Genomic DNA, 458,628 nt, shown 5'->3' with positions numbered 1-458,628 from the left:
GGTTCGTGCCGCTGCTCGAGCTGCCGCCGTACAGCAGGCCGCCGACCGACGTCGTCGTGGCGCCGAGCTGACCGACGACGCCGCCGAGGGCCTGGCCGACCGGATAGTCCGTCGCGCCGCCGATCTTCGTGCCGGCGACGCCGAGGCCGCCGCCGAGCGTGCTCAGCAGGCCGTTCAGCGGTGCACCGAGCAGCGTCGCGCTGCCGAGCGTCTGCGTGACGCCGGGCTTGTCGACGCCGCCGGTCAGCGTGTTCGTGATCGGGTTGATCACCTTGCCGAGCTGCGTCTCGAGCTGCTGGACCGGCGTGCTGTTCAGCGCGGTGTTGAGGTCCGAGGCGGTCGAGTTCACTGCGGTGCCGACCGTGTTCGCGAGGTCGCCGACCAGCGTCGTGACGGGCGACAGCGGCGACAGCGGGCCCGCGCCCAGGCTCTTCACCGCGTTGCCGAGGTTGCCGACCGCGCCGCCGGTGCCGGTGAGCAGTCCGGTGGTCGACGTGAGCGTCGGGCCGAGCGGGTTCGACGACACGCCGATCGAGCCGAGGCCGGCCGCGATCCCGTTGCCGACCGACTGCACGCCGTTGCCGAGGCTCGTGACGGCATTGCCGACGCTGGTCGCGGTCGTGGGGTTCGTGCCGGGAACCGTGACGCCGCCGATCTGTGCGCCGCCGTTCGCGACGACGGTGCCAAGCGACGTGACGAGATTGCCGGATTTCTGCAGGACGTTGCCGAGCGGGGTGACGCCGGTGCCGGACGTGCCCGAGGTGCCCGAGGTGCCCGAAGTGCCCGAAGTGCCCGAAGTGCCCGAGGTGCCGGAGGTGCCCGAAGTGCCGGACGTACCCGAAGTGCCGGACGTACCCGAAGTACCGGAAGTGCCGGACGTACCGGAAGTACCGGAAGTACCGGAAGTGCCGGACGTGCCTGAAGTGCCGGACGTGCCCGAAGTACCGGACGTACCCGAGGTGCCCGAAGTGCCGGACGTGCCGGAGGTGCCGGACGTACCGGAAGTGCCCGACGTGCCTGAAGTGCCGGACGTGCCCGAAGTACCGGACGTACCCGAGGTGCCCGAAGTGCCGGACGTGCCGGACGTGCCGGAGGTGCCGGAGGTGCCAGACGTACCTGACGTACCGGACGTGCCCGAAGTACCCGAGGTGCCAGACGTACCGGACGTGCCCGACGTGCCGGAGGTGCCAGACGTACCTGAGGTACCGGACGTGCCCGAAGTACCCGAGGTGCCAGACGTACCGGAAGTGCCAGACGTACCCGAAGTACCGGACGTACCGGAGGTGCCCGACGTACCCGAAGTGCCGGACGTACCCGAGGTACCGGACGTGCCCGAAGTGCCGGACGTGCCCGAGGTACCGGACGTGCCCGAGGTGCCAGACGTACCCGAGGTGCCAGACGTACCCGAGGTGCCAGACGTACCCGAGGTGCCAGACGTACCCGAGGTGCCAGACGTACCCGAAGTACCGGACGTACCCGAAGTACCGGACGTGCCCGAAGTACCGGACGTGCCCGAAGTACCCGAAGTACCCGAAGTACCAGACGTACCCGAAGTCCCGGAAGTCCCCGACGTCGCCCCCGACGTCCCTGAAGAACTACCGCCACCGGACGTCCCCGAACTACCGCCACCCGAAGTCCCCGACGTCCCGCCGCCGCCCGACGTTCCCGACGTGCTCGGCTTGACGGTCGGCGGCGTGGTCGGCCCGTCGACGGAGCCGCAGCCGTACAGCGCGAGAAGCGACGACACAGCCAGCGCGACCGTCGTCTTGTTGAAGTAATGGTGCATGTTGGCCTCGACATTGGAAGTTGTCCGAAGCCCTTATCTGCAAATTCCGCGCCATGCCAACTTCGGCGATCACGCCGGTCGTTTCGTTGCGAAAACCGGGAGTTTCGATGCGATTTAAACGCCGTAGCGCCGATTTCCCGAACGGCCACTGCGCGACCGCCCGGCGAGTCGCCGTGATGTTCCCGTAAGCTGCCGTAACGCGGCGCGCGATGTTACGTAGCATCGCGCGACGTAACGGCCGTCACCGAGCGCCGCGTCTTTGACGAAACGCGGGCGCGCCGCGAACATGAAGCGGGCCCATCCGGCTGCGGGCCCCGATCGAAGCGGCCGCGACCCGAGACAGGATACGGACATGAGCGAACAGGACAGGGAGCGCGGCAAGGCGCGTCGGACCGAGGTGATGGGGGAGCCGTTCGTCGAGCGCGCGATGCGCGACCTCGACGGCTTTTCGCGGCCGCTGCAGGACTGGCTGAACGAGCACGCATGGGGCAGCACATGGCAGCGCGGCGGGATCGATCTGAAGACGCGCAGCCTCTGCACGTGCGCGATGCTGGCGGCGCTCGGCCGCAGCACCGAGCTGAAGGGGCACGTGCGCGGCGCGCTGAACAACGGCGCGACGCTCGTCGAAATCCGCGAGGTGCTGCTGCACAGCGCGCTGTATGCGGGCGCGCCGGCCGCGGTCGAGGCGTTCCGCAGCGCGCGCGACGTGATTGCCGCACTCGGCCTCGAGTTGCCGGACGACGGCAGCTGATTCGACCACGGCTTCCACGGCCGCCCGCCGCGTAACGCCACGGCGCGCGTCGCTGCGGGGCACCATCGCCAACCGACGATCGAGGGAGTCGGACGCGGTCCGACGCAGTTTGACGCAAGCCAATGCAAGCCCATGCAAGCCGACGCAAGCCAACGCAAGCCAGCGCAAGCCAGCGCAAGCCAGCGCAAGCCAGCGCAAGCCGACACAGACCGACACAGGCCAACAAGGCCGACCAGGCCGCGCCCGCTGTCTGCGCCGCTCAGTGCGCCGGGCAGCGCACCGTTCAGTGCGCCGCGCGCGCCGCCGCCGCCGTCACCGGCGCGGCGGCCACCTCGAGCAGCCAGTCGGCGGTCGCTTCCGGCATCGTCACGGGCAGCATGTGCCCGCCTTCGACGACCGTCAGCCGCACGCGCGCCGACTTCTTCGCGAGCGCGTCGCCGTGGGCGCGCCAGTCGAGGATTCGGTCCTCGCGTCCATACAGCACGTCGACCGGCACCGCGAGTTCCGCGTAGCGGCTTTCCATCGCGGGCAGATCGTCGGGCGCGCACAGCAGGTCGGTGGCGGTCGCATAGAAGCTGGCAGGCCGCAGCCCGAGCAGGCCGCCGCCCTTGACCGCGAAGTCGTGCGGCACGTCCTCGGGCGCGAACACGAGGCGCACGGCCTGGCGGCCGGTCAGGATCGTCATCGGGATCGCGAAGGTCCACGACACGAAGCGGCGCACGAGCGGCGACGGCAGCACGAGCGGCCGGAACGGCGCGGGCGGCTCGGACTGCGGATGCGACAGCGGCGCGATCAGCGCGAGCCGGCTCACGCGCTCCGGATGGTTCAGCCCGACCGCGAGCGCGATCGCGCCGCCGAGCGAATGGCCGACGAGCACGGGGCGGTCGAGCCGCAGCGCGTCGATGAACGCGGCGATCGTGCGCGCCTGCGCGAACACGTTCGCCTGCGATCCGGCGCCGCGGGTCGAGCGGCCGGCGCCCGGCCGGTCGACGAGAATCACGCGGTGATGCTGCGCGAGCCGCGCGAGCGGCAGATACGCGAAGTTGCGCAACTGGCCGGCGAGCCCGTGCACGAACACGATCGGCGTGCCGCTGCCGTATTCGACATAGTGGATGCGGTCGCCGCCGACCTCGACGACGCGCCCTTCGGGCGGAAACGCGCGCGTCACGCGGCGCGCGACGTAGCCGGAAAACAGCGCGAGCGCGGCGAGCACCGCGACGATGCCGAGCAGGATGTTCAGGATCAGATGGAGCGTCGGGCTCATGGCGGCCTCAGCGGGTTTTGAGTACGGGTTCGGTCGCCGGCGTCGCCGCCGGGCCGGCTGTCGCGCGGCGTTCGAAATGCATTGCCGAGTCGGCGAGGCCGCTGAACTTCAGCGATGCGAGATCGAGCACGTAGTTCTGATGAAACTTCCACGGCTTGCGGTGGCCCTGCTTCGGCAGGATGCCGGCCGCGCGCTGGATATAGCCGGAGCTCAGGTTCACGGCCGGCACGTCGCCGAGATCGCCGGGCGCGAGGCGCGGCACGCAGGTATCGTACCCGTGCGCGCGCATGTGGTTCAGCAGCCGGCACACGTAGCGCGCGATCAGTTCGGCTTTCAGCGTCCACGACGCGTTCGTATAGCCGAACGACGACGCGAGGTTCGGCACGTCGCTGTACATCATCCCTTTATAGGACACCGTCTGCGGCAGGTCGACCGCGCGGCCGTCGACCGTCACGCGCGCGCCGCCGAGCATCTTCACCTTCAGGCCGGTCGCGGTGACGATCACGTCGGCGTCGAGCTGTGCGCCGCTTTTCAGTTTCAGCCCGGTCGGCGTGAAGCGTTCGATCTCGTCGGTGACGATCGACGCGCGGCCCGCGCGGATCGCCTTGAACAGATCGCCGTTCGGCACGAGACAGAGGCGCTGGTCCCAAGGGTTGTAGCGCGGCGTCAGATGCTTCGCGACGTCGAAGTCGGGGCCGAGCTGCCGGCTCGCGGCGCGGATGATGAACTGCTTCGTGCGCTCGGGCTTGCGGCGCGACACGTTGTACAGATACATCGTCAACAGCACGTTCTTCACGCGCACGAGCCGGTGCGCGAGCCGCGACGGCAGCACGCGGCGCAGCGCATTCGCGATCTTGTCGCGCGCCGGCAGCGACACGATGTAGGTGGGCGAGCGCTGCAGCATCGTCACGTGCTGCGCGTCGGCCGCCATCGACGGCACGAGCGTGACGGCCGTCGCGCCGCTGCCGATCACGACGACGCGCCGGTTCGCGTACGACAGATCCTTCGGCCAGTGCTGCGGATGCACGATGCGGCCCTCGAACGTGTCCATCGCGGGCCAGTCGGGCAGGTAGCCCGCATCGTAGTCGTAGTAGCCGCTGCACATATAGAGGAAGCGGCACGTGTAGACGAGCGTGTCGGTCGCGCCGTCGCGCGTGCGCTCGACGCGCACCGTCCAGCGTGCATGGTTCGAATCCCAGTCGGCCGCGACGACCTTCTGCCCGTAGCGGATCAGCTTGTCGATCCCGTACGTGCGCGCGGTGTCGCGGATGTAGTCGAGGATCGTCTGGCCGTCGGAGATCGCCTTGTCGCTGTGCCACGGGCGGAAGCTGTAGCCGAGCGTGAACATGTCGGAATCCGAACGCACGCCCGGATAGCGGAACAGATCCCACGTGCCGCCGATCGCGTCGCGCGCCTCGACGATCGCGACGCTCGCATGCGGGCAGCGCTTGTTCAGGTGATAGGCCGCGCCGATACCGGACAGGCCGGCACCGACGATCAGCACGTCGAGGTCGCGGCTGTCGCCGCAGGCGGGCGGCGCGGCGCGCCGGTCGGTCGTCGTCGAGGTCATGCGGTGTCCTTGATCGCGGTGGAGGCGTGCGCGGCCGGCGTGGCCGTGCGGGCGAGATTGCGCGCGCGGGCGCGGCGCACGTGGCGCAGCACGAGCCGCTGATAGCCGGCGCCGAGCAGGCGCGCGAGCGTGTCGAGGCGGCGCGCATCGGCGCCGACCAGCACGCGGCGCGCGTTGCGCTCGACGCCGGCGAGGATCTGCCGGGCGGCGTCGTCGGCGGTCGTCGCATTGATCAGGCGATTCGCCTGACGGCGATGGGTCGCTTCGTCCTGGCCGGTGAGCGCGTGAATGCTGGTGTCGACGCGGCTCGCATCGACGATGTTCGTCGCGACGCCGCCCGGATGCACGCAGGTCGCGCTCACAGGCGCGCCGTCGAGTTCGAGCTCCATCCGCAGCGCTTCGGTGAAGCCGCGCACCGCGAACTTCGTCGCGTTGTACGCGCTTTGCGTCGGCATCGCGATGAGCCCGAACAGGCTCGACGTATTGACCACGTGCCCGTCGCCGGACGCGCGCAAATGCGGGAGGAACGCCTGCGTGCCGTGCACGACGCCCCAGAAGTTGATGCCGACGATCCATTCGAGATCGGCGCGGCTCGCCGTCTCGGCGCTCGCGGCCAGCGACACGCCTGCGTTGTTGAAGATCAGGTTCACCTTGCCGTGTTCGGCGCGCACGAAATCGGCCCACGCGAACACGGCGTCGCGGTCGGCGACGTCGACGCGCCGCGTGCTCGTACGCACGCCGTGCTTCGCGCATGCGGCCGCCGTGCCGGCGAGCCCGACGTCGTTGACGTCGGCGAGGGCCACCTCGCAGCCGCGCCGCGCGAGCTCGACCGCCAGGCTGCGGCCCATCCCCGAACCGGCGCCCGTGATTGCGGCGACCTTGCCGGAAAAACCCTTCATTCGTCGTCCTCCCGTTTCGCTACCGTCGTGCCGGCGGCGTGTCTATTGTGGTGTTGGTCGTCACCACTTTAGTTTTCGGGTGTCCTGATGTCAAATAGCGAAATGGAGAAAGCACTCGAAACGGAAAAGCGGGGCCGCGCGTATGGCGGCGTGGCGCCCGAGGTACGCGCGGCGGAGCGGCGCGACGCGCTGATCCGCGCGGCCACGCGCGTGTTCGGCACGATCGGCTTTCGCAAGGCGACCGTGCGCGCGATCTGCCAGGAGGCGAAGCTGAACGACCGCTATTTCTATGCGGCATTCGACAGTACCGAAGATCTGCTGCGCTGCACGTACCTGCATCACGCGCAGCAGTTGCACGACGCGGTCGCGCATGCGGTGGCCGAGCACGGCGGCGCACTGCACGAGCGCATCGATGCGGGGCTCGCCGCGTTCTTCGGCTTCCTGCGCGATCCGTGCGCGGCGCGCGTGCTGCTACTCGAAGTGATGGGCGTCAGCGCGGATACCGATGCGACCTACCAGCGGATGCTGATCGACTTCGGCAAGCTGATCATGGCGATCGGCTCGGCGCGCGAGCCGCAGACCGTCGCCGAACGCACCGAGCAGCGGCTGATCGGGCTCGCGCTCGTCGGCGCGATGACGAACGTCGGCGCGGCCTGGCTGCTGACCGGCTATCGCGATCCCGAAGCGCAGATGGTCGCGAGTTGCAGGAAGGTGCTGCTGGGGACGTTGCGGGAAGCGGGCGGCGCGGACAAGTTGCCGACGTGAACGAGACCGGCGCGCCGCACTCGCGCTTCAGCGCGCGGTGCGCCTGCGCGTCGCGGGGCGTGCGGGCGGCGTGCGCGGCGTCGTGCCGATCGTCGCCTTCATCGCGTCGATGAACGCGCGCACCTTCGGCGACGGCAGCCGCGTCGACGGATACACCGCGTGAATCCCGGCCGGCGCCGCGCGCCATGCGGGCAGCAGCCGCACGAGCGAGCCGGCCGCGACGTCGTCCGCGATCGAGAAATCCGTCAGCAGCCCGAAGCCGCCACCCGCGAGCGCGATCGCGCGGCAGGCGGTTGCCGTGTTCGACACGACCGACGCGCTACAGCGCACCGACGCCTTGGCGCCGCGTGCGCTTTCGAGTTCGAGCGTATGCGGGCGCGCAAGCGTCGACAGCATCACGAACGGCAGCGCCGCGAGCGCGGCCGGATCGCGCGGCAGCCCGTAGCGCGCGACGAACGCGGGGCTTGCCACCAGCCACTTCTCGTACGTGCCGAGCTGCACCGCGCGATAGTTCGAATCGGCGAGCCGGCCGATGCGGACGGCGACGTCGAGGTTCTCCGCGACGAGATCGACCACGCGGTCGTTCGCGATCAGCTCGACGTCGAGCGACGGATGCGCATCGCGCAGCGCGACGACCGCCGGCGCGACGACCTGCGCGCCGTAGTCGACCGGCACGCTCACGCGCAGCGTGCCGCGCAGCGGCCCGGCGTCGGACGACACGGCGTCGAGCGCCGTTTCGGCGGCCTGCACGATGTCGCGGCACGCATCGTAGAACGCGCGGCCCGCGTCGGTCACGCTGAGCCGCCGCGTCGTGCGCACGAGCAGGTTTGCGCCGACTTCCGATTCGAGACGCTGCATGTGTGTGCTGACCACCGTCTTCGCGAGGCCGAGCCGTTCGGCCGCGGCCGTCAGCGACCCCGCTTCGACGACCGCAACGAACACCGCCAGCCGGTTCAGGTTCACGTCGCGCAGATCGGCCATCGTCGATTGTCCTATGGAAGCGGATAATGTTTCCGCGATTATCCGCCTTCTGGCGAACGTCGGCGAGCGGTACGCTGAGGCCGTTCGTCGCCGCGTCCGGCGACGCGTGAATCCGGAGTTCTTACATGCCTGCTGCTGCCCAGCCCGTATCGCCGATCCGCGTCTATTCGTTTCCGCTGTCGGGGCACGCGCATCGCGTCCGGCTGTTCCTGTCGCTGCTCGGTCTGCCGTTCGAGACCGTCGACGTCGATCTCGCGGCCGGCGCGCAGCGCGCACCGGCGTTTCTCGCGCTGAATCCGCTCGGCCAGGTGCCGGTGATCGACGACAACGGCACCGTGCTCGCCGATTCGAACGCGATCCTCGTGTATCTCGCGAAGCGCTACGGCGACGCGCATTGGCTGCCCGACGATCCGCTCGGCGCGGCGGCCGTGCAGCGCTGGCTGTCGTTCGCGGCCGGGCCGATCGCGACGGGGCCGGCGGCCGCGCGGCTCGTCACCGTGTTCGGCGCGACGCTCGATCACGACGCCGCGAAGCGCACGGCCGCGAAGCTGCTGACCGCGATCGACGGCGAACTCGCCGACAAGCCGTTCGCGACCGGCGCGCAGCCGACGATCGCCGACATCGCCGCATACACGTACATCGCGCATGCGCCGGAAGGCGGCGTGTCGCTCGACCCGTATCCGCACGTGCGCGCGTGGCTCGCGCGGATCGAGGCGCTGCCGCGCTTCATTGCGATGCAGTCGACGCGCGCGGGCCTGCTGGCCGACGCCGCGCCCGGGAGCACGACGTGAACGCGCCGACCGCCGCGATACCGGGCTGGGAACTGCCGGGCTCGCCGTTTCATGCGGGCGAGCGCGCCGTGCAGCAGCGCGCCGGCGTCACCGACGCCGCCGATGCGATCGGGCTGCGCGGTATCCGCCGCTTCATGCCCGAACAGCACCGTACGTTCTTTGCGCAGCTGCCGTTCTTCGTGGTCGGCGGCGTCGATGCGGACGGTCAGCCGTGGGCGACGCTGCGCGTCGGCGAGCCGGGCTTCGTGTCGTCGCCCGACGCGCGCACGCTGACGATCGCGGGCGGCACGCTGCCGGACGATCCGCTGGCCGGTACGTGGTACGCCGGCGCGCTGCTCGGCGGACTCGGCATCGAGTTCGCGACGCGGCGGCGCAATCGCGTGAACGGCGTCGTGCAGGCGGTGGACGGCGACGCGCTGACGATCGCGGTCGAGCAGAGTTTCGGCAACTGCGCGAAGTACATCCAGGCGCGCACGCCGATCGCCGCGCCGCACGACGGGCACGCGCGGCCCGCGACGCAGCGGTCCGACCGTCTCGGCGACGACGATCGCACGCTGCTCGCGCAAGCCGATACGTTTTTCGTCGCGAGCGCGAACGCGTCGGCCGAGGCGGGCGTCGCGCGCGGCGCGGACGTGTCGCATCGCGGCGGAATGCCGGGCTTCGTGCGCGTCGAAGATGCGCGGACGCTGGCGACGCCCGATTTCAGCGGCAACCGGCTGTTCAATACGCTCGGCAACCTGCAGCACGACCCGCGCGCCGGGCTGCTGTTCGTCGACTTCGGGCGCGGCGATCTGCTGTACGTGGCCGCACGCGCCGAGATCGTCTGGGACGGGCCGCTCGTCGCGTCGTTCGACGGCGCGCAACGCGTCGTGCGCTTTCATGTGACGGACGTGCGGCGTACTGCGGCCGTGCTGCCGTTCCGCTGGTCGCCGGTCGAGCGCGCGCCGCAGTTCAAGTAGCGCGCTAGTACCCTGCGGCATGCGGCCGCAGCGCGCGTGCTGCGCAAAAATCGCGCGCAACTGCTTCTTTTTCCGCAGGCCTGTCGGACCGACGATAGCGTCAACCGATAGACGAAAGGAGCACACCATGAAGCTGTTCAGCATGATCCGCCTCGTTCTGTGGAGTTTCTTCGGCGTACGCAACAGCAAGGCGCACGCGTCCGATCTCGCGAACGTCAACTTCACGCTGCTGCCGTTCGTCGCGATCGTGCTCGCGCTGCTCGTCGGCGCGGCGATTTACGGCGTCGTGCACCTGGTCGTCGATCCGACCGTGACGACGCAGGGGTTTTGAGCGCGGCACGCTATCACGCCGCCCGCCGCGCCCGCTGTCGCTCACGCTCGACCGTCAGCCGTCCGTCCTCCCTCCGCCGCCGCCGATTTCCCGGCCCCGCGCCGCGCGCGCGGTAAAATGCGCGCCACGCCGCGATGCCGCGCGCGATGCGCATGCCCCGTTGCGTAAACGGCGCTTCTGCCCGCATCGCTCGCCCATCGCGGCATCGAAGCGTTCCCCGCATGCCCGACCACGCAATTGCGCCCGCCGCCGCCCGTCCGACGAACGATCGACGGCGGCGCCGGCGTTGCGCGTCGCGCGCATCCGATGTCCGATCCCGCGTTTTCCCGATCGAGCGGCGCGTACGCGTGCGCATCGTCCGGCTCGTCCCGCGAACGGCGCACGGAGGCGCACTCGGCGGGGCGCGCCGTGCAGCTTCGTAACGTGTTTCGACAGGATCGAATGGCGAGTGCGCCATCCATAACCATGACGGTAAGCAAAACAACCGCGCGGCGTACGCAACGGCGCCGCGCGAATGCGGGCCTCTGCGCCGGCCTCGGCATCACGCTTTTCGCGGCGCAGGCCGTCGCGGCACCGGGCGACGCGCCCGCATCGGGCGCCGAAGCGACGCCCGCAGCGGCCGCCACGGCGGCACCCGATGCGACGCTGCCGGCGATCACGGTCAGCGGCGCACGCGGCCATACCTATCGCGCGCGCGAAGCATCGGTCGCCGGTTTCGACGACGCGCCGCTGCTCGACACGCCCGCGTCGGTCAACGTCGTCACGCGCGCGCAGCTCGACGATCAGCAGGCGAAGCGCTTGAGCGACGTCGTGCGCAACGACGCGTCGGTCGTCAACGACTACGCACCGGTCGGCTACTTTGAAGGCTTCGCGATCCGCGGCTTTCCGGTCGACCTGGCGAGCGCGATCCGGATCGACGGGCTGACGGTGTCCGGCGAGCAGAACGTGCCGCTCGAGAACAAGGAACGCGTCGAGATCCTGAAAGGGCTCGCCGGCATCGACAGCGGCGTCGTCGCGCCGGGCGGCGTGATCAACTTCGTGACCAAGCGCTCCGCCAACGTCGCGAGCGTGACCGCGGGCGTCGACAGCCGCGGCTCGACATCGGCGGCCGTGGACGTCGGCCGGCGCTTCGGGCCGGACAACCAGTTCGGCTTCCGCGTGAACGCCGCGAAGGAAAACATGCACTCGTACATCGACGGTACGAACGGACGCCGCACGTTCGGTTCGATCGCCGTCGACTGGGACATCAGCCCGCGTGCGAGCCTGCAGCTGAACGCCGAGTTCCAGCAGTGGATCCAGCGTTCCGCACCCGGCTATCAACTGCTCGGCGGCACCGTCGTACCGTCGGTGCATACGACGTCGAAGGCGCTCGGCACCCAGCCGTGGGCGAAGCCCGTCACGACCGATGCGCTGAACCTGAACGCGCGCTTCGACTATCAGTTCAACGACGACTGGAAAGCGTACATCGCCGCCGGCCGCAGCCGCACGATGATCGACGACAACAGCGCGTTTGCATACGGCTGCTACTACGCGGCGAGCTGCGTGGCCGGCACGACGTCGCCGTTCTTCTTCGGCGCGAATGGCGACTACGACGTGTACGACTTCCGCAGCCCCGGCGAATACCGCCGCAACGACGACGTGCGCGCGGTGACGACGGGCAAGTTCGCGACCGGGCCGCTGCGGCACGAGCTGACGCTCGGCCTGAGCGTGCAGCGTCGCGTCGTGCACATGGCGAGTGCGGTGTACGACTACGTCGGCAGCGAGAACATCTACGGTCCCGATGTCGCGTTCGCGCCGTCGCCGAACGTGGCGGGCCCGTCGTATCCGCAGCTCGACGCATGGCAGTACGGACTGTTCGGGCTCGACCGCATCAGCATCGGCGAACACTGGCAGGTGCTCGCGGGCGGCAAGGAAGTGCTGCTGCGTCAACGCAGCTGGGACAGCATCGACGGCCCGGCCACGCGCACCGATCGTTCCGTGTTCTTGCCGCAGGTCGCGCTCGTGTACAAGCCGGTGCGTGCGTTGTCGCTCTATGCGTCGTACAGCAAGGCGCTGTCGCTCGGCGATCAGGCGCCCCTGCGCGCGACCAATGCGTATGCGTTCCTGCCGCCGGTCGAATCGCATCAGGTCGAAGTCGGCGCGAAGTACGACTGGCTCGACCGGCTGAGCCTGACGGCCGCGCTGTTCACGATCAGCAAGCCGTTCCAGTTCGCCGATCCCGATGCGTCGGGCAGCAGCTACACGTTCGTGCAGCGCGGCACGCAGCGGCATCAGGGGATCGAGCTCGGCGCGGCCGGGCGGCTCACCGAGCGCCTGTCGCTGTCCGCGAGCGTCGCCGCGATTCGCGCCCGCGCGTACGATTCGGGCAGCGCCGCGTACGAAGGGCATCAGATCATCAACGTGCCGGCGCTGCGCGCGTCGCTGTATGCCGACTACGCGGTGCCCGGCGTCGCCGGGCTCGACGTGCTCGGCGGCGTCGAGTACAGCGCGAGCCGCAACGCGAACGAAGAAGGCACCGCGCGCGTGCCGTCGTGGTTCGTGTTCAATCTCGGCGCGCGCTATACGACGAAGATCGCCGGCCATCGCACCGTGCTGCGCGTGTCGGTGGACAATCTGTTCAACAAGTTCTACTGGCGCGACGCCGGCGAGCAGCAGGGCGACGCGTATCTGTTCCCCGGCGCGCCGCGCACCGCGCGCGTGTCGTTGACCTATGATTTCTGATCGCCGCGCAGCGGCTACCCAGGAGCCCATACGATGTCCTCCCTCGAAATCGCCGGCGTGATCGTCAGCGCGCTCGCGATCTGGCTGACCGCGAAGCGGCGGATGCTGTGCTGGCCGGTCGGGCTCGCGTCGGTCGCGCTGTACGGCTGGATCTTCTTCGACGCGAAGCTGTATTCCGACATGCTGCTGCAAGGCGCGTTCGCGGTGCTGCAGGTGTACGGCTGGCGCCGCTGGCTTGCACAGCGTACGCTCGAGGTGGGCGGCCACGCGGCGCCGGCCGGCGACGTCGCGCCCGTCACGGGCGTGCGGCCGCGACAAATGCTGCCCGACCTGATCGCGGCCGTGATCGGCAGCGCGCTGCTCGGCGGCATGATGGCGCGCTGGACCGATGCGGCGCTGCCGTTCGTCGATGCGTCGCTCACTGCGTTCAGCCTCGTCGCGCAATACTGGACCGCGCGGCGCTATATCGCGTCGTGGGGCCTGTGGATCGTCGTGAACGTCGTGTACGTCGGGATGTTCGTGTTCAAGGCGCTGTATCTGACGGCCGGGCTCTATGCGCTGTTCATCGCGCTCGCCGTCATCGGCTGGCGCGACTGGAGCCGCACCGCCGATGCGCTGCGCGCCGACGCGCGCGCGGCACACTGATCCACGCGATTCAATTACGGAGCGACGTCGTTCATGTCATTTCCCCTCGAGCCGGACGGTCCTGCCGCACGCGAGGTCGCACCGCCGCAGTTCGGCGTCGACGGCGAACAGGCCGAGCGCGACTGGCCGCTGATCACGCACGAGGAAGTCGCGGCCGTGCTCGCGCGGATCGACGGCGCGGGCGTGCCCGCGCGCCTGACCTGGCACAGTCCGCGGCCGTTCTCGGCGGCGGTGCTGGTGCGCACGGACGACCAGCGCGCGCTGTTCGTCAAGCGTCACCACGCGACCCTGCGCGACGTCGAAGGGCTCGCCGAAGAGCACCGCTTCATTGCGCATCTGCGCGCACACGGCTGCCCGGTGCCCGACGTGCTCGCCGACCGCGACGGCGCGACCGCGTTTTCATTGGGCGACTGGACGTACGAAGTGCATGTCGTCGCGCCCGGTGTCGATGCGTATCGCGGCGTGATGTCGTGGAAGCCGTTCGCGCATCCGTCGCATGCCTATGCGGCCGGCCGCGCGCTCGCGCAACTGCATCGCGCGTCGGCCGGCTACGATGCGCCGGCGCGGCCGATTCGCACGCTGCTGTCGAGTTTTCGCGTGCTGTCGAGCGCGGATCTGGCCAGCGCGCTCGAACGCTGGGTCGAGGCGCAGCCGCTGCTCGTGCGCGCGCTCGGCACGCGCGACTGGCGCGCGGACGTCGCCGCGACGATCGGGCCGTATCACGCGCGCGTCGTGCCGCTGTTGCCCGCACTGGCACCGTTATGGACGCACGGCGACTGGCATGCGTCGAACCTGCTGTGGACCGATGCGGCGCCCGGCGCGCAGGTGTGCACCGTGCTCGATTTCGGGTTGTCGGACCGCACGTGCGCGGTGATGGACGTCGCGCTCGCGATCGAGCGCAACATGATCGACTGGCTCGCGCCGGCCGATGCACGGCGCGTCGAGTACGAGCAGATCGATGCGCTGCTCGACGGCTACGAATCGCTCGACCCGCTCAGCGACGACGCCTATGCGGCGCTCGTCGCGCTGCTGCCGATCGTGCATACGGAATTCGCGCTGTCGGAAGTCGCGTATTTCGGTTGCATCGTGAACGCGCCGGACATCGTCGACGTCGCGTACGACGGCTATCTGCTCGGCCACGCGCGATGGTTCGGCGGCCGCGACGGCCGGCAACTGCTCGACCGGCTCGAGCAGCGCCGGCGCGGCAAACGCAGCGGCGCGTGATGCATGCCGATCGCGGCGCGTCTCGCGCGCGGCGGCCCGATCAGACCTGCGCGAGCGCCTGATCGAGATCGGCGATCAGATCGTCGATATGCTCGATGCCGATCGACAGCCGCACCGTTTCCTCCTTCACGCCGGCCTTCGCGAGTTCGGCCGGCGACAACTGCCGATGCGTGGTCGACGCCGGATGCGTCGCGAGCGATTTCGTGTCGCCGATGTTGACGAGCCGCGTGAACAGCTTCAGCGCATCCTGGAACTTCGCACCGCCTGCGCGGCCGCCTTTCACGCCGAACGTCAGCAGGCCCGGCGCACGTCCCGACAGATAGCGCGCGACGAGCGGATGATCGGGATGGTCGGGCAGCCCCGCATAGTTGACCCACTCGACGCGTTCGTGACGCGCGAGATGCTGCGCGATCTTCAGTGCGTTGTCGCTGATGCGCTCGATGCGCAGCGCGAGCGTCTCGATCCCTTGCAGAATCTGGAACGCGTTGAACGGCGAGATCGCGGCGCCCATGTTGCGCAGCGGCACGACGCGCGCGCGGCCGATATAGGCGGCCGGCCCGAACGCTTCCGTATAGACGACGCCGTGATAGCTGACGTCCGGTTCGCTGAGGCGCTTGAAGCGGTCCGCATGGTCGGCCCACGGGAACCTGCCCGAATCGACGATCGCGCCGCCGAGGCTCGTGCCGTGACCGCCGAGATACTTCGTCAGCGAATGCACGACGATGTCCGCGCCGTGCTCGAACGGGCGCAGCAGATACGGCGACGGCACCGTGTTGTCGACGATGAGCGGAATGCCGTGGCGATGCGCGATGTCGGCGAGCGCCGCGATATCGGTGATGTTGCCGAGCGGGTTGCCGACCGATTCGGCGAAGATCGCCTTCGTGTGCGCATCGATCAGCGGTGCGAACGATGCGGGGTCGCGCGGATCGGCGAAGCGCGTCGTAATGCCGTATTGCGGCAGCGTATGCGCGAACAGGTTGTAGGTGCCGCCGTAGAGCGAACTGGCCGCGACGATGTTGTCGCCCGCTTCCGCGATCGTCTGGATCGCATACGTGACGGCTGCCTGACCCGACGCCAGCGCGAGCGCGCCGACGCCGCCCTCGAGCGCGGCGAGCCGCTGCTCGAGCACGTCGGTCGTCGGGTTCATGATGCGCGTATAGATGTTGCCCTGGACCTTCAGGTCGAACAGGTCGGCGCCGTGCTGCGTGTCGTCGAACGCATACGCGACGGTCTGATAGATCGGTACCGCGACGGCGCGCGTCGTCGGATCGGGGCGGTAGCCGCCATGGACGGCGAGCGTTTCGAGTCGCCACTTCGAAGAGGCCTGATCGGTCATGCGTGCTCCGTCTGTTGTTGTGATGATCGGGCGATTATAGGAGCGCACCGGGCGCGAAGCTTAGAACGAATGGTGCGTTGCTTATCCGCGCAGCGCGCATAGAATGCGTTTTTCCGCAGACGAAAGGTGTGCGATGGATCAGGATCAGTGGAACCGTGTGGACGCGTATTTCTCGGCGACGCTCGTGCCGTCCGACGATGTGCTCGATGCCGCGCTGGCGGCGAGCGAGGCAGCCGGGCTGCCGGCGATCAACGTCGCGCCGAATCAGGGCAAGCTGCTGCAACTGCTCGCGACGATCCGCGGTGCGCGGCGCATTCTCGAGGTCGGCACGCTCGGCGGCTACAGCACGATCTGGCTGGCGCGCGCGTTGCCGCCCGGCGGCCGGCTCGTGACGCTCGAGCTCAATCCGGCGCACGCGGCGGTCGCGACGCAGAATATCGCGCGCGCGGGCTTCGCGGATGTCGTATCGGTCGTCGTCGGCAGCGCGAAGGACAGTCTCGCGCGGCTCATTGCCGAGGGCGAGGCGCCGTTCGATTTCATCTTCATCGACGCGGACAAGGACAACAACCGCGCTTATCTCGATGCGGCGCTGAAGTTGTCGCGGCCGGGCACGGTGATTGTCGTGGACAACGTCGTGCGGCGCGGGCGCGTGGCCGATCCGGACAATCGCGATCCGGATGTCGTCGGCGTGCGCGAAGGGTTCGCGCGCATCGTCGCCGAGCCGAAGCTGACGACGACGGCCGTGCAGACGGTCGGGCAGAAGGGGTGGGACGGGTTTTCGATTTCGATTGTGGGCGAGTGATGCGATCGCAGCGTGCCCGCCCGGCGCGCATCGCGCGGCCGTTCACACGCGACAAATCGCGATGATCTCCGCACTCGTCGCGTCGTCGAACGGCGCGCCTTGCCAATCGCCGTACCAGTCGACCGCCGAGAAGCCGGCGGCCGCCACGCGCTCCTGCAGCTCGCGCTGCGCGATGAACCGCAATCGGCTCGCATGTGTGACGCGCGTGTCGTCGCGCACGAAACGATAGTGCGTATCGAACGAGACGATCGGCCCTTCGACCGCATGCGACACGTGCTGCAGCTCGACCGCGCCGAACGTCGGCGAATCGACGCGGCGCGCCGACTGCTGCGGCGTCCACGCGCGCCAGGGTTCCAGGCGCGGGTTGCGCGTCTCGAACAGGAAGCGCCCGTCCGGCGCAAGCACGCGGCGTACGCCGCGCAGCATGGCGTCGATCGCGTCGTCGCGCAGCAGGCACTGGAACGCGTGCCCCGTCATCACGGCCGCGTCGAACGGCGCGCCGGGCGGCAGGTCGCGCAGGTCGCACGCGATCCAGCGCACCGCGTCGGCGCCCGGCTGACGTCGCGCGTAGTCGATCATCGCGGGCGCCGGATCGATCGCGACGACGTCGTGCCCGGCCGTCGCGAGCCGGCGGGCAAACGTGCCGGTCCCACAGCCGACGTCGAGGATGCGCTGCGGTGCGGCGCCGATGCGCGCGGCGTAGAACATGAAATCGTGATCGCCCGCGTTGAACAGGTCGTAGACCGCGACGAGACGCGCATCCGTGTACAGCGTTTCATCGGCGGGCGCGACGGCCGTGCGGCGCGTCACCGCTGCTGCACCGCGACGCGCAGACCGAGCGCGATGAAGATCGAGCCGATGATCTTGCCCTGCCAGCGCGTGAGCCACGTGAGCCGCTTCACGATGCGGCCGAGCGGACGGATCGAGCACGCGATCAGCGTCGTGTAGAGCGAACTGAGCACGACGAAGATCAGCCCGAGTACCGCGAACTGCACGAACGTCGAGCCGCGTTCCGGGTGCACGAACTGCGGCATGAACGCGAGAAAGAACAGCGCCGTCTTCGGGTTCAGCACTTCGGCGGGAATCGCCTGCAGATACGCCTTCAGCGGCGTGACGGGCGCCACCTTCGGCAGCGACGGATCGGACGGCTTGTCGAGCAGCGCGCGCACGCCGAGATAGATCAGATACGCGGCGCCGACCCACTTGACGACGTTGAAGGCCAGCGCGGACGTCATCAGCAGCGCGGACAGCCCGACCGCCGCGAACAGCGTATGCACGAAGTCGCCGCTCGCGACGCCGAGGCCCGTCATGATGCCGGTGCGGCGGCCGCCCTGGACGGTCCGGCTCAGCACGAGCAGCACCGCGGGACCGGGAATCAGGAAGAGACCGAGGACGACGGCGGTGAAGGTGGTCAGCGTGGTCAGGTCGAACATGGCGGCTCCGGGAAGGGGTGCTGCGGTGCGATTCCGCGCATTGTATTCGGTTCGGCGCGACGCTGCCGAAGCCCGGCCTGAGCCGCGCCGGCGTGGCGATGGGCGAACCGTGCGACGCGCGGACGACGATCCTGTCAGCCGCCCAGCTCTGCCGCGAGAAAATCGACGAACGCGCGGATCCGCGTCGACATCTGATGGCGCTGGGCGTATACCGCATAGATGTCCGCGCTCGGCGTTTCGTAATCCGGCAGCACGACGACGAGGCGCCCGTCGGCCAGATAGTCGCGGATGTCCCACTCGGCACGCATCAGGATGCCGTGCCCGTCGAGTGCCCACTTTACTGCGATCTCGCCGTCGTTCGTCGTCAGATTGCCGTTGATTCGCACGGCTTCGGTCCGGCGCGCCGCACCGCGGCCCGTCGTCAGCCGCCAGATGCCGTAGCCTTCGTCGCCTTGCCGGATGCCGATGCAGTTGTGCCGCGTCAGTTCGTGCGGCGTGCCCGGTGTGCCGTGCCGCGCGAGATACGCGGGCGCCGCGCACAGCAGCCGGCGGTTCGGCGCAAGCCGGCGCGCGACGACGCGCGTGTCGGGCGGCTCGCCGAAGCGGATGGAGACGTCGAACGCGTCGTCGGTGAGCGGCGGCGGCATCACCGACAGCTGCAGTTGCACCGACACCTCCGGATAGCGCGCGACGAAACGCGAGATCGCCGGACCGACATGGCTGCGCCCGAAGCCGAGCGTCGCGTTCACGCGCAGCAGCCCCTTCGGCCGCTGCTTCGCGCTGCCGAGCAGTTCGCCGAGCTCGTCCATCTGATCGAGGATGCGGCGCGCGTAGTCGAGATACACGTCGCCTTCGGGCGTCAGCATCATGCGACGCGTCGTCCGGTTGACGAGCGTGACGCCCGCGCGCCGCTCCATCTGCGTGAGCCGCTTGCTGACGGCCGCCGCCGTCAGCCCGAGTTCGCGCGCGGCCGCACTGAGGCTGCCCGATGCGGCCAGCGTCGAGAAGAAAGCCAGATCGGCCGGCTGCACGGTGTCCGTCATGACGCCATTCGTGAACTGAAGTTAAAGATGCTTTGAGTCTAGCACCGGTTCCTGCACTGCCGGTTCGGTAAAGTGGCCGCACGCTCACGATCAATCGAGGTATTCGCATGAAGACGTACCGTATCGCGACCATTCCTGGCGACGGCATCGGCAAGGAAGTCGTGCCGGCCGGCAAGCAGGTGCTCGAGGCGCTGGCCCGCGGCAGCGACCGCTTTGCGTTCGAGTTCGAGGATTTCGACTGGGGCGCGGACTACTACCGCCGGCACGGCGCGATGATGCCGGCCGACGGCCTCGACGCGCTGCGCGGCAAGGACGCGATCCTGTTCGGCTCGGCCGGCGACCCGGATGTGCCGGACCACGTGACGCTGTGGGGGCTGCGGCTGAAGATTTGCCAGGGCTTCGATCAGTACGCGAACGTGCGGCCGACGCGCATCCTGCCCGGCATCGATGCACCGCTGAAACGCTGCGGCCCGGACGACCTGAACTGGGTGATCGTGCGGGAGAACTCGGAAGGCGAGTACGCGGGTGTCGGCGGCCGCGTGCATCAGGGCCATCCGATCGAGGCCGCGACCGACGTGTCGATCCTCACGCGTGTCGGCGTCGAGCGAATCATGCGCTTTGCGTTCCGGCTTGCGCAATCGCGTCCGCGCAAGCTGCTGACGGTCATCACGAAGAGCAACGCGCAGCGTCACGCGATGGTGATGTGGGACGAGATCGCGAAGCAGGTCGCGCAGGAGTTTCCGGACGTCACATGGGACAAGGAACTCGTCGATGCGGCGACGGCGCGGATGGTCAATCGTCCTGCCTCGCTCGACACGATCGTCGCGACGAACCTGCATGCGGACATCCTCAGCGATCTTGCGGCCGCGCTCGCCGGCAGCCTCGGCATCGCGCCGACCGGCAACATCGATCCCGAACGCCGCTATCCGTCGATGTTCGAGCCGATCCACGGCTCCGCGTTCGACATCATGGGCAAGGGGCTCGCGAATCCGGTCGGCACGTTCTGGTCGGTCGTGATGCTGCTCGAGCATCTCGGCGAGACCGAAGCGGCCGCGCGCGTGATGCGCGCGATCGAAGCCGTGACGGCCGATCCGTCGCTGCATACGCGCGACCTCGGCGGCCATGCGACGACCGCGCAGGTGACGGCGGCCGTCTGCGAGCACGTCGCGCACGCGGCCGTGACGGCCTGACGGCGGGCGCCCCTCTGCGGGCGCGCCGTTTCGTGCCAATCGACTCGATCTGCCCACGACTCGCGCAAGCGACGCGAGCGGGGCGTCGATCCGCACCGCGGATCGGCCGGCATTCCTATCACAGAGCACGCCTCGACCTCGAAGGAGGAGACACATGCAAGCGGATCCGGAAACCCGCGTCGCGCGGAAACTGATGTGGCGCATCATTCCGTTCGTGATGCTGCTGTATTTCGTCAGCTTTCTCGATCGCGTCAACGTCGGCTTCGCCGCGATGACGATGAACAAGGCGATCGGTCTGTCGCCTACAGCGTTCGGACTCGGCGGCGGCTTGTTCTTCATCGGCTACTTCCTGTTCGAGGTGCCGTCGAACCTGATTCTTCACCGGGTCGGCGCGCGGATCTGGATTGCGCGCGTGATGATCACGTGGGGCATCGTGTCAGCCGTGTCCGCGTTCGCCGTCGGACCGACGAGCTTCTACGTGCTGCGCTTCCTGCTCGGCGTGGCGGAGGCCGGGTTTTTCCCCGGCATCATCCTGTACCTGAGCCTGTGGTTTCCGGCGCGGCAGCGCGCGGTGGCCGCCGCGTGGTTCATGGCGGCCGCGCCGATCTCGACTGCGATCGGCTCGCCGCTATCCGGCGCCATCATGCAGATGCCGCCGATGTTCGGCCTCGCGGACTGGCAGATGCTGTACATCGTCGAAGCGTTGCCGGCGATCGTGCTCGGCTTCGTCGTGCTGAAGTGCCTGACCGATGCGCCGTCGAAGGCCGCATGGCTGCAACCGGACGAGCGCGACTGGCTGATCGCGAAGCTGAAGTCCGAAGCCGACGCGCGGCACGGGCGCAGCGGCCATGCGGCCGGCGCGTGGCAGGCGCTGCGCGACCCGCGCGTGCTCGCGCTCGCACTGATCTACTTCGGCACGTCGGCGGGGCTCTATACGCTCGGCTTGTGGGCGCCGCTGATGGTGAAGCAGTTCGGCTTCAGCGCGCTGCAGACAGGCCTGCTGACCGGCATTCCGAGCGTCGCGGCGGTCGTCGCGATGATCGTGTGGGCGCGTCATTCGGACCGCACCGGCGAGCGCACGTGGCACGTCGTGATTCCTTGCGTACTCGCGTGCATCGGTTTCGTGTTCGCCGGCGGGGCGAGCACGGCGCTGCTGACGGTGCTCGCGCTGATTGTGGTCAACGTCGGGATCAGCGCTGCGAAGGCGCCGCTGTGGGCGATGCCGAGCGCGTTCCTGTCGGGTGCCGGTGCGGCCGCGGGGATCGCGATGATCAACTCGATCGGCAATCTCGGCGGCTTCCTCGGCCCGTTCGCGATCGGCTGGCTGAAGCAGGCGACGGGCGGGTATGCAGCGGGGCTCTACGTGGTGGCGGCGACGCTCGCGGTGTCGGCGATCGTCACGCTGATGCTGAGCCGCAAAGGTGCGCGCGAGCAGGTCGCGTCACGCGTGCAGCACCATCACTGAATGCGGCGGGCGATGTCGGCTGCGCATGTGTCGATCGATGCGGTCGACGTGTCGACGAAGCAGTCGCTGAACGCGCGCGACGCATAGCCTTCGCGATACATATCGGCGACGCGCTGCCGTTCCCATTCCGTCAGAGTGCGTGTGCCGCGGTCGGACGCCGCGATCGCCTGCGGCGGCGCGAGTGTTGCGACGAACAGGCGTGCGTGCCGCGCGTCGCATGCGGCGCGTAGACGGGCGTATTCGGCGTCCCCGATCGGATACGCGACGACCAGATAACGCTCGCGCGCGGCTGCGATCCGGTGGACGAGGCGCTCGAGCGCGATCGCCCACTGTGCGTGGAGCGGCGCATCGTCGGGCGCGTCGCGATCATCGCCGTCGACGAAGCGCGCATCGGGCAGCAGGCGCGCGAGCGCGACGCCGATCGTCGTCTTGCCGCTGTTGATCGGGCCGTTCAGGTGGATGACGGTGAGGGGAGACGGGGCGCGCATCGAGGGTGTGCGTGGTCGGTGGGCTTGCATTGTGCCTCGACGTGAAAGCGGTTCGTAATGAGAAGCTGCAGATCCATTAGAAAAATCATTCGATAAAGCGGCCTAAAGATTCCGGGCGGCAGGCCGATAGCCTTTCTCGGTAGCTCACAAAGGTATGACTAGAGCCGTACAACCACACGACCGAACAACCGAGGGACGCGCGGCCGGCGAAGCCGTGCGCACGATTAGAAGATGGGATGTCTGGATTCGATCCGACGCGCGGGCAACGGGGGCCGGCGTGTCCTCTTCGTTTGCGTTGCCGCAGCGGGCTTGCTGCCGCACTGCGCTGTCGCCGCCGGTATCGTGCCGGACGGCGGTACCGCCACGACCGTATCGATTGCGCCTAACGGCCGTCAGTTCGTGAATCTCGCGCCGGCGGTCGCCGGCGTATCGAGCAATACCTATTCGTCGTTCAACGTGACGACCGCGGGCGCGACGCTGAACAACACGGGCATCAACGCGCGCACCATCGTCAACCAGGTGACGAGCACGAACCGTAGTCTGATCGAGGGCGAAATCGCGGTGGCCGGGCCACGTGCGAACGTCGTGCTGGCCAATCCGAACGGCATTACGGTCAACGGCGGGTCGTTCGTCAACACGGGCCACGTGGCGTTGTCTACCGGTACCGTGAGTTTCAACGACCTGCAGATCGCGCCCGGCGTGATCCAGCGCAACGTCGTGCTCGATACGTCGACCGGCACGATCGTCGTCGGCCCGGGCGGCCTGGCCGGGGCGCTGATCGGGCTCGACCTGATCGCGAAGAACATCGTCGTGGACGGCCCGATCGACAACACGTTTTCGTCGGCGACGGCCGGCGTGCGTCTGCTCGCCGGGCGCAGCCGCGTGGAGCTCAACACGGGGCTGTCGCCGAGCGATAACGCCAACGACTGGCTGTCGCGCAGCGCGACGACGGATCCCGATACCGCATCGTCCTACGCGATCGACATCACCGCCGCCGGCAGCCTGACGAGCGGACGCGTGCAGCTGATCGTCACCGATCGCGGCCCTGGCGTGCGTAGCGCCGGAGCGATGAGCGCGTCGCTCGGCGACTTCACGCTGACGTCGAACGGAAACGTGGAGATGTCTCACGCGAAGATCGACGTCGCGCGCGACCTCGACGTCAGTTCCCAGGGCGGCCTTACGCTGACGGACACCGAAGTGAAGGCGAACGGCGGCCACGTCAACGTGTCGACGGCGGACGCGATCGCCCTGACGGGCAGCAGCGTGATGGCATCCGGCAGCGTGAAGTTGAACGGCGCGGGAATTACGCTGAATCCCGACGAAGCGATGACGGGCGCGACCGTCGCTTCGTCGCAAAGCGGCGTCGTGCTCAAGAGCGCGGCGGACATCGTGAACGTCGGCTCGCTCGTGCAAGGGCAGACCGCGATCGCTTCGGATGCCGACTCGGCGGGCGCAGTGACGCTGAGCGCGGCCGGCCGCATCCTGAATCAGTCGCTGCCGCAGACGCGACTCGGCATCCTGTTCGGCGTGCAAGGCGACGTGTCGCTGACCGCGGGCGCCGATATCGTCAACGAGAACGCGCGGATCCTGTCGAATCGCAGCATCTCGATCGATGCGGGCGGCGATCTGCAGAACATCGTCGATCACAGCACCGGCGTACAGAACGGCGCCGTGGTCGGTTTCTCCGAGCAGGGCGGCCGTTTTCTGTTCTTACGGCATCGCAGCGACGGCTTCACCGTCGATTACGGCGCGCTCGCCGACGCATCGAAGCTCGCGTACATCACGGCCGACGCGGGCAACGTGACGGTGCGCGCCGCAAACGTCGCGAATATCGGCGGATCGATTTTGTCGAACGGCGGCGCGATCGACATCGCCGCGCGCGACAACATCGTGACGCAGGCGATTTTCACCGGGCAGGCATCGTACCGGCGCTCGTGCTTCATCTTTTGCCGCGCGAGTGCATCCTCGAACGTGCAGGCATTCGGCGGCGTGATCGAAGCCAATGCCGACATCGCGCTGAAGGCCGGCACGCAGATCACGAATACCGGCGGCACGGTGCTGGCGCTTGGCGCATTGACGCTCGACGCGCCGAAGACGCTCGCGCAAGGCGTGCCCGGCTACACGGTGATCAATCGCAATCACGATCTGAAGGCATGGTTCGGCAATCGCTGGGCGGCCATCTATGCGGCCGATACCGGCGGTCTCTTCACCGGCGGGACCGGCAAAGTCCGTTTGACCGGCGAGGCCGACATCGACGGCGGCGCGTACAGCGCGCCCGACGGCGTGCTGGCGGCTGGCGGCATCCTGACGATCCGGCCGCCGCATCGCGATCTCGTGACGATCGGCAACGGCAATCACATGGGCCTCGTATCGTGGTTCGGTCTGTGATGTCGCGTATGCCGCCTCGCGTCGCCGCAGCGTTCGTGCTGGCGATCGGCGCGACGTCGCCTTGCGCGTACGCGCAGGGCGCGGGCACGTTGCCGGCCGGCCCCTTGCCGGGTGTCGGCGCGCTGCCGCCCAACTTCGCGGTGCCGCGCGCGGAACAGGATCCTGCGCAGCGGTTGCTGCAGGAGCAGCGCGACCGGCAGCGCCGCGATGAAATCGCGCAGCCGCCGGCACAGATCGCGTTGCCCGAGCAGCCGGCGATGCCGGATCTGCCGCCCGGCGCCGACGTCGAAACGCTGCCCGACGTCGCGCCGACGTTCTTGATCGACCGAATCGAATTCAACGGCGACACGATACTTGCGCAATCGGAACGTGACCGCATCGCGGCGCCCTTCATCGGCAAGCAACTCGGGCGCAACCGGATCAACCTGCTGCTGCGCCGTCTGACCGAAGCATTCATCGCGCGCGGCTACATCACGACGCGTGCCTATCTCGGCCCACAGAATCTCGCGTCCGGCACGTTGAAGATCGACGTCGTGCCGGGCCGTGTGGCTGCGTTGACGCTGAACGGCAAGCCGCTGCGGCCGCGCGATCCGGACGAGAAGTGGTACGAAGTGCGCGGCGGCGGTCTGCTGACCGAAGCCGGCACCGCATGGGCATTCGCGAGCGCGCCGGGCGATCTACTGCGCTTGCCCGATCTCGAACAGGGCGTCGACCAGATCAACCGCCTGCGACGCAATCAGGCCGAAATCCGCATCCTGCCGGGCGAGGCGCCCGGCGATTCGATCGTCGCGATATCGAACCGCTACGGCGACCGGTTGCACTACGACTTCGGCGTCGACAACTACGGTAGTTCGCAGACCGGCACGACGCGCTATCGCGCCGGCGTCGAAGCGGACAACGTGATCGGCCTGCAGGAATCGCTGTCGTTCAGTTACGTCGGCACGACCGATACGAACGCGGTCGTGTTTTCCGCGGCGGTGCCATACGGGTATCAGACATTCAGCTATACCGCGTCGATGTCCGAGTATCAGCAGGCGATCGGCGACGTTGCGCTGCTCGCCGGCCGAACGTTCAGCCAGATGCTCGGCTGGAACGACGTGCTGGTGCGCTCGCCGCGTGGACGCTTGAGCATCGACGTGACGCTCAACAAGCTGCGCACCGAGCGCGATGTCAACGGCATTCCGCTGTCGCCGCAGAACCTGACCGTGTTGCGCGTTGCGCTGAACGGTCTGTCCCGGTTCGTGATGCACGATCAGGGCGCGGCTGCGACGTGGGACGTCGGCGTATCGCAGGGCTTGCCGTGGCTGGCCGCCAACCACGACGCAGCGGACATCGGCATCGATGACGCGCATAGCCAGTTCACGAAGCTCGACGCGACCGGCACGCTGCAGTTCGCGCTCGGCACGCTCGCCGGATCCGCGTGGACGTATCGCGGCACGCTGCGCGCGCAGTACAGCCGCGTCGCACTGTTCGGCAACGAGCAGATCTTTCTCGGCGGGATGGGCTCGGTGCGCGGCTTTACCGAAGGCGGTATCGCCGGCGACAGCGGCGTGTTCATGCGCAACGAATGCGCGTGGCAGAACGTCCCTGCGTGGCACGACGCGCGGATCGAACCGTACGTCTTCGTCGACGGCGGCAAAACGCACCTGAACGCCCAAGGCGGCTGGCCGACGCTCGTCGGCACGGGCGTCGGCACGCGCGCGCAATGGCGCCTGAAAGGCGGGACCGTGTCGGCCGAAGTGCTGGTCGGACAGGCGCTCGCGCAACCGGCTGCGCTCGGCAAGAAAGCCACCGTGCTGCTGGCAACACTCAACTGGTCTGACTGATGGAGAACCTCATGAATCGCCTGTCGAACGGCCGCACGGTCGCGATGCAATCGAATCGGTCGGCGCGCCTGCGCAAGATCGCCGTCACGTTGTTCGCGGCTGCAGTGTGCGGCACCGTGGCGCCACACTCGTACGCGCTGAACAAGGCAGCGAAGAAACCCGCCGACGCAGCGGCCGCCCTGCCTGCCGATGCGGTCGCCAGCGTGAACGGTGTGCCGATCACGCAGGCGCAGATCGACGAAGCCGTGCGTGTCTCGAAAGCGCCCGATACGCCCGCGCTGCGCACTGCACTGAAGAATCAGCTGATCGCACGCGAACTGTTTCGCCAGGCGGCGTTGAAGCAGCACTACGACACGAAGCCGCAGGTCGTGGCCGCGGTCGAGCAGGCGAAGACGCTCGCGATGACGCAGGCGTACCTCAGCGATCAGGTCAAGCCCGTGCCCGTCACGGACGCGGACGTCAAGGCGCGTTACGACTCGATCGTCGCGACGCTCGGCGAGAACGAATACAAGCCGAGCGTGATCGCCGTCAACGACGCAGACACGGCGAAGCAGATCATCGCGCGGCTCAAGAAGGGCGAGGATTTCGCCAAACTCGCGCAGCAGTTCAGCAAGGGGCCGGCTGCCCCGCAGGGCGGCGCGCTGAACTGGATCTCGTTCAAGACGCCGATCGAAGCCGGCCACACGCAGAACTGGCCGCAGCCGCTTGCCGAAGCGCTCGTGAAGTTGCCGCAGGGCGGCCTGACGCGCGAGCCCGTGCAGGTCGGCGACGTGTACTGGATCCTGCGCGCCGACGACAAGCGGCCGACGCAGGTGCCGACGTTCGAGCAGGCGAAGGACACGCTGCGACAGCAGCTCGAGCAGGTCGCGATGGAGAAGGCGACCGCGCAGGTGGTCGCGGATCTGATTCGCGGCGCGCGCATTCAGCAGTGAGCGGCAGGCGGTCAGCAGCAGATAGCAGCAGCAAATCGTAGAGAGCAGGTAGTCACGCCGGGCAACGACCCGGCGAACACGCAGGCGGTGCCGGGCGGGGAAACCCGGTATCGCGCGGCGTCACGGTCGGCCGGCCGATGGCGTACGGCGGAAGCCAAAAAAACGAAGCGAATAACGAACGATGAACACGTCCAAGCGTAAGATCCTGCAGCAGCTTGCCGCCGCCGGTGCGGCGCGAATCGGCGCGCGTGCGCGGTCGGCGGCATGTCCGCCGCGTTTTCTCGCGGCTGCGCCGGCCGTGCGCGCGTATCGCTGGTGGCAACGTGCGATTAGCGCGCTCGTTGCGCTGACGATGTTCATAGGGCCGATCACGGTAACGGTCGAGCAGTGCCGTGCCGCGGCGGGCGTGCTGAGCGCGGGCAGTCGCCGCCTCGACGACGACGCGTGGCAGCGGCTGCTCGACATTGCGTCGCTGCGCGTGCGCTTCTCGATGCAGGTCGCCGCTGCTGCGCCGATTACCGACCCGACGGCACCGATCTCGTTCCAGCCGGCGATCACGCAATCGACCGGTGCCGGCGGAGGCGTGCCGGTCGTCAATATCACCGCGCCGAACGCAGCCGGCATTTCGCTGAATCAGTATCAACAATTCAATATCGATCCGGTCGGGCTGATTCTCAACAACAGCTTGATGTCCGGCACGTCGCTGACCGGCGGCAACGTGCAGGCGAACCCGAACCTGAACGGCCGCACGGCAAGCGTGATCGTCAACCAGGTCACGTCGACGGGCAACGCATACGCGAGCCTGCTGAACGGCCCGCTCGAAGTGTTCGGCGCGCCCGCGGCCGTTGTCATTGCCAACCCGAACGGGATCACGACGCGCGGCACAGGCTTTACCAACACGATCGGCGTCACGCTGTCGACCGGCACGCCGCAGTTCCTGAGCGGCGTCGGCGGCACGGCGACCGACTTCGCGAACGCAAAGGCCATCGGCTACAACGTGACAGGCGGTCACCTGCAGATCGAGGGCAATGCCGGCGTCAATGGGCCGGGCGCCGGGATCGAGGGAACCGTCGGGACGATCGACCTGATCGGCGAGACGATCGGCATCAATGCGCCGCTGTATGCGGGCACGCGCATCAACGCGATCGCCGGGCGTCAATTCGTGATGCCCGCTGCGACGGACACGTACGGCACCACGTACGGAACGGCATCGAACGGCTCGGACAATTCCGCCGCGGCGATCAATGCCGCGAACGGCGGCGCGAATCGTTCGCTCGCGATCGACGCGACCGCGTTCGGCGCGATGACGGCCGGCCAGATCCAGGTGATCAGCACCGCGGCCGGAATGGGCGTGCGGTCCGACTCGCAGCTTGCCGCCAACGCGGGCGATCTGCTGATGTCGGCGAACGGCGACGTATCGGTGGCCGGCTCCGCCGCGCAGCAGCAGGCGAGCGTCCACAGCACGGGCAACGTGTCGATGACGGGCACGCACATTGGCGTGGGCGGCTACGCGATCGAGGCGAACGGCGACGTGACGTCGACCGGGTCGATCCAGTCGGGCGGCAAGCTTGCCGTCTCAGCCGGCGGTAACGTGAATGTCGCGAACGCGCAGGTCAACGGCGACACGACGATCGTGGGCGGCACGAACGTCGCGCTCGGCGACGTACAGGGCGGCGGCGCATTGACGGTCACCGCGCGCGGTACGGATGGCACGGGCGATGTGAACCTGAACGGCACGTCGGTCGTGACCGGAGCAACCACCGTTCAGGCGGCGCGCGACGTCAACGTGAACGGGCAGACGAACAGCGGCACGCTGCAGGCGAGCGCGCAGCGCAACGCGACCGTCAATGCGGCGCTGCAGACGTCCGGCGATCTCTCGCTCGCGGCCGTGCAGGGCAACGTCGCGACCCATGCGGCGGTGAAGAGCGGTGGCGATCTGGCCTTCACGTCCGGACTGGACACGGCGATCGGATCGCAGGCGACCGCGCAGAATGCGGTCAGCGTGCAGACCGGCCGCGACTTGAGCGTCAGCGGCTCGCTCGCGAGCGGCACGACGTTCTCGGCCGATGTCGCACGCGATGCGGCTGTCGGCGGCTCGCTGATGGTCGGTACCGACGCGCGGCTGGACGCGGGACGCAACGTCGACGCATCGGGCGTGGTGATCGTTCAGCGCAACGGAACGTTGAGCGCGCGCAACGACATCACCGGCAGCGGTTCGATCGCGTTCGGCCAAAGCGGTGCGCTGAGTGCCGCGCATGATGTTGCGCTGACCGGCAAGCTGCTCGCTAACGGCTTGCAAGTCGATGGCGGCAACAACGTGAATCTGGCGACGGTGCAGGCGGGCGGCGCGTTCGGCGTGACGGCATACGGCGTCGCCGGCGGTGGCGACGTAACCTTCGACGGCAACGCGGCGGCGCTCGGCGCGGCCGACGTGCATGCGGCACGCGACGTCGTCGTCAACGGCACGCTGGCCGGCGGTGCACAGGTCGCGCTCGCCGCGCAACGGAACGTGACCGTCAACGGCAGCGGCACGGTGCAGGCCGTCGGCGATCTCGCGATGACGGCATGGACCGGCAGCGTCGCATCGGCCGGCACGTTGAACGGTGCAGGTGCATTGACAGTGCAGGGCGCGCAGGACGTCGCGCTGACTGGCGCGACGACCGTGACGGGCGACGTCACCGCGACGGCCGGCCACGATCTCGCGATCGGCGGCGCATTCGCCGGGCAGGGTGCGGCGACGCTCACGGCCGCGCGCGACATCGTCGCCGGCGGCAACAGCGGCTTCGTGCGCGACGCGACGTTGAATGCGGGGCGCAACATTGACGTGACTGGTGCGTTCCAGGGGCGCGCCGTATCGATGACCGCGGCCGATTCGATCGCGCTGAACGACGTGCAGGCCAACGCGGCGCTGCAGCTCGCGACGCGCGGCGGCGACATCTCGATCGGCGGCAACGTGAATTCGCTCGCGAGCGGGGCGATCGACGCAGCGCGCGACGTGACCGTGAACGGCACGTTGCGGACCGCGACCGGACTCGCAGTCGGCGGCGGTCGCAATACGTCGATCGGCGGCACGGTTCAGTCAAACGGCGACGTCACGCTGACGAATGCGGCCGGGTCGCTCACGAGCACCGGTACGATCCAGTCTGGCGGCAATCTGACGGTGAGCGCCGCGCAGTCCGTCGATCTCGGCACGCAATCGACGTCATCGCTCGGCAATCTGAGCGTCGACGCCGGTCGCGACCTGACGATGAACGGCTCCGTCGTCGCGCAAGGCAACGGCACGCTGAGCGCGGGCGGTGCAATAGGCGGCGCAGCTGCCGTTGCGTTCGGACTCGCGGCGAACGTCAATTCGGGCGGCGACACGAACCTCACCGGCTCGCTGCGCGGTGCGAACGTGACCACCGCGGCCGGCGGATCGGCGACGCTGCACGATGTGCAAGCCGCGTCGGCGCTCGTGCTCGGTGCGGCGAACGACCTCAGCGTGACCGGCGCGGTGACCGGCGGCGCGGACGTTGCGCTGAGCGCGGCGCGCAATATCGACATCGGCGGTTCGCTGCAGTCGGCCGGCAACACGTCGCTGCTCGCGAGCGCCGGCAGCATCGCGTCGACGGGCGCGATCGCGAGCAACGGTGCGCTCGACGCGCGAGCCGGCAGCGACATCGATCTCGGCGGCACGACGGCCGTGTCGCGCGACACGGCGCTCGCCGCCGGACGTGACGTCAACGTGACCGGCACGCTCGCAGGACAGGGGCAAGGCATGGTCAATGCGGCGCGCGACATCGTAGGCGCGGGGACGCTGACGTTCGCGCAGCAAGCGATGCTCGAAGCCGCGCGCGACGTCGCGCAGCAGGGACTGATCCAGGGGCAGTCGGTCAATGTGACGGCGGCTGGCAACGTCGCCGTGAACAACGTCGAATCGACCGGCACGATTGCGCTGCGCGCGAACGGCGCGAACACCGCAACGGGCGCGGGCAATCTGCGCATCGACGGTTCCGTCGCCGCTGCCGGCGCGATCACCGCGCTCGCGCAGAACGATGTCGCGATCGGCGGCAAGGTCGCGAGCGGTTCGACGGTTGGCGTGACCGCGCAGCGGAACGTTGCCGTGAGCGGCGCTATCGAGTCGGTCGGCGACGCTGCGCTCGTCGCGCAGCAAGGCAGCCTGAACGCGACCGGCGGGATCAACAGCGGCGGCAAGCTCGATATCGCAACCGGTCTCGATCTGTCGCTTGGCGCGAGTACCAGTGCGGTCGGCGACGCGACGCTGACGGCCGGCCGCGATGCGACGCTGAACGGCACGATGGTCGGGCAGGCGAACGGCACGGTCACGGCCGCGCACGACATCGACGGCGGTGGCAAACAGGCGTTTGCTGCGAACGCGAATTACACGGCGCAGCACGATGTTGCGCTGACGGGCGGCGTACAGGCGGCTGCCATCGCGGTGACCGGTGGAAACAACGCGTCGGTGCACGATGCATCGTCGGCGACGACGCTGACGCTGACCGCGAACGGCATCGCCGGCGAAGGCGATGCAGGCATCACCGGCGCAGCATCGGCGCAACGCGCGGTGAACGTCGTCGGTGCGCGCGACGTATCGGTCACCGGCACGCTTGGCAGCGGCGACGCGCTTGCGCTGACGGCGCAACGCAACGTATCCGTCGTCGGCGGCGTCGAGTCGAAGGGCGACCTCGCCGTGACGGCGACGAACGGCACTGTCGCGCTGTCCGGCTTGACGACGACCGCAGGCGCGTTCAATAGCGTGTCCGGCCTCGATACGCAGCTCGGCGGCCAGATCTCGGTCGCGAAGCAGACCAACGTGCAGGCCGGCCGCGATATCGCGTTGACCGGCGCGCTGGCGGGACAACTCGACGGCACGCTGAGCGCGGGACGCGACATTACCGGCGCGGGCTCGGCCGCATTTGCACAGGCAGCGACACTGGACGCGGCGCACGACGTGGCGCTGACCGGCATGCTGCAAGGTGCGACCGTGAACGTGACCGGCGCGAACAATGCGGGGCTCGGCACCGTGCAGGCCGTCAGCGGCAATCTCGCCGTGACCGCGAAGGGCGCTGTCGGCGGCGGTGACGTGACGTTCGGCGGCGCGGGCACTGCATTCGGTGCAATGCAGTTGCAAGCGGCGCGCGATGTGGTCGTTGCGGGCGCAATCAATACTGGCGGAACAACGACGATCAGTTCGGGGCGCAGTGCCGCGCTTGCGGCCGTCAATTCGGCCGGCGATCTCGGCATCACCGCATCGGGCGGCAGCGCGAGCGCGGCGAGCCTGACGACGCAGGGCAACCTGAATGTAGGCGCGGCGCAAGGTATTGCCGTCGCGGGGCAGACGGTGGCGGGCGGCAATGCGTTGCTGAACGCGGGCGGCGACATCACGCTGACGGGTGGCATCGGCGCGCAGCAAAGCGGCACGTTGACCGCGGGCGGCTCGGTAAGCGCAGGATCGATCGCGTTCGCGCAGCAGGCGAACGTCAATGCAGGCGGCAGTATCGCAGTCGCGGGCAGCGTTGCGACCAACGGCGATCTCGCGATGACGGCCGGCAATGATTTGTCGGCAGGTTCGGTGCAAGCGGGCGGCGCGATCGGCTTGCAGGCGCAGGGCCGCAACGGCGCCGGCGACGTGATGGTGAACGGCGCGCTCGCGTCGGGCAAGGCGACGACGATCACGGCGGCGCGCGACGCGGGCGTCGGCGGTGGGGCGTCGAGCGGTGGCGCGTTAAGCGTGACCGCCGGACGCGACCTTGGTATCGCGGGCGCGATCGATTCGAACGGCGACGCGACGCTGACCGCCACGGCGGGCAATCTCGGCGTCGGTGGTGCAGTGGTGTCGACGGGGAATTTGCGTGCGGGCGCAGGCGGTGGATTGGCGCTGTTGTCCGGCGGGCTCGTGAACGGCGATACGACGCTGACGTCGGGTGGTGCCATGACGCTCGGCGGTGCATTGTTCGGCCTCGGCGCCGCGGGCATCAACGCAGGCGGCGCAATCGCCGGTGGCGGCGCGCTGACGTACGCCAAGGACATCGTGGTCAATGCCGGCGGTGGCGTCGCGCTCGGCGCGGTCCAGGGCGCCGGCAAGTTCACGGCGGTGTCCGGCGGCGACATGTCGTTCGGGGCGACGACCGCGGTCGGCGACGTGTCGGCCAAGTCGAACGCCGGCAGCGTGACGTTCGCCGGGCCGTTGCAGTCCGGCGGCAACGTCGCGGTTCAGGCCGCGAACGATGTGTCGCTCGCGGGCGGCGTCGCATCGATGGGGACAGTCAACGTCAACGGCATCAACGGCAACGTCGCTATCGCAGGCGTGTCGTCGAATGGCGACACGACCTTGCATGCCGGACAGACCGTCACGCTGAGCGGCAACAGCATCGTCGCAGGGCAGTTGGGTGTGTCGGGTGCCAACGCCACCCTGAGCGGCTCGGTAGTCGGGTCGAAGAACGTGACCGTTTCCGCCCAGGGTGCGGTAGATGCCGGCAACGCTTCAATCGTCGCATCGCAGAACCTGCAGGTGAATGGTGCGAACGTGACGCTCGGCAATGCGACGGTAGGCGGTTCGCTCGTCGCGCAGGCGTCGAACCAGCTCACGCTAGCCGGCGGGAAGGCGGTGAACGTCGTCGGCAACGCGACGCTCGCGTCGGAGAACGGGTTGTACAACGCGGCGAACGTGCTGGCCGGGTCGCTCGACGTGTCGGCGCCGAGTCTGACGAATGCGGCTGGCGCGTCGCTCGCATCGATCGGCACGACGACGATCAACGCGTCGAACTTCGCGAACGCGGGGCTCGTGAACGGCACGACGAGCAACGTCACGGTCGGTGGCGGGCTGACGAACGTCGGCGGCTCGCTGATGGCCGTGAATGCGCTCAACATCAACACCGGGACGCTGAACAACCAGAACGGGATCATTTTTGCGGGGAACCCGCAGGCTGCGACCGGCGCGATCGGCGACGTATCGCTGACGATCAACGGCGGCAATGGCGCGTTCTACAACGCGGGCGGACAGTTGCTCGCGCAACGGAACATGGGGATCAGCGCGGTCAACATGGCGTTCGATCCGTCGCAGGGGACGATTAGCCAAGGTGGCAATCTTTCCATCACCGCCGGGTACGTGAATGTCGGCGGCACGTGGAATTACGGCGGGCAGAGCGTTTCGCTGACGGGGCTGAACGGGATCACGAACGACGGCACGATGACCGGGACGTCGCCGCTGACGCTTACCGCCGGCGGCAGCTTCGAGAATCACGGGCAGGTTACCGGGTCGGATGTGACGTTCAACGGCACGTTGAATAACGCGGCCGGGGCGGTTGTGCATGCGGACAATGCGCTGACGTTGAACGGGGATACGACCAATCGCGGCACGGTCGAGGCGGGTAGCCTGCTGACGGTAAACGGCGGGAATTACGACAACCAAGGGGCGACGACGCAGTCGAAGGGCGATGCGGTGTTCCACCTCGGCGGGACGTTGCAGAACACGGGCGGGTCGATTTTTGCGCAGCGGAATATCGATATTTCTGCTGGTGCGGTTGTGAACGATCAGACGGCGCCAACTGGAGCAGTAACGACAAAGACTATCGTAGAAGACCCCGATTTGCTGTGGTCGGGGGTTATCGGGTCACAGACGTTCCAGTATTACGGCCCGGTAGCTGCTGATAGCGGCAGTACGTTTTACGGCGTCATCGGCGGCAGTCGGACGGTGACGCTCGGCGACCTGCTTGCTCCTACGGGGGCCGTCAACGGCTACGATTCCGACGGGACTACGCCTTGCCCGCGGTTGTGCCTATTTGATCCGAGCTCACCGGTGGCAGGATCCGGAACTGTTGTTTTCAGCGAATTCGAAACCCCGGCCGGAATCCGAAATAACGGTAACCCGTTTAGTCTCCCGATGTGGTTTGTCGGTACCGGGCCGCAGCCGGGTGCAGAAAAGGTCGTTTCACTGACGTTGCCTACGGTATATCAAACGTCGACGAGCCAGCAGCCAGGTACGTCCGGAGTAATTTCTGCGGGCGGCTCGATTCAACTGTCCGCGAGCACCGTTTCGAATCGCGGTGGGCAAATCGCAGCACAGGGAAATGTGTCGCTTTCCGTCCAGACGTTGAGTAATGGCGCAGTGGCGCCTACGGTAGTCAATCAGTCGCTACGACAGATCGATCAGGCCGAGTATTCAGCGTTCCTTTCGCAGCTGAAGTCGCTGGGAATCATCTCGGTGGCAAATTCAGGTAACGCCGAATACAACGTTTCCCCCGCGCAGTACAACATTTCAACGGGGGCCGTCGCGCCGACGTCTACCGGCACACTGAGTTCGTCCACACCGACCGGCATGATCGCGGCCGGGCATGACTTGACGGTCGGCGGCGGAAATCTCGTCAACGCAGGCCTGCTGTACGCCGGCAACAACGTCGCAATTACGTCCGGCACTCTGACCAACCAAGGCGGCAACCAGCAGAACTACTCGAGCCAGGTCGGCTGCGCGTCGGGCGTGCCGAATTCGGCGTGTGGCAACGCAGGCCAACCGCGCGGCAACAACCCGACCACGACGACGTTCGGCTACAGCCAGAACGACGCGACCATCTACGCCGGCCACGATCTCGTAATTGCCGCCGGCCAGATCAACAACACGTACGGCAACCTGCTCGCGGGCCACGACATCGTCATCGGCGGCGTCGGTTCGACCGCAAGCTCGACCACGCCTGCGCAAAGCCTGAACAACACGTCGGGCAACATCGTGGCGGGCAACGACATCAAGCTGAACGTGTCGGGCGCGATCACGAATAATCTGCCGCCGCCCGTTCCCGTACACGAGAACTACGGCAAGCAGGAGCAGTACGCCGGTTGCATGACGGCCGGCGGCTACAAGGAAAGCTACTGCGAAGGCTACGTCGATCAGCAGTCCGGCAGTTCGTCGGTGATCAGCGCGGGCAACAACCTGCAGATCAATGCAGGGAGCCTCACGAACATCGGTAGTCTGATCGCGGCCGGTAACAACGCGACGATTGCCGTCGCGGGCCCGGTCGTGAACGAGGCGCAGGTGCTGAACGCCTACTGGCACTCGCATTGGGTGCAGGAAACGGGCATGTTCAGCAGCGACAAGCGCCACGACATCTGGGCATGCGGCTCACCGGAGCAGTGCAAGGCACTTTACGGAAGCGCGTACACGAGCACGGGCGGCACGATCGATCCGCCGACGCCGGTCGGCAACATCGCGGCGACGATCCAGGCGCCGAATCTGTCGATTTCGTCGAACGGGCAGATCCAGAACGTGGGCAACGTACTGGGCACGTACGTATCGCTGACGGGCCAGAAGCTGATCAACGGCATCACGACGGCGAACACCTATACGCCGCGCGTGAACGCGCCGTCGCAGGTCATTTCGCTGAGCCCGGTGGATTTGCCGGGGCTGAACCTGTCGGTGCCGCGCGCGATCGGCACCGGTGCGCTGCCGACGCCGGTCGCCGGCAAGGCCTCGTATGTCGATGCATCTCTCGGCGGTTCCACGCTCGGCTCACGCGGGCCGCAGGACCTACTGAACAATCTGCCGCCGAGCCTTCAGCCGTCGTCGACGCTGTTCTACTACAACCCGCAAGAAGAAGATCTGCTGTTGCAGCAGGCGGCGCTGAAGCAGACCGGCAAGTCGAGTTTCGTCGATGGGCTGACGTACGACAGCACGCGGAATGTATCGGTCACAACGCAGGAAAAGGAATACCTGTATCTGAACGCGATCGACTACTCGAAGGCGCATGACCTGCAATTGGGCACCGCGCTGACGCAGGAGCAGATCAACTCGCTCGACAAGCCGATGCTGTGGTACGTCGAACAGACCGTGCCGGACCCGACGTGTCACGCGACGGGCACGGCATCGTGCCCGACGATCACCGCGCTGATGCCGCAGGTATATCTGCCGGTGGACACGCAGGCGATGTCGGCGGGCGGCAACATCTCCGGACACGACGTCACGCTGAAGTTCAATCAGGACGGCAACGGCAGCATTCTCAATACCGGGAGCATCACGGCGTCGGGGACGCTGAGCGTCGACACGCACACGCTGACGAATCAGGCGAATCAGGTCGACGTCGGCGAGATCTGGCAGAAGGTCGATGGCGGTTATCTGAAGACGACGGGCACGACGGTGCAGCCGGGCGGGTTCATGAGCGCGGTAAACATGGACCTGAACGTGCAGACGCTGAACCAGATTGGTGGGGCGCTGCAGAAGCTCGCGGCCGACGGAACGATCGACGAGAGCGGGACCCAGCAAGCGCTTGCGGCGCTTCAACAGCAGCTGGGCGGTAATTTCACGCAGACGGCGCTGAGCGACAACCTTCATCAGGATTTCGTGAAGGAAGGCGGGTCGTTCGGGATGGCTCAGATTGGGGCGCTTGTTGCAGCCATTGCCGTCTCCCTGATCACGTATGGCGCGGCAAGCGCCGCAATTGGCGCGACGCTCGGTGCCGAAGGCGGAACGTTCGCGGCGGCGACGGCAGCGACAGCGGCTGCGCCGGCCATGAGCGCCGGTCTCGGAAACGTGGTCTTGTCAGCGGCGATTGCCGGCTTCACTTCGAGTGCCGCCAGCCAGTTTGTCGGTACGGGCAAGATTGCGCTCAGCAGTGCTTTTGAAGCGGCGGCCGTTGCTGCGTTCACGGCCGGTTTGACGAACGGCATTACCTACAACGCACAGTCCGGGCTTGGCTTTACGACACAGCCGATTGCGCTGGGAACGGGGACGCAAAGCCTTGCCAGTTTGGCGGGGGTGAAGCCCGGGATCGGTAACACGGCAAGTCAGGCGATGGCGCCGACGACGACGCTCGAAGTTCGCGGTCTGGCCATGCTGGCCGACGCTGGAATTTCTGCGGGCTTGCACACGGCGATCGAAGGCGGCAGCTTTGGTTCTGCCCTCAAGAGTGGGCTAGTCAGCGACTTGGCCGCAGCGGGGGCGTTCGCCATTGGAGACCAGGCGAATCCTCTGACGCTGACGAACATCGTCGGACACATGACGCTGGGCTGTGTCGCGAGCGCAGTCAGCGGCTCTGGATGCGGTGGTGGTGCGATTGGCGGGGCAGTCAGTGCTGCGTTCTCGCCGGATGTGGTGAGGGCGATCGACCCGACTGGCGCACCGCTTGATCCGGGGCAGCAGGCGGCACTCGCGGCATTCGCAACACTGGCGGGAGGTGGACTTGCGGGTCTCGCCGGTCAGAATGCGATGGCCGGGGCGACGGCCGCGCAGAATGAGGCGCTGAACAACACCGGGGACCATGCGGCCGACGCAGCGAAAAAAGGCGGCTTGCTGAATGCGTTCGGCACGTGGCTGCAGGACACCTATGGCGATCCGATTGGCTCCTTCAAGAACTGGGGTAACCAGTTCTTGGGGCTGATGCAGGCCAACAACGGACAGACGCCACCGTCCGATCCGAATCCGCTGGTGCAGGCAAATAACGGCAATCCGCCGGCGACGGGTGGGGCGGTGGTGACGCCGCCTGTGGTGGCCTGTACTCCAGGCGCCGGATGCGTGGTTACGCCACCAATTGCTTCTGCCGGAGCGACTGGTTCGCCGAGCAACGCTACGTTGTCGAGCGGCAACAGCGGCGGAGGTTCAGGTAGCGGCACGAGCGGTCAAGATGCCGCAAATGCGTCTGGAGACGCCGCGCGGCTCGTGGGGCAAAGTCGCGAAACGTCAGTCGCCAACATTGTCAATGGCTCAATATCGGGTGAGAAGGTTGCTGTCCCGGGGCTCGGTTCAACAGATATCGACGTTGTCGCAGCGAACGGCAACCTGATCGCGGTGGGTGGTCCGGCGAAAGCGAATAACCTCGGGAAGTTGGGGCAGGAGCTTCGTATCTACCAAACGATCGCTTATCAACGCGGTGTGTCTGCAGAGGCTTACTTCGCTGAAGGTACACCTCAGTCGGCGATTAACCTTGCGACTAAAATACTTGGCGCTGGAAATGTCAAAATTTTTCCCGGGAGCAAATGATGGCGAGGCCAGTGTGTCGTGTACGGATTCCCGAAACTTTGGAGCAGGCATTCCTTTTCGTCGCTGCCTTGCTGGAGGCGCTTGGTCTGTCGCTTACGAATCCAAGGAGCGCGAAGATAACTACATGGAACGACGACGGTGACCAAGTGGAGATCGCTGCAGCGACGGTGTGTTCGGCGGTGCTTTCTGGATCTCTTCGTAACGTCCAATTTTGGAGAACCGCGAGCGAAGACGTATTTGTTGCGTGGGAGAATGTTCAAGGCGGATGCACTTTCTCAATCTACCTCGACGGGTTGGATTCGGCTTTCGCAGTTTTGCTGATTTCGAGGCTCGTGGAGTCGGTATTGACGACGTTTCGGTCCAGATACGACGACGGCGAGGTGTTCGCCATTGTATTTGAATAGTCGCCGATTACAGTAGGTTGCGAACGTAGGTCGCGTCGGATGGTGGATACGGTGCGATTGGTGCAGCGGCGAGCGCGGCGTTGACGCCGTTCGCTGCCAACGCGATTACTGGCGGCGATCCGAATGTAACGCCGGGACAGGCCGCAACTGCAGCTCCACCTTGCGCCGCTGGTGGAGCTCGAATGCGTGATCGCGCATAACGGTCGTAACGGCAGGCCAGGTAGCGTGCCGCTGGACCTTGCGACGACTGGCGGAAGCGCGAGCTTCGAGGTGAAGAACTCAATATCGCCACGAACACGAATGGACTGGTTAACACTGTCTCGCAGCAGACGATCGAGCGCTCGAAAAATCTGCCGACAGGCGTGCAGCAGCAGATCATCATAGATGCGCGAGGGCAGACGGTAACCAGCGCTCAAATGAGCGCAATTGTTCGCGGAATCGTACAGAAATCCAACGGGATCGTTAGTCCAGGAGCGATATAGTTCAAATGACGAAGATTGGTTTCCACGGTGGCTGCCGTATATGCGAGCTTGGTCCTAGTGCGGACGTGATCCTGTTCTTTGAGTGCTTGAAAAACTACGCGGAACAGGCTCACCCGGAGCAGGACTGGAGGCTGTTGACTGATCGCTTGTATCGCCGCTACCTGCGGCGGGAAGAACTCGATAAGGCTGCGATGCTGATGGAGCAGGCTCGCCAGATATTTGCACAGCAACCCGCCGCTTCAGCCGTCGAGTGGGATTCATTGTTGTCGGGCGACCCGCAGCGGAGCTGGCTGAATCCGGACCAGCCGACCCTTGCCGATGTGTTCAGCAAATACTTCGAGGGCTTTAAGAACGCCTGTAGTTCGGCGAAATCGTTTTTGAACGATTTCGATATTTACCAGCCGGTTCGAGTCGTGATGTCCGACTTGCCGGGCTTCGCGCGCGACAAGAACAAGCCACTTGCCGAATACGACGGGCTGGAGGGCGAGCCGTTTTGGCTTCAGTAGAGTGCTATAGCAGGATAGGCGTGTGCCGGCTATTGCCCGGACAGCGCCGGTGAGACGACCCCGGCCGCGAACCGGGTTTGTGCTTTGTGGCGTCGGCGAGCGTCGCGGCGCTGCCAACCGATTTGCTTGCGTCGCCCTCAGCCGCGTGCCGAAGTTCGACCACTAGAAAATCCGTCCCGCCACCTCGCAGCGCACGCCTTCGTCGACGTGCATTTGCCGAATTCCGTTTGCGCGAAGAGTGTAGCGAGCCGATGCCGGAACCTGTACCCAAGAAAGCCATGAAAGTTAAATGCGTTCGTTTACTTGATGCCTTTGGTCGTGAGGTAGCGTCCTCTCCGTGGCTGACGCTCGGGCGTATCTATCATGTCGTGACCGTCGAGATTGATGCAACTGGAAAGCGTCGCTATGGATTAGTGACATCGGAGAAGGCGGGAGAATGGCCAAGCATGGGGGAGCACCAGGCGGAGTGCTTTGAACTGGTAAGTGCGACGGTCCCGTCGAACTGGCGTTCAAAAATAGACGCCAATGGGACGATCAGCATTGCGCCCGGAGCGTGGGGAGGTATCCGGAATTCCGTGTGTGAGGCGGGTTGAGATTCAGATTCCAATGTTGAATCGTTCCGGGTAAAGCAGCGCGAACTGGGTCATCGCGCTCTTCCAATCGTGCCGAGAGCCGGTCCACTTGGCCACGACGTTGCGCAGCGCCAGCCAGATCAGTTTGAGCGCGGCCTCGTCCGACGGGAAGTGGCCGCGCGCCTTGATGATCTTTCGAAGCTGCATGTGCAGCGACTCGATCGCGTTGGTCGTATATACAATTTTCCGGATGTCAGGCGCGAAGGCGTAGAACGGAATCACCTGATCCCAGGCCCGGCGCCAGAGCGCGGCAATCGGAGGGTATTTCGTACCCCACGGGCTCGTATCGAACGCGTCCAGCGCCACGGCGGCCGCTTCGGCCGACGGTGCCCGATAGACCTCCTTGAGCGCCGCTGCGACCGATTTCCTGTCTTTCCAGCTGGCAAAGTCCAGCGAGTTCCGGATCAGATGCACGATGCAGGTCTGGACCGTCGTTTCCGGGAACACCGTGTTGATCGCTTCGGGGAAGCCCTTCAGGCCGTCGACCACGGCGATCAGGATGTCCTGCACGCCGCGCAGCTTCAGGTCGTTCACCACCCGCAGCCAGAACTTGGCGCCCTCGGTCTGCTCGATCCAAAGGCCGAGCACGTCGCGTGTGCCGTCGCGGCGCACGCCCAGCGCCAGGTAGATCGCCTTGTTGCGCACCACGCCTTCGTCGCGGATCTTGACTCGCAAGGCATCGAAGAACACGACCGGGTACATCGGCTCGAGCGGTCGCTGCTGCCATTCGCGCACTTCGTCGATCACGGCATCAGTCACCGTGCTGATGAAGTCCGGCGACACCTCGATGCTATACATGTCCAGCAGGAAGCCCTGAATCTCCCGCACGCTCATGCCGCGGGCATACATCGCGATGATCTTGTCGTCGAAGCCTGTGAAGCGTCGCTCGCCCTTGGCGATCAGCACCGGATCGAACGTGCCTTCGCGGTCGCGCGGAATCTCGACGTCGAGCAGGTCATTGTCGGTTGCGATGCGCTTGCGGCTGGTGCCGTTGCGATGGTTCGTGCGGCCCGCCGGCTTGGCATCGCCCTTCTCGTAGCCCAGGTGGTGGGTCAGTTCGCCGCCCAGTGCACGCTCGAAGATTGCCTTCTTGAGCGCCGCGAGCTGTTCGTTGATCGTCGCCCGATCCAGCGTCCCGGGCACCAGTTGCTTGATCAGTTCCGGGTCCAGGTTCAATCCCTTGCCCGGTTCTACCGGCACTTCTTCCTTGCGTTTGCGTGGCATAACGTGGCTCCTTGGCCATCAGTTTATGCCTCACACACAAAAGTTCGGATAGGCTCGAGCGTGGCAAGAATCGGGATTTTTCGAAGCATTTTACGATCACGATCTTGCTACATACCCGATCTTCGAGCGAGAGTACAACCTTATACTTAATGAGGACCCTTGAGCATCTGCCGTGCACCGTGGTGTGCTCGTGAAGCGTCGGCCAGCTGAAATCGGCGGCTATCACAATCGGTGAAGCGCTGATGCCGTCACGCGTCGTTGTCCGAAGCGGATGAGTTCGGATGCTTCTGGCTGCTCGCCCGGCAGCCGCGTATCCGGTCGACGATGATCTTTCTAAGTATCGGGGTGCACGTGGGCCGTCCACGTAAAGAGGTGTTCAGCATCAAGCTTGCCTGGATACCTCCGTGGCAAATGAGAATCGATTAGAAAAATCATTCGACGATTCCGCTAAAGAACACGAAAAACCTGCCGATACCTTTCCTCGAGATCGCCCAAAAGCAGTACCAAAACGACCGAACAACAAGACCAACAGACGAGGGGGCACGGCCGGCGAAGCCGTGTACTTGACCAGAACATGAGACGCACCGATTCCACTCGGCGCGCGGGCAACGGGGGCCAGCGCGTCGCTTCCTTTTTCTCCAGCGCAGCGGCTTTTCTGTCGCCTTGCGCTGTCATCGCCGCGAGCGCCACCTCGCGCGACCGCGCATCCGCGCCTGTATCCGCTACCCCGCGCGCCGCGGATCGACCACCTGCCGACCCTCGCATCACCCATCGTCGAAATATCACAAAGCCCATTCACCAGCACTGAAGGAGGTACGCCCAAAAACCCAAACAGCAAGCGATCCCAACTCAACGCAACACAAACAGATCCGAATCTTAACGACCAAAAAAACGCATCAAAAAACGGGGGTTGAATTGAAGAAGCAGTCTCTTTGTTTGCTGGCAGCAACCGCGATCTCGGCATTCATCGTCGCGGGCTGCGGCGGTGGCGACGACTCGTCGAACGCAAGCAGCGGAGCACCGGCCAATACCGGCGGCGCCAATAACGCAGCCAGCGCACCGGCCGTTGCATCGACGCCGCTCGCGGCCGCACCGGCCAGCGCACCGGTCGCTTCCTCGCAGCCGGCGATGGTGGGCGAGGCGCTGCCGAGCCTGACGAATCCGCAAGCGGGATCGACCGCCGCAACGGCGAGCGGCCCGACCGGGATCTGGACGCAGTCGGGCAATCTCGGCTACTCGACCATTGCCCTGGTGGACCCGAACAACAACGTCAGCACGCTGAACCTGCTCAGCTCGTTCGTGATGTCCAACGATTTCACGAGCCTGACGATCAACGGCGCGACGTGGTCGCTCAGCTCGGGCTTCAACTTCGCGGGCATGACGGGCATCGTCAAGAAGATCGACTCGGGATCGGGCGCGTACAGCGCGAAGCAGACGCTGTCCGGCACGATCAGCCGCGACGGTACGGCCTCGGACTTCACGTGGACCTACAACGCGGAAAACGCGCTGAGCGTCACGCAAGACAGCGTCACCGGCGCATGGGCGACGACGAACGCATCGTTCACGATCGCATCGGGCGGCTCGGTCACCGGCACGCTGAGCGGTTGCAACATGACCGGCACGCTGCTGCTCGCGACGCCGAACTCCAACCAGAACATGTACGACATGACGCTGACGGCCTCGACATCGTCCGGCTGCAAGCTGCCGGCCGGCGTGCCGCTGTCGGGCAGCGCCGCGATCATGTTCGTGCCGATCCGCGGCAGCAACGGCTTCCAGCGGTCGATCCTGTACGTGCTGCGCGCGGCTGATTACAGCTTCGTCGCATACGGTCAGGTCATCAAGCAATAAACGCACGGCCGTCGCACGCGGCGTCTTCACGCGCCGCGTGCGACGGCCCGACGAAAACGTTCCGTCAACAACCAAAGCCCTTTCGACTCAATGAAGAACTGCTCCGAGGTAACGCTGTTCGCGTGCGGCCTGCTCGTCACGCTGCTGTCCGGTTGCGTGACGGCGCCGAAGACCGATATGAACGCGCAAGCGCGCGAAAAGCTGCATTCAATCGCGCTCCTCGAAGTTGCCGAGCCGAGGCAGGTCGGCGTCATCAATCTGGGCGGCGCCGCCGGCGGCTTCGGCCTGATCGGCGCACTCGCGCAAGTCGCCGTCAACACAAGCCATACGAACACCTACACCGAGCGCGTGACGGCCAACAAGATCGTATTCGTACCGGACATCGTCGACGGCGTCACCGGCCGTCTTGCCGACAACGGCTATCAGATCGTGAAGCTGAACCAGAAGCCGAAGCGGGCGGCGGACGGCAAGTCGGACGACTATTCCGACATCCAGACCGACGCGGACGCGATCATGAACGTATGGTTCACGTCGTTCGGCTACATTTCGCCGCCCAGTCGGCCCGATTACATTCCTGCGGTCGTCGTCCGCGCGCGCCTCATCGACGCGAAGACGAAGCAGGATCTCTATTTCAAGACGTTCGCGTGCGGCTACGACATCAAGGCGAACAGCGTGCACGTCGAGAGCGACGTAGCGTACACGTACGGAAGCTTCAGCGATCTCGAGAAGAACTTCGACAAGTCGGTGGAAGGGATCAAGGCGTGCGAGAAGTCGATCGCGGAGCTGATCGGCCAGGATCTCGCGCGCACGCCGAAGACGCCGGCATCGACCGCGGTGGCGGCCGCTACGACGATGATGACCACGAGCACGACGACGGCCGCCGCGCCGAAATGACTTCCGCAGCGGGCCCAGGTTCGCCGTCGTACCGATTGCGGACCGGCACTGGCAGCGCGTGCACTGCACGGGAGGGAGCGGAAGGGGGAGGGGAAGGCGAGGGGAAACGCAGGTTCGACAGGCAACCGGCCGGGCGGCTTTGCCGCCACCCGGCCGCAGGCAAGCGCGGCTTACTCCCCGCTATCGCCCTTGATCTGCGGCAGCGCCGACGCTTCACCCGGCGTCAGCAGCCCGACCTGCGTATACACGCGCAGCTTGTCGCGCGTATCGGTGATGTCGAGATTGCGCATCGTCAGCTGACCGATCCGGTCGCGCGGCGAGAACGTCGACGCGACCTTCTCCATCGACAGGCGTTCCGGCTGATACGTGAGGTTCGGCGACTTCGTGCTGAGAATCGAATAGTCGTTGCCGCGGCGCAGCTCGATCTTCACTTCGCCGGTGATCGCGCGCGCGACCCAGCGCTGGGCCGTTTCGCGCAGCATGATCGCCTGCGGGTCGAACCAGCGGCCCTGATACAGCAGACGGCCGAGACGGCGGCCGTTCTCGCGGTACTGCTCGATCGTGTCTTCGTTGTGGATGCCCGTCACGAGACGCTCGTAAGCGATATACAGCAGCGCGAGGCCCGGCGCTTCATAGATGCCGCGGCTCTTCGCCTCGATGATGCGGTTCTCGATCTGATCGCTCATCCCGAGGCCGTGACGGCCGCCGATGCGGTTCGCTTCGAGCAGCAGCTCGACCTGATCCTTGAACTCGACGCCGTTCAGCGCGACCGGCTGGCCGGCTTCGAAGCGCACCGTCACTTCTTCGGCGGCGATCTTCACGTCGTCGCGCCAGAACGCGACGCCCATGATCGGGTTCACGATCTTGATCCCGCTTTCGAGGCTTTCCAGATCCTTCGCCTCGTGCGTCGCGCCGAGCAGGTTCGAATCGGTCGAATACGCCTTCTCGGCCGACATCTTGTACGCGAAGCCCGACTGGCGCATGAATTCGGACATTTCGGCGCGGCCGCCGAGTTCGTCGATGAACGTCTGGTCGAGCCACGGCTTGTAGATCTTCAGATCCGGGTTCACGAGCAAACCGTAGCGGTAGAAGCGCTCGATGTCGTTGCCCTTGTACGTGCTGCCGTCGCCCCAGATGTTCACGCCGTCTTCCTTCATCGCGGCGACGAGCATCGTGCCCGTCACGGCGCGGCCGATCGGCGTGGTGTTGAAGTACGTGACGCCGGCCGTCGTGATGTGGAACGCGCCGCTTTGCAGTGCCGCGATGCCTTCGGCGACGAGCTGCGCGCGGCAGTCGATCAGGCGGGCACCGGCCGCACCGTATTCGAGCGCACGTTTCGGGATCGCATCGTAATCGTCTTCGTCGGGCTGGCCGAGGTTCGCCGTGTACGCGTACGGGACGGCGCCCTTCAGTTTCATCCAGTGCAGCGCGGCGCTGGTGTCCAGGCCGCCGGAGAAGGCGATACCGACCTTCTGGCCGGTCGGGAGGCTTTCGAGAATCGTGCTCATAGGAATTACCGTGGATTGAAGTCCGGTGGGATCGTATTTCGCGGAATACGCGAGTATCGGCTGTTCGGGAAGTTGCGGCAAGGGCTGATTTCGCGGAAATCGGCCCGGCGGCCCGCTGCGACGGGCTTCTCCGGCCGTTTACGGCCGCCCGCCGAACGGTCGCGCGGCCGCCTGCGGGGACGGACCGGGCCGTACACCGTCGAATCGAAATTGTATGGAAATTGAAAGAATGTCGACGCAACGGCCGCCGGAATCAGATATTCCACGCCTGTGCGGTATCGAGCAGTTTCTCGCGCAACTGGTCGACTTCGGCGGCGAGCATCGCGGTGATCGACACATAGCCGGACAACTGCGGCGGCGGCGCGTCGGGCGGCGTGCCGGCCGGCTGCCGCCGCGGCGACAGCCGGCTCGGCGTGCCGAACTTCAGTGCGCGGCTCGCGCCGATCAGCGTGTCGCGGATGCGCCGGTGCAGCGGCTTCATCGAGACGCGCATGTATTCGCGGGCCGCGACGTCGTCGCGCGCGGGCAACGCGCTCGACAGGATCTCGAGATAGCCGATGCAGAGCCGCAGGCTGCGCTGGATCGCCTCGAGATGCGCGACGGGAATCGCGCACTCCTTCGACACGGACGGCATCAGCGAGCGCAGCTGCACGAGCAGCGCGCTGAGGGCAGCCATTTCCTTCAGATGCGCGTCGTCGCCGACGTGGCGGTCGCCGGCGAGCCGCGCGTGCACGGCCGCGCAGGCGCGCAGCGCGTCGCCGAGCTTGTAGCGCCACGAATAGGTTGCATAGAGCGGCAGCGCGAACGAAAACGCGAGCGCGATCGCGATGCCGGTCAGCACGTTCACCGCGCGCCACAGGCCGTCGACGATCTCGTTGTCGCCGTGCCCGGCGACGATCACCATCGTGATCGCGGACAGCAGCGCGATGTAGCCGGCCTTGCCGATCGCGTAATACGCGCACAGGCCGCACGCGGCGGCCATCAGCAGATAGAACGCGAGCGGTGCACCGAGCGCGGAGTGCACGAGAATCAGCAGCAGCCCCGCGACCGCACCGATCGATGTGCCGAGCGCGCGTTCGGCCGCCTTCTTGCGGATGTTGCCGTGGTGCTGGAGCCCGCCGACGACGATCAGCACGGTAATCGTCGACCATTCGCCGTGCGGCACACGCATGCCGGTCGACAGCGCGATCGACACGAGGATCGCGAGCGCGACGCGCGTCGCATGAATCAGCTTCGCATGCCGGTAGCGGCGGTACGGGTCGAGCAGCGGGCGCAGCGCGCCGCGCAGGAAAGCGGGCAGCCGGGCAGAAGGCGTGACGGTCATCGGGCGGAAGTCGTTGGCTGGAACGCGCGGCGTTGCGCCGCACGAGCACCCGTAACGCTAGCGGAACGGGCGCAGGCTGTCCACGAAGAACGCGCGCATGCCGTGCATCATGCGCCGGCGGCGCTGCGCTCGGCGTATTCGACGCGGTTGCGGCCGCCGTATTTCGCGCGGTACAGCGCGTCGTCGGCGAGCTGCAGCAGCGTCGCCGCGTCCATCCGGCCGTATGCGTCGGTCGCGGTGCCGATGCTGGCCGTCACGTGTCCGTAAGGGCTTTTCACGTGCTCGATGCCGAGCGCCGCGATCGCGCGCCGGATCCCTTCGGCGACGGTCGCCGCGCCTTGCGCGTCGGTGTCGGGCAGTGTGACGACGAATTCCTCGCCGCCGTAGCGCGCGATATGGTCGGTCGCGCGGCGCAGGCAGCCCGACGCGCATTGGGCGACGCGGCGCAGCACGTCGTCGCCGGCCAGGTGCCCGTAATAGTCGTTGTACGCCTTGAAGTGATCGACGTCGACGAACAGCACCGACAGCGGCCGGCCGCTGCGCGCCGCGCGGCGTGCCTCCTGCGCGAGCGCCGCGTCGAACGCGCCGCGGTTGTCGAGGCCGGTCAGCGAGTCGGTGCGCGCGAGCCGGTACAGCTTCGCTTCCGCCACCTGTCGCCGCCGCAGCTCGCGAGACAGCAGCAGCGAGCCCCATGCGACGAACCCGGTAAACAGGCTCATCAGCACGATGATCGACGCCGCGCGGTGGCGCCACGGCCGGTACACGTCGGCTTCGGCCGGCGCGACGTCGACGATGAGCGGCAGCCCGGCCAGCTGCCGGTATACATAAATGCGCCGCACGCCGTCCACCGCGCCGGTGCCGGTCAGCACGCCGTCACCGGCGCGCCGCGCCTGGATGAACAGCGGCGAGTCGTGCAGATCGAGGCCGACGACGCGCGCGTCGAACGGTAGCCGGCTCACGAGCGTGCCGTTGTCCTCGACGATCGCCGCGCTGCCGTGCCGGCCGACGGCGAGGCCGTCGAGCAGCGCGCGGAAGTAGTCGATGCTCAGCGTGCCGACCACGACGCCGCCGAAGCTGCCGTCCGGGCGGTCGATGCGGCGGCTGAGCGCGATCGTCAGTGCGCCGCCGCGCAGCCGCGACGCATAAGGGCGGCTGATGTACAGCCCTTTCACCTGTGCGTCGCGATGCGCGACGAAATAATCGCGCTCGGAGAAATTGCCGGTGCGGGCGGGAATCGTGCTGGAATCGATCGTGATATTGCCGTGCGCGTCGAGCACGAAAATCGATCCGAGATAGGTGCCGGTCGCCGCGCGGTCGAACAGCACGCGATGCCGCTGCGGCGGCGGCAAGCGCATCAATTCCGGATCGGCAATGCCGTCGACGACGTTTTGCAGCGACAAATCGTAAAGCTCGATATTGCGCGCGACGTCGCGTTCGATCAGCAGCATCAGATTGCGCGCATTTTCGATGGCGTGATCGCGCGCATCGCGCCGCGCATCGATCAGCAGCGACACGGAAAGCGCCCAGCTGAACAGCAGCAGCATGATGCCGGCGACGAGCACGCCGCGTGGCGACAGCACGCGCGAGACGACGGATGCGGTATGGCGACGCAATGCTGCGAACGGCAGGAGCAAGTTCATCCTCGGTCGGGGCGAAACGTTCGCGTCGTGCGCGATTTCTGATGATGGTTATTTCAAATCGGGCCGTATTATCCCCCGAATCGGTAAACGATGCCGATCGCGGGCAAAATGGTCGCGCAAAAAAATGGCGCCAGTTCGTTTACCCGCGATTACCGACTGCGCGAATGAACCGAAATCAGGAAAACGCGCACGATTTGAATCGCGCGGATTTCGATTTATTCGTCTGAATATTGCTCCAATTGCGCCCCGCTTTCCTGAACGATTTAATCGGTGCCGGATCGATGCGCCGCGACGCGCATGCAACTCGTTGATTCCGTTAGGCGTGTGCATGACGCGGCGCTGCCGGACCCGAACTGTCCCTGCGACGAATCAGGTAGAATCCGCGCTTCGCCGCAGGCGGCCAGGCGCGACGCGCATCGGGGCCGCATCGCAGGCCGCGCATCGCACCTCCCGGTTCCGTATGCGCCGCTCCGGCTCCCGCCGGTCCGCTCAACGTTCGTCTCGTTTATGTCCGCACTTCCGAATTCCGACCGACCCGGTTCGTCCGAGAACCCACCCAAGCTTCACCGCGCGCTGAAGGCGCGCCACCTGACGATGATCGCGATCGGCGGCTCGATCGGCACGGGCCTGTTCGTCGCGTCCGGCGCGTCGATCTCGCAGGCCGGCCCCGGCGGCGCGATGATCGCCTACATGCTGATCGGGCTGATGGTGTACTTCCTGATGACGAGTCTCGGCGAAATGGCCGCGTTCATGCCGGTGTCGGGCTCGTTCGCGACGTACGGCGCGAAATACGTGGACGAAGGCTTCGGCTTCGCGCTCGGCTGGAACTACTGGTACAACTGGGCCGTGACGATCGCGGTCGAGCTGGTCGCCGCGCAGCTCGTGATGCACTACTGGTTCCCGGACGTGCCGGGCGTCTGGTGGAGCGCCGCGTTCCTCGGCGTGATGTTTCTGCTGAACGCGCTGACCGTGCGCGGCTTCGGCGAGGCCGAATACTGGTTCGCGCTGATCAAGGTCGTCACCGTGGTCGCATTCATCGGCGTCGGCCTGCTGATGATCTTCGGCATTCTGAAGGGCGCGCCGCACGGCGGCTGGAGCAACCTGACGATCGGCGACGCGCCGTTTGCGGGCGGCCTGCCGGCGATGATGGGCGTCGCGATGATCGCCGGCTTCTCGTTCCAGGGCACCGAGCTGATCGGTGTCGCGGCCGGCGAATCCGAAAACCCGCGCACGACGATTCCGCGCGCGGTGCGTCAGGTGTTCTGGCGGATCCTGCTGTTCTACGTGCTCGCGATCTTCGTGATCGGCGTGCTGATTCCGTACACCGACCCGAACCTGCTGAAGACCGATGTGACCGACATCGGCGTCAGCCCGTTCACGCTCGTGTTCCGTCACGCGGGCCTCGCATTCGCGGCCGGCGTGATGAACGCGGTGATCCTGACGGCGGTGCTGTCGGCCGGCAACTCGGGCATGTATGCGTCGACGCGCATGCTGTACAACCTCGCGACCGAAGGCCGCGCACCGAAGCTGTTCGCGAAGCTGTCGGCAGGCGGCGTGCCGCGCAATGCGCTGTACGCGACGACGGCGGTCGGCGCGCTGTGCTTTTTCACGTCGCTCTATGGCGACAAGACCGTCTACATGTGGCTGCTCAACACGTCGGGGATGACGGGCTTCATCGCATGGCTCGGCATCGCGGTCAGCCACTACCGGTTCCGCAAGGGCTACGTGAAGCAGGGCTACCGCGTCGATCAACTGCCGTACGAGTCGAAGTGGTTCCCGTTCGGCCCGCTGTTCGCGTTCGTGCTCTGCATCGTGATCGCGCTCGGTCAGGACTATCAGGCGTTTCTCGCGAACCGGATCGACTGGGCGGGCGTCGTCGCGACCTATGTCGGCATCCCGCTGTTCCTCGTCGTATGGCTCGGCTATCGGCTCGTGAAGAAAAGCCGTTTCGTCCGCTACGAAGACATGGAAATCGCGCCGTGGGTCGCCGCGAACCGCGACGGGCAGCGCGGCGCACAGGCGCAGCCGGTCTCGCAGCACGAAACCGCATAACGACGTGCGCGGCGCGCGGCGGCGGACGCCGTGCGGGACGACGAAACGGGAAGCGCCAGGCTTCCCGTTTTTTTTGCTCGGATTTTCTCTATGCAGGGTCAAAGCCGGTTATATTTCCGACCCTGCCGGGCCGGCGCGGCCCGGTGTCTTCATCGTTCCGTCGGGCCGCCGCGGCCCGCGGAGCGCGCAACCCAGAGGAAGTCATGAGCGCATCACCCGCCGAGCGGAAGACCGAACCCGTTTCCATCGTGCGAATCGAAGCCGCGATCAATGCGTGGCGCACCGTGTATCCGCCGGCGCCGGACGGCGAGGACGGCTACGCACTCGACGCCGGCAGCAACTGCCTGGCCGAGCTGTACGGCACGATGATCTGCTATCGGCTGCCCGACGTGCCGCTCGACTCGCTGAGCGACGCGCAGCGCGACGCGCTGTACGCGACCGAGGTCTAGCGCGAGCGTGCCGCGGTGCCGCGCGGTGCGTCGTCGGGCAACGAACGGGAAGCGCTGCGCTTCCCGTTTCGTTTTGGCGCGCGCGGTGCTGCGCTTGACGCGACGGGCGCCGGCAGGCCACCATCGAACGCGATTCGATCCGGCCGCCCGCGCGCGGCCGCCTCACCCGCACATCGACCGACACATGACCGATATCGTCACCGAGGAGACTTATGTCGAGACGCCGCATGGGCGTCTGTTCGCGAAGCGCTGGCGTGCCGGGCGGGAAGAGGCTGCGTCTCCGCTCGCCGCAGGTGAGCCGGCAGCGCCTCAGCCGGCCGCACCTCAGCCGGCCACTCCCATCCTCCTGCTTCACGATTCGCTCGGCTGCGTCGAGCTGTGGCGCGACTTTCCCGAACGCCTCGCGGCCGCGACGCAACGCGACGTGATCGCGTACGACCGTCTCGGCTTCGGCCGCTCGGACCCACACCGCGGCACGCTCGCGACGACCTTCGTGCGCGACGAGGCCGACCACGCGTTTCGCGCGGTGCTCGAGCAGTTCGGCGTCGACGCGTTCGTCGCGTTCGGACACAGCGTCGGCGGCGGGATGGCGGTCGGTTGCGCGGCCGCGTATGCGGACCGCTGCCGCGCGCTCGTGACCGTGGCCGCACAGGCCTTCGTCGAGACGCGCACGCTGAACGGCATTCGCGACGCGGGCCGCCAGTTCGACGAACCGGGCCAGCTGGACCGGCTCGCACGCTATCACGGCGACAAGGCCGAATGGGTGTTGCGCGCGTGGGTCGACACGTGGCTGTCGCCGGCGTTTCGCGACTGGAGCCTCGACGACGATCTGCCGCGCGTGCGCTGCGCGACGCTCGCGATTCACGGCGAGCAGGACGAATACGGCTCCGACGCGCACCCGAAGCGGATCGCCGCGCGCGTCGCGGGCCCGTCGTCGTACCTGATGCTCGGTGCGTGCGGACACATGCCGCACCGCGAACGCACGGACGACGTGCTGGCCGCCGTCGCGACGCTGCTGCGCGACGCGCACGCGTAAGCGCACGGGCGGGCGATGCCCGCCCGGATCAGAACGCGAGCTGGATCGCGAGATCGATCGCGAGCAGCGCGATCGAGCAGCCGATCCCGAGAATCACGTTCGGTACGCGGTGTTCGAAGTCGCGATGATCCTTGCGCATCGCGGCACCGAGCAGAAAGATCGCCTCGACGACGATCTGCAGTCCGACGAACAGCAGCATCAGCAGAAACTCGTAGCCCATCTGCTTGAACGCGGCGAACTGCATCCCGTGATCGCGAATCCACTGGCCCACCCGCAGCAGTTCGTACACGAACAGCAGCGCGGGGAACAGGTAGCTGATGAAATAGGTCGGCGCAGTGGCGTGCCGTAGTTCGAGGTGGAAATGCTGATGCGTGGTAGCCATCACGAATCCCTCCTTGCGACGCAGGATTGCGGTCGTGACGGCGGCACGAGAACGCGCGATACGGAGGGAGCCCGACGCGCGCCGTGCAGCCGTACGTCGTCAGCATACTGCGGCGCGGCGCTTTTCGCATCGGTCCTGTGTCGCGACCGATACAGCGGGTGCGCGCGACTCGCCACGTGCGCTCATCGCGCCGGGGCGGCGCGCGAGGCGCGCGGCGCAGTCGGCGCGGCCTGCGCGCCTTCGACGAACAGCTTCGCGATCGCGCGGAATTCCTGCTTCAGCGACAGCCCCGGCACCGTCAGCCAGCGCAGCATCGCGCCGAGATAGAGATGATGGAACCACGTCGCGAGCTGGTCGGCCGGCAGCGACGGGTTCAGTTCGCCTGCGCGCTGCGCGTCGGCGATCAGTCGATGCCAGACGGGCGCGATGTCGCCGGCGCCCGGATCGCCGCTTTCCGGTGCGGTCGCACCGATGCTCAGGAACCGATGGCGTAGATACGCGAGCAGATGCGCGGGATGCTGCTCGCACCAGGCGGCCGACGCATCGAGCACGCAGGCGAGCCGCGACGCGAACGTCCTGCGCCGCGCGACGTCGCGCTGCAGGTGCGCGAGATCGCGCGCGAGTTCGCGTTCGAGCCAGTGCGCGAGTACGGCTTCCTTCGTCGCAAAGTGGTTGTAGAGCGTGCGTTTCGCGACGTCCGCTTCGTCGGCGATCTGCTCCATCGTCACCGCATCGTAGCCGTGCGCGTCGAACAGGCGCACGGCGGTGTCGGCGAGATGCGCGAGCATCTGGATGCGCTTGCGCGCGCGGCGGCCGGAATCGGCGGGCGGTGGCGTCATGGCGGAGCGTTTCGCTGAAAGTGTACGAATTGCATTAGTATACGACGTGTACTTTTCTGACACCATTCGTGCGATGCACGAGGAGCGCCGATGAAGCTCGTGATTGCAACCTATGGCACCGAAGGCGACACGCGTCCGCTCGCGGCGCTCGGTCGTGCGCTGCTCGATGCCGGCCATGACGTGCGGCTGCTTGCCGATGCAGCGACGCTCGCGAGCGCCGAGGCGCTCGGCGTGCCCTCTGCCGTGCTGTCCGGCGACATTCGCGGCGCGTTGTCCGACGCGGTGCTCGGGCAGGGCGGATTCCGCGATACGTCGAAGGCGCTCGCGGCGATCGCGACCGCGAACACGGCCGCGTGGATGCACGAGCTGGCGCAGGCGTCGGCCGGCTGCGATGCGATCGTCGTGTCGGGGCTCGCCGCGTTCGTCGGTCTGTCGGTTGCGGAATACCGGAACGTGCCGGCGATCGGCGCCGGAATGATCCCGATTACGCCGACCGCGGCGTTCGGCTCGCCGTTCCTGCCGCCGCGCCGCGTGCCGCGCTGGCTGAACCGTGCGAGCCACCGGCTCGTGAACGCGCTGCTGTGGCACGCGTTCCGGCGCGCGACGAACGCTGCGCGCGCGAGCGTCTGCGGGCTGCCGCCGCGCGGGCGCGTCTGGACCGACCATCCGATGCTGTACGGTGTGTCGCCGGCGCTGCTGTCCACGCCGGCGGACTGGCCCGACCACGTGCGCGCGGTCGGTCAGTGGCGCGTCGATACGCGCGAATGGACGCCGCCGCGCGCGCTCGCGTCGTTCCTCGATGCGGGTGAGCGGCCGATCTATATCGGCTTCGGCAGCATGACGGGCTTCGATCGTGCCGCGATGGCCGCCGCGCTGACGGCGGCGCTCGACGGAAGGCGCGCGCTGTTCTATCCGGGCTGGAGCGCGATCGACGCGACGATGCTGCCGCGCACGTCGATGGCGATTCATCACGGCGGGTCGGGCACTTCGCATTCGGCTACGCGCGCCGGCATTCCGTCGGTTGTCGTGCCGTTCGCGGGCGATCAGTTTTTCTGGGCGGACCGGCTGCAGCGGCTCGGCGTCGCGGCCGGCGCCGTGCCGGGCGGCCGCGTGCAGGCGACCGCACTCGCGCATGCGATCGCGTTCGCGGAGCGCGAGGACACGCGCTCGCGCGCCGCGGCGCTCGGCGCGCGCATCGCCGGCGAGGACGGGCTCACCCGCGCGGTCGAGGCGATCGAACGCTGGACGCGCGCGCTCAGGCGTTGATGCCCGACGGGCGGCACGCGCCCGCTCAGAAATGTCCGGTGAACCGGTAGCGGCTGCCCGGATGCCAGAGATTCGCGACCGACGCGACCATCCCCTGCGACCACGTGCGCCGATGCAGCATCAGGCACGGCTCGCGGTCGTCCATCGCGAGCCGGCGGCGCGTTTCCGCGCCGGGCATGGCGGCTTCGATCCGGTATTCGACGCGCTGCAGCGGCGCAACGCGCGTCAGGTACTGGTTCGGCGTGGTCGTCGTGAAGTCCTGCAGCGCGTACTCGGGCGCGCAGGCCGGATTGACCCAGCGCTCCTCGAGCTGCACGGGCGTGTCGTTCTCGAAGTGCAGCACGCGCGAGTGGAAGATCGGGCTGCCTGCGTCGAGCTGCAGTTCGTCGGCGAGCTTGGCGTCGGCGACGGCCGCGCCGACTTCGAGCACCTCGGCGCGATACGCGTGGCCGCGCGCGGCGATTTCGTCGGAGATGCTGCGGATCGCGACGAGCGTCGACTCGTATTTCGGCGACGCGACATACGTGCCGGAACCGCGCGTGCGCGTGAGCACCTGCTCGGCCGTCAGCTCGCGCAGCGCGCGGTTCACGGTCATGCGCGCGACGTTGAACTCGCGCGCGAGCTCGTTCTCCGACGGCACCTGGTCGCCCTCCGCCCATTCGCCGGCATGAATGCGCGCGAGGATGAAGTCCTTGATTTCCTGATAGATCGGTGTGGTCATTGCGTCGTTGTTCAAGAGGCGGCGGAAGGCGCTGCGCGCCGCGCCGTCAAGTATAGACAAGCTTCGAATCGCCTTGCGTACCTGAAAGGGACATAGCGGCGGGCCGGCGGTGAAACATGTCTAGACAGAAAGCTCAAGCGTGCTCGATCTGCCTATTTTTCCGACAAGCGGCGGCGAGCGTGCGTCATGCATCCGTATCATTTTGAAATAAAAGGAAATTCATTCGAAAGGCGCGCCTGTTCGGCGACTAGAGATAAACACGGATTGCGCGGGCGAGCCGCCAAAAGGCAAAGTTGTATGTACAACTTCGGCGCCGCGACGATCGCGCGCCGCGGGTTGGGGCAGATGCCGCGCGCATCTGCGGGGCTCGGCCACTTACAGGAACGCCATGAAAAAACTCGTGCTCAGTGTCGCTCTCGCGTGCATCGCCGTCGGCGCGCATGCGAAGGATTGGTCGACGATCCGCTTCGGCGTCGACGCCAGCTATCCGCCGTTCGAATCGAAGGACGCGAGCGGCAAGGTCGTCGGCTTCGACGTCGATCTCGGCAACGAAATCTGCGCGCGGCTGAAGGCGAAATGCGTGTGGGTCGAAAACGACTTCGACGGGATGATCCCCGCGCTGAAGGCGAAGAAGTTCGACGGCGTGCTGTCGTCGATGTCGATGACGCCTGCGCGTGCCGAGCAGATCGCGTTCTCGGACAAGCTGTTCAACACGCCGACGCGGCTCGTCGCGAAAAAGGGTGCCGGGCTGCAGCCGAGCGCCGAGTCGCTGAAGGGCAAGTCGGTCGGCGTCGAGCAGGGGACGATCCAGGAGACGTACGCGAAGGCGTACTGGGCGCCGAAGGGCGTGCAGGTCGTCCCGTATCAGAACCAGGACGGCGTGTATCAGGACTTGATGTCGGGCCGCCTCGACGCGGCGCTGCAGGACGCCGTGCAGGCCGATCTCGGTTTCCTGAAGACGCCGCGCGGCGCGAACTTCGCGTTCGCGGGCGGCAACCTCGACGATCCGAAGACGCTCGGCAACGGCGCGGGCATCGGGCTGCGCAAGGAAGACGCCGACCTGAAAGCGAAGATCGACGCGGCGATCGCCGCGATGCTGAAGGACGGCACGTACAGGAAGCTCGAGAAGAAGTATTTCGCGTTCGACGTCTACGGCGGCTGACGCCGCGGCGGCGCGCGCGGCATACGCCCTCGCGCGCCGCACGTCTTTCCGGATGGAACCGACATGATTTTCCAGGGATTTGGCCCGCTGCTGTGGGCCGGTACGGTCGAGACCGTGAAGCTCGCGGTACTGTCGCTCGCCGCTTCGCTGCTGCTCGGCCTCGCGGGCGCGGCCGCGAAACTGTCGACGAACCGCGTGCTGCGCGCAATCGGCACGTTCTATACGACGTTGATCCGCGCGGTGCCCGACCTCGTGCTGATGCTGCTGCTGTTCTACGGGATCCAGATCCTGCTGAACAACGTGACCGACCTGCTCGGCTGGCAACAGATCGACATCGATCCGTTCTTCGCCGGCGTCGTGACGCTCGGCTTCATCTACGGCGCCTACTTCACCGAAACGTTCCGCGGCGCGTTCCTCGCGGTGCCGCGCGGTCAGCTCGAAGCGGGTTTCGCGTACGGAATGGGCGGCTGGCGCGTGTTTCGCCGCATCCTGTTTCCGCAGATGATGCGCTTTGCGCTGCCGGGCATCGGCAACAACTGGCAGGTGCTCGTGAAGGCGACCGCGCTCGTGTCGATCATCGGCCTCGCGGACGTCGTGAAGGCGTCGCAGGACGCCGGCAAGAGCACGCTCGATTTCTTCTTCTTCACGCTCGCGGCCGGTGCGATCTACCTCGCGATCACGACGGTGTCGAACGTCGTGCTGCACCACCTCGAGAAGCGTTATTCGGTCGGCGTCCGGAGGCTTGCACTGTGATCGAACTCGTCAGCCAGTACTGGCAGCACTATCTCTATACCGACGGCTACCGCTTCAGCGGCCTCGCAATCACGCTGTGGCTGCTCGTCGTGTCGATCGTGCTCGGCTTCGCGCTCGCGGTGCCGCTCGCGATCGCGCGCGCCTCGTCGAATCGCTGGATCTCGGGGCCCGTGTGGCTCTACACCTACGTGTTCCGCGGCACGCCGCTCTACGTGCAGCTGCTGATGTGCTACACGGGCATCTACAGCCTGCAGGTCGTGCACGACCACGTGCTGCTCGATGCGTTCTTCCGCAACGCGATGAACTGCACGCTGCTCGCGTTCGTGCTGAACGAGGCCGCGTACGCGACGGAGATCTTCGCGGGTGCGATCAAGGCGACGCCGTCCGGCGAGATCGAGGCCGGCATGGCGTACGGCATGTCGCGCTTCAAGCTCTATGCGCGCGTGATCCTGCCGTCCGCGCTGCGCCGTTCGCTGCCGAGCTACAGCAACGAAGTGATCCTGATGCTGCACGCGACGACGCTCGCGTTCACCGCGACCGTGCCCGACATCCTGAAAGTCACGCGCGACGTGAACTCGGCGACCTACATGTCGTTCCAGGCGTATGGGATCGCGGCCGTGATCTATGCCGTGGTCGTGTTCGCGCTGATCTGGGCATTCCGCAAGCTCGAGGCGCGCTGGCTTGCGTACCTGTCGCCGCGCAGCCACTGACACGTTCACGCATTCGAAAGGAAACACACGCATGTACAAGCTCATCGTCGAGGACCTGCACAAGAAGTTCGGCGACAACGAAGTCCTGAAGGGCGTCACGATGAAGGCGAAGGCCGGCGACGTGATCAGCATCATCGGCTCGAGCGGCTCCGGCAAGAGCACGTTTCTTCGCTGCATCAACTTTCTCGAGCAGCCGTGCTCGGGGCAGATCACGATCGGCACCGAGCCGATCCGCACGGTGCGCGATAGCAGCGGTTCGCTGCGCGTCGCCGATCCGAAGCAGCTGCAGCGCATGCGCACGAAGCTCGCGATGGTGTTCCAGCACTTCAATCTGTGGGCGCACATGACGGTGCTCGAGAACGTGATCGAAGCGCCGATCGCGGTGCTCGGGATCGCAAGGGACGAAGCGGTCGCGCGCGCCCGCAAGTATCTCGAGCAGGTCGGCCTGCCCGCGCGCGTCGAAGGCATGTATCCGTCGCATCTGTCCGGCGGCCAGCAGCAGCGCGTCGCCATTGCGCGCGCGCTCGCGATGGAGCCCGAGGTGATGCTGTTCGACGAGCCGACGTCGGCGCTCGATCCCGAGCTCGTCGGCGAAGTGCTGAAGGTGATGCAGGCGCTCGCCGAAGAAGGCCGCACGATGGTCGTCGTCACGCACGAGATGGGCTTCGCGCGCAACGTATCGAATCATGTGATCTTCCTGCATCAGGGCAAGATCGAGGAGCAGGGCGATCCGCAGCAGATTCTCGTCAACCCGAAAAGCGAACGGCTCGGACAATTCCTGTCGGGACGTCTCAAGTAAGCGCGACGAAAGCTTGTGTCGCCCCGACGCCGCATGGCGTCGATCGCGGGTGGCGGCGGTGCACCGACTGCCCCCTTGCCGCGTTAAACCGGATAGCAGCCGGATCGCCCGGCTGACTCGATCGGGAGACGACCATGAAACGCATCGCGAAGATCCTCACCGCCGCCGCAGTCGCCTGTGCCGTGCTCGCGCCGGCACTTGCCGAAGCCCACGCGCACCGCGTGTGCCATTTCGATCACCACCACCATCATCGGATGTGCCGCTGGGTGCATTGACGACGCACGGCCCGGTGCACACCGGGCCGTCGCGCACGAAGCGCGCAGTCGCGTGACGGCGCGCGCTTTCCCTGCCGCAACTGACACCGGGCTTTCAACGTCGCGCCGCACGCTGCACGCTGCCGGCCGCGCAAACGTTTGACGTCGAGACCGCGCCGAATCGCGCGCAATTCCGCTAAAGAACGCGCGCGCCGATGACGTAAACGGGGCCACGGGGACGACTGACGATCGACGTGTCTGAACACGCGACGTGCGGCCGACAACAATCAGCGCAGCAGGGGAATCAGACTTGAATCGTCAGCAATCGTGGACGCGTACGGCCGCGCCCGGCGAAATCATTTACGCAGAGGGTTACGCCGGCGAACCCGTCATCTTCTTGATCGCCGACGGCAAGGTCGAGCTATCCACGCGCTGCGACGACCAGCGCGTCGTGCTCGCGACGCTCGGGCGCGGCGAATTCTTCGGCGAAGCCGCGCTGCTCGCGGTCGAGCCGCGCGCGCATACCGCGAAGGCGCTGTCGTTCTGCCAGCTCACCGTCGTGCCGACGAGCGTGCTCGACGAAGAGATCGAGCGCGTATCGGCGCTGCTGCGCCATATCGTGCGCACGTCGATTCGCCGCGTGAAGCGCAAGGACGATCAGCTCGCGACCTACACGCATGCCGACTTCATGCCGGGCGTGCTGTCGTATGCGCACGTGCTCGCGCTGATGGGCGACGGCACCGCGCGCGAGACGGGCGACACGTGGGCGCGCCGGCCGCTGCACGTGCAGGCGGAGCAGGCCTCGGTGCCGCTCGTCGACGTGATCCGCAAATGCCGGGCGATTGCCGGCCATTCGCGTCCGCACGTGATGGCGATGCTGCGCCGCATGGAAAAGCTGAACCTCGTGACGATCGAAGCCGCGTCCGTCGAAGCGGGCGGCGTCGCGCTCGAGCATTCGGCGTCGGCCGACGCGCGTCAGGTCGTCACGTTCGACGCGGCGCGCATCGTCGATCGCGCGCAGCAGGTCGCCGATCACGATCTCGACCTGTCGATCAACAGCGAACTGGAGCTGATCGAGCTCGCCGATCTCGAATCGCTGATCGGCGTCGACCGCAAGCTGCTGCTGAACAAGCTCGCGCACGGCGAAATCGCCGACGACGTGTTCGCGTTCCGCAAGTCGAAGGTGCTGAGCTTCGTCGAACGCAAAGGCGTCGCATATTTTTCGCGGCGCGATGCGCGGCGCTCGGCCGACGTGCGTGCACTCGAAGATCTCGTGTGGGTCGATCAGCGCACGCTGTTCGAGATCGTCAGCGCATTCGATACGTACGACCTCGCGAAGCTGATCGCGAATGTCGACGATCGCGCCGTGGCCGACCGGCTGTTTTCGGTGATGACCGAAGTGCGGCGCAACGAGGTGTCGTGGGTGATGCGCCGCGACCTGAAGGTCGATCCGGTCGAAGTCGACGACATCGAGCGGCGTCTGCTCGACGCGGTGCGCGCGGCGAAGGCGCCGGCCGCCGGCGCGGTGCCGACGCCGGAATCGGGCGCCTGACGCGCATCGGAACAGGGAGAAACGACATGGATCTGTTGACCTTGGCCGGTGTGCTGCTCGGCGGCGCGGCCATCGTATTCGGCTTCACGCTCGAAGGCGGACATCTGGCGACGCTGTTTCAGCTCGAAGCGTTCGTGATCGTACTGGGCGGCACGCTCGGCGCGGTGATGATCCAGAACACGTGGGCGCGCTTCGTCGATGCGGTGAAGCAGCTGCGGCTCGCGTTCGTGCGCGCGACGGCCGCCGATCGCAAGCATCTGTCCGATCTGCTCGAATGGGGCGACCGCGCGAAGCTCGAGGGGCTGCTCGCCTTCGAATCGATGGACGTGACCGGCATTCATCCGTTCGCGCGGCGCGGGCTCGAACTGCTCGCGAACGGCATGTCGACGGCCGTGATCGAGGATGCGCTGCAACGCGAACTCGATGCGTACGAGCGCAGCCACCTCGCGGCCGCACGCGTCTGGCAGCAGGCGGGCGGCTATGCGCCGACGTTCGGGATTCTCGGCTCGGTGCTCGGGCTCGTCCAGGTCACGGGCCACATTCTCGAACCCGCGCAGCTCGGGCCCGGCATCGCGGTCGCATTCGTCGCGACGCTGTACGGCCTGGCGTTCGCGAATCTGGTGTTTCTGCCGCTGTACGGGAAACTGCGTGCGCACGTCGACAGCGAGCTGCGGTTTCGCAAGCTGTATCTCGACGGGCTGCTCGCGATCTCGCGCAAGGAGTCGCCGCATACGATCGAAACGCGGCTGACCGGCGACGTGCGGACGCGCGCCGCGGAGTCGCTCGCATGACGCGCGCAATCGCGATGGCGTGCGCACCGGGAGCGCGGCGATGAACGCACGAACCGACGCCGAGCGCGACGACGACGACGCCGAAGGCACGCAGTCAGGACGCTGGCTGATCTCGTACGCCGATCTGATCACGACGCTGATGGTGCTGTTTCTCGCGCTGTACGTGCTGCAGCTCGCGAAAGTCAACGCGCTCGACGCGCGCGAGCGGACGCGCGCGCGGCTTGACGATGCGGTCGCGCGCACGGCCGAGCCGCAGGCGCCTGCGCGTGTGCCGGCATGGGTCGCGCAGCTCGAGGCGCTGAAGGCTGGCGGCCGCATCTCGCTCGTGCAAGCGCCGCACGGGATCGAGATCGGCATCGACGCCGGGATACTGTTTCATGTCGGCGATGCGCACCTGCTGCCGGATGCGCTGCCCGTGCTCGAGCGGATCGCGCAGGCGCTCGGTTCGCACGCGACCGGCGACATCCTCGTCGAAGGGCACACCGACAGCGTGCCGATCGCGAACGCGAAGTACGAATCGAACTGGGAATTGTCGTCCGCGCGTGCGGGGGCGGTCGTCCGCTATTTCGCCGAGCGGGGCATCGCGCCGCATCGGCTCGCGGCCGTCGGCCGCGCCGATACGCAGCCGCTCGTCGCGGGCGACGACGCGTCGTCGCGCGCACGCAATCGCCGCGTGACGATCTTCGTCGCGTACTGATGCCGGCACCGGCATGTCGACGACATAAGCGATCCGATATGACGAACATCGAAATTCAGCAATGGGGTTCGGCGCCCGCATGCCGATAACCCGAACTGGCTCACACGAGCGGTTCATCGAGGGTTTTTCATGCATTTCTGGCGCAAGCTGTCCATTCAGAACAAGCTGATTCTCAGCATGACGAGCTGCCTGCTCGTCTTCGTCGCGATCTCGAGCGGGCTCAGCATCCGTCTGATCGGCGATGCCGTGCGCGATCGCGTCGTCCATCAGGAGCTGCCGACGGCCGTCAACGGCATTCGCGCGGACGTGCAGCGGCAGTTGGCCGGGCCGATCGCGGCGTCGCGCATCCTCGCGCGCGATGCGTTCCTGCTGCAGTGGGAAGCCGACGGCGAGCCCGACGCGGGCACGCGCAACTGGATTCAGCTCGCGCGCAACGTGAAGGAAGAGCAGAAGGCCGCATCGGTGCAATGGGTGTCGGTCAAGAGCGGCAACTACTACAACGAAGCCGGCCTGCAGCGCAAGGTGACCGATCAGGATCAGTGGCTCACGCGCTTCCTGCAGTCCGGTGCGCCGTTCGAAGTGCACATGGATCACGAGGTGACGGTCGGCGGCTACATGATGTTCATCAACAGCCGCATCGAGCTCGACGGCGCGCCGATCGGCGCCGCGTGCATGAGCCTGTCCGTCGACGCGCTCGCGAAAGGGATCGCCGCCTACCGGATCGGCGAAACGGGCTTCGCGTATCTGGTGCGGCCGGACGGCGCGATCATGATGCATCGCGATACGTCGCTGATCGACGGCAAGCATTTCATGAAGGACACGCCGGGCCTGCCCGACGGCGCAGCGTCGGTACTGCTCGCCGGCAAGCCGTATGCTTACCTGAGCTACGCCGGCGACGGCGGCGAGCGATTCATCGCGACGTCGTTCGTGCCCGAGCTGAACGCGTACGTGGTCGTCGAAGTGCCGGAGGCGGAACTGCTCGGGCCCGTCACGCGCGCGATCCACAGTGCGGCGCTCGTCGCGGCCGTCGTCGGGCTCGGCGTCGCGCTCGTCGTGATCTGGTTCGTCGGCCGCGCGATCGCGGCCCCGATTCGTCGTGCGGCGACGCTGCTGTCGGAAATCGCGAGCGGCCAGGGCGACCTCACGCGCCGGATGACGGTCGAGAGCGCCGACGAGATCGGACAGTTGTCGGAGGCGTTCAACCGCTTCGTGTCGTCGCTGTCGACGCTCGTGCACAGAATTCGCGCGGCATCGGCGTCGATCGCGACGGGCTCCGCGCAGATCGCGTCCGGCAACGCCGATCTCAGCGAGCGGACCGAAGGACAGTCGAGCAATCTCGAACGTACGGCGTCGTCGATGGAGGAGATCACGGCCGTCGTGCGCAACAACACGGAGACGGCGACGACCGCCGCGAAGATGATCAACGGCGCATCGGAGACGGCCGCGCGGGGCGGGCAGGTCGTCGGCGAAGTGGTCAGCACGATGCAGCAGATCAGCGATGCGTCGCAGCGGATCTCCGAGATCATCGTGATGATCGACAGCATCTCGTTCCAGACCAACATTCTCGCGCTCAACGCGGCCGTCGAGGCGGCGCGCGCAGGCGAGCAGGGGCGCGGCTTCGCGGTCGTCGCGTCGGAGGTGCGCAACCTTGCACAGCGCAGCGCGCAGGCCGCGAAGGAAATCAAGGCGCTGATCGAGCACAGCGCGGGCACGGTCGACGTCGGATCGAAGCTCGTGACCGAAGCGGGCCGCGTGATGAGCGATGTCGTCGCGCAAGTGCAGGGCGTGAGCGCGATGATGAGCGAGATCGCGGAGGCGAGCCTCGAGCAGAGCGCGGGCATCGATCAGATCGGCGACGCGGTGCAGTCGCTCGATCAGATGACGCAGCAGAACGCGGCGCTGGTCGAGGAAAGCGCCGCCGCGGCCGAAAGCCTGCGGCAGCAGGCGGCGGAGCTGACGACGCTGGTTTCGGCGTTCAAGGTGGACGAGTGAGCGTCGCGCGACGGCGTAACGTCGCGCGTTTCCGGAGAGCGGCCGCCGTGGCATCACGGCGGCCGTTTTACATCACGGCGTATGGAAGCGCGCGTCTTCCTAGCTGCGCGATTCGAGCGCGATGCGTGCCGCGAGGCCGGCCAGCACCGTGCCCATCAGCCAGCGCTGCGCCAGTGCCCAGGCCGGCCGGCGCGCGAGAAATCCCGCGATGGACCCCGCCATGCTCGCGATCAGCGCATTGACGCTGACGCTCACCGCGATTTGCACGCAGCCGAGCGCGAGCGATTGCGCGAGGACGCTGCCATGTCCCGGTGAAATGAACTGCGGCAGCAGCGACAGATACATCACCGCGATCTTCGGATTCGTGAGGTTCGTGACGAAGCCCATCGTGAACAGTTTGCGGCGGCTATCGGGCGACAACTGCCGGACCTGGAACGCCGAGCGTCCGCCGGGCTTGAGCGCCTGCCAGGCGAGATACGCGAGATACAGCGCGCCGGCGACGCGCAATGCGTCGTACGCGTAAGGCACGGTCAGCACGAGCGCGGTGATGCCGAACGCCGCGCAAAACATGTAGAACACGAACCCGAGCGCCACGCCGCCGAGCGACACCAGGCCTGCACGTCGACCCTGGCAGATCGACCGCGAGATCAGGTAGATCATGTTCGGCCCGGGCGTCAGGACCATGCCGAGCGACACGAGTCCGAAAGCGAGCAGGGTGGACATCGGCGGCACGGCGGTCTCCTTCGGTGCGGGGAAAGTCGGGTCGACAGGCTCCGTGCAATGTATTGCATATCGCGGGCATCTGGCGTGAATAATCTGCAAGCCCCGCATGAGCGCTTTTCATCCCGCATTGGAGCACTACTTTTCTTTTGAGGCCCGCTTCGATGCCCGTTTCCGGGTTGCCGTGCCGGCCTTCACGCGCTGCTCGGCGACGAGCCTGATGAGCTCATCGGTCACCGCGTTGCCGGTTCGATTCCACGCCAACCGCACCGAACGCTGCAGCTTCGGCGAGAGCGTCAGTACGCGGCCGGCGAACGGCGTGTAAGTGAGCGTGATGCGCGGCACGATCGATACGCCCATGCCGGCCTCGGCCATCGACAGGATCGTGCGCATCTCGACCACGTTGAACGCGGCGCGAAGCGGCACGCCGCCGCGCGCAAAGTAATCCGCAATCACGGGCCCGCAGCCGGCCTTCGAGAAAATGAACGGCAGCGCGGACAGGTGTTTTGCCGACACGCTCTTGCGCCCGTCGAAGCTGCCGGCCGCCGCGACCGCGACGAAATCCTCGTCGAGCAGCGGCAATTGGTTCGCGAACGTCTTGCTGCCCGCCACCACGCCGACATCGGCGGTGCCTTCGTCGGTCCATGCTTCGACTTCCGTGTCGGTGCCTTCGAGCAGCACGGCCGACACGCCCGGATGCATCGCTTTCAGCGCCTCGAGCGCGGGCGCGACGAACGCGAGCGACACGCTCGGCAGCGACGCGACCACCAGCCGTCCTTCGAGCCTGCCGCGCGACAGGCTGAACTGCTGGCGCAGCGTCTGCGCTTCGCGCACCACGTTCCGCACGTATGGCCACAGACGTTCGCCGGCCGCGGTCAGGGCGACCGGCTGGCGGTCGCGCATGAGTAGCTTCACACCTGTGAGGTCTTCAAGTTCGGTCAGCGCATGGCTGATCGCGGATTGACTGCGGTTGAGCCGGTCGGCGGCCGCCGTCAGCGAGCCGAGTTCGACCACGGCGGCGAGCGCCTGCAACTGGGCGAGCGTCATCTGAATCCCTTCGATCGATGCATGTGGGCCGCGCATGAGATGGCGGCACGTCATGAATTATATTGAAGGGACGCGACGACGCGGGAAGCGGCCGTAAGCGCGGCGAGGGATGTCGTGTGCGTGCGTGTCACGAACGACGCATTAACGGCCGCCGTTGCGCGCCTTCACGAGCTTCCCGCGCTGCAGCACACAGGCGATATGCTCGCCTTCGCCCGCCACGACGCCGATATCGTCGAGCGGATTGCCATCGAGTACGACGAGGTCGGCCATGGCACCGGCCGCCACGACGCCGAGTTGTCCCGCCATATTGACGATTTCGGCTGCCACGGTCGTTGCCGACCTGAGCGCTTCAAGATTCCCGAGCACTTCCGCGCGGATCCGAAACTCGCCCGACTGAAACGCGTGCATTTCGCCGAGCAGGTCCGAGCCGAACCCCATCTTTACGCCGGCCTTCGCATAGATTTCGAGCGACTCGCGTCCTTTCTGCTGCACGGATGCCACCTTCGCAACGGAGTCGGCCGGCAGCCCGAACGCAGCGCCATGTTTGGCAAGCGCGTCATACGTCACGAGCGTCGGCACCACGAACGCGCCGTGCTGATGCATGAGCTGCGCGGCCGCCTCGTCGACGAGATTCCCGTGCTCGATCGTCCGCACGCCGCATCGCACGGCACGGGCAATCGCGCGCCCCGTGTACGCATGCGCCATCACGTAAGTATTCGCGGCCTCGGCTTCGTCGACGATGGCGCGAATCTCGTCCTCGGAATATTGCGTGTTGGCGATCGGATCGGTCGGCGACGCAACGCCGCCGGAAGCCATGATCTTGATCTGTGTTGCGCCTTTCTGGATCTCTTCGCGCACGGCGAGCCGCACGCTTTCGACGCCGTCCACGACACGTGCAATCGCCCCGGTGCGAAAGCAGCAGGAACAGGGCTCGAGCAAATCGCCGCGAGGCCGAAAATCCCCGTGCCCGCCCGTCTGCGACAACGCTTTCCCCGACGGAAAAATCCTCGGTCCCGCAACGAGTCCGGTGTCGACCGCCTGCATCAATCCCCAGTCCGCGCCCCCGGCATCGCGCACGCTGGTAAACCCGCGCGACAACATCGCATCGAGAATCGGCAACGATCGAATCGCTGCGAGAATATTCGGCTGCGTCGCATTGGCGCCGAGATTCGCATTCGAAGCCAGCACGTGCACGTGGCAATCGATGAATCCCGGCATGACGGTCTTCCCGCGCACATCGATCACCTGCGCATTCGGAAAGTCCACCGCCCGATCGGTCACTTCGACGATTCGTTCGCCCTCGATCACGACATGATGATGTTCGAGCAACACGCCTCGTTCGAGGTCGAGCACGTTGCCGCCCTGAAGCACGGTAATGGTCATGGAGAAAGATCCTTATCGGTTGACGAAAGCGGTTCGCTTCGTGTCCTTCACGAAGCGCGTCCCGATGAAACTGACCGCCGCCGCGACGATCACGTAGAGGGCGGGCGCCATGTTGCTGCCCGTGCGCGCGATCAGCCAGGTCATCAGAAACGGGGCAAAGCCGCCGAAGATCGTGACCGCGAAGTTGTACGCAACGGAAAGGCCGGTCGACAGCACCTTGGTCGGAAACAGCTCGGCGAACGCGGCAAGAATCGGCCCCGTATAAGCCGCGATCAGCAAGCCGAATACGGCCTGAAACGCGATCAACGAGACGAACCCCGGTGCATGATTGATCCACGCGAACATCGGCCACGCGAGCGCGAGGATGGCGAGCGCCGCACCGGAGAGAAACACGCGGCGCCCCCACAGATCGGCGAGCCTGCCGACGAGCGGCGAGCAGCACATGATCATCGAGCCGCCGACCATCCCGGCCGCAAACCCCGTCGACTGCGGCAGATGCAGCGTGCGCACCGAATAGGTCGGCATATAGAACAGCAGCACATACGTACAGACGGTCCACAGTATGACCATCGCAAAACTCGCGAACGTCTCGCGCGGATAGGTCGACAGCACTGCCTTCAGCGGCGAACTCTCCTTTGCCTGCGCCTCGACGGCGCTGAAGGCAGGCGTCTCGTCGAGATGACTGCGGATGAAATACCCGACCGGCCCGACGACGATCCCGAGGAGGAACGGCAGCCGCCAGCCCCAGCTATGGAGCGCCTGCGTATCGAGCGACGTGGTCACGAACGTGCCGGCCGCCGCGCCGAGCAAGACGGCGAAACCGATACTCGACTGGATCCAGCTCGAGTAATACGCGCGCTTTTCCGGCGGCGCGTATTCGGTGAGGAATGCGGTCGCGCCGCCCATTTCGCCGCCGGCGGAAAACCCCTGCAGCAGGCGCGCGACGACGATCAGCATCGGCGCGGCGATGCCGGCCTGTTCGTAGGTCGGCGCGAGGCCGATCAGCGCGGTGCCGACCGCCATCAGCAGGATGGTGAGCGACAGCGCGGCCTTGCGCCCGACCTTGTCAGCGTAGATGCCCAGCACGATGCCGCCGACCGGCCGCATGAAGAACCCGACGCCGAATGTCGCGACGGTCAGCAGCACGGATGTCAGTTCATTGCCGGTCGGAAAGAACAGCTTCGCGATGATCACCGCGAAGAAGCTGTAGACGGTGAAGTCGAACCATTCGAGACCGTTGCCGATCACGGTCGCGATGATGGCGCGGCGGCGCTGCTGCACGGCCGCGTCGACGGACGGCGCGGCGCGCGGGGAAAGCGTTCCTTGCATGGTCTCTTCCTCAGTCAGAAGACGGGACGGGCGCCCCGCGTGAACCTCATGCTAAGGACAGCGCGATTTTTTTCTGAAACGAAAGATTCGCATGCACGCATGCGCTGGACGCATGCATCGCGCTCATGCCGGCTCAGGCCGCGATTTGCCGCTCCGCCTGTTCGAACAGCCAGCGCGAGAACAGGCGCGCGGCCTGGTTCTGCGCGCGGTCGTTCGGCGAGATCACGTAATAGCCGCCGCCGTGGCTCGCCGATGCGTCGGTGACGCGCACGAGCAGCCCGGCCTCGATGCAGGCGTCGATCATGTAGCGCCAGCCGAGCGACACGCCCTGACCGAGTATCGTCATCTGCACGATCTGCGGATACGAGTTGATCGTGATGTCTTGCGGCTGCGCCTTCGGCCGGTCGATGTCGTTCTGATCGAACCATTCGGACCACGACATCCACTGACGCTGACCGTCCTCGAGGCGCAGCAGCGTTTCGTTCGCGAGATCGGCCGCGTCGAGCGTGCGTCCGGCCAGATAGCGCGGTGCGCAGACGGGAAACACTTCCTCGTCGAACAGGCGGCGCGCGGTGTATTCGGCGGGCGCCTGCTGACGCACGTAGTAGACGCCCACATCGAACTCCGCCGGCGACATCGACGCGAGCCCGTCGCGCACGATCAGCCGCAGCTTGATGTTCGGATACGCGGCGCGAAAGTCGGGTAGCCGCGGCGTGAGCCACAGCAGCGCCACACCGGACGAGCAGGCGATCGTCAGCTCGAGGTCGCCGTACGGCTTCATCACGTCGTGCGTCGCTTCCGCGCATTGCGTGAGCAGGTGATGCACCTGCGCCGCGTATTGCTCGCCGGCGATCGTCAGCCGCAGCGAACGGTGTTCGCGGACGAACAGCGAGCGGCCGAGGAATTCCTCGAGCTGCTGGATCTGACGGCTGATCGCGCTTTGGGTCAGGTGCAGTTCGGCGGCCGCGCGCGTGAAGCTCGCGTGCCGCACGGCGGCTTCGAACGCGACGAGACATTGCAGGGGCGGCAGGGGCGTGATGCGCATGGCGGGCAGGGGAATCGGTGACAGTGCCGACATGATACGGGGACGATCCTCGGAGCAAACCGGCCGCGCCCCGTTCCCCCACGAGTAAGCCGCGCGTCGGGTGCGCGCTGCGGCGCAGGCGGACGGCCGCCCGGCGCCGCAACGGCGGCCCGCTGCGCGATCAGCCGAGCCAGCGCTTGATCGACGCGACCATCGTGGCGGTCGAAATGCCGTAGCGATCGTGCAGCGTCGGCAGCGCGCCCGCGTCGAGGAACGCATCGGGCAGCGCGATCTGCCGGAACGTCGGCGCGACGCCTTCGGCAAGCAGCGTGCGCGCGACCGCTTCGCCGAGCCCGCCGATCACCGTATGGTTTTCCGCGACGACGACCATGCGGCCCGTGCGCTTCGCTTCGCGCACGATCGTCGCGGTATCGAGCGGCTTGATCGTCGGCACATGCAGCACCGCGACGCCGATGCGATCGGCCTCCAGCGCGTTCGCCACTTCGAGCGCGCGCATCGTCATGATGCCGGACGAGATCAGCAGTACGTCGTTGCCGTCGCGCAGCCGTTTCGCCTTGCCGAGCTCGAACGTGTAGTCGTATTCGTCGAGCACGACCGGCACGTTGCCGCGTAGCAGCCGCGCATACACCGGGCCATCGTGCGCCGCGATCGCGGGCACCATCTGCTCGATGTCGAGCGCGTCGCACGGATCGATCACGGTCATGTTCGGCATCGCGCGCATCAGCGCGAGATCTTCCGCCGCCTGGTGGCTCGGGCCGTAGCCCGTCGTCAGTCCCGGCAGCGCGGCGACGATCTTCACGTCGAGATTGTCCTCGGCGATCGTCTGATGGATGAAGTCGTACGCGCGGCGCGTCGCGAACACCGCATAGGTCGTCACGAACGGCTGCGCACCCTCGTGCGCGAAGCCGGCCGCGGCCCCCATCAGCAGCTGCTCGGCCATCCCCATCTGGTAGTAGCGCTCGGGAAACGCCTTCGCGAATACGTGCAGGTCCGTGTATTTGCCGAGATCCGCCGTCATGCCGATCACGTCCGGCTTCGTGCGCGCGAGCTCGACGAGCGCATGACCGAACGGTGCGGCGCGCGTCGGCTGTCCTTCGGCCGCGATCGACGCGATCATCGCGGAGGTTTTCAGGCGCGGCTTCTGGGCGGCGGTACTCATGCTTGTCTCCCGGCTTCGAGTGCGTCGAGCGCGAGCTGCCACTCGTGCGCGTCGACGCGGATGAAATGGTTCTTCTCGCGTTGTTCGAGGAACGGCACGCCGCACCCCATCTTCGTATCGCAGACGATGATGCGCGGCTGCGGCCGATCGTGGCGGCGTGCGTTGTCGAACGCATGCTTGACCGCGTCGATGTCGTTGCCGTTCACGCGCTGCACGTACCAGCCGAACGCTTCGAGCTTGTCGACGAGCGGCTCGAACGCCATGATCTGCGTCGACGGGCCGTCGGCCTGCTGATTGTTCACGTCGACGATCGCGATCAGGTTGTCGAGCCGCCAGTGCGCGGCCGACATCAGTCCTTCCCAGATCGCGCCCTCGTCGAGCTCGCCGTCGGAGAACAGCGTGTACACGAAGGCGTCCGATCCCTTGCGTTTGAGGCCGAGACAGCGGCCGACGGCGATCGTCAGTCCCTGCCCGAGCGAGCCGCCCGACATCTCCATCCCGGGCGTGTAGCTCGCCATCCCGGACATCGGCAGGCGGCTGTCGTCGCTGCCGTACGTCTCGAGCTCGTCGGCGGGCAGCACGCCCGCTTCGAACAGCGCCGCGTAGAGCGCGATCGCGTAATGCCCGTTCGACAGCAGAAAGCGGTCGCGCGCTTCCCAGTCCGGGTCCTGCGGGCGGTAGCGCATCGCGCCGAAGTATGCGACGGCGAGCACGTCGGAGATGTCGAGCGCCTGGCCGATATAGCCCTGACCCTGCACTTCGCCCATCCGCAGCGCGTTTCTCCTGATCCGGTACGCGCGCTCGGCGAGCGCGACGTCTTCGGTAATGACTTCGCTATCCATCTGTTGCTCCTGTGAGGTCGAAAGTGGGCCGGCGCGTCAGCGGTTCACGGACCGGGCCGGCACGGCGAATACGAGCGCGGCGCCCAGCGTGACCGCGGCCGAGATGAAGATCAGCCCGGCGGTCGACTTGCCGGTCAGATCGTTGAGCCAGCCGACGATCGCGGGCGAGAAGAAGCCCGCGAGATTCGCGAAGCAGTTCACGGCGGCGATGCCCGCGGCGGCCGATACGCCGCCGAGCAGCGCGGTCGGCAGCGACCAGAACTGCGACGACGACGCCAGAATCCCGGCTGCCGCGATGCTCAGGCAGACGATCGAAGCGGTGACGCTGCCGAGTGCGGGCAGCGCGGCAAAGCCCGCGGCGGCGACGAGCATCGGCACCGCGAGATGCAGCCGACGTTCGCGGCGTCGGTCGGCGCTCATGCCGATCAGCGGCAGCGCGACGATGGCGCACAGATACGGAATCGCGGTGAACACGCCGACCCAGAGTGGGTCCGACACGCCCGCCTTGCGGATGATCGTCGGCAGCCAGAACGTGAGCCCGTACTGACCGAGCACGACGCAGAAGTAGATCGCGGCCATCAGCCACAGCCGGCGATCGCCGACGAATGCGCGGATCGACAGGTGCGCCGTCTTGTGCGCCTCGTCGCCGGCGACGTTGCGCGCGAGCAGCGCCTTCTCCGGATCGGAGAGCCACTTGGCCTGCGCGATGCCGTCGTCGAGATAGCGGAGGATCGCGACGCCGAGCACGAGCGACGGCAAGGCTTCGAGCAGGAACAGCCATTTCCAGCCGGCCATCGACATCGCGCCGTGCAGCGTGTGCATGATCGCGCCGGATAGCGGCCCGCCGACGATGCCCGCGAGCGGAATCGCCATGAAGAACAGCGACAGCGCCTTGGCGCGACGCGCGGACGGATACCAGTAGGTCAGGTAAAGGATCACGCCGGGCGCGAAGCCGGCTTCGGCCACGCCGAGCAGAAACCGCAGCACGTAGAACGCGGCGGGCGACTTCACGAACACGAAGCTCGCCGAAATGACGGCCCACGTGAGCATGATCCGCGCGAGCCACCGCCGTGCGCCGACGCGGTGCAGGATCAGATTGCTCGGCACCTCGAACAGGAAGTAGCCGAGAAAGAAGATGCCGGCGCCCATCCCGTACACGGTTTCGCTGAAGCGCAGATCGTTGAGCATCTGCAGCTTCGCGAAGCCGACGTTGACGCGATCGAGGTACGCGCCGAGATAGCAGAGCATCAGGAACGGAATCAGCCGGCGGCTGACTTTCGCATACGTGCGCGCCTCGAAGGTCGGCGGATCGGTGAGCGGAATCGCGTCGCCGGCGAGCGGCGGCGCACTGTATCGGGATTTCATCGTCGTGTCTCCTGCCATGTCGCCCGGTCGTGTCCGGGCGTTTTGGGAACGGTCGTGGGACGCGCTCAGTGAATCAGCATGCCGCCGTTCACGTCGAGCGTGATGCCGGTCAGATAGGTCGAGAGGTCGCTGACGAGGAACAGGCATGCATTCGCGACGTCGGCGGCGTCGCCGAGCCGCCCGAGCGGGATGCCCTTGACGATGTCGGCGCGCATGTCGGGCGTCAGCTTGTCGCCGGTGATGTCGGTCTGGATCAGGCCGGGCGCGATCGCGTTGACGCGGATGCGGTCAGGGCCGAATTCGCGTGCCATCGCCTTCGCGAGGCCGAGTACGCCGGCCTTCGCGGCGCTGTAGTGCGGGCCGCCGAAGATGCCGCCGCCGCGCTGCGCGGACACCGACGACATGCAGACGATGCTGCCGCCTTGCTGTTCCTTCATCGCGGGAATCACGGCCTGCGACATGTAGAGCGTGCCGCGCAGGTTCACGTCGACGATCGTGTCGAAGTCCTTCGCGCCGATGTCGAGCGTGCGCACCGGCTGCGTGATGCCGGCGTTGTTGACGAGGCCGTCGATGCGGCCGTAGCGTTCGAGCGTCGCGCGGGCCGCGGCGACGCATGCGGCTTTGTCGGTCACGTCGCAGGCGAGCCCGAGATGGCCGCTGCCGAGATCGGCGGCGGCCGCGCGCGCGTCTTCCTCGCGCAAATCGAGGATCGCGATGCGCGCGCCCTGGGCGGCGAGCGCCTGCGCGGTGGCCTTGCCGATGCCGCGCGGCGAGGCCGCGCCCGTCACGACGATGATCCGGTTCTCGAGCAACATCGTTTGTCTCCTGGGTATCGATGAGTGCCTGTAGTGTCGGGGGACGACGCGGCACCATCAACGCGGAAACGCTCAACCATTGCTGAGAAAAATTCAGGTGGAGGCGGCCGCCTCCCGTTCGATCCATGCGAGGAAGCGCTGGATGCGCGGCAGCGCCGCATTCTGGCTCGGGTAAACCAGATGATGCGCGCCGACCTCGACGGCATAGCTGTGGTCGAAAACGGGCACGAGGAGCCCGTCGCGGATCTTCACCGACGCCAGCGTGAGGCTTTCGAGCGCGATGCCGAGGCCGAGCGCGGCTGTCTCGATCGACATGTACGAGCGGTCGAACGAGAAGTCGAAGGTCTTCTGCTTGGCCGACACGCCGGTTCGGCCGAACCATTGCTTCCACTGCACGAGCGGCGTCTCCGAATAGATCAGACGATGCGCGAGCAGATCCTCGGGCGTGCGGACCGGATGCCGCTCCAGATAGGCCGGCGACGCGAGCGGCGCGATGTATTCGCCGCGCACGGTCTTCACTTCGAGGTTGTCCCAGTTGCCGTAGCCGTGCCGGATATCGATGTCGTAGTAGCCGTTCGAGAACGACACGTTTTCATAGGAGCAGGCGAGATTGAGCTGCAGATCGCCGTTGGCCTCCTGAAACGACGACAGCCGCGGCAGCAGCCACATGAGCCCGAAGCTCGGGCTCGAATGCACGCGCAGGATGTCGACGTCGGTGCGGCTCGACGCGCGTTCGGTCGCGCGGCTCAGGTCGGCGAGCGAGCCCGTCACGTCGGCCAGATAGCGTTCGCCGGTCGGTGTCAGCACGAGGCCGCGGCCCGAGCGCTGAAACAGTGGCCGGCCGATCAGCGCTTCGAGATTGCTCAACTGATGGCTGACGGCCGACGCGGTCAGCCCGAGTTCCTCCGCCGCGCGGTTCACGCTTTTGGTGCGCGCGACGCTCTCGAACGCGATGATGGATTTCAGCGGAGGGATACGCATCGTGACGTCTTTTCGGTGGCGGTTGATCGGAATCGCGTCGGGCGCGCGGCGATGTCGCGTGCATCCGGTGCAATGCGTTGCACAACAGTCGCTGCGGATCGCAACGCATTATGCGTTTTTTCGCCGACCGCGCGCGAGCGCGGCATCGACGCCTGCGCGCTAGCGAAACGCGCTCATCTGCGACGACATCATCTGCAGCATGCGGTTCGAGGCGACCGACAGCGTGCGGCCGACGCGCGTGACGAGATGCGCTTCGGCGTTCTGCAGAATCGGGTGTTCGATCGGAATCGCCTTCAGTTCGCCGGCTTTCAGCTCGCTGGCGACGGCGAACGCCGGTAGGACGACGATCCCGAGTTCCGAGCGCGCGAACTGCTTCATGATGTTGATCGAGTTCGTCGTGATCGCCGGTTCGAGGCTGATCTTTTCCGCGAATTCGACGGCCTGCAGCATCTGCCGCGTGCCGTACGACGGATGCGTCGCGGCGAGCGGATACGACGCGAGCTCCTGCACGGTCAGGCTCTTGCGCCGGATCGTGCGCGCCATCCGGGCGCCGACGATCGCCATCATCGGCTGCCGGTGCGCGGCGCGCGAGACGATGCGCGGCTCTCGCGGCGGGTTGTAGACGAGGCCGATTTCGCCGTCGTCCTCCGCGATTTTCGTCATCACGTCGTTGGTACTGCCGAGATCGAGATTGACGCGAATCTTCGGGTACTGCGTGCAGAACTGCTGCATCGGCCCGGACAGCAGGTCCGACACGAAGCCTTCGCCGAGCACGACGCGCACGTGCCCGGTGCGCAGCCCGCGCAGATCCTGCAGACGCGACAGCAGATCGTCGCGATGCGCGCGCTGCTCGCGGTAGTACTGGATCACGAACCGGCCCGCTTCGGTCGGTGTGACGCCGCGCGCGTGGCGTTCGATCAGCGGGGCATCGAGTTCCGCTTCGAGCAGCGCGATCTGGCGGCTCACCGCGGACGGCGCGACATCGAGCCAGTCGGCCGCCGCGCGGATCGTGCCGCAGCGCACCGCCTCGAAGAAGTACGCGATCCGGCTTTCGGTCAGGCTGCTGGTCGACATGGCGAGCGTTCGAATTAATAGAACAATCTCAATATTGGCACTTATTGGTTGAACGGGTCAAACGGGCCGAAGATCGTCGACGACGGCAGCGGAACCGGCGCGAAACGCAAGCGCGACACGGCTTCCGCGCGAACCTTCGAATGCAACGATCGGGAGCGGCAATGAAGACGGTAGGCGTGATCGGACTGGGAAACATGGGGCGCGGCATCGCGTTGTCGCTGAAGCGGGCCGGCTTCGACGTGCTGGGGTTCGACGCGAACGCAGAGAGCGTGCGGCAACTGGCCGACGAAGGCGTGCGGCCCTGCGCGTCGATTGCGGAGATTGCGTCGGCGGTCGACGTGCTGATCCTGTCGCTGCCGACCTCGGCGATCGTCGAAGCGGTCGTGCTCGGCGACGGCGGCGTCGCGTCGCATGCGAAGCGCGGGCTGATCGTGATCGACACGACGACCGCCGATCCGAACAGCACGCGCAAGGTCGCGGCCGCGCTGGATGCGCATGGCGTCGCCTTTGTCGACGGGCCCGTCAGCGGCGGCCCGAAGGGCGCGGCAACCGCGACGATGACGATGGTGCTCGGCGGCGCCGATGAGCACATCGCGGCCGTGCAGCCGGTGCTGTCGGCGATCAGCGCGAAGCAGGTGCACGTCGGCCCCGCGGGCGCGGGCCATGTGACGAAGCTGCTGAACAACCTGCTGACGGGCGTGCATCTGCTCGTCACGAGCGAAGCGGTCAGAGCCGCGGAGGCAGCGGGCGTCGACAAGGCACGGCTGATCGAAGCGCTGAGCGGCGGCTCCGGGCGCAACAGCGCGACGCTGACGAATTACCCGACGTGGATCCTGAACGAGCGTTTCGATTCGGGCTTCACGATGAAACTGATGCGCAAGGACATGCGGCTCGCGCTCGAACTGCTGCAGCGCGCACACGTGAGTGCGCCGATCGCAAGCGAAGCGGGCCGCCTGTGGGCCGCGAGCGCGGAATCGATCGGCGACGCGGAAGACTTCAACCGCATCGTCGAATTCGTCGACGCGCGCTGAGCGCCGATCCATCACCACGAGGAAACGATATGGCATCCCCCATCGAACAGGCGCTGCTCGACGCATTTCGACAGTTCTTTCCCGGCGCGCAGAGCGTCGGCTCATACGTGAACGGCGAACTCGTCGAAGGGCGCGGCGATACGATCGAGCTGTTCGACGCGGCGACCGGCGAGCCGAGCCTCGCCTATCGCGACGGCGGCGCGGAGATCGTCGCGCTTGCGGCGGCGGCCGCGCAGGCCGCGCAACGGCAGTGGTGGGCGCTCACGCATGCGGCGCGCGGCCGCACGATGTTCGACGTCGCGCGCGAAGTGCGCAGTCACGCGGAAGCGCTCGCGCGCCTCGAATCGCTCGGTTCGGGCAAACCGATCCGCGATTGCCGCGGCGAGGTCGCGAAAGTCGCCGAGATGTTCGAGTACTACGGCGGCTGGGCCGACAAGTTCTACGGCGATGTGATTCCGGTGCCGACGTCGCATCTGAACTACACGCGCCGCGAGCCGGCCGGCACCGTACTGCAGATCACGCCGTGGAACGCGCCGGTGTTTACGTGCGGCTGGCAGCTCGCGCCGGCGATCGCGATGGGCAACGCGGTGCTGCTGAAGCCGTCCGAGCTCACGTCGTTCAGTTCGCTCGCGATCGCGCGGCTCGCCGAGCGTGCGGGTGTGCCGACCGGGCTGATCAACGTGCTCGCCGGCTACGGACACACGATCGCGCAGGCGGCGATCGCGCACAAGGCCGTGAAGAAAGTCGTGTTCGTCGGCTCGCCCGCGACCGGCGCGCGGATTGCCGAGGCGGCCGCGAAGCGCGTCCTGCCGTGCGTGCTCGAGCTGGGCGGCAAGTCCGCGAATATCGTCTTCGACGATGCGGACCTGAATCGCGCAGCGCTCACGGCGCAGGCCGCGATCTTCGCGGGCGCGGGGCAGAGCTGCGTCGCCGGCTCGCGTCTACTCGTGCAGCGCTCGATCTACGACCGCTTCGTCGCGATGGTCGCGACGGGCGCGAAGAAGATCCGCGTCGGCGCGCCGACCGACGACGCCACCGAGGTCGGCCCGATCTGCCATCGCGCGCAGTACGAGCATGTGATGAAGATGATCGCGAGCGGTGTCGAGTCCGGCGCGACGCTCGCGGCCGGCTCGACCGAGCGGAGCGCGCGCGGCTACTTCGTCGCGCCGACCGTGCTCGCGAACGTGCACAATCGGATGGACGTCGCGCGCACGGAGATCTTCGGGCCCGTCGTCGTCGCGATTCCGTTCGACACCGAGGAAGAAGCGATCGAGATCGCGAACGATACCGACTTCGGGCTGGCCGGCGCGGTATGGACAAACGACGTCGCGCGGGCGCATCGCGTGGCCGCGCAGATCGACGCCGGCACGTTCTGGGTGAACGGCTACAAGACGATCAATGTCGCGTCGCCGTTCGGCGGCTACGGGATGAGCGGTTACGGCCGCTCGAGCGGCGTCGAGGCGTTGTACGAATATACGCAGACGAAAAGCGTGTGGGTCGAAACGGCGAAGCATCCCGCGAGCGCATTCGGCTATTTATAAGTTTGTAAGGCGGCGCGACGCGGCACGGGCGCCGAGTCGTTCGGCGCACGCGTCGCGGCAGCACGAGACGAGACCGGTCGACACAACCTGACACGAGGCCGACGAGCCTTCGAGCGGAGATCAGCATGGAACATACGATGACGGCGGACGGCGCGGGAAGCGACGGTTTCAGAGGCGCGAAGCTGCTGGTCTATGCGGCGGCGATATTGCTGATCGCGCAATCGATCGGCGCGTTCACGTTCAATGTCGGGCCCGGCAAGGTCGTGCTGCTGCCGATGATCTGGGCGCTGCTGATGGGCGGCGCGTTGGGGCTGCTGTCCGAGCGCTGGCGCAGCAGCATGCGGCTCGACGTGAAGACGCAGTTTCTCGCGGCGGCGGTGCTGCAGCCGGCGCTGCTGCTGTTCGTCGCGAAGCTCGGGCTGATGGTCGGCAGCGCGCTGCCGAAGCTCGCCGCGGCCGGCTGGGCGCTCGCGTTCCAGGAGCTCGGGCACTTCGTCGGCACGATCCTGCTCGGGCTGCCGCTCGCGCTGCTGCTCGGGATCAAGCGCGAAGCGATCGGCGCGACGTTCTCGGTCGGACGCGAGCCGAGTCTCGCGATCATCGGCGAGAAGTACGGGATGAATTCGGCCGAAGGGCGCGGCGTGCTCGCCGAGTATCTGACGGGTACCGTGTTCGGCGCGGTGTTCATCGCGATCTTCGCGGGCTTTGTCGCGAGCCTGAACATTTTTCATCCGCTCGCGCTCGCGATGGGCGCGGGCGTCGGCTCGGGCAGCATGATGGCGGCTGCGTCCGGCGCGATCGCCGCCGCGCAGCAGTCGCCGGAAGTCGCGAAGAACGTATTGACGTTTGCCGCCGCGAGCAATCTGATCACGACGACCATCGGCACGTATTTCACGCTGTTCATCTCGCTGCCGCTCGCGGTGTTCGGCTATCGCGTGCTCGAACCGCTGATCGGGCGCACGACGAAGGCGTCGTCCGCGTCGGCATCCGTCGAGGCTGCGCGTCCGTCGCTCGGCGACGTGCAGACCGAGGCGCCGGCGCTCAGCTACTCGGGGAAGGTCGCGGCATGGCTGCTGACGGCCGTGTTCTCGCTCGTGTGCGACTGGATCACGCACGGCACGTCGCCGCTCTTCGGGTTACCCGGCATGGCGTTCATGGTGCTCGCAACGGTGATCGGCGATGCGCTGTCGACGGTCACGCGCCGCAAGATTCCCGCCGTGTGCTGGGTGTCGGTCGTCGCGATGTTCATGACTTCGCCGCTGTGTCCGTGGGCGCCGGCCATCGCCGCGATGAGCGCGAAGAACGATTTCCTCGGCGTCGTCACGCCGATGCTGACGTTCGCGGGCCTCTCGATCGCGAAGGACATTCCCGCGTTTCGCCGCCTCGGCTGGCGGATCGTGCTCGTGTCGTTCGTCGCGAATGCCGGCACGTTCCTCGGTGCCGCGCTGGTCGCGCAGATCTTTCATATCTGAGCGAGGGGCGGCATGCAGCGGCGCGCAGTGGCGTGCGCGCCCATATGCCGGCTGTCCGCCGTTTGCCGCTGCCCTACCGATAACGTCGCGGGATTTCGGAGTCAGGAGGTCGGCATCAAACCACTGCGCCCGTCGGGCGGCGTTGAAGTCTACCCGAAGAGCCGCGGATCCAATTTGAACGGCTCTTTGCTGATCACCTTCACCGTCGCGGCGAAATCGGGGTGCAGCGGGTTCAGCAGCAAATTGGAGTCCGTCGGACAGACGACGGATGGAACCCGCATCGCGAGCTGCTCACCCTTTTCCAACCATTCCCGGCCGATCCGCGCCGTCGACGCGGGGTCTTCCGTTAGCGTCGCCCAATCGGGCGGTAGTTCTGGTTCGAACGCCCCTTCGTATACCGCATCAGGCACTTCGAGTGTCACCAAGAAAAGGCCGCCGGCCGGCAGTATCCCTGACATATGGACGAGCGCTTCGAGCAGGGACGTGGAAGCGTGACAGCACGTGTACAGCACTCGCATTCCGCGCGGATTCCAGCGGCCCCCTGCGATCGCAGCACCATTGCCGCTGAGATCGTCCGCCATGTAGTGGCCCTTTCGTTCTTTTGCGAGGCGATACAGCTTCACGCGGTGACCCCGAACAATGCACGGCTGAGAATGTCGCGCACACGGTCGTAGCCGGGCTGTACATCGAGAACTTCTATCGGCTTAAGACCATCAAGCTCGGCATTGCCGCGCGTAATCCAATCCGCTGCACGGTCCTTGTCCTCGAAAAGCTCGACCGCAAGATCGAGGACGTAGAGAACGCGCGCAATACGATCGGACTCGCTTTGCGACAGGCGATCCTCGTTCGCGATCTTTCGAAGGATTGTCGAGCTCGGCAAGCTTAGCGCGGACAGCAGCGATTGCACCGGGATTCGGAGAAGCTCGCGAGCGACACGTTCGACGATCACTGCCTTGAATCCGTCGGCGATCGTACGCCGCTGCTCCAGCGGCGTCATCCTGCGGAACGTATCGAAGTCGTGCTCGTGTGCGCCGAGGCCATTCGACCCAACGGAGGCTTTCCCGGCGCTTGCGCGCTTAGCGGGCTGCCGGCTGGTTGGTGCGGGGGTACGCATGGCAAACTCCCAAATGAGTGAAGTAACAATCCCATTATAGATATATATCAAATGGGAGTCAATCATGTATCAAATGGGATTTGTGCCGGCGCAACCCAATGGTCATCGCTTTTCTGCATCTCGTTCACAGAGCTTGCCGACGTCGACAACGTCGATCGGGCAGGTCGCACAGCACGGCAACGGCGAACGCTTCGTGCCTACCGATCGACGCCCACCGTCAAACCGCCGCGCGCCCACTTGCGTCCTCCGCTTCATGCACAATACCAGGCATTGAAATGCGGAGGCTGTCCCGTGGGGATCAATTTCGACTTGACCGACTTGCAGGCGTTTCGCGCGGTGGTGGAGCTGGGCAGCTTCCGCAAGGCTGCCGACGCGCTCAGCATTTCGCAGCCCGCGTTGAGCCGCCGCATCGACAAGCTCGAGGATGCGCTCGGCGTGCGGCTGTTCGAGCGCACGACGCGCAGCGTCACGCTGACGACCGTCGGCCGCGTGTTCGCGCCGAGCGCCGAGCAACTGCTCGACGATCTCGATGCGGCGCTGCTCGGCATTCGCGACGTGTCGTCGAGCCGCCTCGGTCACGTGACGATCGCGTGCGTGCCGTCCGTCGCGTATTACTTCCTGCCGAACGTGATTGCCGAGTATCACCGCCGCTTCCCGCGCATCCGCGTGAAGCTGCTCGATTCGGGCGCGAACGAGGTGCTCGGTGCGGTGATCAGCGGCGAGGCCGATTTCGGCGTGAGCTTCCTCGGCAGCCAGGAGCCCGAGATCGACTTCAAGGTGCTGCTGCAGGAGCGCTTCGTCGCCGCGTGCCGCCGCGATCATCCGCTCGCGCGCAAGAAGCGCGTGACGTGGGACGAGTTGTACGCGCACGAGTACGTCTCGGTGGACAAGACGTCCGGCAACCGGCTGCTGCTCGACCAGGCGCTGTCGGGCGTCGCACCGCCGGTGCCGAGCGTGTGCGAGACGCGTCACGTGACGACGCTGCTCGGTCTGATCGAGGCGGGGCTCGGCGTCGCCGCGGTGCCGTCGATGGCGATGCCCGGACGCGACCATCCGATCCTCACGAGCGTGCCGCTCGTCGACCCCGTCGTGAAGCGGCGCGTAGGCATCGTAAAGCGGCGCGGACGGCAGCTGACGCCGGCCGCGCAGGCATTTCACGAGATGGTCGTCGACGCGAAGCGCGCGAGCCGCGCGTCGGGCGCGGCCGCATCGTGATACGCGGCCGGCCTGCCACGCGGCTTGCCGGCCGGCGCGCGACCGCACGCGCGCACGCGGCGGTCGGTTTGCGTCAGCGGGCCGACACGGGGTCGAGCCCGGTCGCCTTCACGTCCGGCTGCACGCCGGGCGATGCGAGATAGTCGAGGAGCGCCTTCGCTTCCTGCGGATGCCGTGCGCCGACCGGGATGCCGCCGGCGAAGCGCGTGACCGACTGCAGCGACTCCGGAATCCGGCCGACGAACGTGACGCCCGGCACCGGCAGCAGTTCGCTCACCTGCTGGAAGCCGATTTCATAGTCGCCGTTCGCGACGACGGACGCGACCGGAATGCGCGGAATCATCGTCGCCTTCGGCTTTACCTGCGCTTCGATACCGAGCTTCCTGAACAACTCGCGCTCGATGTAGACGCCGCTCGCGCTGTCCGAGTACGCGATCGACTTCGCGTGCAGCAGCGCTTGCCGAAGCCCGTCGGCTGTGCCGATATCGGGCTTCGCGGCGCCTTCGCGCACGACCATGCCGATTCGCGAATCGGCCAGCTCGACGCGCGAGCCGGGCACGACCTTGCCTTGCCGGATCAACTCGTCGAGCGCGTAGCCGACCATGATCACGACGTCGGCAGGCTCGCCGCGCGCGAGCCGGTTCGGAATCGCTTCGGGCGACTTGCCCATCGACGGGCCGAGCGTCGTGTCGAGCGTGTTGCCGGTGTCGGCGGCGAAGCGCGGGCCGAGCGCCTTGTACGCGGCGGTGAAGCCGCCCGAGCTCATCACGTGCAGCTCGGCGGCCTGCACCGGGGCGGTGGCGACCGAGGTCGCGACGAGCGCGGTCGCGCAAAGTTTCAGCAGCAGATTTTTCATCGTCATGGTCGTGCGAACGGGAAGGTCAGGTGAGCATGGGGGGCGAGCGGACCGTCAATGCGCGGGCGTCAACGTCGCGGCCTGGCGGCGATACAGTGCGAACGTCGCGAGCAGCGCACACACGGCGGCGAAGCTCATCCAGTAGCCGGGCGCGGCCTTGTCGCCCGTCATGTGGATCAGCGCGGTCGAGATCGCCGGCGTGAAGCCGCCGAACACGGCTGTGGCGAGGCTGTACGCGAGCGAGAAGCCGGCCACGCGCACCTGCACGGGCATCACTTCGGTGAGCGCGACGATCATCGCGCCGTTGTAGAGGCCGTACATGAACGACAGCCACAGCAGCACGAGCAGCATGTTCGTGAACGTCGGCGCATGGGCGAGCAGCGACAGCGCCGGATAGGCGGTCGCGATCGCGAGCACCGTCATCGCGACGAGCAGCGGGCGGCGGCCGATGCGGTCCGACAGCGCACCGCCGATCGGCAGCCACACGAAGTTCGAGACGCCCACGCACAGCGTCACGAGCAGGCTGTCGGCGGTGCTCAGATGCAGGACGGTCTTGCCGAACGTCGGCGCATACACGGTGATCAGATAGAAGCTCGCGGTGGTCATCGCGACCAGCATCATGCCGGCCACGACGACGGCCCAGTTCTGAGCCAGCGTGCCGAATACTTCCTTCATCGTCGGACGATGGCGGCGCGCGCTGAATTCCTGCGTTTCCTCGAGCTTGCGACGCAGCATGAAGATGAACGGCACGATCATGCAGCCGACGAAGAACGGCACGCGCCAGCCCCACGCGGCGATGTCGGCCGCGCTCAGCCAGCGATTCAGCGCGAAGCCGAGCGCCGCGGCGACGACGATCGCGACCTGTTGGCTCGCGGACTGCCAGCTCGTGAAGAAGCCCTTGCGGCCCGGCGTGGCCATTTCGGCCAGATAGACGGATACGCCGCCGAGCTCCGCGCCGGCCGAGAAGCCCTGCAGCAGCCGCCCGAGCAGCACGAGCGCGGGCGCGAGCAGGCCGATCGTCGCGTAGCCGGGCACGAACGCGATCAGGATCGTGCCGCTCGCCATGATCGACAGCGTGACGATCAGGCCCTTGCGACGGCCGACGTCGTCGATATACGCGCCGAGCACGATCGCGCCGAGCGGCCGCATCAGGAAGCCGGCGCCGAACACCGCGAACGTCATCATCAGCGACGCGAACTCGCTGGCGGCGGGAAAGAACACGTTGGCGATCTGCGTGGCGTAAAAGCCGAACAAAAAGAAATCGAACTGCTCGAGAAAATTCCCGGCCGTGACGCGGAAGACCGCAGCGGCCTTCGAGCGCCCGGTCGAGAGACTGGACGAGGGATGCATCGGGATGTCTCCGGAAAATGCGGGGAGGGAGGGCGGTCGATTGTTGTTTTCGCGAATGTTCGCGCGATGTCGCAGAAACGATAAGTGCAATTTTCTGAACGATTGATGTTCGCCGGTTATCAATCGATGCGCGGCCGCCTCGGCGAATGCTGTGGCGGCGCGCGGCGTTCATGCACCTATGCGAAGATGGAGCGCTATCGCTCAGCCACTTCGACGAGGACGACGTGATCCGACCGAACGCCACCGACCATCCGCACGGCACGCTCGTGCCGTGGATGGCCGTCGCACTCGCCGAGCGCGGCGTGCGCCGGTTTCCGCCTGGCCGCGTGAATCCGCGCATCGTCGAATACAACGGGCACACGAACCTCGTCGGCTACGACGACAAGATTTCGTGGTGCTCGTCGTTCGTCAACTGGTGCATGGCGCGCGCCGGCATGCGCGGCACCGGCTCGGCGCTCGCGCGCTCGTGGCTCGAGTGGGGGCGGCCGCTCGCACAGCCGGTGTACGGCTGCATCGCGGTGCTGACGCGTGAGGACCCGACGAGCTGGAAGGGCCATGTCGGCTTCTATCTGCGTCACGACGATGCGCACGTGCATCTGTTCGGCGGCAACCAGCTCGGCGCGGTGCGCGAGCTCGCGTATCCGGCCGCGTCGGTGATCGCCTATCGCTGGCCGCACGTCGAGTGAACGCGCCGCACGCGGGCGAGCGCGGCGTCGGCACGGCGCGGCACGTCGTGCTACAGTCGGTCGATTCGTCCGTTTCCCGTGGACATTTCCACCCGTACCGATCCGAACCGTCATGAGCTACGTTCCCCAACTTGCCGCGGTCGGCGGCGTGATGCTGCTGGCCTGCGTGAGCCCCGGCCCCGACCTCATCGCCGTGTCTTCCCATGCGCTCGGCAACCGCCGCGCCGGCTTGCTGGCCGCGCTCGGCATCGCGTCGTCGCACGCGGTATGGGCGGCGATGGCGATCTTCGGACTCGGCCTGATCGTCGCGAAGCTCGCGTGGCTGTACGAGGCGATCCGGATCGCCGGCGCCGCGTATCTGATCTACCTCGGCATCAAGTCGTTGTCGGGGCTGCGCCAGTCGGCGCAGCCGGCCGACGCCATGCGCGCGCCTGCCGTGCGCGGCGGCGTGCATGCATACCGCAAAGGGTTGCTGGTCGGCCTGACGAATCCGAAAGCCGCCGCGTTCTTCGGCAGTCTGTTCGTCACGCTGCTGCCCGCGCATGCGCCCGCGTGGGTGCATGGTGCGACGCTGGCGGTCGTCGTCGCCGTGTCGCTGTCGTGGTTCTGCACGGTCGCGCTGCTGTTCTCGACGAACCGCGTGCAGACCGGCTACGCGAAACTGCGCAAGCCGATCGATGCGGTGATGGGCACGATTCTGCTCGGCCTCGGCGCGAAGCTCGCGCTCGATCGCTAAGCGTATCGCCGTCAGTCATGGCCGCCGCATGCGGCCATGACCGCCATGATTGCCTTCTCGCCGCTTCGGCGACGTTCTCCCACCGTAGCGCATCGCGTTCGCGCTCATTGGCTCGCGACAGCCTCGGCTGCCTGCCCCGCATCGTTCCTGCTCCATCCGCCGCCGAGCGATCGATACAGCGCGATCGCCGCGAGCGCATGCTCGCGTGCGGCCTGATTCAGCGAATCGGAGTCGCGCAGATACGCCTCCTGCGCGGTCAACACGTCGAGAAAATCCGTCGCGCCGCCCTTGTACAGTCGCGTCGCGAGCGCGAGCGCACGGTCGGACGCGGCGAGCGCGCCGGCGAGCTGCTGCGACGCCGCGTCGGTCGCGACGAGGCTCGCGCGCGCATCCTCGACTTCGCGCAAGGCCTGCAGCATCGTCTGCCGCAGCGCGAGTTCGGATTCGCGCAACCGGCTTTCGCTTTGTGCGATGTCGGCTGCGATGCGGCCGGCATCGAAGATCGGGCTCGTCGCGCTCAGCGCGGCGCTGAACAGGTTGTCGGCGAGCGTCGGCAGCCCGAGATACGACGCGGCGAGCACGCCGTCCGCCAGATTCAGCGAGAACTTCGGATACCGCTCGGCTTTCGCGACGCCGACTTGCGCCGCCCGCCGTTCGACCTGCGCGTAGGCGGTCAGCACGTCGGGGCGGCGCAGCAGCGCCTGCGACGGCAGCGTGACCGGTGCGCCGGCCGGCGGCGCGGGAATCGGCGCGGACTCGGCGAGCACGAGCCGATCGATCGATTCCGGCGTGCGGCCCGAATACACGGCGATCAGGTTCAGCTGATGCGCGATCTGCGCACGCGTCGGCGCGATCCGCGCTTCGAGCGCGTCGAGCTGATTCTTCGCGCGCGTGACGTCGAGCTCCGTCGACAGCCCGAACGCCTGCCGCTTGCGTGTCAGTTCGAGCGCACGCTGCCGGATCGCCGCGTTGTCCTGCAGCAGCTTCAGTTCCTGCTGCGCCCAGCGCAGATCGACGTACGCGGATGCCGCGTCGGCCGCCAGCGCGAGTCGCATCGCATCTTCCGCGTGCGTCTGCCCGACGAGTTCCGCGCGCGCGGCGAGCAGGTCGAGCCGTTCGCCGCCGAACACGTCGGGCGACCAGCTCAGTGCGAGCCCGGCGCCGGCCTGCCGCACGTAGCCGAGCGGCGGCGGAACGTTCTGGCGCGCGTCGGATGCATGCGCCGTGGCGTCGAGTTCGGGCAGCAGCGCCGCGCGCTTGCTTGCGGTCAGCGCCTGCGCCTGCTTCACGCGTTCGGCGGCGGCCTGCAGATCGAGGTTGGCGTCGAGCACGGTCGCGATCAGCCGGTCGAGCGTCGGGTCGCGGAACTGTGCCCACCACGTTGCCGCGTCGCTCGTGGCGGCTGGAACGGCGGTGTCCCACGTAGCAGGCGCGAGCCCGCCGACCGCGTCGGGCAGCGTCGCGTGCTGCGCCGGCTGTACCGCACAACCGGCGGCGAACGCGCTGACGGCGAGCGCGACAATGAGCTGTTTCATGATGACGACCTCAGTGCGCATCCGGCGGCGGCGCGTTCAGCGAGATGGGTTGAGAGAAGACGACCGCGACCAGCGCGACGACGAAACAGAGCGACAGTGCGTAGTACGCATCGGCATACGTGAGCGTCAACGCTTCGCGGTAGATCAGCCGATGCAGGTTGGCGAGCGCGGCCTGCGCGGCATCGACCGTGTTGCCGGCGACCGACGCCCAGTACGCGGTGCGCCCGTCGAGCAGCGACGCGACCTGCGGCACGCCCGCGCTCACGTGCTCGTTGAGCCGCAGGTAATGGAAGTTCAGCCGGTCGTTGAGCATCGTCGCGCTGACCGCGATGCCGATCGCACCGCCGAGATTGCGCATCAGGTTGAACAGCCCGCTGGCGGATTTCAGCCGCGACGGCGGCAGCGAGCCGAGCGCCATCGTCACGATCGGCGGCACGCTGAACTGCTGACCGATGCCGCGCAGCGCCTGCGGCAGCAGCAGTTCCTGCCAGCCCCAGTCGTGCGTGATCGGCGTGTACAGATAGCAGCCGATGCCGAAACACACGAGCCCGAACACGAGCAGCGAGCGCAGGCTGAAGTAGCGGGCCGCGAACGCGTATGCGCAGAGCGCGAGCAGCTGGAACGCGCCGACCGACAGCAGCGCGATGCCGATCTGCAGCGAGCTGAATGCGCGCACCTGGGCGAGAAACAGCGGCGTCAGGAATACGGTCACGAAGATGCCGATGCCGGTGACGAACGACAGCAGGCTGCCGATGCCGAAGTTGCGCACGGCAAGCGCACGCAGGTCGACGACCGGATCCTCGGCGGTCAGCGCGTGCACGACGAACAGGAAGCCGCAGATGCCGGCGATCCATGCGCATGCAACGATGACGTGATCGCCGAACCAGTTCTTGCGCGGGCCTTCCTCGAGCACGTATTCGAGGCAGCCGAGAAAGCCCGACATCAGCACGATCCCGAGATAGTCGCCGCGCTTGACGAGACCGGGATCGGGCTCGTCGATGCGCACGTAGCGCGGCACCAGCACCGCGACCAGGATCCCCGGCACGAGATTCAGATAGAACAGCCAGTGCCACGACCATCGATCGGTGATCCAGCCGCCGATCACGGGGCCGATCGCCGGTGCGAGCGACGCGAGCGCGCCGATCGTCGTCGACGCGATCAGCCGCTGCCTGCCGGGAAACAGCACGAACGCGGTCGTGAACACGGTCGGAATCATTGCGGCGCCGAGCGCGCCCTGCAGCCCGCGAAACAGGATCATCGAATTGATGTCCCACGCGAGCCCGCACAGCATGCTCGTGATCGTGAAGCCGACGGCAGACGCGACGAACAGCCAGCGTGTCGACATCACCTTCGACAGCCAGCCCGACATCGGGATCACGATGATTTCGGCGATCAGATAGGCCGTCTGCACCCACGACAGTTCGTCCTGGCTGGCCGACAGTCCGCCGCCGATGTCGCGCAGCGACGACGCGACGATCTGGATGTCGAGCGTCGCCATGAAGAAGCCGACGCACATCAGCGCGAATGCGAACACGCGCTGCTTCGTCGGTTGCGACGCGGGGTCGCCGGAAAACGCGGTGGTCATCGTCGTCTCCCGTTCAGTGCGCGTGGTCGGTGTGCACGGTCACGACCGCGGACAGCCCCGGACGCAGCACCTGCTCGAGCCCGGGCTGCGGATCGAGATGGACGCGCACCGGCACGCGCTGCACGATCTTCGTGAAGTTGCCCGTCGCATTTTCGGGCGGCAGCACGCTGAACGTCGCGCCGGTCGCGGGCGCGACGCTGTCGACGCGCCCGTGCAGCCGCGCGCCCGACGCATCGAGCGACACGTCGACGCGATCGCCCGCGCGCATCTTGCGCAGCTGGTCCTCCTTGAAGTTCGCGTCGATCCACAAGCCGGACGCAGGGACGATCGTCAGCAGCGGCACGCCGACGTTCGCCAGCATTCCGACGCGGCCGGTGCGGTTGCCGACGTAGCCGTCGACCGGTGCACGGATCGTCGTGTATTCGACGTTCAATGCGGCAACGCGCTGCGCGGCGAGCGCCGTGTTCACGCGGGCGCGCGCATCGGCCAGCTGTGCGCCGAGCACGTCGAGCTCGCGCTTCGACGCGAGCAGCGCCGCATCGCTGCGTTCGACGGCCGCGTGCGCTTTCGCGTAGTCGGCGTCGGCGCGCTCGACGAGCTGATTCGACACCGCGTCGGCCTTCACGAGTTCGCGATAGCGGACGCGATCGGCCGCGGCGCGCGTCAGCTCGGCCGAGGATGCGTTCTTGTCCGCCGCATGCTGGCCGATCACCGCGTCTTGCAGCTGCTGCTTCGCTTCGAGCTCGGCCACGGCCGAGTGCGCCGCGTCGACTTCGGCGCTCGCCTGCGCGAGCTTCGCCGCGTAGTCGCGCGCGTCGAGCTGCACGAGGACGTCGCCGGCTTTCACGCGCTGGTTGTCGGTCACGAGGATCCGGTCGACGAAGCCGGCGACCTTCGGCGCAAGCACCGTCACGTCGCCGCCGACATACGCGTCGTCGGTGCTTTCCTGGAAACGCAGCACGAACAGCCAGTCGAGTGCGGCCGCGCCGACCGCGACGACGACGGCGATCAGGGCGATGCGCATCCAGCGTACGCGGCGGCGCTGCTTCGCGGGCGGTTCGGCCGTGGCCGCTTCGCGGGCGGCAGCGGTTTGAGTCGTGTCCATCGATTCACCTATGTATATGCACTAATCAAGGCGACCGACGGCGGTGCGTCGATCGGGAAAACGCCTGCGCGCGACGGATATGCAGTACGTCAGCGCGCCGGCAGGTTGTGCGCGATCCGGAACAGCTCGCCGCGCAGGTGGGCGGCCTGCCGTGCCCCGAAACGCCGCTCGAATGCCTGCTGCGCGGCGAGCCAGTGCGCATGCGCTTCGGCGATCTTCGTTTCGCCGCACGCAGTGAGCGAGAAGGTCTGCCGGCGTCCGCCCGGTTCGGTATGCCCGGCGACGAGCGCGGCGCCGACGAGTGGCCTGAGCGCGCGCAGCAGCGCGGTACGCTCGATGACCAGCTCGGCCGACAGCGCCGCCATCGTCAGGCCCGGCCGTTCGCGCAGCAGCGCCAGAATGCTGTACTGCGACGGCGTAACGCCAGCATGCGCGAGATGGCGCTCGTAGAACTGCGAGATCCGGCGTGCGGCCTGCCGGATCGCGAAACAATCGTCGTCGGTGAGCGTCGTCGTGTGCATGTGCACACTTTAAGCAGTCTGCGCACGCGGAGCGATGACGGCCGCGCGATCAGATTGGTGCGTCCTGCGTACCAATCGGCGGGCAAGCGAAGTGCGCGAACCGGCGCTATGCCGCGACGGGCGCGATCCAGCCTTCGCGGTCGCACATCGCGCTCGCATAGTCGATGAACGCCTTGACCTTCGCCGGCAGCAGCGATCGGTTCGCGTACGCCAGCTTCAGCTCGACGCACCCATCGACGAGGTCGGCATCGTCGAGCAGCTGTACGAGCGCGCCCGACGCGAGCTCGGTTTCGACCAGCGTTCTCGGCACGATGCCAATGCCGAAACCGTGCATCACCATCTCGCGGTTGAACACGGGGCTGTTCGACGAAATGTCGAAGCGCAGCGGAAGGGTCAGCACGTCGCCGTCGACGCGGAACGACAGCGCCGGGCGGCGCAGCGACGGCGACAGCGGCACGAACGGATGGTCGGCGAGATCGGCCGGCGTCGTGGGGTTCCCATGCGCGCGCAGGTACGCGGGCGTCGCGACGATCACGAACGGTATCCGCGCGATGAGCCGCACGATCGTCGTGTCGGAGCTCAGCATGTAGGGAGCGACGATGCCGATGTCGTAGCCCTCGCCGACCAGATCGACGGGCCGCTCGGTCAACGTGACGTCGATACGCACTTTCGGATGCGCAGCCTTGAAGCCCGCGATCAACGGCACGAACTGATTCAGCGCGGCGGTCGTGTGCGCGACGAGCCGCAGCAGGCCGTCGGGCTCGCGCGTCTGCGTCTGCGCTTCGGCTTCGAGCGCGTCCAGCTCGTCGAGCACGGCGGCGCAGCGCTCGTAGATGCGTTCGGCCGTTTCGGTCAGCGACACCTGGCGCGTGGTCCGATGCAGCAAGCGGCCGCCGAACCGCGCTTCGAGTTCGGCGATCGCGCGCGACACGACCGGGCGCGCGAGGCCATGCATGTCGGCCGCGCGCGTGAAGCTGCGCAGCTCGACGACCGACCGGAAGATCCGCAGCTTGTCGATGTAGTCCATGTCCGTCTCCTCGGGCGGTCGCGGGCGCCGGACGCGCGCGACCGGCGGGATGATCGGTCGAGTGTACATTGACTTTATGCATATGCACATATACATTTGCCGGCATGGACGACATCGAGACGATCGGTGCGTGCAACTGCTTCGCGCTTCGGCAGGCGACGCGATTTGTCACGCAAATTTATGAACGCCATCTGAGCGCGGCGGGCGTGACGCCCGCGCAGTTCTCGATCATCGCGATCCTGTCGCGGCGGCCCGACGTGCTGATGAGCGAGCTCGCCGATACGCTGGTGATGGACCGCACGACGCTGCTGCGCGCGCTGAAGCCGCTGCAGCGCGACGGGCTCGTCGCGTCGGCGCCGTCCGATCACGATCCGCGTGCGCACGTGCTGAATCTGACGAAGCAGGGCGTGCGTGCGTTCGGTCAGGCGAAGCGCGCGTGGCAGGCCGCGCAGCGCGAATTCGAATCCGCGTTTGGCGAGCAGCGGGCGCAGGCGCTGCGCGACGAACTGCTGCAGCTGACCGGCAAGCGCTGAGTTGCAGTCGTCCATTCCCGCACGGTGGCGGCGGCCGGCTGTCGCCGCCGCGATCCATTCCCCTTTCCTTGGCGATCGGCCCGCGATCCGCAGCGGTCCTGCGGAGCCCCGCGCGCGAAACCGGGTCGAGTACGAGCCACATCACGTCTAAGTGGTACGTAGTTGTATCCAATTGACGCGCGGAATTGGTTTTGTAGCGCCATCTGTGCAAGAAAAATGCGAAATTGGTTTCGGGATGACGGTTTCCGTCGACTATCTGGACATATTTTATTTCCAGTTGTACAGTCGCTCCACGCACTTCACCGGCCGATGGCGGCCGGGCGGGTCACGAGGAGCAACCCATGTTGCAGTTGAGCGAGCGCGACGACGCGATGTTGCGCGGCGAATTCGGCGAAGGCGTCGCGCGCGCGATGCGGATCGTCGCGCGTACCGCGCAGGTGATGTCCGCGCCGCACCTGATCGACATCACGTGCGCGCATATCGACGGCTGTCTGTATCACGGGCAGACGAGTCTCGACTTCGTCGACTATTTCGTCGCGACGGGTGCGCGCGTCGCGGTGCCGACCACGCTGAACGTCGGCTCGCTCGACCTGATCCATCCCGAGCTGTACCGCGGCGACCGTACGATCGAGCGCGACGCGCAGCGCCTGATGGACGCGCATCTGCAGCTCGGCTGCGAATCGAGCTTCACGTGCGCGCCGTATCAGCTGAAGCACCGCCCGGCGTTGGGCGAGCAGATTGCCTGGGCCGAATCGAACGCGATCGTGTTCGCGAACTCGGTGCTCGGCGCGCGCACGAGCCGCTACGGCGACTTTCTCGATCTGGCGGCCGCGATCACCGGGCGCGCGCCGTATGCGGGGCTGCACGTCGAAGCGAACCGTGCCGGGCAGATCGTGTTCAACGCGCCCGACTTCGGCCGTCTGCCGTCGCGGGACGTTCATTTTGCGGCGCTCGGCTTGCTGGTCGGCAAGGTCGCCGGTGCGACGGTGCCCGTGATCGTCGGATTGCCGGCCGATACGACCGAGGACGAACTGAAGGCGCTCGGTGCCGCCGCCGCGTCGAGCGGTGCGGTCGCGCTGTTCCATGCGGTCGGCGTGACGCCCGAGGCGCCGACGCTCGACGCCGCGCTGCACGGCCGCGCGCCGCGGCAGACGATCGACGTGTCGATGGCCGATCTCGCCGAGATCCGGCGCACGCTGAATCATGGCGCGGAAGGCGACGCGCTCGTCGCGGTCGCGCTCGGCACGCCGCACTTTTCGCTCGCGGAATTCCGCACGCTCGACGCGCTGCTCGACCGCTTCGACGGCAAGCCGGCATGCGATATCTACGTGAACACGAGTCGCTTCATCCTGTGGGAGCTCGGCGAACTCGGCCTCGCCGACAAGTTCGCGGCGCGCGGCGTGCAGATCGTCGTCGACACGTGCACGTACATCACGCCCGTGATGAAGCAGCTGTCGGGGCTCGTGATGACGAATTCGGGGAAATGGGCATCGTATGCGCCGGCGAACATCGGCGTCACGGTCGCGTACGGCAGCATGAGCGAGTGCGTGCGATCGGCATTCGAAGGAAAGGTGCGATTCGATGACTGAGATCCATCACGCCGGCGCGGCCGGCACCGCGCTGACGGGCGACACGCTCGTGCCCGGCCGCGCGTATGCGGAGACGATCGTGCTGCCCAAGCCGCTGAGCTTCTGGGGCGGCTACGACTCGGTCGCGGGACGCATCGTCGATCGCGGGCATCCGCTCGTCGGCGCGAGCCTCGCCGGGCGGATCATGGTGATGGCGCATGCGAAAGGCTCGAGCTCGAGCAGCAGCGTGCTCGCCGAAGCGATCCGCAACGGCACGGGCCCCGTCGGCATCGTGCTGAGCGAGCGCGACCTGATCATCTCGATCGGCGCGATCGTCGCGGCGGAGCTGTATGCGATGGCCGTGCCGGTCGTCTGTGTCTCGGCGCCCGTGTACGACAGGATCGCGCGTGCATCGGGACCGGTACGAATCGAAGCGAACGACGGCGACGGCGGCGCACGCATCCTGCTGTAGCCGCGCGCGCTCGTCCCGGCGAGCGCATGGGCGACAGCGTCGCGTACGCGCCAAGTCTTAATTGCGTTCCTGATATTAAGGACAACGGATAGTGCGCCGAAGAAGAGCTGCACGTCCGCCCCGGTGTCCTTCACCCGCCGGCCGCCAGACGGTTGACACCGCCGCGCCCGGCCCATCCCGGCTCGCGTATCGCGAGCCATCGTCGAGGAGACTCCATGAAGCTGAAATGCATGATTGCCGTGCTGGCGCTGGGCGGATTCACGATCGGCGCCGCACACGCGGAACGCATCGTCACGATCGCTTTTTCCGGTCCGCTGACGGGCCCGCAAGCGGTGAGCGGGAAGGACGACGAGAACGGGCTGAGGCTCGCGGTCGAGACGCTGAACCGCACGCCGATTACGGTCGACGGACAGCCGGTCCGATTCCGGATCGTCGCCGAGGACGACCAGGCCGATCCGCGCACCGGCGTGCAGGTCGCGCAGCGTCTGCTCGATCGTCAGCCGGCCGCGTTCTTCGGCCCCGAGAATTCGGGCGTCGCGATTCCGGTCGCACGGCTGACGAACGCCGCGCGCGTGCCGATGCTGACGGTCGCGTCGAACCCGCAGCTGACCGCGCTCGGCTACGACAACGTGTTTCGCACGGGCGCGAGCGATTCGGTGCTCGGCGCGTCGATGGCCGCGTTTGCGGCAGGGAAGCTCGGCGCGAAGACCGCCGCCGTGATCGACGACCGCACCGCCTACGGGCAGGGGCTCGCCGAGCAGTTCATCGCGAAGGCGAAGTCGCTCGGGCTGCAGGTCGTCGCGCGCGAGTTCACGCATTCGCAGGCGACCGATTTCCTCGCGATCCTCGCGACGATCAAGGGAAAGAACCCGGACGTGATCTTCTTCGGCGGCTATACCGCGCAGGCCGCGCCGATGGCCAGGCAGATGGTCCAGCGCGGCGTGCGCGCGCGGCTGCTCGGCGGCGACGGGATCTGCTCGGCCAACATGGGCACCGTCGCGCAGACGGCATCGCGCAACGTGTTCTGCGCGATGAGCGGCGCGGGGCTCGACAGGACCGAGGCCGGCCGGGACTACGTTGCGCGATACCGTGCGCGCTTCAAGAGCGAGCCGCAGACATACGGCATCACGTACTACGACGGCATGCTGCTGCTCGCGAAAACGATGGCATCCGCGCAGACGACCGATCCCGCGAAACTGATCGAAGCGCTGCGTTCGGCTTCGCATGAAGGCGTGGCCGGGACATACGCGTTCACGGCGCGCGGCGAGCTGCTGAACGCGCCGACGACCGTGTTCACGTTCGAGGACGGGCAGATGGTGCCGGTGCGCTGACGCGTCAGAGGAAACGGATACGCGCTGCCTCTTCGGGCGCGAGCGTCAGCGCGGCCTTTGCCGCGCCGACCTCGCGCCTCCCGCCGGGCGGCTCGAGCCGGCGGATATCGGGCCACAGGGCGAACCCGAACAGCAAACGCAGGACTGTGCTGAGCCCATACAGGCCGATCGTGGCGGCTGCGCACCACGCAAACACGGCAAGCATGCCGTCGGTGCTGCGTTGTACGACCGACATGATGCCGATGACGAATGCGAACGCGATCGGTGCGCCGATCGTTACCGTGAGGTCGGAGCGCGCGCTCTGGATGCGCGCGGGGCGAACGAGATAGATGGAGCCGTCGGTCAGATTGCGCATGCGCGCATCTGCGCTGCGCATTCCGCACATCACGCGCGCCGCACATCCGCCGCCGCTTGCCGATAGGCGCTCGGCGTCTGCCCGGCCCAACGCCGGAACGCGCGCGTGAAATTCGCGGGGTCGGTGAACTGCAGCCGCTCGGCGATCGTTTTCAGATCGAGGTCCGAGGCCGCGAGCAGTTGCTTCGCGTCGCGAAAGCGTGCTTCGTCGAGCAGTTGCCGATAGCTCGAGCCGGCCTCCTCGAGCCGGCGGCGCAGCGTGCGCGTCGAGACGAGCAGCGTGTGCGCGAGCGCCTCCGGGTCCGGATAACCGCCTGTCGTGCGCGCCAGTTCGGCGCGCACGCGCTCGACGAAATCGCCTTCGTCGTGACGCACCTGCGCATATTCGCGTTCGACCTGTACCAGCGCCTGCCGATGGGCGACTTCGTCCGCGAACGGCAGCGGCCAGTCGAGCACGTCGCGCGCGACCCACAGCGCGTTGGCCGCGCATTCGAATTCGACCGGCGGCAGCCGGTCGCGGTAGCGCGCGAAATAATCGGGCTCCGGCCATGCGAAGCGCAGCGCGATCGCCGGCGACGTGCGGCCCGCCCATTGCGCGATGTTCTGCGCGAGCCCGGTCAGCACGAACTCGAACATCACATGATGCTGCAGCACGGGGTTCGCCTGTACGCCGTGCAGCTCGAGCGTCGCGCCGCGTTCGTCTTCCGCATAGCTCAGCCGATACTGGCGGTTGCGCATCCGGAAGTAGCGCTGCGTCACGTGCAGCGCCGTGCGGATGTCCGGCGCGGTCAGCGTCGCATAGCCGAGAAAGCCATGCACGGTCGGTTTCAGCAGCAGCCCGAACGCGAGGCCGATGCCGCGATCGCCGCCGATGTCGATCGCGTTCAGCACGAGCCGCCCCCATTGCGCCGGCGCGACGCGCGCGTCCGGCTCGGCCAGTACCGTGTCGCGCAGACCGGTGCCCGCGCGCACGGCGGCCGCGTCGATGCCGCGCGCGGCGAGCGCCTGCAGCAGCAGACGCGGATAGGCGACGGGAATCGTCGGGCGGCGCAGCCCGAGGCGATCCTTGCGGGACGGTGTGCTCATTGGATATTGGCCGGAAATGACAAGCATTATGGCTGTTTGTCCCCTCACGTTCAACGCGGCGCGCGCCTACGATGACGCTCATCGCGTATCGCTCCGACCATCATGACGACACCTTTCCCGCATCTGCTCGCACCGCTCGATCTCGGCTTCACGACGCTGAAGAATCGTGTACTGATGGGTTCGATGCATACGGGCCTCGAAGACAGCCGCAAGACGCTGCCGCGGCTCGCCGACTATTTCGCGGAGCGGGCGCGCGGCGGCGTCGGACTGATCGTGACGGGCGGCTTCGCGCCGAACGTGGCCGGCTGGACCAAGCCGTTCGGCGGCACGCTGATGACGTCGGCCGCCGCGCGGCGCCATCGCGCGATCACGCGCGCGGTCCACGCGGAGGACGGCAAGATCGCGCTGCAGATCCTGCATACGGGCCGTTACGGCTATCACCCGTTCGCGGTTGCGCCGTCGAAGATCAAGTCGCCGATCTCGCCGTTCGCGCCGCGCGAGCTGAGCGCCCGCGGCATCGAGCGGCAGATCCGCGCGTTCGTCCGCTGCGCGCAGCTCGCGCGCGAAGCGGGCTACGACGGCGTCGAGATCATGGGCTCCGAAGGCTACCTGATCAATCAGTTCATCTCGATGCATACGAACAAGCGCACCGACGCGTGGGGCGGTGCCTACGAAAACCGGATCCGGCTGCCGATCGAGATCGTCGAGCGCACGCGCGAAGCGGTCGGCCGCGATTTCATCCTGATCTACCGGCTGTCGATGCTCGACCTGATTCCGGACGGCAGCGACTGGCGCGAGACCGTGCAGCTCGCGAAGGCGGTCGAGCGCGCGGGCGCGACGATCCTCAATACGGGCATCGGCTGGCACGAGGCGCGCGTGCCGACGATCGCGACGTCGGTGCCGCGCGGCGCGTTCGCATGGGTCACGCAGAAGATGAAGGGGGAGGTCGGCATTCCGCTCGTCACGACGAACCGGATCAACCGGCCCGAAGTCGCCGAACGGATTCTCGCCGACGGCTGCGCGGACATGGTCTCGGTGGCGCGCCCGCTGCTCGCGGATCCGGAATTCGTCGTCAAGGCGGCGCAGGGCCGCGCGGACGAGATCAACACGTGCATCGGCTGCAATCAGGCCTGCCTCGATCATGCGTTCAGGAACCGGATCGCCTCGTGCCTGCTGAATCCGCGCGCGTGTCACGAGACCGAGCTGCAATATGCGCGCGCCACGCAGCCGAAGCGTATCGCGGTGGTCGGCGCCGGGCCGGCCGGGCTCGCCTGCGCGACCGTGCTCGCGCAGCGCGGCCATCGCGTCGACCTGTTCGACGGCGCGGCGGAAATCGGCGGGCAGTTCAACCTCGCGAAGCGGATTCCGGGCAAGGAAGAGTTTCACGAAGCGCTGCGCTATTTCGGCCGCCAGATCGAGCTGACCGGCGTCGCGCTGCATCTGAACCGGCGCGTCGAGGCGAGCGACCTGATCGCGGGCGGCTACGACGAGATCGTGCTCGCGACCGGCGTATCGCCGCGCGATCCGAAGATTCCGGGGCAGGACGGGCCGAACGTGCTCGGCTATATCGACGTGCTGACGGGCGCGCGGCCGGTCGGCCCGCGTGTCGCAGTGATCGGTGCGGGCGGGATCGGCTTCGACGTCGCGGAATTTCTCGTGCAGGACGGACCGTCGCCGGCGCTCGATCTCGACGAATGGAAAGCCGAGTGGGGCGTGACCGACCCGGCCGCGACGCGCGGCGGCATCACGCGCGCCAAGGTGTCGCCGCCGGCGCGCGACGTCACGCTGTTGCAGCGCAAGCCCGCGCCGCTCGGCAAGGGGCTCGGCAAGACGACCGGCTGGATCCACCGCGCGACGCTGAAGATGAAGCAGGTGAAGATGATCGGCGGCGTGAACTACGAACGGATCGATGCGCGCGGGCTGCACGTCTCGTACGGCGAGCAGCGCACCGGGCACGAATTGATCGAAGCCGACACGATCGTGCTCTGCACCGGCCAGGAACCGCAGCGCGCGCTGCTCGCGCCGCTGCAGGCGGCGGGGCGTTCGGTGCACGTGATCGGCGGCGCGGACCGCGCCGCCGAACTCGATGCAAAGCGCGCGATCGACCAGGGCGCGCGGCTCGCCGCGCGGCTGTAAGGCCGGCTCGCGCTTCGCACGCTCACGCCGCTTCGGCCTGCTCCGCCGCTTCCGCTTCGAGCATCGCGCGGACGATCAGATAGACGGCCGGCAGATCGTCGTCGTCGCGGCGCCAGTCGACCGGCTCGTCGATGTCGGCCGGCACGAGCCGGCTGTCGCACAGCCGGATGAACGCGTCGACGATCGCCGGATCGTTGCGGCTCACGAACCCCGCGTTCGAGAACGCGAGCGCTTCGACGTCGAGCAGCGCACGCCAGCTCATCGTGCGCTCCGCAGCGGGATGGCTGCGCCGCCGCAGGCCGAGCGCGCGCTGCGCGGGGCCGGCCACCGCGCGCTGCAGATCGGCGACCGCGCGCTGCGCGGCGCGCTCGAACTGGACAGGATTGAAGCCGGGTTGCTCGGGATCGAATGCGGATGACTGGAACATGGTCGCCTCACAAAGGTCCGTCCGTCGCGGGATGACGGAATTCGGGTCAAATGGTGCAAAAGCACTGTAAATATATACAGTGTCTCGCGCCGTTTCAAGCCCCGGACGCGATCCTGTTCGCTAGACCGCGGCGGCGATCGATTCGCGCAGCCACCGATGCGCCGGATCGCGATGCACACGCTCGTGCCACAGCATCGACATTTCGTAGCCGGGCACGTCGATCGGCGCGTCGACGACGCGCAGCGCAGGCGTATCGCGCACGAGCCGCTCGGGCAGCATCGCGACGAGATCGGTGCTCGCGAGCACCGACATCACGAACAGGAAATGCGGAACGGACAACACGACGCGCCGCGTTGCGCCGACCTTCGCGAGCGCCTCGTCGGTCACGCCGAAGAAGCCGCCGCCGTCCGGCGACACGATCACATGCTCGAGCGCATTGAACTGCGCGAGCGTCGGGCGACGTTTCAGTTTCGGATGACCGGCGCGGCCGACGAGCACGTAGCGCTCGACGAACAGCGGCAGCCGGCGCATGCCGGGCGGCGATCCTTCGGTCGTATGGAAGGCGAGGTCGATGTCGTTGCGCGCGGCCGCCTGCTCGATGCGCGGCGGCACGAGCTCGACGATCGCGAGCCGCGTGCCGGGCGCGGCCGTGCGCAGCGCATGCAGCGCGGGCAGCACGATCGTCGATTCGCCGTAGTCGGTCGCGGCGACGCGCCACGTGTGCGTCGCGGTCGACGGATCGAACGGCGTCGCGGGCAGCACCGCGCGTTCGACCGCCTCGAGCGCGTCGCGCAGCGGCTCGCGCAGCGCTTCCGCGCGCGCGGTCGGCCGCATGCCGCGCGGCCCCGGCAGCAGCAGCGGATCGCCGAACGTATCGCGCAGCTTCTGCAGATGCACGCTGACCGACGGCTGCGAGAGGTTGAGCTTCTCGGCCGCGCGCGTCACGTTGAGTTCGGCGAGCAGCACGTCGAGCGTCACGAGCAGGTTCAGGTCGAGTCGCTTCAAATTAGTCATGGCTATACCTGGAATATCGGAAATTCATTTCCAATATACCGGTGCGATCGGCATCCTGCAGCCAATTCAACCGACGGAGGACCGAACATGAACGTGCTGATCGTCTATGCACATCCCGAGCCGCGTTCGCTGAACGGCGCATTGCGCGATTTTGCCGTGGCGCGTCTGGAAGCGGCCGGGCATACGGTGCAGGTGAGCGACCTGTATGCGATGAACTGGAAGCCCGCGCTCGACGCAAACGACATGATCGACCACTCGCACGACGCGCGCTTCGATCCGGCGCTCGACTCGAAGCGCGCATACGAGACCGGCACGCAGCGCGAAGACATCGCGCGCGAGCAGGACAAGCTGAAATGGGCCGATACGGTGATCCTGCAGTTCCCGCTGTGGTGGTTCTCGATGCCGGCGATCATGAAAGGGTGGGTCGAGCGCGTGTATGCGTACGGCTTCGCATATGGCGTCGGCGAGCATTCCGACCGGCACTGGGGCGATCGCTACGGCGAAGGCTCGCTCGCCGGCAAGCGCGCGATGCTGATCGTCACGACCGGCGGATGGGAATCGCACTACAGCGCGCGCGGGATCAACGGGCCGATCGACGACGTGCTGTTTCCGATCCAGCACGGCATCCTCTATTACCCGGGCTTCGATGTGTTGCCGCCGTTCGTCATCTATCAGACGCACCGGATGGACGACGCGCGTTTCGCGGAAACGCGCGTCGCGCTCGGCAAGCGTCTGGACGAACTCGCCACGACACCGCCGATTCCGTATCGCCGGCAAAACGCGGGCGACTACGAGATCCCGGCGCTGACGCTGAAGCCGGACATCGCGCCCGGGAAGGTCGGCTTTGCCGCGCATCTGGCGGCGTAGCGCGTGCATCGCGCGCTGCACGCGTAGCGCGCCATGCACGAGCGCGATACGCGCGCCGCACGACGCAAAAACGGCACGAACGACCCGCGCGTTTTCGCAGGCCGCCGTTGCCGTTCGCCCTTTGCCCTTTGCCGTGCCGCGTGCCGCCGTCAAACGACGGCCGCGACACGCGCGCGCTTACCGATCGTCGTCGCGCACCGACGACGGATGGCGGCACAGCGCGCGTACCTCCATCTCCATATACGGAAACAGCGGCAGCTGACTCAGCACGTCGTGCAGCTGCTGCACGCTGTCGACGTCGAAGATGCTGACGTTCGCGTACTGTCCGGCGATCCGCCACAGATGCCGCCACACGCCTTCGTTCATCAGCCGCTGACACATCGCCTTTTCCTCGGCCTTCAGCGTCGCGGCTTTGACCGGGTCCATATCCGCCGGCAGGCGGACCTTCATTTCCACATGAAACAGCATCCTGTGCTCCGTTTGTCGGTTCGCGGGACGACGCCGGTCACACGTGCGCGCGCACGCGTTCGACGTCGGTGGTCGGCACGTTGTCGCGCGCGCCGACCAGCGTGAAATCGAAGTCGATCAGCGCGAACGGGCCGTCGATCCCGTACGGCTTGCCTTCCGCGCCTTCTGCCTGGCGGATCTTCGGAATCAGGCCCTCGCGCGTCGCGAACGCGAAGTCGTCCCAGATGTGCGGATCGCCTTCGATGTTGATCTGCGTGGTCAGCTTACGGTATCCGTCCGCGGAAACGAAGAAGTGAATGTGCGCAGGACGGTGGCCGTGGCGGCCGAGCTGATCGAGCAGCAGCTCGGTCTTGCTGCCCGGCGGCACGCTGTAGCCGACCGGCAGCACGCTGCGGAAGCTGTAGCGGCCTTCGGCGTCGGTGCGGATCGAGCGGCGCAGGTTGAACGGCGGCTGCGACTGATCGAAATACGAGTAGTTGCCGAGATGGTTCGCATGCCAGACCTCGACGAGCGCGTTCGCGATCGGCGCGCCGTCGCTGCCGAGCACGCGGCCGCGCATTACGAGCGTCTGGCCCGGATCGGTGCCGTCGTCGAGGCGCGCATGGCCGACCGACTCCGGCGCACCGGCGACGTACAGCGGCCCTTCGATCGTACGCGGCGTGCCGCCGCGGATGCCGGCCTTCGCCTCCGCCTCGTCCATCCGCACGTCGAGGAAGCGCTCGAAGCCGAGGCCCGCGGCGATCAGCCCGAATTCGCGGCCGGCTTCGTTCAGGTAGTTCAGCGCGGTCCAGAACTCGCTCGGCTGCACGTCGAAATCCTCGATCGTGTAGCACAGGTCCTTGACGATGCGGTTCACGATCGCGCGCACGCGCGGATTGCCGGGCTTTTCCGCGGCGTCGTCGAAGGTCTTCAGCAGGGCGTCGATTTCTTGTCGGGTCATCTCTGTCTCCGGTTTCGGTTGTCGTATGGAATCAGCGGGCGGTGCGCCGCATCCGCTCGATGCGCGCCCAGTCGAACGCGATGCCGAGGCCCGGCGTCGCCGGCAGATGCAGCTTGAAGTCCTCGTAGCGCAGCGGTTCGACGAGGATTTCCTCGGTCAGCAGCAGCGGGCCGAACAGCTCGGTGCCCCATTTCAGCGAAGCGAACGTGCTGAACAGTTGCGCGGAGGCGATCGTGCCGGCCGCGCCTTCGAGCATCGTGCCGCCGTACAAATCGATGCCGGCGGCCGACGCGATCGCCGCGACCTGCGCGGCGCCTTGCAGCCCGCCCGACTGCGCGATCTTCACGGCGAACACGTCGGCCGCGCGTGTTTGCGCGAGCGCGAACGCGTCGATCGGGCCGTGCAGCGCCTCGTCGGCCATGATCGGCACGTGTGCGAGTTGCGTGAGCCGTTGCAGGCCCGTCCGGTTGCTCGCGGCGATCGGCTGTTCGACGAGGCTCACGCCCGCGTCCGCGAGGCGCGCGCAGGCGCGGATCGCATCGGTTTCCGTCCATGCCTGGTTCACGTCGACGCGCACGTCGCCGCGCTCGCCGAGCGCGCGCTTGATCGCGATCACGTGCGCGACGTCGTCGTCGACCGCGTTCGACCCGATCTTGAGCTTGAACGCGCGGTGGCGACGCGCATCGAGCATCGCTTCGGCCTCTGCGATGTCGCGCTTCGTGTCGCCGCTCGCGAGCGTCCATGCGACGTCGACCGCATCGGTCACGCGGCCGCCGAACAACTCGGACAGCGGCACGCCGACGCGGCGCGCCTGCGCATCGAACAGCGCCGTCTCGAGCGCGCATTTCGCGAAGCGATTGCCCTGGAACAGCTTGCGGGCGCGCGCCATCGCGGCGCCCGGACGCGTCGCGTCCATCCCGCGCAGCAGCGGCGCGAAATACGTATCGATGTTGATCTTGATGCTTTCCGGGCTCTCCTCACCGTACGCGAGCCCGCCGATCGTCGTCGCTTCGCCGACGCCTTCGATACCGTCCGTGCATCGTATGCGGACCAGAACGAGCGTCTGGCAGTTCATCGTCGCGACCGAGAGTTTGTGGGGCCGGATCGTCGGTACGTCGACCAGCAGCGTCTCGACGCTTTCGATCGTGGCGGCTGTTGCTATCATGCGATTCCTCCTGTCGGTGCACATGGTAGGAATACGCGCCGGGCCGCGTCCAACACTCTTTCCGACTACTTCCATACCTTCGGAGCATGAAATGGAATTGCGCCAGCTTCGGTACTTCATGGCCGTGGCCGAGGAAATGAACATCACGCGCGCGGCCGAGCGGCTGCACATCACGCAGCCGCCGCTCAGCCGCCAGTTGCAGGCGATCGAGGAGGAACTCGGGCTGCCGCTGTTCGTGCGCGGCGCACGGCCGCTGAAGCTGACCGACGCGGGGCGCGTGTTCTACGCGCAGGCGCGACGCCTCGTCGAGCAGGCCGACGAACTCGGGCCGCTGACGCGGCGGCTCGCGCAGCTGTCGGAACGGATCGTGATCGGGTTCGTGCCGTCGACGCTGTACGGCGCGCTGCCCGACGTGATCCGCGCGTTTCGCGAGGCGCAGCCGGACGTCGAGCTGTCGCTCGTCGAAATGTTCACGCTCGAGCAACTGGGCGCGCTGAAGGGCGGGCGGATCGACGTCGGCTTCGGGCGGCTGCGCTTCGACGACGACCAGCTCGTGCGCGAAGCGCTGATCGAGGAAAAGCTGATCGCGGCGGTGCCGGTCGGTCATCCGCTCGCCGATCCCGACCGGCCGCTGACGCTCGCGGACCTCGCGAACGAAACGCTGATCGTCTACCCGAGCACGCCGCGGCCGAGCTTCGCGGATCAGCAGTTGTCCGCGCTGCGCGACGGCGCGCTCGTGCCGGCCGCCGTGCACGAGGTGCGCGAACTGCAGACGGCGCTCGGGCTCGTCGCGGCGAAGGTCGGCGTGTCGCTGGTGCCGGAGAGCGTGGAGGGCGTGCGCGTGAAGGGCGTCGTCTACCGGCGGCTGCCGGAACCGGTCGCGACGTCGCCGATCATCATGAGCCGCCGGCTGCACGGCGAAAGCGCGGCGACCGCGAAGTTCTGCGCGATCGCGCGCGAGATGATCGTGCCGGCGGGGCAGGCGTAGCGGCGGTCGATCGCTCGATCGATTGCCTCGCCGGTTCGCAACTAACGGCCTATCCCGCGTGCGTCCGCATGGCGGCGGCGCCTGAGTGCATGAGATGCATGAGCGCCTGAGCGCGGGCATCCAGACGCCGGAGCGCGCACCGGCGCTTACGACCGCCCGGCAAGCGTGTCCGAAGGCGATTCGCCGAATCTTTCCCGATACGCGAGCGCGAACCGGCCGAGGTGCGTAAACCCGCAGTCGAGCGCGATGTCGGCGATGCGCCGCTCGGGCGTCGCGCCGAGCAGCAGCTCGCGCGCATGCTCGAGGCGCTTCGCGCGCAGGTATTGCATCGGGCTCGTGCCGCGAAACTGCAGGAACGCATCGCGCAGCGTGCGCTCGGGCACGTCGGCCGCGCGCACGATGTCGGCGAGCTGCAGCGGCTGCGCGTAGTGCGCATCGACGAATTCCTGCGCGCGCCGCACGAAGCCGGGCACCGGATCGTGGCGTGCCGCCGGCAGCACGGACGGCGGGTGGCCTTCGATCAGCAGATCGATCAGCAGATGCTCGAGCTGCGACGCGACGCGCGGATTCGTCCGCGCGCGTTCGAGCAGCTCCGGCGAGCGCGCGACCAGCATCAGCTGATCGCGCCACGCGGCGAGCGCCGCGTCGCTGACGTGCAGCACCGGATCGAGCGTCGCGCGCGGATCGCCGGTCAGCGTGCGCACCGTCGCCGCGTCGATCCGCAGCACGAACTGCTCGCAATCGGCCGACAGCAGTGCATCGAAGCGTTCGCCCGGCGCGCAGAGCACGCCCGTCTGAGCATCGACGCCGAGTTGCCGCCCCATCGCGCGCACGTCGGCGTGGCCGGACAGGCAGAACATCAGCAGGTAGTAGCCGTCGACCGCGTCGACCTGCACGCGCATCGCATCGCCGAACGCGATCGTGCCGATCCCGAGCCCGCCGAGCCGCACGAAATCCATATGCGACGCGCCGCGCACGCGGCCGCTCGGCAGCAGTGCATGCGGCTGCATCACGCGCGAGATCCGCTCGCGCGTTTCGTCGAGATCGCGGGATTCGAACAGCCGATGCGCGCGCAGCGCAAGCGGCTCGAACGGCGTTGGGGACATGGGCCGGGCCTTGTGGGGACGTGCGCATCGGTCGGACGAATCGGTCGCGACCGCGCGCGGCATCGTGTGTGCGTCATGCTAGCGCAGAAATCCGCCGAAAGTGGATACTGCGCCGCCGCAATCGCACTTTCCGGATAGACGCCGAATATTAGCGTTTCAAAAATCCGCTCCATGGAGTCAACGACACGGATCGACAAGGAGTCCGACATGGAGCACACAGAATCGCCCGTCCGGTTCGCCGCGCGCGACGCCGCCGCCGACGTGGTTTTCCCGCACGACGACGGCTCGCGCGTGCCGTACAAGGTGTTCAGCTCGCGCGCGGTGTACGACCGCGAACAGGAACGCATCTTCCGCGGGCCGACCTGGAACTTCGTCGCGCTGGAAGCGGAAATCCCGAATCCCGGCGACTTCAAGAGCACGTTCGTCGGCGACACGCCCGTCGTCGTCACGCGCACGGACGACGGCACGCTGGCCGCCTGGGTGAACCGTTGCGCGCATCGCGGTGCGCAGGTCTGCCGCAAGGCGCGCGGCAACGCGAGTTCGCATACGTGCGTCTATCACCAGTGGAGCTTCGATAACCGCGGCAACCTGCTCGGCGTGCCGTTCCGGCGCGGCCAGAAGGGCATGACCGGGATGCCGGCCGATTTCGATCCGAAGCAGCACGGGCTGCGCCAGCTGCGCGTCGACAGCTATCGCGGGCTCGTGTTCGCGACGTTCAGCGACGAGGTGGCGCCGCTGCCCGACTATCTCGGCGAGCAGATGCGTCCGTGGATCGACCGGATCTTCCACAAGCCGATCGAGTATCTCGGCTGTACGCGCCAGTATTCGAAGTCGAACTGGAAGCTCTATCTCGAGAACGTCAAGGATCCGTATCACGCGAGCATGCTGCATCTGTTCCATACGACGTTCAACATCTTCCGCGTCGGGATGAAGGCGCGCTCGATTCCGGACGCGAATCACGGGCTGCACAGCATCATCACCGTGACGAAGACGGGCGACGACACGTCGGCCGCCTACAAGCAGCAGAACATCCGGTCGTTCGACGAGGGCTTTCATCTGGAAGACGAATCGATCCTCGATCTCGTGTCCGAATACGACGAGGACTGCACGAACCACATTCAGCCGATCTTTCCGCAGCTCGTGATCCAGCAGATCCACAACACGCTCGTCGCGCGGCAGATCCTGCCGAAGGGACCCGACAACTTCGAGCTGATCTTCCACTTCTTCGGCTACACCGACGACACGCCCGAACTGCGCGCGCTGCGCATCAAGCAGGCGAACCTCGTCGGGCCGGCCGGCTACATCTCGATGGAGGACACCGAAGCGACCGAGCTCGTGCAGCGCGGCACCGTGCGCGACGGCGACGCGACGTCGGTGATCGAGATGTCGCGCGGCAATCCCGACCAGCAGGACACGGTGATCACCGAAAGCCTGATCCGCAAGTTCTGGGTCGGCTACCAGAAGCTGATGGGCTATTGAATCGGGAGCGCGCAATGATGGACAACCTGACCGAAGACATGAACACGTGGTTCGCGATCTACATGCTGCAGAACCGCTACATCGGCCACCTCGACAACAACCGCCTCGAACAGTGGCCCGAGATGTTCACCGAGGACTGCACGTACGAGATCGTGCCGAAGGAGAACGCCGATCTCGGGCTGCCGGTCGGCATCGTGCACTGCACGAACCGGCGGATGCTGCGCGATCGCGTCGTGTCGCTGCGGCACGCGAACATTTACGAGGAGCATACGTACCGGCACATGACGTCCGGCCTCACGATCGTCGCGCAGCGCGACGGCGAGATCGAGACCGAGAGCAATTACGTGGTCGTGCAGACGCGCAGCAACGGCGAATCGAACGTGTATCAGGCCGGTAAGTATTACGACACGGTCGTGCGCACGCCTGAAGGCTGGCGTTACCGCACGAAACGCGTGATCTACGACACGTCGCGCGTGCAGACGCTGCTCGCGACGCCGATCTGATCCAGCAAGGAGACGACATGACCGAAGCAACGCTCGCCGAGTGGCATCCGCTCGGCACGCTCGACGAATTTTCCGAAGACGAACCGGCCGCGCGCGTGGCGGGACAGAAGCCGATCGCGGTGTTCCGGATCGGCGACGAGCTGTTCGCGATGCACGACCTCTGCTCGCACGGCCACGCGCGGCTGTCCGAAGGCTATGTGGAGGACGGCTGCGTCGAATGCCCGCTGCATCAGGGGCTGATCGACATCCGCACCGGTGCGCCGAAGTGCGCGCCGATCACCGAGCCGGTGCGCACGTATCCGATCCGGATCGTCGACGGACAGGTGGAAGTCAATGTCGGCTGACCCGTTCGTGATCGTCGGCGCCGGACATGCGGCGCGCCGCACGGCCGAAGCGCTGCGCGCGCGCGATCCCGACGTGCGCATCGTGATGATCGGCGCGGAGCGCGAACTGCCGTACGACCGTCCCGTGCTGTCGAAGGACGCGCTGCTCGGCGACGGCGGCGAACAGCGTGCGTTCGTGCGCGATGCCGGCTGGTACGACGCACAGCGGATCGCGCTGCGGCTCGGCACGCGCGTCGACGCGATCGAGCGCGACGCGCAGCGTGTGCGGCTCGACGACGGTTCGAGCCTGCCGTACGCGCGGCTCGTGCTCGCGACCGGCTCGCGCGTCCGCCCGTTCGCGGGGCCCGTCGACGACGGCGTCGCGCTGCACTACGTGCGTACGGTCGCCGACGCGCGTGCGCTGCGCGCGCAGCTCGCGCCCGGCCGTCGCGTCGCGGTACTCGGCGGCGGCTTCATCGGCCTCGAGGTGGCGGCCGCCGCGCGGCAGCTTGGCTGCGACGTGACGGTCATCGATCCGGCCGCGCGGCTGCTGCAGCGCGCGCTGCCGGAAGTGGTCGGCACGTATGCGCGGCAGCTGCACGACGGCCGCGGCGTCGCGTTCCGGCTTGCGACGACGCCGCGCGCCGTCCGCCGCGCAGCGGGCGGCGGCGCGATCGTCGACACGGACGCCGGCGACGTGCAGTGCGATGTGGTGGTCGTCGGCATCGGCGTCGTGCCGAACGTCGAACTCGCGCATGCGGCCGGGCTCGACGTCGACAACGGCATACGCGTCGACGCCGGCTGCCGCACGGCCGATCCCGCGATCTTCGCGGCCGGCGAGGTGACGATGCATTTCAATCCGCTGCTCGGCCGCCATGTGCGGATCGAGTCGTGGCAGGTCGCGGAGAATCAGCCGGCGGTGGCGGCCGCGAATGCGCTCGGCGCCGACGACACCTACGCGGAGCTGCCGTGGCTGTGGTCCGACCAGTACGAGTGCAACCTGCAGATGCTCGGGCTGTTCGGCAGCGAGCACGCGATCGTCGTACGCGGCGATCCGGCGAGCGGCGCATTCACCGCGTTCGGGCTCGCGCACGACGGCAGGATCGTCGCGGTGGCGGCCGCGAACGCGGGGCGCGACATCGGCGCATCGCGCAGGCTGATCGCGGCCGGCGCGACGCCCGATCCGGCGCGGCTTGCCGATCCGGCCGTGAATCTGAAAGCGTTTCTGTAACGGGCGCACGGTCGCACGCGCGCATGCGTGGCGGCATGGGCGCGTGCGGTGCATTTGGCGGCAACGGCCGACTCGGTGCATATTGGCGGCATCGCGTGCATTGCCCGTTGCCCATGACGTCAGACAAAGCCCTTGAACTGAAACGCAGCAAGCGCCGCGCGCTGTGGCTGCTGCTTGCCGCCGTCGCGGTGTTCGTGACGACGATCTTTCTGCCGCGCGGCCCGTGGATCGACGGCGTGAAGGCCGTCGCCGAAGCCGCGATGGTCGGCGCGCTCGCCGATTGGTTCGCGGTCGTCGCGCTGTTCCGGCGCGTGCCGATCCCGTTCGTGTCGCGCCACACCGAAATCATTCCGCAGAACAAGGACAAGATCGCCGACAATCTCGCGGTGTTCGTCCGCGAGAAGTTTCTCGGCCCCGACGCGCTCGCCGCGCAGATCCGCCAGCACGATCCCGCGCAACGGCTCGGCGCGTGGCTCGGCGAGCCGGCGAACACCGAGGCGCTCGGCGGCTACGCGACGAAGCTGATGAGCTTCGCGCTCGACATGACCGACGACGCGCGCATCCAGTCGTTCGTGCACGACGCGTTCCGCTCGGCGATCGACCGGATCGACCTGTCGCAGTCGGCCGGCGCGATCCTCGATACGCTGACGAAGGACGGCCGCCATCAGGCGCTGCTCGACGATGCGATCGCGCAGATCGTCGCGGTGCTCGGCAAGGACGAGAACCGCGACGTGATCGCGGGCTTCATCGTCGAATGGCTGAAGACGCAATATCCGAAGGTCGAGAAGATCATGCCGACGCACTGGCTCGGCGAGAACGGCGCCGAGCTCGTCGCGAATGCGGTGAGCCGCGTGCTCGAAGCGGTCGCGGCCGACCCCGAGCATGAGCTGCGTCAGCGCTTCGACCGCATCGTGCACACGCTGACGGAGCGTCTGAAGCACGATCGCGCGTTCATCGACAAGGGCGACGAAATCAAGCGCTACATCCGCGACGGCGATGCGTTCAACGCCTATCTGAAGGACCTCTGGGTGCAGTTGCGTGCATGGCTGAAGGCCGACCTCGCGCGCCCCGATTCGGCGCTGCATCGGCAGGCCGCGACGCTCGGCGGCTGGCTCGGCGCGCGGCTCGCGGAAAGCCCGGCGTTGCGCGCGTCGCTGAACGAGCATGTCGAGCGTGCGGTGCACGAGATGGCGCCCGACTTCGCGGATTTCCTGATGCGGCATATCCGCGATACGGTGCGCAACTGGGATGCGCGCGAGATGTCGCGGCAGATCGAACTGAATATCGGCAAGGACCTGCAGTACATCCGCATCAACGGCACGCTGGTCGGCGGGCTGATCGGGCTCGGGCTGTATCTGGTGTCGCTCGTGCCGCGCTGGGCCGGCGGCTGGTTGCACTGACCCGGCCGCGCGCCGCGCCGCGCGGCTGCGCGCGCATCAGGCGTGCGCTTTCGCGCCGTGCAGTTGCAGGCCGAGCGCCTTGATCACTTTCAGGATCGTGCCGAAGCTCGGATTGCCGTCGTGCGACAGCGCCTTGTACAGCCCCTCGCGCGATAGCCCCGCATCGCGCGCGACTTGCGACATGCCGCGGGCGCGCGCGATCACGCCGAGCGCGTGCGCGATGAATGCCGGATCGTCGCCGCCTTCCTGGAGGCAGGCTTCGAAATACTCGGCCATGTCGTCGTCGGTCTTCAGGTGTTCGGCCGAATCCCACGGCCGCGTGCTGATCTTGCTCATCGGTTACTCCAGGTCGAGATGCTCGAGCATCGCATGGGCGGCGCGAATATCGTCGCGCTGCGTGGATTTGTCGCCGCCGCACAGCAGGACGACCCATATCGTGCGCCGCCGCACGAAGTACACGCGATAGCCGGGGCCGTGATCGATGCGCATCTCGTAGACGGGCGACCCGACGGACTTCCAGTTGCCCAGATTGCCCATCGACAGCCGATCGATGCGCGCCTGAATGCGGCGCTTCGCGGTGCGGTCCTGCAGGCCGGCAAACCACGCGTCGAACACGGCGGTCGTCCGGATGCTGAACGTTGGAGCAAGGTAAGGCATCACAGGCAATTTGTCAACCACGGTTCACATCCTCATCGGAAGGTTGGAGCGTCACAGTACGGCCGTGCGCGCGGTCATGGCGCGGATTCGGCCGTCAGGCCGATGTGCGGGACGGTGCCGCTCACGTCGACGTCGTCGTTTCGAGATAGCGTCTACAATCGAAAACGGCTTTGCCGTCCGCGTGTCGCGCGCGGGCGGGTCCGTTCGCCTCCCATCGGGAGGCGCCGCCGCGCGCCGCGCGGTGGGCAGTGCCCCTGGTTCGTATCCGGTAGGTAATACGTTCGCGCGCCGTAGGCCGGCGCGCGCCGTCTCAAGCGTCGCGCGTGCGTAAGCCGTGCGCGCGGCATCAACCGAGAGTCCCCATGAAAGCATCGGATCTGTTCGTGAAGGCGCTGGAGGCCGAGGGCGTCGAGTACGTGTTCGGCATCCCCGGCGAAGAAAACCTCGATCTGCTCGAATCGCTGCGGCGCTCGAAGATCCGGCTCGTGCTGACGCGGCACGAACAGGCGGCCGGCTTCATGGCCGCGACCTACGGCCGCCTGACGGGCCGCACCGGCGTGTGTCTCGCGACGCTCGGGCCCGGCGCGACGAATTTCGTGACGGCCGCCGCCTATGCGCAGCTCGGCGGGATGCCGATGCTGATGATCACGGGCCAGAAGCCGATCAAGTCCAGCAAGCAGGGCCACTTCCAGATCGTCGACGTCGTCGGCATGATGCAGCCGCTGACGAAATTCACGCGGCAGATCGTGTCGATCGGCAATATTCCGTCGGCGGTACGCGAGGCGTTCCGGCGCGCGGAGGAGGAGCGGCCGGGCGCCGCGCACCTCGAGCTGCCGGAAGACATCGCGCACGAGGAAGGCGACGGCAAGCCGATCCCGCGCAGCTTCAGCCGGCGGCCGATCGCCGAGCAGAAGGCGGTCGCGCATGCCGTCGATGCGATCCAGGCCGCGCGCCATCCGCTGCTGATGATCGGCGCGGGCGGCAACCGCAAGACGACCTGCAAGATGCTGCTCGAATTCGTCGACAAGACGGGCATCCCGTTCTTCACGACGCAGATGGGCAAGGGCGTGATCGACGAGACGCATCCGCTGTGGCTCGGCAATGCGACATTGTCCGACGGCGATTTCGTGCATCGCGCGATCGAGCATGCGGACTGCATCATCAACGTCGGCCACGACGTGATCGAGAAGCCGCCGTTCTTCATGCGCGCGGACGACAAGACCGTGATTCACGTGAACTTCCTCGGCGCGCAGGTCGACCCCGTGTATTTTCCGCAGATCGAAGTCGTCGGCGATATCGCGAATGCGGTCTGGCAGATGAAGGAAGCGATCGCGCCGCAGCCGCACTGGGATTTCGAGCGCTTCGCGATGATCAAGGAACATTTCGACGCGCACCTGCAGAAGGGCCAGCACGATCCGCGCTTCCCGATGTATCCGGTGCGGATCGTCAACGACCTGTACAACGCGTTGCCGGTCGACGGCATCGTCTGTCTCGACAACGGGATGTACAAGATCTGGTTCGCGCGCTACTGGCGCGCGCACGAGCCTAACTCGCTGCTGCTCGACAACGCGCTCGCATCGATGGGCGCCGGTCTGCCGTCGGCGATCGCGACGAAGATCGTCCATCCGCAGCGCAAGGTGATCGCCGTGTGCGGCGACGGCGGCTTCATGATGAACTCGCAGGAGCTCGAAACGGCGGTGCGCCTCGGGCTCGACATCGTCGTGATGATCTTGCGCGACGACGCGTTCGGCATGATCCGCTGGAAGCAGGAAAACATGAACTTCCCCGATTTCGCGATGACGCTGAAGAATCCCGACTTCGTGTCGTATGCGCAGAGCTACGGCGCACACGGCCATCGCGTCGAATCGGCCGATGCGCTCGAGCCGCTGCTGCGCGAATGCTTCGCATCGCCGGGCGTGCACGTGATCGACGTGCCGGTCGACTATTCCGACAACGAGCGCGTGCTGAACCGCGAGATCAAGCGGCTGTCGGCGCAGCTCTGAATCCCCGTTCACCGGAAGGAGCCATTCCATGCTGAAGGAAACCTATCCGTACTACCTGGCCAACGAGGCCGTCTACGCGAATACCGATCTCGAAGTCACCGACAAGTACAGCGGCAAGGTCGCGACGCGCGTCGCGCTCGCCGATGCGAAAGCGATCGACGCGGCAATCGGCGCGGCCGTCGACGCGACCAAGCCGATGCGCGAACTGCCTGCGTACCAGCGGCAGGCCGTGCTCGACCACTGCGTCGCGCGCTTTCGCGAGCGCTTCGACGAACTGGCGGAAGCGCTCTGCATCGAGGCCGGCAAGCCGATCAACGACGCGAAGGGCGAGGTCACGCGACTGATCGACACGTTCCGCGTCGCGTCCGAGGAAGCGGTGCGCATCGACGGCGAAGTGCTGAACCTCGAGATCTCCGCGCGCGCGCAGGGCTATACGGGCTATACGCGCCGCGTGCCGATCGGTCCGTGCTCGTTCATCTCGCCGTTCAACTTTCCGCTGAACCTGGCCGCACACAAGGTCGCGCCCGCACTCGCGGCCGGCTGCCCGTTCGTGCTGAAGCCCGCGAGCCGCACGCCGGTCGGCGCGCTGATCATCGGCGAAGTGCTCGCGGAAACCGATCTGCCGAAGGGCGCGTTCTCGGTGCTGCCCGCGCATCGCGACGGCGCGGATCTGTTCACGACCGACGACCGTTTCCGGCTGTTGTCGTTTACGGGCTCGCCGGCCGTCGGCTGGGCGCTGAAGGAGAAGGCCGGCAAGAAAAAAGTGGTGCTCGAGCTCGGCGGCAACGCGGCCGCGATCGTCGACGCGGACCAGCGCGACCGGCTCGACTATGTGGTCGAGCGTCTCGCGTTCGGCGCGTTCTATCAGTCCGGCCAGAGCTGCATCGGCGTGCAGCGGATCCTCGCGCATGCGGACATCTACGACGCGTTGCGCGACAAGCTGATCGCGAAGACGCGCGCGCTGAAGATGGGCGATCCGAAGGATCCGTCGACGTTCGTCGGCCCGATGATTTCCGAGTCCGAATCGCGGCGGCTGTCCGGCTGGATGGACGCGGCCGTGGCGGCCGGCGCGAAGATCGTCGCGGGCGGCAAGGTCGACGGCGCGATGTTCGAGGCGACGCTGCTCGAAAACGTCGGCCGCGACCAGGACCTGTACCGGAAGGAGGCGTTCGGGCCGATCGCGATCCTCGAGAAGTTCGACCGCTTCGACGACGCGCTCGCGCGCGTCAACGACAGCGATTTCGGGCTGCAGGCCGGCGTGTTCACCGATTCGCTCGCGCATACGCAGCAGGCGTGGGACGAACTCGAAGTCGGCGGCGTCGTGATCAACGACGTGCCGTCGTTCCGCGTCGACAACATGCCGTACGGCGGCGTGAAGGATTCGGGGCTCGGCCGCGAAGGGATCCGCTACGCGATCGAGGACATGACCGAGCCGCGCCTGCTCGTCGTGCGGCGTCGCTGACGCACGCTGCGCGCCTCGACGACGGCACGCCGGCCGCAGGACGGGCCGCGTGCCGTTTTTCCGTGCGCGGCCGCGCCCCGCGCCCGCGGCGGGGCGAACGACCTCGACTGCGCGCGGCGGTCATGTTGTAATCGCGCGCAACGACCGCCCGGGCCAAGACACCGGCGGTTCCGCCGGTTCCTTCCTCGAGAGGTCGATTCATGTCCCCCGTGTCGGCATTCAAGCTGATTCTGTTGTCATTCCTTGCGATCGTCGCGCTCGAATACGTGGCGAAGCGGCTGCGGCTGCCGCCGGCGGCCGCGCTGCTGGTCGGCGGCATCGGCATCGCGTTCATTCCGGGCCTGCCGCCGATCAACCTCGATCCCGACCTCGTGCTCGTCGTGTTCCTGCCGCCGCTGCTGATGGACGGCGCGTACTTCTCGGTATGGCAGGAGTTCAAGCGCAACGTCGGCGGGATCCTGCTGCTCGCGATCGGCGCGGTCGCGTTCACGACGTTCGCGGTCGGCGTTGCCGTCCACTGGGCCGTGCCGTCGCTGCCGTGGGCCGCGTGTTTCGCGCTCGGCGCGATCGTCTCGCCGCCCGACGCGGTGGCGGCGAAAGCGGTGCTCGAGCGCGTCGCGCTGCCGCGCCGGCTGATGGTGCTGCTCGAAGGCGAAAGCCTGCTGAACGACGCGGCGGGGCTCGTGCTGTTCCGCTTCGCGGTGGCCGCCGCGCTGACCGGCGCGTTCAGCCTGCAGCATGCGGTGGTCGGCTTCGCGGAGCTCGGGCTCGGCGGCGTCGTGGTCGGCTTCGTGATCGGCCGGCTCGTCGTGTGGTTCCTGAAGCTGCTCGACGACGACTATCTCGTGATCACCGTCGCGGTGCTCGCCGGCTGGATCGCCTATATCGCGGGCGAAATGGTCGAGGTGTCGGGCGTGATCGCGACCGTCACGGCCGGCATGATCGTCGGCTGGCATCAGCACGAGGTGTTTTCCGCGGCGGTGCGCACGCGCGGCACGGCGTTCTGGCAGGTGATCGTGTTCCTGCTCGAGGCGCTCGTGTTCGTGCTGATCGGCCTGTCGCTGCGCGGCGCGATGCTGCGGCTCGGCGGCCTCGACCAGGTGCTCGCGACGATGCTGCCGCCGGTCGGCGCGGTACTGGCCGCGGTCGTGCTGTCGCGCTTCGTCTGGATCTATGCGGTCGAAGCGCTGAAATGGCCGGTGCGCGGCATCATGCGGCGCGGCGACGGGCCCGACTGGAAAGCGGCGACCGTGATGAGCTGGGCCGGGATGCGTGGCGTCGTCACGCTCGCGATCGCGCTGTCGTTGCCGGACGCGATGCCGGGCCGCGACGTGATTCTCGTCGCCGCCTTCGCGGTGATTCTCGTGACGGTACTGCTGCAGGGCACGACGATCGGGCCGCTGATCCGGCTGCTGCGGCTGCCGCAGCGCCACGAGCGCGCCGCGCACCACCTGAGCGAGCCGCAGGCGTGGGCACGCGTCGAGGCCGCGCAGCTCGCGGCGATCCAGCCGCTCGTGCGCGACGAGAACGGGGTCGTGATCCATCCGCGGCTGCTCGAACAGTACACGTACCGCGCGGCGCTGACCGAGCGGCTGAAGGACGAGCCCGAGTTCCCCGCCAGCGCACGCACCGCGCACTACGACGTCGTGCTGGCCGCGATCGCGGCCGGTCGCGCGGAACTGCTGCGCCTGCATCGCACGGACCGCATCCACGACGAGATGCTGCATGCGCTCGAACGCGATCTCGACCTGCAGGAAGTGGCCGCCTATCACGCGCGCGGCTGATTTGCCCTCGGACGCACGCGCCGTTGCGGCTGGACCTCGGGGCGCCCGTGCGCCGCGCCCGCCGCGTGGCGTGCCGGGCGCTCGTCGGTCGCCCGCGACGGCGGCCCGTGCGCCCAGTCGCACCGCCCGCCGCACACGCGCGCCGGCGATCCGGAAATGATCCGATTTATTCGATTCCGACTGCTTCCGCTCATTTGACAAAGCTGAATCATTCCGAGATAGATGCTGTGCTCTAATTTCATTTAGAATCAGCCGGTTATGTTTATTGAGAGAAAGTGTGCGGAGGTAATACGGGCGTCGACGGGGAAAATCGACGGCCGAAAGCCCCGTCCACCAAGGCCGGCGGGCCAGGCTGGCGAAATCGGGCGGCATTTTCCGTCCGAAAAATAAGATAGCGTCCAGGTCGGATAAACAACGTATATGAAAGAATCGATTGGAGATTCGGCATTTGAAACGGTATTTATGAAAGAATCGAGCGGTGAAAGCGCGTCGGATTGTCTCCAATCCGGTTTATCGGTGCTGCTCGTCGACGATCAGCCGTTCGTCGGCGAGGTGATCCGTCGCGCGCTGCGCAGCGAACACGACATCGACCTGCATGTGTGCACCGACGCGCACCGGGCACTGACGGTCGCGCGCGACGTGAAACCCACGGTGATCCTGCAGGATCTCGTGATGCCCGAGATCGACGGGCTCGATCTCGTGCGCGCGTGGCGCGCGGACGCCGACACGGCGCGCGTGCCGATCATCGTGCTGTCGGCGAAGGAGGAGCCGATCGTCAAGCGCGAAGCGTTCATCGCCGGCGCGAACGACTATCTGGTGAAGCTGCCGGACGCGATGGAGCTGACGGCGCGGATCCGCTATCACTCGAATTCATACCTGATGTCGCGGCAGCGCGACGAGGCGCTCGACTTTCTGTCGCACGACATGCGCTCGCCGCAGACCTCGATTCTGGCGCTGCTCGACGTCTATCGCGCCGAGCACGGCGACATGCCGGCGATCATGGAACGCATTGCCGGCCATGCGCGGCGTGCGCTCGCGCTCGCCGACGGCTTCATTCATCTGACGCGTGCGCAGTCGGAACGGCGCGCGCACGAACTCGTGAGCCTCAACGAGATCGTGCTCGATGCGGCCGACCAGTTGTGGGAGAAGGCGAACGGCTTCGGCAGCCGCGTCGTCGCGCACGTGCCCGACACGGATTGCGTGACGATGGGCGATCGCATGATGCTGACGCGCGCGGTCGCGAACCTGATCGACAACGCGCTGAAATACGGTCCGGCCGGCACCGACGTGCACTGCACGCTCGCGGCCGACGACGGCGCGTGGCTGATCGGCGTCGAGGACGCCGGCCGCGGCATCGCGCCCGAGCAGCGCGCGGCCGCGACCGAGTCGTTCGTGCGGCTCGAATCTGCGCACGGCGCCGCGCGCAGCGGATTCGGGCTCGGGCTCGCGTTCGTGCGCGCGACCGCCGCGCGGCATCGCGGCCAGATCCTGATGCGCAATTCGGCGCGCGGCTTCATGGTCGCGCTGCGCCTGCCTGCGCAAGCGCAGCGGTGATGGACGGGCGCGGCCTGCCGATGCCGTGCCGACCCCGATGCGTTCCCGGCGTGCCCAGCGGCGCGCCGGCGAGCGCGGATTTTTTTCAACGCAGTTATCAGAAAGCCCATAACCAACATGGCCACCGTGACGCCCCGCGCGACCAATGAAAGCCTGCCCCCGACGATCGGCGCCGTGCGGCTGACGCTCGGCAACCGCATCCTGCTCAGCTTCGGCGTGCTGTTCGTGCTGATGCTCGTGACTGCCGGCGTGTCTTACGAGCGCCTGCGCGCGATCAACACGGAAGCCGTCAGCATCGAGCGCGACTCGCTGCCCGGCGTCTATCTCGCGGCGTCGCTGCGCGGCTTCGTCAACGAGACGTTCATGGCGCTGCAGCAGGCGACCTTCGTCGATACGGATAGCGAATCCGTGCATCGCGATCTCGCGCGCGTCGCCGACGCGACGAAGCAGATCGACACGCTGTCGGCCGACTATCAGGCCACGACGTTCCGCGACGACGATCGCGCGCGCTTCGTCACCTTCCGCGCGGCGTACGACCGTTATCTGCCGCTGCTGAACGACGCCACGCAGAAAAGCCGGTTGTCGCGCGACGATGCGGTCGCCGCCTACGCGAAGGTGCTGCCGGCATGGACGGAGACGGTCCGCTACGCCAATACGCTCGTGCAGGAGAACCGCAAGTTCGCGGACGAATCGGCCAAGCAGATCCGCAACTCGGTGCAGGACACCGAGATCGTGCTCGCGGCCGCGCTCGGGATCGTGCTGCTGTCCGCGCTCGCGCTCGGCTACGGCCTGTACCGGACGATCACCGTGCCGATGGCGCGGCTCGTCGAGGTGCACGACGTGATGCGCACCGGCAATCTGACGCAGCGCCTGAACCTGAAGCGGCGCGACGAGTTCGGCACGCTCGAGACCGGTTTCAACCGGATGGCGGACGAGCTGACGGAGCTCGTCGCGCGCGCGCAGCAGTCGTCGCTGCAGGTGACGACGTCGGTGGCCGAGATCGCCGCGACGTCGCGCGAGCAGCAGGCGACCGCGAACGAGACGGCAGCGACCACGACCGAGATCGGCGCGACGTCGCGCGAGATCTTCGCGACGTCGCGCGATCTGCTGCGCACGATGAACGAAGTGGCCGGCGTCGCCGAGCAGTCCGCGACGCTCGCGGGCGTGAGCCAGAGCGGGCTCACGCGGATGGGCGAGACGATGCGCAGCGTGATGGACGCGGCCGGCTCGGTGAACGCGAAGCTCGCGATCCTCAACGAGAAGGCGCTCAACATCAACCAGGTCGTCGCGACGATCACCAAGGTCGCCGATCAGACGAACCTGCTGTCGCTGAACGCGGCGATCGAAGCGGAGAAGGCCGGCGAATACGGGCGCGGCTTCGCGGTCGTCGCGACCGAGATTCGGCGCCTGGCCGACCAGACCGCGGTCGCGACCTACGACATCGAGCAGACGGTGAAGGAAATCCAGTCGGCGGTGTCGGCCGGCGTGATGGGGATGGACAAGTTCTCCGAAGAAGTGCGGCGCGGGATGCTCGACGTGCAGCAGGTCGGCGGACAGCTGTCGCAGATCATCGCCGAAGTGCAGACGCTCGCGCCGCGCTTCCAGATGGTCAACGAAGGCATGCAGACGCAGGCGAACGGCGCCGAGCAGATCACGCAGGCGCTGTCGCAGCTGTCGGAGGCCGCGCAGCAGACGGCCGAGTCGCTGCGTCAGTCGTCGCAGGCGATCGACGACCTGACGCTCGTCGCGAACCAGCTGCGCACGAGCGTGTCGCGCTTCAAGGTCGACGCGTGACGCGCGCGGAATCGCAGAACGGCGCACACGCGCTGTTCCTGATGTTCGAGCTCGACGGCGAACGCTACGCGCTCGACGCGGCCGGCATCGACGCGGTGCTGCCGCTCGCAACGGCGAAGGGCGTACCGGGCGCGCCGGACTGGATCGCCGGGCTGCTGATCCACGACGGCGAGCCGGTGCCGGTGATCGACGTGCCGATGCTCGCGCTCGGGCGGCGCGCGCATGCGCTGCGCTCGACGCGGCTCGTGATGGTCCGCTATCGCGGCGCGGCGGCCGACGGCGGGCGCCGCATCGGGCTGATCGTCGAGCGCGCGACGCAGACGATGCGGATCGACCGTGCGGCGTTTCGCGCCAGCGGCATGACGACGCCGCGCACGCGCTGGCTCGGCAGCGTCGCCAGCACGCGCGACGGCATCGTGCAGCTGGTGTCCGTCGCCGATCTGCTCGACGACGTCGCGCGCCTGCATCTGTTCGACGGCCTGTCGGGCCGCGAGGGGGACTCCGCATGAGAGATTTCGATTCGCGCTTTCGCGGCTGGCTGCTGCGCGAGACGGGCATCGATCCCGATTCGCTCGGCAACGACTTCCTGATCCGCGCGGTGACCGAGCGTGTGCACGCGTTGCTCGCCGCGGACGGCGAACGGCTGCCGTCCTCGGTGCGGCCGCCCGTGACGCCCGAGGCGCTCGACGCGTACTGGCAGCGGCTCAACGGCTGCGCCGACGAGCGGCGCGCGCTGATCGAGCTGTTCGTCGTGCCGGAGACGTGGTTCTTCCGCGATCGCGAGGCATTCGCGACCGTCGCGCGGCTCGCGGTGCAGCGCGTCGCCGCGTCGCCGTCGCGCGTTGTGCGTGTGCTGAGCGCGCCGTGCTCGACGGGCGAGGAACCGTATTCGGTCGCGATGGCGCTGCTCGACGCCGGGCTCGAACCCGACGACTTCGCGATCGACGCGATCGACCTGAGTGCGCGTGCGATCGAGCACGCGCGCGTCGGCAGCTATGGACGCAACGCGTTTCGCGGCACGACGACCGACTTCCGTGCGCGCTATTTCACGCCGGCCGCGGACGGCTGGGTGCTCGACGAGCGCGTGCGCGCGTGCGTGCAGTTCCGTCAGGCCAATCTCGTCGAGCCGCTGTCGGATACCGGCATCCGCTACGACTTCGTGTTCTGCCGCAACGTGCTGATCTATTTCGATCGCGAGGTGCAGGATCGCGTGATCCGTTCACTCGACGCGTGCATGACCGAGGACGGGATGCTGTTCGTCGGGCCGGCCGAAACGGGCGTCGCGATGCGGCACGGCATGCGTTCCGCGCGCATTCCGCTTGCGTTCGCGTTTCATCGCGAACGTTCGGGCGCGGCCGCGGACGGCTGCGCGACGCGGCGCGCAATGCCGATGCCGGCGGCCGCGCCGTATCGCCGCGCGGAGCGTTTCGCACCCGCGCCGTCTGCGTGGAGCGAGCCGGTGCCGCTCGCGTTCGCGGCGCCGGCCGCACCGATCGGCGGCTTGGCCGCCATGCACGCCGTCGATGTCGACACGGCGATGGCGGACGGGCCGGCCGTCGCCCGCCCGCATGCGGCGGACCTGGCTGCGCCGGCGCGGCCGGTTGCGGCGATGCCCGTCACCGACACGCCGGCCGACGACGCGCACACGCCGACGCTCGAGGATGCGCAGGCGCTCGCGAATGCGGGCGCGTTCGACGAGGCCGAGCGCGTGCTCGCGCAGTTTTCCGCGCGCGTCGGCCCGCATGCGGACGCGTTCTACCTGCTCGGGCTGATCGCCGACGCGCGCGGCCGCGCGGCCGACGCGAGCGACTTCTACCGGAAGGCGCTGTATCTGCGGCCGACGCATCACGAGGCGCTGACGCATCTCGCGACGCTGCTCGACGCGGGCGGCGACCGCGCCGGCGCGCAATGGCTGCTCGAGCGCGCGCGGCGCTCGGCCGGCTGAAACGAATACGGGTTCGGAGACCGATACCCGATGACCAGGGGAAACCATGAACCGCGACGCCGCTGCCACTGACGACACGACGATCGACGTCGACGATTGCTGGAACCGGATCGGCACGCTCGGCGATCGCTCGTGCGAGCGGCTCGCCGACTGCCTGCGCTGCCTGAACTGTCCGGTCTACGCGTATCACGCGGCGAAACTGCTCGAGCGTCCGCTCGGCCGCGCGGAGATGGCCGAAGCCGCGCAGCGCATGCGCGCGTCCGATGTCGCGCATCCGCCGCGCGACGGCGCGGACACGCGCGACGCGGCGCTCGCGTTTCGCGTCGCCGACGAATGGCTCGCGCTGCCGATTCGCGTGCTGCGCGAGATCGCCGGCACGCGGCCGATCCATTCGCTGCCGCACCGCCGTCATCCGGCCGTGCGCGGCGTCGTGAACGTTCGCGGCACGCTGCGCATCGCGATCTCGATCGGCGCGCTGCTCGGCCTCGATGCCGGCGGCGCCGAGCGCGGCCGCGGCGATGGGCGTACCGATGGCCGAACCGATGGCCGAACCGATGGCCGCACCGATGGTCGCTTTACGCGGCTGCTCGTCGCGGCGCATCACGGCGAGCCGGTCGTCTTCCCGGTCGACGAAGTCGAAGGCGTGCTGCGCTTCGGCGCATCGGACTGGGTGCCCGTACCGGCGACGGTCGGCCGCGCGAGCGCGGGCCTGTCGCGCGGCGTGCTGTCGTGGCGCGGCAAGTCCGTCGGCCTGCTCGACGACGATCGGCTGTTCGACGCCGTCACGCGGAGCATGCGATGAGCAACGACGACGATCTGAGCCACCTGTCGCTGCTCGAACTCTATCGCGAGGAAACGCGCACGCAAACGCAGGCGCTGTCCGAACGCCTGCTCGCGCTCGAGGCCGGCGAGCCCGACGCGGCCGCGCTCGAGGCCTGCATGCGCGCCGCGCATTCGCTGAAGGGCGCCGCGCGTATCGTCGGCGTGCCGCTCGGCGTCGACATCGCGGGACGGATGGAAGAGTGCTTCGTCGCCGCGCAGGCCGGCACGATCACGCTGAGCGCCGCGCACGTCGACGTGCTGCTGGCCGGCGTCGATCTGCTCGTGCGCGTCGGCGATCCGCATGCGGCGCCCGTGTCGCCCGCCGAGATCGACGCATTCGCGGCAGCGCTGGCCGGCGCCGACGGCGCGCACACGATGCGGATGCCCGCCGCGGCGCCGACGCCGCCCGTCGTCGCGTCGCGCGAGCACGACGCGGCCGCGAACGAGCCGGCCGGCGCGTCGATCGCGGTGCCGCCGCCGGGCGTGCCGCGCGCGGCGGCCGAGCCCGCGCAGGCGAACCGCACGGCCGGCGCCGGTGCGATGCGCCGCGTGCGCGCCGATACGCTGAACCGGCTGCTGAGCCTGTCGGGCGAGTCGCTCGTCGAATCGCGTTGGCTCAAGCCGTTCGCCGAGTCGATGCTGCGCGTGAAGCGCGCGCAGCGCGATGCCGCGCGCGCGCTGGACCTCGTGTACGAGCAGTTCGCGGACGAGCTCGACGCGGGCGTGCTCGCGTCGATGAACGAAGTGCGGCACATGCTGAACGATCTGCAGCGTTCGTTCGCCGAGCGGATGGACGAGTTCGACCGCTTCGAGCGACGCAGCACGCACATCGCGGAGCAGCTGTACGACGAGGCGCTGCAGTGCCGGATGCGGCCGTTCGGCGACGCGACGCGCGCGTATCCGCGCATCGTCCGCGATCTCGCACGCTCTCTCGGCAAGCAGGTGCGGTTCTCGATCGTCGGCGAAGCCACGCAGGTCGACCGCGACATCCTCGACCTGCTCGACGCGCCGCTCGGCCATCTGCTGCGCAATGCGATCGACCACGGCGTCGAGTCGCCCGAGGTGCGGCGCGCGCGCGGCAAGCCGGCCGAGGCGAGCGTCACGCTCGAGGCGCGCCATAGCGCGGGGTCGCTGCTCGTCAGCGTGATCGACGACGGCCCGGGCGTCGACATGGACGCGCTGCGCGCGGCCATCGTGCGCCAGCATCTGACCGACGACGAGACGGCCGCGCGGCTGTCCGACCCCGAGCTGCTCGAATTTCTGCTGCTGCCCGGCTTTTCGATGCGCGACGCGGTGACCGACGTGTCGGGCCGCGGCGTCGGCCTCGACGCCGTGCAGGAAATGGTGCGCAGCGTGCGCGGCGCGGTGCGCATCTTCAACGAGCCGGGCGCGGGGATGCGCTTCGTGCTACAGCTGCCGCTCACGCTGTCGGTGATCCGCAGCCTGCTGGTCGAGGTCGGCGGCGAACCGTACGCATTCCCGCTCGCACACGTGCGGCGCACGCTCGAACTCGCGCACGAGGACATCGACGTGCTCGAAGGGCAGCCGCATTTCCCGTTCGACGGCCGGCGCGCGGGGCTCGTCGCCGCGCATCAGCTGCTCGATGCGGGCGAGCCTGACGCGTCGCGCGCGAGCACGGCGGTCGTCGTGATCGGCGGCGAGCCGGAGCTGTACGGCGTCGCGGTCGACCGCTTCCTCGGCGAGCGCATGCTGGTCGTGCAGCCGCTCGACAGCCGCCTGCACAAGATCCAGAACATCGCGGCCGGCGCGCTGCTCGAGAACGGCGATCCGGTGCTGATCGTCGACGTCGAGGATCTGATTCGCTCGGTCGACAAGCTCGTGCGCGGCGGGCAGCTTGCGAAGCTCACGCGCGATCCGCAGCTCGCGTACGCGGATCGCCGCCGCCGCGTGCTGGTCGTCGACGATTCGCTGACCGTGCGCGAACTCGAGCGCAAGCTGCTCGAGAAGCGCGGCTACGACGTGACCGTCGCCGTCGACGGAATGGACGGCTGGAACGCGGTGCGCGGCGAAGCGTTCGATCTCGTCGTGACCGACGTCGACATGCCGCGGATGGACGGCATCGAGCTCGTCACGCTGATCAAGAACGATCCGCTGCTGCAGCGCGTGCCGGTCATGATCGTGTCGTACAAGGACCGCGACGAGGATCGTCGTCGCGGGCTCGACGCCGGCGCCGACTACTACCTCGCGAAGAGCAGCTTCCACGACGAGGCGCTGCTCGACGCGGTGCACGACCTGATCGGGGATGCGCGCGGATGAACATCGGCATCGTCAACGATCTGCCGCTCGCGGTCGAGGCACTGCGCCGCGTGCTCGCGCAGCGGCCCGATCATCGCGTGCTGTGGGTCGCGGCGGACGGCGACGAGGCCGTCGATTTCTGTGTCGCGCACCCGCCCGATCTCGTGCTGATGGATCTCGTGATGCCGCGGCTCGACGGCGTCGCCGCGACGCGCGCCATCATGGCGCGTGCGCCATGCGCGATCCTGATCGTCACCGCGAGCGTCAGCGCGAATACGTCGTCGGTCTACGAGGCGATGGGCGCGGGCGCGCTCGACGCCGTCGACACGCCGACGCTCGCGCTCGGGCTCTCGGCCGATGCGCCGCCGCAGCCGCTGCTCGCGAAGATCGACCAGATCGGCCGGCTGCTCGACAGCCGCGCACCGGCGTTCGTGCCGCTCCGGCCGCCGGTGAGCGCGCAGCGTCAGCCGACGCTCGTCGCGATCGGCGCGTCGGCCGGCGGCCCGACCGCGCTCGCCACGCTGCTGCGGATGCTGCCCGCCGATTTCCCGGCCGCGATCGTGATCGTCCAGCACGTCGACCAGGCGTTCGCGCTCGGCATGGCCGAATGGCTCGACGGCCACACGCGGCTGCCGGTGCGCGTCGCGCGGCACGGCTGTACGCCGCGCGCCGGCGAGGTGCTGCTCGCGGCGACCAACGATCATCTGTGTCTGTCGTCGCGCGGGGTGCTCGGCTACACGCGCGAACCGGCCGAGACGCCGTATCGGCCGTCGATCGACGTGTTCTTCGACAGCGTCGCCGAGTGCTGGCGCGGCGACGCGCTCGGCGTGCTGCTGACCGGCATGGGCCGCGACGGTGCGCTCGGGCTCAAGGCGATGCGCGCGAAGGGCTGCTATACGATCGCGCAGGACGAAGCGACGAGCGCCGTGTACGGGATGCCGAAGGCGGCTGCCGCGATCGGCGCGGCATCGGCGATCCTGCCGCTCGACCGCATTGCGCCGCAGCTGATCGCGCGCGTCGCGCGCCGCGCCGCGCGTCCGTGAGGCGGGCCGCGCGACGCGGTCGCCGCGCGCGCAGCGCGTTGCGTGCGCGGGACGGCGTCGCGTACAATGGCCGCCTTGCGGAGATGGCATGCCTCCGTGCGGCGGTTTTCCGCGCATCGTGCGCGCCGATCCGCTGCTCAACCGCCGGTTCGTCCGGCTGATGATGCCTGCGTGTTCCTGGGTGTCAGGAGGTCGCAGGCCGTCCACGCGGTGTTCTGCCGCCCGGGTTTGATGTCCTGTCGAATCTGGAAACCATGTTTTTCTCGACTTCTGCCGATTTTTTCGCGACGGTGCGCTACGTCTGCCGCTGGCTCGCGCTGTCGGTCCTGCTCGGTGCGCTCGCCGGGTCGGCTTCCGCCCTGTTCCTGGTCGCGCTCGACTGGGCGACCGGTACGCGCGTCGCGCATCCGTGGCTGCTCTGGGGATTGCCCGCGGCCGGCTTCGCGACCGGCTGGGTCTACCATCGCTTCGGCCAGCCGGTGGCGCGTGGCAACAATCTGCTGATCGACGAGATTCACGATCCGAAGGCGCTCGTGCCGAAGCGGATGGCGCCGCTCGTGCTCGCCGCGACCGTCGTCACGCATCTGTTCGGCGGCTCCGCCGGCCGCGAGGGCACCGCCGTGCAGATGGGCGGCGCGCTGGCCGATCGCGTCACGCACGCGTTTCGGCTCGATCGCGAGCATCGGCGCGTGCTGCTGATGGGCGGGATCGCGGCCGGCTTTTCATCGGTGTTCGGCACGCCGCTCGCGGGCGCGGTGTTCGGGCTCGAAGTGCTCGCGATCGGCCGGCTGCGCTACGACGCGCTGCTCGCCTGCGTCGCGTCGGCGATCGTCGCGGACGTCGTGTGCCGCGCGTGGGGCGTGCATCACACCGTCTATGCGGTGCCGTTCGTGCCGGCCGTCTCGGCGGCCGGGCTCGCTGCGACCGTCCTGGCCGGCATCGCGTTCGGCGCGGTCGGGCGGCTGTTCGCCCATGCGACGCATGCGCTCGCGGCCGGCTTCCGGCGCGCGATCCGCTATGCGCCGCTGCAGCCGGTGCTGGGCGGCGTGCTGGTGGCGGCCGCCGCGACCGCGCTGAACGTGCCGCAGTATCTCGGGCTCGGCATTCCGACGATCGAGGCCGCGTTTCGCGGCCCGCTGCCCGTGTACGACTTCGCGGGCAAGTTCGCGTTTACCGTCGTCACGCTCGCGTCGGGCTTCAAGGGCGGCGAAGTGACGCCGCTGTTCTATATCGGCGCGACGCTCGGCAACGCGCTCGGGCACGTGCTTGCGCTCCCGGTGCCGGTGCTCGCGGCGCTCGGCTTCGTCGCGGTGTTCGCGGGCGCGGCGAATACGCCGATCGCGTCGACGATCATGGCGATCGAACTGTTCGGCGCGGATATCGGCGTGTATGCGATCGTCGCCTGTGTCGTCGCGTATCTGTTTTCCGGGCATGCGGGCATCTATCGCGCGCAGCGCGTCGCGGTCGGGAAGGGGGCGCAGGCGGGACAGGAGTGACGTGGCGCGGCGGGGCGCGGCCCCGCCTGCGGTCCGACGCGATTCGACGCGATGCAGCGCGTCGCGACACGACACGACACGACACGACACGACGCGACGTGATGCGATGCGACACGGTTTCCCCGCGTCGCATCGCGCATTCCATCACGCAGTCGCCCGTTGGCCGAGCGGTCCGGCTTTGTCGTCGGCGACGCGCCGCGGCGGATCGGCCAGCCCCTTCGCGAGCTCGAGCGCCTGCCGTTCGAACAGCCGACGGTAGACGCCGCCGTCGATGCGGATCAGCGCGTCGTGGCTGCCTTCCTCGATCACCTTGCCGCGATCGAGTACGAGCAGCCGGTCGAGCGCGCGCACGGTCGACAGCCGGTGCGCGACGACGAGCGTCGTGCGGCCGACCATCAGCCGCTCCATCGCCTGCTGGATCAGCACTTCGCTTTCGCTGTCGAGGCTCGACGTCGCTTCGTCGAGAATCAGGATCGGCGCGTCGGCGAGGAACGCGCGCGCGATCGCGACGCGCTGACGCTCGCCGCCCGACAGCTTGATGCCACGTTCGCCGACGAGCGTGTCGTAGCCGTCCGGCAGCGCGGCGATGAAATCGTGCGCGCTGGCCAGCCGCGCCGCGCGCTCGATATCGGCGCGGCTCGCGTCGGGACGCGCATACGCGATGTTCTCCGCGAGCGTGCGGTGAAACAGCACCGGCTCCTGCTGGACGATCGCGATCTGGCTGCGCAGCGAATCCTGGCGCACCTGCGCGATGTCCTGTCCGTCGATCACGATGCGTCCGCCCGACACGTCATAGAGCCGCTGGATCAGCTTGATGAACGTGGTCTTGCCCGATCCCGAATGGCCGACGAGGCCCACGCGCTCGCCCGGCGCGATGCGCATCGAGAAGTCGTCGTACAGCGGCTCCGGATGATTGTCGTAGCGGAACGTCACGTGCTCGAAGCGGATCTCGCCTTCGCCGATGCGGATCGCGGGCGCGTTCGGCCGATCCTCGATGCCGAGCGGCTGACGTTCGAGCGCGACGAGCTCTTCCATGTCGTTGACCGACCGCTGCAGGTTGCGGATATGCATGCCGACATCGCGCAGATAGCCCTGCAGCATGAAGAACATCGTCAGCGCGAACGCGATGTCGCCGACGCTCGCTTCGTCGTTCGCCCACAGCCGCAGCGCGACGCCGATCATCGCGGCCTGCATCGCGACGAGCATCGCGCCCTGCAGCCCGCCGTTCAGCGTGCCGCGCACCCACGTGCGGCGCGTGCGCTGCCGCCACTTGCCGATCACGCGCGCGAGCCGCGCTTCCTCGCGCGTTTCCGCGCCGAACGCCTTGACGACGGCGTTGCAGCTGACCGCATCGGCGAGCGCACCGCCCATCCGCGTGTCCCAGAGGTTGCCGAGCCGCGCCGCCGGCGCGACGATGCCGAGCGACACGGCGACCGTCACCGTGATGTACAGCAGCGAACCCGCGCCGACGACGAGCCCCATCACCGGCCAGTGCGTGCCGAGCAGCACGGTCGCGCCGACGAGCATCGTCACCGACGGCAGCAGCGCGATCAGCACGGTGTCGTTCAGCAGGTCGAGCGCCCAGATGCCGCGCGTGATCTTGCGCACGGTCGAGCCGGCGAAGCTGTTCGCGTGCCAGTCGGTCGAGAAGCGCTGCACGCGATGGAACGACGCGGCGGCGATCTCGCTCATCATCTTCAGCGTCAGCGTGATGATGTTCAGATAGACGCCCTGGCGCAGCAGCGTCGCGCCGATGCCGAGCGCGGCGAGCGTGCCGAACGCGACGAGCGCCGCATGCCAGGCGGCCGCGCGGTCGGCGAGGCCGGCCGACAGCGCGTCGACGAGCCGGCCGGCGAACAGCGGCGTGAGCACGTCGGCGAGCGCGGCGAGCAGCGCGAACGACGCGACGACGGCGATGCGCGCCGGCTGCCGGCGCCAATAGCGGAAAGTGAAGCCGAAGACGGCCCGGAATGCGTGGCCGCCCAGATGGGTGGTTTTTCTGGTCATGTATTGTTGCCCGGCGCATCGCGCGACGGGACTTTCCGGTTCGGAGAACGTCGAAAACGCAACAGCCGGAACCGCGTGCATCGCGCGGCGAAACGGAAAACGGGGCTGTCGGGACAGTGCGCGGGCAGGCGGACTAGCGAAACATCCGGGAGCCGGCGCGGACGGCGCGCTGAATCAGCGGTGCCGTGAGACCACGTTCGGGAAGGCGGCTGGCATTCGGAACATCTGCACCTCCCTGAAGTGAACGGTTGAAAGGACGCCGAAAAGACGTAACGCGATTCTATCAGCGTTGTCCGATCCGTCGCAACGTCCGACGAATCGGCTGTTGCGACGTCGATACGGTTAATATTCGGGGTTTTGTCCCTGCTTCAGCGGATCGCGCGGCGCGCTGCGCCAACGCGGCGCGGTCCGCCCGGATTCACCCCGATTCATTCCGAGGAAACGATGAGCGACGTTCAGCACGGCATCCTGGCTCCGATCGATACGGCGGCCCGATACCTGACCTTCACGAATTCGAACGACGGCAACGTCGCGGCGGCGCTTGCCGCGCTGCGCGAATGCGTCGACGGACGCGACACGGTGGTCGGGTTCGGGCAATCGCTCGCTGCGTACATCGGCCGTCCGATTCCGGGGCTGACCGACTATCCGGCGTTCGCGGTGAACGACCGCACGCTGCCCGCGACGCCGGCCGACATCTGGGTATGGCTGCGCGGCGACGATCGCGGCGATCTCGTGCTGCGTTCGCGCGCGATCGAGCGTGCGCTCGCGCCCGCGTTCGTGCTGCAGGACGCGGTGGACGGATTCCGCTATTCGAACGACCGCGATCTGTCCGGCTACGAGGACGGCACGGAGAATCCGGTCGGCGACGCCGCACGTGCCGCCGCGATCGTGAGCGGGCAGGGCGCGGGGCTCGACGGCGGCAGCTTCGTCGCCGTTCAGCAGTGGCTGCACGACTTCGACCGGATGGAGCGCATCGCGCCGCACGACATGGACCACATTGTCGGCCGCCGCCGCTCGGACAACGAGGAACTCGACGACGCGCCCGCGTTCGCGCACGTGAAGCGCACCGCGCAGGAGAGCTTCGAGCCCGAGGCGTTCATGCTGCGCCGCTCGTCGCCGTGGTCGGACGCGCGCCGTGCCGGCCTGTACTTCGTCGCGTTCGGCCATTCGTTCCGGGCGTTCGACGTGCAGATGCGCCGGATGAGCGGCGCGGACGACGGCATCGTCGACGGGCTGTTCCGTTTCACGCGGCCGCTGACGGGCGCGTATTTCTGGTGTCCGCCGATGAAGGACGGCAAGCTCGATCTGTCGGCGTTCGGGCTGTGAGCGCGCTGCGGCGCGCAAGCGAACGGGCGGGTGCGCACGACGTGCGACCCGCCCGTTTCGTTGTGGACGCGCGATGCGCCGGACGACGCGGCTTCAGCGCAACGTCGTCTCGATCCGCGTACCGCGCTTGATGAACAGCGTGACCGGCGTCTTCTCGCAGATTTCCGCGAGACGCTGGCGCTGCGCGTCGTCGAGCGTGCCGTCGAGCGCAACGGTGCGGCGCACGTACTGCAGGCCTTCGCGATCGGCGTGCAGCTCGGTATGCACGTCGATCCGCACGGCCGGCCACTGCTTGCGCTGCATGTACATGCGCAGCGTTGCGGCCGTGCATTGCGCGAGGCCCGCGAGGACGAACTCGTACGGCGCGGGCCCGACGTTGCGGCCGCCTTCGCGTTCGCCTTCGTCGCCGGTCAGCGCATGCGAACCGGCCTGCACGCGAACGACATAGTCGGGCGCGTCGGCATCGAGCGTGGCGGCGGCGTGGATCAGCGACATGATGAATCTCCGGTAGCGATGGCGCGCGCCGCGGCGCGGCGTGCGAGCCGCCAGCATACCGCCGCTGCGGCGATCGTGCGCGTAGCGCGCGGCGCACCCCGTGCGAGACACGTGCAGGCGACGCGCCGTAGACGATTCAGCAGCGGCATACCGGCCGCGTGCCGTGCCCTGTAGTAATCCGCCATCATGCTGTCCGTGTCGGCCAACTCGCGCGCAAGCGGCGACGCGTTCGGCTAAGATGCCGTCGCTTCATAAATTGAGATAACCGTCCTGTCGCCAGCATTCAAAACCACTATAAGCCGGACAGTTCGACGGGATTACAAGAAGTCGGAACGAGTCGGGGGCTTGGCACGTGGACGCAGCAGATGCAGCAGATCAGCGGTGGGTCGTTATCTATTTGAGCGCGGGATTTTCGTTGGCGCAGGCCGCGCGGCTCGGCGAGGCGTTCAATCTGGCCAATCGCCTGCATGCGTTCGGTGCGGATTATCAGCCGAAGTACGTATCGGAAAGCGGCGGGCTCGTGACGTCGTCGTCGGGCGTGCGGATCGCCGTCGATCCGCTCGGCGACGAGCATGCCCGTCGGGCGATCGCGTTCTTTCATCTGCACGGCGAGCGGGCGAGCGTGCGTCGCGATGAGGCATTGCACCGGCGCCTGAGCGAGATCCGTCGGCACGCGCGATGGATCGTCGATGCGATGGACCTGCCCGCACTCGCGGCGGCGTCCGTGCCGACGCGGCGCAATGGGTCGGCTTCGCATGCGCAGGAGGCGCCGCATGCGGTATCGGGTGCGGCCGAGCTGCAGCAAGCGGACACCGCCGTGTTCACGGCCGCGCTCGACATGTTTCGCGCCGACCTGGGCGATAGCGTAGCCGAGGAAATCGCGTCGAACCTGCTGCGCCCCGTCGAGCAGCGCTATGTGCAGTCGATGTGGGCGTTTCGCGAACTGAGCGCGAGCCCGCCGATCCGGATGTCGGCGCAGCGGCTGCGCGTGCAGAGCGTCGAGCGCGTGTCGATTGCGCAGATCGCGCGCGCGGCCGCGATGAGCGAGCGCAATTTCCTGCGGCGCTTCAAGAAGGAGATCGGCGTGACGCCGACCGAGTTCGTGCAGCACGTGCGCCTCGAGCGGGCGTGTCACATGCTCGTTCATACGATGCTGCCGGCCGACAAGGTCGCGCGCCGCACGGGCTTCGGCAGCGGCGAGCGTCTCGCGAAGCTGTTTCGTCAGCGCATGCTGATGTCGCCGACGGAATTTCGCGTCGCCGAACGCGAACGGATGCTCGCGAACGGCGCCGCCTTGCCGGCGCCCGAGAACGCGCGCGTGAACGGCGTGCCGCCGCCGCATCGGATCGTGCGCGACGACGCGCACGAAAAAACGGGCCGGATATCCGTAAAATCGCCGTATCGCGATTTCGAGCCCCGGTTTCCATGCGCTTCCTCCCCACCACCGCTACTGCGCCGTTCTGCCCGTCGGAAGTAAAGGGCAGCATCACGATCGAGGCCGGCGCGTCGCGCTGGCTGAAGCTCAAGCGTTTCTTCGGACCGGGCCTGCTCGTCGCGATCGGCTACATGGACCCCGGCAACTGGGCGACCGACATCCAGGCCGGCTCGCAGTTCGGCTATGCGCTGCTGTGGGTCGTCGCGCTGTCGAGCGTCTCCGCGATCTTCCTGCAGATGCTCGCCGCGCGGCTCGGCCTCGTCGCCGGCCGCGATCTCGCGCAGGCGAGCTACGACCGTTACGGACCGTTCGGACGCGTCGTGCAGTGGCTGACGGCCGAGGTCTCGATCATCGCCTGCGACATCGCCGAAGTGCTGGGCTGCGCGCTCGCGTTCAAGCTGCTGCTCGGCGTGCCGCTTGCGTGGGGCATCGTGCTGACCGCGCTCGACACGGTGATCGTGCTCGGTCTGCAGGGCAAGGGCGTTCGCCAGATCGAGGCGATCGTGCTGGCGCTGATCGCGACGATGGCGTTCTGCTTCGTCGCGCAGGTCGCGATCACGCCGCCCGACTGGCGCGCCGTCGCCGCCGGCCTCGTACCGGGCGCGCCGGGCCACGACCGCCACGACGCGGTCGTGCTCGCGCTCGGCATCGTCGGCGCGACGATCATGCCGCACAACCTCTATCTGCATTCGTCGGTCGTGCAGACGCGGCGCGTGATCGGCGGCGCGCGCGGCACGATCCGCGACACGCTCGCGCTGGTGCGCATCGACACCTGCGTGTCGCTGTTCGTCGCGATGCTCGTGAACGCGGCGATCCTGATCGTCGCGGCCGCCGCGTTCCATGCGACGGGCCAGACGCACGTGACCGACATCGAGCAGGCGTACAGCCTGATTACGCCGATCGCGGGCGGCGCGGCCGCGCTGCTGTTCGGCATCGCGCTGCTCGCATCGGGCCAGAGCTCGACGCTGACGGGCACGATCGCCGGCCAGGTCATCATGGACGGCTTCCTGCACATGAAGATTCCGTGCTACCAGCGCCGGCTGATCACTCGCGGGCTCGCGCTGGTGCCCGCGCTGTTCGGCGTATTGTGGCTTGGCGAACATTCGGTCGGCCGACTGCTCGTATGGAGCCAGGTGCTGCTGAGCCTGCAGCTGCCGTTCGCGATGTGGCCGCTGATCCGTTCGGTCAGCGATCGCGCGACAATGGGCGAGCACACGATCGGCCGCGGCATGCAGGCGCTCGCATGGGTGCTGTTCGCGGCGATCACCGGAACGAATCTGCTGCTGATCAGCGGTGTCGCGGGCTGATACAGCCTGACACACGCTGACACAGACGCCTCGCGCGCATGCGTTAAACTGCGCGCTTTCAGCCGTCGTGCGAATGCAATATGTGGAGTCAAATCAGCAACATAGGCGATGCCGCGTTGACCTTGCCGATCGCGCTCACGTGCGCGGGGTGGCTCGCCGTGTCGAACTGGCGGCTCGCGGTGCGCTGGATCGCGCTGCTCGCGGCCGGCATGGCGCTCGTCGGTGCGACGAAGATCCTCTATGCGGGCTGCGGCGTCGCGCTGCCGGCGTTCGATTTCCGGATGATCAGCGGCCATACGATGCTGTCGACGTCGGTCTGGACCGTGGCCCTCGCCATGCTGTGGCACGCGTTCCGGCCCGGCAGCGCGCCGGGCGTCGCGGCGGGCCTCGCGATCGGTGCGGTCACGGCCGTCGCACGCGTGTTCGACGATTCGCATACCGTTCCCGAAGTGATCGCCGGCTGGCTGCTCGGTGCGCTCGTCGCGATCGTGTTCGTGCGCGCCTACGTGCGCGCGCCGAAGCGGTCGTTCTCGCCGGGCGCTGCGGCCGTGTGTCTGCTGCTGGTGTCCGGTATCGCCTACGGCCATCGCGTGCCGTTCCAGCAGATGATCGATACGCACTCGCCGCAACTCTGCGCGTTCGTGCATCCGGCGCAGGCCGGCCGGTCCTGACCATCCACTCGCGTGGCGCGCCGGGCGGCGATCCGCGGCCCGGCCGCCACGACACGCTGCGCGTCGCGGCATCGATTCGCGACGACACTTCACGACAGGAGCCGTTCCCATCATGACAGCCGTTGCGCCGCGTCTCGCCGGCAAGTGTGCGTACATCACCGGTGCCGCGGGCGGCCTCGGCCGCGCGATCGCGCGCCGGATGGTCGAGCAGGGCGCGCGTGTATTCCTGACCGACGTCGCCGACCGCGCGGCGCTCGACGCGTTCGCAGCGGAACTGAATGCGGGCCATGCGACGCCGGTCGCGTTCGCCGCCGAGCAGGACGTGCGCGACGAAGCGCGCTGGCAGACACTGCTGGCGCAGGCCAACGACGCGATGGGCGCGCTGTCGGTGCTCGTCAACAACGCGGGCGTCGGCTCGATCGCCGCGCCCGCGCAGATCGAACTCGACGAATGGCGGCGCGTGATGGCCGTAAACGTCGAAAGCATCGTGCTCGGCTGCAAGCATGCGCTGCCGTATCTGAGCGCGAGCCGCCCGGCGTCGATCGTCAACATCTCGTCGGTCGCCGCGTTCAAGGTCGAACCGGATTTCACCGCGTACAACGCGTCGAAGGCGGCGGTCGCGTCGCTGACGAAGTCGATCGCGATCGACTGCGCGCGGCGCGAACTCGACGTGCGCTGCAATTCGATTCATCCGGCGTTCATCCGCACAGGCATCATGGAGCCGCTGTTCCGCACGCTCGGCGAGCGCGATGCGACGCGCCGGCTCGCGCGCGGCATTCCGTTGCGCCGGCTCGGCGAACCGGACGACATCGCGCATGCGGCCGTCTATCTCGCATCCGACGAGAGCCGTTTCATGACGGCCGCCGAACTCGTGCTCGACGGCGGGATGTGCGCGGTCTGACGCGCCCGGTACTGCGCGGCGGAATGGGCAAAAGTCCCGCTAAGCGCGCATCGATTTAGGAATCGTCCTATATCTCTTTCGGGTTCGCCTGTCTAAAGTGATGACCGGAAAACGACGCGGCGTGACGCATTCGTCACGCCGTTTTTATTTCGGCGCACGGCAGAAGGAGGGACGACATGCGGACGAACGGCAGGTGGCATGCGCGCGCGGCGAGGGGCCGATTGACGAGGTGCGGCGGCGCCTCAGTGTGGCAGGCGGCATTCGCTGCGTTGGGCGCCGTGCTGACGATCGCGAATGCCGCGGCCGCCCCGGCAACGGCGCCGGGCGGCATCGTGCGCTTCACCGGCGCGCTGGTCGACCGCTACGACGTGACGCTGGATCGCGCGCCGGTGGCGACGGTCGACAGCCAGCGCACCGCGGCCACGCTGCGTGTCGATGCGCAGGGCCGGCGGCTGCCCGGCGCGCAGCTGACGCTGATCGGCGCGGACGGCGCGCCGCTTGGCGAGCCCGCGCGTTCGCGCGTGCATGCGGTGTGGCGCGAGGCGGGCGGCAGTCGCGCGGTGCCCGTCGAGCGCGGCATGCAGCGTGTCGGCCCGCACGGCGGGACGTTGACGATCGCGGTGCCGGACGATGCTGGCAGGCCCGTGCCGGTGATCGTCCGGATCGCGCATCCGTGACGCGCGGCCTGCCTGCACCCGTCACGCTTCCTGTTCGGCGCGCGCGTAGATGTCCCAGCTCGCCATGAATAGCGCGGCGACGAGCGGCCCGATCACGAAGCCGTTGATGCCGAACAGCGCCATCCCGCCGAGCGTCGAGATCAGCACGACCCAGTCGGGCATTTTCGTGTCCTTGCCGACGAGGATCGGGCGCAGCAGGTTGTCGACGAGGCCGATCACGCCGACGCAGAACGCGACGAGGATCACGCACTTCCAGACCGCGCCGGTCGCGAGGAAGTAGAGCGCGGCCGGCACCCACACGAGGCTCGCGCCGATCGCTGGCAGCAGCGACAGGAACGCCATCAGCGCGCCCCACAGCACGACGCCCTGAATCCCGAGGATCCAGAAGATCAATCCGCCGAGAATGCCCTGCACGAGCGCGACCGCGATGTTGCCCTTGACGGTTGCGCGCACCACGGTCGTGAACTTCGCGAGCAGCAGGTTCTTGTGTTCTTCGTCGAGCGGCAGCGCGCGGCGCACGCGACGCCCGATCTCGCCGCCGTCGCGCAGCAGGAAGAACACCATGTAGAGCATCACGCCGAAGCTGACGATGAACTGGAACGTGTTCTGCCCGATGCTCAGCGCCTGGGCCGCCGCGAACTGGCTGATCGCCGCGGCGCCGTCGGTCAGCTTCTTCTGGATGCCGGGGATGTTGGTGAGCCCGTATTTCGCGAGCAGATGCTGGATCGACGTCGGCAGCGCGTGGATGACGTCCTGGAAGTACTTCGAATAATTCGGCTGCGCGTCCTTCAGCTCCTGGTACACGTAGGCGATTTCCTGCACGAGCGTCGCGGTGACGAACACGAGCGGCAGGATCACGATCAGGATGATCAGCGTCAGCGTCAGCAGCGCGGCCAGATTGCGGCGCTTGCCGAAGCGCGCCGCGAGCCAGCGCTGCACGGGCTGGAACAGGATCGCGAGAATGGTGCCCCAGAACACCGCGCCGAAGAACGGCGCGAGGACCCAGCATAGTCCGACGGTGACGGCGAACAGCAGGAAATAGAAGAATTTTTGATGATCGTGTCCGCTATCCATGGGTGACATGTGCAGATTGATGCTTCGTTGTAGTGAATCGCGTGACCCGGCGTGCGATCGGCTCGCGAACGTCGTGGATTCGCGGACGAGCGCGCAGGGCGGCCCGTTCGGGAGTATCCCGTAAAAAGTGCCGCCATCATAGCCGCTGTCGCGGCCGACACGAAAACGCCGCGGCCGAGGCCGCGGCGTTGCGGTGGTAGGAGCGCGGCGCGGCGCGAGCCGCGCCGTGCGCAGCTTAGATGTGCAGGCGCGTGACCTTCGTGCCGTTGACCGACACGTCGCCCATCAGGCCGGCGTTGGTCAGCACGATGACCTGAACCGGCGCGGTGGCCGTGTTCGTGTCGACGGCGCCGTTCGCCCCCGTCTTCACGAGCGCGACCGATGCGCCGGCGCCGGCCGACCAGCCGTCCGAGTTGCGGAACTCGTCGAGCGCCTGCTGCGTCATGAACAGGAACACGATCGCCTTCGACTGCGCGCCGGCCTGCAGGCCGACCGACAGCGACGACGTGTTGTAGTAGCCGACGGTGCTGCCGCCGACGCGCAGTGCGCCGTTGCCGGACTGGCCGCCGACGATGAAGCCGGCCTGCAGCACGTTCGGGAACACGAGCACGCCGCGCGCCTTGGCGACCAGGTCGCGCGAACCCGGTACGGTCGAATACAGGCGCGACAGCGTCGCGTTGACGCTCGCGTCGATCGATTCGCGCTTCGATGCGCTCGTCGAGGCGGTGTCGGACTTGTTCGGCGTGGTCGTGCAGCCGGCGAGTGCGAGACTGCCGAGCATCACGGCGGCGGCGGCTTTCATGGCGAGGGATTTCTGCATGGCGGTTCTCCTTCGTTGTCTGGTTGAGGACGGGCGGGGCGGCCGGCCCCGTTCAACGGCGGGCAAGGAGCAGGCCCGCAACGAACGCGAGGCCGGCGACGACGCCCGCGGTCTGCCACGGGTTCTCGTGCACGACCTGCGACACGCGTTCGGCCGAATCGCGCAGTCGCGCGGCTGCGGTGCCCGACGCGTAGTCGACCGTGCTGCGCGCTTCGTCGAGGCGTGCCTGCACGCGCTTGCGCAGCGCGGCGATATCGCCGTCGCCGTCGTTCTTCAGCAGATCTTCGAGTTCGTCGACCAGCCCGCGCAGATCGTCCTGCACGTCCGCCTGCAGATCGCGGGCGGCGGAACGCGTCGTGCGGCCCACGCGCCGGCCCGTGCGCCGGACTTCGGACAAGCCGCGGTCGAGCTTGTGTTCGATCGAGTCGGTGAGCGCCATGGTGTTTATCCTCCTTTGGTCCACGCAAAAAGTTTGACGATAAGGCGAATCGCAACAACGAATGTGATTCCGATAACCGAATCAAGTTTCGAAACCCGTTTCGATTCGTTCGCCCGACGGCCCGGTCGCCCGCCGCACGCGGCCGCGCGGCCGATAAAAAATGCGCGGTTCGAACCGGGCAACGTGCGTGACGGCCGTGCGAACGAAAGTGCGGTAAATATCGCGTCGGCGACGTGTCCGGTAAATAGTGCCGTTGCATGGCTTATGTTGATGCAATTGCACCATGCGCCTCTTGAACTGGAGCAGCATCCGTGCCCGCTCGCGCCCGCCTGCGCGCGAGCCGCACGGGACGGGGCGCGGCGGGCGGTATGCCGCTGCGCACGGTGGCCGCGCGGCAGGCGCGGAATGCGCGCGACGCGCATGGTGTTGTAATCGAGCACCGATTGCGCGCGCAATCGGATGCCGGCGCGTTCTTGCGCGCGTGACAGCGGCGCCTGTCGGTACGACAATCCGGAATCCCGCCCGCGCGCCGGCCCGCATCGGCCGCATCGCCGCGCGGCGGCGCGCCGCGATGCAGCGCATTTGCACAAGGAGACACACTCATGTCGTACATGCTGTTGATCGTCGAACCGACCGATCAGCGTGCCGAACGCACGCTCGAGGAAGGGCAGGCGCTTTACGCGCGGATGGTCGATTTCGCCGAATCGCTGAAAGCGCGCGGCGTGCTGCGCGCGGTCGAATCGCTCGAGCGCTCGGAGCGCGGCACGCGCGTGCAGGTACGCGACGGCGAGACGCGCATCGTCGACGGCCCGTTCGCCGAGGCGAAGGAGATGGTCGGCGGCTTTTTCCTCGTCGACGTCGAGACGCGCGACGAAGCGCTCGACATCGCTCGCGCGTGCCCGGCCGCGCAATGGTGCACGGTCGAGGTCCGCGCGGTCGGTCCGTGTTTTCTGTGAGGCCGCGCCGCGTCGGCGCCTGCCCGTCGTTTGACTAGGTATTTACCCTGATGCGATGCGCCGCGCGTCGATCCGGTCGCGGGCCGTTCGTCGTTCGGACAAGGCGTCGATGAATCGATGCCGTTTTCCACCGACGACAAGGAGCGAGCGATGCGATTCATGATCATGGTGCGGGCGAATGCGGTCAGCGAGTCCGGTGCGTTGCCGGACGACCGGCTGGTCGAGGCGATGACGGTCTATCACGAGGAACTCGCGAAAGCGGGCGTGCTGCTCGACGCGACGGGCCTGCAGCCCAGCGCCCAGGGCTGGCGCGTGCGCTACACGCGCGGCAAGGGCACGGTGATCGACGGGCCGTTCGCGGAAACGAAGGAACTGATCGCCGGCTACACGCTGATCCAGGTGCGTTCGCGCGAAGAAGCGCTCGAATGGACGCGCCGCTTCCCGGCACCGTTCGGCGCCGAGATGGATGCGGAGATCGAGGTGCGTCCGCTCCTGGAACTCGACGACCTGACGCCGAGCGACGCGGTCGAGCGGTTCCGCGACATCCAGACCGGCCTCGGCCACGCAGTCTGACGCTATCGTCACCGGAGCGAGCGCCATGCACAACGCGATCTTCGTGAATCTGCCCGTGACCGACCTGCCGCGCGCGCAGACCTTCTATCAGGCGCTCGGCTTCGCGATCGAGCCGGCCTACACGACCGAGCAGGCCGCCTGCCTGCGGATCGGCGCCGCGATCTTCGCGATGCTGCTCGTGCGGCCGTTCTTCCAGACCTTCACCGACAAGACGATCGTCGAACCGGCGACGCACGTGCAGATCCTGCCGTGCCTGTCGTGCGAGAGCCGCGACGAGGTCGATCGCGTGGTGGCCGCCGCGCGCGCGGCCGGCGGCACCGTGCCGGACGCGCCGGACGAGTATCCCGGCATGTATGGCCATGCGTTCACCGATCCGGACGGCCACGCGTGGGGGCTGATCCATGTCGAACCGGGCGCGCATGCCGCGGCGGAGGCATCGTGACGCATGACGCGACGCATCGTGCCATCGAAGCCGTGTGGCGCATCGAGGCGCCGAAGATCATCGCGCGGGCCGCGCGCGTGGTACGCGACGTCGGCGTGGCCGAGGAGCTTGCGCAGGACACGCTCGTCGCCGCGCTCGAGCACTGGCCGGTCGACGGCGTGCCCGACAATCCGGCCGCGTGGCTGATGACGGCCGTGAAGCGGCGCGCGCTCGATCGGGTCCGGCAGGAAGCGCTGCATGCCGCGAAGCGCAGCCAGCTCGGCCACGAGCTCGACGCGCTCGAAGCGCACGTGGTGCCGGACATCGCCGATGCGCTTGCCGACGCGCGCGACGACGACATCGGCGACGATCTGCTGCGACTGATCTTCACGGCGTGCCATCCGGTGCTGTCGACCGATGCGCGCGTCGCGCTGACGCTGCGGCTGCTCGGCGGCCTGACGACGGGCGAGATCGCGCGCGCATTCCTGACGCCGGAGCCGACCATCGCACAGCGGATCGTGCGGGCGAAGCGCACGCTCGCGGCCGCGCGCGTGCCCTTCGAGGTGCCGGCCGCCGACGCGCGACCTGCGCGGCTCGCGTCGGTGCTCGAAGTGATCTATCTGATCTTCAACGAAGGCTATGCGGCGACGGCCGGCGACGACTGGATGCGCCCGGCGCTCTGCGACGAGGCGCTGCGGCTCGGCCGCGTGCTGGCCGGGCTCGCGCCGAACGAAAGCGAAGTGCTCGGGCTCGTCGCGCTGATGGAACTGCAGGCGTCGCGGATGCATGCGCGCACCGATGCGCAGGGCAGGCCCGTGCTGCTGCTCGATCAGGATCGCAGCCGCTGGGATCCGCTCTTGATCCGGCGCGGGCTCGCGGCGCTCGAGCGCGCGACGAAGCTCGGCGGCGTGCGCGGGCCTTACGCCCTGCAGGCGGCGCTGGCCGCGTGCCACGCGCGCGCGCGCCGTGCGGCCGACACCGACTGGGCGCAGATCGTCGCGCTGTACGATGCGCTCGCCGAAGTCGCACCGTCGCCCGTCGTCGAATTGAATCGCGCGGTCGCGGTCGGCATGGCGTTCGGGCCGGCCGCCGCGCTCGAACTCGTCGACGCGCTGCGCGACGATCCGGCGCTCGCGCGCTATCACTGGCTGCCGAGCGTGCGCGGCGACCTGCTCGCGAAGCTCGGCCGCGCCGACGAAGCGAAGGCCGAGTTTCGCCGCGCGGCGGAGCTGACGCGCAACGAACGCGAAAGGGAGCTGCTGCTCAAGCGCGCGACCGACGCGTGATTCAGCCGGCGCGCTTTCGCCTGCCGCCCGCGCGCTATCGGCCGGATTGAAAAAGCCTATTGGGGGAAGCGCGCGCGAGCACCTAGATTAAAGAGCACGATACGTGCCGCGCACGCATGCATCGCTCCCCACATACTTCATCGGCCCGGTCTTTTACGCGGCCGCGCCGACTCGAACGGAGGCGCAAATGGCTGAACTCAAGGGCAGCAAAACCGAAGAGAACCTGAAGGCCGCGTTTGCCGGCGAATCGCAGGCGAACCGGCGCTATCTGTATTTCGCGTCGAAGGCCGACGTCGAAGGCCAGAACGACATCGCCGCGCTGTTTCGCTCGACCGCCGAAGGCGAGACCGGTCACGCGCACGGCCACCTGGAATATCTGGAGACCGTCGGCGATCCGGCGACCGGCCTGCCGTTCGGATCGTCGCGGCTGAACCTCGAATCGGCGATCGCCGGCGAGACGCACGAATACACCGACATGTATCCGGGCATGGCGAAGACCGCGCGCGAAGAAGGCTTCGACGAGATCGCGAACTGGTTCGAGACGCTCGCGAAGGCCGAGCGCAGTCACGCGAACCGCTACACGAAGGCACTGGAAGGCCTCGTCGACTGACGCGGCCGCTCGCGCGCCACCGTTCGTCCGTCGCTGCCCGCCTCGCGCGGGCCGCGCTGGCGCGCCTGCGCGCGCCGCTGGAGCATCCCATGCCTCACAAGGAAGGCAGTCTCGAAGCGCCGACGCGGCATCCGCTCGACTGGCAGTCCGACGCGTTCTACGACCAGGCCGCCATCGATGCGGAGATGACGCGCGTGTTCGACATCTGCGCCGGATGCCGTCGCTGCGTGTCGCTGTGCGGCGCGTTTCCATCGCTGTTCGACCTCGTCGACGACACGCCGTCCGGCGACATCGACGAAGTGCCGAAGCAGGCGTTCGGCAACGTTGTCGATCAGTGCTATCTGTGCGATCTCTGCTACATGACGAAGTGTCCCTACGTGCCGCCGCACGCATGGAACGTCGACTTTCCGCATCTGATGCTGCGCGCGAAGGCCGCACGCTACAAGCGCGGCGAGGTCGCACTGCGCGACAAGGTGCTGTCGAACACCGACGCGCTCGGCCATCTCGCCGGCATCCCGGTCGTCACGCAGACGGTGAACGCGGTGAACCGCACGCCGCCCGCGCGCCACGCGCTCGAAGCGGTGCTCGGCGTCGACCGCCGCGCCTGGCTGCCCGAGTTCGCGCCGCGCACGTTCCGGCGCGGGGCCGCGCGCTCGTCCGCACCGCCGGTGCGCGACGGCGAACGCACGCCGGGCAAGGTCGCGGTCTACGCGACCTGCTACGTGAACTTCAACGAACCGGGCATCGGCCACGACCTGCTCGCGATCCTCGCGCACAACGACATCCCGTACGAACTTGTGACGCGCGAAGCGTGCTGCGGCATGCCGATGCTCGAACAGGGCAATCTCGCCGGCGTCGCCGCGAAGAAGGCAGCGAACGTGCCGGTGCTCGAACGCTACGCGCGCGACGGCTACGCGCTGCTCGGCGCGATTCCGAGCTGCGTGCTGATGTACAAGAGCGAGCTGCCGCTGATGTTTCCCGACGACGCGGCAGTGCGCGCCGTCGCCGACGCGTTCTGGGATCCGTTCGAATACCTGATCGCGCGGCATCGCGACGGTCTGCTGAAGACCGATTTCACGCAGGCGCTCGGCACCGTGTCGTATCACGTGCCGTGCCACGCGCGCGTGCAGAACATCGGGCGCAAGACGGCCGACGCGTTGTCGCTCGTGCCCGATACGCGCGTGAAGGTGGTCGAGCGCTGCTCGGGACACGCGGGCACGTTCGGCGTGAAAAAGGCGTTCCATGCGGACGCGATGCGGATCGGCGGCCCGGTGTTTGCGGCGATGGCCGAACCGCAGCCGGACGTGATCGCGTCCGACTGCGCGCTGGCCGGCCATCACATCGCGCAGGGCATCGACGAAAAGGGGCTGCGGGCGGCGCCGCTCGCGCATCCGCTGACGCTGCTGCGACGCGCATACGGCATCTGACCGACGACGAACGAGGACATGGCGATGACGCTGACCCGCGATTCCCTGCTGACGCTCGAAGCGTACGCGAAGATCCGCAAGGCCGAACACGCACGGCTCGTCGCCTACAAGCGTCGTCGTGCGGTGTCGCTCGGCAACCATCTGCGCTTCCTGTTCGAGGACGAGACGACGATCCGCTATCAGATCCAGGAGATGCTGCACATCGAGAAGATCTTCGACCAAGCGGGCATCGAAGGCGAACTCGAAGCGTATCTGCCGCTCGTGCCGGACGGCACGAACCTGAAGGCCACGATGCAGATCGAGTACGAGCACGAGGCCGAACGGCGCGCGGCGCTCGCGCGGCTGATCGGGATCGAGGATCGCGTTTACGTGCAGGTCGACGGGCACGAGCCGGTGTATGCGATCGCCGACGAGGATCTCGAACGCGACAACGCGCAGAAGACGTCGGCCGTGCATTTCGTGCGCTTCGAACTGAGCGCGCCGATGCGCGCCGCGCTGAAGGACGGCGCGGCGCTGTCGATCGGCTGCGACCATCCCGCCTATACGTTGCCCGCGCAACCGATCGATCGCGACGTGGCGGCGTCGCTGGTCGGCGATCTGCGCTGATCTCGCGCACTCGCACGCTTGCATGCAGGGAAACACCGTGCGTGCCGCGTCACGTCGCTTTCATTGCTCGCAGAGAAACAATTAAAAGATTGTGCATCGGGATAATCGACGCACGGGCAATTCGAATGATTTACCGATTCGCGTGCGTTTTGTTACGTATTTATCCAGGATTTACCGATTTCAACGGAAACGCAGCCATTTTGTTACCGGATAGGGTCGGATCACGTGCCGAGCGCTGTCGCGGCGTGCGCTTCGACATCCCGCAGAGCCCCGTCCCGCGGGCCTTTGCGGCCGCGCCGATAAACATCGCTTAAAAAAATCGATCGATAAACGGAATCGGCATGTTTGGCAGGTTGTTTCAGTACGTAACATTAAGTCATTGTCATATTGAGACAAACCCTAGCGGTGGTATGCTTCGTGCACAAAAATTCCCACATTGGAGTGAGACCGCGATCTGTGCGCCATTGCCGGGAATCGCGGCACCGTCGCTGTGCGGTGTCGAGCCGGCATGCACAACCGGATAACCATAATGTGCAACCTGGCCGCCGCCGCGACCCGTCGCAGCGGCGCCGCCGATCGCAGCCCCGGCCTGGCTGCGTGGAGAGATCTACTATGTTCTTCGATGAGCTTAACGATGAAGAGTGGTTTCGTCTTTCACCGCTGATCGCCGATGAACCCATCCGGCTGAACCGCCGGGGCCGGCCGCGCGCTGAGCCGCGCGTCGTCGCCAATGCGGTGCTCTGGATCCTGACCACGGGCGAGGCCTGGTCGAAATTGCCGGGACGCTATCCGTCGGGCCCTACGTGTCGTCGCCGCTATGAGGAATGGCTCGCGAACGGCACGCTGTTGCAGATGATCGACGTGCTCACGCAGTTCAGCGGCCGCACGTTCGCCTACGTGCCGCCGCCGCCCGCACCGGCCGCGCCCGCGTGCCCCGCGGAACCGGCGCCGGAAGCCGCGCGCCTGCGCGGCGTGTTCTGGCAGAACCCGGAGTCGTGGCAACTGCCGGTCGCGCAATCGCCCGCGTGGAACGGAGAAGGCGCGTCGCACGTCGCCCCGCACGACGAAGAGGAGGCGCCGCGCCGCACGTCGTTCGCGGTGCCCGGCTCGCCGCTGCGTCATGCGCGCGTGTCGTCCGCGAGCTTCGGCTCCGCCGAGCCGCAGATCGACGAGTATCGCGGCTATACGATCTACGGCATCGCGCAGCCGGTGCAGAACCTGATGTATCGCGCCTGGGCCGAGATCGTGCAGGACGACCGGCGCGTCGAACGCTCGGGGCTGATCGGCCCGCGCTTCACCGATCCGGAGGAAGCCGAGCAGTATGCGCTCGACTGGGCGCGTCAGTGGGTCGACCGACACGGTGCAAGCGACACGCCGCTGCGTGCGCCGCAAAGCGAAGTGATCGCCGGGCTGTCCGCGCTCGCGCGTGCGGAGTCGGACATCAAGCGCTTCATCGCCGAGCGTCGTTCTTCGGGCGCGCTGGCGGAGAGCCGCAACGATCCGGGGCAGGGCGATCGCCACGAATACGCGTATCGCGTCGGTTGAACGGCGCGTACGCGACACGCGCGGGCCTTGCCCGCGCGCGTTCGACGATCAGCCGTTCGATGCCGGGGTGCCGCGATGCGGCGCCCCGTTTCTTTTCGCGTTACTGACGGCCGTACGTATCGTCGAAGCGCACGATGTCGTCTTCGCCGAGATACGCGCCCGACTGCACCTCGATCAGCTCGAGCGGCATCTTGCCGGGATTCTCGAGGCGATGCGAGACGCCGAGCGGGATATAGGTCGATTCGTTCTCCGACAGCAGGAACGTCTCGTCCCCGCGCGTGATGCGCGCGGTGCCGCGCACGACGATCCAGTGCTCGGCGCGATGATGATGCATCTGCAGCGACAGCCGCGCGCCGGGCTTCACGACGATGCGCTTGACCTGGAAGCGCTCGCCCATGTCGACCGAATCGTAATGGCCCCACGGACGATGCACCTTGCGGTGGTCGGTCGCTTCCGCGCCGTGTTCGGCCTTGATGCGCCCGACGATTTTCTTCACGTCCTGCACGCGCGACTTGTCGGCGACGAGCACGGCGTCCGGCGTTTCGACGACGACGAGATTATGCGTGCCGACGCACGCGACGAGCCGGCTTTCCGCATGCGCGAACGTCGAGTCGGCATTCTCGAACAGCACGTGGCCGCGGCCGACGTTGTCCGCATCGTCCTTCGGCAGGATCTGCCAGATCGCGTCCCACGACCCGACGTCGGACCAGCCCGCATCGAGCGGCACGACGACGCTTTCGCAGAGCGACGGCCGGTTCGCGAGCGGCTCCATCACGGCGTAGTCGATCGAGTTCGACGGCGACGCGGCGAACGCGTCGCGATCGACGCGGAAGAAGTCGCCGTCGTCGCGACCCTGCGCGATCGCCTGCTCGCAGGCCGCATAGATCGCGGGCTCGAGTTCGCGGATCGCGTTCAGCCAGACCGACGCGCGCACGATGAAGATCCCGCTGTTCCACCAGTATTCGCCGGACGCGACGTACTGCTGCGCGAGTTCGAGATGCGGCTTCTCCACGAAGCGGTCGAGGCGGCGCACGTCGAGGCTGCCGGTGCCGGCGTCGCCGAGCGGCGCGCCGACGCGGATGTAGCCGTAGCCCGTCTCCGCGCGGTCGGGCACGATGCCCATCGTCGCGATGCGGCCTTGCGCCGCGCAGTGCACGCCGGCCGCGACGGCCGCGTGAAAGCGCGGCAGATCGGCGACCGCATGGTCGGCCGGCATCACGGTCATGACTGCATCGTCGCCGCTCGCGACGATCTTCAGCGCGGCCAGCGTCAGCGCGGGCGCGGTGTCGCGGCCGATCGGCTCGAGCACGATCGATGCGCGCTTGCCGGTCAGACGCAACTGTTCGGCGGTCGTGAAGCGATGATCTTCGCCGCAGACGATCAGCACGTCGTCGTTCAGCGGATGGCCGGCCGTCAGGCCGTCGAGACGCAGCGCGGTGGACTGCAGCAGCGAATGGTCGCCGAGCAGGCCGATCAGCTGCTTCGGATAGTGTTCGCGCGACATCGGCCACAGGCGCGTGCCGGAACCGCCGGCAAGGATCACCGGCTGCACGGCGACGCGCGTGCCGACGGCAGGGGCGGCAGCGGCGACGTCGTGCGTGTCGGCCGTCACGGTCGGGGCATTCATGATGGCACTCTCCTCGATTGAAGTCAGTGCCTTTCGTTGTAGCACGAAGTAAATCGACAATAAAATCGGACGCCTTTGTCTATCATTGCCGTTTCATTGCCACGGGAAAATTTTCCGCGCCTCGCGGGCAGCACGATAAAAAAATAAAAAATAATTCGGCGCACCGGCCGCCGAGATAGACCCGACAACGGGTTCAGGCCGACGAAATGCTTCCGAAATATGCGCGTCGGTGGAAATAAGCGGGAAAACATGCCGATTTAATTCGCGAACCGCGCGGCAAGAATTGCCGATTATTTTTCGAAATACTTGTGCGCTTGCGGGAGGAATTTTCTTGTCGGTTCAATAGCGACATGCAACGTTTGAATCGAAGGTGCGGCACGGGCTGCACGAGGAGCTGTTCGGCAAACGACTGTTCAAAGAGGAAGCGAACATGTTGAGCGTGCTGGCGAGAGTCATCGATATCGCGATGGTCGTGGCGGGAGCGCTGATCGCCGCCGCGCTGCATCGCGGCAACGTGTGGTTCAGCGACCTGCAGCGCACGATGGTGCTGTTCGACTGCCTGCTCGTCGTCGTGTGCTTTCCTGCATTCGGCATCTATCAGTCCTGGCGCGGCAAGCGGCTCGTCGGGCTGATGGGCCGCGTCGCGTTCGCATGGCTCGTCGTCGAGCTTGCCGGCATCCTGATGAGTTTCAGCTTTCATCAGTCGGGCGAACTGTCGCGGCTGTGGCTCGGCTACTGGGCGATCGCGACGGTCACGCTGCTCGCCGGCTCGAAGGCGTGCGTGCATGCGGTGCTGCGGCGGCTGCGTCGCGGCGGCTTCAACCTGAAGGCGGTCGCGATCGTCGGCGGCACGCCGGCTGCGCGGCGGCTGATCGCGCAGATGCGTGCGCGTCCGGAGGCGGGCTTCAACCCGGTGTGCGTGTACGACGAGGACGCGGCGCCCGGCGACGTCGCGCTCGACGACGTGCGTATCGAGCGGCAGTTCGAATCGCTGGTCTGGCTCGTGCGCAGCCGCGCGATCCGCGAGCTGTGGCTGACGTTGCCGATTTCGGAAGAGCGGCGGATTCATCAGATCGTCACGGTGTTTCGTCACGACTTCGTCAACATCCGCTTCATTCCGGACGTGCGCAGTCTGTCGTTCTTCAACCAGGAAGTGGTCGAGGTGCTCGGCGTGCCGGCCATCAACCTCGCGGCGTCGCCGATCACCGACGTGCGGATCCTGCCGAAGTTCGTGTTCGACCGGATGTTCGCGCTTGCCGCGCTCGTGATGCTCGCGCCGCTGATGCTCGTGATCGCGTGCCTGATCAAGGCGACCTCGCCGGGGCCCGTGTTCTTCCGGCAGAAGCGCAAGGGCATCGACGGACACGAGTTCGAGATCTACAAGTTCCGCTCGATGAAGGTGCATCAGGAAGCGGCGGGCACGGTGACGCAGGCGACCAAGAACGACTCGCGCGTGACGCCCGTCGGCCGGTTCCTGCGCCGCACGAGCCTCGACGAACTGCCGCAGTTCATCAACGTGCTGAAGGGCGAAATGTCGGTCGTCGGTCCGCGTCCGCATGCGCTCGCGCACGACGACATCTACAAGGATCTGGTCAAGGGCTACATGTTCCGCTACCGGATCAAGCCCGGCATCACCGGCTGGGCGCAGATCAACGGCTATCGCGGCGAGACCGACCAGATCGAGAAGATGATGGGGCGCGTGAAGCTCGATCTGTACTACATGCAGAACTGGTCGTTCTGGCTCGACATCAAGATCGTCGCGCTGACGCTGTGGAAAGGCTTCACGGGCAGCAACGCGTACTGACGCGGCGCCGCATGCGCGGCTTCACGAATTTCGAATCATTGGTCAAGAGGTCCGACACATCATGAATCTCACTATCATCGGCAGCGGTTACGTAGGTTTGGTCACGGGCGCCTGTCTCGCCGACATCGGCCACGACGTGTTCTGTCTCGACGTCGACCAAGCGAAGATCGACGTGCTGAACGACGGCGGCGTGCCGATCCACGAGCCGGGCCTGAAGGAAGTGATCGCGCGCAACCGCGCGGCCGGCCGCCTGCGTTTTTCGACCGACGTCGAGGCGGCCGTCGCGCACGGCGACGTGCAGTTCATCGCGGTCGGCACGCCGCCCGACGAGGACGGCTCGGCCGACCTGCAGTACGTGCTCGCGGCCGCGCGCAACATCGGCCGCTACATGAAGGGCTTCAAGGTGATCGTCGACAAGTCGACGGTGCCGGTCGGCACTGCGGAGCGCGTGCGCGCGGCGGTCGCGGAAGAGCTCGCGAAGCGCGGCGACGATTCGATGTTCTCGGTCGTGTCGAACCCGGAGTTTCTGAAGGAAGGGGCGGCGGTCGACGACTTCACGCGGCCCGACCGCATCGTGATCGGCTGCGACGACGACGTGCCGGGCGAGCGCGCCCGCGAGGTGATGAAGAAGCTGTACGCGCCGTTCAACCGCAATCACGAACGCACGCTGTACATGGACGTGCGTTCCGCCGAATTCACGAAGTACGCGGCCAACGCGATGCTCGCGACGCGCATCTCGTTCATGAACGAGCTCGCGAACCTCGCCGACCGTTTCGGCGCCGACATCGAATCGGTGCGGCGCGGGATCGGCTCCGATCCGCGCATCGGCTATCACTTCCTCTATGCCGGCTGCGGCTACGGCGGCTCGTGCTTCCCGAAGGACGTCGAGGCGCTGATCCGCACGGCCGATGAACACGGGCATACGCTGCAGATCCTGAAGGCCGTGTCGTCGGTGAACGCCGCGCAAAAGCGCGTGCTTGCCGAGAAGATCGTCGCGCGCTTCGGCGAGGATCTGACGGGCCGCACGTTCGGCCTCTGGGGGCTCGCGTTCAAGCCGAACACCGACGACATGCGCGAGGCGCCGAGCCGCGAACTGATCGCCGAGCTGCTGTCGCGCGGCGCACGCGTCGCCGCGTACGACCCCGTCGCGCAGCGCGAGGCGCGCCGCGTGCTCACGCTCGATCTCGCCGATCGTCCGGAGTGGCTCGAACGGCTCAGCTTCGTCGACGACGAGGCGCAGGCCGCGCGCGATGCCGATGCGCTCGTGATCGTCACCGAATGGAAGGCGTTCAAGAGCCCCGATTTCGCCGCGCTCGGCCGGCTGTGGAAAGCGCCCGTGATCTTCGACGGCCGCAACCTCTACGAGCCCGACACGATGAGCGAGCACGGCATCGAGTATCACCCGATCGGCCGTCCGGGCTCGCGGCAGGCCGTCGCCGCGCGCGCGCCGGGCGCCGCCCGCGCCAGCGCGTGACCGGTGCACGCGCCGTTTTCCGCTACTCGTCACGACACGCCATGTTCCGGAACATCCTGATCGTCTGTCACGCGAACGTCTGCCGCAGCCCCGCGGCGGAAATGCTGTTCAAGTCGCACGCCGCATCGCGCGGTGGGCCGCGTGCGACGTTTCATTCGGCCGGCGTTCGCGCGAACGACGGCGACGGCATCGATCCGGTGATGCGGCGGCTGCTCGCCGAGCGCGGCGTCGATGCGACGACGCACCGGTCGCGGCGGCTGTCGCGACGCATCGTGCGCGACGCGGACCTGATCCTCGTCAGCGAGCGTGCGCAGATCGCGGCCGTGGAAGCGATCGATCCGTTCGCGCGCGGCAAGGTTCATCTGCTCGGCAAGTGGGAAGACGCCGAGATCGCCGATCCGCATGGCGGCCCCGAGGCCGACTATCGCGAGAGCTACTCATTGATCGAACGTCTGGTTCAAGGATGGCTGCAAAAACTATGCTGAAACGCTCGATGCGCCCGGTGGCGCTTGCCGTCGCGCTGACGACTTTCCTGTCCGCGTGCGCGACCGCCCCCGGCAACTACCTCGACTCGTCGAACCTGAAGGACGACGGCCGGCAGGGCCAGCCCGAAACCTATCCGGTTCATTACATCGACGCCAAGCTCGTGATGGACCAGCTGCAGAAGCAGCAGGTCGAGCATCCGCTGCCGCCGGGCCGCTACACGGATCCGTCGCAGTACGTGTATCACGTCGGCCCGCAGGACATCCTCGGCGTCACCGTGTGGGATCACCCGGAGCTGACGACGCCGCAGGGCCAGTCGTTCTCGAGCGGCGGCAACACGACGCAGACCGTCGCGGGCGCGCTGCAGCAGCCGTATACGAGCGCGCTGCCGGGCCAGGCCGATCCGTACGGACAGACCGTCGCCGCGGACGGCACGATCTATTTCCCGTTCGTCGGGCGCATCCGCGCGGCCGGCAAGACGGTCGGGCAGATCCGCGACGAGCTGACCTCGCGCCTCGCGCGCTACGTGAAGAATCCGCAGATCGACGTGCGCGTGCTGTCGTTCCGCAGCCAGAAGGTGCAGGTGACGGGCGAGGTGAAGCAGCCGGGCCCGCTCGCGGTCAGCGACGTGCCGCTGACGCTCGTCGACGCGATCTCGCGCTCGGGCGGCTCGACGGCCGAGGCCGACCTGCAGCGCGTGCGCCTCACGCGCGACGGCAAGCTGTACACGCTCGACGCGAACGGCGTGCTCGACCGCGGCGAAGTGCAGCAGAACGTGATGCTGCAGCCGGGCGACATCATCAACGTGCCGGACCGCAGCGACAGCCGCGTGTTCATCATGGGCGAGGTGAAGACGCCGGTCACGGTGCCGATGCTCAAGGGCCGCCTGACGATCGCCGATGCGCTGACGGCCGGCGGCGGGATTCTCGACACCGACGCGAACCCGCGCAAGATCTACGTGATGCGCGGGATGCGCGACAACCCGACGAAGCCCGAAGTGTTCCGTCTCGACATGACGCAGCCCGACGCGCTGATGCTGTCGAGCCGCTTCCCGCTGCAGCCGCTCGACGTCGTGTACGTGAGCACTGCGGGCTCGGTGCAGTTCAACCGCGTGCTGCAGCAGGTGCTGCCGACGATCCAGACGATCTTCTACATGCGGCAGATCACGCGCTGACGCCGCACAGGGCGGCCATCCGCCGGGGCGGCGTCTGCGCCCCGGCACCACTCAAGCGGGAACGAATGGTGAACACGCAAGCGAAACACTCCTACGCGGATCCGACCGCGAAGACCGACGAAGAGGACGTCGTCCTCGGCCAGCTGCTGCAGGTGATCCTCGACGACATCTGGCTGCTGCTCGGCATCGCGGTGGCGGTCGTCGCGCTCGCCGGCCTCTACTGCTACGTCGCGAAGCCGGTGTATCAGGCGGACGTGCACGTGCGCGTCGAGGGCAACGACAACACGACGCAGGCGCTCACGCAGACGCAGACCGGCGCGATGATCAACAGCGGCCCGCAGCAGGCGCCGACCGATGCGGAGATCGAGATCATCAAGAGCCGCGGCGTGGTCGCGCCGGTCGTCGAGCAGTTCAAGCTGAACTTCTCGGTCGTGCCGAAGACGATCCCGCTGCTCGGCAGCCTCACGGCGCGGCTTGCGACGCCCGGCGAACCGGCGCGTCCGTGGCTCGGCCTGAAATCGTACGCGTGGGGCGGCGAGATCGCCGACATCGACTCGATCAACGTCGTGCCCGCGCTCGAGGGCAAGAAGCTGACGCTGACGGCCGGGCCGAACGGCAACTACGTGCTGACCGACGAGAACGGCATGCGGCTGCTGACCGGCCGCGTCGGCGAGTCGGCGCAGGGCGGCGGCGTCACGCTGCTCGTGCAGAAGCTCGTCGCGCGCCCCGGCACGCAGTTTACGGTTACGCGCTACAACGATCTCGACGCGATCACCGGCTTCCAGTCGGGCATCCAGGTGTCCGAGCAGGGCAAGCAGACGGGCGTCGTGCAGATCTCGCTCGAAGGCAAGGATCCGGAGCAGACGGCCGCGATCGCCAACGCGCTCGCGCAGTCGTATCTGCACCAGCATGTGATCGCGAAGCAGGCCGAGGCGACCAAGATGCTCGACTTCCTGAAGGGCGAGGAACCGCGCCTGAAGGCCGATCTCGAACGCGCGGAAGCCGCGCTGACGCAGTACCAGCGCACGTCGGGCTCGATCAACGCGAGCGACGAGGCGAAGGTCTATCTGGAAGGCAGCGTGCAGTACGAACAGCAGATCGCCGCGCAGCGGCTGCAGCTCGCGTCGCTCGCGCAGCGCTTCACCGATTCGCATCCGCTCGTGATCGCCGCGAAGCAGCAGCTCGCGGAACTGCAGGGCGAGAAGGAGAAATTCAGCAACCGCTTCCGCAGCCTGCCGGCCACCGAAGTGAAGGCCGTGCAGCTGCAGCGCGACGCGAAGGTCGCCGAAGACATCTACGTGCTGCTGCTGAACCGCGTGCAGGAGCTGTCGGTGCAGAAGGCCGGCACGGGCGGCAACATCCATCTGATCGACTCGGCGCTGCGTCCGGGCGCGCCGGTCAAGCCGAAGAAGGTGCTGATCCTGTCGGCCGCGGTGTTCCTCGGGCTGATCCTCGGCACGGGCGTCGTGTTCCTGCGCCGCAACCTGTTCCAGGGCATCGAGGATCCGGACCGCGTCGAGCGCGCGTTCAACCTGCCGCTCTACGGGCTCGTGCCGCAGAGCGCCGAGCAGGCGAAGCTCGACGCGGCGGCCGAGAAGAGCGGCGGCCGCACGCGGCCGATCCTCGCGAGCCTGCGTCCGAAGGATCTCAGCGTCGAAAGCCTGCGCAGCCTGCGTACCGCGATGCAGTTCGCGATGATGGACGCGAAGAACCGCGTGATCGTGCTGACCGGGCCGACGCCCGGCATCGGCAAGAGCTTCCTGACCGTGAACCTCGCGGTGCTGCTCGCGCATTCGGGCAAGCGCGTGCTGCTGATCGACGCCGACATGCGCCGCGGCGTGCTCGACCGCTACTTCGGGCTGACCGCGCAGCCGGGCCTGTCCGAACTGCTGAGCGGCCAGTCGGCGCTCGAGGAGGCGGTGCGCGAAACGCCGGTGCAGGGGCTGTCGTTCATCGCGGCCGGCACGCGTCCGCCGAACCCCTCCGAGCTCCTGATGTCGGCGCGGCTGCCGCAATACCTCGAAGGGCTCGGCAAGCGCTACGACGTCGTGCTGATCGATTCGCCGCCGGTGCTCGCGGTGACCGACGCGACGATCATCGGCCGCATGGCAGGCTCGACGTTCCTCGTGCTGCGCTCGGGCATGCACACGGCGGGCGAGATCGCGGACGCGATCAAGCGGCTGCGCACCGCGGGCGTCGATCTCGAAGGCGGGATCTTCAACGGCGTGGCGCCGAAGACGCGCGGCTACGGCCGCGGCTATGCGGCCGTCCACGAATACCTGAGCGCATGAACGCGCTGCACGACACCGGGCCGTCGCGCGATGCGGCCGCCCGGCCGACGGGAGAACCGACCATGAAAATTTCCGTGCTCGTTCCGACCTACCGGCGCCCGGCCGACCTCGCGCGCTGCCTGCTGGCGCTGCAGCGTCAGCAGCGGCTGCCCGACGAGGTGATCGTCGTCGCGCGTCCGGAGGACGACGCCACGCACGAACGGCTCGCCGATCCGGCGGTCGGCGGCGGGCTGCCGCTGCGGATCGTGCCGGTCGACGTGCCGGGGCAGGTCGCCGCGCTGAACAAGGGCCTCGACACGGCAAGCGGCGACATCGTTGCGATCACCGACGACGATGCGGCGCCGCGCGCCGATTGGCTCGCGCGGATCGAGGCCGCGTTCGCGGCCGATCCGCGTGTCGGCGCGGTCGGCGGACGCGACTGGGTGCACGAGAAGGGCCGCGTGCTCGACGAGTCGCGCGAATGCGTCGGCCGGCTCACGCTGTCCGGCAAGATCATCGGCAACCACCACCTCGGCGTCGGCGGCGCGCGCGAAGTCGACACGCTGAAGGGCGCGAACATGAGCTATCGGCGCGCGGCGATCGCGCGCCTGCGCTTCGACACGCGTCTGCGCGGCGCGGGCGCGCAGACGCATAACGACACCGCGTTCAGCATGGAAGTGCAGCGCGCCGGCTGGAAGCTGATGTACGACCCGGCGATCGCGGTCGATCACTATCCGGCCGAGCGCTTCGACGACGACCGGCGCGACGCGGCATCGCTGAACGCGATCGCGAACGGCGCATACAACCTGCAGCTGACGCTGCGCGAGCATCTGCCGCCGCTGCGGCGCGAGATCGCCTGGTGGTGGTGGACGCTCGTCGGCACGCGCGTCTATCCGGGCCTCGCGCACCTGCTGCTCGCGCTGCCGACGTCGCGCCGCGCGCGCGTGCTCGCGCACTGGCGCGCCGTACGCCGCGGCGCGCGCGACGCGCGTCGCACCACCGTTGCCCCGCGCCGTGCGGCGATGCCGCCGGTCACGCCATGAACGGGCTGCGCGCGCATGCGCGCGCGGCCGCACCCGGAGGGCTCGCATGACCGCCACCAAGGTCCACGTGCATCTGTTTTACGGCGCCGATCCGCGTACTTACCGGAAAGGCGACAACATCGGCTGTCTGTACGGCTATCACCACGCGGAATCGGACGAATTCCGGCTCACGTATTCGGCCGACCGGCGCGAGCCGCGCGTGGTCGGCATCGCGCGCCGCGCGCTGAAGGCCGCGCTCGGTTTCGACATCGTGCACGCATGGCGCAACCGCGCGGCGCTGCTCGACGCGGACGTGATCTGGACGCATACCGAACAGGAGCATCTGGCCGCCGCGCTGATCCTCAAGCTCGCGGGCGCGCAGGGCAAGCGGCCGCTGCTGCTCGCACAGAGCGTCTGGCTGTTCGATAAATGGCAAAGCTTCGGCGGCCCGCGCCGCTGGCTGTACCGCAAGCTGCTCGCGCGCGCCGACGTGCTGACCACGCTCGCGCGCGACAACGCGGCGCTGTGCCGCCGCTATCTGGGCCGCGACGCGGAGTTCGTCTACTACGGGCTCAACACGCAGGACTTTCCGATCCGCGATCCGCAGCCGTGGCAGCCGCATCGTCCGCTGCGCATCGCGGCGATCGGCAACGATCGCGACCGCGACTGGCGCACGTTTCTCGCCGCGTTCGGCGGCGATGAGCGCTACGAGGTGCGGCTCGCGACGCGTCGCCGCGTGCCGCGCGCGTGGCACGCGCCGAACGTCGCGATCGGCTCCGCGTCGGGCCTCGCCAAGCAGCACGAGCTGTACGCGTGGGCCGACGTGATCGTCGTGCCGCTGCGGCCCAACTTTCATGCGTCGGGCATCACCGTGATGCTCGAGGCGGCGGCGCTCGGCAAGCCGATGATCGTGTCCGACGTCGGCGGCCTGACCGACTACTTCCCGCACGACACGGCCGCGTACGTGCCGCCGTTCGACGCGCAGGCGATGCGCGACGCGGCGGATCGCTTCGCGGCCGAGCCGCTCGCGGCGCTCGCCTGTGCGCGCGCCGCCGTCGAGCGGCTGCGTGCGTGCGATCTGACCACACAGGCGTTCGCGGAGCAGCACGTGCGCATCACGCGCGAGCTGCTGCGCCGGCGCCGCACGCCCGCGGCGGCCGCCGGCGTCGCGATGCCGCTCGCCGATTCCCGGCCGTCGTCGCGATGAGCACGCTTGCCGCCGAACGCGCGCCGGCGCGCAAGCGCAGCCGGTTCGCCGAGCCGACGCAGTGGGCCGGGCAGGCTGCGCTGTGGACGATCACGGCCGCGCTGATCGCCGCGCATCAGGGACGCGTGCTGACGTTCGCGTTTCCGGTGCTCGCGATCGCGGTCGGCATCTGGCTGTACTTCAAGAGCCCGGCGCGCTACGTCGGCTTCATGTGGTGGGTGTGGTTCCTGAGTCCCGAGGTGCGGCGTCTTGCCGACTGGTCGAAAGGCGCCTTCACGCCGACGAGCCTGATCCAGGTCGCGCCGCTCGCCGTGACGATGATCGCCGCCTTCGGGCTGCTGCGGCATTACCGCGTGCTCGCGCAGCGGCGCGGGATTCCGGTGCTGCTGATCCTGTTCGGACTGACCTACGCCTATCTCGTCGGGATCGTGTCGAGCGGCCTGATGGCCGCGACCTACGACCTCGCGAACTGGCTGTATCCGGTGCTGATCGGCTTTCACATCATGGTCAACGCGCGCAACTATCCGGCGTACCGCGACGTGCTGCTGTCGACCTTCATCTGGGGCATGCTCGTGATGGGCGTGTACGGCATCGTCCAGTACTTCGTGATGCCGCAGTGGGACGTGCTGTGGATGGTCGGCTCGCAGATGGGCTCGCAGGGCGAGCCCGTGCCGTACGGCGTGCGCGTGTTCAGCACGATGAATTCGTCGGGGCCGTTCGCATTCGCGATGATGGGCGCGCTCGTGTTCGTGCTGGTCGCACCGCAGAAGATCCGCTGGTTCGCGGGCGCCGCCGGCTTCGTGTCGTTCGCGCTCTGTCTCGTGCGTTCGACGTGGGGCGGCTGGGTAATCGCGCTCGCGATCCAGCTCGTGCAGTCGAGCAACCGCGTGCGGATGCGGATTCTCATCAGCGGCGTCGTGCTGGTCGGCCTGTGCGTGCCGTTGCTGACCGTCGGCCCCGTCGCCGATCGTCTCGGCCAGCGTCTGCAGTCGATCGTGAACCTGAAGGACGACCGCAGCTACGACGATCGCAACAAGTTCTACGCGACCTTCGCGGAAACCGCGTTCACCGACGTCGCCGGCGAAGGGATGGGCGCGACGGGCGCGTCGACGAAGCTGTCGAGCGACAGCGGCGAGCTCGGCAAGTACGGCAGCTTCGACAGCGGCGTGATGAACGTGCCGTTCGTGCTCGGCTGGCCCGGCACGCTGCTCTATCTCGCGGGCTTCGTGATGCTGCTCGGCCGCACGGTGCGCGCGTCGTTCAGGCTGCGCGACGACAAGTTCGTCGGCGCCTGCCTGAGCCTGTGCCTGTCGGTATTCGCGATGCTCGTGTTCACGAACTCGCTGATCGGCACGGGCGGCCTGCTGTTGTTTACCGCCATTTTTTCGATTCTTTCCGCGGCGCACTGGCAGAGGCTTCAGCGTCTGCCGGCCGCCGCGCGTTTACGGGGAGACGACCATTGAGAATCGCGATCGTCACGCACGTCGTGCGTCATAACGACGGCCAGGGCCGCGTCAATTACGAAATCGCGCGCGCGGCGCTGGCCGAACAATGCGAGGTCACGCTCGTCGCGTCGCACGTCGCGCCGGAGCTGCTCGCCGATCCGCGCGTGCGCTGGGTGCCCGTGAAGGTCGGGCGCTTCTGGCCGTCGAATCTCGTGCGGCAGCAAGTGTTCGCGCTGAAGAGCGCGTGGTGGCTGCGCACGCACCGCGATGCGTACGACGTGCTGCACGTGAACGGCTTCATCTCGTGGATCAAGGCCGACGTGAACACCGCGCACTTCGTGCACGGCGGCTGGTTCAAGAGCCCGTACTATCCGTTCGCGCCGACCAAAGGGCTGTGGTCCGCGTACCAGTACGTGTACACGCGCGTGAATACCGCGCTCGAGCGCTGGGCGTACCGGCGTTCGCGCGCGATCACCGCGGTGTCGCAGAAGGTCGCCGACGAAATCGCGGCACTCGGCATCGACCGCAGCAAGATCGGCGTGATCTACAACGGCGTCGACGGCAGCGCATTCGCCGATGCGCACGCGGACCGCGCAGCGTTCGATCTGCCGCGCGATGCGTTCCTGCTGCTGTTCGTCGGCGATCTGCGCACGCCGCGCAAGAACCTCGGCACCGTGCTGAAGGCATTGACGAAGCTGCCGGAACACGTGCATCTCGCGGTCGCCGGCTATCTGCCCGGCAGCCCGTATCCGGACGAGGCGCGCGCGCTCGGCCTCGGCGCACGCGTGCACTTCCTCGGTCTCGTCAAGAACATGCCGACGCTGATGCGCTCGGTCGACGCGTACGTGTTTCCGTCGCGCTACGAAGCGATGAGCCTGTCGCTGCTCGAAGCGATGGCGGCGGGGCTGCCTGTCGTCACCGCGCGCACCGCGGGCGGCGCCGAGATCATCACGCGCGATTGCGGGATCGTGCTCGACGATCCGGACGATCCGGACGCGCTCGCGCAGGCGATCGACCTGCTCGCGGCGTCGCGCGACACGTGCCGTGCGATGGGCGCGGCCGCGCGCGAACTGATGACCCGTTTCGGCTGGGCCCACATGGGCGCCCAGTACGTTGCGCTGTACCGGCGCATCGGCCAACCTCCGCAGCCGTCCGCGTTCGCGCGCGTCGAGCATGCGGTCACGCAGGAGCAATCGTGATGTCCTCTTCTTCCCGGCCGATCAAATCGCTGCAGATCGGCATGCACTGGTTTCCCGAACGCGCGGGCGGTCTCGACCGCATGTATTACTCGCTCGTCGGCGCGCTGCCCGGCGCGGGCGTCGAGGTGCGCGGGCTCGTCGCCGGCTCGCCGAAGGTCGCCGACGACACGGGCGGTGCGATCCAGGGCTTCGGCCCCGCGTCGCAGCCGCTCGCCCGCCGGATGCTCGCCGCGCGGCGCGCGCTGCGCGAGGAAATTCGCAGCGCGCGGCCCGACGTGATCTCGTCGCACTTCGCGTTGTATACGTTTCCGGGCCTCGACGTGACGCGCGGGATTCCGCAGGTGTCGCACTTTCAGGGGCCGTGGGCCGACGAGAGCCAGGTCGAGGGCGCCGCGTCGCTCGGCCAGCGCGCGAAGCGCTATCTCGAACAGGCCGTGTATGCGCGTTCGTCGCGGCTGATCGTGCTGTCGCAGGCGTTCGGCCAGATCCTCACGCAACGCTACGGGATCGATCCGTCGCGCGTGCGCGTGATTCCGGGCTGTGTCGACACCGCGCAGTTCGACACGCCGCTCACGCCGGCCGAGGCACGGCAGCGACTGCAGCTGCCGCAGGATCGGCCGATCGTGCTCGCGGTGCGTCGTCTCGTGCGGCGGATGGGGCTCGAGGATCTCGTCGACGCGATCGGAATCGTGAAGCGCCGCCATCCGGATGTGCTGCTGCTGATCGCCGGCAAGGGCAAGCTCGCCGAGGAGCTGCAGCAGCGCATCGACGCAGCCGGGCTGCAGGACAACGTGAAGCTGCTCGGCTTCGTGCCCGATCAGCATCTCGCGGCGCTCTATCGCGCGGCGACGGTCAGCGTCGTGCCGACCGTCGCGCTCGAGGGCTTCGGGCTGATCACGGTCGAATCGCTCGCGTCCGGCACGCCGGTGCTCGTGACGCCGGTGGGCGGCCTGCCCGAGGCGGTGGCCGGGTTGTCGAGCGATCTCGTGCTGCCGTCGACGGGCGCCGATGCGATTGCCGAAGGGCTTGGCGCCGCGCTGTCGGGCGCGATTGCGTTGCCGGACGAGGCGGCGTGCAAGCGCTATGCGCGCGAGCATTTCGACAACGCGGTGATCGCGCGACGCGTCGCCGGCGTGTACGAGGAGGCGATCCTCGCGGCGGGCTGAGCGTCGCTGCGGGTTGCAGGTTGTAGGTGGTGTGTTGCCGCCGCGCCCGGCATGGGCGCCGCGGCGAAGCGCGAATCGGCGTGTGTGGCGCGGCCGGTTCGCGAACCGGCCGCTCGATCCGGGCGAGCCGGTTTTTTTTGGTTCATCGAGGATTACCGGGGAACGCGGCGCGAATCTTGAGGAAGAAGTATTCGTCGTCGCGGTACCCGTAAGCTCGACGCTTGATGACCTTGATGGTGTTGTTGATGCCTTCAACGATGCTGGTATTGAGTGGATGGCGGCAGCGAGTCACGATGCCGTGCCAGTAGCCCTGCAGACGCTCGGCGAACTTTTGCAGGGCCGCGATCCCACTTTGCTGAGCCTGCTCGAACCATTGTTCCCAAGCCTTTTGCGCCCAGGCCGGCTTTCGGTAGAACCAGAGCCGCTTGAGCTCGTCACGTAACACGTAGACGCATAACAGCGCCTGATTGGCCGCCAGCAATTCCTTCAGGTGCACGGCCTGATCCGGCTTGAGGTTGTGGCGGTTGCGCAGCAACAGCCCGCGGCTGGACTTCAGAACCTTGCGGGCTGGCTTGTCATGTCGGAGTTGATTGGCCTGATCGACCCGCACCCGATCGATCACTTCGCGGCCGTACTTGGCCACGACGTGGTACAGGTCGAAGACGATTTCCGCCTGCGGACACTGTTCCCTGATTTCGAGTTCATAGGCCGTGGTCATGTCGATCGCGACCGCTTCGATACGCTTGGCCGCGCCTTCGGGAAGCTGTTCGAAGAAGGCCCGGGCCGTCTCACGCGAGCGTCCCGGTCCGATCCAGAGTACTTGCCGGCTGATCGGGTCGACCACCACCGTGGCGTAGCGATGACCTTTATGCAGCGCGAACTCGTCCATCGCCAGATAGCGGATCGTTGACCAATCGGGCTCGCTCACGCGCGCCCGCAGGCGCATCTTGTCGATCGATTTGACCGTGTGCCAGCCCAGATCGTAGAAGGCCGCCACCGCCTGCACGCTGGCCGCTTGCAGCAGTTTCTCGCAAGCCTTGGCGAAGCGCTCCGTCACTCTCTGGTAACGGCCCAGCCACGCCAGCTTCTCCAGGCGCGGGCCGCCGCAGCGTTCGCACCAGACCCGGCGACGAGGCACATGCAACACCACCCGGTATTCGAATAGCGGCAAGTCACGCACCCGACGAACCGTCGTCTCCTGGATCCGCTGGCAGCGTGCCCCACATTGCTCGCAGTACATGATCTTGCCGACCGGCTTTAAATACAGCGACAGCGTACGGCCTTCGCCTTCCGGCCATTCCACACGCTCCAGCCGGTAACCCGTCCAGCAGCCCAGTGCCTCAAGTGCCTTGCGATCGAGCAATTGCCTCTCCTGACGTCCTTAAAGTCAGGCGTCAGGTTACGCAATCGCTCTTAAACCCTCCACGGTTTCCTGCGATGAACCTTTTTTTTGTCGTCCGGCAGCGCGACGCGTGCTACGCCGGTGCCCGCTTGCGCTCGAGCGTCGCCGCCCACACGACGAGCGCCGCCGCGCTGACGGTCGCGCCGAGCACGCATACGCCGCTCCATCCCGCGTACGCATACATCGACGTCGAGGCGATCGCGCCGAGCCCGCTGCCGGCCGAATAGAACAGCATGTAGCAGCCGACGACACGCGCATGCGCATCGGGGCGTACGCCGAGAATCATGCTCTGATTGACGACGTGAACGGCCTGTCCGCCGACGTCGAGCAGCACGATCCCGACGATCAGCAGCGCGATCGACGTTTCGCCGAACGCGAGCGGCAGCCATGACGACACGAGCAGCGCGAGTGCGGCGCCGGTCGTCGCCTGACCGTATCCGCGATCGGCGAGCCGGCCCGCGCGGGCGGCCGCGGCCGCGCCGAGCGCGCCGACGAGGCCGAACGCGCCGATCTGCGTATGCGACATCGCATGCGGCGGCGCGCTGAGCGGCAGCACGAGCGCGCTCCAGAAAATGCTGAACGCCGCGAACATCAGCAGCGCGATCGCACCGCGCACGCGCAGCGTGCGTTCGTCGCGCAGCAGCGACGCCATCGAGCGCAGCAGCGCCGCATAGCCGATCCGTTCGCGCGGTGCGTCCGTGTCCGGCAGGAGCCGCGACAGCCCGACGAGCATCGCGATCGCGAGCGCCCCCGACACGAGATAGACGGCACGCCAGCCGGCGACGTCGGTCACCGCGCCCGCGACCGAACGCGCGGCCAGCAGCCCGATCACGACGCCGCCCTGCGCGGCGCCGACCACGCGGCCGCGTTCGCCGGCGCCCGCGAGTGCGGCCGAACAGGCGATCAATCCCTGCGTCATCGCGGTGCCGAGCAGGCCGACCGCGACCATGCCGACGAGCAGCGCGATGCGTGTCGACGCGGCGGCGACGCCGACGCAGGCCGCCGCGAGCAGCACGAGCTGGACGGCGAGCAGCCGCTTGCGATTCAGGCGATCGCCGAGCGGCACGACGAACAGCAGCGCGAGCGCACAGCCGAGCTGCGTGGCCGTGACGACCGCGCCGATCGCGGCCGCCGGCACCGCGAAATCGCGTGCGATCGCGTCGAGAAGCGGTTGCGCGTAGTAGACGTTCGCCACGCTTGCCGCACAACATGTCGCCAGCAGCGCGACGCGCGCGGTAGAGAGGCGATCCGCGCACGGACCGGCGCCGTGCGCCGCGGCGCCGGAAGAACAGGAAGAAGTCATCGGTTTTGTCGTGCCTGATGTAGTTGCAAATTGAAACTGGTTGGAGTGTAGGAAAAGTAGTTTTAAAATGCAACTCGTTGTGCGATGGGCATGGGGCCCGGGCACGGATCGCCGGTGTCGCCGTGCAGGCGCCGGCAGGCCAGTGGAGGAGAAGATGGCGAGGCAGAAAAGTCTGGCGGATTCGCATTGCCCGGTCGCGCGCGCGACCGACATCGTCGGCGATCGCTGGGCGCTGCTGATCGTGCGCGACGCGTTCGACGGCGTGCGCCGGTTCGGCGATTTCCGCACGAGCCTCGGCGTCGCGAGCAACATTCTGTCGGACCGGTTGAGGATGCTCGTGGAGGCCGGCGTATTCGACGTCGTGCCGGCCTCGGACGGCAGCGCGTATCAGGAATACGTCCTGACGAAGAAGGGCGAGGGACTGTTTCCGGTCATCGTGATGCTGCGCCAGTGGGGCGAAGCGAACCTGTTCGCGCGCGGCGAGCCGCATTCGGTGCTGGTCGATCGCAAGACCGGCCGCGCGCTGCGCAAGCTCGCACTGCGGCAGGACGACGGTCGGCCGCTGAAGCCCGCGGACACGTTCGTGAAAAAGGTCGGTGAAGCCGGCGACGCGACGCCGCGCTGAGCGATCGGCCGCTCGTGTGCGTGCCGATCCGTATGCCCGTTGCGGCGGCCGCGCCGATCAGTCCGTCGTCTGCAACGGACGGCGGCCGCCATGCGCGTCGCGATGCGCATCGGGCCGCACGCGCGTGGCGAGCAGCGCGGCCGCGATCAGCAGCGCGACCGACACGCCGGTATCGATGCGCAGCCCGTCGACCACCGGCACAGCGCCGCCGCGCCCGGCCACCGCACCGAACGCCGCAACGCCGATGGCCCCGCCGGCCTGTCGCGCGGTATTGAGCACGGCCGACGCGATACCGGCGCGCGCCGGTTCGACCGAGGCGAGTACGGCGGTCGTCATCGCCGGCACCGCGAAACCCATCCCCGACGGAATCAGCAGGAACGGCACGAGCAGCGCGGGCAACGGCGTCGAGCCGTCGACGAAGTGCAGCGACCCGTAGCCGAACGCGGCGACGAGCGCGCCGGCGAGCATCGGCGCACGCGGCCCGTAGCGCGCGACGGCGCGGCCGCTCGCGAGATTCGCGAGCAGGAAGCCGCCGGTCAGCGGCAGGAACGCGAGTCCCGCCTGCAGCGCCGATTCGCCGCGTACGCGCTGCAGGTACAGCGCGATCGCGAACACGGTGCCGTAATACGTGAGGTTGACGCAGATCCCGAACAGCACGGCCGCGTTGAACGTGCGGCGGCGGAACAGCGCGAGCGGCAGCATCGGCGTCGCCGCGCGCGATTCGATCGCGATGAACGCGGCGGCGGCAAGCACCGCGAGCACGAAGCCGCCGGCGACGACCGGATGCGCGAGGCCGAGCGGCCGCCATTCGATTACCGCGCCGGTGAGCGCGGTCAGCATCGCGATCGCGACGAGCTGGCCGCGCACGTCGAGCGTACGCGCCTGCGGCGCAGGCGATGTCGCCGCACGATCGGCCGGCATCCAGGCGAATGCGGCCGCGAGCCCGGCCGCACAGAGCGGCAGATTGACGAGGAAGATGCTGCGCCAGCCGAACGCGGCGATCAGCGCGCCGCCGAGCACGGGGCCGGCCGCGATCGACACCGAACCGGCCGCCGTCCACGCGCCGACCGCTCGCGCACGCAGCGCCGGATCGTGCCGGCACGCATCGTTCAGCAGCGCGAGCGAGTTGGGCAGCATGGCCGCCGCGCCGACGCCTTGTACGGCACGCGCCGCGATCAGCATCGCGGGCGCCACGGCGGCGCCGCATGCGAGCGACGCGAGCGCGAACAGCGCGAGGCCCGCGACATAGACGCGACGCGCGCCGAAGCGGTCGCCGAGCGCGCCGGCAGACAGCATCAGGACCGCGAACGCGAGCGTGTACGCATCGACGACCCATTGCAAACCGGCCAGCGACAGATGCAGCGCGGCGGCCATGTGCGCGAGCGCGATATTGACGATCGTCACGTCGAGCTGCGTGACGACGAAGCCGACGCTGACGGTCGCGACGATGCGCGCGAGTGCGCGAGGAAACGCAGGTGTGGCAGTGTCCATGCGTTCATCGTAAGCGGCTGCGTGCACGGACGTTTCAGCGCTACGCGAAGCGTCGATGCGGCGCGTGTCGTGCGAGGCGATGGACGGGAAGTGTGAAGGGCCGATTGAAGCGATGCGTGCCGCACCGGGGCGTCGAATACGATGCGTGCCGCGGCGCGCCCGTTCGTCGCTTAATGCCGTTCGCCGCGCCAGCGGCCCGGCGCGACGCCGAAGCGCTTCGTGAACGCGTGCGTAAACGTGCTCTGATCGGCGAAGCCGACGAGGCTGGCAATATCGACGAGCGGATGACGGCCGTCTGCGAGCAGCACGACCGCGGTATCGAGCCGCAGCCGCAGCAGATAGCGATGCGGCGTTTCGCCGAATGCCTCGACGAACAGTTGATGAAAGCGCCGCATCCCGTAGCCGCAATGCGCGGCGAGATCGGCGATGCGCAGCGGCTCGGCGAGCCGTGCGCGCAGCCAGCGGTCGATGCGCGCGAAATCGAGGCCCGACGCGGGCGCGCCGATGCCGGCATCGTCGAGCAGCGCGTCGCACAGCCGTGCGGCGGCCTGCCATTGGAAGCGACGGGCGTGTTGCGCGTCGGCGGCTGGCGCGTCGTCGAGCTGCGCGGCGGCCGCCGCCACGCGCGCGACGAGCGCGCTCAGCGACGGATCGATCGCAACGGCGCGTGCACGATCGAACAGCCGCTGCGGCACCGCGAGCGATGCGGCAGGCAGATCGAGCACGAGCTGCCGATTGTCGCCGAGGCCTGCATAGTCGTGGCGCGCGCCGGCCGGGATCAGCCACGCCGCATGACGATCGATGCGCCGGCCGACGCCGTCGACGGCCATCACCATCGCGCCGTCGACGCCGAGCACGATCTGATGGAAGTCGTGCACGTCCGACGCTTCGCACGCATCGTAGCGGCGCAGCGACACGGCGGGCGAGGCGATGCGTTCCATCGTCACGGAGCGGCGGCCGGCGGCGCGTGCGTCAGACGGCGAGCAGTTCGACTTCGAACACGAGCGTCGCGTTCGGCGGAATCACGCCGCCCGCGCCGCGCACGCCGTAGCCGAGTTGCGGCGGAATCGTCAGGCGACGCACGCCGCCGACCTTCATGCCTTGCACGCCTTCGTCCCAGCCCTTGATGACCATGCCGCCGCCGAGCACGAACGCGAACGGATCGTTGCGGTCCTTGCTCGAATCGAATTTCTGACCGTCGGTGAGCCAGCCCGTGTAGTGGACGCTGACGGTCTGGCCCGCTTGCGCTTCCGCGCCGGTGCCTTCGGTCAGGTCTTCGTATTTGAGGCCCGATGCGGTCGTGATCACAGACATGACTTCTCCTGAAAAGGGATGGGATAAAGCCGATATTGTAGGCGAGCGCGGCATGCGCCGTCGCACGCCGCCGGCGGCGCGAGCCGCGACGATCGCCCGCGTGCATCCGATGCCGGCCCGTTGCACGCGACACCACCGATGGAACGCGCGTTTGAATCGCGCGTCGGCGATGCGCGCGCGTGGCGCTCGCTTCAGCGCATCCTCCGTATGATTCGGCGCGGCAGCCGCGCTCGGCCGCGTACCGGGCGATGCATCGCCGATGGCGCAGAGGCCCGACGCACCGGGCTTCGGCGCGGTCAGGCGGATCGCGGGGCCGCGCGCCGACGCCGTTCCCGCACGCGCGTTCGCGTTCGAATCGATGCGATGCGCACCGCTGTTCCAACGGCTTTTTTTCCGCGTTTTCGACCGTGCCCCGTTTGGAAGCGCGCGTCTACCGCGCCGCTTGCGCGCGCAGATGCGCGGCACCTATCTTTACAGTTATCGATGTCAGGATTCGGGCGCCACGGGCGCGTGCGTGCGGCCGTCCCGCGCGTGGCGCCGGACGCCGTGCTGCAAGGAGAACGATGAAATGAAGTCAGCCGCTGCCGCGACCGCCGCCGACGTGATGCCGGTGCGCCGCGACCTGCGCTTCGACCTGCCGGTCGAACGCGCGAAGGACTGGCATGGCCTCGGGTCGCACGTGACCCACTTTTTCAACGCGCTGTCGCTGCTGTTTCCGGCCGGCGAGCGCTTTTTCATGGATTCGGTACGCCACTACCGCGACCGGATCGACGATCCGGTGCTGAAGCGTCAGGTGCTCGGCTTCATCGGCCAGGAAGCGATGCATACGCGCGAGCACGTCGAATACAACGAACTGATGCAGGCGAACCGGCTGCCCGCGCGCAAGCTCGACCGGCGCGTCTGGAAGGTGCTCGGCTTCATGAAGCGCGTGCTGCCGCACTCGGTGCAGCTCGCGCATACGGTCGCGGCCGAGCATTACACGGCGATGCTCGCGGACTGGATCCTGCGCGATCCGACACGTCTCGACGGTTCGGTCGACGGCTACCGCCAGATGTGGATCTGGCATGCGCTCGAGGAAACCGAGCACAAGGCCGTGTCGTTCGACGTATGGAACAGCGTGATGGCGCCCGGCCTGCGGCGCTACCTGATCCGCATCGGCGTGTACCTCGTCACGACGCTGACGTTCTGGCCGACCGTGTTCCTGATGCACGTGACGCTGCTCTGGCGCGACCGCGCCGCTCCGCATCCGCTGCGCGGCCTGCTGCGGACGATCGCGTTCCTGTACGGGCCGCGGTACGGCCTCTTTCCGCGCATCGCCGGCGAATGGCTCAGCTATTTCCGCCCCGCGTTCCATCCGTGGGATCACGACAATCGCCATCATCTCGCCCGCGTCGACGCGCTCGTCGCCGCGTACGGCGACCACGACCGCGCGGCAGCCGGGCGCGGCCGGACGGCCGCACTGGCTTCGGCGGCCCGCTGACGCCCACCCGCGACACCGCTGTCGCGCGCGTACGTCGCGTCATGTCGTCTGACGATTGACCATCGTCAACCGGAACCGGTTGCGCACGCGTAGTGCGCCGGTCCGGCACGCCGCCCGCGCCGTTGCCGCCGCATCGAATGTCGCGTCCCTCCGTCGCGCACACAGGCCGCCGGCCTGCACCGGCGCGGCTTCGCGAGCCGTCGAGCGTTTTCGCGCGTCCGTGCGTCGCGGGCGCCACAGGGATAACACCCAGCTAGCGGTGCGCGCGCGGCCTCGCTATACCGTTGAAACAAAGGCGCCGTACCCGTCGCGCGATTGCTGCGCGAGGGGATTCTATTCGGACTGAAATGCGGCCATTATGTCGGTTCGATCGAGGTCCGCCGTGCGCGGCGACGAGCCGGCGCGCGATACCAACGCCAAGCGGGGAACAACGATGGTTGCAAGGTCACCCGATGCAAACCGGAACGCGGAGCCGGACATGCCGCCGGTCTCCGTTACCGCCCCGGAGGCCGGCCGCAGGCTGTTCGCGATCATGCGCACGCCCGACGAGCCGTTGCTCGCGCAACTGCGCGGGCTCGGCTGGGAGGTGTCGGTCGCGAAGACGGCCGGCGCCGCGCAGAACATGACGTCCGGCGTCGGCATCGCCGCCGGGCTGATCGATTTCTCGGGGTTCACGTCGCGCGACTATCCGGCACTGAAAGCGTGCCTGAGCCAGCCCGCGATCGGCTGGATCTCGATCGCGCAGGCCGGCGTGACGATCGGGCCGGCCGTGCGCGAACTGATCCGCAGCTACTGTTTCGATTACGTGACGCTGCCGCTGCCGTACGAATGGATTTCGCACGTGCTCGGCCATGCGCGCGGGATGGCCGCGCTCGATCGCGTCGACGGCGCCGCTTATGCGGCGTCGATCGGCGAGCACGGGATGATCGGCAACTGCGAGGCGATGCAGCAGCTGTTCAGCACGATCCGCAAGGTCGCGAAGACCGACGCGAGCGTGTTCATCTCCGGCGAATCGGGCACCGGCAAGGAGCTGACCGCGCTCGCGATCCACGAGCGCTCAGGCCGCGGCAAGGGCCCGTTCGTCGCAATCAACTGCGGCGCGATTCCGCATCATCTGCTGCAGTCCGAGCTGTTCGGCTACGAGCGCGGCGCGTTTACCGGCGCGACGCAGCGACGCGCGGGCCGCATCGAATCCGCGAACGGCGGCACGCTGTTTCTCGACGAAATCGGCGACATGCCGGTCGAAAGCCAGGCGAGCCTGCTGCGCTTCCTGCAGGAAGGCCGGATCGAACGGCTAGGCGGGCACGAGTCGATCGCGGTCGACGTGCGGATCATCTCGGCGACGCACGTCGATCTCGACGGCGCGGTCGAGGCCGGCCGCTTCCGCGCCGACCTCTATCACCGGCTGTGCGTGCTGCGCATCCACGAGCCGCCGCTGCGCGCGCGCGGCAAGGACATCGACATCCTCGCGCACTACGTGCTGCAGAAGTACAAGGCCGACAGCGGCCGCAAGATCAGCGGCTTCACGTCGGCCGCGCTCGACGCGATGCGGCGCTACGAGTGGCCGGGCAACGTGCGCGAGCTGATCAACCGCGTGCGGCGCGCGATCGTGATGGCGGAGAGCCGGCTGCTGACGCCGCACGACCTCGGGCTCGACACGCCGGGCGAAACCGAACCGGTGACGCTCGAGCAGGCGCGCGCGCTTGCCGAGCGCGTCGCGATCGAGAATGCGCTGCTGCGCAACGATCATCGCATCAACAAGGCCGCGGCCGAGCTCGGCATCTCGCGTGTGACGCTGTACCGGATGATGATCGAACACGGGCTCAACGATCACGACAACGCCGTCGATCACGGCGAGAACGGCGGTAAGGACGCGACGCCGCCGGACGACGCCGGTCATTGCCGCGTCGGCTGAACGGTGCGGGCGCCGCAGCGGGGCGCCGCAGCGGCCGGCCGCCGCGCGCATGTAAAGCCGATGAAACATTTCCTGCAGGCAAAGGCGCGCGTTCGCTTCGTCGTCGCATGAAACGCGCGGCGAACGCGCGCGCCAAATGGGCGCGAACCGGCTGCCCGCCTTGTCGCACAACGCGCGCCCGCTGTACGCGCGGCGCGCGCCGCCCGGTCGATGTTTCAGATCCGCAACCTTCCGCGCAGGCGAGCGATGCTCGCCGTGCGCCGTGTCGCGCGCACCCTTGTGCGCACGGCCGCGCGCGGCGCTGGCCCGCTCCTTGCAGCGATGGGCGTGCGAAAGTCGACGACGCGCCGCGCGTCCGGTCCGGCAGCGAACGCTGCCGTGCCGGGCCGCGCAGGTCCGCGGGGATGCGCGTCGGGCGCGGCGAAGCCGCCGCGTCCGGCCGACACGGACCGTCGTCGGGCGATCGTCGGAGCGCCGGCATCGTATCGAGCCGGTCGCCGCAACAAGCCAGAGACCAGAACGGGGTAGAAAAATGAACGATCGCCACACGCCGCGGCCGGCAGGCCGCGATCGCAGTGAGTCGGGGCATCGCCGGTCGGCCGTGCGTGTGGCGGCCGGCCGGCATGCGCCGACGGGCCATCTGTCCGCACCGCGTGCGAGGCGGATCCGGCTGAGCGCCGGTCATCCGCGGCGGGGCGGCGCTTTTCCGTTCGCGAGCCGGCTCCGCAAGGGGATGTGCGCGCGGGCGCCGATGCCGAGGCGCCCGCTCTTCGCGTACTGACGCCGTCGCGACGCGCGGCGGCGGCTGCGCGTCAGCCGCCGTAGATATCGAAGTCGAAGTACTTCGACGCGAGCCGCTTGTACGTGCCGTCCTTGACCATGTCGAGGATCGCGCGGTCGATCTTCGCCTTCAGGTCGGTGTCCTCCTTGCGCAGCCCGATGCCCGCGCCGATGCCGAGCACCTTCTCGTCGACGAGCTCGGGCCCGACGAACTGGTAGCCCGCACCGCGCGGCGACTTCAGAAAGCCGATCGCGGCCTGCACCTCGTCCTGCAGCGCGGCGTCGAGGCGGCCGGCCGTCAGGTCCGCATAGACGCCGTCCTGGTTCTGGTACGACACGACGTTCGCGCCTTGCTTCGCCCAGTACGCCTTCGCATACGCTTCCTGCGTCGTCCCCTGTTCGACGCCGATCGACTTGCCCTTCAGCGATTCGGCCGTCGGCAGCAGCGGCGAGCCCTTCTTGACGACGAGCCGCGTCGGCTGGTTGTAGATCTTCGTCGTGAAGCCGATCTGCTGCGCACGCTGCGGCGTGATCGACATCGACGACAGCACCGCGTCGAACTTCTTCGCCTTCAGCGCGGGGATCATTCCGTCGAAATCATTCTCGAGCCAGACGCACTTCGCCTTCAGGCGCGCACAGATCTCGTTGCCGAGATCGATGTCGAAGCCGACGAGCTTGCCGTCGGGCGCCTTCGATTCGAACGGCGCGTAGCTGGCGTCGGTGCCGAAGCGGATCGTGGTCCAGTCCTTCGCGACGGCGGGGCCTGCGGATGCCGCGAGCAGGGCGATCGAAACGGCGGCAATCAGTCTCTTCATGATGGTTCCTTCACGGGGTCCTTCCGGTTCGGGGCGACACGGTTTCCGCGGACCGGCGCCGCATTGCCGGCGCGTGATCCGTGCGGCCATTAACGCAGAAAATAAAATCCGAGTCCAGAATGGACAAAAAATATCGTCTACACGTGCGACCGCTCGACGCTGCGCGGTCGCGCGCGGGTCTCGACCCTTGCAAAAATACGAAAATGGACTAGTCTTGTTAGTGAATTCGTTTTGAGACTAACGATCATGTCACAACCCGCGTACGATCCGCATTCCGCGTTGCCCCAAGCGTCCGTCGCGCAGATGTCCGCCGCCGGCCTGCGTGCGTTTTTCAACATCGCGCGCGACTGGGGGCTGACGATCGACGAGCAGATCGTGCTGCTCGGCTCGCCCGGCCGCTCGACGTTCTTCAAGTGGAAGTCCGCACCGGACGCCGCGCGCGTGCCGCGCGATACGCTCGAGCGGCTGTCGCTGCTGCTCGGCATCTACAAGTCGCTGCAGATCCTGCTGCCGCAGCCGGCCGCGGCCGATGCGTGGGTCAAGCGGCCGAACGACGCCGCGCCGTTCGGCGGCAAGCGCGCGCTCGACCGGATGCTGGCGGGCAATGTCGGCGATCTGGTCGCGGTCCGGCAGTATCTCGACGCGATGCGGGGTGGCTGGGCGTGACGAGCGCGACGGACACGACAACCTGGCCGACGACCACGCTCGACTGGGTGCCCGCCTATCGCGTGATTCCCACGCGCTTTCCCGCGATCAACCTGTTCGACCGCGTCGCCTCGGCCGAAGACTTCGACGCGCTGTACGCGCTCGAATCGCTGACGAACGACCGCATCCGCAACGAAGTCGGCACGCTCGAGCTCGTGCCGCCCGGCGAACGCCGCTACGGGCAGGGCTGGGGGCCGATCATGGCCGCGTTCACGCATCTGAATCCGCAGGGCAGCCGCTTTTCGGACGGCAGCTACGGCGTGTTTTACTGCGCGCGCGGACGCGACACCGCGATCGCGGAAACGCGCTATCACAGCGCGCTGTTCCTCGCGGCGACGAAGGAGCCGCCGATGCGTCAGCAGATGCGGCTGTACACGGTGATCGCGCGCGGCGACGTGGTCGACGTGCGCACCTGGCCGCAGCGCGATCCCGCCTTGCTCGATCCGCTCGACTACAGCGCGGGACAGGCGCTCGGGCGCGCGGTGCGCCGCGCGGGCGGGCTCGGGATCGTCTATCCGTCGGTGCGCGATCCGCACGGCGAATGCCTGGCGGCGTTTCGCACGACGCTGCTGCGCGACTGCCATCACGCGGCGTATCTCGAGTACAACTGGAACGGCTCCGCGATCGACGCGGTGTTCGAGCTGAATCAGGTCGGGTAGGTGCGAGCATGCGGACGTCGCGCCGCCCGTGCATTCGATGCGGTGTGCGCGTCGCGGTGTCCGGCCGGGCAGCCTGCGGCCGTCACGGCAGCGGCCACGCGGCGGCGCCGCGTTCGCGTGCGGCGGCCTGCGTGATCGACCACGTCTGTCCCGTGCGCGGCTCTGCGAGCGTCAGTCGGCCGGCCGGTGCGAACGCACCCGTATCGATGAACCATTGCGCGCCGATCCGCTGCGGCACGCGCACCGGCGTATGGCCGCTGCAGGTCAGCGACAGGCCGGCCTGCCAGCCGGGATCGACGAGTCCCTGCACGAGATCGCGGCCCCAGATCAGCCGCTCGCGCACGTCGGGCGGATAGTCGCCGGTATCGAGATCGGCGTCGGAGCCGAAGAATTCCGCATGCAGCACGTTGAAGCGCGTCGCGCCTTCGCCGATCACGCGCACGAGCGGCAGCGCGTCGACGCGCGCCGCATATGCGCGCAGCCGCTCGGGCGGCAGATCGGCGCCCCAGTCGCCGCCGATGCCGCGCCATGCGTCGGCCGGCAGCTTGCCGCGCGCGACGAGGCTCAGCACTTCTTCGTGATTGCCGCGCACGACGTGACACCACGGGCGATCGAGCAGTTCGAGCGCGATCTCGGATGCCGGCCCGCGGTCGACCAGATCGCCGACCGAGAACAGCCGGTCGCGCGCCGGATCGAAGCGCACGTCGTGCAGCAGCGCGCGCAGCGCATCGACGCAGCCGTGCAGGTCGCCCACGACGAAGTCGCGGCCCGCGATGTTGGCCGGATGACGGTGGAGGAGGGCGGAAGCGCTCATGCCTTTATCTTAGGGCGTGTTTACGGATGGCACGCACACGCGAATGCCCGAAATCGGTCGTAGTGCAAGTCGTGAGGCGTGCCGTTTCGTCGTGCCGAAGAGGCAGCGGGCGACGTCGCCGTACGGGCGATCACCGGCATTCCCGTGGAACGAGGTTCGAGTCAGGCGTTGCCGCGAGAACGGCCGCTCGCCGCGTCGCGCCACGCGAGCGACCATTCGCCTCGCAACGCATGCGCGTTCCAGATGAAAACAGACCGCGGGCGCAGACGGTCATCGCCACGTCGCGGCGGAATGGCGATAATCGGGGACGGCCGGCGACCCGCGCGGCTCCCTTTCCGTTCGCTTTCGCTCTCGCATGATGACGCTCTATCCGCAGGTATTGCGCAACCGGCCGCGGCTCGTATCGGCCTTCGTCGCCGGTGCGCTGGCCGCGCTCGTGCTGCCCGCTTCGACGCGACCCACCGCACGCGCGCTGATCGGCTGGGACTGTGCGATCTGGCTGTATCTGCTGCTGATGTGGGGGCGCATGGTGACCGCGCATCATCACAAGGTGCGCGAGATCGCGATCCGCGAGGATCAGAGCGCGACGACCGTACTGACCGTCATCTGTCTCGCGACGGTCGCGAGCGTCGCCGCGATCGCGATCGAGCTCGCGACCGTGAAGAGCGTCGGCTTTCGCGCGGGCCTCGGCCACTACGCGGTCACGGCCGCGACGCTGTTCGGCGCGTGGTTTCTGATTCCGACGATCTTCACGCTGCACTATGCGCGGCTCTATTACGGCTCGCCGAGCGGCGACCGCGTGCTGCGCTTTCCGGACCGCAGCATCGAGCCCGACTACTGGGATTTCCTGTACTTCTCGTTCACGATCGCAGTCGCATCGCAGACGGCCGACATCTCGCTCGCCGGCCGCTCCGCACGCCGCGCGGTGCTTGCGCAGTCGATCCTGTCGTTCTACTTCAACATGGCCGTGCTCGGGCTGTCGATCAACGTCGCGGCCGGTCTGCTGAGCTGACGCGCGCAACCGTCGCGACGCCGCCGCGCGTGCGTCGCCGGTTCAGCGCCGGATCGCGACCCACGCGCCCCAGAACAGGCTCGCAAAGAAGCGCACCGGCGCATCGAAGCCCGCCGCGCGCAGCAGATCGAACACGGCGTCCTCGGACGCGGGCGGATCGGCACCCTGCAAGATCTTCGCGAGCTGCGCGCGTACCGTGTCAGGCGCCGCGCCTTTCATGCGCCAGCGCTGCTGCCACGCGTCGAGCAGCTGCGGATGATCCGCATAGCGGCGGTAGTTGCCGGCGATCGCGAGCGGTGCGCCGGGCTTCAGCCGGCGCGCGATCGCGCGCAGCAGCGCCGCTTTGGCCGCGTCGCCGGGCACGTGGTGCAGCACGCCGATCAGCGTCGCGCCGTCGAACGCGGGCGTATCGGGCAATGTGTCGACGCCGTCTTCGACGAACTGCGTGCGAGCGGCGAATCCTGCCGCGTCGACGTTCGTGCGCGCAAGCGCGAGCATCGGCGCGGACGGATCGACCGCGGTGAAGCGCCAGTGCGGCTCGAGCGCGGCCGTCACGCAGATTTCCTGGCCCGTACCGCCTGCGCCGGCGACGAGGATATGCGCATCGCGTGCGCCGATCGTCGCGGCGAGCACGCACGCGGCCAGTTCGTGGCATGCGTCGTAGCCGGCGAGCGCGATGCGCGATTGCGTGGCGTATTCGTGGGCGCGGGCCGGGTCGAATTTGGCGGCGCTGGCGGGAAGCGACATGGCGGGTCCTTTTCGTCGGGAGCGGCGCGCGCGGATGCGCGCACGGTCCGTGAAGCGTACGGACGCGCGGTGCGGGCAACAAGGCGTGCCGCGATTCCGGTATGCGGACTACCCGACTCGCACGGCGCGCGCGAGCATGAGCGTGCCCCGCGCCGCGCACGCTCATGCTCGCGGCATCGCCTGCTTCAGCATCGCCCGCTCCCAGCGTCGCCCGCTCCCAGCGTCGCCCGCCTCCCAGCGTCGCCCGCCTCCCAGCGTCGCCCGCCTCCCAGCGTCGCCCGCCTCTACAGGGTCGATTCGCATTTAAAAATGTGCTCGGTCGATACGTCGCCTGCACGAAATCGGCGCATACTTTTTTCTCTTCCCTCCGGCCCGGCCGTCGCATGCCGGGCCTCGTTGCGCCGCGCCGACGGCGCCGTCCTGCCGCTCGGCATGCGCGAGGAGCGCACGATGTCCGATTGTCCGCACGATCCGTATGCGCAGCATTACAGCTACTGCCTGCCGTTCGGCGCGCAACCTTGCGGTGTCGGCTGTACCGCGCCGCGCACGCACTTTCGCGTCTGGGCGCCGGGCAGCACGCAGGTCGATCTCGAACTCGATACCGGCAGCGGCCCTACCGCGATCCCGATGAACGCGGCCGGCCGCGGCTGGTTCGAGATTTTCGCCGCCTGCGGCGCCGGCGCGCGCTATCGCTATCGGCTCGACGGGCGATTGCCGATTCCCGATCCCGCGTCGCGTTCGCAACCGGACGGGCTCAACGGCCCGAGCGAGGTGGTCGATCCGCGTGCATTCACGTGGCGCAATGCGTTCTGGCACGGGCGCGCATGGGAGGACATCGCGCTGTACGCGATCCGTCCGCACGCCGTGGGCGGCTTCGACGGCGTGCGACGTCGTCTGCCGGCGCTCGCGCGTCTCGGCGTGACGGCGCTGGAGCTGCTCGCGTCACCGCACGACAGCCTGCCGTTCGCGCCGCTCGCGGCCGAAGGCGGCCCCGACGCGCTGAAGGCGCTGATCGATGCGGCCCACGGTTTCGGGCTCGCGGTGCTATTGGAGCTCGACTATGCGCGCTTCGGCAGCGGCACCGACGCACTGCGCCATTACGCGGCGCCGTTCTTCCATCGGCGCGACGATCCGCGCGAGGCGCCGCCGCTCGCGCTCGATCATCCGGACGTCTGCGACTTCTTCTGCGACAACGCCCTGTACTGGATCCACGAATATCGCTGCGACGGATTGCGGCTGCGCGATGCGGACCGGATCGGCACGTCGTGGCTGTGCGAGATCGCCGACCGCGTGCGCGCCGCCGTGCCTGCCGACCGGCTGATCCATCTCGTGCTCGGCAGCGAGCGGCATCCGGTGCACCTCGCGGACACGCATTTCGATGCGCAGTGGAACAGTTGCGGCGAACGTGCGCTGCATCGCCTGACGGGCGGCGACGTGCCGCATCACGAAGGCATCTCGACGCATCAGTCGATCCATACGCTCGCGCGCGCGCTGACGGCGGCGGGCGCGGCGTTCCAGCCGCGTCCGTCCGGCGAGGCGATGGCGGGCGACGGATTGTCGCTGACGTCGCTCGTGCTGTCGGACGGCGCATGGCGGCACGGCGAATCGGAGCGCGCGGCGGGGCTGGCCGCGCTCGGGCTGTCGCTGCTGACGCCGCAGATCCCGCTGATCTTCGACGAAACCGCGCGCGACGCGGAGCGCGCGCATTTCGTGCAGTCCGCGCTCGCGGTGCGCGCGAAGCTGATCGCGCCGCGGCTCTCGGACTGCCGGCCGCAGTTCGCGCGTGCGCTGCGCTCGCGCAGTAGCGGCGATGCGGACGCGCTGCTCGCCTCGTGGCGGCTCGCGGACGACGAGACGCTGAGCCTCGCGCTGAACCTGTCGCCCGATCCGGTGCCGTTCGACGCGCCGGCCGGGCAGGTCGTGTTCGAGACGCCGCCCCGTGCGCGCGACCGGATCGACGAAGGCGAGCTGCCGCCGTATTCGCTCGTCGCATGGCTGACCGGCGACGTGAACCGCTACGCGCTGACGCACGATGCGAGACGCATCGACTTCGGCATGACGGTGCGTGCGCCGCGTGCCGGCCTGAATGCGTGAGCCGATGATAGGACGTCGAACGGGCGGCCCTTGTGCGGGGCCGTGTATTGCTTACCAGAAGCCGCGAATACCCGCGATTCCGTATGCATGATGGCGGCGCGCTTCGTCGAGATGCGCGTGCGTCATGCCGCCGAGCGCGTAGACCGGCATCGCGGCGTGAGCGGCCCACGCGCCGAACTGCGCCCAGCCGAGCGTCGGTGCGCCCGGATGGCTGAGCGTCGGCAATACCGGCGACAGCGTGACGAAGTCGGCGCCCGCGCGTGCGGCGAGCCGCAGATCGCCTGCGTCATGACAGGCGGCGGATAGCAGCCGCTCGGCCGGCAGCGGCCGCTGCTGCGTCGCACGCAGCGTCGCGCCGTCGAGATGCCAGCCGGCGCGTTCGAACTGCAGCACGCCCTGCGCGTCGATCGGCCCATTCAGCATCAGCTGCGCGCCGGCGGCCTCGCAGCGCGCGAGCGCGTCGGCCGCGAGCCGCGCGAACGTCGCCGCGTCGAACGACTTCACACGCAGTTGCACGAGCGTGTCGCCGCGCGCGAGCACGGCGGACAGCCGATCGAGAAATGCGTCGCAATCGGCCGCCGACGCGGAAGCCGGCTCCGGCGTGATGACGTAGCGGCGCGGCAGCGCGGGCTTCATCGCGCGCGGCGCTGCGAGGCCGTCATTCGTCGGCCTCCTTCGCGACCTTCGGATACACGCGCACGAGCACGATGCGCGGCCCGTTCATCTTCTTCACGACGACGTCGAAGCGGTCGAACGACACGCGCTGCCCTTCCGACGGCAGATCGTTCAGCGCCTGGATCACGAGACCGCCGACCGACTCCGCGCGCCCTTCGTCGATGTCGATGCCGAGCGCCTGCTCGAGCGACACGACGGGCAGGCTGCCTTTGCCCATCAGCGTGCCGTCGTCGAGGCGCGTCCAGTCCGCATCGCCCTGACGGAACTCGTCGTGGATTTGCCCGACGAGCGCGCCGAGCAGGTTGTCGAGCGTCAGAAAGCCGATCGGCTTCTCGCCCTTGTTGCCGACCAGCGCGAAGTGCGGTGCGCCCCTGCGGAAGCGGCGGAACAGATCGAGCGCGGGCATGTCGGGCTGCACGTACTGAACCGGCCGCACATAGTCGGACAGATCGTCGAGCGCCGCGCCCGCGTGCCGCGCGAGCAGCAGGTCCTTCAGATGGATCAGCCCCGACACGCGTTCGCGCGACGCGTCGGTGAACAGCGGATAGCGGCTGAAGCGGTGCCGCGCGACGATCTCCATGTTGTCGGGCAGCGGCAGATCGCGGCGCAGGCCGATCATCTCGTGGGCGGGCCGCATCAGGTCGGACACCGTCATCGACGAGAAATCGAGCGAGTGCGCGAGCGTATTCCACTCGTCGTTGCTGTACGCGCCGCGCCCGGGTTGCGCGGTATTGCCGGCCGTGCTGCGGCGGCTGCGCAGGATCAGCTTCAGCTCGTCGGTCGAGTAGTGCGCATCGCCGCCGTGATCGGCCGACAGGCCGGCCAGTCGCAGCACCGCGTTCGCGCTGGTGTTGAGCAGCCAGATCGCCGGATACATCGCCCAGTAGAACGCGTAGAGCGGCAGCGCGACCCACAGTCCGACCTTTTCGGCCTGGCGGATCGCCATCGACTTCGGCGCGAGTTCGCCGACGACGATATGCAGGAACGAGATCAGCGAGAACGCGAACACGAGCGAGATCAGGTGCACGACGCGCTCGGAATGTACGCCGAGCACGTCGAGCAGCGGACCGATGAGCTGCGCGAACGCCGGTTCGCCGATCCAGCCGAGGCCGAGCGAGGCGAGCGTGATGCCGAGCTGGCAGGCGGACAGATACGCATCGAGGCGGCCGTGCACGACGCCCAGGATGCGGCCGCGCAGGCCGTGCTTGCGCGCCAGCGTCTTGACGCGCGTCGCGCGGAGTTTGACGAGGCCGAATTCGGCCGCGACGAAAAAGCCGTTGAGGGCTACCAGGAACAACGCGCCGATCAGCGCGAAGATCTGTAACAAGGAATCGCTCCGGTTGTGTCAGGCCCGTCAGTATAGAGCCTGAAAGGCAAGCGTAATGTGTCGGGCGCGCCGCTTCGCTCAGGCCGGCGTGCCGGCGCGCAGGCCGAGCGTGATCGCGACGGTCGCGCCGTCGACGAACGGATCGTGCGCGAACGTGCCGTCGTGCGCGAGCGCGACGCGCTGACAGATCGCGAGCGTCCACGCGACGCGCTTCGCATCGCGCTCGCGCAGCATCTCGCGGCGCGCGAACGATTCGAGCATGTGCGGCAGCGCCGGATCGACGAGTGCGGCCGCGTCGACGCTGCCGAGCACGCGCACGACGTAGTGCGCGCCTTCGCGCGTGCACGCGAACGTCACGCGGCTGCCGGCCGCGCTCGCTTCGACGGCGACCGTCAGCATCGTCCAGAGCGCCTGCGCGATGCGTTCGCGATCGGCGCACAGCGACGGCGCGTCGTCTGGCAGCGTCGCGTCGATCGTCACGCCGCGCGCATCGGCGAGCGCGAAGCGAACGAGCGCGAGCGTATCGTCGAGCAGCGGCCGCAGCGCGAACGTTTGCGGTGAAACGGCGAGCGTGCGCGTTTCCGCGCGCGGCGCATCGAGCACGTCGTCGATCAGCTTCACCTGCTGATCGATGCCGGTGCGGATGCCGGCGAGTGCGCGCTGCAGATTCGGATCGGCATTCGCGAGCTGGCGCTCGAGCACGTATCCCCAGCTGTGCATCGCGTTGAGCGGGCTGCGCAGATCGTGCGACGCGGTGGACAACGCCTGGTCGCGCAGGAACAGCGCGGCCTGCGCGGCGTAGTGCGCTGCGCGTTCGCGCAGCAGGTCGGCAACGGGATCGACTGAAACGGACATGAACGGGGCAGACCTGTCGGAAGCGGTGAGCGGGGACATCCCGCAAAGCGTCATTATAGGGACGGTGTTTTTCATGCCGGCAGCGCGTCTTCGTCCTTTTTGCGCGCATCGCCGTTCGGCAGAAGCTGGCACGCGAGCAGCCCGGCGAGCATCAGCGCGCAGCCGACGAGCGCGCGCAGCGTCAGCGTTTCGCCGAGCGCGGCCCAGCCGGCGACGGCCGCGAACACGCCTTCCATGCTGAAGATCACCGCCGCGTGCGCGGGCGCCGCGTCGCGCTGCGCGACGACCTGCAGCGTGTAGCCGACGCCGACCGACAGCAGCCCGCCGTAGAGCACCGTCGGCAGCGCGCCGCGCAGCATCGCGACGCTGACGGGCTCGACCGCGAGGCCGACCGCGAGGCACAGCGCGCCGCACACGACGAACTGGAGGAAGGCGAGCACGAGCGGATCGTGCCGCTTCGCGAGATGGCCGACGGCCATCACGTGCGCGGCGATGATCACCGCGCCGGCGAGCTGGAACCAGTCGCCGTACAGCACCGAGAAATGTTCGTCGATGCTGAGGAAATACAGGCCGATCGCGGCGAGCAACGCACCGAACCACGTGCCGACGCCGATCCGGTGCCGCGCGAACACGCCCATCAGCGGGACGATCACGACGTACAGCGAACTGATGAAGCCGGCATTGGCGATCCGCGTGTACTGCAGCCCGATCTGCTGCAGCGAGATCGATACCGCGAGCAGCGCGCCGAGCGCGACGCCCGGCAGCAGCAACGCCGGGTCGCGCCGGATCGCCGCGAGCTGCGCGCGCGAGGCCGCATTGAAGTTCAGCAGCGGGACGAGCACCAGCGCGCCGAGCAGGAAGCGCAGCCCGGTGAACAGGAACGGCCCGATCACGTCGAGGCTCAGCCGCTGCGCGACAAATGCCGAGCCCCAGATCGCGGCGGCGGCGAGCATCAGCAGGTTGGCGCGGAGGTGCTGGCGGGTTTCGGGCTTCATGGGATCGGGTTTGGGGTCGGGACGCCCGCAACGGGCGGAACCCGCTAGTTTACGCCGGGATTGCAAGACTGTCGGCGAAGCGGCGCAGCGCGGCCGCCGTGCGCGGGTCGCGCACGCGCGAATACAGCACGACCTGCGAGCGCGGCAGCGGCGGCAGCCCGAACTTCGCGCCGACGTCGACGAGCGTGCGCGGTGCGACGCGGCGCGCGAGCGGACACACCGCGAGACCGGCCGCCGCGGCCGCCGCGACGGCGGCGACGCCGCCGCCCGTGAAGCGTTCGCGCCACGGCAGCCCGGCCTGATCGAGCGCGCGCAGCGCGGCGGCGCGCACGCCGCACGGGCCGGCCAGCACCGCGAGCGGCAGCGGCTCGTCGGCGCGCGGCGCCCAGTCGGGCGCGGCGAGCCAGGCGAGCGGTTCGGTGAAGAGCGGCACGCCGTCGTCGCGCGGCGGGTCCTCGCCCGGTTCGTGACGCACGATCGCCGCGTCGAAGCGGCGTTCGTCGTACTGCGCGAGCAGGTTCGACGACGAGCCGAGATGCATTTCGAGCGACAGCCCCGGATCCTGCCGGTGCAGGCTCGTCAGTACGGCCGGCAGGTCGGGCACCGCGACGTGCTCGCTGACGCCGAGCGACAGCCGCCGCGTGCCCGCCGCAATCGCGCCGAGCGCGCGATCGTGCGCGTCGAGCAACGCGCGCGCGGCCGGCAGGAAGGTTTCGCCGTCGACCGCGAGCTTCACGACGCGCGGCGTGCGCGCGAGCAACGACTTGCCGAGATGCGCTTCGAGCCGCTTCAGTTTCAGGCTGACGGCCGATTGCGTGATGCCGAGCGCGTCGGCGGCGCGCGTGAAGCTCGCGAGATCGGCGACCAGCACGAACGCGCGCACCGCATCGAGGTCGAGGACTTTCATTTCAGATGCAAATGGATGAAATATTCATCGATGACTGTTCATTATAGTTCGGCGGTTCTAACCTGACGTCGCGTTTCCCGTTCTTCAACGTCACCGACAGGAGCAGGACCATGCCATTCACCCGTATTGCCGTGCGCGAAGGCAAACCGGCCGCGTATCGCGCGGCGCTCGTCGACGGCGTGCATCGCGCGCTGATGCACACGTTCAACGTGCCCGAGGACGACATCTTCATGGTCGTCACCGAGCATGCGGCCGAGAACTTCGTGTTCGGCCGCCACTACTACGACATCGAACGCAGCGACGATCTGGTGATGATCCAGATCACCGCGAACAACACGCGCACGCTCGAGCAGAAGCGGGCGCTCTACCGGACGATCGCCGAGAACCTCGCGGCGCAGCCGGGCGTGCGGCCGCAGGACGTCTTCGTCAGCCTCGTCGAAGTGCTGAAGGAGGACTGGTCGTTCGGCAACGGCATCGCGCAGTACGCCGTTTGACCCGCAGCATGCGCGACGGCCGCCGGATGCCGCTCGGCGTGACGGCCGTGTACCATGGACGCTTCACCGGACGCGCCGGCGTCGAACCTGCGCCGGCGCGGCATGCTTTGCGGGAGCTTCCATGTCGCGTGTGCTGGAAATCGCGTTGTGCCTGTCGCTCGAAGGATGGCCGATGGCCGCGTCGAACCGCGCGCGCGGCGCGCCGCGCGACTTCGGCGCGGAACTCGTGCGCGCATGGCGGATTTGTCCGCAGGTGCGGATGCGGCGCGGGCACGAGCGCGTGACGATCGAGCCGTGCCGCGTCGTCGAGGCCGAGCCGAGCGCCGGCGCGAGCTGGTGGACCTGGGTCGAATCGAATGCGCAGGGCACGCGCGTCGTCGCCGCGCGCACGCAGGCGTTCGCGCCGGGCGTCACGCAGCGCGAACTGTTCGATGCCGAACATGCGGGCATCGCCGTGTCCGCATGCGGCGACGGTTCGGCATCGCCCGACGACGCAGCTGCCGAACCGGCGCCCGATCCGCAGCCGAACGCCGCCGCCAAAGCGCAACGCCGATCGGTCGCGAAGGCGCGCAACGCCGCGTGCACGACGTCGGCCGCACGAACCGAAACACAGGTGCAAGGCAAGGGCGCATCGGCTGCGGCCGCAACGACCGGCGACGGCGCGCGCGCCGCGCCGAACGCCGACGGGCCTGCCGGCATGCGGCCCGACACGCACGGCGTGACGCTCGTCAGCGAACGGCGGCGCGGGCGCTGGGCCGACGACAGCGGCGTCGTCGTCGAGATGACGCTCGACGACATCGCCGTGCACGACAGCGATGCGCGGCCGCGCCGCTATGTCGAACTGCGGCTCGCGGCGCCCGACTGGGACACGCCGGAAGCCCGCACGGCCGCACTGCGCGCGCTGTTTGCTGCCGCGCGCGAGCTGAGCGGCGCATGGCCGGCCTTCGTGCAGCTGACGAGCGTGATCGACCGCGCGTGCGCGGGGGAGCTCGGCGCCGCGGTGCCGATCAAGGCGCGGCTCGTCGAACTGACCGGCATCCGCTCGCAGCGCGCCGCGCTGTTCGCGCTGTCCGGCGACATCGCCGCGCAATGGCTCGGCAACGAAGGCGGCGTGCTCGATCGCGACGATCCCGAATTCGTGCACCAGATGCGCGTCGCGCTGCGGCGGCTGCGTACGCTGATGCGGTTCTTTCCGCACTTCGCGGATCGGCACTGGAAGGACACGTTCGGCGTCGACTTGCGCTGGCTCGCCGGTCTGCTCGGCACGGTGCGCGACTGGGACGTGTTCGCGACCGAAACCTTGCCCGCGCTGATCGCGGCCGACGGCGGCAGCGCCGACTGGAGCGGCACGCTCGACGTCGCACGTGCGCAGAGCGCGACGGCGCGTGTCGAGCTGCGGCAGGCGCTGCATTCGGCGCGCTACGCGCGGCTGACGCTCGGCTGGCTCGAATGGCTTAGCACGCTCGCGTTTCCGTCGGCGGCCGACGACGAGATGACGCCGCTGCCCCGTCATGCGGCCAAGCGCGTACGGCAGCTGTTCGGTCATCTGTACGCGGTGCCGTCGCTGGCGTCGCTCGACACGGCCGCGCGGCATCGCGTGCGGATCGACGCGAAGCGGCTGCGCTACGCGCTCGAGTTCTTCGCGTCGCTCGCGTCGCGGCGCACGCGCGGCGAGACCGCGAAGACGCTCGCGCGCGTGCAGAGCGTGCTCGGCGAAGCGAACGATACGATCGTTGCGCTCCATCATCTCGAGCAGCTCGCCGCACCGCCATACCAGATCGGTTTCGTGCGCGGCTACGGCGCGGCGCTCGAACGGCGTGCCGCACACGATGCGGAGGCGCTGCTCGCGAGCCTGCGTCCGCCGAAGCTGCGCGGCAAATCGGCGTGAGCGCGCGCCGACTATAATGGCCGCCCGTTTTTCCGGTACCGATCGATGAGCGACGCCCCGTCTTCTCCGTCTTCCGCCGAACCGCTCGCGCTGGGCGGCGAACTGTGGCTGCGCGCGGGCGAGCAGACGCTCGGCGGCGCGACGCGCATCGCGCTGCTCGCGGCGATCGGCGACACGGGATCGATCACGCGCGCGGCGAAGGCCGTCGGCTTGAGCTACAAGGCCGCGTGGGACGCGGTCGACACGATGAACAACCTCGCGGGCGAGCCGCTCGTCGTGCGCTCGACCGGCGGCAAGGGCGGCGGCGGCACGACGCTCACGCCGCGCGCGACGTCGCTGATCGCCGCCTTCCGCACGATCGAGCGCGAGCATCGCCGCTTCATTGCGGCCGCCAGCGCGGCCGTGGCAGGCTTCGACGTCGACTGGGCGCTGCTCGGCCGGATCGGGATGAAGACCAGCGCGCGCAATCAGTGGGTCGGGGAGGTGGAGTCGATCGTGCGCGGCACCGTCAACGACGAAGTGACGCTGATGCTGCCCGGCGGCCAGGCGATCGTCGCGGTGCTCACGCACGACGGCGCGCGCACGCTCGGGCTGCACACCGGTGCGCACGCCTGCGCGCTCGTCAACGCATCATCGGTCGTGCTCGCGGCCGATGACGGCGGCCCGGCGCCGAAGGTGTCCGCGCGCAACCGGCTGCGCGGAACGGTCGAGTCGGTCGATGGCGGGGCGGTCAACAGCGAAGTGACGCTCGCGCTCGACGGCGGCGGCACGCTGACGGCCGTCGTCACGAACGACAGCGTCGACGCGCTGCAGCTGGTCGCGGGCCGCCGCGCGTTCGCGCTGTTCAAGGCATCGAGCGTGCTGCTCGCGATGACGGAATAGCGCCGCGGCACGGTCGCGATGCGCATGCGGTCGCGCCGCATGCACATCGTTTCCGCTTCGCTTTCTTCGATACCGCTTTCTCGCGGCTTCTCTCAGGTCGTACGGCTATCGTGCGCGCCCGCTCAGATTACGCGGGTCGGCCATCCGGGATGCGGCGCGGCCGGCTGGACGCGTCCGTCGTTCAGTTGCACGACCTGGTCGCCGAAGGCGGCGACGTCGTCCGGGTCGTGCGAAATCAGCACCATCGGAATGTCGAGCCGCGCCTGCAGTTCGGCCAGCTCGTGACGCATGCGCTGACGCATCGCGCCGTCGAGCGCCGCGAACGGCTCGTCGAGCAGCAGGATGCGCGGCTGCGCGACGAGCGCGCGCGCAAGCGCGACGCGTTGCTTCTGTCCGCCGGACAACTGCGATGGATACTGCGCGGCCAGCGGTTCGAGATCGAACGCGCGCAGCCAGTACGCGACCTCGGGCGGCAGCGCGTTCGCGCGCGGGTTGCGCAGGCCGGCCGTGAGTCCGAACGCGATGTTCTGGCGCACGTTCAGGTGCGGGAACAGCGCATAGTCCTGAAACAGATAGGCGACGCGGCGCGCGCGCGTCGGTACGTCGATGCGGCGCGCCGCATCGAACAGCGGCTCGCCGTGCAGCGCGATCGTGCCTTCGTCGGGCGCGAGCAACCCGGCGATCGCCTGCAGCGTCATGCTCTTGCCCGCGCCGGACGGCCCGAACAGCACGACGCGCTGCGTCGTCGCGGTAAACGACACGTCGAGCGTGAAGCGGCGCTCCGCGGTCGCGTACATCTTGCGAATGTCGACGACGAGACTCATCTGCCGCTCCTGCGAGGCCGTTGCGCCGCGCTGCGGCGTGCGCGGTGCCTTGCATGCGCCGCGGTCGTCCGACAGGTGTGCACGACGTCGGTCATGTCGGCTGACTCCTTCTCGCCCGCGACGGCACGAGCCACCCGGTCGCGAGCAGCACGAGCACGCAGGTAATCGACGTGACGAGCACGAGGAAGTTGGCCGTGCTGTCGTCGCCGGCCTGCACGGCCGCGTAGATCGCGACGGACAGCGTCTGCGTGCGCCCCGGCAGATTGCCGGCGATCATCAGCGTCGCGCCGAATTCGCCGAGCGCGCGTGCGAACGCGAGCAGCGCGCCCGCGAGAATGCCGCGCGCGGCGAGCGGTAGCGTCACGCGAAAGAACACGGCCGCTTCGCCGAGCCCGAGCGTGCGCGCCGCGCGTTCGAGATGCGGATCGACGCCCTCGAACGCCGCGCGCGCCGATTTCAGGATCAGCGGAAACGCGACGACCATCGACGCGATCACGGCGCCCTGCCACGTGAACACGAGCTCGATGCCGAGCCGGTCGAGCCATGCGCCGAACACGCCACGCCGCCCGAGCAGCACGAGCAGGTAGTAGCCGAGCACCGTCGGCGGCAGCACGAGCGGCAGCGTCAGCAGCGAATCGACGACGTCGCGCAGCGGCGAGCGCCAGCGCGCGAGCGCGAACGCGGCCGCGACGCCGAGCACGACGTCGAGCGCGGTCGCCCAGCCGGCCACCTTCAGTGACAGCAGCAGCGGAATCCAGGCGTCCTGCATCGCTCGACGCTCACTTGCCGGCCGTCGGCTTGAAGCCGAACTTCGCGAGCACGGCCTGGCCCTGCGGCGACGCGACGAAGTCGACGAACGACTGCGCCTGCGCCGCGTGGCGGCTGTCCTTGACGATCGCGATCGGATACGTGATCGCGGTCTGCGTCGGCACCGTCAGCGCGACTTTCACGCGGCCCGGCATGATGGCCGCATCGGTGCCGAACACGAAGCCCGCGTCGACCTCGCCGCGCGCGACGTAGTCGAGGCTTTGCCGCACGTTCGCGGCCAGCACGCCTTTCGCGCTGACGGCGTCCCACACGCCGGCCGCGCGCAGCGCACCTTCGGTGTAGCGGCCGACCGGCACCGACGCCGGATCGCCGTACGCGATGCGCTTCACGCCGGGCGCGGTCAGGTCGCGCAGCGACGCCGGCGGCGCCGCGTGGCTGTCCGCCGGTACGATCAGCACGAGCGAGTTCGCCGCAAAGTCGCGGCGCGTGCCCGGCACGATCACCTTTTCGTCGGCCGCGCGGTCCATCGCCTTCTGATCGGCCGAGGCAAACACGTCGGCCGGTGCGCCCTTCGCGATCTGCAGCATCAGCACGTCGGAGGCGCCGAAGTTGAACAGCACCTTCGTGCCCGGATGCTGCTGCTCGTACGCATCGCCGACGGCCTTGAACGCGTTCGTCAGGCTGGCGGCGGCTGAGACGACGAGCTCGTCGGCGGCCGACGCAGGCGCGCTGAACGCGATCCCCGCGCCAAGCGCGGCGATCGGCAGCAGACGGAGCAGGGTGCGGCGAAGCGGACGGACGGAGGAGCGCATGGCGATTCGTTCGAGTGGTGAAAACCGTAATCGTAATATAGGGCGGGTTATAACGCTTGGCATATCGCACATGCGACGGCAGGCATGATCGGGTTCGGCCGGGAAACGGGGCGCGGCGTGCTTAGGTGTGCAGCGTCTGCTGGACCGATTCGGTGCGCTGCAGCGACGACGGCTGCGATGCCGGATGGTAGTTCGGGTTCGCCTTCCAGCGCGCGCGGACGAACGGGCGCTCGTGCCCGGACAGATGCAGCGCGACCTGCGTGACCCAGCGGTGCGACGGCACGGTGATGCCGTGCAGCGCGACGGTGACGAGCGCGAGGCTCGCGACGACGGCCGGCACCGACCAGCGGTGCGGCACCGCACGCCACGATGCGGCGATGAAGACGAGCGCCGCAGCGGCGCCGACGATGCAGCCGGTGACCGATTCGGACGGCGAATGCGCGTCGAGCGCGACACGCGACACGCCGACCGCGACGCCCGCCGCGAGCCCGAGCGCGATGCCGGCCACGCGCACCGGCGTGCGGGCGCGAATCAGCGCGAGGAAGATGGCGACCGGATAGACGGCCGTCGACAGCATCGCGTGTCCGCTGAATCCGGTGAAATCCCAGGCGCGCACGCCGATGCCCCAGCCGAGGAACGCGATCTTGGTCAGCGCGACCACGCCGATCGCGGTCGCGAGCACCGCGAGCCAGCCGGCGGCGCGCTGCCACGAATAGCCGAGCACGAGCCAGATCGCGATCGTGATCGCGAGCGGCAGCGTGAGTCCCGCGCCACCGAACGCGGTAATCGTGATCCACAGACGGGGCGGGAGGTCGAACATCGGAAGGGGCACGAACGGAAACGGGACGAATGCTCAAATCAACGCGCGAGCCGGGAAGAACGACTACAACGGATACAAGCGGCGAACCACGAGTATAGCGCCGCGCGTGCGCGGGGCCCGCTCCGTACGCGACGGGGAACCATCGGCCAGCAGGAAAGATCCCACGAAGAGTGCTATTGTGCATTGCACAAATACAGACGATACGCCTTGCGAGGCGTCCCCATTTTCCTGACCGCGAGTCCGATCGATGACCAAAAGTCTGACGAAAATGTGGCTGGGGGGCATGAAACGCGTGCTGTCTCCGGCCGCGAAGCGTGCCGCGCGTGATGCCCGTCGGCTCACGCGCGACGTGCTTGACGCCGCCGCGTCCCCGGTTGCATCCGAAGTATCCATGCCGCGCGAATCGCGCGTGCGTCCGCGCGCGGCGGCGTGGGCGGCGGGCGAGTGGACGCGCGGCGAACATCCGATGGCGCCTGCGCTTGGGCGCCTGGTCCAGCAGCTCGCCTACGCGCTTTACGTGCCGCCCGCGCACCGGCGCGAAGCGATGCCGCTCGTCGTGATGCTGCACGGCTGCCAGCAGACCGCCGATGCGTTCGCGCAGGGCACGCGGATGAACCTGCTCGCCGACAAGCACGGCTTTGCGGTGCTATACCCCGAGCAGTCGATGCGCGCGCATTCGCACGGCTGCTGGCACTGGTATGAAGATACCGACCGTGCGGGCCGCGGCGAAGCCGATGCGGTCGCGTCGCTCGTCGACGCGCTCGTCGACGAGCACGGCTTCGATGCGTCACGCGTCTACGTCGCGGGACTGTCGGCCGGCGCCGGGCTCGCGTCGCTGCTGGCGCTGCACCACGCCGACCGGTTCGCGGCGGTCGCGCTGCATTCGGGCCCCGCGCTCGGCGAAGCGAATTCCGGCATCTCGGCGATGGACGTGATGCGGCGCGGGCTGCGCGAGAACCCGGCGGCCGTGGTCGATGCGCTGATCGATGCCGACAGCTATCCCGGAATGCCGGCGCTGATCCTGCAGGGCGACGGCGATCGCGTCGTCGCACCGAAGAACGCAGACGAACTGGCCGTGCAGTTCATGCGCCTGAACGGGCTCGCAGACAGCCGCGGCGCGCTGCGCGGCGGCGAGCGCGTGGAGACGCGACAAGCCGGGGCGCGGATCGTCGACGTGCGGCGCGACGGCGAATCGGTCGTGCGGCTCTGTCATGTGAAGGGGCTCGAACACGCATGGTCGGGCGGCGACGAAGCGGTGCCGTTCCATGCCGCCGTCGGTCCCGATGCGAGCGCGATGGTCTGGTCCTTTTTCGAAACGCATCGGCGCACTGTGGCAACCGAACGACGCACCGACTGATTGACACTGGCATTCGACTAGGGTTTTCCCTATAATCAGGGAAAACCCTAGTCCACGAATGCGAGATCGATTATGTACCTGCTGAGCCACCTCTTCCTGATGCTGACCAAGAACGCCGAGCAAGCCGCGAAGGAGCGTGCCGAGGCGTACCTGTCCGAAGCGACCGACATCTACGACCTGGAATTCCGGATGCGCAAGATCGACCGTGAAGCGGCGATGAACCGTCCGTATTCGTTCGGCGCACGATAAGCATCGAACGCCGAAGCGACGGCCCGCTTCGGTACGACATGGAAGAAGGGCGCGTGCGGCATCGAGCCGCACGCGCCCTTTTTGCATTCGCCGCCGGGCGCGCGTCAGACGACCGTCAGCCGTACCGGCACGTTGTTGCGCGTCGCGTTCGAGTACGGGCAGACCTGGTGCGCTTTTTCGACGAGCGCCTGCGCGTCCGCTTTGTCGATGCCCGGCAGAGACACGCGCAGCTCGATGTCGAGCGCGAAGCCGCCGGCGTCGTTCGGACCGAGCCCGACCTGGGCAGTCACTTGCGTGTCGGCCGGCAGCGTCTGCTTGCTCTGGCCGGCGACAAACTTCATCGCGCTCAGAAAGCAGGCCGAATAGCCGGCGGCGAAGAGCTGTTCGGGATTCGTGCCTTCCGCACCGGTGCCGCCAAGCTCACGCGGCGCGGCGAGCTTGACCTCCAGCTTGTGATCTTCGGACACCGCGCGGCCGTCGCGGCCGCCCGTGCTCGTGGCGCTCGTCTTGTACAAAATGTTCATCGTGCTGCTCCTGTCAGAGAAGGGGAAGCGGTCCGGGTCGACTCGGTCGCCGGCCACGGGGTAAATATAGAACACTAAAAATTAGTGTGCAAATTAATTTGACCGAGCCCGTTGAACGGGAAGCGCGGACTCGCGCCGGCAGCGCTGACGGTCAGCGCTCGTTCGCCGCCGACAGCGCGTCGCGCAATTGCTGCAGATCGCCGCGCAGGCGGATCAGGAATTCAGGCGTCTGCTGCATTGCGCAGAACAGTTCGGCAGGTACCGAGCGCGCCTGCTCTTTCAACGCCCGTCCGGCGGCCGTCACGCGAACGTTCACGATACGCTCGTCCGCCGCGCTGCGCACGCGCTCGACGTAGCCGAGCGCCTCGAGGCGCTTGAGCAGCGGCGTGACGGTCGCCGGATCGAGATCGAGCCGGGCCGCGACGTCCTTCACCGCGAGGTCGTCACGCTCCCACAGCACGAGCATCGCCAGATATTGCGGATAGGTCAGCGACAGCTTGTCGAGCAGCGGCTTGTACGCCTTCGTCATCGCGTGCGACGTCGAGTACAGCGCGAAGCAGAGTTGCTCGTCGAGCGTTTGCGGCAGTGTCGGAAGGCGATCCATGGTGTCGGCGCATCGAAACATGCGCTAAAGATTAGCGTGCGAATTATTCTGCGCGCAAAAGATCGCATTGAACAGCGCCAATGACGGGCTGTCCGGCTCGGGCGATGGACTGCCGAGCGCGGGCGCGGTTGCTGGCAGGCGCCGCCATGCGCGCTGAACGGATGGAAAAGAAGGCGGCCGGCACACGCATGCCGGCCGATTGCGGGGCGGTCAGCGGCCCGAGGTGGTCGCCGCGCCGGGCTCCTGCACGCCGAAACAGCCGCGATACGTGGCGTAGAACGAGCAGTACAGCATCGTCACGATGATGATCGTCACCGGCATCATGATCGTGAGGGCGTAGGCGGCCGCACCGAGCGCCTGCAGCAGCAGCGAGAGCCCGAGCGACGTGCCGAGCGCGACGCCGAACCAGAGCAGGCCGTACACGAGGAATGCGCCGCGATTGCGCCAGCAGCTGACGATGCTGAAGAACAGCGCCTTCGCCGGCGGGATGTCGTGCCATGCGATCAGCACCGGCGCGAACCAGAACAGCATCGCGACGGGCACGTAGAGCAGCGTCGCGAACAGCAGCGCGCCGAGCGTGCCTTGCGCGGCCAGCGCTTCGGGCGCCGGGTTCGCGTCGCCGGTCGCGCCCATCATCAGATGAAACAGCACGCCGCCGTCCATCACCGACGATGCCGCGAACACCAGGATCATCGACACGACGTAGATGACGCCGAGCACCAGCAGCCGCTGCGTCGCGACGCTGCCGTACGAGCGGAAGCCGTCGACGAGAATCGTCGGCATCACCGATTTGCCGGCCACTGTGTCGCGGCACGCGGCCATGAAGCCGACCGCAATGCCCGGAATGAACAGCAGCGGCAGCGCCGCGCCGACGATCGGCACCATCGACACCAGCGTGATCGCGAGCAGATAGGTGAAGAACAGCGTGATGAACGCGAGCGGATTCCGGCGGAACAGCCAGATGCCTTGTCGGAACCAGACATAGCCCGTTTTCGCGGGCACTTCGATCAGTTGCATGCGGTTTGGATCTCGGGAAGCGCCGGCGTATGGGCGATACGCTCGCGCAGAATGCGTTCGAAATGGCCGGGATCGTGCGGCTTCAGCATCTCGGCCGCACGCGGCAGGTAGAAGTCGTACAGACGCGACACCCAGAAGCGGTACGCGCCCGCGCGCAGCATGTCGCTCCAGTGACGGCGCTCCTCGACCGTGAACGGCCGGACCGTCTGGTAGGCGCGCAGCAGCGCGTCGGCGCGCGCGGTGTCGAGCACGCCGGTCGCGAGGTCGACGCACCAGTCGTTGACCGTGACCGCGACGTCGAACAGCCACTTGTCGCAGCCGGCGAAATAGAAGTCGAAGAAGCCGCCGAGCCGCACCGCGTGCCCCGTGTCGGGCGCCGCGTGTGCGAACAGCACGTTGTCGCGGAACAGATCGCAGTGGCACGGGCCGCCCGGCAGTGCCGCGTAGTCTTCAGAGCCGAAGAAGCGCGCCTGATGCGCGAGTTCGCCTTCGAGCAGCGCGCGCTGCGCGTCGGTCACGAACGGCACCATCGCCGGCACGTTCTCCTGCCACCACGGCAGGCTGCGCAGGTTCGGCTGCCGGCGCGGATAGTCGCGCCCCGCCAGATGCATGCGCGCCAGCATCTGGCCGACCTCGATGCAGTGTTCGACCCCCGGCGCGAGTTCGGCCGCACCGTCGAGCTTCGTGACGATCGCGGCCGGCTTGCCGTGCAGCGTGCCGAACAGCGCGCCGTCGTCGCGCGGCACCGGATCGGGGACCGGCACGCCGTGGCCGGCGAGATGGCGCATCAGGTCGAGGTAGAACGGCAACTGCTCCGCCGTCAGCTTTTCGAAGATCGTCAGCACGTACTCGCCGCGCGTCGTCGTCAGGAAGAAGTTGCTGTTCTCGATGCCGGACGGAATGCCGCGGAACGCAACGACGTCGCCCAGTGCGTAGTGGCGCATCCATTGCGCGAGATCGGAGTCGGAAACAGCGGTGAAAACGGCCATGCGAGATGCGTGTGGTCAGTGTGCCGGCGCGCGCAGTGCGCGCGTCGCGACGGGAGTGGAGAGAGGCGGGCGCGCCGTGCCGGGAGCGACGCGGCGCGGCCCCGGTCAGTAGCGCAGGTTGACCGACGGCAGGCGCGTAATCGGCACGCCGGCGTCGTGCGGCTTCGGCGACGTGTCGGGCGTCGAGCTCATCTGATAGCGCGTGCCGAAGTTCGACTTCACGTCGATCTCGACCGGCTTGCCGCGGTCGCGGTACTCGGTGACCTCGGTGCCGTTCTTGCTTTTTTCGTGGAAGCTCGGCGTGCGGCGGATATCGCTGAAATCGACTTTCGACGTGACCTCTGCGGCCGGCCGGTTGATCTGCCGGAGATCGGGCAGGCCGGCGGCTTCGTTGGCTTCGGCCTGCGCCTGCGCGTCCGCGCTTGGCGTGCCGCCGGCGGCGAAAGCGGCGCTGGCGGCGGCAAACGCGGCAGCAGCGGCGACGAGAATGAGCGGCTTCATGATGAGTCTCCAGTGAACCCGCCGATTTTAGCAAATACTGCGCGCCATCCGGCCCCCGCGTGCGCGTGGGCAGCCATGAGCGTGACCGGGTTCCGTGGTAATGTCGTCGGATCAGACGAGGTGATGAAAATGAAGAACGATTTGAGCCGCGGGCACCGGATGCTGACGCCGGAGAGCCCGCCGGTCGAAGCTTTCGACGACCCGATCGCCGCCGTCGCGCGGCTGTCCGCCATCTACGACACCAACACCGGTTTCCTGCGCGACGCGTTCGCGCGCTATCGTCGCCACGAAACGATCGCCGAGCACGTGCGCGCGTGCTATCCGTTCGTGCGGATTCGCACCGACGTGAACACCAATGTCGACTCGCGGCGCTCGTACGGTTTCGTCGCGGGCCCCGGCGTGTTCGAAACAACGGTCACGCGCCCGGATCTTTTCGCGAACTACTATCGCGAGCAGCTGCGTCTGCTGGCGAAGAACCACCACGTGAAGATCGAGATCGGCGTGTCGTCGCAGCCGATTCCGGTTCACTTCGCGTTTCCGGAAGGCATCCATCTCGAAGGCGAACTCGACCGCGACAGCCTGCTCGCGATGCGCGACATCTTCGATACGCCGGACCTCTCGTATCTCGACGACCGGATCGTGAACGGCACGTTCGAGCCGGCGCCCGGCGAGCCGCATCCGCTGGCGCTGTTTACTGCCGCGCGCGTCGATTTCTCGCTGCATCGGCTGCGCCACTACACCGCGACGTCGCCGACGCATTTCCAGAACTACGTGCTCTACACGAACTATCAGTTCTATATCGACGAGTTCGTGAAGCTCGGCCGCACGATGATGACCGAGAGCGACGATCCCGACGTGCGCGCGTATCGCAGCCAGTACAGCGCGTTCGTCGAGCCGGGCGATGTCGTTACGTACAACGCGAACCTCGGCAGCGAGGCGGCCGAAGGCGCCGCACCGCCGCGCCTGCCGCAGATGCCCGCGTATCACCTGAAGCGGGCCGACGGCAGCGGAATCACGATGGTCAACATCGGTGTCGGTCCGTCGAACGCGAAGACGATCACCGACCACATCGCCGTGCTGCGGCCGCATGCATGGGTGATGCTCGGTCACTGCGCGGGGCTGCGCAACACGCAGCGCCTCGGCGACTACGTGCTCGCACACGGTTACGTGCGCGAGGATCACGTGCTCGACGCCGATCTGCCGCTGTGGGTGCCGATTCCGGCGCTCGCCGAAGTGCAGCTCGCGCTCGAGCGCGCGGTGGCGGACGTCACGCAGCTCGAAGGCGCGGAGCTGAAGCGCGTGATGCGCACGGGTACGGTCGCGAGCGTCGACAACCGCAACTGGGAATTGCGCGATCATCGCGAGCCCGTGCAGCGTCTGTCGCAGAGCCGCGCGATCGCGCTCGACATGGAAAGCGCGACGATCGCCGCGAACGGCTTCCGCTTCCGCGTGCCGTACGGGACGCTGCTGTGCGTGTCGGACAAGCCGCTGCACGGCGAGCTGAAACTGCCGGGCATGGCCGATCAGTTCTATCGTGCACAGGTCGATCAGCATCTGCAGATCGGCGTAAGGGCGATGGAGATCCTGCGGACGAACGGGCTCGACAAGCTGCATAGCCGCAAGCTGCGGAGCTTTGCCGAAGTGGCGTTTCAGTAGGAAACCATTGCTGTACAAGGCTCCCCGGCCGGTCCGGGGAGCCGTCTCGTCTAACATGGGCGCCGACGTCTAACTTGCGCGCGTCAACGGAACCGGTTGGACGCGTTCTACCTCGCGTGCCTTCGTGTAGTGTGCCGTCATGCTTTCGGTCGTGTGGCCGGCCAGCGATTGCGCGGCAGCGGCTCCTCGCTGTCGTTTCAGATCGGTCAGCGCCTTCGCCCGCAGATCGTGGAAGTGCATACCGGTCAGATATAGCGGGTTCGGTTCAATACCTTTCTTTGCGCACTCTTTCTCGTACGTCGACCGTGCGCGTTCGCACGCACGTTTCCACGCAGAGTACGCGCCGATGTAGGTGAAGCGCCCGCCAGTGTGTGTGCAGATCACAGGCCCGATTGCGGTGACCTTGCCGCCGCGCGCGCGATCCAGTGTTTCGCGCAGGTCCGGGGTCATTTCGATCAGCAGGCGCACGCCGCTGCTGTTGACCGTTTTGCTCGGATGGAACGAAATCCCTTCATCAGACACGTTTTGCCAATTCAGGGCGAGCAGGTCCCCAATGCGTTGAGCGGTCTGGTATGCCAGATCGACCAGGCAGAGAATTGAGCGTGCGGACGAAGTCTTGTAGTCGGCACCGGCAACGATTGCAGCTCGTACTGCGTCCAACTCGTCGTCCGTTATGTAGCGATCCCGCTTCCTTTCCTTGGCCGCGCCGACTTCGCGCGCGGGATTGCCGTCACAGAGCCCTCTTCGAACTGCGTGCATGAAGATCAGCGACAGCAATGCCTTGTGCTTGTTGCTGCTGCTCGGCTTGTCGTGGAAATGTTTATCCAGGAACCGCGCAACATCGGCTGGCCTGACGTCCTCGATCAGCCATTGGGGACCAAACTCCTTTCGGATGAGTCCGATCATCTTCACGTAGTTGGCACGAGTTTTCGGAGCATAGGCCGGAAGCTTTTTTCGCATCCAGTCATCGATGAGGGCCGGCATCGTGTTGTCGAGCGCTGCCGCGCTATCGGATGCACGTGTGTACTCGGCCAGTGATTCGTACAGGCGGACGATGCCGTCTCGGACGCGGCAGAGTTTGTGCCATTTCCGATTCTTATCGACGAACCACCATGACCCATGTTTCTCGTAGACGCGGGCTGGCAGGAAAGAGGGGCTTCGGCGACGTCCGATCATTTTGTGGTGTCCTTCATGTCAGAGGTTAGCTTTGGGCGTTTCCGGTTGGTTTTCTTTTCATGAGCGGCAAAACCGAGCACGTGGTGACGCCAGACTCTGACGCTGCCGTCAGGTCTGCGGTCGGCCGGGATGCCTGCCAAAGTGAGCGCGCGTAGTTGCCGTGCTGGCTGTCGGTAACCCGTCGCTTCATAGATTTCGTGCGCGCTCAGCGTGAGTGCGGCCGAATGCGCCGGCTCCGGGTGATCTGCGTTGTCCACGCCATGCGAGGGGATAGGGCGCAGAACAACTCGTGGACACGTGGTTTGCATCGCGATCTGAACTTAACGTACTGATTTTTAAAAGGTTATTAAGCCATCAGTTGCCACGAAAAACCCGTGGCGCGGTCTTCCGACTCGTGGCTCAAAAAATAGGCAACGTCCGAAACTGATGGCAAAACGGACAAGACTCGTGGCGCTCGATCCCGGCTTTTGCTCGCCTCTTCCTCGCTTTCTTTCTTCTTCTTTTTCAATGAATTAGAGAGAAGAGAGAAAGGAGCAATGGGCGCCGTCGCGAAAATTGGACTAGTGGCAAAAATGCTCCAACTAGTGGCAAATGGAGGGCGACACATGGCGGTACTCTTCTCAACAATCAAAGACTTACGAGCGGACGCCCCCGAAAACCACGCTTCGCGTGCGCTGCATGCCCGTTCCCTGCGGAAAAATCGGCCCGCGCGGCCCCGCCCCGTCTCGGCTCGCGCTGTTCCCCGGCCGTTTCGACTCGCGGGGGGTACGGGGGGAAACGGACAGCATGGCGGCCGCGTGATCGCGTGCGCCGACTGCTGCGCGCATCGGCGCACGCACCGGAAACCCGAATCCAGGGCCGCTACGCGGCCGGAAGGAATGAGGAAAGGGGTACGGCCGCGCGGCGGCCGCATCGGCTGAGAGGGCATCATGCGCGGCCCCGCTGCTCGGTCGCGTCGGTCGCCAGATCTTCACGAATCGACACGTGCAGCCCGAAGCCGGCCAGGCGCTCGAGCGAGATCGGCGTGAGGTACGGCACGCGGCGCGTGTAGATGCGGCGCTCGACCTCCTTCTCGCCGACAACGACGCCGGCGTGCTTGAGCTGCGCCTTGAACACACGGTCCGATTTCACGGGCAGGCCGTTCCACTTGTCGCGCAGCGCGCTGGTGTGTGCGATGTGATCCATCACGTGGCCCGTGCGCAGCAGCAGGCAGAACTCGCCGTCGACCATGTCGAACGTATACGGGTGCTTGTAGTTGCCGCCGTCGATTTCCGACAGCACGGTTTCCATGATCCAGACCCACGGTTCCCGATCGGCGCTCGTCTCGGCGATGTGGCCGTTCATTTCGGCGAGCAGGTCGCGCGGGAAGTCGCCTTCGCTCGGGTCCATGCCGGCGAACTCGCACAGGTAGCGCCACGCGAGCGCGACGGCCGCATAGTTGCCGGCCATGCGCTTCGCGCCATCGTCCTCACCGCTCGCGCGGCAGTTGGCCAGTGCCTTGTCGCGCAGCGTCGCGTATTGGTCGAGCACGGCGCGCTTGTCGAGGCCGGCGAGAAATTCGAGCCACTGCCGAACCGGGAAGCGCGGCAGGTCGTCCGGCAGCAGCGGGCCGCGCTTGCCGGTCAGCGTCGTACGCACGAGCTTGCCGAGCAGACTGCGCACGGGCACGTCCTCGCCGGCGAGCATCACGGGCGCGCACAACAGGTATTCGGTCATGTCGGTGCCGCGGCGCGTGACGGTGTACTGGTAGTTCTCCTGCAGCAGTCCGACGGCCTTGTCGATCACGTCCTGCCGGCGTGCGGACAGCTCTTCCCATCCGACCGGATGGCTCGTGTGGCTGATGCTCGTTAGCAGTCGGAACTCGGTCTGCAGCGACTGCCCGGAGAACATCGTGAAGGCGAGCGATCGCTCGAGTCGCTTGATGAGCGTCGACTTACCGGCGCCCTTGTTCGCCTGGATCGTGATATGCGGCCAGAAGCCGAGCAGCGCCTTCAGGTGGCCGCCGAGCGCCCATACGAGCGGGATCGTTGCGGCGTTTTGCTTGAACGTCGTCTGATACGCGGCGATGACGCGGCGCGCGTCGCCAATCGGGCCGCTCGGGAACGTCAGGTTGTGATACGGACACTGCTTGTCGGCTTCGGTGAAGTAGCAGTCCGGGCCTTCGTTGACGATCAGCCGACCGTCGCGCCACGCGAGCCCAACAAAGTTCGCCGCTTGGCGCGCGCCGAGGTCGGCGCCGCGCTCGAGGATGTTGACCATGCGCTTGAACGGTGCCGGCGCCCAGATCGGGCCGAACTTGCCCCACTGGTCGACGTTGTGCAGCTGGTCGTCGAGCATGACGCGACGGATGAGCTGCGCGCCGTGGCGCGGCGCTTGCACCGACACGGCGAAATACACGGTCGGCGCCTGGTCGGCGTCGCCCGTCATCGTCGACGTCGCGCTCGCCACGGACACGCGGCTGATGCCGGCGATGCGGAAGCCGCACAGGTCCGTCATGACGGGCGTCTCGACGCCGCTTTCCTCGTTCTTGTCCATCTTCGTGATGTAGCTGGTGAAGTCGGGCCGGACGCGGAAACGCCAGTACTGCGCGAAGTCATGCGACGGCAGGAAGATGCGTGGCCGGCCGCGACGCGTGGCGTCGCCGGCGAGGCCGGCGATGAGCCAGGGCTCCAGCTGGTCGAGCGCGCGCTGCAGATCGGCCGGGCCGCGCAGTTGCAGGTAGTCGTTGACGTCGTTGATGGGCTTCTGCTGTTTCTCGCCGTCCGCGAGGTCAGCGAGCCACCCCGCCTGGTCGACGAGCACGGCGCTGATGTTCAGCGCCGTGAGCCGCTCGTACAGCGCCCACGCAGCTTCGGGGCCGGGGCGGTGGCCGGCGCGCGGATGACCGTCGGCGAACGGCTCGTCGTTGTCCATGCAGATCACAACCTGCTTGCCGCGCAGCGGCGTGAAGTCGAGCGCGTCGACATTGCCCAAGCCGCGCAGCGCGAGCGCCGCCGCGCCGGGTACAGGCCGTCCAACGTGACCTCGGAACCGGGCCGGTGCATCGATTCGGTGAATTGCTGCGTCTTCTTCAGCGATTCGGCGAGCACGACCGCCCGATCCGGACCGTTAAAGAATCGCAGCGTCGCACGGATCGCGTACCGCACAATCTTCGCGCTTTGCACGATGACCTCGTCCGCCTGCGGCCGCTTCTTTTCCAGCCCCTTCTTTACGATGTCGATCAGCTCCTGGCTCGCCGTGCCGTCGCCTTCGCGGGACAGGATCGTGACGATCATTACGCACGGCGACGGGCTGTAGGCGGTGGCCGCTTTCACGCGCCCGTCGGCGGAACGTGCATGGAACACGTACGCATCGTCGGGGCCAGCGACGGAGAAGCCGCGCGGCGCGAGCTGGATGCGCTCGCGCAGGCTGTCGTCGTCCTCGTAGATCGGGTCGATGCCGTTATCCGGGTCGCCCGGCGAGATCAGCAGACGGTCGACGTCGAAGAGGGCGCCGATGTGCTCGAGCGTTTTGCCCTTCGCGTATGCGAGAAGCATGCCGCGTGCCTTCTCGTTAATGAGCGCGAGCAGCAGCATTTTTTCGTATGCGCCTTCCTGCAGCAGTTTGACCATCGGCTCGGATTCGAGCTCGAGCGCGGCCGCGATCTCGTCCTGCTGTTCCTTCGGGTACAGGGAAATGAGCCGGGCCTTCTTCTCGGCGAGGATGGTTTCGTAGTCGAGCTCCTCGACGATGTCCGGCGCCGGCAGCTGCGACAGATCGATCGGGGTGGTTCTCATGCCGTGCCTCGCCCGGTGGCGCGACCGCCCATCGTCGGCAGACGCATGGAGAAGGGCGTGCCGGCGCGCGGGCCGTCCGTGCGCTCGCCGTGCACCTCAAGCACGGCGCCGCCGTCGATGCCGGTGCTTGCGAAATCCACTTGATTGACCTGAATGCGTGGTTCCCAGCGGGCCAGCGCCATGACGGACGCGGCCATCACACGCATGCGCATGAGCGGATTGATGGGGCCGTCGATCAGCTCGGGAAGCAGCGACCCGTAGTCGCGGCGCATGACGCGCGTGCCCAGCGGCGTGAACAGAATGTCGGCGGCGGATTGTTCGATGTGCGCCTGATTCGCGACCGTGCGGCCGGTGCGTGCGTTCATGCCGATCATCCGTGCCCCTTCGACGTGGTGCCGCCCATCGAATCGACGTGATCGTGTTGGTCGACCGACACGCCGTTCGAACGCAGCGTGCCGCCTTCGTGCGTGATGTTGCCGCGCAGGACAGTGCCGACGTCGCCGCCTTCGCCCGCGAGGCCGGCCATGTACGACAGCAGCTTCATGACGGTGCCCGCGCCCTCGATCGTCACGTCACCGGTGAAGACGACCTTCGGCATGTCGAACGTGAGCGTGCCGCTGCCCTGGACCGTTGCGGTCTTGATGCCGGTCACAGTGAGATGGCCGGTCTGAGCGTCGTACGCGACGCGGGCGCCATCCGCATAGACGCGCACATGTTCGTTCGGGTTCGAGCTCGGCGCGTCGTGACCGTCGCAGTACACGCCGGGCAGGAATAGGCCGGTCGTCGGCTCGCCCGACGGGCAAAGCAGCAGACCGGGCTCGCCGATCGATGGCGGATCCCATTCGACGCTGGCGCCGGTTCGCTGCGCGAGCCAGCGGATCCAATCGGTTTGCAGGCCGCCGGATTCCACGCGCACGCGGCGGGCATCATGGTCGACGTCGATCACGGTGCCCTCGCGCAGCAGGCTTTCGAGGCGGCGGTTCAGGTCAGCAAAATCATCCATGCGGCAAGGATGCCGCGCGCGCGGGCGAGGGTCATGCACAGGATGTTGTGTAGGAGCCTGTGACAACCATTGACATTTGTCAGCCTAATGTTCGAGCTCTTCAGTCTGAAGTATCAGTTCGTCTGCCTCGAGCTGCAGTGCTCGCAAATTGTGGCATTCGGCCAAGTCACGAATGGCGTAAAGCCTCTCGCGCCAGTACTTTGGTTCAGCAATCCGGGTTTCTGACGCAAACTGGTCTCGTGACGCGCGAAGAATCTGAAGTGCATTTCTGATATGTAGTAAGTCTCTCTTTATCGAATCGTGCAGGCACATAGGAGTAGTCTGAAAGTATGCAATCACGGTCGCAAAGCTGACCGAATGAAACATGTTTTTTCGGCAGATCGCAACCAGGTCCGACGCCGCACGACCGAGCGAAACCTACCGCGCCAGAAAATCGAGGACGACGTCTGTGATTCGCTCGACGTCGGCGTCCGCGAGACCCAGCAGCTCGCGCGCCGGATACTGCACGATCGGCCCGTCGCGCTGCACGCGATCGCGCAGTCCCTTCTGATGCACGAGTGCGATGCGCTCGACGTCGCGCGTGAAATGCAGCACCGACGCGTCGGCGCTCGAGGTGGTCTTGAGGAAGCGGGCGGTGCGCAGCTTCGCGAACATCGCGCGCCGGATGCGGCCTTTCTTGCGCCGCGCCTGCGGCTTGCGCGGCGCATAGCGGCTGCCGTCCGGGTTGCGCGCTTCGGCGATGCGGCGCGACTGGCGCCGGCGCAGTTCCTCCGCAAGTTCTTTCGCCAAGCGCGCACGCTGCGCGCTCGTGAGCTGGCCGAGCAAGGCCGAGGCCCATTCCTCGACGCGGGACAGACGATCGGCCATCACGTCCCCGCGATCGGCGGCTCGCCGAAGTGCCGAATCTCGTAGCCGTCCGGTCGCTCGGTAACACCGACGCGCTCGGTCAGCTTCAGCAGGATCTCGACGTCGGATTTCCCGTTGTCGAGCAGCTCGGCCTGGAACTTGAACCCGTCGCGGCAGAGGTCGCGGTTCAGCAACAGCTCGGGCTGGTGGATCTTCAGCCAGGCAATGATCGGCACCATCAGGTGATCCGAGTGGCCCGCGTAGTCGGTTACGACGATGTCCAGCGTGTACGCATACTCGAACGACAGCGAGTTCGCCGCGGTGACGGCAATCGACCCGTGTTCGATGAAGATGTGCAGCCGGTCCGGATCGCGGGCGAACTCGGGCAGGGCGGCCGTGAGCGCCGCGCGCAGGCTGTTCGGTTTGTTCACGGCGCCTCCTGCTCGATGTCGCGCACGCGCGCCTGCAGCGCGATCAGCTGCTCGGTGTTTTCGTGGCAGGTAGTGTAGTTGCCGGCGACGGTTGCGGCGACGGCAGAGAGCGCAACGCCCGAGGGGGCCGCATCAGCGCTTCCGGGATCGCCCACCGGCACGTTGGCGGCTGCTGCGTCGTGCACGCGCACAAAGCCGACAGGAACAACGCAGGCACGATCCGCTTCGCGGTCCACATAAACCGGAACCTCCTTGACGATGGTGTCGCCCTTCTCGCGGACGACCTGGACACGGTCAACGTACTGCGTGACGACCTTGACGTCGCGGCGCGCCGCGTCGCGCTCGGCTGTCCGATTACGCACGTCGCGTTCCAGCGCGTCGACGCGCTGGCCGGCGCTGATCAGGCGGGCATGCTGGATAGCGATGACGGCGGCCGCGCCGGCGAGCGCGATCGCGCCGGCGACGAAGAGGCGGGTGCTGATGGTCATGCGGCCACCCGGCTGTAGCGAGCGAACGCCCGTTCGAGCTTCACGTCGTACAGGTGATCGGCGTAATCGCGGCCGTTGTACAGCTCGGCGAACTTCGCCCATTTCAGACCGCGCAACGCGGCGAGCAGCGCCTTGTCGGCGAGGATGAAGCGCACGAACGCCTCGAGGTGCTCGGCTTCGCTGACCTTCATCGCCTCGACGAACGAGAACACGTCCGGATAGCCGAGCAGGTTCCAGTGAAAGCCCATGATTTGGAACCCGCCCCAGCTCGCCGCTTCGAGTGCGCACGCGGCGGAAATTTGCGACGCGGTCGCCAGGCGCGCGTATTCCGCCGTGCCGCCGGCGTAGCCACCGGGCTTCGGGTTGACGACGCCCGGATACTTCGCCGCGAGCGCGTCGGCGTCCAGGCCTGCGGCCGCGAGCTGCCGATACATGATGTGCCGCTCGAACAGGATCACGGGACGGCCGTCCGGCAGAAAGCCGGCGCCGCGCGACTCGACTTCACTGACTGCGCGCACGGCCGCGAGATCGACCTTCAGCCGATCGGCCGCGCGCTGCAGATCCGCATCAGTCAGGTGCCGCGGATCGCGCCGGCCGGCTACCAGTGTCGCCCACGTCTTCGGGCCGGCGATGCCGTCGGCGACCAGGCCGTGCGACGCCTGAAACGCGACCACGGCACCGCGCGTCGCGCTGCCGTAGATCGCGTCGGCGTCGATGCGCGCGCCGGCGGCGACGAGCTGACGCTGCAGGTAGGCGACGTCGGCGCCGCGGTCGCCGAGGCGAAGGGTCTTATACATGGCGCCCCCGCGGTTTGAACTGCAGCACGCGCGCGATCAGCGAGTCGCGCGGATTGCCGCGGTGGAACAGTTCGACGACGTTGCCGCGTACGCCGTACACGGCCAGGCACAGGACGCCGACGAGGACGGTGTCCGCCAGATCCGCCGGCGGCAGCGCGCCGAACGCGGCGCGGATCGGCGCGGCGCCGGCGGCCACCGCCAGTGCGTAGGCCAGGCACGAAGCGAGCGGTCGGTGAGCGCTCCCGCGCCGGCGAAAGATCACCAGACGCAGCGCAAGCGCGGCGCATAGCAGCACGTAGACGGCGGTGAGCATCACTTTTCCCTCCCCTTGAACACGTTCAGCAACCGGTCGGGCGCGTCGGCCTGCGCGATCAGCCACAGCAGCAATTTCACGACGAGCGCCGAGGCGATCAGCGCGCCGATGCCGGCGTGGACGTCGATGCGCGCGGGCAGCACGGCGTCGAGGCCAGCCGCGAAGAGCTCGGCCGTCAGGCACCCGGCGACGAACGAGATCACGAAGAAGGCGACGCGCTTCGGGATCGACGGATCGGCCGATGTCATCACGAACAGCAGCGAGCCGGCGAAGGCGCCCATGACGACGTTGGCGTCGACGCCCGGAAACAGCGACAGCGTCGCGACGCCGAGCGCCGCCACCGTCGCGGACGACGTGGAAATAGGTTCAGCCATTCTCAGTCCCATAACTGGAGCCGCTCGGCGCCGGATTGCGCCGCTTGCGGTACTTCATCGGGCAGCTCGACGAGCAGCCCATGAGGCAGGATCGGGCCGTACTGCGCGAGATCCCGGTTGAGGTCGAGCACCGCTTCGACGACGCCGCGCGTGCGGCCGAGCGCGCGCCAGCACAGTGCGTCGACGGTTTCGCCCTGAAGCGCGCGCACCCACATCAGGACAGCTCCCTGCCGTTGGCGTCGTAACGCGCGACGAGCAGCGGCTTCAGTGACGCCAGACGGCGTGCGCGCGCTGCGCTGTGCAGGATCAGGGCGGCGGTCTCGCAGTCTCGGCACACGGCGATTTCTCGCCAGAACAGCCGTGCGACGCGGCGCTGAACCTGAAACGGCGCGGCGATGCGTCGGCCGTCGACGACGCGGTCCTGCGCGAGGCGACGGATTCGGAACATCGCTCGCATCAGATGAGCTCCACGGTCACACGCGGTCGGCCAACGATGTCGCTGATCGCCCAGCGTGCGTCGCGGCGCAGCTCGTCGCTCTGCGGCTCGAGCTCGTCGGCGCGGCGCGCGCCGTCGGCAGTCGTGTCGTAGTCGCGATACCGCTCGATCAGCGTCGCCTTCGCCAGGCAGTACACGGCGCGCCGGTAGTGCTGCAGCAGCACGCTCTCGCCGTCGAGCTGGTCGGCCGGCACGTCGGCGAGCCGTGTGATGCCGGCCTCGCGCCACGCCGAGCGAGCGGCGCGCAGCTCGTCGTTGACGCTGGCGATCGCCGCGAGCAGCTCGTGCCGCAGGCGCGCGTCGGTCACGGTTCCGTCGAGGCGCATCGTGTCGCGTGCGTGCTCGAGCGACACGTCCGGGTAGAACGCATCGTTCGCGATCGGCGGCGCCGGCGTTTCGGACGGCCGCGACAGCGGCGGGGTCGAGACAAAGGACATGGTCGGTTCGTCACGTTGAAAGGGTGAGGCGGTGGACGGGGCTTTCGCGCGGACAGCGCCGGCTACGGCCCCGTGCCGCCTGGTGCGCGGGGTACGCTCGGTATCAGCCATCGGGGCCGCGCTGGCCCCCGCTGGCAGAGTTCTTCAGCTCGCGCTCGAGCCGCTCGATGTCCTTCTTCACGCCGACGTTCGCGAACAGCTGCAGTGCGCGGCGCAGGTGGTCGAGTGCGCTCGCCGGATGGGACGCCGCGAGCCCGTAGCCGATTGCCTTGTGCAGCTTCGCGCGTACCTCGTCGGGCATGTCCGCCAATGCGGTGAGCTGCTCGATGTCCAGCAGCGGCTCAACCTGAATCGGCTCGCCCGCGCGATGCGCGCGCAGCGCGGCCTCGGCGAATTCCTCCACGAGCAGGCACGGCGTGCTGCGCTTGTACTGGTCGGGCAGCGGAAGGTCGTGTCGCAGCGCGTACGCGCCGATCTCCAGTGCACCGCGGAAGTCGCCGACGTCAACGCGCCAGACCATGACCGTCATCAGCACGTCGTCGGGCGCGCCGGCCGCACCGTCCAGGACGCCTGCGACCCACGCGTCGTACGCCGGCAGGAACTGCCGTTTCAGTTCGGCCTTGCGCTCGAGCGACTCGACGGCCTTCAGCGCGCGGCGGTGCTCGTCGAGCTGCGCCAGCATCAGCGTGTACGCCGAGTCGTCGCGCAGCCCGCCGACGCTCGCCGGCGTGCCGCGCGCGGCCTTGGCCGCGACGGTGCGCTGGAAGTGTTGGCGGAACGGGTTCGTCATGCGCCACCCGCCGGTGCGTCCGGCGCCGGATCGGTGTCGACGAAGCGGATGTCCTCGACCACGCAGCCCGCGCCGAATTCCTCGATCACGTACGCATCGTTCGAGCTTTCGAAGTTCTCGATGCGATCGCGCTTCGGGTTGTCGATCAGCGCGCGACGGCGCGCACCGATTTGCCAGTACAGCGACAGGTTGTCCAGGCGCGTGATCATAAGCGCGCGCGGGGGGAAGTACGGCACGCGCACGGCCGGCAGATTGCCGATGCGCTTCTGCGCCGTGATGACGTCCGCGGCGAGCGCTTCGGTCGGCGGCTGATCCTTGTTCACGACCGGGAAATACTTGTCCTGCAGCAGCTCGCGGCCACAGATCACGACGAGATTCGGATCCTCGACGTACCACGGCTCGAGCAGTTCGTTGTTCGCGAGCGTGACGACGGCGTCGAGATTCTTGAACTGCTCGCCCTTGCCAATCTTCACGCCCGAGAACACGCGTTCCTTCGCGTTGTTGCGGTATTGCTGCAGCCAGCCGATGTTCACGTCCTGCAACAGTGGGTTTGCCGCGAGATCGGTGTCGGCTGCCGCGCGCACGCCATTCCAGCCGATCATGATCCGGTCGAGCGCCGCGCGTCGAATGATCGCGTCGCGCAGACGAGCCTGGAAGTCCGGAAACTTCGCCCAGGCGTCGAGGCGCTGATACGTGATGTGCGTGTCGTAGTTCGTCTTCTCGGCGCGATAGCGTTGGCTGTCGAGCGTCGCGATGTCGCGCGTTTCGCGCTCACGCTTGCTCGTGTCGGTGCGGCTCGCGGACGGCCCCGAAACGCCGAGACCGACCTTCTCGCCTTCCATCTCGGTCACGCCGATCACGTTGATGCTGTTCAGGAAGGCGCTCGATTCCTGCGTCTTGGTTTCGAGCGTCTGCTGCACGGTCGGATCGACCGAAAATTTCACGGTCGCATCGCTGATGCCATTCAGTTCCTGAATGCGCTCGACGAAGCGGGTATAGAGCTCGCGGGTATCGTTCCGCATGGATTCTCCGTTTTACGAAAATGGGTGGTGTGGTCGATCAGCAGTCGGTTAGCACGGCGTTGTCGCCGCCCGTCGACATCGGCCGTTGCTGGCGGTCGCTGTCGGTGCGCGACAGCTTTTGCACCAGATCGGAATGGCGCGCTTCGGCGTCTTTCAGCGCGCGCTTCACATCGGCGAGCTCGCTGCTGAACTGCTCGACCTGGTCGAGCACCTGGCTCTGGCTTTCGGCGACCGCCACGACGGACTGCGACAGGTCGGAGAAGCGCTGATCGTCAGACACTTCCTTGCGATTGAGCAGGCTGCGGACCTTGGAGAACAGCGAACGCGCGGCGTCACCCGAGCGCGTCGGCGCGTCGTCCTCGAGCTCGATGTCGGCTTCAATCGCCGCGCTGAAGAGGTTGTCGGGGCGCAGCTTGCGCGTGTCGAACGCACGGTTCTTCGCGCTGAAGGCGAGCATCTCCGTGCCGAGGCTCGCGGGGTTGTCGGTGACGGCGAGGCCGACGAGGTACGCCTCGCCGGTGCCGGCGAAATCCGGATCGACTTCCATCGACGTGTAGACCTTCTGGCGCTGCTCGGTCGTCATCGCGATCAGGTCTTTCGTCGGCGAGAGCTGCGCGAACAACCGCATCTTTCCGTCCTGCTCTTCGGCTTTCAGCGCGATCACGTCGCCGTACGCGCGGAATGCGCCATCGGGATAGAGCCCGCGGATGTGTTCCATGTTGATGCGCGCGCCGTATACCGCCGGGTCGTACGAGCGCGCCATCTGTTCGAGCATCGCGCGATCGATCGTGCGCCCGTCCGTTGTCGCGCCTTCGGTCGCGATCCGGAAAAACTTCGTCTTCTTCGTGTCCTGTGCCATGTGCGAAACCTCTGAGAGGGCGGGGTGCTGTGTTCAGGGATTCCAGTGTCGGCAGTTCGAAGCGGTGTCGCAATGAACGTTGGTTGTGTGCACAACCGGCACAACCGAAGGCAGTAGGGCTCGCGCGCGCGCGTCGGTAGCCTTGCTGCATGACTGCACTTCCCATCGATTCATCCGACGTTGATCCACGCCGACGCGCACGTGACCTGTACTGGCAGGGCTATCGAATTGCGCGGATTGCCGAAATGCTCGGCGAGAAGCCGGCCACGCTCTACAGCTGGAAGCGGCGCGATCGATGGGACGAAACCGAGCCGGTCGATCGGGTCGCGCTGTCGATGGAGGCGCAGTTGATTCGGCTTGTCGTGAAGGAGAAAAAGGAGGGGCGCGACTTCAAGGAGATCGACCTGCTGACGCGTCAGCTCGACCGGTTGCGCGCACGGCCGGCGAACGATGCGAGGGTGAGCGACTCCGGGAGTGCGGCCGGCTCGCGCCGTTCGCGCCGCGCGGACGAGCGCAACGCGTTCAGCGATGAGCAGATCGAGAAGCTCAACGACGCGTTCCTCGAATCGATCTTCGACTATCAGCGCAACTGGTATCGCGCCGGCTTCAAGGAACGGATCCGCAACATCCTGAAGAGCCGGCAGATCGGCGCGACGTGGTACTTCGCGCGCGAGGCGTTGCTCGACGCGCTGAACACGGGCCGCAATCAAATCTTCCTGTCGGCCAGCAAGGCACAGGCGCACGTGTTCCGCCAGTACATCGTGCAGTTCGCGAAAGACGCGGTCGACGTCGAGCTGAAGGGCGACCCGATCGTGCTGCCGAACGGTGCGACGCTGTACTTCCTCGGCACCAACGCGCGCACTGCGCAGAGCTACCACGGCAACCTGTATTTCGACGAGTACTTCTGGGTGCCGCGCTTCCAGGAGCTGCGCAAGGTCGCCTCGGGCATGGCGATTCACGACCAGTGGCGGCAGACGTATTTCTCGACGCCGTCGAGCCTCGCGCACGACGCCTACCCGTTCTGGTCGGGCAAGCTGTTCAACCGTGGCCGGCCGAAAGATCAGCACGTATCGATCGACATTTCGCACGCGGCGCTGGCCGCCGGACGTTCGTGTCAGGACGGCCAGTGGCGTCAGATCGTCACGGTCGAGGACGCCGTGCGCGGCGGTTGCAACAGCGGGGCGCGGCCGCTCTTCAATCTCGACCGGCTACGACTGGAATACAGCCCCGAGGAATACGCGAACCTGCTGCTGTGCCAGTTCATCGACGATTCGCTGTCGGTTTTCCCGTTGACGGTGTTGCAGCCGTGCATGGTCGATACCTGGGAGGTGTGGGACGACTTCAAGCCACTGTACCTGCGCCCGTTCGGCGACGAGGAGGTCTGGATCGGCTACGACCCGTCGCATACGGGCGACAACGCAGGCTGCGTGGTGATTGCGCCGCCGAAGCGTCCGGGCGGGAAGTTCCGCGTGCTCGAGCGGTTCCAGTGGCACGGTCTGGACTTCGAGGCGCAGGCCGCGCAGATCGAAGCGCTGACGCGGCGCTATCGCGTGACCTATATCGGCATCGATACGACCGGTATCGGGCAGGGCGTGTATCAGCTCGTCACGAAGTTTTTCCCGGCCGCGACGCCGTTTCACTACTCGGTGGAGATCAAGACCGCGCTGGTGATGAAGGCGCAGAACGTGATTCGCAAGGGCCGGCTCGAGTTCGACGCCGGCTGGAACGATCTCGCCGCGTCATTCATGGCGATCAAGAAAACCATCACGCCCAGCGGCCTGCAAGTCACGTACAAGGCGAGCCGCTCGGAAGAAGCGAGCCACGGCGATCTCGCCTGGGCGTGCATGCACGCGCTGGCGAACGAGCCGCTCGAAGGGGCGACTGCCACCAATACCGGATTCATGGAGATTTTCTGATGTCACGCAAGTATCGACGCGGCGCCGGGCGCCGCGCACACGATCGCACCGAGCCGGCGGCCGACACGCAGCCGGCGCCGGCCACGCGCGCGGAAGTGTTCTCGTTCGGCGACCCGATCGCCGTGCTGGATCGGCGCGAGCTGCTCGATTACGTCGAGTGCATGCGCATGGGGAGCTGGTACGAGCCGCCGCTACCGCTCGACGGGCTCGCGCGCTCGTTCCGGGCCGCGCCGCATCACAGCTCGGCCATCTACGTGAAGCGCAACATCCTCGTGCAGTCGTACATCGAGCACCCGCTGCTGTCGCGCGCCGACTTCAGCCGGTTCGTGCTGGAGTACCTGGTCTTCGCGAACAGCTACCTTGAGCTGCGCACGAATCGGCTCGGCCAGCCGATGGCTCTGAAATGCTCGCTCGCGAAATACACGCGGGTCGGGATCGAGCCGAGCCAGTACTGGTTCGTGACGAACGTGCGCGAGCCGCACGCGTTTCCCGCGGGCGCGGTCTATCACCTGTACGAGCCGGATCTGAACCAGGAGATTTACGGGCTGCCCGAATACCTGTCGGCACTGAATTCGACGTGGCTAAACGAGAGCGCGACACTGTTCCGACGGCGGTACTACAAGAACGGCAGCCATGCGGGATTCATCCTGTACATGACCGACGCGGCTGAGAAGCAGGAGGACGTCGACAATCTGCGCGAGGCATTGCGCAACGCGAAGGGGCCGGGCAACTTCCGGAACCTGTTCATGTACGCGCCCAAGGGCAAGAAGGACGGCATCCAGTTGTTGCCCATCGGCGAGGTCGCGGCGAAGGACGAATTCTGGAACATCAAGAAGGTGACGGTCGAGGATCAGCTCGCGGCGCACCGCGTGCCGCCGCAGCTGATGGGGATCATCCCGTCGAACGCGGGCGGGTTCGGCGACGTGCACAAGGCCGCCGAGGTGTTCAACGAGCTCGAGATCGAGCCGCTGAAGGCGCGGCTGCGGGAGGTGAACGACTGGCTCGGGATCGAGGTGGTGCGCTTCAGGGATTTCGAGCCGACGAAGGGCTGACGCCCAACCGCGCAACCGGCAGACGACAAGCCGCCGGGCACTTCGGTGCCGGCGGCTTTTTTGCGTCTGGCGCCATGCGCCGCCGCGGCGGAATAGGCCGCCTCAGAGCCGCTGGCGCGCCGGCGGGCGGCTCGGAGTCGGCCGAGCCCGCGGCGAGCCCGTGGTGGCCCTTGGGCCGCGCCGCAGAGGCGTTCTCGGGTCCGGACCCCGCCCGGAGGATGCTGCCTGCGGCCCGGCGCGCGCAGTTGTGACCCCGCCCCACCTGCCCGCGAAAACGAACGGTTTTTATGCACCCATGCGCCCGGTGCTCGGGGCCGTTTGGAGCGGGCCGCGCGGCGATCGACGGGCCCATTCTTCTATGCACTTTTATGCGTTTTGGTTATGCAATCCACAATTCGCGGACGACGCCCGCTTTGAGCTCATACTCAGAGTTGCGCCACATCAAATGCTTCCCATGGTTGGTGGTAGCGTGACGTCCGGTTACTCATATCGGGCGGGACAATTCCGTCCGAGAAATAAACAAGTTCGGTCCCGCGACGCGCGTTGCCGTACGCGCTGTAGTGCAAGTTTATTTCTGCTTGAGTGTGGCCTTCATAGCACTCGCGAATTAGGGGATGAGCGTCGTAAGACACCATCCAAGGCCGTCGAAGCTTGCGTGTTACCCATTGAGCCAGAAAGCGATGGTCATCCTCACTATAGTGGTTCATGTACAGTCCCGGTCCCTTCTCTACGTAGGGCGGATCGAGATAGACGAGCGACTTTTGGGGAAGGTCAGGCTGGAGGTCCTGTAAAAAATTTACCGCTTCCTTGTTGTAAATGCGAATTCGGGACCGGAACTTCCCGATTGTCTGAACCCTCGATATGAGGTCGTCACGGTTGTATCGTGCGTCGAGTTTCCATTTTCCTGACTGGCTCTTCCCACCGATGACGCCTGCGTCGAGGATCCCGGATCGGTTTGTGCGATTCAGGAAGAAGGTAGCGAATCCTAGGTCGAGCAGATTCGATTTTTTGCGATTCAACCAAATTGACCGCTGCTCGTGCCACGTGTCAATCGTGCACGGCGTCTCGGCAATTCGAGCAGACAACGCATCCGTCCGCTTGACCGCGCTGTACCAGAAGGCATACACGGCCCGATCAAAATCGTTCAGGTGAACTGTGCTCACCACGTAGCTCATCAAGAGCTCAAGCGCGAGACCGGCACCGCCGCAGAAGGGTTCAACGTAGTGTGCGTCGTACAGATGATTCTGCGCAATCAAGCGCTCGAGGTAGGGGCGCAAGCGCGCTTTACCGCCTGGATAGCGAAGGGGAGTGCAATTTGCCATGGAGCTAGTGACAGCGCTTATTGGTTCGATGTCATTTTTTGGGATCGTTCAAGCTCGGCAGCATAGATGCGTTTCCACAAGAGGTCCATGCCGCCACGAAGATTGTTCCAAGTCGAACGGAGGTGGTCCGGGCTGAGGTCGGTGACCTTGCTGTGAGCTGCGTTGCAAAGATCCTCATACTCATCACGGAATTGACGGAAATTCGACGTGATGTCGATCTTGTCGCCCGGATCGGTGACGTGCTTGTGGCTCAAGAGATGCGTTGCAGCTGCGTCGAGATTCGCGGCACGATTGCTCTTCTGCTGGTTTAAGACCGTCGTCACATAAATCTCCGCCGTGATCTCCTGCAGGCTGCGCAACAGAAGGGCGCATGCGAACGGCGCATCCTGTACTGATACCCCCTGCTTGAGTTCTGTCACGATCTGACGACATTTCTGATTTGTCACGGTCGTCAGTTCGGTCTTGCTTATCAGGAACTTCGAGGCACGCTTTTTGCGGACAATTGGGAGAGCGCTGATCGTCGTCGTTGGCGTGGTCGTAGCAGGGGGCAGGGCCGACGGCGCAGCGCCGGGCTTTGGTTGCCAGCTCGTAGTCGAGGAAGTGGTTGCGCCGGCGCCTGGTGGAGACTTGATCGGCGGCGATGTGGCTGCGCCGGGTTGCGACGTCGGCGCAGTAGGTGGAAAGTGGTTGTTTACGAAGGCGTCTACTTCCGCAAAGTAACCGGACATTGTCTTTGCTTCAGCGAACTCGCCGCGCGAATGAACTCGGCCGAGAGCGACGTCGTTTGCGACTTTGCCCAAAGCCTTCATTGCGCGGGACGCATTATCGCCGGGGGAGAACGAATTCCTCCCGATACTGCAGCCGTAGCGGCGCTGGAACTCCTCGGTGCTTACGACGCGATCGAAGCTCGTGATATTGAAGTCGCTGCGATCCAGTTCGTTCAATACATCAAGTCCGAGCTCACCTGCATCACGAAGAGCACTCAGGCATTGCCAAATTCCGGTGTGATCGAAGCGTGCAATCTGAAGTGCCGACCACGCGCTTCTACCGGCGCCAGAATTCTCGCCGGTGTGACGCAATCGAATGAACCTGTTGGCTTGCTCACGCGTATCGAACACAACCACGTCTACGCTGCTGGGCCAGTTGTTTGGGTGGTCAACCTGGAGTCGCTTAAATCGATTTCGTAACGACTGATTCAGTCCAATGTCCTCGCGCTCAATCAGTCCCGGTTGCGACAACAGGCGAAGTGCAGCAAGGCGGCGGTTACCGTCTAGCACGATGAAGCGGTTCTTCTCTTGAGACGGAAGGACGAACAGACGGTCGCCAGGATCCAGCATGCCAACGTCGCAAATGTCTCGAGCCAGTTCGTAGACCTTTTCCCCGTCGCGCTCGACCGCCAGGAGGCTCCGCAGAGCGGCGGTCTGATTTCCTTCCGGCTTGGTCCGTGGGTTATGGGTGTCCAGATCAAGCTGTGTAACGCTCACAGTTTCTTTTTTTGCCATTGCGCGCTTCCCCGTTCATGTTCTTGTCGACTCTCGCGACGTGGCCCGTCGTGTGCGTCGTATTGTAATGGGAAGCTAGCTGGATGCCAGTGCAGCTAAATTGCGGCTTAGGTGGCTAGATTGGCCTTGGATGACTTGTGCAGCGTTGGTCTTGCAGTTTGTGAGTTGCGTAAGGCTTTGATTTACAAGGATGTGCTGCGTGCGGGTAAAGCTCCGAAGGCAGTGTTTGATCGCCTGAAGAGTCGTCTAACTTGCTCTCGGATTGCTTCGGAAATCCCCGTGCAATTGCGAGCGGTATTCCCGTAATAAGTTAGAGGAAGTAACGTAACGCTTTGATTTAATGTGATTTTGCGTCTTCAAGCTGCGGAGTTTTGCGGAAGTGGCGTTTCAGTGACGCTGCCGTTCGAATCGGCGAGCGCCGTGTGCGGTCGTTTCCAGTGCCATCGCCGCGACGACCGCGCGGGCGCGTGCTCGTGCGCGCGCGGCGCCGTCATCGGCGCGCCGGCCCGCGTTCAACGATGACGGGCAGGCAGCGCGCATGATGCTTCGATTCGGGCCCGCCAGCACGCCTCTTCGACCTTAGCCGTCGCGCTCGATCAACGCCGCGAGTTCCGCCAGCCGCGACGGCGGGAACACCTGAATGCGGTGCCGTTCGAGCAGCGCGGTAGTGACGCCGGCGCCTGCATGCCGGGTTCCCGAGAAGGTGCCGTCGTAGATGAAGCTGCTGCCGCATGACGGACTGCCGTCCGCGAGCAGTGCATAGCGGCACCCGTGCGCGGCTGCCTGACGGAGCGCGTGGTGCGCGCCGTCGATGAACATCGCGGTCACGTCCGTGCCCGCGTCGTCGCAGATCGACGCCGCGCCGGCCAGTACGTCGCCGCCGCTGCGATGCAGGCGGATCTCGGCGGGCCGGCGCGGCGTGCCGAAGCCGGCGGCGACCTCGGGGCATACGACGACGAGGCGGCCCTCGTCGCGCCACGTTTGCAGCAGCGCATCCGCGACCGTCTTCGCCGAACCGTCGTAACGCACGGGCAGCCCCGCAAGGCAGGCGCTGACGAGAATCCTGTTCATGAGTGGATGAGGGGAGAGTGGCCGTTTGCGCGGCCGATACTACCACTCGCGTTTCGAAGGGCGCGTGCGAGGGCGGCAGGCCCGCTCATGCGCATCGACGCGTAGCCGGCGAACCCGTCGGCAAGCGCGTATGTCGTTCGACGCAGCGGGCGCTACGCTCGTGTGGCGAAACGCGCCGCCATCAACGACAAGGCCGCCCGGCGCCGAAGCGCGTGGGCGGCCTTGTCTGCCCAGGTCGTGCCGAGTCGTTCAGCACTCACCCTTCTTCGCATGTCCCGGCGGGCAGTGATAGCGGCCCGGGCCATGACGGTGCTGATGCTCTTCCCATTCACGGCGTTCCCAGTAGCGATGGCCGTCCCAGTAGCGGTCGCCGTGCCAGCCGACGACGACGACGGGCGCAGGTGCCACGACGACCGGCGCGGGCGTGCCGATGTTGACGTCGACGTTGACGGCGTGGGCGAGACCGGACAGCGAAAGGCCGAGGCCGGCGAAGGCAAGAGCGATCAGTGAGCGTTTCATGGCGTGTTCCGTAATGTTGTTCTGAAGGGTCGGCGCGGCGCAGTGGAGTCGATCACGCGTTGCGAATCGGCCCCAAGGGGGGATCGCCGACGCCGACATACGCAGTGTGCAGAGACGCGACGCAAAACGCGAGCGGCGTTTGTTACCGTGGATTGTGCGCGGTATGCAGGCCCGCGCACGGCATGCGCGGCCCGATTTGACAATGGCGCTCGACGGATGCGCCGCATTGCGCGGAGGGCTCCAGCGCGCGCGGCGCGGATTTGACATTCGCGCGCGCCACGCGGCGGCACGCGATTAACGAAGCGTTACAAAACGGCGCGCGGCGCACCGGCGCACCGGCGCGACGGCCGCTGCAATCACAGATAGAACATCCGATCTTCTTCGGGGCGCGGCGGATGATCGTCGCCGCCTTCACCTTCCTCTTCGCCGCTGTCCTCGTAAAACGCGAGCACCGCATCGAGCACCTGGTCGGGATCGTCGATCACCTGCATCAGATCCATGTCTTCGGGATTGATGAGGCCCATCGGAATGAGCTGATCGCGGAACCACTGCAGCAGCCCTTTCCAGAATTCGCTGCCGACGAGGATGATCGGCACGAGGCGCGACTTCTTCGTCTGGATCAGCGTGAGCACTTCGGACAGTTCGTCGAGCGTGCCGAAGCCGCCCGGCATCACGATCACCGCGTCGGAGTTCTTCACGAACGTGACCTTGCGCGTGAAGAAGTGACGGAAGCGCAGCGAGATGTCCTGATAGTGGTTGCCGGCCTGCTCGTGCGGCAGCTCGATGTTCAGGCCGACCGACGGCGCTTTGCCTGCATGCGCGCCCTTGTTCGCGGCTTCCATGATGCCGGGGCCGCCGCCGGAGATGACGGCGAAGCCGGCGTCGGACAGCTTGCGCGCGATCTGCACGGCGAGCTTGTAGTGCGGCGTGTCGGGCTTCAGACGGGCAGAACCGTAGATGCTGACGGCCGGGCGGATCTCCGACAGGTACTCGGTCGCCTCGATAAACTCTGCCATAATCGTGAACATCTGCCACGATGCGCGCGCCTTCTTGGCCGTCGCGCGTTCTTGATCTGCGAGCGAACGCAGACTCGGAATCACTTTTCTCTTGTTCATAATGCCTGAAGAACGAAATCTGGAAGGTAAGACCCTGCTATTGGTTGACGGTTCGAGCTATCTGTATCGGGCTTACCATGCGATGCCTGATTTGCGTGGCCCTGGCGGGGAGCCGACCGGAGCGCTCTACGGAATCATCAACATGCTGCGCCGTATGCGCAAGGAAGTCAGTGCAGAGTATAGCGCTTGCGTGTTCGATGCAAAGGGCAAGACGTTTCGCGACGACCTTTATGCCGACTATAAGGCAAACCGCCCGTCGATGCCGCCCGATCTCGCGCTGCAGGTCGAACCGATTCACGGCGCCGTGCGCGCGCTCGGCTGGCCGCTGCTGATGGTCGAAGGCGTCGAGGCCGACGACGTGATCGGCACGCTCGCGCGCGAAGCGGAGCGACGCGGGATGAACGTGATCGTGTCGACGGGCGACAAGGATCTCGCGCAGCTCGTCAGCGATCGCGTCACGCTCGTCAACACGATGACGAACGAGACGCTCGATCGCGACGGCGTGCTCGCGAAGTTCGGCGTGCCGCCCGAGCGCATCGTCGATTACCTCGCGCTGATCGGCGATACGGTCGACAACGTGCCGGGCGTCGAGAAGTGCGGCCCGAAAACAGCCGTGAAATGGCTCACGCAGTACGGCAGCCTCGACGGCGTGATCGAGCATGCGGGCGAGATCAAGGGCGTCGTCGGCGACAACCTGCGCCGCGCGCTCGACTTCCTGCCGCTCGGCCGCAAGCTCGTCACGGTCGAAACGGCATGCGATCTCGCGCCGCATCTCGAGTCGATCGATGCGTCGCTCAAGAGCGACGGCGAAGCGCGCGATCTGCTGCGCGACATCTTCGCGCGCTACGGTTTCAAGACTTGGCTGCGCGAAGTTGACAGCGCGCCCGCGGAAGGCGGCGGCGCCGATGCGCCGGACGGCGAGCCGGCACCGGTGATCGCCGTCGACACGCCGCGCGAATACGAGACGATCCAGACCTGGGAACAATTCGATGCGTGGTTCGCGAAGCTCGAAGCGGCCGAGCTGACCGCGTTCGACACCGAGACGACGGCGCTCGACCCGATGGTCGCGCGGCTCGTCGGCCTGTCGTTCGCGGTCGAGCCCGGCAAGGCCGCGTATCTGCCGGTCGCGCATCGCGGCCCCGACATGCCCGAGCAGTTGCCGCTCGACGACGTGCTCGCACGCCTGAAGCCGTGGCTCGAATCGCCCGATCGCAAGAAGGTCGGCCAGCATCTGAAGTACGACGCGCAGGTGCTCGCCAACTACGGGATCGAACTGAACGGCATCGAGCACGACACGCTGCTCGAATCGTACGTGCTCGAATCGCATCGCACGCACGACATGGACAGCCTCGCGCTGCGTCATCTGGGCGTCAAGACGATCAAGTATGAAGATGTCGCGGGCAAGGGCGCGAAGCAGATCGGCTTCGACGAAGTCGCGCTTGCACAGGCGGCCGAATACGCGGCCGAGGATGCCGACATCACGCTGCAGCTGCATCGCGCGCTGTATCCGCAGATCGCGCGCGAACCGGGCCTCGAGCGCGTGTATCGCGAGATCGAGATGCCGGTGTCGCTCGTGCTGCGCAAGATGGAGCGCAACGGCGTACTGATCGACGATGCGCGGCTGCAGGCGCAGAGCAACGAGATCGCGATGCGCCTCGTCGATCTCGAGGCACAGGCCTACGCGCTCGCGGGCGGCGAATTCAATCTCGGTTCGCCGAAGCAGATCGGGCAGATCTTCTTCGAGAAACTGCAATTGCCGGTCGTGAAAAAAACGCCGAGCGGCGCGCCGTCCACCGACGAAGAAGTGCTGCAGAAGCTCGCCGAGGACTATCCGCTGCCGAAGCTGCTGCTCGAGCACCGCGGGCTGTCGAAGCTGAAGTCCACCTACACCGACAAGCTGCCGCGCATGGTGAATCCGTCGACCGGCCGCGTGCATACGAACTACGCGCAGGCGGTCGCGGTCACGGGCCGCCTCGCATCGAACGATCCCAATCTTCAGAACATTCCGGTGCGGACGGCCGAAGGCCGGCGCATTCGGGAGGCCTTCATCGCGGCGCCGGGGCACCGGATCGTGTCGGCCGACTATTCGCAGATCGAGCTGCGGATCATGGCGCACATCTCGGGCGACGCCTCGCTGCTGCGTGCGTTCTCGCAGGGCGAGGACATTCACCGCGCGACGGCGGCCGAAGTGTTCGGCGTGACGCCGCTGGAAGTCAACGCCGACCAGCGCCGGATCGCGAAGGTGATCAACTTCGGCCTGATCTACGGGATGAGCGCATTCGGTCTCGCGTCGAATCTTGGCATCACGCGCGATGCGGCGAAGCTCTATATCGACCGCTATTTCGCGCGCTATCCGGGCGTCGCGCAGTACATGGAAGACACGCGCGCGAGCGCAAAGGAACGCGGCTACGTCGAAACGGTATTCGGCCGCCGCCTGTGGCTGCCGGAAATCAACGGCGGCAACGGCCCGCGCCGTCAGGCGGCCGAGCGGGCGGCGATCAATGCCCCGATGCAGGGCACCGCGGCGGACCTGATCAAGCTGTCGATGATCGCCGTGGACGGCTGGCTGACGCGCGACAAGCTCGCATCGCGGATGATCATGCAGGTGCACGACGAACTGGTGCTCGAGGTGCCCGACGACGAGCTGTCGCTGGTGCGCGAGAAGCTGCCTGAAATGATGTGCGGCGTCGCGAAGCTGAAGGTGCCGCTGGTCGCCGAAGTCGGCGCCGGTGCGAACTGGGAGGAGGCGCACTGACGATTCCCGGTGCGCGATCCCTGCCTTCTGCGGCATATTGTTGCAGGGATGTCGAATATCGAGCTGGTTTGCTTGTCGTCAACGCGCAAGCTCCCGGACAATGCATGTCGTTCATGTCATTGACGCGGGGCTGCGCGTCCCGCGTTCCCGGAACGCGCGTCGCCGAGGTGCTTCGAACTGCACATCGATGATGTCCGAACCGGTTAATCGACGCGACGGTGCACGGATGAAGCCCGCATCGTCCGGCGGCAACAGGTTTCGAATCGCAAAGGGGGGAATCAGATGCATCGGATCATCATCGTAGGCGGCGGCGCGGGCGGCCTGGAACTGGCGACGCGGCTCGGCGACCGCTACGGCGCCCGCGGCAATCGTCCCGCGCGCGCACTCGTCACACTCGTCGACCGCAATCCGACCCACATCTGGAAACCGCTGCTGCACGAAGTCGCGGCCGGCAGCATGGACCCGTTCACGCAGGAACTCGAATACGCGGCACAGGCGCGCTGGCATGGCTTCGAGTTTCAGCAGGGCGAGCTCGCCGGGCTGAATCGTGCCGCGAAGCGCATCACGCTGTCGCCCGTCAACGACAGCGACGGCGCCGAGCTGCTGCCCGCCCGCGAACTCGAATACGACACGCTCGTGATTGCGATCGGCAGCACGACGCACTTCTTCGGCGTGCAGGGCGCCCCGGAAAATGCGATCGCACTCGATACCGTCGGCGAGGCCGAACGCTTCCGCAAGCGGCTGATCGCCGCGTGCATGCGTGCCGAGCATCAGGCGCCGGCGGCGGTTGCACCCGGCGAGCCGGCCGAGCCGCGTATCCAGGTCGTCATCGTCGGCGGCGGCGCGACGGGCGTCGAGCTGTCCGCCGAACTGCGCAACACCGCGCAGGTGCTGTCGGTGTACGGGCTGCACAAGCTCGATCCGCGCCACGACGTCGGCATCGTGCTGATCGAATCGGGGCCGCGCATTCTGCCGGCGCTGCCGGAGCGCGTGTCGTCCGCGACCGCCGGGCTGCTCGAGAAGCTCGGCGTGCGGCTGATGCTCGGCGAGCGCGTGACCGAAGTCGCGCCCGGCGCCGTGCATACGGCGAGCGGCAAGGCCGTGCGCGCCGATCTCACGGTCTGGGCGGCCGGCATCAAGGCGCCGGCCGTACTCGCGCATCTCGATGGGCTGCAAGTCAACAAGCTCGGTCAGCTCGACGTGCGCCGCACGCTGCAGACGGTTACCGACGACAACGTCTTTGCCCTCGGCGATTGCGCGGCATGCGCGTGGCCCGGCAGCGAACGCAACGTGCCGCCGCGCGCGCAGGCCGCGCACCAGCAGGCGAGCTTTCTGCTGAAAGCGATCGCGTGCCGGCTCGACGGGCGGCCGCTTCCCGAGTTCACGTATCGCGACTTCGGGTCGCTCGTCTCGCTCGGTCACTTCAGCGCCGTCGGCAACCTGATGGGCGGCCTGATCGGCGGCAACATGCTGATCGAAGGGCTGTTCGCGCGCTTCATGTACATGTCGCTGTACCGGCTGCATATCGCGGCGCTGCACGGCTATCCGCGGATGATCCTCGATACGGTCGCGCACTGGCTGCGTCGCACGACGCTGCCGCGCGTGAAGCTGCACTGAACGCGTTCGGCGCGCGCGGCACGGCGGTCGACGCAGCGGCGGCCGCCGTCTGTCATCGAGTCTTACATATCGGACAGTTGACGCGACAACGGATTATTGGGCATCTTGTGCGGGTTTTCGTTTGCGGCGGCGTGCCACCCGTCGCAATCTTCGCACCGGGCGACGGTGCGATGCCGTGTCGCGTCGAATCCGTGGCGTGACGGCGGCGCCCAATCGAGGAGTGCATTCATGTTGAAACCCGAAGTCGACAGCCTGGTTCCCCACGTTCCGTTCTCGCGCCGCAAGTTCATGCAGGCGGCGCTGGGCGGCACTTTCGCGGCGGCCGTGCTGCCGGTGTCCGCGCAGACGATCACGACCGACAGCGCCGGCCTCGACGTCGACACCGTCGAGATCCGCTCCGGCGACGCAAGCGTGCCGGCGTATCGTGCGCAGCCGATCGACAAGACGAACCTGCCGGTCGTCATCGTGATCCACGAGATCTTCGGCGTGCATGCGCACATCGCCGACGTCTGCCGCCGCTTCGCGAAGCTCGGCTATCTCGCGATCGCGCCCGACCTGTTCGCGCGGCAGGGCAACGCGTCGAAGTATTCGACGATCAAGGACCTGTACGACAACATCATCAACAAGGTTCCCGACCGACAGGTCACCGAGGATCTCGATGCGACGGTCGCATGGGCGGGCAAGAACGGCGGCGACCTGACGCGCGTGGGCGTGACGGGGTTCTGCTGGGGCGGCCGTCAGGCGTGGCTCTACGCGGAGCACAATCCGCACGTGCGGGCGGCCGTCGCGTGGTACGGCTTCGTCGAAGGCAAGACCGACGAGATGACGCCGTTCAATCCGGTCGATCATGCGTCGCTGCTGAAGGTGCCCGTGCTCGGGCTGTACGGCGAGAAGGATACGAACATCACGCAGGCGTCGCTCGCGGACATGCGCAAGGCGATCCAGACGAGCGACTCGAAGCTCGCGCGCGAGTCGGAAATCGTCGTCTATCCGGATGCCGGCCACGCGTTTTTTGCCGACTACCGGCCGAGCTACGTGAAGGCCGATGCCGAGGACGGATGGAAGCGCGCGATCGCGTGGTTCCACAAGTACGGCGTGATGTAAACGACGAAGCGGCGGCCGAGGCCGCCGCCTGGCTATCGCGCCGTACGCGCGTGCGTCACGGTGTCGCGCCGGTCGCGATCGGCCGCGACGGATCGGCGCTCCATTCGCTCCACGAGCCCGGATACAGCGACGCGCCATGCAGGCCGGCCACTTCCATCGCGAGCGCGTTGTGGCAGGCGGTCACGCCGGAGCCGCACTGCAGGATCACGCGGTTCGGCTCGGTGCCGGCGAGCAGCGCGGTGAACGTCTCGCGCAGCTCGTGGCCGGTCTTGAAGCGGCCGTCGGCCGTCAGGTTGTCCTTGAAGAACCGGTTGCGCGCGCCCGGGATATGGCCGCCGACGCGATCGATCGTTTCGTTTTCTCCGCGATACCGGTCGGGCGCGCGTGCGTCGATCACGACGCGCGTCGGCGTACTCAGGTTCGCGAGTACCGTCGCCGCATCGACGGTCGATTCGAGCGGCGCCGCCGCGCGGAAATCGCCGGGAGCCGGCTTGGGGACGTCCGTCGTCAGCGGCTGGCCGGCCGCCTGCCAGGCCTGCAGCCCGCCGTCGAGCACGGCGACCGAATCGTGCCCGAGCCAGCGCAGCAGCCACCAGAGCCGCGCGGCATAGGCGCCGCCTTGCGCGTCGTACGCGACGACCTGCTGCCCCTGTTTCAGCCCGCGGCTCGCGAGCAGCGTGGCCAGCGCGTCGCGCGTCGGCAGCGGATGGCGGCCGTTCGTGCCGGTCTTGCGGCCGGACAGGTCGCGGTCGAGATGCAGGTATTGCGCGCCGGCGATATGGCCGGCGGCGTACGCGGCTTCGCTCGCATCGGGATCGACGAGATCGAAGCGGCAGTCGAACAGCGCGACGCTGCCGGGCGCGGCAGCGAGCCGTTCGGCAAGATTGGCCGCGGAAATCAGTGTGGTGTAGTGAGTGTGAGGCATGACGGCTCCCTGGCGTGCAAACGGCCCGATATGCCAAGTCTAAACAAAAAAAGACGGGCCGAAGCCCGTCTTTTCGTCATGCGGATGCCGCAGCGTGCGCGGCTTACAGATCGCCGAGCTGGCGGCGCAGGAACTCGTGGAAGTGCTGCATGCCGTCTTCCATCGGGCTCTGGTACGGGCCGACCTGCGACTCGCCGCGCTCCATCAGCGCGCGACGGCCGGCGTCCATCCGCATCGCGATTTCGTCGTCCTCGACCGCCGTTTCCATGTACGCCGCGCGTTCGGCCTCGACGAACTCGCGTTCGAACAGCGCGATTTCCTCGGGGTAGTAGAACTCGACGATGTTGGTCGTCTTTTGCGGGCCGCGTGGAATCAGCCACGACACGACGAGCACGTGCGGATACCACTCGATCATCAGGCCCGGATAGTAAACCATCCAGATCGCGCCGAACTCCGGCGGCACGCCGTCGCGGAACTTCAGCACCTGTTCGTGCCACTTGCGGTACGTCGCGCTGCCGGGCTTCGCCAGCGCGTTGTGCACGCCGACCGTCTGCACGCTGTACCAGTCGCCGAACTCCCATTTCAGATCGTCGCACGACACGAAATTGCCGAGGCCCGGGTGGAACGGGACGACGTGGTAATCCTCGAGGTACACCTCGATGAACGTCTTCCAGTTGTAATCGCACTCGTGCACTTCGACGTGATCGAACTGGTACTCGGAGAAATCGAAGTGATGCTTCGTGCCGAGGTTCGCCAGATCGCGCGCGACGTTGCGGCCTTCGGCCTCGAACAGCAGCCCCTGCCAGTTCTGCAGCGGCGTCTTGCCGAGGTTCAGGCACGGCTTGTCGGGGAAGTGCGGCGCGCCCAGCAGCTGGCCTTCCAGGTCGTAGGTCCAGCGGTGCAGCGGGCACACGATGTTCTGCGTATGGCCGCGGCCGTTCAGCATGATCGCCTGCCGGTGGCGGCAGACGTTCGACAGCAGCTCGATTTCGTTCGCCTGATTGCGCACGAGCACGCGGCCTTCCTTCTCGGACGGCAGCGCAAAATAGTCGCCCGCCTCGGGCACCATCAGTTCGTGCCCGACGTAACGCGGTCCTTTCTTGAAGAGGGTTTCGATCTCGCGCGCAAGCAGCGCCTCATCGAAGTATGCAGTGACTGGAAGCTGGCTGTGAGCCGACTTCAACTGAAGCGCATCGCTCAGATTGGACATTCCCACTCCCGGTGATAGCGTGAAAGCAGTGAACAACCCAACCATCGAAAAATCGATTTAGGGAAACGGAGAATTATACCCGGTTCGCCCCGTAAGGCCAGCATTAAGTGCCTGATTTGTGTCAATTTTTTGTCCGGCGACGTGGGGCGGGCGCACAATGTGGGCCGAAGTCGGGGCCGGAGTCCGGCCCGCGCGCCCAAGTCCGCAGGTCGGAAAATTCTCTTTTGCCGTAGAATGTCCGACTTGTTTTGAAATTTGACACCCTCGTCCATGGCGAAAACCGCATCCCCAGGCGCGACGCCGCCCGGCAACGGCGCCGAACCGTTGCCGGACAATTACGAGACAGCGCTTGCGGAGCTCGAGACGCTGGTTGCGCGGATGGAAGGCGGCGCGCTGAGCCTCGAGGATTCGCTGGCGGCGTATCGCCGCGGCGCAGCCCTTGTTGCGTTTTGCCAACAGCAGCTCGAGAAAGTGGAGCAGCAGGTTCGCGTGCTCGACGGCGCGACGCTGAAGCCGGCGGCCGCCACGGACGGCGAAGACGACGATCTATGACATTCGAACAATGGATGCGGTCCGTGCTAGACCGCGTCGAGGACGCACTCGGCCACTATCTGCCGGCTGACACCGTGGTGCCCGCACGACTCCACGAAGCGATGCGCTATGCGGTCCTCGGCGGCGGCAAGCGCGTTCGCCCGCTGCTGTGCCATGCGGCAGGCGAACTGACCGGTGCGACGGAGGCGGCGCGCAATGCGGCGGCGGCGGCGCTGGAGATGATCCACGTCTACTCGCTCGTGCACGACGACATGCCGTGCATGGACGACGACGCGCTGCGTCGCGGCAAGCCGACCGTGCATGTGCAGTACGACGAGCCGACCGCACTGCTGGTCGGCGACGCGCTGCAGTCGCAGGCGTTCGTCGCGCTGACCGACGCGGCTGCCCTGTCGCCGGTGCAGCAGGCGGCGCTCGTGCGCGAGCTCGCGCTCGCGAGCGGCTCGCTCGGGATGGCGGGCGGCCAGGCGATCGATCTCGCGAGCGTCGGCATCAAGCTGACGCGCGAGCAGCTCGAAACGATGCACCGGATGAAGACGGGCGCGCTGCTGCGCGCGGCGGTGCGGATGGGCGCGCTGGCCGGCGAGACGCCGTCGGCCGACACGATGGCTGCACTCGACGTCTATGCGGGGGCCGTGGGTCTGGCCTTCCAGGTCGTCGACGACATTCTCGACGTCACGACCGATTCGGCGACGCTCGGCAAGACGGCCGGCAAGGACGCGGCGAACGACAAGCCGACCTACGTATCGATCCTCGGCCTCGATGCGTCGCGCGAACTCGCCGCGCAGTTGCGCGCTGAAGCGCACGGTGCGCTGAAACCGTTCGGCGCACGCGCGCAGCGTCTCGCCGAACTTGCCGACCTGGTAGTGAACCGGGTCAGCTGACGCGAAAGCCCGCCGCCGCGCACACGCTACGGGTGCGTGCAACAGAATGCGGGCGCGTTTGATTTCCTACAATGGAACGACGATGTACGACTTGCTGAAAACCATCGACGACCCGGCGGACCTGCGCCGCCTCGATCGTCGCCAACTGCAACCGCTCGCGGATGAACTGCGTGCGTTCGTGCTCGACAGCGTGTCGAAGACGGGCGGCCATTTGTCGTCCAACCTCGGGACGGTCGAGCTGACGATCGCGCTGCACTACGTGTTCAACACGCCGAACGATCGCATCGTCTGGGACGTGGGGCACCAGACCTACCCGCACAAGATCCTGACCGGCCGCCGCGACGAAATGCCGACGCTGCGCCAGCTCGGCGGCATCTCGGGCTTCCCGCGCCGCTCCGAATCCGAATACGACACCTTCGGCACCGCGCATTCGAGCACGTCGATCTCGGCCGCGCTCGGCATGGCGATCGGCAGCCAGCTGAACGGCGACGACCGTTTCTCGATCGCCGTGATCGGCGACGGCGCGATGACGGCCGGCATGGCGTTCGAGGCGATGAACAACGCCGGCGTGTCCGAGGACGCGAAACTGCTCGTGATCCTGAACGACAACGACATGTCGATTTCGCCGCCGGTCGGCGCGCTGAACCGCCATCTCGCGCGTCTGATGTCGGGTCGCTTCTACGCGGCCGCGCGTGCGGGCGTCGAGCGCGTGCTGAGCGTCGCGCCGCCCGTGCTCGAACTCGCGCGCAAGCTCGAGGAGCATGCGAAGGGCATGGTCGTGCCGGCCACGCTGTTCGAGGAATTCGGCTTCAACTACATCGGCCCGATCGACGGTCACGATCTCGATTCGCTGATCCCGACGCTGCAGAACATCCGCGAGCTGCGCGGCCCGCAGTTCCTGCACGTCGTCACGAAGAAGGGGCAGGGCTACAAGCTCGCCGAAGCCGATCCGGTGCTCTATCACGGCCCCGGCAAGTTCAATCCGGCCGAAGGCATCAAGCCGTCCGCGACGCCCGCGAAGAAGACGTATACGCAGGTGTTCGGCGAGTGGCTGTGCGACGAGGCCGAGCGCGATTCGCGCGTCGTCGGCATCACGCCCGCGATGCGCGAAGGCTCCGGCATGGTCGAGTTCGAGAAGCGCTTCAAAGATCGCTACTACGACGTCGGCATCGCCGAACAGCACGCGGTCACGTTCGCCGGCGGCCTCGCGACCGAAGGGCTGAAGCCCGTCGTCGCAATCTATTCGACGTTCCTGCAGCGCGCGTACGACCAGCTGATCCACGACGTCGCGCTGCAGAACCTGCCGGTCGTGTTCGCGATCGACCGCGCGGGCCTCGTCGGCGCCGACGGTGCGACGCATGCGGGCGCGTACGATCTCGCGTTCATGCGCTGCATTCCGAACATGACGATCATGGCGGCATCCGACGAGAACGAATGCCGTCAGATGCTGCACACCGCGCTGCAGCAGCCGAACCCGACCGCGGTCCGTTATCCGCGCGGCGCGGGCACCGGCGTCGCGACGGTGAAGGAATTCACCGAGCTGCCGATCGGCAAGGGCGAGGTGCGCCGCCGCACGTCGCAGCCGGAAGGCAAGCGCATCGCGATCCTCGCGTTCGGTACGATGGTCGCGCCGTCGCTGGCGGCGGCCGAAGAGCTCGATGCAACCGTCGCGAACATGCGTTTCGTGAAGCCGCTCGACGCCGCGCTCGTGCGCGAACTCGCGGAGACGCACGACTTCCTCGTCACCGCCGAAGAAGGCTGTGTGATGGGCGGGGCAGGCTCGGCCTGCGTCGAAGCCCTGATGGAGAGTGGGGTTATCCGACCCGTACTACAATTGGGCCTCCCTGACCAGTTCATCGATCACGGCGACCCCGCGAAGCTGCTGTCGCTCTGCGGCCTCGACGGCGCGGGTATCGCGAAATCGATTCGCGAACGCTTCCTGAACCCGGCAACCGGCGTTGCCGGTCAGGCAAAGCGCGTCGCCTGAGCCGGCGCCGCCCGAGGGCGGCATCGGCGCTACTGGCGCAACCGGTCTTCATTGATGCGGAAAAACATGGGCCTGCGGGCCCATGTTGCTTTTCCGGCTGCCGCATGATGCGGCGTGCGCGTCGTCGAACGCGCGGCTTACAAGGATTGAACAAGATGAACCAGATGAATCCCGCCTTCGTGATGCCCGACGTGCAGAGCACGGTGGATACCCGTCAGATTCCGATTCAGCGCGTGGGCGTGAAGGCGGTCCGGCATCCGTTGACGGTGCTCACCGAAAGCGGCGACGTGCAGCCGACGGTCGGCGTCTGGAATCTCGACGTTCGTTTGCCGGCCGAGCAGAAGGGCACGCACATGTCGCGGTTCGTCGCGCTGCTCGAGGAGAACCGCGCGCCGCTGACGATCGAGCGCTTCCGCGCGATGATCGCGTCGATGCTCGAGAAGCTCGAGGCGGAAGCCGGCCGCATCGAAGTGACGTTCCCGTACTTCGTCAACAAGACCGCACCGGTGTCGGGCGTGCAGAGTCTGCTGGACTACGAAGTGACGCTCGCGGGCGAAAGCCGCAACGGCGAGACCCGTCTGTTCCTGAAGGTGCTCGTACCCGTGACGAGCCTGTGCCCGTGCTCGAAGAAGATCTCGCAGTACGGTGCGCACAACCAGCGCTCGCACGTGACGATCGACGCCGAACTCGCGGCCGACGTGCCGGTCGAGGCGCTGATCCGCATCGCGGAAGAAGAGGCGTCGTGCGAGCTGTGGGGGCTGCTGAAGCGGCCGGACGAGAAGTTCGTCACCGAGCGTGCGTACGAGAATCCGAAGTTCGTCGAGGACCTCGTGCGCGACGTCGCGGCACGTCTCGATGCGGATGCGCGCATCGTCGCGTATGTGCTCGAAGCGGAGAACTTCGAGTCGATTCACAATCACAGCGCGTATGCGCTGATCGAGCGCGACAAGCGGCACGCCGCGTAACGCGCGACCGACTACGCGCCCGCTTCGGCGCGGCGCGAGCGTCGAATTAAGAAGGCCGCAGCAGCAGCGGCCTTTTTCATGTGCGCGAATCGTGCGGCGCGCGCTTCAGCGTGCGAGCGACGCGAGATCCCAGCGCGGCTTCACCGTGAATGCATAGTCGACGTTGGCCTGGTCGGGCCAGCGTGCGAGCCGCAGCGCGCCTGCCAGCGCGATCATCGCGCCGTTGTCGGTGCACAGCGCGAGATCGGGATAGTGCACGTCGAAACCGCGCTTCGCGGCCGCAGCCGACAACGCGGCGCGCAACTGACGGTTCGCGCCCACGCCGCCCGCGACGACAAGCCGCTTCAGCTTGGTCTTTTTCAGTGCGGCGAGCGATTTGGCGACGAGCACGTCGACGGCCGCATCGACGAAGCCGCGTGCGAGATCGGCCTTCGCGCGCGCCAGCGCATCGCCCGACAGCTGCGCCGCTTCGAACTTCTTCATCTGCGTGAGCACGGCCGTTTTCAAGCCGCTGAAGCTGAAATCGAGATCGCCCGAATGCAGCATCGGGCGCGGCAGCACGACGGCGCCCGGCGTGCCGGTTTCCGCGAGCTTCGATACTTCCGGGCCGCCCGGATAGCCGAGGCCGATCAGCTTCGCCGTCTTGTCGAATGCTTCGCCGGCCGCGTCGTCGAGCGTTTCGCCGAGCGTCTCGTACACGCCGACGTCGGTCACGCGCATCAGTTGCGTATGACCGCCCGACACGAGCAGCGCGACGAACGGGAACGGCGGCGGCTCGGCGACGAGCAGCGGCGACAACAGATGGCCTTCGAGATGGTGGATGCCGACGGTCGGCTTGTTCCATGCGAGCGCGAGCGCGTTCGCGATGCTCGCGCCGACCAGCAGCGCGCCGGCGAGCCCCGGGCCTTGCGTGAACGCGATCGCGTCGATGTCTTCACGGCGCGTGCCGCTTTTCGCGATCACTTCCTCGAGCAGCGGCAGCGCGCGCCGGATGTGATCGCGCGAGGCGAGCTCGGGCACGACGCCGCCATAGTCGCGGTGCATCGCGATCTGCGAATGAAGCGCGTGCGCGAGCAGGCCGCGCTGCGTGTCGTAGAGCGCGAGACCGGTTTCGTCGCAGGAGCTTTCGATGCCGAGAACGAGCATGGGTGCGGGCGCGGCGCGCTGCATCGAGCGCGCCGCAGGAATATCGAGTAACCGGAAAGTATAGCAGGCAAGGGCCCGCCGCCGCTCGCGCCGGGCCCGGACGCGGTGCCGGGCGGGTACAATCCGCGCCATGGAAACTTACGACATCGCCGTGATCGGCGCGGGCGCGGCCGGCATGATGAGCGCCGCGGTGGCCGGGCAACTCGGTCGCCGCGTGGTGCTGATCGACCACGCGCCGCGGCTCGCCGAGAAAATCCGCATCTCGGGCGGCGGCCGCTGCAACTTCACGAATCTCCATGCGGGCCCGGACAACTATCTGTCGGCCAATCCGCACTTCGCGCGCTCGGCGCTTGCACGCTACACGCCGCGCGACTTCCTCGCGCTGCTCAAGCAGCATCGCGTGACGTGGCACGAGAAGCACAAGGGCCAGCTGTTCTGCGATCACGGCAGCGACGCGATCATCGACATGCTCAAGCACGAATGCGACGCAGGCGGCATCGCATGGCGCCGGCCGGTCGTCGTCGACGCCGTGCGTCACGCCGCGGACGACGGCTTCACGCTCGACACGCAGCAGGCGGGCGCGATCCGTGCGCGCGCGCTGATCGTCGCGACCGGCGGCCTGTCGATCCCGAAGATCGGCGCGACCGACTTCGGCTATCGGCTCGCGAAGCAGTTCGGCCACAAGCTCGTCGATACGCGGCCCGCGCTCGTGCCACTGACGTTCGCGCAGCAGGACTGGGCGCCGTTCGCGGCGCTGTCCGGCGTGTCGCTCGAGGTGCGCGTGTCGACCGGCGACAAGAAGCGCGGCGGCGAATTCGTCGAGGATCTGCTGCTGACGCATCGCGGGCTGTCGGGACCCGGCATCTTGCAGATTTCGAGCTACTGGCACCCCGGCGAGCCGATCCGGATCGACCTGGTGCCGCAGCGCGACGCCGTGGCCGAACTGCTCGAGGCGAAGCGCACGTCGAAGCGGCAGATCGGCTCGCTGCTCGCGGACTGGGTGCCGTCGCGGCTCGCGCACGTGTGGCTCGACACGCACCGCGTGGCCGCCGACGCGCGCCTCGCAGATCTGCCCGACAAGGTGCTGCGCCAGATCGGCGACGCGCTCGCCGGCTGGACGCTGACGCCGAACGGCACCGAAGGCTACAAGAAGGCCGAAGTGACGAAGGGCGGTGTCGATACGCGCGAGCTGTCGTCGGCGACGATGATGAGCGCACGCGTGCCGGGGCTGTTCTTCGTCGGCGAGGCGGTCGACGTGACGGGCTGGCTCGGCGGCTACAACTTCCAGTGGGCGTGGGCATCCGGGCAGGCCGCCGGCAAGGCCGCCGCGGAGTTCGCTCGCGGTGCTTGACGTCTTAGTGCCTTTGTGCAAAGCCTCTGCTATACTCGTTAATCTTTCCCTGCAAACCTTTATTCGTGTCGGATCATGACGATCATTCGCGTTAAAGAAAACGAGCCGTTCGAAGTTGCCATGCGTCGCTTCAAGCGCACGATCGAGAAGAACGGTCTGCTGACCGAGCTTCGTGCGCGCGAGTTCTACGAGAAGCCGACGGCCGAGCGCAAGCGCAAGAAGGCTGCGGCGGTGAAGCGTCACTACAAGCGGATCCGCAGCCAGATGCTGCCGAAAAAGCTGTACTGAACGATTGGGCGCCGCGCGCTTGGCCGAGCGGCGCACCGGCGAAACCCGCGCGACCGGGCAGCGAGTCGCCGATGCCGGATTCGAGCAACCCGCTTGAGACACTGTCCAAGCGGGTTTTTGTGTTGACGCCCATTGGCGGGCGTCGCGTCCACGTTTCCATCTCGGGTGAAAGATGAGTTTGAAAGAGCAGATCAGCGATGACATGAAGACCGCGATGCGCGCGAAGGAAAGCGAGCGTCTCGCGACGATCCGCCTGCTGATGGCTGCCATCAAGCAGCGCGAAGTCGACGATCAGGTCACCCTCGACGACGCCGGCATCACGGCCGTGATCGACAAGATGATCAAGCAGCGCAAGGACTCGATCAGCCAGTTCCAGGCCGCCGGCCGCGACGACCTCGTCGCGAAGGAGCAGGCCGAGCTGACGGTGCTGAGCGCTTATATGCCCGCGCAACTGTCGGACGCCGAAGTGGCTGCCGAAGTGCAGGCGGCGGTCGCGCAGACGGGCGCAGCCGGCCCGCAGGACATGGGCAAGGTGATGGGCGTGCTGAAGGGCAAGCTCGCGGGTCGCGCCGACATGACGGCCGTGTCCGCGCAGGTCAAGGCCGCGCTGTCGAAGTAAGTCGCGTTATCCGGCGCGCGGCAGCGTGCGTCGGGCGTCGTATCGTCCTCTTTCGCTCGATCCCACGGTGATTCCGCATTCGTTCCTGCAGGATTTGCTGAACCGCGTCGATATCGTCGACGTGGTGGGCCGGTACGTGCAGCTCAAGAAGGGCGGCGCGAACTTCATGGGGCTGTGCCCGTTCCATAACGAGAAGAGCCCGTCGTTTACGGTCAGCCCGACGAAGCAGTTCTATCACTGCTTCGGCTGCGGCGCGCACGGCACGGCGATCGGCTTTCTGATGGAACACGCGGGGCTGACGTTCCCGGAAGCCGTGCAGGAACTCGCGCAGTCGGTCGGTCTGACCGTGCCGCACGAGCCGTCGACGCGCGGCGGCGGCGGGGGCGGCGACTATCCGGCGCCCGTATCGAAATCGGTGGCGACGGCGCTCTCCGACGTGATGGCGACCGCGTGCGACTACTACCGCAAGCAGTTGCGCGGCGCGCCGGCCGCGATCCAGTATCTGAAGAACCGGGGCCTGACCGGCGAGATCGCCGCGCGCTTCGGGCTCGGCTACGCGCCGGACGGCTGGCAGAACCTCGAGGCCGCGTTCCCGGACTACCGCGACGATGCGCTCGTCGAGTCCGGACTCGTGATCGTCAGCGAGAAAACCGACGCGCAGGGCGCCGCGCGCCGCTACGACCGGTTCCGCGAGCGGATCATGTTCCCGATCCGCAACGTGAAGGGGCAGGTGATCGGCTTCGGCGGCCGCGTGCTCGGCAGCGGCGAACCGAAGTATCTGAACTCGCCCGAAACGCCGCTGTTCAACAAGGGCAGCGAACTGTACGGGCTGTTCGAGGCGCGGCTCGCGATCCGCGAACGCAAGTACGTGCTGGTCGTCGAAGGCTATATGGACGTCGTTGCGCTGGCGCAGCTCGGTTTTCCGAATGCGGTCGCGACGCTCGGCACCGCGTGCACGCCGATTCACGTGCAGAAGCTGTTGCGGCAGACCGATACGGTGATTTTCAGCTTCGACGGCGATTCGGCCGGCCGGCGCGCCGCGCGTCGCGCGCTGGAGGCCTGCCTGCCGCACGCGGCGGACAATCGGACGATCCGATTCCTTTTTCTGCCGCCCGAGCACGATCCGGACAGCTATGTGCGCGAGTTCGGCGCGGATGCGTTCTCGGACCAGGTCGAGCGTGCGATGCCGCTGTCGCAATTTCTGTTGAACGAAGCAATTGCGGGCAAGGCGCTCGACCAGCCCGAAGGCCGCGCGAAGGCGCTGTTCGACGCGAAGCCGCTGCTGCAGGCGCTGCCCGCGAATGCGTTGCGCGCGCAGATCATGCACATGATCGCAGATCGCCTCGATATTCCGTTCGAGGAAGTGGCGGCGCTGTCGGAAGTCGATGCGCGGATCGCGGCTGCACCGCGGCAGGCGCCGGCGCGCAGCGATCGCCGGCGCGTGACGGAGAGCGAAAAGCGCGCGTTGCGCACGCTGGTCATGCATCCGCGTATCGCGCTGGCGCTCGACGACGAGCAGGTCTCGACGCTGCGCGCGCTGCCGCGCATCGGCGAACTCTTTGCGGAAGTCGTCGACCACGCGCGCGCGCTCGGCGACGGCGCGGAGTTCCGGCTGCTGTCCGACGTGCTGCGTACGTCGCCGAACAGCGGGACGTACGAGGAAATTTTCCGCGAAATTCTGGACTATGATGAAAACGTCCGCGATTTGCTGTTACAGAATCCGGACGACGAGGCGGTGGCCGAGCGGCAGCGCGAACAGGAACGGATCGCCGGGGAGGAACTGCAGGCGGCCGTGCTGAAGATGCGCTACGACGCGTGCTGCGACCGGCTCGATCGGCTGGCGCGGCAATCCACGTTCACCCCCGAGGAATTGGCCGAATTGACGGAATTGAACCGGCAGCGAACCGACATGAAACGTCGGCTCGGGCTGTAGGCAGCCGGGGCGCCAGGAGAGAGGCTCCCCAGCGTGCTATAATATAAGGTTTCCAGCGGTTTGTTTTCTAAGCAGAGGCGAGATTCGCGATGGCAAAGACGACAGGCGGAAAGAAAGCAACGGGCAAGGGCTCGACGGAGCCGACCAAGAAGGTCACAGCGGCCAAGTCTGCTTCTTCCGCCAGGACGACGTCTTCGGCTACATCAACCCCTGCAGGAAAGAAAACCGCGGCCGGCACTGCTCAAGCTGCGCCGGCGCCGGCAGCCAGAACACGGGCTGCCGCCAGACCCGACTCCGGGCCGGCCAAGCCGGCGGCGAAGCGGGCAAGTGCGAAAAGCGCAAGGGACGCGGCTGCCGCGGCGGACGAAACGGCAGTACGTACTACTCATGCACCCACGGTTCAACCGGCTGTCGTCCAGCAGCCGCGAGTCGATATAGCCGGTACGGCGAACTCCATGACGAAAAAGCTGAACGAAGTATCCGTCGATGACGACGCAAATCAGAGCGACGAGCAGCCCGCAGCGGCGGCTGCGCCGGGCAAGTCCAAGGCGCGCGACCGCCGCGCCAAGGAAAAGGCGCTGCTGAAGGAAGCGTTCGCGACGAGCACGCCCGGCACGGCCGAGGAGCTCGAAGAGCGCCGCGTGAAGCTGCGCGCGCTGATCAAGCTCGGCAAGGAGCGCGGCTTCCTCACGTACGCCGAAATCAACGACCACCTGCCGGACAACTTCACCGAGACCGAAGCCCTCGAAGGCATCATCGGCACGTTCAACGACATGGGCGTGGCGGTTTACGAGCAGGCGCCGGACGCGGAAACGCTGCTCCTGAACGACAACGCGCCGGCCGCGTCGTCGGACGACGAAGTCGAAGAGGAAGCGGAAGTTGCGCTGTCCACCGTCGATTCCGAATTCGGCCGCACGACCGATCCTGTGCGGATGTACATGCGCGAGATGGGCACCGTCGAGTTGCTCACGCGTGAAGGTGAAATCGAGATCGCGAAGCGTATCGAAGACGGCCTGCGTCACATGGTAATGGCCATCTCCGCATGCCCGACGACGATCGCCGACATCCTCGCGATGGCGGAGCGCGTCGCGAACGACGAGATTCGCGTCGACGAGCTCGTCGACGGCCTGCTCGATCCGAACGCTTCGGACACCGACACGGACGGTTTCTCCGCGAAGGAAGCGGAGGAGATCGAGAACGAGGACGAAGAGGTCGAAGAGGAAGAGGAAGAAGAGGAAGAGGAGGACGATGACGGCGCCGCGCAGGCGACCGCCAACGCCGCCCAGCTCGAAGCGCTGAAGCGTGCCTCGCTCGAGAAGTTCGCGCTGATCAGCGAGTGGTTCGACAAGATGCGCCGCGCGTTCGAGAAGGAAGGCTACAAGTCGAAGTCCTACCTGAAGGCGCAGGAAACGATCCAGAGCGAGCTGATGACGATCCGCTTCACGGCGCGTACCGTCGAGCGCCTCTGCGACACGTTGCGTGCGCAGGTGGACGAAGTGCGCCAGGTCGAGCGTCAGATCCTGCACATCGTCGTCGACAAGTGCGGGATGCCGCGTTCGGAATTCATCGCGCGCTTCCCGGGCAACGAGACGGACCTCGACTGGGCCGAGAAGATCGCGGCCGAAGGCCATTCGTACAGCGCGATCCTGTCGCGCAACATCCCGGCGATCCGCGAACAGCAGCAGCGCCTGCTCGATCTGCAGGCGCGCGTCGTGCTGCCGCTGAAGGACTTGAAGGAAACCAACCGCCAGATGGCGGCCGGCGAACTGAAGGCGCGTCAGGCGAAGCGCGAAATGACCGAGGCGAACCTGCGTCTCGTGATCTCGATCGCGAAGAAGTACACGAACCGCGGCCTGCAGTTCCTCGACCTGATCCAGGAAGGCAACATCGGCCTGATGAAGGCGGTGGACAAGTTCGAATACCGTCGCGGCTACAAGTTCTCGACGTATGCGACGTGGTGGATTCGTCAGGCCATCACGCGCTCGATCGCGGACCAGGCGCGCACGATCCGTATTCCGGTTCACATGATCGAGACGATCAACAAGATGAACCGCATCTCGCGGCAGATTCTGCAGGAAACCGGTCTCGAGCCGGATCCGGCGACGCTGGCCGAGAAGATGGAGATGCCGGAAGACAAGATCCGCAAGATCATGAAGATCGCGAAGGAGCCGATCTCGATGGAAACGCCGATCGGCGACGACGACGATTCCCATCTCGGCGACTTCATCGAGGACACCAACACGGTCGCGCCGGCGGATGCCGCGCTGCATGCGAGCATGCGCGACGTCGTGAAGGACGTGCTCGATTCGCTGACGCCGCGCGAGGCGAAGGTGCTGCGGATGCGTTTCGGTATCGAAATGAGCACCGATCACACGCTCGAGGAAGTCGGCAAGCAGTTCGACGTCACGCGCGAGCGGATCCGTCAGATCGAGGCCAAGGCGCTGCGCAAGCTGCGTCACCCGAGCCGGTCCGACAAGCTGAAGTCGTTCCTCGAAGGGAACTGATTTTCGGCTTCTTCCTGTCGAACGCCGCCGGCATTCATCGGATGCCGGTGGCGTTTGTTCCCTTTGTTGTTACAATGCCGGCCCGGCGTCTCTGCCGGTGGCGTACGTAGCACGCTCCGCATTCCTCCAGGGCCTGTAGCTCAGCGGTTAGAGCAGTCGACTCATAATCGATTGGTCGCGGGTTCGAACCCCGCCGGGCCCACCAGTATTTTTCCTTTCCAGTCAAAGCCTTACGAGATTCGCTCCTTGTCTTGGGGAGGTTTCCGGGAGGTAAGCGTGCTTTCGAGCCTCGCCATCTCGAGACTGTTCTGATTCCCGTCGATCCATTTCGAATAGGTATTCAGGAACATCTCCACGCTATGGCCGAGCTGCTTCGCGCAGAACGCCGGCGTCATCCCTACCATCAACATCGCCGTCGCGTAGCTGTGTCGCATGTTGTAAGGGCGCCTGTAGCGTATGCCGAGGCGCCTGAGCATCGGTTCCCAGTATGTGCGGCGGAACGCATCCTCGTCGTGCCACACCTCGTTGTACCGCGGGTCGAGGAAGACCCGGCCCCCAGCCATTTGAGTGAACTGGCGTTGTCGTTGCAGCGCCGCCATTGCTCTGCTGTTCAAGTGGACGAGCCGAGCGACCTTCGTCTTCGTTCGATCCAGTTGCTCGCCACGGACGTATGCCTTTGCGACCAACATTGTGGCGCTGGCGAGGTCAATCTGCGGCCACTCGAGCCCGTATATCTCAGACGTCCGTAGGCCGGTCCAGAACCAAAATTCGGTGAGGTTGTGGACTTGCCCGGGGTACGCGCGCTCCGCCTCGGCAATGATTCGATCCGACTCGTCGCGATCAAAAGGATCGGGAGTCGGCTTTTGATGTTTCGCGCGCGGCACGGCTTCGGTGGGATTTTCCGCGATGAACTTGTCCGTTACAGCAAGCGCCAGAGCGGCGCGAAGGACAGACAGATAGTTGTTGATCGTCTTCCCGCTCAGGTCCGGGCGATTGGCGATCGCCGTCTGAATCTGTATCGCTTTGAGCGATCTGATCGACACGCCGCCGAGCGGCTTCGTATGTGCCTCGTCGCATGCGGTCTCCTTCCAGAATTTGATAGCCGTCGCGTAGCCGTCTCGGGTCGATCGCTCGATCCGCTGCGCAGCCAGCCACCTGTCGAGCCAATCTCCGAGGAGCAGCGAGGTGGCAACGCCATCCGACGGGAAGTATTCGGACATGACGAAGGTGCCATGCCGAATCCGGTCGCGGATCTCGGCCGCGACGCGCTTCGCATATTTCACATTCGCCGGCGTGGGAAGCATGGGCTTCCCGTTGACCTTCAGCGTTTTGCGTTCTTCCCGGCCGTCCAGAACGAAGGACAGCCGGATCGATTTTTCTCGAATCTCTACGCCGTCGCCTTTTCGACCCATTGCTGGTACCCCTTAAGCGAAATGAAAATGCCGCCATCAGGCGATCGACGATACTCGCGGCCCTCGATCCACTTTCCGTCTTCGATTTTTCGGCGGATAGCTTTTTCAGTCAGGCCCGTGATCATCGCGGCGAGTGCCACGGTGACGTAGGGGGCCGGTGCGATGTGAGTAGGTGAGTTCACCATGCTACGATTCCCCTGTCTCAAAAAGGCGTTGAACCAATGCAGAAGAAGTTTGTAATGCGCGGGTACGAGATGAACTGTGAGCCGCGCGTGACCGAGGCCGGCAAGTTTGCCGCCCAGGTCGAAGTGACGAAGTTGGGATTCAGCCGGGAGGCTGCTTTCCGGAAGCTTGGCGAATTCGATACAGAGGCCGAGGCGGTTGCCTACGCGAAGAAGTTTTCGGAGGAATGGCTCAGTCGGTACGGGTGAGCGCAACTACGTTGCACCGCAACCATCAACATCTTCACGGGGGTATGCATGCGCAGAGGCATGGAACACTTTGTCGACGAGTTCGACGGTTATCACATAGTCGTCGACTGTGAGCAGCCCGCGGTCAACAGCGCGTGGATTATGAGCGTTGAAATTTATAAGGACGGGTCATCGGTGGTTCCCCGTCGCGCCGATTCGGACCATTCATACCCTACTGCTAAAGAAGCACAAGCGGCTGGGGTTGACCTCGGGCGAAACATCATCCGCAAGCTCGGTCAATAGCATCCAGGCGCATTCAGCGGCTACTTTGATTCGGCGTGGTCACGAATCGTGTCCGTGAGTGCGTGCGGCGTCGATGGCGGCTCGGAACGTGTCAAAGCGCTCAAAGTCATCTACACACGCGATTTTCGTGTGATACGGCGCCTGCAGGTACCAACAACCGCTCGCATGCTCGTTTCGTATTCGGATTCCAGTCCACGCGAGCCAGTCGAGACGTTCGGTATCCGTCGCCTCGCTGCTCGACGCAGCGGTCGGAGTGGTCTTCAACTCGCGGATACGGGATGCGCAAACATCGGCGCCATCCGATCGACCCTGTACGTCGGGATCGGCACGGCCCGGCTCGCTGCCCGTGTATGGCGCGCGCCCCTTGTACAGACTCCATTGATCGGCCGCGTACTCGTCGCAAACCTTCGCGCATTCCTCGATGATGGCGTCCCTGTCGGGCGTGGTGCGGCGAGCTTCTTTCCAGATCGCCCACAACACGTTGATGTCGTCGTTCGGGAACGGCTTGTCGAACGTTTCCTCATCGCGCTTTGTCAGCTCGACGAGCGTCGCCTCGAACATCTCGCGCTCATCCATGGTGCTTCTCCTTCAGGCCAATCCATTGGCGATTTTGGAAGATGCAGGAAGTTTCAGGATTGTTTTTGAAGCGCCATTTTCCGTCCCTCCAAATGCAATACGTGGGTGCGACGTAACGAGTCATGCGCGTCAGATACAGGCCTTCATTGACAGGCTTGATGTGCGGCGGAAACCACTCCGTCAGCATGTCATCGGTGATCTTCATGATTGGCCCTTGAGGGTTGAACTTGCGCCGAGCACATCGCGCCACGGTGCGTTGTGGATGTGGCCGCGCACATAGGCAGTTCGGGCCCAATCCGGCCAATTGCCCTTGCCGCGCAGCGTCATGGGGACGCCAATAGCCTGATCACGTCGTCCGCGCGCTTCGAACAATCGAGCGCCAGCGAGAGGCTTGCTCACGATTCGCCTCCTTGGGCGCGGGCGGCGTCGACGAGGCGATACACCTCTTGCAATTCCGAAGCCCGTTTGATGATTCCGTCTCGATTGATGATGCGCAGCAGCTCGACCACGCGCTTGGGCACAAGCACGGTGTCTCCCGTCACCTCGCCGCTCGGCTGCTGCGTGGGAGGTGCGTCGTTACGGCAGCCGTCGTATTGACATGCTCGCGGCGTCGTGCATCCGTTACACGGATCGGCCCACCCCGTCACCTCGGCGCGCGGCTCCGGCTGGCCCGGGTGGGCGGCGAACCATCCGCAACTGGGCGAAGCAGCGAAGGAGAAAATCCTCGGCGTCAATGCGCAACGCTTTTTCAATCTGGTGGATGACGCCAGCTCCGGAGATCGTCATGCAAATTGAAGGCTGCGTCGCATGTGTGACGGGCGCCGACCGCGGGCTCGGTGCGGGACTGCTTGAAGCGTTGCTGGCGCGGGGCGCGCGCAAGGTCTATGCGGGCGTCAGGCAAGCCGGCCGGCTTGCCGGCGATGATCCGCGCGTCGTGCCGGTCGAGCTGGACATCACGAACGTCGAGCAGGTGGCGACGGCGGCGGCGAGTGCCACGGACATCACGCTCTTGATCAACAACGCAGGGCTGAACCGGATGCAGCCGGTCCTGGAAGCCCATGACGCCGAAGCGGCGCGTGCCGAAATGGAAGTGAATTACTTCGGGACGTTGAACATGATGCGTGCGTTCTCGCCGGCACTCAAAACGAACGGCGGCGCCATCGTCAACATCCTGTCGATACTCGCGCGCGTCGCGCTACCGTCCATGGCGTCGCTGAGCGCATCGAAGGCCGCGGCGCTTCGAATGACGGAAGGCGCACGAGCCGAGCTCGCGCCGCATCACGTCCGCGTTATCTCCGTGCTGCCCGGACCGATCGACACGGAAATGAGCCGGGACGTTCCGCCGCCGAAGATCGCGGTACGGGAAGCAGTCGACGTCGTGCTCGCAGCATTGGAAGGCGAAACGGACGAGGTCTACATGGGCGCGATGGCGCAAGACATCGCACGTGCGCTCGCGGCGGATCGTCAGGCACTGCACGCGCGCCTTTTGACGCTTTGAGCGACCGCGGAAATCGTAACTACGTTGCATTGAGCAAAGGACGAAACAGATCATGAACGGTGAATACATCGACATCGACGCCGGTAACGGCCAAGCCTTCTCTGCGTACCTCGCGCGGCCCCGTCAAGGGTCCGGGCCGGGTGTGGTCCTGTTGCAGGAGATCTTCGGCATCAACGACTACATGAAGGAAACGGCCGATCGGTTTGCCGAAGAAGGGTATGTCGTGCTGGTGCCCGACCTGTTCTGGCGCATGAAGCGCGGCGTCAACCTCGGCTACACCGGCGAGGACTTCGCGACGGCGCTGCGATATAACGACGAGTTCGATGTCGATCTGGCAATCACCGACATCGCATCGACGATCAAGACGCTCCGCTCGCTCGACCAGCATGCTGGAAAGGTCGGCGCCGTAGGCTATTGCCTGGGCGGCAAGCTCGCGATGCTGGCGGCTGCCCGCACTGATATCGACTGCGCGGTGAGTTACTACGGTGTGGGGCTCGATGCCTATCTGGACGATATACCCTCGATCCGATGCCCGATGGTGTTTCATTTCGCCGGCAATGACGCGCTGTGCCCCGAGGCAACGCGCGAGACGATCCAGTCAGCGCTTTGCGCGCTGCCTGCGGTCGAGCAATACGTGTATCCCGGGTGCGATCACGCGTTCGCGACGCCGAAGCGCGAGCATTTCGACAAGCCGGCGGCGATGATGGCCTATTCGCGCACCATCGCACTGTTGCGTAAAGTGCTCGGGCCCGTCTATGACCTGAATGCGCTGTGGGAACTGCACTGCTATCACGAATTCGATTCGCGCGATGTCGATTCGATCTTGCCGACCATGGTTTCCGCACCGTACGTCAACCATGTGCCGACCATGACGGGAGGCGTCGGCCACGACGATCTCAAACGCTTCTACAAGTATCACTTCGTTCACGCGAATCCGAAGGACACGCATTTCATTCCGATCTCGCGCACCATCGGCGCAGACCGCATCGTCGATGAATTCATTTTCTGCGCCACCCACGATCGCGAGATCGACTGGATGCTGCCCGGACTCGCCCCCACCGGCAAGTACATCGAGATTCCGATGCTGGCCGTCATCTGCTTCCGCGGCGACAAGCTGTACAACGAGCATATTTACTGGGACCAGGCTTCGGTTCTGGTGCAGATCGGCGTGCTCGATCCGACGGGACTGCCGGTTGCCGGCATCCGTACGGCAAAGAAGCTGATAGACGAGACGTTGCCGAGCAACGAGTTGATGAGGAACTGGGCGTCGAGCGAAGGCAAGCCGATCTAAGGGTCTTCGGACAGCGGGGAGTGTCATAGTCGGCGCAAGCAGGATCCGCCAACCGGGCTTTGTTTTCAAAAGAAAATCGCGCCGCCGTTGCGGCGCATCAACCATACAGGTTCCATCATGAAGCTAAAGTTAGGGCTACTGGCGGTCGCGGTGATGGCGTCGACCTCGGCGTTGGCACAAAGCTCGGTGACCCTATACGGGATCATCTCGAACGGGCTCGGTTATGTCAGCAATCAGGGCGGCCACAGCAACTGGACGATGATAAGCGGCGCCAACCAGAACAATCGCCTGGGATTCAAGGTGACGGAAGATCTGGGCGGCGGCCTGTCAGCGGTCGGAATCCTGGAGAACGGCTTCGACAGCAACAGCGGCAAACTCGGGCAAGGCGGGCGGATGTTCGGACGGCAGGCATTTGTCGGCTTGTCGAGCCGGACGTACGGGACAATTACGTTCGGTCGACAGTACGACGTGCTGTGGGACTACCTGGACCGCATCGAGCCACAGGCGATGGGCCCCGGTCTTGGCGTCAGTGTCGGCAGCAACGACAACATCGAAGGCAATTTCCGCTACAGCAACGCCATCAAGTATGCAAGCCCGGTCTGGGGCGGCTTCGGATTCGAATCGCTGTATGCGTTCAGCAACAAGGCCGGCAGTTTCCAGCAAAACCGCGCGTTCAGTGCGGGCGTCAATTTCGACAGGCATACGCAGCGATATGCGCTGGTCTACGTCGAAATCGACCATCCGGGCACGGCCAATCCGAACGGTGCGGTGAGCGACGACTATGCCGGCGCGCCATTCCAGCTGTTTCATACCAGCCCGCTCAGTTCGTCGGTGGGCGTACGGAAACAGCGCGTGATCGCGGGAGGCGCCGAGTACGCGTTCGAGAAACTCCGCGTCGGAGGCATCGTTTCCGATGTGCGCTACAACTATCTCGATAGCACGAGCCTGCATCTGGACAACCTTAGCGTTGTCGGTGTGTACCAGTTGACGCCGGCCCTGTTCGTATCGGCTGCGTACTTGTATACGCACGGCAGCTACGGTGGCGTCGTCTCGAACCCGCACTGGAACCAGGGGCAGGTGAGTGTCGACTATTTCCTGTCGAAGCGAACGGACGTCTATGCGTACGCCAACTACATCCGAGCGTCGGGATCCAACGCTCCCGCCGTGTTGTTCCTCTCGTCAAAATCGAGCACGAATGCGCAAACGGCTGTCGTGGTTGGGGTGCGTCACAAGTTCTGAGGTCGGGCTCGGGCCGGTCGAGCGTCGACAAGCCGGGCGGTTGGACGGCCATGTCCGGCACACGAGCCAGCAAGACCGACGCAGCGATCGATCACCGCGAATAGTACGTTGAGTATCGGGCTCTATCAGGCTGGTCAATAGTTTGGATAACGGAATGAAAACGATTCTCGACCGGATTGTCGAGTGCAAGACTCGTGAAGTGCGGCTGGCAGCCGAGCGTGTGCCACAACCCGTGCTTCGAGAGATCGCAGCGACGGTGGACTCCAGGGATTTTATCGCTGCGCTTCGCGACAAGGCGGGACTGGGCTTACCTGGCGTCATTGCCGAGGTGAAAATGGCGAGCCCGTCCGAAGGGATCTTGCGGCCGGACTTCGACCCGGCGTCGATCGCGGCCTCGTACGAGGAAGCGGGCGCGGCCTGTCTGTCGGTGCTGACCGATCGGACGTTCTTCAACGGAAGCGCGTCGCACCTTCGCGCCGCGCGCGGTGCATCGAGCCTGCCGGTGCTTCGCAAGGACTTCATCGTGGATGCGTACCAGGTGTGGGAGGCACGTGCGATGGGCGCCGACTGCATCCTGCTGATAGCGGCGGTCCTCGATGGCAGCGCGATGCGCGAACTCGAAAGCCTCGCGTTCGAACTGGGCATGGCCGTGATCGTGGAAATCCACAGCGCGGATGAGCTGGACGCGGCACTCACGTTGAATACGCCGCTGATCGGCGTGAACAACCGCGATCTTGCGACGTTCTCCACAAATATTGAAACAACGCTTGCGATGCGCCGCCTGATCCCCGCCGACAGGATGGTCATTTCGGAATCGGGAATTCGGAGTGCGGACGATGTAAGAAGGCTCCGTTCGATAGGCGTCGATCATTTTCTGGTCGGCGAAGCATTGATTCGCGCCGAGCACCCCGGTGTTGCGCTCAAGCAGATGTTCTATTAGGCCGCGCTCCACAGTATCGATCGATATTTTCTCGCACTAACAGCTGAGAGGTCATGAAAGCCATGCGAATTCAAGAGGCGGCTGCCGCGCTGCGTGATGCAGCAAAGACCCGCAAAACCATCCCGCCGTTGCGCGAGACATACGAGCAACTGAGCATCGACGACGCGTATGCGATTCAGCGGATCAATACGGATCGGCATCTGGCCGATGGTCGCCGCCTCGTCGGCTGCAAGATTGGCCTGACGTCGGTCGCGGTACAGAAGCAACTCGGCGTCGATCAGCCTGACTTCGGCATGTTGTTCGATCACATGGGCTATGGCGACAGCGAACCCATTCCCGCTGAAATCCTTACTCAGCCGAAAATCGAAGCCGAAATCGCGTTCGTCATCGGTCGCGATATCACGGTGAAGAATCCCGGCCATCTGGACGTGCTCGGTGCCATCGAGTACGCGCTGCCGGCGCTGGAAATTGTCGGCAGCCGCATCGCGGACTGGAACATTCGCATCGCGGACACGATTGCCGATAACGCGTCGTCGTGCGCGTACGTTCTGGGCACCCGTCCGTGCAGGCTGTCGAGCATCGACCTGCGTCTGTGCGGGATGGCGATGGAGCGGTGCGGGGAACTCGTCTCGGTGGGGGCAGGAGCCGCGTGCCTCGGCAATCCGCTCAACGCGGTCGTATGGCTTGCGCGAACGATGACGACGCTCGGCACGCCGCTCAAGGCCGGCGACTTGGTGTTGTCGGGAGCGTTGGGGCCGATGGTGGCCGTCCGCCCCGGCGACGTTTTCGACGCACGCATAAACGGGCTTGGCTCCGTCCGTGCAGTTTTTGACCACGATCGAAGCGAGGCACGCCAATGATCACGACGATGGAATACGCGCGGTTGCTCGACGACGCCGCAGTCAATGCGACCGAGGTGGCCCAGTTCGATCCGGAAAGCCGGCTGTCGCTCGATACGGCGTATGCGATTCAGGCCGCGTCGATACAACGGCGTGTCGAACGCGGCCACCGTCGCGTCGGTGTCAAGATGGGCTTTACCAGCCGCGCGAAGATGCTGCAAATGGGCCTGTCGGATGTGATCTGGGGACGCTTGACCGCCGACATGCAGATCGAGGAGGGCACCGCGATCGATTTTGCGCGATTCGTGCATCCGCGCGTCGAGCCCGAAATTGCCTTCGTTCTGAAGCGATCGCTCGACGGCGACGTGACGGCGCCACAGGCGTTGGCCGCTGTCGAGGCCGTCGCGCCTGCGCTCGAAATCATCGACTCGCGCTACAAGGACTTCAAGTTCACGTTGCCGGAAGTGATAGCGGACAACGCGTCGTCGAGCGGCTTTGTCATCGGTCCGTGGTGCGATCCTCATGTCGACCTGTCGAATCTTGGCCTCACGCTGAATTTGGATGGACGCGTCGTGCAGGTGGGATCGACCGCGGCATTGCTCGGCCATCCGTTGCGTTCGCTGGTTGCCGCTGCCCGGCTTTCAGCGCGAGCGGGCGAACCGCTGCAAGCCGGATGGGTCGTGATGGCCGGCGGCGCGACGCCGGCCGAATGGATCAAGCCGGGACAGCATGTGTCGGTCGATATCGAACGACTCGGCAGTGCGTGCTTCGACGTCAGGAACTGACGCGGCGCAGGCGTTCTCGCGCACGCTTGCGGATAGTCGAATTGAGCATCCGGTGCGGCTGGCGTGTCGCCGCCCGCACTACCTGCGGACAGCGCCGTTCGGTTGGCCGTGCAGTCACATTGGGGAGTCGCAGATGAATGACAGGGTGAAGGTCGCGATCATCGGTCCCGGCAATATCGGCACCGATCTGATGATCAAGATAATGCGAAACAGCAGGCATCTGAAAATGGGCGCCATGGTCGGCGTCGATCCGAATTCGGAAGGGTTGGCGCGGGCGGCGCGCATGGACGTGGCGACGACGGCGGATGGCATCGACGGCTTGCTGCGGCTGGATGTATTCAAGGAAATCGATATCGTTTTCGATGCGACGTCGGCGGGCGCGCACGGACGTCACAATGAACTGCTGCAGGCGCACGGGGTTCAGGTGATCGACCTGACGCCTGCCGCGATCGGCCCGTATGTGATCCCGTCGATCAATCTGGAAGCAGAAAACGCGACAAACATGAACATGGTCACCTGCGGCGGGCAGGCCACGATTCCGATCGTCGCCGCTGTTTCGCGCGTGGCCAAGGTGCACTACGCGGAGATCGTCGCGTCGATCTCCAGCCGGTCCGCCGGCCCGGGAACGCGCGCGAATATCGACGAATTCACCGAAACGACGCGGGCCGCGATCGAAAAGCTCGGCGGCGCCGAGCGCGGTAAGGCGATTATCGTTCTCAATCCGGCGGAGCCGCCGTTGATCATGCGCGACACCGTGTTCGTGTTGTCGGACAACGCGGAGCCGGCGGCTGTCGAGGCCAGTATCGCCGAGATGGTCGGACGCGTGCAGGAATACGTCCCGGGTTATCGCCTGAAGCAGTCGGTGCAATTCGACGTGGTGCCGCCGGACAGGCCGCTCAACGTGCCGGGCATCGGGCCGCGGCACGGCTTGAAGACATCGGTGTTTCTCGAGGTGGAAGGCGCTGCGCACTATTTGCCTTCGTATGCAGGCAACCTCGACATCATGACGTCGGCGGCACTCGCCTGCGGCGACATGATGGCCCGGCGCCGGATGGCCGCCGGCATCGCTCGCGGCTTCAAGGAGACGACGCAATGACTTCAGCAGAAAAGAAGCTTTACATCTCGGACGTGACGCTGCGCGACGGCAGCCATGCGATCCGTCATCAATACGGCATCGACCATGTCAGGGCGATTGCCGCAGCGCTCGACGATGCCGGCGTCGACAGCATCGAGGTCGCTCACGGCGACGGCCTCCAGGGGTCGAGCTTCAACTACGGATTCGGCGCCCATACCGACGTCGAGTGGATTGCAGCCGCTGCGGAAAGCGTCAAGCGGGCGAAGATCGCCACGCTGCTGATTCCCGGCATCGGAACCACCCATGATCTACGGCAGGCGTTCGATGCAGGCGCACGCGTCGTGCGCGTGGCAACGCATTGCACGGAAGCCGATGTATCGCGCCAGCATCTCGACTTTGCGCGCGAACTCGGTATGGACGCGGTGGGTTTTCTGATGATGAGCCACATGACGACCCCGCAGAAGCTCGCTGAGCAGGCGAAGATGATGGAAACGTTCGGCGCCACCTGCGTTTATGTGGTCGATTCCGGTGGTGCGCTCGGCATGAACGAGATCCGCGACAGGTTCCGTGCCCTCAAAGCGGTATTGAAAGCCGACACGCAAACCGGAATGCACGCGCATCACAACCTGAGCCTCGGCGTGGCCAACTCGCTGGTTGCCGTGGAGGAGGGATGCGATCGCATCGATGCGAGCCTGGCCGGCATGGGCGCAGGCGCGGGCAATGCGCCGCTCGAAGTATTCATTGCGGCGGCACAGCGACAGGGCTGGAATCATGGCTGCGATTTGTACCGGCTCATGGACGCGGCCGACGATCTTGTCCGGCCGCTTCAGGATCGGCCGGTACGTGTCGACCGCGAAACGCTTGCGCTCGGTTTCGCCGGCGTTTATTCGAGCTTCCTGCGTCATGCGGAAGTCGCCGCCAGCAAATACGGGCTGAAGACCGTCGACATTCTGGTCGAACTGGGCAGACGCAAGATGGTCGGCGGCCAGGAAGACATGATCGTCGATGTCGCGCTGGATCTGTTAAAGCGGCGACAGCCGGCCACGAGCGATGCGCAGTGAGCCGTCGTGGCGGCGGCGTTGCCTTGTGTTTCTTCCACAGTCGCAGCGAGTGACTGCGACTCGATTCTGGTGAACCACCATGCGAACCCTGTCGGCTTCTCGTCAGCATCAACCGCTGGTCTATCGGTTGAATATCGGTGCAGTCAAAGTGACCGTCATCGCCGAGTCGGTCGCGCCGCTGCTGCGATGGCAAGAACTCTATCCCGACGCGACGGAGCAGTCCGTATCGGCATCCGTCGTTAGCACCGATCGCAAGCTCTACGACGTCGGCAGCGGGCGGCTGGTCATCGCTATCCAGGGCTTTCTGATTGAAAGCGGCCGTACCACGCTGATGGTCGACACTTGCGTCGGCGACTGCAAGGCCAGGGCGCGAGTCGAATTCAATGAAGCCCGTTTCGGCTGGCCGAGCCGGCTGCAGGCGGCCGGCATCCGCGTCGAGGACGTCGACAGGGTGCTTTCCACGCATCTGCACGTCGATCATGTCGGCTGCAACACCTACTACGCTGACGGCAGGTGGCGCCCCACGTTTCCCAACGCGCGCTACCTGTTCGTCAACGAGGAATTCGAGTTTTGGTCGAGCGAGCTGGCGAGATCGCCGCTGGAGAGAACCGGCGACTACATCGGCGACAGCGTATTGCCGCTTTTCGACGCCGGACTCGCCGATATGGTCGATTCGCGACATGTCATCGATTCGTCCATTCGCTTGATTCCTCTGCCCGGACATACGCCGGGCCATGTCGGCGTTTGCATCGAAAGCAATCGCGAGCGAGCGATTATCTCCGGCGACCTGTTTCATACGGCGCTGCAATTCGAAAATCCGGACTGGAGCACGAGGTTTTGTGTCGATCCCGAACAATCGCGCCAATCCAGGCGAGCGTTCTTCGAAGCACATGCCGACACGGATACGCTGATTTTGCCGGCGCACTTTCCCTATCCGTGTGCGGGGTTCATTTGCCGCGAGGGGCGTGGCTACGCATTTCGATTTATCGGTTCAGAGAAGATATCGACAGTACTCTAGCCCGGCGCGGTGTTGTTCGATGAACTGGACGCGGAGCGGCGGTGTCGATGCGCAACGGCCGACATGGCCGACCGGCTCCGTCGATCGACACGCATGCATCATGCGCGGGCCGATACAGGACGTCGATGGCGCCGCCGCTGCGTGGCCGCCACCATCGACCTGTATTGCCGGCGAGCAGCCGGCGGATGCCGAGGACGTAGCTCCGCGTCGGCTGGCTATCTGCCCCGCCCCAGAGACAGCTTTTCCAGCAGCACCTTCACGTCCACCGGCTTCGGCAAATGATCGTCGAAGCCGGCGGCAATCGCGGCGTCCCGATCGTGTATCGACGCGAGGCCCGTCAGGGCCAGCGCGTAGATGCGCCGTCGGCCGCCTTCGCGACTGCGCACGTCGCGCAGCAGTGCATGGCCGTCGGCGCCGGGCATGGCGAGATCGCTGACGAGAATATCGAAAGAGCCGGCAGCGAGACAGGCGAGCGCTTCTTTCGCACCGGAAGCGATCTGCACTTGCGCGCCGAGCCCGCGCAGCAAGTGCGCCAACGGCTCCTGGGCCGGCACGTCGTCGTCGACGAGCAGCACCGACAGGCCGTCGAGCCGTGCCGATTCCGCGGGTGCAGCAGCGACGGTTCCCTCTTCGGTCGCGGCGGTCTGCAGCAACGGTATGCGAACCGTCAGCCTGGTACCGCGACCTTCGCCCTCGCTGCTGGCGGTCACCGTGCCCCCGTGCGCCGTCACGAGATGCTTGACGATCGAGAGGCCCAGGCCAAGGCCGCCATACTGGCGCGTGCGACTGGTGTCGGACTGCATGAAACGGTCGAACAGACGCGGCAGCAATTCCGGTTTGACGCCGATGCCGTTGTCGGCGACCGAGAGCTCGATGAGTGCACCGAGACGCGTCAGCGCGACCTCCACGCGGCCGCCTTGCGGCGTGAACTTCAGCGCATTGCCGATCAGGTTGGAGGCGACCTGCTGCAGACGACGCGCGTCGCCGCTGACGACCGCCTGGCTTTGCAATCCCGACGTCGCGAGCATGATCTCCTTTTTGGCTGCCACCGGGCGATGGCTTTCCACCACGGTGCGTACGGCCGCTGCAAAGTCGACCGGCTTCGAATCGAGCGAGAACCGTCCCGACGAGATGCGCGAGACGTCCAGCAAATCGTCGATCAGTTCGGCCTGCAGCTGACAATGCCGCAGAATGGTCGTGACCGCGCGCTGACTCATTTGCTCGTCGGTCGGCATGCCGCGCTCGCTTGCCGTCATGAGCACGGCCGCCCAGCTGGAGATCACGTTCAGCGGCGCGCGCAGCTCGTGCGATACGAGGGCGAGGAAGTTGTCCTTCGCGGTATTGGCCCGTTCCGCATCGAGTTGCGCGGACTGCGCGGTGCCGAGCGCGCTTTTGAGCTGATGGATGTCCTGGAAGGCGAGTACGGCGCCGTCGATGCGATCGTCGGCCGTGCGATAGGCACGCACGTTGACGAGCCACCATCGCCCTTCGCTGTCCTGATACTCGTGCTCTACATCCGCCAATCCCTGCACGGCCGACTGCACGACGCGTTCGAGCTCGACCGCCGAGAACAGGCTGTTCAACTGCGCCAGCGGTTGTCCTACGCTGTCGTCCGGCAATCCGAACAGCGCTTGCGCCTGCGGCGAAAAATGCCGAAGGCGCAACTGCCGATCCAGCACGACGACCGGTAGCGGGATGCCTTCGACCAGGTTGCTCAGATCGTCGTTGACGCGGTCGAGTTGCTCGTTGCGCGATTTCAGCTCGTCGTTCAGCGACGCAAGCTCCTGATTGGCCGACTCGAGTTCCTGCTTGGCCAGCAGCAGTTCCTCGTTCGCGCTTTGCAGCTCTTCGTTGGTGCTGAGCATTTCCTCGTTGGCCGTACGCAGTTCCTCATTGGCCGATTCGAATTCGGCGACGACCGTCTTGAGCTGCGCTTGCGTGGCCTCGAGTTCGTCGGACAGTCGCGCGATTCGATATCGAAGAAATGTTTCCGATGTCGCGCGATAACGTCATCTTTTGATAGATTTTCGCGAGCCCGATTATGACCCGAAGTATCGGCGCGATCTGGCGTTTCCCGCGCGTCACGGGAACGCGTCGGGCCGCGACAACGCGCCGGGCACGGGGGCGTTACGGTTTTCCGGGTCGGCTTCGAATCGTTTGGCGCGGCGACGAAAACGGCGCCGACGAGGGCGCGTTCAGGAGGACGAGGCGGAGCCGAGCAACGCCTGAAGGCGTTGTGCGTCGGTCGCGTAACTTTGTTCGAACCCTTCGGCACCGAGCTCGGTCATGAGGCAGCGCCACAGGTCGAATGCGCCGATGGCCGCGCCGAGATGCAGATCGGCCGCGTGACTGCCGCGCGGACGCGTGGCCGCCGCCATCAGATGATGCTGTATCTCCCGTTCGGCGCAGGCGGTGACCTGAACATAGCTCAGACGATTTTCCATGATGACCAAGTCGGATAGTGACCGGACGAGACTTCAGCAACTCGATGACTGACGCCGATATTATCCGCCGGTGATCGTATCGCGATGTTAAAAGTCGTGACGCACGGCGAGCGCAAGCCGAAGAAACGGCGAGCCCGGCCGGGGCTGCCAAAGTCTACCAGCGGCCGCGCGGGCCGGCGGCGATTTTCGCGATCGGGGTTTGCCCGCGCAGTGCCCGCGCGACGGCCACAACGACGGCGTCACGCGCCGCCGCGTGGCCTTGGAAGCCGCGCATACGCCGCCAGCGCGGCTTGTCGCGAAGCAGCAAGGTCGACCATGGACGCGGGATAGCCGCAGGCTGACAGCGCGGCCGGATGCTTCCACGGCTGATGCAGCACGTTGGCCGGCAGCGCCGACAACTCCGGGAGCCAGCGCTTGAGATACGCGGCGTCGGGGTCGAACTTGGCGGCTTGCAGATACGGATTGAATACACGGAAGTACGGTGCGGCATCGGCCCCGCAGCCGGCCACCCATTGCCAGCCCAGCGTGTTGTTCGCCAGGTCTGCATCGACGAGCGTGTCCCAGAACCATCGCGCGCCGTGCCGCCAGTGCCGGCGGAGGTTCTTGGTCAGAAAGCTCGCGACCACCATTCTCACGCGATTGTGCATCCAGCCGGTCTGCCAAAGCTGCCGCATGCCGGCATCGACGAGCGGAATGCCGGTACGCCCCTGCTGCCAACGCGCCAAGTCATCATTGTCGTCGGGCGCCCACGCAAAGGTGTCGAAGCGTGCATCGAAGTTGGCGTCGGTCGTGTGCGGGAAATGGTAGAGCAGATGATGCGCAAACTCGCGCCAGCCGAGCTCCCTCAGAAACGGCTCCAGGTCGGGCCGATCGCGGTCGGTCGTCCGCGATGCGCGTTCTTGCAGCGTTCGTAGAATCTGCGTCGGCGTGATCTCGCCGTAATGCAGGTGCGCAGAAAGCCGCGAGGTACCCATGCGGGCCGGCGCGTCGCGCGCGTCGCCGTATTCAGCCAGCGCTTCGTCGACGAACTCCGCCAGACGTTCCCACGCGCCCGCTTCGCCGGGGCGCCACGCCTCGGCCAGTCCCGCGTCCCATCGAACGCGCGGCAGCAGGCCGAGCGCCTCGACGGCAGTCGAATCGTCCGTCGTCATCCATCGGCGAGGCCGTGCTGCCGGTAGCGGATGGCAGTCGGACAAGCTCGTGCGCAGCTTGCGCCAGAAAGGTGTGAAGACGCGATAGGGCTGCCCGGAGTCGGTCGCGACTTTCCAGGGTTCCTGCCAGAGCGCACCGGGGTAGCTATGCGCGGCGACGCCTTGCGCGCGCAACGCGCTTTTCAGCGCCGTATCGCACGCGATGGCAGCCGGCTCGTAGCGGCGCGTCCAGTACACGCACTGTGCGCCGACCGCGCGTGCGAGCGCCGGCACGGCGATCGTCGGGTCGTTCTGCATCACGAGCAATCGCCCGCCTTGCTGCCGAAGTGCTCGATCGAGCGACGTCAGGCTGTGGTGCAGCCACCAGCGGCTCGCCGCACCCGGCGACCAGATCGCGTCCTCATCCGGCGTGTGTACGTAGACGGGCAGCACGGCATCGTGCCGCGCGCATGCCGCCGACAACGCGGGATGATCGGAAAGCCGCAGGTCGCGGCGAAACAGTACGATTGCGACAGACATTCGGATCAGCCGCGCATGATGCCTGCCGTCGAGGCGTTGTCGCCCGGCGGCTGTTCGCTAACGATGCCGTTTTTCCCTTTCGGAGCAGGTTCTGATCGGACCATGATCGAGACATTGTTGTATCGGTTGAGCGCGCAGTTTACCGGGCGTCGCGCGACACGGCGCAGGCATGCGTTTGCGCCGGTCTGCCGCTCGATACGATCGAAGCGGCCGCACGGTGTCGGCGTCGAGCGCGCGGCCAACGCCGTTCACTGCGCCTACGGCTTCATGACCACCTTGATGCAGCCGTCTAGCTTGTCGCGAAACACCTTGTACATGTCCGGCCCTTTCTCGAGCGGGACGGTATGCGTGATGACGAACGACGGATCGAACTGACCGGACCGTATGCGCTCGAGCAAATCGTCGGTCCAGCGGTTGACGTGCGTCTGTCCCATGCGGAATGTCAGTCCCTTGTTCATCGCGGCGCCGAACGGGATCTTGTCGAGCACGCCCGCATACACGCCCGGTATCGAGAGAATGCCCGCCGGGCGGCACACGTAGATCATCTCGCGCAGCACGTGCGGCCGGTCCGTTTCGAGCATCATCGCCTGCTTGACGCGGTCGTAGATCGCGTCCGCGGACCGCGTCGCATGCGACTCCATCCCGACCGCATCGATGCATTTTTCGGGGCCCTTGCCGTGCGTGAGCTCGCCGAGCCGGTCGAGCACGCTTTCCTGCTCGAAATGAATCGGAATCGCGCCGCTTCGCTTTGCCATCTCGAGCCGTTCGGCAACGCGATCGATTACCACCACTTGCCTGGCGCCCAGCAGCAGCGCGCTGCGGATCGCCATCTGGCCGACCGGACCGGCGCCCCACACGGCGACCGTGTCGGTCGGCTCGATCTCGCAATTCACCGCCGCCTGCCAGCCGGTCGGCAGAATATCGCCGAGGAACAGGACTTGTTCGTCGGTCAGGCCGTCCGGTATCCGGATGTGTGTGCGATCCGCAAACGGCACGCGCACGTATTCGGCCTGGCCGCCGGGATAGCCGCCGGTCAGGTGCGAATACCCGAACAGCCCGGCCGTCGTGTGGCCGAACACGCGATCGGCATCGCTTCGGTTGCGATTCGTGCGTTCGCAAACCGAGAAATTGCCGCGGCGACACTGATCGCATTCGCCGCAGAAAATCGTAAACGGCACGACCACGCGATCGCCGATCTTCAGCGATGCGTTGTCCTTGCCGACCTCGACGACTTCGCCCATGAACTCGTGGCCGAGAATGTCGCCGTGCTTCATTGACGGCATCAGGCCATCGAACAGGTGAAGGTCGGATCCGCAGATCGCGCATGCGGACACCTTGACGATCGCATCGCGGCCGCTTTCGATGATCGGGTCGGGAACGGTATCGCAGCGCACGTCGTGCTTGCCATGCCAGCGCAGTGCTCTCATGTTTTCTCCAATGACGGCGGAGCGGAAGCGCCGCCTCGGATGCGCACTCAGCAACGATCGTTCCCTGCGCGATGCCCGACGGATTTCACACCGACCGCATCGACAGTTCGACGTCCGCACCGAACGGCACGGACAGATAGCCGTTGTGCGAGTCGCGTACGCGCGCCAGATAGTCCGGGCAGTAGTCGGCGTTGTCCGCGACGATCAGCGCACCGGCGCGCAATCGACTTTCGACGAGATCCAGCACGTCGTTGTAGAGCGCCTTCGCGCCGTCGAGCAGCAGCAGGTCGATCGATTCCGGCAGGTCGCCGGCCAACGTCTGCAGCGCGTCGCCTTCGCGGATTTCGACCAGATCGGCGACACCGCCCGCCGCCAGATGCGCGCGCGCCTTCGCGACCTTCGACGGTTCGAACTCGCTGCCGATCAGCCTGCCGCCGCCGTTGTCGCGCAGCGCCGCGGCCAGGTACAGCGTCGAGAGTCCGAACGACGTGCCGAATTCGACGATATGGCGCGCGTTCGTGCTGCGTGCAAGCTGATACAGCAGCACGCCGGTCTCGCGCGAGACCGGCAGCCACAAATCCTTGAGCTGGCCATAGAGACTGCGATACTCGGTCTTGCTGCGCATCAGGCGTTCGCGTTCGTCCCGCGAAATGTTCAGTACGGCATGGCTGCCGTCGGCTTGGGCCTGCGCGAACAGGCTATCGAGCAGCGGAGCGAGCGGTGCGGTGGTGAGAGTCGTCGTCATGAATGTCCTGCGTGAAAGGTTGGGGGTTGGCTCGGGGCAGAAAAACGCGAAGGATCATTCGCGTCGAGCAAAGAATATGACGAACCATTCGCATTGGAAATTCGCATTGGGATTCGCATTTGCGGCGTGACGGGTCACGCGTTGAGATCGCGAAAAATCCGCGCAATACGCCGTTTCAGCGTAGTTCGCGTGCAGCGCGCGACGTGAAGCGGAGGCGAAGGCTCAGGTTTTTGGTCAGGAAATCCGGAGCGGTGTTGCCGGCAAAACGCGATGGGGCAACGCCGAGGCGTCTGCTTGACGGACGATTGAGCAGGAAACCGATACCGCGCTAGTATGCGAACAATCATTCGCATTCGCGGACGCGCCACACCGTCCGATATCGACGCCCCGCGCGATGCACTCACGCACACGACGATCATGACCACACGCCGACGCACGCAAATCGCCTTTCGCAAGCAGCCGCAGCAAGCGCGTTCGACGGAACTCGTCGGCGCGATCCTGCAAGCGGCGACACAGGTTCTCGCGAAGGAGGGCGCCGCACGTTTCACCACCGCGCGTGTGGCGGAGAAAGCGGGCGTCAGCGTCGGCTCTGTCTATCAGTACTTTCCGAACAAGGCGTCGATCCTGTTTCGCCTGCAGGCCGACGAATGGATGCAGACGACGCGGATGCTCGGCGACATTCTGCAGGACACGCGTACGCCGCCGTTCGATCGGCTGCGCACACTCGTGCATGCGTTCCTGCGCTCGGAGTGCGACGAGGCGGAGGTTCGCAGCGCGCTCAACGACGCGGCGCCGCTCTATCGGGACAGTCCCGAGGCGCGCAGCGCGCGGGCCGAAGGCAACCGGATGATCGATGCGTTCATGGCCGAAGTGCTGCCGGCCGTGCCGGATGCGACGCGCACGCTGGCGACGGACCTGATTTCGACGACGCTCGGTTCGGTCGGCAGCAATTTTTCGCGCGTGCGCCGCACGCGTGCGGAGATCCATGCCTATGCGGACGAACTCGCCGACATGCTGTGCGCCTACCTTCGCGCGCTTCGGCGCACGCACTAGCCGCGGGCTTGAGCGTCGCATGCGTCGAGCGTTCGGCCGCAGGCACGCCCCGTAGAAAGCCCCTATTGCGATCTATTGTTTCCAATCAATAATGAATGGCCGGGAAGGTTGTCAAACTGCTTCCCGAAACTATCATTGTCATTCGAGAACGCGGCAACGGAAACGGAGATCCGATATGTCCACCCTGTGCATGCAGGCGCTCGTCCGCGGTAAAACTGTCCAGGTCGTCGTACTGCCCGACGAATCGACGGCAAAGATTTACATCGTCGACGAAGATCATCGTTCGCACCGTCCGCGAACGATGAGTATCCGGCAGTACGTGGAATCGGGAATGTCCGACGAGGACATCGCCCAGCACGTCGTCGACGTCGTGTCGACGTCGATCGAGCAGCTCGAGCGGCTGCGATCTCGCTGATCGACCGAACGCAAACGGCATTGCGCCGCAAATCAGGACATCCCCCGAGCTTTCTTGTAGAACGCCCGTGCTACGCTCCGATGGAGGAGGGCCGGGGATGCCACGTATTCTTGCAATCGGGATATACAGAGTCTTCATTACCGCGATCGCGGTTCGACACGAAACCGGAGAAGTCGCGGGCTATGTCGGACGCATGCGCGTGACGACGCGTTCGGGTGTCGGCAGTGCGGTCGACGTCGCGTATCTGGATTCGATCCGGCATGCGAACGGGCAGTCGTTCGATTCGGAACTGTCCGCGTGCGACTACGTCGAGGAGCTGGCCGTCGCGCGCTACGGCGCGTGCAGTCCGGCGCCGTCGGCAAGCGTGCGGCAGTCCGAGGTCTGACGGATCGCGCGACGCGATCCATACCTGCGTCGTCGCGCGGCGGCGGTGCATGACGACCGCAACCATTCGCAATCCGTTATTGGGAAAAGCACTTAACCGCGGCCGATTGGTTAGCGGATATAGTGGATCCGATCACGGTGGTGCGCCGCTCACGAGTGCGCTGCCGCTAACGTTTGCCGATGGATGTCGTATGAAAAATATAAACGAGAAAGCTACGGGTGCCGCGTGGGGTGTGGCCGCAGGATTGCTGCTCGCAGGTGTCGGATTGAGTCTCGACCTGTTCCAGCGCGCGCTGCACGGCGCGGCCGCCGGCAACGACTTCGTCGCGTCCGGTGTCGCGATGCTCGGCATCTTCCTGTCGGTCTATTCCACACACGAATTGCGGCGAAAGCGCCAGCACTGAGCGACGCGGCAGTTCAGCCGCGTGCCGCTCTATCGGCGGCGCACGTGCCGATCAGCAAGTCGTCGACGAGGATCTCGCCCGCGCAGCGGCCCGCGCGGAGCGCCGCGAGGCTGTCCGTGAACAATCGGCCGCCGTCGTCGGCGAGCCGGATCGGCGCCAGCACGCGCGACGGCGTGTCGACGGCGCGTACCTGGACGACCGCGACGAAACCGAATCGCGCGTCGTCGATCGTGTCGGCGTCCGGCGTTTCGTCGAGCCTGAACTCGCAGTCGACATCGATCGTGTAGCCGCGGTACGTGTAGGCACGGGTCATCTGTGCTCCTCGTTCGAGTGGAGGGAGGCGCCGGCGATGCGTACGCGCATCATATCGGTATGTGCCCGGATGCGGATCAGGGAAGCTACCGATGCGCAGGCCGCGCCGGCCGGCGCGGCGCAAAAACGTAGCGATCTCTACACGATTGAAGCGGTCGCGACGTGCGACTATGCTGCGGCCATGAACGTTGCCCTCGATTCGTGGCTGCTGCTGATCGTCAGCCTGCCGACCTCCGGTGCGACCGCGCGGATGCGAATCTGGCGCGCGTTGAAGGCCATCGGTTGCGCCGCGCTGCGTGACGGCGCGTACCTGCTGCCGGCGCATGTGGAGCAGGCGTCGCAGCTTCGCGCGCTTGCCGACGATGCGCGCCGCGAAGGCGGACAGTCGTGGCTGCTCGACATCGTCGCCCGCGATGCCGAGCAGAACCGCGCGTTGCGTGCGCTGTTCGACCGCCGCGCGGATTTTGCCGCATGGCGCGCCGAACTCGAGAACGCGCGCGACATGCTGGCGAACCTCGGCGCGGACGATCTCGCGCGCCTGAAGCGGCGCCATGCGCGCAGCTATCGCGCGATATGCGAGATCGATTTCTTTCCCGACGACGCGGCCGGCGCCGCCGATGTGCAGTGGCGACACTTTTCCGCCGCGATCGAAACCCGTCTGTCGGCCGGTGAACCGCATCCGGCGGCGGGCGCGATCGCGCGCCGCGACCGTTCGCGCCATCAGGGGCAGCATTGGGCGACGCGCCGGCGTCTGTGGGCCGACCGCGTCGCATGCGCATGGCTGATTCAGCGATTCATCGATCCGCACGCGCGCTTTCTGTGGCTGGACGATCCGGCCGACTGCCCGGCGGATGCGCTGGGCTTCGACTTCGACGGCGCGACGTTTACGCATGTCGGCGGCCTCGTGTCGTTCGAAGTGCTGCTCGCGAGCTTCGGACTCGACGACGATCGCGCGCTCAACCGCATCGCGGCGCTCGTGCATGCGCTGGACGTCGGCGGGACGACCGCGCCGGAAGCGGGCGGCTTCGAGGCGATTCTCGCCGGCGCGCGCATGCGGCTGCCCGACGACGACGCGCTGCTGCGCGAAATGAGTACGGTGCTCGACTCGCTGTATGCGCACCATGCGCACGGCACGCGCGCTTCATCGACATGACGGGCAGGCTTCCATGAACAGGTTTCCGAAAATCGACGCGTGCGACGCGCCGCCGGCTCCGGCCCCCCATGACCGCCCGGCGTACACGCTGGCGCAGATGATCGGCTATTTCGTGCGGCTCGGCACGTTCGGTTTCGGCGGCCCGGTCGCGCTCGTCGGTTACATGCGGCGCGACCTCGTCGACACGCGGCAATGGCTCGCGGAAGCCGACTACAAGGAAGGGCTGGCGCTTGCGCAACTGGCGCCGGGGCCGCTCGCCGCGCAGCTCGCGATCTACCTCGGCTATGTGCATTACCGCATTCTCGGCGCGACGCTCGTCGGCCTCGCGTTCGTGCTGCCGTCGTTCCTGATGGTCGTCGCGCTCGGCTGGGCGTACGCGACGTTCGGCGGCATTGCGTGGATGCATGCCGTGTTCTACGGCGTCGGCGCGGCTGTCGTCGGGATCATCGCGGTCAGTGCGCGCAAGCTCGCGGCCAAATGCGTCGGCCGCGACGTGCTGCTCTGGGCGATCTATCTGATCACGGCCGCGGTGACGGTCGTGACCGAATCGGAGGCGGCATGGCTGTTCGTCGCGGCGGGCGTCGTCGTGTGGCTGCGGCGCGCGCCGCCGCGGTGGTTCCGCGACCGCTCCGCGGGCATCGTGTCGGCCGCCGTGCTACCGGGCGCCGCCGGCGCGACCGCGATGGTCGGCTGGCCGCTGCTGATGCAGCTGGGCGCGTTCTTCGCGAAAGCAGGGGCGTTCGTGTTCGGTTCCGGGCTCGCGATCGTCCCGTTTCTGTATGGCGGTGTCGTGACCGAGCACCACTGGCTCAGCGAGCGGCAGTTCGTCGACGCGGTCGCCGTCGCGATGATCACGCCGGGGCCCGTCGTGATCACGGTCGGCTTCATCGGCTATCTCGTCGCGGGACTGCCGGGCGCCTGTGTCGCGGCGGCCGCCACATTCCTGCCGTGCTACCTGTTCACGATCCTGCCCGCGCCTTACTTCAAGAAGTACGGGAAGCTGCCGTCGATCCTCGCGTTCGTCGACGGCGTGACGGCCGCGGCGGTCGGTGCGATTACGGGCGCGGTGATCGTGCTTGCGCGCCGGTCGATCTACGATGTGCCGACCGTACTGCTTGCGCTCGCGACGGTTGCGCTGCTCGTCGGCTTCCGCAAGCTGCCCGAGCCGGCGATCGTTGCGGGCGCAGCGGTCATCGGACTTGTCGTCTATCCGCTGCTTCACCCCTGAAAGCAGAAGGCCCGCGGCATGCGGGCCTTCGAGCGTTCAGCAATTGCCTTTCTTTGCCTGTCCCGGCGGACAGAAACCGTTCCCCGGGCCGCCTTGCGGCGCAACGACAACCGGCGGCCCCGGCACATATGCGACGCAGCCGGCGAGCAGGCCTGCCACGGTCGCTGCGGCAAGCAGCGCGATGATCTGTTTTTTCACTTCGTTCTCCGGTTAGGATCGGAAGGGCCGCGCGGCCCTTCCGACAATGAGGCAGAGTCGTCAGAAAGAAAAGTTGACGTTCGATGGATTCGTCGTCGCATCGACGTTCGCCGACTGCGTCGCGCCGGACTCCGCGTCCGCTTCGATCGTATATCGTGCGGCGGCGGTCGGTGCGGCGGCAAGCGCGACCGGCAGCGAACCCGTGTAGGTGCCGACGACGGGCGCCGCGGTCGGCACCGACAGTGAGTACGCGCCGGTATCCTGGTTTGCGTTGATCGACGTGATTTCGTATGCGTTCGCATCGATCGTCTGGAGCGCACGCACGAACGCATTGGCGCTCGGCGTGGCCGTTCCGCTGACGGCGCCCATCGTCGACGCCGGCAGCGCGATCGGCGCGTCCGATGCCGATACGGCCGTGGTCGTGTTCACGACGACCGGCACCGAGCGCACGATGCCCGATGCGAAATTGCTCCGCACGATCACGACGTCGTAGTTGCCCTGAGTCGAACTCTGGATCAGCGGCGACAGCACGAACTTCCCGGAACTGTCGGCAACCGTCCCGCGGACGACCTTGCCGCCCTGTTCGGCGTACACGGTTGCACCGGCTTCGGCCGCCGCGACGTAGCCGGAGATCGCGCCGCTCACGACGGTCGGAATCGCGGTGACGACTGGCTTCAGCGCATACGAACCATTGCCGCGCTGGACGATCGACTTGCACGCGTTGAAGTCGAGCACGAGATCGACGAGCGTGTTGGGCTGCACGGTGAACGGCTGGATGATCTTGTAACCGCTTTGCGTCGCGCTCGGCGTCGCGAGCGCCTGCTCGGTGCCGCCGCTCGGTACGACCGAGTTCGCGAGGCTATTGCCCTGGTTCTGCGCGAGCACGAGACGCACTTGCTGATATTGGCCGGCGGGCAGCGCCGTCTGACCGAGATCGGCGAGGACGCCGTTGGTCAGCGATAGCAGATCGATCTTCTGCGGCGTCGCGAGCGAAATCGTCGACCAGCCTGCATCGTTGTCGTTCGCATTCGGATTCGCGTTGACGCGGACTTGCGAGACGGTCACGTAGACGTGTTCGAACCCGCACGAAGGCGCGTCCGTCATTGCGACATGCAGCGTGCCGGTCTGCGGGCCGTTGTCGTCGCCGCCGCACCCGGCCAGTGCGACGGGGATCAGTGCTGCGCACAGCGTGGCTTTCGAGAGGCCGTTCATCGGGTTGTTCCCCCGTTCGACGTTATTGTGGGTGGATCGAAGCATAGCGCCGTCGCTCGGGTCGAGGTGGTCAGGTTTGCAACCGGGCGTAACTTTTGCATCGAACGGTAAGCGCACGCCACTGCACGCGCGTGGCTGCGACGTATGCGCCGCGCGCACGACGCGCACTGCGCCGTCAAACCATGTCGACAGGCGCGATGTTCGCGGGGGCGTCGTTATCGTCGCGGCGGCCCCACGGCGGATCGAGCAACGCGATGCGTGCGTGCTCGATGAACTGCTTCAGCTTGTTGCTCGTGAACGGGCTGCGCGGATAGACCGCATAAACGACCTCGTCCTGCGGCGCCTCGTGCGCAAGCACGCGCACGAGGCGCCCGTCGCGCAGCGCTTCGTCCGCGATGTATATCGGCAGCATCGCGATGCCGATTCCCTCAACTGCTGCGTCGCGCAGCGTTTCGCCGTTGTTCGACAGGAACACGCTGCGCGGGCTGACCACGCGCGGTTTTCCCGTGGCGCCGCTCGCCCCGAACGACCACGTGACGGATGGCGCCGCTGTGCTGTAGTTCAGGCACCTGTGCCCGACCAGCTGCTCGATCGAATGCGGTTCGCCGTACTGTGCGCGGTAATCCGGACTGCATACGACGACGCGCGCACACGACCCGATCCGCCGTGCGATCAGCGTGCTGTCCGGCAGGCGCGCCGCGCGGATCGCGACGTCGAAGCGCTCGGTCTCGATGTTGACCACGCGATCGTCGGTTTCGACCGTCACACGCAGGTGCGGATGCGCTGCCGCGAATTTGGCAATCGCTGGGCCGAGCCAGAGCCGCGTGAGGCTCACGGGAGACGTGATGCGCAGTTCGCCGCACAGTCCGTGCGAGCGCTCGGCGACGTCTTCCGCGACTTCGAGCAGGCGGCGCATCGATTCCGACGCAGCTTCGTAGAAGATCTGGCCGGCTTCGGTCGGAACGACGTTGCGGGTCGAGCGCATCAGCAACTGCACGCCGAGCAGGCGTTCGAGATCGCTGATCCGTTTGCTGATCACCGATTTCGACAGGCCGAGCCGGCGGGCGGCCTCTGTGATGCTCTGCTGTTCGACCGCGAGGAGGAACGCGTGGATGTCGTCGTTGTTCAAGGACTTCATGAGTGGCTCTGGCAAGGATGGTTGGGCTGCGCAACGACGCGCGTCGACGATCGAACGTGCCGGATCGCGCAACCCGCGCATGCGGGAGCGGACCATCGCGACATGTCGCAGCGCATCACGTGAAGCGGCGGTACGGCCGAAATCCCACGTCCTCGTGGATTCATCGTAGGTTCTCCGCGCCGCTTGTCCAAGCGCCGTTTCGTGCCGGGCGGGCGGAACGGACACGGAGGAACACCAGCGTCGACGGCGCGAGTGCGTCGATGCTCGCGTCATGGCCCGCACGGGCGAACACGACCAGATGCATCGGATGGACGTCGAGCTCCCCGTTGATACGAACGCGTCCGTCGACGACCGCGATCGCCGCACGATCGCCGGCGTCGGCCGGAAGCGGCATGCTCGCGCGAAGCGGCAGCGCGATGTCCCATATGTCGGCGGCGCCGACGCACGTGACCGGTCCGGTCCGCCCGCGACACGCGCCGGCGATCACGCCGATGCGGCCGCCGCCGGGCAGCGGCACGATCGGCACCGCGGCGCGCTCGATGCGTGCGTCGCGACGACCGGTAGCGCCGTTCGGCGTTGCGGACTCGAACGTCAGCGTGAGCAGCGGTGCCGACGTTGCGACATCGCGCGCATCGGTGGCACTCGGGTACCAGCTCACGCTTGCCGGCGCCGGCGCCGGCGCCGGTGCGGCGTGCCGGCGTGCTGCGGGCGGCTCGCCGGAACGCATGCAGTCGAGCCGGCCGAAGGGCCGCAGATGGCCGCCGAGCGAGCGCGACGAGAAAAACGTCTGCACCTGTCGGCCCGACGCATCGACGGACGGAACGCTGCAGCTGAATACGGCAAGAACGGGTTTGATCATCGGCGCGACACGACCGTAGAGGTTTGACACGGCGTAAGCGTAGACGCGGCGGTTTTGCGCCGGTAGACGGTGCGCGTTATCCTCACTGTCCCGTTTATGGAACGATGGGCGCGGCCGATGCAGGACCTCAACGATCTCTATTTCTTCGCGCAGGTAGTGGACTACAAGGGTTTCGCGCCGGCGAGCCGCGCGCTCGGCATCCCGAAATCGACGCTCAGCCGCCGCATCGCGATGCTCGAAGCGCGGCTCGGCGTGCGGCTCGTGCAGCGCTCGACGCGACGGTTCTCGATTACCGAAGTCGGCCAGCGCTATTACACGCACTGCAAGGCGATGCTCGTCGAGGTCGAGGCCGCGCAGCAGGCGATCGACCGGATCACCGGCGAGCCGCAGGGGATCGTGCGCGTTACGTGCCCTGTCGCGATGCTGCACGCGCGAATCGGCGCGATGCTTGCCGAGTTCATGGCCGCGACGCCGCGCGTGACCGTGCATCTCGAAGCGACGAACCGTGTCGTCGACGTGGTAGGCGAAGGCATCGATCTCGCGATTCGCGTGCGGCCGCCGCCGCTGCAGGACAGCGATCTCGTGATGCGCGTGCTCGGCGAGCGCGCGTGGTGCCTGCTCGCGAGCCCGGCGCTGATCGGGGATCGCACCGTCGCGATGCCGGCCGATCTCGACGGTTGGCCGAGCCTCGATTTCGGGCCGGCGCAGCCGCAGCATACGTGGCAGCTCGACGGGCCCGACGGCGTGCACGCGGCGGTACGCCATACGCCGCGCTTCGTAACCGACGACATGATCTCGCTGCGGCACGCGGCTGTGGCCGGCGCCGGGATCGTGCAACTGCCGCTGATGATGGTCGCGGACGAACTGCGCCGCGGCGAGCTGGTTCGTGTGCTGCCCGAATGGGCGCCGAAGAGCGGCATCATTCACGCGGTGTTTCCGTCGCGTCGCGGACTGCTGCCTGCGGTGCGCGCGCTCGTCGATTTTCTTGCGGACGCGTTCGAGCGGATCGACGAACCGTGACGCGACGCGCGCGTCGTCTTCGCCTTTAACGTCAGACGATTGATCGATCGCTGCGCGTCGGGGCTGTCAGCTTATGCGAAGCGCCCCGCGTTGCTAGCATGCATGGATCGAACGCACTGTTCTGGCTCGGCGAACGAAAAGACGGGCGCAGGCGAGAGGAACCGCGCCGTGCCGGATCCGCGCGGCCATGTCGACGCGGGTCGTGCCGTGACCGGCGTACGACGCGCGCGCGACCGATGCGCTACGCGTGGCCCGCCTCCCAGCCGAGCCCGAGACTTTTCTGCACCGACACGTAGTCCTTGATCAGCTCCGCCTGCGCCGCGATCACGTTCTGCTGCGCCGCAAGCGATTCGCGCTGCGTATCGAGCAGATCGATCATCGACGCGACGCCCGCGCGATAGCGCTCGGTCATCAGCGTCGCCGAATGCGTGGCCGATGCCTGCACCTTGGTCAGTGCGACGACATGGTCGCGCTGGTGCCCGTAGCGCTGCAGCGCGGTATTCGCGTCCTGCAGCGCGCCGAGCACGGCCTTCCGGTAGTTCGCATCGGCTTCGTCGCGCGCCGCTTCGGCCGCACGCACGGCGCCGCGCGTGCGGCCGAAATCGAGAATGTTCCACTGCAGATACGGCGCGCCGATCCACGACGCATTCTGCTTGCGGAACAGATGGGCGGGATCGGTCGCGCTGAAGCCGAGATCGCCGAGCAGCGTCACCTTGGGAAAGTAGTCGGCGACATGCTCGCCGATCTGCGCGTTGCTCGACGCGAGCCGCCGCTCGGCCGCGCGAATGTCCGGGCGGCGCTTGAGCAGCGCGGCCGGATCGCCGACCGGCACCGACGCGGGCAGCGTCGGCAACGATGCTGCCTCGGTCGACAGCTCGGCATCGAGTGTGCCCGGCTCACGGCCGGTCAGGATCGCGAGGCGGTCGAGCGATTCGGTGACCTGCGCATCGAGCGGAATCAGCGACGCGCGTGTGTTCTCGACCTGCGTGGTGAGCCGCTCGATGTCTGCGTCGGCCGCGACACCGCGCGCACGGCGCTGCTGCGTGAGCTGGAGCATCTGCTGCTGCAGTTCGGCGGTGCGGCGCGACAGCGCGAGACGCTGCTGGCGGTCGCGCAGATCGACGTACGCGGTTGCGACTTCGGCCGCGATCGACACCTGCGTGTCGGCCAGATCCGCGTCGACCGCGTCGGCCTGCGCGGACGCCGCCTCGATCGCGCGCCGCGTGCCGCCGAACAGATCGATTTCCCAGGTCGCGTCGAAGCCGGCCGAATAGAGCTGCAGCGGGCCCGTGCCGAGCGTCGCCGGTGCGCTGCCCGACTGGCCCGATCCGTTCGACGGCAACAGCGCGCCGAGTGTACTGACGTCGGGCTCGCGCATGCGGATCGCCGCGACCGTGGCGGACGCCTTCGGCAGTTCGGCCGCGCGCTGCTGCGCGAGCTGTGCGCGCGCGGCGCGCAATCTCGCCTGTGCGGCATGCAGATCCGGATTGTGCGCGAGCGCGGCGGCGATCAGCGCGTCGAGCCGACGATCGTGCAGCGCATGCCACCATGCGCTCGGCACGGGCGTGCCCGCGTCGATGCCGGTTGCCGGCGCGCGGACGAAGGTCGGCGTGTCGGGCGCGGCGGGCGCACCGCGGTAGTCGGGGCCGACCGTGCAGCCGGCGAGCAGGCACGCGGCAGCACACAGCGCGAGCGCAGGGCGGCGGGGCGGGAAGAGAGGCTTCATCGCGGGTTCAGTGGCCGGACGACATCGGCTGCGGCGTGCGCGGCGTCTTCAGCAGCAGCGCGAGCGGCACGCAGGCGAGCAGCGCGAGTCCCAGCAGGTAGAAGGTTTCGGAATAGGTCATCACGACGGCCTGTATCTGGATCTGCTGCGCGAGCTGGCCGAGCGCGCGCATTTTGGAATAGGCGAGGTCGCCGGTCTGCGCGAACCAGTTCGCTGCGTACGCCGACAATCGCTCCTGCCCGATCGACGCGTTGGCGGTGATCGACTCGCGCAGCGCGGCCGTATGGAACGTCGTGCGCCGGTCGATCACGGTGCCGATGATCGCGAGCCCGATCGAGCCGCCGAGATTGCGCGCCATGTTGTAGAGGCCCGCCGCGTCGCCCGAGTCCTCGCGCGCGACGGCCGCCATCGACGCCTGGTTCAGCGGCATCATCGCGAGCATCTGCGCGACGCCGCGAATCAGCTGCGACCAGACGAAATCGTGGCCGACGCTCTGCGCGGTCAGATCGATGTCGAGCATGCAGCTCAGACAGAACAGCAGCAGCCCGGAGATTACGAGGATGCGGAAGTCGACCTTGCCGAGCAGCCGCGGCAGGATCGGCATCACGAGAAAGGCGGGCAGCCCGGAGAGCAGCATGATCGAGCCGGCCTGTTCCGCGTTGTAGCCGGCGACGATCGCAAGGAACTGCGGTAGCAGATACGAGACGCCGTACAGCCCCGCGCCGACCGCCGACACGATCACGATCACGCTCGCGTAGCGCGGATTGCGCATCAGCGACAGCCGCATGATCGGCCGTTTCGCGAAACGCTGAGACAGCGCGATCAGGATCATCCCCGCGAGCGACACGTAGCTCAGCGTGACGATCATCTGCGATTCGAACCAGCGTTCGCGCTGGCCTTCCTCGAGCACGACCGTCAGAGAGCTCAACCCGATCGCGAGGCCCGCGATGCCGAGCCAGTCCGCGTTGAAGAACGTGCTCCATTGCGGCCGGTCCGACGGCAGCCCGAATACGAGCAGCGCCATCAGCAGCAGGCATACCGGCAGATTCAGAAAGAAGCACCAGCTCCAGCTCACGTTCTCCGCGAGCCAGCCGCCGAGCACGGGGCCGAACAGCGGGCCGAGCAGCACGATCAGGCCGAACAGCGTCATCCCGACCGGCAGTTGCGACAGCGGCAGCCGCGTGCGGATGATCGTCTGCGCCGTCGGGATCAACGCGCCGCCGGTGAAGCCCTGGCCGATCCGGCCGACGATCATCATCGCGAGCGAATGCGACCAGCCGCACATCATCGAGAACGCGATGAACAGCGCGGAATTCACGAGCAGGAAGTTACGCAGCCCGAATACGCGCGTGAGCCACGCGGCGAGCGGGATCATCACGATCTCGGACATCAGGTAGCCGGTCGAGATCCACGTGCCCTCGGTGCCCGTCGCGCCGATTTCGCCCTGGATCTGCGGCAGCGCGGAGTTCGTGATCGAGATGTCGAGTGTCGCCATCAACGCACCGAGCGCGCCGGCCGCGACGGCGATCCAGTCGGTCACGCTCGCGCGGCCTTCATGCGGCGGCGCGGGCGGCACGGTGGCAGTCGGCTCAGCCATGACGGTCCTCGTTGCGCGCCGAGCGCGTGTCGACGTCGACCGTCACCGACAGCCCCGGCAGCAGCATGTGCCGCGCGCGCTCGTTCGGTGCGAGGCGGATGCGCACCGGCACGCGCTGCACGATCTTCGTGAAGTTGCCGGTCGCGTTCTCCGGCGGCAGCAGCGCGAACTGCGCGCCGGTGCCCGGCGCGAAGCTGTCGACGACGCCCGACAGCGTATCGTCCGGCAGCGCATCGACGTGCAGTTCGACCGGCTGGCCGACACGCATGCGGCCGATCTGCGTTTCCTTGAAGTTCGCGACGAGGTAGATCGCATCGACCGGCACGACCGTCAGCAGCCGCGTGCCGGGCTGCACGTACTGGCCGACGCGTACCGTACGGTCGCCGACGCGCCCGTCGAGCGTTGCGCGCACGGTCGTGTTGTCGAGGTCGAGCCGCGACTGCGCAGCGCTCGCCTGCGCGGCCTCGAGCTGCGCGCGCGCCTGCTGCAGCTGCGCGCCGAACGACGCGATCTGCGTGCGCGCGGCGGCGATCGCGGCGTTGTTGGCGGCGAGCGTCGCGAGCGCCTGGTCGCGCGTGCTCTTCAGCTCGGCGACGCGCTCGCGCGTTTCCGCACCGGTCGCCGCGAGCGGCGCATAGCGCGCGTATTCGTCGCTCGCATGCCGTGCGTTGATCTGCGAGACCTTCGCCTGCGCTTGCGCCTGTTCGAGATTCGCGCGCTGCTGGCTGATCTCGGCCTCGGCGCGCGCGATGTCGGCGCGGCGCGCATCGACGGTTGCGTTCGCCTGATCGAGCGCGACCTGGTAAGGGCGGACGTCGAGCCGCACGAGCGGATCGCCGGCCTTCACCGGCTGGTTGTCGCGCACGTATACGTCGGTCACGTAGCCGGCGACTTTCGGTGCGGCGGTCATGCTGTCCGCCTGCAGATAGGCGTCGTTCGTGCTTTCGATGAAGCGGCCGACGGTCCACCAGCGGGCGAACCATACGGCGCCGCCGATTGCCGCGAGCACGGCGATCGCGAGCAGGATGCGCCGCTTCGAGACGCCGTTGCGCGGCGTTGTTCCGTTTTCCTGACGATCTGCTTTCTGTGGCGGGTCTTGCGGCGTCGACATGTAGGATCCAATTTATTCCGAGCGGAAGAATTATTCCAGTTGATAAAAATGTGTCAAGTAGAATGTCGTTCGATCGAATGACGAGGAAGGCATGAGCGAAGCGAAGAAGCTGCGGCGTACGTCGACCGGCGGGTATGCGCGCGGCGACGAAACGCGTCAGCGGATCATCGAGGCAGCGATCGAACTGTTCGGCGAGCGCGGATTCGCGGGCGCATCGACGCGGGACATCGCCGCGAAGGCCGGCGTGAACGCGCCCGCGCTGCAGTACTACTTCGAGAACAAGGAAGGCGTGTACCGCGCGTGCGTGGAATCGATCGCCGAACTCGGCTGGGCGGTGTTCGGGCCCGCCGTCGCGCAGGCGCGCGCGGCGCTCGACGCCGATGCGGACGCCGACACGCTGATCGACGCGTTCGTCGACATCCTGACCGTGCTGGCGCAGCGGATGTTCACGGTGCCCAAGACGCTGAACCAGCGGATGTTCTTCGCGCGCGAACAAAGCGGTCAGGAGCCGGCGAGCGCGAGCGAGATCCTGCTGAAGCGCATGCGCAAGCCGCTGCACGACGTGACGACCGAACTGATCGCGCGGATTTCGGGACGGCCCGTCGACGATCCCGTGACGCGCCTGCGCGCACTGAGCCTGTTCGGCCAGCTGACGGTGTTCCATGTCGCGCAGCGCTCGGCGCTGCAACTGCTTGGGTGGGAGTCGTTCGATGCGCCGCGTGCGGCGCTGCTCGGCGAGACGGTGGCCGACCAGACGCGTTTGCTGCTGCAGCAGTGGCATGCGCAGCGCGGCGCGAACGACCGGCGTACGCGCACGCCGGCGAAGCGTACGGGAAAGCATGACGCCGCCGCGCCGGCCGCAGCCGACGCGCCACGTGCCCCGACGCGTGCGCGGCGCGCGAAGAAGCCGGACGCGACGTAACGCGCGCTGCGCCGGAGCGCGGCCGGCGCACTAGCGGGCCGCGCTATTGCGCCGGCTTCGGCGCCGACGTCGACGAATCGACCGGCGGCTGTCCGGTCGCGCCGTCGGGCGCGGCGCGTTCGCCGCCGCCGTTTTCATCGCTGCGTTGCCGATCGACGCCGCCATCGCCATCGCCTTCATCTTCACGCCGCGAACCTGCTGCATACGCGACGAGGCTGCGCTGCGGATCGGCAATGCGGATCCCGCGTTCGCGGAACAGCTGCGCGATGCGGCGGTTGAATTCGCGCTGCACGCCCCAGCGCGCGGAATCTCGGCACTGCATCTGCCCGGCCAGCGCGATCGCCGCGCCGTCGACCTGATCGACGCCCCAGTAGCTGAAGTCCGACAGAATGCCGTCGCGATACTGCGGATCGTCGCGCAGCGCGGCGCCGATTTCCTTCAGCGTCGCGACCGCGCGGTCGATGTCCTCGCCGTACGCGATGCTGACCTTGACGGCCGCGTTGCCGAGCCCGCGATTCGTGTTGTTCACCGTCGTGACCGAGCTGAACGGAATCGTATAGAGCGACCCGTCGCCGCCGCGCAGCCGCACCGTGCGAATCGACAGGTATTCGACGGTGCCCGACACGCCGGCGAGCGTCACCCAGTCGCCGACCTGCATCGCGTTCTCCATCAGCAGAAAGATGCCGGTGATGAAGTCCTGCACGAGCTTTTGCGAGCCGAAGCCGAGCGCGACGCCGAAGATGCTCGCGCCGGCGAGCAGCGGCCCGACGTTGACGCCGATCTCGCTGAGGCCCGTCAGCACGACGACGAGCGCGATCATCACGAACAGCAGCGTGCGCAGCATGGGCAGCAGCGTGCGCAGCCGCGCGGCGCGCACGAGGTTGCCTTCGCGCGTCCAGCGCTGCAGCCGCCGCTCGATCGCGATGTTCGCCGCTTCCCAGATGACGAGCGCGACCGCGGCCGCGATCGCGATCGTCGCGAGCGCCGACGCGAGCCGATGGCCGATCGTGCCGCTCTCGAACGCGCGGAATACCGGCACGCCCCACACTTGCAGCAGCAGCGCAACCGTCACGATGGCGATGACGGCCGACACGATGCGGCGCAGCAGCGGGTAGTAGCGGTACGCATGCAGATGGACGAGCGTGCGATCGTCGTCGCGTTCGTGGAACAGCCGCGCGAGCGCGCCGAACACGACGATCGACACCATCCGCATGCCGATCGGCACCGCGATCGAGCGGCCGCCGAGCGCGATCAGCACGCGATAGCCGTTATGGACGTCGAGCGCCCACACGAACCACAGCGCCATCACGATGAATACCGCGACGGGCGCCCACGCGTCGGCGAGCGCATTGCAGACGGCCGCGAGCGTCGGCCGGTCGCTCGCGATCGCGCGGATGCGCGCCGCAACGGGGCGACGGCACTGCAGGATCAGCACCGAGATCATCACGTGCGCGACGAGCGCGACCGCCTTCTGCAGCGCGACGTGACCGGCTTCGGTAAGGCCGAGGTTCGCGGCGATCTCGACCGCGGCCGTGCAGGCGCCGACGACGATCACGATCCGCGCGATCGAGCGCTGCGCGAAGGCGGCCCACGCGTCGCTGATGTGCAGCAGCCGCAGCTGATGCGCGTCGGGCTGGAAGAACAGGCGGCTCACGATCGTCACGAGCCGGCCGATCGCGTAGATATCGATCAGCGCGCCGAGCGCGGCCTCGACCGGCGTGCCGTCGTCGGTGACGAACGACATCATCAGCCCGGCGATGCCGACGAACACGAGCAGCGGCACCGAGCGCAGCAAGAGACTTACGATCGCGCGCGGCATCCGGTGCAGCAGCGTCGTGTGACGGCGCGCGTGGCCGCGCCCGCGCGACGACGACGGTGCGGCGTCCGCTGCATCGGGTGGCGGCGTGTCGTGCGGCGGCGCTGCGTCGTCGGCGCGCGCATCGTCGTCCGACGCAGTCTCGCGCGGCGCACCGGCGCGGCGCGCGGCCAACGCGGCGAGCGCGCGGCGCAGCAGCCGTCGCACGAGCCATTCGCCGACGAGTGCCGGGACGAGCACCGCGACGATCAGCCCTAGCGAGCGTGCGAGATCGGCGCGCGCATCGGCACGCCCGAGCGTGTCCTGCCACCACCGGCCGACCGATCCGACCTCGAGCAACGAGCGCAGCGAGTCCCGCAGCGCGTTGCCGATGCCGACGGCCCAGCGCGAACCCTGCCGCACGAGCATCGACGCGAGGCCGTTCGATGTCAGCGCGACCGGCGCGGCCCCCGAGGACGCGGCGCTCGCCGGCGCCGCTGCGCTGGCCGGGACGGCCGGCGCGCTCAGTGCGCCGACCGCGGCGATCGCGCGCAGTGTCGTTTCGACCTGTTCGCGTTCGCGCGGACTTTCGAGCACCGCGAGCGCCTGGCGCGCCTGCTGCGGGGTCAGTGCCGGTGCGGCAGCAGATGCCGCCGACGCGGCGGCGGGGGTGGGCGTGGCGGCCTGTGCGGCCGTGACGAAGGCGGCGAGCAGCCAGCCGAGGAGCAAATGTCGCATGAGTGGCATGCGGGCGCGCATCGGCACGCAGCCCGCCGAGCTGGACGATGGACGGAAGTTAACATGATCGCGATCGGAACCGAATAGTTCCGGCGCGCAACGGTCGCAAGACGCGGTCCTGCGGCGAGCGATTCCGAGTCCGCGCGCGATGCGGGGCGGCGTTGCGCTCGATCAAGCCGCGAACGATGCGCACAGGGCGCTGCATTCGCTACGGCAACGGCACATCTGCGATCCGTCGTGGAGCGCTGCACGAAGCGCGGCGAACGGCGCGCCGCACGGTCACCGCTGCGCGTCGTGAAAGACCGGCAGCACGTGCGCCGCGAGTTCCTCCATCACGTCGCGCACCGCGCGTTCGGCGCCGAGATTCAGCGTCACGTGATGAACGCCGGCCGCGCGCATGGCTTGCAGGATGCCCGTCAGAGCGTGTCGGCCCGTCGAATAGCCGAGCGGCAGCGCGGCGGGTTGCGCGTCGGGATTCGCGTCGAGCGCGAGCCGCATCGACACGCCGAAGGCACGGAAGGCGGGCGTCGGCAGCCGATCGACGGCCGCGCGCCACATCGAATGACGTGCATGCTGCGTGTCGGGGTCGCGGTGATACGTCATCCAGCCGATCGAATGCCGCGCGATCCAGTCGACGCTTTGTCCGCCCGAGCCGACCGCGAGCAGCGGTACCGGATCGGCGCGATGCGGCAGCAGCTCGAACTCGGGTGCATCGGGCGCGGCGATGTCGGGCAGTACGCGCGACGGCGTTCCGAGCGCCGCCGCGACGACTTCCCAATGTCGGCGATAGCGTTCGCGCCGCGTGTCGGTATCGACGCCGAACGCCGCATATTCGGGCGGCCGGTCGCCGGAGCCGAGCCCGAGGATGAAGCGGCCGTGCGACAGCGTGGCCACCGACAACGCGCCTTTCGCGATATGCAGCGGATGGCGCAGCGGCAGCACGATCGCGCCGCTCGCGAGCGCGATGTCGCGCGTGCGGGACGCGAGGGCGCCGAGCAAGACCCACGGATCGAGATGGCCGACCGGATCCGGATAGTCGGCGCTGTTCAGCGGCACGTCGCGCACCCAGAGCGCGCGAAAGCCGAGCGTGTCGGCGAGCGCGGCCAGTTCGACCTGCTCGTTGAAGTCCGCGACGATGTCGCCGCTGCGCAGCAGCGGCAGCGTCAGGCCGATCGACAGCCGTTCCGCGGCGAAGACGCGTGACGCGATGTCGGGGCGGGCGCGGGCGGTCGTAGTCATGGCGTTTCCTCGTTGGCGGCGGGCGGGCGGGCGGGCGGGCGGGCGGGCGAGCGAGCGCAGCGCGTGTGCGTGCGGCACTTATGGTGAGGCGTCGCGCGCGTCGCACGTGTCGGCATGCGCTGCGCCGTCGCCGAATGCTAACGTGTTGCGCGTCGATGCGCAGGCGCCGCATGGCGTCGCGCCCGGCGTCGTGTGGACGGGCATCCGTTCGCGGCATGTCGATGCGTCGTCCGTTGAGGCGGCTGATCGAAATGTGCAAGTCCGCGCGGCGCAATGCGAGAAGCGGGTCCGCTGCCGTGCGCCGTGTCGGCCGATCGTAAGGAAATCGATCGCCGTGCATCGATGCAACGTCGATTGCCCGCCCGTGCGGTGCCGTCGCGCGACGCCGCGGCTTCCGCGGACCGCCCGTTGCACATCGAACCGGCGTCTCGCACGTTTCAGTTTCGTAACGTTCGAGAGCCGCTCGGCCGTGCGATGGCCGCGGCATGCCGCTGCGTACGCCGCACCGCCTTGTGCGGCCGCGCATGGTGCGCTCCTTGCATGTCGATACGAGCCGCAAGCGCGATCGCCGCCGCACTGTCGACGGCGGCCGCTTCAGGAGGTCGGACGCATCTGAGACGGGGACAACAGAATGAAAACAGATCGCATCGCCACGTACCGTGTCGCAAACATGAATCGCCGACCTGCCCGCGCCTTCGTCTCGCCGCCGATCGCGGCAACGTAGCGCGGCCTTTCGTTCCATCCGGACCGACGGGTTCGTTCTGAACGTGCACGTGTGACGCACGAGGCCGACGGGTGCCGGTCGGCCGTCGGGGACGACCCGCAGGAACCGCCATGGCCGCGCGTGCCTCCGCAACCGTCATTCCCGCGCGTGCTGCGCGCGCCGCGCGCGCGTGCGCCTGTCATCGCCGCACCTGCCGTCTCCCGGACTCGTCGACGCAGCGTCCGCGTCGCGCAGATCGGCGAGCCGGCGCGCGCGCCGCCGCTCGCTCACCGGCGCGCGCGTCGCGCGCGCGATCCCGTCGCAAGGCCAATTGATCCACTACCCCGATGGATCAATTGTTGAAGCGCCCATCCGCCTCCGGCGAATGGGCGTCTTTTTTTGCGGCGGCGCGGCCTGCCCGATCGCGCGGCGTTCGGTATCATGTGCTGGCGCGCCGGCCGATCGCGCCGGTCCACGGCCTGCCGACGCGCGATCCGCCGCCGCCGTCATGAACGATACCGCCTTCCCCGATCCCTCCGTCACCGCCCCCGAGCCGGCCGCGCTCGATGCGCTGCATGCGTTCGTCGAACGTCATCCGCGCCTGTTCGTGCTGACCGGCGCGGGCATCAGTACCGATTCCGGCATTCCCGGCTATCGCGACCGCAACGGCCAGTGGACGCGCTCGCCGCCGATCCAGCTGCACGAATTCCTCGGCTCGGACGTCGCGCGGCGCCGCTACTGGGCGCGCAGCATGATCGGCTGGCCGGTCGTCGGCCGCGCGCAGCCGAACCGCTCGCACACGGCGCTCGCCCGGCTCGGCCGCGCGGGCCGGATCGAACGCCTCGTCACGCAGAACGTCGACGGCCTGCATCAGCGCGCGGGCAGCGTGGACGTGATCGAGCTGCACGGCGGCATTCACGGCGTCACGTGCATCGACTGCGGCGCGCATCACGCGCGCGCGGCGATCCAGGCGCAGCTCGAAGCGGACAATCCGGCGCTGCTCGGCGTACAGGCCGACCCGGCCGCGGACGGCGACGCGCATCTCGAATGGTCGGCACTCGACACGTTTCGCGTCCCCGCGTGCGCGACGTGCGGCGGGCTGCTGAAACCGGCCGTGGTGTTTTTCGGCGAAAACGTGCCGCGCGAGCGCGTCGCGCTTGCATCGCAGGCGCTCGATGCGGCCGATGGGCTGCTCGTCGTCGGCTCGTCGCTGATGGTGTATTCCGGCTATCGCTTCTGCCTGTGGGCGCAGGCGCAGCACAAGCCGATCGCCGCGCTGAACCTCGGCCGCACGCGCGCCGATCCGATGCTCGCGCTTAAGGTCGAAGCGCGCTGCGCGCCGGCGCTCGAGGCGCTGACCGCGCGGCTCGGGCTGGGGCTGGCGCACGACGACGCGGAGCACGCATCGTGAGCGCGCCGAACCCCGCGACGAATCCGTCCGCCCGACGGTCGGCGCCGGCGGCCGAGCGCAATCGCGGCCCGATCCTCGACGTGCTGCGCCGCGTGCTGCCGGCGCACGGCCGCGTGCTCGAAGTCGCGAGCGGCACCGGTCAGCACGTCGTCCATTTCGCGCAAGCCTTGCCGGCGCTGCGCTGGCAGCCGAGCGATCCGGACCCGCTCGCGCGCGAGTCGATCGCCGCGTGGATCGCGCACACGGGCGTCGCGAACGTCGACGCGCCACTCGACTTCGACGTGCGCGACCCATCGTGGCCGGCCGCACCGATCGACGCGATCGTCTGCATCAACATGATCCACATCTCGCCGTGGGCGAGCGCGCAGGCGCTGTTTGCCGGCGCCGCGCGCGTGCTGCGGCCGGCCGGCGTACTGTATCTGTATGGTCCGTACCGGCGCGACGGTCGCCACACGGCACCGTCGAACGACGCGTTCGACCTCCAGTTGCGCAGCCGCGACCCGTCCTGGGGCGTCCGCGATCTCGAAACGGTCGTGGCGCTCGGCGCCGATCTCGGCCTCGACTGCACCGAGGTGGTCGAGATGCCGGCCAACAATCTGAGCGTCGTGTTCCGGCGCGTGCCGCGTGCCGATCAATGATGGGCAAGCGCGCACCGCTGCCGGGTTTCCACTATGCTCTCGCCTGTGCGCGATCCGGCTTGGGTCGCGCCCCGTTTTTTCCGGAGAATTGACTAATGGGCAAACAAGCAATCGGTGTGATCGGGCTCGCGGTGATGGGCCGCAATCTCGCACTCAATATCGAGAGCCGCGGTTACGCGGTATCGGTGTACAACCGCAGCCGCGAGAAAACCGACGAACTGATCGCCGAATTCCCCGGCCGCAATCTGGTACCGACCTACACGCTCGAAGAATTCGTCGCGTCGCTCGAAACGCCGCGCCGGATCCTGATGATGGTCAAGGCCGGCGAAGCGACCGATGCGACGATCGCATCGCTGAAGCCGCTGCTCGAGAAGGGCGACGTGCTGATCGACGGCGGCAACACGCACTTTACCGACACGATCCGCCGCAACCAGGAGCTCGCGCAATCGGGTCTGCACTTCATCGGCACCGGCGTGTCGGGCGGCGAGGAAGGCGCGCTGCGCGGCCCGTCGATCATGCCGGGCGGCCAGCGCGACGCGTACGACCTCGTCGAGCCGATCCTCAAGCAGATCGCCGCGAAGGCGCCGTCCGACGGCGAGCCGTGTGTCGCGTACATGGGCCCGGACGGTGCGGGCCACTACGTGAAGATGGTCCACAACGGCATCGAATACGGCGACATGCAGCTGATCGCCGAGAGCTACGCGGTGCTCAAGCACGTCGCGGGCCTCACGAACGAGGAACTCGGCGCCGTGTACACCGAGTGGAATCAGGGCGAGCTCGACAGCTATCTGATCGAGATCACGTCGAAGATCTTCGGCAAGAAGGACGACGAGACGGGCAAGCATCTCGTCGACGTGATCCTCGATCGCGCCGCGCAGAAGGGCACCGGCAAGTGGACGAGCCAGAACGCGCTCGATCTCGGCGTGCCGCTGCCGCTGATCACCGAGTCGGTGTTCGCGCGCGTGCTGTCGTCGCTGAAGACGGAGCGCGTCGCGGCGAGCAAGATCCTGTCGGGCCCGGCCGCCGCGCCGTTCGACGGCGATCGCGCCGCGTTCATCGAAGCGGTGCGCCGCGCGCTGTATCTGAGCAAGGTGATCTCGTATGCGCAGGGCTTCGCGCAGCTGCGCACCGCGTCCGAGGAATACGGCTGGAATCTCGATCTCGGGACGATCGCGAAGATCTTCCGCGCGGGCTGCATCATCCGCGCGCGCTTCCTGCAGAAGATCACCGACGCGTACGCGAAGGACCCGGCGCTCGCGAACCTGCTGCTCGACCCGTACTTCCGCGGCATCGCCGAGCAATACCAGGCATCGCTGCGCGAGGTGGTCGTCGCCGCGGTGAAGGCCGGCGTCCCGGTGCCGGCATTTGCGTCGGCGGTCGCGTACTTCGACAGCTATCGTTCCGAACGGCTGCCCGCGAACCTCGTGCAGGCGCAGCGAGACTTCTTCGGCGCGCACACGTTCGAGCGTACCGACAAGCCGGGCAGCTTCCACGCGAACTGGTCGTAACGCGCGGCGAGGGCGGCATTATTGCAGAATTCTATTCCCTGAATAGGGTTTTTCGATCTCGAATCCCGGGATTGTTGGTTCCTGGGAAACAGTGTTTTCGTTCTTTCATGGTTTTCCCTAGGTGATCGCGGGACTAAACTCTGTTCCATCGCTGCAGACATGGTGTGTGCGGCGGAGCAAAAAAATCCCGGAGGTCATCATGAAATCGCTGATTGCAACGTTCGCCGCAGCTGCCGTCCTCGCTGTTCCCGCCGTGTCGTTCGCCCAACAAAACGCGCCGGTCACGCGCGCGCAGGTCAAGGCCGAGCTGGCCCAGATCCAGCAGGCCGGCTACAAGCTGGGCAGCGACCGCACCACCTATCCGGAAGGCATCCAGGCTGCGGAAGCGCGTCTGAACCCGCAACAGTCGGTCGCGGCGGCCGACACGACCGGTTACGGCGCACAGCCGGCCGCCCAGCAAGAGTCGGGCGCACCGGCAGCGGCGAAGACCGGCTGGCAGGTCAAGCGCATCGCCGACGGCGCACCGGTTTACAAGGGTCGCTAAGCACAGGGCCGGTCGACGGGACGATCCGTCCCCGGTTCGCAACAGCCCCGGTTCCACCATGGAACCGGGGCTGTTTTCATTGGGGCGCGCGCCGCGTCAGTGCAGCGGCCGGCGTCCGCGCGCGGGGTCGATGAACGGCGCGGCGGCCGGCTCCAGCACGCGCAGCCACGATTCGTCATACCCGCTCAGCGTGTCGAGCGCATCGCGCAGCCGCTCGATCGCCACGGCCGGCAGCTCGACACTGTGGCGCGGCCCGGCCGTCAGGCGGGCGACACTCGCGAGCTGGACGAGGGCGTCGGCCGCCTCGGCCACGTCGGTGGCGGACAGCAGATGGCGGTTCAGTCGTTCGACGATGCCGGTCGCACCGGCGAAATCGTCGGCGTTCAGCTGAACGGACAGAAAGGTCGCGTTATTCATCCTGATCTCCTCGTTGTCGTACGACGGCCTATCGCAGTATAGGCCGTGCGGGCGGCTGGCCGGCGCGGCGCTGCGATCGCGCGGCGGCCGCCGCCGCTTTCCGACGCGCGCCGGCGACCTCGCCGAATCGTCGCGGAACGGCACGCTGTCGCGGGGCCGACCGCGACAAATGGTATCTTTGCCGCTCGGGACGACGCGAAACAGGCTCCGCTGGCCCGTTCGGCGCAACGTCCCGGAGTGGAAACCGATCGCTGAGAGCGCGGTCGGATACTGGTTGGTTCGGCCCGTCGGCCGGACATCGCGCGTCGCGCGCCGGAGGGCGGCGGGCGGCGCGACGACGCAAATCCGGGAGGTACCTTGAGAAAAACGATTCCCATCCACGATTCCGCGGTGCGCTGGCTGCAGCACGCCGCCTTCCTCGCGGCGGCCGTCGCGCTCGGCGGCTGCACGATGACGCCGTGGACCGACACCTGGCAACCGGCACCGCGGGCGTCGACACCGGCGTCGGTCGCGACGCCCGGCGTGCTGGCCGGCTACTACCGCGTGAACCCGGGCGATACGCTGGCTAGCATCGCCGGCGCGTACGGGCAACGCGTGCAGGACGTCGCGAGCTGGAATCACATGGCCGCGACCGACGCGGTGACGCCCGGTCAGGTACTGCGCGTCGCGCCGCCGCCGGCCGCCACGTCGATCTCGCCGCCGCCGTCCGCGGCCGTCGCGCAGCCGGGCACGCTCGCGTGGCCCGCGGCCGGCGTCGTGACGACGCCGTTTACGACCGGCAAGACGCGCGGCATCGTGATCGCCGCATCGGGGCCCGACCATACGGTGCGCGCGGCCGCGAACGGCCGCGTCGTCTACGCCGGTTCGGGCGTGAAGGCCTACGGGCCGCTCGTGATCCTGAAGCACGACAACGGGCTCATCACGGCCTACGGGCACAACGACAAGCTGCTCGTCAACGAAGGCGACGCGGTGCGCGTCGGGCAGCCGGTCGCCGAAATGGGCACCGACGCGAGCGGTCGCGCGACGTTCGAGTTCGAAGTCCGGCAGAACGGCAAGGTCGTCGATCCGATGGGCTTCCTGCCGCGCAACGGCGGCTGAGCGGCCGCCGCGTCGTGTGCGCCGCACGGCGCACACGTGCGGTTGCGCATCATCCGCTCTTCAGCGTCGCCGCGCCGGACTGGCGCGCGTGATTGCCGACCCAGCGGATGCCGAGCGCGAGCGCAGCCGCGCCGAGCGCGATCAGCGAGCACTGGATCGCGACCGGCAGATAACCGTGCGGCCGCGGATCGACGAACGGATAGGGATACCAGTCTTCGACCGCGCCGCGCACGAGCGTATAGCCGAGATAGACGATCGGAAAGCCGAGCCAGAGGAACGCGCTGCGGCGCGCGATCGGCGAGCGCGGCTCGACGTACAGCCAGTCGCACAGCATCACGAACGGCACGATCCGGTGCAGCACCCAGTTGTTGAACGGTGGCGTTACGTGGCGCAGCGCGTCCATACGCGCGAGCAGCAGCTCGTAGACGATCGCGGTGATCAGCACGTAGAGCACGGCGGCGCCGCGCATCGATTCGTAGCGCGGCGAGCCGGGCCGCGCGATGTGCCCGAGCCCGACGGCCAGCATCGCGGCCGCGTACAGGCTGCTCAATTGCGTGAAATAGCTGAGGTAGTTGCCGAGATGAAAGCTCGGCAGGTTCCAGTAGTCGGCGATGCTGTGCGCGGTAGTGGACACCGCAAGCAATGCGGCGATCAGCCGGTAGGCCGCAACGAAGAACGCTTTGCTCATGATGCGCGCACGACGTCGACATCAAAGCTCCATCCTGCCACAGCGCACCGCGCACGGGATGCGGATTTTCCATAGGCGGGGCGCGCAGAACCTGCGCGATATTTGACACGATCGTGCGAAACCGCGCATGCGTGCGGCTACAATCATGCCAGCGCGGCGGCACCGTACCGGCCGCCGCCTTCATCGATCCCCGCCATCACACCGAGACGAGCATGAGAAACATCCTCGCGCAACAGGTGCGCTACAACAAGCCCGCGATCTTCTTCCACTGGGTCATCTTCGTGCTCGTCGCGCTCGCGTATCTCGCGATCGAAATCCGCGGACCGAAAGGCAGCGACAGCCGCGCATTCTGGATGAACGTGCATTTCACCGCGGGCACGCTGGTGCTCGCGCTGTCGGTGCTGCGCGTGCTGTGGCGCGCGATCGGCCGCACGCCGGCACCCGTCCCGCAGCCGGCGCTGCTGAAGTGGCTCGCGACGCTCGCGCATATCGCGCTCTACGTGTTCATCATCGCGCAGCCGCTGCTCGGGATCATGATGGTGAATCTCGGCGGCAAGCCCGTGTCGCTCGACTGGCTCGGCGTGTCGTTCACGCTGTTCGGGCCCGACAAGGCGCTGAGACCGACGATCAAGGAAGCGCACGAACTGATCGGCAACGCGTTCTACTTCGTGATCGGCCTGCATGCGCTGGCCGCGCTCTATCACCATTTCGTCAAGCGCGACGACGTGCTGCGCCGCATGGCGCCCTGATCCGGTCGTGCCGTACGCGCGAGCTTCCGACGGGGGCGCATCGTTGCGTTGACAACAATGCGCCCCCGCTGCGTTAACAGCCCGGCGCGGCCCGGCGCGGCTGGCCATCGACGCCGACATTCGGTAACATCCGGTGTCTTTACATTCCGCTTACTCGCTCGCCGCGCATGCTGCATCGACACCGTCACCTGACCGCCTGGCTCGGCGTATTCGCGATCTGGTTCGCGATCGCCGCGCCGCTGGTGTCGCAGTGGCGCGTCGCGCAGGCGAGCGCGGTCGACGCCACGATCTGCAGCGTCGAGCACGGTGCGCATCGGTCGTCGGCTGCAGGCGGCGCGCATGCGCATGGCTCGTCGCTCGACGCATGCGGCTACTGCGGATTCTTCGCGCATAGTCCCGCGATCGGCGGCGCGGCGGCCGCCTCGTTCGCTCCCGTTCCCGTTTCGTCCGTTTTCGTCGCCGCGCCGCAGGCAGATGCGACGCATCCGGACCGCTATCCGCGCGCCTATCCGCGCGCACCGCCCGAGCGCGCCTGACGCGCACTTTCCGTTTTTCTTTCCGCCGAATCCGTGCGGCCCGCTGCGGCCGCGTGGAGGGCGCTACTCGGGCTTTCGATCATGACCATTTTTTCGTTGCGCACGCCGCCGGCGTTGCGCAGTGCCTGCGCGCGGCCCGCGCCGCGCATGCTGAAACTTGCCGTTCCCGCGCTGACCGCCGGCGTGCTGAGCGCGTCGGCCGCAGCGGCCGACGCCGCACGTCGCGCCGAAGCGTCTCCCGACGAGTCGGGCATGCTGTTGCCGCCCGTCGAAGTCGTCGCGTCGCCATTGTCGACGCCGCTCGTCGTCGTCACCGATCCGAAGGCGCCGCGCCAGCCGCTGCCCGCGAGCGACGGCGCCGACTATCTGAAGACGATCCCCGGCTTCACGTCGATCCGCAGCGGCGGAACGAACGGCGACCCCGTACTGCGCGGCATGTTCGGCTCGCGGCTCAACGTGCTCGCGAACGGGATGCCGACGCTCGGCGCGTGTCCGAACCGGATGGACGCGCCGACGTCCTATATCGCACCGGAAAGCTACGACAAGGTGACGGTCGTGAAAGGGCCGCAGACGGTGCTGTACGGCCCCGGCGCCTCGGCCGGCACCGTGCTGTTCGAGCGCACGACGCCGCGTTTCGAGCGGCCGGGCATGCGCTTCGACGGCAGCGTCGTCGGCGGGTCGTTCGGCCGCAACGACCAGAACGTCGACGTGACGGCCGGCACGCCCGATTTCTACGGCCGCGTCATCGCGAATCATGCGCATGCGCAGGACTACCGCGACGGCAACGGCCGCACGGTGCCGTCGCAATGGGACAAATGGAACGCCGATGCCGCGCTCGGCTGGACGCCCGACGACCACACGCGCGTCGAGCTGACGGCCGGCACCGGCGACGGCTACGCGCGCTATGCGGGGCGCGGGATGGACGGCGCGCACTTCCGCCGCGACACGTTCGGCCTGTCGTTCGACAAGCGGCATCTCGGCGACGTGCTCGACCGGATCGAAGCGCGCGTCTACTACAACGAAGCCGATCACGTGATGGACAACTACACGCTGCGGCAGCCCGATCCGGCGAGCAGCATGCCGATGCGGATGGCGTCCGAGGTGCGGCGGCGAACGGTCGGCGCGCGTGCGGCCGCGACGTGGCGATTCGGCGACGCGTTCAAGCTCGTGACGGGCATCGACGCGCAATCGAACCGGCTCGATTCGCGCGCCGCGATGGGGCGGCAGAACTATGGCGACCAACCGTGGGACGCGCAGGCGACGATGTGGAACGCCGGCGCGTTCGGCGAGCTCACGTGGTACGCGGCCGAGACGGCGCGCGTGATCGGCGGCGCGCGTGTCGACTATGCGAGCGCGCGTGACAAGCGCGCGACGACGGGCGGCATGATGACGAGCCGGCCGAACCCGACGTTCGACGACGATCGTGCGCGCGTGCTGCCGAGCGGCTTCGTGCGCTACGAGCGCGATCTGGCGTCGCTGCCCGTGACCTGGTATGCGGGCATCGGCCATGCCGAGCGCTATCCGGACTACTGGGAGCTGTTTTCCGCAAAACGCGGGCCGGCCGGTTCGGTCAACGCGTTCTCGGCCGTGCAGCCCGAGAAGACGACGCAGCTCGACATCGGCGCGCAGTACAAGAGCGATCGGCTCGACGCGTGGGTATCCGCGTATGCGGGCTATGTGCAGGACTTCATCCTGTTCGACTACGCGAGCGGCACGATGGGCCCGACCACGCGGGCGACCAACGTGAACGCGCAGATCATGGGCGGCGAAGCCGGCGTCGGCTGGCGGCCGATCGCACCGCTGCGCATCGAGACCTCGGTCGCGTACGCGTGGGGGCGCAATGCGACGAGCGGCGATCCGTTGCCGCAGATGCCGCCGCTCGAGGCGCGCGTCGGGCTCGAGTACACGCGCGGCGCGTGGTCGGCCGGCGGGTTGTGGCGGGTCGTTGCGCCGCAGCATCGCTATGCGCTGAACGAGGGCAACGTGGTCGGCAAGGACTTCGGACCGAGCGCGGGATTCGGCGTGCTGTCGCTGCATGCGCAGTACAACGTGAGCAAGACCGTGCAGATCTCGGTCGGCGTCGACAACCTGCTGAACAAGGCCTATGCCGAGCATCTGAATCTCGCCGGCAATGCGGGCTTCGGCTATCCGGCGAACGCGCCCGTCAACGAGCCGGGCCGCACTGCCTGGGTGCGCGTCAGCGCGAAGCTGTAGTGTGCGGCCCGCGTGTGCGAACGCAGCATGCGCGGGCTGCGGCGTGCCCCCGCCCGCGTGCGCCGTGCGCGTCAAGCGATTAGAGAACCGTATCTAGTCGGCACGCAAACGTTCCCGAGTCGTGATTCACTCCGGCATTCGATGCGCGGCGCGTTTGGGCGCGCTCTGCATCGCTTCGATTCCGTTCGAACCGGCAGCACGATAATCAGGAGAACATGCATGGCCAGATCGATGCGTTCCAGGGTGGTGGCAGCAGCAGTGGCGTGCGCGATGAGCGCCGCGCCGTTCGCGGGGACGACCGCGTTGATGACGCTCGCGACGACGCGCACGGCGCTCGCCGCGATCGCGCCGGCCGACGATTACGCGGCGACGCGCTATCCGATCGTCCTCGTGCACGGACTCACGGGCACCGACAAATACGCGGGCGTGCTCGAGTACTGGTACGGAATCCAGGAAGACCTGCAGCGGCACGGCGCGACGGTGTACGTCGCGAACCTGTCGGGATTCCAGAGCGACGACGGTCCGAACGGACGCGGCGAACAATTGCTGGCATACGTCAAGCAGGTGCTCGCCGCGACCGGCGCGACGAAGGTCAATCTGATCGGCCATAGCCAGGGCGGTCTCACGTCGCGCTACGTGGCGGCCGTCGCGCCGGATCTCGTCGCGTCGGTGACGACGATCGGCACCCCGCATCGCGGCTCGGAGTTCGCGGACTTCGTGCAGAGCGTGCTTGCGTACGACCCGACCGGGTTGTCGTCGTCGGTGATCGCCGCACTCGTCAACGTGTTCGGCATCCTGACGAGCAGCAGTCACAACACGAACCAGGACGCGCTCGCCGCACTGACGACGCTGACGACCGCGCAGGCCGCGACCTACAACCGGAACTTCCCGAGCGCGGGTCTCGGTGCACCCGGCAGCTGCACGACCGGTGCGTCGACGGAGACGGTCGGCGGCAATACGCATCTGCTGTACTCGTGGGCCGGCACCGCGATTCAGCCGACGAATGCCGCGTTCGGCGTCACGGGCGCGAGCGACACGAGCACGAATCCGGTCGTCGATCCGGCGAATGCACTGGATGCGTCGACGCTCGCGCTGCTCGGCACGGGTACCGTGATGATCAATCGCGGCTCGGGGCAGAACGACGGACTCGTGTCGAAGTGCAGCGCGCTGTACGGACAGGTGCTCGGCACGAACTTCAAATGGAATCATCTCGACGAGATCAACCAGTTGCTCGGCGTGCGCGGTGCGTATGCGGAAGATCCGATCGCAATGATCCGCACGCACGCGAACCGGTTGAAACTCGCGGGCGTCTGACGGATGGCCGCCCGTGACGGGCACGCGTCGCCAATGCGGCGCGTCGCCGTGTATGCAGTAGCCGGTTGTGCGGCTGTGGCCGCCGTCGTGCTGTGGCGCGGCGCGGCGCCGCCGCGCGGCATCGAAGTCGCGCACGCCGGATCGCAGGCGGGCGAACGCAGCGCGATTGCATTGCCATCGCCGACGGCGCGGCCGGCCGGTGCAAGCGTGCCCGCGCCGCTGGCCGGATCGAGCGCGCCGCGCTTGCCGCTCGATCCGGGCGGCCATCTGGCGAAGTCGCGCGCGGTGCGCGATTTCTTCGACTATTGCCTGACTGCACAGAGCGAGATCGACGCCGCGGCGCTCGATGCGCTCGTCGCCCGCGAGATCGCCGCGCAGCTCGACGGCACGGTCGCGCAGGCGGAAGCGCTCGACGTCTGGCATCGGTATCGCGCCTATCGCGACGCGCTTGCAAAGCTGCCCGACGCGGGCGCCGTCACCGACAAGTCCGATCTCGGCGCGCTGCAGCTCGCGCTCGACCGGCGCGCGTCGATTGCGTACCGGACGCTCGGCGACTGGAGCGAACCGTTTTTCGGTGCGGAGCAGTGGCGGCAGCGCTACGACCTCGCGCGGCTGCGCATCATGCAGGACCGCACGCTGACCGATGCGCAGAAGGCCGAGCGGCTCGCGGCGCTCGATCAGCAGATGCCGGCCGACGAGCGTGCGGCGCAGCAGCGCGCGAACGCGCAGCAGGCCGCGATCGACCGGATCGCGCAGTGGCAGAAGAGCGGGGCGGCGCCCGACGCGACGCGCGCGGCACTGGCGCAGACGCTCGGTGCGGACGTCGCCGCGCGTGTCGCGCAGCTGCAGCAGGACGACGCGTCGTGGCAAAGCCGCTATGCCGATTACGCGGTGCAGCGCGCGCAGATCGAAGCCGCCGGTCTGTCGCCGCAGGATCGCGACGCGCAGATCGCCGCGCTGCGGCAGCGCGTGTTTACGAAACCGGGCGAAGCGGTGCGCGCGGCGTCGCTCGATCGCGGTGCGGCCGCTGCGGCTACGGCGGGCACCGCGCAGTAACGGCCCGCACGCGCGGCCGTCGGCTCACGCGGCGCGCGTCACGTGCCGCGGCAGGTGCTGCTCGATGATCGCTGCCAGCGTGTCGAACGCCGGCCCGATCCCTTCATGCGCGACGCACGCATAGCCGAGCAGCAGCCCGCGTTGCGCGGTGTCGGCGCAACTGTAATAGCTGGTCAGCGGCCGCACGATCACGCCCGCTTCGAATGCGCTCTGCGTGACCGCGCGATCGTCGCATGCGTCGGGCAGCCCGAGCACGAGATGCAGGCCGGCTTCGTCGCCCATCACCGGCAACGTGTCGCCGAAGCGCGCGCGGATCGCATCGATCAGCAGTTGACGGCGCTCGCCGTATAGCGTGCGCATCCGTCTCACGTGCGAGGTCAGATGGCCGTCCATGATGAACTCGGCGAGCACCGCCTGCTGCATCAGCTGTCCTTCGCGGTACAGCTCCGACAGGCCGGTGCGGAACGTGTCGACGAGATGCTCGGGCACGACCATGTAGCCCATCCGCAGGCCGGGAAACAGCATCTTGCCGAGGCTGCCGACGTAGATCACGCGGCCGCCGTCGTCGAGCCCCTGCAGCGACGCGAGCGGGCGGCTGCCGTAACGGAATTCGCTGTCGTAGTCGTCCTCGATGATCCAGCAGCGATGCTGCCGCGCGTATTCGAGCAGCATGCGCCGCCGCGCGAGACTCATCACCATCCCGAGCGGATACTGATGCGATGGCGTGACGAGCACGAGCCGTGGCGGGTGCTGCATGTCGTTCGCGCTCGGCGCGAGCCCTTCGTGATCGACGGGCACGGGCGCGAGCGTGAGGCCGGCCGCCTGCAGCACACTGCGCACGCCCCAGTAGCACGGCTCCTCGACCCACGCGCGATCGCCGATGTCGGACAGCAGCCGTACCGCGAGATCAATCGACTGATGAATGCCGGTCGTGATGATGACCTGATCCGGCGAGCATTTGACCGAGCGCGCGACGCGCAGATAGTCGGCGAGCGCGCGACGCAGCGGCCGGTAGCCGCCGCCCGGCGCGTATGTGAGCAGTTCGGGGTTCGCTTCCTTCCAGAGCCGCGCCTGCAGGCGGCTCCACGTGCGGCTCGGAAATTCGGAGACGTCCGGCACGCCCGGCATGAACGCGCCCCACTGACGGCGCGACACGCCCGCATGCTCGATCAGCTGCCGGCCGCGCATCGACAACCCGCCTTGTGCGTCGGGCGCCGCGGTTGCGGCCGTTGCCGCGCCGCCGTCCGAACGCGCCGCGCCCGCGCCGTGCGCGCGCATCGCGGCGGCGTCGGGCCGCGTGTCGGCGACATAGGTGCCGCTGCCGGTCGTCGTCAGGACGTAGCCTTCGGCCGTCAGCTGGTCGTACACGTGCAGCACCGTATTGCGGGCGATCGACAGGTCAGCGGCCAGCGTGCGCGAACTCGGCAGCTTCGTCCCCGGCCCTAATTCACCGGTCAGGATGGCCTGCTGCATCAGCTGCAGCAGCTGCCGGTACATCGGCTCGGACGAAGTCCGGTCGAGACGGGCGGACAGCCAGTCGGCGACGATCACGGTATCCAAAGTGGTCCTACTGGGAATATTGAAATGGTTCCCTATTGTAGAACCGTGCGCGCCGTATAGTGGCTCGCATCTCGATAAAGATCGTTGCGCAGCAAAGGGGACAGCCACGATGAAGTCCGATGATGTGATCGTCAGTTTTCGCGGCGTGCGAAAGACCTACGACGGCGAGACGCTCGTCGTCAAATCGCTGGATCTCGACATTCGCCGCGGTGAATTCCTGACGCTGCTCGGGCCGTCCGGCTCGGGCAAGACCACGTGCCTGATGATGCTGGCGGGCTTCGAATTCCCGACCGGCGGCGAAATCCGCCTCGACGGCGAGCTGCTCAATCACGTGCCGCCGCACAAGCGCAACATCGGCATGGTGTTCCAGAACTACGCGCTGTTTCCGCATCTGACGGTGGAGCAGAACGTCGCCTATCCGCTGACGGTGCGCAAGCTGCCGGCGGGCGAGCGCGCCGAGCGTGTCGCGCATGCGCTGAAGATGGTGCAGATGGAGCGCTTCGCGAAGCGCTATCCGGCGCAGCTGTCCGGCGGCCAGCAGCAGCGCATTGCGCTCGCGCGTGCGCTGGTGTTCGAGCCGAAGCTCGTGCTGATGGACGAACCGCTCGGCGCGCTCGACAAGCAGCTGCGCGAGCACATGCAGTACGAACTGAAGGCGCTGCACGAGAAGCTCGGCGTGACGTTCGTCTACGTGACGCACGACCAGGGCGAGGCGCTGACGATGTCGGACCGCGTGGCGGTATTCGACAAGGGCATCGTGCAGCAGCTCGACACGGTGGACCGGCTCTACGAATCGCCGTGCAACGAATTCGTCGCGAACTTCATCGGCGACAGCAACCGGCTGCGCGGCACGATCGAGCGCGTCGACGGCGAGTTCTGCGAGCTGCGGCTCGGCGACGGCACGCGCCTCGTCGGCCGCCGCATCGGCGATGTCGCCGAGGGTGCGGCGGCCGTCGCATGCATCCGGCCCGAGCGGATGAGCCTCGCGGCGCAGGGTGCGAACGGCCATGCGCCGGATCGCGTCAATGGCGATGCGAACGGCCACGCGAATGGCCACGCGAACGGCGCGGCGGCGAACCGGCTGACGGGCGAGGCGCGCAGCCTCATCTATTTCGGCGATCACGTGCGCGTGCGTTGCGCGCTGCCGGGGCAGGACGAATGCTTCGTGAAGATGCCGCTCGGCACCGGCGCGCTCGACGCGTTCTCGCCGGGCGCGCCGGTCTCGCTCGCGTTCGCGCCCGAGCATCTGCGCGTCTTTGCGTAGGCGCCCGCGCCGAGCGAGCCGACAGCGCGCGGCACGTCGCCCATGACAACGTCACGCATTCACCACGACCACCACAAGAGGAGAGCAACGATCATGAACGGAACAGGTTTTGCGGTGCGCGGCACCGCGCTCGCATTGGCGCTGGCTGCCGTCGGCGCATCGGCAACGGCGGCGGAGCTGACGGTCGTCAACTTCGGCGGCGCGAACGGCGACGCGCAGAAGGTCGCGTTCAACCAGCCGTTCGAGAAGGCGACCGGCAACAAGGTCACCGCCGTCGAGTACAACGGCGAGCAGGCCAAGGTGAAAGCGATGGTCGAAGCGAAGCACGTCAACTGGGACGTGGTCGAAGTCGAGTCGGGCGACCTGAATCGCGGCTGCGACGAAGGGCTGTACGAGAAACTCGACTGGTCGAAGATCGCGAAGAAGTCGGACCTCATTCCGGAAGCGCCGCAAGTGTGCGGCGTCGGCTTCTTCGTCTGGTCGACCGCGCTGTCGTACAACGCCGACAAGCTGAAGACCGCGCCGACCGGCTGGGCCGATTTCTGGAACGTGAAGAAATTCCCGGGCAAGCGCGGAATGCGCAAGGGCGCGCGCTATAACCTCGAGTTCGCGCTGATGGCCGACGGCGTCGCGCCGAAGGACGTGTATAGGGTGCTCGGCACGAAGGCAGGCCAGGACCGTGCATTCAAGAAGCTCGACGAGCTGAAGCCGTATATCCAGTGGTGGGAAGCGGGCGCGCAGCCGCCGCAGTTCCTCGTCGCCGGCGACGTCGTGATGTCGACCGCGTACAACGGCCGCATCGATGCCGCGCAGAAGGAAGGCAAGAACCTGAAGGTCGTGTGGAACGGCAGCATCTACGATCTCGACTACTGGGCGATTCCGAAGGGCTCGCCGAACAAGGCGCTTGCCGAGCAGTACATCGCCTACACGCTGACGCCGAAGCCGCAGCAGGCATACGCGCAGCACATCGCGTACGGGCCGGCGAACATCGCGGCGATCAAGTCGCTCGACGCGAAGACGCTTGCGAACCTGCCGAACTCGCCGGCCAACGGCAAGAACGCGGTGCTTGAAGACATCGGGTTCTGGACCGATCACAGCGACGAACTCGAGCAGCGCTTCGCCGCGTGGGCGACGAAGTAATCGCACCGCTGTCCCGATGCAACCGGCCGCGCGGCGCTTCGTTCGCGTCGCGCGGCATTCCGCCGGATCGCGCTCCGGCCGGAGAGAACCGTTGAACACGATGACGATCGCTTCTTCCCCGACGTCGACGGCCGCACTCAAGCGCGAGCTGAAGGCGGCCGAAGCGCGCAAGCGCACGATGGCGCTGCTGCTGATCGCGCCGCTCGCGATCTTCCTGCTGCTGGTGTTCGTCGTGCCGATCGGCACGCTGCTCACGCGCGCGGTGCAGAACCCCGAGATCGCCGCCGCGCTGCCGAACACGGTCGCCGCGCTGTCGAAGTGGGACCGCAAGACGCCGCCCGCCGACGCCGCTTACGCGGCGCTCGCCACCGACATGACGAAGGTCGCCGACAGCGACGCGATGGGCGCGCTCGCACGGCGGCTGAACACTGAGATTCCGGGCTATCGCTCGCTCGTCGCGAAAACGGCGCGCGCGATGCCGCTAAAAAGCGACGATGGCGCGGCGCTGACGCCGGCCGGCACGCGCGGCAAACTGATCGAACTCGATGCGCGCTGGGGCGAGGTCGCCTACTGGCAGGCGATCGCCAAAAACGGCAGCGCCTATTCGCCGTTCTATTTGCTGGCCGCGCTCGATCACAAGCAGGACGGCTTCGGTAACATCGTGCACGCCGATCCGGATCAGTCGATCTATCTGGCGATCTTCGGCCGCACGTTCGTGATCGGCATTGCCGTGACGCTGTTCGCGCTGCTGCTCGGCTATCCGCTCGCCTACTGGATCTCGACGCTGTCGGAGCGGCGCGCGAACCTGGCGATGATCCTCGTGCTGATTCCGTTCTGGACCTCGGTGCTCGTGCGCGTGGCCGCGTGGATCGTGCTGCTGCAGAACGAAGGGCTGATCAACAAGGCGCTGATCGGCAGCGGCCTGATCGCGCATCCGCTCGCGCTGCTGTTCAATCGCGTGGGCGTCTATATCTCGATGACGCACATTCTGCTGCCGTTCATGATCCTGCCGCTGTACAGCGTGATGAAGTCGATTCCGCCGACCTACCAGCGCGCGGCCGTCTCGCTCGGCAGCCATCCGTTCGCGGCGTTCTGGCGCGTGTACGTGCCGCAGACGTATCCGGGCGTCGGCGCGGGCGCGCTGCTCGTGTTCATCCTCGCGATCGGCTACTACATCACGCCGGCGCTGCTCGGCGGCCCGAACGATCAGATGGTCAGCTACTACGTCGCGTACTTCACGAACGTGACGATCAACTGGGGAATGGCGTGCGCGCTCGGCGGGCTGCTGCTCGCGGCGACGCTCGTGCTGTATGCGGTGTACGGGCGCTTCACGCGCACCAACGTGAGCCTCGGCTGAGCGCGGGCCGACAGGGAAAGGAGAACAGGACCATGAAACTGGCCAGGCCGCTGTTTGCGCCGCACATGTCGTTCGTCGAGCGCGCGTGGTACGTCGCGTTGCGCGTGCTCGTCGTGCTCACGCTGCTGTATCTGATCCTGCCGGTGCTCGCGATCGTGCCGCTGTCGTTCTCGTCGAGCACGTTCCTCGTGTATCCGATTCCGGGGTTCTCGACGCGCTGGTACGAGAACCTGATCGCGTCGGACGAGTGGCGCATGGCCGCGAAGAACAGCTTCATCGTGGCGCCGTCGGCGACGCTGGTGGCGACCGTGCTCGGCACGCTGGCCGCGATCGGGCTGACGAAGGCCGAGTTCCGCGGCAAGGGGCTGCTGATGGCGGTGCTGCTCTCGCCGATGATCGTGCCGGTGGTGGTGGTCGGTGTCGGCATGTATCTGTTCTTCGCGCCGCTGGGGCTCGCGAACACGTACACGGGGCTGATCGCGGCGCACGCGGCGCTCGGCGTGCCGTTCGTCGTGACGACGGTGGCCGCGACGCTGCAGGGGTTCAACCAGAACCTCGTGCGCGCGAGCCTGTCGCTGGGCGCGAATCCGGTGACGACATTCTTCCGCGTGACGCTGCCGGTGATTGCGCCGGGCGTGATGTCGGGTGCGCTGTTCGCGTTCGCGACGTCGTTCGACGAAGTGGTCGTCACGCTGTTTCTGGCCGGTGCGGACCAGACGACGCTGCCGCGACAGATGTTTACCGGCATCCGCGAAAACATCAGCCCGACGATCGCGGCGCTCGCGACGATCCTGATCGTGTTCTCGACGAGCCTGCTGCTCGCGCTCGAATGGCTGCGCGGCCGTCAGGCGCGGCGCGCGGTGGCGTAACGCGGAAGAGGCGAGGGACGCGGGCGCAGCGCGCGGCGCAAATTCTCTGCGGCGCGAACGCGCCGGCCGCGCATAACGGGCACCGCAGCACACCGCACCTCGCGACGACAGTTGCGCGCGCAACGGCCACGATCGCGGCACGATCGCTCGCGATTCTTTCGTTTCGCTGACGAGCGACACGGCCGCCTGCACGTTTGATCGGGCTCTGCAACAATACGGGCCGCGACGCCGCGCGTCCCGCTGCTTCCACCGGAACGCGGGCCCGACGTCGCGCCGCTCAATCCGCGACGCCATGCGTCGCCCGTCTGCCGAACCGATCGTGTCCGAACTCGCTTCTCCCGCCGGTGCCGCCGAACCGGCCCTCAACTGGCGCGCGATGGCCGCCGTGCTGCTCGCCGTCGCGCTCGCGACGCTCGATACGGCGATCGCGAACACCGCATTGCCCGCGATCGCGACCGACCTGCACGCGTCGCCTGCCGCTTCGGTATGGATCATCAACGCGTATCAGCTTGCGATGGTCGCGACGTTGCTGCCGTTCGCGTCGCTCGGCGACATCGTCGGGCACAAGCGCGTGTATGTCGGCGGTCTCGCCGTGTTTACGCTCGCGTCGCTCGGCTGTGCGCTCGCGTCGACGCTGCCGCAGCTCACCGCCGCGCGTATCGTGCAGGGCTTCGGCGCGAGCGCGATCATGAGCGTCAACATCGCGCTGATCCGCAACCTCTTTCCCGCGCATCGGCTCGGGCGCGGCGTCGGCTTCAATGCGCTCGTCGTCGGCGTGTCGTTCGCGGTCGGGCCGACGATCGCGTCGCTGATACTTTCCGCCGCCGCATGGCCGTGGCTGTTCGCGGTCAACGTGCCGCTCGGCGTGCTTGCGCTCGCCGTCGCGATTCCGTCGCTGCCGGAAGCCTCGCGCGGCAAGCATGCATTCGATCCGCTCGCCGCGCTGTTCAACGTGATCGCGTTCTCGGCGCTGATCTTTGCGCTCGGCGAATTCGCGCAGCGCGGCCCGCTGCGCGTCGTGCTCGCCGCCGCCGCCGTCGCGCTCGCATTCGGCGCGCTGTTGATTCGCCGGGAGGCCGGCCACCCGGCGCCGATGCTGCCGGTCGACCTGTTTCGCCGGCCCGTGTTCGCGCTGTCCGCGGTGACCGCCGTCTGCGCGTTCGCGGCGCAAGGGCTCGCGTTCGTGTCGCTGCCGTTTTACTTCGAGACGGTCCTGCACCGCAGCGCGGTCGACACCGGTTTTCTGATGACGCCGTGGTCGGCCGTCGTCGCGCTGGCCGCGCCGATCGCCGGACGACTGTCCGATCGCTATCCGCCGGGGCTGCTCGGTGCAATCGGACTCGCGTTGCTCGGCGCCGGGATGGCGTCGCTTGCCGCGTTGCCGGCCGCGCCGAGCGCGATCGACATCGGCTGGCGAATGATGCTGTGCGGCGCCGGCTTCGGCTTTTTCCAGTCGCCGAACCTGAAGGCGCTGATGTCGAGCGCGCCGCCGGAACGCAGCGGCGGTGCGAGCGGCATCATCGGCACCGCGCGCCTGATCGGGCAGGCGACGGGCGCCGCGCTCGTCGCGCTGTCGTTCGGCATTGCCGGACATCGCGGGCCGACGCTCGCGCTGGTGCTCGGTGCCGCGTTCGCCTGCGCCGCGAGCGTCGCGAGCGGACTGCGGCTGTTTGCGCGCTCGCATCGCGCCGGCGTTGCCGTCGCGTCGGAGCGCGCGTCGAAGTAGCCGCAATGTCGTGCGGCGCGCACGCGCAGGCGCGCGCCGCGTCCCGTGCCTGCGCGTCGCTCAGAAGCCGCCCGACTGGATCAGCTTGTTGAGGTTCGCGATGTTCAGGCTGCCGAAGCCGGTCGGGTAGTCCCAGCCGGTGCCCGCGGTGTAGCCGTAGCCCTGATAGCCGTTGTTCCCCGACACGACGTCGTAGCGCACGAGCGACGGGTTCGCCGGAATCGCACGATAGAGGTTCGCGGCCGGAAAGCCGAGCCCCGTGCCGTTCGCGGCGAGCAGCCGCGCCCAGAAGCCCGTGAAGATCGGCGCGGCGAGACTCGTGCCGCCGATCTGCTGCAACTGGCCGTAGTTGTAGATATACGCGCCGGTGCTTTGCGCGGCATCGAAGGACACGTCCGGCAAACGGCGGTTGCTGCCCGACTGCCATGCCGGCGCGGGCAGCAGCGTGCTGACGCCGCCGCCGGTTGCCCATAGCTTGCCGTTGCTGTCGAGTCCCTCGTTCCAGACGGTCTCGCTCGAGAACGCGCCACCGGACGTCGTATACAGCGTCGTGCCGCCGATCGCGAGCACGTGCGGCGACGAGGCGGGCCACGACACCGTGTAATTCGCGCCGTCCGGATAGCCGCGGTTGTTGCATTCGTACACGCCTTCGTCGCCGGACGACACGGAGAACGTCTGGCCCTGCGCGGCCGCCGTCGTGAAGATCTGTTCCTCGGCATCGAGCGTGCCGTCCGCGTTCGCGTCGGTCTCGCACCAGCCGAGCGACACGTTGATCACTTTCGCCGTGTTGTCCGACACCGCGCGGTTGAACGCTTGCGTGAGGCCGGTGTTGCCGGGCGCGTTCAGATCGGCCATGTAGAACACGAGCTTGCCGACCTGGCCGCCGGCCGCGCCGACGATCGACTGGCTGTCGAGATCCCATTCGCCCTGACCGTCCGGGTCGTCGGCGTAGCTGCCGCTCGTGCCGGTGCCGTTGGTCTTGACCGTCTGCGTCGCGACCGTCGCGTAGCCGTTGCTCGACGCGAAGCGCTTCAGGTCCTGCAGCGTCTGCGACACGCCGCCGATCGTGATGATGCCGACCGTCACGCCGGCTGCGGTCGGCACGCCGGTCGCGTTGTACAGGCCCGCGAATTCCTTCGGATAGTGGCCGGTCGCGGTGCCGGCCGCGAGCGTCTGCGGCTTCGACACGTTGCCGATGCGCAGCATCGGATGCGCGCGCGCGACGTTCTGCAGCCCGAGCACCGAACCGACGACGTCGCCGAGCGCGCGCGGCACCTGTGCCGTCGATGCGTTCGCGAAGCCGGAACGGCCCGCGTACTGGAAGCGCACGAGCGACGTGTTGAACGCGGTCTTTACGGTGCCGGCCGTGCCGCGCGCGGAGACGAGCAGCCGGTTCGGCGCGACCTCGATGTTCACGAAGCCGCTCTTGCGCAGATAGTCGACGACCGACTTGACCTGCGTTTCGGTCGGCGCGTAGTCGGCGAGGAACCGCTCGGGCGTCAGATACTGGCGATAGCGGGCGCTGCCCGGACGGTTCACGTCGCGCGCGAGCTGCTTCAGCTGATCGGCGTTGCGCAGCTTCAGGCTGACGACGACGTCGGTCGTCTCGCCGGCCGCCAGTTCGAGCGACGAGGCCGCGCTGCGCGCCATCAGCTGCGGGCCGGTCAGAAAGGCCTTGGTATGGGTGTCGACCCAGTCGGTCGCCGCATGCGCGGTGCCGGCCGCAACGAGAAGCGGCCACGCATAGGCGATGCGGCGGGGCGACGGAAGGGGAAGGGCAAAGCGCACGTTCCTTTTCATCGGGCATCCTTTTGAGGAGAGACGACGTTGCTGGAACCCCGACCCTTTTGGGGTCGCGAGCGGTGACGAGCGTAGGAGCGCCGATGCGATTCAGATAGCTGCCAGTTTCCATAGCTGTCAGTTCTGACATCGGCGGGCGCGTGGGCGTCCGTTATGCCGCGCGCGCGCCGGTTCGCGGCCTTGCGAAAAGGAACCGGTTCGACCCGCGTAGCATGACGACGCGCGACGTTCTCACGCACGAGTCGATCGTTGCGACGCACGGATGTGCACGATGACGGAGCCGGCGGGCGCGCCGCTGCACGGCCGGCGTCGGCGCGTTGCCGCGCGCCGAGTCGCACTATGTGGTCATTCGAAGTGGTCCATCGTGCGCGGCCGTCGACGCGGCGCCAGAGAGAGACAGGAACGGGCGTAACGCGCCGGCGGTCTTTCCCGAACTGTGGAACAGCGCGCGGCGCAGTCTTGCAGCGGGCTTTCGGTTCGTGCGCTGCGATCGTCGATTAGAACAAATGCTCGAATGCGCGATACCCGCCAACGTTCGAGGCGCGATGCCGCCGCGGCGGCTTGCCCGAGCCAGGAAAATTCCCCTTGACTCTTGCCGTCCGGCCGCTATCCTTCGATCCATAACCAACGAGTTATGAATCGAGCGACATGCAGAACGCGCAGGACCTGCTTTTCAGAACGCTTGCCGATCCGACACGCCGCGCGCTGTTCGAGCGGCTCTGCGAGGAGGGCGAGCTGACCGTTGCCGCGCTGACCGCGCATGCGGGCGTGTCGCAACCGGCCGTGTCGAAGCATCTCGGTGTCCTGAAGCAGGCCGGTCTCGTGCGCGACCGTCACGAAGGCCGGCAGACGCACTACAGCGCGCAGCCGCATGCGCTCGCCCCGTTGATCGACTGGACCAGCCAGATGGCCGGTTTCTGGCAAGCCCGGTTCGACGCTCTCGAAGATCTGCTCAAAAGGATGGATCAGTGATGAATCAAGCCACGCCCGAAACGCGCTCCGTCGTCGTCGAACGCGAGCTGCCTCATCCGCCGGAGAAGGTCTGGCGAGCCCTCACGCAGCCGCACCTGCTCGAAGCATGGCTGATGAAGAGCGATTTCGCACCGGTCGCGGGCCACGCGTTCAGTTTCAGCGCGGACTGGGGCGCGGTCGATTGCAAGGTGCTCACGATCGAGCCGCACCGCACGCTGTCCTATACGTGGGCGGCGTACGGCCTCGACAGCGTCGTCACGTGGACGCTTACGCCGACGCCGGCCGGCACGCTGCTGCGCATGGAGCAGGCCGGGTTCCGCGCCGACCAGGAACAGGCGTACCGCGGCGCGCAGCACGGCTGGGCACGCTTCCTCGAGTCGCTCGAACAGGTGCTGGCGCGGCCCGACGAACACACGGAGGCCCGCTCATGAGCGCAGCATCGGACCGGAGCCCGTCGGAACGCATCGACGCACTGATCGCCGGCATTGCGGACTGGCGCGGCGCCACGCTTGCCGAACTGCGGCGCACGATCCTCGCGGCCGACGCCGGCATCGTCGAGGCATGGAAATGGATGGGCAGCCCCGTGTGGGAGTGCGACGGGACGATCGCGGTCGCGAACGCGCACAAGGGCAAGGTGAAGCTGACGTTCATGCACGGCGCGCAGCTGCCCGATCCGCACGCGCTGTTCAACGCGGGCCTCGAAGGCAATGCGCGGCGTGCGATCGATTTCGTCGAAGGCGACCGGATCGACACGCGCGCGCTGAAGGCGCTCGTGCGCGCGGCGATCGACTACAACCGCACGCATCTGAAGAAGAACGCGCGAGCGGACGCCGGCGCGAAAGCGGCGCGAAGCCGCAACGCGACGTGATGCGCTAGCCGGAAGCCGGCACGTGCGTCGGCGTCATGTCGCGCGCGAAACAGGCAGTCAAAAAAAACGCCGACACGAGGTCGGCGTATCCAAATCGGCCGTCGCCGCCCGCGAGGCGGCAACGGCACCTGCAAAGCGGCGTGCTTACGCGGCGAGCAGCGAGCGCAGCACGAACGGCAGGATGCCGCCGTGCTTGTAGTAGTCGACTTCGATCGGCGTATCGATGCGCAGCAGCACCGGCACGCGCTGCGTTTCGCCGTTCTTGCGATGGATCACGAGCGTGACATCCTGCTGCGGCTTGAAGTCGTCGCCGAGGCCTTCGATGTCGTACGTCTCTTCGCCGGTGATGCCGAGCGACTGCACGCTATCGGCGCCCTTGAACTGCAGCGGCAGCACGCCCATGCCGACCAGGTTCGAACGGTGGATACGCTCGAAGCTGCGGGCGATCACGGCCTTCACGCCGAGCAGTTGCGTGCCCTTCGCGGCCCAGTCGCGCGACGAACCCGTGCCGTACTCTTCGCCGGCGAACACGACGGTCGGCGTGCCTTCGCCGATGTACTTCATCGCCGCGTCGTAGATCGACAGCTGTTCGCCGCTCGGCTGATGGATCGTCAGACCGCCTTCGACGCGCGTGCCGTCTTCCTTCGCCGGGATCATCAGGTTCTTGATCCGCACGTTGGCGAACGTGCCGCGCATCATCACGTCATGGTTGCCGCGGCGCGAGCCGTAGCTGTTGAAGTCGGCTTTCTGCACGCCGTTTTCCTTCAGCCACTTGCCGGCCGGCGAGTCTTCCTTGATCGAGCCTGCCGGGCTGATGTGGTCGGTCGTGACCGAGTCGCCGAAGATGCCGAGCGCGCGGGCGCCCTTGACCGAGGCGATCGACTCGGCCGGCTGCATCGAGAAGTCGTGGCCGAAGAACGGCGGCTCCGCGATGTAGGTCGACTTCGGCCAGTCGTAGACCTGACCCGATTCGCCCTCGATCTTGCTCCACAGATCGCCCTTCTTCGTCAGATGCGCGTAGTTCTTCTCGAACTTTTCCGGATCGAGCGCGAACTTCAGCAGCGACTGGATTTCTTCGCTCGACGGCCAGATGTCGCCGATGTAGATGTCCCTGCCGCCCTTGCCCTTGCCGACCGGCTCGGTCATCAGGTCGCGCGTGATGTTGCCGGCGATCGCGTATGCGACGACGAGCGGCGGCGACGCGAGGAAGTTCGCGCGGATGTTCGGGTGGATCCGCGCCTCGAAGTTGCGGTTGCCCGACAGCACGGCCGCCGCGACGATGTCGTTCTTCGTGATTGCTTCGTTCAGTTCCGGCGTCAGGTCACCCGCGTTGCCGATACAGGTGGTGCAGCCGTAAGCGGCGACTTCGAAGCCGAGCTTCGCGAGGTAGGGCAGCAGGCCCGTCTTCGTCAGGTACTCGGTCACGATGCGCGATCCCGGCGCGAGCGACGTCTTGATGTGCGGTGCGACGGTCAGCCCGGCCTCGACGGCCTTCTTCGCGAGCAGGCCGGCCGCGAGCAGCACGCTCGGGTTCGACGTGTTCGTGCACGACGTGATCGCGGCGATCAGCACGTCGCCGTTCTTCACGGTGATGCCGTTGCTCGTCCGGTACTCGGCGTCGAGATCCTCGGCCTTCTTCGCGAAGCCGTTTTCCGCGACCGGCTTCGAGAACAGCTCGCTGAAGGTCGACTTCACGTTGCCGATTTCGATGCGGTCCTGCGGACGCTTCGGGCCCGCGAGCGACGGCGCGACCGTCGCGAGGTCGAGCGTCAGCGTCTTCGTGTAGTCGATGTCGCCGGCCTTCGGAATGCCGAACAGCTTCTGCGCCTTGAAGTAGTTCTCGAACGCGGCGATCTCCGCCTGCGTGCGGCCGGTGCCTTCGAAGTACTGGATCGTCTTCTCGTCGACCGGGAAGAAGCCCATCGTCGCGCCGTATTCGGGCGCCATGTTGGCGATCGTCGCGCGGTCCGGCACCGACAGCGACTTCGTGCCTTCGCCGAAGAATTCGACGAACTTGCCGACGACCTTCTCCTTGCGCAGCATTTCGGTGATCGTCAGCACGAGGTCGGTCGCCGTCACGCCTTCGCGCAGGCGGCCCTTCAGTTCGACGCCGACGACGTCCGGCGTCAGGAAGTACACCGGCTGGCCGAGCATGCCCGCTTCGGCCTCGATGCCGCCGACGCCCCAACCGACCACGCCGATGCCGTTGATCATCGTCGTGTGGCTGTCGGTGCCGACGAGCGTGTCCGGGTAGTAGATCGTGTCCGCGCCGTCGCTCTTCTTGTGCACGCCGCGCGCGAGATATTCGAGGTTCACCTGGTGGACGATGCCGACGCCCGGCGGCACGACCTTGAACGTGTCGAATGCCTGCATGCCCCACTTCATGAACTGGTAGCGCTCGTTGTTGCGCTGGAATTCCAGCTTCATGTTCAGGTCGAGCGCGTCCTTCTGGCGGAAGTAGTCGATCTGGACCGAGTGGTCGACGACGAGATCGACGGGCACCAGCGGCTCGATCTTCTTCGGATCCTTGCCCGTGCGCTGAGCGACGCCGCGCATGGCCGCGATGTCGGCGAGCAGCGGCACGCCCGTGAAGTCCTGCAGCACGACGCGCGACACCACGAACGGAATCTCGTCGACCCGCTTCGCCGTCGGCTGCCAGTTGGCGAGCTGCGCGATGTGCTCCTCGGTGATCTTCTTGCCGTCGTAGTTGCGCAGCACCGACTCGAGCACGACGCGGATCGACACCGGCAGGCGCTCGATCTTCGTCTTCAGTTCCTTGCCGAGCTGCGGCAGCGAATAGAACTTGCCTTTGCCGGAACCGCTGTCGAATTCCTTGAGGGTCTTGTGCAGATTGTGGGCCATGGTGATTTTCCTGGGTTAAGGCGAGGAAAGAAGAGCTCCTGTTTGTTCTGTACCTGACGGCTAGATCATATACAGATCGACGTATTCATTGACCGGCATCGCTTCGAGCTTTGCCTGGTCCAGCGACACGTCGAGAATCGCTTGTTGCTGCTTTGCCGGAAAGCGGCGCGCAAGGTTCGTGCGGAACTTGTCGACCAGCAGCGGGATGCCGTCGGCGCGGCGCCGCCGGTGGCCGATGGGATATTCGACCGCGACTTCGGCAAGCGTCGATCCGTTCGCGAACTCGATCGTCAGCGCATTGGCGATCGACCGCTTGTTCGGATCGTGGTAGTCCTTCGTGAACTGCGGATCTTCGACGCAGATCGTCTTCGCGCGCAGCGCGTCGATGCGCGGGTCGGCGGCGACCGCGTCTTCGTAGTCGGCAGCGGTCAGCCGGCCGAACAGCAGCGGCACGGCAACCATGTATTGAATGCAGTGGTCGCGGTCGGCGGGATTCGCGAGCGGCCCCTGCTTGTCGATGATGCGGATCGCGGCGGCGTGCGTGCGGATCGTGATTCGCGCGATCTCGTCGGTCGAGCGGCCGGCCGCCGCCAGCGCATCGTGCAGCTGCAGCGCGGCCTCGACGGCCGTCTGCGCATGGAATTCGGCGGGAAACGCGATCTTGAACAGCACGTTTTCCATCACGTAGGTGCCGTACGGACGCTGGAAGCGGAACGGCTTGCCGCCGAACAGGACGTCGTAGAAGCCCCACGTGCGCGCGCTCAGCGCGGACGGATAGCCCATTTCGCCCGTCTTCGCGATCAGCGCGAGGCGCACCGCGCGGGAGGTCGCGTCGCCGGCCGCCCACGACTTGCGCGAACCGGTGTTCGGCGCGTGGCGGTAAGTGCGCAGCGGATGTCCGTCGACGAACGCGTTCGATACCGCATTGATCAGCTCGTCGCGCGTGAGCCCGAGCAGCCGCCCGACGACGGCCGTCGAGGCGACCTTCACGAGCAGCACGTGGTCGAGCCCGACCGCGTTGAACGAATTTTCGAGTGCGAGACAGCCCTGGATCTCATGGGCCTGAATCATCGCGATCAGCACGTCGCGCATCGCGAGCGGCGACTTGCCGGCCGCGACGGCGGTGCGGGACAGCCAGTCGGCCGTCGGCAGGATGCCGCCCAGGTTGTCGGACGGATGACCCCATTCGGCGGCGAGCCAGGTGTCGTTGAAGTCCAGCCAGCGGATCGCCGCGCCGATGTCGAACGCGGCCTTGACCGGGTCGAGCTGGAACGAGGTGCCGGGCACCTTCGCGCCGTTCGGCACGATCGTGCCGGGCACGACGGGCCCGAGCAGCTTGGTGCAGGCAGGGTAGGACAGCGCCTCGAGTCCGCAGCCCAGCGTGTCGATCAGGCAATGCCGCGCCGTCTCCAGCGCGAGTGCGCTGTCGATTGCACCGGCATTCAGCACGTAGTCGACGATGTCGACGAGTACCGTATCCGGAGCGGGGCGGACGTTGGAGACCGGAGCGGACATCGAGGCGCCTGTGCGGAGCGTCCTTAGTTGACGGCCGGCTTGAGCTCGTTTGCCTGCGTCGGTGCGGCGCCGCCTTGCGCCATTTCCGGCGTCACGCATTCGTCGGCGAGACGCTCGCCGCCGTTCGCGTCGGTAAACAGCATCGCCTTGCTCGGGATCACGACGAGCTTGAAGCCTGCGGCCGGATCGTAGAAGGTGTCGGCGCCGGTCGTCGTTGCTTCGCGCGGCAGCTTGTAGTTCTTCTTCGCCCAGTGGACCGTGACGACCTGGTCGCGTTTCATGTCGCCGGCGAGGTCGAACGACAGGCCGTCCTTGCACGACCACTTGACTGCGCCGTCCGGCACCGGATCGACCTTGGCGGCTGCGCGTGCCTGCGCCTTCTTGCTGCGCGGGATGATGCGCTTGGCCGGCGCGGGGCGCTTGGCCGTCTTCTTCGCGGTCGTGCCCTGTGCGAACGCGCTCGGCGCCGAGACCAGCATCGTGGCGGACAGCGCGCCGATGACGGTGGCGATCAGGAGTTTCTTCATGGAGTCAGAACCTTTCGATAATCAGTTGACAAAGGCCGGCAGGTCGCGCTGCCGGCCGGTTTGAAACTGCACGCGCCCCGAAAGCGCGCAGCGGCCGCTATTTTCACCTATTTGGCCGCGCATATTTCAGGTTTTCGGGCTCCGTTACGTTTTTTGTCGTTTCGCAAACCGGCGGGCCGATCGTGCGCCGTCGACGCGCGGAAATCCGCCGGACGCGCGGGCCCGCGAGCGGCCGCTCACGTGGCGTCTCCGGCGGCCGACGAACCGAACAGCGGCGCGGCTTCGGGCGGCACCGGCTGGCCCGTCGCACGCGCGCGACGCAGCACCGACCAGTAATAGCGGTAGCTCGCGCGGTCGTGCAGCGTGTCGCCGTGGCGCGTCGGCCCCCAGTCGGCCGCCTGCGCGGCCAGCAGGATCTCGGCGGCGAGCGCGATCTCGTCGGTGCGCGGCGCGAACGCGTCGACGATCGGCCGGATCTGCGCGGGATGGATGCTCCACATCCGCGTGAACGCGAATTCGTCGCGCGCGCGGCGCGCATCGCCGGCGACGACGGCCATGTCGCGCACTTCGGTGGTCACGTTGTGGGACGGCGTCTTGCCGCGCGCATGGCACGCGGCCGCGATCTCGAGCTTCGCGCGGCGCACGAGCGGATGCTCGAACTGGCCGGGCGAGCGCATCGCGGTGTCGGGAATCGCGCCGTGGTGCGCGGACACGAAGTCCATCAGCCCGAAGCTCAGCGTGCCGACCATCGGCAGCGCGGCGAGCGTCGCGGCTTGCGCGAGCGCGCCGTGCGTCTCGACCAGCACGTCGACCGGAATCGGCTGCGCGATGCCGAGCTCGCGACGCGTGCCTTCGATGAACGCGCACATTTCGGCCGCATCGGCGGCGTTCGCGATCTTGGGCAGCGTCAGGTAGGCGGGCGGGCGCGCCGCGCGCAGGATGATGCGCACGTCGTCGCGCCAATGCGGATGGGAGAAGTCGTGGATGCGGGCGCCGACGCGCCCGAAGCGGTTCTCGGCGCTGCCGAGCAGCTCGGCGACGAGTTCCGCGTGCGCGGCTTCGTGGCCGACGGCCGCGCCGTCCTCGCAATCGAGCGTGATGTCGAACACCGGGCCCAGCTCGGCCTGCAGCGCAAGCGACTTGCGCATCAGTTTCTCGCTGCCCGCGTAGTGATCGCAGCATGGCAGGATCGCGGGCGGCGACGCACCGTCGTACAACACTTGTGCAGGAGTAAGCGCGGGCATCTCTTCTACGTCAGGAAGCGGGCAACGTGGAGAATATCGGATTCGGACGCGTTCTGCGCTGACGCGCGACGGCAAAACGCGTCCGGATCGGATGGCCGGCGCGGCGGCGTGCCGGCCGGCCGTGCCGGGCCGCGCGCACGCGGCCCGGCAGGCGCTCGATGCCGCCTGCTTAGTTCTTCAGCAGGTGAGCGACGCCGTCGCGCTCTTCGAGCAGCTCGGCGAGCGTCGCGTCCATCTTCTCGCGCGAGAACGCGTCGATCTCGAGGCCTTCGACACGCTTGTATTCGCCGTTTTCGCAGGTGACCGGCACGCCGTAGATGATGTCTTCGGGGATGCCGTACGAGCCGTCCGACGGAATGCCCATCGTGACCCACTTGCCGTTCGTGCCGAGCACCCAGTCACGCACGTGGTCGATCGCCGCGTTGGCTGCCGACGCCGCCGACGACAGGCCGCGCGCTTCGATGATCGCCGCGCCGCGCTTGCCGACCGTCGGGATGAACGTGTTGCGGTTCCATTCGTCGTCGTTGATCAGCTTCAGCAGCGATTCGCCTTCGGCGGTCGCGAAGCGGAAGTCGGGGTACATCGTCGGCGAGTGGTTGCCCCACACGGCGAGCTTCTCGATCGACGCGACCGGCTTGCCCGACTTCGCCGCAAGCTGCGACAGCGCGCGGTTGTGGTCCAGACGCAGCATCGCGGTGAAGTTCTTCTTCGGCAGATCCGGCGCCGACTTCATCGCGATGTAGGCGTTCGTGTTCGCCGGGTTGCCGACGACCAGCACCTTCACGTCGCGGCTCGCGACTTCGTTCAGCGCCGCGCCCTGGACCGTGAAGATTTCCGCGTTTGCCGACAGCAGGTCCTTGCGCTCCATGCCCTTCGAGCGCGGACGTGCGCCGACCAGCAGCGCGACGTCGGCGTCCTTGAACGCAACCTTCGGATCGTCGGTGATCACGACGCCCGCGAGCAGCGGGAACGCGCAATCGTCGAGTTCCATCACGACGCCTTTGACGGCGGCTTGGGCTTGCGGGAGGTCGAGCAGTTGCAGGATGACCGGCTGGTCCTTGCCGAGCAGGTCGCCGTTCGCGATGCGGAACAGCAGCGAGTAAGCGATTTGACCTGCGGCGCCGGTGACGGCAACGCGCTTTGCGGGCTTAGCCATTGAAAATCTCCAGGACGGGATGAAGCGATGGACGCTAGGTAAAACGCCATTCTATGCGCGTTACACGAAGCGTTGCTTTGAAAGCAGGGCGGAGGACTCGCGAGGCAGGCGCGGTGAACCTGGAGACGGCCGTGGCACGTAGCCGGGGACGCGCTGTTGCACCCGCGAACCCTTGCTCGCCCCGGAGTGTAGGAGCCGGCAGGCGCAAAGTCAAACGGTATCATATGTCTTATATAAGACAGATGTTTTGCGGAATTTGAGTGGACGGAAAAGTGCGGTTTGTGATGAAATGCGCGCCATGACATCGAACCAGGCGAATACCGCGAATCCGACCGGCGCAGGCGGCCTAGGGCAGCCGGGCGCGAGCGATTCCGCGCCTGCATCCGCGGCCGCGCAGTCGCCGACGTTCAGCCCGTTATACCAGCAGATCAAGGCATTGATCACGCAGAGCCTCGAAAGCGGCGAATGGAAGCCGGGCGAGATCATTCCGAGCGAAGTCGAGCTCGCGGCGCGCTACAAGGTCAGCCAGGGCACCGTGCGCAAGGCGATCGACGAGCTGGCCGCCGAAAACCTCGTGGTCAGGCGTCAGGGCAAGGGCACGTTTGTTGCAACGCACAACGAAGAGCGCGCGCAGTTCCGTTTCCTGCGGCTGCTCGCGGACGACGGCGCCGAGCACGCGCACGTGAGCCGGCTGCTCGAATGCCGGCGTCTGCGCGCGCCGGCCGAGATCGCGCGCCAGCTCGAGCTGAAGCCGGCCGATCCGGTCGTGCAGGTGCGGCGCCTGCTCGAGTTCGAGGGCGAGGCGACGGTGCTCGACGAGATCTGGCTGCCGGGCGCGATGTTCCGCGGCCTCACGTTCGAGCGGCTCAGCGAGTACAAGGGGCCGCTCTACGCGATGTTCGAAACGGAATTCGGCACGCGCATGATCCGGGCGTCGGAGAAGATCCGCGCGGTGGCGGCGGAGCCCACGGTGGCCGACCTGCTGCACGTGCCCGCGGGCTTTCCGTTGCTGTCGGTCGAGCGTGTGTCCTATACCTATGGCGATCGGCCCGTCGAAGTGCGGCGCGGCTGGTATGTCACGACCGGGTACTACTATCAGAACGACTTGAGCTGACGACGTATCGGCGCAAGCGCCGTGCATTCGCGTTCGACACGTTCGCGAAGCACGTTTCGGGCCGCCTTTGTTCTCGTTCGCGTAACGATCCAGAGCAGACTTTCGCTGCAGCGCGATATAAAAAGGCGCTAAAATTGCGGATTAGTGTGACAACATAAGTAGGGGTCTAGCATGACTGACGCAGTAAGAAAACCGAGGCCGGAATACCGGAACATCGGATTCGGCGACATCACGATGAATTATCGCCTGCCGCTGGCGGCGAAGTTGTCGATCCTCCATCGAGTCAGCGGCGCGCTGCTGTTCCTGTTCCTTCCGTTCCTGCTGTTCCTCTTCGATCAGAGCCTCACGTCCGAGCTCAGCTTCGAAGTCTTCAAGGCCTTCCTCTCCAACATCGTCGTCAAGCTGATCGTCCTCGTGTTGTCCTGGGCGTTCTTCCACCATTTCTGCGCCGGCATTCGCCACCTGCTGATGGACGTCAATCACGACGCCGTCTCGAAGGAAGGCGGCAAGCGGACGGCAGTCGTCGTCTTCGTCGTCTCGATCGCGCTGACGATCGCCATGGCACTCAAACTGTTCGGAGCATTCTAAGAAAATGGCAGCCAACAACCGAATCGGCTCGAAGCGCCTCGTCGTCGGCGCGCACTACGGCCTGCGCGACTGGCTCGCGCAGCGCGTCACCGCCACGATCATGGCGGTCTACACGGTCATTCTGCTCGTCCTGTTCTTCGGCGCGCACGACTTCTCCTACGACGGCTGGGCGTCGATCTTCTCCGCACAATGGATGAAGCTCGCGACCTTCGTGACGCTGCTTTCCCTCTTCTATCACGCATGGGTCGGCGTACGCGACATCTGGATGGACTACGTGAAGCCCGTCGGTGTGCGCCTGCTGCTGCAATCGCTGACCATCGTCTGGCTGCTCGCATGTGCGGGCTACGCCGCGCAGATTCTCTGGAGAGTGTAAAGAATGGCTGCAATCAAAACTTCCCTCCCGCGTCGCAAGTTCGACGTCGTGATCGTCGGCGCGGGCGGCTCCGGCTTGCGCGCGGCGCTGCAACTGTCGCGCGCGGGCCTGTCGGTCGGCGTGCTGTCGAAGGTGTTCCCGACCCGTTCGCATACGGTGGCCGCGCAGGGCGGCATCGGCGCGTCGCTCGGCAACATGAGCGAAGACAACTGGCACTTCCACTTCTACGACACGATCAAGGGCTCCGACTGGCTCGGCGACCAGGACGCGATCGAATTCATGTGCCGTGAAGCGCCGAACGTCGTGTACGAGCTCGAGCACTTCGGCATGCCGTTCGACCGCAACGCCGACGGCACGATCTATCAGCGTCCGTTCGGCGGCCACACCGCGAACTACGGCGAGAAGCCGGTCCAGCGCGCCTGCGCGGCCGCCGACCGTACCGGTCACGCGCTGCTGCACACGCTGTACCAGCAGAACGTCGAAGCGAAGACGCAGTTCTTCGTCGAATGGATGGCGCTCGACCTGATCCGCGACGCGGACGGCGACGTGCTCGGCGTGACGGCGCTCGAAATGGAAACGGGCGACGTCTACATCATGGAAGGCAAGACGACGCTGTTCGCGACGGGCGGCGCAGGCCGGATCTTCGCGGCGTCGACCAACGCGTTCATCAACACCGGCGACGGCCTCGGCATGGCGGCGCGCGCAGGCGTGGCGCTGCAGGACATGGAGTTCTGGCAGTTCCACCCGACCGGCGTGGCCGGCGCGGGCGTGCTGATCACCGAAGGCGTGCGCGGCGAAGGCGGCATTCTGCGCAACGCGAACGGCGAGCGCTTCATGGAGCGCTACGCGCCGACGCTGAAGGATCTGGCGCCGCGCGATTTCGTGTCGCGCTCGATGGACCAGGAAATCAAGGAAGGCCGCGGCGTCGGTCCGAACAAGGATCACGTGCTGCTCGACCTGTCGCACATCGGCGCCGAGACGATCATGAAGCGTCTGCCGTCGATCCGCGAAATCGCGCTGAAGTTCGCGAACGTCGACTGCATCAAGGAGCCGATCCCGGTCGTCCCGACGATCCACTATCAGATGGGCGGCATCCCGACCAACATCCACGGTCAGGTCGTCGGCACGTCGCGCGATCACAAGGAGCCGATCAACGGCTTCTACGCAGTGGGCGAATGCTCGTGCGTGTCGGTGCACGGCGCGAACCGCCTCGGCACGAACTCGCTGCTGGACCTCGTGGTGTTCGGCCGTGCGGCCGGCAACCACATCGTCGAGCAGGTGAAGAAGCAGAAGGAACACAAGCCGCTGCCGGCCGACGCGGGCGAATTCTCGCTGGCGCGCCTGAACAAGCTCGACAAGTCGAGCTCGGGCGAGTACACGCAGGACGTCGCGAACGACATCCGTGCGACGATGCAGAAGCATGCAGGCGTGTTCCGCACCTCGGCGCTGCTGAAGGAAGGCGTCGAACTGATGGACGGCCTCAAGCAGCGTGTCGAGCACATCCATCTGAAGGACAAGTCGAAGGTGTTCAACACCGCGCGCGTCGAAGCGCTCGAGCTGGAGAACCTGATCGAAGTCGCCCGCGCGACGATGGTCTCGGCCGAGGCGCGCAAGGAAAGCCGCGGCGCGCACGCGCACAGCGACTACGAGCACCGCGACGACGAGAACTGGCTGCGTCACACGCTGTGGTACAGCGAAGGTGACCGCCTCGACTACAAGCCGGTTCAAATGCAGCCGCTGACGGTCGAGTCCGTGCCGCCGAAGGCGCGTACGTTCTAAGCCGAATCAAAGGAATCTGAAATGGCAAAACGCATTTTTGAAGTCTACCGCTACGATCCGGACAAGGACGCGGCGCCGCGCATGCAGACGTACGAGCTCGAGATCAAGCACGAGCGCATGTTGCTGGACGCGCTGGTCAAGCTGAAGGCGCTGGACGAGACGCTGTCGTTCCGCCGTTCGTGCCGCGAAGGCGTGTGCGGTTCGGACGCGATGAACATCAACGGCAAGAACGGGCTCGCGTGCCTGACGAACCTGAACGACCTGCCGCAGAAGATCGTGCTGCGTCCGCTGCCGGGCCTGCCCGTCGTGCGCGACCTGATCGTCGACATGACGCACTTCTTCAACCAGTACCACTCGATCAAGCCGTACCTGATCAACGACGCGCCGCCGCCGGAGAAGGAACGTCTACAGTCGCCGGAAGAGCGCGACGAGCTCGACGGCGTGTACGAGTGCATTCTGTGCGCAAGCTGCTCGACGTCGTGCCCGAGCTTCTGGTGGAACCCGGACAAGTTCGTCGGCCCGGCCGGCCTGCTGCAGGCTTACCGCTTCATCGCGGACAGCCGCGACACGGCTACCGGCGAGCGCCTGGACAACCTGGAAGACCCGTACCGTCTGTTCCGTTGCCATACGATCATGAACTGCGTCGACGTCTGCCCGAAGGGCCTGAACCCGACGAAGGCGATCGGCAAGATCAAGGAACTGATGGTCCGCCGCGCGGTTTAATGATGATGACCCCCAAGCTCACTTCGTTCGCCGCCCCCCGACGGGGCGTCGACGCCCTTGGGGCTGCCCTGCGGGTGTCTTTGTGATGAGCGACCACTCGCATCAATCCGACCCGCACCGCCGCGCGCGCCTTCGCTGGCGCGCCCGGCGGGGTCTGCTGGAGAACGACATCGTCTTCGAGCGTTTCTTCAGCCGATACGAGCATGACCTCACCGATGCAGACGTGGGCGCGTTGTCGCGCCTGCTCGATCTGAGCGACAACGACCTGATGGACTTGCTCCTCGCGCGCAAGGAACCAGAAGGCGACCTTGACAGCCCCGACGTTCACCGGCTGTTGGAGATGCTGCGCAACGTGTAACGCGTTACGCCCGTTATCGAATCCCGTTTCTTTATTTCGATTGAGGATGTGCCATGACTCCGTCTGATGTTAAAGCCACGCTATCGTTCAGCGACAATTCGCCGAGCGTCGAACTGCCGATCTACAAGGGCACGATGGGCCCGGACGTGATCGACATCCGCAAGCTGTACGGCCAGACCGGCAAGTTCACGTACGACCCGGGCTTCATGTCGACGGCGTCGTGCAATTCGGCGATCACGTACATCGACGGCGACAAGGGCGAGCTGCTGTATCGCGGCTACCCGATCGACAACCTCGCGCAGAACGCCGACTTCCTCGAGACCTGCTATCTGCTGCTGAAGGGCGAGCTGCCGAACGCAGCGCAGAAGAAGGAATTCGTCGACACCGTCACGAAGCACACGATGGTGCACGAGCAGATGCACTTCTTCTTCCGCGGCTTCCGCCGCGATGCGCACCCGATGGCGATCCTGGTCGCCGCGGTCGGCGCGCTGTCGGCGTTCTACCACGACTCGCTCGACATCAACGATCCGCGTCACCGTGAAGTGTCGGCGATCCGCATGATCGCGAAGCTGCCGACGCTCGTCGCGATGGCGTACAAGTACAGCATCGGCCAGCCGTTCGTCTATCCGAAGAACGATCTGTCGTACAGCGCGAACTTCATGCGGATGATGTTCTCGAATCCGTGCGAAGAGTATCAAGTCAACGACGTGCTCGTCCGCGCGCTCGACCGCATCCTGATCCTGCACGCCGATCACGAGCAGAACGCATCGACCTCGACGGTCCGTCTCGCGGGCTCGTCGGGTGCGAACCCGTTCGCGTGTATCGCAGCCGGTATCGCGTGTCTGTGGGGCCCGGCGCACGGCGGTGCGAACGAAGCCGCGCTGAACATGCTCGAGCAGATCGGCACGCCGGAAAACATTCCCGAGTTCATCAAGCAGGTGAAGGACAAGAATTCGGGCGTGAAGCTGATGGGCTTCGGCCACCGCGTGTACAAGAACTACGATCCGCGCGCGAAGCTGATGCGCGAAACGTGCTACGAAGTGCTGAACGAACTCGGCCTGCACGACGATCCGCTGTTCAAGCTCGCGATGCAGCTCGAAAAGATCGCGCTGGAAGACGAATACTTCGTGTCGCGCAAGCTGTACCCGAACGTCGACTTCTACTCGGGCATCGTTCAGCGCGCGCTGGGCATCCCGACGTCGATGTTCACCTGCATCTTCGCGATGGCACGTACGGTCGGCTGGATCGCGCAGTGGAACGAAATGATCGCCGATCCGGAGCAGAAGATCGGTCGTCCGCGTCAGCTGTTCATCGGCGACACGCCGCGCGAAGCGAAGCCGCTGAACGCACGTTAAGTCGTGCGCACGACGCGGGCCGGCCGGCAGGCCGCTCGCGTCCGGCGCTTGCCGCATGCCGCACCCCGGTGGGTCGTCCCGCCGGGGTGTTTTCATTTGCGCGGCGTGCGTTTGCGCCGCTCGAGCGATGGCGGGCGCGTGTCGAGCGGCGGTGCGTCGGCGTCGGTGTCGGGCGCGCGGCCGCGTTGCGCGAAGTACTGCCGGTACGCGCCCGGTGTCATGCCGCGCGCCGCGAGAAACTGGCGATTGAAGTTCGCGGGATTCGGAATCCCGCAGCGCGCGGCGACCGTCGCGATCGGCCAGTCGGTCGCGACGAGATGGCGGCACGCATGCGCGATGCGCAAGCGCTGCACGTAGCGGCCGACGCTTTCGCCGAGATGGCGGACGAACATGCGCTGCAGCGTGCGTTCGGACAGATGCGCGACCGCGGCGAGCGCGCCGATGCGCAGCGGTTCGTGAAAATGGCGGTCGATCGCATCGAGCACGCGATCGAGGCGTTCGGCTTCGGGCGCGTCCGCGTCGCTGGCCGCGCGGCCGTCGTGCCGCTCGTAGGCCTGTGCGGTCGCGAGCGGTTCGCCGCCGGCTTCGGCGAGATCGGCGAGCGTATCGAGCGCCGCGGCGAGGCGCACGCGCGGCGACGGATCGAGCAGTCGCGGCAGCCTCGCGCGCATCGCGCGCGCGGTCTCCGTATCGAAGCGCAGGCCCGGTGCCGCGCGCCGCAGCAGCGAGCGCAGCGGCACGTATTCGGCGCAGCAGTCGGCGAGGCGCCGCACCCAGTCGCCGTCGAACCAGACGACGAGCGCGACTTCGGGCGCATCCGGATCGATGCGCGCGTTCGACGACCAGGTATGTGGAAGATTCGGCGGCACGAGGACGAGATCCTCGTCCGCATAGCGCGCGACGTGATCGCCGATGAAGCGCCGGCCGCGGCTGTTCAGCGTAAGCGTCAGCTCGTATTCCGGATGGCGGTGCCATTCGAACGGGATGCGCGCGAGCTGCCGGTGATACACGCGGATCGAACAGCCGGGAGCGAACGTCACGTGTTCGTATTGCGGTTTCATCGCGGGCTCCGGGCGAGGGCGGTCGCGGCGTCGTGGCATGATCGGATCGATCGTCACGACGGAGCGAAGCCATGTTTTCACATGTTTGCGTAGGCGTCAGCGATACCGCGCGCGCGTACGACTTCTATGCGCCGCTGTGCGCGGCACTCGGACTGCGGCTCAAGTTTCGCGAGCCGGACGGCTGGTGCGGCTGGATGCCGGCCGATACCGACCGCCCGCTGTTCTTTTTCGGCCGGCCGCTCGACGGTCGCGCGCCCGAACCGGGCAACGGCTACACGATCGCCTTCGACGCGCCGACGCGCGCGCACGTCGACCGCTGCCACGCACTCGCGCTGCAGCACGGCGGCATCTGTGAAGGGCCGCCCGGCCTGCGCCCGCACTATCACCGCGACTACTACGGCGCGTATTTCCGCGATCCGGACGGCAACAAGCTCTGCGTGGTCTGTCATCGGCCGGCGTGATGCGGCGTTGTCAGGATTGTATCGATTGTTGGCGGGATAGCGGTGAACATCGTGCCGCGCCGGGCTTACGCTGTCGACTCATCACGACACGCTTGAGCGAGGAGACAGCCATGCCCCTGACGATCGACGATCTGCCTGCCGCGATCCGCGCGGCGAAAACCGCGTTGCGCGCGAACCTGCCCGACTACGCGTCGGCGTTTCGCGAACTCGAAGGCGACATCGCGCGCCAGGTCGAGGCGATTCGGCGCGCGCACGCACACGGCCGCGACGTGATTCCGGTGCTGCAGTACGCCGACATCGCGAACGGTGCGGTCGATCCGCACACGATCGCGGCGATTCGCACGCATGGCGCGGTCGTCGTGCGCGGCGTGTTCGATCCGCGGCAGGCGCGCGACTGGAACGACGAGATCGGCGCCTATCTCGACGCGAACCGCTTTGCCGAGCGGCTGCACGCGCGCGCCGAAGACCGCTATTTCGGCAATCTCGCGTCGGGCAAGCCGCAGATCTACGGCGTGTACTGGTCGAAGCCGCAGATCGCCGCGCGGCAGTCGCCGGCGCTCACGCAGGCACGCATCTTCCTGAACCGGCTGTGGCGCCATGCGGACGGCGCACGCGTGCACTTCGATCCCGACCGCGTGCCGGCGTATGCGGACCGGATCCGGCGCCGGCCGCCCGGCTCGACGTCGCTCGGGCTGTCGCCGCACGTCGACGGCGGCTCCGTCGAGCGCTGGCTCGGCGCGAACTTCCGGCAGGTCTATCGTCACGTGCTGGCCGGACGCTGGCGCGACTACGATCCGTTCGATGCGGCGTTCCGGCCCGATGTGGAGGAGATTCCGTCGCCGGCCGTGTGCTCGATGTTCCGCACGTTTCAGGGCTGGACCGCACTGACGCCGCAAGGGCCGGGCGACGGCACGCTGCAGCTGATTCCGGTCGCGAACGCGATGGCGTATGTCGTGCTGCGTGCGCTGCAGGACGACGTCGCCGACGACGACCTGTGCGGCGCGCGCCCCGGCCGCGCGCTGTCGATCCTGCCGGAGTGGCACGCGCTGCTGCTCGATGCGCTCGTGCCGATTCCGCACATGGAGCCGGGCGACGCGGTGTTCTGGCACGGCGACGTGGTGCATGCGGTCGAGGACGCGCATCGCGGCAGCGGCGACAGCAACGTGATGTACATCGCGGCCGCGCCCGGCTGCGCGAAGAACGATGCGTACCTGCGGCGTCAGTGGCCCGCGTTCGTGCGCGGCGAGAGCCCGCCCGATTTTCCGGCCGACCATTTCGAGGTCGAGTTCGACGGCCGCGCGCGCGAAGGCGATCTCAGTGGGCTCGGCCGCGCGCAGATGGGGGCCGATCTCGGGGCGTAGCCGGCACGTCGCCGTCTCGCGCCGGCCGATCGTACGAATGCGCACCGCGTGTCCCGGACGGTGGCTGTTCGTCTCCGCCCGCCGTACCAGGCGGCGGGCTGGGCCCCGTGCACACGCACCCGCCGAATCGGCTGCGCGCCGCGCGCAATTCGACGCAATCGGCTGCGAGCGCGCGCCAAATCGACGCGAATTGCGCAATTTGGCTTCCGATAATGGTCCGAACCGACGCAAGCCGTGCCGCGCGACGCGATGCGCGGCGATGACCCTGGAGAAGCCGATGCAATTCACGCAAGCGATCGTTCGCCGCCCCGCGCCGACCTGTGGCGCCGGTCTCACCACGGCCGCGCTCGGCGCGCCCGACTACGACAAGACGCTCGCGCAGTTCGACGCATACTGCGACGTGCTGCGCGCGCTCGGCGTCGCGGTGACCGAGCTGCCGCCGCTGCCCGCGTTTCCCGATGCCCATTTCGTCGAGGACGTCGCAGTCGTGACGCCCGAGTTCGCGGTGATCACGCGGCCCGGTGCGCCTGCGCGGCGCGGCGAGACCGTGCACATCGAGACGGTGCTCGCCGCGCATCGCGACCTGCTGCCGATGCGCGCCGGCCGCCTCGACGGCGGCGACGTGATGCTCGTCGGCAAGCGCTTCCATATCGGCCTGACGAGCCGCACCGACGCGGAAGGCATCGCCGAGTTGGAGTCGCTGGTGTCGCGCTACGGTTATTCGGTCGTCGCGGTGCCGGTGGCCGCCGGCCTGCATCTGAAGTCGGTCGTCAACGCGCTCGGCGACGACACGCTGCTCGTCACCGAAGCGCTTGCCGCGCATCCGGCCTTCGCCGGGTATCGACGGATCGCGATCCGTGCCGAGGACGACTATGCAGGCAACACGCTGCGCGTGAACGGCGCGCTGATCACGCCGGCCGGCTATCCGCGCGTGCACGACGCGATTGCACCGCTCGGCCTGCCGCTGCATGTGATCGACACGAGCGAGTTCCGCAAGATGGACGGCGGCCTCACGTGTCTGTCGCTGCGGTTCTAGCCGATTGGCGCGCAGTCGCGTCGGCCGGATAATGTGGCCCGCGCGGAACCGGAGCAGGCGTTCCGCGCACCAGCCACGACCCGACCGGAGCGAATGCGGATGACGGACAAGAAGATGCAGCTCGACAAGATCGATCTCCGGATCCTCGACATCCTGCGCACCGACGGCCGGATTTCGTACCGGAAGCTCTCGGAACTCGTGAATCTCACGCCGCGTCCGTGTCAGGCACGCGTGGAACGGCTCGAGGCGCTCGGCGTGATCGCGGGTTACCGCGCGGTGATCAACGCGCCGCGCGCGACCAAGCCGATCGTCGTGATCGCGCAGATCGTGCTGGCCGATCACGGACGTTCGCAGGCGCCGTTCGAGGACGAGATGCGCGCGAATCCGGCCGTGCTCGATTGCTGGCTCGTCAGCGGCACGTTCGATTTCGTCGTGCGGATCGCGTGCGAGGATCTCGACGAATACCGCCGAATCGCGAATGCGTGGCTCGACAGCCCGCGGTTCCGGATCGAGAAGATCGTGACGACGGCCGAGCTGCAGGCGATCAAGCGCAGCGTCGTTTGACGCGATCGCGCGCCGCGCCGTCGCGCCGAGTACTGGTTCTCGCCGATCAAGGTCGTTACCGTCGTCGCTTTCATCGCGGCGGGGCTGCTAATCGCGGCCGGCGTGATCGGCAGCGGGCATCCGGTCGGCTGGCGCAATTTCACGACGGGCGATGCGCCGTTCGTCGGCGGCTCGCATGCGATGATGAGCGTCGCGCTGATCGCGGTATTCTCGTTTCTCGGCACGGAGCTTGTCGGAATCACGGCCGGCGAATCGGCGAACCCACGCAAGACGATCCCGCGCGCGGTGAAGCAGATCTTCTGGCGCATCATGCTGTTCTATGTGCTTGCGATCTTCGTGATCGGGCTGCCGGTGCCGTATACCGATCCCAACCTGCTCAAGAACGACGTGACCGACATCGGCGTGAGCCCGTTCACGCTCGTGTTCAGTCACGCGGGCTTGCCGCTCGCCGCCGGCGCGATGAACCTCGTGATCCTCACGGCGGTGCTGTCGGCCGGCAACTCCGGCACGTATGCGGCGACGCGGATGCTCTACAACCTCGCTGCCGAGGGCCGCGCGCCCGCGATGTTCGCGACGCTGTCGCCGGGCGGCGTGCCGCGCAATGCGCTCTACGCGACGATGGCGGTCGGCGGACTCTGTTTCCTGACGTCGCTGGCCAGCAATCAGAGCATCTATCTCTGGCTGCTCAATACGGTCGGCATCACCGGCTTCATCGCGTGGCTCGGCATCGCGGTCTGCCATTACCGGTTCCGCAAGGGCTTCGTGAAGCAGGGGTACCGGCTCGACGAACTGCCGTACCGCGCGAAGTGGTTCCCGTTCGGGCCGCTGTTCGCGATCGCGGTCTGCATCGCGATCTCGCTCGGGCAGGATTACCAGGCGTTCTTCGCGGCGCGCATCGACTGGACGGAGGTGCTGTCGATCTATGTGTGGATTCCGCTGTTCGTCGCGATCTGGTATGCGTATCGCCGCGCGCACAAGAGCCGGCTCGTGCGCTACGACGAGATGGAGATCGGTCCGTGGTTGACGCGCGCAGTGGATGAGCGCGCGGAAACGCAGGCGCGCGCGGACGGCGCATAACGTGCGGCCCGCCGCCGGCAGCGCTACGCGTCCAGCTCGGGGTAGTGGCGGAAGATCCCCATGTCGTTGAAGGGGATGCGGCGTTCCGACGCGAGATAGCGCGCAATCGGCGGATGCTGCTCGACGCGATCGCGCAGGGCGACGAGCCCTGCGATCTTTTTCTCCTCGCGCTTCATCGCCTTCGGGAACGCATAACGCAGCCCTTCGATCAGCTGGAACGTCGACAGATCCGCATAGCTGAGCGCGTTGCCGGCGAGGTAGCCGCTCTTGTGCGGATTCTGCGCGAGTACGCGCTCGAAGTAACCGAGAAACTTCGGCAGGCGATGCGCGAGGAAATCGGCCGAGCGCTCGGCGGCTTCCGCTTTCTGATCCTCGTAGTACAGACCGCTGCCGATCGGGTGGTGCGTATCGTGAATCTCGGTGACGAAGTCGGCGATGGTCAACTGCAGCTGATGCACCCACAACCGTCCCGCTTCGTCGTCGGGTGCGAGGCCGAGCCGCGTGCCGAGAAACAGCAGAATGTTCGCCGTCTGCCCGATCACGATGTCGCCGGCTTTCAGAAACGGCGGCGCGAACGGCACGCATTCGGCCTTCGTGCTGTCCATCATCCGCATCATGGCCGACACGCCCATGCCGCGCCCCGACTCGCGCGCGACGTCGACGTAGTCCGCTTCGGCCGCTTCGAGCGCGAGCCGCACATATTCGCCTCGGCCCTGGATCTCGGGCCAGTAATAGAGTTCATATCGCATGCCGTTCTCCTGCCCGACGCCGCGGGCGTTGCGGAATCAAGATGGCGCGGTGCGCATGCGCCCACGCCGTGCGAATAGACAGTCTAGGCAATCGCGAAGAAATTGCTGCGCGCGCGACGACGTGCGACATGTATGCGGTCGGTGTCATTCGCACGACTTCGCATTTTTCATGAAGCAGAATCCATTGACTTCCTCACGCAGAAAATTCCTGGAGGTTGCGGGGGCCGCGCCGCTGCTGAGCGCATGCGGTGGCGACGACGTCGCATCGGCCCCCGTGACCGATGCCGCGCTGGCTGCACAGATGTCCGCGAAGCTGAACGCGCAGCTCGGCGATGCCGCAACGGTCGACGCGATGCTGCCGGTGACGGATACGTGTTGCCGGCGCACACGGCCGGCCGGCAAACGTCGCCGTGATGGCGGGGAAGCGCAGCGCGCGGCCGCCTCGGCCGCGTCGCGCGCTTCGTGCCCCGTTTGCCGGGTAATGCCGATACAGGTATTGGCACTACCAGCCAAACCACTGTTTTTAATGGGTTTTTCGGCGTTTCGCGTGCGCCGTTGCGCGTTCTGCGTGGCATAATCGACCGCATCCGCAAGGCTTGATGTCACAACGACCCCGCATACCCATGGCACAGACTCTCTACGACAAACTGTGGAATTCCCACGTCGTCCACACCGAGGAAGACGGCACGGCATTGCTGTATATCGACCGTCAACTGCTGCATGAAGTCACGAGCCCGCAGGCGTTCGAAGGGCTGAAGATCGCGCAGCGTCCGGTGTGGCGCATCAGCGCGAACCTGGCCGTGTCCGACCACAACGTGCCGACCACCGATCGCAGCCACGGTATCGCCGATCCCGTCTCGAAGCTGCAGGTCGACACGCTCGACGCGAACTGCGATGCGTTCGGCATCACGCAGTTCAAGATGAACGACGTGCGTCAGGGCATCGTGCACATCATCGGGCCGGAGCAGGGCGCGACGCTGCCGGGCATGACGATCGTGTGCGGCGATTCGCACACGTCGACGCACGGCGCGTTCGGCGCGCTCGCGCACGGCATCGGCACGTCGGAAGTCGAGCACGTGCTCGCGACGCAAACTTTGCTGCAGAAGAAGAGCAAGAACATGCTCGTGAAGGTCGAGGGCGCACTGCCGCGCGGCTGCACCGCGAAGGACATCGTGCTCGCGATCATCGGCAAGATCGGCACGGCAGGCGGCACCGGCTATGCGATCGAATTCGGCGGCTCGACGATCCGCGCGCTGTCGATGGAAGGCCGGATGACGGTCTGCAACATGGCGATCGAAGCCGGCGCGCGCGCGGGCATGGTCGCGGTCGACGACACGACGATCGACTACCTGAAGGGCCGTCCGTTCGTGCCGAGCGGCGCGGAATGGGATCAGGCCGTCGAATACTGGCGCCAGTTCAAGTCGGACGAAGGCGCGCATTTCGATCGCGTCGTCGAGCTGAACGCGGCGGAGATCGTCCCGCAAGTCACGTGGGGCACGTCGCCGGAAATGGTCACGTCGATCGACGGTCGCGTGCCCGATCCCGAGCGCGAGAAGGATCCGGTCAAGCGCGACGCGATGGAGCGCGCGCTCGCCTACATGGCGCTCGAACCGAACACGCCGATCGAATCGATCAAGGTCGACAAGATCTTCATCGGCTCGTGCACGAACGCGCGCATCGAGGACATCCGCGCGGCCGCGTACGTCGTGAAGAAGCTGAACCGCCGCGTCGCATCGAACGTGCGGCTTGCGATGGTCGTGCCGGGCTCGGGCCTCGTGAAGGCGCAGGCCGAGCGCGAAGGCCTCGACAAGGTGTTTACCGATGCGGGCTTCGAATGGCGCGAGCCGGGCTGCTCGATGTGTCTGGCGATGAACGCCGACCGCCTCGAGCCGGGCGAGCGCTGCGCCTCGACGTCGAACCGCAACTTCGAAGGCCGGCAGGGCGCGGGCGGCCGCACGCACCTCGTCAGCCCCGCGATGGCGGCGGCCGCGGCGATCGAAGGCCATTTCGTCGACATTCGCAAGCTGGGGTAACGCGTGACGGCATCGAAATGGGTTGCGCGGCTCGCTGCCGCGCTGGCGCTCGCGGGGCTCGGCTTCGGCCTTGCGGGCTGCAACACCGTCCGAGGCTTCGGCGAGGACGTCAATGCCGCCGGCAGCGCACTGAAGCGCGCCGCGGAGTGACACCGCCGAGAATTTGTCGATGTGCGCCGGCCGCGGGCCGGCCCTTCAACCGGATAGACGGATCATGGAAAAATTCACTGTGCATACCGGCGTCGTGGCGCCGCTCGATCGCGAGAACGTCGACACCGACGCGATCATTCCGAAGCAGTTCCTGAAGTCGATCAAGCGCACGGGCTTCGGCCCGAACGCGTTCGACGAGTGGCGCTATCTCGATCACGGCGAGCCCGGGCAGGACAACTCGAAGCGTCCGCTGAACCCGGACTTCGTGCTGAACCAGCCGCGCTACCAGGGCGCGTCGATTCTCGTCACGCGCAAGAACTTCGGCTGCGGCAGCTCGCGCGAGCACGCGCCGTGGGCGCTGCAGCAGTACGGCTTCCGCGCGATCATCGCGCCGAGCTTCGCGGACATCTTCTTCAACAACTGCTTCAAGAACGGGCTGCTGCCGATCGTGCTGACCGAGCAGCAGGTCGATCATCTGATCAACGAGACGGTCGCGTTCAACGGCTATCAGCTGACGATCGATCTCGAGGCGCAGGTCGTGCGCGCGCCGGACGGCCGCGAGTATCCGTTCGAGATCACCGCGTTCCGCAAGTACTGCCTGCTGAACGGCTTCGACGACATCGGCCTCACGCTGCGTCACGCGGACAAGATCCGCCAGTTCGAAGCGGAGCGGCTCGCGAAGCAGCCGTGGCTCAACAACAAGCTGGTCGGCTGAAGTCGTCCTTCGGGCGGGCGCGCGCGCCGCGCGTTCGCCCGCCAGCCATCATCCCTTATTCAGTCAGGAACAACGCATGAAGATTGCAGTGCTGCCGGGCGACGGCATCGGTCCGGAAATCGTCACCGAAGCGGTGAAGGTGCTGAACGCACTCGACGAGAAGTTCGAACTCGAACAGGCGCCGGTCGGCGGCGCGGGCTACGAGGCGAGCGGCCATCCGCTGCCGGACGCGACGCTGAAGCTCGCGAAGGAAGCCGACGCGATCCTGTTCGGCGCGGTCGGCGACTGGAAGTACGACTCGCTGGAACGCGCGCTGCGTCCCGAGCAGGCGATTCTCGGGCTGCGCAAGCACCTCGAGCTGTTCGCGAACTTCCGTCCGGCGATCTGCTATCCGCAGCTCGTCGACGCGTCGCCGCTGAAGCCCGAACTCGTCGCTGGCCTCGACATCCTGATCGTGCGCGAACTGAACGGCGATATCTATTTCGGCCAGCCGCGCGGCGTGCGGGCAGCGCCGGACGGCCCGTTCGCCGGTGAGCGCGAAGGCTTCGACACGATGCGCTATTCGGAGCCGGAAGTGCGCCGCATCGCGCACGTCGCGTTCCAGGCCGCGCAAAAGCGCGCGAAGAAGCTGCTGTCGGTCGACAAGTCGAACGTGCTCGAGACGTCGCAGTTCTGGCGCGACATCATGATCGACGTGTCGAAGGAATACGCGGACGTCGAGCTGTCGCACATGTACGTCGACAACGCGGCGATGCAGCTCGCAAAGGCGCCGAAGCAGTTCGACGTGATCGTCACCGGCAACATGTTCGGCGACATCCTGTCGGATGAGGCGTCGATGCTGACGGGTTCGATCGGCATGCTGCCGTCGGCGTCGCTCGACAAGAACAACAAGGGTCTGTACGAGCCGTCGCACGGTTCGGCGCCGGACATCGCAGGCAAGGGCATCGCGAATCCGCTCGCGACGATCCTGTCGGCCGCAATGCTGCTGCGCTATTCGCTGAATCGCGCCGAGCAGGCCGACCGCATCGAGCGCGCGGTCAAAACGGTGCTCGAACAGGGCTACCGCACCGGCGACATCGCGACGCCGGGCTGCAAGCAGGTCGGCACGGCGGCGATGGGCGACGCAGTGGTCGCGGCGCTCTGAGCGGCCGGCAAGTCACGATGTAGAAAGGGCGCGAACGGGCCGAAAAAATCGGTTCGTTCGCGCACGGTTGGCCGTTGTGCGGGCAACCGGCTTTGTGTAGACTCGAACGATGGCGCTGATTTCCCTGATCTCCCCGGTCCTGAAACTCCACGGCAACACTGCCCGTGCGGGTGCGCGCGCCATCGTCATCACGAAAACCATTACCACGAAAACGATCATTAAACGCTGATCGTCCGTCGTGCCCGCCTGTTTCCCCGCGCGGTCACGCCGGGGGCGGAAATGGCGGGGAAGCTCCATTCAAAGGGTTAGTCATGAACGTAGGTCTCGTAGGTTGGCGCGGCATGGTCGGCAGCGTCCTGATGCAGCGCATGCAGGAAGAGGGCGATTTCGACCTGATCGAACCGGTGTTTTTCAGCACCAGCAACTCGGGCGGCAAGGCACCGTCGTTCGCGAAAAACGAGACCACGCTGAAGGACGCGACCAACGTCGACGAACTGAAGAAGTGCGACGTCATCATCACGTGCCAGGGCGGCGACTACACGAACGACGTGTTCCCGAAGCTGCGCGCGGCGGGCTGGAACGGCTACTGGATCGATGCGGCTTCGTCGCTGCGGATGAAGGACGACGCGGTCATCATCCTCGATCCGGTGAACCTCGACGTGATCAAGGACGCGCTCGTCAAGGGCACGAAGAACTTCATCGGCGGCAACTGCACGGTCAGCCTGATGCTGATGGCGCTCGGCGGCCTGTTCCGCGAGAACCTCGTCGACTGGATGACGGCCATGACGTATCAGGCCGCGTCGGGCGCGGGCGCGCAGAACATGCGTGAACTGCTGTCGCAGATGGGCGCGCTGCACGGCGCGGTGCAGCAGCAGCTCGCCGATCCGGCATCGGCGATCCTCGACATCGATCGCCGCGTGCTCGCCACGATGAACAGCGACGCGATGCCGACGAGCCATTTCGGCGTGCCGCTCGCGGGTTCGCTGATTCCCTGGATCGACAAGGATCTCGGCAACGGCATGTCCAAGGAAGAATGGAAGGGCGGCGCGGAAACGAACAAGATCCTCGGCAAGCCGGCGATGGGCGAGCCGGGCTCGATCCCGGTCGACGGGCTGTGCGTGCGGATCGGCGCAATGCGCTGCCACTCGCAGGCGCTGACGATCAAGCTGAAGAAGGACGTGCCGCTCGACGAGATCAACGGCATTCTCGCATCGGCGAACGACTGGGTGAAGGTCGTGCCGAACGAGCGCGAAGCGTCGATGCACGATCTGTCGCCGGCGAAGGTTACCGGCACGCTGACCGTGCCGGTCGGCCGTCTGCGCAAGCTCGCGATGGGCGGCGAATACCTGTCGGCGTTTACGGTCGGCGATCAACTGCTGTGGGGCGCGGCCGAACCGCTGCGCCGTATGCTGCGCATCCTGCTCGACAAGTAAGACGTGATCGCGCGCCGGCCGGCGCGCGATGCGACGCGCCTGCGTGCCTTCAACGGGCCGCAGGCGCGTTTTTTATCGGCGGGCGCAGTGCCCGAAAATGCGAAAGCCCCGAACCGCTCTCCCGGCCGGGGCTTTCTTGCATCGATTCCTTTGGCACGAGGAAGTGACGCGGTGCGCAGTATAAGGCACGCAGTCGACGAGCATGTTGATAATGTTGTCGGGATTTACATCAATTGATGCTCGATTTTTGATAATGGCGCGTGGCGTGCAGCCGCGCATCGGGCGCCTGTTCCCGGTCGTGCGCGCCGACGAATTCGGCCCGAACGCGATCGTGTGAAGTAAACTACGCGGTTACGACGCGCAGACCGGCCGAAAGCGTCGCGTTCAGCGCGACGCTTTTGCATTTCTGCGGCGACTTTACTGACGCTTCCAAACGCGAATCCCAGCCGCGCACGCGCGCGGCGATAGAGCCAACGATGTCCCGAATTTCCTTGTTTCCGCGTCGATCCCGTCTGTCGCGCGCCGTCTGCGGCGCGCTGGCGGTGCTGGCGCTCGGCGCGGCCGCCTCGACATGGGCGGCCGGCACCGGCGATGCGCCTGCGTCTGCCGTCGCATCCGGCAATCCGGCGCCGCTGACCGTGACGGTCCAGCCGGGCCAGTCCCTCAACGACATCGCGATCGCGGCGACGCAGTCGCGCGATCCCGCCGTGCTTGCGCGCGCGGGCCGAGCGCTGTTCGACGCGAACCCGCAGGCATTCATGAAACGCGATCCGAGCCGGCTGAAAGTCGGTGCGACGCTGACGGTGCCCGCGCTCGACGCGTCGGGGGCCGCGATCGCGGCGGGCGCGTCCGCGCCGGCGACGGCATCGGCGGCATCGAGCGCCGCTGCCGCGTCGGGCGCTGCGTCGGCCGCGCAGCACGCTGCGTCGGCTGCGCACGGTGCATCGGCGGCCTCGGCGGCCGCGCCGATTCAGCATCCGGCTGCATCGGGCACCGCGCATGGCGCGAGCGCCCCGGCCGGTGCGTCGTTCGTCGCGCCGTCGTCGGACGCGGCGGCCGCGCGTGGTGCGTCCGCGGCCGATACGGCGTCCGCGGCCGCGGCGGCGGCCGGTGCGAGCGGTCCGCACATGTGGAGCGGCACGATTCAGCCGGCGCCGTCGTCGGCGAGCGACGCGACCGCGCAATCGTCCCAAACCGTGCAGCCGACATCCGGCGCGCGCGCGCCGGCCGGTGCGGCGCCTGCGGCCGCCGCGTCGCAGCCGCGGCCGTCTAGCCTGCAGCAGCTGCTTGCACTGAAAAATCGCGTGCTGATGGAGCTGCAGAAGCACGGCATCGGCAAGCCGGCCGCAACGACGGCGCCGGTTGTTCCTGCGCCGACCGCGCCCGTCACGCCGCGTGCGCCGGACGACGCCGGTGCGTCGTCGGCTGCTGCGGCATCGAGCGCGGACGCGGCGTCCGGCACGGCCGCGAGCGCGGCGTCGGCGGCGGCGCCGTCCGTGCAGGCGAGCGCGCCGGTTGTCGCGACGCCGCCGGCAAATCGCGGCGAACCGATCGACTGGCGGCCGGCTGCACTGGCCGGCGCGGCCGTCGTCGTGCTCGTGGGCGGGCTCGTGTGGCGCAAGCGCCGCAAGCATCGTCACGCCGAGGCGGTAGCGGCCGGTGCCGCGGACGACGCTTCGCCGTCGGCCGAGCAGGCACTGCCGATCGAACCGGAGACGCCGGTGTCGCGCGACGTGGTGTCGGACGTGAATTTCGCGGCCGTTGCTTCGGCAGCGGCGGAGGCGGTTGCGCCGACGAACGAGGTCGCGTCGACGCCGGAAGCGGCGAAGCCTGAAGAGTCGAACCGGGAAGCCGCAAAACCGGAACCGACGAACCTGCAAGCGGCGAATCCGGAAGCGTCGAACCGGGAAGCAGCGAACCGGGAACCGACGAACTCGGAAGCGACGAATCCGGAAGCGGCGAGACCGGGAGCGGCGAATCCGGAAGCGGCGAAACCGGAAGCGGCGAGACCGGAAGCGGCGAATCCGGAAGCGGCGAATCCGGAAGCGGCGAATCCGGAAGCGGCGAAACCGCTAGCCTCGAACCGGGAACCGACGAGCCCGGAAGCGACGAACCCGCTCGACGACCGGCCGCAACCGTCTTCGTCCGTCGAACCGGTCCACCCGACGGACGGCGCACCGCTACCGCACGACGCGAAACCGGCCTTCGACGCCGAACCGTCCGCACCGCTCGCGTCCTCCGTCCCGGTCGCAGATGCCGCCGCGCCGTCGACTACCGATCCGCAACACGCTGCGCTGATGCAGAACGCAATCACGGCGCTCGGCAGTCTCGACATGCCGCTGCCGCCGCGCGCGGCGGGCGAGACGTCGCCATCAAGCGACGATGCGGAAGCCACCCATATCGCAACTAACGGTCAAACCGCGCCGCGCCCGCCAGTTGGCGCGAACGATACGTCTACCGAACATCCGGCCGACCACGAAGACGAGCTCGAATGGGACGACGACGCGCCGCATGCCGACACGTCCGCGCGCCCGGCCGCGCCGTCGCCGCTGTCGCCGCTCGGCGGCGCGCAGTTCGGCGCGCTGAATCTCGATTTCGACCTCGACCTGCCGTCGGCGCCGGGCGCGGAGCTGCCTGCGCTGACGCCCGAGGAGCTCGCGCGCATCGCACGCAACAAGCTCGATCTGGCGGCCGAATATGTGGAACTGGGCGACCTGTCCGGCGCACGCGCGCTGCTGCAGGAAGTGGTCGACGCGAACGATGCGGCGACGCGCGACGATGCGCGCGCGATGCTCGCGAAACTGTCGGAAGACGCGTGATGCGGATCGCGCTGGGCATACAGTACGACGGCGCCGCGTTCTGCGGCTGGCAGGCGCAGCCGCACGGCAACACGGTACAGGACGCGCTCGAGCGCGCGCTTGCGGAGTTCGCGCGCGTGCCGCTGCATACGACGGTCGCGGGGCGCACCGACACGGGCGTGCACGGGCTCGGACAGGTCGTGCATTTCGACACCGAGCTCGACCGCGCGGACTTCTCGTGGGTCCGCGGCACGAACGCGTTTTTGCCGCCGACGGTCGCCGTGCAATGGGCGAAGCCGATGCCGGACGCGTTCCACGCGCGCTTCTCCGCGTTCGAGCGCACCTATTACTATGCGCTGTACGTGCATCCGGTGCGTTCGCCGATGCTCGACGGCCGCGCGGGCTGGATCCACACGCCGCTCGACGACGACGCGATGCGCGCCGCCGCCGCGCATCTGCTCGGCGAGCACGACTTTTCGGCGTTCCGTTCGTCGGAATGCCAGTCGAAGACGCCGGTGAAGCATTTGTACGAGATCGACATCCGCCGCGTCGGACACTTCCTGCATTTCCGGTTCCGCGCGAATGCGTTCCTGCATCATATGGTGCGCAACCTGATGGGCTGCCTCGTCGCGGTCGGGCGCGGCCGCTATCCGGCCGACTGGGTCGCCGACGTGCTGGCCGGCCGCGACCGCAACCGCGCAGCGCCCACCTTCATGGCCGACGGGCTGTATCTCGCGCACGTCGGCTACCCGGCGGAATTCGCCGTCCCGCCCGCGCAGCTCGGCAGCGTGCCGTGGAGCAGCGTCTGGGCCGACCTGGACCCGCAACCATGAACGATCCCGTTTCTTCCCGCTCGCCCGTCGAATCCGCCGTGCCGCCGCGCACGCGCATCAAGCTGTGCGGGCTGTCGCGCCCGGACGACGTGCTGCATGCGGCCGCGCTCGGCGCCGATGCGATCGGCCTCGTGTTCTACGCGAAAAGTCCGCGCGCCGTGACGATCGCGCAGGCGGCCGAGCTCGCGCGGCTCGCGCCGCCGTTCGTGTCGGTGGTCGGGCTGTTCGTGAACGCGACGGCGGCCGAGATCGAAGCGGTCGTACGCGACGTGCCGCTCACGCTGCTGCAGTTCCACGGGGACGAAACGCCGGAGCAGTGCGACGCGCTCGGCCGGGCGGCGCGCCTGCCGTGGGTGCGCGCAGTGCGCGTCGGGCCCTCGACGCAGTCGGCCGATTTGGTAGAATCGTCACTTCATTACTCGAAAGCGCGCGGCCTCCTGTTCGACACACTGGTGCCGGACTACGGCGGCAGCGGCAAGGTCTTCGATTGGTCACTTATTCCCGCAGAGCTCGCGCGTCGGGCCGTTTTGAGTGGTGGCTTGAACGCGCAAAACGTCGGTGACGCGATCCGCCAGCTGCGTCCATTCGCTGTCGATGTCTCGAGCGGCATCGAAGTGGAGGGCGCAAAGGGCGTGAAGGATCACGCCCGAATGGCGGCGTTCGTGCGCGCGGTGCGCGACGCGGACGCCCGGTGATGCCAGCCGGTGCGACTCCCACAGCGGGGCGCACCGACCGATCGAGAGTGACACATCATGTACAACCTTCCTGACGATCGCGGCCACTTCGGCCCGTATGGCGGCGTGTTCGTCGCCGAGACGCTGATTCACGCACTGGACGAACTGCGCGGCGCGTACGCGAAATACCAAAACGACCCCGATTTCGTCGCCGAGTTTCAGCGCGAACTGAAGCACTTCGTCGGCCGTCCGTCGCCGATCTATCACGCGCAGCGCTGGAGCGACACGCTCGGCGGTGCGCAGATCTATCTGAAGCGCGAGGATCTGAACCACACCGGCGCGCACAAGATCAACAACGTGATCGGCCAGGCGCTGCTCGCCAAGCGCATGGGCAAGAAACGCGTGATCGCCGAGACGGGCGCCGGCCAGCACGGCGTCGCCACGGCGACGATCTGCGCGCGCTTCGGGATGGAGTGCGTCGTCTACATGGGCGCCGAGGACGTGCGCCGCCAGGCCGCGAACGTGTACCGGATGAAGCTGCTCGGCGCGACCGTCGTGCCGGTCGAATCGGGTTCGCGCACGCTGAAGGACGCGCTGAACGAGGCGATGCGCGACTGGGTCACGAACATCGAGAACACGTTCTACATCATCGGCACGGTCGCGGGCCCGCATCCGTATCCGATGATGGTGCGCGACTTCCAGCGCGTGATCGGCGACGAATGCAAGGTGCAGATGCCGGAACTCGCCGGCCGCCAGCCGGACGCGGTGATCGCCTGCGTCGGCGGCGGCTCGAACGCGATGGGCATTTTCTATCCGTACATCGACGATGCGTCGGTGCAGCTGATTGGCGTCGAAGCCGCGGGCGACGGCCTCGACACCGGCCATCACGCGGCCTCGCTGATCGCCGGCAGCCCGGGCGTGCTGCACGGCAACCGCACCTATCTGCTGCAGGACGACAACGGCCAGATCATCGAGACGCATTCGGTGTCGGCGGGCCTCGACTACCCGGGCGTCGGTCCCGAGCACGCATGGCTGAAGGACAGCGGCCGCGCGAAGTACGTCGGGATCACCGACGAAGAGGCGCTGAAGGCGTTCCACGACTGCTGCCGGATCGAGGGCATCATCCCCGCGCTCGAGTCGAGCCACGCGATCGCGTATGGCGTGAAGCTCGCGCCGACGTTGCCGAAGGACAAGATCCTGCTCGTCAATCTGTCGGGCCGCGGCGACAAGGACATGCATACGGTCGCCGAGCGATCGGGCATCACGCTCTGACGGTCCGATGCGCGAACTGATCGAAGAGCCGGGCGGCGGTGCCGCGGCCGACGAACCGGCGGCGCAGGCCGCCGCCGTCGCGCCGCGCGCGCTGCCGCCCGGGATCGAACTGCACAACCGCGATTTCCTGACCGAGGCCGCACGGCTGCCCGACGCGTCGATCGACCTGATCGTCGCGGATCCGCCGTACGGGCTCGGCAAGGACTACGGCAACGACTCGGACAAGCGCTCGGGCGACGCGTTTCTCGGATGGACGCGCGAATGGCTCGAACTCGCGATTCCGAAGCTCAAGCCGAGCGGCTCGATGTACGTGTTCTGCACCTGGCAGTACGCGCCGGAGATCTTCAGTTTCCTGAAGACGAAGCTCACGATGATCAACGAGATCATCTGGGACCGCCGCGTGCCGAGCATGGGCGGCACAACGCGCCGGTTCACGTCGGTGCACGACAACATCGGCTTTTTCGCGGTCTCGAAAGCGTATTACTTCGATCTCGATCCGGTTCGCATCCCTTACGACGCCGATACGAAGAAGGCCCGCTCGCGCAAGCTGTTCGAAGGCAGCAAGTGGCTGGAGATGGGCTACAACCCGAAGGACGTCTGGTCGGTCTCGCGCCTGCACCGGCAGCACGCGGAGCGCGTCGATCATCCGACCCAGAAGCCGCTCGAAATCATCGAGCGGATGGTGCTCGCGAGCTGCCCGCCGGGCGGCCGCGTGCTCGATCCGTTCATGGGCAGCGGCACGACCGCGGTGGCCTGCGCACGGCAGGGGCGCGACTTCGTCGGCTACGAGATCAACGAAAGTTACTGCGCGATCGCGCGCGAGCGCGTGCATGCGCTCGCGGCGCAGGCGTGCGCATGACGCACGCCGCCGCATCGCCGGTCGCACACTTTGCACGGATCCGGCCGGGGCGCTGACGCGCCGCGTCCGGATCGACACAGGAAAATTGCCATGTCGCGTATTCAGCAGACCTTCGCCGCACTCGCCCAACAGGGCCGAAAGGGCCTGATCCCGTTCATCACGGCCGGCGACCCGGATCCCGCGAAAACGGTCGAATTCATGCACGCGCTCGCCGCCGGCGGCGCGGACGTCATCGAGCTCGGCGTGCCGTTCTCGGACCCGATGGCCGACGGCCCGGTGATCCAGCGCTCGTCGGAACGCGCGCTCGCGCGCGGCGTCACGCTCAAGCACGTGCTCGCCGACGTCAAGCGCTTTCGCGAGACCAACCAGACGACGCCCGTCGTGCTGATGGGCTATGCGAATCCGATCGAGCGGCACGGCGTCGACGCGTTCGCGGCCGACGCGCGCGCGGCGGGTGTCGACGGCGTGCTCGTCGTCGACTATCCGCCCGAAGAAGCGGCCGCGTTCGCCGAGAAAATGCGTGCGGCCGGCATCGATCCGATCTTCCTGCTCGCGCCGACGTCGACCGACGCGCGCATCGCGGAAGTGGGCAAGATCGCGAGCGGCTACGTGTACTACGTGTCGCTGAAGGGCGTGACCGGTGCCGGAAATCTGGATGTTTCGAGCATTGCGGGTAAAATCCCGGCCATCAAGTCGCGCGTGCCGGTTCCGGTGGGCGTCGGCTTCGGCATCCGCGACGCCGAAACGGCACGTGCGGTGGCCGAGGTGTCGGACGCCGTCGTGATCGGCAGCCGCCTCGTTCAGCTGCTCGAAAGCGCTGCGCCGGAAGGTGCCGTCGCCGCGCTGCAGGCCTTCATTGCAGAGCTGCGCGCCGCGCTGGACGGCGCGGCGAAGACGGCGCGATAACCAACAACACAGGAAGCGGAGCGGGCCGCACGGCCCGTCCCGCCACGGAACAGGAAACCATACGATGAGCTGGCTCGACAAACTGTTGCCGCCGAAGATCAAGCAGACGGACCCGAAAAGCCGCAAGGGCATTCCGGAAGGCCTGTGGGTCAAGTGCCCGTCCTGCGAGGCCGTGCTGTACCGCAACGACGTGGACGCGAATCTGCACGTCTGCCCGAAGTGCGATCACCACATGCGCATCGGTGCACGCGAGCGTCTCGATGCGCTGCTCGATCCGGAAGGCCGCTACGAGATCGGCCAGGAAATCGTGCCGGTCGACTCGCTGAAGTTCAAGGACAGCCGCAAGTACCCCGACCGTCTGAAGGAAGCGATGGACGAAACGGGCGAAACCGACGCGATGGTCGTGATGGGCGGTGCGATCCACACGCTGCCTGTCGTCGCCGCATGCTTCGAGTTCTCGTTCATGGGCGGCTCGATGGGTTCGGTCGTCGGCGAACGCTTCGCGCGCGGCGCGCAGAATGCGCTCGAACAGCACGTGCCGTTCATCTGCTTTACCGCATCGGGTGGCGCGCGGATGCAGGAAAGCCTGCTGTCGCTGATGCAGATGGCCAAGACCACCGCGATGCTGACCAAGCTGTCCGAAGCGAAGCTGCCGTTCATTTCGGTGCTGACCGATCCGACGATGGGCGGCGTGTCGGCGAGCTTCGCGTTCCTCGGCGACGTCGTGATCGCCGAGCCGAAGGCGCTGATCGGCTTTGCGGGCCCGCGCGTGATCGAGCAGACGGTTCGCGAGAAGCTGCCGGAAGGCTTCCAGCGCGCCGAGTTCCTGCTGAAGACGGGCGCGATCGACATGATCGTCGACCGGCGCAAGATGCGCGACGAGATCGCGCAACTGCTCGCGCTGCTGCAGCGACAACCGGCCGACGCGCTCGCCTGAGCGCAGCGCCCGGCATGAACCGCGCGCGTCGCCCGACCGGTCCGTCGGGCGGCGCGCTTCGTTTTTCGGCGTAGTGACGGTACCGATCCAGATTTGATCCGATGAGCACTTTTCCCACCCTCGACGCGTGGCTCTCGCACCTCGAGCGCGCACACCCGGTCGGCATCGACATGGGCCTCACCCGCATCGGGCAGGTCAAGGCGGCGCTGAAACTCGAATTCGCGTGTCCGGTGATCACGGTCGGCGGCACGAACGGCAAGGGGTCGACGTGCGCGTTCCTCGAGACGATCCTCGTGCGCGCGGGCTATAAGGTCGGCTGCCATACGTCGCCGCATCTGCTCGAATTCAACGAACGCGCGCGCGTGAACGGCGAGGTCGTCAGCGACGCGGAACTGCTGCCGCATTTCGAGGCCGTCGAAGCCGCGCGCACGTCGCTGCCGGAGCCCGTCTCGCTCACGTATTTCGAATTCACGACGCTCGCGATCCTGCATCTGTTCGCGTCGCGCGGGCTCGATGCGGTGATCCTCGAAGTCGGCCTCGGCGGCCGCCTCGATGCAGTCAACATCATCGACACCGACTGCGCGATCGTCACGAGCATCGACATCGACCACACCGAATATCTCGGCGACACGCGCGAGAAGATCGCGTTCGAGAAGGCCGGAATCTTCCGTCCGGGCAAGCCGGCGATCTGCGGCGATCCCGCTGCGCCGCAGACGCTCGTCGATCACGCGGCCGCGATCGGCGCCGATCTGTGGCTCGTCGGCCGCGATTTCCGCTACGAGGCGCAGCCGGGCGCGGAGCGCCAGCAGTGGAGCTACATCGGCCGCGACAAGCGCTACCCGGCGCTCGCGTATCCGGCACTGCGCGGCGCGAATCAGCTGATCAACGCGTCCGCGGCGCTGGCCGCGCTCGAGGCGTTGCGTCCGCAACTGCCGGTGTCCGCGCAGGACATCCGGCTCGGCCTCGCGAACGTCGAGCTGCCCGGCCGCTTCCAGGTGCTGCCCGGCAAGCCGGCGATCGTGCTCGACGTCGCGCACAACCCGCATGCGGCGGCCGTGCTCGAGCAGAACCTCGGCAACATGGGCTTCTTTCCGTACACGTACGCGGTGTTCGGGGCCATGCACGACAAGGACATCGACGGCGTGCTGCGTCACCTGAAGGGCGAGATCGACCACTGGTGCGTGACGGATCTGCCGCTGCCGCGCGCGGCCAGCGCGGAGCAGCTCGAAGCGGCGCTGCGCAATGCCGGCGTGCAGGACGGGCCCGATTCGAGCGTCACGCGCTACGCGTCGCCGGCCGACGCGTTTAGCGATGCGCTAAAAAGAGCATCCGAGAATGATAGAATCGTGGTTTTCGGCAGTTTCCATACGGTTGCCGGCGTGATGGCCTACCGTAAATCGCAGCAACACTGACTGACGGGCAGTTTCGGACTCAGCCATTCATGGGAATTTTCTCGTTCGGCAAGAAAGACGACGACGCGCCCACCCGGCGCGGCGGTCGTACCGGGGCCTCCCGGACCGTGCGCACCGAGCGCACTGAACGCGTCGAGCGACGCTCGCGCCGCACCGAGCGTCCGGAATCGGACGCACTGCTCCTCGATCCGACCCTTCCAGAAAAGCAACGCGCGCGCCGTCGTCTCGTGGGCGCGATCGCCCTCGTCGTCGCGGCGGTGATCGTGCTGCCGATGGTGCTCGATTCGCATCCGAAGCCGGTCACCGACGACATCGCGATCGACATTCCGAACCGGCCCGCGCATCAGCCGGCCGCGTCGCGCGACGACGATGCGGCCGACGTGCAGGCCGGCGTCGCGCACGACGAGCCGCCGGCGTCCGAGGCCGTTGCGGCTGCACCGGCCCCTGCGCCGAAAGCGGCTGCGAAACCGGCCCCGAAACCCGATACGACCGCGACGGCGAGCGTGACGCCGCCGAAGGCCGCGGCACCGGCCGCGCCTACGCCGGCCGCGCCTAATCCGGCGCCGGTCGCGAGCGCCGAGGCGGCGGGTGCCGACACGAGCGACGCGTCGTCGCCGTCGTCGCCGGCCGGCGCGCGCTTCGCGGTGCAGCTCGGCTCGTTCAAGGACGACGCGACCGCCCGTTCGTGGGCGACGAAATTGAAATCGGCGGGCGTGCCCGCATATGTCGAGCGTCGCAAGCAGGCGGACGGCAGCACGGCTACACTGTTGCGTGCGGGTCCGTTTGCGGATCGCGCGGCCGCGTCCGCCGCGATCGCGAAGGTGCGCGAAGCCGGGCTCACGCAGTAGCGCACGATGCTGACGGCTTTCGACTACGCTGTATTGGCGGTGATCGCGTTGTCGGCGTTGCGCGGTGCGTGGCGCGGCTTCGTGTCGGAGATTTTCGGGCTGATCGGCTGGATCGCGGCGATCGTGATCGCGAGCCGCTACGTCGGGCTGGTGGTCCCGTACATCCCGGCGAACTGGCCGGGCGGCGCGCTGACGCAGTGGGTGATCGCGTTTGCGCTGCTGGTGATCGGCGTCGTGCTCGTCGCGGGCGTCGCGAACGCGCTGCTGTCGCGGATCGCGCAGGCGACCGGCCTCGGCGGCGTCGATCGCTCGCTGGGCATGATGTTCGGCCTCGTGCGCGGCTGCGTGCTGGTGGTGTTGCTGGTCGCGGCGGCCGGGCTGACCGAGTTGCCCAAACAGGATTTCTGGCGCAATGCGCTATTGCGTCCGATTGCCGAGCAGGGCGTGCACGAGCTGAAGCAGCTCCTGCCCGACGGCATGGCCCAGTACGTGCGCGTGTGAGCGTACGCACGGGGCAGGACGGAACCGATTTTGTCATTCTGAAGGACATGCCATGTGCGGCATCGTAGGCGTTATCTCCCAATCCCCGGTCAACCAGCTGATCTATGACAGCCTGCTGCTGCTGCAGCATCGCGGTCAGGACGCGGCAGGCATCGCGACGGCGGACGGCAGCAATTTCCACATGTACAAGGCGAACGGCATGGTGCGCGACGTGTTCCGCACGCGCAACATGCGCAGCCTGCCCGGCACGTTCGGGATCGGCCAGGTCCGCTATCCGACGGCCGGTTCCGCATCGAGCGAAGCCGAGGCGCAGCCGTTCTACGTGAACGCACCGTTCGGGATCATCCTCGCGCACAACGGCAACCTGACGAACTGGCAACAGCTGAAGGACGAGATGTTCCGGATCGACCGCCGGCACATCAACACCAATTCCGACAGTGAGGTGCTGCTCAACGTGTTCGCGCACGAGCTGCAGCTCTCGACGACGGGCCTCGAGCTCGATCCGGCCGCGCTGTTCAAGGCGGTCGCGGGCGTGCACCGCCGCGTGCACGGCTCGTATGCGATCGTCTCGCTGATCGCCGGCTACGGTCTGCTCGCGTTTCGCGATCCGTTCGGCATCCGCCCGCTCTGCATCGGCAAGCTCGAGACCGAGCACGGCACCGAATGGATGGTCGCGTCGGAATCGGTCGCGGTCGAAGGCATCGGCTTCGAGTTCGTGCGCGACGTGCTGCCGGGCGAAGCGATCTTCATCGACCAGGCGGGCAACTTCCACAGCCAGCAGTGCGCGGACAATCCGACGCTGAATCCGTGCATGTTCGAGTACGTCTATCTCGCGCGTCCGGACTCGTGCCTCGACGGCGTGCCCGTCTACAACGTGCGCCTGCGCATGGGCGACTATCTCGCCGAGAAGATCAAGCGCGAGCTGCCGAACGTGCCCATCGACGTCGTGATGCCGATTCCCGATTCGTCGCGCCCGGCCGCGATGCAGGTCGCCGCGAAGCTCGGCGTCGAGTATCGCGAAGGCTTCTTCAAGAACCGCTACGTCGGCCGCACGTTCATCATGCCGGGGCAGGCGGTGCGCAAGAAGTCGGTGCGCCAGAAGCTCAACGCGATGAGCATCGAGTTCAAGGACAAAAACGTGCTGATCGTCGACGATTCGATCGTGCGCGGCACGACGTCGCACGAGATCGTGCAGATGGCGCGCGATGCGGGCGCGAAGTCGGTGATTTTCGCGTCGGCGGCGCCGCCCGTGAAATTCCCGAACGTGTACGGCATCGACATGCCGACGCGCGGCGAGCTCGTCGCGCACGGCCGCAGCGACGAGGAAGTCGCGAAGATCATCGGCGCCGACCATCTGATCTATCAGGACGTCGACGATCTGCGCCGCGCGGTGCGCGACATCAACCCGAAGCTCGAGCGCTTCGAGGCGTCGTGCTTCGACGGCAACTACATCACCGGCGACGTGACGCCCGAGTATCTCGATGCGATCGAGCGCGCGCGCCTGACGCCGGCATCGCAGGCCGACCGCGACACGGCGAGCGATACCGCACGGTCGCAGATGAACCTGCAGCTGTCGGTCGAGTGATTGCCGGCGCACGCTTGTGCCGAAGCGTGCTAGGATGTGGCCTTGCGTCGATTTGATTTCAGCTTGCGGACGCGGGGCTTCTTCCCAAAACAGCTAAAGCGAAGGCCGGCGGCAGCCGGCCCGAGTCGATCGCTGTCGTACCGCACCGAAGCCCGCTGATGCAGACGCATGGCGGGCTTTTTGTTTGGCCTGGCTCGCGCGCATGCGCGGCCATCGAATACGGAAAACGGACATGGACGACTCCCTCAACTTCGACACGCTCGCCGTGCGCGCGGGCACGCTGCGCACCGATTTCAACGAGCATTCGGAAGCGCTGTTCCTGACCTCGAGCTTCTGCTTCAAGAACGCGGCCGAAGCGGCCGAGCGCTTCGCGAATTCGGAAGACTACTTCACCTATTCGCGCTTCACGAACCCGACCGTCACGATGTTCCAGGAACGCCTGGCCGCGCTCGAAGGCGGCGAGGCGTGCATCGCGACCGCGTCCGGGATGGCGGCGATCATGTCGGTCGTGATGGCCGCGCTGCAGGCGGGCGATCACCTCGTCAGCTCGCGCAGCCTGTTCGGCTCGACGCTCGGCATGTTCTCGCAGATCTTCAGCAAGTTCGGCATCACGACGACCTTCGTCGATCCGACCGATCTGAACGCATGGAAGGAAGCGGTGCGTCCGGAGACGAAGATGTTCTTCCTCGAGACGCCGTCGAATCCGCTGACCGAACTCGCCGACATCGAGGCGATCGGCAAGATCGCCAAGGACGCGAACGCGCTGTTCGTCGTCGACAACTGTTTCTGCAGCCCCGTGCTGCAGCAGCCGCTGAAGCTCGGCGCGGACGTCGTCATGCATTCGGCGACGAAATTCCTCGACGGGCAGGGCCGCGTGCTCGGCGGCGCGCTGGTCGGCTCGAAGGCATTCATCATGGGCAAGGTGTTTCCGTTCGTGCGCAGCGCGGGCCCGACGCTGTCCGCGTTCAACGCGTGGGTGCTGCTGAAGGGGATGGAAACGCTGTCGCTGCGCGTCGAGAAGCAGTCGGCGAACGCGCTCGAGATCGCGCGCTGGCTCGATTCGCACCCGGCCGTCGCGCGCGTGTTCTATCCGGGCCTCGAATCGCATCCGCAGCATGAACTCGCGAAGCGCCAGCAGAAGGCCGGCGGCGCGATCGTCTCGTTCGAGCTGAAGGGCGACACGCCCGAACAGCAGCGCGCGAACGCATGGCGCGTGATCGACAACACGAAGCTGATTTCGATCACGGGCAACCTCGGCGATACGCGCACGACGATCACGCATCCGGCGACGACGACCCATGCGCGCATCACGCCCGAAGCGCGCGCGGCGGCGGGGATTACCGAAGGGCTGATCCGGCTCGCGGTCGGCCTCGAGAACGCGGGCGACCTGCGCAACGATCTCGCGCGCGGCCTCGAAGGCTGAACGCGGCGGCCCGGCGCATCGACGACACGCGCCGTTCGCGCCGGCCTTTGCCGGTGCGAACGGCGCGTTCGTTTATTGCGGGGTCGGTTGCGGCCGCGCGGCGCAGCGGCCGCTTGTCAGTCGAGGCGAGCCGGCGCGCCGGCCTGCGCGTCGCGCATCGCGTCGTACATCCATCGCAGCGTCTCCTCGAGCGGCGTGACGGGCAGCTCGCCGATCGCGCGCCGCAGCTTGTCGCGCGATCCGCTCAGGTGCTTCACTTCGTTGTGCCGCACGAAACGCGGATCGACCGTCACGTCGATCACGTAGCCGGCGATCCGCGACAGCATCGCCAGCACTTCCTTCAGCGAATACGCGCGCTCCGAGCAGACGTTGAACGTGTCGCCGGCCGGTGCGGCTTCGATGAGCCGCAGATACGCGGCCGTCACGTCGCGCACGTCGGAGAAGTCGCGGCTCACGTCGAGGTTGCCGAGCGAGATGCGCGGCGCGTTGCGCGCATAGTGCGCGACGAGCTTCGGCAGCAGATACGCTTCGCTCTGGCCGACGCCCGTGTAGTTGAACGGGCGCGCGATGACGATCGGCAGCCGGTCGGCCCACAGCTTCGCCGCGTATTCCATCGCGAGCTTGCTGACCGCGTAGTCGTTCGCGGGCGCGGGCGGCGCGGTTTCGTCGAGCACGCCGGCCGTCGCGTTGCCGTAGATGTTGGCGCTGCTCGCGAGCAGCACCGCCGACGGCCGGCGATCGAGGCCGGCCAGCGCGGCGAGCAGGTTGCGCGTGCCCATGATGTTGACCGCGTACGTCTGCGACGGCTCGTCGTTCGCGACATGCGCGCGCGCAGCGAGATGCACGACGGCATCGGGCCGCGCGTCGGCGGCGGCCGCACGCACCGCGTCGGCGTCGAGCAGGTCGACGCTCAGCAGCGTGCAACGCGCGAGCGCCGGATCGTCCGGGCGTGGCGCGCCCGGTGCGACCGTGCCCCAGACTTCGTAGCCGGCGCCTTCGAGGCGTTGTGCGATGTAGCGGCCCGTGAAGCCCGTCAGGCCGGTGACGAACGCGCGGCGCGGCGCCGCGCGTCCGGCATCAGAACGTGTCATGGTGGGTGTTCCGCGTCAAATCCGCTTCGACCATCATCTGGCACAGTTGTTCGAGCGTCGTCTTCGGCACCCAGCCGAGCTTGCTTTTCGCCTTGTCGGCGCAGCCGATCAGCAGATCGACTTCGGCCGGCCGATAGAACTTCGGATTCACTTCGACGAGCACGTCGCCGGTCGCCGCGTCGAGGCCGCGCTCCTGTTCGCCCTTGCCGGTCCATTCGATCTGATAGCCGGCAGCAGCGAACGCCATCCGCACGAAGTCGCGCACGGTTTCGGTGCGGTTCGTCGCGAGCACGTAGGTGTCCGGCTCGTCGGCCTGCAGCATCCGCCACATGCCTTCGACGTATTCGAGCGCGAAGCCCCAGTCGCGCTTCGCATCGAGATTGCCGAGCTCGAGCCGCTTCGCTTTGCCGAGCCGGATCTTCGCGACCGTATCGGTGATCTTGCGCGTGACGAACTCGCGGCCGCGCAGCGGCGACTCGTGATTGAACAGGATGCCGCTGCAGCCGAACAGGCCGTACGATTCGCGATAGTTGACGGTCGTCCAGTGCGCGAACAGCTTCGCGACGCCGTACGGGCTGCGCGGATAGAACGCGGTCGTTTCCGTTTGCGGAATCGACTGCACCTTGCCGAACATTTCCGACGTCGATGCCTGATAGAAGCGCGTGCGCGGGCTCACGACGCGAATCGCCTCGAGCAGGTTCAGCGTGCCGAGGCCCGTGACTTCGGCGGTCGTCGACGGCTGGTCGAACGACACGCCGACGAAGCTTTGCGCCGCCAGGTTGTACAGCTCGTCGGGCTGCGTGCGCTCGAGCAGCCGCAGGCTCGAACCGGCGTCGGTCAGATCGTGTTCGACGAGCGTCAGATTCGGATGCGTGTCGACGCCGAGCTCGGCGATCCGCCAGAAGTTCACCGAGCTGGTGCGGCGGTAGGTGCCGGTGACCTGATAGCCCTTGTCGAGCAGCAGCTTGGTCAGGTAGGCGCCGTCCTGCCCCGTGATCCCCGTGATGATGGCCTTGCGAGTGTGGCTCATGGCGATGTCCTGGTAGAAACGATGGAAGATGAAAATCAGGCGGTCGTGCGTGCCGCGGCGGGCAGCGCGCGGCGTGCGGGGCCGCGCGTCAGGCGGCGCTCGAAGCCGTACCAGCTCAGCGTCGCGTAGGCGAGGGTGATCGCAAGTGCGAGCGCGGCCGTCACGAAGCGGTTCAGATGCAGCGGCCACAGCGCGTACAGCACGCTGAGGTGAATCAGATACACGGTGTAGCTGACGGTGCCGATATAGACGAGCACCGGGTTCGTCAGCACGCGCTGGACGAGCCCGCGCCCGCGAAGTGCGATCACGACGATCGACGTGCACAGCAGCAGCGAGATGCTGTAGAGCGCGGCGTTCGACAGCGGCGTATTGGCCGCGCGGAAACGCGGAAACGACAAGTGCAGCGCGCCGAGAATCGCGAGCGCGACGAGTGCGCCGACGATCGCGAGCGGATAGAACGGCTCCAGCGCGCGACGGTCGCGGCGCAGCACGATCGCGAGCAGCGCACCGGCGGCGAGCAGGTCCATGCGGAACGGCGTCAGGTAGTAGATCGGCCAGAACGAGTCGAACCACGGCGTCGCGATGGCGCGCAACACCGGCGCGACGACGATCAGCGCGGCGGCGACCCACAGCAGCACGCGTTCCGAACACCACAGCACGACGAACGGCCAGAAGATGTAGAACTGCTCCTCGACCGCGAGCGACCACAGCACGTTCAGGCTGTCGTGGCCGATGCTGCCGAGCGACAGCCCGATGTTCGTCGAGAAGAACGCGTACCACGGCCAGTGCGGCAGCCAGGTCGCGCCGAACAGCAGCGTCGACACGATCAGCAGCAGCACGTAAGGCGGCAGGATCCGGCGCACGCGGCGCGCATAGAAGTGGCTGAAGTACGACTGTCCGCGTGCCTTGCGTTCGAGCAGGATGCCGGTGATCAGCAGCCCGCTCAGCACGAAGAACAAATCGACACCCATCCACAGCGGCGCCTTCAGCGCGTGCTGCAGGAACACCGCGCCGACGGCGATCGCGCGCAGCCCGTCGAGCTGGACGATGCGGCCGTGCTGCGGCGGTGCGAGTTCGGCGGTGCGCGTCGGGCCCGTCATCGCGCCGCCCCTTCGCGACGCGCGTGCCATGTTGCCGGCGTCGCGCGTCCTGCATTCGATGCGTGAACGTAATGCATGCCTTTTAAGTGGAATATCGAATCGAAACCGATTCTACGGAAAAGAAATCGGCAAAAAAACGCATGTCATTTATTCAACGGCGGGCATTCGAAGCGCATTGCGCGCAATCGAAAAATGAAAGCCGCTGAAAGGCGGGCGCCCGCATGGCCACGCACGACGTGCGTCGGCGGAATTTTCTACGTACTACGCGCGTGAACGGCGGTCGTTATTGCCGATTTTCACGAGCAGGCGCGCGCGTTCCGGTTCGATATTTCAGGCTGAAACATCCCCAAATATTTCCAAATTTCTTGTGATTATTTTTGCTTGTAACCTGCATCGCGACGTTTGAAACCCATTTAGCGACCGGACGTTTCGCGGCAGCCGTGCGCCGCCGTTCCGGTCGCCGAGCATCGAGTCTGGAGAAGCGCATTGCGACGTCTGATTCTGGTTGGCATGACGATGTGCGCGGTGCTGTCTGCCGGCGCCGCATCGGCCGAAACCGTGTTGCCCGCGACCACGTCGTGGATCGGCAACACGTTCGGCTACGGCGACGGCCGCTGGACGCAGATCGACATCCGCGCGATCGCGGTCACGCCCGACGGCAAGGTCTATACGAATGCGCCGTGGGACGAGAGCGGCGCCGAGGCGAGCGTCTATCAGGACGGCAAGATGCTCGGCTTCGCGGGCGGCACGCATGGCTGGGGCAATCTCGGCGGCAACGCGATCGCGGTGAACAGCAAGTATGCGTATGTCGCGATCGGCGTCGGCAACGAACGCGGCCGGCTGCAGTCGCCCGGCATCTGGCCCGACAAGGGCAAGCAGTGGTTCGGCATCTCGCGGCGCGCGATCGGCGACATGAAGCAGCCTGCGCCGTTTCGCGCGGCGCCGTCGGTCGCGCCCGGCGGGCGGGCGGACGCAGGCCGCGCGCGGATGGCCGCGAGCTTCATGGTGGTCAACGAAGTGCCGGCCGCGGCGAAGCCGGACGCCGGTGAGCTGAAAGCCGAAGTCGGCGGTCTCGCGGCCGACGACAAGACGCTGTTCGCGACCAACCCGTCGCACGACGCGGTCGACGTCTACGACGCGGAGACGATGCAGAAAAAGGGCACGTGGAGCGCACACGAGCCCGGACGCATCGCGCTCGCCGCCGACGGCACGCTGTGGCTGCTGACCGACACGCTGAACGGCCCCGCGCGCCTCGTGCACGTGCGTGCGGACGGCCGCAAGATCGACGACGCGCCCGCGCTGCCGGACGGCACCGACGCGGTCGACGTCGCGGTCGACACGAAGGGGCGCGTGTTCGTCGCCGACAACGGCCCGCGCCAGCAGATCCTGATTTTCTCGAAGAGCGGCGAGCGCTATGCGCCGTCCGGCACGCTCGGCGTGCGCGGCGGCATTTTCGCCGGTCCCGTGCCGGGCCGTCCGGGCCCGCAGCGCTTCAACGGGCTGACCGGCGTCGGCGTCGACCGCGCGGGCAACGTCTATGTCGCGATGAACGGGATCGGCCCGCGTCACGACACGATCGGCGCCGGCCTCGGCGCGGTGCTCGAGAGCTACACGCCGGACGGCACGCTGCGCTGGCAGGTGCAGGGGCTGCTGTTCGTCGACGGCGCGTGGCTCGATCCCGCGCGGCCCGACAGCGTGTACACCGGCAACAAGCGCTTCGAGCTCGATCTGTCGAAGCCGCCCGGCCAGGACTGGAAATATGTCGGCTTCCTGTCGAACCGCTTCAAGTATCCCGACGATCCGGTGTTCCACACCGACCAGTGGCCCGGCATGCCGACCGCACGCCGTCTCGACGGCCGCACGTTCCTGTACCTGACCGACATGTATGCCGATCACCTGAAGATCTATCGCTTCGACGCGAAGCGCGACGGCGAAGTCGCGATTCCGTCCGGGCTGATCGCGGGCCGTGCGCGGCCGGTCGACAAGGTGCCGAACAAGCCGCCGGGCGGCGACTGGCTGTGGCGCGACGCGAACGGCAACGGCCGCCTCGATGCGGACGAATTCGAGATCAATACGACCGGCAACGCGAAGGCGGGCGGCTGGGGCTGGTGGGTCGACACGAAGGGCGACATCTGGCGCACGAGCGACGTGCGCGGGATTCACCGGTTCCGCTACGGCGGCGTCGACAAGGCCGGCAACCCGATCTACGCGTACGACAAGGTCACGACGTATCCGATGCCGAAGCCGTTCACGCAGCTGCGTCGCGCGATCTACGACGCGCGCACGGATTCGCTCTACGTGACGGGCTATACGGCGGACGCGCCGCCGCAGCCCGGCATCAACAAGGAAGTCGGCCGCGTGCTGGTGCGCTTCGACAAGTGGTCGACGGGCTCGCCGGTCGCGCGCTACACGATCGCGCTGCCGTGGCAGCTCGATGCGAAGCCGATTCTCGACCTGATCGGCATCACCGTCGAAGGCCGCTACCTCTTCGCGGTCGAGCCGGTCGGCAAGATCCACGTGTACGACAACGAAACCGGCAAGGAAGTCGGCGTGATGAGTCCGGGGCCGGAGGTCGGCCGCGCGTCGGGATGGGTCGACGTGCCGTTCGGCATCAGCGCGTTCCGCCGCGAGAACGGCGAGTACCTCGTGTTCGTCGAGGAAGACGCGCGCGGCAAGGTGCTGATGTATCGCTGGAAACCGTGACGCGCGGCCGTCGACAAGGCACAGGCATGGACAAACGCATACTGAAGAACGTATCGATCAATTTCGTCGGGCTGATTCTGCCGACCTTCGTGTCGCTGGTCACGGTGCCCGCGTATATCCACGCGCTCGGCGTCGAGCGCTACGGCGTCGTCAGTCTCGTGTGGACGCTGATCGGCTATTTCGGGATTCTCGATCTCGGCATGAGCATGGCCGCGCAGAACCACATCTCGAAGGCGCTCGCGAGCGGCGATGCGGCCGAAAGCGCGCGCGTGTTCTGGAGCGCGTTCTGGCTCAATCTCGGTACCGGCATCGCGGGCGGGCTGCTGATCTATTTCGGCGCATTCGTCTACACCGCGTATTTCACGAAGGTGTCGGCCGCGATGCAGCACGAGGTGTATCTCGCGCTGCCGTGGCTCGCGCTCGCGATTCCGCTCGCGAACGTGTCGTGGGTGTTCGCGGGCGCGATCAACGGCGCCGAGCGCTTCGGCGTGTTCAACACGAACCAGACGATCGGCACGTTCCTGTTCCAGCTGCTGCCGCTCGGCGCGGCCTGGTGGATCGCGCCGAACCTGCAGACGGTGCTCGCCGCCGCGGTCGTCGCGCGACTCGTCGCCGCGGTGATGCTCGGCTATGCGAGCGTGCGCGTGCTCGGGATCCGGCGCGTCGATCCGCCGCAATGGGGCACCGCGAAAGGACTGTTCAACTTCGGCGGCTGGATGCTGATCGCGAGCACGACGAGCATGATCGCCGACACGCTCGACCGCGTGATGCTCGGCGCCGGCATGGGCGCGAAGTTCGTCACCTACTACACGGTGCCGCAGAACCTCGTCACGCGGCTGAACATGCTGCCGAACGCGCTCGTGCGCACGCTGTTCCCGCGCCTGTCGGCGCTCGGCCGCGAGCATGCCGACACGCTCGCGCGCCAGTCGCTCGAATTCCTGAACGGCGTGTTCACGCCGGTCGCGATCGTCGCGATCTTTGCGTTGGCGCCGTTCCTGACGCTGTGGGTCGGCCCCGATCTGGCCGCGCATTCGGCGCCGGTCGGGCGCGTGCTCGTGGTCGGCGTGTGGCTCGTCGGCCAGGCCAGCGTCACGCGGATCCTGATCCAGTCGCAGGTCAACCCGGCGCGCGCGGCGCTGGCCGGGCTCGTCCAGATGCCGTTCTTCGTCGGCGCGCTGTGGCTCGGCATTCATCGCTACGGGCTGATCGGCGCGGCGGTGGTCGTCGCCGCCCGCGCGCTGGTCGACTACGGCGTGCTGCTCTATCTGTCGGCGATCCGGATGCGCGCGATCGTGCTCGACATGGTCGCGCACCTTGCGTTCCTGCTCGTGAGCCTCGCGCTTGCGAACGCCTGGACGGGGCTCGCCGAATCCATCGGCATGTGCGCGATCGTGCTGACGCTGAACGTCGCCTGGTCGCTCACGATGACGCCGGGGCTGCGCGCGCTGGCGTCCGGCCTGATCGGCCGTCTCAATGCGAGGAAAACCACATGAATCGCGATCTGGCGGAACACGCCCTTCTCAATGCGGCGCCGGCCGACGCGACGGTCGCAGCCGTCGCCGGCGAAGCGGGCACGCTGCGCGCCGTGCCGCGCGACGAACCGGCGCCCGCGCGCGATGCGTCGCGCCCGCTGCGCGTCGCGATCGTCCACGACTGGCTCGTCACCTATGCGGGCGCCGAGCGCGTGCTCGAGCAGATCCTCGCGTGCTTTCCCGACGCGGACCTGTTCAGCCTCGTCGACTTTCTCGACGATCGCGCGTTCGTGCGCGGCAAGCCGGTGACGACGACGTTCATCCAGAAGCTGCCGTTCGCGCGCACCAAGTACCGCAGCTATCTGCCGCTGATGCCGCTCGCGATCGAGCAGCTCGACGTGTCGGGCTACGACCTCGTGATCTCGAGCAGCCACGCGGTCGCCAAAGGCGTGCTGACCGGTCCCGACCAGGTGCACATCAGCTACGTGCATTCGCCGATCCGCTACGCGTGGGATCTGCAGCACCAGTATCTGGAACAGTCGAACCTCACGCACGGGCCGAAGTCGCTGCTCGCGCGGATGATCCTGCATTACATCCGCAACTGGGACACGCGTACCGCGAACGCCGTCGACGGTTTCATCGCGAATTCGGCGTTCATCGCCCGGCGCATCCGCAAGGTCTATCACCGCGATGCGGCCGTGATCTTTCCGCCGGTCGACGTCGACGCGTTCTCGCTGAACGAGGTGAAGGACGACTTCTACCTGACTGCATCGCGGATGGTGCCGTACAAGAAGATCGACCTGATCGTCGACGCATTCTCGCGCACGCCCGAGCGCAAGCTCGTCGTGATCGGCGACGGCCCCGAGATGGACAAGATCCGCGCGAAGGCCGGCCCGAACGTCGAGATCATGGGCTACCAGCCGTTCGCGGTGCTGCACGACCGCATGCGCCGCGCGAAGGCGTTCGTGTTCGCTGCCGAGGAGGACTTCGGCATTTCGGTCGTCGAGGCGCAGGCCTGCGGCACGCCGGTGATCGCGTACGGCAAGGGCGGCGCGCTCGAAACGGTGCTCGATCCGCGCGCCGACATGAACCCGACCGGACTGTTCTTCGACGAGCAGACGCCGCAGGCGATCGTCGCGGCCGTCGACGATTTCGAGCGCGCGCCGCAGCGCTTCACGCCGCGTGCGTGCCGCGCGAACGCGGAGCGGTTCTCGGCCGACACGTTCCGGCGACGTTTTCTCGATTACGTGGAGACGGCGCTGCCGGGCGCGACCGCCCAGCGCGGCGCGCCGGCCGCGGCGCCGGTCCCGCGCGGGCCGGCGACGCTCGTGCTCGACCAGAGCGGCGTGCTCGGCGGCGCGGAGCTGTCGCTGCTGGAAATCATGAAGCACATGCGCGCGAACGCGGACGTGCTGCTGTTCGACGACGGTCCGTTTCGCGCGGCGCTCGAGGAAATCGGTGCGCGCGTCGACGTGGTCGAGCAGGGCGCGCTCGCGGGCGTGCGCAAGCAGGGCGGTGTGTCGCTCGGCGCGCTCGCGCAACTGTGGCGGCTCGTGCGCGACGTCGCACACCGCGCGCGCCGTGCCGAAGTCATCTATGCGAACACGCAGCGCGCGATGGTGGTCGCCGCGCTCGCCGGGCGGCTCGCGCGCAAGCCGGTCGTCTGGCATTTGCGCGACATCGTCAGCGCCGATCATTTCGGCGGCAAGCAGCTGCTCGCGATCAAGCATTGCGCTCGGCTCGGCGTCACGCGCGTGATCGCGAACTCGGATGCGTCGGCGCAGGCGTTCCGCGCGCTGACCGGGTTCACGCCGCAGCACGTCGACGTCGTGTTCAACGGGATTGCCGCGGAGCCGTTCGATGCGCTCGACAACGTGAGCCAGGCCGCGCTGCGCGCGCGATTCGGGTTGCCGGCCGACGCCTGGCTGGTCGGCTCGTTCAGCCGCCTCGCGCGCTGGAAAGGGCAGCATGTACTGCTCGAAGCGGCCGCGCGGCTGCCGGACGTGCACGTCGTGCTCGTCGGCGCACCGCTGTTCGGCGAGGACGAATACGCGGCGCAGTTGCATGAAACCGTCGCGCGGCACGGGATGGACGGCCGCGTGCATTTCCTCGGCTTCCAGCGCGATGTCGCCGCCTGCATGAAGGCCGTCGACGTCGTCGCGCATACGTCGATCACGCCCGAGCCGTTCGGCCGCGTGATCGTCGAGGGGATGCTCGCGCGCCGGCCGGTCGTCGCGGCGCGTGCGGGCGGCGTCGTCGAGATCGTCGAGCACGGCGACAACGGCCTGCTCTGCGAGCCGGGCGACGCGACGGCGCTCGCGGACGCGCTCGTCGCGCTGCAGTCCGACGCCGCGCTGCGCACACGACTCGTCGCGAGCGGTCGCGCGACCGCACTGCGGCGATTCGGCACGCGCACGTATGTCGAGCGCGTCGAGAAGATTCTCGCGGATACCGCGCGCGCTGCGAAAGCGAAACATCAGTAAGCGGTGCGCGGCCGCGCGCGCCGTCCGCGTCGATCGATATGCGCCCTCACGCCGCCACGCGCGGTGTGAGGGCGTTGTCTTTTCGCGAGGCTCGCGGGGGTGCGATCGGTTGCGTCGTGCTTCGTGCATCGTGCACCGGGCGATAAAAAACCCCGCGCCGTTGCATGCGACGCGGGGTGCGGGAAACGTGCGCGCCGATGCGCGGCGCGCCGGTGTGTTCAGGCGGCGCGTTCGGGCGCCGCGGCGACGACGCGTGCGGTGCGCGTCGGCTTCAGGCTTGCCGACCAGCGCATCGCCGGCCGTTCGAACAGCAGGTAGAACAGATACGCGACCGGAATCGCGACGGCGATGAAGCCGAACGACGGCCAGATCGACAACTGCAATTGCGAGCGGAACAGCACCGAGCCGAGGCAGACGAACAGCGGCAGATGGATCAGGTACAGCGAGTAGCTGAAATCGCCGAACCAGCCGAGCACGCGCAGCGGCAGCGTCGGCCGCGGCGGGCACGCGAGCGCGCGGTACAGGAAGCACGCGAAGCCGGCCGCCCACAGCTGGAACGCGCCGTACTGCCCGAAATGGAACGCGCCGCAGCCGGCCGCGAGCAGCAGCGCGGCCGCGCCGTACCAGCCGCGCGACGGCACGGCGGCCGCGCCGCGCGCCGGTTTCGCGCGCACGTCTGCGATCCAGGCACCGATCGTCCACGACAGCCAGTACGACGTGAAGAACTGCAGGTCGTGCCGTTCGAGCAGCCATGCGGACACGACGTTGACGAGCGCGACGGCCGCGACGACCGCCGGCATGCCGACGCGCCGGCGCACCGCGAACAGCAGCGGATAGATCGCATAGAACTGCACTTCGAGCGACAGCGTCCACAGCGCGCCGTTGGACCCGTACGTGTAGCCCGCGACGCCTTGCAGCGAGAACAGGTTCACGAGGAACGCCGCGACGCCGATGTCGCGGATCTTGTGGCTGACCGGCTGGATCTGCAGGCTGATCGCGTCTAGCGCGAGCGTCAGCAGCAGCGCGGCGAGCAACACCGGATAGATGCGCGCGAAGCGCCGCGCCCAGAAGTTCGGCACGTCGAGCCGGTAGCCGGGATCGGCTGCGAGCTTCAGCGCCGCGTTGCGATGGATGCAGTAGCCGCTGATCACGAAGAAGATCGGCACACCGGCCGAGCCCCACGCGAACGGGAAGGTCAGATAGCCGACGATCACGCTCGGGTCGAGCGCGTGACCGTAAGCGCGATGGAAGCTCTGCATGCCGACCCACACGACCTGCCGGCAGTGGAAATATGCGACGAGCAGCGCCGCGAAGCCGCGCATGGCGTCGATCACGTGCTCCTTGCGATCGGCGACGGGCGGGGCGGCGAAAGACGATCCGCTGAAAGCTTGCATGCGATTCGGTTCCTTGCGACGGATGAAGGGACGATCCAATCGTAATCCGCAAGAATTCGATCAATGAATAAAAAAATCGCGATCGAAAATCGCGTTATTTCAGCATGTGGATTTACAGGGACTTGAAAGGCGCGGCCGGTGCCGGGTAAATTATTTACCGATTTTTTTCTGATAGTTTGAAGCTCCAGTTGATTGATGCAAGGAGCGCAAGATGGACATGCATTGGATCGCGAGCGCCGGCGTACTGCTGGTGATGGCCGTGCTGTCGGCGTACCGCGAGGCGCTGAAGAACGAACCGATTCGGCCGGGCCTCGAGCGCGGCGGCGTGCCGCTTATCGAGGAATTCGAATCGTAACCATTTGTATCCGGCCGATCGGTAATTTGTTTCTGCTTCGGCAATCGATTCGGCAATATCGACCGCTTCAAATGGCGATCGATTTACCGGAAATCATGGGCAACCGGTCCATATCGAAAGCGAATGGCAGGGAATGGGCGGTAGCGGCGATTCCCGATATGCCGTTCTGAAAACAATCGCGCCGGGTCGCGGAGCGACGCGGCGCAATCAATGCAATCAGGATGCGAACATGTTGAAAGTCAACAAGGCCGTGTTTCCCGTCGCCGGTCTCGGCACGCGGTTCCTTCCGGCAACGAAGGCGAGCCCGAAAGAGATGCTGCCCGTCGTCGACAAGCCGCTGATCCAGTATGCGGTCGAGGAGGCGATCAACGCCGGCATTACCGAGATGATCTTCGTGACGGGCCGCAGCAAGCGCGCGATCGAGGATCATTTCGACAAGTCGTACGAGATCGAGGCCGAGCTCGAGGCGCGCGGCAAGGAAAAGCTGCTGGAGCTCGTGCGCAGCATCAAGCCGAGCCATGTCGACTGCTTCTACGTGCGCCAGCCGGAAGCGCTCGGGCTCGGGCATGCCGTGCTGTGCGCCGAGAAGCTCGTGCACGGCGAGCCGTTCGCGGTGATTCTCGCGGACGATCTGCTGCACGGCGAGCAGCCCGTGCTCAAGCAGCTCGTCGACGTATTCGATCACTATCACAGCTCGGTGATCGGTGTGGAGACGATCGCGCGCGAGGACAGCCGCTCGTACGGCGTGATCGAAGGCCGCGAGTGGGAAGAGGACGTGATCAAGCTGTCCGGCATCATCGAGAAGCCGGCGCCCGAAGATGCGCCGTCGAACCTCGGCGTGGTCGGCCGTTACGTGTTCATGCCGACGATCTTCGACCACCTGCGGCGGCTGAAGCCGGGCGCTGGCGGCGAGCTGCAGCTCACGGACGCCGTCCAGTCGCTGCTCGCGAACGAGCAGGTGCTGGCGTATCGCTACTACGGCACGCGTTTCGACTGCGGCAGCAAGCTCGGCTATCTGAAGGCGACGGTCGAGCTTGCGCTTCAGCATCCGGAAGTCAGCCGCGAATTCGAAGCGTATCTGCGTACCTGTCTGCCCGCGCTGGCTGCCGTCGCATAAGTCTCCGCGCAGCGCTGCCGTTTCAGGTGGTGGTTGTTCCGTTGGCCCCGGCCGCTGCGGCGTCCGGGGCTTTTTTGCGTGTGCGGGGTGTGCGGCGGGTGCGGTTGCAGGTCGGTGCAGCGATCGAGCTTGAATGCTGCGCCGGTGTACGGGGGCAGCGGAATAGTGGAATAGCGGAGTAGCGGTGCAACGGCTCACGCCGAACGCCGAACGCCGAACGCCGAACGCCGAACGCCGAACGCCGAACGGCGAACGGCGAACGGCGAACGGCGAACGGCGCACCGCGAACCGCGAACCGCGTTGCAGCACGTCGCCGTGTACGTGCCGACGCCGTCAGCGCGCGGACGTCCCGGCCGGCACGACGAAGCGGCGCGCGAGGTGCGCCGCGATCGGCTTCTTGAATTCGAGCAGCCGTTTCTCGAGGTAGCGCCACGACAGATGCGCGAGCAGCGTCGCGAGCGCGAACTGCAGCATTTCGGGCAACACCGTCCGCACGGCTTGCGGCACGTGCAGGTGCGCGTAGAGCGCGGGCATCACGCCGATGCGTGCCGGAATCAGGTTGTGGAAGAGATAGAAGCCGTAGCTGATCGTGCCGAGATATGCGAGCGGCGCGCAGTCGAGCAGCGCGACGACCGGATGATCGGGGCGCGTGACGATCCACAGCAGCAGCGCGCCGAGCGACGCCGACAGACCGAGATCCGCGAGCGCCGCGACGCCGTCGGACAGCGTCGCGCACGCGGGCAGCGCGAGGAAGAACACGACGCCGGCCGCGCCGAGCCAACCGGGCGCGATGCGCGGCGCGTCGCGTGTGCCGCGGTCGGCGAGCATCATCGCGCCGACGCCGCCGAGCGCGATCAACGCGAAATTCCACGGGGAAAACGCGTAGATCAGCACCGGCGACGCGTCGCACAGATACAGCGCGACATGCGCGGTCGCGCAGAGCGCAATGGCCGCGATGCCGAGCGCGACGTGTCGCGCGGCCGGCACCGCGAGCAGCACGAGCGGCGCGATCAGATAGAACTGCTGCTCGACTGCGAGACTCCAGAAGTGCGACGTCGAGCCGGGCCAGCCGTCCTTCACGACGCCGATCCAGTAATTCGACAGGAACGCCGCGTGCCACGCGAGCCCGAGATTCACGTCGCGCTGATAGAACAGCGCGTGCGCGATCGCGAGCGCGGCGAGCAGCAGGTAGTAGACGGGAAAGATGCGCAGCGCGCGTTTGGCGAGGAACAGCGCCAGCGCATGCCGGCGCGTCATCGCGGCGCGCTCGACCGCCTGCCGGTTGCGATGCAGCTCGCCGACGATCAGGTATCCGCTGATGAGGAAAAACGTCCACACGCCGAGCTTGCCGACGTCGACGGCGAGCACGTGGCCTTTGTGGGACAGGAAAACGAGGATGACGGCGATGGCTCGCAGGCCGTCGAGTCCTTTGACGTATCTGACTTCGCGCATGAAGACATCCGGGCGTTGAGCGAGGTCAGTATAGGCGCGCAAATATCGAACGTAATTCGCGTGCGGACGCATACGTATAGGTGTTTTGCTGCGTTCGCGCGTCGTCGGAGTCGGCGGCGCGCAACAAAACCTGCGGGAAACCCCGCGAAAACGCATAAAAGTACTGCACGAAGCGTCGAGGCGCTTGTAGAATCCGGCGTTGAAGCGCGCGCGTCGCGTGCTTCGTGTATCCAACGACCACACCTGGTAGGAGAAACATGGCGACTTCCGCAAAAAAGGTGGCCAAGAAGGCTGCCGCACCGGCCAAGAAAGTGGCTGCCAAAAAAGCAGCGCCCGCGAAGAAAGTAGTGGCCAAGAAGGCCGTCGCGAAGGCGCCCGCCGCTCCGACGCCGCTGAAGGACAAGTTCACGAAGGCGTCGCTCGCAGCGCACATCGCTGAGCGCGCGGCCGTGGAAGTGAAGGCAGTGAAGGCAGTGCTCGCCGCACTCGAGAACGTCGTGCTGGGCTCGATCCACAAGAAGGGCGCGGGCGAGTTCACGCTGCCGGGTCTGCTGAAGATTACGGCGCAAGCCGTGCCGGCGAAGAAGAAGCGCTTCGGCAAGGATCCGTTCACCGGCGAAGAGCGCTGGTTCCCGGCCAAGCCGGCTACGGTGCGCGTGAAGGCACGTGCGCTGAAGAAGCTGAAGGACGCAGCGGCGTAATGCCGCGCGACGGCAGCCGGCTGCGGCCGGCCGCCGTCGCACTGTCCGACGAGATCCCCGCCCGCGAAAGCGCGCGGGGATTTTTATTGCGCCGCGGGTGCCGTAATCGCAGCCGCAGCCGCAGCCGCAGCCGCGACCGCAATCGCAACCGCGTATCGCGCGTCGGCCGCCGCGTGCCGTACGTTACGCGGGCGTGCCGGCATAGGCCGCCTTCAGCGCGGCGACGTCGAACTTGATCATCTGCATCATCGCGCTCGCGACGCGCCCGGCCTTCACGGGATCGCGATCGGCCATCATCGGAATCAGTTCGGCCGGCACGATCTGCCACGACACGCCGTAGCGGTCGCGCAGCCATCCGCAGGCGTCGGCGGCGCCGCCGTTGTCGAGCAGCGCGTGCCAGTAGCGGTCGAGCTCGGCCTGATCCGCGCAGCTCACCATCAGCGAAATCGCGTGATTGAACGACTCGGTCCGCTCGTGGCTCATCGCGATGAACGGCTGCCCGAACAGCTCGAACTCGACCATCCGCGTGCCGCTGGTACCTTGCACTGCGGTGACGCGCACGACGCGCGAGTCGGGGAAAATCGATGCGTAGAACGCCGCGGCTTCTTCGGCTTCGGTCGAGTACCAGAGGAACGGCGTGATCTTCTGAATCGTCATCGCGAATCTCCTTGTCAGGTTGGGGTCGACGCAAACGGCGCGCCTCCATTGGAACGACGGTCGACGACCGTCGAAATCGACATGCCGCAGTGAGCCATCTTCGCACCGTATCGGCTGGCCCGACAGTGCGATCGACGCCCGAGCGTCGTGCCGGCGCACGCGGGCAGCGGAATCGACGCACGAGCCGCCCGGTGGACGAAAAAAAGCCAGTCGCGGCCGAAACCGATGACTGGCTTTTCAGTTCGGCGGCAGCGCGTCGAAACGCGCTGTACGCCGGATACGTCGTTTTTAGAACTTGTGGCGCAGGCCGAGGGCAACGATCTCTTGCGAGCTCTTGCCGGCGATGCCGTACGAACCGATCGACGCTTGTGCCGACGTGCCGTCCGCGTTGCGGCCGCTGGCGTGCTGGTACGCGCCGACCAGGTAGATGTCGGTGCGCTTCGACAGCGAGTAGTCGGCGCCGAGCGAGACCTGGTGGTACTTCGCGTCGTTGTCGCCGCTTGCCTTCGTGTAGATGTAGCCGACGCCCAGCAGCAGCGGTGCCGTCGCCTGATACGTCACGAATGCACGGCCAGTGTTGTACTTCTGGTTCGTGCCGAACGCCGAGTTCGCATCCGCCTTGTACTGCGCGTTGCTGTAGCCGAGGCCGACCGTCACCGGGCCGAACGCATACTGGGCCGCCGCTTGGGCGATGCCGATCGACGTCGACGACGTGAACGCATTGTTGATGAAGTTGCCATCGCCGTCGAAGATCGCGTCCGACGTGCCGGTCCAGCCCGTGCGCGTGCCGGTGGCGCTGAGTGCCGACGCGTTGTTCGCGTGGAAGTAACCGGCAGCCAGGCCGAGCGGGCCATTGTTGTAGGCAGCAGCTGCGGCCCACGTCTGACCCTTGCCCGTCGCGCCGGCGACGCCGCCGAGTGCGTACATCGCTTCGAACTGCAGGCCGCCCCAGACCGGCGACGTGTACTTGATCGCGTTGCTGACGCGCAGGCTGTTGTCGTTGTTGTCGACGTCGCCCGGCGTAGCGAAGACGCTGCCGAAATAGTTGTCGGCCGTCACAGCCTGAACCAGGTCGACGAGCGGGTCATATTGACGACCCAGCGTCAGCGTACCGAGCTGGTTGCTTTGCAGACCGACGAAAGCCTGGCGACCGAACATGCGCTGGCCTTGGCCCAGTGCGCCGTTTGCCGAGTTGAAGCCGTTTTCCAACTGGAAGATTGCCTTCAGGCCGCCGCCCAGATCTTCGGCACCTTTCAGGCCCCAGCGGCTGCCTTGCAGGTTGCCGCTGCCCATCGACCACGAGTTGTTGCCTTGGCCTGCGTTACCGTGCACGTAGGTGATCGACGTATCGATCACGCCGTACAGCGTCACGCTGGATTGAGCCTGTGCAGCGCCGGCGGCGCCCAGCAGGGCGAGCGAGAGGGCCGAGAGAGCAAGTTTCTTCATCGTTGAGTATCTCCACGCAAGTGATTCGTGATTCGTTATTTGTTGCGGATTGGAGAATAGCTCAGTGCCATACAGGCAAGAAAGACTAAAAAATAAAGTGTCTCGAAAAGATCACACCAACGAAAAGTCCATATATTTCAAGCACATCGCTAACTGTTCCTGTTTTTGAAATAGTTGACATTTGCTGCGCTGCGATTGTTGCGGAGGGTGGTGGTCACCACAACATGACGCGTGATTTGGCGGCACCGCGCACTGAAATCGGGGTGTGCAAACGTTTGCGATTGCAGCGTTGCGCATGCAAGTGCCGCGCCAGCGCGACGTGCCTATCGGCTGAACAAAAACGCATCGCAGGAAAGGGAAGATCGGCGTGAGGAGCGCGGCGCTTGCACGACCGCGCGTCACTAGCGTAATCGCATGCCGGCCGCTACGCCGGAGCGTCGGTCAATCGTCGCGCGTGCGCTCGCCCGGTGCGCGAGCGGCTCGCGCATCGCGCGCGGTCGCGTCGGGCGCCGTTGCATCGCGCGCCGTCGCATCCGTGCGCCGATATGCCTCGCCGCGCGCAGCCGAGAATTCCGCGCCGAGCAGCAGCACGAGCGCGGAGAAGTACAGCCACATCAGCAGCACCGCGAACGAGCCCGCCGCACCGAACGCACTGGCGGTCCCCGCGCGCGCGAGATAGAGCGCGAACAGCTTCTTGCCGCCGGAGAACAGGATCGCCGACACAATTCCGCCGACCGCGGCGTCGCGCCATGCGACGTGCGCGTCGGGCAGGAATTTCAGCAACGCGGAGAACGCGCCCGCGAGCACCGCGACGCCGACGACGAGCTGCAGCACGTTCGTGACCACGACGTAAGGCGAATCGCCGAGCAGCCAGGTGCCGATGAACGTGATCGCCGTGTCGAGCACGAGCGACACGATCAGCAGGAACGCGACGCCGAGCACGAGCCCGAACGACACGAGCCGCACGCGTACGAGCCCGAGCACGCTCGACCAGCGGCTTTCGGTCGCCGGCCAGATCACGTTCAGCGCCGTGTTCAGCGACGCGAACGTCGCCGACGCGCCGATCGCGAGCGCCGCGAACGAGATCAGCGTCGCGATGCCGCCGCGCTCGCCGGCACGGTGGGCGTTCTGCACGATGGTCTGGATGCTGGCCGCCGCGTCGTCGCCGATCAGTTGATGCGCCTGCTCGAACACCTGGCCGCGCGCGGCCTCGTCGCCGTAGAACCAGCCGGCCACCGCGATCACCATCACGAGCGTCGGCGCGAGCGAGAACGCGGAGAAGAACGCGATGCCGGCGGCCATCGACGAGCAGCGGTCGGACGAAAAGCGCTTGAACGCGGTCAGTGCCCAGTTCGCCTGACGCTGCGCGAGCCGCGTGGCCTCGGAAGTGATCGGTCGTTTCATGATGGTCGTGTTGACGTCCGGCGGCGCGCCGGTGCGTCGGAATTGCATTGATCGGGATTCAAGTATTGATCCGAAGAGCCGTACATAGTTGCGAAGTTTGCGAAGTGTCTATAATTGCTTTGAGCTTCCTACCCCACAATAACGCCGAGACCACCATGCTACACATGTCCCGGCGCCAGTTCCTGAAGGTGACGGCAACGTCGCTTGCCGGATCGAGTCTGGCCCTGATGGGCTTTTCTCCGTCCGAAGCGCTTGCCGAAGTCCGACAGTACAAGCTGGCGCGCACAGTCGAAACGCGCAACACCTGTCCTTACTGTTCAGTCGGTTGCGGCATCCTGATGTACGGCCTGGGCGACGGCGCGAAGAACGCGCAGTCGAGCATCATCCACATCGAGGGCGACCCCGATCACCCGGTCAACCGCGGCACGCTGTGCCCGAAGGGCGCGAGCCTGGTCGACTTCATCCACAGCCCGAACCGCCTGACGCACCCGGAATACCGCGCGCCCGGCTCGGACAAGTGGGAGCGCATCTCGTGGAGCGACGCGCTCGACCGGATCGCGAAGCTGATGAAGGCCGACCGCGACGCGAACTTCGTCGAGACGACCGAAGACGGCGCCAAGGTCAACCGCTGGCTCACGACCGGCATGCTGGCCGCGTCGGCGGGCAGCAACGAAGTCGGCTATCTGACGCACAAGGCTGTCCGCAGCCTCGGGATGCTCGCATTCGACAATCAGGCGCGTGTCTGACATGGCCCGACGGTGGCAGGTCTTGCCCCGACGTTTGGCCGTGGAGCGATGACGAACCATTGGGTCGACATCAAGAACGCGGATCTGATTCTCGTGATGGGCGGCAATGCAGCCGAGGCCCATCCGTGCGGTTTCAAATGGGTGACGGAAGCGAAGGCGCACCGCAAGGCGCGGCTGATCGTCGTCGACCCGCGCTTTACGCGTACGGCCTCGGTGGCCGACTACTACGCGCCGATCCGTACCGGGACCGACATCGCGTTCCTGGGCGGCGTGATCAACTATTTGCTGACGAACGACAAGATCCAGCATGAGTACGTGAAGCACTACACGGACTTCACGTTCATCGTGCGCGAGGACTTCGCGTTCAACGACGGTCTCTATTCCGGCTACGATGCGGACAAGCACGCGTATCCGGACAAGTCGAGCTGGGATTACGAGCGCGGCGACGACGGGTTCGTGAAGGTCGACCCGACGCTGCAGCATCCGCGTTGCGTCTACAACCTGCTGAAGCAGCACTACGCGCGCTATACGGCGGAAGTGGTCGAACAGGTCTGCGGCACGCCGAAGGAGAAGTTCCTGAAGGTGTGCGAGATGCTGGCGACGACGGCCGTGCCCGGCCGCGCGGCGACCGTGCTGTACGCGCTCGGCTGGACCCATCACTCGATCGGCGCGCAGATCATCCGCACCGGCGCGATGGTGCAGCTGCTGCTCGGCAACATCGGCATCGCCGGTGGCGGGATGAACGCGCTGCGCGGGCACTCGAACATCCAGGGGCTGACCGACCTCGGGCTGATGTCGAACCTGCTGCCCGGCTACATGACGCTGCCGATGCAGGGCGAGCAGGATTTCAACGCGTATATCGACAAGCGCGCGCAAAAGCCGCTGCGCCCGAACCAGCTCAGCTACTGGAAGAACTACAAGGCGTTCCACGTCAGCTTCATGAAGGCGTGGTGGGGCGACGCGGCGACCGCCGAGAACAACTGGGCGTACGACTACCTGCCGAAGCTCGACAAGCAGTACGACCTGCTGCAGACGATCGAGCTGATGCACGCCGGCAAGATGAACGGCTACATCTGCCAGGGCTTCAATCCGCTCGCGGCGGCGCCCGCGAAGGTGAAGACCGCGCAGGCGCTCGCGAAGCTGAAGTGGCTCGTCATCATGGATCCGCTCGCGACCGAAACGTCGGAGTTCTGGAAGCCGCACGGCGACTACAACGACGTCGATCCGTCGAAGATCCAGACCGAGGTGTTCCGGCTGCCGACCACCTGCTTCGCGGAGGAGAACGGCTCGCTCGTCAGTTCGAGCCGCGTGCTGCAGTGGCACTGGAAGGGCGCCGAGCCGCCGGGCGAGGCGCGTAGCGATCTCGAGATCATGGCCGGGCTGTTCGTGCGGCTGCGCCAGATGTACCGCACCGACGGCGGCAAGTATCCGGATCCGATCGTGAACCTCTCGTGGCCGTACGCGGATCCGGAAAGCCCGACGCCCGAAGAGCTCGCGAAGGAGTTCAACGGCCGCGCGCTCGCCGATCTACCCGATCCGAAGGATCCGTCGAAGGTGCTCGTGAAGAAGGGCGAGCAGCTTGCCGCGTTCGCACAGCTGAAGGACGACGGAACGACCGCGAGCGGCTGCTGGATCTTCTGCGGCGCGTGGACGCAGGCCGGCAACCAGATGGCGCGGCGCGACAACTCGGATCCGACCGGCATCGGCCAGACGCTGAACTGGGCCTGGGCATGGCCCGCGAACCGGCGGATCCTGTACAACCGCGCGTCGGCCGACCTGGCCGGCAAGCCGTTCGATCCGACCCGCAAGCTCGTCGCGTGGAACGGCACGGCATGGACCGGCGCGGACGTGCCCGATTTCAAGGCCGACGAGCCGCCCGAAAACGGGATGGGGCCGTTCATCATGAACCCGGAAGGCGTGGCGCGCTTCTTCGCGCGCGCGCAGATGAACGAAGGCCCGTTCCCCGAGCACTACGAGCCGTTCGAGACGCCGCTGTCCGCGAATCCGCTGCATCCGGACAACCCGCAGGCGCTGAACAACCCGGCCGCCCGCGTGTTCGCGGACGATCGCGCTTCGTTCGGCAAGGTGGCGGATTTCCCGTACGTCGCGACGACCTACCGGCTGACCGAGCATTTCCACTACTGGACCAAGCACGCGCGGCTGAATTCGATCATCCAGCCCGAGCAATTCGTCGAGATCGGCGAAGACCTCGCGAAGGAAGTCGGCGTCGCGCACGGCGATCGCGTGAAGGTGTCGTCCAAGCGCGGCTACATCGTCGCGGTGGCGCTCGTCACGAAGCGGATCAAGCCGCTGACCGTCGACGGCAAGAAGGTCCAGACGGTCGGCGTGCCGCTGCACTGGGGCTTCAAGGGGCTGGCGAAGCCCGGCTATCTCGCCAATACGCTGACTCCGTCCGTGGGTGACGGCAACTCGTACACACCGGAATTCAAGTCGTTTCTGGTGAAGGTCGAAAAGGCGTAAGGGGGACGAGATGGCATTGCAATCGCTGGACATCAAGCGCGTATCGGCCACCACGACGCCGCCGCCCACGGCGCGCGAACCGGTGACCGGAAGCGTCGCGAAACTGATCGACGTATCGAAGTGCATCGGCTGCAAGGCATGCCAGACGGCATGCATGGAGTGGAACGACCTGCGCGACGAAATCGGCACCAACGTCGGCGTGTACGACAATCCGGCCGACCTCACCGAGCATTCGTGGACGGTCATGCGGTTCTCCGAATACGAGAACCCGCACGGCGACCTCGAATGGCTGATCCGCAAGGACGGCTGCATGCACTGCGAGGATCCGGGCTGTCTGAAGGCGTGCCCGTCGCCGGGCGCGATCGTGCAGTACAACAACGGGATCGTCGATTTCCACGAGGAGAACTGCATCGGCTGCGGCTACTGCGTGACCGGCTGCCCGTTCAACGTGCCGCGGATCTCGAAGAAGGATCATCGCGCCTACAAGTGCACGCTCTGTTCGGACCGCGTCGCCGTCGGCCAGGAGCCGGCCTGCGTGAAGACCTGCCCGACCGGCGCGATCGTGTTCGGCACGAAGGAGGACATGAAGCAGCACGCGGCCGAGCGGATCGAGGACCTGAAGGAGCGCGGCTTCGAGCATGCGGGGCTGTACGACCCGCAGGGCGTCGGGGGCACGCACGTGATGTACGTGCTGCACCATGCGGACAAACCGTCGCTGTATCACGGGCTGCCCGACAATCCGTCGATCAGCCCGATGGTGCGGCTGTGGAAGGGCATCGCGAAGCCGCTGGCGGTCGCGGGCCTCGCGCTGACCGCGCTGGCCGGCTTCTTCCACTACGTGCGCGTCGGCCCGAACGAGGTGACCGACGAAGAGGAAGCCGCCGCCCGCGACGAGGCGCGACGCATCAAGGAGGACGCGAAATGAAGCACGACGACCCGAACCTGATCGTCCGCTATACGGCGAACGAGCGCACGAATCACTGGATCACCGCGATCACGTTCGTGCTGCTCGCGCTGTCCGGGCTCGCGCTGTTTCATCCGTCGATGTTCTGGCTGACCGCGCTGTTCGGTGGCGGCCAATGGACGCGGATCCTGCATCCGTTCGTCGGCCTCGTGATGTTCGTGTCGTTCGCGCTGCTCGTCGTGCGGTTCTGGCACCACAATCTGCTCGACGCGGACGACCGGCAATGGATCCGGCAGATCGACGACGTCGTCGCGAACCGCGAGGACCGGCTGCCGCCCGTCGGCCGCTATAACGCCGGCCAGAAGCTGCTATTCTTCACGCTGGTGGCGTGCCTGCTGCTGCTCCTGCTGTCCGGGATCGTGATCTGGCGGCGCTACTTCTCGTTCTACTTCCCGATCGGGGTGATCCGTGCGGCGGCCGTCGTGCATGCGGTGGCGGCGTTCGTGCTGATCGCGAGCATCATCGTGCACATTTGTGCGGCACTGTGGGTGAAGGGCTCGATCGGCGCGATGGTGCGCGGCACCGTCACGCTGGGCTGGGCGCGCAAGCACCACCCGAAATGGTTCCGTGAAAGCGTGAAGTAGCGCTGGGGAACGGGGTGGTGCGCCGGTCGTTTCGGCAGCGCCGCTCCGTCAGCGGCCGGAATCGCCCGAAAGCGCCGATGCGTCGGCGCTTGTTTTTTTGGAAGACACTTTCGTGACACAACGTATTCTCGAACCGACCGAGATCTCGGCCCTCGATCATTCCGCGATCCCGCGTTTCCGGCTGCCGGAGCGCAACGCCGTGTTTTCCGCGCGCGCGACGCGGCTGCGCAAGCTCGCCGATCTGAACCCGATCGCCGGCTATCTGCGCCTGATGGCGACGGTCGCCGACGCGCAACACGCGATGCTGCAATCGCAGCACGCGCCGCTGCCGACGTCCGACGCGATCGCGCGCGCGCAGCAGCATTCGATGCCGATCGTGCCGGCGCTCGGTGTCGAGCGCGATCCGCGATGGCGCGCGGTGCTGTACGAACTGCTCGACCGCGTCGAGGGCGCGGGGCTCGTGAACCCGTCGCTCGCGAAGCTGCTCGACCGGCTGCGGCTGATGTCGCCGGCGGAACTCGATGCGCAAGCCGACGCGGTGCTCGCGCTGCGCTTCGCGGAAGTCGATCCGGCCACCGCACCGTTCCTGATGGCGGCGCTGCAGGTCGTGTGGACCGACGTCGCGAGCCGCGTCGCGGCCGCCGACGTGCCGTATCTCGACCAGCCGGGGCTGTGTCCGGTGTGCGGCACGCACCCCGTCGCGAGCGTGATCCGCGTAGGCGGACAGGTCCAGGGCTACCGTTTCCTGCAGTGCGGACTGTGCGCGACCGAGTGGCACATGGTGCGCACCAAATGCTCGAACTGCGATTCGACGAAGGGCATCGCGTATCACGGCGTCGAAGGCGGCAGCGACGCGCTGAAGGCCGAGTCGTGCGACGAGTGCAAGACCTATCGGAAAATCGGCTATCAGGAAAAGGACTACGAGTTCGAACCGCTGGCCGACGATCTCGCGAGCCTCACGCTTGACCTGCTGATGAGCGACGCCGGCTATCGCCGCAGTTCGCCCAATCCGCTGCTGTGGCCCGATCTGTCCCGGGAGGCCGATTGATCGGCCGGCAGCACGGCGCGGTGTCTGCGCTGCGGTCGTCCGTCGCGAAGCGCCGGGCCCCGGCGCGCGTTCGCGCATGCGCGGCCGATTCGCGCGTGCGCCGATGCGCGCCTCTTTATCGACAAGGAAGCTCCGTCACGTGTCCGATTCCGGTCTGAACGAATTGAATGCGGTGCTCGCGCGCGTGCCGTCGGTCGAGCGCGTGCTGTCGTCTGCGCCGCTGCAGCCGCTGCTCGCCGACTACGGCCGCACGCGCGTGCTGAACGCGGTACGTGCCGAGCTCGAACGTTGGCGCAGCGCCGCCCAGCGCGATCCGGCCGCCGTCGAACCGCTCGACGAGGCGCGCATTGCGGCGGCCGTCGCGCAGACGCTCGCCGCACAGAGCGCGCATGCGTTGCGCACCGTGTTCAACCTGACCGGCACCGTGCTGCACACGAACCTCGGGCGCGCGCTGCTGCCGGACGAAGCGGTGCGCGCGGTGGTCGAAGCGCTGACGCAGCCCGTGACGCTCGAGTTCGATCTCGCGAGCGGGCGCCGCGGCGATCGCGACGACATCGTCGACGCGCTGCTGCGCGAGCTGACCGGCGCGGAGGCGGCCACCGTCGTCAACAACAATGCGGCCGCCGTGCTGCTGACGCTCGCGGCGCTCGCGCCGAAGCGCGAAGTCGTCGTGTCGCGCGGCGAGCTCGTCGAGATCGGCGGCGCGTTCCGCATTCCGGACATCATGAGCCGCGCCGGCGCGAAGCTGCGCGAAGTCGGTACGACGAACCGCACGCATCTGCACGACTATGCGGGCGCGATCGGGCCGCGCACCGCGCTGCTGATGAAGGTGCATTGCAGCAACTACGCGGTCACCGGCTTCACGAAGGAAACCACGCTCGCCGAACTGGCGCCGCTCGCGCGCGCACACGGGCTGCCCGTCGCGGTCGATCTCGGCAGCGGCATGCTCGCCGATCTCGCGCAGTGGGGGCTGCCGCACGAGACGACCGTGCAGGAAACCGTCGCGGCCGGCGCGAATCTCGTCACGTTCAGCGGCGACAAGCTGCTCGGTGGCCCGCAGGCCGGCCTGATCGTCGGCGATCGTGCGCTGATCGACAAACTCCGCAAGCATCCGCTCAAGCGCGCGCTGCGCGTCGGCAAGCTGACCTTGGCCGCGCTCGAACCCGTGCTGCGGCTTTATCAGGCGCCCGAGTTTCTGCAGGAACGGCTGACGACGCTGCGGTTGCTCACGCGCGCGCAGCGCGACATCGCCGACGCGGCCGAGCGCGTGCGCCCGGCCTTGCAGGCCGCGCTCGGCGCCGGCTACGCGGTCGACGTGGAGCCGATGTTCAGCCAGATCGGCAGCGGCGCGCTGCCCGTCGATCAGTTGCCGAGCGCCGGGCTCGTCGTGCGCACGGCAGACGGCAAGCGCAGCGGTCGCGCGCTCGCGCAGCTCGAGAAGCGGTTGCGCGAATGGCCGCGCCCGGTGATCGGCCGCGTCGCCGACAACGCGCTGCGGCTCGATCTGCGCTGCCTCGAAGCCGCGGACGAAGCGGCGTTCGTCGCGCAATGCGCGCGAATTGCGGAGCCCGCTGCATGATCGTCGGCACCGCAGGACACATCGACCACGGCAAGACGACGCTCGTGCGCGCGCTCACCGGCGTCGACACCGATCGTCTGAAGGAAGAGAAGGCACGCGGCATTTCGATCGAGCTCGGCTATGCGTATACGCCGCTCGAGAACGGCGACGTGCTCGGCCTGATCGACGTGCCGGGCCACGAGAAGCTGATTCATACGATGGCCGCCGGCGCGTGCGGAATCGATTTCGCGTTGCTCGTGATTGCCGCCGACGACGGCGTGATGCCGCAGACGCGCGAACACGTCGCCATTCTGCAGTTGCTCGGCGTCGCGCATGGCGCGGTCGCGCTGACGAAGTGCGATCGCGTCGAAGCCGCACGCATCGCGCAGGTGCGCGACGAGATCGACGGCTGGCTGCGCGATTCGACGCTGGCCGGTGCGCCGATCTTCGAGACGCGTGCGACCGTCGCCGACGATCCGGGCGTCGCCGCGCTGAAGCGGCACCTCGCGGACGCCGCGCTTGCCTGGCGCGCACGCCGCGACGACGGGCTGTTCAGGCTTGCTGTCGACCGCGTGTTTACGCTGGCCGGGCAGGGCACCGTCGTGACGGGCACGGCCTTCGCGGGCCGCGTGAAGACCGGCGACACGCTCGCAGTCACGCGCACTGCGCGCGATGTGCGCGTGCGCAGCATCCACGCGCAGAACCGGCCGGTCGACGCCGGTTGCGCGGGCGAGCGCTGCGCGCTGAATCTCGCCGGCATCGACAAGGCCGACATCGAACGCGGCGATACCGTCGCGGACGCGCGGCTGGCTGCGACGTCGCCGCGCGTCGACGTCGAACTGACGCTCGTCGACGATGCCGGCCTGACGCTCACGCACTGGTCGCCGCTGCACGTGCATCTCGGCACGCTGCATCGTGTGGCGCACGTCGCGCTGCTCGACGGCGACACGCTGGCCGCCGGCCAGCGCATGCGTGTGCAGCTCGTGTTCGACGAGCCGGTGTTCGCGCTGCCGGGCGACCGCTTCATCGTGCGTAATGCGCAGGCCACACGTACCGTCGGCGGCGGCCGCGTGCTCGATCCGTTCGGGCCCGCGCGCAAGCGTCGCACGCCGGCGCGCCTTGCGTGGCTCGATGCGCTCGCCGCGTGGCTCGACGCGCGGCGGCTCGAGCCGCTGCTGGCGCAGGCGCCGCTCGGCATCGCGCGCGCGACGCTCACGCATCTGACCGGTTTTGCGCCGGACGTGCTGCCGCTGCCCGACGACGCGCTGTCGGTCGGCCAGCGCGACCGCGCGTCGAACGACGGCACGGTGATCTCGCGCGCGCACTGGCGCGCGCTGCAGGCGCGTGCGATCGACACGCTGCGCACATATCACGAACGCATGCCGGACGAGCAGGGCCTCGATGCGGGGCGGCTGCGACGGATGGCCGTGCCGCTTGCCGGCGATACGCTGTGGCGCGCGCTCGTCGATGCGCTCGTCGACGGTGGCGAGCTCGCGCGTAGCGGGCCGTGGCTGCATCTACCGTCGCATACGGTCAATCTCGACACGCGCGACGAAGTGCTGGCGCAGCAGTTGTTGCCGCTGCTGCATGCGGGCCGTTTCGATCCGCCGTGGGTGCGCGACATGGCGCGCGATACCGGTGTGGCCGAGGACAACGTGCGCACGCTGTTGCGCAAGCTCGCGCGGCGCGGCGACGTGCATCAGGTCGTGCGCGATCTGTTCTATCACGCGGATGTGCTGCGCGAGCTCGCGCGGCTCGTTGCACATCTCGTGGATTCGTGCGGCGGCGCCGTCGATGCGGCGACGTTTCGCGACGCGACGGGGCTCGGCCGCAAGCGTGCGATCCAGATTCTCGAGTTCTTCGATCGCGTTGGGTATACTCGCTTCCACCGCGATCTTCACTTCCTGCGTACGGACAGCGGGTGGGCCGGTAGTCACGCATAGGCGGCGGTCGGCCGGTGCGTCGCGCCGGTGGGTTGCGCGGGTTCTTTTCTTTTCTCCGCGGAAGGCATTCGTATCCGGTGGTACGGCCGGGCTTCAAACCCGGTTGGGGGTGTCAGACACTCCCGGGTCAGTTCGACTCTGGCTGCCTTCCGCCATAAGGGCCGTTCGGGCTATTCCGATCTCTTCCGTTGATGTCCTCTAGATCGCTGATTTTAAGCAATAGAGTGAAACCGCTCTCGGCAAGTACGTTACCGATCTGCAGATCGACTCCCTTGTCAGCTCGAGCCGCGAACGCAACGGAATTGCAGTACATGCTCAACCACTGAAAAAGAATGGGCAAAAATTGCCGATCGGCGCTATGGCTGGAACTATGTCCCGGTTATCAAGAGGCAGAGTCGGCAGGACGACAAGAGATTGAACGGGTTGGAGGAATTCGGGCCGGTGACGTGGCCCGCCCGGGGCAGGTCCGGACATGTCACTGCGAAGTATGGATGGGATGAAGGGTACGCGGTGAGCGGGGAGAGGGGGGGCAACCCGGCGGCGCATTGCGGGAGACATTTGTAGTCGGTTTCCTGGCGCGATGGCAATAGGCCTAGCTGCGTTCGGTGGTTATCCAAGCGCCTCTGATGCTATCGCCGCGCGATTCCCGTACTTTGCACTGCGCAACATCGGTTCAACTGCCGAGGGTTAGCCGGCCGGCCTCTTCCAGTTGCGCGGAGCGGAGCACTATTCGCGCGATCAGACCAGTTGGTTTTCGGTTGACGAGCATGAACGTTCCGCCGTGAGCATGAATAATTTCCCGAACGATCGACAGACCGAGCCCGACGCTTCCCGGGCGGTCACCGCGTGCGGGATCGATACGCACGAAAGGCTCGATCACGTCCTGTAGTCGATCTTCGGGAATGCCGGGCCCGTCGTCGACGACGTCGATGCGCACGCTCTGGCCGTCTACCGAGGCGATCACCGCGACGCCGCTGCCGAAGTGCAACGCATTCTCGATGAGGTTCGTCAGCGCGCGGCGCATCGCATCCGGGCGGCAGAAGAAGCGAATCTGCTCCGGGCCGACATAGCGCACCGCCGAGCCGGCCTCCTCGTATTCGTCGCACACCGTGGAGATCAGCGCGCCGAGGTCGAGCCATTCCTTTTCTTCGAGATCCACGCCGCTGCTGAGGAACGCGAGCGCGGACGTGACCATCGATTGCATCAGCTCGATGTTCCGTATCAGCTTGTCGCGCACGTATTCGCTCTGTTCCATTTCCAGTTGTAGCCGCATACGCGTCAGCGGCGTACGCAAGTCGTGGCTGATCGCTGCCAGCATGCGCGTACGGTTCTGCATCGACAGCGTGATGCGCTCCTGCATCAGGTTGAATGCGTGTGCAGCGAGCCGGATTTCGAGCGGGCCTTCTTCCGCGATCGGCGACACCGACATCTGCCTGCCGAACGCGTCGGCGTGTTCGGACAACCGTCGCAACGGACGAATCACGCGCGAAATGGCCCAGGCCGACATCGCGGCCACCCCTACGCACATGAAAATCAACGCGCCATAGAACGGAAAGGAATACCGCGGCGGGTCGACTGCGTTACGGACGGTCTGAAATTCGACCGTCTGACTGCCAAGCGGCACACGTACCTGGATCGCCGCATCCCCGGAATGCTCGGCCGCGCAAGCGCGTACGGAGATATCCACCGCGCCCGTCAGTTCCGTTTTCAGCACGGATTCGAGGTCGCGCGTGTCCGGCGTTTGCATGGAACAGGTGGACGCCGCCTGCGCGAGCCGCAACGACAGCCCCGGCTGCTGCATCGTCGCGATCACGGCGCTGCGCTCGGCGTCGGGAATCGCGCGGAGACTTTCGACGGCACTGGCAATGCGATACGCGCTCTGCCAAGGCCACGGCGGAGCGGGCGGGGTATGGTGCGAGAGCAGGACGATGAAGAGCAGGGCCGTGGCGCTCGACGAGCACGCCAGGATCAGCAGAATCTGCCCGAGTGTGGTGGAAAAGACGCGGCGCATCAGACGAACACCACGTCGGGCTGAAACGCATAGCCGTCGGTTCGTACCGTCCGGATCGTTTCCTCGAGCGGGTCGTTGCCGACGAGCTTGCGACGCAATCGACTCACGAGCAGGTCGATCGACCGCCCCGAAATCGGAAAGTTGGTTCCGCGCGTCAGATTGATGAGCTCTTCACGCGAAAGAACCTTGCGAACGTTCTGGCAAAGCACAAGCAGCAGGTCGGTTTCCGCGCCGGTCAGCGGCACGCGCAGGCCTGCAGGCGAGCGCACGAAACGCCGGTACGGATAGAACGTGAAGCCGGAAAACTGCAGGACCAGTTCGGTGACCGGCTTGCCCACTTCGCCCTCCGACGCGACAGGGCGGCGCAACACGGCACGGATGCGCGCCAGCAACTCGCGTGGATCGAACGGCTTGGGCACGTAGTCGTCCGCACCCAGTTCGAGGCCGACCACCTTGTCCGTCGGATCGTCGAGCGCCGTCAGCATGATGATGCGCGGCCCTCCCTTCGCATGCAGGCGACGGCAGAGGTCGAGGCCGTCCTTGCCCGGCAGCATCACGTCGAGCAGGACCAGGTCGACGTCGTTCGTCGCGAGCAGTGCGTCGGCGGCTTCGACGCTGTCCGCGACCTGCGTGACGTAGCCCTTGCCGGACAGAAAGGCGGCCAGCGGAACGCTGATGTCTGCGTCGTCTTCGACGATCAGGATGGAATTGCCGGTCAATGGAGTCCCCGTTGTTGCGTGCTGTCATAGGCGGCGCGTGGCCGCAGTGGCTTCGCCGACAAATGTACTCCGGTGCGCGCGATCGGTCTGTGTCAATCACGACACAATATGTCAATTCGTATAGGAATCAATAAGTTACGTCATCTTTGGCGTATCGTGCACGACATCGAAGAAGGGTGATGGTCGTACACATGAACAAGCAATTGGAGTGTTGCCGGTCGGGTTTGCCGGCGTTATCCGGGCCGGCATCGCCGGCGCGTGCGACGCGCTGGCCGGTCATGCTGGTGCTGTCCGCCGCTCTCGCGCTCGCGGGCTGCGGCGATCGTGGTGACGCCGGAGGCTCGGGCACCGCCGCGGCGCCCATCGAGGTCGGCGTACTGACACTCGCGCCGCAGCGGATCAACGAGCGCACGGTGCTGTCGGGCCGCCTGTCGGCGCTGATGGTATCCGACGTGCGTCCGCAGATCGGCGGCATCGTCCGCAAGCGGCTCTTTACCGAAGGTGCGGACGTCAAGGCCGGACAGGTTCTGTACCAGATCGATCCGGCCTCTTATCAGGCCGCCTATGATCAGGCGCGCGGCACGCTTGCAAAGGCCGAAGCGACGCTCGCGTCGGCGAAGACGAAGGCCGCGCGCTACGCGCAGCTCGCGAAGATCGGCGCGGTCAGCGCACAGGACAACGACGACGCGGTGGCGGCAGTGCGTGAGGACGAGGCCGACGTGCTGGCCGATCGTGCCTCGCTCGAATCGGCGCGCGTCAATCTCGGCTACACGCGGATCACCGCGCCGATCTCCGGGCGCATCGGTGCATCATCAGTCACTGAAGGTGCGCTGGTGACGGCGGACCAGACCACCGCGCTCGCGACCATTCAGGCGTACGACCGCATGTATCTCGATGTCACGCGCTCGAGCGCCGAATGGCTCCGGCTGCGCCAGGCCTATGCATCTGGACGCCTCCAGCACGCCGGCGACGGCGCCGTCGTGCGGCTCACGATGGAAGACGGTACGCCGTATCCGCATGACGGCGTGCTGCAGTTCTCCGGCATCACCGTCGACCAGACGACCGGGTCCGTCACGCTGCGGATCATCTTCCCGAACCCCGACGGCGAACTGCTGCCGGGGATGTTCGTGCGCGCGCAGCTCGACGAAGGCGTCGATGCGAACGCGCTTCTGGTGCCGCAGCTTGCCGTCACGCGCGCGTCGGACGGCAGCGCGAGCGTGTGGGTCGTCGATGCGACCGGCCACGCGAAGCAGGTAGCCGTGCGCGCCGACACCGCGTATGACGACCAGTGGATCGTCTCGAGCGGATTGAAGGCAGGCGATCGCGTGATCGTCGATGGCTTGCAGAAGGTGCAGGCCGGCACGGCGGTACATGTGGCGGCCGATGCATCGGCGGCGAAGTCCTGAGGAGGGCGCATGGCCGGATTTTTCATACAGCGCCCGATCCTCGCATGGGTGATCGCGATCGTGATCATGCTGATCGGCGGCGCCGCGACTACGACGCTGCCGGTCGAGCAGTACCCGACCATCGCGCCGCCGTCGGTACGCGTGACTGCGACCTATCCGGGCGCATCGGCCGACACGGTCGCCAAGACCGTTACTCAGGTGATCGAGCAGAAGCTGTCCGGCATCGACAACCTGCTGTACATGTCGTCGACGAGCAGCAACGCGGGACAGGCGACGATCAACCTCACGTTCGCGCCCGGCACCAACGCCGATATCGCGCAGGTGCAGGTGCAGAACAAGGTGACGCAAGCGTCCGCGTCGCTACCCGAAACGGTTCAGGAGCAGGGCGTTCAGGTCGCGAAGGCTTCCAGCAACTTCCTGATGATCGTCGCGTTGTCGTCGCCCGGCGGCGCGCTGAACTCGATCGATCTCGGCAACGTGATCGCGACGCAGATCGAGGATCCGCTCACGCAGCTCACCGGCGTGGGTGACGTCACGCTGTTCGGCGCCCAGCACGCGATGCGGATCTGGCTGAACCCGGTCAGGCTGAAGAGCGTCGGACTCACCGCATCCGACGTGACGACCGCCATCACCAATCAAAACGTCCAGTTGTCGGTGGGCGAGTTGGGCGGGGCACCCGCGACCGACTCGCAGGCTATCAATGCGACCATCGCGTCATCGAGCCTGCTGACCACGCCCGAGCAGTTCGGCAAGATCCTGCTGCGCGTCAATGCGGACGGCTCGAAGGTGCTGCTGAAGGATGTCGCACGCGTCGAGGTCGGCGGCGATTCGTACGACACGTCGTCGCGAATCGACGGCAAGCCGGCCGCCGCGCTCGCGATCAAGCTGTCGACCGGCGCGAACGCGATGTCGACGGCAAAGAAGGTGCGCGCGAAGCTCGCCGAGCTGCAGCCGCAGCTGCCGAAGGACGTCGCGATCAGCTACCCGTACGATTCGACGCCGTTCGTGAAGATCTCGATCGAGGAAGTCGTGAAGACGCTCTTCGAGGCCGTGATCCTGGTGTTCCTCGTGATGTACCTGTTCCTGCAGAACCTGCGGGCGACGCTGATCCCGACCATCGTTGTGCCTGTCGCGCTGCTCGGCACGCTCGGCGTGATGTCGGCGATCGGATTCTCGATCAACGTGCTGTCGATGTTTGCGATGGTGCTCGCGATCGGGCTGCTGGTCGACGATGCGATCGTCGTCGTCGAGAACGTCGAGCGGATCATGGCCGACGAGAAGCTCGGGCCGAAGGCGGCAACGAAAAAGGCGATGGGGCAGATCACCGGGGCACTCGTCGGCGTGACGACCGTGCTGACGGCCGTGTTCATCCCGATGGCGTTCTTCTCGGGATCGACGGGCGCGATCTACCGGCAGTTCTCGGTGACGATCGTCTCCGCGATGGTGTTGTCCGTGTTGCTCGCGTTGACATTGACGCCCGCGCTGTGCGCAACGCTGCTCACGCCCGCGTCGGCCCAGTCGCACGCGCGCCGCGGGTTTCTCGGCGCATTCAACCGGATGTTCGAGAAAAGCAACACCGGATACAGCGCGATGCTCGCACGCGTCGTCGCGAAACCTCTGCGCTGGATGGTCGCCTATGCGCTGATCACCGGAATCGTTGCGCTGCTGTTTGTGACGCTGCCATCGTCGTATCTACCGGAAGAGGACCAGGGCTCGATCATGGTGTCCGTGTCCGCGCCGGTCGGCACGCCGGCGTCGAGCACGCTGAAGACGGTTCAGGCGGTCGAGCGGTATTTCCTGAAGCAGCCGGCCGTCGCGCACGTCATGACCGTCAACGGGTTCAGCTTCAACGGCCAGGGGCAGAACAACGCGCTCGCGTTCGTGCAGCTCAAGGACTGGGGCCAGCGCGGCTCGAACGACAGTGCTCAAGCGGTGATCAATCGCGCGAACGCCGCGTTCGCGAAGCGTCGCGATGCGCAGGTCTTCGTGATGAACCAGCCCGCGATTCAGGGCCTCGGCACGCAAAGCGGCCTCGACTTCGAGATCGAGGACCGATCGGGCCAGGGGCACGACAAGCTGCTGAGCGCACGCAACCGCTTCATGGCGCTGGCCGCGAAGGATCCGTTGCTTGCGATGACGCGCCCGGCAGGCCTCGAGGACACGCCGCAACTGTATGTCGACATCGATCGCGAAAAGGCCAGTGCGCTCGGGCTGTCGATCTCGGATATCGACACGACGCTGTCGACAGCGTTCGGCTCGGCGTACGTGAACAACTACATCGATACCGGCCGGATCCAGAAAGTATACGTACAGGCCGACGCGCCTTACCGGATGATGCCGTCGGACATCGGCCAGTGGTATGTGCGCGCCGATTCATCGTCGTCTTCCTCGTCCTCCGGTTCGTCGTCGAGCACGTCGTCTTCGTCGACGACGACGTCCTACGACGGACAGATGGTGCCGTTCTCCGCGTTCTCCAGCACGCGCTGGACCTTCGGGCCGCCCCAGATCGAGCGCTACAACCGCGAACTCGCGATGGAAATGAGCGCGCAGACATCGCCCGGCGTCAGTACCGGCCAGGCGATGAAGGCGGTCGAGAAGATTGCGCAGCAGTTGCCGAGCGGCTTTGGCATCGAATGGACGGGCCAGTCGTATCAGGAGGTTCTGGCAGGCTCACAGGCGACCTACCTTTACGCGATCTCGCTGATCGTCGTGTTCCTGTGCCTGGCCGGGCTATATGAAAGCTGGTCGGTGCCGCTTGCGGTGATCCTCGTGGTGCCGATCGGCGTGCTCGGCGCGCTTGCCGCCGCGCATCTTCGCGGCCTGTCGAACGACGTGTACTTCAAGGTCGGCCTGTTGACGACGATCGGCCTGTCGACAAAGAACGCGATCCTGATCGTCGAATTCGCGAAGGACCTGCAGGCGCAGGGGCGCGGGCTGCTCGACGCGACGCTCGAGGCCGCGCACCTGAGACTGCGGCCGATCCTGATGACGTCGCTCGCGTTCGTGTTCGGCGTGCTGCCGCTCGTGATCAGCACCGGCGCCGGCTCGGCCGCCCGGCATGCGATCGGGACGGGCGTTGCCGGCGGGATGATCGCCGCGACCGCGCTCGCGATATTTTTCGTGCCGGTGTTTTTCATCGTCGTGCGCAGGCTGTTCAACGAGCACGGCCACGATGACGTGCGGCACGACGAGGAACAAGCATGAAACTGAAACTCCTGGCGCTCGTTTGCGTTGCTGCACTCGCCGCGTGCTCGCTCGACCCCGTCTATCAACGCCCGGCCGCGCCGATTGCCGGCACGTGGCCGAGCGGCCCGGCGTACGGGGCTGCGTCGTCCCCATCGGCCGCCAGCGGGGCCGCGACGCCGGCGGCGGCCGAGGTCGGCTGGCGCGATTTCTATCGCGACCCGCACTTGCAGAAGCTGATCGCGCTCGCGCTCGACAACAATCGCGACTTGCGCGTTGCCGCGCTTCAGGTCGCCGAATACGAAGCGCAGTACCGCATCACGCGCGCGGCGCTTGCCCCGTCGATCGACGCGGCCGGAGCGCTGTCGAATGCGCGCAGCGACGGCACGATCACGCGGTCGAGCAGCGTGTCGGTCGGCACGACCTCATGGGAGATCGACTTCTTCGGTCGCCTGCAAAGCCTGAAGCGGCAGGCGCTCGAGAACTACCTGTCGACCGATGCGTCGCGCGTCAGCACGCAACTGTCGCTGGTCGCCACCGTCGCGACCGACTATCTGCAACTGCGCGCCGACGAGGCGATGCTGAAAATCTCGACGGATACGGCGGCAGCCGACCAGCGCACCTACGACCTGACCGCCGCGATGCAAAAGATCGGTAGTGCGTCGCTGCAGGACGTGCGCGAGGCGCAGACGTCGCTCGCGAGCGCGAAGGCGAGCGTCGCGTCGTACACGCGGGCGGTGGCCCAGGACCGCAATACACTCTCGGCGCAGATCGGCTGCGCACTGCCGGACGATCTCGACGCGGGGTCGTCGCTGTTCGACGGCGATACCATGTTCGCGGACATCGGCGCCGGCGTGCCGTCCGAGCTGCTGACGCGCCGGCCCGACATCGTGGCTGCCGAACACACGCTGAAGGCCGCGAACGCGAACATCGGCGCGGCGCGCGCCGCGTTCTTCCCGAAGATCGAGCTGACAGCGACGGCCGGCACGGCCAGTACCGGCTTGACGCAACTGTTCAAGGCCGGCACCGGCGCGTGGACGTTCGCGCCGTCGATCACGATGCCGATCTTCAATTACGGCAGCAACAAGGCGTCGCTCGACGTTGCACGGATCGAGAAGGATATCGACGTGGCGGACTACGAGAAGACGATTCAGACCGCGTTCAAGGAAGTCGCCAATGCACTGGCCGGGCGCGAGACCTATGTAACGCAGATCGAAGCGGATCGCGACTATGTGCGATCGGCGCAGGACTACTACGATCTCGCGCAAGCACGCTACCGAGCCGGCACGGACAGTTTCCTCACGCTGTTGACCGCGCAACGGACGCTCTATACGGCGCAACAGCAGCTCGTTACGGATCAACTGGCGAAGCTGTCGAACCTGGTGACGCTGTACAAGGTGCTCGGCGGCGGATGGTCGGAAAGGACCGGCGATGTGTCGCAAGCAGGCGCGATCCGGCATGCGTCCGGGCAATCCTGAGCGAAGCGCCACAGCGAAGAACTTCAATCGACAGCAGGAAAGCGGGGCGGCAGAGGGTGACCGTCCGTGTCCGAATTCCGTGTATTCACGAAGAACGCACGTGCTTCCGAAGGAGACGTGCTTTGGTCTGGTCGCGGACGGCATGCGTATTGACGTGCTGGATTTCAGGAGAAAAGCACCATGAAGAAACGGATTCTCGGATTGCTCGTTGCCGCCGCGATGCCTGGCGCGTCAAGCGGCGCGTGGGCGCAGCAAGGGCCCGGCGACGGGCCGATCTACGCGAGCCGGCATGGCGCAGGCTGTTGCGCACACCACGTTGGTGGACTCGCTTGATCCGGTGCGCGGTGTCGTGGCGAATGTGATCGTGACGATCGATCCGGGCGCGATATCGCACGAGATAGGGTGAGCGCCGCTCGCCGTTACGGCGCGGACACGGGACCGCAGTGTTTGTGGGGTAGTCACGTTTCCGCTTTCGCCGAACCGTGGCGCCACACTGAGATCTCAGTTTTGTCCGTATCGTGTACTGGAAGCAAATGAGAAAACCAAACGAGTCTTTGTGTCCACTCCATGGCCTGCGCCGAAACGCCGGCGCGGACGTGGTCGCTGGCGGGCGCGTGCATCGAGAGCGTCATGCAAATTCCCGAGAAGGGCATCCAATTTATTTATCGCGCGGCCAAATGAGTGGGCAGCTGGGCTTAGTGGAAAATCGGTCCCGCGACCGGATAACGACGCAGGAGTAACGGGCACAAACGCTGCCAGGGTATGCGCTTCAGGCGCCAAACGCCCCATCGTTCCATGGTTAACCCCTACTTGGCGCGTCACGACTCGCTATCCAGACTCCGGGCTGTTCAGGGCAGCAGATAGCTGAAGCATGTATCGACTGCGCCTCAGCAACCCAACGAACAGTCGCGACACAGCTTGCCACCGACCAGGGCGGTTCGTGAACGCACATGACAGCTCGTGGGCGTTGCCGATTAGTCCGCGCCATGAGGGCGCATCGCAGATACGCACCGGAGACAGAAGATGTTCAAGTGGTACACCGACCTCAGCCAGTCTGAGAAGCGCACGTATTGGGCATGCTTCAGCGGTTGGGGACTCGACGCGATGGACACCCAGATGTACGCACTGGCCATCCCGACCCTGATCGCGCTGTGGGGCATGACGCGCGGCCAAGCCGGCTTCCTCGGCACCACGGTGCTGATTATGGCGTCGCTGGGCGGCTGGATCGCGGGGATACTAGCCGACCGGTATGGACGCGTGCGCGTGCTGCAGATCACGATTCTGTGGTTCTCGGCATTCACGCTGCTGTCTGCATTCACCGATTCGTTCTGGCAGTTGACGATCACACGCAGTCTACAGGGGCTCGGCTTCGGCGGCGAATGGGCAGTGGGCGCTGTGCTGATCAGCGAGACCATCCGCCCGCAGGTGTGCGGGCGCGTAGTCGGTTCGCTGCAGGCCGGTTGGGCCGTCGGATACGGCGTCGCGGTACTGCTGTCGACACTCGTGTTCAGCACACTGGGGCAGTCGGTCGCGTGGCGTGTGCTCTTCGCGATTGGGCTCGTCCCGACCCTGCTGGTACTGTGGATCCGGCGCTATATCAAAGAGGCGCCCGCATTCACGCGCGCCCGGCTCGCACGCCCCAACGATACGCCGCCCGTATGGGCCGTCTTTGACCGTCCAATCCGCACAACGACGTTTAAGGCGATTCTTCTGACGTTCGGGATTTATGGCGGCAACTACGTCATGATTACGTGGTTGCCAGCGTATCTGAAGCTTGTGTTGCATTTGTCGATCACGAATGTTGGTGGCTATCTCGCGATCAACATTCTCGGCTCGTTCTCGGGCGCTTTCCTGAACGGCTGGATGGCAGACCGTTTCGGACGACGCCACACCTTTGTCGTGATCGCTTGTCTGCAGGCGATTGCGGTTGCGACCTACACACTTGCGCCACTGACGTTGCCCGTCACGCTGCTGCTTGGGTTCGTGCTCGGTACGCTGCAGTCCGGCACCGCAGCGGGCACCGGCGCCTACCTCGCAGAACTGTTCCCCACCCGGATCCGCGCTTCAGCACAAGGGCTCTGCGGCAACGCCGGGCGCGCGATCGGCGCCGTGATGCCAGCCATTGTCGGCGTGGTCAGTGCACACCTTGATCTTGGAGTGGCGATGGGTCTTTGTGCGTGTGCGTCCTATCTGCTTGTTGTGATAGCGGCGCTGTTGCTGCCGGAGACTCGTGGTAAGGATCTGTCTGAGGTCACCCCCAGTACCCACGCGGCAGTGCAGGAGGCTAATTGTGTTTGTGCTCCGGACGCACGAGCCCCGCAGTAATTGCTGTGTTTAGCTACCGACGGGCAAGTGCGGAAGTTCGGCGCGTGAGCAAGGCCGACGCGGCCGGGTGCATACAAACCGGCGCTCGTCCTTCGCGCAACGTTTGTGAATAGCGGACGCCGGCACCGTGGGCGCTCGTGTCATACGGATTCAGATGGCGCAGCGCCGGATAAATACAGATGTCGCACATTTCATTGGCCTTTCCGTTCTTAACGTTGAAGCGCCGAGCCGGAAGCAGCAGGGCGCTTGCGTTCATCCGCGGGCCTTCGCAGACCGCTGCTCAACTCCTGGCTTTGAGGCGACCTCCAGAATCAGCATCTCCATGTCAGCGGCTGTGAAGCGGCGCGGTTTCCTTGTGCCGGGTTGCGCTTCGCCCTCCCGCACCGGAAGCCGTCGATGCGTTCGCGACGGTGCGGTCCCGATCCGCCGGCCGTCGCGCTGCGCCTGAAACGCCTGCGCCACTTGCAAAGCGTGACTCAGCCGTTTGTGGTCGACGATCGCACCTTGATCGATCTCCGCCACCCGGTCATAGGACTGGGCTGCCAGTATCTGACCGGCTGCTCGGATCTCGATGCGCCCATGCGGGTATTCCCACACCTCGATGTCCCGATGTATCCACGCCCGATTCCCCGGCGTGTCTCACGCCAGGTCAGCAGCAGATCCAGATCGTCGTCGGATCGCAGCGGCCGGTGCCCATTGAAGTCGCTGCGCGGCCGCTTGGCGAAGCGCGAGTTATACATGGCGATGAAGGAGGGCGCATAAGCATTGGCATCTGCCACGGTACTGATGCCGCGTAAGCGCATCTTCTTCACCAGTCGGTCCTGCAGCGTCAGGTGCGCAGCCAAAGCCACTGCAAAGCCAAATTGAAGCAGTGTGTGCACGAATCCAGCGAATCCATACATTTAGGCATGCAGAGTCTATTTATAGAAGCTGGTCAGTTAGATGACGTTTGCCGTTGGACGGTATCGGTCATTCGCTACGAGCCCAGCATCAGGTCGCGATGTGCGGAGGAGCGGAACTCGCCCGGCGTCAGGCCGGTCTGCTTGCGGAAATAGCGGCTGAAGTACGCGCTGTCGACGAAGCCCATTTCGTGTGCGATCTGCTTGACGCTCAGGTTCGAATAGACGAGGTCGCGCTGCGCTTCGCGAATCAGGTGCTCGTTGATGACGGCCGTCGTCGAGATGCCCAGTTCCTCGCGACAGACGCGCGCGAGCTGCGCAGCGGTCACGCCGAGACGCTCCGCGTAGAACTCGACCGGCTGGTGCTCGCGAAAGTGCGCGGCGATCAGCGCGTGGAAGCGCCGCAGCAGCGTGCCGCGCCGGTCGGTGAGCGCATGCGACGGCGCCGCCGCGAGATCGCTCAGGCGTGCGACATGCACGAGCAGCGCGACCAGCAGCGCCATGCCGGCGGCGCCGCGGCCGCGCGACGCGCCGCGGAATTCCTGTTCGAGCAGCGAGAAAAGCGGCATCAGCATCGACACGCTCGTGTCCGGCCCCCGGACCGGAATCACCGCGGCACGCTGCAGGACCGGCAGCACGCCGGGCGCGACGACCTTCAGCAGTGCGTCGGGCGCACGTTGCGCGACGGTGATCACGAGGCCGTCGATCTCCGGCGAGAACTCGAACGCATGCACGGTCTGCGCGGGCAGCAGCACGAGGCACGGCGGCGCGAACGGGTGCTTTTCGCTCTCGATCACGACATGCCCGCTGCCGTCGCGAATGTACAAAATCTGCAATAGCGCATCGTGCCGATGCGCGGCGATATGCCAGTCGTTGGGCCGGCTGCGCTCCGGGATCCATTCGAAGTTGAACGCATCGTACCAAGGCGGGCGGGCCGATTCGCCATACAGATCGTAGTTAGGGATTCTCCTCATGTCGACTGGCCTCCTGTGTACAAATTGTCCTGTTGCCTGATGCGTTTGTCCAGTTTTCGCACGTGACGCGCTTCTATACTTTTCTCACCGGCACGGCCCATGCATCACGTATCGAGGCCGTGGCCAAACCATCCATGCGGATACACCGGAATGTATCCCTATCCATTAGGAAGGATCACGAATCATATGTCGGAGACAAGCAATCACCGGCCGGACTGGCTTCAGCTCGGCGGGCAGGTATGCGTCGTGACGGGTGCGGCGGGCGGCATCGGCGCGTCGATCGCGCAAACGCTGGTCGAGGCCGGCGCACGCGTCGCGCTGCTCGACCGCGAGGCGGACCGTACGATCGCGCTGGCCGAGCGGCTGCGCGGCAGCGGCGGCGACGTCGTCGCGATCGCATGCGACATCGGCGACTGCGCGAGCGTCGCGCAGGCAGTCGAGCACGTGCAGCGCCATCTCGGTGCGGCGAACGTGCTCGTCAACAATGCGGGGCTGTTGCGTGCCGGCGGCATCGAGACGATCGACCTCGACGCATGGAACGCGATGCTGCGGGTCAACCTCACCGGCTACATGCTGTGCACGCAGGCGTTCGGCCGCGCGATGCTCGCGCGCGGCGCGGGCGCGATCGTGCACGTCGCGTCGATCGCCGCGCGCCATCCGCAGACGCACAGCGGCGCGTACAGCGCGAGCAAGGCTGCTGTCGCGATGCTGGCGCGCCAGCTCGCGGCCGAATGGGGGCCGCGCGGCATCCGCAGCAATACCGTGTGCCCCGGCATGATCCGCACGCCGCTGTCCGAGTCGTTCTATGCGGACGGCGACATCGAGGCGCGCCGCAGCGCGATGACCGCCAGCCGGCGCATCGGTCGTCCCGGCGACATCGCGAACGTCGTCGCGTTTCTCGCCAGCCCGCGCGCGGCCTATGTGAACGGTGCGGAGCTGGTCGTCGACGGCGGCCTCGACGCGATGCTGATGGACCTGGTTCCGCGGCCCGGCTACGAAGCCGGCGCGAAGTAATTCAACGACATGGCGCATGCCGGACACCAGCCCGCCCGCGAATGCGCGGCGCGGTCGAGCGGCACGGCCATCGGAAGGAGGAGAACACGATGAGCGATCAGCGGCGCTCCACCCAGCTCACCTGCGACGTGCTTGTGATCGGATCAGGAGCAGGCGGCCTGTCCACCGCGATTACCGCGCGCAAGGCGGGACTCGACGTCATCGTCGTCGAGAAGGAAGCGTGCTTCGGCGGCACGACGGCATTTTCCGGCGGCGTGCTGTGGATTCCCGGCAATCGCCATGCGTTGGCGAACGGCGTGCGCGACACGCGCGAGGCCGCGCGTACCTATCTGCGTGGCGAAGCGGGCACGTTCTACGACGACGACGCGATCGAGGCCTTTCTCGAACACGGCCCGGCGATGCTCGACTTCTTCGAGCGCGAAACCGACGTGAAGTTCGTCCCGACGCTTTATCCCGACTATCACCCGAACCTGCCGGGCGGCGTCGACATCGGTCGCTCGGTGGTTGCCGCGCCGTTCGATGCACGCGCGCTGGGGCGCGATCTCGAGCGCCTGCGCCCGCCGCTGAAGACCATCACGTTCATCGGCATGATGTTCAATTCGTCGAACGCGGATCTCCGGCATTTCTTCAATGCGACACGCTCCCTGAAGTCGGCGTGGTACGTGACGAAGCGGCTCGCGTCGCATCTAAAGGATCTCGCGCTGTATCGCCGCGGCGTGCAGGTCACGAGCGGCAATGCCCTCGCCGCACGGCTCGCCAAATCGGCGCTGGACCTCGGCATCCCGATCCTCACGAACGCCGCTGCGCGCGAGCTCGCGATGCGCGACGGTCGGATCGTCGGCGCGACGGTCGATGTCGACGGCGTGCCGACCCACGTCGTTGCGCGGCGGGCGGTCGTGCTCGCATGCGGCGGCTTCTCGCACGACGTCGAGCGCATTGCCCGCGCGTATCCGCATGTCGCGCGCGGCGGCGAGCACGTGTCGCCGGTGCCAGCCGGCAATACCGGCGACGGCGCGAAGCTGGCCGAGCGCGCTGGCGGCCGCGTCGAGATTCGCTATCCGCAGCCGGCCGCATGGATGCCGGTGTCGCGCGTGCCGCTCGGCGACGGGCGCTTCGGCGTGTTTCCGCATCTGCTCGACCGCTACAAGCCGGGCGTGATCGGCGTCACGCGGCGCGGCACGCGTTTCACCAACGAATCGAATTCCTACCACGACGTCGGCGCCGCGATGATCGACGCGTGTCGCGACGACGCCGAGACGGCGATGTGGCTCGTCTGCGATCACGCGACGATCCGCAAGTACGGGCTCGGCTTTGCGAAGCCCGCGCCGGTGCCGCTCGGGCCGCTGCTGCGCAACGGCTATCTGGTCAAGGGCAACACGCTCGCCGAACTCGCGCAGCGGGCCGGCATCGATGCCGCGAATCTCGCGGCCACCGTGCGCCGTTACAACGAAGCGGCCGCGCGCGGCGAGGACCCGGCGTTCGGCCGCGGCACGACGTCGTTCAACCGCTATCTCGGCGATCCGGACCATCGTCCGAACCCGTGCGTGGCGCCGCTCGGCGACGGCCCGTACTACGCGCTGAAGGTGCTGATGGGCGATCTCGGCACATTCGACGGGATTCGCACCAACGTGCCCGGACAGGTGCTGGCGGCCGACGACCGGCCGATCGCCGGCCTCTACGCGGTCGGCAACGACCGCGCCAGCATCATGGGCGGCAACTATCCCGGTGCGGGCATCACGCTAGGGCCGATCATGACGTTCGGCTACCTGACCGCCCGCCACATCGCCGGCATCGCCGACCCGACGCCCGCCGCCGCCGAATTGCCCGCCGCCGCGCGCGCGACGGCCTGACTCCGGAGTTCACCATGTCTGACTCGAAAGCCTTCGTCGACCATCGCATCTACACGATCCGCCCGCGCGGGATGGCGGAATTCCTCGAGATCTTCGACCGGCTCGCGATGCCGATCCAGGTCAAGTATCTCGGCCCGCCGGTCGGCTTCTACATGAGCGACATCGGCGCGCTGAACCAGGTGGTCCACCTGTGGGGCTACGACAGCATCGCCGACTACGACGCGCGCCGCACCGCGCGCGACGCCGACCCGGAATGGCCCGCCTATCTGCAGGCATCCGGCCATCTGATCGTCGCGCAGGAAAGCCGCATCGTGCGTCGCGTCGATTTTCGGAGTCTCGCGTATCTGACGCGCTGACTACGGCGCGATCGACAAAAACAGGAGACGACATGAGCAACCTGCGTGTGGCGATCGTCACGGGCGGCGCCGACGGTATCGGCTGGGCCTGCGCAACGCGGCTCGCCGACGACGGCTATCGTGTCGCGATCGCCGACCTGGACGGCGAGCGCGCGGCGCAACGGGCAGCGGAACTTGGCGGCGGCCACGTCGGCGTGCGCGTCGACGTGGCCAGCGAGGACGACGTGGTTGCGTTGATGCGCACCGTCGCCGAGCGCTTCGGCCGGATCGACGTGCTGGTCAACAATGCGGGAATCGGCGAGCAGAACGCGCCGACGCTCGAGCAATCGGCGACGGCCTTCGACCGGCTGCTGGCCGTGCATGTGCGCGGCACGTTTCTCGCGAGCCGCGAGGCGGCGCGCGTGATGCTCGCGCGACGGTCCGGCGCGATCGTCAATCTCGGCTCGATTGCCGGCCAGAGCGGGATTCCGATGCGCAACGCGTACGGCGCCGCGAAGGCCGCGATCGCGTCGCTGACGCGCTCGATGGCATGCGAGTGGGCGCGCGCAGGCGTGCGCGTCAACGCGGTCGCACCCGGCTACGTGGCGACCGAACTGGTCGATACGCTGGCGCGCAACGGGCAGTTGAACCGCGCGGCGATCGAACGCCGCACGCCGCTCGGGCGGCTGGCCGAGCCGGACGAGATCGCACGCGCGATCGCGTTCCTCGCATCGGATGCGGCGAGTTACATCACCGGCACCGTGCTGAACGTCGACGGCGGCTGGCATGCATACGGCGCTGCACAGGCAGCACCGGACTGAGCGTCACCGTCGATGCCGACGCGCGACCGATAACGAAATACGGAGACCCCCGTGCGCAAGCGACGCAGACGCGCTGCGCACGGATCATAGGAGACAGACGATGACAACTTCCCAGCGTACGCTCGACGTGCAGTCGTTCATCGACGCCGAGCGTTTTTCCCCTTGCCAGTGGCTGATCCTGATCCTGTGCTTTCTGGTGGTGGCCGCCGACGGCTATGACACCGCCGCGATCGGCTTCATTGCGCCGGCGCTGGTCCAGGACTGGGGCATTGCGCGCAGCGCGCTCGGCCCGGTGATGAGCGCGGCGCTGGCCGGGCTCGGCATCGGCGCGCTCGCTGCCGGCCCGTGTGCCGACCGGCTCGGTCGCAAGACCGTGCTGGTGCTGTCGGTGGCATGCTTCGGCGCGTGGAGTCTCGTGTCGGCGCATGCGCAATCGATCGGCATGCTGACGGCGTTTCGCTTCCTGACCGGCCTGGGCCTCGGCGCGGCGATGCCGAACGCGGTCACGCTGATGTCGGAATATGCACCGGCGCGGATTCGCGGCGTCGCGGTCAATGCGATGTTCTGCGGGTTCTCGTGCGGGCTCGCGGTCGGCGGCATCACGTCGGCATGGCTGATTCCGCACTTCGGCTGGCAGAGCGTGCTGAGCGCCGGCGGGATCGGTCCGATCGTGCTCGCCATCGCGCTGGCAATGCTGCTGCCGGAGTCCGCGCAGTATCTCGCCGTGCGACAGGGCACGCATGAGCGCATCGCGCGGATCGCGCCGCGCGCGCGTTTCGACGGCTGTACGTTCGTCGCCGCCGAAGCGCGCGCGGAGACGGGCGGCGGTGCATCCGCGCTCGCGCAGGTGCTGTCGGGCCGGTTCCGCACGCGCACGCTGCTGCTGTGGGCCGCCTATTTCATGGGACTGCTGATCTATTACCTGCTCACCAACTGGATGCCGACGCTGTTTCGCGATGCGGGCTTCGACACCGAGCACGGCGCGCTGATGACGTCGCTGTTTCCGCTCGGCGGCGTGCTCGGCAATCTGTGCGCCGGCTGGCTGATGGACCGCTTCAATCCGAACCGGACGATCGTCTGCGCGTATGTCGTGGCCGGCGCGCTGGTGCTCGTGGTGAGCCGCACGATCGGGCACGCCGCATCGCTCGGCACGCTGATCTTCCTGTGCGGCACCGTGGTGACGAGTGCGGTGACGTCGATGTCCGCGTATGCGGCCAGTCTCTATCCGACGCGCTGCCGCGCGACCGGCGTCGCGTGGATGCTCGGTATCGGCCGGATCGGCGGTGTGGTCGGCGCGTTCGTCGGTGCGATGCTGATGGGGCTCGGCTGGCGCTTCGGCGACGTGTTCAGCCTGCTCGCGGTGCCGGCGCTCGCGGCGGCCGGCGCACTGTACATGATCGGCGGCCGCCGGGCAGAGGGCGCGGAGCAGGATCGCACCGCGGGGTCGGCGGTGCAGCAGCACTGAGCGGCCGCGATGCGCCGGCGTCCGCGCATCGCAGCTGTTGCCGCGATCGACACGCGCGCCGGCGTTACCCCGCGGGATCCCACTTCGGCGCGAACGCCGGGCTCACGAGCCGCTGATCCTTCGGCAGCCCGGCAATCATTGCACGATCGTGGTCGTCCAGTTCGACGTCGAGCGACGCGAGATTGGCGAGCTGGTTGTCCTTCCCGGCCGCCTTTGGCACCGCGGCCACATTCGGCTGGTCGAGCAGCCATTTGAGCGCGACCTGCGTCGGCAGCACGCGATGCTTGTCGGCGATCCGCTGCAGTTCCGGGATCGTCGACACGCGGTTGCGCGCGAGCGGGCTGTACGCGATCAGCGCCATGTCGTGCTGTTCGGCAAACTGCAGCAGCCGGGTCTGGCCGAGCAGCACGTGATATTCGACCTGCATCGCGGCCAGCGGCGCCTGCATCACGTCGACGACCTCGTGCAGCAGCGCGAGCGGAAAGTTCGCGACGCCGATCGCACGGGCGCGGCCCTGTTCCCTGAACGACACCAGCGTGTCGATCGTTTCCGCGAGATTCCAGTCGGGTGCCGGCCAGTGGATCAGGAACAGGTCGACGTAGTCGGTGCGCAGCGCGCGCAACGTGTTGTCGAACGATTGCCGCATGCGCGCGGGGCTCAGCTGGTCCCACCAGACCTTGCTCGTCACATGGATCTGCTCGCGCGGGACGGCCGAGGCGGCGATCGCATTGCCGACTGCCGCTTCGTTGTCGTATGCGGCGGCGGTGTCGACATGCCGATAGCCCGATTCGAGCGCGCTTGCGACGGCGCGCGTGCACGTGTCGCCGAGCATCGGCCAGGTGCCGAGGCCCAGTTTCGGCAGGTTCAGCGAATGGCGGTTGACGATGCGTTGCATCTGCGGTTCCTCCTCGATGATGGGGGCGGCCATCGCATTATGGCAGGCCGTGCGCGCCGGTTCGTCAGTCATGTGCGTCGGCGCACACGGGCCGGTGCGGCGCCGCGGACGATGCGTCGCCTGCCGTAGAACCGCTTGCCGCAGGATCGCCCGCCGCCACCTCTCCATGCGCAGCGAACTTCGCGATGCGCCAGCCGAACACGATGGCCGGCCCGAGCGTCGTGCCGGGGCCGGGGTAGGTGCCGCGGAAGATCGACGCGAGATCGTTGCCGCACGCGAACAGGCCGGGGATCACGCGCCCGTCGGCATCGAGCACCTCGCCGTTCGCGGTGCCGCTCAGGCCCGCGCTGCACGCGAGATCGGCGGGCCATACGGTCACTGCGTAGTACGGCCCCGCGCCAATCGGCCGGATGCACGGATTCGGCTGTTGCGCCGGGTCGCCGTTGAAGCGGCTCATCGCGCTGCTGCCGCGCCGGAACGCGGTGTCCTTGCCGTCCGCGGCGTCACGGTTGTAAGAGACGGTTTCATAAAGACTGGTCGGCCCGCCGAAGGGTATTCCAGCAGATCAGGCAGCAACCGAGTTTGAGGAACGCGCCGTGAATGTCTGCACGGCGCTCGAAACGAATGCGGAGACGACGGAAGTGATGCAGCCAGGCATGCGTGCGTTCAACGACCCAGCGATATTTTCCAAGGCCGCTGCCATGTTCGGTGCGGCGCTTGGCGATAACCGGCTCGATACCGCGATCGCGCAACGCGCGTCGATGCCGCTCAGAGTCGTAACCGCGATCGGCGTAGACCACGCGCGGTCTCTGCAGTGGGTGGCCGCGCAACCCACGAATTGGCGGAATCGCATCGATCAGCGGCAGCAGCTGCGTGACATCGTGAACGTTCGCGCCGGTCAGGATCGCCGCGAGCGGCGTGCCATTGGCGTCGGTGACGATGTGGTGCTTAGAACCTGGTCGCGCGCGATCGGTGGGGTTTGGCCCAGTTTTTGGCCCGCCCCAACGGCGCGAATCGATGAGGAATCGACTGCGGCTCGCGAGAAATCGATTTGGTCTGCTGCTCGCAGCTTCGCAAGCAGCAATTCGTGCAGGCGATCCCATACGCCCGCAGCCTGCCAATCGCGTAGCCGTCGCCAGCAAGTCACGCCCGAGCCGCAGCCCATCTCGGCGGGCAGGTCGCGCCAGCGCAGTCCGGTCTTGAGAACGAACAGGATGCCGGTCAGCGCGGCGCGATTCGAAACAGGCAGGCGGCCTGGGTTTTTCTCGCGCCGCGGCTTGGGTGGCGGCAATAACGGCTCGATCAATGTCCACAGTTCGTCGTCAATGATCGGCTTGGCCATCTCCTCGGTCTCAGTTGTTCCGATGCCTGAGGTTAACAGCTCGCCGCGCAAGTTAACAGCCCCACCGGGCCTTTTTGAAACCGTCTCTAAGTCTCGACGGTACGCGCGAGACCGGCGGCGTCCACCTGCAGCTTCGCAGCCAGCTCGGCCAGCGTCGCGCCTTTCACCAGGTAGCCGGCGCGTTCGAACTCGGCGATGCGGGTCGCGCTGCGTGCAGGCATCAGCAGGCCGAGGCCGTACGTGTGGATGAACGCGTCGTCGACGATCAGGTGGGCCGGCACGCTTGGCCCGTTGCCGTCGTCGTGCAACATCCCCATCACGAAGTCGTGGTACGAGTTCGACTCGTTGACGAAGCGTTCGCCGCGACGGTTGACCGCGATCAGGCCGGGCTTCGCGCGATCGAGGATGATATGCGGCCATACGCTGTCGCCGCCGGAGTCGGTGGCCGATGCACGGCGGATCGAGCACGGCATCCACAGTCCGGGGCTGTCGCCGCCGTCCTCGACACGTGCGCCGACGCGTTGCGCGCGATCGACGCCGTCGCCGGTATGGGTGTCCGGCGACAGCGACAGCGGCTGCGCGGCGGCCGGGAACAACTGCCGGCGCAGCGCAGGATGACGCGTGATGCCGCCGGTCGCGAGCACCACGCCGCGCCGCGCGCCGATCCGCCTGCGGCCACCGTCCGGCGTCGCGACGATCGCGCCGACGACGCGGCCATTCTCGCGCACGAGTTCGAGCAGCGGCGTGTCGAAGCGCACGTCGACACGCCGCTTGAGCAGGCTGTAGTAAAGCCGTGCGGCCAGCGCGTTGCCCATCACGAGTTGAGTGCCGCGCGCAAAGCGCAATCGGTCGAGCGCATAGCGGCCGACAACGGCGAGCGTGCGCCTGAAGTTCGCTGCCGACGCGAACGGCGCGAGCAGCGCGTTCAGGTCGTTGCGCGCGACCATCATCCCGCCGAGCCCCATGAATTCCTTGCGCGGCGGCCGCACACGCGCGAAGGCGCGGCCGAGCACGCGTGCGTCGAACGGCGCGGGCACGAGCGCACGGCCGCCGTAGGCGGCGCCGGGCCCGTTCACGTAATCGGGATGCGCGGCGGCGGCGATGAATTTCACGTCGCTGATGCGCGCCAGTTCGTCGATGGCGGCCGGGCCGCTTTGCAGGAAGGCTTCACGCGCGTCGTCGCCGCCGCGCGCGCCGACTACCGACTGCAGAAAGCGCCGCGCATCCTCGACGCTGTCGGGTACGCCCGCCTCGACGCTCAGGCGCGTGCCCGGCACCCACGTCGTGCCGCCCGACGTGGCCGTGATGCCGCCCACGGCAGCGGTCTTTTCGCACACGAGGACGGCCAGCCCCTCGTGATCCGCGACCAGCGCGGCAGTCATGCCCGCTGCGCCCGCGCCGAATACCAGCAGATCCACTTCTTCGTCCCAGCGCTGTTCGACGACCGCACCCATGTCCACGTCTCCTTCGTTCCGTGCCGCCGCGCATGCCGATTCGACGCGTGGCGGACGATGTCTTGATGATTGTGGAATGTTATTCCAATTAATATGAAAGTGGAATAGTGTTCTAAAAAAGTGTGCAATTGAGCGGGCCACCTGCGTTCCGTCGCGGGACCAAACGGAGACGCCCGCATGCGCGGGCGTTGAAGCGTCAAAGCGTCGAACGACGCCGGCGCCGCCGTTCAGAACCGGTGCACGATGCCGACGCCGGCCGCGAACTGGCTGCGCGTCGACGACGGCGCCGCGTTGAAGCCGTCGCCGAGCGTCGCGGTCGCGGCGATGATCTGGCCGCTGCCGTTCGTGCCGAGTGTGGTGCCGTTCGCGCGCTGGTACGCCTCGAGCGCATAGAGTCCGGTGCGCTTCGACAACGCGTAGTACTGCGACAGGTTGAACTGCTGATACTGCGCGGCGCTCGTAATGCCGTTGGCCTTGGTCGCGCGCGTGAAGCTGTAGCCCGCGCCGAGATCCCAGGCGGTGCCCGGCTTCCAGTGCAGCACGATACCGCCGGTATTGAAGATCGCCGTCTGCGCGAACTTCGAGCCGGCGCCCGGGATGTACTGCACGTTCGAATAGGTCGCCGACACGTCCCATGCATTGTTGAACGCGTAGCTCGCACCGACCGCGAAGCGCTGTTGCGCCTGCGCCGTCTGATAGCCGTTCGTGAGCGCGGACACGCCCGCCTGCGCGCCGTTGTTCGAGGTCGTCGAATTCGCGCCGAACGCGCCGCCGCCGGGTGTCGAGTTGTTGATCCGCGAGAAGCCGACCGCCATCCCGAGCGGGCCGTTCGCGTACTGGATCGCGGTGGTCCAGGTCGAACCGGCGTTCATGCTGCCCGCGACGCCGCCGAGCGAATACGAGCCGCCGAACGTGAAGCCGTAGAGTTTCGGCGACGTGTATTCGATCGTATTGTTCGCGCGATAGATCGTATCGAGCCCGTCGATGTCGCCCGGATGCGCGCCGAAGAAGCCGGTCAGCCAGTTGGTCGGACTGTACGGAGAAAGGAGCTGGTAGTAGGACGCGTACTGGCGGCCGAACGTCAGCGACCCATACGCGGGGTTCGTGAAGCCGACCCACGCCTGGCGGCCGAACATCGCGTCGGTGTACTGCTGCGCACCATTCGCGGAGTTGAGGCCCGACTCGAGCACGAACACGGCCTTCGTGCCGGCGCCGAGATCTTCCGAGCCCTTGACGCCGAAGCGGCTGCCGGCCCACACGCCGGTCGCCATCTTGACCGACGCATGGCCGCCGGCGGTGGAGCCGAGCGTCGTCTGGCTGCTCTGGTAGGCGATGCCGTTGTCGACGACGCCATAGAGCGTGATGCTCGACTGCGCGAACGCAGGCGAGGCGGCGAGCAGTGCGGCGCTGGCCGCGAGCGCGCGGCGGGCGGTACGACGATGTTTCATCGGGTGTCTCCTGATTGTTGTGGCGATACGGGGGCGGCGGCGCGGCGCGCCGCCGTCGTACAGCGGAAGCGGGTCAGCGGCGCGCGCGGTGTCCGGGCGGGCTCATGCGCGCGCAGATCGCGCGCGCGTTCATGCGGAGGGCTCCGTCAGGAACGCGACCATGCGGTCGCACACGCGCGCGAACATCTGTGTGCCGGTGACGGTGCGGCAGCCGCGTGCGCGCGCCGCTTCGATGAAGGGCGTCAATGGCGGCTTCGTGACGACGTCGCCGACGAACGTGGTGGCCGGCACGCGCGACACGTCGATAGGCAGTGGATCGTCCGCGCGCATACCCATCGGCGACGCATTGACGATCACGTCGAACGCCTCGGGCGCGACGTCCTCAGTGGCGATGCACACCGCGCCGCGCTGCAATGCGGCGAGCCGTCCGACGAGTGCGCCGGCGCGCACGGCGTCGTTGTCGCGCACGTCGACAGACGCGGCGCCCGCCGTCACCAGCGCGTGGCCGATCGCCGAGCCGGCGCCCCCCGCGCCGACCAGCAGCGCGCGCTTCCCGCGCAGGTCGCAGCCGGCGTCGGCGAGCGCGGCGACGAAGCCGATGCCGTCGAACATGCCGCCGTGCCAGCCGCCGTCAGCCGTGCGGCGCAGCGTGTTCACCGCGCCGAGGAACGCAGCTTCGTCAGATAGGCTCGTGCAGAATGCGGCGGCGCTGAACTTGTGCGGCACGGTGACGATCACGCCGTCGACATTGCGCATTGGCGACACGCCCGCGAAGAACGCCGCGAGATGGTCCGGCGCGACATGCGCGGGGACCACGAGCGCATCGCGGCCGGCCTCGCGCAGCGCGGCCGTCACGCCGTTCGGCGAGCGCACCTGCGCGATCGGGTCGCCGACGATGAAGTGGATGCGCGTCGCGCCGCTCAGGCCTTCGTCGAGCGAAACGGGAACGGGCGCGGTCAGAGGGGAAGTCATGCTGTTTTCATCTCCAGGGTTGAACCGGCATCGTCATGCACAATGCCGAGCAGTCTTGCCTGCGTGGCCGCGTCCTGTTCGAGCGCGGCCGCGCTGCTTTCGTGGGCGACGCGGCCGTTGACGAGCACGTACGCGCGGTCGGCGATCGGCAGCACCATGTCGGCCTGGTGCTCGACGATCACCACGCTCGCGCGCTCGCGCAGCTTCACGACCGCGTCGAGCACTTCCTGCACGACGGCGGGCGCGAGCCCTTCGAACGGCTCGTCGAGCAGGATCGCCTTCGCGGGCGCCATCAACGCGCGCGCGATCGCCACCATCTGCCGCTCGCCGCCCGACAGGTGTTCGGCGCGCGCGTCCTTGCGGGTCGCGAGGCGCGGGAACAGCGCGAACATCTCGTCGACGCTCGCGCCGCCCTTGCGCGCGGCGAGCCGCAGGTTTTCCGCGACGGTGAGGTTCGGGAACAGCCTGCGGCCCTCGGGCACCATCGCGAGGCCGAGGCGGTTGATCTCGTGCGCGGGGCGGCCGGTGATGTCGTGGCCGTCGAACGTGATGCGCCCGGCCGTGACGTCGGCGACGCCGGTCGCGGCGCGCAGCGTCGTCGTCTTGCCGACGCCGTTGCGTCCGAGGATCGCGATCACTTCGCCTTCGTGCAGCGTGATGTCGATGCCGTCGAGGATCGTGTTGCCGGTGTAGCCCGCCTTTACGTTTTCGAGACGGAGCAGCGGCCGGCGCGCGGCTGCCGCCGCACCGTCGTGCGCGCGAGCTTCGTCGTCGCGCGCGGCGAGCCGCGCATCGACCGGCCGTTCGCCTTTCGCATGACCGAGGTACGCTTCGATCACTTCCGGATGGCGCGCAACCTCGGCGGGGGAGCCGTCCGCGATCAGACGGCCGCGATGCAGCACGCTGACGCGATCCGAGATGGTCAGCACGCGGTCGATGTCGTGCTCGATCAGCAGCACCGCATGATGGTTCGCGAGCTCGCGAATGATCGCGGCGACGCGCGCGCGATCGGCTTCGGCGAGACCGGCGAGCGGCTCGTCGAGCAGCAGCAGGCGCGCGCGCGTCGCGAGCGACAGCGCGATTTCGAGCAGGCGCTGCTCGCCGTGCGACAGGCTTTCGCACGCGTGCGCCGCGCGCTCGACGAGGCCGACCGCCGCGAGCAGCGACCAGGTCTGCGCATTCTGTTCGTCGAGCTTGTGCGCGTCGCGCCACAGGCCGAGGCGATCGTGCTGCGCGGCCTGCACGGCGACACGCACGTTCTCGAACACGGTGAGGTTGCGGAACACGCTGAGGATCTGGAACGAGCGGCTCATGCCGAGCCGCACGCGCCGGAACATCGCGAGCTTCGTCACGTCGCGGCCGTCGAACGTGATCGTGCCGGCGCTCGGAGACAGCACGCCGGTCAGCATGTTGAAGAAGGTGGTCTTGCCCGCGCCGTTCGGGCCGATGAAGCTGTGCAGCCGGTACGGATGGACGTCGAGGTCGATCCGGTCGGCGGTCACCAGCGAGCCGAAACGCTTCGACAGGCCGCGCACGCTCAGCACCGGCGTAGCGGGATCGGAGTCGATGCGGCTTGCGCGATACGGTGCGATGACGTCGGGACGCGCGGGAATCGTGTCGCGCACGAGTGTCCAGCGCGACCGCCGCAGCACGCGCTGCACGATGCCGTGGATGCCTTCGGGCGAGAAGAACGCGAATGCGATGACGATCGGCGCGAAGATCAGCCACCAGTGCTCGGTGAGGCTGCTCAGCTTGTCCTCGAGCAGGATGAACGCGATCGCACCCCACAGCGGCCCGAGAAACTGGTGGACGCCGCCGAGCACGGTCATCAGCAGGCTGTCGCCCGCGTGTTCCCAGCTCAGGTTGTTCGCATACGCGCCCTGCAGCATCAGGCACAGCAGGCCGCCCGCATAGCCGATCACGGCCGCCGAGATCACGAAGGCGCGCAACTTGAGCCGGTAGGTGTCGTAGCCGAGGCTCGCCGCGCGCTGCTCGTTGTCGCGCAACGCCTGCAGCGCGCGCCCGAACGGCGCATGCACGATGCGCCACAGCAGCCAGGCGACGGCGATCACCGTCACGCACGCGAACACGTGGAAGGCGGCGGCCGTCGGGAAGGTCGGGCGCGGCACGTTCTGCAGGCCGTTTTCGCCGCCGGTCACGTCGGTCCACTTGAACGCGATCTCGAACGCGATCTGCGAGCAGGCGAGCGTGAGCAGCGAGAAGTACAGCCCGCGCCGGCGCAACACGATCGCGCCGATCAGCGCGGCCAGCACGGTCGTCACGATCACGCTGGCCGCGAGCGCGAGCACTTCGTTGCCAAGCACGTGCAGCAGCGACACGGCGACCAGATAGGTGGTCGTGCCGAAGAACACCGATGCGCCGAACGGCACCAGCCCCGTGTAGGCGACGAGCAGGTTCACGCCCATCCCGTACAGCGTGTAGATCGCGATCTGCGTCGCGCGTTCGAGCGGTGTGCCGGTCGCGGTGAGCGCGAGCGACACGGCGACCAGCGAGAGGGTGAGCACCGCGATCGGGTGCCGAGTCAGATGGCCGAGTTTCATTCGAAGCGCTCCCAGCGTTCGCCAAACAGCCCGCGAGGGCGTACCAGCAGGACGACGGCCATCAGCACGTACATCGCGACCGATGAGCCTTCGGGAAAGAACTGCACGGCCAGCGCCGTCACGATGCCGACCAGCAGGCCCGCGACCACGGCGCCCGCGAACGAGCCGAGGCCGCCGATCGTGACGATCACGAACGCGGGCATCACCGCGGCGGTCGCCATGCCCGGCGTGACCGTGAGCAGCGGCGCGGCCAGCACGCCGGCGGCGCCCGCGAGCAGCGCGCCGAGCGCGAACGCGCCGGTCAGCACGCGCGGCAGGTTGATGCCGAGCAGGCCGACCATCTCCGGATCGCGACTGCCCGCGCGCAGGATCCGCCCGTACGGCGTGTAGTTCATGAACCACCACAGCGCGACGAGGATCGCGACCGTCGCGCCGAGCACGAACAGCCGGTATTTCGTGATCAGCAGCGGCCCGTAGACGAGCAGGCCGCCGAGCGCGTCGGGCGGGCTGAACGGCAGGCCGCCCGCGCCCCACACGAGTCGCGTCAGCGCGGTAATCAGCAGCGACAGCGCGAACGTGACGATCAGGCTGAGCAGCGGCTCCTTGCCGTACAGCCGCCGGATGAAGACCACCTCGATCAGCACGCCGACCGCGGCGACGAGCAGCGGCGCGAGCACGACGGCCGCCCAGCCGAACTGCGTCGATAGCGCGATCGCGAAATACGCGCCGAGCGCGAACAGCGCGCCATGCGCGAAATTCACGATGCCCAGCAGCCCGCAGATGATCGACAGCCCGATCGCGAGCAGCACGTAAAGGAATCCCAGCACCAGTCCGTTGGCAACCTGGGACAACACCATTTCTGCCATGCCCATCTCCAGTGTGCGACCCGCCGGGCCAGCGCCGCGCCGTTTGGGCGCGGGGCGGGCAGCGTGCGCGGGATCCGCTCGAGGTTTGCCGGCGCATGCGCCGGCGACGCGGCGGCGCGCCGTCAGCGCGCGGCCATCGTGCAGCCAATCTCCTGCCGCGTGCCGTACAGGCGGTCGAGTTCGGCAGGGTTCTGCGGCACGACGGAGATCGGGTCGAGCCAGTCCCATTTGTCGGCGATCCGGTCCTTCACCTTGAACACGGTCCAGCGCCGCAGCAGCTGGTGATCCCATGGACGGAAGTGCGCGGGGCCGCTGCCGTCGACGAGCTGCACGGTCTCGAGGCTCTGCACGATGTCCGCGCCGGACGTGCTTTTCGCCTGGTTGATCGCCTGCAGCAGCGCGCGCGTCGTGAACCAGCCGATCCATGCCTTGTCAGCGGGCGGCTTGCCGTACTTCGCCGTGTAGCGCTTGACGAACGCGACTTCGTCCGGCGAATGGCCGGGCGAGCTGAAGTGCCACGGCTTGCCGTAGTAGCCGGTGGCCGCATCGACGCTGATCGACCACAGATCCGAATCGCCGATGATCGGGCACGCGACCGGAATGCGGCCTTTCATGCCCATTTCCGCGTATTGCTTCAGGAACGTCGACAGGTCGCCGCCCGGCAGCCCGAGCAGCACGACGTCGGGCTTCGACTGGCGGATCTTCAGGATGAACGAGCTGAAATCGGTCGTGTTCAGCGGCGTGACGTCGGCGCCGGTGATCGTGCCGCCGGACTGCTTCAGCAGCTCGGACATCGAACGCTGGATGTCCTGTCCGTACGCGTAGTTCGCGACCAGGAAGTGCCATTTCCTGCCGATCGCGAACAGCGACGGCGCGAGCGCACGGCAGGTGACGGGCGTCGGGCTCAGCACGCGGAACGTATACGGGTTGCAACTGCTGCCCGTCAGCTCGCGCGCGGCGGCGTTCGGCGCGATATACGGCGTTTTGGTGCGCCACGCGACCGACGACATCGCCAGCGACGTGCCGCTGTTGGTGCCGCCGATCACCGCGATCGCCTTGTCCTGCTCGACGAGCTTCTGCATGTTCTGCTGCGCCGACTGCGGATTGGGTTCGTCGTACCACACGAGATCGATGCGGCGGCCGCGCGCGTGGTTGCCTGCGTCGTCGAGCGCGAGCTTGACGCCGTTGGCGATCACTTCGCCCTGTTCGGTCCATACGCCCTGCTTGGCCATCAGCAGGCCGAGCTTCAGCGGCTGCTCGCCTTGGGCGCGCACGATCGCGGGCGCGGCGAGCGCCGCCGCGCCGCCCGCGAGCGCCTTGCCCGCGGTCACGAGCCACGCGCGCCGCGACGGCGCCGGGCTGTCGGATGCGTCGCGCCGATGGCTGGAAAGGGTGTCGTCCTGCTGGTGCTGGTCCGTCATCTGTCTGCGCTCCTGTTCCCGGTGATGGGTCGACGCCGCGCCATCGCGGCGCGCGGCAATTTTTTGGTGAACTCTAGTTCAAACTGGAATAGCATTCAACAATCAAAGACGATTTCAAGAAATCGGGGTATTCACCCGGTTGGTCGCGGACACGCGTCGTAAACCCGAAAAGGAGATGAAGCGATGGCAAGGAGACGGCTGGCAGTGACCGGTGCTGGTGCGATCGGACGGATGCATGTGGAGCGCGCGCGGGTGCATCCGCAGGTGGAGGTGGTGGCGATCGCGGACCCGTCGCCGGCGGCGGAGCAGTTCGCGCGCGCCGAGGGGTTGCGCTGGTTCGCCGACTACGCGGCGATGCTCGACGAGGTGCGTCCGGACGGCGCGATCGTCGCGACGCCGAATGCGACACACGTGGCGGTCGGCCTCGCATGTATCGCGCGCGGCGTCCCCGCGCTGATCGAGAAACCGGTGTCGGACAGCGTCGACGCGGCGGCTGCCATGAGCCGCGCCGCGCGCGAAGCCGGCGTGCCGCTGCTGGTCGGGCACCATCGTCGGCACAATCCGATACTGCGGCGTGCCCGCGAGATCGTGCAGTCGGGTCGGCTCGGCCGGCCCGTCGCGGCCAATGCGCTCGCGACGTTCTACAAGCCCGACGCGTATTTCGACGTCGAGTGGCGCCGCCAGGCAGGCGGCGGCCCCGTGCTGATCAACCTGATTCACGACATCGACATCATGCGTTTCCTGCTCGGCGAGATCGTCGAAGTCTGCGCGCAGACCTCGAACGGCGTGCGCGGTTTCGACGTCGAGGACACGGCTGCGGTCCTGCTGCGCTTCGACAGCGGCGCGCTCGGCACGCTGGCCGTGTCGGACTGTGCGGTGTCGCCGTGGAACTGGGATCTCGCCGCGGGCGAGGCCGCGCACTATCCGCGCCAGCAGGTGAATACCCATTTCCTGATCGGCACCGATGCGTCGCTCACGCTGCCGCAGCTCGATCTCTGGGCGTATCGCGGCGCGAAGGGCTGGCACGAGCCGCTGACGGTCGAGCGCTGCACGCCGCACGACGCGGACCCTTACCACGAGCAGCTGCGCCATTTCGCGGCGGTGATCGCCGGCGACGAAGCGCCGCTGTGTTCGGCGGACGACGCGGCGCGCACACTCGCGGCGACGCTCGCCGTGCATCGCGCGGTGGCGGCGCGCACCGCGGTGGCGCCCGCCGCCATCGCGAGCCTGAACAGGCCCTAGCGGCCGGCCGCGGCGAGCGCCGGCACGCCGTGGCGATAGAACGCGATGGTCTGCCGCAGGCCGTCGTCGAGCGCGGTGCGCGGCAGGCCCGGCAGCAACCGCGCGAGCGCGGGATCGTCGGGGAAGTCCGTCGCGATCGGCAGCGGCGGCCCGTCCGCATCGATGTGCGCATCCGGCGCGATGGCCGCGATCCGCTCGATCAGCGTGGTCACCGGCGTGATCTCGCCGGCCAGCGTGAACGCGTGCGCGCCGTCGAAGTCGTGCAGCAGCGCGGCCTCGTACGCAGCCGCGACATCGTCCGCGTAGACGAGGCCCGTCGTGCCACTGAACGGAATCGTATAGCGCTCGCCGCGTGCGGCCGCGCGGCATGCGAGGCTCGGCCCGGCGCTCGAACCCGTCTCGCGTCCGGCGCCGTAGACCACCAGCGGGCGGAAGCCGACGCTTGCGATCCCGTGGTCGTGCCAGTACGCACGCGCCGAGCCTTCGCACGCGAGCTTGAACGCGCCGTAGTGGGTCTGCGGCAACGGCACCGCGCCGTCGTCCGGGCCGAACACGCCGGCGCTGCTCGCATAGAGCACGCGCCGCAGCCCGGCCGCGCGAGCGGCCTCGAACACGTTCAGCGTGCCGATCAGGTTGACTTGCGCGCCACGCACCGGGTCGGCCGCACAGGCGGGCGTGAGGATGCCGGCGAGATGGATCACCGCGTCGCAGCCGTCGAGCGCGCGCGCGGTGGCCGCCGCATCGGCGACGTCGCCCGTGCGCCAGTGCACCGCCGCGGCGCGCGCGGGGGCGAGCGCTTCGACCAGGCGCGGGTTCGCGCCCACGTCGAAGCTCACGCAGTCGATGCCGCGTGCCAGCAGCCTCCTGATGATCCACGCGCCGAGAAAACCGCTGCCGCCCGTTACCAGTACCCGCATTGTCGTGCCTCCCTGTCGTCACAAAGTCTTTGCGAAACTCGAATTAGTGGAATAGTATTCCACATAGAAAGAACATTCCACAAACGTCGCGATGACATCGCATCCGGCGTTGGGGACACTGAACGGGCATAGCGAACATGAAGCGTGAACCGATACTCGACTGCGACGTGCTGGTGCTGGGCTCCGGCGCGGGCGGGCTCGCGGCGGCGGTGACGGCGGCCGCGCGGGGCCTGCGCGTGATCGTCGCGGAGAAGGAGGCCGTGTTCGGCGGCACGACCGCGTGGTCGGGCGGCTGGATGTGGATTCCGCGCAATCCGCTCGCGACGCGCGCGGGAATCCGCGAGGACATCGATGCGCCGCGCACCTATCTGAAGCACGAACTGGGCGCGCACTACGACGCCGACAAGGTCGATGCGCTGCTCGAACGCGGCCCGGAGATGGTCGCGTTTTTCGAACGGCATACGGCCGTGCGCTTCATCGACGGCAACCGCATTCCCGATTTCCATACGACGCCGGGCGCCGGTGCGGGCGGGCGCTCGGTCTGCGCGATGCCGTTCGACGGCCGCGAGCTAGGCCCGCTGATCGACAAGCTGCGCGAGCCGCTGTCGGTCACGACGATCAGGGGGATGGCGCTCGCGTCCGGGCAGGATCTCGCGCACTTCTATCGCGCGACGCGCTCGCCGAAGTCGGCGCTGTACGCGAGTCGCCGGCTGGCTGCGTTTGCGTGGCACAAGCTGCGCCACGGACGTTCGATGCATCTCGTCAACGGCAATGCACTCGTCGCTCGGCTGCTGAAATCGGCGGCCGATCGCGGCGTCGACCTGCGCACGCATGCGAAAGCGATCGGCCTGATGCGCGACGCCGAACGCGTGACCGGCGCGCGGGTCGAGATCGACGGCGTCGTGCATGAGGTACGCGCAGCGCGCGGGGTCGTGCTTGCGTGCGGCGGCTTTCCGCACGATCCGGCGCGGCGCGCGCAGACTTTCGCGTATACGCCGTCCGGGCGCGAACACTGGTCGGCAGCGCCGCTCTGCAATACCGGCGACGGCATCCGGCTCGGTGAAGCGGTCGGCGCGCATTTCGACCAGACGCTCGATGCGCCGGCCGCGTGGGCGCCCGTGTCGCTGGTGCCGCAAGCGGGCGCCGCCGCCGTTGCATTTCCGCACCTGATCGAGCGCGCGAAACCGGGCGTGATCGCGGTGACGCGCGCAGGCCGGCGCTTCGTGAACGAGGCGTCGTCGTATCACGACTTCATCTCCGCGCTGCTGGATACGACGCCCGCCGGCGACGAAGTCTGCGCATGGCTGATTTGCGACCACCGTTTCCAGCGGCGTTACGGGCTCGGTTTTTCGAAACCGCGGCCGTTCCCGGTCGGCCCGTACCTGCGTTCCGGCTACCTGAAGCGCGGCGCGACGCTCGATGCGCTGGCTCACGCGTGCGGGATCGATGCGCGTGCGCTCGCGGACACGGTGGCCGCGTACAACCAGTATGCGAAGCAGGGCGCCGATCCGGCGTTTCACAAAGGCTCGACGCCGTACAACCGCGTGCAGGGCGATGCGGCGCATCGGCCGAATCCGTGTCTCGCGCCGATCGAGGCGGGGCCGTTCTATGCCGTGAAGCTATTGCCCGGCAGCCTCGGCACGTTCGCGGGCCTCGCGACCGACCGCGATGCGCGCGTGCTCGATCGAAGCGGCGCGGCGATCGCCGGCCTCTACGCGGTCGGCAACGATGCAGCCAGCATGATGGGCGGCTGCTATCCGAGCGGCGGCATCACGCTCGGGCCTGCGATGACCTTCGGCTATCTCGCCGCGCTTTCTCTTGCCGACGCCGCGCCCGATGGCGCGCGCCCCGGCGTCGATTCATCCTCGAGGACAATGGAATGACACTGTATGACGTAGTGACGCTTACGGTGAAGATCGGCGCGAATGCGCGGGTCTTCGAAGGGATCCAGGCAAGCGGCGATCCGCAGGGCGGCAGGCTGCTCGGCTGCTGGTATTCCGACATCGGCGCGCTCGGCCAGGTGCTGGTGCTGCGCGGCTATGCGTCGGAAGCCGCACTGGTCGCCGAGCGCAAGCGAATGCTGCTCGAAGGCAACCCGTTCGGCTGCGGCGACGCCATCGTCGACGTGAAGACGGGCAGCTACGCGCTGTTCCCGTTCCTGCCGCCGATCGAGCCGGCCGTGCACGGCGGCATCTACGAGATGCGCGTGTACGGCACGAAGCTCGGCAGCCTGCAGCAGACGATCGACGTGTGGGAACAGGCCGTGCCGGAACGTATCAAGCGCTCGCCGCTGGTCGGCGCGATGTATGCGCTCGACGGCGACGTGCCGCGCTTTCTGAACATCTGGCCGTATGCGAGCGTGGACGAGCGTTCGCGCATTCGGGCGGAAGCGGTCAAGGACGGCATCTGGCCGCCGAAGGGCGGCCCGGCGCACCTGACGACGATGGCCTCGACGATCTGTGTGCCCGCGCCGTTTTCGCCGCTGCGCTGAACGTGACGCGATGACGATCAAGGAGACGACATGACCCAGCCTCAATCCCGCGCGCTGTCGTTGTCGGCGCTGACCGTGCTCGAGCTGAATCCGCCGCAGATGGTGCAATGCGCGGTCGACGCGGGCTACGACTACGTCGGCCTGCGCCTGCTGCCGGCCACCGATACCGAGGTCCGCCACGCGATTGTCGGCGACACGCCGCTGCGGCGCGAGACGCTGGCGGTCCTGCGCGATACGGGCATGCGCGTGCTCGACGTCGAAATCGCACGTCTGAAGCCCGATACCGACGTGACGGACTACCTGCCGATGCTCGAAACGGCCGCGGAACTTGGCGCGCGCTACGTGCTCGTCGCGGGCAACGATCCCGACGAAGCGCGCACCGTCGAGCGGCTCGGCCGTCTGTGCGATCTCGCCGCGCCGCTCGGCCTGTCGCCGTCGCTGGAGCCGATGCCGTGGACCGACGTGAAGGATCTCGACATCGGCGCGCGCATCGTCGATGCATGTGGCCGTCGCAACACCGGGCTGATCGTCGATCCAATCCACTTCGACCGCGCGGGGTCGTCGCTCGACACGTTGAGCGCGTTGCCGCGCCACTACTTCGGCTACGTGCAGTTCTGCGATGCGCCGGCCGAGCGGCCGACCGACGTCGACACGCTGCTGTTCCAGGCGCGCTGCGCGCGGCTGATGCCGGGTGACGGCGGCCTCGATCTGACGGGCATCCTGCGCGCGCTGCCCGCGCACCTGCCGGTGAGCGTCGAGGTGCCGAACCAGCAATGGGCGAACACGACCCCTGCGGTGGCGCGCGCGCGCCGGCTGCGCGAAGCGACACGCGCGGTGATCGACGCGGCGGCCGTGCCGGCCTGAGCGCGCGGCGGCAACGACGGGCCGGGCTTCACCTGCGGCGTAACGCCCGCGTGTGGCCCGGGCATTCGACGCGACGACAACAACGATACTCCGGAGACATTCGATGACTTCCTCGCAAGCGGCCGCTCGGCCACGACCTCATATTAATCAGTATCGCGAAACGGATCGGATCGAGCCGCTCGACGTCCAGTACTTCCTCGACGCGCAACCGGTCGGCCGCTTCCAGTGGCTGGTTCTGCTGTTATGCATGCTGATCGTGATGCTGGACGGGCTCGACACGGTGATGATCGGCTTTATCGCGCCGTCGATTTCAAGCGCATGGGCGATTCCGCGCGACGCGCTCGGCCCCGTGATGAGCGGCGGCCTGCTCGGCCTCGCGTTCGGTGCGCTCACCGCCGGCCCGATGTCCGACCGCTTCGGACGCAAGACGGTGATGGTCGGCGCGGTGCTGTTCTTCGGGATATGGAGCGTGGCGTCCGCCTTTGCGACCGGCGTCGCGTCGCTGACGGTGCTGCGCTTCCTGACCGGCATCGGCCTGGGCGCGTCGATGCCGAACGCGGCCACGCTGATGGCCGAATATGCGCCGCCGCGGCGCCGGGCACTGATGGTGACGGCGGTGTTCTGCGGCTTCACGTTCGGCGCCGCGGGCGGCGGCTTCGTGAGCGCATGGCTGATCGAGACGTGGGGCTGGCATTCGGTGCTGCTGCTCGGTGGCGTGCTGCCGGTCGCCTACGTGCCGGTGCTCGCGAGATGGCTGCCCGAATCCGCACGCTATCTTGCGCTGAAGGAGAGCCGGCGCGTGCGTCTGGTCGGCGTGCTGAACCGCGTGCAGCCCGGCATCGCCGATGAGCGCACGCGTTTCGTGTCGCACGAACCGGCGCGCGACGCGCGCAGCCCGGTGCGGGCGATCCTGTCGCGCGAGCATGCGTTCGGCACGGTGATGCTGTGGATCTGCTATTTCGCGGGCCTGCTTACCGTCTACCTGCTCGGCAACTGGCTGCCGACGCTGATTCGCGGGCTCGGGTTTTCGCTGGGCGAGGCGGCTGCCGTCGGCGCGCTGTTCCAGGCCGGAGGCACGGTCGGCTCGGTGCTGATCGGCTGGCAGATGGATCGCTTCAATCCGCACCGCGCGCTCGGCGCGACCGTGCTGGCGGGTGGCGCGCTCGCATGGTACATGGGCGCGTCGGCCCATTCGTTCGCGGTCATCTGCGTGCTGGCGCTCGGCATCGGCTATTGCATGAACGGCTCGAATACCGGCTTTTGCGCGCTCGCGGCCGGCTCCTACCCGACCGAGATGCGCGCGACCGGCACGAGTTGGATGCTCGGCGTCGGCCGCTTCGGCGGCATTGCGGGCGCGATGCTGGGTGCGGCGATGCTGCACGCGAACTGGGGCTTCGGGCAGGTGTTCGCGGCGCTCGCGGTGCCGGCGGCGGTGGGCGGCGCCGCTGTGCTGCTCAAGGGCGCGCGTCATCGCGGCACCTTCGTGCCCGTCAGCGTGAGCGCGGGCCACTGAGCGCGCGTCGCGGGAGCGTTCGCTCGAGGATCTGCTTGAGTTCCAGTATGGAATTGTGTTCTCATTTGCCATCACGATACGAATGAGAAGGCGCTATGGCAGGAAATCTCGAGCGTGCGCTCGCAGTGCTGGAATTGCTGGCAAAGAACGGCGGCCGCATGTCGCTGGCCACCATTGCCGATACGCTCAATATTCCGCGCAGCGGTACGCATCGACTGCTGTCGATGCTGATCGACGAAGGCTTCGTGCGGCAGGATAGGGAGCATGGTGAGTACATGCTTGCGCTGAAGCTGGTATCGCTTGCGCTGATCTACCTGTCGACGAGTGGGGTGTTCGACATTTCGCAGCCGGTGCTCGACCGATTGGCCGAGGCGTCCGGCGAACTGGCGCGGCTCGGTGTGGTCGAAGACGATCACATCACCTTCGTCGGCAAGGCACAGGGCGCGAAGTCGGGGCTGCGCTACGACCCCGACATGGGCAGCCAGCCGCCGCTGCATTGCACCGCAAGCGGGCAGGCCTGGCTTGCCACGCTGCCGGACGAACGTGCGCTCGAGCTGGTGTCGAAGCAGGGCGGGCTTGGTGCAAAGGCGCAGAATGTGCCGCGCGCGCCGAAGACGATCCAGCAGTTCTTGAAAGATCTGAAGGGCGCGCGTGAGCGCGGCTACGGAGTCGCGATCGAGACCTACGAGATCGGCATGACGTCGATCGCTGCCGCAGTACGCAATCCGGTCACGAACGAGGTGGTCGGGATCGTCAGCCTGGCCGGCCCGACGAGCCGCCTGCCGGAGTCACGGCTCAAGGAACTTGCGCCGTTGCTGCTTCAGGCGGCGTCGGACATGAGTGCAGCCACGCTGGGTTCTCCACTGTTCAAACGGGCGGGTGCTGCCGGCGTGCCCGCGAAGTTGGCAGCGGACCCGGTGAGTAGGCCGAGAACGTCGACGCGCAAGCGAGGGGCGAAGGATTGATGAGATGAACGGCGGTGTCGAAACGCTCCTTTTCGTAACGAGGGCGACACGACCGACGTGCCGCTGGTCATCCGGGGGCTGTGGTCGCTCTGTTTACGGAGCTGTGGATCGGGCCCCGTCATGACTTCGGCTGAGGCGCTGCGACATCTGAATCCGCGTATGGCACGCATGCCAGCATCGTGGTGGCTCGCCGCGAGCGTCCGGACGCAACCCAGTCCGTAAGGGCGCTGTTAGGTGACATTTTGGCCGGAAACTGCTCGCATCCTTTTGCGGTTAGGGCGTTGCCGTCGATACCAGAACGCGGGGCGCCAAACATGGGCAGGATTGTGGGTAGGCGGCTATCTGCAACTGCGGGAGTCTCACCCGGCGGATCTCCGCGAGCGATACTTGCAGTCGGCTGCCTTCCGCCATAAGGGCTTCGGCCCGTTCTCACTTCTTCCGCCGGCGTCATCCAGATCGCTGATTTAAAAGCGGTTTATGCGTAACGGCCTGCGCGCGACGATCCTTGACGTCCCGCCGGGCTCCCTCACGAAGTGTGAGTAGCATGTGGGTTTGTGGCCAGCGCGAGCAATCGGCGACCGATCAGAACTTGTGCGTGAGCCCGACGATGACGCCGCGCGCGGTCGCGCCCGGCGTGACGTCGACGCCTGAGTACTCCGTGCCGTTCAGTCCATACGCAGCCCGTCTGCGATTGTCGATTAGCCCCGCGGCGACATAGAGAATCGACGATTTCGACAGCAGATACTCGTATGCGAGGCCGAATTGCTGTGCGTTGTTGCCGTTGCCGGTGCGATCGTGCAGATAGCCATACAGCGCGGCGACCTCGTTGGTCGGGTTGATTTGCCACGAGACCGACGCCGACCAGGTCGCCTCGTTCTGGCTGTGGTCGGTTTGCGTTTCGGTGTGATAGACGAGGTAGAAGCGCGCGGCGGCGACCTTCAGCGACGTGGCCGCCGTGAACACGTTCTGCACCGATGTTCCGGCTGCGTTGTCCTGCCGGTCGTAGCCGGCCGCGATGTGCCACGGACCGTTGACGTATTTGACAACCACGTTGTACGACTGCAGGCCGTTCGACGGCGTAGTCGTCGAGTCGCGCATCGCCACGAGAAACTGCGCAGTGAGTCCGTGCCACGCCGGCGTGAACCACGTGATCGCATTGCTCGCGCGCACCGACACGTCGTCGAAGTCGTTCAGCGGCGACGCGATCGACTTCGCAGCCAGCGGATCGATTTCGCCGTCGAGATACTGATATTGCGGCTTCTTCTGCCGGCCGACCCTCAATTCGCCGAAGCGCCCGGACATGCCGACCCATGCGAGGCGATTGAAGGCATCCGCCGAATTCTGCGGTGCGCCGTTGACCGCCGAAAAACCTTGCTCCAGCTGAAAGTTCACCCGGAGCCCGCCGCCGAGGTCTTCGTGTCCAACGAACCCGTAGACGGTCGCGAAGAGCCCGCCCGACGATGCGCGGACAACGTGTCCCGCACCACCGCTCTGATATTCGATGCCGTTATCGACGACGCCATAGAGCGTGACCGACGACTGCGCGTGAGCGGCCTGATACGCGCACGCCGACAGCATGACGACTGCTGCGAGAGAAGTCCTTTTCATTTGTCTCCGTCTGTTTTTTTTCGGCCTGGCTGCGCTTCGCGAACCGGGCAATGCGAGCGTTCGTTGTTGTGTACGGCGGATGATAGAAACCTCGCACGATCCAAGTCTCTGTAGAAACGATGCTTTCGCTGGTACTTTTTTTCGGGGTGCGTTACCGCGCTCGCGAAAAGTGCCAGCGAATCTGCAATTTTTGTAGGGACGGCGCCTTGCCCTGTGCCTATCGTTCTGTCTGCAAGCCGATCGCCGGCGCTGGCATTTCCGCTTCAGCCAACGGCGACGGTCCACCATGCGGAGACGATGTTGATCAGGAAAGTCCCTCTCAAGATTGCAATCGCGGAATATCCGCATACGGCGGCGATCCGTAACGGCTCGATTCCGATCGAAGGCGTGCAGGCCGAATTCGTGACGGTCAAACCGCAGATCGGCGCATTCCGACGGATGGTGCGCGACGTCGAATTCGACGTGTGCGAGCTCGCGCCAACTACTTACCTCATTGCGCGCGCGTTCGGAGCGCCGTTCGTCGCGTTGCCGGTTTTCGTCACGCGTACGTTCCATCATGGCGGGCTGCTCGTGCGCCCGGACGCGAATGTCCGCACGCCGAAGGACCTGGAAGGCAAGAAAGTGGGCGTGCGGGCGTACTCGGTGACGACCGGCGTATGGACCCGGCAGGTCCTGATCGACGAATACGGCGTCGACGTGTCGAAGGTCACGTGGGTCGTCGACGACGAGGAGCATGTGACGCAGTTGAAGCTGCCGCCGAACGTCGTCCACGCGGCAAACGGTACGTCGCTCGCCGACATGATGGCGAGCGGCGAGCTCGCGGCCGGCTTTGCCGCGGCGGCGGGCATCGGCCGCACCGGCAATCCGACCGGCGGCTGGAAGGAGGTGGAGGCGGATTACCCGGAGCTGTTCCCGAACGCACGTGAACTGGAGGCGGACTACTACGCGTGCACCGGCATCTATCCGATGCACGGCACGATCGTCGTGAAGGACTCCGTACTCGGCGAGCACCCGTGGATTGCAAAGTCGCTATATGACGCGTTCGCTCAGGCAAAAAAGGAATGGCTTGCGCGTCTCGATGCGGGCGAAGTCGCCGGTCCGAGCGACAACAAGTACCTGCGTATGCGCGAGATCGTCGGGCACGACCCGCTGCCGTACGGGCTGCACGAAAACGTCAAGACTATCGAGGCGCTCGAAGCGACGGCGTTCAAGCAGGGGCTGACGCCGCGGCGCATGTCGATTGACGAGCTGTTCGTCGACCCGCAAGCGTAACGCACCCCGGAGACCGGCATGGTCTCTTCGGTAAGACGGCAAGGCAGCCGCACCCGGCGCAGATTCGAGCCGGAACGTTGGCAAGTGGTCCGGCGCGCGCATTGCTCATCTCGCCGGACGCGTAGCAATGCAGGGCGAACCATGAAGACAAGGCAGATGGAGACAGCAAAACCAGGGCACCGCAGCGGTTCGAACCATTGGTTCATCCTCGGGCTCCTTGCACTCGGCGTACTGATTTCGTTCGTCGATCGCAGCAGCATTTCGAGCGCATTGGCAGATGCGAGTTTCGTGACGCGATTTTCGCTGACGAGTATCGATCGCGGGTGGATCAATGCAGCGTTCTTCTGGTCCTACGGCCTGTTCCAGGTACCGATGGGCTGGGTAGCCGACCGCTACGGCGTGAAGTGGCCGTATGCAATCTGCTTTGCGCTGTGGTGCATCGCGACTGCGCTCACGGGTGCCGTGTCGACGCTCGCAGGCCTTGTCGTCATGCGGCTCGTGATCGGTGTGGCCGAAGCGATCGTGATTCCGGCGAGCTACCGCTGGATTCGCAATAACTTTGACGAACGCCGCAACGGGCTCGCGGTCGGGCTGCTTGCGATGGGCAATAAGCTCGGGCCGGCGATCGGCGCGCCGGTAGCCGCGTGGGTGATCGTCGCGTGGTCGTGGAAGGCGATGTTCGTCGCGACAGGGTTGCTGGGATTGCTGTGGCTCGCGCCGTGGTTGCTGCTCGTGCGAAACGACCTGCCGAGCCGCGAGTCGCTGAGGCACGCCCGCCGTACGGCGCGCTCGGTATCGCTCGGCAGCGTTCTTGCAAGTCCGGTCGTGTGGGGCGGCATGATCACGAACTTCTGCTACGGCTACTTTACGTTCTATTCCATGACGTGGATGCCCGCGTACCTCGTCGAGCAGCGCGGACTGTCGCTTGCGCAGTCGGGGCTCTACACGTTCTTCAGCTTCGTCGGCATCGCGGTCGTCGCCGCGCTGGCCGGGTGGGCCGCGGATCTCGTAATCGCGCGCGGCGGCAACCCGCTCGTCGTACGCAAGAGCTTCACGATCGCCGGCTTCTGCGGCGGCAGCACCGTACTGCTCGGCGCGTACGCGCATTCGCTCGACATGGCGCTGTTCTGGAACGTGCTGTCGCTGTCGTTGCTCGGCTTCACGACTGCAAACAATCTCGTGCTGTCGCGGCTCACGCTGATTCCGCGCGAAGCGATCGGACTCGTGACCGGCGTGCAGCAGGTCGCGACGAGCCTTGCCGGCGGCGTCGCGGCGAGTCTGTCCGGGTGGCTTCTGCACGTCAGCAACAGCTACGACCTGCCGATGATGGTGATCCTCGTGTTCTTGCTGATCGGCGCAGTGGCGACGCTGACGCTGTTTCGCCCTGAATGGGCGCCGAAGGTCAGCATGGCGCCGCGCCCGTTGCGCGAGGCGTAACCGTCGCCGACCACAGGAATTTTTCCGGATTTCCTTTCGGATAAACGTAACGGCGGGTGATCCCGCGGTATTGGACTGGATATTTCATACATGGCGAAAATCGTATTCGGGATGGCGGTGCCCCATAGCGGCATGCTGGGGCAGGCGCCGGAGGATTGGCTCAAGAACGGCGAACGCGACCGCGCGAACCCTGAATTGTGGTTCCGTAACCGGACATGGACCTATCCCGAACTCGAAGCGCATCGCGGTGCCGCTTTCGAGCCGTATCTGACGCTCGAGGAGCGCCGCGCGCGTGCGGCGCGCTGCCGGGCGGCGCTCGACGCGATGGCCGCTGCGTATCGCGACGCACGCATCGACGTCGCGATCATCCTCGGCAAGGACCAGAAGGAAATCTTCACGCATCAGTCGCCGTCGATTGCGATCTACAGCGGCGCTGAAGTGCATAACGGGCCGCCCCAGCGTGCGGTCTATGCGCCGGATCGGCACGTCACACACCGCTGTCATCCGCAACTCGCCGCCTGGCTCATCGAACGGTTTCAGCGCGAGGGCTTCGACCTCACCGACCTGTTCGCATGGCCCGACAATGTATGGATGAAGCCGTTGCCCGACTATCCCGTGGTACCGCACGCATACAGCTTCGTGTACCACCAGATCATGAGCGACGATCCGCCGCCTCACGTACCGGTGCTGATGAATTGCTTCTATCCGCCGACCCAACCGTCGATGTCGCGCTGTATTGCATTCGGCGACGTGCTGCGCGACGCGCTGAACGCGTGGCCGGAGGACGTGCGGATCGGCATTTTCGCGTCCGGCGGCCTGTCGCATTTCGTGAACGACGAGGAGTTCGACCATCGAATCCTGAAAATGCTCGCCGACTACGACTACGACGGCCTTGCGGCGATCGACAACCGTGCGTATCAGTCCGGCACGTCCGAAATCAAGCTCTATGCGAGCGTGATGAAAGCGATGGAAAAGACCGGCGCCCCGATGACGCTGGTCGACTACGTTCCGTGCTGGCGTACACCGGCCGGCACCGGCGAGGGAATGGGCTTCATGTACTGGCGCGCAGCCGACTGAGCCGCCGGCATTCATGTCGACGAGAGAAACGTCGTTTGCCGGCACTCGCACGTTGCCGGACGATGCAGACCGATGTGATCCTCACTACAAAATGGAGACGGTTACTGTGTGTTCTTCGCTTCAGATAAAACGAAAACCGCTGTCGTTTGCAGCGTTTGCCGTGGCCGCTGCGTTCGTTTCGGCAGCCGGAGCAGCGACCGACGGTTCGAAAGGGGACTTGTTGCTTTACCGCATCGGCCCCACGACGTCGGAACTGTACATCGCGAATGCCGATGGCAGCGACGAACACCGGTTGATCGCGTCCGGCGGCTTCGACTACCACGGCTCGTTTTCGCCGGACGGCAAATGGGTCGTGTTCACGTCGGAGCGCGACGGTCTTGGTCATGCAAGCCTGTATCGCGTGCGGATAGACGGGACCGGCCTGCAGCGTTTGACGGACTGGACCGGTGTGAGCGATGCGGCCGTCTACGACCCGGCCGATCCGGACGTGATTGCATTTGTATCGTCGCGTCGCGATAACGACACCTGGGGCACGACCAACATCTGGACGCTTAACCTGAAGACTGGCGCCTTGCACAACGTGACGGGCGACATCCGCTTCGATCCGGACAAGCCGCATAGCTTCTTCCGGCCGTCGTGGTCGCCGGACGGCAAATGGATCGCGTTTTCTTCCGATCTCGGCACCGAGTGGCGCGGTCACAACTTGCCGGTTGGCTGGGAGCGCACGCAGGAAACGGCCATCTATGAGATTCGTCCGGACGGTACGGGATTCCGACAGATCGCGGCGCGTGCGGGCTACGCCGACGGATCGCCGTCGTGGTCGAACGACGGCAAGCAGATCGTGTTTTATGAAACCCCGGTGGAATCGACCTGGGGTGCGCACCGCCCGGAAGCGATTGGCAAGGTGAGCTCGCAGATCATGCAGGTGGACGTCGCGACCGGCGTGCGCAAGCAGCTGACCGATACGCCGGGATTCAAGGTGTTCCCGCAATATGTTGGCGCGACCGACGTCGCATATCAGGTCAAGAACGGCGCAGCCGAAGGGTTGTATACGACCGCCGGGCAGTCCCGTGCGACGGCGGGCAGCGGTATTCGCTCGCCGCGTTATTCGGCGGACGGCAAGAAGGTTGTCTACGAGAAAGTCGTGTACAGCAAACCGTTCCACCCGAACGGTATGCCGCTATATCGCTTCGATCCGCAATGGAACTATCGCTTCGTCGACGTGTTCCCGCAGTTGTCGCGCGACGGAAAATCGCTCGTGTACACGGAGAAGGCGGTCGGCTCGTCGATCGTCGTCGCGGATACCGACTTCAGTCATGCGCGCCACATCTACGATCCGGCGACGAGCGGTCTGGATCCCAAGCTGGTCGCAATGGGTCTCGCGGGTGCGTTCCAGCCGACGTGGTCGCCGGACAAGCAGTGGGTTGCGTTTGGCGTGGGCAGCTGGTTCTTCACGCGAGCCCATATGCCCGGCCGCATCGCGCGCATCAGGGCCGACGGCAGCATGAAAGGCAAGCCGGAGATCCTGACCGACGGCAAGGAGAACGCGGGCTTCCCGAGCTATTCGCCGGACGGCACGCGCATCGTCTATCGCGTGTGGAGCGAGACCGACAAGGGCCTGCGAATTCTCGATCTGAACACGCGTAAGACGATGGTGCTGACCACCGAGCCCGACAATCTCCCCGGCTGGTCGCCGGACGGCACGAGGATCGTGTTCACGCGCAAGGAGGTGAACCCGAACGACGCGAACAAGTTTCACTTCGACGTGTACACGATCAAGCCGGATGGCACCGACGTGCGCCGCTTGACGCCGCCGGGCGCCAACCAGGCTCACGCGACGTGGACATGGGACGGGCGCATCGCGTACAGCTCGGGCGAGTACGGATTTCGCGACGAGCTGTCGCTGTACGACGACACGTTCCAGCCGGACGGCCAGAACTGGGTGATGAATGCGGACGGTAGCGACCGGCATGCGATTACCGATACGCTGTGGGAAGACTCGATGCCGCTTTATATTCCGAAGCTTTAAAGCGGTTCGTGCTGGGTCTCGGGCACTGCGGGTTCGACGCGCAGTGCCTTTTTTTAGGTTCATCGCAGGAAACCGTGGAGGGTTTAAGAGCGATTGCGTAACCTGACGCCTGACTTTAAGGACGTCAGGAGAGGCAATTGCTCGATCGCAAGGCACTTGAGGCACTGGGCTGCTGGACGGGTTACCGGCTGGAGCGTGTGGAATGGCCGGAAGGCGAAGGCCGTACGCTGTCGCTGTATTTAAAGCCGGTCGGCAAGATCATGTACTGCGAGCAATGTGGGGCACGCTGCCAGCGGATCCAGGAGACGACGGTTCGTCGGGTGCGTGACTTGCCGCTATTCGAATACCGGGTGGTGTTGCATGTGCCTCGTCGCCGGGTCTGGTGCGAACGCTGCGGCGGCCCGCGCCTGGAGAAGCTGGCGTGGCTGGGCCGTTACCAGAGAGTGACGGAGCGCTTCGCCAAGGCTTGCGAGAAACTGCTGCAAGCGGCCAGCGTGCAGGCGGTGGCGGCCTTCTACGATCTGGGCTGGCACACGGTCAAATCGATCGACAAGATGCGCCTGCGGGCGCGCGTGAGCGAGCCCGATTGGTCAACGATCCGCTATCTGGCGATGGACGAGTTCGCGCTGCATAAAGGTCATCGCTACGCCACGGTGGTGGTCGACCCGATCAGCCGGCAAGTACTCTGGATCGGACCGGGACGCTCGCGTGAGACGGCCCGGGCCTTCTTCGAACAGCTTCCCGAAGGCGCGGCCAAGCGTATCGAAGCGGTCGCGATCGACATGACCACGGCCTATGAACTCGAAATCAGGGAACAGTGTCCGCAGGCGGAAATCGTCTTCGACCTGTACCACGTCGTGGCCAAGTACGGCCGCGAAGTGATCGATCGGGTGCGGGTCGATCAGGCCAATCAACTCCGACATGACAAGCCAGCCCGCAAGGTTCTGAAGTCCAGCCGCGGGCTGTTGCTGCGCAACCGCCACAACCTCAAGCCGGATCAGGCCGTGCACCTGAAGGAATTGCTGGCGGCCAATCAGGCGCTGTTATGCGTCTACGTGTTACGTGACGAGCTCAAGCGGCTCTGGTTCTACCGAAAGCCGGCCTGGGCGCAAAAGGCTTGGGAACAATGGTTCGAGCAGGCTCAGCAAAGTGGGATCGCGGCCCTGCAAAAGTTCGCCGAGCGTCTGCAGGGCTACTGGCACGGCATCGTGACTCGCTGCCGCCATCCACTCAATACCAGCATCGTTGAAGGCATCAACAACACCATCAAGGTCATCAAGCGTCGAGCTTACGGGTACCGCGACGACGAATACTTCTTCCTCAAGATTCGCGCCGCGTTCCCCGGTAATCCTCGATGAACCTTTTTTATTGGCGTTGCCATATTGGTCGGAAATCGAGCGACAAGAGCATTTGAATACGCTGCTGCGCGTCGTTGTGCCGATATGGGCGGTCAGGCTCGACTCAATTACGGAGTCAACGTCGCCCGCAATCGTTCGATTCTGGCGGTCGGCGGTCCGGTCCGCCCGACGTGCCCAACGGAGCGGCCAGCGGCAAAGACCTTGATGAGGTCTACGCTCGCAAGGTCATGTCGGAGAAGCGCGTCACGCTGTCGTAACAAGGACGCAATTGCCGATGCAGGCAGCGGCGTCCGGGGCTGCCCGGCGAAAGCAACGTCGCAATCGGCGATTCGGTGTCCGGCGCGATCCGGGGCATCGACGTAGAACGCGGCCGGCAATCGTCGGCAGGCGACGTGGCAGCGCTTCAGAACTTGTGCACGACTCCGAAAATCGCACCGCGTGCATTCGATCCCGGCGCAACCGTCACGCCTGCATAGGCAGTGCCGTTCAGCGCGAACGCGGCCTTGTTGCGATTGTCGATGAATGCGGCCGACACATACAGCGTGGTCCGCTTCGACAGGTAATGCTCGTAAGTCATGCCGACTTGCTGGGCATTGTTGCCGTTGCCCGTGCGGTCATGAACGTAACCGTACATCAGCACGAGCTGATCGGCCGGGCCGAACAGCCAGGAGCCCGAGGCTTCGTACGAGTCGCGCTTCACGCTGTTGTCCGTCTGCTTCTCGGTGTGGTATGCGCCGAAAAGCCGGGCGTTGCCGATGCCGTACGACACACCGGCGTTGAACACCTTCAGCGTCGATGTTCCTGACGCGTTCTGCGCCTGCTCGTATCCGGCGGCAATGCGAAACGGACCATTCTCATAGCGCGCAGCCGCGTTATAGAACTGGATACCGTTGGTCGGCTTCGTCGTCGAATCACGCATCGCCACCATGAACTGCGCGGTCAGCCCGTGAAAGTTCGGCGTGAAATACGCGATCGCGTTGCTGACGCGAATCGTCAGGCTGTTGAAATTGAGCATCGGCGAGCCCATGCTCATCACCGCAACGGGATCGAGCTCCGGATTCAGGAAGATGTATTGCGGCGTGTTTTGCAAGCCGAAGCGTAGTTCGCCGAATCCGCCGGATAGTCCGATCCATGCCTGGCGATTGAAAGCCGCGGTTCCGTTCGCGGCGGCGCCTGACACGCCGGAAAATCCCTGCTCGAGCTGAAAGTTCACATGCAAGCCGCCACCGATGCCTTCGCTGCCTTTGAACCCGTACCGGCTCGCGAACAGGCCGCCGGAGGTCATCCGTGCGACGGCGCCGTTGCCGCCGTTCTGGTATTCGATCGCGTCATCGATGACGCCATACAGCGTCACTGACGACTGGGCAAGGACAGGCTGCATCAGTGCAGCCGACATCGCGCCGGCTAAAGCGACAAGAGGTTTGCGCATCGTGCGTTCCATGTTGTTCATCGAGGCGGATAACCGCGTCTGCACGCGGTTGCACGCGAATCAGAAATGAAGTTCCGCGACGAACATCGGCACCGATGTCTGCGTGGTCCCCGGTTGTTCCGAAGCCGGCGTGCCGTACATGTTGTGCCAGTACTCGTAGCCGATGCCCGCATAGATCGTGCGCGGATGGCCGACGAACGATCCGACGTCCGCCATGAGATAAGCGCGCGTGAGAAACTCGGTGGTCGTGCGCACGCCGAAGCCATCTTTCCCCTTCGGCCCCGTCACGCTCGCGAAGCCTTTGAACACCAGCGGGACCGGGCCGAGACGGAACGGATAAAGCCACGAACTCTCGAAGTGCACGGCCGGGTTGAAGTGAACGTCGACGTTCGTAATGCCGTCGTGGTTGCTCTCGGTGCGCACGCCAAGCGTCATATTCCAGAAGCCGCGCGGAATCGCGAATTCGATGGTCGCGCCGGCCACGAACATCCGGGCCCGTTCCGCGTAGGCGTCGTTCTTCGTACCGAACTCGTAGCCGAGCGTCACTCCGACGTCGCGGACGAATCCGTACGAAAACTGCCGGTTGAAAATCCTGCTGGCACTGAGCGACACGCGGCCGACGCTATAGACTTCCTGCGCACCGCCGGACCCGGGCGTCGGGTAGCCGTACTGATTCGTCGGGCCCGCCTCTGGGTTGGCCATGTTCGACACGAGGTAGTCGACGTTGAACGCATAACTGCCGTACCGGAATCCACCGGTCGTCGTGAGGAAGCCGATGTTCTGCGTGACCTTCGCCGGTGCGCCTGTCGCCGTTCGCACGCCCGGGTAGTAGAAATTGGTGCCGACGCGGTAACCGATATACGTATCGTTCCATGAGGTCGGCGCACTGACCTGCGCGGGCGGCGACAGCGGTGCAGTCAGCGTGCTCGCCTGCGACAGCGTGACGGGCGTCGCGGACTGTGCCGCTGGGTCGGCTGGCGCTGGTCTTTCGGCCTGCGCAAGCCGTGCGGCGTCGCTCGCTGCGTCGAGGCCCGGTGGTGTTTCGGCTGCATGCGCCGGACCGGCGATACCGCCGAGCACGGCGATGCCGAGCAGCCGCGCGCGGATAGCGGTGGATTTTTTCATGTCTCCTTCCACATTTCGTTGATATGCAGGAAGCGGTCGATTCACGACTCTGAATTTTTCGTAACACGGTGACGGCGCTCGACGATGTCGACGCGCAGGATGGTCGCCGTGGACCGCAATGTATGCGATGCCGGTTTGAATGCCTTTACACAAAAGTTAGATTCGCTGGCACTTTTCTCCGGTATCCGCGTCCGGGTAAATATCAGGTCGCACATGCGCGGAATGTGTGAAACGATTGGCCGTTTTCTGGTCGAACGTTCGAAGTCGCGCGATGAAAGATCAGCATCACAAGCACAGCAGTAGCGCAAGGCAGACCACGGTGCCGAGGGTCCGGCTCTATGTGGAACGCCCCGAGGACGAGAACTGGTTCGTGCACGTGGGCCACGTGACCGAGCGCGGCCGCTGGCGCACCGAGCCGCATGCGCACCCGGCGTATGGACAGGTGATTTTCGTGTTGCGCGGGCGCGGCGTGATGAACCTGGAAGGAAGCAGCGTGCCATTCGAAGGGCCGTGCGCGCTGCTGTTGCCGACGGAGTGCGTGCACGGTCTGGACTATGAAGTGGACGTGGACCGCTGGGTAGTCACGATCGACGACGCGTATCTCCGCCAGATCAACGCGGAGCTGCGCGAATTCTGCACGCTGTGGTCGGCGCCCCGTCTGATTCCGCTCGCCGGTTCTACGCAAACCGGCATCGAGTTGTATCGGTTGATCGGCGATCTGAAGCGGGAAGCCGAATCGCATGCGGTAGGACACATCGCCGGCACGCGCGCGCTGCTGACGATGCTGCTGCTGTTGCTCGTCAGGGAAGCGCAGCTCGATCAGCGGGTCGCCGACGGTGAAACGCGCAACGACTTTCGCGTTGTCGACCGTTTTCGCAAGCTGATCGATCAGCACTATCAATCGAACCTCTCGCTGCAGGACTATGCATCGATGATGGCGATCTCGCCGGTCCAGCTGCGCGCCGCATGCGCGTCGGCGGTCGCGCAAAGCCCGACGAAGATGATTCGCGCGCGCATCGTGACCGAAGCGAAGCGCAAACTGATTTTCGGCGACATGTCGGTCGAACAGATCGCGTTCGATCTCGGCTTTGCCGATGCCGCGTACTTCACGCGCTTCTTTCGCCGCGAAGTGGGGCAAACGCCGAGCCAGTTTCGTGTGAGCGCCCGCCAGCAGGCGGAAGGCACATTGCCGCAATAAGTCGCGGGCGGCCGGCAGCCGGATGCCGAAAGTCCAGGCGAATCCACGCTTTGTACCGGGACGGCCGCGCGCATCGCGGATAGGCTGCAACCATCGTGCTGGCGGACCGAATCGCGGTCGGCTGCCGGCCGGATGGAGGAGCTCGAAAAAGATGATTCGACGAATTCTTGCGGTCCGCTGGACGGGGCGTGCGGTGACGGCGGTATCGTTGCTGTTCGCCGGCGCGTTCGCGATCGGCTCGTACGCGCACGCTGCGTCGCCGGGCGGCCGCACGCAACTGGTTTATGTGGGAACCCAACAGGCCCGGATTTACGCGCTGCGCTTCGACCCGTCGACGGGTTCACTGGCCGCGATCGGCCCGGTCGCGAAAGGGATCAACGCAACCTGGGTGGAGAGCGACCCGCGAAGACCGGTGATCTACGCGGTCGACGACGACAAGTCGCGGGAAGGAAGCGTTACCGCGTACGCCGCGGACCGGGAAACAGGGGCGTTGACCGAACTGAACCGCGTCGATTCGGCAGGGCGCGGGACGACCCATCTTTCGCTCGACATGCGGTCGCGGACGTTGCTGGCCGCGAGCTACGACAGCGGCACCGTGTCGAGCATCACGCTCGAACCGGATGGCAGTCTTGGCGCGCGCGCGTCGACCGTGCGCGACGTGGGCTCCGGTCCGAATGTGCGCCGGCAGGCCAGCGCGCATGCACACAATGCAGTCGTGGATCCGTCCGGCCGGTACGTGCTCGTTCCCGATCTCGGCGCTGACCGCGTGTTCGTGTACGGGTTCGATGCGGCGACGCGCGCACTGCTGCCGGACGATGCCGACCCGCCGCGTACGTTCTCGGCGCCGGCCGGCAGCGGGCCGCGTCATCTCGTATTCGGCCCCGACGGTCGGTTCGCGTACCTGATCACCGAACTGAGCGGCGAAATTTTCGTGCTGCGCTGGGAGGCCGCGCAAGGACGCCTCGCGGCGGTGCAGACGGTGCCGCTCGGCAGCGCTTCATTCGGCGGCACGAAGAGCGGAGCAGAGGTCGTGATCAGCGGCGACGGACGCTTCGTCTACGCACAGGACAGGGCAGAGGACACGCTCGTCGTCTACCGCGTCGATCGCGATTCCGGCGAGCTCAGCGAGCTGCAGCGTATTGCGAGCGGCGGCGCGCGGCCTTGGGGCATGACGCTCGATCCGTCGGGCCGCTGGTTGTTCGTCGCGAATCAGCACAGCGGAAACGTTGCCGTGTTCAGCGTCGATCCGGCTTCCGGCAAACTCGCCGCGACCGGGGCGACAGCGGAGGTGCCGACGGCAGTCAGCGTCGCGTTCGTCAAATGAGTCCGTAACAACGTCCAGGCACGCTCCGAGCGCAGGTCAGTCTCCGTACAGGGGAAAAAAACGGGCAAAGAGCCCGGCTGCTAACGCGTTAACCAATTGCTCCACCGGGACGCCGCATTTCTCAATGGCGTCGCCGTGGCGCATGGGCAAAACTTTCATCGCGTTACAAACAAAAAACGGGTTCCCCGACCCTTCAGGAGACAGCAATAATCATGGGACACAGGACCGCAACATTCGCGTGCGCGGCGTTGACCTGTATTGCGCCCACGCTGGCGCATGCCGGAGACGAAGCCGCGGCCGACAGCCGATTCGCCGGGACCAGTGCGGTGACGATGTACGGACTGATCGACCAGGGCCTCGAGTACGTCAACAACGTGGCGCAAGGCAAAAACGGCACTACCCACGTTTTCCGCATGGGCGACGGCACTGCGACGTCCTACTTCGGCATTCGCGGCACGGAAGATCTGGGCGGCGGTACCAAGGCCATTTTCGATTTGCAGGGCGGCTTCATGCCGAGCAACGGAAGCTCGAGGCAGGGCGGACGGCTGTTCGGGCGGCAATCGTACGTGGGCCTCGACGGAAGATTCGGTCGCATCACTTTCGGCCGTCAGTACACGATGCGCTTTTATGCGATTTCCTTCATCAATCCGTTCGGCACGGGCGCTCAAGGCTTGACCACGCTCGATAACGGAATCGCAAACGCCCGGGCGGACAACTCGATCAGCTACCGCTTTTTTTACGGCCCGTTCGAAACGGGCGTGAACTACAGCTTCGGTCGCGATGCGGTGAACGGCAATCCCGCCACGGCCGCCGCTGCCAATTGCCCCGGACAAACGACACCGTCGAACGAATGCCGCGAATACTCCGTGATGGCCAAATACGATGGAGGGTTCTGGGGGCTGGCGACTTCGTACGAGCGGAATTATGGCGGCACGTCCGGGACTTTCGGCGGGCTCACGTCGCCGAAGCTCACGGATAGCCGTTTCTCCCTGGGAGGCTACTTCAAGCTCTCCAGGGCCAAGGTTGGCGTGGGCTGGATCAGGCGCGACGACGAGGGCCTCGCCACGCCAAAGAGCAACTTGCTCTGGGTGACGGGCACGGTGCCGGTGACGCCTTTCCTGCATGTGGACGGCATGGTCGCGCAGCTGAAATACGATCACTCGCGCAACAAGGCGCTGGTGTTGGTGTTGCGCGGCGAATACCTGCTGTCGAAGCGCACGCTCGTTTATGTGACGGCCGAACGCATTCACAACTACGGCAATCTCGCGCTCGCGGCGACGACCATTACGGCCGTGCCGACGCCGCCCGCGGGCAGTTCGCAGCTGTCGGTCATCACCGGTATCCGGCATACGTTCTGACGTGAACGCCGCGTAACGTGAACCGCCCCGAACGCGCAGCGCCGGGCGGTTCCCTGTTGTCGGTTGTTCAAACCGGAAGTTTGGCCGCAGCGGCAGCGGCCGACATGTCGGCTACATCCGCGAACGGCTGCTTGTGCCGGAGGATCCCCACGCCGACGAACATGTCCTGCAGATAGCCGATGTCGTCGGGCGTAAGCGTCAAGTCTCGCGAGTACGGTCGGTCTGTCTGGTTGAAATCCCAGATCGCCTGTGCCGATGCGCCGTCGAATCGTTTCTGCGCGCGTTTTCGTGCGTCGAAGAACGCGTCGTGCGACGCAGGGGACATCAGAAATTCGTAGAGTGCGCCGTACGCGGCCATGACCGCCACCATGGCTTCGTGCTTGTCGCGCAGGGCGGCATTCGATGCATAAGCCGTCTGAAAAATGCAGCGAGGCAGCGCTTCCCACAGATTGGCTTCCCGAATCGCCGTGAGCCCGTTGCCGTCGTTGCGGTGCGAAATGCTTGCACAGCACGCGTCGGCTTCACCGTTCACGACCGCCGCATAGCATTGGTCGTTGCTGCCCTTGTCGACGAAGCGGACCTGCGAAGCATCGATGCCTTTTTCCTTCAGCAATTGCAGCATCAGCGTGTGCAGCAGGCCGAGCGCCGGCCCGACCGCGACCGTTTTGCCCTTCAATCCGGCCAGGCTTTCGACCTCGCCGGGCCGCGCGTATACCGTCAGCGCGCATTTGCGCATTCCCGCTCCGACGATCTTCACAGGTGCGCCTCGTTCGATGCGCGACAGCACGCCGTCGTAGCCCGAGACCATGCAGAGGTCCGCCGTACCGGCTTCAATTGCATTGAACGGGCCGGCGACGCCGGGTACCTGCATGATCGACGCGTTCACGCCGAATCGCCGGAAGTAGCCCATTTCATCGATCAACGCGTTAAGGGTTGCGTTTTCGAGGCCAGGGTTGCTGACGATGCGGATCCGCGTGTCGGCGGCCCGTGCGCGCAAGGGTGCGGCTATCCTGCTGGCAGCGACGCTGAGGCCGACGAGACCCGCGTTGCGCAGGAAGCGTCGTCGGGCGAAAGGCTGGGTCATCGGTCGGTCCGCTATGAGTGGTGCGGACCGTAATGTGGCAGAAAGCTGACCACGGAGGCAATTGAGTAAAATGGCCGTTGACTTAACCGGCTGGTGAAGGCTACACAACGGGGGAGAGAACGTGTCAGAGCTCGACTGGTACCTTCAGGTCAACCTGAAAGCGCGGCACATGCATCTCGTCGTGGCGATCGATACCTACCGAAACCTGACGCAGGTAGCAGAAGTCACGCATGTGACGGTACCGGCGGTGTCGAAGTCGCTGGCCGAACTGGAGCGCGGGCTGGGGCTCACGCTGTTCTCTCGCACGGCTCACGGTCTCGTGCCGACGCCATACGGCGAGTGCCTGGTGCGACGCGCGCGCGAACTGGTCGCCATCCTCCATCAAACGCGCGACGAACTGAAGGCGCTGAGTTCCGGAACCGAAGGGAAGGTGCGCATCGGCATGTTGCCGGCGTCGGCTTCCGTGCTGCTGCCGGAGGCGCTCAGCCTGTTGAAGCAACGCTCGCCGGGCACCAACGTGGCCGTGATGGAGGGGACGACGTCATGGCTGCTTCCCGAGCTGTGGCAAGGCCATCTGGACCTGGTCGTGGGTCGTCTGCCGCCGCTGGATACGCTCAGCAGTTTCGTGGAAAAGGAACTGCTCGAAGACCCGGTGACGCTCGTCACCGGCTGTCACCATCCGCTCGTGCGCAGAAAGAGCGTGAAATGGTCGGACCTCGAACCGTACCCGTGGATTCTTCCGCCACCCGGCTCGATCCTGCGTGATCCGCTCGAGCGCGTGCTCGAGGCGCATGGGGTGGCGCTCGCGAACAACTACATCGAAACGCTGTCGATCCATGTGGTGCGCGCGCATCTTCAGGTCTCCGACTGCATCGCCGTGATGGCCGATACGCCCGCCAACGATTCCGCACAGCCGCTGCACACGCTGCCGTTGAGCCTGCCGAGGCTGCTGCGCCCGTCCGGCGTGCTGTGGAATCGCAGCCGCGGTCTCACGCCGAGCGCACAACTCGTGGTGGCATGTCTCGAAGAGGCCGCACCGCGCGTTGCGGCACGCAGCCAGCGGGCGCGCCGATCGCTCAAGTCTGCATGATCGCGGGGGCCGCCGCGGGCGCTTAACCGTTTGCTCAAGCCCGCCGCCATTTTTCTCAATTGATGACCGTTCGCACGCTGGCCAGAATCCGGGTGAGCAGTCATTAATTGGAGACACGACGACCATGAAGTACTGGAGCGCCATTCGCGCTTGCGCGGCATTGATCGGCATGGCCGCCATGGCGCTCGCCACGCAGGCTTACGGTCAGTCGGTCGAGCGCTTCTATCATGGCAAGACGGTGACGCTCGTCGTCAGCGCGGACGCGGGAACCCCCACCGACATCATCGCGCGTCAGTTCGCGCGCTTCTTTGTGAACTACCTGCCCGGCAAGCCGCATGCCGTGGTCATGAACGTCGTGGGCGCGGGCGGCATGGTGGCGGCGGCATCGCTGCAGTCGAGGCAGCCGGACGACGGCACGGTTATCGGTTTTCTGCAGCGCAATAATCTCTACATCCCGTTGCTCGATCCGCGCCAGAACCGCTTCGACCCGCGCGAGGTGCGCTGGCTCGGCAGCCTGAACAAGGTCGACTACTGCATCGTGTCCATGACGCGCTCCGGCGTGACGAGCGCAGCCGACCTCACGAAGAAAAAGATGTACATCGGCGCCACGGGCTTCGCAAACGAAGACCGCACGCTGCCCGCGCTGCTCGACGAGTATCTGGGCGCAAAGATGAGCATCGTGCCGGGATACACGGGACGCGGCGAAGTCTATCTGGCGATGCAGCGGGGCGAAGTGGACGGCTGGGCGTCCACGATCGACGGGCTGCAGCAAGGCGAGCCGGTGCGCATGCTCGCCAGCGGCAAGATGAAGGTGCTGTTGCATCTTGGCTGGACCAGCCCGGCGCCGTTCGCCGACGCGCCGAACCTGAGCGCGTACATCACCGACCCCGACGTGAAGGCGCTCTTCAATCTGTTTTTGCTGCCGTTCGATGCCGGGCGCCCGATTGCGGTGCCGAAGGGCGTGCCCGCGGATCGCCTGAATGCGCTGCGCGAGGCGTTCGCCAAAACGATCGCCGATCCCGCGTTCATCGCGGCGATGAAAAACTCGGGCTTCCCGCCCGATCCGATCGACGGGAACGCGGTGGAACAGATTGTCGGCAAGCTCTATGCGACGCCACGAGCGCAGATCGATGCGGCACGCAAGCTCATCTTCAGTTCGCCCTGAACGCTTAATCAACTCGACGCTGGATAGTCCATGACCCCCGAAATTATCGACATTCATCCGCACATCATTTCGACGGATACCGCACGCTACCCGATCGCGCCGCAGCACGGACATCGCTCGACATGGTCGGCCACGCGTCCGATCACGTTCGAGCAACTCGTTGCCGAGATGGACGAGGCGGGCGTCGCCAAGGCCGCCATCGTGCATTCGTCGACGACCTACGGCCACAACAACGCATACGTCGCCGACAGTGTTGCACGCGACCCGAGGCGGTTCACCGGCGTGTACTCGTTCGACCTGCTCGCGCCGGATGCATTGAAGACCTTCGACTACTGGCTCGCGCACGGCATGGGCGGCATCCGTCTCTTCACCGGCGGCGCGACGCACCAGAGCGACGGCAGCTGGCTTGTCGACCCGGCGACGTTCCCGATTTGGGAGCGCTGCGCGGAGCTTGGCATGACGATGGCGGTGCAGACCACGCCGGACGGTCTTTCGATGGTGGCCGAGCTCGCGCGGCGCTTTCCGGCAGTCAGGATCGCGCTGGATCACTGCGCGCGGCCCGATATCGAGGAGGGGCCGCCGTATGCGCGCTGCGCTGGTCTGTTCGACCTTGCGAAATACGACAACGTGTACATGAAGATCACGCCGCGTACCTTCGATCTGGCACAAGCAGCGCCCGGCGGCGCCGATGCCTTTTTCCCGCATCTCGTGAAGATATTTGGCGCGGATCACCTGGCATTCGGTTCGAACTATCCGGCATCGGCAGGGCCTTTGAAGAAGCTGATCGATCAGGGGCATGCGTGCTTCGCGAGTCTTACCGACGATCAACGCGCATGGGTCTGGGGCCGCACGGCCAAGATTCTCTACCCGTCGCTTGCCGACTGAAACCGGCACAGGTGGACCCAGCGGTTCGCCCTCTCATCAGGATCACGCATGGAATTTTTCAACGAAGCAACGCTGATGGCGGCAGGCCATGCGCTGACGACGCTCCTGCAATTCAATCGCCTGATCTTCCTCGTGCTGGGGGTGGTGGTCGGGCTGTCGATCGGACTGCTGCCGGGCATCGGCGGGTTGACCGGCTTCGCGTTGCTGGTGCCGTTCACCTACACGATGGACCCGTATGCGGCCTTTGCGATGCTGCTCGGCATGGCGTCGGTCATTACGACATCCGACGTGATCCCTGCCGTGCTGTTCGGCGTGCCAGGCCATGCCGCTTCGCAGGCGACCGTGCTCGACGGCCTGCCGATGACAAAGCGCGGCGAAGCGGCACGCGCCTTGAGCGCGTGCTACACGTCGTCCTTGCTCGGCGGCCTCATCGGTGCGCTGATTCTCGCGATCTCCCTGCCGCTGGTGCGGCCGTTCGTGCTGTCGATCGGCACGCCCGAAATGCTTGCGCTGACGATCTTCGGCGTGTCGATGGTCTCTGCACTGTCGGGCAATGCCCCGCTGAGGGGTGTGGTCGCCGCATGCTTCGGCATTCTCGTGGGCATGATCGGGACCAACGTCGCAACGGGGCAGATGCGCTGGACCGGCAACATCCTTTATCTGCAGGATGGCATTCCGCTCGTGCCGATCATTCTCGGCGTCTTCGCGCTGCCCGAACTGTGCGAGCTGGCGATACGGCGCACGGCAATCGCGCAGAACGTGCAGTTCAGTTCGCGCAGCGGTATGCGCCAGGGCGTCGTCGACGGATTTCGCAACTGGTTTCTGATCGTGCGCTGCGGGGGCCTTGGCGCGGTCCTCGGTGCGGTGCCGGGCATTACCGGTGCGGTGACGGACTGGATCGCGTACGGGCATGCATTGCAGACGTCGAAGGGCGCGCGCGAAACCTTCAGCACCGGCGACGTCCGCGGCGTGATCGCGCCGGAGGCCGCCAACAACGCGCGCGAAGGCGGGAGCCTCGTACCGATGCTGTCGTTCGGCGTGCCCGGCGGTGCAGCACAGGCGATTCTGCTCGGCGCGATGATGGTGCACGGGTTCATCCCCGGGCCGGACATGTTGACGAAACATCTCGACTTCACCTATTCGATGGTCTGGTCGATCGCGCTGGCCAATATTTTCGGCGCGGGCCTGTGCTTCCTGCTGAGCGGGCAATTCGCCAAGGTTTCGACGCTGCGCTACACGCTGATCCTGCCGATCATCATGCCGATCATCTACGTCGGCGCATTCCAGGGTTCGCGCAGCTGGGGCGACCTGTTCGTGCTGCTGATTGCGGGTGTGCTCGGCTGGACGATGAAGCGTCTCAGATGGGCGCGCCCGCCGGTCATTCTCGGTCTCGTGCTGGGCGTGCTGATGGAACGCTATATGTCCATCTCCTATGTGCGCTACGGAGCGAGCTGGTTGACGCATCCGGTCGTGATGGTTTTGCTCACGCTTGCGGCGCTCGTGTTCTTCAAGCCGTTGTTCACTGCGTTGCGCAGCGGCGCACACGCCCGGCTGCGCCCGGGCGCCAGGATCGTCGCGAAACCGGAAGACCTGATGTACGTGTTTTTTATCGGCGTCGGCGCGTACGTCGTGGCCAGTGCACAAGGCTGGGTGCTAATGGCCCGCATCGGGCCGACGGTCATCGCCAGCATTCTCGTGATCGCGGCAACGTTGAGTCTTTTTTACAAGATATTCGTGATACCCGCTCACGCCGGCGCCGCCGGTGTCGGGGGCGGTATTCACATGGACGTGCCTAGCGATCACGCAGACAAGCTGCCTCCCGGCACCGAGTTGCTGCGTGCCGCGAAGTTTCTCGGCTGGTTCGTGCTGTTTCTTTTATGCATGTCGGTGATCGGTCTCGTTCCGACCGTGCCGGTCATCATCGTCGCGTTCATGCGCATCGAGGGACGCGAGCCGTGGCGGCTCAGCCTGATCGTTGCAGCCTGCGTGACGGCGCTGATCTATGGCGTCTTCGAGAAGATCATTCACATTCCATGGCCGAGCAGCCTCCTTTGAGGACGCAATTTTCACGAAGGATAGACGCATGACGGACAACCGACTTCAACGTATCGACCCGGAACGTGCGACCGACGATCAGAAGAAGGTGATCGCGAGACTCGGTGAAGGGCGCGGGCGAATTCCCACACCGTTCCACATCTGGCTGCACAACCCGCGTCTGGCCGAAGGCATGGAAATCATCGGTACCCACGTCGACCGCTCGCCTGTGCTGAGCGAGGCGGAAACGGAAGTGGCGATTCTTTCGACAGCGGTGTTCTGGAATGCGCCGTATGTGATCGCGAATCACCGTCGGCATGCGCTGAAGGCAGGGGTGCCGCAGGCGCTCGTCGATGCGATTCTCGACAGGCGCAGGACCGATGTAACCGGACTCGGCGACGATCGGCTCGCGCTCGTGAGCGAGGCCGTGCACGACCTTCTCGCGGGCGCCGCGATCGACGATGCTCGCTTTGCCCGTTACGACGCGGGGCTCGGGCGTGCGGTGATCGCCGAACTGCTGGTCACGATCGGCTATTTCACGTCGATTTCGCTCGGCATGACGTTTCACGCACTCGAGCCCAAAGCATGAACGACAAAAAGCCGCGGAGGTAGACGACGTGTCAGCGCTCGACTGGTACCTGCAGATCAATCTGAAGGCGCGGCACCTGCGCCTGCTGGTGACGATCGACACCTACCGCAATCTGACCCAGGTGGCCGACGTCACGCACGTGACGGTGCCGGCGGTTTCGAAATCGCTGGCGGAGCTGGAGCGCGGCCTCGGCCTTACGCTTTTTCAGCGTACCGCCCAAGGCGTCGCGCCGACGCCTTACGGCGAGTGCCTGATTCGTCACGCGCGAGAAATGCTCGCGATCCTGCATCAGACGCGCGACGAACTGAAAGCGCTGCGCTCGGGCACTGAAGGGAAGGTACATATCGGCATGCTCCCGGCTTCTGCATCAGTGCTGCTGCCGGAGGCGCTAAGACTGCTCAAGCAGCGCTCGCCGGGCACCAACGCGATGGTGACGGAAGGCACGACCGCGTCGCTGCTGCCCGAATTGTGGCAGGGCCACCTGGACCTCGTCGTCGGCCGCCTGCCGGCGCCGGATACGCTCGGCAGCTTCGAGGAGAAGGAGCTGCTCGAGGAGCCAGTGGTGCTGATGACGGGCCGCCAACATCCGCTTGCACGCAGAAAGACGCTCGATTGGGCCGACTTGCGGCCCTACCCGTGGATCCTGCCGCCGCCAGGCTCGATTTTGCGCGACCCGCTGGAACGCGCGCTCGAAGCGCACGATGTGCCGTTGACCAACAACTACATCGAAACGCTGTCGATCCACGTGATGCGCGCGCAACTCCAGATTTCCGATTTCATCGCAGTAATGGCCGGCACGCCGGGCGGCGACACCGTCCAGCCGCTCCATACGCTGCCGCTGAGCCTGCCTCGGCTGCTTCGGCCGGCCGGCATGCTGTGGAACCGCAACCGGGGCTTGACGCCGAGCGCGAGGTTGATGGTTTCGTGTCTCGAGGAGGCCGCGCTGGGCCTTCGCGCGCGTGAGCAGCCGACGTTGCGCGCCGCATCGCCCGGCAATGCGGGACGCGCAAACGCGGTAGCCGCGCCGCCTTTACCGGATCGTTAAGTCCCGCGCAGCTTAATTCAATAGACGCAAAACCGGCCGGCGAACATCATTGACTGCAACGAGATCGCACGAATAGCCACACCAACGCCGCTGGTTCGGCGATCCGATTGCCCTGGTTTCAAGGAGACTAAATTGAGCAGCAAAGTACACCTGAAGCTCGCCATCGCCGAGTATCCGCATACCGCCGCGATCCGCGACGGTTCGATTCCGATCGAAGGCGTGGAAGCGGAGTTCATCACGGTGAAGCCGCAGATCGGCGCATTCCGTCGCATGGTTCGCGACCTCGAATTCGACGTGTGTGAACTGGCGCCGACGACCTATGTGATCGCCCGGGCGTACGGCGCGCCATTCGTCGCGCTGCCGATTTTCGTCGTGCGACGCTTCCACCACGCGGGCATGCTGGTACGCCCCGATGCAGGCATCAGGATGCCGAAGGATCTGGAAGGAAAGAAGGTCGGCGTGCGCGCCTACTCGGTCACGACGGGCGCCTGGACGCGCCAGGTGTTCATGGACGAATTCGGTCTCGATCCGTCGAAGGTGACGTGGGTGGTCGACGACGAGGAACATGTCACGCAACTGAAGCTGCCGCCGAACGTGATCCACGCGCCGGCCGGCAGTTCGCTTGCGGAGATGATGGCGAACGGCGAACTGGTCGCTGGCCTGCACGGCAACGCCGGCATTGGCCGCACGGGCAATCCGAACGGTGGCTGGAAGGAGGTCGAAGCCCATTACCCGGATCTGCTGCCGAATGCGGAAGAACTCGAAGCGGAATACTACGCGCGCACTGGCGTTTATCCGATGCACGGCACGATCGTCGTGAAGGATTCGGTGCTCGCCGAGCATCCTTGGGTCGCGAAGTCGCTATACGCCGCATTCGACAAGGCAAAGAAGGACTGGCTCGCGAAACTCGATGCGGGGGAGCTCAGCGACAAGAACAGCACCAAGTACCTGGCGCTGCGAAAGATCGTCGGGCACGATCCGTTGCCGTTCGGCATCGACGCGAACCGCAAGACCATCGAAGCGCTTGAAGCGACGGCGTTCAAGCAGGGCCTGACGCCGCGGCGCATGTCGATTGACGAACTCTTCGTCGACCCGCAGGCGTAACGCATCCCGGAGACGACCACCATGATCATCGATTGCCACGGTCACTTCACGACCGTCCCCGCGTCGTTTCGCGAATGGCGCGCGAAGCAGGTTGCGGCCGCGAACGATCCGGCCAATGCACCGTCGCGCGACGGTGCGTACGTCAGCGACGACCAGATCCGCGAAGCGATCGGCAACGGACAGCTGAAGCTGCAGAAGGAGCGCGGCTATGACATCACGCTGTTCTCGCCGATCGCCGGCCTGATGAGCCATCACCTCGGCAACGAACGCACGAGCCTGGAATGGGCGGAGATTTCCAACGATCTCGTCTACCGCGTGAGCGAGCTCTTTCCGGACAATTTCGTACCCGTGTGCCAGCTGCCGCAGTCGCCGCTCGCGCCGCCGAAGAACGTCGTTCCGGAACTGCGCCGCTGCGTCGAGCAGCTCGGCTTCGTCGGCTGCAACCTGAATCCGGACCCGAGCGGCGGTTACTGGACCGGCAAGCCGATGACGGACCGCGCGTGGTATCCGGTCTACGAAGCGCTCGTCGACCTCGACGTGCCCGCGATGATTCACGTCGCCGCTTCGTGCAACCCGTGCTTTCACGGCACCGGCGCGCATTACCTGAACGCCGATACCTCGGTGTTCATGCAGATCCTGCAGTCGGACTTGTTCAAGGACTTCCCGACGCTGCGTCTGGTGATCCCGCACGGCGGCGGTGCCGTGCCGTACCACTGGGGCCGTTATCGCGGGATGTCGCTGGAGATGCGCGAGCGGCCGCTCGAAGGGCTGCTGGAGAACGTGTTCTTCGATTCGTGCGTGTATCACCAGCCGGGCGTCGAGTTGCTGACGAAGGTGATTCCATCGGACAACGTGCTGTTCGGCTCGGAGATGATCGGCGCCGTGCGCGGCAAGGATCCGTGCACGGGGCATTTCTTCGACGACACGAAGCGCTACATCGACGCAATCCCGTCGTTGAGCGACGAGGACCGCTTCAAGATCTACGAAGGCAACGCACGGCGCGTGTACCCGCGACTCGATGCGCGGCTGAAGGCACGCGGACTGTAGGCAAACGGCAGGCACAGGAACAGAAACGCCATGACATCAATCGTAGATATTCATCCGCACATTATCTCGGACGACGAGAAGCGCTACCCACCGGCGCCGCTGTTCGGCAAGCGCTCGGAATGGTCGCAGGAACGGCCGAACACCGTTGAAGCGTTGATCAGCGCCATGGACGAAGCCGGTGTCGCGAAGGCGGCCGTCGTGCATTCGTCGACGACGTATGGCTTCGACAACAGCTACGTGGTCGACAGTTGTGCGCGCTTTCCGGATCGGCTCGTTGCCGTCGGCTCGGTCGACATGCTGGCGGACGACGTTGCATCGGTCATCGAAAAGTGGGTCGGCAGCGGTCTGGCGGGGCTGCGCATCTTCACCGGCGGCTCGACGAAGGACTTCGATCCGAGCGAGCTGGAGAATCCGAAGTCGTTTCGCGCGTGGGAGATTCTCGCGGAGCTGAAGCTGCCGATGTGCATCCAGACCGGGCCGATCGGCCTGCCGCAGGTTCGGATGCTGGCGCAGAAGTTCCCGCGCGTGAACATCGTCCTCGACCACCTCGCACGGCCGGACGTCCTCGACGGGCCGCCGTACGCGAATGCTGCGAGCCTGTTCGCGATGGCGGATCTGCCGAACGTCTACCTGAAGCTCACGCCGCGCATTTTCGGCGATGTGAAGAAGGAAAAGGCAAGCGCCGAGACGTTTTTTCCGCGCGTGGTCGAAGCGTTCGGCGCTGCGCGCCTTGCGTGGGGTTCGAACTTCCCGACTTCGCCGGGCACGCTCACCGAAATCCTGGCGACCGCTCAGGACGGACTGCAGTGTCTCAGCGAAACGGATCGCGAGTGGATTTTCGGCAAGACCGCGCTGAAGTTGTATCCGGCGTTGGCATAAGAACGCACATGACTCACCACGGAGACACCCAATGAGCCAAACCCGCCTGAATGGCCTGATCCGCGCGTTCGAATCGGGCAAGCCCGCGTTTGCGGCGTTTTCGAAACTCGACCGGCAGACCGCGATCGACATGAGCGAATCGCCGTACGACGGTCTCGTCTTCGAGATGGAGCACAATCCGTACGACGTCACCGCGCTGGGCGATGCGCTGCAGTACCTGCTGAACCGCAAGGCGATCGCGTCCTCCGGTTCGATTGCACCGAGCGTTACGCCGCTCGCGCGTATCCCGGCGAACGGTGCCGAGATGAACCAGGCGTTCGCCAAGCAGGTGCTCGATCGCGGCGTGTACGGTGTGATCTGGCCGCACGTCTCGACCGTCGAACAGGCCTACAACGCGGTCGCGTCGTGCCGCTACGCGCGGCCCAAGAATGCCTCGCTGTACGAGCCGAAAGGCGTGCGCGGCGACGGCCCGGCGAATGCATCGCGCTACTGGGGCCTGACGATAGCCGAGTACTACAAAAAGGCCGACGTATGGCCGCTTGCACCGGAAGGAGAAATTCTCGTGGGCCTGATGTGCGAGAGCACCGAGGCAATCGAGAACCTCGACGACATCCTGACGAACGTACCGGGGATCGGCTTCATCATGATCGGCGAGGGCGATCTGAGTCAGGAGCTCGGCTGTCCGCGCGACTACGACAACCCGGTCGTGGTCGATGCGATGCGCCGAATTGTCGATACGTGCAAGCGTCATGACGTCGTAGTCGCGCATCCGCACGTTTCGGCAAAGAACCACAAGCGCGTGCTCGAGGAGGGATACGGCCTGCTGCTGTCCGCGCCGATGCGCAGCTACGGCGTGGTCGGGATGGCGCGTGAGGCGGCGGGCTACTAAATGAACGGCGCGCAAAGTCTCGTCGCGACGTTGGTGGATCAAGGCGTCGATATCTGCTTCGCAAACCCGGGCACGTCGGAGATGCATTTTCTGGCGGCGCTCGAGAACCCGAAAATGCGCAGCGTGCTGTGCCTGTTCGAAGGTGTCGCGACCGGTGCGGCCGACGGCTGGTACCGGATGAAGGATACGCCCGCGTCGACGCTGCTGCATCTGGGGCCCGGCCTCGCGAACGGCCTCGCGAACATCCACAATGCGAAGCGGGCATCGTCGGGGATGGTCAACATCATCGGCGAGCATTCGACTTCGCACCTCAAATACAATCCGCCGCTCACCTCGGATATCGAAGGACTGGCGCGGCCGCTCAGCCACTGGATACGCCGCGCCGATTCGGCGGACACGATCGCGTGGGATACGGCGACCGCCGTTGCGAAGGCTTCGGAGCATCCCGGCAAGATCGCGACGTTGATCCTGCCAGGCGATACGTCGTGGCATCAGGCAACTGCCGCGCTTACGCCGCCGCGCACGGTGGCGGCGCGCAAGGCGCCGAATCCGGCCCGTATCGAGCACGTCGCGAAGGTGCTGCGCTCGGGCGAGCCGACGTTGATCATTCTCGGCAATCGCGCGACGCGCGGTGCGGCGCTCGAACGTGCCGGCAAGGTCGCAGCGGCAACCGGTGCGCGGCTCGGCTCGCAGTTCTTCACCGCGCGCATCGAGCGCGGGGCGGGGCGCGTGCCGATCGAGCGAATCCCGTATGCGGTGCCGCTCGCACAGGCGTTCCTGAAGGATTTCAGGCACATCGTCACGGTCGAGACCCAGGAGCCGGTCGCGTTCTTCGCATACCCGGACAAACCGAGCTTGTTGAAGGCCGAAGGCACGCTCGTGCACACGCTGGTGGAAGCCGACGAAGACAGCGCACTCGCATTCGAGATGCTGCTGGATGCGCTGAATGCGAGAAGCGTCCGGCCGGTGCTGCAGGCGCGCGTGCAAACACCGGTGCCCGAAGGCGCATTGACGCCGCTGAGCATTGCACACGCGCTCTCGGCAGCACTGCCGGAAAACGCGATCGTCGTCGACGAATCGCTGACCACCGGCCGCGAGACGATGGGCCACACGATGGGCGCGGCGCCGCACGACCTGATCAACAACATGGGCGGCTCGATCGGCTACGCGACGCCGGTGGCCACCGGCGCAGCGCTGGCCTGTCCGGAGCGGCGCGTGATATGCATGGTCGGCGACGGCAGCGCAATGTACACGATCCAGTCGCTGTGGACGCAGGCGCGCGAGAACCTGAACGTCACGACGATCATTTTCGCGAACAACAGCTACGCGATCCTGAAGGCCGAGTACGCGAACATGGGCGCAGGAACGCCGGGCGAGCGCGCGCTCTCGATGATCGACATCGACCGTCCGCGCATCGACTGGCTCGCGATGGCGAAAAGCATGGGCGTGCCCGGCGTCGGCGTGGACACGGCGCAGGCCTTCTATCAGGCGCTCGTCGATGCGACGCGCGAGCCTGGACCACGCCTGATCGAGGTTCGGTTATAGCCGACGATAAAAGGATGAAGACCACCGAGTATGGAGAGAGAGCAATGACCACGACACTGACCGGGGTGCCGACCTTGCGCACCAATCTGTCCGAATATGCGGTCACAAAAGCGATGCGCGACGGTCGCGTGAAGTCCGACCTCGTGACGCTCGACTTCTGCGGACCGACGCCCGCGCACAACGGCTTCAAGGCGATGGTGCGCGAGAGCGCATTCGACGCGGGCGAGCTCGCGATCGTCACGTTCCTGCAGGCGAAGGCGTACGGCAAGCCGTACGTGCTGCTGCCGACGCCGATCTCGGGTCGTTTCCAGCATCACTGCGCGGGCTACAACATCGACTTCGGCCATCTCGACCCGAAGGACATCGAGGGCAAGAAGGTGGGCGTGCGCACGTACACGCAGACCACCGCGCTGTGGATCCGCGGCATCCTGCGCCACGAGTACGGCGTGGATCTGGACAAGGTCACATGGATGACGCTGAACGACGGGCATCTGGCCGAGTACAACGATCCGCCGAACTGTCAGCGGCTGCCGAAGGGCTCGTCGATTCCCGAGATGATGCTTCGCGGCGAACTGGCTGCTGCGCTGCTCGGCGAGGATATGCCGAAGGACGAGCGCGTGCGCACGTTGGTGCCGGATGCGCAGCGGGCCGCGAAGGACTGGTTCGCGCGCGAACAGGTGGTGCCGATCAATCACATGTTCGTGGTACACGAGCGTGTATCGAAGGAGCGACCCGACATCGTGCGCGAGATCTATCGGATGATCGTGGAAAGCCGCTCGCTGGCCGAAGGCGTGCCGGCGGTGTTCCCGCCGATCGGGCTGGAAGCGAACCGTAAAGGCATCGAACTCGCGATCGAGTGGGCGCTCGACCAGAAGATTCTGCCGCGGCGCCTGTCGGTGGACGAGTTGTTCGATGACGTGACCGCGAATCTCGGGTAATGGCAGGCAGCGTAGCGCGATAGAACACCAAAAACCGGAGACCGACCCGTGCAGATCATGGGAAAGGAAGCAGTGCGGCCTGAGCGCCGGTGGACCGTTCTGCTGCTGCTCGCGCTGGGGCTGATGATTTCGTTCGTCGACCGCACGAGCATGTCGGCGGCGCTCGCGGATCATCGGTTCGTCGCGCACTTCGCGCTGACGAACGTCGAGCGCGGCTGGCTCGGTTCCGCCATGTTCTGGTCGTACGGCCTACTGCAGATGCCGATGGGCTGGCTCGTCGACCGCTACGGCGTGAAATGGCCTTACTCCGTGTGCTTCTTGCTGTGGTGTCTTGCGGCCGCGGCCACTGGCCTCGTCACCACGCTATCCGCATTGATCCTCGTGCGTCTCGTGATCGGCGCAGCGGAAGCCGTGGTCGTGCCCGCCACCTATCGGTATCTGGCGGACCATTTCGACGAGACCCGCAAGGGCACGGCGCTCGGCATCTATTCGATCGGCGGCAAGATGGGACCGGCGCTCGGCGCGCCGCTCGCCGCGTGGCTGATTGCGGCCAGTTCCTGGAATGCGATGTTCGTGATCACGGGGCTCGCGGGACTGGTATGGCTGCTGCCGTGGCAGATGCTGCTGCCCAACGACTTCCCGTCGCGAGCAGAACTGGCGGCGGCAAAGCGTCGGGCGGCATCGGTGCCACTCGGCAACCTGCTGGCGAGCCCGGTGGTCTGGGGCGGCCTCATCACCAATTTCTGCTACAGCTATTTCGCGTTCTACTGCATGACCTGGATGCCGGCGTATCTCGTCGAACAACGGGGACTTTCGCTGCGGCAGTCGGGGCTCTATACGTTTTTCAGCTTTGCCGGCATTGCGCTGGTGGCTGCGTTGGCGGGATGGGCCGCGGATCGGCTGATCGCGCGCGGCCATGACGCGGTACTGGTCCGCAAGTCGTTCATCGTCGCCGGATTCGTCGGCGGTACGACCGTGCTTTTCGGCGCATATGCGCCGTCGCTGCAGTCGGCGCTGTTCTGGAACGTCACTTCACTTTCGCTGGTGGGGCTCGTCACCGCAAACAATCTTGCGCTGGTCAAGCTCACGTTGATTCCCAAGCCGGCGGTGGGCCTGAACACGGGTCTGCAGCAAGTGGCGACCAGCCTCGCGGGCGGGGTGTCGGCGAGCCTGTCGGGCTGGCTCTTGCATGTAGGCCACAGTTACACGTTGCCGATGGCGGCGATTTTCGGGTTCCTGTTGCTCGGCGCGACGAGCACGGTGGTGCTGCTGCGGCGCAAGTGGGCGCCGAAGATCAAGGAAAGCGGATGTGAGGAGCCGCAGGACGGGCGGGGCGCACAGGCTTATGCGAACAAAAGCGTCCGCTAGTCGTCTGCTGGCCCAGTTCCTCGCTGCGCGAGCGGGCGCCATCAGCGCGCAGCAGATGCTGATGCTTGCCGTCAGCTGGCACATGTATGAGCTGACGCTGAGTGCGTGGTATCTCGGGCTGGTGGGCCTGTTTCAGTTTGTTCCGGGCCTAGGCACCACGTTCCTCGCCGGCCACTGTGCGGACCGCCTGCACCGCGGGCGGATCGTGGCTGCGTGTCTCGTCGGGCAGGCCGTGGTTGCCGCCGTGCTCGCCGCGGCGACGACGACACAGGTCGTTACACGCGATCTGCTGCTGGCACTGTCTCTCTTACTGGGCGCGATCCGGCCATTCCAGATGGCGGGGCAGCAGGCGCTGCTGCCGATGCTCGTCCCGCAGAACCTGCTCGCGCGCGCGATGGCGCTGAGCACGGTGGTCCAGCAGGTGTGCGTGATCGTGGGTCCTGCGCTTGGCGGCCTGCTGTTCGCGACCGGCATCAACGCGCTTTATCTGACTTGTGCGACGCTTTTTTGCACGAGCGCGGTGATGTATGCCTTGATCCGCTACGACTACGTCGCGCCGCCGCGCGAACCGGTAACGACCGACTCGGTGCTTGCGGGCTTGCGCTTCGTATGGAGCCATCCGTTGTTGCTGGGCGGCATCTCGCTCGATCTGTTCGCCGTGCTGTTTGGTGGCGCCACCGCATTGCTGCCGGTGTATGCGAAGGAACTTCTGCACGTGGGGCCGCAAGGCCTCGGCTTGTTGCGCTCGGCGCCCGCCGTGGGCGCGCTCGCTGTCGGACTCGTGCTGTCACGCCGGGCGATCGGCAATGGGGTCGGCAAGAAGCTGCTGGTTGCGGTCGCGACGTATGGCGTCTGCATTGCCGCCTTCGGGTTGTCGCGCTCGTTTTTGCTGTCGCTTGCGCTGCTCGCGGTCTCGGGCGCGGCCGACACGGTCAGCGTCGTCGTCCGGCAAACGCTGATTCAGCTCGAAACGCCGGACCGCATGCGCGGACGCGTCGCTGCGGTGAACACGCTCTTCGTTGGCGCGAGCAATCAACTGGGAGAATTCGAATCGGGCTTGAGTGCGACCGCGTTGGGTCCGGTCGCCTCTGTCGTCGCCGGCGGATGTGCGACGGTTCTTGTGAGCATCGCGTGGAGCCGGTTTTTCCGGCCGCTCGCCGAACGCGACACATTGCACGGAGGGAGCGGCACGACTTAACCGAACGCTCAACCCATCGGCAGACGAAGTCAATGGACTAGGTAATTACCCTTAAGGTCTAATACTAACCATGTTGCTGCGGTCGTGCGCGGCTGACGTTTCGTTAGAAGGGTAGGACCATGAACTCGTTGATCAAAGCTGCTGTCATTGCCATCGCCGTCTTCGTACCGGCCATCGGCTTCGCACAATCCATGGCTGCGCTCACACGCGCCCAGGTTCGCGCGGAGCTCGCCGAACTGGAAAGCGTCGGCTATAACCCGCTCGCCGATTGCCCGGCAGGGGAATGCCGTGAAAGCCTTCAGCAGGCAGAAGCGAGGCTCGAGGAGCAACGCAAGGTCGCGACGGCGTATGGCCCGGATCCGAAGGGTACGGCGCAGTCGGGAAAATGACGGTGCGGGCGATCGACGGCTTCCAGCCGACAGGACGGCGAGCGACGTCCACCTTCTTTCCTGCCATCGTCAACCCACCTCCGCCAACACGGCCCCCGCCGCGCGCCGCCCATTCTCCCAATGCTCGGCGATCGCCGCCTTGCCGAACTGGCCGTCCTTGAAGTGCGTCTCGCATTGCGTCCTGCGGTAGTCGACCGGCACGATCCGAAGCGCGTGACGCGGCTGCCGCGATGCGGCGTGCGCCAGCCGGGGATCGTCCGCGATCGCGCGCGCATCGATGCGCTCCAGCGCATGGGCGAGCGTCGCCTGCAGTTCCGAAACATCGCGCCATCCCTGCTCGAACAGCGCCGCCCGGCTGGCCTGCAGAATGTTTTTCTGCCGGATCTCGACATCCGTCATGTTGTCCGGAACGGCGCCTTCGCCGCTCCAGAGATCCGCGCGCAGCACGACCGTCGGTCGGTCCGCCGGCGCCGTTTCGACGATACGCTTCAGCGGCAGGCCTGCGGACAGCGAACCGTCCCAGTACCATTCGTCGTCGATCTTCACGGCCGAAAACCACGGCGGCAGCGCGCTCGATGCAGCGATGCGCGTGACGTCGAGACGCGTGTCCCGATTGTCGAAATAATGCGCGTCGCCGCTCGCGACATGCGTAGCAACCACGCTCACGCGCGTACTGCTTGCATTGAGACGATCGAAATCGCACAGTGCCGCGAGCGTGCGCAACAGCGGCTGCATGTCGAACACGCTCGCGTTGGCCGGGTTGCCGTTGCCGCGCAGCACGGGCACCACGAGTCGGCGGCTGAAAAAGCCCGGCAGCCCGGCCATCATCGCGTAGCCTTGCTCCGCTTCGGCGAGCGCGCGCCGCATCGTCGAATCGTCGATGAACGGCAGCAGCCAGCCGGCCGATACCGCATGCGACAAGCCATCGGGGACCGAGATCGCGTCCCAGAACGCGCGCAGCCGCTCGATCCTGCAGGCAGGCTCGTTGCCAAAGAACAGCGCCGCGTTGATCGCGCCGATCGATGCGCCGCAGCACGCATCGATGTGCACGCCGGCGGTATCGAGCGCCTCGAGCACGCCTGCCTGAAACGCGCCGATCGCGCCGCCGCCTTGCAGGGCGAGCGCGACATGTGGCCTATGATCTTCAGTGCTGGTTGATGTCTGCATGGGGGTTCCTTTGACCATCGTTTTGCAAGCACGGCGCGAACAACGAAGACGACGCGACCGCGCCCTTCGCCTGCATGCGAGCCGCAAGCGCCGTGCCGCCGGCCGGCGCGCTATGTGTCCTCACGTGCCGATGTGCTTCCCACGTTGCGATTGCGCGGCTCGGCATCGCGCACGTGTCGCACGCGATCCGCGACGAACGTGCGCACGTTGCCATCGGGAAACAGGATCGCGACCTGCTCGTCGGTCGCCATGACGACCTCGCCCACACCGAATCGCGCGACGCGCGCTTTCTCTCCACGGGACCATCCGCGCGTCTGCTCGGCCACGCGCTCGGCACGGCGGCGCGCAATCGCGGCCGGCGAATGCACTTCGGGTAGCGGCTCGACATGCGGCGGATGCAGGCAGTTGTCGCAAGTGCCGCAGCGTTCGATCTTCGTGTCTTCCTCGTAGTACTCGAGCATCAGTCGCCAGCGGCAGCGTCCGCTTTGCGCGTAATCGATCATCTGCTGCAATGCCTTGCGATCGCGTTCGCGCATCTGCTGGAATTGCTCTGCGGCCGCCGGAATCGTGTCGCGTAGTTGCGTCGGCGCCGCGCCCTTGCGCAACCGGTAGCGATGCTGGCGGTCGCGCTGAACGATGCGCGCGTCGATCAGCATCGCGAGCGCGACATCGAGCTTGCCGGACGGAACGTCCGTCAGCTTTTCCGCGAGCGCTTTCCCCGACAGCGGCGTACGTGCCGATCCAGCCGAGGGCGATGCGGCCTCCTGCTGCGCGTCGCCGGTCGCTGCCGCGATTGCATCGAACACCTGCGATACCAGTGCGGCATCGGGATACTTCCCGGCGAGGAAGAACTGCTGGATGCGGCGATCGTTGAGGTCGAACAGCAGCACGCAATCGGCGGCTTCGCCGTCGCGCCCGGCGCGCCCGGTTTCCTGGTAGTACGCGTCCAGATTGCCGGGGATCTGGTAGTGAATGACGAAGCGGACGTCCGGCTTGTCGATGCCCATGCCGAACGCGTTCGTCGCGACGATCAGGCGCGCGTCGCCGTTCATGAAGCGGTCTTGCTCGTCACGGCGTTGCCTGGCCGGCATTCGCCCGTGGTAGCGCGCGACGCTTTCGCCGCTCGCCGCCAGCCACGCCCATACGCGTTGCACGTCGCGCACGGTCGCGACATAGACGATGCCCGCGCCCTGCAGTTCGCCGATCAGATCGAGCAGGCGCTGCTGCTTGAGTTCGAGCGCGCGCGCGGCTTCGCGGCGTCCGTGCCCGCCGCCGGTGTGTACGACGCGGTAGTGCAGGTTAGGCCGGTACGTCCCGGTACGCACGATCGTGGGGTCGCGCAGCCGCAGTGCGTGCACGATGTCGTCGACGACCTCGGGCGTCGCGGTGGCCGTGAGCGCGAGGACCGGGGGGCCGCCGATCGTGTCGACGGCATGCGCGATGTCGAGAAAGGCCGGCCGGAAATCATGGCCCCACTTCGACACGCAGTGCGCTTCGTCGACGACGACGAGTTCGACCGGCACGCGCGTGCCGCCCGCGAGCACGTCGACGAACGCGGGCTGCGCGAGTCGTTCCGGCGTCACGAAGACGATTCGCGTGCGGCCGTCGCGCAACGCCTGCAACGCCGATTGTTCGTCCTTGCGCTTGAGGGTGCTGTTCAGCAGCAAGCAGTCGATGCCGAGCGCATGCAGCTTGTCGGCCTGATCCTTCATCAGCGAGATCAGCGGCGAAACGACGAGCGTCACGCCGTTCAGATGCAGGGCCGGCAACTGATAGCAGAGCGACTTGCCGGCGCCGGAAGGCATCGTGGCCAGCGTATCGCGCCGTGCAAGCACGCTGCGGATGATGGCCTCCTGTCCGCCGCGCAGGCGGCCAATCCCGAATCGCTCGCGCATCGTCCTGCGCAGGTCGCGCAGCCGTGTATCCAGCGTCATCTGCATCCCCGTCCGTGAAGGCGGGAAGGCTGTCGCAAGGCGCGTGCCGCACGCAGGAGCGCGCGCCACCACGCCGGCTATGCAGCGGTCGCGCTGGCGCAATTTTTGCGGCGGCGCGATTGCGGAACAGCGCGAATTGTCTGTTCGCGGCGGTTTGCGTACGCTTGCGCGGCAACCCTTGCCGCGGGCAGCGAACGCGGAACGAAGCGCGCAGAGCGCCCGCGCACCGTCGCTTAACCGGAGACGCGTATGTCGATACTCGTAGGGACGGCTTCCTGGGCCGACAAGACGCTGATCGAATGCGGCGCTTTTTACCCGCCCGGCTTCAAGAGCGCGGAGGCGCGGCTGCGGTATTACGCGAGCGTGTTTCCGGTGGTCGAGGTGGATTCGTCGTACTACGCGATGCCGAGCGCGACGAACAGTGCGCTCTGGGTCGAGCGGACGCCGCCGGGCTTCGTGTTCGACATGAAGGCGTTCCGGCTCTTCACCGGCCATCAGACGGAGCCGAGATTCTTTCCGAAGGATCTGCAGGCCGAGCTGCCGAGCACCGGCAAAAAGAACCTCTACTACAAGGACGTGCCGGCGCCGATCGTCGAGGAATTGTGGTCGCGCTTCTTCGAGGCGCTGCGGCCGTTGCACGACGCAGGCAAGCTCGGCGCCGTGCTGTTTCAGTTTCCGCACTGGGTGACCGCGGCGCCGAAGTCGCGCGCGCACGTCGAGCACTGCGCCGAGCGCATGCATCCGCTGCTCACCGCATTCGAATTCCGGCACGAGAGCTGGTTCGACGAGAAGCATCGCGAGTCGACGCTGGCGATGGAGCGCGCGCACGGGATCGTGCACGTGATCGTCGATGCGCCGGAAGGCGTGACGAAGCGCGTGCACTCGGTGTGGGAGGCGACGTCGCGCGAGCTCGCGATCGTGCGGCTGCATGGCCGCAACGCGGCGACCTGGAACGGCTCGGCGACGGTGGCCGAGCGGTTCAACTACGAGTACAGCGACGACGAACTGCGAGATCTGGCGGGGCCGATCACGGCGATTGCCGGGCGCGCTGCGCACACGCACGTGTTGTTCAATAACTGCTACCGCGATGTCGCGCAGCGCAATGCGCGGACGATGATGCGGATGGTCGATGCGGCGGGCGCCCGGCCGTGATTGGGGAAAGGCTCGGGCCGGCAGGCGACGCGCGCGATGCCGGATGCCCGGTCCCGTTCATACTTCCCGGCATTCCGCTATCTTTGCAACGATCCCATGTGCTATATGAACGCGGACGTCGCACGGCCGCCGCCCGGATTTCATCCGGTCAAAACGAATCGTTCAGCGCTCACCGAACCGGCCGCTGACGCCAAAGCGGGGTAAAGCAATGAGTAATCTCGATCTGAACTTGCTTCGTGTGTTCGATGCGATCCTGCGCGAGCGCAACGTGCTGCGCGCCAGCGAGGCGATCCATCTGAGTCCGTCGGCCGTCAGCCACGCGCTGTCACGGCTTCGTGCATTTCTCAACGACGACCTGTTCGTGCGGACGGCCACCGGCATGGAGCCGACGGCGCGCGCGCTCGAGATGGCGCCGCTCGTGCGCGATGCGCTCGTGATCGTCGAGCGTGCCATCGGGCCGAAGCAGTTCGATCCCGGCAGCACGCAGCGGCAATTCTGCATCGCGGCGACCGACTACATGACCGCGGTGCTGCTGCCACCGTTCTTTCGTGCGCTGGCGACCGACGCGCCGCACGCGAACGTCACGGTGCTGCCCGCGAGCCGGATCGACCTGACCACGCAGATCGACGTCGGCCGGGTCGAGATCGCGCTCGGATCGTTTTCCAACGTGCCGCCGCGTATTCAGCAACGCGTGCTGCTGGAAGAGCGCGACATGATGGTGATCGCCGCCGATCACCCGCTCGCCGGACGGGAAATCGGGCTGAGGGACTTCGCTGCTCTGCCGCTGATGGTGGTGTCGACCGGCGGTTCCGACGACGGCTTTCTGTCCGAACGCGGGCTGACGCGCCGGACCGAGATGTTCGACCGCGCTGCGCTGGTCGCTGCGTTCGAATCGATCGGCAAATGGCCGGCGTTCAGGATCGTGCAGCCTCACTTCCTCGCGATCCCGAGCCTGCTCGCCGGCACGCAGACGGCGGCGATCGTGCCGGCATCGCTTGCGCGGTTCTTCGCGCTGTCGGGCCTCGTGCACGCGGCGGAGCTGCCGTGGGAGCCGACCACGCGTGCGCTGCAGATGATCTGGCACGAGCGGCACGCCGACGATCAGGGCCACGCGTGGCTGCGAGACAGGCTTGCGGACGCGGCGCACGACGTAGCGGCCGCGAACGCCGCATGGGACGGCCGGCAACCGGGACTGTGAACTGCATGCGATGCATTTCGCTGTTAAGAAAAATGCACTTCTTCGACGTGGATCGTTCATGTAGCCTGCGACAACGCATTCAACGAAGGGCGACTCCATGTTCACCGACGATATTGAAACCGCACACGAACTGACCGAACTCGAACGGATCATGATGAGCCGGTTTGCGAACCGGTTCTATCTGAATCGCGAAGTCGATCCGGCCGTCGTGAAGGGCATTCTCAACGCCGCGCGCTACGCGGCGACCGGCGCGAACGTGCAGCCGTGGCGCGTTCACGTCGCCGCCGGACCCGCGAAGGAGCGGCTGGTCGATGCGCTCGGTACCGCGCACGCGACTTCGCCGGACGATCACGCGTCCGAGTATCGTTACCTGCCGGAGCCGCTGCCCGAACCGTTTGCATCGCGTCGACGCGAGTTCGGCGCCGTGTTCTTCGGTTCGCTCGGCATCGGCCCGCAGGACACCGCCGCGCGCGCGGCGAATACGGCGCGCAACTGCCGGTTCTTCGACGCGCCCGTCGCACTGATCTTCACGATCGATCGTCGTCTCGAGAAAGGAAGCTGGCTGGACCTCGGGATGTTCATCCAGAACGTGATGCTCGCGGCCAAGGCGCGCGGGCTGGACACGTGCACGCAGGAATTCCTGGCGCGCTATCACGCGGTGATTCGCGAGCAGCTGACGCTCGCGCCCGAGGAGCTGGTGGTGTGCACGATGGCAATGGGCTATGGCGATCCGGAGTGGGCGAAGAAGCGTCCGCAGATGCCGAAGCTGCCCGTTGAAGCGTTCGCATCGTTTCACGGGTTCTGAAGCGGCCCGGCCATCGACGGGTTGAAGACCCCACGCGCCCGAACATGGTCGTTCGCGACCCTGTTCGGGCTTTTCGATTGGATCCGATGACGGGCAATGCGCGGGCCGACGAGCGCGCGAGTGCGCGATCGTCGGCGCACATCGGCCGACTTCGGTCGATCGATGCGAGCGTCACGCGACGCCTGCATCGATCGACGATTCAGTGCGCGGGCGGCTTGACGTCGTACGCGATTCGTCCGGCGGGCAAGAAGAACAGCGCGATCACCGCACCGCCTTTGGCCTCCGGAAAGTGATGGCTGCCGGGCGCGGGGGCGGTCCAGCCGCCGTAACACCATCCATTCGGGCCCGCGAGCGCCGCGCCGTCGTCGAGCGGCACGACGAGATTGAACTCGCCATACGGATGCGCGTGATAATCGCCGCGAAATGCGTGCTCCGGGTTGCGTTGCGTATTGCCGGTACTGTCCATCAGCACGGCCGTGATGCTGAAATAGAACGTTTCGGCGACGGGCGGCATGAGTCGCGCGCGGCGATACTTCGGGCCGGCGATTTCGACGTCGGCTGCCCAGCCTTGTTCGACGCCGAGCGTAATCAGGCGCGCAAGATTCTTGTACAACGCGCTTTCGACGCCGTACCTGGCGTTGAGCCATTGCTCCGCCTCGGTGCCCGCGGTCATGTCTTTGACTTCTTCGAGAAACGGCAGGCAACGCGCGATCAGCTGATCTCGCGGGTGTGCAGTGGATGCTTCGGACATTCGCTTTCTCCTTGGTTCGATCGCCGTGCACGTTGCCGCTGCTCATGCGCGCGTCGGGCGTGCTTCAGCGATCCGAAGATGCCATGTCGAAGCCGGTTGATGAAGCGAAAGTCTTGCACAAGCGTCGTGCATGCCGTGCATTGTCCGCAGCGGCCGCATGCAGGAAGTGGTGCGCATCGCGCGCGAGGATCGCGAGGTCGATCCTCGCCGCGCGATGCCGACCCGCGGTGCCCGCGCGTCACTGCTCCAGCACGGCCTGCGGCGTGTTGCGGAAGCTGATCGCCATCCGGTTGTACGTGTTCATCAGGCTCGCTGCGATCGTGAGATCGACGAGCTCGCGCTCGCTGAATACCGCACGTGCCGCTTCGAATGCGTCGTCCGGTACGCCGGTCGTCGCGACCAGCGTGACGGACTCCGCCCACGCGAGTGCCGCACGCTCACGCTCGTCGAACAGATTGGCGGCCTCTCGCCACGCCTGCACGAGCGCGAGCTTTTCGATCTTCACGCCCTTCTTCAGCAGGTCGCGCGTATGCATGTCGAGGCAGTACGCGCAGTTGTTGATCTGCGACACGCGCAGATAGACGAGATCGACGAGCACTGGCGACAGCCCGCTCTGCATCACATAACCGTAGACGCCGCCGAGCGCTTTCGCTCCCGCGGGCGCAATCTGGTTGTAATCGAGACGCTTGCTCATGACGTAACTCCTGAAAGAAGGGGATTTACTTGACCGGGGTGGTCAGGACCGTGTCGTCGCTGTCGGCGACGAATACCGCGAGCAACCGGGCCGGCCGCGATGTGCTCGCATTGCGGCTGACGCGATGCACCGCGCCCGGTGCTTCGAAGAAGCTTTCGCCGGTGTGATAGACGCGTGTCGGGCCGTCGTCGACCTGCGATTCGATGTCGCCGGACAACACGTACGCATAGATGAAAGCGGAGCCCGCATGCCGGTGCGCCGGCGATGCTGCGCCCGGCGCGTAGTCCACGACGACGGCCGTCAAGGTCTTGCCGGGAAGGTTGGGAATCGCGTGCCGGAAGTTCGGCGTGACGGTTTCACCGGTGCCGTGCGCCGCGGCAGGCACCGCGATGCCGAACGCGATGCCTGCGCATGCGGCAGTTGCAATCGACTGAATGTTCCGAATGTTCATGGTTGTCTGGCTCGTTGAGGTTCCCCATTGTCGTGTGCGAAAGGAACACGAAAAAGCACCAGGAATGAACATTTTCTTTGTACCAAGCGGCCGTCGGAGTGCAGTCGTGGCCGGTGCGTCAGCGATGCTCGCGAACCAGCGCGAGCAGGCGGCGACAGTCGTCGGCAAGCGTGCTGTGGTTCAGGTTCGTCACGCCGAGCAGCAGGCCCTGCTGGCGCGCAGCGCCCATGTACCACGGCGACAGCGGGACCGGGGACAGCCCGCATGCGCGGGCACGCATCGCGATATCGACGTCCGACACGTCGGCCGGCAGCGCCGTCACCACGGCCATGCCGGCCGTCGCCTGAACCACGATCGCAGTCGAACGCTGCTCGTTCAGACAGCGTAGCAGCGCCTCGCGATGCGCTGCGTACAGCCGCTTCATTCGGCGCAAATGCCGAAGATAGTGTCCGTCCTGGATGAACTCCGTTACTGCGTGCTGCGCGCATGCGGCCGGCGCGGGTGCGAGGCACGCTGCAACGTCGCCGAAGCGCCGCGCGATGTCCGGCGGCACGACGAGAAAACCGAGACGCAGCGCGGGGCTCAGCGTCTTGCTGAAGCTGCCGATATGCAGCACGCGCCCGTCCTGATCGAGCGACGCAAGCGCGGGCGCCGCACGCCCGGTCAACTGAAGCTCGCTCAGATAGTCGTCTTCGACGATCCACGCGTCGTTTTGTCGTGCCCATGCAAGCAGCGCAATCCGCCGCGCCAGCGACATCGTCACGCCGAGCGGGGCCTGCTGGCCGGGCGTGACGACGGCCAGCGCCGCGTCGTTCGTATCCCGGATGCCGGCGTCTACATCGAGTCCGTCCGCGTCCACCGGCACCGCGGCGACCGTCATGCCGGCCAGACCGAGCGCCGTCCGCGTGAGCGGAAAGCCGGGGTCTTCGATCCACGCGTGTCGGCCTTCCAGTCCGAGCCCGCGGATCGCGAGGCCCAGCGCGCCCGAGAACCCCGCCGTGATGAATACCTGCGACGGACTGCAGCGAAGACCGCGCGCGACGGCGAGATAGGCGGCGATTTCCCTGCGCAGGTCCGGATCGCCGCGCGGGTCGGGGTAGCCGACCGGCGCCGCCGATGCGCGCCGTGCCGCGCGCGCCTGCACGCGCGACCAAAGCTTGAACGGAAACGCCGCCTGCGACGGCACGCCCATCTGAAACGGCAGCGGTGCGTTGCCGAATCCGGCGAACAGGTCGGGAAGGGGCGGCGCCTCCGGCGACCAGCCGGCCGCGACCGGCACCGCGGGACGCTCGGCGACGCGCGTGCCCGCGGCGCCGAGCCCGATCGCGAACTGCTCGTCGATCAGGCGCTCGTAAGCGGCGCGGACGGTGCCGCGCGACACGCCGAGCTGCGCGGCCAGATCGGACCACGATGGCAACCGTGCGCCCGAAGCGAGCTTGCCGGACTCGATCGCATCGCGGATCGAGCCGTAGATCTGGGCGGACAGCGACGTGCGTCCGGAGCGGTCGAGGCCAATGGAGAGCGTCGTCATGGGTCGATGGTGCATTTCGATTTTTCGATCTTGGGACTGTTTGCTGTCCGGACGGAAGCGTACTTTGTCGTATCGACGCGGCCAATCGGCCGCAGCCCGAATCCGGCGACCGCCTTCGGCCGTCGGCTTCGGCGGCCTGCTCGAGCGGGCCGCATCCAATCGAGCGAACAGACGAAGGAAGATACCGTGCAGACGAATGGATCGATCGACGCCGTGATCCCCGACAGCCAGCTGGCGCGAGAGGTCACGCAACTCATCCGCGACACCGAGGGCGAATTGCTGTTCAACCACTCGGCGCGCGTATACCTGTGGGGCGCACTGCTCGGACAACGCCGGAACATCGTGTTCGATCCCGAACTGCTCTATGTTGCGTCAATGTTCCACGACATCGGGCTGACGTCCGCCTATCGCGACAGCCGGCTTCGCTTCGAAGTGGACGGCGCCAATGCGGCGCGCGATTTCCTTCGGAGCCATCGCATCTCGGACGCGGACATCGAGAAGGTGTGGACCGCTGTTGCGCTGCACACGACGCCGGGCATTCCGGAGCACATGCGCGGCGAAATTGCGCTCGTGCAGGCCGGCGCGGGTATGGACGTGGCCGGACGCGGCTTCGAGCAGTTCACCGACGAGCAGCGCGCGGCGGTGGTCGCCGCGTATCCGCGCGAAGCCGATTTTGCGAACAAGATGATCGACGCGTTCTACGACGGGATGAAGCACCGTCCGGAAACGACGTTCGGCACCTTCAACGACGACTTTCTTGCACACAAGGATCCTCGGTTCGTCAGGGTGAATATGTGCAGCGTCATGCTGAATTCGCGCTGGGTGTGCGATTGCCACTGACTGCGCAGGCTCTTGCATCGGGGCCTTCCGGGGCGGTCCGCGCGGCGACGCGGCGCCAGGCCCGGCTGCCGTTGGCAAACGATGAGCGGGGCGGCTTTCGACGTCCGCCGATCGGGGCATTGCGGCGCGCCGATGCGCCGCGTCAATCCTCCGCGGCCTCGCACGGCACGCCGCAACCCGACACCCGCGCATGCGCGTCCGCAAATTCCCCGCGCACCCAGCTTTTCAATATCCCGGTCGCGTGTCGGCTCGCGGACCGCGGGCTGTAGACGAGGTCGTACTGAAAACTCTCCAGCGCGAGATCGAACGGCTGTACGAGCGTACCGTTGGCGAGTTCGTCGGCCACGAGCGTCAGGCTGATCAGGCCGACACCCTGTCCGGCGAGCGTCGCCTGCATCGCATGAATCTCGTCGTTGAACCGCAGCCCTGCGTTCGGATCGATGGCCGACATCCTCGCCGCGTCGAGCCAGTGCGCCCACGTGATCGCGCGCGGATCGTCGCGAACGGGCGCGCCCCAGTCGAAGTGAATCAACGTCGCGCGCTGCAAGTCCTGCGCGGTCGCGATCGCCAGATGCGGGCGGCACACCGGCGCGAAATGATCCTTGAACAGCAGCTCCGACACGAGCCCCGCATAGTAGCCGGGACCGTACCGGATCGACGCGTCGGCGGACCGGTCGAGATCGACGATCGCGTTGGTCGCATCGAGCCGCAGCGTCCAGTCCGGATACGCGGCGCGGAAACCGCCCGCGCGCGCGGCGAGACATTTGGCCGTGAACGCGACGGTCGAGGTCAGTGTCGCCACCTTGCCGCCGTCGAGGTTTCGCGTCGTTTCGATCGCGCGCTCGAAGCTGTCGAACCCGTCGCGCAGCGCCGGAAACAGCGCGGTGCCGCCTTCGGTCAAGCGCACGCTGCGCGTGCGGCGCTCGAACAGCTTCACGCCGAGCCAGTCCTCGAGCTGGCGGATCTGGTGGCTGATCGCGGTCGGCGTGACGTTGAGCTCCTCGGCCGCGGCCTTGAAGCCGCCGCGCCGCGCCGCGGCTTCGAACGCGCGCAGCGCGCTCAGGGGAGGGAGTTTGCGCATGGATTAGAACGGCTCATCTGTCGGGTGAGAATTGACCATTTGTTGTGCGCGGGCGCTCGACCGATACTGCCGTCCCCACGATGAACCGAATCGGGAGATCCGCATGAAAATCGAGCAAGTCCACACGAATCCGGACCCTTATGCGCCGTTCCTATTATCACAGGCAATCCGTGTCGGCGACTTCGTATTCGTTTCCGGCCAGCCGGCGATCGGCGAGGATGGCGAGATCGACGGGCCGGGCGACTTCGACCGTCAGGCCGAGCGCGCGTTCGGCAATCTCGCACGCGTGCTGCAGGCGGCCGGCTCCGGCATGGATCGCGTCGTGAAGACGACCGTATTCCTGTCGTCGATGTCGTATCTCGACAAGATGGTCGATGTTCGGCGGAAATGGTTTACCGCGCCGTATCCGGCGGAGAGCCTCGTCGAGGTGTCCGCGCTGTTTTCGCCGGATGCGCTGATCGAAGTCGAAGCGATTGCGGTCGTCTCGGATTCGAGGTCGGCCGGGTGAGCGAGCCGCCGTATTAGCGAGCGGCGCCAGTTGAAGCAGACGATTCGCGAACGCGATAACCGGCATCGAAGCCGATCGATGACGCATCGGCCGCGCGGTGCGCCGCGTCGATGACGACGCACAGGCGATCGAAGAAGAAGGGAGCGTGCAGCTTTCGGCGTTGCGTTAGCCGATCGGACGCAAACGCGAATGCGCGCCGCGTTCCGGCAAGCGCGCATATTTCCCCGGCAGGTGCGCGTCCGCGAACCGTTCGACACGCGTTCGCCGCACCGCCGAATGCCGACCCGCCGACCTCACTCCCGCTCGTCGACGCGGTTGTCGAGCAGCCGTTTCGGAATCGCGAGAATCAGCACGCAGCTGACGAGCAGGCACGCGCCGAGCGCATACGTGCCGTTGTTGATGTTGCCGGTCAGGTTTTTCGCGACGCTCGTAATCATCGAGCCGGTGAAACCGGACAGGTTGCCGATCGAGTTGATCAGCGCGATGCCGGCCGCGGCGGCCGTGCCGGCGAGAATCTGGCCGGGGAACGTCCAGTAGATCGGCATCAGGCCGAGGATCGCGCAGGTCGAGATCGTCAGGAACAGGATCGACAGCGGCACGTTGCTCGCGAAGAACGCGCTGAGCATCAGTCCGACGCCGCCGATGCCGGCCGGAATCGCCGCATGCAGCCGCCGCTCGCCGGTACGGCGCGAATGCGCGGCATTCCACAGCATCGCGACGACGGCGCTCAGATACGGAATCGCGGTCAGCAGCCCGATGCTCAGCGGGCTTTGCACGCCCGACGCGCGAATGATCGACGGCAACCAGAACGCGAGCCCGTAAAAGCCCGTGTTGAACGTGAGCAGAATGAACGTGAGCAGCCAGACGTGCGGATTGCGAAACGCCGCGCCGATGCTGTGCGTCTTGCGCGTGCTTTCCTGTTCGAGATTGCGCTGCAGCAGCGCCTTTTCGCTCGCGGACAGCCACTTCGCGGACGCGATGCCGTCGCCCATGAACGCGAGCACGACGAACGCGACGAGAATCGACGGAATGCCTTCGAGCAGCAGCATCCACTGCCAGCCGCCGAGGCCGAGCAGCCCGTGCGTGTTTTCCATCAGCCAGCCGGAGACGATGCCGCCGAGCGTGAGGCTCACCGGAATCGCGATCAGGAACCCGGACATCGCGGTGCTCTGGCGGCGCGCAGGGAACCAGTAGTTCATGTACAGGATCACGCCCGGAAAGAAACCGGCCTCGCATGCACCGAGCAGGAACCGCAGGATGTAGAACATCGTCGACGCTTCGACGTGAAAGAACCGCGCGAGCGGCGCGATGAACGCGAGCGACGACGAGACGATGCCCCACGTGATCATGATCCGCGCGATCCAGAACCGCGCGCCGTAGCGATGCAGCAACAGATTGCTCGGGATTTCGAACAGAAAGTATCCCCAGAAGAAGATGCTGGCGCCGACGGCGTAGATGGTATCGCTGAGGCCGAGCGAATCGAGCATCTGCAGCTTCGCGAAACCGACGTTGACGCGGTCGAGGTACGCGACCACGTAGCAGAGCAGCAAGAGCGGCAGCACGCGGCGCAGCACCTTGCGATAGACGCGCTCTTCGGTTTCGTCGACAGGCGCGGCCGATGCCGCGGTCTCGGTGAGTATGGGCATGACGTGTCTCCGGATTTGTACTTGTGTGCCGGAGCGTTGCGCACGTTGGCTGCCCGGCTGAAATGTTACCGGTAACTAAAGTAGCACGCGCGGTCGGCCGCGGCAAGCCGGATCGGTGCGGTTTGCGTGGCGATCGGGATTCGGGATTACCCGCGCATGCCGTGGATACGCGACATGAATATCGATGTGCGAAGCGGCCGCCAAGGCTGCGCAGCGCGAGGGTGAGAGGAGGGGGCGACGCTGCGGCGACACTCGCCCGCGATGCCGGCGGGCCGCCGCTTGCGGCTATCATACGGTCGTTTCAACCCCGCTCCGATCGTCGATGGCCAAATCCGCCGCCGCTACCAAGACCACACCGCCCCGCATGTCCGACGTCGCGCGCCTGGCCGGCGTGTCGAAGATGACCGTCTCGCGCGTGCTTGCCGATCGCAGCGTGTCGGCGGCAACGCGCGAGCGCGTGCAGCGCGCGATCGAGCAGCTCGGCTACGTGGCCGATGCGGCGGCCGGCGCGCTGTCGTCCGGGCGTTCGGAGTTCGTCGCGGTGCTGGTGCCGTCGCTGTCGAGTTCGAACTTCTCGGATACGGTGCAGGGCCTGACCGAGGCGCTCGAACCGCACGGCCTGCAGTTGCTCATCGGCGACACCGATTATTCGCTCGAGCGCGAGGAACGTCTGGTGCGCCAGCTGCTGCGCTATCAGCCGCGTGCGATCGCGCTGACGGGCGCGCAGCATACCGACGCGACGCGGCAACTGCTCGAGCGCACGGACGTACCGATCGTCGAGATGTGGGACTGGCCGGCCGATCCGGTCGATCGCGTCGTCGGCTTCTCGAACGCGAAGGCCGCGCGCGAAATGGTGCGCTACCTCGCGGGCAAAGGACATCGGCGTATCGGCTTTCTCGCGGGCGCCGGCGATCTCGACCGGCGCGGCCTCGAGCGGCTGCGCGGCTATCAGCAGGAGATGAAGGCGCTCGGCCTCGCTCCGCGCGTCGTGCGGCTCGGCGATGCGCCCGTGACGATGAGTCACGGCGGCCCCGCGATGGCCGCGCTGCTCGCGCAATGGCCGGACACGCAGGCGGTGATGTGCGTCAGCGACATGTCGGCATTCGGCGCGATCATGGAGTGTCATCGGCGCGGGCTCGCGGTGCCGGACGACATCGCGATCGCCGGCTTCGGCAATTTCGAGGTCGCGTCGTGCTGCCATCCGACGATCACGACGATGTCCGTCGACGCACTCGGCATCGGGCGCCGTACCGGCGAGATGCTGCTCGCGGCGCTCGACGCGGGCGACGCCGACGCCGCGGAATCGGCGCGCGTCGCGAAGAAGGTGCGGATCGAGTACGGCATCGTCGAGCGCGACAGCGCGTAGCGCGGCGCGACGATCGCGTCGCGCGGCGGCGCCTGCTTTCCTATCGTCGATGCTTGGTGCGACGCGCCGACGCGTGCTAGTATCGGCGCTGATGTTACCGGTAACTATTCGGCGCGTGCGGCGACGAAGCGGCCGGTACGGAGTCCGGCGCGTCCGGAGCAGAAAAGCAGGAGAAGGAGACATGACGCAATCCCCGCGCAGGCTGCGCAGCCAGGAGTGGTTCGACGATCCGTCGCATGCCGACATGACGGCGCTCTATGTCGAGCGATTCATGAACTACGGTCTCACGCGCGAAGAGCTGCAATCGGGCCGGCCGATCATCGGCATCGCGCAGACGGGCAGCGACCTCGCGCCGTGCAACCGTCACCACATCGCGCTCGCCGAGCGCGTGAAGGCCGGCATTCGCGACGCCGGCGGCATTCCGATGGAATTCCCGGTGCATCCGCTCGCCGAGCAAAGCCGGCGTCCGACCGCCGCGCTCGACCGCAATCTCGCCTATCTCGGCCTCGTCGAAATCCTGCACGGCTTTCCGCTCGACGGCGTCGTGCTGACCACCGGTTGCGACAAGACGACGCCCGCCTGCCTGATGGCGGCCGCGACAGTCGATCTGCCGGCGATCGTGCTGTCCGGCGGCCCGATGCTCGACGGCTGGCACGAAGGCAAGCGCGTCGGCTCGGGCACCGTGATCTGGCATGCACGCAATCTGCTCGCGGCCGGCGAAATCGACTACGAAGGGTTCATGCGCCTGACGACCGCATCGTCGCCATCGATCGGACACTGCAACACGATGGGCACCGCGCTCTCGATGAACTGTCTGGCCGAGGCGCTCGGCATGTCGCTGCCCGGCTGCGCGAGCATACCGGCCGCGTATCGCGAGCGCGGGCAGATGGCGTATGCGACCGGCAAGCGCATCGTCGATCTGGTTCGCGACGACGTGCGCCCGTCGCAGATCATGACGCGCGACGCGTTCGAGAATGCGATCGTCGTCGCGTCGGCGCTCGGTGCGTCGACGAACTGTCCGCCGCACCTGATCGCGATTGCGCGGCACATGGGCGTCGAGCTGAGCCTCGCCGACTGGCAGCGCGTCGGCGAACAGGTGCCGCTGCTCGCGAACTGCATGCCGGCCGGCGAATATCTGGGCGAGAGCTTCCATCGCGCGGGCGGCGTGCCCGCGATCCTGCGGCAGCTCGACGCCGCCGGACTGATTCATCGCGGCTGCATGACCGTGTCGGGCCGCACGATCGCCGACATCGTGGCGGCGGCACCGGCCGCGGACGGCGACGTGATCCGGCCGCACGATGCGCCGCTGAAGCACGGCGCGGGCTTCATCGTGCTGTCGGGCAACTTCTTCGACAGCGCGATCATGAAGATGTCCGTCGTCGGCGACGCGTTCCGCCGCACGTATCTGAGCGAACCGGGCGCGGAAAACGTCTTCGAGGCGCGTGCGATCGTGTTCGACGGCCCCGAGGACTATCGTGCGCGGATCAACGATCCGGCGCTCGCGATCGACGAGCGATGCATCCTCGTGATCCGCGGCTGCGGGACGGTCGGCTATCCGGGCAGTGCGGAGGTCGTCAACATGGCGCCGCCGGCGGAGCTCGTCAAGCGCGGTGTCGAATCGCTGCCCTGCATGGGCGACGGCCGTCAGAGCGGCACGTCGGCGAGCCCGTCGATCCTCAACATGTCGCCGGAAGCGGCGGCGGGCGGCGGCCTCGCGCTGCTGCGCACGAACGACCGGATTCGCGTCGATCTGAACGCGCGGCGCGTCGACGTGCTGGTGCCGGACGACGAGCTGGCGCGCCGCCGCGAATCCGCCGAATTCCAGGTGCCGCCGTCGCAAACGCCTTGGCAGGAACTGTATCGACAGTTCGTCGGGCAACTGTCGACCGGCGGCTGCCTCGAGCCCGCGACCTTGTATCTGAAGGTGATCGCCGAGCGCGGCGAGCCGCGTCATTCCCATTGATCCGCTAACCGACGGAATACCGCCATGAATACGCTTCCTGTTTCCGCTTGTCTGCCGACCGATCTCGACGACGCGCTGCTCGTCGGACGCGTGTGGCGCCGCGATGGCGCGCACGCGGGGCCGAGCGTCGTCGTCGTGAGGCGCGGCGAGGTGTTCGACATCACGCGCACGGTGCCGACGACGGCCGATCTGTTCGACCGCGCGGATCTGCTCGACGTCGTGCGCCATGCGGCCGGCGAATCGCTCGGTCGCGCCGACGCGCTGCTCGCCGCGACGCGCGACGGCAGCGGCGCGGGCCCGACGCTGCTCGCGCCGTGCGACGTGCAGGCGATCAAGGCATGCGGCGTGACGTTCGCGGTGAGCCTCGTCGAGCGCGTGATCGAGGAGCAGGCGAGCGGCGATCCGGCGAAGGCGCGCGCGGTACGCGACACGATCAGCAGCGTGATCGGCGCGGATCTGTCGAAGATCCGGCCGGGCTCCGATGCCGCGATGCGGCTGAAGGACGAACTGCAGCGGCGCGGCGCGTGGTCCCAGTATCTGGAAGTCGGCATCGGCCCCGACGCCGAGGTGTTCTCGAAATCGCAGCCGATGTCGGCGGTCGGTTTCGGCGCGGACGTCGGATTGCTGCCGGCATCGGTCTGGAACAACCCGGAGCCCGAGATCGTGCTCGCGGTCAACGCGCGCGGCGAGATCGTCGGCGCGACGCTCGGCAACGACGTGAATCTGCGCGACATCGAGGGGCGCTCGGCGCTGCTGCTCGGCAAGTGCAAGGACAACAACGCGTCGTGCGCGATCGGCCCGTTCGTGCGCGTGTTCGATGCGCGCTTTACGCTCGATTCGGTGCGCAGCGCGAGCGTGTCGCTGCGCGTCGAAGGCGCGGACGACGACTTCGTGCTCGACGGCATCAGCCACATGCGCGAGATCAGCCGCGATCCGACCGATCTCGTCGCGCAAACGTATGGCGCGCATCATCAGTATCCGGACGGCTTCATGCTGTTTCTCGGCACGATGTTCTCGCCGATCGCGGATCGCGACACGCCGGGCGGCGGCTTCACGCACCACGTCGGCGATGTGGTAACGATCTCGGCGCCGCAGCTCGGTGCGCTCGTCAATACGGTCAAGCGATGCACGGAGGTCGCGCCGTGGACGTTCGGCGTGCGCGCGCTCTATCGCAACCTCGCGCAGCGCGGGCTGCTGGGTGCGCAGTAACCGGCCGGCCGGTTCGCCGTGGCGACGGACCACGACGCGTGCGGCAGCCGAGCGGCGCATTCGCGAAAGGAAAGTCTTGGTTCGGAGGAACGGCGCGATGCAAAACCGCGCCGATTATCGGCTGCCGATACGGCGCGGCGAAACGCGGCGCCATTTGAATCGTTTGCGGATACCGGGAATAAGCAAAATCGAATAACCGGATATTCTCGTCATCACCGGTTCATATAATCGTTCATCAATGAAAAACACCCCAATCGTCATATTAAAACTGAGCGATTGGGGTGTCGTTGCACCGTACGGATTGCGCAATTTCCATTCCCGTCCCCCGAGTCGGCGATTGCGCATCCGCCGTGCGAAAACCGGCTTTTCTTTATCGCGCTTTCAGCATCTCGTCTGCCAGCCGGTACGCACAAACCGCCCGTTTCGATTCGTAGTCGGCGATCGTCGACACGTTGCGGCCGGCGTCGCGCGACAGCAGGCCCTGCAGGGCCGCGGCGGCGAAGAAGTCACGCAGATCCGGCGTCGGCGGTTTCGGCTCTTCCGGTTCGGCGACGAGCGGCGCCGACTTCCAGAAGACGGGCGTCGCGTTGGATACGTTTGTTGACTGCTTGGTACGCAGACTCTGTGACAAAGGCGTCATGTCTTCCCCTTGAATCGTTAAAAACAGTGGTGAAGCAGCGTGAGGCGCCCGGCCTATAAGACGTTTTTTGTTTCCACTAGCGATGTTTTCGGGAACTGCTAACTGGCGGGTGACGCGAATATTCGCCGGGATTGCTTAATCCGTCAAAACAATTAAATAGTGCCACGGTCGTTTTCAGGTAACAAATTTTGTTCCCAGAATTAAGGGACGAGACGCGCGGCCGCATACGGCGGGCATGGCGATGGGGAAAGTGGGGAAATAAGCGGCCCGCGCTGCGGGCCGCCGTGTTGTTTTGATTACTTCTTCTCAGGCAAGAACCAGTTCATGACGAGCGCGCAGATGCCGCCCGTCGCGACGCCCGATTCGAGCACGTTCTTCAGCGCGTGCGGCAGGCTGTTCAGGATGTCGGGCACCTGCGATACGCCGAGACCGAGCGCGAGCGACACCGCGATGATCAGCAGCGCGCGCCGATCGAGCTGGATGCCCGCGAGGATGTTGATGCCGGAGGCCGCGACCGCGCCGAACATCACCATCGCCGCGCCGCCCAGGACCGGTTCCGGAACCGCCTGCAGCGCGCCGGCGACGACGGGGAAGAGGCCGAGCACGACGAGCATCGCGGCAATCCAGATGCCGACGTAGCGGCTCGCGACGCCCGTGATCTGGATCACGCCGTTGTTCTGCGCGAACACCGAGCTCGGGAACGTGTTGAACACGCCGGCGAGCAGCGAGTTCGCGCCGTTCACGAGCACGCCGCCCTTGATCCGCTGCATCCACACCGGGCCTTCGACGGGCTCCTTCGAGATCTTGCTGGTGGCCGTGACGTCGCCGATCGCTTCGAGCGAGGTGACGAGGTAGATGATCAGCATCGGCACGAACAGCGACCACGAGAAGCCGATCCCGAAATGCAGCGGCGTCGGCACCTGGAACACGGCGGCCTGATGCATGCCGGTGAAATCGAGGCGGCCGAGGAACGCGGCGGCGGCGTAGCCGATCGCGAGCGCGATGACGAGCGCGGTGCTGCGCACCCAGACGACGGGCACGCGGTTCAGCAGGATGATCGTGCCGAGCACGAGGCACGACAGCGTCAGGTTTTGCGCGCTCGCGAACGTGCCTTTCGCCATCGCGCCGTAGCCGCCGCCCATGCTGATGAGCCCGACCTTGATCAGCGTGAGGCCGATCAGCAGCACGACGATGCCCGTGACGAGCGGCGTGATCAGCCGCTTCACGAACGGCAGGATGCGCGACACGCCCATTTCGACGAACGATCCCGCGATCACGACGCCGAAGATCGCGGCCATCACGGTCTCGACCGGCGTGCCTTGCTTGACCATCAGGCTGCCGCCCGCGATCAGCGGGCCGACGAAGTTGAAGCTCGTGCCCTGGACGATCAGCAGCCCGGCGCCGAGCGGGCCGAAACGTTTGCACTGGACGAAGGTCGCGATGCCCGAGATGACGAGCGACATCGAGACGATCAGCGTCGTGTCGTGGCTCGACACGCCGAGCGCCTGGCAGATCAGCAGGCCGGGCGTGACGATCGGCACGATGATCGCGAGCAGATGCTGGAGCGCGGCGACGAACGCGACCATCGGCGCAGGGCGGTCGTTCGGGCCGTAGACGAGGTCGCGCGCCGATTCTGCATCGTCGGCGCCGTGGGAGGCGGATTGGGCGTGGGAGGCGGGTTGCATGGCGAGCGGGCCGGACAGGATGGAAAGTGCGGCATTTTAGCCGAAGGGCCCGACGGCGCCGGCGCGGATCGCCGGTATTCGGGCCGCGCGGCGGCGTGCGGCACGCACGCGGCAAGCGATGCGGCAGGCCGTTGGCGCGCGCGGCCGTCGGGCGGACCGGTAGTCGCCGGCAGTCGTACCGCGTCGCGT

The 458,628-nt window shown here is 66.8% G+C and carries 404 protein-coding genes, 2 tRNA genes, 5 pseudogenes and 1 riboswitch (1 of these 412 only partly in view); of the genes and pseudogenes, 240 read left to right on the top strand and 171 right to left on the bottom strand.

The features are described 5' to 3' along the window. Window positions 1-1,786 carry the 5' portion of a collagen-like triple helix repeat-containing protein gene (locus BCR55_RS33940; protein WP_065495586.1) on the bottom strand. Its footprint begins 914 nt before the window's first position, so 1,786 of the gene's 2,700 nt are visible here — the first part of the coding sequence; it begins with the start codon at window positions 1,784-1,786; its stop codon lies beyond the left edge, outside the window. A gap of 352 nt (window positions 1,787-2,138) precedes the next feature. On the opposite strand from BCR55_RS33940, the gene BCR55_RS19815 reads away from it, so the two are divergent. After that, a complete protein-coding gene (locus BCR55_RS19815) occupies window positions 2,139-2,537 on the top strand; it encodes a carboxymuconolactone decarboxylase family protein (RefSeq protein ID WP_006404310.1) in 399 nt (132 codons plus the stop codon). 283 nt (window positions 2,538-2,820) lie between these two features. Here BCR55_RS19815 and BCR55_RS19810 read toward each other — a convergent pair whose 3' ends face one another. Genes BCR55_RS19810 through BCR55_RS19800 form a run of 3 tightly spaced genes read right to left on the bottom strand, consistent with a single transcriptional unit; the run spans window position 2,821 to window position 6,270 of the window. Beyond that, window positions 2,821-3,801, bottom strand: coding sequence for an alpha/beta fold hydrolase (locus BCR55_RS19810; RefSeq protein WP_053297910.1), 981 nt, complete (start codon window positions 3,799-3,801; stop codon window positions 2,821-2,823). A 7-nt stretch (window positions 3,802-3,808) separates the two neighbouring features. Then, on the bottom strand, window positions 3,809-5,371 hold the full coding sequence (locus BCR55_RS19805) for an NAD(P)/FAD-dependent oxidoreductase (RefSeq protein WP_053297909.1): 1,563 nt from the start codon (window positions 5,369-5,371) through the stop codon (window positions 3,809-3,811). Beyond that, a complete protein-coding gene (locus BCR55_RS19800; protein ID WP_006404307.1) occupies window positions 5,368-6,270 on the bottom strand; it encodes an SDR family oxidoreductase in 903 nt (300 codons plus the stop codon). The genes BCR55_RS19805 and BCR55_RS19800 overlap by 4 nt, the downstream gene beginning before the upstream one ends. A gap of 87 nt (window positions 6,271-6,357) precedes the next feature. Here BCR55_RS19800 and BCR55_RS19795 point away from each other — a divergent pair, with 87 nt between their 5' ends. Beyond that, the gene (locus BCR55_RS19795; protein WP_065495584.1) at window positions 6,358-7,035 is read left to right on the top strand and encodes a TetR/AcrR family transcriptional regulator; all 678 of its coding nucleotides are present in this window, start codon (window positions 6,358-6,360) and stop codon (window positions 7,033-7,035) included. Window positions 7,036-7,062: 27 nt separating this feature from the next. Here the strand turns inward: BCR55_RS19795 and BCR55_RS19790 are convergent, their stop codons facing one another. Then, window positions 7,063-8,016 carry a LysR family transcriptional regulator gene (locus BCR55_RS19790; RefSeq protein WP_065495579.1) on the bottom strand — a complete coding sequence of 318 codons (954 nt, stop codon included), beginning with the start codon at window positions 8,014-8,016 and terminating at the stop codon, window positions 7,063-7,065. A 125-nt stretch (window positions 8,017-8,141) separates the two neighbouring features. On the opposite strand from BCR55_RS19790, the gene BCR55_RS19785 reads away from it, so the two are divergent. The 6 genes and pseudogenes from BCR55_RS19785 (at window position 8,142) to BCR55_RS19760 (ending at window position 14,687) form a co-directional block, all read left to right on the top strand. Next, on the top strand, window positions 8,142-8,807 hold the full coding sequence (locus BCR55_RS19785) for a glutathione S-transferase family protein (RefSeq protein WP_065495575.1): 666 nt from the start codon (window positions 8,142-8,144) through the stop codon (window positions 8,805-8,807). Beyond that, window positions 8,804-9,760: pseudogene (locus tag BCR55_RS19780) on the top strand (pyridoxamine 5'-phosphate oxidase family protein); the annotation flags it as partial. The gene BCR55_RS19785 and the pseudogene BCR55_RS19780, both read left to right, overlap by 4 nt. Before the next feature lie 133 nt (window positions 9,761-9,893). Further along, the gene (locus BCR55_RS19775) at window positions 9,894-10,097 is read left to right on the top strand and encodes a DUF2970 domain-containing protein (RefSeq protein WP_006404301.1); all 204 of its coding nucleotides are present in this window, start codon (window positions 9,894-9,896) and stop codon (window positions 10,095-10,097) included. A gap of 465 nt (window positions 10,098-10,562) precedes the next feature. After that, window positions 10,563-12,818 carry a TonB-dependent siderophore receptor gene (locus BCR55_RS19770; RefSeq protein WP_065495563.1) on the top strand — a complete coding sequence of 752 codons (2,256 nt, stop codon included), beginning with the start codon at window positions 10,563-10,565 and terminating at the stop codon, window positions 12,816-12,818. A gap of 33 nt (window positions 12,819-12,851) precedes the next feature. Continuing rightward, on the top strand, window positions 12,852-13,463 hold the full coding sequence (gene pnuC / locus BCR55_RS19765) for a nicotinamide riboside transporter PnuC (RefSeq protein WP_065495559.1): 612 nt from the start codon (window positions 12,852-12,854) through the stop codon (window positions 13,461-13,463). Between the two features lie 33 nt (window positions 13,464-13,496). Beyond that, window positions 13,497-14,687: a phosphotransferase enzyme family protein gene (locus BCR55_RS19760; RefSeq protein ID WP_065495556.1), complete on the top strand. Its 1,191-nt coding sequence runs from the start codon at window positions 13,497-13,499 to the stop codon at window positions 14,685-14,687. Between the two features lie 40 nt (window positions 14,688-14,727). Here the strand turns inward: BCR55_RS19760 and BCR55_RS19755 are convergent, their stop codons facing one another. Next, a complete protein-coding gene (locus BCR55_RS19755; RefSeq protein WP_006397915.1) occupies window positions 14,728-16,023 on the bottom strand; it encodes an O-acetylhomoserine aminocarboxypropyltransferase/cysteine synthase family protein in 1,296 nt (431 codons plus the stop codon). A 133-nt stretch (window positions 16,024-16,156) separates the two neighbouring features. Between BCR55_RS19755 and BCR55_RS19750 the strand changes: the two genes are divergently transcribed. Continuing rightward, window positions 16,157-16,825 (top strand): O-methyltransferase, encoded by a 669-nt coding sequence (locus BCR55_RS19750; RefSeq protein ID WP_006397916.1) that lies wholly within the window; start codon window positions 16,157-16,159, stop codon window positions 16,823-16,825. 42 nt (window positions 16,826-16,867) lie between these two features. Here BCR55_RS19750 and BCR55_RS19745 read toward each other — a convergent pair whose 3' ends face one another. The 3 genes from BCR55_RS19745 to BCR55_RS19735 form a co-directional block, all read right to left on the bottom strand. After that, window positions 16,868-17,635: a bifunctional 2-polyprenyl-6-hydroxyphenol methylase/3-demethylubiquinol 3-O-methyltransferase UbiG gene (locus tag BCR55_RS19745; RefSeq protein WP_065495553.1), complete on the bottom strand. Its 768-nt coding sequence runs from the start codon at window positions 17,633-17,635 to the stop codon at window positions 16,868-16,870. Further along, window positions 17,632-18,258, bottom strand: coding sequence for a LysE family translocator (locus BCR55_RS19740; RefSeq protein WP_059936844.1), 627 nt, complete (start codon window positions 18,256-18,258; stop codon window positions 17,632-17,634). Before BCR55_RS19740 ends, BCR55_RS19745 begins: the two co-directional genes overlap by 4 nt. A gap of 134 nt (window positions 18,259-18,392) precedes the next feature. Further along, the gene (locus BCR55_RS19735; protein ID WP_065495551.1) at window positions 18,393-19,301 is read right to left on the bottom strand and encodes a LysR substrate-binding domain-containing protein; all 909 of its coding nucleotides are present in this window, start codon (window positions 19,299-19,301) and stop codon (window positions 18,393-18,395) included. A gap of 107 nt (window positions 19,302-19,408) precedes the next feature. On the opposite strand from BCR55_RS19735, the gene BCR55_RS19730 reads away from it, so the two are divergent. Together BCR55_RS19730 and BCR55_RS19725 are read left to right on the top strand one after the other, a co-directional pair. Next, on the top strand, window positions 19,409-20,491 hold the full coding sequence (locus tag BCR55_RS19730) for a tartrate dehydrogenase (RefSeq protein WP_006397929.1): 1,083 nt from the start codon (window positions 19,409-19,411) through the stop codon (window positions 20,489-20,491). Window positions 20,492-20,645: 154 nt separating this feature from the next. Then, window positions 20,646-21,956 carry an MFS transporter gene (locus BCR55_RS19725; RefSeq protein ID WP_065495549.1) on the top strand — a complete coding sequence of 437 codons (1,311 nt, stop codon included), beginning with the start codon at window positions 20,646-20,648 and terminating at the stop codon, window positions 21,954-21,956. Here the strand turns inward: BCR55_RS19725 and BCR55_RS19720 are convergent. After that, on the bottom strand, window positions 21,950-22,444 hold the full coding sequence (locus BCR55_RS19720) for a shikimate kinase (protein ID WP_053297901.1): 495 nt from the start codon (window positions 22,442-22,444) through the stop codon (window positions 21,950-21,952). The genes BCR55_RS19725 and BCR55_RS19720 overlap by 7 nt on opposite strands. A gap of 231 nt (window positions 22,445-22,675) precedes the next feature. Here BCR55_RS19720 and BCR55_RS19715 point away from each other — a divergent pair, with 231 nt between their 5' ends. From BCR55_RS19715 to BCR55_RS19690, 5 genes are all read left to right on the top strand, one after another. Next, a complete protein-coding gene (locus BCR55_RS19715; RefSeq protein ID WP_065495547.1) occupies window positions 22,676-24,832 on the top strand; it encodes a filamentous hemagglutinin N-terminal domain-containing protein in 2,157 nt (718 codons plus the stop codon). Further along, the gene (locus tag BCR55_RS19710; protein ID WP_371493393.1) at window positions 24,832-26,658 is read left to right on the top strand and encodes a ShlB/FhaC/HecB family hemolysin secretion/activation protein; all 1,827 of its coding nucleotides are present in this window, start codon (window positions 24,832-24,834) and stop codon (window positions 26,656-26,658) included. The genes BCR55_RS19715 and BCR55_RS19710 overlap by 1 nt, the downstream gene beginning before the upstream one ends. 11 nt (window positions 26,659-26,669) lie before the next feature. Further along, on the top strand, window positions 26,670-27,590 hold the full coding sequence (locus tag BCR55_RS19705; protein ID WP_139094061.1) for a peptidyl-prolyl cis-trans isomerase: 921 nt from the start codon (window positions 26,670-26,672) through the stop codon (window positions 27,588-27,590). A gap of 181 nt (window positions 27,591-27,771) precedes the next feature. Next, entirely contained in the window at window positions 27,772-39,552 is an 11,781-nt protein-coding gene (locus tag BCR55_RS19700; protein ID WP_244104622.1) for a filamentous hemagglutinin N-terminal domain-containing protein, read from the top strand. An 891-nt stretch (window positions 39,553-40,443) separates the two neighbouring features. Next, window positions 40,444-40,944, top strand: coding sequence for a hypothetical protein (locus tag BCR55_RS19690; protein ID WP_059936835.1), 501 nt, complete (start codon window positions 40,444-40,446; stop codon window positions 40,942-40,944). 596 nt (window positions 40,945-41,540) lie between these two features. Here BCR55_RS19690 and BCR55_RS19685 read toward each other — a convergent pair. Continuing rightward, window positions 41,541-42,800, bottom strand: coding sequence for an IS256-like element IS1356 family transposase (locus tag BCR55_RS19685; RefSeq protein WP_065495545.1), 1,260 nt, complete (start codon window positions 42,798-42,800; stop codon window positions 41,541-41,543). A 936-nt stretch (window positions 42,801-43,736) separates the two neighbouring features. On the opposite strand from BCR55_RS19685, the gene BCR55_RS19680 reads away from it, so the two are divergent. Together BCR55_RS19680 and BCR55_RS19675 are read left to right on the top strand one after the other, a co-directional pair. After that, on the top strand, window positions 43,737-44,648 hold the full coding sequence (locus BCR55_RS19680; protein WP_006411530.1) for a hypothetical protein: 912 nt from the start codon (window positions 43,737-43,739) through the stop codon (window positions 44,646-44,648). A gap of 90 nt (window positions 44,649-44,738) precedes the next feature. Further along, on the top strand, window positions 44,739-45,542 hold the full coding sequence (locus BCR55_RS19675) for a hypothetical protein (RefSeq protein WP_065495544.1): 804 nt from the start codon (window positions 44,739-44,741) through the stop codon (window positions 45,540-45,542). 170 nt (window positions 45,543-45,712) lie between these two features. Here BCR55_RS19675 and argG read toward each other — a convergent pair whose 3' ends face one another. The 3 genes from argG to BCR55_RS19660 form a co-directional block, all read right to left on the bottom strand. Beyond that, a complete protein-coding gene (argG, locus tag BCR55_RS19670; RefSeq protein WP_006397943.1) occupies window positions 45,713-47,050 on the bottom strand; it encodes an argininosuccinate synthase in 1,338 nt (445 codons plus the stop codon). Window positions 47,051-47,303: 253 nt separating this feature from the next. Continuing rightward, entirely contained in the window at window positions 47,304-48,374 is a 1,071-nt protein-coding gene (locus tag BCR55_RS19665; protein ID WP_006411537.1) for an FUSC family protein, read from the bottom strand. Between the two features lie 107 nt (window positions 48,375-48,481). Next, window positions 48,482-50,014, bottom strand: coding sequence for a diguanylate cyclase (locus tag BCR55_RS19660; RefSeq protein ID WP_065495542.1), 1,533 nt, complete (start codon window positions 50,012-50,014; stop codon window positions 48,482-48,484). Between the two features lie 507 nt (window positions 50,015-50,521). Here BCR55_RS19660 and BCR55_RS19655 point away from each other — a divergent pair. From BCR55_RS19655 to BCR55_RS19645, 3 genes are all read left to right on the top strand, one after another. Continuing rightward, complete coding sequence (locus BCR55_RS19655) at window positions 50,522-52,066, top strand: amino acid permease (protein WP_065495540.1); 1,545 nt, start codon at window positions 50,522-50,524, stop codon at window positions 52,064-52,066. Between the two features lie 203 nt (window positions 52,067-52,269). Continuing rightward, the gene (locus BCR55_RS19650) at window positions 52,270-52,515 is read left to right on the top strand and encodes a DUF3717 domain-containing protein (RefSeq protein ID WP_006404271.1); all 246 of its coding nucleotides are present in this window, start codon (window positions 52,270-52,272) and stop codon (window positions 52,513-52,515) included. A gap of 184 nt (window positions 52,516-52,699) precedes the next feature. After that, window positions 52,700-53,551, top strand: coding sequence for an alpha/beta fold hydrolase (locus BCR55_RS19645; protein WP_065495538.1), 852 nt, complete (start codon window positions 52,700-52,702; stop codon window positions 53,549-53,551). 28 nt (window positions 53,552-53,579) lie between these two features. Here BCR55_RS19645 and BCR55_RS19640 read toward each other — a convergent pair whose 3' ends face one another. After that, window positions 53,580-53,933: a hypothetical protein gene (locus BCR55_RS19640; protein WP_006397952.1), complete on the bottom strand. Its 354-nt coding sequence runs from the start codon at window positions 53,931-53,933 to the stop codon at window positions 53,580-53,582. 182 nt (window positions 53,934-54,115) lie between these two features. Then, entirely contained in the window at window positions 54,116-54,772 is a 657-nt protein-coding gene (locus tag BCR55_RS19635) for a TetR/AcrR family transcriptional regulator (protein ID WP_065495536.1), read from the bottom strand. 90 nt (window positions 54,773-54,862) lie between these two features. On the opposite strand from BCR55_RS19635, the gene BCR55_RS19630 reads away from it, so the two are divergent. Further along, window positions 54,863-56,038 carry a glycosyltransferase gene (locus BCR55_RS19630; RefSeq protein ID WP_065495534.1) on the top strand — a complete coding sequence of 392 codons (1,176 nt, stop codon included), beginning with the start codon at window positions 54,863-54,865 and terminating at the stop codon, window positions 56,036-56,038. 25 nt (window positions 56,039-56,063) lie between these two features. Here the strand turns inward: BCR55_RS19630 and hutC are convergent, their stop codons facing one another. Then, entirely contained in the window at window positions 56,064-56,759 is a 696-nt protein-coding gene (gene hutC, locus BCR55_RS19625; RefSeq protein WP_006397955.1) for a histidine utilization repressor, read from the bottom strand. Between the two features lie 388 nt (window positions 56,760-57,147). Between hutC and BCR55_RS19620 the strand changes: the two genes are divergently transcribed. From BCR55_RS19620 to BCR55_RS19585, 9 genes are all read left to right on the top strand, one after another. Beyond that, complete coding sequence (locus BCR55_RS19620) at window positions 57,148-57,921, top strand: ABC transporter substrate-binding protein (RefSeq protein ID WP_006397956.1); 774 nt, start codon at window positions 57,148-57,150, stop codon at window positions 57,919-57,921. Between the two features lie 63 nt (window positions 57,922-57,984). Further along, window positions 57,985-58,674, top strand: coding sequence for an ABC transporter permease (locus tag BCR55_RS19615; RefSeq protein ID WP_059936812.1), 690 nt, complete (start codon window positions 57,985-57,987; stop codon window positions 58,672-58,674). After that, complete coding sequence (locus BCR55_RS19610; protein ID WP_065495532.1) at window positions 58,671-59,384, top strand: ABC transporter permease; 714 nt, start codon at window positions 58,671-58,673, stop codon at window positions 59,382-59,384. The genes BCR55_RS19615 and BCR55_RS19610 overlap by 4 nt, the downstream gene beginning before the upstream one ends. A 31-nt stretch (window positions 59,385-59,415) precedes the next feature. Beyond that, window positions 59,416-60,183: an ABC transporter ATP-binding protein gene (locus tag BCR55_RS19605; protein ID WP_006397959.1), complete on the top strand. Its 768-nt coding sequence runs from the start codon at window positions 59,416-59,418 to the stop codon at window positions 60,181-60,183. A 134-nt stretch (window positions 60,184-60,317) separates the two neighbouring features. After that, a complete protein-coding gene (locus BCR55_RS33110; RefSeq protein ID WP_012467807.1) occupies window positions 60,318-60,458 on the top strand; it encodes an HHHH-motif protein in 141 nt (46 codons plus the stop codon). A gap of 289 nt (window positions 60,459-60,747) precedes the next feature. Then, window positions 60,748-61,989 carry a cyclic nucleotide-binding domain-containing protein gene (locus BCR55_RS19600; protein ID WP_006411526.1) on the top strand — a complete coding sequence of 414 codons (1,242 nt, stop codon included), beginning with the start codon at window positions 60,748-60,750 and terminating at the stop codon, window positions 61,987-61,989. A 26-nt stretch (window positions 61,990-62,015) separates the two neighbouring features. Next, window positions 62,016-62,780: a flagellar motor protein gene (locus BCR55_RS19595; RefSeq protein WP_006397961.1), complete on the top strand. Its 765-nt coding sequence runs from the start codon at window positions 62,016-62,018 to the stop codon at window positions 62,778-62,780. Window positions 62,781-62,820: 40 nt separating this feature from the next. Then, a complete protein-coding gene (locus BCR55_RS19590; protein ID WP_065495529.1) occupies window positions 62,821-63,477 on the top strand; it encodes an OmpA family protein in 657 nt (218 codons plus the stop codon). A gap of 129 nt (window positions 63,478-63,606) precedes the next feature. Beyond that, a complete protein-coding gene (locus BCR55_RS19585) occupies window positions 63,607-65,469 on the top strand; it encodes a methyl-accepting chemotaxis protein (RefSeq protein WP_065495528.1) in 1,863 nt (620 codons plus the stop codon). 99 nt (window positions 65,470-65,568) lie between these two features. Here BCR55_RS19585 and BCR55_RS19580 read toward each other — a convergent pair whose 3' ends face one another. The 11 genes from BCR55_RS19580 to BCR55_RS19525 all read right to left on the bottom strand — a co-directional run bounded on the left by BCR55_RS19580 (window position 65,569) and on the right by BCR55_RS19525 (window position 77,229). Beyond that, complete coding sequence (locus tag BCR55_RS19580; protein ID WP_065495527.1) at window positions 65,569-66,201, bottom strand: LysE family translocator; 633 nt, start codon at window positions 66,199-66,201, stop codon at window positions 65,569-65,571. A 126-nt stretch (window positions 66,202-66,327) separates the two neighbouring features. Further along, a complete protein-coding gene (locus BCR55_RS19575) occupies window positions 66,328-67,236 on the bottom strand; it encodes a LysR family transcriptional regulator (RefSeq protein ID WP_065496678.1) in 909 nt (302 codons plus the stop codon). 141 nt (window positions 67,237-67,377) lie between these two features. Beyond that, window positions 67,378-68,619 carry an amidohydrolase family protein gene (locus BCR55_RS19570; protein ID WP_065495524.1) on the bottom strand — a complete coding sequence of 414 codons (1,242 nt, stop codon included), beginning with the start codon at window positions 68,617-68,619 and terminating at the stop codon, window positions 67,378-67,380. 12 nt (window positions 68,620-68,631) lie between these two features. Then, complete coding sequence (locus BCR55_RS19565) at window positions 68,632-69,948, bottom strand: MFS transporter (RefSeq protein WP_065495522.1); 1,317 nt, start codon at window positions 69,946-69,948, stop codon at window positions 68,632-68,634. Window positions 69,949-70,081: 133 nt separating this feature from the next. Next, window positions 70,082-70,993: a LysR substrate-binding domain-containing protein gene (locus tag BCR55_RS19560; protein WP_006404261.1), complete on the bottom strand. Its 912-nt coding sequence runs from the start codon at window positions 70,991-70,993 to the stop codon at window positions 70,082-70,084. 160 nt (window positions 70,994-71,153) lie between these two features. Further along, complete coding sequence (locus BCR55_RS19555) at window positions 71,154-72,152, bottom strand: transketolase family protein (protein WP_065495518.1); 999 nt, start codon at window positions 72,150-72,152, stop codon at window positions 71,154-71,156. After that, entirely contained in the window at window positions 72,149-72,994 is an 846-nt protein-coding gene (locus BCR55_RS19550; RefSeq protein ID WP_065495515.1) for a transketolase, read from the bottom strand. Before BCR55_RS19550 ends, BCR55_RS19555 begins: the two co-directional genes overlap by 4 nt. A 36-nt stretch (window positions 72,995-73,030) precedes the next feature. Continuing rightward, complete coding sequence (locus tag BCR55_RS19545) at window positions 73,031-74,359, bottom strand: MFS transporter (RefSeq protein WP_035488202.1); 1,329 nt, start codon at window positions 74,357-74,359, stop codon at window positions 73,031-73,033. A gap of 65 nt (window positions 74,360-74,424) precedes the next feature. Beyond that, complete coding sequence (locus tag BCR55_RS19540; RefSeq protein WP_065495511.1) at window positions 74,425-75,174, bottom strand: SDR family NAD(P)-dependent oxidoreductase; 750 nt, start codon at window positions 75,172-75,174, stop codon at window positions 74,425-74,427. 93 nt (window positions 75,175-75,267) lie between these two features. Then, window positions 75,268-76,155 carry a LysR substrate-binding domain-containing protein gene (locus BCR55_RS19535; RefSeq protein ID WP_006404256.1) on the bottom strand — a complete coding sequence of 296 codons (888 nt, stop codon included), beginning with the start codon at window positions 76,153-76,155 and terminating at the stop codon, window positions 75,268-75,270. A 159-nt stretch (window positions 76,156-76,314) separates the two neighbouring features. Beyond that, the gene (locus BCR55_RS19525; RefSeq protein ID WP_006404254.1) at window positions 76,315-77,229 is read right to left on the bottom strand and encodes a LysR family transcriptional regulator; all 915 of its coding nucleotides are present in this window, start codon (window positions 77,227-77,229) and stop codon (window positions 76,315-76,317) included. Between the two features lie 44 nt (window positions 77,230-77,273). On the opposite strand from BCR55_RS19525, the gene BCR55_RS19520 reads away from it, so the two are divergent. From BCR55_RS19520 to BCR55_RS19510, 3 genes are all read left to right on the top strand, one after another. Further along, window positions 77,274-78,260 (top strand): NAD(P)-dependent oxidoreductase, encoded by a 987-nt coding sequence (locus tag BCR55_RS19520; protein ID WP_223852668.1) that lies wholly within the window; start codon window positions 77,274-77,276, stop codon window positions 78,258-78,260. A 29-nt stretch (window positions 78,261-78,289) separates the two neighbouring features. Beyond that, entirely contained in the window at window positions 78,290-79,801 is a 1,512-nt protein-coding gene (locus BCR55_RS19515; protein ID WP_065495509.1) for an aldehyde dehydrogenase family protein, read from the top strand. A 125-nt stretch (window positions 79,802-79,926) separates the two neighbouring features. Next, window positions 79,927-81,273, top strand: coding sequence for a DUF3100 domain-containing protein (locus tag BCR55_RS19510; protein ID WP_006397979.1), 1,347 nt, complete (start codon window positions 79,927-79,929; stop codon window positions 81,271-81,273). A gap of 149 nt (window positions 81,274-81,422) precedes the next feature. On the opposite strand, the gene BCR55_RS19505 is transcribed toward BCR55_RS19510, so the two are convergent. Together BCR55_RS19505 and BCR55_RS19500 are read right to left on the bottom strand one after the other, a co-directional pair. After that, window positions 81,423-81,896, bottom strand: a complete 474-nt coding sequence (locus BCR55_RS19505; RefSeq protein ID WP_006408491.1) for an RES family NAD+ phosphorylase — start codon at window positions 81,894-81,896, stop codon at window positions 81,423-81,425. Next, window positions 81,893-82,387, bottom strand: a complete 495-nt coding sequence (locus tag BCR55_RS19500; RefSeq protein WP_244104623.1) for an antitoxin Xre/MbcA/ParS toxin-binding domain-containing protein — start codon at window positions 82,385-82,387, stop codon at window positions 81,893-81,895. The genes BCR55_RS19505 and BCR55_RS19500 overlap by 4 nt, the downstream gene beginning before the upstream one ends. Before the next feature lie 291 nt (window positions 82,388-82,678). On the opposite strand from BCR55_RS19500, the gene BCR55_RS19495 reads away from it, so the two are divergent. Continuing rightward, complete coding sequence (locus tag BCR55_RS19495; RefSeq protein WP_006404245.1) at window positions 82,679-83,602, top strand: LysR family transcriptional regulator; 924 nt, start codon at window positions 82,679-82,681, stop codon at window positions 83,600-83,602. A gap of 73 nt (window positions 83,603-83,675) precedes the next feature. Here BCR55_RS19495 and BCR55_RS19490 read toward each other — a convergent pair whose 3' ends face one another. Together BCR55_RS19490 and BCR55_RS19485 are read right to left on the bottom strand one after the other, a co-directional pair. After that, window positions 83,676-84,458, bottom strand: coding sequence for a substrate-binding domain-containing protein (locus BCR55_RS19490; RefSeq protein ID WP_012217515.1), 783 nt, complete (start codon window positions 84,456-84,458; stop codon window positions 83,676-83,678). A gap of 54 nt (window positions 84,459-84,512) precedes the next feature. Beyond that, window positions 84,513-85,808 (bottom strand): MFS transporter, encoded by a 1,296-nt coding sequence (locus BCR55_RS19485; RefSeq protein ID WP_006404243.1) that lies wholly within the window; start codon window positions 85,806-85,808, stop codon window positions 84,513-84,515. A gap of 224 nt (window positions 85,809-86,032) precedes the next feature. Here BCR55_RS19485 and BCR55_RS19480 point away from each other — a divergent pair, with 224 nt between their 5' ends. Then, a complete protein-coding gene (locus BCR55_RS19480; protein ID WP_083211851.1) occupies window positions 86,033-86,494 on the top strand; it encodes a TIGR02594 family protein in 462 nt (153 codons plus the stop codon). 112 nt (window positions 86,495-86,606) lie between these two features. Further along, window positions 86,607-87,230, top strand: coding sequence for a LysE family transporter (locus BCR55_RS19475; protein WP_053297880.1), 624 nt, complete (start codon window positions 86,607-86,609; stop codon window positions 87,228-87,230). A gap of 104 nt (window positions 87,231-87,334) precedes the next feature. Here BCR55_RS19475 and BCR55_RS19470 read toward each other — a convergent pair whose 3' ends face one another. From BCR55_RS19470 to BCR55_RS19450, 5 genes are all read right to left on the bottom strand, one after another. Next, a complete protein-coding gene (locus tag BCR55_RS19470; protein ID WP_065496670.1) occupies window positions 87,335-88,765 on the bottom strand; it encodes an efflux transporter outer membrane subunit in 1,431 nt (476 codons plus the stop codon). Between the two features lie 10 nt (window positions 88,766-88,775). Further along, on the bottom strand, window positions 88,776-90,350 hold the full coding sequence (locus BCR55_RS19465; protein WP_006404238.1) for a DHA2 family efflux MFS transporter permease subunit: 1,575 nt from the start codon (window positions 90,348-90,350) through the stop codon (window positions 88,776-88,778). Between the two features lie 13 nt (window positions 90,351-90,363). Further along, window positions 90,364-91,455, bottom strand: a complete 1,092-nt coding sequence (locus BCR55_RS19460) for an HlyD family secretion protein (protein ID WP_006404237.1) — start codon at window positions 91,453-91,455, stop codon at window positions 90,364-90,366. 89 nt (window positions 91,456-91,544) lie between these two features. Continuing rightward, window positions 91,545-91,976, bottom strand: a complete 432-nt coding sequence (locus BCR55_RS19455) for a MarR family winged helix-turn-helix transcriptional regulator (RefSeq protein WP_006404236.1) — start codon at window positions 91,974-91,976, stop codon at window positions 91,545-91,547. 106 nt (window positions 91,977-92,082) lie between these two features. Continuing rightward, on the bottom strand, window positions 92,083-93,003 hold the full coding sequence (locus tag BCR55_RS19450; protein ID WP_006404235.1) for a LysR family transcriptional regulator: 921 nt from the start codon (window positions 93,001-93,003) through the stop codon (window positions 92,083-92,085). 104 nt (window positions 93,004-93,107) lie between these two features. Between BCR55_RS19450 and BCR55_RS19445 the strand changes: the two genes are divergently transcribed. The 4 genes from BCR55_RS19445 (at window position 93,108) to BCR55_RS19430 (ending at window position 96,907) form a co-directional block, all read left to right on the top strand. Then, entirely contained in the window at window positions 93,108-93,536 is a 429-nt protein-coding gene (locus BCR55_RS19445; RefSeq protein WP_006411373.1) for a MarR family winged helix-turn-helix transcriptional regulator, read from the top strand. Between the two features lie 341 nt (window positions 93,537-93,877). After that, window positions 93,878-95,125 carry an aconitase X gene (locus BCR55_RS19440; protein ID WP_053297876.1) on the top strand — a complete coding sequence of 416 codons (1,248 nt, stop codon included), beginning with the start codon at window positions 93,878-93,880 and terminating at the stop codon, window positions 95,123-95,125. Then, complete coding sequence (locus BCR55_RS19435; RefSeq protein ID WP_006404232.1) at window positions 95,118-95,576, top strand: aconitase X swivel domain-containing protein; 459 nt, start codon at window positions 95,118-95,120, stop codon at window positions 95,574-95,576. The genes BCR55_RS19440 and BCR55_RS19435 overlap by 8 nt, the downstream gene beginning before the upstream one ends. 215 nt (window positions 95,577-95,791) lie before the next feature. Then, entirely contained in the window at window positions 95,792-96,907 is a 1,116-nt protein-coding gene (locus BCR55_RS19430) for a branched-chain amino acid ABC transporter substrate-binding protein (RefSeq protein ID WP_065495507.1), read from the top strand. Window positions 96,908-96,911: 4 nt separating this feature from the next. Here BCR55_RS19430 and BCR55_RS19425 read toward each other — a convergent pair whose 3' ends face one another. Continuing rightward, on the bottom strand, window positions 96,912-97,262 hold the full coding sequence (locus BCR55_RS19425) for a hypothetical protein (RefSeq protein WP_244104624.1): 351 nt from the start codon (window positions 97,260-97,262) through the stop codon (window positions 96,912-96,914). Between the two features lie 29 nt (window positions 97,263-97,291). Further along, window positions 97,292-98,374: an AraC family transcriptional regulator gene (locus BCR55_RS19420; RefSeq protein ID WP_006404229.1), complete on the bottom strand. Its 1,083-nt coding sequence runs from the start codon at window positions 98,372-98,374 to the stop codon at window positions 97,292-97,294. A 75-nt stretch (window positions 98,375-98,449) separates the two neighbouring features. Between BCR55_RS19420 and BCR55_RS19415 the strand changes: the two genes are divergently transcribed. Beyond that, the gene (locus BCR55_RS19415; protein WP_065495504.1) at window positions 98,450-100,483 is read left to right on the top strand and encodes an NADPH-dependent 2,4-dienoyl-CoA reductase; all 2,034 of its coding nucleotides are present in this window, start codon (window positions 98,450-98,452) and stop codon (window positions 100,481-100,483) included. Between the two features lie 22 nt (window positions 100,484-100,505). Here the strand turns inward: BCR55_RS19415 and BCR55_RS19410 are convergent, their stop codons facing one another. Next, window positions 100,506-100,910, bottom strand: coding sequence for a DUF2471 family protein (locus tag BCR55_RS19410; protein WP_006404227.1), 405 nt, complete (start codon window positions 100,908-100,910; stop codon window positions 100,506-100,508). Between the two features lie 120 nt (window positions 100,911-101,030). After that, on the bottom strand, window positions 101,031-101,924 hold the full coding sequence (locus tag BCR55_RS19405; protein WP_065495500.1) for a LysR family transcriptional regulator: 894 nt from the start codon (window positions 101,922-101,924) through the stop codon (window positions 101,031-101,033). Between the two features lie 87 nt (window positions 101,925-102,011). On the opposite strand from BCR55_RS19405, the gene BCR55_RS19400 reads away from it, so the two are divergent. Further along, window positions 102,012-102,791 carry an NAD(P)H-dependent oxidoreductase gene (locus BCR55_RS19400; RefSeq protein WP_065495498.1) on the top strand — a complete coding sequence of 260 codons (780 nt, stop codon included), beginning with the start codon at window positions 102,012-102,014 and terminating at the stop codon, window positions 102,789-102,791. A gap of 177 nt (window positions 102,792-102,968) precedes the next feature. On the opposite strand, the gene catC is transcribed toward BCR55_RS19400, so the two are convergent. Genes catC through BCR55_RS19385 form a run of 3 tightly spaced genes read right to left on the bottom strand, consistent with a single transcriptional unit; the run spans window position 102,969 to window position 105,364 of the window. Next, window positions 102,969-103,259 (bottom strand): muconolactone Delta-isomerase, encoded by a 291-nt coding sequence (gene catC, locus BCR55_RS19395; RefSeq protein WP_006398002.1) that lies wholly within the window; start codon window positions 103,257-103,259, stop codon window positions 102,969-102,971. A gap of 37 nt (window positions 103,260-103,296) precedes the next feature. Beyond that, window positions 103,297-104,199, bottom strand: a complete 903-nt coding sequence (catA, locus tag BCR55_RS19390) for a catechol 1,2-dioxygenase (RefSeq protein ID WP_065495496.1) — start codon at window positions 104,197-104,199, stop codon at window positions 103,297-103,299. A 31-nt stretch (window positions 104,200-104,230) separates the two neighbouring features. Further along, window positions 104,231-105,364, bottom strand: a complete 1,134-nt coding sequence (locus BCR55_RS19385) for a muconate/chloromuconate family cycloisomerase (RefSeq protein ID WP_065495494.1) — start codon at window positions 105,362-105,364, stop codon at window positions 104,231-104,233. 91 nt (window positions 105,365-105,455) lie between these two features. On the opposite strand from BCR55_RS19385, the gene BCR55_RS19380 reads away from it, so the two are divergent. Continuing rightward, on the top strand, window positions 105,456-106,352 hold the full coding sequence (locus BCR55_RS19380) for a LysR family transcriptional regulator (RefSeq protein WP_065495492.1): 897 nt from the start codon (window positions 105,456-105,458) through the stop codon (window positions 106,350-106,352). A 146-nt stretch (window positions 106,353-106,498) separates the two neighbouring features. Here the strand turns inward: BCR55_RS19380 and andR are convergent, their stop codons facing one another. After that, the gene (gene andR / locus BCR55_RS19375; RefSeq protein WP_065495490.1) at window positions 106,499-107,458 is read right to left on the bottom strand and encodes an anthranilate 1,2-dioxygenase regulatory protein AndR; all 960 of its coding nucleotides are present in this window, start codon (window positions 107,456-107,458) and stop codon (window positions 106,499-106,501) included. Window positions 107,459-107,665: 207 nt separating this feature from the next. On the opposite strand from andR, the gene andAc reads away from it, so the two are divergent. The 5 genes from andAc to BCR55_RS19350 all read left to right on the top strand — a co-directional run bounded on the left by andAc (window position 107,666) and on the right by BCR55_RS19350 (window position 112,394). Then, window positions 107,666-108,937, top strand: coding sequence for an anthranilate 1,2-dioxygenase large subunit AndAc (andAc, locus tag BCR55_RS19370; RefSeq protein ID WP_059875252.1), 1,272 nt, complete (start codon window positions 107,666-107,668; stop codon window positions 108,935-108,937). Window positions 108,938-108,951: 14 nt separating this feature from the next. Further along, entirely contained in the window at window positions 108,952-109,440 is a 489-nt protein-coding gene (gene andAd, locus BCR55_RS19365; protein ID WP_065495488.1) for an anthranilate 1,2-dioxygenase small subunit AndAd, read from the top strand. Between the two features lie 17 nt (window positions 109,441-109,457). Next, window positions 109,458-109,784, top strand: a complete 327-nt coding sequence (andAb, locus tag BCR55_RS19360; RefSeq protein ID WP_006404219.1) for an anthranilate 1,2-dioxygenase ferredoxin subunit AndAb — start codon at window positions 109,458-109,460, stop codon at window positions 109,782-109,784. Then, entirely contained in the window at window positions 109,774-110,994 is a 1,221-nt protein-coding gene (gene andAa / locus BCR55_RS19355; RefSeq protein WP_065495486.1) for an anthranilate 1,2-dioxygenase system ferredoxin--NAD(+) reductase, read from the top strand. Before andAb ends, andAa begins: the two co-directional genes overlap by 11 nt. Window positions 110,995-111,107: 113 nt before the next feature. Beyond that, window positions 111,108-112,394, top strand: a complete 1,287-nt coding sequence (locus BCR55_RS19350; RefSeq protein ID WP_065495484.1) for a DUF445 domain-containing protein — start codon at window positions 111,108-111,110, stop codon at window positions 112,392-112,394. 36 nt (window positions 112,395-112,430) lie between these two features. Here the strand turns inward: BCR55_RS19350 and BCR55_RS19345 are convergent, their stop codons facing one another. Both BCR55_RS19345 and BCR55_RS19340 read right to left on the bottom strand, forming a co-directional pair. Then, window positions 112,431-112,730, bottom strand: coding sequence for an addiction module antidote protein (locus tag BCR55_RS19345; protein WP_006398012.1), 300 nt, complete (start codon window positions 112,728-112,730; stop codon window positions 112,431-112,433). Window positions 112,731-112,733: 3 nt separating this feature from the next. Next, window positions 112,734-113,051 carry a type II toxin-antitoxin system RelE/ParE family toxin gene (locus tag BCR55_RS19340; protein ID WP_012217495.1) on the bottom strand — a complete coding sequence of 106 codons (318 nt, stop codon included), beginning with the start codon at window positions 113,049-113,051 and terminating at the stop codon, window positions 112,734-112,736. A gap of 362 nt (window positions 113,052-113,413) precedes the next feature. On the opposite strand from BCR55_RS19340, the gene BCR55_RS19335 reads away from it, so the two are divergent. The 11 genes from BCR55_RS19335 (at window position 113,414) to BCR55_RS19285 (ending at window position 129,210) form a co-directional block, all read left to right on the top strand. Further along, window positions 113,414-115,054, top strand: a complete 1,641-nt coding sequence (locus BCR55_RS19335) for an acetolactate synthase large subunit (RefSeq protein WP_006398015.1) — start codon at window positions 113,414-113,416, stop codon at window positions 115,052-115,054. A gap of 28 nt (window positions 115,055-115,082) precedes the next feature. Beyond that, window positions 115,083-116,516, top strand: a complete 1,434-nt coding sequence (locus tag BCR55_RS19330) for an aldehyde dehydrogenase family protein (protein WP_006404214.1) — start codon at window positions 115,083-115,085, stop codon at window positions 116,514-116,516. A 200-nt stretch (window positions 116,517-116,716) separates the two neighbouring features. After that, window positions 116,717-118,300, top strand: coding sequence for a Na+/H+ antiporter (locus BCR55_RS19325; protein ID WP_065495481.1), 1,584 nt, complete (start codon window positions 116,717-116,719; stop codon window positions 118,298-118,300). Between the two features lie 420 nt (window positions 118,301-118,720). Continuing rightward, entirely contained in the window at window positions 118,721-119,854 is a 1,134-nt protein-coding gene (locus tag BCR55_RS19320; protein WP_006404211.1) for a hybrid sensor histidine kinase/response regulator, read from the top strand. A 117-nt stretch (window positions 119,855-119,971) separates the two neighbouring features. Further along, window positions 119,972-121,648 carry a methyl-accepting chemotaxis protein gene (locus BCR55_RS19315; RefSeq protein WP_065495477.1) on the top strand — a complete coding sequence of 559 codons (1,677 nt, stop codon included), beginning with the start codon at window positions 119,972-119,974 and terminating at the stop codon, window positions 121,646-121,648. Next, entirely contained in the window at window positions 121,645-122,157 is a 513-nt protein-coding gene (locus BCR55_RS19310; RefSeq protein ID WP_065495475.1) for a chemotaxis protein CheW, read from the top strand. Before BCR55_RS19315 ends, BCR55_RS19310 begins: the two co-directional genes overlap by 4 nt. Next, entirely contained in the window at window positions 122,154-123,593 is a 1,440-nt protein-coding gene (locus tag BCR55_RS19305) for a protein-glutamate O-methyltransferase CheR (protein WP_006404208.1), read from the top strand. Before BCR55_RS19310 ends, BCR55_RS19305 begins: the two co-directional genes overlap by 4 nt. 46 nt (window positions 123,594-123,639) lie before the next feature. After that, window positions 123,640-124,395: a chemotaxis protein CheW gene (locus tag BCR55_RS19300; RefSeq protein ID WP_065495473.1), complete on the top strand. Its 756-nt coding sequence runs from the start codon at window positions 123,640-123,642 to the stop codon at window positions 124,393-124,395. Further along, window positions 124,392-126,692 (top strand): hybrid sensor histidine kinase/response regulator, encoded by a 2,301-nt coding sequence (locus BCR55_RS19295; RefSeq protein WP_065495472.1) that lies wholly within the window; start codon window positions 124,392-124,394, stop codon window positions 126,690-126,692. Before BCR55_RS19300 ends, BCR55_RS19295 begins: the two co-directional genes overlap by 4 nt. After that, on the top strand, window positions 126,689-127,714 hold the full coding sequence (locus BCR55_RS19290) for a chemotaxis response regulator protein-glutamate methylesterase (protein ID WP_059940392.1): 1,026 nt from the start codon (window positions 126,689-126,691) through the stop codon (window positions 127,712-127,714). The genes BCR55_RS19295 and BCR55_RS19290 overlap by 4 nt, the downstream gene beginning before the upstream one ends. Window positions 127,715-127,784: 70 nt before the next feature. Then, window positions 127,785-127,891: riboswitch (Fluoride riboswitch) on the top strand. A 77-nt stretch (window positions 127,892-127,968) separates the two neighbouring features. After that, window positions 127,969-129,210: a voltage-gated chloride channel family protein gene (locus tag BCR55_RS19285; protein WP_065495469.1), complete on the top strand. Its 1,242-nt coding sequence runs from the start codon at window positions 127,969-127,971 to the stop codon at window positions 129,208-129,210. Window positions 129,211-129,354: 144 nt separating this feature from the next. Here BCR55_RS19285 and BCR55_RS19280 read toward each other — a convergent pair whose 3' ends face one another. After that, complete coding sequence (locus BCR55_RS19280; RefSeq protein WP_045593508.1) at window positions 129,355-131,217, bottom strand: ABC transporter ATP-binding protein; 1,863 nt, start codon at window positions 131,215-131,217, stop codon at window positions 129,355-129,357. A 444-nt stretch (window positions 131,218-131,661) separates the two neighbouring features. Between BCR55_RS19280 and BCR55_RS19275 the strand changes: the two genes are divergently transcribed. Further along, complete coding sequence (locus BCR55_RS19275; protein ID WP_065495467.1) at window positions 131,662-132,543, top strand: Dyp-type peroxidase; 882 nt, start codon at window positions 131,662-131,664, stop codon at window positions 132,541-132,543. A gap of 93 nt (window positions 132,544-132,636) precedes the next feature. On the opposite strand, the gene BCR55_RS19270 is transcribed toward BCR55_RS19275, so the two are convergent. After that, window positions 132,637-133,038, bottom strand: coding sequence for an OsmC family protein (locus tag BCR55_RS19270; RefSeq protein ID WP_006404199.1), 402 nt, complete (start codon window positions 133,036-133,038; stop codon window positions 132,637-132,639). A 415-nt stretch (window positions 133,039-133,453) separates the two neighbouring features. Between BCR55_RS19270 and BCR55_RS19265 the strand changes: the two genes are divergently transcribed. From BCR55_RS19265 to BCR55_RS19245, 5 genes are all read left to right on the top strand, one after another. Next, window positions 133,454-134,515, top strand: coding sequence for a helix-turn-helix domain-containing protein (locus BCR55_RS19265; protein WP_065495465.1), 1,062 nt, complete (start codon window positions 133,454-133,456; stop codon window positions 134,513-134,515). After that, the gene (locus BCR55_RS19260) at window positions 134,464-135,780 is read left to right on the top strand and encodes an Nramp family divalent metal transporter (RefSeq protein ID WP_065495463.1); all 1,317 of its coding nucleotides are present in this window, start codon (window positions 134,464-134,466) and stop codon (window positions 135,778-135,780) included. Before BCR55_RS19265 ends, BCR55_RS19260 begins: the two co-directional genes overlap by 52 nt. A gap of 80 nt (window positions 135,781-135,860) precedes the next feature. Continuing rightward, window positions 135,861-136,451: a phosphatase PAP2 family protein gene (locus BCR55_RS19255; RefSeq protein WP_006409223.1), complete on the top strand. Its 591-nt coding sequence runs from the start codon at window positions 135,861-135,863 to the stop codon at window positions 136,449-136,451. A 112-nt stretch (window positions 136,452-136,563) separates the two neighbouring features. Beyond that, entirely contained in the window at window positions 136,564-137,352 is a 789-nt protein-coding gene (locus BCR55_RS19250; RefSeq protein ID WP_065495461.1) for an SDR family oxidoreductase, read from the top strand. 278 nt (window positions 137,353-137,630) lie between these two features. Beyond that, the gene (locus BCR55_RS19245) at window positions 137,631-138,029 is read left to right on the top strand and encodes a hypothetical protein (RefSeq protein ID WP_249461022.1); all 399 of its coding nucleotides are present in this window, start codon (window positions 137,631-137,633) and stop codon (window positions 138,027-138,029) included. A 21-nt stretch (window positions 138,030-138,050) separates the two neighbouring features. On the opposite strand, the gene BCR55_RS19240 is transcribed toward BCR55_RS19245, so the two are convergent. From BCR55_RS19240 to BCR55_RS31230, 4 genes are all read right to left on the bottom strand, one after another. Then, window positions 138,051-139,103, bottom strand: a complete 1,053-nt coding sequence (locus BCR55_RS19240) for an AI-2E family transporter (RefSeq protein ID WP_006404191.1) — start codon at window positions 139,101-139,103, stop codon at window positions 138,051-138,053. 235 nt (window positions 139,104-139,338) lie between these two features. Continuing rightward, window positions 139,339-139,923 carry a YSC84-related protein gene (locus BCR55_RS19235; protein WP_006398036.1) on the bottom strand — a complete coding sequence of 195 codons (585 nt, stop codon included), beginning with the start codon at window positions 139,921-139,923 and terminating at the stop codon, window positions 139,339-139,341. 52 nt (window positions 139,924-139,975) lie between these two features. Continuing rightward, complete coding sequence (locus BCR55_RS19230; RefSeq protein WP_065495459.1) at window positions 139,976-140,362, bottom strand: YqjD family protein; 387 nt, start codon at window positions 140,360-140,362, stop codon at window positions 139,976-139,978. A 5-nt stretch (window positions 140,363-140,367) separates the two neighbouring features. Next, a complete protein-coding gene (locus BCR55_RS31230) occupies window positions 140,368-140,871 on the bottom strand; it encodes a hypothetical protein (RefSeq protein WP_244104625.1) in 504 nt (167 codons plus the stop codon). Between the two features lie 93 nt (window positions 140,872-140,964). Between BCR55_RS31230 and BCR55_RS19225 the strand changes: the two genes are divergently transcribed. The 8 genes from BCR55_RS19225 (at window position 140,965) to BCR55_RS19190 (ending at window position 147,786) form a co-directional block, all read left to right on the top strand. Beyond that, a complete protein-coding gene (locus tag BCR55_RS19225; RefSeq protein ID WP_006404189.1) occupies window positions 140,965-141,318 on the top strand; it encodes a YciI family protein in 354 nt (117 codons plus the stop codon). A gap of 150 nt (window positions 141,319-141,468) precedes the next feature. Then, complete coding sequence (locus BCR55_RS19220) at window positions 141,469-141,891, top strand: YciI family protein (RefSeq protein ID WP_035488200.1); 423 nt, start codon at window positions 141,469-141,471, stop codon at window positions 141,889-141,891. Window positions 141,892-141,916: 25 nt separating this feature from the next. After that, window positions 141,917-142,333 carry a VOC family protein gene (locus BCR55_RS19215; RefSeq protein WP_053297856.1) on the top strand — a complete coding sequence of 139 codons (417 nt, stop codon included), beginning with the start codon at window positions 141,917-141,919 and terminating at the stop codon, window positions 142,331-142,333. Next, window positions 142,330-143,598: an RNA polymerase sigma factor gene (locus tag BCR55_RS19210; protein ID WP_045593170.1), complete on the top strand. Its 1,269-nt coding sequence runs from the start codon at window positions 142,330-142,332 to the stop codon at window positions 143,596-143,598. The genes BCR55_RS19215 and BCR55_RS19210 overlap by 4 nt, the downstream gene beginning before the upstream one ends. A 187-nt stretch (window positions 143,599-143,785) precedes the next feature. Beyond that, entirely contained in the window at window positions 143,786-144,208 is a 423-nt protein-coding gene (locus tag BCR55_RS19205) for a rubrerythrin family protein (protein WP_006399380.1), read from the top strand. Window positions 144,209-144,297: 89 nt separating this feature from the next. Then, window positions 144,298-145,635 (top strand): heterodisulfide reductase-related iron-sulfur binding cluster, encoded by a 1,338-nt coding sequence (locus tag BCR55_RS19200; protein WP_065495457.1) that lies wholly within the window; start codon window positions 144,298-144,300, stop codon window positions 145,633-145,635. A gap of 24 nt (window positions 145,636-145,659) precedes the next feature. Further along, a complete protein-coding gene (locus BCR55_RS19195; RefSeq protein ID WP_065496666.1) occupies window positions 145,660-146,241 on the top strand; it encodes a DUF3501 family protein in 582 nt (193 codons plus the stop codon). A 612-nt stretch (window positions 146,242-146,853) separates the two neighbouring features. Further along, window positions 146,854-147,786 (top strand): transposase, encoded by a 933-nt coding sequence (locus tag BCR55_RS19190; protein ID WP_006404182.1) that lies wholly within the window; start codon window positions 146,854-146,856, stop codon window positions 147,784-147,786. A gap of 100 nt (window positions 147,787-147,886) precedes the next feature. On the opposite strand, the gene BCR55_RS19185 is transcribed toward BCR55_RS19190, so the two are convergent. Further along, entirely contained in the window at window positions 147,887-149,413 is a 1,527-nt protein-coding gene (locus BCR55_RS19185) for a mannose-1-phosphate guanylyltransferase/mannose-6-phosphate isomerase (protein WP_006404181.1), read from the bottom strand. 430 nt (window positions 149,414-149,843) lie between these two features. Between BCR55_RS19185 and BCR55_RS19180 the strand changes: the two genes are divergently transcribed. The 10 genes from BCR55_RS19180 to BCR55_RS19135 all read left to right on the top strand — a co-directional run bounded on the left by BCR55_RS19180 (window position 149,844) and on the right by BCR55_RS19135 (window position 162,657). Continuing rightward, the gene (locus BCR55_RS19180; RefSeq protein ID WP_035488198.1) at window positions 149,844-151,217 is read left to right on the top strand and encodes an undecaprenyl-phosphate glucose phosphotransferase; all 1,374 of its coding nucleotides are present in this window, start codon (window positions 149,844-149,846) and stop codon (window positions 151,215-151,217) included. A 61-nt stretch (window positions 151,218-151,278) separates the two neighbouring features. Then, complete coding sequence (locus tag BCR55_RS19175; RefSeq protein ID WP_065495455.1) at window positions 151,279-152,691, top strand: UDP-glucose/GDP-mannose dehydrogenase family protein; 1,413 nt, start codon at window positions 151,279-151,281, stop codon at window positions 152,689-152,691. A 41-nt stretch (window positions 152,692-152,732) separates the two neighbouring features. Further along, window positions 152,733-153,176, top strand: a complete 444-nt coding sequence (locus BCR55_RS19170) for a low molecular weight protein-tyrosine-phosphatase (RefSeq protein WP_006399391.1) — start codon at window positions 152,733-152,735, stop codon at window positions 153,174-153,176. Further along, complete coding sequence (locus tag BCR55_RS19165) at window positions 153,170-154,348, top strand: polysaccharide biosynthesis/export family protein (RefSeq protein ID WP_006399392.1); 1,179 nt, start codon at window positions 153,170-153,172, stop codon at window positions 154,346-154,348. Before BCR55_RS19170 ends, BCR55_RS19165 begins: the two co-directional genes overlap by 7 nt. A 65-nt stretch (window positions 154,349-154,413) precedes the next feature. Further along, window positions 154,414-156,639, top strand: coding sequence for a polysaccharide biosynthesis tyrosine autokinase (locus BCR55_RS19160; RefSeq protein WP_006404175.1), 2,226 nt, complete (start codon window positions 154,414-154,416; stop codon window positions 156,637-156,639). A 62-nt stretch (window positions 156,640-156,701) separates the two neighbouring features. Next, entirely contained in the window at window positions 156,702-157,661 is a 960-nt protein-coding gene (locus BCR55_RS19155; RefSeq protein ID WP_035955982.1) for a glycosyltransferase family 2 protein, read from the top strand. Window positions 157,662-157,707: 46 nt separating this feature from the next. Next, complete coding sequence (locus tag BCR55_RS19150; RefSeq protein ID WP_006404174.1) at window positions 157,708-158,847, top strand: glycosyltransferase family 4 protein; 1,140 nt, start codon at window positions 157,708-157,710, stop codon at window positions 158,845-158,847. Continuing rightward, the gene (locus BCR55_RS19145) at window positions 158,844-160,310 is read left to right on the top strand and encodes a hypothetical protein (protein ID WP_006404173.1); all 1,467 of its coding nucleotides are present in this window, start codon (window positions 158,844-158,846) and stop codon (window positions 160,308-160,310) included. Before BCR55_RS19150 ends, BCR55_RS19145 begins: the two co-directional genes overlap by 4 nt. Next, entirely contained in the window at window positions 160,307-161,491 is a 1,185-nt protein-coding gene (locus tag BCR55_RS19140) for a glycosyltransferase family 4 protein (RefSeq protein WP_006404172.1), read from the top strand. Before BCR55_RS19145 ends, BCR55_RS19140 begins: the two co-directional genes overlap by 4 nt. Continuing rightward, window positions 161,491-162,657 (top strand): glycosyltransferase family 4 protein, encoded by a 1,167-nt coding sequence (locus BCR55_RS19135; RefSeq protein ID WP_065495453.1) that lies wholly within the window; start codon window positions 161,491-161,493, stop codon window positions 162,655-162,657. Before BCR55_RS19140 ends, BCR55_RS19135 begins: the two co-directional genes overlap by 1 nt. Before the next feature lie 142 nt (window positions 162,658-162,799). Here BCR55_RS19135 and BCR55_RS19130 read toward each other — a convergent pair whose 3' ends face one another. Continuing rightward, on the bottom strand, window positions 162,800-164,020 hold the full coding sequence (locus tag BCR55_RS19130) for an ISL3 family transposase (protein ID WP_065495255.1): 1,221 nt from the start codon (window positions 164,018-164,020) through the stop codon (window positions 162,800-162,802). Between the two features lie 112 nt (window positions 164,021-164,132). Further along, window positions 164,133-165,362: an MFS transporter gene (locus BCR55_RS19125; RefSeq protein ID WP_006404170.1), complete on the bottom strand. Its 1,230-nt coding sequence runs from the start codon at window positions 165,360-165,362 to the stop codon at window positions 164,133-164,135. A 154-nt stretch (window positions 165,363-165,516) separates the two neighbouring features. Here BCR55_RS19125 and BCR55_RS19120 point away from each other — a divergent pair, with 154 nt between their 5' ends. Next, window positions 165,517-165,987, top strand: a complete 471-nt coding sequence (locus BCR55_RS19120) for a helix-turn-helix domain-containing protein (protein ID WP_006410397.1) — start codon at window positions 165,517-165,519, stop codon at window positions 165,985-165,987. A gap of 57 nt (window positions 165,988-166,044) precedes the next feature. On the opposite strand, the gene BCR55_RS19115 is transcribed toward BCR55_RS19120, so the two are convergent. The 3 genes from BCR55_RS19115 to BCR55_RS19105 form a co-directional block, all read right to left on the bottom strand. Next, window positions 166,045-167,478: an MFS transporter gene (locus tag BCR55_RS19115; RefSeq protein ID WP_065495451.1), complete on the bottom strand. Its 1,434-nt coding sequence runs from the start codon at window positions 167,476-167,478 to the stop codon at window positions 166,045-166,047. A gap of 170 nt (window positions 167,479-167,648) precedes the next feature. After that, a complete protein-coding gene (locus BCR55_RS19110) occupies window positions 167,649-168,419 on the bottom strand; it encodes an AraC family transcriptional regulator (protein ID WP_065495449.1) in 771 nt (256 codons plus the stop codon). Between the two features lie 31 nt (window positions 168,420-168,450). Further along, complete coding sequence (locus BCR55_RS19105) at window positions 168,451-168,792, bottom strand: FKBP-type peptidyl-prolyl cis-trans isomerase (RefSeq protein WP_012217466.1); 342 nt, start codon at window positions 168,790-168,792, stop codon at window positions 168,451-168,453. Window positions 168,793-169,360: 568 nt separating this feature from the next. On the opposite strand from BCR55_RS19105, the gene BCR55_RS19100 reads away from it, so the two are divergent. Together BCR55_RS19100 and BCR55_RS19095 are read left to right on the top strand one after the other, a co-directional pair. Then, window positions 169,361-170,272: a metal-dependent hydrolase gene (locus tag BCR55_RS19100; RefSeq protein WP_006404166.1), complete on the top strand. Its 912-nt coding sequence runs from the start codon at window positions 169,361-169,363 to the stop codon at window positions 170,270-170,272. A 433-nt stretch (window positions 170,273-170,705) separates the two neighbouring features. After that, the gene (locus tag BCR55_RS19095) at window positions 170,706-172,187 is read left to right on the top strand and encodes a sigma-54 dependent transcriptional regulator (RefSeq protein WP_035487925.1); all 1,482 of its coding nucleotides are present in this window, start codon (window positions 170,706-170,708) and stop codon (window positions 172,185-172,187) included. A gap of 812 nt (window positions 172,188-172,999) precedes the next feature. Here the strand turns inward: BCR55_RS19095 and BCR55_RS19085 are convergent. Next, on the bottom strand, window positions 173,000-173,782 hold the full coding sequence (locus BCR55_RS19085; protein WP_006410400.1) for an ABC transporter substrate-binding protein: 783 nt from the start codon (window positions 173,780-173,782) through the stop codon (window positions 173,000-173,002). Window positions 173,783-174,028: 246 nt separating this feature from the next. Here BCR55_RS19085 and BCR55_RS19080 point away from each other — a divergent pair, with 246 nt between their 5' ends. Together BCR55_RS19080 and BCR55_RS19075 are read left to right on the top strand one after the other, a co-directional pair. Next, window positions 174,029-174,448, top strand: a complete 420-nt coding sequence (locus BCR55_RS19080) for an MbcA/ParS/Xre antitoxin family protein (RefSeq protein ID WP_006399412.1) — start codon at window positions 174,029-174,031, stop codon at window positions 174,446-174,448. Continuing rightward, a complete protein-coding gene (locus BCR55_RS19075) occupies window positions 174,445-175,146 on the top strand; it encodes an RES family NAD+ phosphorylase (RefSeq protein WP_065495447.1) in 702 nt (233 codons plus the stop codon). The genes BCR55_RS19080 and BCR55_RS19075 overlap by 4 nt, the downstream gene beginning before the upstream one ends. An 82-nt stretch (window positions 175,147-175,228) precedes the next feature. Here the strand turns inward: BCR55_RS19075 and BCR55_RS19070 are convergent, their stop codons facing one another. Then, complete coding sequence (locus BCR55_RS19070; protein WP_065495445.1) at window positions 175,229-175,960, bottom strand: metallophosphoesterase; 732 nt, start codon at window positions 175,958-175,960, stop codon at window positions 175,229-175,231. A gap of 358 nt (window positions 175,961-176,318) precedes the next feature. Between BCR55_RS19070 and BCR55_RS19065 the strand changes: the two genes are divergently transcribed. Further along, entirely contained in the window at window positions 176,319-176,972 is a 654-nt protein-coding gene (locus BCR55_RS19065; protein ID WP_012467817.1) for a DUF1345 domain-containing protein, read from the top strand. Between the two features lie 42 nt (window positions 176,973-177,014). Here the strand turns inward: BCR55_RS19065 and BCR55_RS19060 are convergent, their stop codons facing one another. Further along, window positions 177,015-177,719 (bottom strand): class I SAM-dependent methyltransferase, encoded by a 705-nt coding sequence (locus BCR55_RS19060; RefSeq protein ID WP_065495443.1) that lies wholly within the window; start codon window positions 177,717-177,719, stop codon window positions 177,015-177,017. 450 nt (window positions 177,720-178,169) lie between these two features. Between BCR55_RS19060 and BCR55_RS19055 the strand changes: the two genes are divergently transcribed. After that, the gene (locus BCR55_RS19055; protein WP_065496662.1) at window positions 178,170-179,813 is read left to right on the top strand and encodes a DUF3459 domain-containing protein; all 1,644 of its coding nucleotides are present in this window, start codon (window positions 178,170-178,172) and stop codon (window positions 179,811-179,813) included. A gap of 51 nt (window positions 179,814-179,864) precedes the next feature. Here BCR55_RS19055 and BCR55_RS19050 read toward each other — a convergent pair whose 3' ends face one another. The 5 genes from BCR55_RS19050 to BCR55_RS19030 all read right to left on the bottom strand — a co-directional run bounded on the left by BCR55_RS19050 (window position 179,865) and on the right by BCR55_RS19030 (window position 184,572). Further along, complete coding sequence (locus BCR55_RS19050; protein WP_006404154.1) at window positions 179,865-180,449, bottom strand: thiamine phosphate synthase; 585 nt, start codon at window positions 180,447-180,449, stop codon at window positions 179,865-179,867. A gap of 22 nt (window positions 180,450-180,471) precedes the next feature. Continuing rightward, window positions 180,472-181,815: a hemolysin family protein gene (locus BCR55_RS19045; protein WP_006404153.1), complete on the bottom strand. Its 1,344-nt coding sequence runs from the start codon at window positions 181,813-181,815 to the stop codon at window positions 180,472-180,474. 78 nt (window positions 181,816-181,893) lie between these two features. Further along, the gene (locus BCR55_RS19040; RefSeq protein WP_035487922.1) at window positions 181,894-182,670 is read right to left on the bottom strand and encodes a sensor histidine kinase KdpD; all 777 of its coding nucleotides are present in this window, start codon (window positions 182,668-182,670) and stop codon (window positions 181,894-181,896) included. Between the two features lie 71 nt (window positions 182,671-182,741). Next, the gene (locus BCR55_RS19035; RefSeq protein ID WP_006410288.1) at window positions 182,742-183,665 is read right to left on the bottom strand and encodes a DMT family transporter; all 924 of its coding nucleotides are present in this window, start codon (window positions 183,663-183,665) and stop codon (window positions 182,742-182,744) included. 49 nt (window positions 183,666-183,714) lie between these two features. Next, the gene (locus tag BCR55_RS19030) at window positions 183,715-184,572 is read right to left on the bottom strand and encodes a LysR substrate-binding domain-containing protein (RefSeq protein WP_006399423.1); all 858 of its coding nucleotides are present in this window, start codon (window positions 184,570-184,572) and stop codon (window positions 183,715-183,717) included. Window positions 184,573-184,682: 110 nt separating this feature from the next. On the opposite strand from BCR55_RS19030, the gene BCR55_RS19025 reads away from it, so the two are divergent. From BCR55_RS19025 to BCR55_RS19015, 3 genes are all read left to right on the top strand, one after another. Further along, window positions 184,683-185,066: a tautomerase family protein gene (locus BCR55_RS19025; RefSeq protein ID WP_006404148.1), complete on the top strand. Its 384-nt coding sequence runs from the start codon at window positions 184,683-184,685 to the stop codon at window positions 185,064-185,066. Window positions 185,067-185,187: 121 nt separating this feature from the next. After that, window positions 185,188-186,954 (top strand): CHAD domain-containing protein, encoded by a 1,767-nt coding sequence (locus BCR55_RS19020; RefSeq protein ID WP_065495441.1) that lies wholly within the window; start codon window positions 185,188-185,190, stop codon window positions 186,952-186,954. A gap of 45 nt (window positions 186,955-186,999) precedes the next feature. After that, on the top strand, window positions 187,000-187,836 hold the full coding sequence (locus tag BCR55_RS19015; protein ID WP_006404146.1) for a TOBE domain-containing protein: 837 nt from the start codon (window positions 187,000-187,002) through the stop codon (window positions 187,834-187,836). 122 nt (window positions 187,837-187,958) lie between these two features. On the opposite strand, the gene BCR55_RS19010 is transcribed toward BCR55_RS19015, so the two are convergent. The 4 genes from BCR55_RS19010 to BCR55_RS18995 form a co-directional block, all read right to left on the bottom strand. Then, window positions 187,959-188,660, bottom strand: a complete 702-nt coding sequence (locus BCR55_RS19010; protein ID WP_006404145.1) for a sulfate/molybdate ABC transporter ATP-binding protein — start codon at window positions 188,658-188,660, stop codon at window positions 187,959-187,961. A gap of 91 nt (window positions 188,661-188,751) precedes the next feature. Beyond that, on the bottom strand, window positions 188,752-189,429 hold the full coding sequence (gene modB, locus BCR55_RS19005; protein WP_006399428.1) for a molybdate ABC transporter permease subunit: 678 nt from the start codon (window positions 189,427-189,429) through the stop codon (window positions 188,752-188,754). A 10-nt stretch (window positions 189,430-189,439) separates the two neighbouring features. Then, entirely contained in the window at window positions 189,440-190,240 is an 801-nt protein-coding gene (gene modA, locus BCR55_RS19000) for a molybdate ABC transporter substrate-binding protein (protein WP_065495439.1), read from the bottom strand. A gap of 121 nt (window positions 190,241-190,361) precedes the next feature. Further along, the gene (locus tag BCR55_RS18995; protein ID WP_006408775.1) at window positions 190,362-191,060 is read right to left on the bottom strand and encodes a phosphatase PAP2 family protein; all 699 of its coding nucleotides are present in this window, start codon (window positions 191,058-191,060) and stop codon (window positions 190,362-190,364) included. Window positions 191,061-191,307: 247 nt separating this feature from the next. On the opposite strand from BCR55_RS18995, the gene BCR55_RS18990 reads away from it, so the two are divergent. Beyond that, the gene (locus BCR55_RS18990; RefSeq protein WP_065495437.1) at window positions 191,308-192,417 is read left to right on the top strand and encodes a PHB depolymerase family esterase; all 1,110 of its coding nucleotides are present in this window, start codon (window positions 191,308-191,310) and stop codon (window positions 192,415-192,417) included. A gap of 72 nt (window positions 192,418-192,489) precedes the next feature. Beyond that, on the top strand, window positions 192,490-192,666 hold the full coding sequence (locus BCR55_RS18985; RefSeq protein ID WP_006399432.1) for a DUF3563 family protein: 177 nt from the start codon (window positions 192,490-192,492) through the stop codon (window positions 192,664-192,666). Between the two features lie 104 nt (window positions 192,667-192,770). On the opposite strand, the gene BCR55_RS18980 is transcribed toward BCR55_RS18985, so the two are convergent. The 5 genes from BCR55_RS18980 to BCR55_RS18960 all read right to left on the bottom strand — a co-directional run bounded on the left by BCR55_RS18980 (window position 192,771) and on the right by BCR55_RS18960 (window position 196,301). Then, window positions 192,771-193,190 carry an organic hydroperoxide resistance protein gene (locus BCR55_RS18980; RefSeq protein ID WP_006399433.1) on the bottom strand — a complete coding sequence of 140 codons (420 nt, stop codon included), beginning with the start codon at window positions 193,188-193,190 and terminating at the stop codon, window positions 192,771-192,773. 151 nt (window positions 193,191-193,341) lie between these two features. Next, window positions 193,342-193,794 carry a MarR family winged helix-turn-helix transcriptional regulator gene (locus BCR55_RS18975; RefSeq protein ID WP_006408772.1) on the bottom strand — a complete coding sequence of 151 codons (453 nt, stop codon included), beginning with the start codon at window positions 193,792-193,794 and terminating at the stop codon, window positions 193,342-193,344. Window positions 193,795-194,004: 210 nt separating this feature from the next. After that, the gene (locus BCR55_RS18970; protein ID WP_006404140.1) at window positions 194,005-194,811 is read right to left on the bottom strand and encodes a BPSS1780 family membrane protein; all 807 of its coding nucleotides are present in this window, start codon (window positions 194,809-194,811) and stop codon (window positions 194,005-194,007) included. After that, the gene (locus BCR55_RS18965) at window positions 194,802-195,800 is read right to left on the bottom strand and encodes a homoserine kinase (RefSeq protein ID WP_065495435.1); all 999 of its coding nucleotides are present in this window, start codon (window positions 195,798-195,800) and stop codon (window positions 194,802-194,804) included. Before BCR55_RS18965 ends, BCR55_RS18970 begins: the two co-directional genes overlap by 10 nt. 105 nt (window positions 195,801-195,905) lie before the next feature. Beyond that, window positions 195,906-196,301, bottom strand: coding sequence for a hypothetical protein (locus BCR55_RS18960; RefSeq protein ID WP_065495433.1), 396 nt, complete (start codon window positions 196,299-196,301; stop codon window positions 195,906-195,908). A 129-nt stretch (window positions 196,302-196,430) separates the two neighbouring features. Between BCR55_RS18960 and BCR55_RS18955 the strand changes: the two genes are divergently transcribed. Next, window positions 196,431-197,957 carry an AMP nucleosidase gene (locus BCR55_RS18955; protein ID WP_006399438.1) on the top strand — a complete coding sequence of 509 codons (1,527 nt, stop codon included), beginning with the start codon at window positions 196,431-196,433 and terminating at the stop codon, window positions 197,955-197,957. Window positions 197,958-198,026: 69 nt separating this feature from the next. Here BCR55_RS18955 and BCR55_RS33530 read toward each other — a convergent pair whose 3' ends face one another. The 18 genes and pseudogenes from BCR55_RS33530 to BCR55_RS18870 form a co-directional block, all read right to left on the bottom strand. Beyond that, window positions 198,027-199,133, bottom strand: a complete 1,107-nt coding sequence (locus BCR55_RS33530; RefSeq protein WP_012217448.1) for a tyrosine-type recombinase/integrase — start codon at window positions 199,131-199,133, stop codon at window positions 198,027-198,029. Next, the gene (locus tag BCR55_RS31210) at window positions 199,130-199,441 is read right to left on the bottom strand and encodes a DUF4224 domain-containing protein (protein WP_080512328.1); all 312 of its coding nucleotides are present in this window, start codon (window positions 199,439-199,441) and stop codon (window positions 199,130-199,132) included. Before BCR55_RS31210 ends, BCR55_RS33530 begins: the two co-directional genes overlap by 4 nt. Before the next feature lie 619 nt (window positions 199,442-200,060). After that, window positions 200,061-202,139, bottom strand: a pseudogene (locus BCR55_RS18945) (toprim domain-containing protein); the annotation flags it as partial. Next, window positions 202,124-202,909: pseudogene (locus BCR55_RS18940) on the bottom strand (baseplate J/gp47 family protein); the annotation flags it as partial. The pseudogenes BCR55_RS18945 and BCR55_RS18940, both read right to left, overlap by 16 nt. Next, entirely contained in the window at window positions 202,906-203,283 is a 378-nt protein-coding gene (locus tag BCR55_RS18935; protein WP_043206376.1) for a GPW/gp25 family protein, read from the bottom strand. The pseudogene BCR55_RS18940 and the gene BCR55_RS18935, both read right to left, overlap by 4 nt. Next, window positions 203,280-203,912, bottom strand: coding sequence for a phage baseplate assembly protein V (locus tag BCR55_RS18930; RefSeq protein WP_043206377.1), 633 nt, complete (start codon window positions 203,910-203,912; stop codon window positions 203,280-203,282). The genes BCR55_RS18935 and BCR55_RS18930 overlap by 4 nt, the downstream gene beginning before the upstream one ends. A gap of 417 nt (window positions 203,913-204,329) precedes the next feature. After that, window positions 204,330-204,779: a phage virion morphogenesis protein gene (locus tag BCR55_RS18925; RefSeq protein WP_043206378.1), complete on the bottom strand. Its 450-nt coding sequence runs from the start codon at window positions 204,777-204,779 to the stop codon at window positions 204,330-204,332. Beyond that, window positions 204,779-205,189: a phage tail protein gene (locus BCR55_RS18920; protein WP_043206379.1), complete on the bottom strand. Its 411-nt coding sequence runs from the start codon at window positions 205,187-205,189 to the stop codon at window positions 204,779-204,781. The genes BCR55_RS18925 and BCR55_RS18920 overlap by 1 nt, the downstream gene beginning before the upstream one ends. Continuing rightward, complete coding sequence (locus BCR55_RS18915) at window positions 205,186-205,677, bottom strand: hypothetical protein (RefSeq protein ID WP_043206380.1); 492 nt, start codon at window positions 205,675-205,677, stop codon at window positions 205,186-205,188. The genes BCR55_RS18920 and BCR55_RS18915 overlap by 4 nt, the downstream gene beginning before the upstream one ends. After that, a complete protein-coding gene (locus tag BCR55_RS18910; protein WP_065495431.1) occupies window positions 205,674-206,474 on the bottom strand; it encodes an N-acetylmuramidase domain-containing protein in 801 nt (266 codons plus the stop codon). The genes BCR55_RS18915 and BCR55_RS18910 overlap by 4 nt, the downstream gene beginning before the upstream one ends. Beyond that, the gene (locus tag BCR55_RS18905) at window positions 206,467-206,787 is read right to left on the bottom strand and encodes a phage holin family protein (RefSeq protein ID WP_048805728.1); all 321 of its coding nucleotides are present in this window, start codon (window positions 206,785-206,787) and stop codon (window positions 206,467-206,469) included. Before BCR55_RS18905 ends, BCR55_RS18910 begins: the two co-directional genes overlap by 8 nt. After that, entirely contained in the window at window positions 206,787-207,161 is a 375-nt protein-coding gene (locus BCR55_RS18900) for a putative holin (protein ID WP_048805729.1), read from the bottom strand. Before BCR55_RS18900 ends, BCR55_RS18905 begins: the two co-directional genes overlap by 1 nt. Before the next feature lie 2 nt (window positions 207,162-207,163). Beyond that, window positions 207,164-207,376, bottom strand: a complete 213-nt coding sequence (locus BCR55_RS18895; protein ID WP_048805730.1) for a tail protein X — start codon at window positions 207,374-207,376, stop codon at window positions 207,164-207,166. After that, complete coding sequence (locus BCR55_RS18890; protein ID WP_223852572.1) at window positions 207,376-207,609, bottom strand: hypothetical protein; 234 nt, start codon at window positions 207,607-207,609, stop codon at window positions 207,376-207,378. Before BCR55_RS18890 ends, BCR55_RS18895 begins: the two co-directional genes overlap by 1 nt. A gap of 8 nt (window positions 207,610-207,617) precedes the next feature. After that, window positions 207,618-208,094: a head completion/stabilization protein gene (locus BCR55_RS18885; RefSeq protein ID WP_048805732.1), complete on the bottom strand. Its 477-nt coding sequence runs from the start codon at window positions 208,092-208,094 to the stop codon at window positions 207,618-207,620. Between the two features lie 103 nt (window positions 208,095-208,197). Further along, a complete protein-coding gene (locus BCR55_RS18880; protein WP_065495427.1) occupies window positions 208,198-208,884 on the bottom strand; it encodes a terminase endonuclease subunit in 687 nt (228 codons plus the stop codon). Then, window positions 208,881-209,906 (bottom strand): phage major capsid protein, P2 family, encoded by a 1,026-nt coding sequence (locus tag BCR55_RS18875; protein WP_065495425.1) that lies wholly within the window; start codon window positions 209,904-209,906, stop codon window positions 208,881-208,883. Before BCR55_RS18875 ends, BCR55_RS18880 begins: the two co-directional genes overlap by 4 nt. Before the next feature lie 37 nt (window positions 209,907-209,943). Continuing rightward, window positions 209,944-210,765 (bottom strand): GPO family capsid scaffolding protein, encoded by an 822-nt coding sequence (locus tag BCR55_RS18870; protein ID WP_065495423.1) that lies wholly within the window; start codon window positions 210,763-210,765, stop codon window positions 209,944-209,946. Between the two features lie 149 nt (window positions 210,766-210,914). Here BCR55_RS18870 and BCR55_RS18865 point away from each other — a divergent pair, with 149 nt between their 5' ends. Both BCR55_RS18865 and BCR55_RS18860 read left to right on the top strand, forming a co-directional pair. Beyond that, a complete protein-coding gene (locus BCR55_RS18865; RefSeq protein ID WP_065495421.1) occupies window positions 210,915-212,681 on the top strand; it encodes a terminase ATPase subunit family protein in 1,767 nt (588 codons plus the stop codon). Continuing rightward, window positions 212,681-213,733, top strand: a complete 1,053-nt coding sequence (locus BCR55_RS18860) for a phage portal protein (RefSeq protein ID WP_065495419.1) — start codon at window positions 212,681-212,683, stop codon at window positions 213,731-213,733. Before BCR55_RS18865 ends, BCR55_RS18860 begins: the two co-directional genes overlap by 1 nt. Window positions 213,734-214,158: 425 nt before the next feature. Here the strand turns inward: BCR55_RS18860 and BCR55_RS18855 are convergent, their stop codons facing one another. The 5 genes from BCR55_RS18855 to BCR55_RS18835 form a co-directional block, all read right to left on the bottom strand. Continuing rightward, window positions 214,159-215,055 carry a DNA adenine methylase gene (locus BCR55_RS18855; protein WP_065495418.1) on the bottom strand — a complete coding sequence of 299 codons (897 nt, stop codon included), beginning with the start codon at window positions 215,053-215,055 and terminating at the stop codon, window positions 214,159-214,161. A gap of 17 nt (window positions 215,056-215,072) precedes the next feature. Then, window positions 215,073-216,557, bottom strand: a complete 1,485-nt coding sequence (locus BCR55_RS32605) for a hypothetical protein (RefSeq protein WP_139094059.1) — start codon at window positions 216,555-216,557, stop codon at window positions 215,073-215,075. 579 nt (window positions 216,558-217,136) lie between these two features. After that, a complete protein-coding gene (locus tag BCR55_RS18845; RefSeq protein WP_006404137.1) occupies window positions 217,137-217,628 on the bottom strand; it encodes a DUF523 domain-containing protein in 492 nt (163 codons plus the stop codon). Between the two features lie 249 nt (window positions 217,629-217,877). Continuing rightward, the gene (locus BCR55_RS18840; RefSeq protein WP_006404136.1) at window positions 217,878-218,147 is read right to left on the bottom strand and encodes a hypothetical protein; all 270 of its coding nucleotides are present in this window, start codon (window positions 218,145-218,147) and stop codon (window positions 217,878-217,880) included. A gap of 356 nt (window positions 218,148-218,503) precedes the next feature. Continuing rightward, window positions 218,504-219,262: a TIGR00730 family Rossman fold protein gene (locus BCR55_RS18835; protein WP_006399443.1), complete on the bottom strand. Its 759-nt coding sequence runs from the start codon at window positions 219,260-219,262 to the stop codon at window positions 218,504-218,506. 1 nt (window position 219,263) lies between these two features. Between BCR55_RS18835 and polA the strand changes: the two genes are divergently transcribed. From polA to BCR55_RS18820, 3 genes are all read left to right on the top strand, one after another. After that, on the top strand, window positions 219,264-222,017 hold the full coding sequence (gene polA / locus BCR55_RS18830) for a DNA polymerase I (RefSeq protein ID WP_065495412.1): 2,754 nt from the start codon (window positions 219,264-219,266) through the stop codon (window positions 222,015-222,017). Window positions 222,018-222,299: 282 nt separating this feature from the next. Beyond that, a complete protein-coding gene (locus tag BCR55_RS18825) occupies window positions 222,300-223,634 on the top strand; it encodes an NAD(P)/FAD-dependent oxidoreductase (protein WP_006404131.1) in 1,335 nt (444 codons plus the stop codon). Window positions 223,635-223,862: 228 nt separating this feature from the next. After that, window positions 223,863-224,738, top strand: a complete 876-nt coding sequence (locus BCR55_RS18820) for a dienelactone hydrolase family protein (protein WP_065495409.1) — start codon at window positions 223,863-223,865, stop codon at window positions 224,736-224,738. A gap of 55 nt (window positions 224,739-224,793) precedes the next feature. On the opposite strand, the gene BCR55_RS18815 is transcribed toward BCR55_RS18820, so the two are convergent. Next, window positions 224,794-225,663 carry a sulfurtransferase gene (locus tag BCR55_RS18815; RefSeq protein ID WP_065495406.1) on the bottom strand — a complete coding sequence of 290 codons (870 nt, stop codon included), beginning with the start codon at window positions 225,661-225,663 and terminating at the stop codon, window positions 224,794-224,796. A gap of 103 nt (window positions 225,664-225,766) precedes the next feature. Next, the gene (locus tag BCR55_RS18810; protein ID WP_006399450.1) at window positions 225,767-226,873 is read right to left on the bottom strand and encodes an aromatic ring-hydroxylating dioxygenase subunit alpha; all 1,107 of its coding nucleotides are present in this window, start codon (window positions 226,871-226,873) and stop codon (window positions 225,767-225,769) included. A 270-nt stretch (window positions 226,874-227,143) separates the two neighbouring features. On the opposite strand from BCR55_RS18810, the gene BCR55_RS18805 reads away from it, so the two are divergent. The 4 genes from BCR55_RS18805 to folE2 all read left to right on the top strand — a co-directional run bounded on the left by BCR55_RS18805 (window position 227,144) and on the right by folE2 (window position 231,258). Next, the gene (locus BCR55_RS18805; RefSeq protein ID WP_006399451.1) at window positions 227,144-227,425 is read left to right on the top strand and encodes an exodeoxyribonuclease VII small subunit; all 282 of its coding nucleotides are present in this window, start codon (window positions 227,144-227,146) and stop codon (window positions 227,423-227,425) included. Further along, on the top strand, window positions 227,422-228,306 hold the full coding sequence (locus BCR55_RS18800) for a polyprenyl synthetase family protein (protein WP_065495403.1): 885 nt from the start codon (window positions 227,422-227,424) through the stop codon (window positions 228,304-228,306). The genes BCR55_RS18805 and BCR55_RS18800 overlap by 4 nt, the downstream gene beginning before the upstream one ends. Window positions 228,307-228,388: 82 nt before the next feature. Next, a complete protein-coding gene (dxs, locus tag BCR55_RS18795) occupies window positions 228,389-230,293 on the top strand; it encodes a 1-deoxy-D-xylulose-5-phosphate synthase (protein ID WP_006399453.1) in 1,905 nt (634 codons plus the stop codon). A 155-nt stretch (window positions 230,294-230,448) separates the two neighbouring features. Next, the gene (gene folE2, locus BCR55_RS18790) at window positions 230,449-231,258 is read left to right on the top strand and encodes a GTP cyclohydrolase FolE2 (RefSeq protein ID WP_035487909.1); all 810 of its coding nucleotides are present in this window, start codon (window positions 230,449-230,451) and stop codon (window positions 231,256-231,258) included. A 105-nt stretch (window positions 231,259-231,363) separates the two neighbouring features. Here the strand turns inward: folE2 and tsaD are convergent, their stop codons facing one another. Continuing rightward, entirely contained in the window at window positions 231,364-232,404 is a 1,041-nt protein-coding gene (gene tsaD, locus BCR55_RS18785; RefSeq protein ID WP_053298894.1) for a tRNA (adenosine(37)-N6)-threonylcarbamoyltransferase complex transferase subunit TsaD, read from the bottom strand. 121 nt (window positions 232,405-232,525) lie between these two features. Here tsaD and BCR55_RS18780 point away from each other — a divergent pair, with 121 nt between their 5' ends. The 6 genes from BCR55_RS18780 to BCR55_RS18755 all read left to right on the top strand — a co-directional run bounded on the left by BCR55_RS18780 (window position 232,526) and on the right by BCR55_RS18755 (window position 239,304). Then, the gene (locus BCR55_RS18780; RefSeq protein WP_258178719.1) at window positions 232,526-233,755 is read left to right on the top strand and encodes an NAD(P)/FAD-dependent oxidoreductase; all 1,230 of its coding nucleotides are present in this window, start codon (window positions 232,526-232,528) and stop codon (window positions 233,753-233,755) included. A 75-nt stretch (window positions 233,756-233,830) separates the two neighbouring features. Continuing rightward, a complete protein-coding gene (gene rpsU, locus BCR55_RS18775; protein WP_004190342.1) occupies window positions 233,831-234,043 on the top strand; it encodes a 30S ribosomal protein S21 in 213 nt (70 codons plus the stop codon). Between the two features lie 172 nt (window positions 234,044-234,215). After that, entirely contained in the window at window positions 234,216-234,662 is a 447-nt protein-coding gene (locus BCR55_RS18770; RefSeq protein WP_006404124.1) for a GatB/YqeY domain-containing protein, read from the top strand. A 67-nt stretch (window positions 234,663-234,729) separates the two neighbouring features. Continuing rightward, complete coding sequence (gene dnaG / locus BCR55_RS18765; RefSeq protein ID WP_065495400.1) at window positions 234,730-236,595, top strand: DNA primase; 1,866 nt, start codon at window positions 234,730-234,732, stop codon at window positions 236,593-236,595. A gap of 89 nt (window positions 236,596-236,684) precedes the next feature. After that, window positions 236,685-239,099 carry an RNA polymerase sigma factor RpoD gene (gene rpoD, locus BCR55_RS18760; protein WP_080596176.1) on the top strand — a complete coding sequence of 805 codons (2,415 nt, stop codon included), beginning with the start codon at window positions 236,685-236,687 and terminating at the stop codon, window positions 239,097-239,099. A 129-nt stretch (window positions 239,100-239,228) separates the two neighbouring features. Continuing rightward, window positions 239,229-239,304, top strand: a tRNA-Ile gene (locus tag BCR55_RS18755). Window positions 239,305-239,329: 25 nt separating this feature from the next. On the opposite strand, the gene BCR55_RS18750 is transcribed toward BCR55_RS18755, so the two are convergent. Then, on the bottom strand, window positions 239,330-240,511 hold the full coding sequence (locus tag BCR55_RS18750; RefSeq protein ID WP_048996075.1) for a site-specific integrase: 1,182 nt from the start codon (window positions 240,509-240,511) through the stop codon (window positions 239,330-239,332). Beyond that, window positions 240,487-240,696, bottom strand: coding sequence for an excisionase (locus BCR55_RS18745; RefSeq protein WP_048996079.1), 210 nt, complete (start codon window positions 240,694-240,696; stop codon window positions 240,487-240,489). Before BCR55_RS18745 ends, BCR55_RS18750 begins: the two co-directional genes overlap by 25 nt. Window positions 240,697-240,732: 36 nt before the next feature. On the opposite strand from BCR55_RS18745, the gene BCR55_RS18740 reads away from it, so the two are divergent. Together BCR55_RS18740 and BCR55_RS33935 are read left to right on the top strand one after the other, a co-directional pair. Further along, complete coding sequence (locus BCR55_RS18740; protein ID WP_048996081.1) at window positions 240,733-240,942, top strand: hypothetical protein; 210 nt, start codon at window positions 240,733-240,735, stop codon at window positions 240,940-240,942. A 48-nt stretch (window positions 240,943-240,990) separates the two neighbouring features. Continuing rightward, entirely contained in the window at window positions 240,991-241,224 is a 234-nt protein-coding gene (locus BCR55_RS33935) for a DUF6566 family protein (protein WP_353738059.1), read from the top strand. A 39-nt stretch (window positions 241,225-241,263) separates the two neighbouring features. Here the strand turns inward: BCR55_RS33935 and BCR55_RS33525 are convergent, their stop codons facing one another. The 4 genes from BCR55_RS33525 to BCR55_RS33805 are packed head-to-tail and all read right to left on the bottom strand — an operon-like array spanning window position 241,264 to window position 242,327. Beyond that, the gene (locus tag BCR55_RS33525; RefSeq protein WP_254661853.1) at window positions 241,264-241,800 is read right to left on the bottom strand and encodes a hypothetical protein; all 537 of its coding nucleotides are present in this window, start codon (window positions 241,798-241,800) and stop codon (window positions 241,264-241,266) included. Then, window positions 241,793-242,005: a hypothetical protein gene (locus tag BCR55_RS31200; protein ID WP_083211844.1), complete on the bottom strand. Its 213-nt coding sequence runs from the start codon at window positions 242,003-242,005 to the stop codon at window positions 241,793-241,795. Before BCR55_RS31200 ends, BCR55_RS33525 begins: the two co-directional genes overlap by 8 nt. Beyond that, complete coding sequence (locus BCR55_RS32595) at window positions 242,002-242,199, bottom strand: hypothetical protein (protein ID WP_139094057.1); 198 nt, start codon at window positions 242,197-242,199, stop codon at window positions 242,002-242,004. The genes BCR55_RS31200 and BCR55_RS32595 overlap by 4 nt, the downstream gene beginning before the upstream one ends. Then, window positions 242,196-242,327 (bottom strand): hypothetical protein, encoded by a 132-nt coding sequence (locus BCR55_RS33805; RefSeq protein ID WP_302622084.1) that lies wholly within the window; start codon window positions 242,325-242,327, stop codon window positions 242,196-242,198. Before BCR55_RS33805 ends, BCR55_RS32595 begins: the two co-directional genes overlap by 4 nt. A 257-nt stretch (window positions 242,328-242,584) precedes the next feature. Between BCR55_RS33805 and BCR55_RS18725 the strand changes: the two genes are divergently transcribed. The 9 genes from BCR55_RS18725 (at window position 242,585) to BCR55_RS18685 (ending at window position 251,546) form a co-directional block, all read left to right on the top strand. Then, window positions 242,585-243,298, top strand: a complete 714-nt coding sequence (locus BCR55_RS18725) for an SDR family NAD(P)-dependent oxidoreductase (RefSeq protein ID WP_006404109.1) — start codon at window positions 242,585-242,587, stop codon at window positions 243,296-243,298. Window positions 243,299-243,350: 52 nt separating this feature from the next. Next, window positions 243,351-244,589, top strand: coding sequence for a dienelactone hydrolase family protein (locus tag BCR55_RS18720; RefSeq protein ID WP_065495398.1), 1,239 nt, complete (start codon window positions 243,351-243,353; stop codon window positions 244,587-244,589). A gap of 117 nt (window positions 244,590-244,706) precedes the next feature. Then, complete coding sequence (locus BCR55_RS18715) at window positions 244,707-245,828, top strand: porin (protein WP_244104668.1); 1,122 nt, start codon at window positions 244,707-244,709, stop codon at window positions 245,826-245,828. 154 nt (window positions 245,829-245,982) lie between these two features. Next, window positions 245,983-246,768, top strand: coding sequence for an indole-3-glycerol phosphate synthase TrpC (gene trpC / locus BCR55_RS18710; protein ID WP_065495389.1), 786 nt, complete (start codon window positions 245,983-245,985; stop codon window positions 246,766-246,768). Window positions 246,769-246,830: 62 nt separating this feature from the next. After that, a complete protein-coding gene (locus BCR55_RS18705; protein ID WP_083211892.1) occupies window positions 246,831-247,628 on the top strand; it encodes a 2-keto-4-pentenoate hydratase in 798 nt (265 codons plus the stop codon). Next, the gene (locus BCR55_RS18700) at window positions 247,625-248,392 is read left to right on the top strand and encodes a 2-keto-4-pentenoate hydratase (RefSeq protein ID WP_053298828.1); all 768 of its coding nucleotides are present in this window, start codon (window positions 247,625-247,627) and stop codon (window positions 248,390-248,392) included. The genes BCR55_RS18705 and BCR55_RS18700 overlap by 4 nt, the downstream gene beginning before the upstream one ends. A gap of 133 nt (window positions 248,393-248,525) precedes the next feature. Next, on the top strand, window positions 248,526-249,488 hold the full coding sequence (locus tag BCR55_RS18695; RefSeq protein WP_035946244.1) for an acetaldehyde dehydrogenase (acetylating): 963 nt from the start codon (window positions 248,526-248,528) through the stop codon (window positions 249,486-249,488). Then, window positions 249,485-250,528, top strand: a complete 1,044-nt coding sequence (gene dmpG, locus BCR55_RS18690; RefSeq protein ID WP_006409488.1) for a 4-hydroxy-2-oxovalerate aldolase — start codon at window positions 249,485-249,487, stop codon at window positions 250,526-250,528. The genes BCR55_RS18695 and dmpG overlap by 4 nt, the downstream gene beginning before the upstream one ends. Window positions 250,529-250,607: 79 nt before the next feature. After that, window positions 250,608-251,546, top strand: a complete 939-nt coding sequence (locus BCR55_RS18685; RefSeq protein WP_065495384.1) for an MBL fold metallo-hydrolase — start codon at window positions 250,608-250,610, stop codon at window positions 251,544-251,546. A 215-nt stretch (window positions 251,547-251,761) separates the two neighbouring features. Here the strand turns inward: BCR55_RS18685 and BCR55_RS18680 are convergent, their stop codons facing one another. The 6 genes from BCR55_RS18680 to BCR55_RS18660 form a co-directional block, all read right to left on the bottom strand. Then, a complete protein-coding gene (locus BCR55_RS18680; RefSeq protein ID WP_065495381.1) occupies window positions 251,762-253,411 on the bottom strand; it encodes an ATP-binding protein in 1,650 nt (549 codons plus the stop codon). Between the two features lie 330 nt (window positions 253,412-253,741). Next, window positions 253,742-253,990, bottom strand: a complete 249-nt coding sequence (locus tag BCR55_RS18675) for a hypothetical protein (protein ID WP_006414597.1) — start codon at window positions 253,988-253,990, stop codon at window positions 253,742-253,744. A gap of 239 nt (window positions 253,991-254,229) precedes the next feature. Continuing rightward, window positions 254,230-255,660, bottom strand: a complete 1,431-nt coding sequence (locus BCR55_RS18670) for a deoxyribodipyrimidine photo-lyase (RefSeq protein ID WP_065495379.1) — start codon at window positions 255,658-255,660, stop codon at window positions 254,230-254,232. A gap of 5 nt (window positions 255,661-255,665) precedes the next feature. After that, window positions 255,666-255,902 (bottom strand): hypothetical protein, encoded by a 237-nt coding sequence (locus tag BCR55_RS31185; protein WP_083211843.1) that lies wholly within the window; start codon window positions 255,900-255,902, stop codon window positions 255,666-255,668. 15 nt (window positions 255,903-255,917) lie between these two features. Further along, window positions 255,918-257,087: a zinc-dependent alcohol dehydrogenase gene (locus BCR55_RS18665; RefSeq protein WP_006404093.1), complete on the bottom strand. Its 1,170-nt coding sequence runs from the start codon at window positions 257,085-257,087 to the stop codon at window positions 255,918-255,920. An 85-nt stretch (window positions 257,088-257,172) separates the two neighbouring features. Further along, window positions 257,173-257,832 carry an O-methyltransferase gene (locus BCR55_RS18660; protein WP_006404091.1) on the bottom strand — a complete coding sequence of 220 codons (660 nt, stop codon included), beginning with the start codon at window positions 257,830-257,832 and terminating at the stop codon, window positions 257,173-257,175. A 333-nt stretch (window positions 257,833-258,165) separates the two neighbouring features. Between BCR55_RS18660 and BCR55_RS18655 the strand changes: the two genes are divergently transcribed. The 4 genes from BCR55_RS18655 to BCR55_RS18640 all read left to right on the top strand — a co-directional run bounded on the left by BCR55_RS18655 (window position 258,166) and on the right by BCR55_RS18640 (window position 260,088). Beyond that, window positions 258,166-258,885, top strand: a complete 720-nt coding sequence (locus tag BCR55_RS18655) for a TetR family transcriptional regulator (RefSeq protein WP_083211842.1) — start codon at window positions 258,166-258,168, stop codon at window positions 258,883-258,885. Window positions 258,886-259,060: 175 nt separating this feature from the next. Next, window positions 259,061-259,300, top strand: coding sequence for a hypothetical protein (locus BCR55_RS18650; protein ID WP_006404087.1), 240 nt, complete (start codon window positions 259,061-259,063; stop codon window positions 259,298-259,300). A gap of 199 nt (window positions 259,301-259,499) precedes the next feature. After that, a complete protein-coding gene (locus tag BCR55_RS33520) occupies window positions 259,500-259,685 on the top strand; it encodes a hypothetical protein (protein ID WP_227747551.1) in 186 nt (61 codons plus the stop codon). A gap of 190 nt (window positions 259,686-259,875) precedes the next feature. Beyond that, a complete protein-coding gene (locus BCR55_RS18640; protein WP_006404084.1) occupies window positions 259,876-260,088 on the top strand; it encodes a hypothetical protein in 213 nt (70 codons plus the stop codon). Window positions 260,089-260,101: 13 nt separating this feature from the next. On the opposite strand, the gene BCR55_RS18635 is transcribed toward BCR55_RS18640, so the two are convergent. Then, on the bottom strand, window positions 260,102-260,401 hold the full coding sequence (locus BCR55_RS18635; protein ID WP_006404083.1) for a hypothetical protein: 300 nt from the start codon (window positions 260,399-260,401) through the stop codon (window positions 260,102-260,104). Window positions 260,402-260,581: 180 nt separating this feature from the next. Between BCR55_RS18635 and BCR55_RS18630 the strand changes: the two genes are divergently transcribed. Then, window positions 260,582-261,553 carry a chromate resistance protein ChrB domain-containing protein gene (locus BCR55_RS18630; RefSeq protein ID WP_053298873.1) on the top strand — a complete coding sequence of 324 codons (972 nt, stop codon included), beginning with the start codon at window positions 260,582-260,584 and terminating at the stop codon, window positions 261,551-261,553. A gap of 13 nt (window positions 261,554-261,566) precedes the next feature. Beyond that, window positions 261,567-262,781, top strand: a complete 1,215-nt coding sequence (locus BCR55_RS18625) for a chromate transporter (protein WP_053298823.1) — start codon at window positions 261,567-261,569, stop codon at window positions 262,779-262,781. A 36-nt stretch (window positions 262,782-262,817) separates the two neighbouring features. Here the strand turns inward: BCR55_RS18625 and BCR55_RS32580 are convergent, their stop codons facing one another. The 4 genes from BCR55_RS32580 to BCR55_RS18610 form a co-directional block, all read right to left on the bottom strand. Continuing rightward, window positions 262,818-262,979: a hypothetical protein gene (locus BCR55_RS32580; protein WP_006404080.1), complete on the bottom strand. Its 162-nt coding sequence runs from the start codon at window positions 262,977-262,979 to the stop codon at window positions 262,818-262,820. Window positions 262,980-263,039: 60 nt separating this feature from the next. Continuing rightward, window positions 263,040-264,191, bottom strand: a complete 1,152-nt coding sequence (locus BCR55_RS18620) for a DUF4382 domain-containing protein (protein WP_006408486.1) — start codon at window positions 264,189-264,191, stop codon at window positions 263,040-263,042. A 175-nt stretch (window positions 264,192-264,366) separates the two neighbouring features. Then, window positions 264,367-265,320: a LysR family transcriptional regulator gene (locus BCR55_RS18615; RefSeq protein ID WP_053298872.1), complete on the bottom strand. Its 954-nt coding sequence runs from the start codon at window positions 265,318-265,320 to the stop codon at window positions 264,367-264,369. Window positions 265,321-265,489: 169 nt separating this feature from the next. Then, window positions 265,490-266,188, bottom strand: coding sequence for a nuclease PIN (locus BCR55_RS18610; protein WP_254661852.1), 699 nt, complete (start codon window positions 266,186-266,188; stop codon window positions 265,490-265,492). A 117-nt stretch (window positions 266,189-266,305) separates the two neighbouring features. Here BCR55_RS18610 and BCR55_RS18605 point away from each other — a divergent pair, with 117 nt between their 5' ends. Continuing rightward, the gene (locus BCR55_RS18605) at window positions 266,306-267,208 is read left to right on the top strand and encodes a LysR family transcriptional regulator (protein ID WP_006404075.1); all 903 of its coding nucleotides are present in this window, start codon (window positions 266,306-266,308) and stop codon (window positions 267,206-267,208) included. Window positions 267,209-267,449: 241 nt separating this feature from the next. On the opposite strand, the gene BCR55_RS18600 is transcribed toward BCR55_RS18605, so the two are convergent. From BCR55_RS18600 to BCR55_RS18590, 3 genes are read right to left on the bottom strand one after another with little or no spacing between them, the layout of a single operon-like run. Further along, window positions 267,450-268,934, bottom strand: coding sequence for an efflux transporter outer membrane subunit (locus BCR55_RS18600; RefSeq protein ID WP_065495363.1), 1,485 nt, complete (start codon window positions 268,932-268,934; stop codon window positions 267,450-267,452). A gap of 7 nt (window positions 268,935-268,941) precedes the next feature. Further along, complete coding sequence (locus tag BCR55_RS18595; protein ID WP_006404073.1) at window positions 268,942-270,531, bottom strand: MDR family MFS transporter; 1,590 nt, start codon at window positions 270,529-270,531, stop codon at window positions 268,942-268,944. Next, window positions 270,524-271,642, bottom strand: a complete 1,119-nt coding sequence (locus tag BCR55_RS18590) for an HlyD family secretion protein (protein ID WP_065495361.1) — start codon at window positions 271,640-271,642, stop codon at window positions 270,524-270,526. Before BCR55_RS18590 ends, BCR55_RS18595 begins: the two co-directional genes overlap by 8 nt. A gap of 91 nt (window positions 271,643-271,733) precedes the next feature. On the opposite strand from BCR55_RS18590, the gene BCR55_RS18585 reads away from it, so the two are divergent. Further along, window positions 271,734-272,564, top strand: a complete 831-nt coding sequence (locus BCR55_RS18585; protein ID WP_006404071.1) for a CerR family C-terminal domain-containing protein — start codon at window positions 271,734-271,736, stop codon at window positions 272,562-272,564. A gap of 43 nt (window positions 272,565-272,607) precedes the next feature. On the opposite strand, the gene BCR55_RS18580 is transcribed toward BCR55_RS18585, so the two are convergent. Both BCR55_RS18580 and BCR55_RS18575 read right to left on the bottom strand, forming a co-directional pair. Further along, on the bottom strand, window positions 272,608-275,097 hold the full coding sequence (locus BCR55_RS18580; RefSeq protein ID WP_065496661.1) for a mechanosensitive ion channel domain-containing protein: 2,490 nt from the start codon (window positions 275,095-275,097) through the stop codon (window positions 272,608-272,610). Between the two features lie 279 nt (window positions 275,098-275,376). After that, window positions 275,377-276,336, bottom strand: a complete 960-nt coding sequence (locus BCR55_RS18575) for an LLM class oxidoreductase (protein WP_053298819.1) — start codon at window positions 276,334-276,336, stop codon at window positions 275,377-275,379. A 1,211-nt stretch (window positions 276,337-277,547) separates the two neighbouring features. On the opposite strand from BCR55_RS18575, the gene BCR55_RS18570 reads away from it, so the two are divergent. The 4 genes from BCR55_RS18570 (at window position 277,548) to BCR55_RS18555 (ending at window position 281,140) form a co-directional block, all read left to right on the top strand. Further along, complete coding sequence (locus tag BCR55_RS18570; RefSeq protein ID WP_175403833.1) at window positions 277,548-278,450, top strand: NAD-dependent protein deacetylase; 903 nt, start codon at window positions 277,548-277,550, stop codon at window positions 278,448-278,450. Then, the gene (locus BCR55_RS18565) at window positions 278,447-279,088 is read left to right on the top strand and encodes a DUF938 domain-containing protein (RefSeq protein WP_065495357.1); all 642 of its coding nucleotides are present in this window, start codon (window positions 278,447-278,449) and stop codon (window positions 279,086-279,088) included. The genes BCR55_RS18570 and BCR55_RS18565 overlap by 4 nt, the downstream gene beginning before the upstream one ends. 95 nt (window positions 279,089-279,183) lie before the next feature. Further along, entirely contained in the window at window positions 279,184-280,596 is a 1,413-nt protein-coding gene (gene gndA / locus BCR55_RS18560) for an NADP-dependent phosphogluconate dehydrogenase (RefSeq protein WP_006414552.1), read from the top strand. 199 nt (window positions 280,597-280,795) lie between these two features. Next, on the top strand, window positions 280,796-281,140 hold the full coding sequence (locus BCR55_RS18555; protein ID WP_006404063.1) for a DUF4148 domain-containing protein: 345 nt from the start codon (window positions 280,796-280,798) through the stop codon (window positions 281,138-281,140). Window positions 281,141-281,236: 96 nt separating this feature from the next. On the opposite strand, the gene BCR55_RS18550 is transcribed toward BCR55_RS18555, so the two are convergent. Further along, window positions 281,237-281,557: a hypothetical protein gene (locus tag BCR55_RS18550; protein ID WP_006404062.1), complete on the bottom strand. Its 321-nt coding sequence runs from the start codon at window positions 281,555-281,557 to the stop codon at window positions 281,237-281,239. A 357-nt stretch (window positions 281,558-281,914) separates the two neighbouring features. Between BCR55_RS18550 and BCR55_RS18545 the strand changes: the two genes are divergently transcribed. Next, complete coding sequence (locus BCR55_RS18545; protein ID WP_065495355.1) at window positions 281,915-282,655, top strand: peptidoglycan DD-metalloendopeptidase family protein; 741 nt, start codon at window positions 281,915-281,917, stop codon at window positions 282,653-282,655. A 49-nt stretch (window positions 282,656-282,704) separates the two neighbouring features. Here the strand turns inward: BCR55_RS18545 and BCR55_RS18540 are convergent, their stop codons facing one another. After that, entirely contained in the window at window positions 282,705-283,343 is a 639-nt protein-coding gene (locus tag BCR55_RS18540; protein WP_053298816.1) for a Pr6Pr family membrane protein, read from the bottom strand. A gap of 212 nt (window positions 283,344-283,555) precedes the next feature. Between BCR55_RS18540 and BCR55_RS18535 the strand changes: the two genes are divergently transcribed. The 5 genes from BCR55_RS18535 (at window position 283,556) to BCR55_RS18515 (ending at window position 289,212) form a co-directional block, all read left to right on the top strand. Then, the gene (locus tag BCR55_RS18535) at window positions 283,556-284,092 is read left to right on the top strand and encodes a cytochrome b (RefSeq protein ID WP_053298815.1); all 537 of its coding nucleotides are present in this window, start codon (window positions 283,556-283,558) and stop codon (window positions 284,090-284,092) included. 167 nt (window positions 284,093-284,259) lie between these two features. Further along, entirely contained in the window at window positions 284,260-284,628 is a 369-nt protein-coding gene (locus BCR55_RS18530; protein ID WP_065495353.1) for a DUF2946 domain-containing protein, read from the top strand. A gap of 81 nt (window positions 284,629-284,709) precedes the next feature. Further along, the gene (locus tag BCR55_RS18525) at window positions 284,710-286,842 is read left to right on the top strand and encodes a TonB-dependent copper receptor (RefSeq protein WP_065495349.1); all 2,133 of its coding nucleotides are present in this window, start codon (window positions 284,710-284,712) and stop codon (window positions 286,840-286,842) included. 219 nt (window positions 286,843-287,061) lie between these two features. Further along, a complete protein-coding gene (locus tag BCR55_RS18520; RefSeq protein ID WP_065495345.1) occupies window positions 287,062-288,156 on the top strand; it encodes a triacylglycerol lipase in 1,095 nt (364 codons plus the stop codon). A 3-nt stretch (window positions 288,157-288,159) separates the two neighbouring features. Then, entirely contained in the window at window positions 288,160-289,212 is a 1,053-nt protein-coding gene (locus BCR55_RS18515) for a lipase secretion chaperone (protein ID WP_065495342.1), read from the top strand. 24 nt (window positions 289,213-289,236) lie between these two features. Here BCR55_RS18515 and BCR55_RS18510 read toward each other — a convergent pair whose 3' ends face one another. Next, window positions 289,237-290,772 (bottom strand): PLP-dependent aminotransferase family protein, encoded by a 1,536-nt coding sequence (locus tag BCR55_RS18510; protein ID WP_065495340.1) that lies wholly within the window; start codon window positions 290,770-290,772, stop codon window positions 289,237-289,239. A gap of 109 nt (window positions 290,773-290,881) precedes the next feature. On the opposite strand from BCR55_RS18510, the gene BCR55_RS18505 reads away from it, so the two are divergent. The 5 genes from BCR55_RS18505 (at window position 290,882) to BCR55_RS18485 (ending at window position 297,128) form a co-directional block, all read left to right on the top strand. Then, entirely contained in the window at window positions 290,882-292,036 is a 1,155-nt protein-coding gene (locus BCR55_RS18505) for an ABC transporter ATP-binding protein (protein WP_065495338.1), read from the top strand. 93 nt (window positions 292,037-292,129) lie between these two features. Beyond that, on the top strand, window positions 292,130-293,176 hold the full coding sequence (locus BCR55_RS18500) for an ABC transporter substrate-binding protein (RefSeq protein ID WP_053298809.1): 1,047 nt from the start codon (window positions 292,130-292,132) through the stop codon (window positions 293,174-293,176). 91 nt (window positions 293,177-293,267) lie between these two features. After that, a complete protein-coding gene (locus BCR55_RS18495) occupies window positions 293,268-294,533 on the top strand; it encodes an ABC transporter permease (RefSeq protein WP_065496659.1) in 1,266 nt (421 codons plus the stop codon). A 32-nt stretch (window positions 294,534-294,565) separates the two neighbouring features. Beyond that, window positions 294,566-295,402, top strand: a complete 837-nt coding sequence (locus tag BCR55_RS18490) for an ABC transporter permease (protein WP_006398888.1) — start codon at window positions 294,566-294,568, stop codon at window positions 295,400-295,402. Window positions 295,403-295,694: 292 nt separating this feature from the next. Further along, complete coding sequence (locus BCR55_RS18485) at window positions 295,695-297,128, top strand: MFS transporter (protein WP_065495336.1); 1,434 nt, start codon at window positions 295,695-295,697, stop codon at window positions 297,126-297,128. A 60-nt stretch (window positions 297,129-297,188) separates the two neighbouring features. On the opposite strand, the gene BCR55_RS18480 is transcribed toward BCR55_RS18485, so the two are convergent. Then, window positions 297,189-298,928, bottom strand: a complete 1,740-nt coding sequence (locus tag BCR55_RS18480; RefSeq protein WP_065495334.1) for a protease pro-enzyme activation domain-containing protein — start codon at window positions 298,926-298,928, stop codon at window positions 297,189-297,191. Window positions 298,929-299,576: 648 nt separating this feature from the next. Between BCR55_RS18480 and BCR55_RS18475 the strand changes: the two genes are divergently transcribed. The 3 genes from BCR55_RS18475 to BCR55_RS18465 are packed head-to-tail and all read left to right on the top strand — an operon-like array spanning window position 299,577 to window position 300,768. Continuing rightward, entirely contained in the window at window positions 299,577-299,900 is a 324-nt protein-coding gene (locus BCR55_RS18475) for a helix-turn-helix transcriptional regulator (protein WP_006404045.1), read from the top strand. After that, complete coding sequence (locus tag BCR55_RS18470; protein WP_006404044.1) at window positions 299,900-300,331, top strand: SRPBCC domain-containing protein; 432 nt, start codon at window positions 299,900-299,902, stop codon at window positions 300,329-300,331. The genes BCR55_RS18475 and BCR55_RS18470 overlap by 1 nt, the downstream gene beginning before the upstream one ends. After that, entirely contained in the window at window positions 300,328-300,768 is a 441-nt protein-coding gene (locus BCR55_RS18465) for a DUF1801 domain-containing protein (protein ID WP_065495333.1), read from the top strand. Before BCR55_RS18470 ends, BCR55_RS18465 begins: the two co-directional genes overlap by 4 nt. A 144-nt stretch (window positions 300,769-300,912) precedes the next feature. Here BCR55_RS18465 and acnA read toward each other — a convergent pair whose 3' ends face one another. The 5 genes from acnA to BCR55_RS18440 all read right to left on the bottom strand — a co-directional run bounded on the left by acnA (window position 300,913) and on the right by BCR55_RS18440 (window position 308,072). Beyond that, window positions 300,913-303,630 (bottom strand): aconitate hydratase AcnA, encoded by a 2,718-nt coding sequence (acnA, locus tag BCR55_RS18460; protein ID WP_006404042.1) that lies wholly within the window; start codon window positions 303,628-303,630, stop codon window positions 300,913-300,915. A gap of 60 nt (window positions 303,631-303,690) precedes the next feature. Next, on the bottom strand, window positions 303,691-305,145 hold the full coding sequence (locus BCR55_RS18455) for a bifunctional 2-methylcitrate dehydratase/aconitate hydratase (protein WP_065495331.1): 1,455 nt from the start codon (window positions 305,143-305,145) through the stop codon (window positions 303,691-303,693). Window positions 305,146-305,168: 23 nt separating this feature from the next. Next, window positions 305,169-305,672, bottom strand: coding sequence for a hypothetical protein (locus tag BCR55_RS18450; protein WP_006404040.1), 504 nt, complete (start codon window positions 305,670-305,672; stop codon window positions 305,169-305,171). Between the two features lie 236 nt (window positions 305,673-305,908). Then, window positions 305,909-306,916, bottom strand: coding sequence for a CoA ester lyase (locus BCR55_RS18445; RefSeq protein WP_065495329.1), 1,008 nt, complete (start codon window positions 306,914-306,916; stop codon window positions 305,909-305,911). A gap of 169 nt (window positions 306,917-307,085) precedes the next feature. Then, complete coding sequence (locus BCR55_RS18440) at window positions 307,086-308,072, bottom strand: malate dehydrogenase (protein WP_006404038.1); 987 nt, start codon at window positions 308,070-308,072, stop codon at window positions 307,086-307,088. Window positions 308,073-308,370: 298 nt separating this feature from the next. On the opposite strand from BCR55_RS18440, the gene BCR55_RS18435 reads away from it, so the two are divergent. From BCR55_RS18435 to gltA, 7 genes are all read left to right on the top strand, one after another. Beyond that, window positions 308,371-309,186 carry a GntR family transcriptional regulator gene (locus BCR55_RS18435; protein ID WP_065496657.1) on the top strand — a complete coding sequence of 272 codons (816 nt, stop codon included), beginning with the start codon at window positions 308,371-308,373 and terminating at the stop codon, window positions 309,184-309,186. A 171-nt stretch (window positions 309,187-309,357) separates the two neighbouring features. Next, window positions 309,358-309,774: a succinate dehydrogenase, cytochrome b556 subunit gene (gene sdhC / locus BCR55_RS18430; protein WP_006399545.1), complete on the top strand. Its 417-nt coding sequence runs from the start codon at window positions 309,358-309,360 to the stop codon at window positions 309,772-309,774. 4 nt (window positions 309,775-309,778) lie between these two features. Then, entirely contained in the window at window positions 309,779-310,147 is a 369-nt protein-coding gene (gene sdhD, locus BCR55_RS18425; RefSeq protein WP_065495327.1) for a succinate dehydrogenase, hydrophobic membrane anchor protein, read from the top strand. 3 nt (window positions 310,148-310,150) lie between these two features. Continuing rightward, window positions 310,151-311,926 carry a succinate dehydrogenase flavoprotein subunit gene (gene sdhA / locus BCR55_RS18420; protein ID WP_006399547.1) on the top strand — a complete coding sequence of 592 codons (1,776 nt, stop codon included), beginning with the start codon at window positions 310,151-310,153 and terminating at the stop codon, window positions 311,924-311,926. A gap of 21 nt (window positions 311,927-311,947) precedes the next feature. Then, window positions 311,948-312,649, top strand: coding sequence for a succinate dehydrogenase iron-sulfur subunit (locus BCR55_RS18415; RefSeq protein WP_006399548.1), 702 nt, complete (start codon window positions 311,948-311,950; stop codon window positions 312,647-312,649). Window positions 312,650-312,734: 85 nt separating this feature from the next. Beyond that, entirely contained in the window at window positions 312,735-313,007 is a 273-nt protein-coding gene (locus tag BCR55_RS18410) for a succinate dehydrogenase assembly factor 2 (protein ID WP_012467863.1), read from the top strand. A gap of 53 nt (window positions 313,008-313,060) precedes the next feature. Continuing rightward, window positions 313,061-314,362, top strand: a complete 1,302-nt coding sequence (gene gltA / locus BCR55_RS18405; protein WP_006399550.1) for a citrate synthase — start codon at window positions 313,061-313,063, stop codon at window positions 314,360-314,362. A gap of 92 nt (window positions 314,363-314,454) precedes the next feature. Here gltA and BCR55_RS18400 read toward each other — a convergent pair whose 3' ends face one another. Further along, a complete protein-coding gene (locus BCR55_RS18400; RefSeq protein WP_053298808.1) occupies window positions 314,455-315,423 on the bottom strand; it encodes an AraC family transcriptional regulator in 969 nt (322 codons plus the stop codon). A 71-nt stretch (window positions 315,424-315,494) separates the two neighbouring features. Between BCR55_RS18400 and BCR55_RS18395 the strand changes: the two genes are divergently transcribed. The 5 genes and pseudogenes from BCR55_RS18395 to BCR55_RS18375 form a co-directional block, all read left to right on the top strand. Continuing rightward, the gene (locus tag BCR55_RS18395; RefSeq protein WP_059940853.1) at window positions 315,495-315,884 is read left to right on the top strand and encodes a VOC family protein; all 390 of its coding nucleotides are present in this window, start codon (window positions 315,495-315,497) and stop codon (window positions 315,882-315,884) included. 110 nt (window positions 315,885-315,994) lie between these two features. Then, window positions 315,995-317,245, top strand: coding sequence for a DUF1479 domain-containing protein (locus BCR55_RS18390; RefSeq protein WP_065495325.1), 1,251 nt, complete (start codon window positions 315,995-315,997; stop codon window positions 317,243-317,245). Window positions 317,246-317,522: 277 nt separating this feature from the next. Continuing rightward, on the top strand, window positions 317,523-318,281 hold the full coding sequence (locus BCR55_RS18385) for a dimethylarginine dimethylaminohydrolase family protein (RefSeq protein ID WP_065496655.1): 759 nt from the start codon (window positions 317,523-317,525) through the stop codon (window positions 318,279-318,281). A 99-nt stretch (window positions 318,282-318,380) separates the two neighbouring features. Continuing rightward, window positions 318,381-318,845 (top strand): Lrp/AsnC family transcriptional regulator, encoded by a 465-nt coding sequence (locus BCR55_RS18380; RefSeq protein WP_006404029.1) that lies wholly within the window; start codon window positions 318,381-318,383, stop codon window positions 318,843-318,845. A gap of 24 nt (window positions 318,846-318,869) precedes the next feature. Then, window positions 318,870-319,922 (top strand): annotated as a pseudogene (locus BCR55_RS18375) (amino acid permease); the annotation flags it as partial. Window positions 319,923-319,945: 23 nt separating this feature from the next. On the opposite strand, the gene BCR55_RS18370 reads toward BCR55_RS18375, so the two are convergent. After that, complete coding sequence (locus tag BCR55_RS18370; protein ID WP_006404027.1) at window positions 319,946-320,671, bottom strand: glutathione S-transferase; 726 nt, start codon at window positions 320,669-320,671, stop codon at window positions 319,946-319,948. A 169-nt stretch (window positions 320,672-320,840) separates the two neighbouring features. Here BCR55_RS18370 and BCR55_RS33515 point away from each other — a divergent pair, with 169 nt between their 5' ends. The 19 genes from BCR55_RS33515 (at window position 320,841) to BCR55_RS18280 (ending at window position 340,194) form a co-directional block, all read left to right on the top strand. Further along, window positions 320,841-321,248, top strand: a complete 408-nt coding sequence (locus BCR55_RS33515; protein WP_244104604.1) for a hypothetical protein — start codon at window positions 320,841-320,843, stop codon at window positions 321,246-321,248. Between the two features lie 46 nt (window positions 321,249-321,294). Further along, window positions 321,295-322,704, top strand: coding sequence for a 3-isopropylmalate dehydratase large subunit (gene leuC / locus BCR55_RS18365; protein ID WP_006404024.1), 1,410 nt, complete (start codon window positions 321,295-321,297; stop codon window positions 322,702-322,704). Window positions 322,705-322,707: 3 nt separating this feature from the next. After that, a complete protein-coding gene (locus BCR55_RS18360; protein WP_006399579.1) occupies window positions 322,708-322,854 on the top strand; it encodes an entericidin A/B family lipoprotein in 147 nt (48 codons plus the stop codon). A gap of 64 nt (window positions 322,855-322,918) precedes the next feature. Next, window positions 322,919-323,569, top strand: coding sequence for a 3-isopropylmalate dehydratase small subunit (leuD, locus tag BCR55_RS18355; RefSeq protein ID WP_035487860.1), 651 nt, complete (start codon window positions 322,919-322,921; stop codon window positions 323,567-323,569). A 76-nt stretch (window positions 323,570-323,645) separates the two neighbouring features. Then, entirely contained in the window at window positions 323,646-324,713 is a 1,068-nt protein-coding gene (gene leuB, locus BCR55_RS18350; protein WP_006399581.1) for a 3-isopropylmalate dehydrogenase, read from the top strand. Between the two features lie 109 nt (window positions 324,714-324,822). Then, the gene (locus BCR55_RS33510; protein WP_006756675.1) at window positions 324,823-324,942 is read left to right on the top strand and encodes a hypothetical protein; all 120 of its coding nucleotides are present in this window, start codon (window positions 324,823-324,825) and stop codon (window positions 324,940-324,942) included. An 82-nt stretch (window positions 324,943-325,024) separates the two neighbouring features. Beyond that, the gene (gene asd, locus BCR55_RS18340) at window positions 325,025-326,146 is read left to right on the top strand and encodes an aspartate-semialdehyde dehydrogenase (protein WP_012217299.1); all 1,122 of its coding nucleotides are present in this window, start codon (window positions 325,025-325,027) and stop codon (window positions 326,144-326,146) included. Window positions 326,147-326,622: 476 nt separating this feature from the next. After that, the gene (locus BCR55_RS18335) at window positions 326,623-328,965 is read left to right on the top strand and encodes a FimV/HubP family polar landmark protein (protein ID WP_065495324.1); all 2,343 of its coding nucleotides are present in this window, start codon (window positions 326,623-326,625) and stop codon (window positions 328,963-328,965) included. Then, on the top strand, window positions 328,965-329,777 hold the full coding sequence (gene truA / locus BCR55_RS18330) for a tRNA pseudouridine(38-40) synthase TruA (RefSeq protein ID WP_039219047.1): 813 nt from the start codon (window positions 328,965-328,967) through the stop codon (window positions 329,775-329,777). The genes BCR55_RS18335 and truA overlap by 1 nt, the downstream gene beginning before the upstream one ends. Further along, window positions 329,774-330,472, top strand: coding sequence for a phosphoribosylanthranilate isomerase (locus BCR55_RS18325; protein ID WP_053298794.1), 699 nt, complete (start codon window positions 329,774-329,776; stop codon window positions 330,470-330,472). Before truA ends, BCR55_RS18325 begins: the two co-directional genes overlap by 4 nt. A gap of 57 nt (window positions 330,473-330,529) precedes the next feature. Beyond that, complete coding sequence (gene trpB / locus BCR55_RS18320) at window positions 330,530-331,723, top strand: tryptophan synthase subunit beta (RefSeq protein ID WP_006404016.1); 1,194 nt, start codon at window positions 330,530-330,532, stop codon at window positions 331,721-331,723. A gap of 7 nt (window positions 331,724-331,730) precedes the next feature. Next, window positions 331,731-332,582, top strand: a complete 852-nt coding sequence (locus tag BCR55_RS18315; RefSeq protein ID WP_006404015.1) for a site-specific DNA-methyltransferase — start codon at window positions 331,731-331,733, stop codon at window positions 332,580-332,582. A 90-nt stretch (window positions 332,583-332,672) separates the two neighbouring features. Next, complete coding sequence (gene trpA, locus BCR55_RS18310; protein ID WP_053298793.1) at window positions 332,673-333,488, top strand: tryptophan synthase subunit alpha; 816 nt, start codon at window positions 332,673-332,675, stop codon at window positions 333,486-333,488. Between the two features lie 64 nt (window positions 333,489-333,552). Next, window positions 333,553-334,425 carry an acetyl-CoA carboxylase, carboxyltransferase subunit beta gene (gene accD, locus BCR55_RS18305; protein WP_006399590.1) on the top strand — a complete coding sequence of 291 codons (873 nt, stop codon included), beginning with the start codon at window positions 333,553-333,555 and terminating at the stop codon, window positions 334,423-334,425. Window positions 334,426-334,526: 101 nt separating this feature from the next. Continuing rightward, window positions 334,527-335,837, top strand: coding sequence for a bifunctional tetrahydrofolate synthase/dihydrofolate synthase (gene folC, locus BCR55_RS18300; RefSeq protein ID WP_006404013.1), 1,311 nt, complete (start codon window positions 334,527-334,529; stop codon window positions 335,835-335,837). A 29-nt stretch (window positions 335,838-335,866) separates the two neighbouring features. Further along, window positions 335,867-336,685 carry an SPOR domain-containing protein gene (locus BCR55_RS18295; RefSeq protein WP_065495323.1) on the top strand — a complete coding sequence of 273 codons (819 nt, stop codon included), beginning with the start codon at window positions 335,867-335,869 and terminating at the stop codon, window positions 336,683-336,685. A 6-nt stretch (window positions 336,686-336,691) separates the two neighbouring features. Further along, entirely contained in the window at window positions 336,692-337,186 is a 495-nt protein-coding gene (locus tag BCR55_RS18290) for a CvpA family protein (RefSeq protein ID WP_006399594.1), read from the top strand. A gap of 52 nt (window positions 337,187-337,238) precedes the next feature. Then, window positions 337,239-338,771, top strand: a complete 1,533-nt coding sequence (gene purF / locus BCR55_RS18285; RefSeq protein ID WP_006399595.1) for an amidophosphoribosyltransferase — start codon at window positions 337,239-337,241, stop codon at window positions 338,769-338,771. 232 nt (window positions 338,772-339,003) lie between these two features. Beyond that, on the top strand, window positions 339,004-340,194 hold the full coding sequence (locus BCR55_RS18280) for an O-succinylhomoserine sulfhydrylase (RefSeq protein WP_006404010.1): 1,191 nt from the start codon (window positions 339,004-339,006) through the stop codon (window positions 340,192-340,194). A gap of 116 nt (window positions 340,195-340,310) precedes the next feature. Here BCR55_RS18280 and BCR55_RS18275 read toward each other — a convergent pair whose 3' ends face one another. The 3 genes from BCR55_RS18275 to BCR55_RS18265 are packed head-to-tail and all read right to left on the bottom strand — an operon-like array spanning window position 340,311 to window position 343,415. Continuing rightward, window positions 340,311-341,285 carry an NAD-dependent epimerase/dehydratase family protein gene (locus BCR55_RS18275; protein ID WP_006409189.1) on the bottom strand — a complete coding sequence of 325 codons (975 nt, stop codon included), beginning with the start codon at window positions 341,283-341,285 and terminating at the stop codon, window positions 340,311-340,313. After that, window positions 341,272-342,315 (bottom strand): GDP-mannose 4,6-dehydratase, encoded by a 1,044-nt coding sequence (gene gmd / locus BCR55_RS18270; RefSeq protein WP_006399600.1) that lies wholly within the window; start codon window positions 342,313-342,315, stop codon window positions 341,272-341,274. Before gmd ends, BCR55_RS18275 begins: the two co-directional genes overlap by 14 nt. Before the next feature lie 35 nt (window positions 342,316-342,350). Then, window positions 342,351-343,415, bottom strand: coding sequence for an acyltransferase (locus BCR55_RS18265; protein ID WP_006417205.1), 1,065 nt, complete (start codon window positions 343,413-343,415; stop codon window positions 342,351-342,353). A gap of 510 nt (window positions 343,416-343,925) precedes the next feature. Here BCR55_RS18265 and BCR55_RS18260 point away from each other — a divergent pair. Genes BCR55_RS18260 through BCR55_RS18250 form a run of 3 tightly spaced genes read left to right on the top strand, consistent with a single transcriptional unit; the run spans window position 343,926 to window position 350,073 of the window. Next, entirely contained in the window at window positions 343,926-346,118 is a 2,193-nt protein-coding gene (locus BCR55_RS18260) for a hypothetical protein (protein ID WP_059936372.1), read from the top strand. Window positions 346,119-346,144: 26 nt separating this feature from the next. Next, window positions 346,145-347,611 carry an oligosaccharide flippase family protein gene (locus BCR55_RS18255; RefSeq protein ID WP_006409186.1) on the top strand — a complete coding sequence of 489 codons (1,467 nt, stop codon included), beginning with the start codon at window positions 346,145-346,147 and terminating at the stop codon, window positions 347,609-347,611. Beyond that, window positions 347,608-350,073 (top strand): glycosyltransferase family 4 protein, encoded by a 2,466-nt coding sequence (locus BCR55_RS18250; protein ID WP_065495318.1) that lies wholly within the window; start codon window positions 347,608-347,610, stop codon window positions 350,071-350,073. Before BCR55_RS18255 ends, BCR55_RS18250 begins: the two co-directional genes overlap by 4 nt. A gap of 218 nt (window positions 350,074-350,291) precedes the next feature. Here the strand turns inward: BCR55_RS18250 and BCR55_RS18245 are convergent, their stop codons facing one another. After that, window positions 350,292-351,467, bottom strand: a complete 1,176-nt coding sequence (locus BCR55_RS18245; protein WP_065496650.1) for an acyltransferase — start codon at window positions 351,465-351,467, stop codon at window positions 350,292-350,294. Between the two features lie 211 nt (window positions 351,468-351,678). Between BCR55_RS18245 and BCR55_RS33100 the strand changes: the two genes are divergently transcribed. Next, window positions 351,679-351,822 carry a hypothetical protein gene (locus BCR55_RS33100; RefSeq protein WP_006399609.1) on the top strand — a complete coding sequence of 48 codons (144 nt, stop codon included), beginning with the start codon at window positions 351,679-351,681 and terminating at the stop codon, window positions 351,820-351,822. A 229-nt stretch (window positions 351,823-352,051) separates the two neighbouring features. Next, a complete protein-coding gene (gene galU, locus BCR55_RS18240) occupies window positions 352,052-352,939 on the top strand; it encodes a UTP--glucose-1-phosphate uridylyltransferase GalU (protein ID WP_006399611.1) in 888 nt (295 codons plus the stop codon). A gap of 333 nt (window positions 352,940-353,272) precedes the next feature. On the opposite strand, the gene BCR55_RS18235 is transcribed toward galU, so the two are convergent. Next, the gene (locus tag BCR55_RS18235) at window positions 353,273-354,391 is read right to left on the bottom strand and encodes an acyltransferase (RefSeq protein WP_065495311.1); all 1,119 of its coding nucleotides are present in this window, start codon (window positions 354,389-354,391) and stop codon (window positions 353,273-353,275) included. A gap of 257 nt (window positions 354,392-354,648) precedes the next feature. Here BCR55_RS18235 and BCR55_RS18230 point away from each other — a divergent pair, with 257 nt between their 5' ends. Further along, window positions 354,649-355,092, top strand: a complete 444-nt coding sequence (locus BCR55_RS18230; RefSeq protein ID WP_006399614.1) for an HU family DNA-binding protein — start codon at window positions 354,649-354,651, stop codon at window positions 355,090-355,092. A gap of 183 nt (window positions 355,093-355,275) precedes the next feature. Here the strand turns inward: BCR55_RS18230 and BCR55_RS18225 are convergent, their stop codons facing one another. The 3 genes from BCR55_RS18225 to BCR55_RS18215 all read right to left on the bottom strand — a co-directional run bounded on the left by BCR55_RS18225 (window position 355,276) and on the right by BCR55_RS18215 (window position 358,647). Further along, window positions 355,276-355,749: a VOC family protein gene (locus BCR55_RS18225; protein ID WP_006399615.1), complete on the bottom strand. Its 474-nt coding sequence runs from the start codon at window positions 355,747-355,749 to the stop codon at window positions 355,276-355,278. Window positions 355,750-356,037: 288 nt separating this feature from the next. Then, the gene (locus tag BCR55_RS18220) at window positions 356,038-357,195 is read right to left on the bottom strand and encodes a porin (protein WP_035947072.1); all 1,158 of its coding nucleotides are present in this window, start codon (window positions 357,193-357,195) and stop codon (window positions 356,038-356,040) included. A gap of 441 nt (window positions 357,196-357,636) precedes the next feature. Continuing rightward, window positions 357,637-358,647 (bottom strand): YihY/virulence factor BrkB family protein, encoded by a 1,011-nt coding sequence (locus BCR55_RS18215; protein WP_065495309.1) that lies wholly within the window; start codon window positions 358,645-358,647, stop codon window positions 357,637-357,639. Between the two features lie 107 nt (window positions 358,648-358,754). Here BCR55_RS18215 and fdnG point away from each other — a divergent pair, with 107 nt between their 5' ends. From fdnG to BCR55_RS18175, 7 genes are all read left to right on the top strand, one after another. Further along, window positions 358,755-361,826 (top strand): formate dehydrogenase-N subunit alpha, encoded by a 3,072-nt coding sequence (fdnG, locus tag BCR55_RS18205; protein WP_083211834.1) that lies wholly within the window; start codon window positions 358,755-358,757, stop codon window positions 361,824-361,826. A gap of 10 nt (window positions 361,827-361,836) precedes the next feature. Continuing rightward, on the top strand, window positions 361,837-362,751 hold the full coding sequence (gene fdxH / locus BCR55_RS18200; RefSeq protein ID WP_035487845.1) for a formate dehydrogenase subunit beta: 915 nt from the start codon (window positions 361,837-361,839) through the stop codon (window positions 362,749-362,751). Beyond that, on the top strand, window positions 362,748-363,374 hold the full coding sequence (locus BCR55_RS18195; RefSeq protein ID WP_065495302.1) for a formate dehydrogenase subunit gamma: 627 nt from the start codon (window positions 362,748-362,750) through the stop codon (window positions 363,372-363,374). The genes fdxH and BCR55_RS18195 overlap by 4 nt, the downstream gene beginning before the upstream one ends. Before the next feature lie 112 nt (window positions 363,375-363,486). Continuing rightward, window positions 363,487-364,422, top strand: coding sequence for a formate dehydrogenase accessory protein FdhE (gene fdhE / locus BCR55_RS18190; protein WP_175403832.1), 936 nt, complete (start codon window positions 363,487-363,489; stop codon window positions 364,420-364,422). Window positions 364,423-364,561: 139 nt separating this feature from the next. After that, window positions 364,562-366,001, top strand: coding sequence for an L-seryl-tRNA(Sec) selenium transferase (gene selA / locus BCR55_RS18185; protein WP_006412055.1), 1,440 nt, complete (start codon window positions 364,562-364,564; stop codon window positions 365,999-366,001). After that, window positions 365,998-367,923 carry a selenocysteine-specific translation elongation factor gene (selB, locus tag BCR55_RS18180; protein ID WP_065495296.1) on the top strand — a complete coding sequence of 642 codons (1,926 nt, stop codon included), beginning with the start codon at window positions 365,998-366,000 and terminating at the stop codon, window positions 367,921-367,923. Before selA ends, selB begins: the two co-directional genes overlap by 4 nt. A 59-nt stretch (window positions 367,924-367,982) precedes the next feature. Continuing rightward, a tRNA-Sec gene (locus BCR55_RS18175) sits at window positions 367,983-368,078 on the top strand. A 518-nt stretch (window positions 368,079-368,596) separates the two neighbouring features. On the opposite strand, the gene BCR55_RS18170 is transcribed toward BCR55_RS18175, so the two are convergent. Together BCR55_RS18170 and BCR55_RS18165 are read right to left on the bottom strand one after the other, a co-directional pair. Then, the gene (locus tag BCR55_RS18170; protein ID WP_065495293.1) at window positions 368,597-369,934 is read right to left on the bottom strand and encodes an ATP-binding protein; all 1,338 of its coding nucleotides are present in this window, start codon (window positions 369,932-369,934) and stop codon (window positions 368,597-368,599) included. Further along, window positions 369,934-370,653, bottom strand: coding sequence for a response regulator transcription factor (locus BCR55_RS18165; protein ID WP_039218974.1), 720 nt, complete (start codon window positions 370,651-370,653; stop codon window positions 369,934-369,936). The genes BCR55_RS18170 and BCR55_RS18165 overlap by 1 nt, the downstream gene beginning before the upstream one ends. A 278-nt stretch (window positions 370,654-370,931) precedes the next feature. Here BCR55_RS18165 and BCR55_RS18160 point away from each other — a divergent pair, with 278 nt between their 5' ends. The 4 genes from BCR55_RS18160 (at window position 370,932) to BCR55_RS18145 (ending at window position 379,045) form a co-directional block, all read left to right on the top strand. Further along, window positions 370,932-372,059 (top strand): efflux RND transporter periplasmic adaptor subunit, encoded by a 1,128-nt coding sequence (locus BCR55_RS18160; RefSeq protein WP_175403831.1) that lies wholly within the window; start codon window positions 370,932-370,934, stop codon window positions 372,057-372,059. Window positions 372,060-372,068: 9 nt separating this feature from the next. Then, window positions 372,069-375,263, top strand: a complete 3,195-nt coding sequence (locus BCR55_RS18155; protein WP_065495288.1) for an efflux RND transporter permease subunit — start codon at window positions 372,069-372,071, stop codon at window positions 375,261-375,263. Further along, the gene (locus tag BCR55_RS18150; RefSeq protein ID WP_065495286.1) at window positions 375,260-376,720 is read left to right on the top strand and encodes an efflux transporter outer membrane subunit; all 1,461 of its coding nucleotides are present in this window, start codon (window positions 375,260-375,262) and stop codon (window positions 376,718-376,720) included. The genes BCR55_RS18155 and BCR55_RS18150 overlap by 4 nt, the downstream gene beginning before the upstream one ends. Window positions 376,721-377,743: 1,023 nt before the next feature. Next, window positions 377,744-379,045: an MFS transporter gene (locus tag BCR55_RS18145; protein WP_065495284.1), complete on the top strand. Its 1,302-nt coding sequence runs from the start codon at window positions 377,744-377,746 to the stop codon at window positions 379,043-379,045. Window positions 379,046-379,297: 252 nt separating this feature from the next. Here the strand turns inward: BCR55_RS18145 and BCR55_RS31145 are convergent. After that, window positions 379,298-379,884: pseudogene (locus BCR55_RS31145) on the bottom strand (ISNCY family transposase); the annotation flags it as partial. Between the two features lie 137 nt (window positions 379,885-380,021). Then, a complete protein-coding gene (locus BCR55_RS18135; protein WP_006399635.1) occupies window positions 380,022-380,918 on the bottom strand; it encodes a helix-turn-helix domain-containing protein in 897 nt (298 codons plus the stop codon). Between the two features lie 186 nt (window positions 380,919-381,104). Between BCR55_RS18135 and BCR55_RS18130 the strand changes: the two genes are divergently transcribed. From BCR55_RS18130 to BCR55_RS18110, 5 genes are all read left to right on the top strand, one after another. Beyond that, window positions 381,105-381,932 (top strand): SDR family NAD(P)-dependent oxidoreductase, encoded by an 828-nt coding sequence (locus tag BCR55_RS18130; RefSeq protein ID WP_065495280.1) that lies wholly within the window; start codon window positions 381,105-381,107, stop codon window positions 381,930-381,932. Window positions 381,933-382,021: 89 nt separating this feature from the next. Continuing rightward, the gene (locus BCR55_RS18125) at window positions 382,022-383,782 is read left to right on the top strand and encodes an FAD-dependent oxidoreductase (protein ID WP_065496648.1); all 1,761 of its coding nucleotides are present in this window, start codon (window positions 382,022-382,024) and stop codon (window positions 383,780-383,782) included. A gap of 14 nt (window positions 383,783-383,796) precedes the next feature. Continuing rightward, complete coding sequence (locus tag BCR55_RS18120; protein WP_006399638.1) at window positions 383,797-384,138, top strand: NIPSNAP family protein; 342 nt, start codon at window positions 383,797-383,799, stop codon at window positions 384,136-384,138. A gap of 32 nt (window positions 384,139-384,170) precedes the next feature. Further along, on the top strand, window positions 384,171-384,938 hold the full coding sequence (locus BCR55_RS18115) for an SDR family NAD(P)-dependent oxidoreductase (protein WP_065495278.1): 768 nt from the start codon (window positions 384,171-384,173) through the stop codon (window positions 384,936-384,938). 100 nt (window positions 384,939-385,038) lie between these two features. After that, complete coding sequence (locus BCR55_RS18110) at window positions 385,039-386,403, top strand: MFS transporter (protein WP_065495276.1); 1,365 nt, start codon at window positions 385,039-385,041, stop codon at window positions 386,401-386,403. 64 nt (window positions 386,404-386,467) lie between these two features. Here BCR55_RS18110 and BCR55_RS18105 read toward each other — a convergent pair whose 3' ends face one another. From BCR55_RS18105 to BCR55_RS18070, 9 genes are all read right to left on the bottom strand, one after another. Continuing rightward, window positions 386,468-387,298 (bottom strand): aldo/keto reductase, encoded by an 831-nt coding sequence (locus tag BCR55_RS18105; protein WP_065495274.1) that lies wholly within the window; start codon window positions 387,296-387,298, stop codon window positions 386,468-386,470. A 64-nt stretch (window positions 387,299-387,362) separates the two neighbouring features. Continuing rightward, the gene (locus BCR55_RS18100; protein WP_083211832.1) at window positions 387,363-387,854 is read right to left on the bottom strand and encodes an FAD-binding protein; all 492 of its coding nucleotides are present in this window, start codon (window positions 387,852-387,854) and stop codon (window positions 387,363-387,365) included. Continuing rightward, a protein-coding gene (locus tag BCR55_RS31140) for an IS5-like element IS402 family transposase (RefSeq protein ID WP_085964347.1) occupies window positions 387,823-388,640 on the bottom strand; the annotation gives its coding sequence in 2 pieces (ribosomal slippage) (window positions 387,823-388,292 and window positions 388,292-388,640; 819 coding nt in all). Before BCR55_RS31140 ends, BCR55_RS18100 begins: the two co-directional genes overlap by 32 nt. A gap of 86 nt (window positions 388,641-388,726) precedes the next feature. Beyond that, window positions 388,727-390,094 (bottom strand): FAD-binding protein, encoded by a 1,368-nt coding sequence (locus tag BCR55_RS18095; protein ID WP_254661851.1) that lies wholly within the window; start codon window positions 390,092-390,094, stop codon window positions 388,727-388,729. Between the two features lie 227 nt (window positions 390,095-390,321). Then, window positions 390,322-391,542 (bottom strand): porin, encoded by a 1,221-nt coding sequence (locus BCR55_RS18090; RefSeq protein WP_065495264.1) that lies wholly within the window; start codon window positions 391,540-391,542, stop codon window positions 390,322-390,324. Between the two features lie 129 nt (window positions 391,543-391,671). Next, complete coding sequence (locus tag BCR55_RS18085; protein WP_006403974.1) at window positions 391,672-392,514, bottom strand: shikimate dehydrogenase; 843 nt, start codon at window positions 392,512-392,514, stop codon at window positions 391,672-391,674. Then, entirely contained in the window at window positions 392,511-395,075 is a 2,565-nt protein-coding gene (locus BCR55_RS18080) for a branched-chain amino acid ABC transporter ATP-binding protein/permease (protein WP_006403973.1), read from the bottom strand. The genes BCR55_RS18085 and BCR55_RS18080 overlap by 4 nt, the downstream gene beginning before the upstream one ends. After that, the gene (locus BCR55_RS18075; protein ID WP_006399646.1) at window positions 395,072-395,941 is read right to left on the bottom strand and encodes a branched-chain amino acid ABC transporter permease; all 870 of its coding nucleotides are present in this window, start codon (window positions 395,939-395,941) and stop codon (window positions 395,072-395,074) included. The genes BCR55_RS18080 and BCR55_RS18075 overlap by 4 nt, the downstream gene beginning before the upstream one ends. A gap of 122 nt (window positions 395,942-396,063) precedes the next feature. Then, window positions 396,064-397,362 carry an ABC transporter substrate-binding protein gene (locus tag BCR55_RS18070; RefSeq protein ID WP_053298776.1) on the bottom strand — a complete coding sequence of 433 codons (1,299 nt, stop codon included), beginning with the start codon at window positions 397,360-397,362 and terminating at the stop codon, window positions 396,064-396,066. Window positions 397,363-397,545: 183 nt separating this feature from the next. Between BCR55_RS18070 and BCR55_RS18065 the strand changes: the two genes are divergently transcribed. After that, on the top strand, window positions 397,546-398,604 hold the full coding sequence (locus tag BCR55_RS18065) for a Gfo/Idh/MocA family protein (RefSeq protein ID WP_065495261.1): 1,059 nt from the start codon (window positions 397,546-397,548) through the stop codon (window positions 398,602-398,604). Here BCR55_RS18065 and BCR55_RS18060 read toward each other — a convergent pair. Then, window positions 398,601-399,521, bottom strand: a complete 921-nt coding sequence (locus BCR55_RS18060; RefSeq protein ID WP_065495259.1) for an NAD(P)-dependent oxidoreductase — start codon at window positions 399,519-399,521, stop codon at window positions 398,601-398,603. The genes BCR55_RS18065 and BCR55_RS18060 overlap by 4 nt on opposite strands. Before the next feature lie 137 nt (window positions 399,522-399,658). Between BCR55_RS18060 and BCR55_RS18055 the strand changes: the two genes are divergently transcribed. The 5 genes from BCR55_RS18055 to BCR55_RS18035 all read left to right on the top strand — a co-directional run bounded on the left by BCR55_RS18055 (window position 399,659) and on the right by BCR55_RS18035 (window position 405,354). Continuing rightward, window positions 399,659-401,404: an FAD-dependent oxidoreductase gene (locus BCR55_RS18055; protein ID WP_006403968.1), complete on the top strand. Its 1,746-nt coding sequence runs from the start codon at window positions 399,659-399,661 to the stop codon at window positions 401,402-401,404. Next, the gene (locus BCR55_RS18050) at window positions 401,401-402,012 is read left to right on the top strand and encodes an NIPSNAP family protein (RefSeq protein WP_006403967.1); all 612 of its coding nucleotides are present in this window, start codon (window positions 401,401-401,403) and stop codon (window positions 402,010-402,012) included. Before BCR55_RS18055 ends, BCR55_RS18050 begins: the two co-directional genes overlap by 4 nt. Window positions 402,013-402,042: 30 nt before the next feature. Further along, window positions 402,043-402,876 (top strand): sugar phosphate isomerase/epimerase, encoded by an 834-nt coding sequence (locus BCR55_RS18045; RefSeq protein WP_006403966.1) that lies wholly within the window; start codon window positions 402,043-402,045, stop codon window positions 402,874-402,876. Between the two features lie 103 nt (window positions 402,877-402,979). Continuing rightward, entirely contained in the window at window positions 402,980-404,389 is a 1,410-nt protein-coding gene (locus BCR55_RS18040) for an MFS transporter (RefSeq protein WP_083211831.1), read from the top strand. Between the two features lie 95 nt (window positions 404,390-404,484). Beyond that, a complete protein-coding gene (locus BCR55_RS18035) occupies window positions 404,485-405,354 on the top strand; it encodes an IclR family transcriptional regulator (RefSeq protein WP_059842790.1) in 870 nt (289 codons plus the stop codon). A 582-nt stretch (window positions 405,355-405,936) separates the two neighbouring features. On the opposite strand, the gene BCR55_RS18030 is transcribed toward BCR55_RS18035, so the two are convergent. Further along, window positions 405,937-406,962, bottom strand: coding sequence for a porin (locus tag BCR55_RS18030; RefSeq protein WP_065495257.1), 1,026 nt, complete (start codon window positions 406,960-406,962; stop codon window positions 405,937-405,939). A 297-nt stretch (window positions 406,963-407,259) separates the two neighbouring features. Here BCR55_RS18030 and BCR55_RS18025 point away from each other — a divergent pair, with 297 nt between their 5' ends. The 5 genes from BCR55_RS18025 (at window position 407,260) to BCR55_RS18005 (ending at window position 414,135) form a co-directional block, all read left to right on the top strand. Beyond that, window positions 407,260-408,234, top strand: a complete 975-nt coding sequence (locus BCR55_RS18025) for an ABC transporter substrate-binding protein (RefSeq protein ID WP_006403964.1) — start codon at window positions 407,260-407,262, stop codon at window positions 408,232-408,234. Window positions 408,235-408,375: 141 nt separating this feature from the next. Then, a complete protein-coding gene (locus BCR55_RS18020; RefSeq protein ID WP_006403963.1) occupies window positions 408,376-409,671 on the top strand; it encodes an MFS transporter in 1,296 nt (431 codons plus the stop codon). 90 nt (window positions 409,672-409,761) lie between these two features. After that, window positions 409,762-410,748 (top strand): protocatechuate 4,5-dioxygenase subunit beta, encoded by a 987-nt coding sequence (locus BCR55_RS18015; protein ID WP_006399668.1) that lies wholly within the window; start codon window positions 409,762-409,764, stop codon window positions 410,746-410,748. 217 nt (window positions 410,749-410,965) lie between these two features. Beyond that, a complete protein-coding gene (locus tag BCR55_RS18010; protein ID WP_244104605.1) occupies window positions 410,966-412,777 on the top strand; it encodes a hypothetical protein in 1,812 nt (603 codons plus the stop codon). Between the two features lie 137 nt (window positions 412,778-412,914). Then, a complete protein-coding gene (locus BCR55_RS18005; protein ID WP_065495255.1) occupies window positions 412,915-414,135 on the top strand; it encodes an ISL3 family transposase in 1,221 nt (406 codons plus the stop codon). 403 nt (window positions 414,136-414,538) lie between these two features. Here BCR55_RS18005 and BCR55_RS18000 read toward each other — a convergent pair whose 3' ends face one another. Further along, window positions 414,539-415,576 carry a porin gene (locus tag BCR55_RS18000; RefSeq protein ID WP_236860423.1) on the bottom strand — a complete coding sequence of 346 codons (1,038 nt, stop codon included), beginning with the start codon at window positions 415,574-415,576 and terminating at the stop codon, window positions 414,539-414,541. Window positions 415,577-415,624: 48 nt separating this feature from the next. Further along, window positions 415,625-416,689: a hypothetical protein gene (locus BCR55_RS17995; RefSeq protein ID WP_223852653.1), complete on the bottom strand. Its 1,065-nt coding sequence runs from the start codon at window positions 416,687-416,689 to the stop codon at window positions 415,625-415,627. Window positions 416,690-416,797: 108 nt separating this feature from the next. Between BCR55_RS17995 and BCR55_RS33275 the strand changes: the two genes are divergently transcribed. From BCR55_RS33275 to BCR55_RS17980, 4 genes are all read left to right on the top strand, one after another. Further along, window positions 416,798-416,992, top strand: coding sequence for a hypothetical protein (locus BCR55_RS33275; protein ID WP_176748742.1), 195 nt, complete (start codon window positions 416,798-416,800; stop codon window positions 416,990-416,992). Between the two features lie 16 nt (window positions 416,993-417,008). Continuing rightward, window positions 417,009-417,887, top strand: coding sequence for a helix-turn-helix domain-containing protein (locus tag BCR55_RS17990; RefSeq protein WP_226823151.1), 879 nt, complete (start codon window positions 417,009-417,011; stop codon window positions 417,885-417,887). A gap of 151 nt (window positions 417,888-418,038) precedes the next feature. Then, on the top strand, window positions 418,039-419,211 hold the full coding sequence (locus BCR55_RS17985; protein ID WP_065495251.1) for a lactonase family protein: 1,173 nt from the start codon (window positions 418,039-418,041) through the stop codon (window positions 419,209-419,211). 212 nt (window positions 419,212-419,423) lie between these two features. Then, window positions 419,424-420,569, top strand: a complete 1,146-nt coding sequence (locus BCR55_RS17980; RefSeq protein WP_006403955.1) for a porin — start codon at window positions 419,424-419,426, stop codon at window positions 420,567-420,569. 67 nt (window positions 420,570-420,636) lie between these two features. On the opposite strand, the gene BCR55_RS17975 is transcribed toward BCR55_RS17980, so the two are convergent. Beyond that, a complete protein-coding gene (locus BCR55_RS17975) occupies window positions 420,637-421,653 on the bottom strand; it encodes an ABC transporter substrate-binding protein (protein WP_006409883.1) in 1,017 nt (338 codons plus the stop codon). Between the two features lie 121 nt (window positions 421,654-421,774). On the opposite strand from BCR55_RS17975, the gene BCR55_RS17970 reads away from it, so the two are divergent. The 15 genes from BCR55_RS17970 (at window position 421,775) to BCR55_RS17900 (ending at window position 437,818) form a co-directional block, all read left to right on the top strand. Beyond that, window positions 421,775-422,743, top strand: coding sequence for a LysR substrate-binding domain-containing protein (locus BCR55_RS17970; protein ID WP_065495249.1), 969 nt, complete (start codon window positions 421,775-421,777; stop codon window positions 422,741-422,743). A 124-nt stretch (window positions 422,744-422,867) separates the two neighbouring features. Next, entirely contained in the window at window positions 422,868-423,908 is a 1,041-nt protein-coding gene (locus BCR55_RS17965) for a tripartite tricarboxylate transporter substrate binding protein (protein ID WP_006403953.1), read from the top strand. Window positions 423,909-423,938: 30 nt separating this feature from the next. After that, entirely contained in the window at window positions 423,939-424,793 is an 855-nt protein-coding gene (locus BCR55_RS17960; protein ID WP_006403952.1) for an amidohydrolase, read from the top strand. 75 nt (window positions 424,794-424,868) lie between these two features. Further along, window positions 424,869-426,848 carry a tripartite tricarboxylate transporter permease gene (locus tag BCR55_RS17955; RefSeq protein ID WP_254661850.1) on the top strand — a complete coding sequence of 660 codons (1,980 nt, stop codon included), beginning with the start codon at window positions 424,869-424,871 and terminating at the stop codon, window positions 426,846-426,848. Beyond that, complete coding sequence (locus tag BCR55_RS17950; RefSeq protein ID WP_249278704.1) at window positions 426,796-427,416, top strand: carboxymuconolactone decarboxylase; 621 nt, start codon at window positions 426,796-426,798, stop codon at window positions 427,414-427,416. Before BCR55_RS17955 ends, BCR55_RS17950 begins: the two co-directional genes overlap by 53 nt. Window positions 427,417-427,444: 28 nt before the next feature. Next, window positions 427,445-428,461 carry a LysR substrate-binding domain-containing protein gene (locus tag BCR55_RS17945; protein WP_006403949.1) on the top strand — a complete coding sequence of 339 codons (1,017 nt, stop codon included), beginning with the start codon at window positions 427,445-427,447 and terminating at the stop codon, window positions 428,459-428,461. Window positions 428,462-428,593: 132 nt separating this feature from the next. Continuing rightward, window positions 428,594-429,565, top strand: coding sequence for an ABC transporter substrate-binding protein (locus BCR55_RS17940; RefSeq protein WP_065495237.1), 972 nt, complete (start codon window positions 428,594-428,596; stop codon window positions 429,563-429,565). Window positions 429,566-429,586: 21 nt separating this feature from the next. Continuing rightward, window positions 429,587-430,612, top strand: a complete 1,026-nt coding sequence (locus BCR55_RS17935; RefSeq protein ID WP_006403948.1) for an amidohydrolase family protein — start codon at window positions 429,587-429,589, stop codon at window positions 430,610-430,612. A 30-nt stretch (window positions 430,613-430,642) separates the two neighbouring features. Continuing rightward, window positions 430,643-431,491, top strand: a complete 849-nt coding sequence (locus BCR55_RS17930) for an amidohydrolase (protein ID WP_006399685.1) — start codon at window positions 430,643-430,645, stop codon at window positions 431,489-431,491. 31 nt (window positions 431,492-431,522) lie between these two features. Further along, window positions 431,523-432,380 carry an HpcH/HpaI aldolase/citrate lyase family protein gene (locus tag BCR55_RS17925; protein ID WP_065495235.1) on the top strand — a complete coding sequence of 286 codons (858 nt, stop codon included), beginning with the start codon at window positions 431,523-431,525 and terminating at the stop codon, window positions 432,378-432,380. After that, window positions 432,381-433,925: an acetolactate synthase large subunit gene (locus BCR55_RS17920; RefSeq protein ID WP_006403945.1), complete on the top strand. Its 1,545-nt coding sequence runs from the start codon at window positions 432,381-432,383 to the stop codon at window positions 433,923-433,925. 44 nt (window positions 433,926-433,969) lie between these two features. Next, window positions 433,970-434,863 carry a phosphate ABC transporter substrate-binding protein gene (locus BCR55_RS17915; RefSeq protein WP_006399688.1) on the top strand — a complete coding sequence of 298 codons (894 nt, stop codon included), beginning with the start codon at window positions 433,970-433,972 and terminating at the stop codon, window positions 434,861-434,863. 48 nt (window positions 434,864-434,911) lie between these two features. Then, window positions 434,912-436,231: an MFS transporter gene (locus tag BCR55_RS17910; RefSeq protein WP_006399689.1), complete on the top strand. Its 1,320-nt coding sequence runs from the start codon at window positions 434,912-434,914 to the stop codon at window positions 436,229-436,231. After that, window positions 436,209-437,429 (top strand): MFS transporter, encoded by a 1,221-nt coding sequence (locus BCR55_RS17905; RefSeq protein ID WP_053298761.1) that lies wholly within the window; start codon window positions 436,209-436,211, stop codon window positions 437,427-437,429. The genes BCR55_RS17910 and BCR55_RS17905 overlap by 23 nt, the downstream gene beginning before the upstream one ends. A gap of 119 nt (window positions 437,430-437,548) precedes the next feature. Continuing rightward, window positions 437,549-437,818, top strand: a complete 270-nt coding sequence (locus BCR55_RS17900) for a DUF4148 domain-containing protein (protein ID WP_065495231.1) — start codon at window positions 437,549-437,551, stop codon at window positions 437,816-437,818. A gap of 69 nt (window positions 437,819-437,887) precedes the next feature. On the opposite strand, the gene BCR55_RS17895 is transcribed toward BCR55_RS17900, so the two are convergent. Continuing rightward, a complete protein-coding gene (locus tag BCR55_RS17895; RefSeq protein WP_065495229.1) occupies window positions 437,888-438,985 on the bottom strand; it encodes a patatin-like phospholipase family protein in 1,098 nt (365 codons plus the stop codon). A gap of 110 nt (window positions 438,986-439,095) precedes the next feature. Further along, entirely contained in the window at window positions 439,096-440,925 is a 1,830-nt protein-coding gene (locus BCR55_RS17890) for an ATP-dependent DNA helicase RecQ (protein WP_006403942.1), read from the bottom strand. Window positions 440,926-441,168: 243 nt separating this feature from the next. On the opposite strand from BCR55_RS17890, the gene BCR55_RS17885 reads away from it, so the two are divergent. From BCR55_RS17885 to BCR55_RS17875, 3 genes are all read left to right on the top strand, one after another. After that, window positions 441,169-442,071 (top strand): DUF72 domain-containing protein, encoded by a 903-nt coding sequence (locus tag BCR55_RS17885; RefSeq protein WP_065495226.1) that lies wholly within the window; start codon window positions 441,169-441,171, stop codon window positions 442,069-442,071. A gap of 208 nt (window positions 442,072-442,279) precedes the next feature. After that, window positions 442,280-443,269 carry a LysR substrate-binding domain-containing protein gene (locus BCR55_RS17880; protein WP_053298754.1) on the top strand — a complete coding sequence of 330 codons (990 nt, stop codon included), beginning with the start codon at window positions 442,280-442,282 and terminating at the stop codon, window positions 443,267-443,269. 97 nt (window positions 443,270-443,366) lie between these two features. Further along, window positions 443,367-444,074 carry a nitroreductase gene (locus tag BCR55_RS17875; RefSeq protein ID WP_006403938.1) on the top strand — a complete coding sequence of 236 codons (708 nt, stop codon included), beginning with the start codon at window positions 443,367-443,369 and terminating at the stop codon, window positions 444,072-444,074. Between the two features lie 199 nt (window positions 444,075-444,273). Here BCR55_RS17875 and BCR55_RS17870 read toward each other — a convergent pair whose 3' ends face one another. From BCR55_RS17870 to BCR55_RS17855, 4 genes are all read right to left on the bottom strand, one after another. Continuing rightward, a complete protein-coding gene (locus BCR55_RS17870; protein ID WP_065495224.1) occupies window positions 444,274-444,825 on the bottom strand; it encodes a DUF4863 family protein in 552 nt (183 codons plus the stop codon). A gap of 238 nt (window positions 444,826-445,063) precedes the next feature. Beyond that, window positions 445,064-445,519 (bottom strand): carboxymuconolactone decarboxylase family protein, encoded by a 456-nt coding sequence (locus BCR55_RS17865; RefSeq protein WP_065495221.1) that lies wholly within the window; start codon window positions 445,517-445,519, stop codon window positions 445,064-445,066. A gap of 25 nt (window positions 445,520-445,544) precedes the next feature. Next, window positions 445,545-445,970, bottom strand: a complete 426-nt coding sequence (locus BCR55_RS17860; RefSeq protein ID WP_006409898.1) for a cupin domain-containing protein — start codon at window positions 445,968-445,970, stop codon at window positions 445,545-445,547. A 118-nt stretch (window positions 445,971-446,088) separates the two neighbouring features. Continuing rightward, entirely contained in the window at window positions 446,089-447,501 is a 1,413-nt protein-coding gene (locus BCR55_RS17855; protein WP_065495220.1) for a PLP-dependent aminotransferase family protein, read from the bottom strand. 186 nt (window positions 447,502-447,687) lie between these two features. On the opposite strand from BCR55_RS17855, the gene BCR55_RS17850 reads away from it, so the two are divergent. Next, window positions 447,688-448,341 (top strand): HD domain-containing protein, encoded by a 654-nt coding sequence (locus BCR55_RS17850; RefSeq protein ID WP_081336853.1) that lies wholly within the window; start codon window positions 447,688-447,690, stop codon window positions 448,339-448,341. Between the two features lie 142 nt (window positions 448,342-448,483). Here BCR55_RS17850 and BCR55_RS17845 read toward each other — a convergent pair whose 3' ends face one another. Next, window positions 448,484-449,422 (bottom strand): LysR substrate-binding domain-containing protein, encoded by a 939-nt coding sequence (locus BCR55_RS17845; protein WP_065495217.1) that lies wholly within the window; start codon window positions 449,420-449,422, stop codon window positions 448,484-448,486. A 103-nt stretch (window positions 449,423-449,525) separates the two neighbouring features. On the opposite strand from BCR55_RS17845, the gene BCR55_RS17840 reads away from it, so the two are divergent. Further along, entirely contained in the window at window positions 449,526-449,930 is a 405-nt protein-coding gene (locus tag BCR55_RS17840; protein WP_006409886.1) for a RidA family protein, read from the top strand. Between the two features lie 293 nt (window positions 449,931-450,223). On the opposite strand, the gene BCR55_RS17835 is transcribed toward BCR55_RS17840, so the two are convergent. Further along, window positions 450,224-451,576 (bottom strand): MFS transporter, encoded by a 1,353-nt coding sequence (locus BCR55_RS17835; RefSeq protein ID WP_006409882.1) that lies wholly within the window; start codon window positions 451,574-451,576, stop codon window positions 450,224-450,226. A gap of 364 nt (window positions 451,577-451,940) precedes the next feature. Here BCR55_RS17835 and BCR55_RS17830 point away from each other — a divergent pair, with 364 nt between their 5' ends. From BCR55_RS17830 to BCR55_RS17820, 3 genes are all read left to right on the top strand, one after another. Beyond that, complete coding sequence (locus tag BCR55_RS17830) at window positions 451,941-452,942, top strand: LacI family DNA-binding transcriptional regulator (protein ID WP_053298746.1); 1,002 nt, start codon at window positions 451,941-451,943, stop codon at window positions 452,940-452,942. A gap of 181 nt (window positions 452,943-453,123) precedes the next feature. Next, complete coding sequence (locus BCR55_RS17825; RefSeq protein ID WP_065495215.1) at window positions 453,124-454,905, top strand: IlvD/Edd family dehydratase; 1,782 nt, start codon at window positions 453,124-453,126, stop codon at window positions 454,903-454,905. A gap of 24 nt (window positions 454,906-454,929) precedes the next feature. Then, window positions 454,930-456,114 (top strand): fumarylacetoacetate hydrolase family protein, encoded by a 1,185-nt coding sequence (locus BCR55_RS17820; protein WP_065495212.1) that lies wholly within the window; start codon window positions 454,930-454,932, stop codon window positions 456,112-456,114. Window positions 456,115-456,484: 370 nt separating this feature from the next. On the opposite strand, the gene BCR55_RS17815 is transcribed toward BCR55_RS17820, so the two are convergent. Together BCR55_RS17815 and BCR55_RS17810 are read right to left on the bottom strand one after the other, a co-directional pair. Continuing rightward, window positions 456,485-456,754 (bottom strand): hypothetical protein, encoded by a 270-nt coding sequence (locus tag BCR55_RS17815; RefSeq protein WP_006403923.1) that lies wholly within the window; start codon window positions 456,752-456,754, stop codon window positions 456,485-456,487. Between the two features lie 296 nt (window positions 456,755-457,050). Further along, window positions 457,051-458,439 carry a uracil-xanthine permease family protein gene (locus BCR55_RS17810; protein ID WP_006399703.1) on the bottom strand — a complete coding sequence of 463 codons (1,389 nt, stop codon included), beginning with the start codon at window positions 458,437-458,439 and terminating at the stop codon, window positions 457,051-457,053. Window positions 458,440-458,628 lie beyond the last annotated feature (189 nt).

Origin of the sequence: Burkholderia sp. CCA53 (genome assembly GCF_001685525.1) — a bacterium.
Classification (GTDB): domain Bacteria; phylum Pseudomonadota; class Gammaproteobacteria; order Burkholderiales; family Burkholderiaceae; genus Burkholderia; species Burkholderia multivorans.
This window is presented reverse-complemented; position numbering and strand designations above follow the sequence as displayed.

Excerpts from the sequence above, each read along its gene's own strand:
- BCR55_RS19815 (WP_006404310.1), top strand. The coding sequence starts at position 2,139 with ATGAGCGAACAGGACAGGGAGCGCGGCAAGGCGCGTCGGACCGAGGTG.
- BCR55_RS19810 (WP_053297910.1), bottom strand. The coding sequence starts at position 3,801 with ATGAGCCCGACGCTCCATCTGATCCTGAACATCCTGCTCGGCATCGTC.
- BCR55_RS19805 (WP_053297909.1), bottom strand. The coding sequence starts at position 5,371 with ATGACCTCGACGACGACCGACCGGCGCGCCGCGCCGCCCGCCTGCGGC.
- BCR55_RS19800 (WP_006404307.1), bottom strand. The coding sequence starts at position 6,270 with ATGAAGGGTTTTTCCGGCAAGGTCGCCGCAATCACGGGCGCCGGTTCG.
- BCR55_RS19795 (WP_065495584.1), top strand. The coding sequence starts at position 6,358 with ATGTCAAATAGCGAAATGGAGAAAGCACTCGAAACGGAAAAGCGGGGC.
- BCR55_RS19790 (WP_065495579.1), bottom strand. The coding sequence starts at position 8,016 with ATGGCCGATCTGCGCGACGTGAACCTGAACCGGCTGGCGGTGTTCGTT.
- BCR55_RS19785 (WP_065495575.1), top strand. The coding sequence starts at position 8,142 with ATGCCTGCTGCTGCCCAGCCCGTATCGCCGATCCGCGTCTATTCGTTT.
- BCR55_RS19775 (WP_006404301.1), top strand. The coding sequence starts at position 9,894 with ATGAAGCTGTTCAGCATGATCCGCCTCGTTCTGTGGAGTTTCTTCGGC.
- BCR55_RS19770 (WP_065495563.1), top strand. The coding sequence starts at position 10,563 with ATGACGGTAAGCAAAACAACCGCGCGGCGTACGCAACGGCGCCGCGCG.
- pnuC (WP_065495559.1), top strand. The coding sequence starts at position 12,852 with ATGTCCTCCCTCGAAATCGCCGGCGTGATCGTCAGCGCGCTCGCGATC.
- BCR55_RS19760 (WP_065495556.1), top strand. The coding sequence starts at position 13,497 with ATGTCATTTCCCCTCGAGCCGGACGGTCCTGCCGCACGCGAGGTCGCA.
- BCR55_RS19755 (WP_006397915.1), bottom strand. The coding sequence starts at position 16,023 with ATGACCGATCAGGCCTCTTCGAAGTGGCGACTCGAAACGCTCGCCGTC.
- BCR55_RS19750 (WP_006397916.1), top strand. The coding sequence starts at position 16,157 with ATGGATCAGGATCAGTGGAACCGTGTGGACGCGTATTTCTCGGCGACG.
- BCR55_RS19740 (WP_059936844.1), bottom strand. The coding sequence starts at position 18,258 with ATGTTCGACCTGACCACGCTGACCACCTTCACCGCCGTCGTCCTCGGT.
- BCR55_RS19735 (WP_065495551.1), bottom strand. The coding sequence starts at position 19,301 with ATGACGGACACCGTGCAGCCGGCCGATCTGGCTTTCTTCTCGACGCTG.
- BCR55_RS19730 (WP_006397929.1), top strand. The coding sequence starts at position 19,409 with ATGAAGACGTACCGTATCGCGACCATTCCTGGCGACGGCATCGGCAAG.
- BCR55_RS19725 (WP_065495549.1), top strand. The coding sequence starts at position 20,646 with ATGCAAGCGGATCCGGAAACCCGCGTCGCGCGGAAACTGATGTGGCGC.
- BCR55_RS19720 (WP_053297901.1), bottom strand. The coding sequence starts at position 22,444 with ATGCGCGCCCCGTCTCCCCTCACCGTCATCCACCTGAACGGCCCGATC.
- BCR55_RS19715 (WP_065495547.1), top strand. The coding sequence starts at position 22,676 with ATGGGATGTCTGGATTCGATCCGACGCGCGGGCAACGGGGGCCGGCGT.
- BCR55_RS19710 (WP_371493393.1), top strand. The coding sequence starts at position 24,832 with ATGTCGCGTATGCCGCCTCGCGTCGCCGCAGCGTTCGTGCTGGCGATC.
- BCR55_RS19705 (WP_139094061.1), top strand. The coding sequence starts at position 26,670 with ATGAATCGCCTGTCGAACGGCCGCACGGTCGCGATGCAATCGAATCGG.
- BCR55_RS19700 (WP_244104622.1), top strand. The coding sequence starts at position 27,772 with ATGAACACGTCCAAGCGTAAGATCCTGCAGCAGCTTGCCGCCGCCGGT.
- BCR55_RS19690 (WP_059936835.1), top strand. The coding sequence starts at position 40,444 with ATGACGAAGATTGGTTTCCACGGTGGCTGCCGTATATGCGAGCTTGGT.
- BCR55_RS19685 (WP_065495545.1), bottom strand. The coding sequence starts at position 42,800 with ATGCCACGCAAACGCAAGGAAGAAGTGCCGGTAGAACCGGGCAAGGGA.
- BCR55_RS19675 (WP_065495544.1), top strand. The coding sequence starts at position 44,739 with ATGAAGAACTGCTCCGAGGTAACGCTGTTCGCGTGCGGCCTGCTCGTC.
- argG (WP_006397943.1), bottom strand. The coding sequence starts at position 47,050 with ATGAGCACGATTCTCGAAAGCCTCCCGACCGGCCAGAAGGTCGGTATC.
- BCR55_RS19665 (WP_006411537.1), bottom strand. The coding sequence starts at position 48,374 with ATGACCGTCACGCCTTCTGCCCGGCTGCCCGCTTTCCTGCGCGGCGCG.
- BCR55_RS19660 (WP_065495542.1), bottom strand. The coding sequence starts at position 50,014 with ATGAACTTGCTCCTGCCGTTCGCAGCATTGCGTCGCCATACCGCATCC.
- BCR55_RS19655 (WP_065495540.1), top strand. The coding sequence starts at position 50,522 with ATGTCCGCACTTCCGAATTCCGACCGACCCGGTTCGTCCGAGAACCCA.
- BCR55_RS19650 (WP_006404271.1), top strand. The coding sequence starts at position 52,270 with ATGAGCGCATCACCCGCCGAGCGGAAGACCGAACCCGTTTCCATCGTG.
- BCR55_RS19645 (WP_065495538.1), top strand. The coding sequence starts at position 52,700 with ATGACCGATATCGTCACCGAGGAGACTTATGTCGAGACGCCGCATGGG.
- BCR55_RS19640 (WP_006397952.1), bottom strand. The coding sequence starts at position 53,933 with ATGGCTACCACGCATCAGCATTTCCACCTCGAACTACGGCACGCCACT.
- BCR55_RS19635 (WP_065495536.1), bottom strand. The coding sequence starts at position 54,772 with ATGACGCCACCGCCCGCCGATTCCGGCCGCCGCGCGCGCAAGCGCATC.
- BCR55_RS19630 (WP_065495534.1), top strand. The coding sequence starts at position 54,863 with ATGAAGCTCGTGATTGCAACCTATGGCACCGAAGGCGACACGCGTCCG.
- hutC (WP_006397955.1), bottom strand. The coding sequence starts at position 56,759 with ATGACCACACCGATCTATCAGGAAATCAAGGACTTCATCCTCGCGCGC.
- BCR55_RS19620 (WP_006397956.1), top strand. The coding sequence starts at position 57,148 with ATGAAAAAACTCGTGCTCAGTGTCGCTCTCGCGTGCATCGCCGTCGGC.
- BCR55_RS19615 (WP_059936812.1), top strand. The coding sequence starts at position 57,985 with ATGATTTTCCAGGGATTTGGCCCGCTGCTGTGGGCCGGTACGGTCGAG.
- BCR55_RS19605 (WP_006397959.1), top strand. The coding sequence starts at position 59,416 with ATGTACAAGCTCATCGTCGAGGACCTGCACAAGAAGTTCGGCGACAAC.
- BCR55_RS33110 (WP_012467807.1), top strand. The coding sequence starts at position 60,318 with ATGAAACGCATCGCGAAGATCCTCACCGCCGCCGCAGTCGCCTGTGCC.
- BCR55_RS19595 (WP_006397961.1), top strand. The coding sequence starts at position 62,016 with ATGGATCTGTTGACCTTGGCCGGTGTGCTGCTCGGCGGCGCGGCCATC.
- BCR55_RS19590 (WP_065495529.1), top strand. The coding sequence starts at position 62,821 with ATGAACGCACGAACCGACGCCGAGCGCGACGACGACGACGCCGAAGGC.
- BCR55_RS19585 (WP_065495528.1), top strand. The coding sequence starts at position 63,607 with ATGCATTTCTGGCGCAAGCTGTCCATTCAGAACAAGCTGATTCTCAGC.
- BCR55_RS19575 (WP_065496678.1), bottom strand. The coding sequence starts at position 67,236 with ATGACGCTCGCCCAGTTGCAGGCGCTCGCCGCCGTGGTCGAACTCGGC.
- BCR55_RS19570 (WP_065495524.1), bottom strand. The coding sequence starts at position 68,619 with ATGACCATTACCGTGCTTCAGGGCGGCAACGTGCTCGACCTCGAACGA.
- BCR55_RS19565 (WP_065495522.1), bottom strand. The coding sequence starts at position 69,948 with ATGCAAGGAACGCTTTCCCCGCGCGCCGCGCCGTCCGTCGACGCGGCC.
- BCR55_RS19560 (WP_006404261.1), bottom strand. The coding sequence starts at position 70,993 with ATGCGCATCACGCCCCTGCCGCCCCTGCAATGTCTCGTCGCGTTCGAA.
- BCR55_RS19555 (WP_065495518.1), bottom strand. The coding sequence starts at position 72,152 with ATGAGTACCGCCGCCCAGAAGCCGCGCCTGAAAACCTCCGCGATGATC.
- BCR55_RS19550 (WP_065495515.1), bottom strand. The coding sequence starts at position 72,994 with ATGGATAGCGAAGTCATTACCGAAGACGTCGCGCTCGCCGAGCGCGCG.
- BCR55_RS19545 (WP_035488202.1), bottom strand. The coding sequence starts at position 74,359 with ATGAAATCCCGATACAGTGCGCCGCCGCTCGCCGGCGACGCGATTCCG.
- BCR55_RS19540 (WP_065495511.1), bottom strand. The coding sequence starts at position 75,174 with ATGTTGCTCGAGAACCGGATCATCGTCGTGACGGGCGCGGCCTCGCCG.
- BCR55_RS19535 (WP_006404256.1), bottom strand. The coding sequence starts at position 76,155 with ATGCGTATCCCTCCGCTGAAATCCATCATCGCGTTCGAGAGCGTCGCG.
- BCR55_RS19525 (WP_006404254.1), bottom strand. The coding sequence starts at position 77,229 with ATGTCGACCAGCAGCCTGACCGAAAGCCGGATCGCGTACTTCTTCGAG.
- BCR55_RS19515 (WP_065495509.1), top strand. The coding sequence starts at position 78,290 with ATGGCATCCCCCATCGAACAGGCGCTGCTCGACGCATTTCGACAGTTC.
- BCR55_RS19510 (WP_006397979.1), top strand. The coding sequence starts at position 79,927 with ATGGAACATACGATGACGGCGGACGGCGCGGGAAGCGACGGTTTCAGA.
- BCR55_RS19500 (WP_244104623.1), bottom strand. The coding sequence starts at position 82,387 with ATGCGTACCCCCGCACCAACCAGCCGGCAGCCCGCTAAGCGCGCAAGC.
- BCR55_RS19490 (WP_012217515.1), bottom strand. The coding sequence starts at position 84,458 with ATGAAAAATCTGCTGCTGAAACTTTGCGCGACCGCGCTCGTCGCGACC.
- BCR55_RS19485 (WP_006404243.1), bottom strand. The coding sequence starts at position 85,808 with ATGCATCCCTCGTCCAGTCTCTCGACCGGGCGCTCGAAGGCCGCTGCG.
- BCR55_RS19475 (WP_053297880.1), top strand. The coding sequence starts at position 86,607 with ATGAGCTACGTTCCCCAACTTGCCGCGGTCGGCGGCGTGATGCTGCTG.
- BCR55_RS19470 (WP_065496670.1), bottom strand. The coding sequence starts at position 88,765 with ATGAAACAGCTCATTGTCGCGCTCGCCGTCAGCGCGTTCGCCGCCGGT.
- BCR55_RS19465 (WP_006404238.1), bottom strand. The coding sequence starts at position 90,350 with ATGACCACCGCGTTTTCCGGCGACCCCGCGTCGCAACCGACGAAGCAG.
- BCR55_RS19460 (WP_006404237.1), bottom strand. The coding sequence starts at position 91,455 with ATGGACACGACTCAAACCGCTGCCGCCCGCGAAGCGGCCACGGCCGAA.
- BCR55_RS19455 (WP_006404236.1), bottom strand. The coding sequence starts at position 91,976 with ATGCACACGACGACGCTCACCGACGACGATTGTTTCGCGATCCGGCAG.
- BCR55_RS19450 (WP_006404235.1), bottom strand. The coding sequence starts at position 93,003 with ATGGACTACATCGACAAGCTGCGGATCTTCCGGTCGGTCGTCGAGCTG.
- BCR55_RS19445 (WP_006411373.1), top strand. The coding sequence starts at position 93,108 with ATGGACGACATCGAGACGATCGGTGCGTGCAACTGCTTCGCGCTTCGG.
- BCR55_RS19440 (WP_053297876.1), top strand. The coding sequence starts at position 93,878 with ATGTTGCAGTTGAGCGAGCGCGACGACGCGATGTTGCGCGGCGAATTC.
- BCR55_RS19435 (WP_006404232.1), top strand. The coding sequence starts at position 95,118 with ATGACTGAGATCCATCACGCCGGCGCGGCCGGCACCGCGCTGACGGGC.
- BCR55_RS19430 (WP_065495507.1), top strand. The coding sequence starts at position 95,792 with ATGAAGCTGAAATGCATGATTGCCGTGCTGGCGCTGGGCGGATTCACG.
- BCR55_RS19425 (WP_244104624.1), bottom strand. The coding sequence starts at position 97,262 with ATGCGCAATCTGACCGACGGCTCCATCTATCTCGTTCGCCCCGCGCGC.
- BCR55_RS19420 (WP_006404229.1), bottom strand. The coding sequence starts at position 98,374 with ATGCTTGTCATTTCCGGCCAATATCCAATGAGCACACCGTCCCGCAAG.
- BCR55_RS19415 (WP_065495504.1), top strand. The coding sequence starts at position 98,450 with ATGACGACACCTTTCCCGCATCTGCTCGCACCGCTCGATCTCGGCTTC.
- BCR55_RS19410 (WP_006404227.1), bottom strand. The coding sequence starts at position 100,910 with ATGTTCCAGTCATCCGCATTCGATCCCGAGCAACCCGGCTTCAATCCT.
- BCR55_RS19405 (WP_065495500.1), bottom strand. The coding sequence starts at position 101,924 with ATGACTAATTTGAAGCGACTCGACCTGAACCTGCTCGTGACGCTCGAC.
- BCR55_RS19400 (WP_065495498.1), top strand. The coding sequence starts at position 102,012 with ATGAACGTGCTGATCGTCTATGCACATCCCGAGCCGCGTTCGCTGAAC.
- catC (WP_006398002.1), bottom strand. The coding sequence starts at position 103,259 with ATGCTGTTTCATGTGGAAATGAAGGTCCGCCTGCCGGCGGATATGGAC.
- catA (WP_065495496.1), bottom strand. The coding sequence starts at position 104,199 with ATGACCCGACAAGAAATCGACGCCCTGCTGAAGACCTTCGACGACGCC.
- BCR55_RS19385 (WP_065495494.1), bottom strand. The coding sequence starts at position 105,364 with ATGATAGCAACAGCCGCCACGATCGAAAGCGTCGAGACGCTGCTGGTC.
- BCR55_RS19380 (WP_065495492.1), top strand. The coding sequence starts at position 105,456 with ATGGAATTGCGCCAGCTTCGGTACTTCATGGCCGTGGCCGAGGAAATG.
- andR (WP_065495490.1), bottom strand. The coding sequence starts at position 107,458 with ATGTCCCCAACGCCGTTCGAGCCGCTTGCGCTGCGCGCGCATCGGCTG.
- andAc (WP_059875252.1), top strand. The coding sequence starts at position 107,666 with ATGGAGCACACAGAATCGCCCGTCCGGTTCGCCGCGCGCGACGCCGCC.
- andAd (WP_065495488.1), top strand. The coding sequence starts at position 108,952 with ATGATGGACAACCTGACCGAAGACATGAACACGTGGTTCGCGATCTAC.
- andAb (WP_006404219.1), top strand. The coding sequence starts at position 109,458 with ATGACCGAAGCAACGCTCGCCGAGTGGCATCCGCTCGGCACGCTCGAC.
- andAa (WP_065495486.1), top strand. The coding sequence starts at position 109,774 with ATGTCGGCTGACCCGTTCGTGATCGTCGGCGCCGGACATGCGGCGCGC.
- BCR55_RS19350 (WP_065495484.1), top strand. The coding sequence starts at position 111,108 with ATGACGTCAGACAAAGCCCTTGAACTGAAACGCAGCAAGCGCCGCGCG.
- BCR55_RS19345 (WP_006398012.1), bottom strand. The coding sequence starts at position 112,730 with ATGAGCAAGATCAGCACGCGGCCGTGGGATTCGGCCGAACACCTGAAG.
- BCR55_RS19340 (WP_012217495.1), bottom strand. The coding sequence starts at position 113,051 with ATGCCTTACCTTGCTCCAACGTTCAGCATCCGGACGACCGCCGTGTTC.
- BCR55_RS19335 (WP_006398015.1), top strand. The coding sequence starts at position 113,414 with ATGAAAGCATCGGATCTGTTCGTGAAGGCGCTGGAGGCCGAGGGCGTC.
- BCR55_RS19330 (WP_006404214.1), top strand. The coding sequence starts at position 115,083 with ATGCTGAAGGAAACCTATCCGTACTACCTGGCCAACGAGGCCGTCTAC.
- BCR55_RS19325 (WP_065495481.1), top strand. The coding sequence starts at position 116,717 with ATGTCCCCCGTGTCGGCATTCAAGCTGATTCTGTTGTCATTCCTTGCG.
- BCR55_RS19320 (WP_006404211.1), top strand. The coding sequence starts at position 118,721 with ATGAAAGAATCGATTGGAGATTCGGCATTTGAAACGGTATTTATGAAA.
- BCR55_RS19315 (WP_065495477.1), top strand. The coding sequence starts at position 119,972 with ATGGCCACCGTGACGCCCCGCGCGACCAATGAAAGCCTGCCCCCGACG.
- BCR55_RS19305 (WP_006404208.1), top strand. The coding sequence starts at position 122,154 with ATGAGAGATTTCGATTCGCGCTTTCGCGGCTGGCTGCTGCGCGAGACG.
- BCR55_RS19300 (WP_065495473.1), top strand. The coding sequence starts at position 123,640 with ATGAACCGCGACGCCGCTGCCACTGACGACACGACGATCGACGTCGAC.
- BCR55_RS19295 (WP_065495472.1), top strand. The coding sequence starts at position 124,392 with ATGAGCAACGACGACGATCTGAGCCACCTGTCGCTGCTCGAACTCTAT.
- BCR55_RS19290 (WP_059940392.1), top strand. The coding sequence starts at position 126,689 with ATGAACATCGGCATCGTCAACGATCTGCCGCTCGCGGTCGAGGCACTG.
- BCR55_RS19285 (WP_065495469.1), top strand. The coding sequence starts at position 127,969 with ATGTTTTTCTCGACTTCTGCCGATTTTTTCGCGACGGTGCGCTACGTC.
- BCR55_RS19280 (WP_045593508.1), bottom strand. The coding sequence starts at position 131,217 with ATGACCAGAAAAACCACCCATCTGGGCGGCCACGCATTCCGGGCCGTC.
- BCR55_RS19275 (WP_065495467.1), top strand. The coding sequence starts at position 131,662 with ATGAGCGACGTTCAGCACGGCATCCTGGCTCCGATCGATACGGCGGCC.
- BCR55_RS19270 (WP_006404199.1), bottom strand. The coding sequence starts at position 133,038 with ATGTCGCTGATCCACGCCGCCGCCACGCTCGATGCCGACGCGCCCGAC.
- BCR55_RS19260 (WP_065495463.1), top strand. The coding sequence starts at position 134,464 with ATGCGCTTCCTCCCCACCACCGCTACTGCGCCGTTCTGCCCGTCGGAA.
- BCR55_RS19255 (WP_006409223.1), top strand. The coding sequence starts at position 135,861 with ATGTGGAGTCAAATCAGCAACATAGGCGATGCCGCGTTGACCTTGCCG.
- BCR55_RS19250 (WP_065495461.1), top strand. The coding sequence starts at position 136,564 with ATGACAGCCGTTGCGCCGCGTCTCGCCGGCAAGTGTGCGTACATCACC.
- BCR55_RS19240 (WP_006404191.1), bottom strand. The coding sequence starts at position 139,103 with ATGGATAGCGGACACGATCATCAAAAATTCTTCTATTTCCTGCTGTTC.
- BCR55_RS19235 (WP_006398036.1), bottom strand. The coding sequence starts at position 139,923 with ATGCAGAAATCCCTCGCCATGAAAGCCGCCGCCGCCGTGATGCTCGGC.
- BCR55_RS19230 (WP_065495459.1), bottom strand. The coding sequence starts at position 140,362 with ATGGCGCTCACCGACTCGATCGAACACAAGCTCGACCGCGGCTTGTCC.
- BCR55_RS19225 (WP_006404189.1), top strand. The coding sequence starts at position 140,965 with ATGTCGTACATGCTGTTGATCGTCGAACCGACCGATCAGCGTGCCGAA.
- BCR55_RS19220 (WP_035488200.1), top strand. The coding sequence starts at position 141,469 with ATGCGATTCATGATCATGGTGCGGGCGAATGCGGTCAGCGAGTCCGGT.
- BCR55_RS19215 (WP_053297856.1), top strand. The coding sequence starts at position 141,917 with ATGCACAACGCGATCTTCGTGAATCTGCCCGTGACCGACCTGCCGCGC.
- BCR55_RS19205 (WP_006399380.1), top strand. The coding sequence starts at position 143,786 with ATGGCTGAACTCAAGGGCAGCAAAACCGAAGAGAACCTGAAGGCCGCG.
- BCR55_RS19200 (WP_065495457.1), top strand. The coding sequence starts at position 144,298 with ATGCCTCACAAGGAAGGCAGTCTCGAAGCGCCGACGCGGCATCCGCTC.
- BCR55_RS19195 (WP_065496666.1), top strand. The coding sequence starts at position 145,660 with ATGACGCTGACCCGCGATTCCCTGCTGACGCTCGAAGCGTACGCGAAG.
- BCR55_RS19190 (WP_006404182.1), top strand. The coding sequence starts at position 146,854 with ATGTTCTTCGATGAGCTTAACGATGAAGAGTGGTTTCGTCTTTCACCG.
- BCR55_RS19185 (WP_006404181.1), bottom strand. The coding sequence starts at position 149,413 with ATGAATGCCCCGACCGTGACGGCCGACACGCACGACGTCGCCGCTGCC.
- BCR55_RS19180 (WP_035488198.1), top strand. The coding sequence starts at position 149,844 with ATGTTGAGCGTGCTGGCGAGAGTCATCGATATCGCGATGGTCGTGGCG.
- BCR55_RS19175 (WP_065495455.1), top strand. The coding sequence starts at position 151,279 with ATGAATCTCACTATCATCGGCAGCGGTTACGTAGGTTTGGTCACGGGC.
- BCR55_RS19170 (WP_006399391.1), top strand. The coding sequence starts at position 152,733 with ATGTTCCGGAACATCCTGATCGTCTGTCACGCGAACGTCTGCCGCAGC.
- BCR55_RS19165 (WP_006399392.1), top strand. The coding sequence starts at position 153,170 with ATGCTGAAACGCTCGATGCGCCCGGTGGCGCTTGCCGTCGCGCTGACG.
- BCR55_RS19160 (WP_006404175.1), top strand. The coding sequence starts at position 154,414 with ATGGTGAACACGCAAGCGAAACACTCCTACGCGGATCCGACCGCGAAG.
- BCR55_RS19155 (WP_035955982.1), top strand. The coding sequence starts at position 156,702 with ATGAAAATTTCCGTGCTCGTTCCGACCTACCGGCGCCCGGCCGACCTC.
- BCR55_RS19150 (WP_006404174.1), top strand. The coding sequence starts at position 157,708 with ATGACCGCCACCAAGGTCCACGTGCATCTGTTTTACGGCGCCGATCCG.
- BCR55_RS19145 (WP_006404173.1), top strand. The coding sequence starts at position 158,844 with ATGAGCACGCTTGCCGCCGAACGCGCGCCGGCGCGCAAGCGCAGCCGG.
- BCR55_RS19135 (WP_065495453.1), top strand. The coding sequence starts at position 161,491 with ATGTCCTCTTCTTCCCGGCCGATCAAATCGCTGCAGATCGGCATGCAC.
- BCR55_RS19125 (WP_006404170.1), bottom strand. The coding sequence starts at position 165,362 with ATGACTTCTTCCTGTTCTTCCGGCGCCGCGGCGCACGGCGCCGGTCCG.
- BCR55_RS19120 (WP_006410397.1), top strand. The coding sequence starts at position 165,517 with ATGGCGAGGCAGAAAAGTCTGGCGGATTCGCATTGCCCGGTCGCGCGC.
- BCR55_RS19115 (WP_065495451.1), bottom strand. The coding sequence starts at position 167,478 with ATGGACACTGCCACACCTGCGTTTCCTCGCGCACTCGCGCGCATCGTC.
- BCR55_RS19110 (WP_065495449.1), bottom strand. The coding sequence starts at position 168,419 with ATGGAACGCATCGCCTCGCCCGCCGTGTCGCTGCGCCGCTACGATGCG.
- BCR55_RS19105 (WP_012217466.1), bottom strand. The coding sequence starts at position 168,792 with ATGTCTGTGATCACGACCGCATCGGGCCTCAAATACGAAGACCTGACC.
- BCR55_RS19100 (WP_006404166.1), top strand. The coding sequence starts at position 169,361 with ATGAAGTCAGCCGCTGCCGCGACCGCCGCCGACGTGATGCCGGTGCGC.
- BCR55_RS19095 (WP_035487925.1), top strand. The coding sequence starts at position 170,706 with ATGGTTGCAAGGTCACCCGATGCAAACCGGAACGCGGAGCCGGACATG.
- BCR55_RS19085 (WP_006410400.1), bottom strand. The coding sequence starts at position 173,782 with ATGAAGAGACTGATTGCCGCCGTTTCGATCGCCCTGCTCGCGGCATCC.
- BCR55_RS19080 (WP_006399412.1), top strand. The coding sequence starts at position 174,029 with ATGTCACAACCCGCGTACGATCCGCATTCCGCGTTGCCCCAAGCGTCC.
- BCR55_RS19070 (WP_065495445.1), bottom strand. The coding sequence starts at position 175,960 with ATGAGCGCTTCCGCCCTCCTCCACCGTCATCCGGCCAACATCGCGGGC.
- BCR55_RS19065 (WP_012467817.1), top strand. The coding sequence starts at position 176,319 with ATGACGCTCTATCCGCAGGTATTGCGCAACCGGCCGCGGCTCGTATCG.
- BCR55_RS19060 (WP_065495443.1), bottom strand. The coding sequence starts at position 177,719 with ATGTCGCTTCCCGCCAGCGCCGCCAAATTCGACCCGGCCCGCGCCCAC.
- BCR55_RS19055 (WP_065496662.1), top strand. The coding sequence starts at position 178,170 with ATGTCCGATTGTCCGCACGATCCGTATGCGCAGCATTACAGCTACTGC.
- BCR55_RS19050 (WP_006404154.1), bottom strand. The coding sequence starts at position 180,449 with ATGAAGCCCGCGCTGCCGCGCCGCTACGTCATCACGCCGGAGCCGGCT.
- BCR55_RS19040 (WP_035487922.1), bottom strand. The coding sequence starts at position 182,670 with ATGTCCGTTTCAGTCGATCCCGTTGCCGACCTGCTGCGCGAACGCGCA.
- BCR55_RS19035 (WP_006410288.1), bottom strand. The coding sequence starts at position 183,665 with ATGAAGCCCGAAACCCGCCAGCACCTCCGCGCCAACCTGCTGATGCTC.
- BCR55_RS19030 (WP_006399423.1), bottom strand. The coding sequence starts at position 184,572 with ATGAAAGTCCTCGACCTCGATGCGGTGCGCGCGTTCGTGCTGGTCGCC.
- BCR55_RS19025 (WP_006404148.1), top strand. The coding sequence starts at position 184,683 with ATGCCATTCACCCGTATTGCCGTGCGCGAAGGCAAACCGGCCGCGTAT.
- BCR55_RS19020 (WP_065495441.1), top strand. The coding sequence starts at position 185,188 with ATGTCGCGTGTGCTGGAAATCGCGTTGTGCCTGTCGCTCGAAGGATGG.
- BCR55_RS19015 (WP_006404146.1), top strand. The coding sequence starts at position 187,000 with ATGAGCGACGCCCCGTCTTCTCCGTCTTCCGCCGAACCGCTCGCGCTG.
- BCR55_RS19010 (WP_006404145.1), bottom strand. The coding sequence starts at position 188,660 with ATGAGTCTCGTCGTCGACATTCGCAAGATGTACGCGACCGCGGAGCGC.
- modB (WP_006399428.1), bottom strand. The coding sequence starts at position 189,429 with ATGCAGGACGCCTGGATTCCGCTGCTGCTGTCACTGAAGGTGGCCGGC.
- modA (WP_065495439.1), bottom strand. The coding sequence starts at position 190,240 with ATGCGCTCCTCCGTCCGTCCGCTTCGCCGCACCCTGCTCCGTCTGCTG.
- BCR55_RS18995 (WP_006408775.1), bottom strand. The coding sequence starts at position 191,060 with ATGTTCGACCTCCCGCCCCGTCTGTGGATCACGATTACCGCGTTCGGT.
- BCR55_RS18990 (WP_065495437.1), top strand. The coding sequence starts at position 191,308 with ATGACCAAAAGTCTGACGAAAATGTGGCTGGGGGGCATGAAACGCGTG.
- BCR55_RS18985 (WP_006399432.1), top strand. The coding sequence starts at position 192,490 with ATGTACCTGCTGAGCCACCTCTTCCTGATGCTGACCAAGAACGCCGAG.
- BCR55_RS18980 (WP_006399433.1), bottom strand. The coding sequence starts at position 193,190 with ATGAACATTTTGTACAAGACGAGCGCCACGAGCACGGGCGGCCGCGAC.
- BCR55_RS18975 (WP_006408772.1), bottom strand. The coding sequence starts at position 193,794 with ATGGATCGCCTTCCGACACTGCCGCAAACGCTCGACGAGCAACTCTGC.
- BCR55_RS18970 (WP_006404140.1), bottom strand. The coding sequence starts at position 194,811 with ATGCAACTGATCGAAGTGCCCGCGAAAACGGGCTATGTCTGGTTCCGA.
- BCR55_RS18965 (WP_065495435.1), bottom strand. The coding sequence starts at position 195,800 with ATGGCCGTTTTCACCGCTGTTTCCGACTCCGATCTCGCGCAATGGATG.
- BCR55_RS18960 (WP_065495433.1), bottom strand. The coding sequence starts at position 196,301 with ATGAAGCCGCTCATTCTCGTCGCCGCTGCTGCCGCGTTTGCCGCCGCC.
- BCR55_RS18955 (WP_006399438.1), top strand. The coding sequence starts at position 196,431 with ATGAAGAACGATTTGAGCCGCGGGCACCGGATGCTGACGCCGGAGAGC.
- BCR55_RS33530 (WP_012217448.1), bottom strand. The coding sequence starts at position 199,133 with ATGATCGGACGTCGCCGAAGCCCCTCTTTCCTGCCAGCCCGCGTCTAC.
- BCR55_RS31210 (WP_080512328.1), bottom strand. The coding sequence starts at position 199,441 with ATGCAAACCACGTGTCCACGAGTTGTTCTGCGCCCTATCCCCTCGCAT.
- BCR55_RS18935 (WP_043206376.1), bottom strand. The coding sequence starts at position 203,283 with ATGATCGGCATGAACGCACGCACCGGCCGCACGGTCGCGAATCAGGCG.
- BCR55_RS18930 (WP_043206377.1), bottom strand. The coding sequence starts at position 203,912 with ATGGATGATTTTGCTGACCTGAACCGCCGCCTCGAAAGCCTGCTGCGC.
- BCR55_RS18925 (WP_043206378.1), bottom strand. The coding sequence starts at position 204,779 with ATGGCCGATCGTCTGTCCCGCGTCGAGGAATGGGCCTCGGCCTTGCTC.
- BCR55_RS18915 (WP_043206380.1), bottom strand. The coding sequence starts at position 205,677 with ATGACCATCAGCACCCGCCTCTTCGTCGCCGGCGCGATCGCGCTCGCC.
- BCR55_RS18910 (WP_065495431.1), bottom strand. The coding sequence starts at position 206,474 with ATGTATAAGACCCTTCGCCTCGGCGACCGCGGCGCCGACGTCGCCTAC.
- BCR55_RS18905 (WP_048805728.1), bottom strand. The coding sequence starts at position 206,787 with ATGCTCACCGCCGTCTACGTGCTGCTATGCGCCGCGCTTGCGCTGCGT.
- BCR55_RS18900 (WP_048805729.1), bottom strand. The coding sequence starts at position 207,161 with ATGGCTGAACCTATTTCCACGTCGTCCGCGACGGTGGCGGCGCTCGGC.
- BCR55_RS18895 (WP_048805730.1), bottom strand. The coding sequence starts at position 207,376 with ATGTGGGTGCGCGCGCTTCAGGGCGAAACCGTCGACGCACTGTGCTGG.
- BCR55_RS18890 (WP_223852572.1), bottom strand. The coding sequence starts at position 207,609 with ATGTTCCGAATCCGTCGCCTCGCGCAGGACCGCGTCGTCGACGGCCGA.
- BCR55_RS18885 (WP_048805732.1), bottom strand. The coding sequence starts at position 208,094 with ATGTCCTTTGTCTCGACCCCGCCGCTGTCGCGGCCGTCCGAAACGCCG.
- BCR55_RS18880 (WP_065495427.1), bottom strand. The coding sequence starts at position 208,884 with ATGACGAACCCGTTCCGCCAACACTTCCAGCGCACCGTCGCGGCCAAG.
- BCR55_RS18875 (WP_065495425.1), bottom strand. The coding sequence starts at position 209,906 with ATGCGGAACGATACCCGCGAGCTCTATACCCGCTTCGTCGAGCGCATT.
- BCR55_RS18870 (WP_065495423.1), bottom strand. The coding sequence starts at position 210,765 with ATGGCACAGGACACGAAGAAGACGAAGTTTTTCCGGATCGCGACCGAA.
- BCR55_RS18865 (WP_065495421.1), top strand. The coding sequence starts at position 210,915 with ATGACTGCACTTCCCATCGATTCATCCGACGTTGATCCACGCCGACGC.
- BCR55_RS18860 (WP_065495419.1), top strand. The coding sequence starts at position 212,681 with ATGTCACGCAAGTATCGACGCGGCGCCGGGCGCCGCGCACACGATCGC.
- BCR55_RS18855 (WP_065495418.1), bottom strand. The coding sequence starts at position 215,055 with ATGGCAAATTGCACTCCCCTTCGCTATCCAGGCGGTAAAGCGCGCTTG.
- BCR55_RS32605 (WP_139094059.1), bottom strand. The coding sequence starts at position 216,557 with ATGGCAAAAAAAGAAACTGTGAGCGTTACACAGCTTGATCTGGACACC.
- BCR55_RS18845 (WP_006404137.1), bottom strand. The coding sequence starts at position 217,628 with ATGAACAGGATTCTCGTCAGCGCCTGCCTTGCGGGGCTGCCCGTGCGT.
- BCR55_RS18840 (WP_006404136.1), bottom strand. The coding sequence starts at position 218,147 with ATGAAACGCTCACTGATCGCTCTTGCCTTCGCCGGCCTCGGCCTTTCG.
- BCR55_RS18835 (WP_006399443.1), bottom strand. The coding sequence starts at position 219,262 with ATGAACAAGAGAAAAGTGATTCCGAGTCTGCGTTCGCTCGCAGATCAA.
- polA (WP_065495412.1), top strand. The coding sequence starts at position 219,264 with ATGCCTGAAGAACGAAATCTGGAAGGTAAGACCCTGCTATTGGTTGAC.
- BCR55_RS18825 (WP_006404131.1), top strand. The coding sequence starts at position 222,300 with ATGCATCGGATCATCATCGTAGGCGGCGGCGCGGGCGGCCTGGAACTG.
- BCR55_RS18820 (WP_065495409.1), top strand. The coding sequence starts at position 223,863 with ATGTTGAAACCCGAAGTCGACAGCCTGGTTCCCCACGTTCCGTTCTCG.
- BCR55_RS18815 (WP_065495406.1), bottom strand. The coding sequence starts at position 225,663 with ATGCCTCACACTCACTACACCACACTGATTTCCGCGGCCAATCTTGCC.
- BCR55_RS18810 (WP_006399450.1), bottom strand. The coding sequence starts at position 226,873 with ATGTCCAATCTGAGCGATGCGCTTCAGTTGAAGTCGGCTCACAGCCAG.
- BCR55_RS18805 (WP_006399451.1), top strand. The coding sequence starts at position 227,144 with ATGGCGAAAACCGCATCCCCAGGCGCGACGCCGCCCGGCAACGGCGCC.
- BCR55_RS18800 (WP_065495403.1), top strand. The coding sequence starts at position 227,422 with ATGACATTCGAACAATGGATGCGGTCCGTGCTAGACCGCGTCGAGGAC.
- dxs (WP_006399453.1), top strand. The coding sequence starts at position 228,389 with ATGTACGACTTGCTGAAAACCATCGACGACCCGGCGGACCTGCGCCGC.
- folE2 (WP_035487909.1), top strand. The coding sequence starts at position 230,449 with ATGAACCAGATGAATCCCGCCTTCGTGATGCCCGACGTGCAGAGCACG.
- tsaD (WP_053298894.1), bottom strand. The coding sequence starts at position 232,404 with ATGCTCGTTCTCGGCATCGAAAGCTCCTGCGACGAAACCGGTCTCGCG.
- rpsU (WP_004190342.1), top strand. The coding sequence starts at position 233,831 with ATGACGATCATTCGCGTTAAAGAAAACGAGCCGTTCGAAGTTGCCATG.
- BCR55_RS18770 (WP_006404124.1), top strand. The coding sequence starts at position 234,216 with ATGAGTTTGAAAGAGCAGATCAGCGATGACATGAAGACCGCGATGCGC.
- rpoD (WP_080596176.1), top strand. The coding sequence starts at position 236,685 with ATGGCAAAGACGACAGGCGGAAAGAAAGCAACGGGCAAGGGCTCGACG.
- BCR55_RS18750 (WP_048996075.1), bottom strand. The coding sequence starts at position 240,511 with ATGGGTCGAAAAGGCGACGGCGTAGAGATTCGAGAAAAATCGATCCGG.
- BCR55_RS18745 (WP_048996079.1), bottom strand. The coding sequence starts at position 240,696 with ATGGTGAACTCACCTACTCACATCGCACCGGCCCCCTACGTCACCGTG.
- BCR55_RS18740 (WP_048996081.1), top strand. The coding sequence starts at position 240,733 with ATGCAGAAGAAGTTTGTAATGCGCGGGTACGAGATGAACTGTGAGCCG.
- BCR55_RS33935 (WP_353738059.1), top strand. The coding sequence starts at position 240,991 with ATGCGCAGAGGCATGGAACACTTTGTCGACGAGTTCGACGGTTATCAC.
- BCR55_RS33525 (WP_254661853.1), bottom strand. The coding sequence starts at position 241,800 with ATGGATGAGCGCGAGATGTTCGAGGCGACGCTCGTCGAGCTGACAAAG.
- BCR55_RS31200 (WP_083211844.1), bottom strand. The coding sequence starts at position 242,005 with ATGAAGATCACCGATGACATGCTGACGGAGTGGTTTCCGCCGCACATC.
- BCR55_RS18725 (WP_006404109.1), top strand. The coding sequence starts at position 242,585 with ATGCAAATTGAAGGCTGCGTCGCATGTGTGACGGGCGCCGACCGCGGG.
- BCR55_RS18720 (WP_065495398.1), top strand. The coding sequence starts at position 243,351 with ATGAACGGTGAATACATCGACATCGACGCCGGTAACGGCCAAGCCTTC.
- BCR55_RS18715 (WP_244104668.1), top strand. The coding sequence starts at position 244,707 with ATGAAGCTAAAGTTAGGGCTACTGGCGGTCGCGGTGATGGCGTCGACC.
- trpC (WP_065495389.1), top strand. The coding sequence starts at position 245,983 with ATGAAAACGATTCTCGACCGGATTGTCGAGTGCAAGACTCGTGAAGTG.
- BCR55_RS18705 (WP_083211892.1), top strand. The coding sequence starts at position 246,831 with ATGCGAATTCAAGAGGCGGCTGCCGCGCTGCGTGATGCAGCAAAGACC.
- BCR55_RS18700 (WP_053298828.1), top strand. The coding sequence starts at position 247,625 with ATGATCACGACGATGGAATACGCGCGGTTGCTCGACGACGCCGCAGTC.
- BCR55_RS18695 (WP_035946244.1), top strand. The coding sequence starts at position 248,526 with ATGAATGACAGGGTGAAGGTCGCGATCATCGGTCCCGGCAATATCGGC.
- dmpG (WP_006409488.1), top strand. The coding sequence starts at position 249,485 with ATGACTTCAGCAGAAAAGAAGCTTTACATCTCGGACGTGACGCTGCGC.
- BCR55_RS18685 (WP_065495384.1), top strand. The coding sequence starts at position 250,608 with ATGCGAACCCTGTCGGCTTCTCGTCAGCATCAACCGCTGGTCTATCGG.
- BCR55_RS18680 (WP_065495381.1), bottom strand. The coding sequence starts at position 253,411 with ATGCTCAGCACCAACGAAGAGCTGCAAAGCGCGAACGAGGAACTGCTG.
- BCR55_RS18675 (WP_006414597.1), bottom strand. The coding sequence starts at position 253,990 with ATGGAAAATCGTCTGAGCTATGTTCAGGTCACCGCCTGCGCCGAACGG.
- BCR55_RS18670 (WP_065495379.1), bottom strand. The coding sequence starts at position 255,660 with ATGTCTGTCGCAATCGTACTGTTTCGCCGCGACCTGCGGCTTTCCGAT.
- BCR55_RS18665 (WP_006404093.1), bottom strand. The coding sequence starts at position 257,087 with ATGAGAGCACTGCGCTGGCATGGCAAGCACGACGTGCGCTGCGATACC.
- BCR55_RS18660 (WP_006404091.1), bottom strand. The coding sequence starts at position 257,832 with ATGACGACGACTCTCACCACCGCACCGCTCGCTCCGCTGCTCGATAGC.
- BCR55_RS18655 (WP_083211842.1), top strand. The coding sequence starts at position 258,166 with ATGCGAACAATCATTCGCATTCGCGGACGCGCCACACCGTCCGATATC.
- BCR55_RS18650 (WP_006404087.1), top strand. The coding sequence starts at position 259,061 with ATGTCCACCCTGTGCATGCAGGCGCTCGTCCGCGGTAAAACTGTCCAG.
- BCR55_RS18640 (WP_006404084.1), top strand. The coding sequence starts at position 259,876 with ATGAAAAATATAAACGAGAAAGCTACGGGTGCCGCGTGGGGTGTGGCC.
- BCR55_RS18635 (WP_006404083.1), bottom strand. The coding sequence starts at position 260,401 with ATGACCCGTGCCTACACGTACCGCGGCTACACGATCGATGTCGACTGC.
- BCR55_RS18630 (WP_053298873.1), top strand. The coding sequence starts at position 260,582 with ATGAACGTTGCCCTCGATTCGTGGCTGCTGCTGATCGTCAGCCTGCCG.
- BCR55_RS18625 (WP_053298823.1), top strand. The coding sequence starts at position 261,567 with ATGAACAGGTTTCCGAAAATCGACGCGTGCGACGCGCCGCCGGCTCCG.
- BCR55_RS18620 (WP_006408486.1), bottom strand. The coding sequence starts at position 264,191 with ATGAACGGCCTCTCGAAAGCCACGCTGTGCGCAGCACTGATCCCCGTC.
- BCR55_RS18610 (WP_254661852.1), bottom strand. The coding sequence starts at position 266,188 with ATGATCAAACCCGTTCTTGCCGTATTCAGCTGCAGCGTTCCGTCCGTC.
- BCR55_RS18605 (WP_006404075.1), top strand. The coding sequence starts at position 266,306 with ATGCAGGACCTCAACGATCTCTATTTCTTCGCGCAGGTAGTGGACTAC.
- BCR55_RS18600 (WP_065495363.1), bottom strand. The coding sequence starts at position 268,934 with ATGAAGCCTCTCTTCCCGCCCCGCCGCCCTGCGCTCGCGCTGTGTGCT.
- BCR55_RS18595 (WP_006404073.1), bottom strand. The coding sequence starts at position 270,531 with ATGGCTGAGCCGACTGCCACCGTGCCGCCCGCGCCGCCGCATGAAGGC.
- BCR55_RS18590 (WP_065495361.1), bottom strand. The coding sequence starts at position 271,642 with ATGTCGACGCCGCAAGACCCGCCACAGAAAGCAGATCGTCAGGAAAAC.
- BCR55_RS18585 (WP_006404071.1), top strand. The coding sequence starts at position 271,734 with ATGAGCGAAGCGAAGAAGCTGCGGCGTACGTCGACCGGCGGGTATGCG.
- BCR55_RS18580 (WP_065496661.1), bottom strand. The coding sequence starts at position 275,097 with ATGCGACATTTGCTCCTCGGCTGGCTGCTCGCCGCCTTCGTCACGGCC.
- BCR55_RS18575 (WP_053298819.1), bottom strand. The coding sequence starts at position 276,336 with ATGACTACGACCGCCCGCGCCCGCCCCGACATCGCGTCACGCGTCTTC.
- BCR55_RS18570 (WP_175403833.1), top strand. The coding sequence starts at position 277,548 with ATGAACGATACCGCCTTCCCCGATCCCTCCGTCACCGCCCCCGAGCCG.
- gndA (WP_006414552.1), top strand. The coding sequence starts at position 279,184 with ATGGGCAAACAAGCAATCGGTGTGATCGGGCTCGCGGTGATGGGCCGC.
- BCR55_RS18555 (WP_006404063.1), top strand. The coding sequence starts at position 280,796 with ATGAAATCGCTGATTGCAACGTTCGCCGCAGCTGCCGTCCTCGCTGTT.
- BCR55_RS18550 (WP_006404062.1), bottom strand. The coding sequence starts at position 281,557 with ATGAATAACGCGACCTTTCTGTCCGTTCAGCTGAACGCCGACGATTTC.
- BCR55_RS18540 (WP_053298816.1), bottom strand. The coding sequence starts at position 283,343 with ATGAGCAAAGCGTTCTTCGTTGCGGCCTACCGGCTGATCGCCGCATTG.
- BCR55_RS18535 (WP_053298815.1), top strand. The coding sequence starts at position 283,556 with ATGAGAAACATCCTCGCGCAACAGGTGCGCTACAACAAGCCCGCGATC.
- BCR55_RS18530 (WP_065495353.1), top strand. The coding sequence starts at position 284,260 with ATGCTGCATCGACACCGTCACCTGACCGCCTGGCTCGGCGTATTCGCG.
- BCR55_RS18525 (WP_065495349.1), top strand. The coding sequence starts at position 284,710 with ATGACCATTTTTTCGTTGCGCACGCCGCCGGCGTTGCGCAGTGCCTGC.
- BCR55_RS18520 (WP_065495345.1), top strand. The coding sequence starts at position 287,062 with ATGGCCAGATCGATGCGTTCCAGGGTGGTGGCAGCAGCAGTGGCGTGC.
- BCR55_RS18515 (WP_065495342.1), top strand. The coding sequence starts at position 288,160 with ATGGCCGCCCGTGACGGGCACGCGTCGCCAATGCGGCGCGTCGCCGTG.
- BCR55_RS18505 (WP_065495338.1), top strand. The coding sequence starts at position 290,882 with ATGAAGTCCGATGATGTGATCGTCAGTTTTCGCGGCGTGCGAAAGACC.
- BCR55_RS18500 (WP_053298809.1), top strand. The coding sequence starts at position 292,130 with ATGAACGGAACAGGTTTTGCGGTGCGCGGCACCGCGCTCGCATTGGCG.
- BCR55_RS18490 (WP_006398888.1), top strand. The coding sequence starts at position 294,566 with ATGAAACTGGCCAGGCCGCTGTTTGCGCCGCACATGTCGTTCGTCGAG.
- BCR55_RS18485 (WP_065495336.1), top strand. The coding sequence starts at position 295,695 with ATGCGTCGCCCGTCTGCCGAACCGATCGTGTCCGAACTCGCTTCTCCC.
- BCR55_RS18480 (WP_065495334.1), bottom strand. The coding sequence starts at position 298,928 with ATGAAAAGGAACGTGCGCTTTGCCCTTCCCCTTCCGTCGCCCCGCCGC.
- BCR55_RS18475 (WP_006404045.1), top strand. The coding sequence starts at position 299,577 with ATGCAGAACGCGCAGGACCTGCTTTTCAGAACGCTTGCCGATCCGACA.
- BCR55_RS18470 (WP_006404044.1), top strand. The coding sequence starts at position 299,900 with ATGAATCAAGCCACGCCCGAAACGCGCTCCGTCGTCGTCGAACGCGAG.
- BCR55_RS18465 (WP_065495333.1), top strand. The coding sequence starts at position 300,328 with ATGAGCGCAGCATCGGACCGGAGCCCGTCGGAACGCATCGACGCACTG.
- acnA (WP_006404042.1), bottom strand. The coding sequence starts at position 303,630 with ATGGCCCACAATCTGCACAAGACCCTCAAGGAATTCGACAGCGGTTCC.
- BCR55_RS18455 (WP_065495331.1), bottom strand. The coding sequence starts at position 305,145 with ATGTCCGCTCCGGTCTCCAACGTCCGCCCCGCTCCGGATACGGTACTC.
- BCR55_RS18450 (WP_006404040.1), bottom strand. The coding sequence starts at position 305,672 with ATGAAGAAACTCCTGATCGCCACCGTCATCGGCGCGCTGTCCGCCACG.
- BCR55_RS18445 (WP_065495329.1), bottom strand. The coding sequence starts at position 306,916 with ATGCCCGCGCTTACTCCTGCACAAGTGTTGTACGACGGTGCGTCGCCG.
- BCR55_RS18440 (WP_006404038.1), bottom strand. The coding sequence starts at position 308,072 with ATGGCTAAGCCCGCAAAGCGCGTTGCCGTCACCGGCGCCGCAGGTCAA.
- BCR55_RS18435 (WP_065496657.1), top strand. The coding sequence starts at position 308,371 with ATGACATCGAACCAGGCGAATACCGCGAATCCGACCGGCGCAGGCGGC.
- sdhC (WP_006399545.1), top strand. The coding sequence starts at position 309,358 with ATGACTGACGCAGTAAGAAAACCGAGGCCGGAATACCGGAACATCGGA.
- sdhD (WP_065495327.1), top strand. The coding sequence starts at position 309,779 with ATGGCAGCCAACAACCGAATCGGCTCGAAGCGCCTCGTCGTCGGCGCG.
- sdhA (WP_006399547.1), top strand. The coding sequence starts at position 310,151 with ATGGCTGCAATCAAAACTTCCCTCCCGCGTCGCAAGTTCGACGTCGTG.
- BCR55_RS18415 (WP_006399548.1), top strand. The coding sequence starts at position 311,948 with ATGGCAAAACGCATTTTTGAAGTCTACCGCTACGATCCGGACAAGGAC.
- BCR55_RS18410 (WP_012467863.1), top strand. The coding sequence starts at position 312,735 with ATGAGCGACCACTCGCATCAATCCGACCCGCACCGCCGCGCGCGCCTT.
- gltA (WP_006399550.1), top strand. The coding sequence starts at position 313,061 with ATGACTCCGTCTGATGTTAAAGCCACGCTATCGTTCAGCGACAATTCG.
- BCR55_RS18400 (WP_053298808.1), bottom strand. The coding sequence starts at position 315,423 with ATGAAACCGCAATACGAACACGTGACGTTCGCTCCCGGCTGTTCGATC.
- BCR55_RS18395 (WP_059940853.1), top strand. The coding sequence starts at position 315,495 with ATGTTTTCACATGTTTGCGTAGGCGTCAGCGATACCGCGCGCGCGTAC.
- BCR55_RS18390 (WP_065495325.1), top strand. The coding sequence starts at position 315,995 with ATGCCCCTGACGATCGACGATCTGCCTGCCGCGATCCGCGCGGCGAAA.
- BCR55_RS18385 (WP_065496655.1), top strand. The coding sequence starts at position 317,523 with ATGCAATTCACGCAAGCGATCGTTCGCCGCCCCGCGCCGACCTGTGGC.
- BCR55_RS18380 (WP_006404029.1), top strand. The coding sequence starts at position 318,381 with ATGACGGACAAGAAGATGCAGCTCGACAAGATCGATCTCCGGATCCTC.
- BCR55_RS18370 (WP_006404027.1), bottom strand. The coding sequence starts at position 320,671 with ATGCGATATGAACTCTATTACTGGCCCGAGATCCAGGGCCGAGGCGAA.
- BCR55_RS33515 (WP_244104604.1), top strand. The coding sequence starts at position 320,841 with ATGAAGCAGAATCCATTGACTTCCTCACGCAGAAAATTCCTGGAGGTT.
- leuC (WP_006404024.1), top strand. The coding sequence starts at position 321,295 with ATGGCACAGACTCTCTACGACAAACTGTGGAATTCCCACGTCGTCCAC.
- leuD (WP_035487860.1), top strand. The coding sequence starts at position 322,919 with ATGGAAAAATTCACTGTGCATACCGGCGTCGTGGCGCCGCTCGATCGC.
- leuB (WP_006399581.1), top strand. The coding sequence starts at position 323,646 with ATGAAGATTGCAGTGCTGCCGGGCGACGGCATCGGTCCGGAAATCGTC.
- BCR55_RS33510 (WP_006756675.1), top strand. The coding sequence starts at position 324,823 with ATGGCGCTGATTTCCCTGATCTCCCCGGTCCTGAAACTCCACGGCAAC.
- asd (WP_012217299.1), top strand. The coding sequence starts at position 325,025 with ATGAACGTAGGTCTCGTAGGTTGGCGCGGCATGGTCGGCAGCGTCCTG.
- BCR55_RS18335 (WP_065495324.1), top strand. The coding sequence starts at position 326,623 with ATGTCCCGAATTTCCTTGTTTCCGCGTCGATCCCGTCTGTCGCGCGCC.
- truA (WP_039219047.1), top strand. The coding sequence starts at position 328,965 with ATGCGGATCGCGCTGGGCATACAGTACGACGGCGCCGCGTTCTGCGGC.
- BCR55_RS18325 (WP_053298794.1), top strand. The coding sequence starts at position 329,774 with ATGAACGATCCCGTTTCTTCCCGCTCGCCCGTCGAATCCGCCGTGCCG.
- trpB (WP_006404016.1), top strand. The coding sequence starts at position 330,530 with ATGTACAACCTTCCTGACGATCGCGGCCACTTCGGCCCGTATGGCGGC.
- BCR55_RS18315 (WP_006404015.1), top strand. The coding sequence starts at position 331,731 with ATGCGCGAACTGATCGAAGAGCCGGGCGGCGGTGCCGCGGCCGACGAA.
- trpA (WP_053298793.1), top strand. The coding sequence starts at position 332,673 with ATGTCGCGTATTCAGCAGACCTTCGCCGCACTCGCCCAACAGGGCCGA.
- accD (WP_006399590.1), top strand. The coding sequence starts at position 333,553 with ATGAGCTGGCTCGACAAACTGTTGCCGCCGAAGATCAAGCAGACGGAC.
- folC (WP_006404013.1), top strand. The coding sequence starts at position 334,527 with ATGAGCACTTTTCCCACCCTCGACGCGTGGCTCTCGCACCTCGAGCGC.
- BCR55_RS18295 (WP_065495323.1), top strand. The coding sequence starts at position 335,867 with ATGGGAATTTTCTCGTTCGGCAAGAAAGACGACGACGCGCCCACCCGG.
- BCR55_RS18290 (WP_006399594.1), top strand. The coding sequence starts at position 336,692 with ATGCTGACGGCTTTCGACTACGCTGTATTGGCGGTGATCGCGTTGTCG.
- purF (WP_006399595.1), top strand. The coding sequence starts at position 337,239 with ATGTGCGGCATCGTAGGCGTTATCTCCCAATCCCCGGTCAACCAGCTG.
- BCR55_RS18280 (WP_006404010.1), top strand. The coding sequence starts at position 339,004 with ATGGACGACTCCCTCAACTTCGACACGCTCGCCGTGCGCGCGGGCACG.
- BCR55_RS18275 (WP_006409189.1), bottom strand. The coding sequence starts at position 341,285 with ATGACACGTTCTGATGCCGGACGCGCGGCGCCGCGCCGCGCGTTCGTC.
- gmd (WP_006399600.1), bottom strand. The coding sequence starts at position 342,315 with ATGAGCCACACTCGCAAGGCCATCATCACGGGGATCACGGGGCAGGAC.
- BCR55_RS18265 (WP_006417205.1), bottom strand. The coding sequence starts at position 343,415 with ATGACGGGCCCGACGCGCACCGCCGAACTCGCACCGCCGCAGCACGGC.
- BCR55_RS18260 (WP_059936372.1), top strand. The coding sequence starts at position 343,926 with ATGACGATGTGCGCGGTGCTGTCTGCCGGCGCCGCATCGGCCGAAACC.
- BCR55_RS18255 (WP_006409186.1), top strand. The coding sequence starts at position 346,145 with ATGGACAAACGCATACTGAAGAACGTATCGATCAATTTCGTCGGGCTG.
- BCR55_RS18250 (WP_065495318.1), top strand. The coding sequence starts at position 347,608 with ATGAATCGCGATCTGGCGGAACACGCCCTTCTCAATGCGGCGCCGGCC.
- BCR55_RS18245 (WP_065496650.1), bottom strand. The coding sequence starts at position 351,467 with ATGCAAGCTTTCAGCGGATCGTCTTTCGCCGCCCCGCCCGTCGCCGAT.
- BCR55_RS33100 (WP_006399609.1), top strand. The coding sequence starts at position 351,679 with ATGGACATGCATTGGATCGCGAGCGCCGGCGTACTGCTGGTGATGGCC.
- galU (WP_006399611.1), top strand. The coding sequence starts at position 352,052 with ATGTTGAAAGTCAACAAGGCCGTGTTTCCCGTCGCCGGTCTCGGCACG.
- BCR55_RS18235 (WP_065495311.1), bottom strand. The coding sequence starts at position 354,391 with ATGCGCGAAGTCAGATACGTCAAAGGACTCGACGGCCTGCGAGCCATC.
- BCR55_RS18230 (WP_006399614.1), top strand. The coding sequence starts at position 354,649 with ATGGCGACTTCCGCAAAAAAGGTGGCCAAGAAGGCTGCCGCACCGGCC.
- BCR55_RS18225 (WP_006399615.1), bottom strand. The coding sequence starts at position 355,749 with ATGACGATTCAGAAGATCACGCCGTTCCTCTGGTACTCGACCGAAGCC.
- BCR55_RS18220 (WP_035947072.1), bottom strand. The coding sequence starts at position 357,195 with ATGAAGAAACTTGCTCTCTCGGCCCTCTCGCTCGCCCTGCTGGGCGCC.
- BCR55_RS18215 (WP_065495309.1), bottom strand. The coding sequence starts at position 358,647 with ATGCAATTCCGACGCACCGGCGCGCCGCCGGACGTCAACACGACCATC.
- fdxH (WP_035487845.1), top strand. The coding sequence starts at position 361,837 with ATGGCATTGCAATCGCTGGACATCAAGCGCGTATCGGCCACCACGACG.
- BCR55_RS18195 (WP_065495302.1), top strand. The coding sequence starts at position 362,748 with ATGAAGCACGACGACCCGAACCTGATCGTCCGCTATACGGCGAACGAG.
- selB (WP_065495296.1), top strand. The coding sequence starts at position 365,998 with ATGATCGTCGGCACCGCAGGACACATCGACCACGGCAAGACGACGCTC.
- BCR55_RS18170 (WP_065495293.1), bottom strand. The coding sequence starts at position 369,934 with ATGCGCCGCGTCTTTTCCACCACACTCGGGCAGATTCTGCTGATCCTG.
- BCR55_RS18160 (WP_175403831.1), top strand. The coding sequence starts at position 370,932 with ATGCTGGTGCTGTCCGCCGCTCTCGCGCTCGCGGGCTGCGGCGATCGT.
- BCR55_RS18155 (WP_065495288.1), top strand. The coding sequence starts at position 372,069 with ATGGCCGGATTTTTCATACAGCGCCCGATCCTCGCATGGGTGATCGCG.
- BCR55_RS18150 (WP_065495286.1), top strand. The coding sequence starts at position 375,260 with ATGAAACTGAAACTCCTGGCGCTCGTTTGCGTTGCTGCACTCGCCGCG.
- BCR55_RS18145 (WP_065495284.1), top strand. The coding sequence starts at position 377,744 with ATGTTCAAGTGGTACACCGACCTCAGCCAGTCTGAGAAGCGCACGTAT.
- BCR55_RS18135 (WP_006399635.1), bottom strand. The coding sequence starts at position 380,918 with ATGAGGAGAATCCCTAACTACGATCTGTATGGCGAATCGGCCCGCCCG.
- BCR55_RS18130 (WP_065495280.1), top strand. The coding sequence starts at position 381,105 with ATGTCGGAGACAAGCAATCACCGGCCGGACTGGCTTCAGCTCGGCGGG.
- BCR55_RS18125 (WP_065496648.1), top strand. The coding sequence starts at position 382,022 with ATGAGCGATCAGCGGCGCTCCACCCAGCTCACCTGCGACGTGCTTGTG.
- BCR55_RS18120 (WP_006399638.1), top strand. The coding sequence starts at position 383,797 with ATGTCTGACTCGAAAGCCTTCGTCGACCATCGCATCTACACGATCCGC.
- BCR55_RS18115 (WP_065495278.1), top strand. The coding sequence starts at position 384,171 with ATGAGCAACCTGCGTGTGGCGATCGTCACGGGCGGCGCCGACGGTATC.
- BCR55_RS18110 (WP_065495276.1), top strand. The coding sequence starts at position 385,039 with ATGACAACTTCCCAGCGTACGCTCGACGTGCAGTCGTTCATCGACGCC.
- BCR55_RS18105 (WP_065495274.1), bottom strand. The coding sequence starts at position 387,298 with ATGCAACGCATCGTCAACCGCCATTCGCTGAACCTGCCGAAACTGGGC.
- BCR55_RS18095 (WP_254661851.1), bottom strand. The coding sequence starts at position 390,094 with ATGGGTGCGGTCGTCGAACAGCGCTGGGACGAAGAAGTGGATCTGCTG.
- BCR55_RS18090 (WP_065495264.1), bottom strand. The coding sequence starts at position 391,542 with ATGAAACATCGTCGTACCGCCCGCCGCGCGCTCGCGGCCAGCGCCGCA.
- BCR55_RS18085 (WP_006403974.1), bottom strand. The coding sequence starts at position 392,514 with ATGACTTCCCCTCTGACCGCGCCCGTTCCCGTTTCGCTCGACGAAGGC.
- BCR55_RS18080 (WP_006403973.1), bottom strand. The coding sequence starts at position 395,075 with ATGAAACTCGGCCATCTGACTCGGCACCCGATCGCGGTGCTCACCCTC.
- BCR55_RS18075 (WP_006399646.1), bottom strand. The coding sequence starts at position 395,941 with ATGGCAGAAATGGTGTTGTCCCAGGTTGCCAACGGACTGGTGCTGGGA.
- BCR55_RS18070 (WP_053298776.1), bottom strand. The coding sequence starts at position 397,362 with ATGACGGACCAGCACCAGCAGGACGACACCCTTTCCAGCCATCGGCGC.
- BCR55_RS18065 (WP_065495261.1), top strand. The coding sequence starts at position 397,546 with ATGGCAAGGAGACGGCTGGCAGTGACCGGTGCTGGTGCGATCGGACGG.
- BCR55_RS18060 (WP_065495259.1), bottom strand. The coding sequence starts at position 399,521 with ATGCGGGTACTGGTAACGGGCGGCAGCGGTTTTCTCGGCGCGTGGATC.
- BCR55_RS18055 (WP_006403968.1), top strand. The coding sequence starts at position 399,659 with ATGAAGCGTGAACCGATACTCGACTGCGACGTGCTGGTGCTGGGCTCC.
- BCR55_RS18050 (WP_006403967.1), top strand. The coding sequence starts at position 401,401 with ATGACACTGTATGACGTAGTGACGCTTACGGTGAAGATCGGCGCGAAT.
- BCR55_RS18045 (WP_006403966.1), top strand. The coding sequence starts at position 402,043 with ATGACCCAGCCTCAATCCCGCGCGCTGTCGTTGTCGGCGCTGACCGTG.
- BCR55_RS18040 (WP_083211831.1), top strand. The coding sequence starts at position 402,980 with ATGACTTCCTCGCAAGCGGCCGCTCGGCCACGACCTCATATTAATCAG.
- BCR55_RS18035 (WP_059842790.1), top strand. The coding sequence starts at position 404,485 with ATGGCAGGAAATCTCGAGCGTGCGCTCGCAGTGCTGGAATTGCTGGCA.
- BCR55_RS18030 (WP_065495257.1), bottom strand. The coding sequence starts at position 406,962 with ATGAAAAGGACTTCTCTCGCAGCAGTCGTCATGCTGTCGGCGTGCGCG.
- BCR55_RS18025 (WP_006403964.1), top strand. The coding sequence starts at position 407,260 with ATGTTGATCAGGAAAGTCCCTCTCAAGATTGCAATCGCGGAATATCCG.
- BCR55_RS18020 (WP_006403963.1), top strand. The coding sequence starts at position 408,376 with ATGAAGACAAGGCAGATGGAGACAGCAAAACCAGGGCACCGCAGCGGT.
- BCR55_RS18015 (WP_006399668.1), top strand. The coding sequence starts at position 409,762 with ATGGCGAAAATCGTATTCGGGATGGCGGTGCCCCATAGCGGCATGCTG.
- BCR55_RS18000 (WP_236860423.1), bottom strand. The coding sequence starts at position 415,576 with ATGGAACGCACGATGCGCAAACCTCTTGTCGCTTTAGCCGGCGCGATG.
- BCR55_RS17995 (WP_223852653.1), bottom strand. The coding sequence starts at position 416,689 with ATGAAAAAATCCACCGCTATCCGCGCGCGGCTGCTCGGCATCGCCGTG.
- BCR55_RS17985 (WP_065495251.1), top strand. The coding sequence starts at position 418,039 with ATGATTCGACGAATTCTTGCGGTCCGCTGGACGGGGCGTGCGGTGACG.
- BCR55_RS17980 (WP_006403955.1), top strand. The coding sequence starts at position 419,424 with ATGGGACACAGGACCGCAACATTCGCGTGCGCGGCGTTGACCTGTATT.
- BCR55_RS17975 (WP_006409883.1), bottom strand. The coding sequence starts at position 421,653 with ATGACCCAGCCTTTCGCCCGACGACGCTTCCTGCGCAACGCGGGTCTC.
- BCR55_RS17965 (WP_006403953.1), top strand. The coding sequence starts at position 422,868 with ATGAAGTACTGGAGCGCCATTCGCGCTTGCGCGGCATTGATCGGCATG.
- BCR55_RS17960 (WP_006403952.1), top strand. The coding sequence starts at position 423,939 with ATGACCCCCGAAATTATCGACATTCATCCGCACATCATTTCGACGGAT.
- BCR55_RS17955 (WP_254661850.1), top strand. The coding sequence starts at position 424,869 with ATGGCGGCAGGCCATGCGCTGACGACGCTCCTGCAATTCAATCGCCTG.
- BCR55_RS17950 (WP_249278704.1), top strand. The coding sequence starts at position 426,796 with ATGGCGTCTTCGAGAAGATCATTCACATTCCATGGCCGAGCAGCCTCC.
- BCR55_RS17935 (WP_006403948.1), top strand. The coding sequence starts at position 429,587 with ATGATCATCGATTGCCACGGTCACTTCACGACCGTCCCCGCGTCGTTT.
- BCR55_RS17930 (WP_006399685.1), top strand. The coding sequence starts at position 430,643 with ATGACATCAATCGTAGATATTCATCCGCACATTATCTCGGACGACGAG.
- BCR55_RS17925 (WP_065495235.1), top strand. The coding sequence starts at position 431,523 with ATGAGCCAAACCCGCCTGAATGGCCTGATCCGCGCGTTCGAATCGGGC.
- BCR55_RS17920 (WP_006403945.1), top strand. The coding sequence starts at position 432,381 with ATGAACGGCGCGCAAAGTCTCGTCGCGACGTTGGTGGATCAAGGCGTC.
- BCR55_RS17915 (WP_006399688.1), top strand. The coding sequence starts at position 433,970 with ATGACCACGACACTGACCGGGGTGCCGACCTTGCGCACCAATCTGTCC.
- BCR55_RS17905 (WP_053298761.1), top strand. The coding sequence starts at position 436,209 with ATGCGAACAAAAGCGTCCGCTAGTCGTCTGCTGGCCCAGTTCCTCGCT.
- BCR55_RS17900 (WP_065495231.1), top strand. The coding sequence starts at position 437,549 with ATGAACTCGTTGATCAAAGCTGCTGTCATTGCCATCGCCGTCTTCGTA.
- BCR55_RS17895 (WP_065495229.1), bottom strand. The coding sequence starts at position 438,985 with ATGCAGACATCAACCAGCACTGAAGATCATAGGCCACATGTCGCGCTC.
- BCR55_RS17890 (WP_006403942.1), bottom strand. The coding sequence starts at position 440,925 with ATGCAGATGACGCTGGATACACGGCTGCGCGACCTGCGCAGGACGATG.
- BCR55_RS17885 (WP_065495226.1), top strand. The coding sequence starts at position 441,169 with ATGTCGATACTCGTAGGGACGGCTTCCTGGGCCGACAAGACGCTGATC.
- BCR55_RS17880 (WP_053298754.1), top strand. The coding sequence starts at position 442,280 with ATGAGTAATCTCGATCTGAACTTGCTTCGTGTGTTCGATGCGATCCTG.
- BCR55_RS17875 (WP_006403938.1), top strand. The coding sequence starts at position 443,367 with ATGTTCACCGACGATATTGAAACCGCACACGAACTGACCGAACTCGAA.
- BCR55_RS17870 (WP_065495224.1), bottom strand. The coding sequence starts at position 444,825 with ATGTCCGAAGCATCCACTGCACACCCGCGAGATCAGCTGATCGCGCGT.
- BCR55_RS17865 (WP_065495221.1), bottom strand. The coding sequence starts at position 445,519 with ATGAGCAAGCGTCTCGATTACAACCAGATTGCGCCCGCGGGAGCGAAA.
- BCR55_RS17860 (WP_006409898.1), bottom strand. The coding sequence starts at position 445,970 with ATGAACATTCGGAACATTCAGTCGATTGCAACTGCCGCATGCGCAGGC.
- BCR55_RS17855 (WP_065495220.1), bottom strand. The coding sequence starts at position 447,501 with ATGACGACGCTCTCCATTGGCCTCGACCGCTCCGGACGCACGTCGCTG.
- BCR55_RS17845 (WP_065495217.1), bottom strand. The coding sequence starts at position 449,422 with ATGCGCAAACTCCCTCCCCTGAGCGCGCTGCGCGCGTTCGAAGCCGCG.
- BCR55_RS17840 (WP_006409886.1), top strand. The coding sequence starts at position 449,526 with ATGAAAATCGAGCAAGTCCACACGAATCCGGACCCTTATGCGCCGTTC.
- BCR55_RS17835 (WP_006409882.1), bottom strand. The coding sequence starts at position 451,576 with ATGCCCATACTCACCGAGACCGCGGCATCGGCCGCGCCTGTCGACGAA.
- BCR55_RS17830 (WP_053298746.1), top strand. The coding sequence starts at position 451,941 with ATGTCCGACGTCGCGCGCCTGGCCGGCGTGTCGAAGATGACCGTCTCG.
- BCR55_RS17825 (WP_065495215.1), top strand. The coding sequence starts at position 453,124 with ATGACGCAATCCCCGCGCAGGCTGCGCAGCCAGGAGTGGTTCGACGAT.
- BCR55_RS17820 (WP_065495212.1), top strand. The coding sequence starts at position 454,930 with ATGAATACGCTTCCTGTTTCCGCTTGTCTGCCGACCGATCTCGACGAC.
- BCR55_RS17815 (WP_006403923.1), bottom strand. The coding sequence starts at position 456,754 with ATGACGCCTTTGTCACAGAGTCTGCGTACCAAGCAGTCAACAAACGTA.
- BCR55_RS17810 (WP_006399703.1), bottom strand. The coding sequence starts at position 458,439 with ATGCAACCCGCCTCCCACGCCCAATCCGCCTCCCACGGCGCCGACGAT.